Annotated in this window: 458 protein-coding genes, 4 tRNA genes, 1 other RNA gene, 10 pseudogenes, 5 riboswitches and 2 other annotated features (2 of these 480 running past the window's edge); of the genes and pseudogenes, 329 read left to right on the forward strand and 144 right to left on the reverse strand. The window is 37.7% G+C overall.

Annotated features, from left to right (window positions below; translation table 11 throughout):
* On the forward strand, positions 1 to 302 hold the 3' portion of the coding sequence (gene nhaC, locus AC0C45_RS19590) for a Na+/H+ antiporter NhaC (RefSeq protein WP_016763867.1). The gene continues 1,105 nt to the left of window position 1, outside the view; the window shows 302 of its 1,407 coding nt (coding positions 1,106–1,407); its start codon lies off the left edge, out of view; the stop codon is at positions 300 to 302.
* A gap of 178 nt (positions 303 to 480) precedes the next feature.
* Here nhaC and AC0C45_RS19595 read toward each other — a convergent pair whose 3' ends face one another.
* Positions 481 to 1,134, reverse strand: a complete 654-nt coding sequence (locus tag AC0C45_RS19595) for a GntR family transcriptional regulator (protein WP_016763868.1) — start codon at positions 1,132 to 1,134, stop codon at positions 481 to 483.
* Positions 1,135 to 1,497: 363 nt separating this feature from the next.
* Here AC0C45_RS19595 and AC0C45_RS19600 point away from each other — a divergent pair, with 363 nt between their 5' ends.
* From AC0C45_RS19600 to AC0C45_RS19635, 8 genes are all read left to right on the forward strand, one after another.
* On the forward strand, positions 1,498 to 2,910 hold the full coding sequence (locus tag AC0C45_RS19600; protein ID WP_128820788.1) for an amino acid permease: 1,413 nt from the start codon (positions 1,498 to 1,500) through the stop codon (positions 2,908 to 2,910).
* Positions 2,911 to 3,206: 296 nt separating this feature from the next.
* Positions 3,207 to 4,208 carry an acyltransferase family protein gene (locus AC0C45_RS19605; protein ID WP_047933199.1) on the forward strand — a complete coding sequence of 334 codons (1,002 nt, stop codon included), beginning with the start codon at positions 3,207 to 3,209 and terminating at the stop codon, positions 4,206 to 4,208.
* A 25-nt stretch (positions 4,209 to 4,233) separates the two neighbouring features.
* Positions 4,234 to 5,109: a peptidylprolyl isomerase gene (locus AC0C45_RS19610; protein WP_047933201.1), complete on the forward strand. Its 876-nt coding sequence runs from the start codon at positions 4,234 to 4,236 to the stop codon at positions 5,107 to 5,109.
* 30 nt (positions 5,110 to 5,139) lie between these two features.
* A complete protein-coding gene (locus AC0C45_RS19615) occupies positions 5,140 to 5,298 on the forward strand; it encodes a hypothetical protein (protein WP_014460408.1) in 159 nt (52 codons plus the stop codon).
* A gap of 179 nt (positions 5,299 to 5,477) precedes the next feature.
* Positions 5,478 to 6,152: a response regulator transcription factor gene (locus tag AC0C45_RS19620; protein ID WP_047933204.1), complete on the forward strand. Its 675-nt coding sequence runs from the start codon at positions 5,478 to 5,480 to the stop codon at positions 6,150 to 6,152.
* The gene (locus AC0C45_RS19625) at positions 6,142 to 7,569 is read left to right on the forward strand and encodes a sensor histidine kinase (protein ID WP_047933206.1); all 1,428 of its coding nucleotides are present in this window, start codon (positions 6,142 to 6,144) and stop codon (positions 7,567 to 7,569) included. The genes AC0C45_RS19620 and AC0C45_RS19625 overlap by 11 nt, the downstream gene beginning before the upstream one ends.
* 380 nt (positions 7,570 to 7,949) lie before the next feature.
* Entirely contained in the window at positions 7,950 to 9,314 is a 1,365-nt protein-coding gene (locus AC0C45_RS19630; RefSeq protein WP_047933208.1) for an allantoinase, read from the forward strand.
* Between the two features lie 528 nt (positions 9,315 to 9,842).
* Positions 9,843 to 11,333: a peptide MFS transporter gene (locus AC0C45_RS19635; RefSeq protein ID WP_016763874.1), complete on the forward strand. Its 1,491-nt coding sequence runs from the start codon at positions 9,843 to 9,845 to the stop codon at positions 11,331 to 11,333.
* Between the two features lie 27 nt (positions 11,334 to 11,360).
* On the opposite strand, the gene AC0C45_RS19640 is transcribed toward AC0C45_RS19635, so the two are convergent.
* Complete coding sequence (locus AC0C45_RS19640; RefSeq protein WP_237893917.1) at positions 11,361 to 11,765, reverse strand: hypothetical protein; 405 nt, start codon at positions 11,763 to 11,765, stop codon at positions 11,361 to 11,363.
* A 497-nt stretch (positions 11,766 to 12,262) separates the two neighbouring features.
* Here AC0C45_RS19640 and AC0C45_RS19645 point away from each other — a divergent pair, with 497 nt between their 5' ends.
* Together AC0C45_RS19645 and AC0C45_RS19650 are read left to right on the forward strand one after the other, a co-directional pair.
* Positions 12,263 to 13,972 carry an NAD-dependent malic enzyme gene (locus AC0C45_RS19645; protein ID WP_013082897.1) on the forward strand — a complete coding sequence of 570 codons (1,710 nt, stop codon included), beginning with the start codon at positions 12,263 to 12,265 and terminating at the stop codon, positions 13,970 to 13,972.
* Positions 13,973 to 14,115: 143 nt separating this feature from the next.
* Entirely contained in the window at positions 14,116 to 15,459 is a 1,344-nt protein-coding gene (locus AC0C45_RS19650; protein WP_013082898.1) for a 2-hydroxycarboxylate transporter family protein, read from the forward strand.
* A gap of 48 nt (positions 15,460 to 15,507) precedes the next feature.
* On the opposite strand, the gene AC0C45_RS19655 is transcribed toward AC0C45_RS19650, so the two are convergent.
* Together AC0C45_RS19655 and AC0C45_RS19660 are read right to left on the reverse strand one after the other, a co-directional pair.
* Positions 15,508 to 16,329: a Cof-type HAD-IIB family hydrolase gene (locus tag AC0C45_RS19655; RefSeq protein ID WP_016763877.1), complete on the reverse strand. Its 822-nt coding sequence runs from the start codon at positions 16,327 to 16,329 to the stop codon at positions 15,508 to 15,510.
* A 205-nt stretch (positions 16,330 to 16,534) separates the two neighbouring features.
* Complete coding sequence (locus AC0C45_RS19660) at positions 16,535 to 17,560, reverse strand: LLM class flavin-dependent oxidoreductase (RefSeq protein ID WP_257063671.1); 1,026 nt, start codon at positions 17,558 to 17,560, stop codon at positions 16,535 to 16,537.
* Between the two features lie 327 nt (positions 17,561 to 17,887).
* Between AC0C45_RS19660 and AC0C45_RS19665 the strand changes: the two genes are divergently transcribed.
* The 12 genes from AC0C45_RS19665 (at position 17,888) to AC0C45_RS19720 (ending at position 26,676) form a co-directional block, all read left to right on the forward strand.
* Entirely contained in the window at positions 17,888 to 18,418 is a 531-nt protein-coding gene (locus AC0C45_RS19665; protein WP_047933431.1) for a hypothetical protein, read from the forward strand.
* 10 nt (positions 18,419 to 18,428) lie between these two features.
* Complete coding sequence (locus tag AC0C45_RS19670) at positions 18,429 to 18,953, forward strand: GNAT family N-acetyltransferase (protein WP_472928590.1); 525 nt, start codon at positions 18,429 to 18,431, stop codon at positions 18,951 to 18,953.
* 26 nt (positions 18,954 to 18,979) lie between these two features.
* On the forward strand, positions 18,980 to 19,246 hold the full coding sequence (locus tag AC0C45_RS19675; protein WP_034652649.1) for a glutaredoxin family protein: 267 nt from the start codon (positions 18,980 to 18,982) through the stop codon (positions 19,244 to 19,246).
* Between the two features lie 69 nt (positions 19,247 to 19,315).
* Positions 19,316 to 20,137: an amino acid ABC transporter substrate-binding protein gene (locus tag AC0C45_RS19680; protein ID WP_034652647.1), complete on the forward strand. Its 822-nt coding sequence runs from the start codon at positions 19,316 to 19,318 to the stop codon at positions 20,135 to 20,137.
* A gap of 74 nt (positions 20,138 to 20,211) precedes the next feature.
* On the forward strand, positions 20,212 to 20,910 hold the full coding sequence (locus AC0C45_RS19685) for an amino acid ABC transporter permease (RefSeq protein ID WP_472928592.1): 699 nt from the start codon (positions 20,212 to 20,214) through the stop codon (positions 20,908 to 20,910).
* A gap of 27 nt (positions 20,911 to 20,937) precedes the next feature.
* Entirely contained in the window at positions 20,938 to 21,648 is a 711-nt protein-coding gene (locus AC0C45_RS19690) for an amino acid ABC transporter permease (protein ID WP_472928594.1), read from the forward strand.
* Positions 21,645 to 22,418: an amino acid ABC transporter ATP-binding protein gene (locus tag AC0C45_RS19695; protein WP_016763883.1), complete on the forward strand. Its 774-nt coding sequence runs from the start codon at positions 21,645 to 21,647 to the stop codon at positions 22,416 to 22,418. Before AC0C45_RS19690 ends, AC0C45_RS19695 begins: the two co-directional genes overlap by 4 nt.
* A gap of 165 nt (positions 22,419 to 22,583) precedes the next feature.
* On the forward strand, positions 22,584 to 23,306 hold the full coding sequence (locus AC0C45_RS19700; protein ID WP_034668676.1) for a riboflavin kinase: 723 nt from the start codon (positions 22,584 to 22,586) through the stop codon (positions 23,304 to 23,306).
* Between the two features lies 1 nt (position 23,307).
* On the forward strand, positions 23,308 to 24,630 hold the full coding sequence (locus tag AC0C45_RS19705) for an LLM class flavin-dependent oxidoreductase (protein ID WP_047933432.1): 1,323 nt from the start codon (positions 23,308 to 23,310) through the stop codon (positions 24,628 to 24,630).
* Between the two features lie 135 nt (positions 24,631 to 24,765).
* On the forward strand, positions 24,766 to 25,302 hold the full coding sequence (locus tag AC0C45_RS19710; protein ID WP_047933436.1) for a hypothetical protein: 537 nt from the start codon (positions 24,766 to 24,768) through the stop codon (positions 25,300 to 25,302).
* Positions 25,303 to 25,398: 96 nt separating this feature from the next.
* A complete protein-coding gene (locus tag AC0C45_RS19715; protein ID WP_237893921.1) occupies positions 25,399 to 26,397 on the forward strand; it encodes an N-acetylmuramoyl-L-alanine amidase family protein in 999 nt (332 codons plus the stop codon).
* Between the two features lie 99 nt (positions 26,398 to 26,496).
* On the forward strand, positions 26,497 to 26,676 hold the full coding sequence (locus AC0C45_RS19720; RefSeq protein WP_025752091.1) for a DUF8096 family protein: 180 nt from the start codon (positions 26,497 to 26,499) through the stop codon (positions 26,674 to 26,676).
* A gap of 56 nt (positions 26,677 to 26,732) precedes the next feature.
* Here the strand turns inward: AC0C45_RS19720 and AC0C45_RS19725 are convergent, their stop codons facing one another.
* Positions 26,733 to 27,113 carry a plasmid mobilization protein gene (locus AC0C45_RS19725; protein WP_013056777.1) on the reverse strand — a complete coding sequence of 127 codons (381 nt, stop codon included), beginning with the start codon at positions 27,111 to 27,113 and terminating at the stop codon, positions 26,733 to 26,735.
* A 472-nt stretch (positions 27,114 to 27,585) separates the two neighbouring features.
* On the opposite strand from AC0C45_RS19725, the gene AC0C45_RS19730 reads away from it, so the two are divergent.
* Together AC0C45_RS19730 and AC0C45_RS19735 are read left to right on the forward strand one after the other, a co-directional pair.
* Positions 27,586 to 29,445 (forward strand): N-acetylmuramoyl-L-alanine amidase, encoded by a 1,860-nt coding sequence (locus AC0C45_RS19730; protein ID WP_257063665.1) that lies wholly within the window; start codon positions 27,586 to 27,588, stop codon positions 29,443 to 29,445.
* Positions 29,446 to 29,600: 155 nt separating this feature from the next.
* A complete protein-coding gene (locus tag AC0C45_RS19735; RefSeq protein WP_216875105.1) occupies positions 29,601 to 30,503 on the forward strand; it encodes a GNAT family N-acetyltransferase in 903 nt (300 codons plus the stop codon).
* A 20-nt stretch (positions 30,504 to 30,523) separates the two neighbouring features.
* Here the strand turns inward: AC0C45_RS19735 and AC0C45_RS19740 are convergent, their stop codons facing one another.
* Both AC0C45_RS19740 and AC0C45_RS19745 read right to left on the reverse strand, forming a co-directional pair.
* On the reverse strand, positions 30,524 to 31,069 hold the full coding sequence (locus AC0C45_RS19740; RefSeq protein WP_047933442.1) for a DUF4825 domain-containing protein: 546 nt from the start codon (positions 31,067 to 31,069) through the stop codon (positions 30,524 to 30,526).
* A gap of 83 nt (positions 31,070 to 31,152) precedes the next feature.
* Positions 31,153 to 31,884: a ZIP family metal transporter gene (locus AC0C45_RS19745; protein WP_472928600.1), complete on the reverse strand. Its 732-nt coding sequence runs from the start codon at positions 31,882 to 31,884 to the stop codon at positions 31,153 to 31,155.
* A gap of 285 nt (positions 31,885 to 32,169) precedes the next feature.
* On the opposite strand from AC0C45_RS19745, the gene AC0C45_RS19750 reads away from it, so the two are divergent.
* Positions 32,170 to 33,381 (forward strand): cytochrome P450, encoded by a 1,212-nt coding sequence (locus tag AC0C45_RS19750; RefSeq protein WP_013082916.1) that lies wholly within the window; start codon positions 32,170 to 32,172, stop codon positions 33,379 to 33,381.
* Positions 33,382 to 33,410: 29 nt separating this feature from the next.
* Here AC0C45_RS19750 and AC0C45_RS19755 read toward each other — a convergent pair whose 3' ends face one another.
* The gene (locus AC0C45_RS19755; protein ID WP_025752097.1) at positions 33,411 to 33,989 is read right to left on the reverse strand and encodes an LOG family protein; all 579 of its coding nucleotides are present in this window, start codon (positions 33,987 to 33,989) and stop codon (positions 33,411 to 33,413) included.
* Positions 33,990 to 34,298: 309 nt separating this feature from the next.
* Between AC0C45_RS19755 and AC0C45_RS19760 the strand changes: the two genes are divergently transcribed.
* The 3 genes from AC0C45_RS19760 (at position 34,299) to AC0C45_RS19770 (ending at position 37,630) form a co-directional block, all read left to right on the forward strand.
* Positions 34,299 to 35,630: an NAD-dependent malic enzyme gene (locus tag AC0C45_RS19760; RefSeq protein WP_013082918.1), complete on the forward strand. Its 1,332-nt coding sequence runs from the start codon at positions 34,299 to 34,301 to the stop codon at positions 35,628 to 35,630.
* A 142-nt stretch (positions 35,631 to 35,772) separates the two neighbouring features.
* Positions 35,773 to 36,255, forward strand: a complete 483-nt coding sequence (locus AC0C45_RS19765) for a PH domain-containing protein (RefSeq protein ID WP_013082919.1) — start codon at positions 35,773 to 35,775, stop codon at positions 36,253 to 36,255.
* Positions 36,248 to 37,630, forward strand: a complete 1,383-nt coding sequence (locus AC0C45_RS19770; protein WP_236691139.1) for a PH domain-containing protein — start codon at positions 36,248 to 36,250, stop codon at positions 37,628 to 37,630. The genes AC0C45_RS19765 and AC0C45_RS19770 overlap by 8 nt, the downstream gene beginning before the upstream one ends.
* 31 nt (positions 37,631 to 37,661) lie before the next feature.
* On the opposite strand, the gene AC0C45_RS19775 is transcribed toward AC0C45_RS19770, so the two are convergent.
* Positions 37,662 to 39,020 (reverse strand): D-serine ammonia-lyase, encoded by a 1,359-nt coding sequence (locus tag AC0C45_RS19775; protein WP_472928604.1) that lies wholly within the window; start codon positions 39,018 to 39,020, stop codon positions 37,662 to 37,664.
* A 162-nt stretch (positions 39,021 to 39,182) separates the two neighbouring features.
* Between AC0C45_RS19775 and AC0C45_RS19780 the strand changes: the two genes are divergently transcribed.
* On the forward strand, positions 39,183 to 39,392 hold the full coding sequence (locus AC0C45_RS19780) for a cysteine-rich CWC family protein (protein ID WP_026106566.1): 210 nt from the start codon (positions 39,183 to 39,185) through the stop codon (positions 39,390 to 39,392).
* Between the two features lies 1 nt (position 39,393).
* The gene (locus tag AC0C45_RS19785) at positions 39,394 to 40,332 is read left to right on the forward strand and encodes a carbohydrate kinase family protein (protein ID WP_472928607.1); all 939 of its coding nucleotides are present in this window, start codon (positions 39,394 to 39,396) and stop codon (positions 40,330 to 40,332) included.
* Between the two features lie 24 nt (positions 40,333 to 40,356).
* On the opposite strand, the gene cyoE is transcribed toward AC0C45_RS19785, so the two are convergent.
* On the reverse strand, positions 40,357 to 41,274 hold the full coding sequence (gene cyoE, locus AC0C45_RS19790) for a heme o synthase (protein WP_016763895.1): 918 nt from the start codon (positions 41,272 to 41,274) through the stop codon (positions 40,357 to 40,359).
* 391 nt (positions 41,275 to 41,665) lie between these two features.
* Between cyoE and AC0C45_RS19795 the strand changes: the two genes are divergently transcribed.
* From AC0C45_RS19795 to AC0C45_RS19810, 4 genes are all read left to right on the forward strand, one after another.
* Complete coding sequence (locus tag AC0C45_RS19795) at positions 41,666 to 42,280, forward strand: poly-gamma-glutamate hydrolase family protein (protein ID WP_230586566.1); 615 nt, start codon at positions 41,666 to 41,668, stop codon at positions 42,278 to 42,280.
* A gap of 93 nt (positions 42,281 to 42,373) precedes the next feature.
* Positions 42,374 to 42,553 (forward strand): hypothetical protein, encoded by a 180-nt coding sequence (locus tag AC0C45_RS19800; RefSeq protein WP_129542313.1) that lies wholly within the window; start codon positions 42,374 to 42,376, stop codon positions 42,551 to 42,553.
* 59 nt (positions 42,554 to 42,612) lie between these two features.
* Positions 42,613 to 43,221 (forward strand): methyltransferase, encoded by a 609-nt coding sequence (locus AC0C45_RS19805; RefSeq protein WP_034652615.1) that lies wholly within the window; start codon positions 42,613 to 42,615, stop codon positions 43,219 to 43,221.
* Positions 43,222 to 43,747: 526 nt separating this feature from the next.
* The gene (locus AC0C45_RS19810; RefSeq protein ID WP_013056794.1) at positions 43,748 to 44,182 is read left to right on the forward strand and encodes a MerR family transcriptional regulator; all 435 of its coding nucleotides are present in this window, start codon (positions 43,748 to 43,750) and stop codon (positions 44,180 to 44,182) included.
* A gap of 60 nt (positions 44,183 to 44,242) precedes the next feature.
* Here the strand turns inward: AC0C45_RS19810 and AC0C45_RS19815 are convergent, their stop codons facing one another.
* From AC0C45_RS19815 to AC0C45_RS19825, 3 genes are all read right to left on the reverse strand, one after another.
* Entirely contained in the window at positions 44,243 to 44,455 is a 213-nt protein-coding gene (locus tag AC0C45_RS19815; protein ID WP_472928611.1) for a hypothetical protein, read from the reverse strand.
* A 129-nt stretch (positions 44,456 to 44,584) separates the two neighbouring features.
* Positions 44,585 to 44,731 (reverse strand): hypothetical protein, encoded by a 147-nt coding sequence (locus AC0C45_RS19820; RefSeq protein WP_013056796.1) that lies wholly within the window; start codon positions 44,729 to 44,731, stop codon positions 44,585 to 44,587.
* A 141-nt stretch (positions 44,732 to 44,872) separates the two neighbouring features.
* A complete protein-coding gene (locus AC0C45_RS19825; RefSeq protein ID WP_013056797.1) occupies positions 44,873 to 45,181 on the reverse strand; it encodes a flagellar hook-associated protein FlgK in 309 nt (102 codons plus the stop codon).
* A 220-nt stretch (positions 45,182 to 45,401) separates the two neighbouring features.
* On the opposite strand from AC0C45_RS19825, the gene AC0C45_RS19830 reads away from it, so the two are divergent.
* Both AC0C45_RS19830 and AC0C45_RS19835 read left to right on the forward strand, forming a co-directional pair.
* Complete coding sequence (locus tag AC0C45_RS19830) at positions 45,402 to 45,761, forward strand: hypothetical protein (protein WP_016763901.1); 360 nt, start codon at positions 45,402 to 45,404, stop codon at positions 45,759 to 45,761.
* 77 nt (positions 45,762 to 45,838) lie between these two features.
* Positions 45,839 to 46,018, forward strand: coding sequence for an H-type small acid-soluble spore protein (locus AC0C45_RS19835; RefSeq protein WP_016763902.1), 180 nt, complete (start codon positions 45,839 to 45,841; stop codon positions 46,016 to 46,018).
* 71 nt (positions 46,019 to 46,089) lie between these two features.
* On the opposite strand, the gene AC0C45_RS19840 is transcribed toward AC0C45_RS19835, so the two are convergent.
* Together AC0C45_RS19840 and AC0C45_RS19845 are read right to left on the reverse strand one after the other, a co-directional pair.
* Positions 46,090 to 47,160, reverse strand: coding sequence for a DUF3900 domain-containing protein (locus AC0C45_RS19840; protein ID WP_237893927.1), 1,071 nt, complete (start codon positions 47,158 to 47,160; stop codon positions 46,090 to 46,092).
* Between the two features lie 160 nt (positions 47,161 to 47,320).
* Complete coding sequence (locus AC0C45_RS19845) at positions 47,321 to 48,223, reverse strand: LysR family transcriptional regulator (protein ID WP_013056801.1); 903 nt, start codon at positions 48,221 to 48,223, stop codon at positions 47,321 to 47,323.
* A gap of 134 nt (positions 48,224 to 48,357) precedes the next feature.
* On the opposite strand from AC0C45_RS19845, the gene gltB reads away from it, so the two are divergent.
* Together gltB and gltD are read left to right on the forward strand one after the other, a co-directional pair.
* Positions 48,358 to 52,911 (forward strand): glutamate synthase large subunit, encoded by a 4,554-nt coding sequence (gene gltB / locus AC0C45_RS19850; protein WP_472928615.1) that lies wholly within the window; start codon positions 48,358 to 48,360, stop codon positions 52,909 to 52,911.
* 16 nt (positions 52,912 to 52,927) lie between these two features.
* The gene (gene gltD, locus AC0C45_RS19855) at positions 52,928 to 54,409 is read left to right on the forward strand and encodes a glutamate synthase small subunit (protein WP_013082931.1); all 1,482 of its coding nucleotides are present in this window, start codon (positions 52,928 to 52,930) and stop codon (positions 54,407 to 54,409) included.
* Positions 54,410 to 54,442: 33 nt separating this feature from the next.
* On the opposite strand, the gene AC0C45_RS19860 is transcribed toward gltD, so the two are convergent.
* Together AC0C45_RS19860 and AC0C45_RS19865 are read right to left on the reverse strand one after the other, a co-directional pair.
* Complete coding sequence (locus AC0C45_RS19860) at positions 54,443 to 54,922, reverse strand: hypothetical protein (RefSeq protein ID WP_237893929.1); 480 nt, start codon at positions 54,920 to 54,922, stop codon at positions 54,443 to 54,445.
* 52 nt (positions 54,923 to 54,974) lie between these two features.
* Positions 54,975 to 55,445, reverse strand: coding sequence for a staygreen family protein (locus tag AC0C45_RS19865; protein WP_013082933.1), 471 nt, complete (start codon positions 55,443 to 55,445; stop codon positions 54,975 to 54,977).
* A 201-nt stretch (positions 55,446 to 55,646) separates the two neighbouring features.
* On the opposite strand from AC0C45_RS19865, the gene AC0C45_RS19870 reads away from it, so the two are divergent.
* The 3 genes from AC0C45_RS19870 to AC0C45_RS19880 all read left to right on the forward strand — a co-directional run bounded on the left by AC0C45_RS19870 (position 55,647) and on the right by AC0C45_RS19880 (position 59,093).
* A complete protein-coding gene (locus AC0C45_RS19870; protein ID WP_472928618.1) occupies positions 55,647 to 57,047 on the forward strand; it encodes an alpha/beta hydrolase in 1,401 nt (466 codons plus the stop codon).
* A 248-nt stretch (positions 57,048 to 57,295) separates the two neighbouring features.
* Positions 57,296 to 58,150 carry a bifunctional methylenetetrahydrofolate dehydrogenase/methenyltetrahydrofolate cyclohydrolase FolD gene (gene folD, locus AC0C45_RS19875; protein ID WP_016763907.1) on the forward strand — a complete coding sequence of 285 codons (855 nt, stop codon included), beginning with the start codon at positions 57,296 to 57,298 and terminating at the stop codon, positions 58,148 to 58,150.
* A 343-nt stretch (positions 58,151 to 58,493) separates the two neighbouring features.
* Complete coding sequence (locus AC0C45_RS19880; RefSeq protein WP_013082936.1) at positions 58,494 to 59,093, forward strand: DUF3298 and DUF4163 domain-containing protein; 600 nt, start codon at positions 58,494 to 58,496, stop codon at positions 59,091 to 59,093.
* A gap of 2 nt (positions 59,094 to 59,095) precedes the next feature.
* Here AC0C45_RS19880 and AC0C45_RS19885 read toward each other — a convergent pair whose 3' ends face one another.
* A complete protein-coding gene (locus tag AC0C45_RS19885; RefSeq protein WP_100229235.1) occupies positions 59,096 to 59,362 on the reverse strand; it encodes a diaminopimelate epimerase in 267 nt (88 codons plus the stop codon).
* A gap of 172 nt (positions 59,363 to 59,534) precedes the next feature.
* Between AC0C45_RS19885 and AC0C45_RS19890 the strand changes: the two genes are divergently transcribed.
* A complete protein-coding gene (locus AC0C45_RS19890) occupies positions 59,535 to 60,959 on the forward strand; it encodes a phospholipase D-like domain-containing protein (protein WP_472928621.1) in 1,425 nt (474 codons plus the stop codon).
* Between the two features lie 171 nt (positions 60,960 to 61,130).
* Positions 61,131 to 61,661, forward strand: coding sequence for a GNAT family N-acetyltransferase (locus tag AC0C45_RS19895; RefSeq protein WP_016763911.1), 531 nt, complete (start codon positions 61,131 to 61,133; stop codon positions 61,659 to 61,661).
* Between the two features lie 36 nt (positions 61,662 to 61,697).
* On the opposite strand, the gene AC0C45_RS19900 is transcribed toward AC0C45_RS19895, so the two are convergent.
* A complete protein-coding gene (locus AC0C45_RS19900) occupies positions 61,698 to 61,985 on the reverse strand; it encodes a phospholipase (RefSeq protein ID WP_472928623.1) in 288 nt (95 codons plus the stop codon).
* 99 nt (positions 61,986 to 62,084) lie between these two features.
* Positions 62,085 to 62,516: a MarR family winged helix-turn-helix transcriptional regulator gene (locus tag AC0C45_RS19905; RefSeq protein WP_237893931.1), complete on the reverse strand. Its 432-nt coding sequence runs from the start codon at positions 62,514 to 62,516 to the stop codon at positions 62,085 to 62,087.
* Between the two features lie 191 nt (positions 62,517 to 62,707).
* Here AC0C45_RS19905 and AC0C45_RS19910 point away from each other — a divergent pair, with 191 nt between their 5' ends.
* From AC0C45_RS19910 to AC0C45_RS19920, 3 genes are all read left to right on the forward strand, one after another.
* Entirely contained in the window at positions 62,708 to 63,112 is a 405-nt protein-coding gene (locus tag AC0C45_RS19910) for a CidA/LrgA family protein (RefSeq protein WP_013082940.1), read from the forward strand.
* Positions 63,082 to 63,774: an LrgB family protein gene (locus tag AC0C45_RS19915; RefSeq protein ID WP_013082941.1), complete on the forward strand. Its 693-nt coding sequence runs from the start codon at positions 63,082 to 63,084 to the stop codon at positions 63,772 to 63,774. The genes AC0C45_RS19910 and AC0C45_RS19915 overlap by 31 nt, the downstream gene beginning before the upstream one ends.
* A gap of 263 nt (positions 63,775 to 64,037) precedes the next feature.
* The gene (locus tag AC0C45_RS19920; protein ID WP_034652598.1) at positions 64,038 to 64,910 is read left to right on the forward strand and encodes an STAS domain-containing protein; all 873 of its coding nucleotides are present in this window, start codon (positions 64,038 to 64,040) and stop codon (positions 64,908 to 64,910) included.
* A gap of 120 nt (positions 64,911 to 65,030) precedes the next feature.
* Here the strand turns inward: AC0C45_RS19920 and AC0C45_RS19925 are convergent, their stop codons facing one another.
* Together AC0C45_RS19925 and AC0C45_RS19930 are read right to left on the reverse strand one after the other, a co-directional pair.
* The gene (locus tag AC0C45_RS19925) at positions 65,031 to 65,507 is read right to left on the reverse strand and encodes a hypothetical protein (RefSeq protein WP_257063623.1); all 477 of its coding nucleotides are present in this window, start codon (positions 65,505 to 65,507) and stop codon (positions 65,031 to 65,033) included.
* 68 nt (positions 65,508 to 65,575) lie between these two features.
* A complete protein-coding gene (locus tag AC0C45_RS19930) occupies positions 65,576 to 66,148 on the reverse strand; it encodes a GNAT family N-acetyltransferase (protein ID WP_057236998.1) in 573 nt (190 codons plus the stop codon).
* A gap of 240 nt (positions 66,149 to 66,388) precedes the next feature.
* Between AC0C45_RS19930 and AC0C45_RS19935 the strand changes: the two genes are divergently transcribed.
* The 18 genes from AC0C45_RS19935 (at position 66,389) to AC0C45_RS20020 (ending at position 84,033) form a co-directional block, all read left to right on the forward strand.
* The gene (locus AC0C45_RS19935; protein WP_257063621.1) at positions 66,389 to 68,662 is read left to right on the forward strand and encodes an ArnT family glycosyltransferase; all 2,274 of its coding nucleotides are present in this window, start codon (positions 66,389 to 66,391) and stop codon (positions 68,660 to 68,662) included.
* Between the two features lie 13 nt (positions 68,663 to 68,675).
* Complete coding sequence (locus AC0C45_RS19940) at positions 68,676 to 69,641, forward strand: glycosyltransferase family 2 protein (protein WP_095379579.1); 966 nt, start codon at positions 68,676 to 68,678, stop codon at positions 69,639 to 69,641.
* Positions 69,634 to 70,038, forward strand: coding sequence for a GtrA family protein (locus AC0C45_RS19945; RefSeq protein WP_013082947.1), 405 nt, complete (start codon positions 69,634 to 69,636; stop codon positions 70,036 to 70,038). The genes AC0C45_RS19940 and AC0C45_RS19945 overlap by 8 nt, the downstream gene beginning before the upstream one ends.
* Positions 70,035 to 70,922, forward strand: coding sequence for a UTP--glucose-1-phosphate uridylyltransferase GalU (gene galU / locus AC0C45_RS19950; RefSeq protein WP_034652588.1), 888 nt, complete (start codon positions 70,035 to 70,037; stop codon positions 70,920 to 70,922). Before AC0C45_RS19945 ends, galU begins: the two co-directional genes overlap by 4 nt.
* A gap of 144 nt (positions 70,923 to 71,066) precedes the next feature.
* Complete coding sequence (locus tag AC0C45_RS19955) at positions 71,067 to 71,741, forward strand: response regulator transcription factor (RefSeq protein WP_237893934.1); 675 nt, start codon at positions 71,067 to 71,069, stop codon at positions 71,739 to 71,741.
* 1 nt (position 71,742) lies between these two features.
* On the forward strand, positions 71,743 to 73,122 hold the full coding sequence (locus AC0C45_RS19960) for a sensor histidine kinase (protein ID WP_257063617.1): 1,380 nt from the start codon (positions 71,743 to 71,745) through the stop codon (positions 73,120 to 73,122).
* A 372-nt stretch (positions 73,123 to 73,494) separates the two neighbouring features.
* A complete protein-coding gene (locus AC0C45_RS19965) occupies positions 73,495 to 73,659 on the forward strand; it encodes a YezD family protein (RefSeq protein WP_074895903.1) in 165 nt (54 codons plus the stop codon).
* Positions 73,660 to 74,006: 347 nt separating this feature from the next.
* Complete coding sequence (locus tag AC0C45_RS19970; protein WP_034652581.1) at positions 74,007 to 74,159, forward strand: Fur-regulated basic protein FbpA; 153 nt, start codon at positions 74,007 to 74,009, stop codon at positions 74,157 to 74,159.
* A gap of 252 nt (positions 74,160 to 74,411) precedes the next feature.
* Positions 74,412 to 75,476 carry a sulfate ABC transporter substrate-binding protein gene (locus AC0C45_RS19975; protein ID WP_237893935.1) on the forward strand — a complete coding sequence of 355 codons (1,065 nt, stop codon included), beginning with the start codon at positions 74,412 to 74,414 and terminating at the stop codon, positions 75,474 to 75,476.
* Positions 75,477 to 75,570: 94 nt separating this feature from the next.
* Positions 75,571 to 76,407, forward strand: coding sequence for a sulfate ABC transporter permease subunit CysT (gene cysT / locus AC0C45_RS19980; protein WP_237893936.1), 837 nt, complete (start codon positions 75,571 to 75,573; stop codon positions 76,405 to 76,407).
* A gap of 12 nt (positions 76,408 to 76,419) precedes the next feature.
* Entirely contained in the window at positions 76,420 to 77,286 is an 867-nt protein-coding gene (gene cysW, locus AC0C45_RS19985) for a sulfate ABC transporter permease subunit CysW (protein WP_016763921.1), read from the forward strand.
* Positions 77,287 to 77,305: 19 nt separating this feature from the next.
* Positions 77,306 to 78,379: a sulfate/molybdate ABC transporter ATP-binding protein gene (locus AC0C45_RS19990; protein ID WP_472928629.1), complete on the forward strand. Its 1,074-nt coding sequence runs from the start codon at positions 77,306 to 77,308 to the stop codon at positions 78,377 to 78,379.
* A 108-nt stretch (positions 78,380 to 78,487) separates the two neighbouring features.
* The gene (locus tag AC0C45_RS19995) at positions 78,488 to 79,483 is read left to right on the forward strand and encodes a ketoacyl-ACP synthase III (RefSeq protein ID WP_034652572.1); all 996 of its coding nucleotides are present in this window, start codon (positions 78,488 to 78,490) and stop codon (positions 79,481 to 79,483) included.
* Positions 79,484 to 79,565: 82 nt separating this feature from the next.
* Positions 79,566 to 80,234, forward strand: a complete 669-nt coding sequence (locus tag AC0C45_RS20000) for a response regulator transcription factor (RefSeq protein ID WP_016763924.1) — start codon at positions 79,566 to 79,568, stop codon at positions 80,232 to 80,234.
* Positions 80,231 to 81,595 carry a sensor histidine kinase gene (locus AC0C45_RS20005; RefSeq protein ID WP_034652569.1) on the forward strand — a complete coding sequence of 455 codons (1,365 nt, stop codon included), beginning with the start codon at positions 80,231 to 80,233 and terminating at the stop codon, positions 81,593 to 81,595. The genes AC0C45_RS20000 and AC0C45_RS20005 overlap by 4 nt, the downstream gene beginning before the upstream one ends.
* 85 nt (positions 81,596 to 81,680) lie before the next feature.
* Positions 81,681 to 82,616 carry an ABC transporter ATP-binding protein gene (locus tag AC0C45_RS20010; RefSeq protein WP_016763926.1) on the forward strand — a complete coding sequence of 312 codons (936 nt, stop codon included), beginning with the start codon at positions 81,681 to 81,683 and terminating at the stop codon, positions 82,614 to 82,616.
* Positions 82,591 to 83,298 (forward strand): ABC transporter permease, encoded by a 708-nt coding sequence (locus tag AC0C45_RS20015; RefSeq protein ID WP_257063596.1) that lies wholly within the window; start codon positions 82,591 to 82,593, stop codon positions 83,296 to 83,298. Before AC0C45_RS20010 ends, AC0C45_RS20015 begins: the two co-directional genes overlap by 26 nt.
* Positions 83,299 to 84,033, forward strand: a complete 735-nt coding sequence (locus AC0C45_RS20020) for an ABC transporter permease (RefSeq protein ID WP_034652565.1) — start codon at positions 83,299 to 83,301, stop codon at positions 84,031 to 84,033. It abuts the gene before it with no gap.
* Between the two features lie 31 nt (positions 84,034 to 84,064).
* Here the strand turns inward: AC0C45_RS20020 and AC0C45_RS20025 are convergent, their stop codons facing one another.
* Positions 84,065 to 84,904 carry a YitT family protein gene (locus AC0C45_RS20025; RefSeq protein WP_034652562.1) on the reverse strand — a complete coding sequence of 280 codons (840 nt, stop codon included), beginning with the start codon at positions 84,902 to 84,904 and terminating at the stop codon, positions 84,065 to 84,067.
* A 247-nt stretch (positions 84,905 to 85,151) separates the two neighbouring features.
* Here AC0C45_RS20025 and AC0C45_RS20030 point away from each other — a divergent pair, with 247 nt between their 5' ends.
* The 8 genes from AC0C45_RS20030 to AC0C45_RS20065 all read left to right on the forward strand — a co-directional run bounded on the left by AC0C45_RS20030 (position 85,152) and on the right by AC0C45_RS20065 (position 94,260).
* Positions 85,152 to 85,505 (forward strand): YolD-like family protein, encoded by a 354-nt coding sequence (locus tag AC0C45_RS20030; protein ID WP_026106574.1) that lies wholly within the window; start codon positions 85,152 to 85,154, stop codon positions 85,503 to 85,505.
* 644 nt (positions 85,506 to 86,149) lie between these two features.
* Positions 86,150 to 86,902, forward strand: coding sequence for a DeoR/GlpR family DNA-binding transcription regulator (locus AC0C45_RS20035; protein WP_013056834.1), 753 nt, complete (start codon positions 86,150 to 86,152; stop codon positions 86,900 to 86,902).
* Complete coding sequence (pfkB, locus tag AC0C45_RS20040) at positions 86,899 to 87,813, forward strand: 1-phosphofructokinase (RefSeq protein WP_140450786.1); 915 nt, start codon at positions 86,899 to 86,901, stop codon at positions 87,811 to 87,813. Before AC0C45_RS20035 ends, pfkB begins: the two co-directional genes overlap by 4 nt.
* A gap of 12 nt (positions 87,814 to 87,825) precedes the next feature.
* Positions 87,826 to 89,697, forward strand: coding sequence for a PTS fructose transporter subunit IIABC (locus AC0C45_RS20045; RefSeq protein ID WP_472928635.1), 1,872 nt, complete (start codon positions 87,826 to 87,828; stop codon positions 89,695 to 89,697).
* Between the two features lie 195 nt (positions 89,698 to 89,892).
* Positions 89,893 to 91,275 carry an aspartate kinase gene (locus AC0C45_RS20050; protein WP_013082960.1) on the forward strand — a complete coding sequence of 461 codons (1,383 nt, stop codon included), beginning with the start codon at positions 89,893 to 89,895 and terminating at the stop codon, positions 91,273 to 91,275.
* A 116-nt stretch (positions 91,276 to 91,391) separates the two neighbouring features.
* The gene (locus AC0C45_RS20055; protein ID WP_237893941.1) at positions 91,392 to 91,877 is read left to right on the forward strand and encodes a YusW family protein; all 486 of its coding nucleotides are present in this window, start codon (positions 91,392 to 91,394) and stop codon (positions 91,875 to 91,877) included.
* 188 nt (positions 91,878 to 92,065) lie between these two features.
* Entirely contained in the window at positions 92,066 to 92,656 is a 591-nt protein-coding gene (locus AC0C45_RS20060) for a superoxide dismutase family protein (protein ID WP_047931653.1), read from the forward strand.
* Positions 92,657 to 92,772: 116 nt separating this feature from the next.
* On the forward strand, positions 92,773 to 94,260 hold the full coding sequence (locus tag AC0C45_RS20065; RefSeq protein WP_237893942.1) for an FAD-dependent oxidoreductase: 1,488 nt from the start codon (positions 92,773 to 92,775) through the stop codon (positions 94,258 to 94,260).
* A gap of 75 nt (positions 94,261 to 94,335) precedes the next feature.
* Here AC0C45_RS20065 and AC0C45_RS20070 read toward each other — a convergent pair whose 3' ends face one another.
* On the reverse strand, positions 94,336 to 95,568 hold the full coding sequence (locus tag AC0C45_RS20070) for a helix-turn-helix domain-containing protein (protein WP_237893943.1): 1,233 nt from the start codon (positions 95,566 to 95,568) through the stop codon (positions 94,336 to 94,338).
* Between the two features lie 308 nt (positions 95,569 to 95,876).
* On the opposite strand from AC0C45_RS20070, the gene AC0C45_RS20075 reads away from it, so the two are divergent.
* The 3 genes from AC0C45_RS20075 to AC0C45_RS20085 are packed head-to-tail and all read left to right on the forward strand — an operon-like array spanning position 95,877 to position 98,385.
* Positions 95,877 to 96,656 (forward strand): SDR family NAD(P)-dependent oxidoreductase, encoded by a 780-nt coding sequence (locus AC0C45_RS20075; RefSeq protein WP_034652547.1) that lies wholly within the window; start codon positions 95,877 to 95,879, stop codon positions 96,654 to 96,656.
* 12 nt (positions 96,657 to 96,668) lie between these two features.
* Positions 96,669 to 96,971, forward strand: a complete 303-nt coding sequence (locus tag AC0C45_RS20080) for an ArsR/SmtB family transcription factor (protein ID WP_016763939.1) — start codon at positions 96,669 to 96,671, stop codon at positions 96,969 to 96,971.
* A 13-nt stretch (positions 96,972 to 96,984) separates the two neighbouring features.
* Positions 96,985 to 98,385, forward strand: a complete 1,401-nt coding sequence (locus AC0C45_RS20085) for an aldehyde dehydrogenase (RefSeq protein WP_171777301.1) — start codon at positions 96,985 to 96,987, stop codon at positions 98,383 to 98,385.
* Positions 98,386 to 98,413: 28 nt separating this feature from the next.
* Here the strand turns inward: AC0C45_RS20085 and tenA are convergent, their stop codons facing one another.
* Entirely contained in the window at positions 98,414 to 99,103 is a 690-nt protein-coding gene (gene tenA, locus AC0C45_RS20090) for a thiaminase II (RefSeq protein WP_016763941.1), read from the reverse strand.
* Between the two features lie 95 nt (positions 99,104 to 99,198).
* Positions 99,199 to 99,296, reverse strand: a riboswitch (TPP riboswitch).
* Positions 99,297 to 99,522: 226 nt separating this feature from the next.
* On the opposite strand from tenA, the gene AC0C45_RS20095 reads away from it, so the two are divergent.
* From AC0C45_RS20095 to AC0C45_RS20105, 3 genes are all read left to right on the forward strand, one after another.
* On the forward strand, positions 99,523 to 100,269 hold the full coding sequence (locus AC0C45_RS20095) for a TspO/MBR family protein (protein ID WP_013082968.1): 747 nt from the start codon (positions 99,523 to 99,525) through the stop codon (positions 100,267 to 100,269).
* Positions 100,270 to 100,571: 302 nt separating this feature from the next.
* Entirely contained in the window at positions 100,572 to 100,754 is a 183-nt protein-coding gene (locus AC0C45_RS20100; RefSeq protein WP_013056847.1) for a hypothetical protein, read from the forward strand.
* Between the two features lie 176 nt (positions 100,755 to 100,930).
* A complete protein-coding gene (locus tag AC0C45_RS20105; RefSeq protein ID WP_237893944.1) occupies positions 100,931 to 102,265 on the forward strand; it encodes a sodium-dependent transporter in 1,335 nt (444 codons plus the stop codon).
* 30 nt (positions 102,266 to 102,295) lie between these two features.
* On the opposite strand, the gene AC0C45_RS20110 is transcribed toward AC0C45_RS20105, so the two are convergent.
* Positions 102,296 to 102,871: a cell wall hydrolase gene (locus AC0C45_RS20110; RefSeq protein ID WP_472797414.1), complete on the reverse strand. Its 576-nt coding sequence runs from the start codon at positions 102,869 to 102,871 to the stop codon at positions 102,296 to 102,298.
* A gap of 250 nt (positions 102,872 to 103,121) precedes the next feature.
* Between AC0C45_RS20110 and AC0C45_RS20115 the strand changes: the two genes are divergently transcribed.
* The 5 genes from AC0C45_RS20115 to AC0C45_RS20135 all read left to right on the forward strand — a co-directional run bounded on the left by AC0C45_RS20115 (position 103,122) and on the right by AC0C45_RS20135 (position 108,013).
* Entirely contained in the window at positions 103,122 to 104,153 is a 1,032-nt protein-coding gene (locus AC0C45_RS20115; protein WP_016763945.1) for a LacI family DNA-binding transcriptional regulator, read from the forward strand.
* An 89-nt stretch (positions 104,154 to 104,242) separates the two neighbouring features.
* Positions 104,243 to 104,968, forward strand: a complete 726-nt coding sequence (locus tag AC0C45_RS20120; protein ID WP_013056851.1) for a ThuA domain-containing protein — start codon at positions 104,243 to 104,245, stop codon at positions 104,966 to 104,968.
* 32 nt (positions 104,969 to 105,000) lie between these two features.
* Complete coding sequence (locus tag AC0C45_RS20125; RefSeq protein WP_016763946.1) at positions 105,001 to 106,026, forward strand: Gfo/Idh/MocA family protein; 1,026 nt, start codon at positions 105,001 to 105,003, stop codon at positions 106,024 to 106,026.
* 12 nt (positions 106,027 to 106,038) lie between these two features.
* Positions 106,039 to 107,043: a Gfo/Idh/MocA family protein gene (locus AC0C45_RS20130; RefSeq protein WP_237893946.1), complete on the forward strand. Its 1,005-nt coding sequence runs from the start codon at positions 106,039 to 106,041 to the stop codon at positions 107,041 to 107,043.
* Between the two features lies 1 nt (position 107,044).
* Positions 107,045 to 108,013: a sugar phosphate isomerase/epimerase family protein gene (locus tag AC0C45_RS20135; RefSeq protein ID WP_472928643.1), complete on the forward strand. Its 969-nt coding sequence runs from the start codon at positions 107,045 to 107,047 to the stop codon at positions 108,011 to 108,013.
* Between the two features lie 68 nt (positions 108,014 to 108,081).
* On the opposite strand, the gene AC0C45_RS20140 is transcribed toward AC0C45_RS20135, so the two are convergent.
* On the reverse strand, positions 108,082 to 108,690 hold the full coding sequence (locus AC0C45_RS20140; protein WP_016763949.1) for a DNA-3-methyladenine glycosylase: 609 nt from the start codon (positions 108,688 to 108,690) through the stop codon (positions 108,082 to 108,084).
* A 462-nt stretch (positions 108,691 to 109,152) separates the two neighbouring features.
* Between AC0C45_RS20140 and AC0C45_RS20145 the strand changes: the two genes are divergently transcribed.
* Entirely contained in the window at positions 109,153 to 110,652 is a 1,500-nt protein-coding gene (locus AC0C45_RS20145) for a UDP-N-acetylmuramoyl-L-alanyl-D-glutamate--2,6-diaminopimelate ligase (protein ID WP_237893947.1), read from the forward strand.
* 97 nt (positions 110,653 to 110,749) lie between these two features.
* On the opposite strand, the gene AC0C45_RS20150 is transcribed toward AC0C45_RS20145, so the two are convergent.
* Positions 110,750 to 111,256 carry a hypothetical protein gene (locus AC0C45_RS20150; RefSeq protein ID WP_472928645.1) on the reverse strand — a complete coding sequence of 169 codons (507 nt, stop codon included), beginning with the start codon at positions 111,254 to 111,256 and terminating at the stop codon, positions 110,750 to 110,752.
* 170 nt (positions 111,257 to 111,426) lie between these two features.
* On the opposite strand from AC0C45_RS20150, the gene AC0C45_RS20155 reads away from it, so the two are divergent.
* The 5 genes from AC0C45_RS20155 (at position 111,427) to thiE (ending at position 115,958) form a co-directional block, all read left to right on the forward strand.
* Complete coding sequence (locus AC0C45_RS20155; RefSeq protein ID WP_013082980.1) at positions 111,427 to 111,891, forward strand: GNAT family N-acetyltransferase; 465 nt, start codon at positions 111,427 to 111,429, stop codon at positions 111,889 to 111,891.
* 313 nt (positions 111,892 to 112,204) lie between these two features.
* A complete protein-coding gene (locus AC0C45_RS20160; RefSeq protein ID WP_034652522.1) occupies positions 112,205 to 112,804 on the forward strand; it encodes a TetR/AcrR family transcriptional regulator in 600 nt (199 codons plus the stop codon).
* Positions 112,805 to 112,900: 96 nt separating this feature from the next.
* Entirely contained in the window at positions 112,901 to 114,118 is a 1,218-nt protein-coding gene (locus tag AC0C45_RS20165) for an MFS transporter (protein WP_034652520.1), read from the forward strand.
* Between the two features lie 192 nt (positions 114,119 to 114,310).
* Positions 114,311 to 114,419, forward strand: a riboswitch (TPP riboswitch).
* Positions 114,420 to 114,493: 74 nt separating this feature from the next.
* Positions 114,494 to 115,300 carry a hydroxyethylthiazole kinase gene (gene thiM / locus AC0C45_RS20170; RefSeq protein WP_013082983.1) on the forward strand — a complete coding sequence of 269 codons (807 nt, stop codon included), beginning with the start codon at positions 114,494 to 114,496 and terminating at the stop codon, positions 115,298 to 115,300.
* Between the two features lie 13 nt (positions 115,301 to 115,313).
* Positions 115,314 to 115,958: a thiamine phosphate synthase gene (thiE, locus tag AC0C45_RS20175; RefSeq protein WP_047931634.1), complete on the forward strand. Its 645-nt coding sequence runs from the start codon at positions 115,314 to 115,316 to the stop codon at positions 115,956 to 115,958.
* 26 nt (positions 115,959 to 115,984) lie between these two features.
* Here the strand turns inward: thiE and AC0C45_RS20180 are convergent, their stop codons facing one another.
* The 3 genes from AC0C45_RS20180 to AC0C45_RS20190 all read right to left on the reverse strand — a co-directional run bounded on the left by AC0C45_RS20180 (position 115,985) and on the right by AC0C45_RS20190 (position 117,467).
* The gene (locus tag AC0C45_RS20180) at positions 115,985 to 116,413 is read right to left on the reverse strand and encodes a pyridoxamine 5'-phosphate oxidase family protein (RefSeq protein ID WP_013082985.1); all 429 of its coding nucleotides are present in this window, start codon (positions 116,411 to 116,413) and stop codon (positions 115,985 to 115,987) included.
* Between the two features lie 146 nt (positions 116,414 to 116,559).
* Positions 116,560 to 116,737, reverse strand: a non-coding RNA gene (gene ssrS, locus AC0C45_RS20185) — 6S RNA.
* A 109-nt stretch (positions 116,738 to 116,846) separates the two neighbouring features.
* On the reverse strand, positions 116,847 to 117,467 hold the full coding sequence (locus tag AC0C45_RS20190) for a hypothetical protein (protein WP_095379599.1): 621 nt from the start codon (positions 117,465 to 117,467) through the stop codon (positions 116,847 to 116,849).
* Between the two features lie 153 nt (positions 117,468 to 117,620).
* Here AC0C45_RS20190 and AC0C45_RS20195 point away from each other — a divergent pair, with 153 nt between their 5' ends.
* Positions 117,621 to 118,073: a helix-turn-helix transcriptional regulator gene (locus AC0C45_RS20195; protein WP_028408681.1), complete on the forward strand. Its 453-nt coding sequence runs from the start codon at positions 117,621 to 117,623 to the stop codon at positions 118,071 to 118,073.
* A gap of 150 nt (positions 118,074 to 118,223) precedes the next feature.
* On the opposite strand, the gene AC0C45_RS20200 is transcribed toward AC0C45_RS20195, so the two are convergent.
* Both AC0C45_RS20200 and AC0C45_RS20205 read right to left on the reverse strand, forming a co-directional pair.
* Entirely contained in the window at positions 118,224 to 119,414 is a 1,191-nt protein-coding gene (locus AC0C45_RS20200) for an anti-sigma factor (RefSeq protein WP_257063559.1), read from the reverse strand.
* Complete coding sequence (locus AC0C45_RS20205) at positions 119,411 to 119,905, reverse strand: RNA polymerase sigma factor (protein WP_016763958.1); 495 nt, start codon at positions 119,903 to 119,905, stop codon at positions 119,411 to 119,413. Before AC0C45_RS20205 ends, AC0C45_RS20200 begins: the two co-directional genes overlap by 4 nt.
* A gap of 421 nt (positions 119,906 to 120,326) precedes the next feature.
* On the opposite strand from AC0C45_RS20205, the gene AC0C45_RS20210 reads away from it, so the two are divergent.
* The 4 genes from AC0C45_RS20210 to AC0C45_RS20225 all read left to right on the forward strand — a co-directional run bounded on the left by AC0C45_RS20210 (position 120,327) and on the right by AC0C45_RS20225 (position 124,541).
* Complete coding sequence (locus tag AC0C45_RS20210) at positions 120,327 to 120,557, forward strand: YkvS family protein (protein ID WP_013056869.1); 231 nt, start codon at positions 120,327 to 120,329, stop codon at positions 120,555 to 120,557.
* A 131-nt stretch (positions 120,558 to 120,688) separates the two neighbouring features.
* Positions 120,689 to 121,603: an AAA family ATPase gene (locus AC0C45_RS20215; protein WP_016763959.1), complete on the forward strand. Its 915-nt coding sequence runs from the start codon at positions 120,689 to 120,691 to the stop codon at positions 121,601 to 121,603.
* 11 nt (positions 121,604 to 121,614) lie between these two features.
* Positions 121,615 to 123,531, forward strand: coding sequence for a vWA domain-containing protein (locus tag AC0C45_RS20220; RefSeq protein ID WP_034652515.1), 1,917 nt, complete (start codon positions 121,615 to 121,617; stop codon positions 123,529 to 123,531).
* A 98-nt stretch (positions 123,532 to 123,629) separates the two neighbouring features.
* The gene (locus AC0C45_RS20225) at positions 123,630 to 124,541 is read left to right on the forward strand and encodes an EamA family transporter (protein WP_016763961.1); all 912 of its coding nucleotides are present in this window, start codon (positions 123,630 to 123,632) and stop codon (positions 124,539 to 124,541) included.
* A gap of 36 nt (positions 124,542 to 124,577) precedes the next feature.
* Here the strand turns inward: AC0C45_RS20225 and lacZ are convergent, their stop codons facing one another.
* Positions 124,578 to 127,682 (reverse strand): beta-galactosidase, LacZ type, encoded by a 3,105-nt coding sequence (gene lacZ, locus AC0C45_RS20230; RefSeq protein ID WP_257063554.1) that lies wholly within the window; start codon positions 127,680 to 127,682, stop codon positions 124,578 to 124,580.
* Positions 127,683 to 127,811: 129 nt separating this feature from the next.
* Between lacZ and AC0C45_RS20235 the strand changes: the two genes are divergently transcribed.
* From AC0C45_RS20235 to AC0C45_RS20250, 4 genes are all read left to right on the forward strand, one after another.
* On the forward strand, positions 127,812 to 128,639 hold the full coding sequence (locus AC0C45_RS20235) for an AraC family transcriptional regulator (protein WP_047931622.1): 828 nt from the start codon (positions 127,812 to 127,814) through the stop codon (positions 128,637 to 128,639).
* A 146-nt stretch (positions 128,640 to 128,785) separates the two neighbouring features.
* A complete protein-coding gene (locus AC0C45_RS20240; protein WP_013082995.1) occupies positions 128,786 to 129,262 on the forward strand; it encodes a site-2 protease family protein in 477 nt (158 codons plus the stop codon).
* Between the two features lie 158 nt (positions 129,263 to 129,420).
* On the forward strand, positions 129,421 to 129,903 hold the full coding sequence (locus AC0C45_RS20245; protein ID WP_034652506.1) for a GNAT family N-acetyltransferase: 483 nt from the start codon (positions 129,421 to 129,423) through the stop codon (positions 129,901 to 129,903).
* 18 nt (positions 129,904 to 129,921) lie between these two features.
* Positions 129,922 to 130,713 carry an ABC transporter ATP-binding protein gene (locus AC0C45_RS20250; RefSeq protein WP_016763966.1) on the forward strand — a complete coding sequence of 264 codons (792 nt, stop codon included), beginning with the start codon at positions 129,922 to 129,924 and terminating at the stop codon, positions 130,711 to 130,713.
* A 1-nt stretch (position 130,714) separates the two neighbouring features.
* Here the strand turns inward: AC0C45_RS20250 and AC0C45_RS20255 are convergent, their stop codons facing one another.
* The 3 genes from AC0C45_RS20255 to AC0C45_RS20265 form a co-directional block, all read right to left on the reverse strand.
* Positions 130,715 to 130,909 (reverse strand): hypothetical protein, encoded by a 195-nt coding sequence (locus tag AC0C45_RS20255; protein ID WP_034652505.1) that lies wholly within the window; start codon positions 130,907 to 130,909, stop codon positions 130,715 to 130,717.
* A gap of 101 nt (positions 130,910 to 131,010) precedes the next feature.
* Entirely contained in the window at positions 131,011 to 131,553 is a 543-nt protein-coding gene (locus AC0C45_RS20260) for a GNAT family N-acetyltransferase (protein WP_016763968.1), read from the reverse strand.
* 331 nt (positions 131,554 to 131,884) lie between these two features.
* Positions 131,885 to 133,762: a terpene cyclase/mutase family protein gene (locus AC0C45_RS20265; protein WP_237893952.1), complete on the reverse strand. Its 1,878-nt coding sequence runs from the start codon at positions 133,760 to 133,762 to the stop codon at positions 131,885 to 131,887.
* A gap of 142 nt (positions 133,763 to 133,904) precedes the next feature.
* Between AC0C45_RS20265 and AC0C45_RS20270 the strand changes: the two genes are divergently transcribed.
* The 3 genes from AC0C45_RS20270 (at position 133,905) to AC0C45_RS20280 (ending at position 136,851) form a co-directional block, all read left to right on the forward strand.
* The gene (locus AC0C45_RS20270) at positions 133,905 to 134,945 is read left to right on the forward strand and encodes a C45 family autoproteolytic acyltransferase/hydolase (RefSeq protein WP_237893953.1); all 1,041 of its coding nucleotides are present in this window, start codon (positions 133,905 to 133,907) and stop codon (positions 134,943 to 134,945) included.
* 11 nt (positions 134,946 to 134,956) lie between these two features.
* Positions 134,957 to 136,459: an NAD(P)H-hydrate dehydratase gene (locus tag AC0C45_RS20275; RefSeq protein ID WP_237893954.1), complete on the forward strand. Its 1,503-nt coding sequence runs from the start codon at positions 134,957 to 134,959 to the stop codon at positions 136,457 to 136,459.
* Positions 136,460 to 136,572: 113 nt separating this feature from the next.
* On the forward strand, positions 136,573 to 136,851 hold the full coding sequence (locus AC0C45_RS20280; protein ID WP_223260155.1) for a hypothetical protein: 279 nt from the start codon (positions 136,573 to 136,575) through the stop codon (positions 136,849 to 136,851).
* Between the two features lie 40 nt (positions 136,852 to 136,891).
* Here the strand turns inward: AC0C45_RS20280 and AC0C45_RS20285 are convergent, their stop codons facing one another.
* From AC0C45_RS20285 to AC0C45_RS20295, 3 genes are all read right to left on the reverse strand, one after another.
* On the reverse strand, positions 136,892 to 137,782 hold the full coding sequence (locus AC0C45_RS20285) for a PhzF family phenazine biosynthesis isomerase (protein ID WP_034652494.1): 891 nt from the start codon (positions 137,780 to 137,782) through the stop codon (positions 136,892 to 136,894).
* Between the two features lie 146 nt (positions 137,783 to 137,928).
* Positions 137,929 to 138,594 (reverse strand): hypothetical protein, encoded by a 666-nt coding sequence (locus tag AC0C45_RS20290; RefSeq protein WP_237893955.1) that lies wholly within the window; start codon positions 138,592 to 138,594, stop codon positions 137,929 to 137,931.
* A 163-nt stretch (positions 138,595 to 138,757) separates the two neighbouring features.
* A complete protein-coding gene (locus AC0C45_RS20295) occupies positions 138,758 to 139,531 on the reverse strand; it encodes a sulfite exporter TauE/SafE family protein (protein ID WP_013083007.1) in 774 nt (257 codons plus the stop codon).
* A gap of 122 nt (positions 139,532 to 139,653) precedes the next feature.
* Between AC0C45_RS20295 and AC0C45_RS20300 the strand changes: the two genes are divergently transcribed.
* A complete protein-coding gene (locus AC0C45_RS20300; RefSeq protein ID WP_013083008.1) occupies positions 139,654 to 140,421 on the forward strand; it encodes a TrmB family transcriptional regulator in 768 nt (255 codons plus the stop codon).
* Positions 140,422 to 140,779: 358 nt separating this feature from the next.
* On the opposite strand, the gene AC0C45_RS20305 is transcribed toward AC0C45_RS20300, so the two are convergent.
* Positions 140,780 to 141,406 (reverse strand): FMN-dependent NADH-azoreductase, encoded by a 627-nt coding sequence (locus AC0C45_RS20305; RefSeq protein WP_013083009.1) that lies wholly within the window; start codon positions 141,404 to 141,406, stop codon positions 140,780 to 140,782.
* Positions 141,407 to 141,603: 197 nt separating this feature from the next.
* Here AC0C45_RS20305 and AC0C45_RS20310 point away from each other — a divergent pair, with 197 nt between their 5' ends.
* From AC0C45_RS20310 to AC0C45_RS20325, 4 genes are all read left to right on the forward strand, one after another.
* Positions 141,604 to 142,323 carry an SDR family NAD(P)-dependent oxidoreductase gene (locus tag AC0C45_RS20310; RefSeq protein ID WP_237893956.1) on the forward strand — a complete coding sequence of 240 codons (720 nt, stop codon included), beginning with the start codon at positions 141,604 to 141,606 and terminating at the stop codon, positions 142,321 to 142,323.
* 380 nt (positions 142,324 to 142,703) lie between these two features.
* The gene (locus AC0C45_RS20315; RefSeq protein ID WP_171777293.1) at positions 142,704 to 143,267 is read left to right on the forward strand and encodes a class I SAM-dependent methyltransferase; all 564 of its coding nucleotides are present in this window, start codon (positions 142,704 to 142,706) and stop codon (positions 143,265 to 143,267) included.
* Between the two features lie 11 nt (positions 143,268 to 143,278).
* A complete protein-coding gene (locus AC0C45_RS20320; RefSeq protein ID WP_013083012.1) occupies positions 143,279 to 143,959 on the forward strand; it encodes a response regulator transcription factor in 681 nt (226 codons plus the stop codon).
* On the forward strand, positions 143,956 to 145,032 hold the full coding sequence (locus AC0C45_RS20325; RefSeq protein WP_016763977.1) for a HAMP domain-containing sensor histidine kinase: 1,077 nt from the start codon (positions 143,956 to 143,958) through the stop codon (positions 145,030 to 145,032). Before AC0C45_RS20320 ends, AC0C45_RS20325 begins: the two co-directional genes overlap by 4 nt.
* Here AC0C45_RS20325 and AC0C45_RS20330 read toward each other — a convergent pair.
* The gene (locus AC0C45_RS20330; protein ID WP_328252792.1) at positions 145,023 to 146,465 is read right to left on the reverse strand and encodes an aminotransferase-like domain-containing protein; all 1,443 of its coding nucleotides are present in this window, start codon (positions 146,463 to 146,465) and stop codon (positions 145,023 to 145,025) included. The two genes, AC0C45_RS20325 and AC0C45_RS20330, sit on opposite strands and share 10 nt — an antisense overlap.
* Positions 146,466 to 146,568: 103 nt before the next feature.
* Between AC0C45_RS20330 and AC0C45_RS20335 the strand changes: the two genes are divergently transcribed.
* The 4 genes from AC0C45_RS20335 (at position 146,569) to AC0C45_RS20350 (ending at position 149,301) form a co-directional block, all read left to right on the forward strand.
* Positions 146,569 to 147,180: a LysE/ArgO family amino acid transporter gene (locus AC0C45_RS20335; protein ID WP_257063525.1), complete on the forward strand. Its 612-nt coding sequence runs from the start codon at positions 146,569 to 146,571 to the stop codon at positions 147,178 to 147,180.
* 67 nt (positions 147,181 to 147,247) lie between these two features.
* Positions 147,248 to 147,676, forward strand: a complete 429-nt coding sequence (gene fosB / locus AC0C45_RS20340; RefSeq protein ID WP_171777290.1) for a metallothiol transferase FosB — start codon at positions 147,248 to 147,250, stop codon at positions 147,674 to 147,676.
* A 115-nt stretch (positions 147,677 to 147,791) separates the two neighbouring features.
* Positions 147,792 to 147,989: a hypothetical protein gene (locus tag AC0C45_RS20345; protein WP_047931596.1), complete on the forward strand. Its 198-nt coding sequence runs from the start codon at positions 147,792 to 147,794 to the stop codon at positions 147,987 to 147,989.
* 469 nt (positions 147,990 to 148,458) lie between these two features.
* Positions 148,459 to 149,301: a hypothetical protein gene (locus AC0C45_RS20350; protein WP_034652470.1), complete on the forward strand. Its 843-nt coding sequence runs from the start codon at positions 148,459 to 148,461 to the stop codon at positions 149,299 to 149,301.
* 27 nt (positions 149,302 to 149,328) lie between these two features.
* Here AC0C45_RS20350 and AC0C45_RS20355 read toward each other — a convergent pair.
* Positions 149,329 to 149,957, reverse strand: a pseudogene (locus AC0C45_RS20355) (efflux MFS transporter permease); the annotation flags it as partial.
* A 234-nt stretch (positions 149,958 to 150,191) separates the two neighbouring features.
* Between AC0C45_RS20355 and AC0C45_RS20360 the strand changes: the two are divergent.
* Positions 150,192 to 150,389 carry a hypothetical protein gene (locus AC0C45_RS20360; RefSeq protein ID WP_013083020.1) on the forward strand — a complete coding sequence of 66 codons (198 nt, stop codon included), beginning with the start codon at positions 150,192 to 150,194 and terminating at the stop codon, positions 150,387 to 150,389.
* 67 nt (positions 150,390 to 150,456) lie between these two features.
* Here the strand turns inward: AC0C45_RS20360 and AC0C45_RS20365 are convergent.
* The 3 genes and pseudogenes from AC0C45_RS20365 to AC0C45_RS20375 form a co-directional block, all read right to left on the reverse strand.
* Positions 150,457 to 151,242 (reverse strand): annotated as a pseudogene (locus AC0C45_RS20365) (nucleotidyltransferase domain-containing protein).
* Between the two features lie 155 nt (positions 151,243 to 151,397).
* The gene (locus tag AC0C45_RS20370) at positions 151,398 to 151,868 is read right to left on the reverse strand and encodes a DinB family protein (RefSeq protein ID WP_472928662.1); all 471 of its coding nucleotides are present in this window, start codon (positions 151,866 to 151,868) and stop codon (positions 151,398 to 151,400) included.
* Between the two features lie 15 nt (positions 151,869 to 151,883).
* Positions 151,884 to 152,201 carry a hypothetical protein gene (locus tag AC0C45_RS20375; RefSeq protein WP_237893959.1) on the reverse strand — a complete coding sequence of 106 codons (318 nt, stop codon included), beginning with the start codon at positions 152,199 to 152,201 and terminating at the stop codon, positions 151,884 to 151,886.
* A gap of 223 nt (positions 152,202 to 152,424) precedes the next feature.
* On the opposite strand from AC0C45_RS20375, the gene AC0C45_RS20380 reads away from it, so the two are divergent.
* The gene (locus tag AC0C45_RS20380; protein ID WP_075420012.1) at positions 152,425 to 152,550 is read left to right on the forward strand and encodes an anti-repressor SinI family protein; all 126 of its coding nucleotides are present in this window, start codon (positions 152,425 to 152,427) and stop codon (positions 152,548 to 152,550) included.
* 182 nt (positions 152,551 to 152,732) lie between these two features.
* Positions 152,733 to 153,068 carry a helix-turn-helix domain-containing protein gene (locus AC0C45_RS20385; protein WP_013056901.1) on the forward strand — a complete coding sequence of 112 codons (336 nt, stop codon included), beginning with the start codon at positions 152,733 to 152,735 and terminating at the stop codon, positions 153,066 to 153,068.
* 104 nt (positions 153,069 to 153,172) lie between these two features.
* On the opposite strand, the gene AC0C45_RS20390 is transcribed toward AC0C45_RS20385, so the two are convergent.
* The gene (locus AC0C45_RS20390) at positions 153,173 to 154,258 is read right to left on the reverse strand and encodes an FAD-dependent monooxygenase (RefSeq protein WP_472928665.1); all 1,086 of its coding nucleotides are present in this window, start codon (positions 154,256 to 154,258) and stop codon (positions 153,173 to 153,175) included.
* A gap of 331 nt (positions 154,259 to 154,589) precedes the next feature.
* Between AC0C45_RS20390 and AC0C45_RS20395 the strand changes: the two genes are divergently transcribed.
* From AC0C45_RS20395 to AC0C45_RS20430, 8 genes are all read left to right on the forward strand, one after another.
* Positions 154,590 to 154,985 carry a CDI toxin immunity protein gene (locus AC0C45_RS20395; RefSeq protein WP_013056903.1) on the forward strand — a complete coding sequence of 132 codons (396 nt, stop codon included), beginning with the start codon at positions 154,590 to 154,592 and terminating at the stop codon, positions 154,983 to 154,985.
* 221 nt (positions 154,986 to 155,206) lie between these two features.
* Positions 155,207 to 155,983, forward strand: a complete 777-nt coding sequence (locus AC0C45_RS20400; RefSeq protein WP_047931583.1) for an NUDIX domain-containing protein — start codon at positions 155,207 to 155,209, stop codon at positions 155,981 to 155,983.
* Between the two features lie 71 nt (positions 155,984 to 156,054).
* Positions 156,055 to 156,603, forward strand: a complete 549-nt coding sequence (locus AC0C45_RS20405) for a cysteine hydrolase family protein (protein ID WP_047931581.1) — start codon at positions 156,055 to 156,057, stop codon at positions 156,601 to 156,603.
* Between the two features lie 23 nt (positions 156,604 to 156,626).
* The gene (locus AC0C45_RS20410) at positions 156,627 to 158,096 is read left to right on the forward strand and encodes a nicotinate phosphoribosyltransferase (RefSeq protein WP_034652448.1); all 1,470 of its coding nucleotides are present in this window, start codon (positions 156,627 to 156,629) and stop codon (positions 158,094 to 158,096) included.
* 15 nt (positions 158,097 to 158,111) lie between these two features.
* Positions 158,112 to 158,792: a nicotinate (nicotinamide) nucleotide adenylyltransferase gene (gene nadD, locus AC0C45_RS20415; RefSeq protein ID WP_025752246.1), complete on the forward strand. Its 681-nt coding sequence runs from the start codon at positions 158,112 to 158,114 to the stop codon at positions 158,790 to 158,792.
* A gap of 34 nt (positions 158,793 to 158,826) precedes the next feature.
* Positions 158,827 to 159,648, forward strand: coding sequence for an ammonia-dependent NAD(+) synthetase (nadE, locus tag AC0C45_RS20420; protein WP_047931577.1), 822 nt, complete (start codon positions 158,827 to 158,829; stop codon positions 159,646 to 159,648).
* 181 nt (positions 159,649 to 159,829) lie between these two features.
* Positions 159,830 to 160,267 (forward strand): S1 domain-containing RNA-binding protein, encoded by a 438-nt coding sequence (locus AC0C45_RS20425; RefSeq protein ID WP_013056909.1) that lies wholly within the window; start codon positions 159,830 to 159,832, stop codon positions 160,265 to 160,267.
* A 739-nt stretch (positions 160,268 to 161,006) separates the two neighbouring features.
* Positions 161,007 to 163,418 (forward strand): S8 family serine peptidase, encoded by a 2,412-nt coding sequence (locus AC0C45_RS20430; protein WP_047933921.1) that lies wholly within the window; start codon positions 161,007 to 161,009, stop codon positions 163,416 to 163,418.
* A gap of 46 nt (positions 163,419 to 163,464) precedes the next feature.
* Here the strand turns inward: AC0C45_RS20430 and AC0C45_RS20435 are convergent, their stop codons facing one another.
* Positions 163,465 to 164,241, reverse strand: coding sequence for a 3-hydroxybutyrate dehydrogenase (locus AC0C45_RS20435; protein ID WP_013056911.1), 777 nt, complete (start codon positions 164,239 to 164,241; stop codon positions 163,465 to 163,467).
* A gap of 82 nt (positions 164,242 to 164,323) precedes the next feature.
* Positions 164,324 to 164,605: an acylphosphatase gene (locus AC0C45_RS20440; RefSeq protein ID WP_472928670.1), complete on the reverse strand. Its 282-nt coding sequence runs from the start codon at positions 164,603 to 164,605 to the stop codon at positions 164,324 to 164,326.
* 141 nt (positions 164,606 to 164,746) lie between these two features.
* On the opposite strand from AC0C45_RS20440, the gene AC0C45_RS20445 reads away from it, so the two are divergent.
* From AC0C45_RS20445 to AC0C45_RS20465, 5 genes are all read left to right on the forward strand, one after another.
* Complete coding sequence (locus AC0C45_RS20445; RefSeq protein WP_257063407.1) at positions 164,747 to 165,964, forward strand: MFS transporter; 1,218 nt, start codon at positions 164,747 to 164,749, stop codon at positions 165,962 to 165,964.
* Positions 165,965 to 166,094: 130 nt separating this feature from the next.
* Complete coding sequence (locus AC0C45_RS20450; RefSeq protein ID WP_013083033.1) at positions 166,095 to 167,105, forward strand: LLM class flavin-dependent oxidoreductase; 1,011 nt, start codon at positions 166,095 to 166,097, stop codon at positions 167,103 to 167,105.
* A gap of 60 nt (positions 167,106 to 167,165) precedes the next feature.
* Positions 167,166 to 167,795 (forward strand): alpha/beta family hydrolase, encoded by a 630-nt coding sequence (locus tag AC0C45_RS20455; RefSeq protein WP_237894002.1) that lies wholly within the window; start codon positions 167,166 to 167,168, stop codon positions 167,793 to 167,795.
* A gap of 27 nt (positions 167,796 to 167,822) precedes the next feature.
* Positions 167,823 to 168,539, forward strand: a complete 717-nt coding sequence (locus AC0C45_RS20460; protein WP_257063404.1) for a helix-turn-helix transcriptional regulator — start codon at positions 167,823 to 167,825, stop codon at positions 168,537 to 168,539.
* A 64-nt stretch (positions 168,540 to 168,603) separates the two neighbouring features.
* Positions 168,604 to 169,488, forward strand: coding sequence for a DMT family transporter (locus AC0C45_RS20465; RefSeq protein ID WP_016763998.1), 885 nt, complete (start codon positions 168,604 to 168,606; stop codon positions 169,486 to 169,488).
* 36 nt (positions 169,489 to 169,524) lie between these two features.
* Here the strand turns inward: AC0C45_RS20465 and AC0C45_RS20470 are convergent, their stop codons facing one another.
* Positions 169,525 to 171,144, reverse strand: coding sequence for an ABC-F family ATP-binding cassette domain-containing protein (locus AC0C45_RS20470; RefSeq protein WP_013083037.1), 1,620 nt, complete (start codon positions 171,142 to 171,144; stop codon positions 169,525 to 169,527).
* A gap of 506 nt (positions 171,145 to 171,650) precedes the next feature.
* Here AC0C45_RS20470 and AC0C45_RS20475 point away from each other — a divergent pair.
* From AC0C45_RS20475 to AC0C45_RS20485, 3 genes are read left to right on the forward strand one after another with little or no spacing between them, the layout of a single operon-like run.
* Positions 171,651 to 173,228: a spore germination protein gene (locus AC0C45_RS20475; protein WP_237894004.1), complete on the forward strand. Its 1,578-nt coding sequence runs from the start codon at positions 171,651 to 171,653 to the stop codon at positions 173,226 to 173,228.
* 6 nt (positions 173,229 to 173,234) lie between these two features.
* Entirely contained in the window at positions 173,235 to 174,362 is a 1,128-nt protein-coding gene (locus AC0C45_RS20480) for a spore germination protein (RefSeq protein ID WP_051975603.1), read from the forward strand.
* Positions 174,346 to 175,557 (forward strand): Ger(x)C family spore germination protein, encoded by a 1,212-nt coding sequence (locus AC0C45_RS20485; protein WP_472928675.1) that lies wholly within the window; start codon positions 174,346 to 174,348, stop codon positions 175,555 to 175,557. Before AC0C45_RS20480 ends, AC0C45_RS20485 begins: the two co-directional genes overlap by 17 nt.
* Positions 175,558 to 175,718: 161 nt before the next feature.
* On the opposite strand, the gene AC0C45_RS20490 is transcribed toward AC0C45_RS20485, so the two are convergent.
* Complete coding sequence (locus AC0C45_RS20490) at positions 175,719 to 176,159, reverse strand: YtoQ family protein (RefSeq protein ID WP_016764001.1); 441 nt, start codon at positions 176,157 to 176,159, stop codon at positions 175,719 to 175,721.
* Between the two features lie 170 nt (positions 176,160 to 176,329).
* Between AC0C45_RS20490 and AC0C45_RS20495 the strand changes: the two genes are divergently transcribed.
* The 3 genes from AC0C45_RS20495 (at position 176,330) to AC0C45_RS20505 (ending at position 179,605) form a co-directional block, all read left to right on the forward strand.
* A complete protein-coding gene (locus AC0C45_RS20495; RefSeq protein WP_237894006.1) occupies positions 176,330 to 177,241 on the forward strand; it encodes an ABC transporter ATP-binding protein in 912 nt (303 codons plus the stop codon).
* Complete coding sequence (locus tag AC0C45_RS20500) at positions 177,234 to 178,001, forward strand: ABC transporter permease (RefSeq protein ID WP_237894007.1); 768 nt, start codon at positions 177,234 to 177,236, stop codon at positions 177,999 to 178,001. Before AC0C45_RS20495 ends, AC0C45_RS20500 begins: the two co-directional genes overlap by 8 nt.
* 101 nt (positions 178,002 to 178,102) lie before the next feature.
* Positions 178,103 to 178,209: riboswitch (SAM riboswitch) on the forward strand.
* A gap of 85 nt (positions 178,210 to 178,294) precedes the next feature.
* A complete protein-coding gene (locus tag AC0C45_RS20505; protein WP_257063397.1) occupies positions 178,295 to 179,605 on the forward strand; it encodes a Na+/H+ antiporter NhaC family protein in 1,311 nt (436 codons plus the stop codon).
* A 39-nt stretch (positions 179,606 to 179,644) separates the two neighbouring features.
* Here the strand turns inward: AC0C45_RS20505 and AC0C45_RS20510 are convergent, their stop codons facing one another.
* Positions 179,645 to 179,773 (reverse strand): hypothetical protein, encoded by a 129-nt coding sequence (locus AC0C45_RS20510; RefSeq protein ID WP_013083044.1) that lies wholly within the window; start codon positions 179,771 to 179,773, stop codon positions 179,645 to 179,647.
* Between the two features lie 124 nt (positions 179,774 to 179,897).
* On the opposite strand from AC0C45_RS20510, the gene AC0C45_RS20515 reads away from it, so the two are divergent.
* From AC0C45_RS20515 to AC0C45_RS20560, 10 genes are all read left to right on the forward strand, one after another.
* Positions 179,898 to 180,857 carry a LacI family DNA-binding transcriptional regulator gene (locus AC0C45_RS20515; protein WP_171777283.1) on the forward strand — a complete coding sequence of 320 codons (960 nt, stop codon included), beginning with the start codon at positions 179,898 to 179,900 and terminating at the stop codon, positions 180,855 to 180,857.
* Between the two features lie 85 nt (positions 180,858 to 180,942).
* Complete coding sequence (locus AC0C45_RS20520) at positions 180,943 to 181,191, forward strand: transcriptional regulator SplA domain-containing protein (RefSeq protein WP_016764006.1); 249 nt, start codon at positions 180,943 to 180,945, stop codon at positions 181,189 to 181,191.
* A 130-nt stretch (positions 181,192 to 181,321) separates the two neighbouring features.
* Entirely contained in the window at positions 181,322 to 181,537 is a 216-nt protein-coding gene (locus AC0C45_RS20525) for a hypothetical protein (RefSeq protein ID WP_047932119.1), read from the forward strand.
* A gap of 73 nt (positions 181,538 to 181,610) precedes the next feature.
* Positions 181,611 to 182,639, forward strand: a complete 1,029-nt coding sequence (splB, locus tag AC0C45_RS20530) for a spore photoproduct lyase (RefSeq protein ID WP_025752275.1) — start codon at positions 181,611 to 181,613, stop codon at positions 182,637 to 182,639.
* Positions 182,640 to 182,790: 151 nt separating this feature from the next.
* Positions 182,791 to 183,234, forward strand: coding sequence for a hypothetical protein (locus tag AC0C45_RS20535; protein WP_034652294.1), 444 nt, complete (start codon positions 182,791 to 182,793; stop codon positions 183,232 to 183,234).
* 99 nt (positions 183,235 to 183,333) lie between these two features.
* Positions 183,334 to 183,570, forward strand: coding sequence for a hypothetical protein (locus AC0C45_RS20540; protein WP_013056931.1), 237 nt, complete (start codon positions 183,334 to 183,336; stop codon positions 183,568 to 183,570).
* A 173-nt stretch (positions 183,571 to 183,743) separates the two neighbouring features.
* Positions 183,744 to 185,396 (forward strand): DUF2339 domain-containing protein, encoded by a 1,653-nt coding sequence (locus AC0C45_RS20545; protein WP_280169078.1) that lies wholly within the window; start codon positions 183,744 to 183,746, stop codon positions 185,394 to 185,396.
* 127 nt (positions 185,397 to 185,523) lie between these two features.
* Complete coding sequence (locus AC0C45_RS20550) at positions 185,524 to 187,605, forward strand: DNA topoisomerase III (protein ID WP_237894009.1); 2,082 nt, start codon at positions 185,524 to 185,526, stop codon at positions 187,603 to 187,605.
* Between the two features lie 83 nt (positions 187,606 to 187,688).
* The gene (locus AC0C45_RS20555; RefSeq protein ID WP_472928681.1) at positions 187,689 to 188,069 is read left to right on the forward strand and encodes a YrvL family regulatory protein; all 381 of its coding nucleotides are present in this window, start codon (positions 187,689 to 187,691) and stop codon (positions 188,067 to 188,069) included.
* Positions 188,070 to 188,367: 298 nt separating this feature from the next.
* Positions 188,368 to 189,702: an FAD-dependent oxidoreductase gene (locus AC0C45_RS20560; RefSeq protein WP_047932114.1), complete on the forward strand. Its 1,335-nt coding sequence runs from the start codon at positions 188,368 to 188,370 to the stop codon at positions 189,700 to 189,702.
* A gap of 26 nt (positions 189,703 to 189,728) precedes the next feature.
* On the opposite strand, the gene AC0C45_RS20565 is transcribed toward AC0C45_RS20560, so the two are convergent.
* A complete protein-coding gene (locus tag AC0C45_RS20565) occupies positions 189,729 to 190,070 on the reverse strand; it encodes an Asp23/Gls24 family envelope stress response protein (protein WP_047932113.1) in 342 nt (113 codons plus the stop codon).
* Positions 190,063 to 191,181: a GerAB/ArcD/ProY family transporter gene (locus AC0C45_RS20570; RefSeq protein WP_237894010.1), complete on the reverse strand. Its 1,119-nt coding sequence runs from the start codon at positions 191,179 to 191,181 to the stop codon at positions 190,063 to 190,065. The genes AC0C45_RS20565 and AC0C45_RS20570 overlap by 8 nt, the downstream gene beginning before the upstream one ends.
* Before the next feature lie 504 nt (positions 191,182 to 191,685).
* Between AC0C45_RS20570 and AC0C45_RS20575 the strand changes: the two genes are divergently transcribed.
* The 7 genes from AC0C45_RS20575 to AC0C45_RS20605 all read left to right on the forward strand — a co-directional run bounded on the left by AC0C45_RS20575 (position 191,686) and on the right by AC0C45_RS20605 (position 197,202).
* Entirely contained in the window at positions 191,686 to 191,955 is a 270-nt protein-coding gene (locus tag AC0C45_RS20575) for a hypothetical protein (RefSeq protein WP_472928684.1), read from the forward strand.
* Positions 191,956 to 192,164: 209 nt separating this feature from the next.
* Complete coding sequence (locus AC0C45_RS20580) at positions 192,165 to 193,304, forward strand: zinc-dependent alcohol dehydrogenase (protein ID WP_016764018.1); 1,140 nt, start codon at positions 192,165 to 192,167, stop codon at positions 193,302 to 193,304.
* 388 nt (positions 193,305 to 193,692) lie between these two features.
* Positions 193,693 to 195,087 (forward strand): phospholipase D-like domain-containing protein, encoded by a 1,395-nt coding sequence (locus AC0C45_RS20585; RefSeq protein ID WP_047932111.1) that lies wholly within the window; start codon positions 193,693 to 193,695, stop codon positions 195,085 to 195,087.
* Positions 195,088 to 195,313: 226 nt separating this feature from the next.
* Positions 195,314 to 195,387: transfer RNA gene (locus tag AC0C45_RS20590), tRNA-Trp, on the forward strand.
* A gap of 26 nt (positions 195,388 to 195,413) precedes the next feature.
* Positions 195,414 to 195,495: transfer RNA gene (locus AC0C45_RS20595), tRNA-Leu, on the forward strand.
* Between the two features lie 19 nt (positions 195,496 to 195,514).
* Positions 195,515 to 195,586 (forward strand) — tRNA-Gly (locus tag AC0C45_RS20600).
* A 215-nt stretch (positions 195,587 to 195,801) separates the two neighbouring features.
* Positions 195,802 to 197,202, forward strand: coding sequence for a Na+/H+ antiporter NhaC family protein (locus AC0C45_RS20605; RefSeq protein ID WP_257063390.1), 1,401 nt, complete (start codon positions 195,802 to 195,804; stop codon positions 197,200 to 197,202).
* A gap of 177 nt (positions 197,203 to 197,379) precedes the next feature.
* Here AC0C45_RS20605 and AC0C45_RS20610 read toward each other — a convergent pair.
* Positions 197,380 to 197,628, reverse strand: a pseudogene (locus AC0C45_RS20610) (spore gernimation protein KB); the annotation flags it as partial.
* A 258-nt stretch (positions 197,629 to 197,886) separates the two neighbouring features.
* Here AC0C45_RS20610 and AC0C45_RS20615 point away from each other — a divergent pair.
* From AC0C45_RS20615 to AC0C45_RS20625, 3 genes are all read left to right on the forward strand, one after another.
* A complete protein-coding gene (locus AC0C45_RS20615; RefSeq protein WP_306437891.1) occupies positions 197,887 to 198,198 on the forward strand; it encodes a YczF family membrane protein in 312 nt (103 codons plus the stop codon).
* Positions 198,199 to 198,209: 11 nt separating this feature from the next.
* A complete protein-coding gene (locus AC0C45_RS20620; RefSeq protein ID WP_034652275.1) occupies positions 198,210 to 198,722 on the forward strand; it encodes a GNAT family N-acetyltransferase in 513 nt (170 codons plus the stop codon).
* 188 nt (positions 198,723 to 198,910) lie between these two features.
* On the forward strand, positions 198,911 to 199,033 hold the full coding sequence (locus AC0C45_RS20625; RefSeq protein WP_013056948.1) for a YjcZ family sporulation protein: 123 nt from the start codon (positions 198,911 to 198,913) through the stop codon (positions 199,031 to 199,033).
* 73 nt (positions 199,034 to 199,106) lie between these two features.
* On the opposite strand, the gene AC0C45_RS20630 is transcribed toward AC0C45_RS20625, so the two are convergent.
* Positions 199,107 to 200,045, reverse strand: coding sequence for a VanW family protein (locus AC0C45_RS20630; RefSeq protein WP_257063387.1), 939 nt, complete (start codon positions 200,043 to 200,045; stop codon positions 199,107 to 199,109).
* 178 nt (positions 200,046 to 200,223) lie between these two features.
* Between AC0C45_RS20630 and AC0C45_RS20635 the strand changes: the two genes are divergently transcribed.
* Both AC0C45_RS20635 and AC0C45_RS20640 read left to right on the forward strand, forming a co-directional pair.
* The gene (locus tag AC0C45_RS20635; RefSeq protein WP_047932108.1) at positions 200,224 to 201,039 is read left to right on the forward strand and encodes a hypothetical protein; all 816 of its coding nucleotides are present in this window, start codon (positions 200,224 to 200,226) and stop codon (positions 201,037 to 201,039) included.
* A gap of 179 nt (positions 201,040 to 201,218) precedes the next feature.
* The gene (locus AC0C45_RS20640) at positions 201,219 to 203,396 is read left to right on the forward strand and encodes an FUSC family protein (protein WP_472928687.1); all 2,178 of its coding nucleotides are present in this window, start codon (positions 201,219 to 201,221) and stop codon (positions 203,394 to 203,396) included.
* Positions 203,397 to 203,464: 68 nt separating this feature from the next.
* Here the strand turns inward: AC0C45_RS20640 and AC0C45_RS20645 are convergent, their stop codons facing one another.
* The 5 genes from AC0C45_RS20645 to AC0C45_RS20665 all read right to left on the reverse strand — a co-directional run bounded on the left by AC0C45_RS20645 (position 203,465) and on the right by AC0C45_RS20665 (position 206,078).
* On the reverse strand, positions 203,465 to 203,716 hold the full coding sequence (locus AC0C45_RS20645) for a hypothetical protein (protein ID WP_237894015.1): 252 nt from the start codon (positions 203,714 to 203,716) through the stop codon (positions 203,465 to 203,467).
* 67 nt (positions 203,717 to 203,783) lie between these two features.
* Positions 203,784 to 204,332: a DUF3231 family protein gene (locus AC0C45_RS20650; protein ID WP_047932105.1), complete on the reverse strand. Its 549-nt coding sequence runs from the start codon at positions 204,330 to 204,332 to the stop codon at positions 203,784 to 203,786.
* Between the two features lie 275 nt (positions 204,333 to 204,607).
* Entirely contained in the window at positions 204,608 to 204,865 is a 258-nt protein-coding gene (locus AC0C45_RS20655) for a hypothetical protein (RefSeq protein WP_047932104.1), read from the reverse strand.
* Positions 204,866 to 204,985: 120 nt separating this feature from the next.
* Positions 204,986 to 205,312 (reverse strand): YflT domain-containing protein, encoded by a 327-nt coding sequence (locus tag AC0C45_RS20660; protein ID WP_013056955.1) that lies wholly within the window; start codon positions 205,310 to 205,312, stop codon positions 204,986 to 204,988.
* Between the two features lie 346 nt (positions 205,313 to 205,658).
* Positions 205,659 to 206,078, reverse strand: a complete 420-nt coding sequence (locus tag AC0C45_RS20665; RefSeq protein ID WP_016764030.1) for a hypothetical protein — start codon at positions 206,076 to 206,078, stop codon at positions 205,659 to 205,661.
* A 271-nt stretch (positions 206,079 to 206,349) separates the two neighbouring features.
* Here AC0C45_RS20665 and recQ point away from each other — a divergent pair, with 271 nt between their 5' ends.
* From recQ to AC0C45_RS20705, 8 genes are all read left to right on the forward strand, one after another.
* Positions 206,350 to 208,485 (forward strand): DNA helicase RecQ, encoded by a 2,136-nt coding sequence (gene recQ / locus AC0C45_RS20670; RefSeq protein ID WP_472928690.1) that lies wholly within the window; start codon positions 206,350 to 206,352, stop codon positions 208,483 to 208,485.
* A 108-nt stretch (positions 208,486 to 208,593) separates the two neighbouring features.
* Complete coding sequence (locus AC0C45_RS20675; protein WP_472928692.1) at positions 208,594 to 209,976, forward strand: sigma-54 interaction domain-containing protein; 1,383 nt, start codon at positions 208,594 to 208,596, stop codon at positions 209,974 to 209,976.
* A gap of 217 nt (positions 209,977 to 210,193) precedes the next feature.
* Entirely contained in the window at positions 210,194 to 211,177 is a 984-nt protein-coding gene (gene speB, locus AC0C45_RS20680; RefSeq protein ID WP_047932101.1) for an agmatinase, read from the forward strand.
* An 82-nt stretch (positions 211,178 to 211,259) separates the two neighbouring features.
* Positions 211,260 to 212,708: an aldehyde dehydrogenase family protein gene (locus tag AC0C45_RS20685; protein ID WP_171777273.1), complete on the forward strand. Its 1,449-nt coding sequence runs from the start codon at positions 211,260 to 211,262 to the stop codon at positions 212,706 to 212,708.
* A gap of 20 nt (positions 212,709 to 212,728) precedes the next feature.
* Positions 212,729 to 214,090, forward strand: coding sequence for a purine-cytosine permease family protein (locus AC0C45_RS20690; protein WP_472928694.1), 1,362 nt, complete (start codon positions 212,729 to 212,731; stop codon positions 214,088 to 214,090).
* A 240-nt stretch (positions 214,091 to 214,330) separates the two neighbouring features.
* On the forward strand, positions 214,331 to 216,943 hold the full coding sequence (locus AC0C45_RS20695; RefSeq protein WP_472928696.1) for a helicase-related protein: 2,613 nt from the start codon (positions 214,331 to 214,333) through the stop codon (positions 216,941 to 216,943).
* Between the two features lie 145 nt (positions 216,944 to 217,088).
* Positions 217,089 to 217,226: a hypothetical protein gene (locus AC0C45_RS20700; protein ID WP_257063368.1), complete on the forward strand. Its 138-nt coding sequence runs from the start codon at positions 217,089 to 217,091 to the stop codon at positions 217,224 to 217,226.
* 336 nt (positions 217,227 to 217,562) lie between these two features.
* Positions 217,563 to 218,483, forward strand: a complete 921-nt coding sequence (locus AC0C45_RS20705; RefSeq protein ID WP_025752322.1) for a 1,4-dihydroxy-2-naphthoate polyprenyltransferase — start codon at positions 217,563 to 217,565, stop codon at positions 218,481 to 218,483.
* Positions 218,484 to 218,524: 41 nt separating this feature from the next.
* Here AC0C45_RS20705 and AC0C45_RS20710 read toward each other — a convergent pair whose 3' ends face one another.
* Positions 218,525 to 219,700, reverse strand: a complete 1,176-nt coding sequence (locus AC0C45_RS20710) for an alanyl-tRNA editing protein (RefSeq protein ID WP_237894019.1) — start codon at positions 219,698 to 219,700, stop codon at positions 218,525 to 218,527.
* Between the two features lie 110 nt (positions 219,701 to 219,810).
* On the opposite strand from AC0C45_RS20710, the gene AC0C45_RS20715 reads away from it, so the two are divergent.
* The 3 genes from AC0C45_RS20715 (at position 219,811) to AC0C45_RS20725 (ending at position 223,832) form a co-directional block, all read left to right on the forward strand.
* Positions 219,811 to 221,958 carry a YhgE/Pip domain-containing protein gene (locus tag AC0C45_RS20715; protein WP_237894020.1) on the forward strand — a complete coding sequence of 716 codons (2,148 nt, stop codon included), beginning with the start codon at positions 219,811 to 219,813 and terminating at the stop codon, positions 221,956 to 221,958.
* 64 nt (positions 221,959 to 222,022) lie between these two features.
* Positions 222,023 to 222,400, forward strand: a complete 378-nt coding sequence (locus tag AC0C45_RS20720; RefSeq protein ID WP_014460184.1) for a PH domain-containing protein — start codon at positions 222,023 to 222,025, stop codon at positions 222,398 to 222,400.
* 232 nt (positions 222,401 to 222,632) lie between these two features.
* Positions 222,633 to 223,832 carry an MFS transporter gene (locus AC0C45_RS20725; RefSeq protein ID WP_237894021.1) on the forward strand — a complete coding sequence of 400 codons (1,200 nt, stop codon included), beginning with the start codon at positions 222,633 to 222,635 and terminating at the stop codon, positions 223,830 to 223,832.
* 362 nt (positions 223,833 to 224,194) lie between these two features.
* Here the strand turns inward: AC0C45_RS20725 and AC0C45_RS20730 are convergent, their stop codons facing one another.
* Positions 224,195 to 225,067 carry a selenium metabolism-associated LysR family transcriptional regulator gene (locus AC0C45_RS20730; protein WP_013083080.1) on the reverse strand — a complete coding sequence of 291 codons (873 nt, stop codon included), beginning with the start codon at positions 225,065 to 225,067 and terminating at the stop codon, positions 224,195 to 224,197.
* 344 nt (positions 225,068 to 225,411) lie between these two features.
* On the opposite strand from AC0C45_RS20730, the gene AC0C45_RS20735 reads away from it, so the two are divergent.
* From AC0C45_RS20735 to AC0C45_RS20750, 4 genes are read left to right on the forward strand one after another with little or no spacing between them, the layout of a single operon-like run.
* Positions 225,412 to 225,801 (forward strand): GntR family transcriptional regulator, encoded by a 390-nt coding sequence (locus AC0C45_RS20735; protein ID WP_013083081.1) that lies wholly within the window; start codon positions 225,412 to 225,414, stop codon positions 225,799 to 225,801.
* On the forward strand, positions 225,794 to 226,693 hold the full coding sequence (locus AC0C45_RS20740; protein ID WP_025752330.1) for an ABC transporter ATP-binding protein: 900 nt from the start codon (positions 225,794 to 225,796) through the stop codon (positions 226,691 to 226,693). Before AC0C45_RS20735 ends, AC0C45_RS20740 begins: the two co-directional genes overlap by 8 nt.
* Positions 226,668 to 228,680 carry a DUF6449 domain-containing protein gene (locus AC0C45_RS20745; protein ID WP_472928701.1) on the forward strand — a complete coding sequence of 671 codons (2,013 nt, stop codon included), beginning with the start codon at positions 226,668 to 226,670 and terminating at the stop codon, positions 228,678 to 228,680. The genes AC0C45_RS20740 and AC0C45_RS20745 overlap by 26 nt, the downstream gene beginning before the upstream one ends.
* A gap of 25 nt (positions 228,681 to 228,705) precedes the next feature.
* Positions 228,706 to 229,185 (forward strand): RNA polymerase sigma factor, encoded by a 480-nt coding sequence (locus AC0C45_RS20750; protein ID WP_128820706.1) that lies wholly within the window; start codon positions 228,706 to 228,708, stop codon positions 229,183 to 229,185.
* Between the two features lie 49 nt (positions 229,186 to 229,234).
* Here AC0C45_RS20750 and AC0C45_RS20755 read toward each other — a convergent pair whose 3' ends face one another.
* The gene (locus tag AC0C45_RS20755; RefSeq protein ID WP_016764043.1) at positions 229,235 to 229,813 is read right to left on the reverse strand and encodes a DedA family protein; all 579 of its coding nucleotides are present in this window, start codon (positions 229,811 to 229,813) and stop codon (positions 229,235 to 229,237) included.
* A gap of 164 nt (positions 229,814 to 229,977) precedes the next feature.
* Between AC0C45_RS20755 and AC0C45_RS20760 the strand changes: the two genes are divergently transcribed.
* The gene (locus AC0C45_RS20760; RefSeq protein ID WP_237894024.1) at positions 229,978 to 231,186 is read left to right on the forward strand and encodes a DNA polymerase IV; all 1,209 of its coding nucleotides are present in this window, start codon (positions 229,978 to 229,980) and stop codon (positions 231,184 to 231,186) included.
* A gap of 156 nt (positions 231,187 to 231,342) precedes the next feature.
* Positions 231,343 to 231,762 (forward strand): organic hydroperoxide resistance protein, encoded by a 420-nt coding sequence (locus AC0C45_RS20765; RefSeq protein ID WP_171777264.1) that lies wholly within the window; start codon positions 231,343 to 231,345, stop codon positions 231,760 to 231,762.
* Between the two features lie 62 nt (positions 231,763 to 231,824).
* On the opposite strand, the gene AC0C45_RS20770 is transcribed toward AC0C45_RS20765, so the two are convergent.
* Entirely contained in the window at positions 231,825 to 232,274 is a 450-nt protein-coding gene (locus tag AC0C45_RS20770) for a MarR family winged helix-turn-helix transcriptional regulator (RefSeq protein WP_014460175.1), read from the reverse strand.
* Between the two features lie 144 nt (positions 232,275 to 232,418).
* Here AC0C45_RS20770 and AC0C45_RS20775 point away from each other — a divergent pair, with 144 nt between their 5' ends.
* The 4 genes from AC0C45_RS20775 (at position 232,419) to AC0C45_RS20790 (ending at position 234,594) form a co-directional block, all read left to right on the forward strand.
* On the forward strand, positions 232,419 to 232,628 hold the full coding sequence (locus AC0C45_RS20775; RefSeq protein ID WP_013056977.1) for a cold-shock protein: 210 nt from the start codon (positions 232,419 to 232,421) through the stop codon (positions 232,626 to 232,628).
* Between the two features lie 292 nt (positions 232,629 to 232,920).
* On the forward strand, positions 232,921 to 233,742 hold the full coding sequence (locus AC0C45_RS20780; RefSeq protein WP_047932092.1) for an MBL fold metallo-hydrolase: 822 nt from the start codon (positions 232,921 to 232,923) through the stop codon (positions 233,740 to 233,742).
* 166 nt (positions 233,743 to 233,908) lie between these two features.
* Positions 233,909 to 234,115: a zinc ribbon domain-containing protein gene (locus AC0C45_RS20785; protein ID WP_013083089.1), complete on the forward strand. Its 207-nt coding sequence runs from the start codon at positions 233,909 to 233,911 to the stop codon at positions 234,113 to 234,115.
* Between the two features lie 2 nt (positions 234,116 to 234,117).
* Positions 234,118 to 234,594 (forward strand): GNAT family N-acetyltransferase, encoded by a 477-nt coding sequence (locus AC0C45_RS20790; protein WP_053215312.1) that lies wholly within the window; start codon positions 234,118 to 234,120, stop codon positions 234,592 to 234,594.
* Positions 234,595 to 234,614: 20 nt separating this feature from the next.
* On the opposite strand, the gene AC0C45_RS20795 is transcribed toward AC0C45_RS20790, so the two are convergent.
* Positions 234,615 to 235,637, reverse strand: a complete 1,023-nt coding sequence (locus AC0C45_RS20795) for a LysM peptidoglycan-binding and 3D domain-containing protein (protein WP_053215311.1) — start codon at positions 235,635 to 235,637, stop codon at positions 234,615 to 234,617.
* Positions 235,638 to 235,939: 302 nt separating this feature from the next.
* Between AC0C45_RS20795 and AC0C45_RS20800 the strand changes: the two genes are divergently transcribed.
* Genes AC0C45_RS20800 through AC0C45_RS20810 form a run of 3 tightly spaced genes read left to right on the forward strand, consistent with a single transcriptional unit; the run spans position 235,940 to position 239,792 of the window.
* Positions 235,940 to 238,474: an AAA domain-containing protein gene (locus tag AC0C45_RS20800; protein ID WP_047932090.1), complete on the forward strand. Its 2,535-nt coding sequence runs from the start codon at positions 235,940 to 235,942 to the stop codon at positions 238,472 to 238,474.
* 23 nt (positions 238,475 to 238,497) lie between these two features.
* Positions 238,498 to 239,175 carry a cobalamin B12-binding domain-containing protein gene (locus tag AC0C45_RS20805; protein WP_257063829.1) on the forward strand — a complete coding sequence of 226 codons (678 nt, stop codon included), beginning with the start codon at positions 238,498 to 238,500 and terminating at the stop codon, positions 239,173 to 239,175.
* Positions 239,172 to 239,792 (forward strand): hypothetical protein, encoded by a 621-nt coding sequence (locus AC0C45_RS20810; protein ID WP_047932088.1) that lies wholly within the window; start codon positions 239,172 to 239,174, stop codon positions 239,790 to 239,792. Before AC0C45_RS20805 ends, AC0C45_RS20810 begins: the two co-directional genes overlap by 4 nt.
* On the opposite strand, the gene AC0C45_RS20815 is transcribed toward AC0C45_RS20810, so the two are convergent.
* Positions 239,789 to 243,349: a CheR family methyltransferase gene (locus tag AC0C45_RS20815; RefSeq protein ID WP_233335123.1), complete on the reverse strand. Its 3,561-nt coding sequence runs from the start codon at positions 243,347 to 243,349 to the stop codon at positions 239,789 to 239,791. The genes AC0C45_RS20810 and AC0C45_RS20815 overlap by 4 nt on opposite strands.
* Positions 243,350 to 243,799: 450 nt before the next feature.
* Between AC0C45_RS20815 and proC the strand changes: the two genes are divergently transcribed.
* The 5 genes from proC to AC0C45_RS20840 all read left to right on the forward strand — a co-directional run bounded on the left by proC (position 243,800) and on the right by AC0C45_RS20840 (position 248,170).
* On the forward strand, positions 243,800 to 244,642 hold the full coding sequence (proC, locus tag AC0C45_RS20820; RefSeq protein WP_013056987.1) for a pyrroline-5-carboxylate reductase: 843 nt from the start codon (positions 243,800 to 243,802) through the stop codon (positions 244,640 to 244,642).
* 87 nt (positions 244,643 to 244,729) lie between these two features.
* The gene (gene proB, locus AC0C45_RS20825) at positions 244,730 to 245,836 is read left to right on the forward strand and encodes a glutamate 5-kinase (RefSeq protein ID WP_013083096.1); all 1,107 of its coding nucleotides are present in this window, start codon (positions 244,730 to 244,732) and stop codon (positions 245,834 to 245,836) included.
* Positions 245,837 to 245,950: 114 nt separating this feature from the next.
* Positions 245,951 to 247,213 carry a glutamate-5-semialdehyde dehydrogenase gene (locus AC0C45_RS20830; RefSeq protein WP_047932086.1) on the forward strand — a complete coding sequence of 421 codons (1,263 nt, stop codon included), beginning with the start codon at positions 245,951 to 245,953 and terminating at the stop codon, positions 247,211 to 247,213.
* A 358-nt stretch (positions 247,214 to 247,571) separates the two neighbouring features.
* Positions 247,572 to 247,769: a cold-shock protein gene (locus AC0C45_RS20835; RefSeq protein ID WP_013056990.1), complete on the forward strand. Its 198-nt coding sequence runs from the start codon at positions 247,572 to 247,574 to the stop codon at positions 247,767 to 247,769.
* A gap of 38 nt (positions 247,770 to 247,807) precedes the next feature.
* Positions 247,808 to 248,170 carry a VOC family protein gene (locus AC0C45_RS20840; protein ID WP_016764055.1) on the forward strand — a complete coding sequence of 121 codons (363 nt, stop codon included), beginning with the start codon at positions 247,808 to 247,810 and terminating at the stop codon, positions 248,168 to 248,170.
* 22 nt (positions 248,171 to 248,192) lie between these two features.
* Here AC0C45_RS20840 and AC0C45_RS20845 read toward each other — a convergent pair whose 3' ends face one another.
* Complete coding sequence (locus AC0C45_RS20845; protein WP_171777258.1) at positions 248,193 to 248,798, reverse strand: RraA family protein; 606 nt, start codon at positions 248,796 to 248,798, stop codon at positions 248,193 to 248,195.
* Between the two features lie 577 nt (positions 248,799 to 249,375).
* Between AC0C45_RS20845 and AC0C45_RS20850 the strand changes: the two genes are divergently transcribed.
* Together AC0C45_RS20850 and AC0C45_RS20855 are read left to right on the forward strand one after the other, a co-directional pair.
* Positions 249,376 to 249,831 carry a hypothetical protein gene (locus AC0C45_RS20850; protein ID WP_013056993.1) on the forward strand — a complete coding sequence of 152 codons (456 nt, stop codon included), beginning with the start codon at positions 249,376 to 249,378 and terminating at the stop codon, positions 249,829 to 249,831.
* Entirely contained in the window at positions 249,819 to 250,118 is a 300-nt protein-coding gene (locus AC0C45_RS20855) for a YxcD family protein (protein WP_013056994.1), read from the forward strand. Before AC0C45_RS20850 ends, AC0C45_RS20855 begins: the two co-directional genes overlap by 13 nt.
* Before the next feature lie 45 nt (positions 250,119 to 250,163).
* On the opposite strand, the gene AC0C45_RS20860 is transcribed toward AC0C45_RS20855, so the two are convergent.
* On the reverse strand, positions 250,164 to 252,338 hold the full coding sequence (locus AC0C45_RS20860) for an MMPL family transporter (protein WP_472928708.1): 2,175 nt from the start codon (positions 252,336 to 252,338) through the stop codon (positions 250,164 to 250,166).
* A 207-nt stretch (positions 252,339 to 252,545) separates the two neighbouring features.
* Here AC0C45_RS20860 and AC0C45_RS20865 point away from each other — a divergent pair, with 207 nt between their 5' ends.
* The 3 genes from AC0C45_RS20865 to AC0C45_RS20875 all read left to right on the forward strand — a co-directional run bounded on the left by AC0C45_RS20865 (position 252,546) and on the right by AC0C45_RS20875 (position 254,774).
* Positions 252,546 to 253,406 (forward strand): dimethylarginine dimethylaminohydrolase family protein, encoded by an 861-nt coding sequence (locus AC0C45_RS20865; RefSeq protein WP_237894029.1) that lies wholly within the window; start codon positions 252,546 to 252,548, stop codon positions 253,404 to 253,406.
* Positions 253,407 to 253,533: 127 nt separating this feature from the next.
* On the forward strand, positions 253,534 to 253,737 hold the full coding sequence (locus AC0C45_RS20870; protein WP_013056997.1) for an alpha/beta-type small acid-soluble spore protein: 204 nt from the start codon (positions 253,534 to 253,536) through the stop codon (positions 253,735 to 253,737).
* Positions 253,738 to 253,925: 188 nt separating this feature from the next.
* Positions 253,926 to 254,774, forward strand: coding sequence for a YihY/virulence factor BrkB family protein (locus AC0C45_RS20875; protein ID WP_016764059.1), 849 nt, complete (start codon positions 253,926 to 253,928; stop codon positions 254,772 to 254,774).
* A gap of 33 nt (positions 254,775 to 254,807) precedes the next feature.
* On the opposite strand, the gene AC0C45_RS20880 is transcribed toward AC0C45_RS20875, so the two are convergent.
* Positions 254,808 to 255,083 (reverse strand): hypothetical protein, encoded by a 276-nt coding sequence (locus AC0C45_RS20880; protein WP_025752355.1) that lies wholly within the window; start codon positions 255,081 to 255,083, stop codon positions 254,808 to 254,810.
* Between the two features lie 200 nt (positions 255,084 to 255,283).
* On the opposite strand from AC0C45_RS20880, the gene AC0C45_RS20885 reads away from it, so the two are divergent.
* The 6 genes from AC0C45_RS20885 to AC0C45_RS20910 all read left to right on the forward strand — a co-directional run bounded on the left by AC0C45_RS20885 (position 255,284) and on the right by AC0C45_RS20910 (position 259,951).
* Complete coding sequence (locus tag AC0C45_RS20885; protein ID WP_047932080.1) at positions 255,284 to 256,216, forward strand: alpha/beta hydrolase; 933 nt, start codon at positions 255,284 to 255,286, stop codon at positions 256,214 to 256,216.
* A gap of 691 nt (positions 256,217 to 256,907) precedes the next feature.
* Positions 256,908 to 257,069 carry a hypothetical protein gene (locus AC0C45_RS20890; protein ID WP_472928711.1) on the forward strand — a complete coding sequence of 54 codons (162 nt, stop codon included), beginning with the start codon at positions 256,908 to 256,910 and terminating at the stop codon, positions 257,067 to 257,069.
* Between the two features lie 628 nt (positions 257,070 to 257,697).
* A complete protein-coding gene (locus AC0C45_RS20895; protein WP_160309923.1) occupies positions 257,698 to 257,850 on the forward strand; it encodes a hypothetical protein in 153 nt (50 codons plus the stop codon).
* Positions 257,851 to 257,890: 40 nt separating this feature from the next.
* Complete coding sequence (locus AC0C45_RS20900) at positions 257,891 to 258,580, forward strand: hypothetical protein (protein WP_034652166.1); 690 nt, start codon at positions 257,891 to 257,893, stop codon at positions 258,578 to 258,580.
* Positions 258,581 to 258,728: 148 nt separating this feature from the next.
* On the forward strand, positions 258,729 to 259,622 hold the full coding sequence (locus tag AC0C45_RS20905) for a helix-turn-helix domain-containing protein (protein ID WP_047932079.1): 894 nt from the start codon (positions 258,729 to 258,731) through the stop codon (positions 259,620 to 259,622).
* Positions 259,623 to 259,666: 44 nt separating this feature from the next.
* Positions 259,667 to 259,951 carry a hypothetical protein gene (locus AC0C45_RS20910; RefSeq protein WP_171777256.1) on the forward strand — a complete coding sequence of 95 codons (285 nt, stop codon included), beginning with the start codon at positions 259,667 to 259,669 and terminating at the stop codon, positions 259,949 to 259,951.
* Between the two features lie 62 nt (positions 259,952 to 260,013).
* On the opposite strand, the gene AC0C45_RS20915 is transcribed toward AC0C45_RS20910, so the two are convergent.
* Positions 260,014 to 260,526 (reverse strand): PIN domain-containing protein, encoded by a 513-nt coding sequence (locus AC0C45_RS20915; protein WP_013083113.1) that lies wholly within the window; start codon positions 260,524 to 260,526, stop codon positions 260,014 to 260,016.
* 7 nt (positions 260,527 to 260,533) lie between these two features.
* On the reverse strand, positions 260,534 to 260,890 hold the full coding sequence (locus AC0C45_RS20920) for a hypothetical protein (protein ID WP_047932077.1): 357 nt from the start codon (positions 260,888 to 260,890) through the stop codon (positions 260,534 to 260,536).
* A 234-nt stretch (positions 260,891 to 261,124) separates the two neighbouring features.
* Between AC0C45_RS20920 and AC0C45_RS20925 the strand changes: the two genes are divergently transcribed.
* Together AC0C45_RS20925 and AC0C45_RS20930 are read left to right on the forward strand one after the other, a co-directional pair.
* The gene (locus AC0C45_RS20925) at positions 261,125 to 261,685 is read left to right on the forward strand and encodes a maltose acetyltransferase domain-containing protein (protein ID WP_034652154.1); all 561 of its coding nucleotides are present in this window, start codon (positions 261,125 to 261,127) and stop codon (positions 261,683 to 261,685) included.
* 246 nt (positions 261,686 to 261,931) lie between these two features.
* A complete protein-coding gene (locus AC0C45_RS20930) occupies positions 261,932 to 262,909 on the forward strand; it encodes a ring-cleaving dioxygenase (RefSeq protein ID WP_047932076.1) in 978 nt (325 codons plus the stop codon).
* 150 nt (positions 262,910 to 263,059) lie between these two features.
* Here the strand turns inward: AC0C45_RS20930 and AC0C45_RS20935 are convergent, their stop codons facing one another.
* A complete protein-coding gene (locus tag AC0C45_RS20935; protein WP_047932075.1) occupies positions 263,060 to 263,566 on the reverse strand; it encodes a PCYCGC motif-containing (lipo)protein in 507 nt (168 codons plus the stop codon).
* A 234-nt stretch (positions 263,567 to 263,800) separates the two neighbouring features.
* Between AC0C45_RS20935 and AC0C45_RS20940 the strand changes: the two genes are divergently transcribed.
* The 4 genes from AC0C45_RS20940 to AC0C45_RS20955 all read left to right on the forward strand — a co-directional run bounded on the left by AC0C45_RS20940 (position 263,801) and on the right by AC0C45_RS20955 (position 267,019).
* On the forward strand, positions 263,801 to 264,649 hold the full coding sequence (locus AC0C45_RS20940; protein ID WP_034652150.1) for an STAS domain-containing protein: 849 nt from the start codon (positions 263,801 to 263,803) through the stop codon (positions 264,647 to 264,649).
* A gap of 286 nt (positions 264,650 to 264,935) precedes the next feature.
* Positions 264,936 to 265,133: a DUF3311 domain-containing protein gene (locus AC0C45_RS20945; RefSeq protein ID WP_013083119.1), complete on the forward strand. Its 198-nt coding sequence runs from the start codon at positions 264,936 to 264,938 to the stop codon at positions 265,131 to 265,133.
* Entirely contained in the window at positions 265,133 to 266,626 is a 1,494-nt protein-coding gene (locus AC0C45_RS20950; RefSeq protein WP_016764077.1) for a sodium:solute symporter family protein, read from the forward strand. Before AC0C45_RS20945 ends, AC0C45_RS20950 begins: the two co-directional genes overlap by 1 nt.
* A 225-nt stretch (positions 266,627 to 266,851) precedes the next feature.
* Positions 266,852 to 267,019 (forward strand): Fur-regulated basic protein FbpA, encoded by a 168-nt coding sequence (locus AC0C45_RS20955; RefSeq protein WP_080967553.1) that lies wholly within the window; start codon positions 266,852 to 266,854, stop codon positions 267,017 to 267,019.
* Positions 267,020 to 267,253: 234 nt separating this feature from the next.
* Here the strand turns inward: AC0C45_RS20955 and AC0C45_RS20960 are convergent, their stop codons facing one another.
* Positions 267,254 to 267,847, reverse strand: a complete 594-nt coding sequence (locus tag AC0C45_RS20960) for an exonuclease domain-containing protein (RefSeq protein WP_013083122.1) — start codon at positions 267,845 to 267,847, stop codon at positions 267,254 to 267,256.
* 233 nt (positions 267,848 to 268,080) lie between these two features.
* Between AC0C45_RS20960 and AC0C45_RS20965 the strand changes: the two genes are divergently transcribed.
* The 14 genes and pseudogenes from AC0C45_RS20965 (at position 268,081) to AC0C45_RS21030 (ending at position 282,289) form a co-directional block, all read left to right on the forward strand.
* Positions 268,081 to 268,377 (forward strand): hypothetical protein, encoded by a 297-nt coding sequence (locus AC0C45_RS20965; RefSeq protein WP_016764079.1) that lies wholly within the window; start codon positions 268,081 to 268,083, stop codon positions 268,375 to 268,377.
* A 381-nt stretch (positions 268,378 to 268,758) separates the two neighbouring features.
* The gene (locus AC0C45_RS20970) at positions 268,759 to 271,110 is read left to right on the forward strand and encodes an immune inhibitor A domain-containing protein (RefSeq protein WP_034652148.1); all 2,352 of its coding nucleotides are present in this window, start codon (positions 268,759 to 268,761) and stop codon (positions 271,108 to 271,110) included.
* A 224-nt stretch (positions 271,111 to 271,334) separates the two neighbouring features.
* Positions 271,335 to 272,714, forward strand: coding sequence for a class II fumarate hydratase (fumC, locus tag AC0C45_RS20975; RefSeq protein WP_472928719.1), 1,380 nt, complete (start codon positions 271,335 to 271,337; stop codon positions 272,712 to 272,714).
* A gap of 181 nt (positions 272,715 to 272,895) precedes the next feature.
* Positions 272,896 to 273,135, forward strand: coding sequence for a hypothetical protein (locus AC0C45_RS20980; RefSeq protein ID WP_016764082.1), 240 nt, complete (start codon positions 272,896 to 272,898; stop codon positions 273,133 to 273,135).
* A gap of 26 nt (positions 273,136 to 273,161) precedes the next feature.
* On the forward strand, positions 273,162 to 274,058 hold the full coding sequence (locus AC0C45_RS20985) for a GH25 family lysozyme (protein ID WP_237894032.1): 897 nt from the start codon (positions 273,162 to 273,164) through the stop codon (positions 274,056 to 274,058).
* Between the two features lie 61 nt (positions 274,059 to 274,119).
* A complete protein-coding gene (locus AC0C45_RS20990) occupies positions 274,120 to 274,386 on the forward strand; it encodes a hypothetical protein (RefSeq protein ID WP_013083129.1) in 267 nt (88 codons plus the stop codon).
* A gap of 135 nt (positions 274,387 to 274,521) precedes the next feature.
* Positions 274,522 to 276,609 (forward strand): PAS domain S-box protein, encoded by a 2,088-nt coding sequence (locus tag AC0C45_RS20995; RefSeq protein ID WP_472928721.1) that lies wholly within the window; start codon positions 274,522 to 274,524, stop codon positions 276,607 to 276,609.
* A gap of 89 nt (positions 276,610 to 276,698) precedes the next feature.
* A complete protein-coding gene (locus AC0C45_RS21000; RefSeq protein WP_016764086.1) occupies positions 276,699 to 276,911 on the forward strand; it encodes a hypothetical protein in 213 nt (70 codons plus the stop codon).
* A gap of 260 nt (positions 276,912 to 277,171) precedes the next feature.
* Positions 277,172 to 277,303 carry a YjcZ family sporulation protein gene (locus AC0C45_RS21005; RefSeq protein WP_016764087.1) on the forward strand — a complete coding sequence of 44 codons (132 nt, stop codon included), beginning with the start codon at positions 277,172 to 277,174 and terminating at the stop codon, positions 277,301 to 277,303.
* A gap of 605 nt (positions 277,304 to 277,908) precedes the next feature.
* A pseudogene (locus AC0C45_RS21010) lies at positions 277,909 to 279,507 on the forward strand (M4 family metallopeptidase); the annotation flags it as partial.
* 307 nt (positions 279,508 to 279,814) lie between these two features.
* The gene (locus AC0C45_RS21015) at positions 279,815 to 280,555 is read left to right on the forward strand and encodes a metallophosphoesterase family protein (protein WP_016764089.1); all 741 of its coding nucleotides are present in this window, start codon (positions 279,815 to 279,817) and stop codon (positions 280,553 to 280,555) included.
* A 276-nt stretch (positions 280,556 to 280,831) separates the two neighbouring features.
* The gene (gene fsa / locus AC0C45_RS21020; protein WP_013057026.1) at positions 280,832 to 281,500 is read left to right on the forward strand and encodes a fructose-6-phosphate aldolase; all 669 of its coding nucleotides are present in this window, start codon (positions 280,832 to 280,834) and stop codon (positions 281,498 to 281,500) included.
* Positions 281,501 to 281,664: 164 nt separating this feature from the next.
* The gene (locus AC0C45_RS21025; protein ID WP_016764090.1) at positions 281,665 to 281,883 is read left to right on the forward strand and encodes a spore germination protein; all 219 of its coding nucleotides are present in this window, start codon (positions 281,665 to 281,667) and stop codon (positions 281,881 to 281,883) included.
* A gap of 118 nt (positions 281,884 to 282,001) precedes the next feature.
* Complete coding sequence (locus AC0C45_RS21030; RefSeq protein WP_013083135.1) at positions 282,002 to 282,289, forward strand: hypothetical protein; 288 nt, start codon at positions 282,002 to 282,004, stop codon at positions 282,287 to 282,289.
* A 29-nt stretch (positions 282,290 to 282,318) separates the two neighbouring features.
* On the opposite strand, the gene AC0C45_RS21035 is transcribed toward AC0C45_RS21030, so the two are convergent.
* The 3 genes from AC0C45_RS21035 to AC0C45_RS21045 form a co-directional block, all read right to left on the reverse strand.
* Positions 282,319 to 282,990, reverse strand: coding sequence for an NAD(P)H-dependent oxidoreductase (locus AC0C45_RS21035; protein WP_237894034.1), 672 nt, complete (start codon positions 282,988 to 282,990; stop codon positions 282,319 to 282,321).
* 300 nt (positions 282,991 to 283,290) lie between these two features.
* Positions 283,291 to 283,431, reverse strand: coding sequence for a small, acid-soluble spore protein L (gene sspL, locus AC0C45_RS21040; protein ID WP_237894035.1), 141 nt, complete (start codon positions 283,429 to 283,431; stop codon positions 283,291 to 283,293).
* 180 nt (positions 283,432 to 283,611) lie between these two features.
* Positions 283,612 to 284,373 (reverse strand): SDR family NAD(P)-dependent oxidoreductase, encoded by a 762-nt coding sequence (locus AC0C45_RS21045; protein WP_171777251.1) that lies wholly within the window; start codon positions 284,371 to 284,373, stop codon positions 283,612 to 283,614.
* A gap of 195 nt (positions 284,374 to 284,568) precedes the next feature.
* Here AC0C45_RS21045 and AC0C45_RS21050 point away from each other — a divergent pair, with 195 nt between their 5' ends.
* The 3 genes from AC0C45_RS21050 to AC0C45_RS21060 all read left to right on the forward strand — a co-directional run bounded on the left by AC0C45_RS21050 (position 284,569) and on the right by AC0C45_RS21060 (position 288,387).
* Complete coding sequence (locus AC0C45_RS21050) at positions 284,569 to 286,176, forward strand: ATP-binding protein (RefSeq protein WP_095379710.1); 1,608 nt, start codon at positions 284,569 to 284,571, stop codon at positions 286,174 to 286,176.
* Positions 286,173 to 286,880 carry a response regulator gene (locus AC0C45_RS21055; protein WP_257063336.1) on the forward strand — a complete coding sequence of 236 codons (708 nt, stop codon included), beginning with the start codon at positions 286,173 to 286,175 and terminating at the stop codon, positions 286,878 to 286,880. The genes AC0C45_RS21050 and AC0C45_RS21055 overlap by 4 nt, the downstream gene beginning before the upstream one ends.
* A gap of 199 nt (positions 286,881 to 287,079) precedes the next feature.
* Complete coding sequence (locus AC0C45_RS21060; protein WP_257063335.1) at positions 287,080 to 288,387, forward strand: CitMHS family transporter; 1,308 nt, start codon at positions 287,080 to 287,082, stop codon at positions 288,385 to 288,387.
* A 35-nt stretch (positions 288,388 to 288,422) separates the two neighbouring features.
* Here the strand turns inward: AC0C45_RS21060 and AC0C45_RS21065 are convergent, their stop codons facing one another.
* Complete coding sequence (locus tag AC0C45_RS21065) at positions 288,423 to 289,022, reverse strand: DedA family protein (RefSeq protein WP_014460120.1); 600 nt, start codon at positions 289,020 to 289,022, stop codon at positions 288,423 to 288,425.
* A 336-nt stretch (positions 289,023 to 289,358) separates the two neighbouring features.
* On the opposite strand from AC0C45_RS21065, the gene AC0C45_RS21070 reads away from it, so the two are divergent.
* The 8 genes from AC0C45_RS21070 (at position 289,359) to AC0C45_RS21105 (ending at position 296,658) form a co-directional block, all read left to right on the forward strand.
* Positions 289,359 to 290,639, forward strand: coding sequence for a GntP family permease (locus AC0C45_RS21070; protein ID WP_257063334.1), 1,281 nt, complete (start codon positions 289,359 to 289,361; stop codon positions 290,637 to 290,639).
* 19 nt (positions 290,640 to 290,658) lie between these two features.
* On the forward strand, positions 290,659 to 291,435 hold the full coding sequence (locus tag AC0C45_RS21075) for a 3-hydroxybutyrate dehydrogenase (protein ID WP_016764098.1): 777 nt from the start codon (positions 290,659 to 290,661) through the stop codon (positions 291,433 to 291,435).
* A 194-nt stretch (positions 291,436 to 291,629) separates the two neighbouring features.
* Entirely contained in the window at positions 291,630 to 293,090 is a 1,461-nt protein-coding gene (locus AC0C45_RS21080) for an aminoacyl-histidine dipeptidase (protein WP_095379713.1), read from the forward strand.
* A gap of 244 nt (positions 293,091 to 293,334) precedes the next feature.
* Positions 293,335 to 293,808: a hypothetical protein gene (locus tag AC0C45_RS21085; protein WP_472928727.1), complete on the forward strand. Its 474-nt coding sequence runs from the start codon at positions 293,335 to 293,337 to the stop codon at positions 293,806 to 293,808.
* A gap of 181 nt (positions 293,809 to 293,989) precedes the next feature.
* The gene (locus AC0C45_RS21090) at positions 293,990 to 294,568 is read left to right on the forward strand and encodes a GNAT family N-acetyltransferase (RefSeq protein ID WP_047932319.1); all 579 of its coding nucleotides are present in this window, start codon (positions 293,990 to 293,992) and stop codon (positions 294,566 to 294,568) included.
* Between the two features lie 156 nt (positions 294,569 to 294,724).
* Complete coding sequence (locus AC0C45_RS21095) at positions 294,725 to 295,054, forward strand: PadR family transcriptional regulator (RefSeq protein WP_013057038.1); 330 nt, start codon at positions 294,725 to 294,727, stop codon at positions 295,052 to 295,054.
* 18 nt (positions 295,055 to 295,072) lie between these two features.
* The gene (locus AC0C45_RS21100; RefSeq protein WP_016764102.1) at positions 295,073 to 295,792 is read left to right on the forward strand and encodes a pentapeptide repeat-containing protein; all 720 of its coding nucleotides are present in this window, start codon (positions 295,073 to 295,075) and stop codon (positions 295,790 to 295,792) included.
* 179 nt (positions 295,793 to 295,971) lie between these two features.
* The gene (locus tag AC0C45_RS21105; protein WP_047932318.1) at positions 295,972 to 296,658 is read left to right on the forward strand and encodes an O-methyltransferase; all 687 of its coding nucleotides are present in this window, start codon (positions 295,972 to 295,974) and stop codon (positions 296,656 to 296,658) included.
* Positions 296,659 to 296,844: 186 nt separating this feature from the next.
* On the opposite strand, the gene AC0C45_RS21110 is transcribed toward AC0C45_RS21105, so the two are convergent.
* The 6 genes from AC0C45_RS21110 to AC0C45_RS21135 form a co-directional block, all read right to left on the reverse strand.
* The gene (locus AC0C45_RS21110; protein ID WP_034652100.1) at positions 296,845 to 297,756 is read right to left on the reverse strand and encodes a LysR family transcriptional regulator; all 912 of its coding nucleotides are present in this window, start codon (positions 297,754 to 297,756) and stop codon (positions 296,845 to 296,847) included.
* A gap of 136 nt (positions 297,757 to 297,892) precedes the next feature.
* A complete protein-coding gene (locus AC0C45_RS21115) occupies positions 297,893 to 298,078 on the reverse strand; it encodes a hypothetical protein (RefSeq protein WP_047932315.1) in 186 nt (61 codons plus the stop codon).
* A 150-nt stretch (positions 298,079 to 298,228) separates the two neighbouring features.
* Positions 298,229 to 298,363: a hypothetical protein gene (locus AC0C45_RS21120; protein WP_013057043.1), complete on the reverse strand. Its 135-nt coding sequence runs from the start codon at positions 298,361 to 298,363 to the stop codon at positions 298,229 to 298,231.
* A gap of 138 nt (positions 298,364 to 298,501) precedes the next feature.
* On the reverse strand, positions 298,502 to 299,764 hold the full coding sequence (locus tag AC0C45_RS21125; protein WP_034652096.1) for a dicarboxylate/amino acid:cation symporter: 1,263 nt from the start codon (positions 299,762 to 299,764) through the stop codon (positions 298,502 to 298,504).
* 52 nt (positions 299,765 to 299,816) lie between these two features.
* Positions 299,817 to 301,145, reverse strand: a complete 1,329-nt coding sequence (gene lysA / locus AC0C45_RS21130; RefSeq protein ID WP_016764107.1) for a diaminopimelate decarboxylase — start codon at positions 301,143 to 301,145, stop codon at positions 299,817 to 299,819.
* Positions 301,146 to 301,290: 145 nt separating this feature from the next.
* A riboswitch (Lysine riboswitch) is annotated at positions 301,291 to 301,473 on the reverse strand.
* A 66-nt stretch (positions 301,474 to 301,539) separates the two neighbouring features.
* Positions 301,540 to 301,989, reverse strand: coding sequence for a hypothetical protein (locus AC0C45_RS21135; protein WP_237894040.1), 450 nt, complete (start codon positions 301,987 to 301,989; stop codon positions 301,540 to 301,542).
* Between the two features lie 383 nt (positions 301,990 to 302,372).
* Between AC0C45_RS21135 and AC0C45_RS21140 the strand changes: the two genes are divergently transcribed.
* The 43 genes from AC0C45_RS21140 (at position 302,373) to AC0C45_RS21350 (ending at position 344,920) form a co-directional block, all read left to right on the forward strand.
* Positions 302,373 to 303,491, forward strand: a complete 1,119-nt coding sequence (locus tag AC0C45_RS21140; protein ID WP_034652089.1) for an NAD(P)/FAD-dependent oxidoreductase — start codon at positions 302,373 to 302,375, stop codon at positions 303,489 to 303,491.
* Positions 303,492 to 303,568: 77 nt separating this feature from the next.
* Positions 303,569 to 303,883: a YckD family protein gene (locus AC0C45_RS21145; RefSeq protein WP_047932311.1), complete on the forward strand. Its 315-nt coding sequence runs from the start codon at positions 303,569 to 303,571 to the stop codon at positions 303,881 to 303,883.
* A 162-nt stretch (positions 303,884 to 304,045) separates the two neighbouring features.
* Positions 304,046 to 305,770 carry a PAS domain-containing sensor histidine kinase gene (locus tag AC0C45_RS21150; RefSeq protein ID WP_171777244.1) on the forward strand — a complete coding sequence of 575 codons (1,725 nt, stop codon included), beginning with the start codon at positions 304,046 to 304,048 and terminating at the stop codon, positions 305,768 to 305,770.
* 86 nt (positions 305,771 to 305,856) lie between these two features.
* The gene (locus AC0C45_RS21155; protein ID WP_013057050.1) at positions 305,857 to 306,120 is read left to right on the forward strand and encodes a DUF1292 domain-containing protein; all 264 of its coding nucleotides are present in this window, start codon (positions 305,857 to 305,859) and stop codon (positions 306,118 to 306,120) included.
* Positions 306,121 to 306,271: 151 nt separating this feature from the next.
* Entirely contained in the window at positions 306,272 to 307,516 is a 1,245-nt protein-coding gene (locus AC0C45_RS21160; RefSeq protein ID WP_472928734.1) for an acyl-CoA dehydrogenase, read from the forward strand.
* Complete coding sequence (locus AC0C45_RS21165; protein WP_016764113.1) at positions 307,494 to 308,267, forward strand: SDR family oxidoreductase; 774 nt, start codon at positions 307,494 to 307,496, stop codon at positions 308,265 to 308,267. The genes AC0C45_RS21160 and AC0C45_RS21165 overlap by 23 nt, the downstream gene beginning before the upstream one ends.
* 19 nt (positions 308,268 to 308,286) lie before the next feature.
* Complete coding sequence (locus tag AC0C45_RS21170; RefSeq protein ID WP_047932307.1) at positions 308,287 to 309,903, forward strand: long-chain-fatty-acid--CoA ligase; 1,617 nt, start codon at positions 308,287 to 308,289, stop codon at positions 309,901 to 309,903.
* Between the two features lie 90 nt (positions 309,904 to 309,993).
* Positions 309,994 to 310,557 carry a TetR/AcrR family transcriptional regulator gene (locus tag AC0C45_RS21175; RefSeq protein ID WP_034652079.1) on the forward strand — a complete coding sequence of 188 codons (564 nt, stop codon included), beginning with the start codon at positions 309,994 to 309,996 and terminating at the stop codon, positions 310,555 to 310,557.
* A gap of 83 nt (positions 310,558 to 310,640) precedes the next feature.
* Entirely contained in the window at positions 310,641 to 311,522 is an 882-nt protein-coding gene (locus AC0C45_RS21180) for a 3-hydroxyacyl-CoA dehydrogenase family protein (RefSeq protein ID WP_047932305.1), read from the forward strand.
* Entirely contained in the window at positions 311,522 to 312,304 is a 783-nt protein-coding gene (locus AC0C45_RS21185) for an enoyl-CoA hydratase (protein WP_280169091.1), read from the forward strand. The genes AC0C45_RS21180 and AC0C45_RS21185 overlap by 1 nt, the downstream gene beginning before the upstream one ends.
* A 14-nt stretch (positions 312,305 to 312,318) precedes the next feature.
* Positions 312,319 to 312,720: an acyl-CoA thioesterase gene (locus tag AC0C45_RS21190; RefSeq protein WP_016764118.1), complete on the forward strand. Its 402-nt coding sequence runs from the start codon at positions 312,319 to 312,321 to the stop codon at positions 312,718 to 312,720.
* Positions 312,721 to 312,745: 25 nt separating this feature from the next.
* On the forward strand, positions 312,746 to 313,804 hold the full coding sequence (locus AC0C45_RS21195) for a phosphotransferase family protein (RefSeq protein WP_047932303.1): 1,059 nt from the start codon (positions 312,746 to 312,748) through the stop codon (positions 313,802 to 313,804).
* Positions 313,801 to 314,544: a 2-phosphosulfolactate phosphatase gene (locus AC0C45_RS21200; protein ID WP_047932301.1), complete on the forward strand. Its 744-nt coding sequence runs from the start codon at positions 313,801 to 313,803 to the stop codon at positions 314,542 to 314,544. Before AC0C45_RS21195 ends, AC0C45_RS21200 begins: the two co-directional genes overlap by 4 nt.
* Positions 314,532 to 316,310 (forward strand): acyl-CoA dehydrogenase family protein, encoded by a 1,779-nt coding sequence (locus tag AC0C45_RS21205; RefSeq protein ID WP_237894047.1) that lies wholly within the window; start codon positions 314,532 to 314,534, stop codon positions 316,308 to 316,310. Before AC0C45_RS21200 ends, AC0C45_RS21205 begins: the two co-directional genes overlap by 13 nt.
* Positions 316,311 to 316,321: 11 nt before the next feature.
* Positions 316,322 to 317,083, forward strand: a complete 762-nt coding sequence (locus tag AC0C45_RS21210) for an SDR family NAD(P)-dependent oxidoreductase (protein WP_034652064.1) — start codon at positions 316,322 to 316,324, stop codon at positions 317,081 to 317,083.
* Positions 317,084 to 317,112: 29 nt separating this feature from the next.
* Positions 317,113 to 317,886 (forward strand): enoyl-CoA hydratase/isomerase family protein, encoded by a 774-nt coding sequence (locus AC0C45_RS21215; RefSeq protein ID WP_301542926.1) that lies wholly within the window; start codon positions 317,113 to 317,115, stop codon positions 317,884 to 317,886.
* A 14-nt stretch (positions 317,887 to 317,900) separates the two neighbouring features.
* A complete protein-coding gene (locus tag AC0C45_RS21220) occupies positions 317,901 to 318,884 on the forward strand; it encodes a quinone oxidoreductase family protein (RefSeq protein WP_013083170.1) in 984 nt (327 codons plus the stop codon).
* Between the two features lie 193 nt (positions 318,885 to 319,077).
* Entirely contained in the window at positions 319,078 to 319,962 is an 885-nt protein-coding gene (pdxS, locus tag AC0C45_RS21225; protein WP_014460089.1) for a pyridoxal 5'-phosphate synthase lyase subunit PdxS, read from the forward strand.
* Between the two features lie 37 nt (positions 319,963 to 319,999).
* Positions 320,000 to 320,248 carry a ferredoxin gene (locus tag AC0C45_RS21230; protein WP_013083172.1) on the forward strand — a complete coding sequence of 83 codons (249 nt, stop codon included), beginning with the start codon at positions 320,000 to 320,002 and terminating at the stop codon, positions 320,246 to 320,248.
* Between the two features lie 214 nt (positions 320,249 to 320,462).
* Positions 320,463 to 320,792: a DUF3870 domain-containing protein gene (locus tag AC0C45_RS21235; protein ID WP_013057066.1), complete on the forward strand. Its 330-nt coding sequence runs from the start codon at positions 320,463 to 320,465 to the stop codon at positions 320,790 to 320,792.
* Positions 320,793 to 320,970: 178 nt separating this feature from the next.
* Entirely contained in the window at positions 320,971 to 321,627 is a 657-nt protein-coding gene (locus AC0C45_RS21240) for a CoA transferase subunit A (RefSeq protein WP_034652060.1), read from the forward strand.
* Between the two features lies 1 nt (position 321,628).
* A complete protein-coding gene (locus AC0C45_RS21245; protein WP_013083174.1) occupies positions 321,629 to 322,291 on the forward strand; it encodes a 3-oxoacid CoA-transferase subunit B in 663 nt (220 codons plus the stop codon).
* Positions 322,291 to 323,481 (forward strand): thiolase family protein, encoded by a 1,191-nt coding sequence (locus tag AC0C45_RS21250; protein ID WP_034652056.1) that lies wholly within the window; start codon positions 322,291 to 322,293, stop codon positions 323,479 to 323,481. Before AC0C45_RS21245 ends, AC0C45_RS21250 begins: the two co-directional genes overlap by 1 nt.
* Positions 323,469 to 324,854 (forward strand): aminotransferase family protein, encoded by a 1,386-nt coding sequence (locus tag AC0C45_RS21255; protein WP_047932297.1) that lies wholly within the window; start codon positions 323,469 to 323,471, stop codon positions 324,852 to 324,854. The genes AC0C45_RS21250 and AC0C45_RS21255 overlap by 13 nt, the downstream gene beginning before the upstream one ends.
* Complete coding sequence (locus AC0C45_RS21260) at positions 324,838 to 326,133, forward strand: aminotransferase class III-fold pyridoxal phosphate-dependent enzyme (protein WP_047932296.1); 1,296 nt, start codon at positions 324,838 to 324,840, stop codon at positions 326,131 to 326,133. The genes AC0C45_RS21255 and AC0C45_RS21260 overlap by 17 nt, the downstream gene beginning before the upstream one ends.
* 28 nt (positions 326,134 to 326,161) lie before the next feature.
* On the forward strand, positions 326,162 to 327,619 hold the full coding sequence (locus AC0C45_RS21265) for an aldehyde dehydrogenase family protein (RefSeq protein WP_034652047.1): 1,458 nt from the start codon (positions 326,162 to 326,164) through the stop codon (positions 327,617 to 327,619).
* A gap of 29 nt (positions 327,620 to 327,648) precedes the next feature.
* Positions 327,649 to 329,169: a M81 family metallopeptidase gene (locus tag AC0C45_RS21270; RefSeq protein WP_237894049.1), complete on the forward strand. Its 1,521-nt coding sequence runs from the start codon at positions 327,649 to 327,651 to the stop codon at positions 329,167 to 329,169.
* Entirely contained in the window at positions 329,157 to 329,636 is a 480-nt protein-coding gene (locus tag AC0C45_RS21275; RefSeq protein ID WP_013057074.1) for a GNAT family N-acetyltransferase, read from the forward strand. Before AC0C45_RS21270 ends, AC0C45_RS21275 begins: the two co-directional genes overlap by 13 nt.
* 42 nt (positions 329,637 to 329,678) lie before the next feature.
* Positions 329,679 to 331,088, forward strand: coding sequence for a lysine 2,3-aminomutase (gene kamA, locus AC0C45_RS21280; RefSeq protein ID WP_016764132.1), 1,410 nt, complete (start codon positions 329,679 to 329,681; stop codon positions 331,086 to 331,088).
* A gap of 2 nt (positions 331,089 to 331,090) precedes the next feature.
* On the forward strand, positions 331,091 to 331,369 hold the full coding sequence (locus tag AC0C45_RS21285; protein ID WP_013057076.1) for a YokU family protein: 279 nt from the start codon (positions 331,091 to 331,093) through the stop codon (positions 331,367 to 331,369).
* A 101-nt stretch (positions 331,370 to 331,470) separates the two neighbouring features.
* On the forward strand, positions 331,471 to 332,952 hold the full coding sequence (locus AC0C45_RS21290; protein ID WP_328252832.1) for an amino acid permease: 1,482 nt from the start codon (positions 331,471 to 331,473) through the stop codon (positions 332,950 to 332,952).
* Positions 332,953 to 333,193: 241 nt separating this feature from the next.
* Positions 333,194 to 333,940, forward strand: coding sequence for an MBL fold metallo-hydrolase (locus AC0C45_RS21295; RefSeq protein ID WP_047932293.1), 747 nt, complete (start codon positions 333,194 to 333,196; stop codon positions 333,938 to 333,940).
* Positions 333,941 to 334,006: 66 nt separating this feature from the next.
* Positions 334,007 to 334,264: a SunI/YnzG family protein gene (locus AC0C45_RS21300; RefSeq protein ID WP_034652033.1), complete on the forward strand. Its 258-nt coding sequence runs from the start codon at positions 334,007 to 334,009 to the stop codon at positions 334,262 to 334,264.
* A gap of 39 nt (positions 334,265 to 334,303) precedes the next feature.
* Entirely contained in the window at positions 334,304 to 334,765 is a 462-nt protein-coding gene (locus AC0C45_RS21305; RefSeq protein WP_280169092.1) for a GNAT family N-acetyltransferase, read from the forward strand.
* A gap of 190 nt (positions 334,766 to 334,955) precedes the next feature.
* Positions 334,956 to 336,128 (forward strand): iron-containing alcohol dehydrogenase, encoded by a 1,173-nt coding sequence (locus AC0C45_RS21310; protein WP_280169093.1) that lies wholly within the window; start codon positions 334,956 to 334,958, stop codon positions 336,126 to 336,128.
* Positions 336,129 to 336,307: 179 nt separating this feature from the next.
* A complete protein-coding gene (locus tag AC0C45_RS21315; protein ID WP_034652024.1) occupies positions 336,308 to 337,513 on the forward strand; it encodes an MFS transporter in 1,206 nt (401 codons plus the stop codon).
* Positions 337,514 to 337,656: 143 nt separating this feature from the next.
* Complete coding sequence (locus tag AC0C45_RS21320; RefSeq protein WP_237894052.1) at positions 337,657 to 338,478, forward strand: helix-turn-helix domain-containing protein; 822 nt, start codon at positions 337,657 to 337,659, stop codon at positions 338,476 to 338,478.
* 157 nt (positions 338,479 to 338,635) lie between these two features.
* The gene (locus AC0C45_RS21325) at positions 338,636 to 339,220 is read left to right on the forward strand and encodes an NAD(P)H-dependent oxidoreductase (RefSeq protein ID WP_237894053.1); all 585 of its coding nucleotides are present in this window, start codon (positions 338,636 to 338,638) and stop codon (positions 339,218 to 339,220) included.
* A gap of 310 nt (positions 339,221 to 339,530) precedes the next feature.
* Positions 339,531 to 340,793 (forward strand): ATP-grasp domain-containing protein, encoded by a 1,263-nt coding sequence (locus AC0C45_RS21330; RefSeq protein ID WP_472928746.1) that lies wholly within the window; start codon positions 339,531 to 339,533, stop codon positions 340,791 to 340,793.
* Between the two features lie 15 nt (positions 340,794 to 340,808).
* Positions 340,809 to 341,369, forward strand: coding sequence for a hypothetical protein (locus tag AC0C45_RS21335; RefSeq protein WP_016764142.1), 561 nt, complete (start codon positions 340,809 to 340,811; stop codon positions 341,367 to 341,369).
* 32 nt (positions 341,370 to 341,401) lie between these two features.
* Positions 341,402 to 342,340, forward strand: coding sequence for a DMT family transporter (locus AC0C45_RS21340; protein WP_016764143.1), 939 nt, complete (start codon positions 341,402 to 341,404; stop codon positions 342,338 to 342,340).
* Positions 342,341 to 342,367: 27 nt separating this feature from the next.
* Positions 342,368 to 343,603 carry a DUF6421 family protein gene (locus AC0C45_RS21345; protein WP_034652018.1) on the forward strand — a complete coding sequence of 412 codons (1,236 nt, stop codon included), beginning with the start codon at positions 342,368 to 342,370 and terminating at the stop codon, positions 343,601 to 343,603.
* Positions 343,604 to 343,618: 15 nt separating this feature from the next.
* Entirely contained in the window at positions 343,619 to 344,920 is a 1,302-nt protein-coding gene (locus tag AC0C45_RS21350) for a valine--pyruvate transaminase (protein WP_047932290.1), read from the forward strand.
* Positions 344,921 to 345,085: 165 nt separating this feature from the next.
* Here AC0C45_RS21350 and AC0C45_RS21355 read toward each other — a convergent pair whose 3' ends face one another.
* Positions 345,086 to 345,478 (reverse strand): (2Fe-2S) ferredoxin domain-containing protein, encoded by a 393-nt coding sequence (locus AC0C45_RS21355; RefSeq protein ID WP_034652012.1) that lies wholly within the window; start codon positions 345,476 to 345,478, stop codon positions 345,086 to 345,088.
* A gap of 93 nt (positions 345,479 to 345,571) precedes the next feature.
* Complete coding sequence (gene rpsN / locus AC0C45_RS21360) at positions 345,572 to 345,841, reverse strand: 30S ribosomal protein S14 (RefSeq protein WP_013083197.1); 270 nt, start codon at positions 345,839 to 345,841, stop codon at positions 345,572 to 345,574.
* Positions 345,842 to 346,092: 251 nt separating this feature from the next.
* On the opposite strand from rpsN, the gene AC0C45_RS21365 reads away from it, so the two are divergent.
* From AC0C45_RS21365 to thrS, 3 genes and pseudogenes are all read left to right on the forward strand, one after another.
* Positions 346,093 to 346,551, forward strand: coding sequence for a cell wall hydrolase (locus tag AC0C45_RS21365; RefSeq protein ID WP_257063302.1), 459 nt, complete (start codon positions 346,093 to 346,095; stop codon positions 346,549 to 346,551).
* 502 nt (positions 346,552 to 347,053) lie between these two features.
* Positions 347,054 to 348,795: pseudogene (locus AC0C45_RS21370) on the forward strand (sulfatase-like hydrolase/transferase).
* A 391-nt stretch (positions 348,796 to 349,186) separates the two neighbouring features.
* Positions 349,187 to 349,413: a binding site (T-box leader), on the forward strand.
* Positions 349,414 to 349,452: 39 nt separating this feature from the next.
* Positions 349,453 to 349,681: a binding site (T-box leader), on the forward strand.
* 53 nt (positions 349,682 to 349,734) lie between these two features.
* Positions 349,735 to 350,952: a threonine--tRNA ligase gene (gene thrS / locus AC0C45_RS21375; protein ID WP_016764150.1), complete on the forward strand. Its 1,218-nt coding sequence runs from the start codon at positions 349,735 to 349,737 to the stop codon at positions 350,950 to 350,952.
* A gap of 171 nt (positions 350,953 to 351,123) precedes the next feature.
* On the opposite strand, the gene AC0C45_RS21380 is transcribed toward thrS, so the two are convergent.
* A complete protein-coding gene (locus AC0C45_RS21380; protein WP_026106588.1) occupies positions 351,124 to 351,330 on the reverse strand; it encodes a hypothetical protein in 207 nt (68 codons plus the stop codon).
* A 384-nt stretch (positions 351,331 to 351,714) separates the two neighbouring features.
* Here AC0C45_RS21380 and AC0C45_RS21385 point away from each other — a divergent pair, with 384 nt between their 5' ends.
* Positions 351,715 to 353,115 (forward strand): amino acid permease, encoded by a 1,401-nt coding sequence (locus AC0C45_RS21385; RefSeq protein WP_034652003.1) that lies wholly within the window; start codon positions 351,715 to 351,717, stop codon positions 353,113 to 353,115.
* Between the two features lie 65 nt (positions 353,116 to 353,180).
* Here AC0C45_RS21385 and AC0C45_RS21390 read toward each other — a convergent pair whose 3' ends face one another.
* Positions 353,181 to 354,389: an MFS transporter gene (locus AC0C45_RS21390; protein WP_034652000.1), complete on the reverse strand. Its 1,209-nt coding sequence runs from the start codon at positions 354,387 to 354,389 to the stop codon at positions 353,181 to 353,183.
* 256 nt (positions 354,390 to 354,645) lie between these two features.
* Between AC0C45_RS21390 and AC0C45_RS21395 the strand changes: the two genes are divergently transcribed.
* The 9 genes from AC0C45_RS21395 to AC0C45_RS21435 all read left to right on the forward strand — a co-directional run bounded on the left by AC0C45_RS21395 (position 354,646) and on the right by AC0C45_RS21435 (position 364,760).
* Positions 354,646 to 355,107 (forward strand): MarR family winged helix-turn-helix transcriptional regulator, encoded by a 462-nt coding sequence (locus tag AC0C45_RS21395; RefSeq protein WP_047932469.1) that lies wholly within the window; start codon positions 354,646 to 354,648, stop codon positions 355,105 to 355,107.
* Positions 355,104 to 357,773 (forward strand): MMPL family transporter, encoded by a 2,670-nt coding sequence (locus AC0C45_RS21400; protein ID WP_047932468.1) that lies wholly within the window; start codon positions 355,104 to 355,106, stop codon positions 357,771 to 357,773. The genes AC0C45_RS21395 and AC0C45_RS21400 overlap by 4 nt, the downstream gene beginning before the upstream one ends.
* 262 nt (positions 357,774 to 358,035) lie before the next feature.
* Positions 358,036 to 358,200 (forward strand): hypothetical protein, encoded by a 165-nt coding sequence (locus AC0C45_RS21405; protein ID WP_016764155.1) that lies wholly within the window; start codon positions 358,036 to 358,038, stop codon positions 358,198 to 358,200.
* 301 nt (positions 358,201 to 358,501) lie between these two features.
* Complete coding sequence (locus AC0C45_RS21410) at positions 358,502 to 359,650, forward strand: ABC transporter ATP-binding protein (protein ID WP_047932467.1); 1,149 nt, start codon at positions 358,502 to 358,504, stop codon at positions 359,648 to 359,650.
* A 79-nt stretch (positions 359,651 to 359,729) separates the two neighbouring features.
* Positions 359,730 to 360,716, forward strand: a complete 987-nt coding sequence (locus tag AC0C45_RS21415) for an SIS domain-containing protein (RefSeq protein WP_013083209.1) — start codon at positions 359,730 to 359,732, stop codon at positions 360,714 to 360,716.
* 118 nt (positions 360,717 to 360,834) lie between these two features.
* Positions 360,835 to 362,121 carry an ABC transporter substrate-binding protein gene (locus AC0C45_RS21420; protein ID WP_013083210.1) on the forward strand — a complete coding sequence of 429 codons (1,287 nt, stop codon included), beginning with the start codon at positions 360,835 to 360,837 and terminating at the stop codon, positions 362,119 to 362,121.
* A gap of 15 nt (positions 362,122 to 362,136) precedes the next feature.
* Complete coding sequence (locus AC0C45_RS21425; protein ID WP_016764157.1) at positions 362,137 to 363,018, forward strand: carbohydrate ABC transporter permease; 882 nt, start codon at positions 362,137 to 362,139, stop codon at positions 363,016 to 363,018.
* A complete protein-coding gene (locus AC0C45_RS21430; protein WP_472928753.1) occupies positions 363,018 to 363,902 on the forward strand; it encodes a carbohydrate ABC transporter permease in 885 nt (294 codons plus the stop codon). Before AC0C45_RS21425 ends, AC0C45_RS21430 begins: the two co-directional genes overlap by 1 nt.
* Positions 363,903 to 363,917: 15 nt before the next feature.
* Positions 363,918 to 364,760, forward strand: a complete 843-nt coding sequence (locus AC0C45_RS21435) for a fructoselysine 6-kinase (protein ID WP_016764159.1) — start codon at positions 363,918 to 363,920, stop codon at positions 364,758 to 364,760.
* 41 nt (positions 364,761 to 364,801) lie between these two features.
* Here AC0C45_RS21435 and AC0C45_RS21440 read toward each other — a convergent pair whose 3' ends face one another.
* Positions 364,802 to 365,533 carry a GntR family transcriptional regulator gene (locus tag AC0C45_RS21440; RefSeq protein ID WP_016764160.1) on the reverse strand — a complete coding sequence of 244 codons (732 nt, stop codon included), beginning with the start codon at positions 365,531 to 365,533 and terminating at the stop codon, positions 364,802 to 364,804.
* A 290-nt stretch (positions 365,534 to 365,823) separates the two neighbouring features.
* Here AC0C45_RS21440 and AC0C45_RS21445 point away from each other — a divergent pair, with 290 nt between their 5' ends.
* The 4 genes from AC0C45_RS21445 (at position 365,824) to AC0C45_RS21460 (ending at position 368,732) form a co-directional block, all read left to right on the forward strand.
* Positions 365,824 to 366,843: an STAS domain-containing protein gene (locus AC0C45_RS21445; RefSeq protein ID WP_016764161.1), complete on the forward strand. Its 1,020-nt coding sequence runs from the start codon at positions 365,824 to 365,826 to the stop codon at positions 366,841 to 366,843.
* A 159-nt stretch (positions 366,844 to 367,002) separates the two neighbouring features.
* Positions 367,003 to 367,431, forward strand: coding sequence for an SRPBCC family protein (locus AC0C45_RS21450; RefSeq protein ID WP_016764162.1), 429 nt, complete (start codon positions 367,003 to 367,005; stop codon positions 367,429 to 367,431).
* Complete coding sequence (locus tag AC0C45_RS21455) at positions 367,432 to 367,767, forward strand: ArsR/SmtB family transcription factor (RefSeq protein ID WP_016764163.1); 336 nt, start codon at positions 367,432 to 367,434, stop codon at positions 367,765 to 367,767.
* Between the two features lie 185 nt (positions 367,768 to 367,952).
* Positions 367,953 to 368,732 (forward strand): MBL fold metallo-hydrolase, encoded by a 780-nt coding sequence (locus tag AC0C45_RS21460; RefSeq protein ID WP_472928756.1) that lies wholly within the window; start codon positions 367,953 to 367,955, stop codon positions 368,730 to 368,732.
* A gap of 76 nt (positions 368,733 to 368,808) precedes the next feature.
* Here AC0C45_RS21460 and AC0C45_RS21465 read toward each other — a convergent pair whose 3' ends face one another.
* Positions 368,809 to 369,612, reverse strand: a complete 804-nt coding sequence (locus AC0C45_RS21465) for an alpha/beta fold hydrolase (RefSeq protein ID WP_171777226.1) — start codon at positions 369,610 to 369,612, stop codon at positions 368,809 to 368,811.
* A 334-nt stretch (positions 369,613 to 369,946) separates the two neighbouring features.
* On the opposite strand from AC0C45_RS21465, the gene trhO reads away from it, so the two are divergent.
* The 6 genes from trhO to AC0C45_RS21495 all read left to right on the forward strand — a co-directional run bounded on the left by trhO (position 369,947) and on the right by AC0C45_RS21495 (position 375,719).
* Positions 369,947 to 370,915, forward strand: a complete 969-nt coding sequence (gene trhO, locus AC0C45_RS21470; protein WP_016764165.1) for an oxygen-dependent tRNA uridine(34) hydroxylase TrhO — start codon at positions 369,947 to 369,949, stop codon at positions 370,913 to 370,915.
* Between the two features lie 202 nt (positions 370,916 to 371,117).
* Positions 371,118 to 371,975 (forward strand): SMP-30/gluconolactonase/LRE family protein, encoded by an 858-nt coding sequence (locus tag AC0C45_RS21475; protein ID WP_472928758.1) that lies wholly within the window; start codon positions 371,118 to 371,120, stop codon positions 371,973 to 371,975.
* Between the two features lie 224 nt (positions 371,976 to 372,199).
* Positions 372,200 to 372,562, forward strand: coding sequence for a group I truncated hemoglobin (locus AC0C45_RS21480; RefSeq protein ID WP_013083221.1), 363 nt, complete (start codon positions 372,200 to 372,202; stop codon positions 372,560 to 372,562).
* A gap of 139 nt (positions 372,563 to 372,701) precedes the next feature.
* Positions 372,702 to 374,138 carry a 4-hydroxyphenylacetate 3-monooxygenase, oxygenase component gene (gene hpaB / locus AC0C45_RS21485; protein WP_047932463.1) on the forward strand — a complete coding sequence of 479 codons (1,437 nt, stop codon included), beginning with the start codon at positions 372,702 to 372,704 and terminating at the stop codon, positions 374,136 to 374,138.
* Positions 374,139 to 374,286: 148 nt separating this feature from the next.
* Positions 374,287 to 375,093, forward strand: coding sequence for a DUF817 domain-containing protein (locus tag AC0C45_RS21490; RefSeq protein ID WP_047932461.1), 807 nt, complete (start codon positions 374,287 to 374,289; stop codon positions 375,091 to 375,093).
* Between the two features lie 65 nt (positions 375,094 to 375,158).
* Complete coding sequence (locus tag AC0C45_RS21495; protein ID WP_047932460.1) at positions 375,159 to 375,719, forward strand: tubby C-terminal domain-like protein; 561 nt, start codon at positions 375,159 to 375,161, stop codon at positions 375,717 to 375,719.
* A 30-nt stretch (positions 375,720 to 375,749) separates the two neighbouring features.
* Here the strand turns inward: AC0C45_RS21495 and htpG are convergent, their stop codons facing one another.
* A complete protein-coding gene (htpG, locus tag AC0C45_RS21500) occupies positions 375,750 to 377,627 on the reverse strand; it encodes a molecular chaperone HtpG (RefSeq protein ID WP_047932458.1) in 1,878 nt (625 codons plus the stop codon).
* A 210-nt stretch (positions 377,628 to 377,837) separates the two neighbouring features.
* Positions 377,838 to 377,916, forward strand: a riboswitch (ZMP/ZTP riboswitch).
* Positions 377,917 to 378,084: 168 nt separating this feature from the next.
* Here htpG and AC0C45_RS21505 point away from each other — a divergent pair.
* The 3 genes from AC0C45_RS21505 to AC0C45_RS21515 all read left to right on the forward strand — a co-directional run bounded on the left by AC0C45_RS21505 (position 378,085) and on the right by AC0C45_RS21515 (position 380,881).
* The gene (locus tag AC0C45_RS21505) at positions 378,085 to 379,284 is read left to right on the forward strand and encodes a phosphoglycerate dehydrogenase (RefSeq protein WP_013057119.1); all 1,200 of its coding nucleotides are present in this window, start codon (positions 378,085 to 378,087) and stop codon (positions 379,282 to 379,284) included.
* A gap of 123 nt (positions 379,285 to 379,407) precedes the next feature.
* Positions 379,408 to 379,869, forward strand: a complete 462-nt coding sequence (locus tag AC0C45_RS21510) for a hypothetical protein (RefSeq protein ID WP_234943181.1) — start codon at positions 379,408 to 379,410, stop codon at positions 379,867 to 379,869.
* Positions 379,870 to 380,731: 862 nt separating this feature from the next.
* Complete coding sequence (locus AC0C45_RS21515) at positions 380,732 to 380,881, forward strand: hypothetical protein (RefSeq protein WP_013057122.1); 150 nt, start codon at positions 380,732 to 380,734, stop codon at positions 380,879 to 380,881.
* 117 nt (positions 380,882 to 380,998) lie between these two features.
* Here AC0C45_RS21515 and AC0C45_RS21520 read toward each other — a convergent pair.
* A tRNA-Ala gene (locus AC0C45_RS21520) sits at positions 380,999 to 381,070 on the reverse strand.
* Positions 381,071 to 381,176: 106 nt separating this feature from the next.
* Positions 381,177 to 381,725 (reverse strand): HD domain-containing protein, encoded by a 549-nt coding sequence (locus AC0C45_RS21525; RefSeq protein ID WP_013083238.1) that lies wholly within the window; start codon positions 381,723 to 381,725, stop codon positions 381,177 to 381,179.
* Positions 381,726 to 381,950: 225 nt separating this feature from the next.
* Here AC0C45_RS21525 and AC0C45_RS21530 point away from each other — a divergent pair, with 225 nt between their 5' ends.
* Both AC0C45_RS21530 and AC0C45_RS21535 read left to right on the forward strand, forming a co-directional pair.
* Positions 381,951 to 383,252 carry a GH25 family lysozyme gene (locus AC0C45_RS21530; protein ID WP_047932457.1) on the forward strand — a complete coding sequence of 434 codons (1,302 nt, stop codon included), beginning with the start codon at positions 381,951 to 381,953 and terminating at the stop codon, positions 383,250 to 383,252.
* A 181-nt stretch (positions 383,253 to 383,433) separates the two neighbouring features.
* Positions 383,434 to 383,664: a hypothetical protein gene (locus AC0C45_RS21535; protein WP_228307756.1), complete on the forward strand. Its 231-nt coding sequence runs from the start codon at positions 383,434 to 383,436 to the stop codon at positions 383,662 to 383,664.
* Between the two features lie 149 nt (positions 383,665 to 383,813).
* Here AC0C45_RS21535 and AC0C45_RS21540 read toward each other — a convergent pair whose 3' ends face one another.
* Positions 383,814 to 384,713, reverse strand: a complete 900-nt coding sequence (locus AC0C45_RS21540) for a DMT family transporter (RefSeq protein ID WP_237894064.1) — start codon at positions 384,711 to 384,713, stop codon at positions 383,814 to 383,816.
* Between the two features lie 135 nt (positions 384,714 to 384,848).
* Here AC0C45_RS21540 and pdxR point away from each other — a divergent pair, with 135 nt between their 5' ends.
* From pdxR to AC0C45_RS21565, 5 genes are all read left to right on the forward strand, one after another.
* Positions 384,849 to 386,282 (forward strand): MocR-like pyridoxine biosynthesis transcription factor PdxR, encoded by a 1,434-nt coding sequence (gene pdxR / locus AC0C45_RS21545; protein ID WP_280169105.1) that lies wholly within the window; start codon positions 384,849 to 384,851, stop codon positions 386,280 to 386,282.
* Between the two features lie 511 nt (positions 386,283 to 386,793).
* On the forward strand, positions 386,794 to 387,426 hold the full coding sequence (locus AC0C45_RS21550) for a hypothetical protein (RefSeq protein WP_074897392.1): 633 nt from the start codon (positions 386,794 to 386,796) through the stop codon (positions 387,424 to 387,426).
* 138 nt (positions 387,427 to 387,564) lie between these two features.
* Positions 387,565 to 388,410: a hypothetical protein gene (locus AC0C45_RS21555; protein ID WP_016764198.1), complete on the forward strand. Its 846-nt coding sequence runs from the start codon at positions 387,565 to 387,567 to the stop codon at positions 388,408 to 388,410.
* Between the two features lie 65 nt (positions 388,411 to 388,475).
* Complete coding sequence (locus AC0C45_RS21560) at positions 388,476 to 388,673, forward strand: ChaB family protein (protein WP_013083246.1); 198 nt, start codon at positions 388,476 to 388,478, stop codon at positions 388,671 to 388,673.
* 397 nt (positions 388,674 to 389,070) lie between these two features.
* Positions 389,071 to 391,002 (forward strand): alkyl/aryl-sulfatase, encoded by a 1,932-nt coding sequence (locus AC0C45_RS21565; RefSeq protein ID WP_257063277.1) that lies wholly within the window; start codon positions 389,071 to 389,073, stop codon positions 391,000 to 391,002.
* A 29-nt stretch (positions 391,003 to 391,031) separates the two neighbouring features.
* Here the strand turns inward: AC0C45_RS21565 and AC0C45_RS21570 are convergent, their stop codons facing one another.
* On the reverse strand, positions 391,032 to 391,187 hold the full coding sequence (locus AC0C45_RS21570; protein WP_013083248.1) for a hypothetical protein: 156 nt from the start codon (positions 391,185 to 391,187) through the stop codon (positions 391,032 to 391,034).
* Positions 391,188 to 391,385: 198 nt separating this feature from the next.
* Here AC0C45_RS21570 and AC0C45_RS21575 point away from each other — a divergent pair, with 198 nt between their 5' ends.
* Together AC0C45_RS21575 and AC0C45_RS21580 are read left to right on the forward strand one after the other, a co-directional pair.
* The gene (locus tag AC0C45_RS21575) at positions 391,386 to 392,678 is read left to right on the forward strand and encodes a Glu/Leu/Phe/Val family dehydrogenase (RefSeq protein WP_013083249.1); all 1,293 of its coding nucleotides are present in this window, start codon (positions 391,386 to 391,388) and stop codon (positions 392,676 to 392,678) included.
* 233 nt (positions 392,679 to 392,911) lie between these two features.
* Complete coding sequence (locus tag AC0C45_RS21580) at positions 392,912 to 393,472, forward strand: nitroreductase family protein (RefSeq protein ID WP_047932451.1); 561 nt, start codon at positions 392,912 to 392,914, stop codon at positions 393,470 to 393,472.
* A gap of 284 nt (positions 393,473 to 393,756) precedes the next feature.
* Here the strand turns inward: AC0C45_RS21580 and AC0C45_RS21585 are convergent, their stop codons facing one another.
* Together AC0C45_RS21585 and AC0C45_RS21590 are read right to left on the reverse strand one after the other, a co-directional pair.
* Positions 393,757 to 394,215, reverse strand: coding sequence for a hypothetical protein (locus AC0C45_RS21585; RefSeq protein ID WP_237894067.1), 459 nt, complete (start codon positions 394,213 to 394,215; stop codon positions 393,757 to 393,759).
* A gap of 55 nt (positions 394,216 to 394,270) precedes the next feature.
* Positions 394,271 to 394,771 carry a hypothetical protein gene (locus AC0C45_RS21590; RefSeq protein WP_047932447.1) on the reverse strand — a complete coding sequence of 167 codons (501 nt, stop codon included), beginning with the start codon at positions 394,769 to 394,771 and terminating at the stop codon, positions 394,271 to 394,273.
* 134 nt (positions 394,772 to 394,905) lie between these two features.
* Between AC0C45_RS21590 and AC0C45_RS21595 the strand changes: the two genes are divergently transcribed.
* Positions 394,906 to 395,055 carry a hypothetical protein gene (locus AC0C45_RS21595; protein WP_233335118.1) on the forward strand — a complete coding sequence of 50 codons (150 nt, stop codon included), beginning with the start codon at positions 394,906 to 394,908 and terminating at the stop codon, positions 395,053 to 395,055.
* A 520-nt stretch (positions 395,056 to 395,575) separates the two neighbouring features.
* Here the strand turns inward: AC0C45_RS21595 and AC0C45_RS21600 are convergent.
* Positions 395,576 to 396,235 carry a hypothetical protein gene (locus AC0C45_RS21600; protein WP_237894068.1) on the reverse strand — a complete coding sequence of 220 codons (660 nt, stop codon included), beginning with the start codon at positions 396,233 to 396,235 and terminating at the stop codon, positions 395,576 to 395,578.
* A 625-nt stretch (positions 396,236 to 396,860) separates the two neighbouring features.
* Between AC0C45_RS21600 and AC0C45_RS21605 the strand changes: the two genes are divergently transcribed.
* The 9 genes from AC0C45_RS21605 to AC0C45_RS21645 all read left to right on the forward strand — a co-directional run bounded on the left by AC0C45_RS21605 (position 396,861) and on the right by AC0C45_RS21645 (position 402,532).
* Positions 396,861 to 397,190, forward strand: a complete 330-nt coding sequence (locus AC0C45_RS21605; RefSeq protein WP_047932445.1) for a hypothetical protein — start codon at positions 396,861 to 396,863, stop codon at positions 397,188 to 397,190.
* 129 nt (positions 397,191 to 397,319) lie between these two features.
* Positions 397,320 to 398,135, forward strand: coding sequence for a protein-glutamine gamma-glutamyltransferase (locus tag AC0C45_RS21610; protein ID WP_034651922.1), 816 nt, complete (start codon positions 397,320 to 397,322; stop codon positions 398,133 to 398,135).
* A gap of 432 nt (positions 398,136 to 398,567) precedes the next feature.
* On the forward strand, positions 398,568 to 399,038 hold the full coding sequence (locus tag AC0C45_RS21615; protein ID WP_128820634.1) for a DinB family protein: 471 nt from the start codon (positions 398,568 to 398,570) through the stop codon (positions 399,036 to 399,038).
* 133 nt (positions 399,039 to 399,171) lie between these two features.
* Complete coding sequence (locus AC0C45_RS21620) at positions 399,172 to 399,387, forward strand: DUF378 domain-containing protein (RefSeq protein WP_013057146.1); 216 nt, start codon at positions 399,172 to 399,174, stop codon at positions 399,385 to 399,387.
* Between the two features lie 133 nt (positions 399,388 to 399,520).
* On the forward strand, positions 399,521 to 399,706 hold the full coding sequence (locus AC0C45_RS21625; protein ID WP_237894069.1) for a hypothetical protein: 186 nt from the start codon (positions 399,521 to 399,523) through the stop codon (positions 399,704 to 399,706).
* Between the two features lie 393 nt (positions 399,707 to 400,099).
* Complete coding sequence (locus tag AC0C45_RS21630) at positions 400,100 to 400,906, forward strand: cobalamin-binding protein (protein WP_472928768.1); 807 nt, start codon at positions 400,100 to 400,102, stop codon at positions 400,904 to 400,906.
* Positions 400,907 to 400,924: 18 nt separating this feature from the next.
* Positions 400,925 to 401,350, forward strand: a complete 426-nt coding sequence (fabZ, locus tag AC0C45_RS21635) for a 3-hydroxyacyl-ACP dehydratase FabZ (protein ID WP_237894071.1) — start codon at positions 400,925 to 400,927, stop codon at positions 401,348 to 401,350.
* A gap of 109 nt (positions 401,351 to 401,459) precedes the next feature.
* Positions 401,460 to 401,735, forward strand: a complete 276-nt coding sequence (locus AC0C45_RS21640; RefSeq protein WP_047932440.1) for a hypothetical protein — start codon at positions 401,460 to 401,462, stop codon at positions 401,733 to 401,735.
* A gap of 176 nt (positions 401,736 to 401,911) precedes the next feature.
* On the forward strand, positions 401,912 to 402,532 hold the full coding sequence (locus AC0C45_RS21645) for an NUDIX hydrolase (protein WP_472928770.1): 621 nt from the start codon (positions 401,912 to 401,914) through the stop codon (positions 402,530 to 402,532).
* Positions 402,533 to 402,567: 35 nt separating this feature from the next.
* Here the strand turns inward: AC0C45_RS21645 and AC0C45_RS21650 are convergent, their stop codons facing one another.
* Entirely contained in the window at positions 402,568 to 403,212 is a 645-nt protein-coding gene (locus AC0C45_RS21650; RefSeq protein WP_047932437.1) for an SDR family oxidoreductase, read from the reverse strand.
* A gap of 411 nt (positions 403,213 to 403,623) precedes the next feature.
* Between AC0C45_RS21650 and AC0C45_RS21655 the strand changes: the two genes are divergently transcribed.
* Positions 403,624 to 405,135, forward strand: a complete 1,512-nt coding sequence (locus AC0C45_RS21655; protein WP_237894072.1) for a class I adenylate-forming enzyme family protein — start codon at positions 403,624 to 403,626, stop codon at positions 405,133 to 405,135.
* Positions 405,136 to 405,169: 34 nt separating this feature from the next.
* On the opposite strand, the gene AC0C45_RS21660 is transcribed toward AC0C45_RS21655, so the two are convergent.
* Positions 405,170 to 405,628: a MarR family winged helix-turn-helix transcriptional regulator gene (locus AC0C45_RS21660; RefSeq protein WP_013057155.1), complete on the reverse strand. Its 459-nt coding sequence runs from the start codon at positions 405,626 to 405,628 to the stop codon at positions 405,170 to 405,172.
* A 400-nt stretch (positions 405,629 to 406,028) separates the two neighbouring features.
* On the opposite strand from AC0C45_RS21660, the gene AC0C45_RS21665 reads away from it, so the two are divergent.
* A complete protein-coding gene (locus AC0C45_RS21665) occupies positions 406,029 to 406,991 on the forward strand; it encodes a VanW family protein (protein ID WP_013083270.1) in 963 nt (320 codons plus the stop codon).
* A 42-nt stretch (positions 406,992 to 407,033) separates the two neighbouring features.
* Here AC0C45_RS21665 and mbcS read toward each other — a convergent pair whose 3' ends face one another.
* Positions 407,034 to 408,614 (reverse strand): acyl-CoA synthetase MbcS, encoded by a 1,581-nt coding sequence (gene mbcS, locus AC0C45_RS21670; RefSeq protein WP_237894073.1) that lies wholly within the window; start codon positions 408,612 to 408,614, stop codon positions 407,034 to 407,036.
* Positions 408,615 to 408,769: 155 nt separating this feature from the next.
* Positions 408,770 to 409,468, reverse strand: coding sequence for a hypothetical protein (locus AC0C45_RS21675; protein WP_014459981.1), 699 nt, complete (start codon positions 409,466 to 409,468; stop codon positions 408,770 to 408,772).
* A gap of 1,507 nt (positions 409,469 to 410,975) precedes the next feature.
* Here AC0C45_RS21675 and AC0C45_RS21680 point away from each other — a divergent pair.
* The gene (locus tag AC0C45_RS21680; RefSeq protein WP_095379748.1) at positions 410,976 to 411,911 is read left to right on the forward strand and encodes a 3'-5' exonuclease; all 936 of its coding nucleotides are present in this window, start codon (positions 410,976 to 410,978) and stop codon (positions 411,909 to 411,911) included.
* Here the strand turns inward: AC0C45_RS21680 and AC0C45_RS21685 are convergent.
* From AC0C45_RS21685 to AC0C45_RS21695, 3 genes are all read right to left on the reverse strand, one after another.
* Complete coding sequence (locus AC0C45_RS21685; protein ID WP_034651898.1) at positions 411,897 to 412,226, reverse strand: hypothetical protein; 330 nt, start codon at positions 412,224 to 412,226, stop codon at positions 411,897 to 411,899. The two genes, AC0C45_RS21680 and AC0C45_RS21685, sit on opposite strands and share 15 nt — an antisense overlap.
* Positions 412,227 to 412,411: 185 nt before the next feature.
* Positions 412,412 to 413,092 carry a hypothetical protein gene (locus AC0C45_RS21690; protein WP_237894075.1) on the reverse strand — a complete coding sequence of 227 codons (681 nt, stop codon included), beginning with the start codon at positions 413,090 to 413,092 and terminating at the stop codon, positions 412,412 to 412,414.
* 547 nt (positions 413,093 to 413,639) lie between these two features.
* Positions 413,640 to 415,043, reverse strand: coding sequence for a glutamate decarboxylase (locus tag AC0C45_RS21695; protein ID WP_237894076.1), 1,404 nt, complete (start codon positions 415,041 to 415,043; stop codon positions 413,640 to 413,642).
* 224 nt (positions 415,044 to 415,267) lie between these two features.
* Between AC0C45_RS21695 and AC0C45_RS21700 the strand changes: the two genes are divergently transcribed.
* Positions 415,268 to 415,789: an LURP-one-related/scramblase family protein gene (locus AC0C45_RS21700; protein ID WP_205662969.1), complete on the forward strand. Its 522-nt coding sequence runs from the start codon at positions 415,268 to 415,270 to the stop codon at positions 415,787 to 415,789.
* A gap of 59 nt (positions 415,790 to 415,848) precedes the next feature.
* On the opposite strand, the gene AC0C45_RS21705 is transcribed toward AC0C45_RS21700, so the two are convergent.
* From AC0C45_RS21705 to AC0C45_RS21755, 11 genes are all read right to left on the reverse strand, one after another.
* Positions 415,849 to 416,160 carry a hypothetical protein gene (locus tag AC0C45_RS21705; RefSeq protein ID WP_237894077.1) on the reverse strand — a complete coding sequence of 104 codons (312 nt, stop codon included), beginning with the start codon at positions 416,158 to 416,160 and terminating at the stop codon, positions 415,849 to 415,851.
* 131 nt (positions 416,161 to 416,291) lie between these two features.
* Entirely contained in the window at positions 416,292 to 418,253 is a 1,962-nt protein-coding gene (locus AC0C45_RS21710) for a GTP-binding protein (RefSeq protein ID WP_472928775.1), read from the reverse strand.
* 116 nt (positions 418,254 to 418,369) lie between these two features.
* Positions 418,370 to 418,552 (reverse strand): hypothetical protein, encoded by a 183-nt coding sequence (locus tag AC0C45_RS21715; protein ID WP_230586613.1) that lies wholly within the window; start codon positions 418,550 to 418,552, stop codon positions 418,370 to 418,372.
* A 436-nt stretch (positions 418,553 to 418,988) separates the two neighbouring features.
* Positions 418,989 to 419,783 (reverse strand): formate/nitrite transporter family protein, encoded by a 795-nt coding sequence (locus AC0C45_RS21720; RefSeq protein WP_472928777.1) that lies wholly within the window; start codon positions 419,781 to 419,783, stop codon positions 418,989 to 418,991.
* 188 nt (positions 419,784 to 419,971) lie between these two features.
* Positions 419,972 to 420,316 (reverse strand): Na-translocating system protein MpsC family protein, encoded by a 345-nt coding sequence (locus AC0C45_RS21725; protein WP_013057171.1) that lies wholly within the window; start codon positions 420,314 to 420,316, stop codon positions 419,972 to 419,974.
* Between the two features lie 398 nt (positions 420,317 to 420,714).
* Positions 420,715 to 420,906: a hypothetical protein gene (locus tag AC0C45_RS21730; protein WP_014459966.1), complete on the reverse strand. Its 192-nt coding sequence runs from the start codon at positions 420,904 to 420,906 to the stop codon at positions 420,715 to 420,717.
* Between the two features lie 118 nt (positions 420,907 to 421,024).
* Complete coding sequence (locus AC0C45_RS21735; RefSeq protein ID WP_257063259.1) at positions 421,025 to 421,216, reverse strand: hypothetical protein; 192 nt, start codon at positions 421,214 to 421,216, stop codon at positions 421,025 to 421,027.
* A gap of 101 nt (positions 421,217 to 421,317) precedes the next feature.
* Positions 421,318 to 421,881 (reverse strand): MFS transporter, encoded by a 564-nt coding sequence (locus tag AC0C45_RS21740; RefSeq protein ID WP_034651876.1) that lies wholly within the window; start codon positions 421,879 to 421,881, stop codon positions 421,318 to 421,320.
* Positions 421,878 to 423,314, reverse strand: a complete 1,437-nt coding sequence (locus tag AC0C45_RS21745; RefSeq protein WP_237894142.1) for an FAD-binding oxidoreductase — start codon at positions 423,312 to 423,314, stop codon at positions 421,878 to 421,880. The genes AC0C45_RS21740 and AC0C45_RS21745 overlap by 4 nt, the downstream gene beginning before the upstream one ends.
* Before the next feature lie 198 nt (positions 423,315 to 423,512).
* A complete protein-coding gene (locus tag AC0C45_RS21750; RefSeq protein WP_016764236.1) occupies positions 423,513 to 423,653 on the reverse strand; it encodes a hypothetical protein in 141 nt (46 codons plus the stop codon).
* A gap of 74 nt (positions 423,654 to 423,727) precedes the next feature.
* Positions 423,728 to 425,710, reverse strand: coding sequence for a methyl-accepting chemotaxis protein (locus tag AC0C45_RS21755; RefSeq protein WP_328252830.1), 1,983 nt, complete (start codon positions 425,708 to 425,710; stop codon positions 423,728 to 423,730).
* A gap of 149 nt (positions 425,711 to 425,859) precedes the next feature.
* Between AC0C45_RS21755 and AC0C45_RS21760 the strand changes: the two genes are divergently transcribed.
* Positions 425,860 to 426,084, forward strand: coding sequence for a hypothetical protein (locus tag AC0C45_RS21760; protein WP_014459961.1), 225 nt, complete (start codon positions 425,860 to 425,862; stop codon positions 426,082 to 426,084).
* A 29-nt stretch (positions 426,085 to 426,113) separates the two neighbouring features.
* Here AC0C45_RS21760 and AC0C45_RS21765 read toward each other — a convergent pair whose 3' ends face one another.
* Positions 426,114 to 426,614, reverse strand: coding sequence for a metallophosphoesterase family protein (locus AC0C45_RS21765; protein ID WP_016764238.1), 501 nt, complete (start codon positions 426,612 to 426,614; stop codon positions 426,114 to 426,116).
* Between the two features lie 155 nt (positions 426,615 to 426,769).
* Between AC0C45_RS21765 and AC0C45_RS21770 the strand changes: the two genes are divergently transcribed.
* Together AC0C45_RS21770 and AC0C45_RS21775 are read left to right on the forward strand one after the other, a co-directional pair.
* Positions 426,770 to 427,069, forward strand: coding sequence for a hypothetical protein (locus AC0C45_RS21770; protein ID WP_013083290.1), 300 nt, complete (start codon positions 426,770 to 426,772; stop codon positions 427,067 to 427,069).
* A gap of 148 nt (positions 427,070 to 427,217) precedes the next feature.
* Positions 427,218 to 428,327, forward strand: a complete 1,110-nt coding sequence (locus AC0C45_RS21775) for a metallophosphoesterase (RefSeq protein WP_047933239.1) — start codon at positions 427,218 to 427,220, stop codon at positions 428,325 to 428,327.
* Positions 428,328 to 428,347: 20 nt separating this feature from the next.
* On the opposite strand, the gene mug is transcribed toward AC0C45_RS21775, so the two are convergent.
* The 11 genes from mug to pxpA all read right to left on the reverse strand — a co-directional run bounded on the left by mug (position 428,348) and on the right by pxpA (position 439,062).
* The gene (gene mug / locus AC0C45_RS21780) at positions 428,348 to 428,860 is read right to left on the reverse strand and encodes a G/U mismatch-specific DNA glycosylase (protein ID WP_016764240.1); all 513 of its coding nucleotides are present in this window, start codon (positions 428,858 to 428,860) and stop codon (positions 428,348 to 428,350) included.
* A 68-nt stretch (positions 428,861 to 428,928) separates the two neighbouring features.
* A complete protein-coding gene (locus AC0C45_RS21785) occupies positions 428,929 to 430,230 on the reverse strand; it encodes a coiled-coil domain-containing protein (RefSeq protein WP_472928781.1) in 1,302 nt (433 codons plus the stop codon).
* A 588-nt stretch (positions 430,231 to 430,818) separates the two neighbouring features.
* Positions 430,819 to 431,628, reverse strand: coding sequence for a uroporphyrinogen-III synthase (locus tag AC0C45_RS21790; RefSeq protein WP_237894084.1), 810 nt, complete (start codon positions 431,626 to 431,628; stop codon positions 430,819 to 430,821).
* A 27-nt stretch (positions 431,629 to 431,655) separates the two neighbouring features.
* A complete protein-coding gene (locus tag AC0C45_RS21795) occupies positions 431,656 to 432,420 on the reverse strand; it encodes an IclR family transcriptional regulator (protein WP_016764243.1) in 765 nt (254 codons plus the stop codon).
* 131 nt (positions 432,421 to 432,551) lie between these two features.
* On the reverse strand, positions 432,552 to 433,916 hold the full coding sequence (gene accC, locus AC0C45_RS21800; RefSeq protein ID WP_034651859.1) for an acetyl-CoA carboxylase biotin carboxylase subunit: 1,365 nt from the start codon (positions 433,914 to 433,916) through the stop codon (positions 432,552 to 432,554).
* Between the two features lie 28 nt (positions 433,917 to 433,944).
* The gene (gene accB / locus AC0C45_RS21805) at positions 433,945 to 434,406 is read right to left on the reverse strand and encodes an acetyl-CoA carboxylase biotin carboxyl carrier protein (RefSeq protein WP_171777211.1); all 462 of its coding nucleotides are present in this window, start codon (positions 434,404 to 434,406) and stop codon (positions 433,945 to 433,947) included.
* 22 nt (positions 434,407 to 434,428) lie between these two features.
* The gene (locus AC0C45_RS21810) at positions 434,429 to 435,424 is read right to left on the reverse strand and encodes a 5-oxoprolinase subunit C family protein (RefSeq protein ID WP_047933246.1); all 996 of its coding nucleotides are present in this window, start codon (positions 435,422 to 435,424) and stop codon (positions 434,429 to 434,431) included.
* On the reverse strand, positions 435,421 to 436,176 hold the full coding sequence (pxpB, locus tag AC0C45_RS21815) for a 5-oxoprolinase subunit PxpB (protein ID WP_047933248.1): 756 nt from the start codon (positions 436,174 to 436,176) through the stop codon (positions 435,421 to 435,423). The genes AC0C45_RS21810 and pxpB overlap by 4 nt, the downstream gene beginning before the upstream one ends.
* Before the next feature lie 17 nt (positions 436,177 to 436,193).
* Entirely contained in the window at positions 436,194 to 436,985 is a 792-nt protein-coding gene (locus tag AC0C45_RS21820) for a putative hydro-lyase (RefSeq protein WP_047933250.1), read from the reverse strand.
* A 52-nt stretch (positions 436,986 to 437,037) separates the two neighbouring features.
* Entirely contained in the window at positions 437,038 to 438,201 is a 1,164-nt protein-coding gene (locus AC0C45_RS21825) for an NRAMP family divalent metal transporter (RefSeq protein ID WP_472928803.1), read from the reverse strand.
* A 99-nt stretch (positions 438,202 to 438,300) separates the two neighbouring features.
* On the reverse strand, positions 438,301 to 439,062 hold the full coding sequence (gene pxpA, locus AC0C45_RS21830) for a 5-oxoprolinase subunit PxpA (RefSeq protein WP_047933253.1): 762 nt from the start codon (positions 439,060 to 439,062) through the stop codon (positions 438,301 to 438,303).
* Between the two features lie 394 nt (positions 439,063 to 439,456).
* Between pxpA and AC0C45_RS21835 the strand changes: the two genes are divergently transcribed.
* Positions 439,457 to 441,052 (forward strand): alpha-amylase family glycosyl hydrolase, encoded by a 1,596-nt coding sequence (locus AC0C45_RS21835; protein WP_047933255.1) that lies wholly within the window; start codon positions 439,457 to 439,459, stop codon positions 441,050 to 441,052.
* Positions 441,053 to 441,396: 344 nt separating this feature from the next.
* On the opposite strand, the gene psiE is transcribed toward AC0C45_RS21835, so the two are convergent.
* Positions 441,397 to 441,816 (reverse strand): phosphate-starvation-inducible protein PsiE, encoded by a 420-nt coding sequence (gene psiE, locus AC0C45_RS21840; protein WP_016764251.1) that lies wholly within the window; start codon positions 441,814 to 441,816, stop codon positions 441,397 to 441,399.
* A gap of 83 nt (positions 441,817 to 441,899) precedes the next feature.
* Positions 441,900 to 442,489, reverse strand: a pseudogene (locus AC0C45_RS21845) (helix-turn-helix domain-containing protein); the annotation flags it as partial.
* 447 nt (positions 442,490 to 442,936) lie between these two features.
* Between AC0C45_RS21845 and AC0C45_RS21850 the strand changes: the two are divergent.
* On the forward strand, positions 442,937 to 443,521 hold the full coding sequence (locus AC0C45_RS21850; protein WP_171777199.1) for a YitT family protein: 585 nt from the start codon (positions 442,937 to 442,939) through the stop codon (positions 443,519 to 443,521).
* A gap of 535 nt (positions 443,522 to 444,056) precedes the next feature.
* The gene (locus AC0C45_RS21855; RefSeq protein ID WP_171777198.1) at positions 444,057 to 445,406 is read left to right on the forward strand and encodes an NAD(P)/FAD-dependent oxidoreductase; all 1,350 of its coding nucleotides are present in this window, start codon (positions 444,057 to 444,059) and stop codon (positions 445,404 to 445,406) included.
* A gap of 660 nt (positions 445,407 to 446,066) precedes the next feature.
* On the opposite strand, the gene AC0C45_RS21860 is transcribed toward AC0C45_RS21855, so the two are convergent.
* Complete coding sequence (locus tag AC0C45_RS21860) at positions 446,067 to 446,684, reverse strand: hypothetical protein (protein WP_280169111.1); 618 nt, start codon at positions 446,682 to 446,684, stop codon at positions 446,067 to 446,069.
* Between the two features lie 267 nt (positions 446,685 to 446,951).
* Here AC0C45_RS21860 and AC0C45_RS21865 point away from each other — a divergent pair, with 267 nt between their 5' ends.
* The 4 genes and pseudogenes from AC0C45_RS21865 to AC0C45_RS21880 all read left to right on the forward strand — a co-directional run bounded on the left by AC0C45_RS21865 (position 446,952) and on the right by AC0C45_RS21880 (position 450,429).
* Positions 446,952 to 447,275 carry an ArsR/SmtB family transcription factor gene (locus tag AC0C45_RS21865; protein ID WP_241097307.1) on the forward strand — a complete coding sequence of 108 codons (324 nt, stop codon included), beginning with the start codon at positions 446,952 to 446,954 and terminating at the stop codon, positions 447,273 to 447,275.
* Between the two features lie 20 nt (positions 447,276 to 447,295).
* On the forward strand, positions 447,296 to 448,261 hold the full coding sequence (locus tag AC0C45_RS21870) for a TIGR03571 family LLM class oxidoreductase (protein ID WP_080967582.1): 966 nt from the start codon (positions 447,296 to 447,298) through the stop codon (positions 448,259 to 448,261).
* 17 nt (positions 448,262 to 448,278) lie between these two features.
* A pseudogene (locus AC0C45_RS21875) lies at positions 448,279 to 449,247 on the forward strand (LLM class flavin-dependent oxidoreductase).
* Positions 449,248 to 449,403: 156 nt separating this feature from the next.
* Positions 449,404 to 450,429 (forward strand): LLM class flavin-dependent oxidoreductase, encoded by a 1,026-nt coding sequence (locus tag AC0C45_RS21880; protein WP_047933267.1) that lies wholly within the window; start codon positions 449,404 to 449,406, stop codon positions 450,427 to 450,429.
* 264 nt (positions 450,430 to 450,693) lie between these two features.
* Here the strand turns inward: AC0C45_RS21880 and AC0C45_RS21885 are convergent.
* Positions 450,694 to 451,210: pseudogene (locus AC0C45_RS21885) on the reverse strand (phosphoheptose isomerase family protein).
* 7 nt (positions 451,211 to 451,217) lie between these two features.
* Positions 451,218 to 451,849: pseudogene (hxlA, locus tag AC0C45_RS21890) on the reverse strand (3-hexulose-6-phosphate synthase).
* A 516-nt stretch (positions 451,850 to 452,365) separates the two neighbouring features.
* Here hxlA and AC0C45_RS21895 point away from each other — a divergent pair.
* Entirely contained in the window at positions 452,366 to 452,854 is a 489-nt protein-coding gene (locus tag AC0C45_RS21895) for a CBO0543 family protein (protein ID WP_171777196.1), read from the forward strand.
* 1 nt (position 452,855) lies between these two features.
* Here AC0C45_RS21895 and AC0C45_RS21900 read toward each other — a convergent pair whose 3' ends face one another.
* The 11 genes and pseudogenes from AC0C45_RS21900 to AC0C45_RS21950 form a co-directional block, all read right to left on the reverse strand.
* A complete protein-coding gene (locus AC0C45_RS21900; protein WP_280169112.1) occupies positions 452,856 to 453,236 on the reverse strand; it encodes a hypothetical protein in 381 nt (126 codons plus the stop codon).
* Between the two features lie 173 nt (positions 453,237 to 453,409).
* Positions 453,410 to 453,652, reverse strand: a complete 243-nt coding sequence (locus AC0C45_RS21905) for a hypothetical protein (RefSeq protein WP_237894088.1) — start codon at positions 453,650 to 453,652, stop codon at positions 453,410 to 453,412.
* A 190-nt stretch (positions 453,653 to 453,842) separates the two neighbouring features.
* On the reverse strand, positions 453,843 to 454,865 hold the full coding sequence (locus AC0C45_RS21910) for a DUF3231 family protein (protein WP_221791228.1): 1,023 nt from the start codon (positions 454,863 to 454,865) through the stop codon (positions 453,843 to 453,845).
* 141 nt (positions 454,866 to 455,006) lie between these two features.
* The gene (locus AC0C45_RS21915) at positions 455,007 to 455,297 is read right to left on the reverse strand and encodes a DUF5592 family protein (RefSeq protein WP_047933272.1); all 291 of its coding nucleotides are present in this window, start codon (positions 455,295 to 455,297) and stop codon (positions 455,007 to 455,009) included.
* Between the two features lie 204 nt (positions 455,298 to 455,501).
* Positions 455,502 to 455,651 carry a hypothetical protein gene (locus AC0C45_RS21920; RefSeq protein WP_160309931.1) on the reverse strand — a complete coding sequence of 50 codons (150 nt, stop codon included), beginning with the start codon at positions 455,649 to 455,651 and terminating at the stop codon, positions 455,502 to 455,504.
* Between the two features lie 42 nt (positions 455,652 to 455,693).
* Positions 455,694 to 455,993, reverse strand: coding sequence for a hypothetical protein (locus tag AC0C45_RS21925; RefSeq protein ID WP_237894089.1), 300 nt, complete (start codon positions 455,991 to 455,993; stop codon positions 455,694 to 455,696).
* Positions 455,994 to 456,018: 25 nt separating this feature from the next.
* The gene (locus AC0C45_RS21930; RefSeq protein ID WP_472928788.1) at positions 456,019 to 457,872 is read right to left on the reverse strand and encodes a reverse transcriptase/maturase family protein; all 1,854 of its coding nucleotides are present in this window, start codon (positions 457,870 to 457,872) and stop codon (positions 456,019 to 456,021) included.
* Between the two features lie 568 nt (positions 457,873 to 458,440).
* Complete coding sequence (locus AC0C45_RS21935) at positions 458,441 to 460,000, reverse strand: pLS20_p028 family conjugation system transmembrane protein (protein ID WP_472928790.1); 1,560 nt, start codon at positions 459,998 to 460,000, stop codon at positions 458,441 to 458,443.
* Positions 460,001 to 460,023: 23 nt separating this feature from the next.
* Entirely contained in the window at positions 460,024 to 460,158 is a 135-nt protein-coding gene (locus AC0C45_RS21940; RefSeq protein WP_257063245.1) for a hypothetical protein, read from the reverse strand.
* Positions 460,159 to 460,598: 440 nt separating this feature from the next.
* Positions 460,599 to 461,129: pseudogene (locus AC0C45_RS21945) on the reverse strand (TraG/TraD/VirD4 family protein); the annotation flags it as partial.
* A 104-nt stretch (positions 461,130 to 461,233) separates the two neighbouring features.
* On the reverse strand, positions 461,234 to 461,373 hold the 3' portion of the coding sequence (locus AC0C45_RS21950) for a reverse transcriptase domain-containing protein (protein ID WP_257065086.1). The gene runs 1,675 nt beyond the window's last position; 140 of the gene's 1,815 nt are visible here — the last part of the coding sequence; its start codon lies off the right edge, out of view; the stop codon is at positions 461,234 to 461,236.

Below are 461,373 nucleotides of genomic sequence, written 5' to 3' on the forward strand. Positions count from 1 at the left end.
CGATGTATGTTTCATTAATTTTAACACCGAAAATTATGGAGAAAAGTTATGATAAGTTAAGAATACAGCGTCTGGTGCTTGCCCGTAACTCAGAAGTAGGAGGAACCTTAACTTCTGGAATGGTTCCATGGACGGATAACGGTGTATTTCTAGCTACAACGCTTGGAATTTCTACATTCGCTTATCTGCCGTTTATGTGGCTCAGTTTTGTCTCTATTATTTTGGCGATTATTTACGGATATACAGGGAAATTCATTTGGTACGTAAAAGAAGAAAAACAGCGTTCTGCTATAGCAAAATAAAAGAGGCTGGGACAAAAGTATTTTAGTTAAAGAAAAATCCGAACAATGAATTGAGATTCTTAATGAAGAATCAACTTCGTTCGGATTTTTTTTATTGGTATGATAAACGTAGGTTTCATATATTTCGTTGCTTCTAGCTGTTGATTGAATTGATTTAGTTATGTCTCGAGCTCTTTGATCAAATCATTTCTGGATATTCGATGTTCCAGTGGACATTTTGAAGGTAAAGCTGAACATCCGCCTTTTTTTTCTGCTTCAGAAGTTTCAGAATATGGCGGTGATGTTCATTCATCACATGTAAAATGGCGTATAGCTCTTTATTGTCATTGCTAAAGTACGTTTGTCTGATGAATCCGTCTTGTAAAGATATAAGCTGTTTTTTTAAGGTCACATTACCGCATCGGTTCAAATAGACTCGATGAAAATACGTTTGATATTTTTGATAATCCTGATAATTTTCTAATTCAATCGAAACATCGATTTTTTTAATAAGCTCATCCATCTTCGTAAAATCTTCTTCCGTTAAGTGATCAATCGACAGCGCAGCTGCAAGACCATCTAAAGCACCGACGATTTCAAATACTTCTAGTTTTTTTGGTGTGTCAATTTCCTTTACAGTAAACCCTCTGCGCGGTCTGTATTCTAATAGATTGTCTGAAGCCAGTTTAATAAGCGCTTCTCTCACAGGCGTTCGGCTGACATTCAGCTGAGAACAAATACTGGCTTCATTTATTTTGTCGTTAGGCAGCAGTGTACCGTCTTGAATTTGACTTGCTATGTAGTTATATACATGATCTTTTAATGAATGATAAATCATAGGCCCCTTGTTCATTGTTTCCCCCCTAAAATAAATATCGCATCAGCCGTTCTTTCTCTTCATGTCATGGTGATGAAAAAGTATAAAAATAGCGTGAAAGAACGTACAGGTGTAAAAATAATCATATCATATCACTTCAATTAATCTTAGTTAGGATATAAAAAATAGAATTATTGAAATATTTTTTACTATTCATTGTTGTAAAAAATCTGAAAAATGATATAATCGTAAAAAGATTTAAGAAGTGTATATTGTATACAATATACAAAATTCGTACATATCGAATAAATAGAGCCTACTCCTGCAGAGAAGAGACTGTAGAGAATATGTAAATAAACCAAGTTTTTTGATGGGTTTACTATAAAAAGGAGGTACATAATGGGAGAGAATACAACATCTATGAATCAGTTACAAAGAAAAATGAAAAGCCGTCATTTATTTATGATTTCCCTTGGTGGTGTGATCGGTACGGGGTTGTTTCTTAATTCAGGCTACACAATTAGTGCAGCAGGTCCTGGGGGAACACTCCTTGCTTATTTAATCGGTGGATTAATTATGTATTTAGTCATGATATGTCTAGGGGAACTAAGCGTAGCAATGCCTGTGTCAGGATCATTTCAAGTATACGCTACAAAGTTTATCGGGCCGGGAACTGGTTTTGCGGTTGGCTGGCTCTACTGGCTGACTTGGGTGGTATCTGTCGGTTCGGAGTTTACAGCGTCTGGATTGCTTATGCAAAGATGGTTTCCTGACGTTTCGGTTTGGATATGGAGCGCGCTGTTTGCCCTTTTATTATTTGGTTTAAATGCAACATCTGTACGTTTTTTCGGCGAAACAGAATTTTGGTTTTCAAGTATTAAAGTATTAACGATTATTGTATTTATTATTTTGGGTGCAGCAGCGATGTTTGGATTCATTCCTCTTAGCGGTCATGAAAAAGCGCCGATGCTTTCTCATTTTACAGGGGAGGGCGGTTTATTTCCAAATGGACTTATGCCTGTATTAATTACGATGGTTTCCGTTAGCTTTGCTTTTTCGGGAACAGAATTAATTGGTATTACAGCAGGAGAAACAGAGGATCCGGAAAAGAATATACCTCGCGCAATTAAAAATATCATTTGGCGTACGTTCTTCTTTTTTATTGGCGCCATGTTTGTACTATCTGGATTGATTTCATGGAAACAAGCAGGAGTGTTAGAAAGTCCTTTTGTAACGGTATTCGATCAAATAGGTATTCCTTACGCAGCAGATATCATGAACTTGGTTATTTTAACAGCTTTATTATCAAACGCTAATGCAGGATTATACGCATGTTCGAGAATGCTATGGTCATTATCTGATCAAAAAATGGTCAGCACTTGGTTAGGGAAAGTAACGTCTAAAGGAGTTCCATTTAATTCGTTACTTATCAGCATGGGAGTGGCATGTCTGTCCTTGCTGTCAAGCGTAGTTGCACCAACAACTGTTTACTTAGTATTAGTTTCTATTTCTGGATTTGCGGTTGTAGCTGTATGGATGGCTATTGCGGCTTCTCACTTTATGTTCAGAAGACGCTATATTAAAGAAGGAAATGATGTATCGAAGCTTGTTTACAAAGCTCCTTTATATCCTATTGTTCCTATTTTAGCGTTTGTTTTATGCTTTGCCGCTTGTGTAGGACTGGCTTTTGATGAGAGTCAGCGTATCGCATTATACTGCGGTATTCCGTTTGTCCTTTTTTGTTACTTGTTTTATTATTTGAAAAATAAAAAAGGAAACAGAAAAAACGAAAGTCAGCCTATAGCAAAATAAAAAGCAGAAGACCTAGGTCTTCTGCTTTTTTTGCATACAAAAACACCCTATCCATCCGTACTGGTTAAGTGTCCCGCAACAAGCGAAATTGAATTGGATAGGGTGCGTATCTATATAGTAGAGAAAGAGGCGCCATTTGTCAAACTTATTTAGCCGCACCTTATTTAAAAATAGAAAAAAGCAAGGTTTTCACTGTTTTTTCATTTTCACTATGTATAGTAAGGAATGTAAAGAAAAGATGTTCGCAGCAGCACGTCGTACAGATCCGTAGAACGCGAAAGAAAGGAGGAGATCAAATGGCTAAGCGGGATGCGTATTTTGATAACGTAAAATTTATCTTAATTGTATTAGTAGTGTTTGGCCATTTGTTAACTCCCTTCATCAATGATAAACAGTGGCTACGAACGCTCTACATATTTATTTACACCTTTCATATGCCAGCGTTTATTTTAATAAGCGGCTATTTTGCAAAGGGATACCGAAAAAAAGGATATATGTGGAAGGCGGCGAAGAAAGTATTACTTCCTTATATTATTTTTCAGCTTATCTATGCGGTATACGACTATAAACTGTATGATGAATCCACATTCGAAGTTTCAGTGTTTCAGCCGGCTTGGTCGCTATGGTTTTTATTGAGTTTATTTTGTTGGAACGCCATGTTGTTCATTTTTACAAAAATCAAATATCCATTAGCCGTTGCGGCAGTTTTAGGGATTATGATTGGCTTATGTGAACCGCTGGAAACAACGTTAAGCCTTTCTAGAACCTTTGTGTTCTTTCCCTTCTTCTTAGCAGGATTTTATATGAAAAAAGAACATTTTAAAAAGTTGACGTCTGTTTCTTGCAAAAAAGTAGCTGGAGGCACTTTGCTGATTATTGCTCTATGGATCCAGTATATAGCACCGGACTTTGAGAAAGAGTGGTTATTTGGTTCAAAATCTTATGCCTCTTTAGGTGTAAATCAATTAGAGGGAATGACCCTTCGTATGCTATTTTATAGCATCAGCTTAGCAATGACGATTTCCTTTCTAGCTTTGATCCCTACACAAACGATGTCTTTTACATCTCGAGGTGCTCAAACCTTTTATGTATATCTGCTACATGGGTTTCTGATTAAATATATCCGCCTATCTTCTTTTGGAGATTGGATAGAAAGTGTACAAGGATACAGTATTCTTCTAATTGGAGCTTGCGGAGTGGCGTGGTTGTTGTCGAGTAAATACGTATCTACTATTGCAAGACCTTTAATTGAGCTTAAACCGTTACCAAGGCGCAAAAGTTTAAGTTTAGGTAAGTAATGAGAAATGGAAAAGGAGTTTAACGATGTCTAAAAACAAAATAATTATGATTATTGCAGCCGTTGTGATTATTGCTGCAGTAGCTATTGGTGCCGCAGCAATGAATAAATCAAAGGTGGTTGCTACCGTTGGTGATGAAAAAATCACAAAAGATCAGCTGTACGATGCTCTTCTTGCTCAAGGAGGATCAAGCGTCCTTGATTCACTAATTGAACAAAAAGTCATTTCAAAAGAAGCAGCTAAACAAAATATTAAAGTAACCGATAAAGAAATTAATGCTGAATTAGAAAACCTTAAAAGTCAGTATGGGGGAGAAGATGCACTAAATCAAGCATTAGCATCTAGCGGTGTAAAATTGTCAGAGCTGAAAAAAGATTTAAAGACGAATATTGAAGCGAAAAAAATGGTCGAGTCGACTATTAGTATTAAAGATAGTGAAATGAAATCGTACTTTAATCAAAATAAAGATTCACTAGCTACAGAAGCACAGGTGAAAGCTAGCCACATCTTAGTAGCAGACGAAAAAACAGCAAAAGAAGTAAAGGCAAAGCTTGATAAAGGAGAAGATTTTGCTAAGCTAGCAAAAGAATATTCAACAGATACAGCTTCTAAATCAGATGGCGGAAACCTTGGATACTTCAAAAAAGGCGATATGGTCGAAGCTTTTGCCAACAAAGCATTTTCAATGAAGGTAAATGAAGTAAGTGATCCTGTTAAAACAGAATACGGTTATCACATTATTAAAGTAACAGGCAAAAAAGAAGCGCAAAAAGCAACATATGAAAATAGCAAAGCAAAAATCAAGCAAACGCTGCTTGATCAAAAATATCAAACAGAGTATCCAACATGGTTACAAAAGCTAAAGAAAAAGTATGATATTACAAACAAACTTGATTCATAAATAATACCTTAACGAAATGAGGGGATGGATATGAAACAAACAGCGTCTTATAGTAAATTAGAAAAAATCGTCGAACAATTGAAGCACAGAGGTGTACGAGCTGAAATATGCCGGCGTGTTGTAAAGGTGACAGAAACTGTTAATGGATCAAATCCTTCATATTCAAATCAAATCGTTAGGCATTCATAAAGAGTACAAAAGATGCAAACTAGTAGACGGAAGTTTGCTCCCTTACTAAATACAGATAGGAAAAAGTAAAATAAGAAGAGATCAGTAGAGGCAGCTTGTTTCTGCTGATTCTTTTTGTATAATAAAGTAAACAAAAGGATGCAGCGACATGTATCGGATGAAGGAAGGAGTTACGCGGAATGAACGTATTGCTAGCAGAAGATGATTTGCAGCTAGGTGAATTAGTTAGTTATATGCTAAAGAAAAAAGGAGGCTATAACGTCGAATGGGTGACGGAAGGGAATGATGCATATGATTATGCATCTGAAGCGCATTATGATGTGTTAATTCTTGATTGGATGATGCCAAACGGAGACGGAATTGATGTATGTAAACGTCTAAGAAAAGAAGGATACGCGGGAGCTATTCTTATGTTAACAGCAAAAGATGCGGTTCAAGATCGTATACAAGGCTTAGATGCGGGAGCGGATGATTACGTTATTAAGCCATTTGAAATTGACGAGCTGCTTGCAAGGCTTCGCGCTTTGTCTCGTCGTAATTATGCACCAATTTTAGAAGAAGAAGTAGAGATTGCCAGCATGATATTAAAAAGAGCAAGTCAAACCGTGCAGTGTGACGAGGAGTTTATTCAATTAAGTCCTCGTGAATTTCAACTGCTAGATTTTTTAGTGAAAAACAAAGGACAAGTTCTTTCTCGAGATATTATTTTAGACCGGGTATGGGGATATGAATCAGATGTTTCCATTAAAACGATTGATGCGACGGTTAAACTTTTGCGGAAAAAACTAGAGAAATTCAACAAACAGGATCTTATTCAAAGCATTCGCGGAGTGGGCTACAAAATTGAAAGCTAAACTCCTTACAAGAGCTAAACAGAAAGTAAAACAAAAAGTAAAGCAAGATTTATTCAGCCAGACGCAAAATCGTTTAACATTCCGATATAGCGCATTACTGATGCTGTTTCTGCTATTATTCGTGTTTATTGTTTATGCATTGGTGTATGTGGTTGTATCCAACAGTCAGCAGCAAAACTTAAATAGTATGCTAAAGCAAGAGTCTCGAATTGTCCAAAGCATCTTAATTAAACAAGCGATAAACAGCTCGAATCAGCAGTCAAAAGAAGAGTACAAAAACATTGTCGTAGCCGGTGAAGATCAGTTTTTTTATTATGTCATCAGTCCTGAAGGGGATCTTATTATGGGAAACGAAGCGAGTGAGCGGCTTCGCTCTAACTTATTAGATTTAATTGATGGGTGGATCCCTATTGAAAATGAAGTGAGAAAAGAACGAATAAAAGCCCCCCGTCCTAGTTTTGAACACATTGAAGGAGTAAAAGGGCAAAACGGGGAAGGCAAAATAGATATTGATTTGATGATGGCGGGTGAACCTATTTTTTATAAAGGTCAATTTTTAGGGATGCTTTATATTGGAAAAGACGTTTCATTTCTTTATCAGCTGTTAAAGTGGCTCCTTATTATTATGTTAAGCCTTACCGTACTGTTTGTAGGAGTAGCCATTTATATCAGCCGCTTAATGTCAAAACGGGCTATGGTCCCAATTGAAACAGCTTTCCAAAAGCAAAAAGAGTTTGTGGCGGATGCATCCCATGAGTTAAGAACGCCGCTTAGCGTTATGCTTTCTTCTATCAACGCTTTAGAAATGCAGGAGGAAGTAACAGAAGATCCTTTTTCTAAAAAATTAATCAATAATATGAAAGCTGAAGTGAAGCGCATGACGAGTCTCGTCAGTGATTTGCTTACGCTTGCACGCTCAGACTCTAATAAAGTAGAAAAAGCAATGATGCCCTTTGATATTACAGACGCGGTGCAAAAGGTAATGGAATCCGTTGAAACCCTAGCTGTTTCTAAACATATTGATTTGCAACTGGATACGCCAAAAAAATTAGTGGTAACTGGAGATCAAGAGCGTCTAACTCAGCTGATTTACATTTTGTTAGATAATGCGATTAAATATACGACTCCTCATGGAAGTGTAAACATTCAAGTAACTCAGCATGGGAGTGAATGTATATTAAAAGTACGTGATACGGGCGTTGGGATCCATCCAGATGAAAAGGATCGGATTTTTGACCGCTTTTATCGTGCTGACAAATCGCGTTCCCGCCAAATGGGAGGTCATGGACTAGGCCTAGCAATCGCTAAATGGATCGTAGAAACACATAAAGGGAAAATTGACGTAGAAAGTGAACAAGAAAAAGGAAGTACATTTACAGTAAGGTTGCCAATGTCACAAAAAGTGAAAAAGAGTTAAAAGAGGCTGTGACAAAATTAGCTGAAGGAAGATCCGAACGAGTTTGATTCCTGATGAGGAATCAAACTTGTTTGGTTTTTTTATGTTTAGGGTGAACGTAGATTTCATGTATATAGTTGCTTCTAGCTGTTGATTTGGTTATGTCTCAATCTCTTTTTAGTTAGTGAAAGTGACCAAATGAAAAAGAAAAGTTTAGACAAAATGGCGAGTGTAAAAATCAGATAATTCAGTTATATTTACTAGCGTAGTATCTAGTCTATATGTCAGGTTTCTTTACAAGGAGAAAGACTTTTTGAAGGAAACAGTGCATGATAGAACAATAGCAGACTGCTTCGTTTAATAAGAAGATGGAGTAGTTAAATAAAGGGGAGTTTGATAACATGTACGATTTAATTATTCGGGATGGTTCGGTCGTATTAGAAGACGAAATAGTAAAGGCGGATATAGGGATTAAAAAAGGAAAGATTGTAGAAATAGCGCAAGGTGTTAGCATACCAGCAAAAAAATACGTAAATGCTAAAGGCAAATATGTTCTGCCTGGAATGATTGATATTCACGTGCATTTTGATGAACCGAGCCGAGACCATTGGGAAGGGTTTGATTACGGTTCAGCATCTATGGCCGCAGGAGGCTGCACTACATATTTTGATATGCCTTTAAACGGCGTTCCTCCTACAGTAACAGAAGCAGCGCTGTGGGAAAAGAAAAAGCTGGCTGATCAAAAGTCAGTAGTAGATTATGGTCTATGGGGAGGGTTGGTTCCTGGTAATAAAGAAGAATTAGCCAAAATGGCTCATTCGGGTGTAATAGGTTTTAAAGCATTTATGTCAGAAGCCGGTTCTGAATTTGATTTCTCAGATGACCTCACATTATACGAAGGAATGAAAAAGATTGCAAAACTAAATAAAGTGCTTGCCCTGCATGCTGAAAGAAATGACTTAATACAAAAGCTTGAACAGGCTAAACAGAAGCAAAAGCAAACTGCTATTAAAGATTATTTAGAAACGCGACCGGTTGTAGCAGAAGTAAACGCAGTAAAGCAAGCGCTTGAGTACGGTGAAGAAACGGGATGTCCGCTTCATTTCGTACACATTAGCAGCTATGAAGCAGTGCAGCTTATTACGGAAGCAAAGAAGAATGGAAGGAACGTTACGCTGGAAACTTGTCCGCATTATTTACTTTTTACAGAGGAAGACTTTGAAGAAATTGGGGTAACGGCTAAGTGTGCACCTCCTCTTCGCAGCAGGAGTCAAAAAGAAAAATTATGGGCTTGTATTCAATCAGAGGAAATAGATATGATTTCTTCGGATCATTCTCCTTGTCCAATTGAGTTGAAAACAGCTCATCAGAATGATTTATTTAAAGTTTGGGGTGGAATATCAGGCGGTCAGTACTCTTTGCAAGCAATGATTAGTGAGGGAGCCATCACTAGAGGGATTTCTCTTTCTCACATTTCAAAGCTTGTATCAACGAATCCAGCTAAACGATTCGGTTTATACCCTAAAAAAGGAAGCATCCTGCTGGGATCCGATGCGGATTTGGTTATCGTTGATCTGGATCAAACTGAAAAAGTGACAAAAGAAGGAATGGTTTTCAAACATAAGCACAGTATATATGAAGGAACGGTATTTAATAGCGTTATTTTAACTACCATTAATAGAGGAACGATTGTATACAATAAAGAAGAAGGTGTGTTTCCTCTTCACAAAGGACAAATGGTAAACGGTGAATACGTAAAATTGTAGGTACGGTGAAAAAAGAGATAAAAAATAAACCTTTTATCTCTTTTTTTACATAAAAAAATGAGGATGACTTATATTAAAGGTAATACATAGGGGGAAAATAAGTATCTACTATAACAAAACAGATATTTTTAAAGAGGTTTTTATTATTCTGAAAAAGTATATTTTCGATTGAGGGAAGCATAATGAAAAAATAATAAAGTTTCTTTTTTAATATAGAGAAAAAATTTCCAAAAAGAAAAATATTATCTGGTTGTATGAAAAGTAGATAATCAGATGCTTTGTAATCAAGGGTTTTGTATAAAAAAAATTTCAAAAAGATATTTCAAGAAAAGAAATCTTGATTTAAAGCTTTTTATAGGTACAATTTTATAATGAAAAACCGTATTTTATGCACTCATTGTAAAATTCTGATATTGACAGAATCATTTTATAAGAATAAAATTTTCTTGTTTCTATTTTTTTATATCATCATAATTTTTTGACAGTTTTGTCTATGGTGGTTTACGGTTGAAAGAGAGGTTAAGGAATATGTCGGTAGAGAGAGAAAAAGTGTATGAAACAGTTCCTCAAAAAGGATTCTTCGGACATCCTAAAGGGTTATTTACCTTGTTCTTTACAGAATTCTGGGAGCGTTTTTCATACTATGGAATGCGTGCGCTACTTGTATTGTACATGTACGATACAATTGCAAACGGTGGATTAGGAATGGAACAAGGAACCGCTTTAGCGATCTTTTCTATTTATGGTTCCCTTGTTTATATGTCTGGAATTATTGGTGGTTGGATTGCAGACCGCATTTTAGGTACGTCTAATACGGTGTTTTATGGTGGTATATTTATTATGTTGGGACATTTAGTCCTTGCGTTGCCAGCAGGTGTAACCGCGCTGTTTATTTCAATGTTCTTAATTATCATCGGAACAGGTTTATTAAAACCAAACGTTTCAAGCGTTGTGGGCGATATGTATAGCCCTACTGATAACCGTCGAGATGCTGGATTTAGTATCTTCTATATGGGTGTAAATGCTGGAGCATTTATCGCGCCGCTAGTTGTTTCAACAGTAGGTGAAAAGTATAACTACCACTTAGGTTTTGGAATCGCGGCAGTAGGAATGCTTTTAGGTCTAATCGTATTTATGGCTACACGAGGCAAAAATCTAGGTCGTGCAGGCAGACAAGTTCCAAATCCTTTAAAACCAGAAGAACGCAAAAAAGTTTTTGGTACCATTGCACTTGCTGTAGTTGTACTGGCAATCTTTATTGTACTGACTTCTTTAGCGGGCATTTTAACTGTTGAAGGCGTTATTTTATTTGTAAGTATTTTAGCGATTGTTATTCCTATTATTTACTTTGTTGTTATGTATAAGAGCCCCAAGACAACAGCTGATGAGCGTTCACGCGTATTAGCGTACATTCCTCTTTTTATCTCTGGAGTAATGTTCTGGGCGATTCAAGAGCAGGGATCAACAATTTTAGCAACATATGCAAAAGATCATACGCAGCTAACGTATGGTGGTTTTAAAATTCCAGTTGGCTGGTTCCAATCGTTAAATCCGCTATTCATTATTATATTTGCGCCAGTTTTTGCAGCGGTTTGGGTAAAATTAGGAAACAGACAGCCTTCTACACCAAAGAAGTTTTCGTTAGGACTTTTATTTGCAGGGCTTTCTTTCCTTGTCATGGTTATCCCAGCTAGCATTCATGGAAATGAAACGTTAGCGAGCCCCCTATGGCTAGTGCTAAGCTTCTTCTTAGTTGTAGTTGGAGAGCTTTGTTTATCACCAGTAGGGCTATCAACTACAACAAAACTAGCACCTGCAGCGTTTTCTGCTCAGACGATGAGTTTATGGTTCCTAACAAGCGCAGCGGCGCAGGCAATCAATGCTCAGCTTGTTCAATACTATGAAAACATTTCGCAAGTTGTTTATTTTGCTGCATTGGGCGGAGTGTCGGTCATTTTAGGTGTAATTGTGCTAATGATTTCGCCAAAAATTCAGCGTTTAATGAAAGGTGTTCAATAAGAAAAACCGTCCTTAAGGACGGTTTTTTTATGATTTATTTGAAAAAATATTCATGAAGGAGGCGTAGGTCTGATCGTCCTCACCCTCATAGAACGCAAGATTTAAAAGTCTGTTAAGTTCGTTTGTTGATTTTTCAGTTTCTGCAATAATTTGATGCATATGAGCAATTTTAGACATAGATCCGTTGCCATGAGCATTTTTGATTTGATTTAATGTTAAATGAAGCGATAAGACCTCTAGGCGAAGAGCTTGTCTTAATTCAGAGGAAGCAGGGATAAAAAAGCGTTTATAAAAATAACTCGCTTCTTCAAACACCAATTCTCCATTTTCTAGCTCTTTAGCCGCAATTTCTTTAATCTCTTGATCGTCTAATCGACTGGCCGCTTCTTCGATAAGAAATCCAAAAATAATAGCCGTATCTGGTTTTAACATACAATAACCTCCATTATTATAAAAAAGAACTATGTAGTTAATATGTATAGATAGAAAGGAAAAAATATTCATAGTAATTCACTAATCAGCATAGACAAAAAAATAAAAAATATTCTTTATAGGTAAACTAAAATTATTTCAAAATAAATTTTTTATAATTAAACATTTTTTCCATATTAAAGGATTATTTTGACTTTTAAAAAGAGATGAATAGAATAAAGAGGGTTCTTAGTACCTATATAAAAAGAAAATTTATAAAAGATATTAAATTCAGAAATTTATACCTCTTTTTAGGTAAAAAATTGCTCTACTAAAATAGTTGACAGCAGAAATAGATAGGCATAAAATATACTATTGTCGAATGAATTAGCAAGCTATTCATAAAAAGTTAACGGACATTTGAAGAATATGAGTAATATTCATATAAGGTATTAATTACTTAAATCTAACCAACTTGTATGCTTGTCATACAAGTCTACAGAAAGGAAGATAGTCGTATGCGCAACGTATTTTTTGCAGATAATGAAACAATTGAAACGACTTTACGTGGGAAAGAAATTTTAGGAGCTCCAATGTTAAACAAAGGAGTAGCTTTTACAAAAGAAGAGCGTAAAACGTTAGGATTAGAAGGTTTACTTCCTCCAATGACTTTAACTTTAGATGAGCAGGCAAAACGTGCATATGAGCAATTTTTAGCTCAGGCAGATAATCTTGGTAAGAATGTGTATTTAAACGATTTACAGAACCGTAATGCTGTATTATTCTATCGTTTATTGCAAGATCACTTAAAAGAAATGCTTCCAGTTGTTTATACACCAACAGTTGGACAAGCAATCCAAGAATACAGCCACGAATATCGCCGTCCGGGTGGCGTATACTTGTCAATCGATAATGTAGAAGGCATTGAAGAAGCTCTTAAAAATATCGATGCAAATAGTGAAGACATTGATTTAATGGTTATTACAGATTCAGAAAGTATTTTAGGAATTGGTGACTGGGGCGTTGGCGGTATTAACATTGCTATCGGTAAATTAGCCGTATACACAGCTGCAGCAGGAATCGATCCAAGCAGAGTACTTCCAGTTGTTCTTGATGTAGGAACAAACAACGAAAAATTATTAAATGATCCTTTATATATCGGAAACCGTCATGAACGTATCCGCGGTGAGCGCTATGATCATTTCGTAGATCAATTCATTTCAAAATCTCTTGAAATATTCCCTAATGCACTGTTACACTGGGAAGATTTCGGTAATGTAAATGCTCGTAACATTATTAACAAGTACGGAAAAGAAATTCTAACGTTTAACGATGATATCCAAGGAACAGGTGCTGTAACGCTTGCCGCTATTTTCTCAGCAGTTCAAGTGTCTAAAATGCCACTTCGTGACCACCGCGTTTTAATCTTTGGACCGGGTACAGCAGGTATCGGTATTGCAGATCAAGTTCGTGACGCAATGGTATTAGACGGTATTACAGAAGAAGAAGCATACAAAAACTTCTGGGCAGTTGATTTCCGAGGCCTTTTAACAGATGACATGGACGACTTATTAGGTTTCCAAACGCCTTATGCACGAAAAGCAGAAGAAGTGAAGGGCTGGAACCGTGAAGAAGACAAAATTTCTCTTTTAGAAGTTGTCAGACAAGTTAAACCAACAATCTTAATTGGTACGTCTGGTGTAGCAGGCGCATTCTCAGAAGAAATCGTAAAAGAAATGGCGAAGCATGTAGAACGCCCAGCTATTTTACCAATGTCAAATCCAACTCCGCTTGCGGAAGCTACTCCTGAAAACCTATTAAATTGGACAGAAGGAAAAGCGCTTGTAGCGACTGGAAGTCCGTTTGAACCAGTTAACTATGATGGTGTGGAATATGAAATTGGTCAATCTAATAATGCTTTTGTTTTCCCTGGTCTTGGTCTTGGATCAATCGTGGTAAAAGCAGAAGTTATTACAGACAGCATGTTTGCAGCATGTGCACATGCTGTAGCTCAAATGGTAGACAGCAGCAAGCCGGGTGCTTCATTACTACCACGCGTAGAAGAATTACGTGAAGTATCCTATAACGTTGCTTTAGCGGTTGCTAACGCAGCAATTAAAGATGGCGTTGCAAAAGAAGTTCCAACAGATGTTAAAGCGGCAGTAAAAGCAGCAATGTGGGAACCAACATACAAAGAAATTAAAGCTTTAGAAACAGTAAATGCTTAATTTTTAGATAGAAAAAGCACAGCTTCTGAAAAAAGAAGCTGTGCTTTTTTTAGTTACAAAAAGAATTCTTAAGTTACATAACGTATATAGTTTTTTGAAATTTGTGTATGATTCTCTATATTAGAACCACAGGGGGTTATGAGATGAATACAGCACGTAAATTGGAAACGTTTACTCAAGATTCACAGCCTGAAAATAAGGGTTTTTGGAACCGAATCAACAATATTAAAGTAGGAGTTATTCCTCTGCCGCTATACGTTTTACTTGCATTAATTGTATATGGCGCGGCCGTTTACAACGAGCTTCCTCCAGATATGATTGGCGGATTTGCGATTATTATGGTAATGGGAATGCTGCTTGGTGATTTAGGATTAAAAATTCCGATTTTAAAAGATATTGGCGGACCAGCTATTTTATCACTGCTTGTACCTTCCGTATTAGTTTTTTATAATGTTTTAAATCCCGCATCTATGGAAGCGGTAACAACTTTGATGAAAACATCAAACTTTTTATACCTTTATATTTCTTGTTTAGTAGCCGGAAGTATTCTTGGTATGAACCGTAAAGTTTTAATTCAAGGCTTTACACGTATGTTCGTACCGCTTGTATTAGGTACGTTAGCCGCTGTAGCTGCAGGCGTAGCTGTTGGGATGTTATTTGGCTACGGAGCAAAACATACATTTTTCTATATTGTTGTACCAATTATTGGAGGAGGGATTGGTGAAGGTATTTTACCGCTTTCACTTGCTTATTCTCAAATTTTAGGTAGTTCAGCAGAATCTTTTGTGTCGCAAATGATTCCAGCTGCTGTTATCGGAAACATCGTTGCTATCGTATGTGCTGGCTTAATGAAACGTCTAGGAGAGAAAAAGCCAGAATTAACAGGTAATGGAGTTCTTGTGAAGACAAAAGGCGGAGATGGCATCTCAGAAGATACAAATATCAAGAAACCAGTAGATTTTTCGTTAATGGGCGCAGGTCTTTTAATTGCATGTAGTTTCTTTATTTTCGGAGGCTTAGCACATAAGTTTTTAGGAATTCCAGGTCCAGTTTTAATGATCGTAGCGGCAACGCTAGTCAAATGTTTACAAGTAATGCCTGCTAAGATGGAGCAAGGTGCTTACCATATGTACAAATTCATTTCTACGAGCTTAACATGGCCGTTAATGGTGGGGCTAGGGATTTTGTATATTCCTCTTGAAGATGTAGTGAAAATTGTTACACCAGGTTATGTGGTCGTATGTGCAGCAGTTGTTATTGCTATGGTAGCAACGGGTTATTTTGTAGGTAAAATGATGAAAATGCATCCAGTGGATGCTGCAATTGTAACAGGTTGTCACAGTGGTTTAGGAGGTACGGGAGACGTAGCGATTTTATCAGCTTCCAACCGTATGTCACTTATGCCATTTGCTCAAGTAGCAACAAGACTCGGAGGCGCTTCCACTGTTATTTTAGCTACGCTTCTTATGAAACTTTTAGGAGTATAAAATCAAAACAAAAAAGCAGCTCGGTTCGTACGAGCTGCTTTTTTTGTCTTATGAAACGCTAACAGGTCTTAAGATAAATTCTTCCACAACTTTTGCCACACCGTCGTTCATGTTTGTATCTGTTACATGGTTGGCTTTTTCTTTAATATCTTCAGGAGCATTTCCCATTGCTACGCCAAGTCCTGCAAATTCAATCATGGCAAGATCATTATAACTGTCGCCAATGGCAATCACTTCATCGCGTGTAATGCCAAGCTGTTGAATTAATAAGTGGAGACTTGTCCCTTTTGTGACGCCTTCTTCTGTAAATTCAAGGAAGTATGGTTTAGAGCGCATTACACTTAGCTCTCCTTGAAGCTGCTTTTGAAGTTTCTTTTCAACGTGAACCAGCATTTCCGGTTCTGCAAGCATGAGTACTTTTACAACAGGTTCTGTAACGGCATCAGTAAAAGATGTAACAACACGGATCGGCAGACCTGTAATGTCACTTTCAATATCTGTAAATTTATTTTCTACTTCGGTTATAATTTCATCTCCCACGTACGTATGAATTAAAACGCCTTCTTCGCGGCTAATATCGTCGAGACGTGCAACAGTTCTCGGAGACAATGTACTGCTAAATAGCTCTTCATTTGTTAGGCAATTAATGATTTTTGCCCCATTAAACGATAAAATAAAGCTTCCGTACTTTTCTAATTCGAGCTCTTTCGCAATGTGAACCATTCCGTAAGTTGGTCGTCCAGAAGCAAGTACAACTTTCACTCCCGATTCTTGCGCCTTCATTAATGCTTCTTTTGTGCGCGGAGAAATAGTGTGATCATCGCATAATAGTGTATCATCCAAATCTAAAACAATCATTTTGTAAGCCATATTTTTAAATTCCCTTCTTCTACTAGACTCATATCTTCATATGGTACTATAAAAAAACGTTTGATTCAATTTAATGATTTTTTGAAAAAATGAGAGGTATGCGTATACTTTGTTTGAACTCCCCGGAAGTAGATAAAACAATGAAAAAACGAACTAATAATCGATAATTTTGATTATTAGTTCGTTTTTTATCTCAGCTTCTGGATTAGTAAGCAGCTAGAGTTTGATTAATTTTCTGCACATCTCCTTCATTGAATGCTTCTTTTAAGAGCGTATAAGATTGCTTTTTTTGTTCGAAATTTTGAATAGCGGTAAGTATGATAAATTCATCAATAGAAAATTCCTGTTTCAAAGCTTGAAGCTTTTGACGAATGGTTTCTTTTGTACCGTATATAACGTTTGCTTCTTTTTCTTCAATTCGATAGCTTTCTTTGGACTGCTGACCAAATTCTTCCGCTTTTTCTTTGGAGCCTAATGTAGCGGACTTCCCATTTTGTAAGTATACTTTAAATATTTTTGTGCTGGATGCTAATGCTTTTGCTTCTTCTACGGTATCCGCTACGATGACAGAAAGGGCAACGACAAGCGAGCGTGCGCGAGATGAAACGTGCTGATTATAGACAGAAATCGCTTCTTTCAGCACTTTTTGATCACCATTAATGAATTGAGCAAATACATAAGGAAGGTTTAATGAACCCGCAAGCTCTGCGCTTGAAGCACTTGCTCCCAGTAAAAACATATCTGCTGATTTTTCGGGCCTTGGATAGGCTTTTAAACCGTAAAGAGGGTGCTCTTCCGGCAGCGTATCGTTTAGGTATTGTTTAAGTTCTATCAGTTTGTCTGTTAAGGACTTAGTGGGCTGAGAGTTTTGTTGCAAGGCTTGAGTAGAATGAGGTAGTCCTCCTGGTGCTCTACCGATTCCAAGATCGATGCGATTTGGAGATAATGAGGCTAAAACATTAAAATTTTCTGCTACTTTATAAGGGCTGTAGTGCTGAAGCATAACACCACCTGAGCCGATACGGATATGATGCGTTTTAGCGAGCAGGTGAGAAATTAACACTTCAGGTGATGATCCTACAACATGTTCAGAGTCGTGATGCTCGGCTACCCAAAAGCGATGGTAACCGAGTTCTTCTGCTAGCTGAGCTAATTGAATGGTATGCTGAAATGCATCTTCAGCACGCTCACCCTCATAACGTGGGCTTTGATCTAAAATACTTAATTTCACTGAAAACACTCCTTAAAGTTGATAAAAAAGGTAAGAATAATTGGGATTTATTTTAGCAAAGGATTTTCCGAATGAAAAGAGTTTTTTAAAAGAAAAATATTTTTAAAAAAATAAGTTGACTTTGCCATTTTGAGGCTATATAGTTGAATCATCAAATAGAAAAGCCGATAAAACAACTTAGATAAATAAGAATTAAGTGAGTATGTTTCAAAGACACTTCACTTCATTCTCCAGTTTTATCAAACAAACAGTTAAAGCTGATTGGTCTACCAAAGGCTCCTGAGTAAACTCCAGGAGCCTTTTTGCTATAAAAAGGAGGGGAAGAAAGTGAGCGATGTATGTATTTTATATAACGGAAGCTCTCATAATTATCAACAAATAGCTTCAGTAAAAGATGAGCTAGAAGCTTGCTTAACCTCAAAAGGAGTGCACGCAGAAGCTATTTTGTATCATGATGTACACGCTTTAACGGAGGAAGCTCAGAAAGAAGTAAAGGTATTTATTTCAAAAGTGAACCAAGCTAAAAGTATTGTCGTTCTGTTATCTGGAGTAAATGAAACATACGTACAGTCTTTTGAACGGCTAACAAAAATATTGCCAGAAGATTTATTGCATGAAAAAATACTTCTGCCAATTCTTATTGGTGAAAATGTAAATTCTTTACTAAAAGCTAAGTATGATTTAAAACTTTTAGCGTCTTTTTTAGGAAGGCCTTATTGGCTCAGCAGTCTTTTTCTGTTGCATGAATACGTCTCTTTTACAGGCATTAACAATGCGAATGCCAAAAGTCGTTTAAAGGAAGCTGTGGATGAGCTGATTTATAAAGCCGATCTATCTTTTCAAACATATATAAAATGAGGTGAAGAAAATGAGTGAATTATTTCGATTAGCAACCGTAGAAGATGCTGAAGAACTGTTGAATTTAACACTTCGAGCATACGAGCCGATTCGAGAGCTAGGAATTAAGTTTCCAGCCGCAACGGCAACGATTGAACTTGTAAAAGAAAACATTCAAAACAGCCGTTGCTACGTGCTGGAAAGTGATAAAAAAATCGTAGCTACGATTACAGCAAGAACGTATAAAGAAATAAAGAACTGGCCTTTCTTATGGTGGTTTGCGGTAGATCCTTTGGTTAAAAAGAAAGGAGTAGGTTCTAAACTCTTAACATGGGTTGAAGAAACAATTATTCGGGATCAATTGGGGGAACCTGCCGTTACATTGGCTACTTCTGATCGACATCCGTGGTTGATTCCTATGTATGAAAGGAAAGGGTATGAACGTTTTTTTGAAGTCGATCAAGGAGAAGAAGGAAAAGGTGTATTCTTAAGAAAAATCTTACATCCTGAAAGATACGAGTTAGAAAAGCACAAGGAGTTGCAAAAAGCTAATTAATAATTTAAAAGAAAAGAGGAAAAACCATGTCAGCAAAGATTTTATTATGGAATCGAAAAGGTTGTCATCATTGCGAGGAACTAAAAGCATATTTTCATGAGAAAGGATATCAATATGAAAGTATCGATGTAGAAGGAAAAGATTATTTGCGGGATTTACTTGAAATTAGATACGGTATTCGCCATGTACCGGTGGTTGAAATTGGAGACGAGGGGCAGTTTAAAGGAGTAATTGAAAAAGATTATGAACAAATAGAAAAATTGATTGAAGACTATTCATCAATCGTTAAATAGCTGGAACATCTATTTTATTAATTCATTAAAACAATAAATTATTTTGAGACATAGTGAGGGACAAAACACATGAAAAAACTACAGCTGACAGCTATCTTTTTATCACTTCTTTTATTACTAGCCGCTTGCGGAACACAAAATAAAGAAACAGCGGCTAACGCAAGTAAAGACAAAGTACAAAAAATTATTGTAGGAACAGGTACGCAATTTCCGAACATTTGCTTTCTGGACGATAAAGGAAATCTAACAGGGTATGACGTAGAACTTGTTAAAGAAATAGACAAACGTCTTCCAAACTATAAGTTCGAATTTAAGACAATGGATTTTTCTAATTTACTTTTGAGCTTAGAATCGAACAAAATTGATTTAGTAGCCCATCAGATGGAAGTGAATGAAGAGAGAAAACAAAAGTTCCTGTTTAATAAAGAACCTTATAATATCTTTCCGCTACATGTAGTTGTAAACGAAAAAAATACGTCTATTAAATCAATTAAAGATTTGAGCGGTAAAAAGGTAATTGTAGGAGCAACGAGTAATTCTGCTAACTTAATCGATAAGTATAACAAAGAACATGGAAATAAAATTAATATCGTCTATTCAGGCCAAGGATCTGATGATACAAAAACGCAGCTGAAAACAGGGCGTGCGGATGCCACGATTAGTACGCCGTTTGCAGTTGACTTTGTCAATAAACAAGCGGACGCAGAGCAAAAAGTTGTAGGGCCTGCTATTTCAAATTCAAAAGTATATTTTATGCTTCGCAAAAATGAAACAGGTTTACAAAAAGATGTGGATAAAGTGCTAAAAGAAATAAAAGAAGACGGAACATTGACAAAATTAAGTAAAAAATGGCTGGGAGAAGACTATACAAAAGCAGCTGGAAATAACTAAAGCACTTACTGTGACCCAAGCCTTGAACTTGGGTCCTTTCGCTACCTGTAGAGGGAAACAAAGGAGAGAAAAAGATGGGAAAAGCATTTGATATAGAGCTGATTTTCACCTCTATTCCTCAATTATTATCTTATTTGCATATTACAATTTGGATTTTGATTGCTTCACTTGTGATTGGCAGTACCTTGGGATTGTTTATTGCCCTGCCTCGTATTTATAAAGTACCGGTGTTAAGTCAAATAGCAGCAGTTTATATTTCTTTTATGAGGGGAACCCCTATTTTAATTCAATTATTTTTAGTTTTTTACGGGATACCTGCTCTTTTACAATTGATTCATATTGACGTTTCAAGAATGGCCCCGCTTGTATTTGTTATTATCACGTATTCACTGAGCACAGCGGCGTCTTTTTCTGAAATGATGCGCGGTGCCATTAATAGTGTAGATAAAGGGCAAACTGAAGCAGCTTATAGTATAGGAATGAGCGGAAAACAAACGTTCACTCGAATTGTGCTGCCGCAAGCTCTCGTTGTAGCCTTTCCTAACTTTGGAAATCTTGTGATTGGGTCCTTAAAAGATACGTCTTTAGCCTTTACCATTGGTGTGATGGATATGATGGGAAGAGGAGGTACCATTATCGCCGCAACGGCTCATGCAGTGGAGGTATATATCGCACTTGCCATTATTTATTATTTGGTGGCGATTATATTAGAGAAATTTTTTGTGAAATCAGAACAGAAGCTGCAAAAACATGATCAGCCTGTTCATGTATAAAACGAGCTTACTAAAAGAGGTGTAAACATGATTATTGATGTACCGTTTATATGGACAGCGTTTGTAGAAATTTTAAAGGCATTACCTTTAACGCTCCTTATTACCATCGGTCCGTTACTAGACGGGTTGCTTATTGGTATTGCTGTTGCGGCTGTGAGAATCAATTCAGTGAAAATAATAACGCCAATTGCCAACGTATACGTATCATTTTTCCGAGGAACGCCTGCTATTCTTCATATTATGGTTATTTACCTAGGGTTCCCGCTATTTATTAATAAACTATCGAGTTACTATGGATGGGGCTTCAATGCAAACAGCATTCCTATTGTCGTATTTGTATTAATCGCTTTGTCTTTTACAGCGGGAGCTTATATGTCAGAGATTATTCGCTCCGGTTTGTTAGCTGTAGAAAAAGGACAAATTGAGGCTGCGTATGCCATTGGGATGAATCGTTTTCAATCAATGAAACGAATTGTTTTTCCACAGGCGTTTGCTTTGTCTTTACCGAATTTATGTAATATTTTCATCGGCTTTTTGCATACGTCTTCTATCGCATTCATCGTATCGCAAAAAGAGCTAAACGGTGCTGCTAATATCGTAGCTTCGAATAATCTCAAGTTTTTAGAAGCCTATATTGCTACTGCTCTTATTTATTGGATGCTGACGATGTTAATAGAAGGGATAACAGCGCTGCTTGAACGAAAATTAACTGTTTATAATCGAGGAGGGGTTGTATGATTGCACTAACAAATATAAAAAAAACATTTGGTGATAATACAGTATTGGACGGTATTGATTTAATTGTTAAAAAAGGCGACGTTGTGACCATTTTAGGACCGAGTGGTTCTGGAAAGACTACGTTTTTACGCTGCATTAATTTCTTAGAAAAAGCAGATGAAGGAGAAGTTTCGATTAATCAATTTACAGTTCAGTGCCAAAAGCCAAACCGCAAAGACATTTTAACTCTTCGACAAAAAACAACGATGGTTTTTCAGCAATACAATTTGTTCAAACACAAAACCGTTATTGAAAATATTATGGAGGGGCTAGTTATTGTTCAAAAGCTGCCAAAGGAAGAAGCGAAACAACGCAGTTTAGACGTCCTTGAAAAAGTTGGGCTTGCTGAAAAAGCAAATGCTTATCCAAGTCAGTTATCAGGAGGTCAACAGCAGCGAGTGGGCATTGCTAGAGCGCTTGCTTTAAATCCTGAAGTCATTTTATTTGATGAGCCGACGTCTGCTTTGGACCCTGAACTGGTGGGTGAAGTACTGTCTGTTATTCGTAAAATTGCTGAAGAAGGAATTACAATGATCATTGTTACGCACGAAATGAGTTTTGCCCGTGAAGTTTCTAATCACGTGGTATTTATGGACGGAGGAAAGATTGTCGAACAAGGTCATCCTGAAGACATATTTTTAAACCCAAAAGAAGATCGAACAAAGCAATTTTTCAAGCGTATTAACCCAACGCATTCTCCTTACTCTTATATTTATGAAAAAACAATCTAATATTTTAATTAAAAACCAACTTGACTCATAGGAATAATAAGTATATGATGGAATCATCAAATTAAACAAACCGACTAGATCACTAGAGGTTCTTTGCACAATGTGTGACATTGTGCAAAGAACCTTTTAATTTTTACTAGACTTAAGGGAAGAAGGGTGAACGTAGTGAATAGAGGAGCATTAAAAGCTAAAACAAGCAAAAAACTTATTATAAAAGGGCAGGTTGTACCTGGAAGGCAGCAAGGAAGACACTTAGGGTTTCCAACAGCTAATATAGATACTCAGCATGAGGAATTAAAAAATGGCGTGTATGGTGTCCTCGTTCATCTGCGGGGACTTGAACATTTAGGAGTTATGAATGTAGGGGTTAAGCCGACATTTGGATCGAAATTATCTAAAACATTTGAGGTTCATATTCTGGATTTTAACGACGTTATTTATGGAGAGACAGTTCAATGCGACGTGATCTTTCGGGTGCGAGGAGAGAAAAAATTCCCTTCTATTGAGTTTTTAAAGCATCAAATTAAAGCTGATACGCTACAAGCAAAGCAAAGATTTCAACATATGGGCTATGTATCTAGTGAAGCTACAGCTTCCAAGCTAGGGCAAGCGAGATATTTAAATCTGCCTGATCTCCAGTTTTTTAATTGGTGCCACAGTCAATTCAGAGTCAATAAAGGGATTTACAATACAATTGATCAATGGTTTTATGACGAAGGAATTGAAAATATTCATCCTAGAAGAGTTCACGTGATCGCTTTTTTACAATTTGCACAAGAAGGAAATGGAAGAAAGACAGAAAAAGAAGGAGTCCTTCGCTTTGGAGCAGGTGGTTTAACCAATCAATTACGAGAATTTATGAATGGGTATGAAAAAGGAGAATGGTAATATGACACATCAAAGACAATTAAAGCTAGGGGCTATTATTCATGGAGTCGGAGGAAATATGGGGGCGTGGAGACACCCTGAAATTTTGTCAGATGCCAGCGTTAATTTAGGTTTTTACAAGCAGCAGGCTCAAAAAGCGGAAGAAGGAAAATTTGATTTAGTGTTCATTGCCGATGGGTTATATATCAATGAAAAATCGCTTCCGCATTTTTTGAATCGTTTTGAACCTCTTACTATTCTATCAGCACTTGCTTCTGTCACTTCTCATATTGGTTTAGTCGGCACTCTATCAACTTCGTATAGCGAGCCGTTTACGGTGGCTAGACAATTCGCTTCACTTGATCATATTAGCAGCGGCCGAGCGGGATGGAATGTTGTAACATCTCCATTAGAAGGATCTGCGCTTAACTATGGAAAAGAGCACCCGACTCATGACAAACGCTATAGAATAGCTGAAGAGTTTCTAGAAGTAACAAAGGGATTATGGGATTCTTGGGAAGATGATGCATTTATTCGAAATAAAGAAACCGGACAATTTTTTGAGGAGAAAAAGCTGCACCGATTGCATCATAAAGGCGAATTTTTCTCTGTAGAAGGTCCGTTAAACATTGGGCGCTCAGCTCAGGGGCAGCCCGTAGTGTTTCAAGCAGGATCTTCTGAAAGCGGAAAAGATTTAGCAGCAAAAACGGCTGACGCAGTGTTTACGGGACAAGACAATTTAGAAGAAGCAAAAGCTTTTTACCAAGATGTAAAATTGAGAGCTGCAGCGCAAGGACGCAATGAAAACGAACTTTTAATTTTTCCGGGAATTGGTCCTATAATTGGTAGTACAAACGAAGAAGCCGAAAGAAAATATGAAGAACTTTCTCAATTGGTGACAATTGAACATGCGCTAAACTACTTAGGACGCTTTTTCGATCATTTTGATTTTTCACAGTTTCCATTAGATGATGCATTTCCTGACTTAGGAGATATAGGAAGTAATAGTTTCCGCAGTACAACCGAAAAAATTAAAGAAAACGCCAAAAAATATAAGTGGACACTGCGAGAAGCAGCGCTGCGAATTGCTACACCTAAAACACAATTTATTGGGACGCCAGAGCATATCGCTAATTTGATGGAACAGTGGTTCGAAGAAAAAGGAGCTGACGGCTTTATTATTCACTCCAGCGTTCCGCATGGTTTAGATGACTTTGTTGAACATGTTGTACCGATACTGCAAGAAAGAGGCCTGTATCGTACAGAATACGAAGGGAGTACGTTAAGAAGTAACTTGCAGTTGAATGTTCCTAAAAATCGCTACACACAGGTAAAAGTTAACTGAAGCGGATTCAAAGAGACTCGAAGGAGTCTCTTTTTTAATATTTTTAATATTAAAAATATGGTAAAATTCTTTTTGTAGGTTATTCGTTTCAGTTCATAAGACCTAAAGGGTTTTGAATACCCGGAAAGGAGTCAAATGGAAAAAAGACATAAAAGTAAGAAGAAGCGTATGATCATTTCGATATCTTTATCCGTTTTTTTAGTCGGGGGAGGAGCGACAGGGTGGATATTGTACCAAAACGGAAAAATTCCTTTTTTATCACAGCAAAGTATAAAGGCAAGTGCCATTAAAGTGGATCAACAAAAAGTTGATAAGCTGGAAAGCAGCGATCAGCAGGCAAAAGACTTTATTGCTGAACATCATGACGTACTAAATGATTTGACGGGGTGGAGTGCCATTGAGCATCCAGACTGGCCTGCCGTACAAGAAGAAGCCACAGCCATTAACAATACGATTGGCACGATTGAAGTAAAAGATTCTGTTTTAAAGAAAGACTTTCAGCATATGGAGAAGCTCGCTGGACAGCTAGAGCAGACGGAAGATCAAGCACTGTTAAAAGAGCTTCATCGTTATTTTCATGACTTAGATGTTGTGATCAATGAAGACGATGGATCAAATACATATTTTGATGTTACCAGCTATGGTAAATCAGTTGTAAAGACTTCTAAATGAGCCATAGCAAAAAGCTTTATACATAAAAGTAGTTTTATATAACAAACGTCTTCGCTTATTCATGCATATGCTACGGATAAGGAGGAGACAGGTTATATGAAAAAAATTTATTTAGATGCAGGTCACGGAGGGGCAGATCTAGGGGCTGTCGCCAGCGGGTTATATGAAAAAGACTTAGTGTTAGCTGTTCAACAGTACATCATCTCTTTTCTTTCTACTCACTATGAAGGATTTTCTCTTTGTACAACCCGTACAACCGATGTGTTTTTGTCATTAAATGAACGGGTTAACAAAGCCAATGCGTGGGGTGCTGATGTATACTTATCTATTCATATAAATTTAGGCGGCGAAACGGGATATGAAGATTTTATTTATAGCAAAAATATAAATAACCAAACCATTGTGTTACGAAACGATATTCACGATCATGTGAAATTTGTTCTCACTAAATACAATCACTCTAACCGAGGCAGGAAATTAGCTAATCATAGTGTGTTAAGGCGTTCATATATGCCGTCTGTACTAACTGAAATTGGGTTTATTGATACAGAACACGATGCAAAGCTTTTAAAAAATCCTCAATTTCTAAAAGATATGGGGATGGCATATGCAAAAGGGATTGCGCAGTTTTTAAACTTGGAGCCTAAATCTACAAATCCTGTGGGAGATTCTGACGAGGAAGGTTTTCCAAAGCCGGCTTTTTTATATAAACCTTTATGGATAAAAACAACCGAGGATACGGAGACGTATAAGGATGCAAATATGTCAGAGAGAACAGGTTATTTAAAAAAGAATACCTTCTTTCAAGTTTATGGTGAAACGCGTGCAGCCTGGGTGATGGATGGACAACATTTTATTGAAAAAAAAGATACAATCATTGAAGGAGAAACCATTACAACTGCGGAATTAACAAAAGAGAATATGGAAACATTAAAAGTTTTTGTGACAAAAGAGAAATTAGAAACAGCCGTAACCTTTTCCAAAGAAGGAGCCGCGGCAGCCATCATTACCCTTCGCGATAAAAAAATCCTGAATGTAAAAGCATTTTTAGATAGAGAAAATTGGTGGTACAAAGCTGAACGGATAAAAAAATAGTGAAAAAACCTGCTTGTTTTTTGAAGCTTTCACCCTAGTAATTTTACTTATTTTTGATAGAATATAAAGAGCTGAATCGTAAAGATGCATAAAGGTGTGATGGAAATGGAAGAGCAACAAGAAGCGATTGATTTAACAAAAGTATATGTATATGAGGAGTTTCCGGATAAAGTTGCAGGCAGATGCGATAACTGTGGACATGTGAAATTTAAAAGCTTAGTAAAAGACTTTATTTTTATCCGTACATGCGCAAAGTGCGGCATGAAAAAAAGCATTTAAATCCCTACTTCTTTATAAAAAACGCTCTTTTCTGAAATGAAAAGAGCGTTTTTTCTCTATTTAACATATAAATGATCGCTAAGCTGCTCTGAAATAGTCTCTACATCTTCTTGTACATGTTTTTGTTTTTTCATCATTTCTAGTAGGATTTCTTCAAGATTCTGTGAATGGTTTTGCTTATCTTTTGGTTTATGTAAGTACTTTGCAATTTGATGCATATTATTGCTTAGCCGGCTTAGTTCAGACTCAATCTTTCGCAGGTTAACCAATAGTTCCACACCTGCTTCTTTGCCGATTAAGGGAGGCTTAACTTTTCCATCCATAATAAATTTTCGAATGAGAGACGTTCGTTTTAAATTATAGTGTTCAATAAGTTCCTCTAATTTTTCTTTTTCTTCTTCATTCAACTTAATTGCTGGAATGCTGTGTCCTCTCATAAGGTATCTCCTTTCAAGAGCAGTTCTTGCTGCGTTCAATCATATGTAAACATTCTCTTGTCTTTAATAATAGCAACCTTTTCCATGGTTAACTATGGTGAAAAGTTACTAAAATGTCGAACGTACAGTCTGTTAAAAAACTGGTAAATTAAGAAATTTGGTTTAGTAATAGTTGAATTATAGAAGGAATGTCATTATCTACAATATTGCTGCTTTATTAAAAAGGCAGCAAAAGGGATGAATGGACCGCTGCTGTACTCAACCATTTTTGAGAGCGCAGCTTTAAAGAAGAGGGATGATTTTTATGAATTTTTCCTCATACCACATCTTTCCTCCTAGTAACTCTGTCGAATCTTCTAGACTATTGTCTCAAGGGAATAGAAAGAAAGAAGACGAAATGGTTGAGAACGAGGTAAAGTCATATTATGTCTTTATTGACCTCATTTACATACTTTACGGGGGAGGAATACGTTTGAAACTAAAAAAAAGATTAAAACTAAATAAGATAGGGGTAGCCATGCTTACGGCTGGTGTCATATGTACAGCTTATATGCCCCTTCATACGCTGCAAAAGCCTGTAGTCGCTTTGGCGGCAGAGAATCAGTCAGATTCTTTAGAGCGAGCATTTGCACAAGCATCTAAAGAATTTGGTGTGCCGGCTTCGCTTTTAAAAGCAATTTCCTACAACAAGTCGCGCTGGGAAAGTCATAATGGAAAACCTAGTGCAGCCGGGGGATACGGTCTTATGCATTTAACAGACATCCCTTCTTTAGAAGATGGAAAAGGAAACGGAGCTGTGCCTTTAAAACCAGCATATGATAAACAGCAAACTCTCTCCTTAGCTGCTAAGCTGCTTAACTCAGATAAAGAAAGATTAAAAAAAGATCCTGTGCAAAATATTCGCGGTGGCGCTGCTGTGCTGGCTTTTATCGCAAAAGACAAAAATGGAAACATACCGTCCACTGATCAAAAATGGTACGATGCAGTCGCCGCTTACGGTGCTTCTCAGGATAAAAAAAACGCTCAAGTATTTGCCGATGATGTATATGAAACGTTGGAAAAAGGAGCAGAGCATACAACGTCAGACGGACAGCATCTTAAAATTTCCCCTCAAAATGTAGATAAGTCGATTCCTCGTGCTGAAAATTCCAATACGAATAAAGCGGATTGTCCGGCATCTTTAAAATGTGAATACATCCCTGCTTTTTACGGGAAATTCAGCGAAAGTCCTTCAGATTACGGAAACTATGATATTGCAAACCGCCAAAAATCAGATGTTCGCTATATTGTTATTCATGATACAGAAGTAAGTTATGATGGAACGATTGATTTGTTTGCTAACCCTAATAGAGCCGCTGCAAACTATGTAATCCGTTCAAGTGATGGCCATATCGCACAGATGATCCATAACAAAGACGTAGCATGGCATGCAGGAAACTGGTATTTTAATACACACAGTATTGGAATTGAACATGAAGGATTCGCCCTTGAAGGATCTACTTGGTTTACGGAAGAAATGTACCGTTCTTCGGCAAGACTCGTACGCCACCTTGCCAAAGAATATAATATTCCCTTAGACCGAGCTCATATTATTGGTCATGATGAGGTGCCGGGTTTGTCTCCTAAGGCTCAATCAGGTATGCATTCAGATCCCGGGCCGTTTTGGGATTGGGGGCACTACATGGATTTAGTAGGAAGCCCAGTCGAGCGCCAGCATACAAACAAACTAGCCGTTACGATTAATCCAGTCTTTCAAAACAATCAGCCAGAAGTATCAGATGCACCAAAGCAGCCGGCCAACTTTGTGTATTTGCATCAAGCTCCCAGCAATGATTCACCGCTGCTGAATGAGCCTGCAGCTTCAGGGCCTGGAACGAAACAAACGTTAGACTGGGGAAGCAAAGCAGTAACTGGACAAACGTATGCAGTAGCTGAGACAAAAGGAGAATGGACAGCGATTTGGTACGGAGGACAAAAAGCGTGGTTTTATAATCCTCATAATAAAAATACAAGTAAAGGTACAGGCATATTATTAACGCCAAAACCAGGGAAAGAAAGCATTCAAGTGTACGGAGGAGCTTTCCCGGAGGCTTCAGCCTATCCTTCTGATATACCAGTTAAAGCTATGGTGCCACTTCAGTATAAAATTTCTCCAGACCAGGTGTACGTGGGGGTAGAGAAATTAAGGAGTGACTATTACTATGCCCCAACTTTTACAACAAACCCAAACGATCACAAAATGATTGTTGGAAAAGACGAATATTATCAAATTTATTTTAATCACCGCTATGCGTTTGTGAAAGCGTCGGATGTAGAGGTTAAAAGACAATAGAATAGAGTGTTAAAAGAAAGGAAGAGACAGGGTGTTCAAACGGTATGTCTCTTTCTTTTCTTTTAAAAACCACAAAAATTCAGAAGGTTATTGATGATGTTTTCTTATAATGATTTTCTAGCTTATTATCTTTTTAAAAAAGGAAGGAATGTCCTGTGATTATAATTAAGCCTTTAAGCCAGTGTTCTTTTTCTGATGCGCTAGAAGCATTCAATAAGGGTTTTGAAGATTATTACATTCCGATTGAGCTGTCGCTAGATCAATTCACTTGTAGATTTGGTTTCGATCAGCTATCTGTCGACCATTCTTTTATGGCTTTTTATAATAATACACCAGCTGGAATTATGTTAAATGGAATAAAAAAGGTCAAGGGAAAAAAACATGCTTGGAATGGAGGCACAAGTGTAGCCCTACCTTACCGAAAAATAGGAATTGGAGAAGCCTTACTAAAAGCTACACTTGAGAGATATCAGCAGCAAGGAGTAGTGGAAGCCAGTCTGGAAGCATTTAAAGTGAATGAAAAAGCCATTCACCTTTATCAGAAATATGGATATGAAATTGTAGATACGCTTTTATTTCTAAAGCATAGAGGTAGTTTTCACGCTTCTCTACTTAAAAAGAAGAATCAGCTTACGTATTCGTTCAAGCGAAGGCTTGCAAAAGATATTCGAAACCTACCCTTTTATACATACGACGTTCCGTGGAAAAATCAATTTGATTGTATTCATGATGGAGAAGCGTTTATTGCGTTGGATGAAAAAAACGAAGAAGTTGGCTATCTATTATTTCAAAAGAATTTTTCTTCCATAGGCATCGTGAATTCCGTTACTTTTTATCAAGGAAGCGTTAAGGAACATATCTCAAATTCAGAGGACGTTCTGGACTTTTTATTAGCAACCATTTTTAATATGTATGGACCAATTGCTTATAATACATATAATGTACCTGAAAAAAGAAATAGCTTACTCGTGAAAAAGTTAAAATCATTTGGTTTTCAAGATTTATATACAGATGAAGGAATCAAACTTGAGCAGGTGTTTATGAAAAAACAACTTTAAAAAGCGGCCATGGGCCGCTTTTACTGCATTTCCGTAATTGGATGTGCATCATAAAATTCCTCGATTTTTTCTTGCTGTCCTTCGAATTTTTCTTTCCATACTTGTTTCACGTCATTATAATTCCGAAGATCTATTCCGTAGAAGTCTGTTAACTCTTTTCGAGTAATAGTGATTGTCTGAGGAACAGTGGTATTAATAGTAAAGTGAACGCTGTCAGCATTTTGTACGGCAGAAAGTAAAATGGTTGCGTTATGTAAAAGTATGCGTTTGGTCTTAACAGACGTCCAGCTTTTTTCAAACGTATGCTGATTAGTTATTGCAGCGTAATTAATTGCTAAGTAATAAGGTTTTTGCGTATCTTGAAAGGCTATACCTTTTAAATAAACGTGTCCTGGAAGTTTATTTGTAATTTCCTCTACTGAAGCCTCATGTTTTGAAGAAGAAGTATATTGAATAGAAGAAGCAGAGACTCTTTCGGCAGACAGATTATTATGAGGTGCATAGGTACACCCTGATAGCCAAGTGAACACTGTACAAAGTGTAAGAGAAGTATATATTTTTTTCATAATGGTAACTCCTTTTGTTTATATCTACTTGTAAAGACGAAAGACCTATATATTTTGTTTCATACAAAATATAAGTTTATTCATTAAAAAGACAGATAATCCAAAATAATAGAAGTTAATAACCCTAATGAGGCAATAAAACCAATAATAGGACCACCTTCTTCAAAAGCTTCCGGCAACATCGTAGAAGCAACCATTGCCACAATTCCACCCCCGGCGAATGAGGCAATAAAACCCATCATCTTTGGGGTAGCGTCTTGAAGAAATAAGTATCCAATCCAAGAGCAAAGAGCTGATATAAAAAAAACTGAAAGCCATAATGAAAAAATTTTCTTTTGGCTGTATTGGCTTTTTAGTAGTCCGCTTGTCCCGGAGATTCCTTCCGGTATATTGCTGATAAAAATAGAGACAACAAGCAGCCAGCTAACGTGGTGCTGTTCAATCAAACTTGCGCCAATCATAAGTGACTCAGGTATAGCATCCATAATAGTACCAATAAAAATGGCTAGTCCCGAGCTAGCGGGGACAAGGTGGTCCGAACGTTTTCTTTTGTGAGCGCCTTTTTTAGCTAAGGTCATGTCAAGAAGAGTAAAGAGTCCTGCACCTGTTAAGAAGCCTAAAGAAGAAGGAATAATTCCCGCTTCTTTTACCGAATCTTGAATAAGCTCGTAAGCGGCAGCTCCTAACAAAACGCCCGTGCCAAAAGCCATAATATAAGCAGTCAACTGTTTTTTTAAAGGTACAAAAATAGCTATAATAGCGCCAATTAATACAGCTGAGCCTGAGACACCACCCCACATAAGGGCATCCATCACATGAGATCCCTACTTTCTTACGTACTTACTTATAGTGTAACCATCTCTATGATTATTATGAAACAAGATAAAAGAACTAAAAAAATGGGAAAAAATTACTTATTTAGACCTTAAATAAAATAAGTCTTCGGTATAATTGACAAAATTTTCTGATTATGTCCGTTGAAAGTGAAAAAACCTTGTGATAGGCTTATCAAAAGATAAAAGATGGAAAAAAATTCTTTTATCTATAGTCGATTAAAAACCTTACCGAGTTTTACTTTTAAACGAAAGAAGGAAGACGAGATGAATCCAAAAGCAGTGAAAAGAGAAAATCGTTATGCTAATTTAATTCCTATGCAAGAAATTAAATCTGTTGAACAGCAGCTTTACCCATTTGATATTTATAATAGCCTGCGTCAAGAGGCACCTATTCGTTACGATGAAAGCCGAAACTGCTGGGATGTATTTGATTATGAAACAGTAAAGTATATTTTAAAAAACCCGTCGCTTTTTTCATCCAAACGAGCAATGGAAGAACGCCAAGAAAGTATTTTAATGATGGATCCTCCAAAACATACAAAGTTACGAAATTTAGTAAACAAAGCTTTTACGCCAAGAGCTATTCAGCACTTGGAGGGTCATATTGAAGAGATTGCAGATTATTTATTAGATGAAGTAAGCAGCAAAGAAAAGTTTGATATAGTAGAAGACTTTGCTGGACCACTGCCGATTATTGTAATAGCAGAGCTGCTAGGAGTACCAATACAAGACCGAGCACTGTTTAAAAAGTACTCCGATGACTTAGTGAGCGGTGCCGAAAATAATTCAGACGAAGCTTTTGCGAAAATGATGCAAAAGCGTAATGAAGGCGTGATTTTTTTACAAGGGTATTTTAAAGAAATTATCGCGGAGCGTCAGCAAAATAAACAAGAAGATCTCATTTCGCTTCTTTTAGAAGCAGAAATCGACGGCGAGCATTTAACAGAAGAGGAAGTGCTGGGGTTTTGTATTTTATTGCTAGTAGCAGGTAATGAGACAACAACAAACTTAATTACGAACGGAGTTCGGTATATGACAGAAGACGTAGACGTGCAGAATGAAGTTCGTCGAGACATATCGCTAGTTCCGAACCTGGTAGAAGAAACGCTTCGCTATTATCCTCCTATTCAAGCGATTGGACGCATAGCTGCTGAAGATGTAGAACTTGGAGAGTGTAAGATTAAAAGAGGACAGCAGGTAATTAGCTGGGCAGCGAGTGCAAATAGAGATTCAGCTAAGTTTGAATGGCCTGACACTTTTGTCGTACATCGTAAAACAAATCCTCACGTGAGCTTTGGATTTGGCATCCATTTTTGCTTAGGAGCACCGCTAGCAAGAATGGAAGGAAAAATTGCTTTTACTAAGTTACTAGAAAAAGGGGGATTTTCCAAAGTTCAGAATCAGTCTTTAAAGCCAATAGATAGCCCTTTTGTTTTTGGTGTAAAAAAATATGAAATTGCTTTTAATAACGCCTGAAAAGCGAGCGCAAATGATGCGCTTGCTTTTTAGCTTTCAGTGTTCCATTTTTGGTCCTCTGAAGGAGACGTGTAGGTGTCCATTGAAGAGATGAGCTGTTCGGGAGTATCAGAAATGTTGATTAGACGAATAGCAGAATCTGTAGAAAATCCTTCATCTACGGCATGCTGAACCATTTGCATAAGCGGGTTGTAGTAGCCGTTCACATTTAATAATCCTACTGGTTTTTTATGTATACCAATTTGAGCCCAGCAAAGAGCTTCAAACAACTCTTCAAATGTTCCGAAACCTCCAGGAAGTGCAATATAAGCATCAGCTAACTCGTGCATAGTTGCTTTTCGCTCGTGCATGCTCTCTACTTCGATAAGTTCTGTCAGCGCGGTATGAACAATTTCACCGCTAAACAAACCGCGGGGCATAATGCCAATGACTTCGCCTCCGTGCTGAAGCATTTCATTTGCAACTTCTCCCATCAGACCCATTCGTGAGCCTCCGTAAATCAGCCGGTAGTTTTTTTGGGCCATATAGCGTCCTAGCGAGACGGCGGCCTCTTTATATTCTGTTTTTATTCCAGCGCTTGATCCTGCAAACACACAAATTGATTTCAACTACTTCACTCCTTTGTTTCTTCTCTATATAAGTCTTTTCTGTTTATGAAGAACAAATTCCTTCTTAATAATTTATGAATTTTCACAATGTCATCGCTTGATTATTCTAAAAACTTTGCTTATAATCAAAGCGAAACGTCTGTTTGAAAGCGTTATCTATTTCTTTTCCTTTGGTGGAAAAGATAGTATGTATAGATCTACTTGTAAGATAAGTAGATAACATGAACTTATGGGGAATTCGACCGTTTTAAACGCTTCATTTAGTAAGCGTACGTACTTGCAGGATTAGGACAAGGGGGATATGGGGATATGATGAATAATTTAATACGCACGTTAATGGTACAAACACCGACTGTACCCGGAAACTTAGGAAGAGTAGCAACAGCTATCGGAAATGTTGGAGGAGACATTGGCGAGGTTGAAACCGTTAAAGTAGGACATAACTACACCATGAGAAGCATTACGGTTCAAGTAGAAAGTGAAGACCAGCTTGAGGAATTGCTTGAAGCGGTTCGTAGTTTAGAAGGGATTATTTTACATACAGTATCAGATGAAGTCCTTCATGCGCATGAAGGCGGTAAAATTCAAATGAAAAGCAAAATGAAAATTGAGTCGATCGCTGACTTAAGAAGAGTGTATACACCAGGCGTAGCAAACGTTTGCCGTGCTATTCAAGAACAGCCGGACAAAGCGAAGATTTATACGAGCATTGGAAACACGGTTGCAATTGTAACAGATGGCACCGCTATACTAGGATTAGGAAATATTGGTCCAGTTGCAGGAATGCCCGTTATGGAAGGAAAAGCCGCGTTATTTGATCAGCTTGCCAATGTAAACGCTATCCCTATTTTATTGAATGTAAATGAGCCGGAAGAAATCATTCAAACGGTTAAAAATATTTCACCGGGATTCGGCGGCATTTTACTAGAAGATATAGGGTCGCCTCACTGCTTTGAAATTGAAGAACGTTTAAAAGAAGAGCTCGATATTCCAGTTATGCATGATGATCAGCACGGAACAGCAGTTGTGACGCTAGCAGCAGCTATCTCAGCTTGCCGCAGCACAGGTGTGAATTTGAAAGAAGCAAAAGTAGGGCAGATTGGCTTAGGAGCTGCCGGTATCGCTACTTGCAGAATGTTCATGGCTTACGGTGTTAAACAGGTGATAGGAGCTGATAAGTCTCCTGAAGCGAATGAACGCTTAGTCAGCTACGGTGGAAAAGTAGCGGATTCATTAGAAGAGCTTATGGAGAACTGTGATATTGTTATTGCGACAACGGGTGTACCTGGCTTAATACAAAAAGAATGGATCCGAAAAGGGCAAATTATTCTAGCACTTTCTAATCCAAAGCCAGAAATTGAACCTGAAGATGCTCTTGAAGCAGGAGCTATTTACGCTACTGACGGAAGGTCAGTGAATAATGTGCTTGGCTTCCCAGGTATTTTCAGAGGAGTGTTAAATGCAGGGGTGCGCGATATTACGCATACGATGCTTGTAGCTGCAGCTGAAGCCATTGCGAATTCAACGCGTCCAGGCGATTTAGTTCCTCACCCTCTTAATCTAGCTGTACATGAAGCAGTATCTGAAGCAGTTGAAAGAGCGGCTGTTGTACACGGAGAGAAAGACGGAGTTTATCGATAACAAACAAGGCTGCCTCGAAATAGGCAGCCTTGTTTGTTTTTCATCAAAAAGTAATAAAAAAATAGCAAACTATGAAACTTTTTTCCTTTTTTAACGTAATATAGTAATAGAAATAGTGAAAAAGGTAGAGAAAGGAGTTTTTATGGAGTTTGAACATTTAAAGGGCAAATTGCCCCTCGAGGCTAAAAAAGCGATGCGCTGGCAATCCATTTTTACGCATAGCCTTTGGCTTCTAGCAACAGCGGGTTATTTTCTACTCGTTCATTTTTTTGATTGGTGGTCAATTATTGGATGGATATCAGCTGGACTATTAGTCGTGAGCTTTATCATATATACAATTATAGCTCCAAATGTATATATGAATGTATATTCATATGAAGTAACAGATACTCAAATTGATGTACAAAGAGGGCTATTCATCTGGTATCATACGAAAATCCCGCTTATGAAAGTGCAGCACGTTGAAACATTGACAGGGCCGATTTTTCGAAAATTTGACTTGGCATCTGTTAAAATCATCACAGCCGCTGGAAGTGTTGAAATTCCTGCACTTGGACAAAGAGATGCTGAAGCACTGCGGGAGTATATTGCTAGACTAGCAGAGGTAGATGATGAAGATGAGTAAGCGGCTGCATCCGCTATATATTGCAATAGCATTTATAGAACATATAAAAAATAATATCCTGCCTTTTGTGTTTGTATTTATTGTCAATCGGCACCTGTTGTTTACATATTGGTGGGCAACGCTATTAGCAGGAGGCGTAGTCGCTTTATTTGCTTTTTTTACTTGGAGGGAATTTCGTTATGAAGTAACGGAAACGGAAGTGCGTCTGCATAAAGGGATTTTTAAAAAAGAAAAACGATTTATTCAACGAAATCGCATTCAATCGATTCAGTTAGATCAGCCGTTTGTTTTTAGAATTCTTCGCTTAGCCCGGCTTCGTATTGACACGGCCAGCAGCGGTAAGGATGCTGAAATTGATTTATCTGGTATTTCACTAAAAGAAGCGCACCATCTTAAAGATACGTTAAAGCTGTCGGGAAGTCAGCCGGAAATAAGAGAAAAAAGTCCTGAACATATGATGAAAGTGTCGGTGAAACAGCTGGCGTTAGCTGCTGCGTTTTCCGGGAATTTTGGCTATATATTTGCTGCTCTTGGTTTTCTCTATCAGTATATTGATACGTATATCAACCGCTGGGTGAAGACAGCTTACGAAGAAATGATTCATCAATCGATGCTTGGTTTATTTGTATTAGTGGCTGTAATTGTGGTGCTTGCTTATGTGCTGTCTATCGTTTTATATGTGATACGATTTGGCGGTTTTACAGTAGAACGCTACGATCATTATCTACATATTAAATACGGACTGTTAAATAAGAAATCCCTTACGATTCCTTTTCATAAAATACAGGCTGTTACGATAGAGGAAGGGTTGGTTCGACGCTTATTTGGATGGTCTTCCGTTTCGTTAAACGTCGTAACCTCTGATTTAAAAGAAAAGGTTTATTTACACCCGTTTATCCAGCAAAAAGAGATTTCAGCATTAATGAACGTATATGTCCCGCACTATGAATATATAAAGTGTCCAAGAAATACAGCGATTCAATATGCATGGTACCCCTTACTATTACCGCTCTTGTTATTTGCAGCGGCAGGGATTGGCATCAGCTTTTGGCAATCAATATTCGTGTGGGTTATTGCCGTGCTATGCCTTGCGTACGTATTTATTCACTGGTTAGGGTATCGCCAAGGCGGCTTAATGATGGACGAGGTATTTGTCAGTATTCGCTCGCAGTTTTTAACACGAAAAACAACGATTATAAGAAGAAAGAAAGTGGAACAAATTGAGGTGTTTGCAGGAACCTTTTTATGGAAAAAAGGATACAGGAAAATAAAAATTTCAACTATGGGTACAAGCGGCAGCTATAAGTCGGGATATTTTCCATTTGAAATTTGGCATCCTATCTTTCTGCAAGCTACTTCTTCTAAAAAGGCATGAAGAACATCATTGTTCTCCATGCCTTTTGACGTTATCCATTCATTAAATTTTTTCCTTGCTCGTAATAGCTATTCATCACCTCAGCTGGCACCATACTGCCTCCAGTTGACCATACAAGGTGAGTAGCTTTTGACATATCGTTTTCTAGTGCTTGCGCTTGTATATATGAAGACCCGCTTTCCATCAGGTGAAGAGGTCCTTGTAAACCAGCCGCTGCTGAAGGTTCTATATACATATTTTCACGATTGGCTAGCTCATAAATAAATCGGAAAAGCTGATCATCTTCTACAGTATAAATTCCGCTAATAAGCGATTTTATCGTTTCGCCTACAAAGCTAGATGGCCTTCCTACGGCTAGTCCATCGGCAGCTGTTACGTTATCAAGTCCAATATCCGTAACGGAAATGCCATCATGCAGCTCAGTCATTAATCCAAGCAGCATGCAAGGGGAGTGGGTAGGTTCAGCAAAAAAGCAGTGAACGTGATCACCGTATATTGCTTTTAATCCAAACGTAATACCGCCAGGACCTCCGCCTACTCCGCAAGGTAAATAGACAAATAAAGGGTGTTCGGCGTCTACTTGAATCTGCAGCTCGGCTAGCTGCTTTTTCAAACGTAAAGCCGCAACGGAATAACCAAGAAATAAATCTCTAGACTGCTCATCGTCGATAAAATGACAGGCGGGGTCTGCTTCGGCTTGCTTTCGTCCTTCTTCCACGGCTTTTCCGTAGTCAGACTGATATTCAATAACGGTTACGCCTTTCGAACGAAGCAGATCTTTTTTCCATTTCTTCGCATCGGCTGACATATGGACGGTGACGTTAAAGCCGAGAGCGGCGCTTATAATACCAATGCTTAAACCTAAATTACCGGTAGATCCTACTGCAATAGAATAAGAAGAAAATAACTTTTTACATCGTTCTTCAGCTAGAAGAGCGTAGCTGTCTTCCTCGGTAAGCACTCCTTCTTTGATAGCAAGACTTTCAGCAAATTTTAATACTTCATAAATACCGCCTCTTGCTTTAATAGAACCTGATATGGGAAGATCATGATCGCATTTCATCAGCAATGTCCCTTGCAGCTTGTTAGTCATTTGTTGATTTAAATAGTCTTTCATGTGCGTAATTTCTTGAAGAGGTGATTCAATGATTCCTTTTGATGCTTTTAGCTCTGGAAAAGCGATTTGAAGAAAAGAAGAAAAGCGAGAAAGTCGCTCTTTTGCATCTTTTATATCTTTGGTATGTAAAGAAAGAGATGAAAGTGCTTCTTGAGCAGGTTTTAAATAAGGATTTATCCAAAGTGTTTCCTGCTTATTGATTAAAGGTGTTAATAAAGGATATTCACGCATCCATGTAGCAAGGGGTTTTTGGTGAAATAAATGTGTCGTCATAAAGGCTCCTTTCTCAATATGTTATTTTCTTTATATGTATAGTATCAAGAATAAGAGAAGTTGAAAATGAAAATATCAAAAAGTAGAAAGCGCATTTTAACTACCTCTTGTATACTAATAAACATAACCTATACAACTGCATAGAAAAAAGGAGAGGAATTTATGGCATTTTCAGGCGATGATAGCAGATGTCCTATCTGCGGTGAGAAAAATAACTGTGCTTCTGTGCAAGGCAGAGAAATAGAAAAGTGTTGGTGCATGCAGAAAGTTTTTACTTCTGATCTGTTTAAACAAATTCCTTTAGAAAGCAGAGGAAAAGCGTGTGTATGCGTCAAATGCGTTGGGAGACAGAAGAAAGAAGGTGAGGATTAACGTGAAAAAAGGAGTTATTTCATACGATGAGGCATTTATTGATTATATTGCTAAAAACGAATTTAACACCAGCTTTGACCCTTTTTTAGGAGGCACAACGGTTAATATAGCAGTCGGAGTTCAGAAGTTAGGAGCAAAAGCATATTATATCTGCAAGTTAGGCAGTGATGAAACAAGTGATTTTGTAAGAAAGAAGCTTTTAATTGAAGGAGTGAATCAAAGCGGCTGTGTAATATCGGAGATTAAAAAAGTTTGTGAAGTGTATGTACATAAAAGTAAAGAAGGAGATCGTTACTTCCATTCCTACATAGATTCTACACCTCATGAGCAAGTGTACAAACATGAGCTGCAGGAAGCTTTATTTGAGCAGGCAGCGATTTTTTATTTTGGATCAGGGACGTTGTTTCATCCGATTTCCCAGGAAACTACAAAAGAAGCTGTGAAGCTCGCAAAAAAACATCGTATGCTTGTAGCGTTTGATCCAAATATTCGAATGAAAAGATGGGAAAGTGAAGTAGCATGTAGAAATATCGTGACACCGTTTTTGTCCGAAACAGACATTTTGAAAATCTCTCAAGAGGAGCTCCTATTTTTGATGAATTCAACAGATCTGACAGAAAGCCTAGAAAAACTGAGAGCGTATCATATTCCGTACGTATGGGTCACTCAAGGAGAAAATGGCGCAGTAGCCGTTACTGCAAATCAAGCGCTTCATGTAAGTGCAAATGAAGTGCAGGCGATAGACACGACGGGAGCGGGTGATGCATTTATGGCAGGAATTCTCTGGTGTATTCATGAAAAAGGATTACCTGAAAGTGAGGAGTCACGGAAGCAGTACACAAGGTTTGCCAACGCGTTAGGTGGAGCCGTTTCGGCGAGATACGGAGGAATGATTTCACTGAAAGCAAAAGATGTATCTAGTATAAAAGCAGGTAGCTGATAGCTACCTGCTTTTGAACGTTTATTATTTAAAAAATGACAGTATAATCATCAGGGCAAAAATAATCGTAAGATGGTTCAATGAGAACACAAACATTAAAGTAGCCCATTTTGTATCTTCTAATTTTTTAAATCCAACAATCCCAAGAAGCATCCACACTAGTGTTAAACCGAACATTGTAAATGCGATAATTTTACTAAACGATAAAAATAAGAAAGATGACGCTAGTAAAATCACTAGGTATACAAGCGTTTGGACTTTGGAACGACGGATACCTTTTACTACAGGAAGCATTGGTACACCTGCGGCTTTATATTCCTCAAGTCTTCTAATCGCAATAGCGTAGAAGTGAGGAGGCTGCCATAAAAACATAAATACAAACAATCCAATTGCTACCGGATGAAATAAGTCTGGTGAAATAGCGGCCCAGCCAATGATTGGAGGCATAGCTCCAGAAATACTTCCGACTTCGGTATTATAAATGGTTGTACGTTTTGTAAGCATAGTATAAGGCACTACATAAAAGAAAAATCCTAAAATACCCATAATGGCGGCCATGTTAGAAACTAAAAATAAAATACCTACACCGATAACAAATAAAGCCAGTCCTAACCATAGAGCAAATTTAGGGTTGACCGCTCCTGTTACCGTCGGTCTGTCTTTCGTACGTTTCATGATTGCATCAATATCACGGTCATAGAAGTTATTAACTGCCCCAGCTCCTCCTACGACAAAGGATGTCCCAATTAAAGCCAAAATAATGATAGGAATTTGTGTCACAAAGCTTAAGTCATTAACAGCAATTGCGAGACAAAGCCCAGCAACCATTCCTAGTGAGTTCGATTTAATAATCCCAGTTTTTATAATAGCACTGATTACTTCCCGGGAAAAATACTGATTGATAGGAAGTGATTCCTTTGTGATAACTTCGGTATTTTTCACAGCAATTCTCCTTTTTGAGCTTATTCCTACATGAATAAACCTAATCTTTATTAATCAACTAAACTATTTTAACAAAAAAATATCGTAATTACATCAAGGTTGCTCGTAAAATTTGTTAACATTCCTTGAACTTTTTAAAAAAACAAAGAAAAATGTCGAATTACCAATTAAAAATAAGTACATCCTTTATTATAAGATAAAAATGGAATGCTTAAAAATGAAAATTTTGACTATCTGGTGAACTTTTAACGAGCAAGAAACTCGAACTTAATCGTACCATATTTATTGGTAATTGCAATCACATAGTATGTGATGAAAGAAAAGATGTGGTACATTAAAGAAAGAACTAATAAGTTTGTTTACTATGTCTTATTCACAAGGAGGATATATGATGCCAGATAAATATGCTAGCTTCTCTGAACTTGCCTCTCATGAAGTATACAACCAAGACTACAAAATTCAATTCGAAATCAGACCTTCTAACATTATTATGCTTGCGATACACGGCGGAGGTATCGAAACTGGAACATCCGAACTTGCTGTTGGGCTAGCAGGAAACGAATACTCGTATTATATATTTGAAGGGTTAAAGAAAGCAGGAAATGCCGATCTTCATATCACATCCACTCATTTTGATGAACCTCATGCGCTAACTATTATATCGAAAGAAGACTATGCCGTATCTTTTCATGGATACAATGATAAAAATAAAAAACACACTAAAATCGGCGGTGCTGACAAGGCATTAAGATCCAAAGTGTATGAAGCGCTTGTTTCTAAAGGTTTTAGTACAGAAATTTTATCAGATCAAGACCCTTTTTCCGGTACAAGCCCTAGAAATATAACCAATAAAACAGCTAGGCGGATGGGTGTGCAAATTGAGATAAGTAAAGCGCAAAGAGAAGCTTTTTTTGCAACTAACACGAGAAATGAACGTAAAAATTCGAAAACCCAAGAATTTTTTGAGTATATATCAGCTATTAGAAGTGCATTTCCTCTTAGATAAATCAGATACGTTATAGTATTTATTAAACAGGTTAGATTTATTACGGACATGTTTGTGGTATACATATAGTAACTACATATACTGGAGGAGATAATGATGAAAACATTTGACCAAGAGGATACCTTAGAACGTCTTAAAGCCTCTTATCGATATTTAAAAAGCGTAGACGTACGGGGAATCAGCATATTAGATGATCAAAAGCGAGCGGAAGCTGTGCAGTTAATCGAAGAGATTGGTCTTAAAATATCAGAAATGCGTGTGAAAGTAGAGTGAGAAAGAAGGGCATCTGTCCTTCTTTCTCTTTTTCAACAACTATAAACAGGAGATTGGCCATGAATGAGCAATATTATGACGCTTTATTAAATATAAAAACAACGGGAGAACAAAAGGGATTCAACGATTCATTTCATTACCATCGTTATGAACCCACGCCTTATAGTGCATTAGAAACACTTTTCACTCAGTATGAGCTAACAAGCAGTGATAGAATTGTCGACTTCGGATGTGGAAAAGGAAGGCTGAATTTTTATGTGAACTACCTGTGCAATGCCACCGCTGTAGGGATAGAAATGAATGAACATTTTTATGAGCAGGCCATAGATAACCAGAGGCGCTATTTGAAAAAAGCCAAGGGCCGCAAACATCCTATTCATTTTCAGTGTTGTTTAGCCCAGGAATATAAGATTCATCCACTAGACAACTGCTTCTATTTTTTTAATCCTTTTTCAGTTCAAATCTTTATCCAAGTAGTGAACAATATTTTGCTTTCGTGGGAAGAGAATAAGCGCGAGATTGATTTGATTTTATATTATAGTTCGGAGGATTATCTTCATCATCTCGAAAAACACCCTTCTTTTATTTTAAAAGAAGACGTAATGCTGCCAGAGTTGGATCGTAAAAACCCATATGAACGGTTTTTGATTTATAAAGTAGCTTATTAGGACGACTTATTTACTGTTTGATAAAGCTGTATCTTGACGGTTCTATTTAACAAATCAGCAGGAGGTGGAAAAAGACCTGCTGATTTCATTTATAACTTTTTAGAAATTAAAGCATAACACTTTATTATGTAAGCGCTTTCTGTTATAATGAAATTAGGTTGGATAGCATGCGTGGCTATCGGTGTACTCAGCGCAGGCGGGGCTAGTACAGAAAGAGAAGGCTACATACAAGTTAATAAACATTTAGTGGATAGAAATAAGAACTCTCAAAAACAAATTTATTAATTTGTATGCTAAATCGTAAATTAACAAAAACGGCCCTTATGATAAGGTTTTAGAGAAAAGAATCCAGCATAATATACTGTATAAGCAATTTTTTTACTCTAAAAAAGGGTAAAGAAATTGCTTATTTATTTTTAAATAAGTGCACAGCTGTTCAGATTTGTTTTGAGATATCTAGCGTTAGTGTATAATAGTAACAAGTATGAAAAGTTGACATTGTTAATTGATTAAAGGGGATTTAAAAATGAGTGAACTAAAAATAGATGATGTAGCGAAGCAAAGCGGTTTAACAAAACGTACAATTCGTTATTATGAACAAATTGGACTGATGCCAGCACCTCCAAGAAGTGAAGGTGGATTTCGTCTGTACACCGAAGAACATGTAGAATTTTTAAAGAAGATTACGAATGCCAAAGAAGTCATGGGTTTTTCACTTCAAGAATTACAGGAATTTCTTGCTTTAAGTGATACTCTTGAAATACAAAAGATGGATTATAGGCAAGTGAAAGGAACAAGTCAACAAAAAGAAAAGTTAGAGCAAGTGTTACATACGGTAGAAGAGCAGCTCAAACTGATTGAACAGAAAAAGAAGAATATCTTAAAAGTAGAGTCTGACCTTTTGTCACTGAGAGATCGTGCTAAGACTGCAATTGTAAAATTTGAGCAGGAAGAATCATAAAAAGCAGGCGCATTCACCAGAAGAGTGCGTCTGCTTTTACGGTTTTTATAGCGCATTCATTTATGATTGTGAAGTGTTTTCTTCTAGCTGTACCCCTAAAAGAAGTAAAATAGCCTGTATCCCATCGGCTTTTCCCCTGTGAAAGCTTCTTGTTTCAGCATCCAAAGCTTCATTTACAGATTCCATCATATTTGATTCGTACAAGTCTAAAATTAATTGTTTTCCTTCGGGACTCAAATGCAGCTGCCCGCGTTCCTTCATTTTAAACTTCAACTTCTTCAACTCCCTTTCCCATAATACTATCAGTATACAAAATTAATAACATTTACGTAAACGTTAATTTTTGTATATGGACAGAAGGACGTATTGAGTATAGGTACTAAGTGAGGTGAGAGATACTGATTATCCTTTGCTTGTTTTAATGTTTGTCAGCTTATAGCCGCAAGCTGAGCATGTATAGATAACGTTTTGATTGGACTGAGCAGTTAAAACGGTAGCAAGCTCTTTTTGAGAATGACAGTTAGGACAAATAACAACAGGGGATTTCATGTGATTTTCTCCTTTTCTTTTTCATAGTCAAATTTTATTTTATGTAAAGTTTAATCAAATATCCTTTGTGCTATCAAAAATGACGGAAGACATGTAAAAAAGCATTCTCGCTCAAAAGAAACGGGAATGCTTAAGGTGAGTTTAAAATCCGTCCTGGCTTGCTGTAAATGGAATGTTAAGTCTTCTTTCTACATTGCGTAAGCGCTGATTTAATCTGTTTATACGATCAGTATGTCGCTCCACAACTCGATTTAAACGAGTAATTTCTCTGACTTGCTCCTCATTTTGTCTCTCAAGGGCACGAATTCTTCGTTCAAATCCTCCAAGATTTTGAAGCTGCTGTCTTTCATCGTATTCTTCATGCTGTGGTACGTAAGGGGGATAGTATTGTTGAACTGAGTAATCAACTTGCTGAGGAATGTATCCAGGGTTGAAATAATAAGGGTTCATTAGGGCACCGCTCCTTTTAGATAGTAATTTCAAATCAAACACGATATAACGTATGCGAAGATAAGAAAAATGCTATAGGCACATACCTAAAGACATTCTGTATTTAAAAAAGGAAAGTATTTTTAAAAGTCAAAAGGAGATAGCTGGTTCTTTCTTGAATATGCAAAATAGAAAAGCTTCTTTTTTAGACACTTTATTTAAGAAAGAGGGAAAGTGACCGATGGCTCAAGGAAAACAAAAACCAGCACCTAAAATAGAAGAATCAAAAGCTCCGCCTGCAAAGAAACAAAAGTCGAAGAGCCGAAGCACTAAAAAAGCGGAGCCTCCTACATCGCCCTGGGTAAAAGCTGCTTCCATTTTATCTAACATTGATTTCATTCGTTTGTTTCGAGTGCTGTTTCTTGCTTTAGTGGTTGCTTTTATTGTGTATCAATATATTTTACTTACAAAGGGAATCTTCATCAAAACATATGCGGCCCTTTGGCATCATCACAAAATGCTCTTGCTGGCTGGAGCTGCATTCATTACCTATACTTCTTTCGTTTTTTACCTTGGCTACTGCACCGCTAAAAAACGGTAGAACTGCTCTAGGGGGCGAATAGCATCTATTCTTTGAGCAAACCTTATATGTATATCAGCATAGAGGGGGGAAGAAACATGGACAAGCAGCGAGCAAAACAAATTGCTGATTCACCCGTTATGGCTAACGTTACGTATAACGATACGGCCGTTTATATTCAACATGTAAGCGAAGAAAATGATACGGTAAGAATTTATCCGCTAGGTAAGCCGGAAAATGAACAAAATGTTTCCGTGAGCCAATTAGTAGAGAATTAAGGTGGATAAATAGAGCTGGTTTTTCAGTTAAATAAAAGCCAGAGAGCTATGTTGTACTCTCTGGCTTTTATTTATTCTTCCCATTTCTTACTGTTGATTTTCTCAATAATCCCGTGCAAATCACCTGGCTTATGAAACTCAATCGGAGACGCGCCTTTTTCAAACAGAATCGATTCTGCTTCAATTAACGCCACGTAGCGTCCGTTTACTTTCGCTAAGTGAATATTTTCCCCGAAATCAGCTAACAGTCCTTTAATCTCTGTTTCGCCAAGCTTCATTTTAAGCTCCGCATCAGGCGTATGCTCGACGATATGAGCAGCGGCTTCCATGACTTGATGCGTATCTAAGCGTTCTTGAAGCTCACGCTTTTCACTTGTTGCCCACAGTTCCATGTCTGATTCAAACTGTTCGAGTTCTACGCTTTCTGCTTCAAACGTTTCGCTGACGTGTTCACGCACCATATCCATCACTTGTGTTTTCATAATCTCGGGCATCGGCTCGTTGTAGTCAATGAATTTCAAGAAATCTTCAAAGTAACGAGCGTGAGACGCTTGGTGGATGACGAGTTCGCTTTCTTCGACCATTCCTTCTTCAGGCATGTATGGGTATTGAATAGATTTCATGTTTTTAGTAGTAATCGCCATTTCTACGTGACGAATAAGGGTTGATTCATCTGAAATTGAAGCCACTTTTGGTTCGAAGTCACATTTTAAAATAAACACAAAAGCATGATCAAAATATTTTCTTGGAACAGCAGATACAACTAAAAATGCTCCTCCTCGAACGGCTGCAGTATCAAGGTATGCATTGATAAACTGTTCGCTATTTTCTTCAAATTCTTCTTTGTTTGTGGCAAAACGAGTGCGGTGAAATAAATTATAATTAGGGTTTGAGTCGAGAGCGTGTCCTGGTTCAACTATAAAATACCCGAGCTTTGTAGGCACTTGTTCTGCTTTGGGGTGTCGCTCTACTTTACGTTTTACAATTTTTTTAAATTCACCATCTAAAAAATCTTTAATGGAACTTTCGTCATATTCTTCTGTATCAAGCGTTTGAAAATGCTTATATTGTTTAGAAGCCTGTTCTTCTTTTCCTTCTACTTGTATTACGTAAAATGATAAAAAATTAATTTTAAAATCCATAGCAGTCACCTTGTTTCTTTTTAGTCAGTTACTTCAGTATAAGAAAGAGTCCGGTAAGCGTCAATGCCTGTTAGCTTTAGGGGAAGAAGAGCTACTTATACAATTGATCAGCTGAGGAATAGTGTATAAAGCAAAGAATAAGAGAGGCAGGGAGCCTCTCTTATTTATACTGCTCCAGTCGTTCAAAAAAGGTTTTGACAAACTTATAAAAAATTTTATCAGAAGGTGCTAAATCACGATTTCGAGGAATAATCATTCCGACTGTACGCTGAAGCTGCGGCGTATGAATAGGGAGTTTAGTCGTAAAACGAGGAGTCGTTTCAGACACTGTGCTTTCAGGAAGAAGCGTGACGCCGATTCCTGCGGATACAAGACCTTTAATCGCATCTAAATCTTCTCCTTCAGATGAAATATTGGGCATGAATCCTGCTTGTTTGCAAGCGTCGAAGGCCATTTTATGTAAAATGAATCCTTTTGGAAATAGCACAAAATCTTCATTTCTTAAATCTCGCAGCCGAATGTTATCCCGTTCAGCGAGCGGATGATGAGAAGGAACAAGGGCTAAAAGATTTTCAGTGAATAGAATATGGCCTTCTATACTCTGGTCCTCTACAGGTACAGGGCCTAAAAAAGCAATATTAATATCTCTTTTTTTAACCGATTCAATTAAAAATTTATACGAACCTTGTCTAAGATGAAAAGCAACATTTGGGTGTTCTTCTTTAAAGGCTGATATAATAGTAGGAAGAAGGTGACTGGCAAGGCTTGTGGGAAATCCGATTTTAATCGTTCCTCTTTCGGGATCCAGGTATTCATCAATTTGTTCTTTCGCATAGTCAATAGCTTTCATAGCCGTTTCTGTATGCTCAAGAAAGACTTTTCCTATTGCTGTTAACTTGACATTTCTTCCTTCGCGTTTGAATAAACTAACACCTAGCTCAGATTCCAGGTTCGCGATTTGACGGCTGATCGCTGATTGAGCTACATGCAGATATTCTGCCGCCTCAGATACGTGTTCTCTTTTTGCAACTTCCATAAAATAGCGTAATTGACGCAGTTCCATAGGCATCCTCCATCTATATATATCAAAATTAGATTAGTTTCATCTAAATTATATATTGTTTATATTGATTTGAAAACTTACAATGTAAACAGGTGATCTTAAAAAGATAAAGAAAACGAACGGGGGAGAAGAAGATGACATACAATCAAATGCCAAAAGCTCAAGGTCTCTACCGTCCTGAATTTGAGCACGATGCATGTGGAATCGGACTATACGCTCAATTGAAAGGCGTAGCGTCACATGATATCGTTAAAAAAGGACTAAATATGCTTTGCCAGCTTGACCATCGAGGCGGACAGGGAAGCGATCCGCTAACAGGAGACGGAGCTGGATTAATGGTACAAATTCCACACGCGTTCTTTAAAAAGACATGCGGTGAATTGAACTTGCCAGAAAAAGGTCGTTATGGAGTTGGAATGATCTTTTTCTCAAATAACGAAGACGAGCGTCGAGAAATCGAAGCTTATATTAATAAATTAATTGAAGAAGAGGGACAAACGTTACTAGGTTGGAGAACTGTACCTGTAAATGTCGGAAAAATCGGAAAAGTTGCAAAAGAAAGCTGTCCGTACGTACGACAAGTATTTATTGGGGCAAATGACAGTATTCAAGATGACTTAGCGTTTGAACGCAAGCTATATGTTATTCGTAAGCAAGCGGAAAATTGGGCGCAGGCGCGTCAAAACCGTTTTTATTTTACGAGTCTTTCAAGTAGAACAATTGTGTACAAAGGGTTATTAACGCCTGAACAAGTTGATGCTTTTTATCTTGACCTACAAGATGAAGATTTTACTTCAGCGTTCGCTTTAGTGCATTCTCGCTTTAGCACAAACACGTTCCCAAGCTGGGAAAGAGCACATCCAAACCGTTATTTAATTCATAACGGTGAAATCAATACGCTTCGCGGTAATCAAAACTGGATGAGAGCACGTGAACAACAGTTTGTTTCGGACGCATTTGGTAAGGATTTGCCGAAGGTTCTTCCGATTTTAGATGCTGAAGGAAGCGACTCCTCCATGTTAGATAATGCGCTAGAGTTCTTTGTATTGGCCGGCCGTAAGCCAGCGCATGCAGCGATGATGCTTATTCCAGAGCCTTGGTCTGAGAATCCGCACATGTCAAAAGAAAAACGTGCTTTCTATGAGTATCATAGCGCATTAATGGAGCCATGGGATGGTCCGACTGCTATTTCGTTTACGGATGGAAAGCAAATCGGTGCTATTTTAGACCGTAACGGTCTACGTCCAGCTCGCTACTATGTTACAAAAGATGATTACATCATACTTTCATCAGAAGTAGGCGTCATTGATGTTGAAGATGAAAATGTATTATATAAAGATCGTTTAAGCCCAGGTAAAATGCTTCTAATCGATTTAGAGGAGGGCCGAATTATTTCAGACGAAGAAATTAAATCTGAAATGGCACAGGCTGAGCCTTATCAAGAGTGGTTAGATGAACAGCTGGTAACGTTGCCAGAAGTACAAGGAGAAAAATCTGAATACTTCGATGATTTGGTCATCCGCCAGAAGTCATTTGGCTACACGTATGAAGATATTCATAAATATTTAGTTCCAGTTATTACAGAAGGAAAAGATCCGCTTGGTTCAATGGGTAACGATACTCCATTAGCCGTGTTGTCTGATCTTCCTCAATCGCTGTTCAATTACTTTAAGCAGCTATTTGCTCAAGTAACGAATCCACCGATTGATGCTATTCGTGAACAGTTGGTTACATCGACAATGACATTGCTTGGTGCAGAAGGGAATTTACTGCATCCAACCAAAGAAAACATTCATCGAATTCAGCTTGAGACGCCGGTTTTAACAAACGATCAAACTGATCAGCTGAAGTCTGCCATTCATCCGGATTTCAAAAGTGCCGTTATATCTGCTGTATTTACAAATGATTTAAAAGCAGATCTTGATCGCGTATTTGCTGAAGCTGAAGCGGCAATTAACGCCGGTGCTAGCATCCTTGTTCTGACAGACCGTGAAGCGGGAGCTCAATCCGTAGCTATTCCAGCTTTATTAGCGGTCAGCGGGCTGCACCAGCACCTAGTGCGAAAAGGAAACCGTACAAAGGCGAGCATTGTAGTGGAAACGGGAGAAGCGCGTGAAGTGCACCATTTTGCAGCGCTGCTTGGTTACGGCGCAGACGCAATTAATCCATATCTTACTTTTGCAACATATCAAAATGAAATTAACGCAGGTACGTTAAACGTATCGTATAATTATGCTGTTGAGAAATACGTAAAAGCCGTTACTGAAGGTGTCGTAAAAGTAATGTCTAAAATGGGTATTTCAACGGTGCAAAGTTATCGGGGCGCACAAATTTTTGAAGCAGTTGGAATCAGTGCAGAGGTTATCGAGCAATATTTTACAGGTACTGCCTCGCAGCTTGGCGGTATCGGTTTAGATGTTATCGCAAAAGAAGCAAAAACGCGTCATGACAATGCTTATGTTGAAACAATTGAGCAAACGTTAGAATCAGGAAGTGACTTCCAGTGGAGACACACGGGCGAGCATCATGCGTTTAATCCAAAAACAATTCACACGCTGCAATGGGCTTGCCGTAAGGGAGATTACAGCTTATTTAAAAAATTCTCTGAATCGGCTAATGAAGAACGCATCGGTTTCTTGCGCAATCTGTTCTCGTTTAATGGATCGCGTTCATCTATCTCCATTGATGAAGTGGAATCAGTTGATTCGATTGTAAAACGTTTTAAATCAGGTGCTATGTCGTTTGGATCTTTAAGTCAAGAAGCTCATGAAACATTAGCGATTGCGATGAACCGTTTAGGGGCACGCAGCAACAGTGGAGAAGGCGGCGAGCATCCTAGCCGCTACACTCTGGATGAGAATGGAGATAATCGCCGCAGTGCGATTAAACAAATCGCTTCTGGGCGTTTTGGGGTGAAAAGTCACTACCTTGTGAATGCAGATGAGCTTCAAATTAAAATGGCACAAGGTGCAAAACCTGGAGAAGGTGGTCAGCTTCCAGGAAACAAAGTATATCCATGGGTAGCAGATGTGCGTGGATCAACGCCAGGAGTAGGCTTAATTTCACCTCCTCCACACCACGATATTTATTCGATTGAAGATTTAGCGCAGCTTATTCACGACTTGAAAAATATAAACCGTGATGCACGAATCAGCGTCAAGCTCGTTTCAAAAGCAGGTGTAGGAACGATTGCTGCCGGAGTAGCAAAAGGAGTAGCGGATGTTATTGTCATTAGCGGTTACGACGGAGGTACGGGAGCATCTCCAAAAACAAGTATTAAACATACTGGACTACCGTGGGAACTTGGCTTAGCAGAAGCTCATCAAACACTTATGTTAAATGGTCTTCGTGAAAAAGTAGTGCTTGAAACAGACGGGAAATTAATGACGGGTAAAGATGTAGTCATGGCAGCACTTCTAGGAGCAGAAGAGTTTGGTTTTGCTACGGCGCCTTTAATTGTTTTAGGCTGTATCATGATGCGTGCGTGTCACTTAGATACATGCCCAGTTGGAGTGGCGACGCAAAATCCAGAGCTTCGTAAAAAGTTCCTGGGAGAAGCGGACCACATCGTTAACTATATGAAATTTGTTGCACAAGAAGTGCGCGAAATTATGGCTGAACTTGGATTTAAAACAGTGGATGAAATGGTTGGACGTACAGACGTATTAAGCGTTAGCGAACGTGCAAAAAATCACTGGAAGGCTCAGCACTTAGACTTAACAACTCTTTTATATCAAGCTGAAGGTGTACGTACCTTTAAAACACCTCAAAATCATAAAATTGACGAATCTCTAGATATGCAAAAGATTTTGCCTGCGGTACAGCAAGCAATCGAGCATAAGTATCAAGTCGAGTTAGAACTTCCAATTTCTAATATTAACCGTGTAGCTGGAACAATTGTGGGAAGTGAAGTTACAAAACGTTACGGTGAGAAAGGTCTGCCAGAAGATACGATTACTCTTCGATTCACTGGCTCAGCAGGACAAAGTTTTGGTGCGTTTGTTCCAAAAGGAATGTCTATGTATCTAACTGGAGATGCAAATGATTATATCGGAAAAGGTTTATCAGGAGGTAAAATCATTGTTGCTCCACCTAAGGAAACAACAGCTGTGTCAGGCGAGAATGTTATCGTTGGGAACGTTGCATTTTACGGTGCAACAAGCGGTGAAGCCTATGTTAGCGGGCTAGCAGGGGAACGTTTTGCAGTTCGTAACAGCGGTGTGAACGTAGTGGTTGAAGGAATTGGCGATCACGGCTGTGAATATATGACTGGCGGACGTGTTGTCGTATTAGGCGATGTAGGTAAAAACTTTGGTGCAGGAATGTCAGGCGGTATTGCTTACGTATTTGCTGATGATCAAGAAGCATTCAAAAACCTTTGCAATAAAGACATGATTGGGTTTGAGGGCTTAAAAGGCGAAGAAGCAGAAGAAGTAAAAGAGATGGTTTCAAATCATCTGAAATATACGAACAGTCATAAAGCAGCATTTGTCTTGGAAAATTGGGAACAATCACTTTCAAAATTTGTAAAAGTGATTCCGAATGATTATAAACGCATGATGAATCGCATTGAAGAGCAAAAGGCAGCTGGACTAACGGAAGAAGAAGCAGCTATGAGTGCGTTTGAGGAAAATGCAAAACAAGAAAAGAAAGCATCGGCAAAACAACAAGAAGCGGTAGCTCAGTAAGAAAGGGGAGAGTACGATGGGAAAACCAACAGGATTTATGGAAATCAAACGTGAAAAAGGGAAGGAACGTGACCCGTTAAAACGTTTAGGTGATTGGAAAGAGTATGCTGCTCCTTTATCTGATGAAGCGCTAAGCCGTCAAGGGGCACGATGTATGGATTGTGGCACACCTTTTTGCCACATGGGAATGGATATTAATGCTTTTACTTCTGGATGTCCAATCTATAACTTAATTCCAGAGTGGAATGATTTAGTTTATAAAGGACGCTGGAAAGAAGCTTTAGAGCGTTTAATGAAAACGAACAACTTCCCGGAGTTTACAGGACGAGTTTGTCCTGCTCCGTGTGAAGGTTCTTGTACGCTTGCTATTTCAGATCCAGCCGTTTCGATTAAGAATATCGAACGCGCTATTATTGATAAAGGCTTTGAGAATGGGTGGATTACTCCGCGTATTCCGGAGAAGAGAACAGGCAAAAAAATTGCTGTTATTGGCTCTGGGCCAGCAGGCTTAGCAAGCGCAGATCAGCTGAACCAAGCGGGTCATTCAGTAACAGTATATGAAAGAGCAGATCGTGCTGGCGGTTTATTAACATATGGAATCCCGAATATGAAGCTAGATAAAGAAGTAGTGGAAAGACGTGTTCGCTTATTGACGCAAGAAGGTATTGATTTTGTAACGAATACGGAAGTTGGAAAAGACATTACTGCTGAAGAGTTAAAAGAACAATATGATGCTGTAATTTTGTGTACAGGGGCTCAGAAGCAAAGAGATCTAGTACTAGAAGGTCGTGAAGCAAAAGGAGTTCACTTTGCAATGGACTACTTAACAACTTCAACAAAAAGCCTTTTAGACTCTAACTTCAAAGATGGTCAATTTATTGATGCTGAAGGAAAAGACGTTATTGTTATTGGAGGAGGAGACACTGGAGCTGACTGTGTAGCTACTGCTCTTCGTCAAAAATGCCGCAGCGTTGTTCAGTTTGGTAAACATCCTCAGCTTCCTGCTGAGCGTACGGCAGATAATATGTGGCCTGAATATCCACATGTATTTAATCTTGAATATGCTTATGAAGAAGCACAGGCGAAATTTGGGGACGATCCACGTGAATATTCAATTCAAACGAAAAAAATCGTGGCAGATGAGCAAGGCAATCTAAAGGAACTTCATACGGTGCAAATGGAAAAGGTAAAAGGTGAAAATGGACAGTACATCTTTACCGAAATTCCAGGAACAGAAAAAGTATGGCCAGCTCAGCTTGTCTTTATTGCGATTGGGTTTGAAGGTCCAGAGCATCCAGTTCTATCAGCGTTTGGTGTTGAAACGAAAAATCGTCGCGTAGATGCAGCGTATGGAAATTACAAAACAAATGTTGAAGGTGTTTTTGCTGCTGGTGACGCTCGTCGTGGGCAAAGTTTAATCGTATGGGCTATTCATGAAGGTCGTGAAGTAGCTAAACAAGTTGATAGCCATCTAATGGGAGCAACTGTATTACCATAACAAAAAACCGTCACAATTGTGGCGGTTTTTTGTTTATCTAGGATTTGGAACTTCATTTCCTCTACGTACATTCTCAAACGAAACGGTTAAAATCGTGTTGGTAATTCGAACCTGTGAAGCGGGGGAGACGCTGTATAAGTTAAAAAGTTCAAATATCCAGGGGTCACGTTTTTTTAACTGTCGCGCGGCTTTTTCAACGCGTTCGTTAATAGATCCGCTGTAATTGTTATAGTTATCATCGACAAATCTTACAATGGAACGAAATAAGTATTCTGTTAGTTTGCTATCCATCCCGCCTCGTTGAGCATCTCTGTAGATGGACTGATACTGTCGTTTTAAAATTTTCATCACTCTGTCTATATCGCGTGTAGATCTAACTTCCTCTTCTTCATGCAGGATATAAGAAAATAAGTCTTCATTGTATCTATAAGGTTCTAAATAATTTTCATTCGTAGTAGGAACTACTGGATGGTAGTAGCGCGGCATATAGGGGTAAACCCATTGACTGTACATGAAACATTCACACCTTCCTCGTTCATTTCCCATTAGTTTATGCACGAACGTGCTAGCTGCTGCATGTTTGTTTTAAATAAAATTTAGGAGTTTGATAATAGGACCATCCTCTAAACTCTTGATAAGTCGATATAAAATAAATGTAAATCGGTGTATTTAGCAAGTCGGGATAATGTTGAAAAAACGCTTGGTCTCCGTAAAATATTGCTTCTAAAGCAAGGGGGAGTTCACGACGGAAAATCTGATAACGAAGCTGCGCTTGCTCGCGGCTGAACTCGCCTCCGCTAACAAAAACTTCGCCTTGAATAACTGCTTGTCGGTCTGTTACGTGAAGAGCAGCTAGTACTTCATCACGCATATTTTTATCTATCGCCTTGTTGTTATATGAGCATCCGATGCTTAAAAAAAGCTGACCGGTTGTATCAGAATGAGTAAGAGTATATTTTCTTCCGGAAACCGGATAGGAGGAAGTAGCAGGTGGAATAAGAGTCGTAGAAAGTTTTGAAGAATTAAACGAACTCATAGTCATTGACACTCCTTTTTTTGAATAAATTTCAATATTATACGGCGCTATGGGCTAAGTTGTGATAAATGTCTACTTTCTTTCTGTAAGAAAGGCGTTTTGATGTACTTTTCGAGAAAAGGATGGTAATATTTAACTAAAATTATGCATGTATAGTCCCCAAGAGTGTCTTCAAAAGCAAATGTGAATGGAGGTTATCACTTGAATATCACAACGTTTGACGGTAAGTATGGAAACTGGCTAACGACTAAAAATCCTCTTCAATTTCAAGCAGCGACTGCCTATGGGAACATTGGGCTGGCTCCTATCTATTGGGGAACAAAAGAAGAAAAAAATGGATGGTATTACATGTATCAGCCTGAAGAAATAACGGGCGTTCAAGTAGAAGGTAAAGTTGATGGTGGTAAATTTCTCATTCGAATTCCTGATGATTGGAATGGAAAGTTAGTTATGTCAGGAGTCCCAGCTACCCGAGATGAGAAATCAACGGATTTACTATTCAGCGACTATGTGTTGGCAAAAGGGTTTGCGTTTGCTGCTTCTGATAAAGGAACTCAGGGAGAAGAAGTGATAGATGATCCATTTGCTAAAGCAAAGAACGCTCTAGTGAAAGAAGAAGACTCCATTAGAAAATGGCATATTCAATACCGAGAAGTGGCAAAAATAGCTCAGAGATTTTTGTTTGAAAATTATCGTCACAAACTTCAAAAAGAAGTGACAGAATATTTTGATATAAAAACGTATGCGTTAGGTATTTCTAACGGAGGTTATGTTGTTCGCTATGCTTTAGAAAACGATGGAAAAAATGGAGAGCCTCAGCTTTTTAATGGAGGCGTTGAATGGGAAGGGGTTATGTGGCGAGCTGATCACGATAACTTGATTACTTCCTTAACACCTGTTGTAAATCATGCCGAAGAAGCACTGTACACCGTAGGTGAATCGCAAAAAGAAGCTTTGCACCGTTTGTATCAAGCAGGGTTGCCAAAAGGATCTGAGTTTTTATGGCCATATCATGACCAGTATTATTGGTTTTTAACGCTTAATATATATAGAGATGAGTTTGACAGTCAAGCACCTGAAAGCATTCCATGGCAAAAATACTTGACTCTTTTTAAAAACGGAGTTAGAGATCGTTCGTTAGATTCTATTTTTGAAAAGTATGATTATCAAGAAAGACCGCAAGATGTAAAGCAAAGAGTTCGTGAAATTGAAAATACAGGTGATATTTCCGTTCCGTTGATAAGTATTACAGGGTCGTTAGATGCTCTTATTTTTCCGGATATTCATGCTTATCCTTATGAACAACTGGTAAAAGATTCTGGTAAGCAACACCTTCATCGTCACTATGTAATTGAAAATGGCAACCACATTGATAGCTTAGTATGGAATCATCAAATTGACCCAGATCGAAAGCTTCAGCCTCTCCTCCCTTATGTGTATCAAGGATTTGAACTGCTATGTGATTGGGTGGAGAATTTTGAAGAACCTCCGAAAAATAAGAAAATAAGTGCGCCTCTCAAGGAAATGCATGTAAAAGATCTAAAAACAGAGGAAGACGTGCTGCCGTTGACTACAAAGAAAAGCATATCAACAGAAAAATAAATCGTTCAAAACCGTGCCGAAGGTGCGGTTTTTAATTTGGAAAAGCAATGTTTGAATAAAAACACCTTTGGTGAATACAAAATATTATAGTACGATAAGAATGGAATATACGTTATTTGTTATTTATTTTCATCTATTTAAAATAAAAATAATAAAAACATTGAACAAAACCGAACTTTTGTGTTAGATTAATAACTATAATTCGTACATTTATTAAATGGCTACAGTTGAAAGGAGCAAAAAACATCATGACAGCGAAAGTAATTAAAGGAAAAGAAGTAGCGCAAGAACTGCGCGCCGCATTAAAAGAAGAGGTAGCTCAATTAAAAACAAAAGGTATCGTTCCTGGTTTAACCGTGATTTTAGTAGGAGAAAATCCTGCTTCGCAATCATATGTAAAAGCAAAAGCAAAGGCTTGTGAAGAAATCGGTGTTGCGTCTGAAATTATCAAACGTGACGTATCGATTACTGAAGAAGAGCTTTTAAACGAAATCCATCACTTGAATGGAAATCCATCTGTTCATGGTATTCTTATTCAACTTCCATTACCAAAACATATTGATGAAAAAGCAGTATTAAATGCTGTATCTCCTAAAAAAGATGTAGATGGCTTCCACCCAGTAAGCGTAGGGAATATGGTTATTGGCGATGAGTGCTATTTACCATGTACACCACACGGTATCGTTGAGTTAATTAAACGTTCAGGTGAAGAAATTTCAGGTAAACATGCGGTAGTAATTGGACGAAGCAATATTGTTGGTAAACCAGTATCCATGCTGTTACTTCAAGAAAGTGCAACGGTAACAATTGCTCACTCTCGCACAAAAGATTTATCTGCTTTAACAAAACAAGCTGATATTCTTGTGTCAGCTGTAGGACAACCTAGACTTATCAAAGCAGATGATATTAAGCCGGGTGCCATTGTAATTGATGTAGGTAACACAATGGAAAATGGTAAACTCGTTGGTGATGTTGATTACGAAGCGGCTTTAGAAGTTGCAGGTTATATCACACCAGTACCAGGGGGAGTTGGTCCGATGACCATCACAATGTTATTAAAAAATACGGTAGACGCTGCTAAAACAATTAACAACGTAAAATAATAAAAAGTAAAAAAGAGGCTGAGACAAAGGTATTTTCGTTGAATGAAGATCCGAACGAGTTTGATTCTTGATTGAGAATCAAACTCGTTCGGATTTTTTCATTGATAAAGTCAACATAGGTTTCATGTGTGGAGGTGCTTCTAGCTGGTGATTGGAGGGCAAGGCGAAAACTTCCGCGGAAATCAATAGCGGTGTTACAAGCGACAATACTAGAGAATTTATCCAGTTTGTTCGTCTTTAGGTTGGATTGATTTCGTTATGTCTGAATCTTTTTTTGCTTCAGTAATGGAATGGAGGCTAACAGAATAGAATGTAACAACCTGTATACAAAGAGGGGGAAGCGATGGTTACGTTACCTGCAACCGTATATTCTCAACAAATGGTGAAGAAAAAGTTAAACGTTTACTATCCAGTTGTACATTTGACTAATCAAGCTGTTCAGCACAGCATGAACAGTAAAATTTTGCAGCGCACGAATGAATTAATTCGTCAGCAGGGATATGGAGAAAATCCGGATACAGAAGAAACGGGTTATTATGAGTTGAAAACAAACGAGCGAAATGTGCTCAGCTTAACACTTGTCAATTTTGCTTATTCCGGGGGAGCGCATGGATTGACCGTGGTCGTCCCGTTAACGTTTAATGTGCTGACTGGAAAAACGTATCAACTCAAAGATCTATTTAAAAAAGACAGTAATTACGTGAGCATTCTTTCTAAAATAGTAGGAGAGCAAATAAAAGAGCGCGATATTATGGTTCTTGGAGAATATAAAGGAATTAAACCAGATCAAGATTTTTATATCGCCGATAAATCACTTGTACTCTTTTATCAGCTGTATGACCTGGCTCCTTACGTATATGGAATTCCTTACTTTCCTATTTCTATCTACGCTATTCAAGATATTATTGAAGATGAAAGTCCACTTGGTCAAATGTTTGGATAAAGTTATAAAAAATTGCGGTGCGGCCGTACGTATCTTTTTAATTCGGCCGCTAGCTGCTGACGAAGCGAACGAACGCCAATCGCTTCAGCAATATCTTTTGCTACAGGAAATACCCCAATATTAGTGATATGAACACGAAGGTAACCCTCATACAAGCATCCTCGGTCCGCATGCTTGATTTTGGTGCGTACAACAGCTTCTATTTTATCGTTTTCATTTTGCAAAGGGTAAGAGTCTGTAATATGAAAACGAAAAGAATATTCCTCCATCACCATCATCCTTCTTTCTATGATATGTACTAGCATACTATACAAATAGTGAATCAGAAAAAATAAATGTGTCAAAAAGACAAAGCGCAAAGCAATCAAGGAAGCAGTTTCCTGTATGTAATGATCCTTATTTGTGAACGATAACAGAAAAAGACAAAAAGCTGGAGTTGCGATGATAAAAATAGCAGTCAAAGGATTACTTATTATTTTATCTCTATATATTCTGTATGTGGTTATAACCGCGGTGGTTCTCTTTTATGTACCTTTAAAAAAAGGAGAGGAAACGACCTCAATTAAACCGGCTAGCTTTTTTGGTCACAGGGAGTCTACGGATCGAGTGAGACTTCTTGAAGATGGTTATGAGGCAGGAAGAGTTCGTATTCAAATGATTCAAGAAGCTGAGAAATCGATTGATATTACTTATTACTCAATAGGAAAAGGAGAGTCAACTGATTTAATTATGGCCGCTCTTTTTAAAGCAGCTGATCGAGGCGTCCATACTCGCGTTCTTTTAGATGGGATAGCTAACGGCTTACGAGGAAATCGAAGAGGCGTACTCTATGCATTAGCTTCACATCCTAATATTGAAGTGAAGTATTACGAACCTCTTCAATTGTTTAAACCTTGGGCGTGGCAAAATCGTATGCATGACAAAATAATGATTGTAGACGGAGAGCTAGGCATAATAGGAGGACGGAATATAGGGGACAAATATTTGGCTAAAAAGCCTCCTCCAGATTTCGTCTATGATCGTGATGTCTTTATTACAAACAGCAAACATAAACAAGATAGCGTTATCACTCAAATGCAAAATTATATAAATGAATTATGGGCTCATCCTTACACTAAAAAAGCTTTTCATCATCTCACACAGTACCAGGTCGATCAGGGAAAGAGAATGAAAGCTTTGCTGCTGCAGCAATATGATAAAGCTAAGCAAGTAGGAGAAACGTTTGCGACGCCTAAGATTGATTGGAATGCTTCCACCGTTCCTACAAAGCGTGTTTCTTTTATTCATAATCCAATTGAACGCTTTAATAAAAGACCTTTTATGTGGAAAACGTTTATTAACCTGGCAGAAGGAGCTAACCGCTCTGTTCTTATTCAAAGTCCTTATGTGGTGCTAACCAATGCGATGAGAAAGTATATAGCAATGAAAAAGAATCCAGCTGTTCAATGGACGCTACTCACAAATTCAGTTACATCTACGCCCAATGTGTTGGCTTTTTCCGGGTATATAAGTATGCGTGATAAGATTATGAAGACAGGTGTAAAGCTTTACGAATACCAAGGACCTTATTCCATCCATGCAAAGTCTGTGATTTATGATCAAAGACTGAGCGCCGTAGGCTCTTTTAATTTAGATTCTCGTTCTACATTTTTGAATAATGAATCAATGGTCATTATCGATAGTCAAGAATTTGCAAAAAAGTTGACGATGGCGATGGAAAACAAAATGGATAAAAGTATCCTTATTGCCAACCATAAGCGATGGATTAAATCTCCTGACATCCAAAAGAAAGAAGAACCTGTTATGAAGCGAACCTTCCTATACGCCCTTGCAAAAGTGACGAGGTTTTTTAAGGAATTTATTTAAACAATCGGCAGTAAAACAAAAAGCACTCAATGGTATATCCATTGAGTGCTTTTTGTGACATATCTTATAAATAAGTGAATAAACACATTTGTAAGATATGTAAATTATCCCCTTTTATTTACTGGAGAAAATCGGTAGTATAAACATAATAAATAAAAAGGAGGAAGGTACATGGAAACCGCCGTTTTAATGAAACCAGATGTAGCTTATAAAAAGGCTTATATGAGCTTTTATCATGAATGGAAAGCAAGCGGAGAAAAAATGATTCCGTGGGTAATTGCTAAAGATCCTGCTTACTTTGAAAAAATGGTTCAAGAGTTGTTAGATGCAGAAAAAGGGATCGGATTAAAAAAAGGATATGTACCCGATTCCACCTACTGGCTAATGCATCACGAAAAAGTAATAGGCGTAGTTAATATCCGCCATGAGCTAAGTGAAATACTGCGAAACAGCGGAGGACATATAGGTTATGGTATTCGGCCAAGCGAAAGACAAAAAGGATATGCGAAGCTGCTACTGAAGTTATCTCTTCAAGAAATTAAAAAGCTGGGAGTTCAACGTGCATTAGTTGTGTGTGATGATTGGAACACGGCTTCTCGTCGAACTATTCTGGCAAACGGTGGTATACAAGACGAGGATTATATAGAAGAGAACGGAGCTGTTGTTCAACGCTTTTGGATTCATACGGATAAAATGGCATAAAAAAGAGATGAATTTTTTAATTCACCTCTTTTCTGTTTAGTCATATTGTTTTAAAGCTAACTTCAGCCGCATATAGGTATACATAGCGTATGCCTGTCTTCCTTTTAAACTGTACGGATTTGCTTTGGAGCAAAGACAGTCAAGGAATTGCTCATCACATGAGCGGCATGATCCGTAATCTTCATAGCATAAATCATGGTATTTACAGCAGCAGTCTACATCATTTACAGGACAGCCGGACCCACTGCAGCCGGGACCACACCATTTATAGCCGGGGAAGAGGCAGGGCGTGGCTTTCCGTTTGTTCGGAACAGACATAATCATACATCCTTTTCAATAGTCTCTTTACATTAAATGCAAGAAAGAGAAAAGAGACAGGGACAAACACCTTGCAGCAGCAGCCTAATTTTTATAAATTTCTATTTAATCGATAAATGCGTCATTCATCCGCATTAGTAGTTTGCCAAACAGCTCCTTTTCTTCACTTGACCATTTTTTTAACATACTATGATAGCGTTCAAGGCGCATTTGTTTATCAGTTTGCAGCATGCGTTTTCCACGTGATGTGATGTCAAATAGGCTGACGCGTCCATCCGAAGGATCAGAAGAGCGGGAAATAAGCTTTTTGTTTTCTAAAGCAGCAGCTTGTCTAGACAGAGTTGAAATGTCGAGTTTAAATGCTTCTGCTAGCTCTTTTACACGAGCTGGTCCAAATTCATCTAATTGCCGCAATAATAAATAAGCTGATCTTTCTAGATTTCCTATTTTATTTTCAGAATTATCAAGATAGACGGCTCGTCTAATAAAGGTAGTAAGTTCATATTCAATCAATTCAATTGAATTTTTTTCTTGCATTATAATCTCTCCTTACAAAATCATTCATTGACAAAGAAATATATACTTGTATAATACAAATGTATATATAGTTGTATAGTACAAGTAAAAGTAAGTAAAGTAAAGGATGTTTATATAGTTAAATGTTAGACAACATGACAAAGTAAAGAGAGGAGGACAACTGTTCTTTATCTATAGGACAGTGACCTATAATGAAAGTGATACGAATCATTTTACAAATCGCGATTCTTTATGCTTTTTCTATGATTGGCGAAGCTGTTCACCACATACTTCACCTGCCTATCCCAGGCAGTATTATAGGCTTAATTTTAATGCTCATTTGCTTAACGTGCAAAATTGTTCCCATCAAAGTGATCGAAGACGGAGCAAGCTTCTTGTTATCTTTTTTACCTTTATTATTCATACCAGCTATGGCAGGAGTGATGAATTATCCTTCGCTTCTTTCAAGCAGCGGAGCGATTTTGTTTTTAATTATTGTGCTTAGTACAATCATTACGATGGCTGCCGCGGGGGCTGCCAGCCAACTTTTAGAAAAGAAAGCGAACAAACGAAAGGAGAAACAACAGTGCAAGAATTCTTTATCGCGCTCTTTATAATCATAGCTACAGTTGCTTTGTATCTAGTCATGGCGAAAGTATACGTACGGTTCTCCTACCCAATTCTTATTCCAGTGTTAACTACAACCGTATTCGTTATTCTTCTTTTGCTTGCTTTTCATATTTCTTATGACGAGTATATGATTGGAGGCAAATGGATTAATTCACTTCTGGGGCCAGCGGTTGTTGCATTAGCGTATCCACTTTATAAACAGCGTGAGATGCTAGTGAAATACAGCATTCCTATTATTGGAGGAGTGTTTGTAGGATTATTTGCAGGCATGATTAGCGGACTTGTGTTCGCTGAAGTATTCGGCATTGACCGAAGCCTGATTTTATCCATTGTTCCTAAGTCTATTACCACTCCCGTTGCAATTCAAATTGCTACGGGACTAGGAGGGGTGCCATCCATGACTGTGGTATTTGTTATGATTGCAGGCTTTTCGGGAGTAATTCTTGGACCTTTACTTTTAAAGTGGATTCGTATTAAAAGTTCTTTAGGAAAAGGAATTGCCCTAGGCAGCGCTTCTCATGCGCTAGGAACTTCTAAAGCATTTGAATACGGTGAACTAACGGTATCGATGAGCTCGGTATCAATGACGTTAAGCGCTGTACTGGGCTCGGTTTTTGGGCCGATTGTTGTCTGGCTATTCCAAGTGTAAAGTGAGATAAGTAAATACAGAAAACAACCCTGTTTGAGTTCAAACAGGGTTGTTTTCTATGTCAAATTACGAATTTTATTCGCAGCAAACTTTCAGTTGTGCGGCTCTTACTCTGGTACTATAATAAAAAGAAAGAAAATTCATAAAATAACCGCTTTTTTGTTATTTTTAGGAAGGCTAGTCAATTGTCAGTTGGGTAAGTAGGCTTAGTCAAGGTTATATACGCAGTGAAAATAGCAGAAAAGAGGAGCTGAACATATTTTATGAAAGAGGAGCTCGTGTATATAGGAAAAAAGATTCTTGAACATAAATATAGCTTGTCAGAAAAATTAGCCGAACGTTTAGATTCTACACATACGCTAAGTATAGAGGAATTAAAAGAAAAGAAAATTTTGAAATGGCGAGTGTCAATTATGGAGTACTTTGGAAGAGCGCTATTTGAAGAACAAGAGGATGTACTTAAACTTGTTAAAGAATGGGCACTTGACACGGGAAAATATGCAGTGGAAAAAAATATTCCTTTAGAAAAAGCACTCGGTATCCTCCCAATCTATCGCAGCGTTATTTGGGATGTATTTACAAGAGAACTAGAGGAGCATCAGTTTGCTGCAATTACCATGCTGCATGTCAGTGAGCGAATTGATCCGCTTTTAGATACGGTAACATATGTTTTTGGTCAAATTTATGATGAGCATAATCGATATATGATGAATTTAGCTTACACGTCACTAGAAGAACTGTCAGTTCCGCTCGTACCTGTCACAAAAGGTATCGCTATTATGCCGATTATTGGAGAAATTGATACTCATCGCTCGCAAGTTATTATGGAAACTTGCTTGAAAAAAGGGACAAGCCTTCAATTATCCTATCTTATTTTGGATATTTCAGGTGTCGTGATTATTGATACAATGGTAGCAGACAATCTGTTCAAAATTCATCGATCTCTCAAATTAGTAGGAGTGGAAGCTATTATAACAGGGATACGACCGGAAATTGCCCAAACGGTAGTGAAACTGGGAATTAATTTTAATCAAATTAAAACAGAAGCAAATTTAGAAGCAGCGCTTTTAAAAATTGGGTTTAGACGTCCTGAAGAACATAGCCGTGCGCATGTATCATCACAACGCATAAAATGACCTGTTATGAACATACAATGGAGATATTCCTTCTTCTAAACGTCGGTATGAAATATGGATTTCAGCAGATAGAAAGTAAGCGCATAGTAAAAAAGCGGATGTTAACCAACATCCGCTTTTTTACTTAATAAATGCCATATGCCATGGTAGCACAAAAGCATAAACGAGGAAGTATAGCACTATTGAATAGATAAAAAACCAGCCGTTTAAATGCATATAGCCACTTTTAATCATTCCGTATTCTATGAGTAGTGAACCAGCGCAAAAGAGAAGTGATAAAACCCATTTATTTTTAGCTGTTAAGTAAGTCAAAAATAAAATGGAAAGAGAAGGTGGAATAAATGTATAGCTTAGAATATCTCCAAGTCCTGTAACTTTTGGATCTCCCAAATCAATCATGTTAAAAACACGCGTAATGATAACATCACAAAGCCATCCGACAAATCCAACTACGCAAAACGTGATATAAAGATCTCGCCAAGTTAGCTGTCGTTTAAATAAAACAAGGGCAAGAATAAATAAACATAAACTAACGGTAATCGGAAACCACAAACCATGGGCAGATAAGTCTAAATGCTGAATTGCTTGCTTCAACATTGTTCACCTCAAAAGAAAGAGTTAGTGTTGAAGTTAGCCTATGTTATGGAAGGTATTTTATACATTTTCTACGCGTTGCGTGTATATTCTTCTCGCAAGATTGAATATAACTTTAAGTCTTGATGAGCTCCTTTAATAAACATGGCTTTTCGAATCGTTCCTTCATAAGACATACCGATTTTTTTCATTACTTTCTCAGATGCAGCATTTTCAACAAAGCACCTTGCCTGAATGCGCACTAAATCCATTTCTTCAAATCCAAACGCAATTACTTTTTCAGCTGCTTCCGTAACAAATCCCTTATTCCAATATTCTTCAGAAATCGCATAGCCAATTTCCGCAATGCGATGAGTAGGGTTCCAGGTGACAAAGTCAATGGTGCCAATACATTTTTTTAAGGCTTTGATTTCTATAGCCCAAGGAGAAATGGATTGGTTGCTGTACTGCTTTAAAACGAAGGAAACAAACTCTTTTGTATCTTGAAGCTTTCGGTGCTTTTCCCAATTTACATATCTGCTTACCTTTTCATTTGAGGCATATTCAAACATGTCACGCACATCTTTTTTTGTAACTTTCCGCAAGCGGAGTCTTTCGGTTTCTAGTGTGGGTAAATTTCCGTATATATCTTTTACTTGAATCATAAAGTTGTCTCCTTTCTCAGCAAGAAGTGGATGAAGTGTTGATAATAATGTTTCATAGAAGCTGCAGCATTCCAAAAATGCGCTTTCTATTTCATGTGCTTGATTCTTTAATTGTAAAATATTTCATTGGTGAGCGTAAGAGGTCAAATGGGTTTTTGAAAAATAAAAAATTATTTTTTCTGTTCATAATCAGTTCACATATGCTTGTTAGACTAAAGTCAGAAATTACGAAGGAGTGAAATGAAACACATGAACAGTGAAGTGAAAGAAGAACGAACTTCAAATAAAAAAAGAATAGACTTATTTTTAGTTCCCATTGTTTTAATTGCAGCGTTTTTGAACTTATTTAAAATTTGGACAGATGAATACGCCAACGCTTATTACACGGCAGCTGTCAAAAGTATGCTTCAAAGTCTTCATAATTTCTTTTACGCATCTTTTGATCCAGGAGGCTATGTAACGATTGATAAGCCGCCGGTTGTATTTTGGATTCAGACAATTAGTGCCAAAATATTTGGATTTCACGGATGGAGCGTCATTCTACCGCAAGCATTAGCAGGCATCGGTTCAGTCCTTTTACTATACGTACTCGTAAAACGTACGTTTGGCGTATGGGCTGGGAGATTTGCTGCTCTTGCCATGGCTCTGACGCCAATTGTACCTGCGGTAAGCCGAACAAACAATATCGATAGTATGCTTGTATTTACATTATTAGTAGCAACGTGGATGTTATTTCGTGCTGTGCGTACGGCTAAATTTGGCTGGGTGTTAGCAGCTTTTGCGATGATTGGTGTTGCCTTTAATATGAAAATGCTTCAAGCATACATGGTTTTACCAGCATTTTATGTTTTCTATGTAGTGGCAACCAAAATCACGTGGAAAAAGAAAATTTCTTTTTTAACAACAGCAACTGTACTGATGCTTGCAGTTTCTGTATCGTGGGCTGTTGTAGTAGATTCAACTTCTGCTGATAAGCGACCTTACATGGGAAGCAGTCAGACAAATTCAGTTCTAGAGCTTGCTTTTGGATATAACGGTATTAATCGTTTAACTGGAAATACAAGCGTGACGGGAAGCAGTCATAAGCAGTCTGCTCAAACTGAGCAGCAAACAGCAAGCAGTGAAACAAAACAAAATAGTAATTCAAGTGCTGATTCTTCACAAAGCTCAAATCAAAGAAAAAGCAGCTCTTCCCAAAAGATGCAGGCTCCAGGCGGAGGGAATCAAAATGGAATGTTCAACACGGGTAATCCTGGTCCCTTTCGACTATTCCAAAAAGGGTTATCAGATCAAATCAGCTGGTTATTACCATTTGTAATCTTTTCAATCGTGGGTTTATTTGCCGGAGTAAAATTTAAAGGATCTTACACGACAAAACAAAAAGAAAGTTTATTTTGGTTAGCGTGGCTGCTACCAGTAGCTGTCTTCTTTAGTATCGCAGGATTTTTCCATCAGTATTATTTAATTATGCTGGCACCTCCAATCGCTGCATTTGCCGGAGCGGGAGCAGTAGCTTTATGGAGCATGTACAAACAGCATAATGGCTGGAAATCATGGCTGCTGCCAGGTGGTATTTTAACAACAGCAGCACTTCAAGTATATATTATGTCTCCTTATGTCAGCTCAATCGGCGTAGCGCCAATTGCAGGTGTAGGAGCACTGGGCGTCATTTTAGCTCTTGTTTTAGCTGTTCGTAAACAGCGTAAAAATTCGTTGACGAACTACCTAGGAGCCGCAGCGATGGTTGTCTTACTTGCGATGCCGGCGTACTGGGCGATGACACCAATTATTTATGGTGGAAATAGCATGCTTCCATCAGCAGGTCCTGATTCTTCAAGCGGTATGGGAGGACCTCCAAGCACAGCAACGAATAGCAAACAGTCTGGCTTTAACGGCATGCAGCCTCCAGGAAGCTCTAGCGGCAATTCATCTTCAAACAATCAAATGCAGCCGCCAAGCGGTTCATCGAACGGCGGTCAAATGCCGGGTGGTTCGTCCAATAATGGTCAAATGCAGCCGCCAAGCGGTTCTTCAAACAGTGGTGAAATGCAAATGCCAGGCGGTTCATCCAATAATAGTCAAATGCCAAATAGCTCTTCAAGCAAATCATCATCTTCAAAACGAAAAAGTGGAGGGATGAACGCAGAAGTAAACAAAAAGCTACTAAACTATTTAACAAAAAATAATACAGGTGAAAAATATTTATTTGCCACAACGGATTCAACTTCAGCTGCACCTTACATTATCAAAACGGGCGAGCCAGTAATGGCAATGGGTGGATTTAGCGGTTCAGATCCAATTTTAACGGTAAGTAAATTAAAAGCCATGATTAAAAAAGGTGAAGTGAAATATTTCTACTTGTCTGGAATGGGCAAGGGAGGTCAATCTGACGTTATCACGTGGATTAAAGAAAATAGTAAGGAGATTCCTTCTTCCAAGTGGCAGTCTACTTCATCAAGTGCTCAGCAAGGGCCATCTGGAAACGGAACACTATACGAAATAACGCTTAAATAAGGAGGGCATAAACATGAGTTCCATTGTTAAATATTCTATTGTTGTTCCTGTCTATAACGAAGAAGAAGTGATTCATGAAACCTACCGCCGTCTCACAGAAGTGATGCATTCAACGAAAGAAGCTTACGAGCTTCTTTTCGTGAACGACGGCAGTAGAGATCGAACAGCAGAAATCATTAAAGAGTACAGTGAGCAAGACCCAGCGGTTGTTTTATTAGATTTTGCCCGTAACTTTGGTCATCAAATTGCTATTACAGCTGGTATGGATTATGCAAGAGGAGAGGCGGTCGTTGTGATTGATGCTGATTTGCAAGACCCGCCCGAATTGATTTTAGAGATGATTGAAAAATGGAAGCAAGGGTTTGACGTTGTATACGCTAAGCGTACAAAGCGAAAAGGAGAAACATACTTTAAAAAACAAACGGCTGCTATGTTTTATCGCTTCTTACGTGCGATGACCGATATTGATATTCCGCTTGATACAGGGGATTTCCGTTTGCTAGATCGCAAAGTGTGCAATCAAATGAATAGCATTCAAGAAAAAAATCGCTTTGTTCGCGGATTAGTAAGCTGGGTGGGCTTTAAGCAAATAGCAGTAGAATATGAGCGAGACGAGCGTTTGGCGGGTGAGTCGAAATATCCTTTGAAAAAGATGCTGAAGCTTTCAATGGATGGCATTACGTCTTTCTCTTATAAACCGCTGAAGCTAGCTAGCTATGCTGGTGTAACGCTATCTGGTATCGGTTTTATTTATCTTTTAGTGGTGCTGTATTTGAAGTTATTTACAGACAGCACCATCACAGGGTGGTCGTCATTAATTGTCATTCAGCTATTCTTTAGCGGCATCATTTTAATTATTCTTGGTATGATTGGAGAATATATTGGCCGCATCTACGATGAAACAAAAAATCGTCCACTCTATATCGTCCGGGAAAAGTATCAGCTTGAACCACGCAAGGAAGTATCACTTCGTGACTAACAAATGGATATCTTTTATTAAATTTGCGTTAGTAGGAGTTTTAAATACACTGATTGATTTTGTAGTGTACGCACTTTTAACAACAATTGGTGTTAACTATATACTAGCGCAGTGGATTTCATACAGTGCGGGCATTTTAAACAGTTATGTCATGAATCGCAAATGGACGTTTGAGAGAAAAGAAAAAAGCAGTAAGCGTGAAGTGATTTCATTTGTGATCGTAAATTTGATCACTTTATCTCTAACATCATTTCTATTGACTGTTCTATATAATAAATGGGGGGTAGCGCTGCTACTTAGTAAACTTTTAATTACAATCGTAAGTGTCGGTATCAACTTTATTGGTACTAAATTATTTGTATTTACTACTAAAAAAGAAAGAGGGATTCATATATGACGATAAAAAAAGCAGTTATTCCAGTAGGCGGTTTAGGGACTCGATTTTTGCCAGCGACAAAAGCGCAGCCCAAAGAAATGCTGCCAATTGTCGATAAGCCTGCTGTACAATATATTGTAGAAGAAGCTGTGAAATCAGGTATTGAAAGTATTATTTTTATTACAGGACGAAACAAAAAATCAATTGAAGACCATTTTGATAAATCAATTGAGTTAGAGCAAATGCTTGAAGAAAAACACAAGTTCCAAATGCTAAAAGAAGTACAAATGATCTCATCAATGGCCAGCATTCACTATATTCGTCAAAAAGAGCCGTTAGGACTTGGTCATGCTATTCTTTGTGCCGAACAGTTTATTGGAGATGAGCCGTTTGCCGTTCTTCTTGGAGACGATATTATGACTTCTGAAGAACCTGCGCTCAAACAGATGATCCAAGCGTATGAAACGACTAATCAATCAGTTATCGGAGTTCAAAAAGTGGATGTTGAAGAGGTATCAAAATACGGAATCATTCAGCCGAAAAATAAATCTGGCAGCCTTCATGAAGTGAATGACTTGATTGAAAAACCATCGATAGAACAAGCTCCGTCAACTATTGCCGTTATGGGCCGCTATATTTTAAATCCTTCTATTTTTTCTTATCTAAAAACGATTGAAAGAGGAGTAGGAAATGAATTACAATTAACAGATGCACTGGGTGTGGTATGTGAAAAAGAGCGATTGTTTGCTCTTGAACTGGAAGGACAGCGCTTTGATATTGGAGATAAGGTAGGCTATATGAAAGCGATGGTAGAAGTTGCGTTAAAGCGCAGAGATTTACGTCAAACGTTTTTATCGTATTTGGAGGGAATTGTAGAAAAAGAACGAGCAAACAACTTCAGCTAATAAGAGTTAATTAGTTTGTTCATATTCAGTTCATATTTGAAGTATAAAATTATTGTATGATCTTATGCGGCTCTCTGTTTACTATAAACAGAGAGCTTACTGTGCGTAAAAGCTGGACAAACTTAGGAATAGGGAGAGACATGTATGATTCAAATATTAGTTGCAGATGATGATCAACATATTCGAGAGCTGATATCATTATATTTAGAAAATCAAGGATTCAAAATTATAAAAGCAGCAGATGGTGAAGAAGCGTGGGCGAAAATGGAAGAGTTTCGAATTGATCTAGCGGTCGTTGATATCATGATGCCATTTAAAGACGGATGGGAACTAACAAAGGAAATTAAGGAGTATTTTGATATACCAGTTTTAATGGTAACAGCTAGAGGCGAATCGCATGATAAGCTAAAAGGATTTGATATCGGAACAGACGACTATGTCGTGAAACCTTTTGATCCTCAGGAAATGGTTGCTCGGGTAAAGGCTCTTTTACGCAGGTACCGAGTAGAAGCTAACAATGTAATCTTTATGGGGAATATAAAACTAGACCGTACCAAATTAGAGATGAGTGCAGGAGAAACAAGCGAACAGCTGCCGTTAAAAGAGTTTGAACTACTGTTCACGTTAGTTAGTTCTCCAGGAAAGATTTTTACTCGTGATCAGCTTATTCAATTAATTTGGGGATATGATTATGAAGGCGATGAGCGCACGGTAGACGTTCACATAAAACGTCTGCGAGAGAGGCTTAATCATATGAAAAACGTCGGTATGGAAATCAAAACAATTCGCGGACTAGGCTATAGAGCAGAAGGGTGTTAACGTGAAATCAATTTATGTAAAGCTGGTTCTGTCGTTCATCATTACAATTTTATTGAGCGTTGTGATTACCGTTGTCGTCACGACAGTTCTTAGCAAGCAGAAGCTCGAAATGCGATTAGGTCAGGATATGGTGAAGATGGGAGAAGATTTTATCGATTTGTACGGAGCAGAAGACTCGGACAAAGCTGCAAGGTTTTTATCTAATTCATCATTCATTCATTTTTCGTTTATTATTATTGATGATCAGCATGAAGAAAAAGTATTAGGACAGCCAGGACCACCTATTCTAATTACACCGAAAGAAGTAGATCAAGTATTAGACGGGAAGCGTTATTCTAATTTAAACGAGGAAAAAGATGATCGTCCACAGCCAAACGTAGTGGGTCTTCCTTTTAAAGAAAATGGACGGTCGTATGCTCTATTTATTCAGTCTCATCCACAGCGGCAATTTTCAGTTATTCAAGATGTTCAAAATATCCAGCTTATTACGATTTTATTAGTAGGTATTGTATTATTTGCATATGTTTCAATGATTATTATTAAACCGATTAAGCGTCTCAGTACAGCGATGAAAGTTGTTGGACAAGGCGAATACAATGTGCAAGTCGAGCACGCAGCGAATGATGAAATCGGTCTGTTAACTAAAAATTTTAATCAGATGACTAAAGAATTAAACAAAATAGAAACGATGAGGCAAGAGTTTATTGCTAGCGTTTCACATGAGATTCAATCACCGCTGACCTCTATTCGCGGTTTTTCAGCGGCACTTAAAGATGATATCGTCAGTGAAGATAAAAAGATACAATATTTAACGATTATTGAAAAAGAAAGTACAAGACTTTCTCAGCTTAGTTCCAATTTGCTAAAGCTTGCTTCTCTAGACTCTGAACATCAAACGCTAATGCTGCAGCAATACCGGTTAGATGAACAAATCAGGCATGTGGTCATGGCTTTAGAACCTCAGTGGACAAAAAAGAACATAGAAATTGACCTTGATTTATCCAATGTTCAAATAGAAGCAGATAAAGATTTGTTAGAGCAAGTTTGGCTGAATTTAGTAACAAATGCTATTAAATATACGCCTGAAAATGGATTTGTGAAAATATCTATTCATCAAAAAAACGAGGAAATAGACGTGAAAATAAAGGATAATGGAATTGGTATTGCCGAAGAAGATCAAAAATATATTTTTGAAAGCTTTTATAAAGTAGATAAATCGAGAACGTTAAAAGGAAGCGGCCTCGGTCTAGCCATTACAAAAAAAATTGTTCGGCTGCATGAGGGCGCAGTACGTGTTGAAAGCAAAAAAGAACAAGGAAGCATTTTTACGGTAACCCTGCCTATCCAAAAAAATAGGGCTAAAAAAGACTCGTCTGTGTAAGTTCATGCAGATGAGTCTTTTTTATTAGGTCAAAGATATAAAAAAAATTAATAATATCTATTTATTTTTTTAATCCCTACTTGACATATAGGTAAAGTGTAAATAATATAGATAGTATAAATCTTTTGAAAAAATTGGGATGCTAAAGAAGCTGATCGGTCAACCGAAGGCTCATACTTGTTCGCTACTAGTGTGGGCCTTTTCTGTACATTGGTTGTGGTCATTAAAATCTCAATCTTCAATTGAACATATGGGGAGGATTACCATGTATTTATCTTCTGCACATTATACAAGTACTTATAGATGTTGTCCGCTTTGTTTATTCAACTGCAACTAAAATATAAATTTATCTATGAATAGGAGAATGATAAAATGGCTTCAATTACACAAGAAAAATTAGATTATATTGTTAAATTACTAACTGAAATCAACTATGGATCTGTACTAATTACTCTTCACGATGGACAAATTACTCAAGTGGACAGCACGGAAAAAAACCGCTTTTTAGCTAAAAGCAAAGTAGTAAGCCACAAATAAGCCTAATTAAATACGTATTTAGAGAAACTGAAGGGCCAGCCTAGCTAGCGAATGCTTGACGGCGGGGCAAGCAAGTACTGTACTAAATATAGAAAACGTGCGTATTCGAATTAAAATTGACTTTCTTTCCGGTAGAAGATTTAGAATTTTTCGAATTAAAATTGATTTATAGGTTGTATGAGTAAGACGATGAGAAGTATAAAGCTGCTAAAGCAGCAGCTTTATACTTTTTAAAATTATGAAAATCTGACAGTTTCATTCCTGTGCTGACCGGATTACCGAAGGCTTCTGACCTGTGTTAGGAGTCTTTTTTTTATTCTTAAATTAATATAATAGGAGGAGAAAAGATGGAAAATTTATTACGAGCAGCGGTGCGGCAAAGAAAACAATACCTCATTGAAGAGTTACTGAAAAAAGGGATTTACAAAAAAGAAAACCATCATCTTTTTGAACTTACACTCTCTGACTTAGAAAAAGAGTATCTGGCACGCAGTAAGTAAGGAAAGTACGTAAAAAGAACTAAAATAAGTGTAAAAAAGATTAAAAACCTAGTTGACTAATAGGTAAAGTGTGTTTATTATAAAAACAAGAATAAATTGTCTTTTCAGAAAGTATCTTCTTTTTATTCTTACGAATAAATTTAATAAGAATAATTTAAGAGCATATACGCTGATCAGACTAACTGAAGGCTGCTTCTCTTTTCAAAGAGATAGCGGCCTTTTTGTATTTTTTTATAAAAAGGGGAGTAAAACATGAAGAAAAAAGCAGTTCAGTTTTTAATGGTGCTAACGGCACTGCTGGTCGTGCTAGCAGGTTGCGGCAATGGGAAATCTACTGAAACAGCAGGGAAAGATAGTTCTGCGAGTAAAAACGATTCAAAAAAACCAGTAGAGCTTTTAAACGTTTCATATGATCCTACACGTGAGCTTTATCAGGAGTTCAATAAGAGCTTTGCATCTTATTGGAAAGATAAAACAGGGCAAGACGTTACTATCAAGCAATCACACGGTGGCTCTGGTAAGCAAGGCCGGGCAGTTATTGACGGTTTAGAAGCGGATGTCGTAACGCTTGCGCTTGCATACGATATTGATGAAATTGCTCAAACTCGCCAATTATTAAATAAAGACTGGGAAAAAGAATTGGCTCATAATTCTACACCATACACATCAACAATTGTTTTTTTAGTTCGTAAAGGAAATCCAAAGGGAATTAAAGATTGGGATGATTTAACGAAAAAAGGTACATCCGTTATTACACCAAATCCAAAAACGTCTGGAGGCGCACGCTGGAATTATTTAGCGGCTTGGGCATACGCGAAGAATAAATATAACGGAGGTAACAAAAAGGTTGAAGACTTCATGAGTAAACTTTATGGAAATGTCGAAGTGTTAGACTCAGGCGCACGCGGAGCGACAACTACGTTTGTAGAACGGGGCATTGGAGACGTGTTAATTGCATGGGAAAATGAAGCTTACTTATCGTTAAATGAGCTAGGAAAAGATAAATTTGAAATTGTAACACCGTCATTGAGTATTTTAGCAGAACCGCCTGTTGCTGTAGTAGATAAAGTAGCTGAAAAGAAAGGCACGACAAAGGTAGCAAAAGCATACTTGAAATATCTATATACAGAAAAAGGTCAGGAAATCGCAGCGGAAAATTACTATCGTCCTCGAAATGAAAAAGTATTAGAGAAACACAAAGATCAATTTCCTTCTCTTAACCTAGTTACCATTAAAGATTTTGGCGGGTGGAAAAAAGCTCAAGAAACTCATTTTAACGATGGAGGAACATTCGATCAGATTTATCAGCCAAAGTAATATGATGCATTAAAAAAAGTAAATGAGGAAGATACGAATGGTAATTCGTATCTTCTGTGTACATGTATCTTGAAAGCAGAGAGAGGTGTAAGACGTGAGCGTGTTACAACGACAGAAGAAAAAGGAAAGTATCTTACCTGGATTTGGGCTTTCTTTAGGTTTTACGATGTTTTATGCAAGTATCCTTGTGCTTTTTCCGTTAGCGATGATTTTTCTAAATACGGCATCTATGGGATGGAGCGACTTTATTAAAACTGTTACAGACTCTAGAGTAGTAGCATCATATAAATTAAGTTTTGGAGCAGCATTTGCAGCAGGGATTATTAATGTTATTTTTGGAACTATTATTGCATGGGTATTAGTGAGATATCATTTTCCCGGAAAGAGGTTTATTGATGGACTTGTAGATTTGCCGTTTGCTTTACCAACGGCTGTTGCCGGCATTGCCTTGACCACTCTTTACGTTCCGAAAGGATGGATGGGTCAATTATTTACGTTTAAAATCGCATTTACGCCTATCGGAATTATTATCGCTCTGACGTTTATTGGTCTGCCGTTTGTTGTCCGAATGGTGCAGCCAGTATTGCAAAACTTTAATGCAGAGATCGAAGAAGCATCGGCTAGTTTAGGAGCCAGCCGAATGCAAACGTTCAGAAAAGTTATTTTTCCAGAGCTGGTGCCTGCTATTTTAACAGGCTTTTCTCTTTCATTCGCAAGAGCGCTTGGAGAATACGGGTCAGTTGTTTTTATTGCTGGAAATATGCCGATGAAAACTGAAATTACGCCGCTTATTATTATGACAAAACTCGAGCAGTACGATTATGCGGGCGCTACTGCTATTGCATCAGTCATGCTCGTTGTATCATTTTTTCTGTTATTACTTATTAATATTATTCAATGGTGGACAAATCGTAAATTTGTATATAGTTAAGGAGGGATGACATTGGCAGGACATGTTCCAATGCAGCATGCAAAAACGACTGTTAAACTTAATCATTCTAGTTTAAAAGAGCCCAAAGTCGTCCAGTGGCTGCTTACATTTATTGCACTGGCTTTTTTAGCTCTATTCTTAGTGCTCCCGCTCATCACCATTTTTATGACAGCTTTTCAAAAAGGGTTGGAAACGTATCTCGCTGCGATTACAAATCCGGATGCTTTGGCTGCTATTAAACTAACGCTAATTGTGGTGCTTATTACTGTTCCTTTAAATGCCGTTTTCGGCGTGGTAGCCGCATGGTTAATTACAAAGTTTGATTTTAAAGGAAAGAATATTTTAATTACGCTTATTGATTTGCCGTTTGCTGTTTCACCTGTTATTGCTGGATTGGTTTTTATTTTATTATTTGGTGCACAAGGGTTATTCGGAGAATGGTTGTTTAATCACGACATCAAAATTGTATTTGCTATTCCCGGTATTATATTAGCTACGCTTTTTGTAACGCTTCCGTTTGTTGCCAAAGAATTGATTCCACTCATGCAAGCTCAAGGGTCAGCCGAAGAAGAAGCGTCGTTAACGTTAGGAGCTAGCGGTTTCAAAACTTTTTTTCTAGTGACGTTACCTAATATTAAATGGGGCTTATTATATGGCATTATTTTATGTAATGCGCGGGCGATTGGGGAGTTTGGAGCTGTTTCCGTTGTGTCTGGGCACATTCGAGGAATGACAAATACGATGCCTCTTCATATTGAAATTCTCTACAATGAATATCAATTTGCAGCAGCGTTTGCGGTAGCATCTTTAATGTCAATTTTAGCTATTTTTACATTAATTATAAAAAATATTATTGAGTGGAAAGTCAAACATATTTAAAAAGGAAGGAGCTTATGAAATGAGTATCCATATTAAGCACGTATCAAAGAACTTTGGTGATTTTAAAGCGCTGGATTCTATTAACATTGATATTCAAACGGGTGAATTAGGAGCTTTACTCGGTCCGTCCGGTTCTGGAAAAACATCTTTGCTTCGTATCATTGCCGGTCTTGAACATCTTGATCAAGGAGCTATTTTATTTGATGGAAAGGAAATTACGCGCATAAATCCAAAAGAGCGGAATGTAGGGTTTGTTTTTCAACACTATGCTTTGTTCAGGCATATGACTGTGTTTGATAACATTGCGTATGGTTTAAAAGTACGACCTAAAAAAACAAGGCCTTCTAAAACAGACATCACCAAGAAAGTAACCGAGCTGCTGCAGCTTGTTAAACTAGAGCTGCTTGCAAATCGCTATCCCTCTCAATTATCGGGCGGACAGCGCCAGCGAGTAGCGCTTGCTCGAGCGTTAGCAGTAGAACCGAAAGTACTGCTATTAGATGAACCTTTTGGCGCTCTGGATGCAAAAGTTCGCAAGGATTTGCGCAGATGGCTGCGTAAATTGCATAATGATTTTCATATTACCAGTATTTTCGTTACGCATGATCAAGAAGAAGCCTTGGATGTAGCTGATCGTATTGTTGTGATGAACAACGGGAAAATTGAGCAGATTGGAAGTCCTGAAGAAGTATATGATCATCCTAACAGTCCATTTGTGTACGATTTTTTAGGAAACGTCAATTTATTCAAGGGCCGCATTCATAAAGGCAGACTAAAACAAGGAAGCTTTGAAATGGATGTTCCAGAATTTAACGGAAGGAATGAAGAAGCAGCTGTTGGGTATGTACGACCTCATGATATTCACCTTGAAAAGGTAAAAACAAGCGCAGATGCTGTTTCTGCAACCATTAGCCATATTCATGTGATAGGGGCTATCGTGCAAGTTGAATTAAAAAGAGAAGATGCAGAAGAATTTTTAGAAGCTGAATTGAGCAAAGAGCACTATAAAGTCCTCAGTCTTCAAGTGGGAGAGAAGGTGTATGTAAAGCCTAAGCAGCTAAAAGTATTTATTCCAGAAGATTATTCTATTTAATAAAAAGCGTAAAGGGTATGCCTTTGCGCTTTTTATCTAACAATAAATTAGTACCAGATATTAAAAGTAGGTGTTATAATTAAGTATCAACTGATTTGAGGTGGAGAAATGATGCAATCAAAAGCTAGAATCACAGGAATGGGGATATATACACCAAAGCAAAAATTAACGAACGACCATTTAAAAGAAATGGTTGATACAAGTGACGAATGGATTGTACAGCGTACCGGAATGAAAGAACGACGAATTGCTGGTGAAGGCGAATACACATCTACGCTTGCCATTCGAGCCGTTGAAAATTTGCTTAACCGATATGCTGTAGAAATAGAAGATGTAGATGCAATTATTGTTTCGACAACAACGCCAGATCACTTTTTTCCTAGCGTAGCATGTCAGATTCAAGATTACTTTCATATTGATCAAGCTGCTGCATTTGATCTAGGTGCCGCATGCGCCGGTTTTACATATGGCCTTCATGTGGCGAACGGCTTAGTGACGTCGGGATTGCATAAAAAGATTTTAGTTATTGGTGCTGAAGTCATGTCGAAAATTACAGATTATACGGACCGGGCCACATGCGTGCTGTTTGGTGACGGAGCGGGAGCTATGCTTGTAGAGTACGATGAGCATAATCCGAGTTTCTTAGGATGTCACTACGGAACGGACGGAAGCGGAGGGGTGAATTTATATCGTTCTAACTTATCTAATACTCTTTCAGGAAAAGAAATTAATTCGAGCGGGAATTTAGTTCAAAACGGGCGTGAAGTATACCGCTTTGCTGTCCGAACGATTCCAAAAGGAGTAGAAGCATTATTAAAGAATACTTCCATTTCTCTTTCTGATGTAAATTGGTTTATTCCGCATAGTGCAAACCTTCGAATGATTGAAGCTATTTGTGCTAAAACAGGTGTTTCAATGGATAAAACGTTAACGAGTGTGCAATACTGCGGAAATACATCTTCAGCTTCTATTCCGCTTGCTTTAAACGAAGGAATAATGACAGGAAAAGTACAGGGTAATGACCTCCTTATTCTTTATGGGTTTGGAGGAGGATTAACGCACTGCGGTCTGTTAATTAAATGGACGTGTAAAGAAAAAAGCTAAAAGGCGATGCCTTTTAGCTTTTTTGTCTTTTACTGCTAAGAAGAATTCGATAAAATGGAAAAAGAAGTAAAGGGGGGTGCATATGAATCACGTTTTATACATTGAAGACAATGAAGAAATTGGATTAATGATTCAAAATGAGCTTAAAAAGCAAAACTATGAAGTTACTTGGTTACAATCAGGAGATATCGCCAGTCGGTTTATTAAACAAGCGGATATTGTCATTTTAGATGTAATGCTTCCTGGGTTAGATGGATTTACAGTGGGAAAAAAGCTTAAAAAACTAGCACCTGATGTCCCAATTTTAATGCTTTCAGCTCGTACAGCTCTAGAAGATAAGATCATGGGACTAGAGTTTGCCGATGACTATGTCACAAAGCCGTTTCATCCAGAAGAGCTGCTTGCAAGGCTTGAAGTATTGTTAAGAAGATTTTCAAGAAAGAAAGAAGAGCTTATTTTAAAACATTTGCATATTTCGATGAGAGACTATCGCGTGATGAACAGAGAGACAAGTGAAGAAATTAGTTTAACAGGTAAGCAATTTCATATTTTTACTTATTTCCTTCAGCATTTAAATCAAATTTTAACAAAAGAACAAATTTATGAAGGGGTATGGAAAGAGCGTTATATAGAAGGAGATAAAACATTAATGGTACATATTCGCTATTTGCGAGAAAAATTGGAGAAAAATGCAGCTAAGCCTGAAATTATTGAAACAATACGAGGGATTGGGTACAGGGTGAAGCAATGAATGTTACACAGTCTCTTATCACGAAATATATCTTAATTATGATTGCTGCTGTACTAATTATACCTGTATCATTTTTTGCAGGCTCATGGCTGATCACCGTTCCTTTTATGCATATTCAAGGATTATTAAATGAAGAGTATAAAGGAAAAAGCTACTACGAACAAATATGGAATCAAGAAGCCAAAAAGCTAGAAGGAGCAAATGAGAAAACAATTAATCAAAAGCTAAAATTATTAAAAGAAAAATACCCTGAAGCTTCAATGTTCTGGGTAAACGAAGCTGGCCAAACACAGCTTCCGCTTCCTTACCATGAATCCCTTCCGAAGCAATGGTCATCTTCTTATACGGCTGAATTTATCAAAAAACGATACGGAAACGATCCGTATACGGTTATTACCTTTATTGGAACAGATAAAAAGCAAGGTTTTATGGTCATTGAAGTGCCAGAAAAAGCCGTTGAGCCTCCTATTCAAAGGCTAGACCCAGCCTACTATAATATTTATTTAGGATTTGTTTTTATCATTGTGCTTTCTTTTATTGTACTTTCTCTATTCTTTTTTCTTCGAATTCGAAAAAGGCTGCGAGCGTTACAAGCTGCTATGAACAACAAAGACGAGCAAGGAATTCCTTTACCTGTTGTATCTGAGTCCACGGATGAAATTGGCCAGCTAGAACAATCGTTTAATCAAATGGTTAAACAGCTTCATGAAAGCCGGGACCGAGAGCAGCAAGAAGAACAGCTGCGACAAGACTTAATTATGAGTCTATCGCATGACTTACGAACACCGCTCACGACTGTTCGAACTCATATTTATCAGATGAAAAACGAAGAAATGGCCTTGAACGTTCAACAATCTCTTGAGGTAATTGATACGAAAGTAGAATTTGTTAGTGATTTAATAGATAATTTATTTTCCTATACGCTGCTGTTAAATAGAAAATATCCATATCGGGAAGAGGAAGTTGATATGGCTCGATTTCTTAGAAAAAGCATTGCACAATGGTATCCACTATTTGAAGAAGAGAATATGGAAGTGGATATTCAACTGCCTTCTCAGTCTATATATTGGCGCGGAGATGTTCAGTGGTTAGAAAGAATAATAGATAATTTATGTCAAAATGTCATTCGTCATGCCAAAGAAGGTAACTTTATTGGCTTTCGCCTTGTTCAAGAGCATGATTTATCTTCTCTCACCATTTCTGATAAAGGGTCAGGCTTTAACAAGAATAGCCATACGAAGCAAAACGGTGTAGGTCTAGCGATTGTGGATGCGATGATTAAAGAAATGGGGTTAACGTGGTCAATTCATTCTACAAAACATGGAACGGATATTCAAATTGTGTACAAAGCGAGTGATTAATTCACACGCTTTTTTAAACGAATTTTAACCTTTCTTTTCCTTCCTCTTAACTTTAGCTGTTTATAGTAAAGGAGAGGTGATAAAAGTGGAAATTGTTAAAACGATTCAGCTGATAAAAGTATTTAAAGGAGCAGAAGCTGTAAATGAAGTGAATTTATCCATTAAAGAAGGAGAAATCTACGGGTTTTTAGGACCCAATGGAGCAGGGAAGACGACAACGATCCGAATGCTGCTCGGGCTAATGAAGCCAACGAGCGGGGAAATTGAGCTGTTTGGAGAAAGAATAAAAAATCACAGGCAGCATATTCAAGCCTTAAAAAAGATAGGTTCACTTGTAGAGAGCCCTTCCTATTATGCGCATTTAACTGCGAGAGAAAATCTAGAGGTACTTCGCAAAATACTAGGTGTATCTAAAAACAGAGTGGATGAAGTACTAAATATTGTAAAATTAACAAAAGAAGCAAATCGTCCAGTCAAAGGCTTTTCTCTTGGGATGAAACAGCGGCTTGGCATTGCTTCTGCACTCCTCGGAAATCCTCGTTTATTAATCTTAGACGAACCAACCAACGGACTGGATCCTGCAGGAATTCAAGAAATTCGTTCATTAATTAAAGAAATGCCAGGGAAAAACGGAGTTACCGTATTGATTTCAAGTCATTTACTCTATGAAATTGACCATCTAGCGACTCAAGTAGGTATTATTACAAAAGGAAAGATGCTATTTAATGGATCGATTGAATCGCTTCGCAAAAAGGCTAAGCATCAAGTGGCATTTACAACGGGAGAGATAGAAAAGGCTAAAACAATACTATTAGCAAATGGGTTTGTACCTACTATCGATAAACACAGTCTTCTTTTAGATTATATTGATCACGAGCAAGTGGCCCATCTTGTTTATCAGCTTGTGCAAGAAAATGTCTCAATCTACCGAGTTGAAGAAAAATCGAAATCATTAGAAGATATCTTTTTAAAGCTGACGAGTGAGGAGAATGGATATGTTCACAAAAATACTGCAGGCTGAGTGTATAAAGTTAAAAAGAAAATGGCTCCGGTTTTTACTATTTTTAGGTCCAGCGGGTGTAATTGGCTTAACGCTAGTTGATTATAGCGTTCGATATGAATATTTAACTCAGCAAAACCCGAACGTGTGGGAAGGCCTTTTGCATGAACTAAACATCACGCTTCCAATAGCTTTTTTACTGGGAGGAACGATTCTTGCTTCAAATGTAGCACATATTGAATATCATAGAAGCTCATGGAAGCAGTTGCTGAGCTTACCTGTGAGCAGACTGAGTGTTTATACAGCAAAATTTGTAGTAGTTATGTTTATGCTACTTATCGCTTCTGCTGTTCTATTAATCGGTATAATTGGGCTAGGGTGGTGGTTAGGATTTGGTCTGCCTCCTTCTTGGAAAACTCTTTTTGTTTATACCTTTTATCCGTTTTTTTCGGCTATTCCGTTTGTGGCTATTCAAATATGGCTATCTATGCTTTTTAAAAATCAAAGCCGTTCTCTGGCACTAGGTATTGTGATGAGTGTGGCAATGAGTGGTATGAGAGAATTGCCGAGCTGGTTTTTCTGGCAATGGCCAATGCTAGTGTTTTCCGATTATCGGAATACGTATATGATAACAGGTGTAATTATCGGCGTTTTTTTATATGCTGCAGGTGCTCTTCACTTTATCAAAAAGGATGTGGCCTAAATGTTGTGGCAATTGTGCAAGATAGAATGGTTTAAATTGTTTAAAACAAAAGCCTGGACTTACCTTTTTGTTAGTCCCATTCTTATTGCTGCTATCCTTTTTGTAGGTGATCAGGCAATGCCAAACGGGAGGATGAAATGGTTAATGGCAGATGCTTTGATTGCCAATGTTCACGGCTTACTGTTTTATCCGTTAATTGGCGGGTTAGTAACATCGTTCATCTGTCGGTATGAACACGAAGCCGGAGGGTGGAAGCAATTACTGTCTCTTCCTGTGACAAGAACATCCGTATACGGAGCAAAATTGATCACATCAGCAGCTTTCATGGGAATTCTTCAAGTGCTTGTATTTGTTGTTTTATTAGGAGTTGGCATGTTGAAAGGCTATCCGAATGCTATTCCACTAAAAATGATAGCTGGAAATATGCTAGGCGGCTGGGTTGCAGTGTTGCCAATTCTAGCGTTTATGCTAGCAGTGTCAATGGCACTTTCTAGCTTTGGAGCATCTTTAACAGTCAATGTCATTTTAACACTACCGAATTTATTCGTTGCTAATTCTGAACGATTTGGTCCCTGGTACCCATGGACTCAGCCAATGTATGGAATGTTAGGTGTAACGGGAAAAGCATCATGGGGGTTGATGCTGACTACACAGAACTTCCTAGCAGTTGTTATAAGCAGCTTTCTGCTTTTTGGAGCAGCAGGTTTACTGTATTTTCAGCGCAAACATATATAATAGAAAAAACCCGCTTTTTTATAGCGGGTTTTCAGCCGGCTTTTGGAATGGTAAAACCTACTCCAAAGACGTCGCGCACATCGTGTACGACCACAAAAGCTTGTTCGTCGACTTTATGAATAATACGCTTTAATTCTAGCAGTTCTTGTTTGTTCACAACTACGTACAATACGTCTTTTGCTTCTTTTGTATAGCTTCCATGAGCAGAAAAGACAGTGACGCCGCGTTGCATCTTTTTATTGACTTGTTCGGCTACTTCAGCTGAACGGTGTGAAATAATAGTGATTGCTTTGCGAGGGTTGAGTCCTTCAATGATATAATCAAGCACCTTCGTTCCGATGTAAAGAGAAATAACCGTATACATCGTCTTTTCTCCACCGATGACAAAATAAGCGCTTGCTACAACTAATAAATCAATTGCCAGCATCGTTTTGCTAATATTCCAGTCTAGATATTGATTAGCTAAGCGGGCAATAACTGCAGAGCCTCCGGAAGTTCCGCCACCTCTAAACACAAGTCCGAGTCCTACACCAGCTAAAATACCAGCAAAAATAGCCCCCAGTAGCGTATCGTCAAGAGGATTTCCCAGTCCTTCAGTTATATGTAGGAATAGAGACGTAAAAATAATACATATAATTGTGTAAGCAATCACACGTTTGTGAAGCAATTTGTATCCGATCAGTACCAGCAAACCGTTTAATATAAAGTTTGTGATACCCGGAGACCAGCCTAATACATAATAGGTAATCATTGTTACACCGGTTACGCCGCCTTCTGCTAATTCATTTGGAATAGCAAAGTAATTAATGGCCAGTGCGAAAATGAGGCTCCCTAGAATAATGAGGATAATTTCTTTTATTTTATTAATCATGAACGTTACCTCCAATCATCAAAAGCTCCGAAAACACAGTCATGACAATGTATTATACCAACTCTAGAGACCGAATTAAAGATGGGATATCATTATTTTTTTAAAATCAGTTTCTGCTATTAACATAAAATCTTTTGACAGTTTTTATGGAGTATGAAAGAATGAATTGTTTGCTTTTATTTTGATTAAAAAGTTTTGCAATGAGAATGTTCGTTCGGTAAAATAGAAGCAAGAGTCAAGGGGGAGAATGAACGTGTATCAAGATGAATTAAAACAGTATGCGAAGTTAGTAATGCCCGAGCATTTAGAGAAAATGAAGAAAATGTACAGTCCCGATGCGCATAAGCAGCCTTTAGGGTTGAAAAAGGAAAAGATTGAGCATATTGAAAATGTCATTATGAACAGTTACTCGGAGCATCATCCAGTAACACTTCACGTCTATGAAGCAGGACATATTCAAAGGTATGAACGAGTGACGATTGATAAAGTCTCGCTGCAGTCGAATACGCTGATGGTTACAGGCCCTTGTTATACATATTCGATTCGAGCGGATGCAGTAATTGAAGCAGATGTATGGAAAGATGAAAGCTACTCTAGCTAAGAGTAGCTTTTTTGTTCGTTTTGTATCTTTTTTTTAACGCATGCATACAATACATAAAAGCATATTCTGCGAGTAGCAACTTCTAGCTACTAGGAAATTTTAATTAAAGAAGGGATTATTGTATGCAAAATGAAAAAACCCAAGTAAGAGAAATCGAATTAACGCAGTTCATTAAAAAAAGACTCGTTCGTTTTATCTCAAGTTTAGCTATTTCTTCTGCCCTTGCTTCCATATTATATATGCTTCTGTTTTTATTTAAATGATGGGTCACTTTGAGTTGTCCAAAAAGGTGGACAACTTTTTTGGTGTGTAAGCTTTTGTGAAATCAGGACAAGCTATGCGTGATTCAGTCAGAAAAATTCAATCGGTCAAGAAATAGTCAAAAACAGTCATATCTAATTGGGTAGAAGAAAACCTTTACATATAATGAGAAAAGTAGACAAATTCTTGAATTACCAGCTTATTTCCTTTTGTATAAACTATCATTAAAACAAATGCAAAACTAATTATTCATTCAAAAAACTTTATTTTGTAATTAAAAAAATGAATGTTTTTGATTTTTTATGATTGATTTTGAATGTAAACCGTGATAAAGTAAGTACATGAAATAAATGAAAACGCTTTTTTGAAAAAGGAGCTAGAACATGTTAACGCCGGAGAGACATCAACTAATCTTAAAACTTTTAAAAGAGAAAGAACTTGTAAAAGTGCAAGAGTTTATCGAAGTTACAGGCGCTTCGGAATCCACAATTAGAAGAGACTTAAGTCAACTAGAAGAAGAGCAAATGCTCAAACGTGTTCACGGTGGCGCTTCGCTTATTCGCAGTAAACGAATTGAACTGAGCGTTATCGAAAAATCTGCTAAAAATGTTCAAGATAAACGAAACATTGCAGAGTATGCGGCTTCCATTATAAATGAAGGTGACTGTATTTTTTTAGATGCAGGAACTACAACGTATGAAATGATTCCTTTTTTAAAGCAAAAAGATGTAGTTGTCGTGACAAATGGTTTAATGCATTTAAACCCGATGCTAGAACAAGGTATCACCCTCTATTTAATTGGAGGATCCGTTAAACATAAAACGGGCGCTTTAATTGGCAATGGAGCTCTTTTAAGTCTTGAGCAATATCGTTTTGATAAGTGCTTTATGGGAGCGAATGGGATTCATCATCAATATGGATATACAACTCCCGATCCAGAAGAAGCATTAATCAAGCAAACGGCAATGAAGCTGTCTAGAGAATCTTATATTTTATCAGATTCTACTAAGTTTTTTGAAACAAGTTTTGCGAAAATAGCCGATTTACATGAAGCAAAAATTATAACAAATGACGTACCTAGCGATGTACTTATACAGTATGCAAACAAAACAGACATAAAGGTTGTGAAATCATGATTTATACATGTACGTTGAACCCATCCGTTGATTACGTAGTACATGTTTCAGCATTCGAAGAAGGCGGGCTTAACCGCACAACGAATGAAGCCAAGTTTCCAGGAGGAAAAGGCATTAACGTCTCTCGCGTTTTAAAGCGATTAGGTGTTGATAATAAAGCTCTCGGTTTTGTAGCCGGCTTTACAGGAACCTATATTGAAGACTACTTAAAAGCGGAGAATATCGAAACAGCTTTTACAAGAGTTGATGGAGATACCCGCATTAACGTAAAGTTAAAAACGGAAAAAGAAACAGAAATTAACGGTCAAGGACCTGCTATTACAGACAAAGCGCTTCAGTCTTTATTGACTCAAGTAAAGCAAATGACTGAAGGCGATATCTTCGTATTAGCAGGGAGTATACCGAAAACGCTTCCAAGTTCCGTGTATGAAACATTAACTGAACTAGCTGCAGCGAACGGAGTAAAAGTTGTAGTAGATGCAAGTGGAAAAACCTTGCTAGACGTCGTGTCTCACAAGCCGTTTTTTATCAAACCGAATCATCATGAACTTGCAGAATTGTTTGATGTAGAAGTAAACAGTGCAGAAGATGCGCTAGTATATGGTAAAAAACTCGTGGAACAAGGAGCGCAAAACGTCGTTGTATCCATGGCAGGCGATGGAGCACTTCTTATTAACGAAAGCGGTGTCTACAGTGCCACAGTCCCTAAAGGAACAGTGAAAAATTCTGTTGGAGCTGGCGATTCACTTGTAGCTGGATTTATTGCTTCTTATGTAAAGCAAGGGGATTTATTAGAAGCCTTTCAAACAGGAGTTGCTTCAGGAAGTGCCACAGCATTCTCACTTGAATTATGTACAGCAGAAGATGTAAAGACGCTTCGTGAACAAGTGTCAATCACAAAGGTAGAGTAGGGGGAACCGAGAATGAGAATTACAGAACTATTAAAAAAAGATACAATCATTCTTGATTTAAAAAGCACGTCAAAAGCTGATGTTATTGATGAGTTAGTTGGAAAATTAGACGAAGCTGGTCGCTTAAGCGACCGAGCTGGCTATAAAGAAGCAATTTTAAACCGTGAATCTCAAAGTACAACGGGAATTGGGGAAGGCATCGCCATTCCGCATGCGAAAACAAGCTCGGTAAAAACGCCGGCCATTGCATTTGGACGCTCAACAGAAGGTATCGATTATGAATCATTAGACGGACAGCCTGCACATCTATTCTTTATGATTGCAGCGAGTGAAGGCGCAAATAACGCTCACTTAGAAACACTATCTCGTTTGTCTACGTTATTAATGGACGAATCGTTCCGAAAAACGTTGCTAACGGCATTATCGATTGATGAAGTTATTAAAGCAATTGATGATAAAGAAACTGAAAATGAAGCGCCGGAAGAAGAAGTGGATACGGCTTCAGATCAATTAGTGCTTGCTGTAACGGCTTGTCCAACAGGAATTGCCCACACATATATGGCAGCGGACAGCCTAAAAGCAAAAGCGAAAGATATGAACGTGACGCTCAAAGTTGAAACAAATGGTTCCAGCGGTGTTAAAAACGCGTTGACGAAGGAAGAAATTGAAAACGCTACCGCTATTATTGTTGCAGCGGACAAGCAAGTAGAAATGGAACGTTTTGCAGGTAAAAAAGTTATTCAAGTTCCAGTAGCTGAAGGAATTCGCAAGCCTGAAGAATTAATTAACCGCGCGTTAAAAGGAGATGCTCCTATATACAGCGGCGGCGGTGGCAGCAAAGAAGGCGGAGGAAGTCAAGGATCAGAGCGTACAGGGTTTTACAAACACCTAATGAGCGGTGTATCAGCAATGCTTCCGTTTGTTGTAGGGGGCGGGATCTTAATTGCTATTTCATTCATGTTTGGCATTCACTCAGCAGAACCGAAAGATCCGACGTACAATGCATTCGCAGCGGCGCTAAAAACAATTGGCGGAGATAATGCATTCTTCTTACTAGTACCGGTACTAGCAGGGTTCATTGCAATGAGTATTGCTGATCGTCCTGGTTTAGCTCCTGGTATGGTTGCAGGTCTTTTAGCAGCTTCTGGCGGAGGCGGTTTCTTAGGTGGTTTAATCGCTGGTTTCTTAGCGGGTTATGTAGTAGTGGGATTAAAGAAATTATTCAGCGGTTTACCGCAAGCGCTTGATGGAATTAAGCCAGTTCTTCTTTATCCGCTATTTGGGATTTTTATCTCAGGATTGATTATGCTTTATGTTGTAAACGAGCCAGTTAGTGCAATTAACAAAGGATTAACGCACTGGTTAAGTGGATTTGGTACAGGTAACTTAGTATTATTAGGTATTATCTTAGGCGGTATGATGGCAATTGATATGGGTGGCCCTATTAATAAAGCAGCCTTTACATTTGGTATTGCAATGATTGATGCTGGAAACTATGCACCACACGCAGCGATTATGGCAGGCGGTATGGTTCCACCATTAGGTATGGCTATTGCGACAACTTTGTTCAAAAACAAATTTACTCGCCAAGAGCGCGAAACAGGTAAAACGTGTTATGTAATGGGTCTGTCATTTATTACAGAAGGTGCGATTCCATTCGCAGCAGCTGACCCAGGCCGTGTTATTCCCGCATCGGTTATCGGTGCTGCAGTAGCAGGTGCTTTAACAATGATGTTCCACATCGGTTTACCAGCACCACACGGCGGTGTATTCGTTATCGGAATTGTACAAGGAAATCCTCTTTTATATGCACTAGCAATCTTAATTGGTGCAATTGTAACGGCGGTTCTTGTAGGGGTATTAAAAAAGCCAAAAGCAGAATAACAAATAAAGACTGATTTTACATAATGTAAAATCAGTCTTTTTGTGTTTTTCTGGTAGACATTTGTTCTTTATGAGAGTACAATTACGGTAGTATTCCTTTAATTTTTAGAAAAGTTAGATAGATGAGCTTTTCTACTTGATAAAATATGGTACAATAATCGAATATTAAAAACAAAGTAAGGAAGTGTCTCACACATGAAGGTTGCGAAGTTTGGCGGGAGTTCAGTTGCAAGCGCAGAGAAATTTAAACAGGTTGCGCATATTGTAACGTCTGATAAAGAGAGAAAGCTGGTAGTCGTATCAGCTCCGGGTAAGCGATACGGAGAAGATACAAAAATGACAGATTTGCTAATCGCACTTTCTGCCAAAATACAGCTTGGAGAAGATTACGTAGACGAGTTTGGGCAAGTAATTGATCGCTATCGTGAAATCGTTGTGGACTTGTCTATGCCAGAAACGATTATTACTGACATTATTACGAATTTACAATCACTTATTGATTTACATAAAAACGATCCATTTCGCTTATTAGACTGCCTAAAAGCAAGTGGAGAAGATAATAACGCAAAGGTAATGGCTGCTTATTTAAACCATTTAGGTTTTGAAGCTCATTATGTAAATCCAAAAGAAGCAGGTATTTTTGTTTCTGATGAACCCGGAAGAGCAAGAGTGCTTCCACTGTCTTATGAAAAATTACCGCAGCTAAGAGAGCGTTCGGGCATTTTGGTGATTCCAGGATTCTTTGGCTATTCTGAAGAAGGGAACATGGTTACGTTCTCGCGCGGTGGATCAGATATCACAGGCTCAATTGTAGCAGCGGGAGTAAAAGCTGATTTGTATGAAAACTTTACCGACGTAGATGCTATTTATAGCGTAGATCCAAGACTTGTGGAAAAGCCTCATGAAATGAAAGAAGTAACATACAGAGAAATGCGTGAACTATCCTATGCAGGTTTTTCTGTCTTCCATGATGAAGCGCTGGAGCCGGTTTATAAACTAGGCATTCCTGTATGTGTAAAGAATACAAATAATCCTGAAGCAAAGGGGACATTCATTGTAGCTGAGCGTCCTCACGGAGATACGCCGGTGGTCGGAATCGCTGGGGACAAAGGTTTTTGCAATATCCACGTGAGCAAATACTTATTAAACCGTGAAATTGGTTTTGGCAGAAGATTGCTTGAAATTTTAGAGGATGAAGGTATTTCATACGAACATACCCCTTCAGGAATTGATAATATCTCTGTCATCATGCGCGAGCATCAGCTTACGCCAGATGTTGAAAAGCGCGTATTTGCTCGAATTGAAAAAGAACTTGAGGTAGATGAAATCTTTATTGAACGTGATCTTGCTATGGTTATGGTAGTAGGAGAAGGAATGAATAGCACAGTAGGAATTGCTGCAAAAGCTACAGAAGCTTTTGCTCGTGCTGAAGTGAATCTTGAAATGATCAACCAAGGTTCTTCTGAGGTGAGCATGATGTTTGGTGTGAAAGCAGATGCTTTAGACCGTGCCGTTCAAGCTCTTTACAATACGTATTTTAACAGCATGTACAGTATTTCTTATTCGAATGTAAAATAAACAAGACGAAAAACCCCCCTTTCTTTTTAGAGAGCGGGGTTTTCTAGTGAAGGCGTATAAAAATCAAATTTGTGGACATAAAGGGAAGGAAGAGTGAAGTCAAAGGAGGAAATACAGTGAAGAAACGACCCTTTTTCATATTCTTTTCCCTTATAAGTATTAGCGTACTTTCAGCATGCCACAATGATGATGCAGCCCCAGCAAAAGAAGCTCAAAATAAACAAGGCGTGACGAATGGCGGAACGCCGATGAGCTATGATAATCAAAGCGACAACACATCTTTTAACTTTTCAAAATTTGATTTAGAAGTAGATTATAAGGGGCTCAACAATGATTATGAAGCCGACTACGAAAATGAAAATGATGAGATAGAAGCCAAAGTGGATGATAATATTAACGATGAGCACTTGAACGGAGATAAAGCTTTTAATAAATTATCTTCAAAATTTAAAAAGTTAAATTTTGATCAGCGCACGCCCGATGAAGATGTAAAAAAGGAAGTAATCGATGTGTTTGGTCTAAAAAAAGATTTTCAGTCGTTTGAATTAGAAGTTCGTTTTTCAAACGGAACGGAAAAGGAATACAACTTTAAACAGAAGTAAGACGTTAAAGCAAAGTATTTTAGTTGAAGGAAAATCCGAACGATGAATCGAGGTTCTTCATTAAGAATCCAACTCGTTCCGATTTTTTCATTGGCAAGGTGAACGTATGTCTCAATCTTATTTTTGATGTCTAAAAAAAGGAAAATAGTGAAAGGATGGTGATAAATAAGAAAAAGGAGGAATCACGGATGCAAAAGTTGATAATGAATGGATGCGTAGTCTTTGTGCTGTTATTGTTAGGAGCATGCAGCATGGTAAAAGAGCAAAATAATGCTCATGAAAACCACCTGAAAATAGAGGAAGCGAAAGAAACAAGCGAAGTATCAGTAGAACCTGTTAAAGTGGATTTAACAAATACATCGGGCAAAAAAGTAGGAGAGGCTACCCTGTCAGAAGCAAAGAACGGCGTGCACATTAAATTAACTGCTCAAGGTCTTTCACCGGGGAGACATGGATTTCATATTCATGAAATAGGAAAATGTGAGGTGCCGGATTTTAAAACAGCGGGTGCCCATTTTAATCCTTTTAAACGTGAACACGGCCTTAAAAATACAAAAGGCCCGCATGCAGGTGATTTGCCCAATCTAGAAGTTGCTCCAAATGGCAAAGTAGATACAGAAATTTTTGCTTCTCTTGTCACGCTGCAAGAAGGAAAGCCGAATTCTCTTTTGGATATGGATGGATCGGCATTAGTGATACATGATAAAGTCGACGACTACACAACGGATCCTTCAGGAAACTCAGGAGATCGGATTGTTTGTGGAGTGATTACAAAATAAGCCAAAAAGCTGTGAGATCATTCACGGCTTTTTTATTTCAGTAACGAGCCGCTTCTAAATTGCGGTGAGCTTCTTTTTTTTGCACAATAGAAGAAAGAGCTAAAGAAGGTGAAAACATGCATAAGCAAGTTGTCGTAATAGGCGGAGGAATAGGTGGGTTAACAGCGGGAGCGCTTTTAGCTAAACATGACTATGAAGTGACGGTTTTAGAAGCTTCTCGAGAATGGGGAGGCTGTGCAGGGAAATTTCAGCGTCATTTGTATACGTTTCCTGTTGGGGCGACGCTTGGAATGGGATTTGAGCACGGAGGGATACATGAGCGAATCGGCACGTACCTTGGCCTAGAAATTGAAAAGGTTTCTCTTGAGAAAATCATGAAAGTTCATCTTCCTCATCGTACACTGATTTATTATCAAGACCGGTATCAGCATATTTCCTATCTCCAAAAACAATTTCCTCATAAAGCAAAAAATATTAGGAGTTTTTATGAAAATGTTTTTAGAATTGCAAAAGAAATTCGCAAGCTTATGCAGTCTCTGCCGGTTCTTCCTCCTCTAACAGTCGGTGAGTGGAGCAGGCTGGTAAGTTCGTTGAATGTTGGTTCTGTGAAGCTGTTGCCTTATTTTCATCAATCGTTTAGTTATTTACTAAAAAAACACAGCTTGTTAGACGAAGCGGACTTTCTTCATTTTGCTGATGGTCAATTAATAGACAGCATGCAGACAACGAGTGAGAACTGTTCAATGCTTATTGGATGTTTAGCGTTAGATATTTATCACGAAGGTGCTTTTTATGTAAAAGGTGGCTTATACAAAGTCGCAGAAGCGCTGCAAAAATCGATTAAAGTCAACGGAGGAAAAACGATTCTAGGAAGGAAAGTAGTAAAGATAGAGCGTGATAATGACGGGTGGATCGTGCATGATCATAGAGGTAATCGTTACTGTGCATCAGACATTGTATGCAACGCGCCGGTTCAAAGCTTAAAGTCTTTGCTGCATGATGAAGATTACCAACATATTCATAAGCGAGCAAAAGAAAAAAGCGAGCTTTCGCAGTGGGGAACGTTTTCGATGTATTTTGCGATTGATGAAAGAGATCTGCCGCAAAAGGTAGAGTTGTTTCATCAAGTACTTCAATCCGAACAAGGGGAAATGACGGAAGGAAATCATTTATTTCTCTCAGTCTCTCATCCTGATGATCGTTTTCGAGCGCCTGAAGGCAAGCGTACAATTACAACGTCTACTCACATTGATCTTAGCAAGTGGAGTAACAAAGAAGCCTATGACCTTCAAAAACAAGTTCTTGAGAAAAAAATGGTAGCAGGCATTAAAACCATTATTCCTAGCATTGAAAAAGCAGAGCATCAAATTTCGGGAGCTCCTAAAGCATGGGAAAGGTTCACCTCTCGCCCAAACGGGGGAGTGGGAGGCTTTCCGCAAACTTTAGATCATGCCTTGTTCAACAGCATTTCGCATCGATCTGGCTTACAAGGACTGTGGTTATGTGGAGATACAGTGTTTCCGGGAGCGGGAACTATAGGCGTATCGGTAAGCGGCTATCATGTGTTTCAAAGTATAACGTCTCATCGCCATACGTTACCTTAACATTTCTTACATACAAACTACTATTGTTCATACTATTAAAAAAACACCGGCCCTATTACCATAGGGCCGGTGTTTTCAGGAGAGGAACAGCTTCCACCACTTCCGTTTTCGCTTCATATCAGCAGCGGCGGTTTGTCTAAAGGTTTGGACAAAATCACTAAACATCTCTTCGCGTTCAGCTACGCTTTGACGATGGAGCTTACGCTCTTTCTCCATTTCTTTTAAATAATAGACTCGTTCCTCGTTCATTGAATCAATTAAATCACGAAGCTCTTCTGTCGTATTGGTTGAAGAATTGTTTAATTTTTCAACCATAAATTTTACTTGATTCATCGCAACGGTGGAATTACTGGAGAATCGATCTAATAAATACTGCATTTCTTTAGAGGATTCATCCGCATTCTCCATGACATCTTTCATGAAAAGGCGCATATCCTCGGTTTTCTCTTCAGCGATTGTTGAATAATCTTCAATCAAAGAAGTGACTTCATCAAACGATTTTTCGTTAGAACGGATAATTTTTTTAGACATATTTTCTACATCTCTTGCGCTGCGTTCTGAAGACTCAGAGATATATGCCCCAACCGACTCCACCATTTCTACAGTTTGGGTAGCGCTTTTTTCAAGCTCTCTTTTTACTTCTCCGACAATTTCTTCGCGAACTTCATTTCGCATACCTTCTCGCATTTCTTTTAACAAATCAGCTTTAAATGTATCAAGCACTTCAAACACATCTTCATAGCGGCGAACAGCTTCTACTAATTCCCCTTGAAGCAGTTCTTTTTCATTCACAACAAGGTCGTTTGGTTTTGGCTCTTCAATAGAAGCAGAAATAGCCTGCTTTTCTTCTTCAGTAGCTAATCGTGCTTCAGGTATAGGAGGGGTCTTCTCTTGCTTATTTTCTGAAATGCTTTCCTGCTTTTCAGCAGCTTTTTTCTTTTCTTGCTTCATTTGTTTATTGGAATGTTCTTGAAAATCAATGACGTTTTCTTTTTTAGCAGTTTTCAACTGTGCCGGTTCTTCTTCTTTTGAAACCGCTGCCTCAGATTCCATCACTAAATGCTCCTGTTCTTCTTGTTCTTTTATCAGCAGCTGAACGTATTCTTTGACTTCATCTAACGTACATTGTTCATCAAACAGCTGTTTAATATCATTAAATAATTCAATTTGTTCCTCTGTATAGACACGGGCACCATCTACTCGTTCAATTGTTAAATAGCTGCCCAATAATTTTTCCCATTGTTTTAGCGTTTTCTTTTCTACCTCTAATTGATCACTTACTTTTTTAATTGTATATGTCTCTATCATTTTTCATTTCCTCCCTTATCTATTTTCATCCAACTATGTAATGGATTATTTGTTGTATGTTGTATTCACCATATCTTCACTTGTTTTCCTGCTAGGTGACAAAGGTTGTCAAAACTAGACGACATTAGCCTTCTATGTAAAGAAAACGCATATTTTGTAAAAAAATGTACATAAATGCGTAAATGGCAAAAATGGAAAATACAAAAGAAAAGAAGAGTATAGAAAACAGTTGACGGGAAAAAATGAATTCTATAAGATAAGTTTAAATGTTTAAGTTCTTGAACATATAAACGTAAGGAGTGAACACTATGTCACAGCATTATGCGCTCATCACCGGTGCGTCGGGAGGAATAGGTAAAGAGTTAGCTTATCAATTCGCAAAGGATGGGCATCCTGTAATTTTAGTTGCCAGAAGCGCTGATAAACTAGCGGCTATTGGAGAGAATTTAAAATCTACTTATAATATTGAAGTCATAACGGTTGTTAAGGATTTATCAAGAGAGGAAGAGATACAGTCATTATATGAAGAACTTAAAAATAAAAAAATGCACGTTGATTATTTAGTGAACAATGCTGGTTTTGGACTATACGGCAAATTTATTGAAACAGCTTTAGATGAAGAGTTAAACATGATTGATTTAAATATTCGAGCATTAACTCATTTAACAAAATTATTTTTACCGGATATGATCAAAAGAAATCGTGGAAAAATTTTAAATATTGCATCTGTTGCTGCATTTATGCCAGGTCCACTTATGACGGTATATTACGCAACGAAAGCGTACGTATTATCTTTCACAGAGGCCCTTGAAAATGAATTAAGAGGTACCAATGTAACGGTAAGTGCTCTATGCCCGGGTCCAACTAAAACGGGTTTTAGCGACCGAGCCCAGCTAAGCAACTCCAAACTTTTTCAAAGCGGTGCAATGGATGTAGAAACAGTAACGAAAGTTGGCTATAAAAAATTTATGAAAGGGCAGACGGTTATCGTACCAGGAGTACAGTTTCGTCTTGCTACGTTCATCCCGCGCTTCGTGCCAAGAAAGTGGCTTACATCCGTTGTCCGCAGAACACAAGAAATTAAATAAAGGAGAATCTATATGAGTGAAAAAGCAGTCGAGTTATTTCGTGCCAGCATTCCCATTTTTCAGGCTCTAAGTGATTCAGCAAGACAAGATATTATTTTGCTGCTCGCCGAAAAAGAGCCTTTAACCGTTAATGAAATTGCAAACGAGTCTACTCTATCACGACCGGCGATTTCTCATCATTTAAAAATTCTACGCGATCAAAAGCTTGTGCAAATTGAGCAAAAAGGAACGCAGAGATATTATTCATTAGCTTTGAATGAGGCAGTTGAGCTATTAAAAAACTTGCTTGCTACAGTTGAAGCCGAATGTTTATAGGGAGATGAAAGGAATGAACCACGAGCGATTCTATATCACAGATGAAACAGTCATTGAACATATTGTTTCTACACAAAAGCAGTATTTCTATGCGCAAAAGACAAAGAGTATCAGCAGCCGCATTCAAGCGCTGAATAAGCTAAGAGACGCAGTCAAACAAAACGAGCAGAGAATTATGGATGCTTTAAAACAAGATTTAAATAAATCTGAAGTAGAGGCTTACACGTCGGAAATTGGGATTTTACTAGAGGAGATTCGATTTACGCTTAAGCATTTAGCAAAATGGATGAAGCCTAAAAAAGTAAAAACTGCTTTAACACATGTGGGCTCTAAAGGGAAAATTGTTCCTGAACCGTATGGAGTCGCGTTAATTATTGCTCCGTGGAACTATCCGTTTCAATTAGCACTGTCTCCTTTAGTAGGAGCGATTGCTGCTGGAAACACGGCGATTATAAAACCTTCTGAATTAACGCCTAGCGTATCTCGCGTTATACAAGAATTACTGGCTGAAGCTTTTGACCCAGCATTTGTGACGGTGATTGAAGGCGCTGTAGAAACGACAAGCCTGCTTTTAAAACAGGCGCTTAATTATATTTTCTTTACGGGAAGTGTAAATGTAGGGAAAATTATTATGCAAGAAGCAGGGAAGCAGCTTATTCCAGTCACGCTTGAGCTAGGCGGAAAAAGTCCGTGCATTGTACATGAAGACGCAAACCTAGATCTTGCAGCGAAGCGAATTATGTTTGGTAAAGGGATGAATGCAGGCCAAACGTGCGTTGCTCCTGATTATTTGCTCGTGCATAAAAAAGTGAAAGCGCAGCTTGTAGAGAAACTTCGCGAAGTAATTTCTCAATTTTACGGTAGTAATCCACTTGAAAGCAACCGCTACGGCCGTATTGTCAGTGAGCGTCATTTTACTCGGCTAGTTGAGTTTTTAAAAGACGGAAATGCTATAGTTGGAGGCGGGTACAATAAAAACACGCTAACAATAGAACCTACGGTGTTAAGTGAAGTAAGCTGGACATCAGATGTTATGCAAGAAGAAATCTTTGGGCCTATTCTTCCTATGATTGAATATGAAACACTAGACGAAGTCATTCATAAAGTTCAAGAAAAAGCTAAGCCGTTAGCTCTTTACTTATTTACAGAAAGTGAAGATGTGCAAAACGTGATAACGGAGCGCCTTTCATTTGGAGGAGGCTGTATAAACGATACGCTTATGCATATCGCTACGCCATATTTGCCGTTTGGCGGAGTGGGAGAAAGCGGCACGGGTCAATATCATGGAAAAGACAGCTTTCAGACATTCACTCATTTTAAAAGCATGCTGTCTCAAACAACCAAGTTTGATTTGTCATTCCGCTATCCTTCGGAAAAACAAAGCTTGAAAATGATTAAAAAACTATTGAAATAAAAGAGCCTCCTGATAGGAGGCTTTTTCGTTATTTTGAAAGTAAAAGCTGAGAAAGCGGCCATTTTTCTTGGGTATATGCCATTTCCCAAAATAAATACTCCAGTTCACAGCTTTTGATGAAGTGATCTTTCATACGGTTACGTTCTTCTTCAGTCGCTTGTTCGGCGAGTTCATCAAGCTTGTTACAAAACCATTGTGTTGTGCCATTCATTTCTTCATTATTATAAAACTGAATCCATTCATAAAAAGGATGAGAAGGAGATGGATTTACTTGTTCTGTAATGCGCTGGCCAATTTCAACGTACGTCCATGGACATGGAAGAAGCACTGCAATGATTTCTGCTAAGCTGCCTGTATGCGCAACACTTGTCATATGGTTAATGTAGTGGCTGGCCGTCGGTGAAAGCGTCTCAGTGTGAAGGTCTTCATAACGTACGCCTGCTACTTCACAAAAATTATTGTGAGGGTGTACTTCACTATGTAATACCGTAGAAATGCCGGCATTAAAGGCTTCCATTTCGGTACGCGTGCGGCATTTTGTTAAAGCAGCGCCGTAAATGCGAACAAATGCTGTTAAGTATTCGTAATCTTGAGAAACGTAGTGAATAAGCGCTTCTTTTGGCACGTTTCCTTCAGCAATTCCTTTAATAAAAGGATGGTTAAAAATGGCTTCGTAAATATAGTTTGCTTCTTGTCTTAATTGAGATGAAAATGACATCAAAATCCTCCTTTAATATGAGGAAGTCACAAACAAGCACATAAAGGAAATAAAAAACACTCCGTTTATAAACGGAGTGGCAAAGGACAGTAAAAAACTGAACATTGCCACTTTCCTACGCTGGTATGAGCCAGATCAGGTTCAAAGGGATCAAGAAAACTTGTCTCAGCCGGTGGCACCCCTAGTGGACTTCCTATTAATCTACGTTTAACTTACCATATATTCTGAAAAATAGAAAGCGTTATGGGGAATTGTGTGCTAACAACTTTTCTTTCTTAAAGAGGAACTTTCTTAAAGCTATTTTTAATCATTTTTGTTTAAAAATGCATATTTTTAGGGAAGAAGAGGTATTAATGAAGGGAAGAGCCGTTTTCGTCTCCGAAACACTCCCATATAAATAGAAGAAAGGAGAGAACAAAATGGCGAAATTTCGTTTGTATGCTGTATTAAATACAGTAGGCTTGGCTATTACACTACTTGTGAATTATTTAGCAAATGCCATTCCAATAGGAGGCAAAACAACGGGAGAAGCTTCTGCGCAAGTTCCTACGTTGTTTACACCAGCGGGTTATGCCTTTGCTATCTGGGGCGTTATTTATTTATTATTAACCATTTGGGTTATACGCCAATTTTTTGCAAGAGAAGATCAAAAGGAAATATATGCACGTATCGGCATTTGGTTTTTTCTAAACTGTTTGTTAAATAGTGCGTGGATCTTTATTTTCCAAAACGATTACTATAAGTTATCTCTTTTAGTTATGCTCTTTATTCTAGGCACATTAATGATTGTGTATTCCACTATTCAGCATTCTCGAATGACGACATGGTTTATGCGTCTGCCGATTTCGCTTTATCTTGGATGGATTTCTGTTGCGACTATTGTCAATGTGTTTGTCGTATTTCAAGCAAATGGAATACAGCACTTGATTGGCTTAAACGAGTTAGCATGGACGATTATTATGCTGCTGGTAGGAGCTGTGCTGGGCATTATGTTTACATTAAAAAACCGAGACGCTGTTTATCCGCTTGTTTTTATTTGGGCTTATATTGCCATTGCAGTGAAGCAAAGTGGAAATCAGCCAATTGTCATTACTGTCATCATTTCAGTTGTTTTATTAGCAATTGCCATCATTGTGGGATTGATTAAACGCTATAGACGTTTTTAAAAAGAAGCTCTAGCTTTTGTAAGCTAGAGCTTTTTATGATGCTCTTTTGATTGTAAAAAAGCAGCTGTAAAAGCAATTAAGCTAATTAAAATACCAAAAGGAACAACAATTGGTACGAATGATAAAATAAATGTCATAAGTGTAACCTCCATGTTGCATCGGTGCATAATGAAAAATTCAACTTTTTTAAATTGAAGTTCCGCTACTATAGTATGCTAGGCTTTATGTTTGGAGCCTATATGTTTAGAAATAAACGAAAAAGGCAAAATACGTTACATATAGGTTATATAGGAGGAGTTAAAATGGAAACATATTTAGTTGCTTACACAGATAAAGATGATATGGAATATAAACAAGTGACATGCGAGAGCTATGAAGATGCAGAGCGTACGGTTCTTCGTTTAGAGAGAGAAGGGCATATGCATATTGAAGAAATATCAAATCAAGAAGCCTATCGCGGAGACGAATCATCGTACAGAGAATGATTTTTGAATAGAAACATCAAACTTAAAATGAAGAAGCAGCTGCTTCTTCATTTTTTCTATTCTATATAGATATCGTTTTATAGAAAAAAGTAAAACGGGAATGATTTTCTTCTGCATTTATGGTACAGTACTAATCAGGTGAGTTTTGAGTTTAGAAGAGGAGAGAGTAACATTATATGAGTAAAGGAAATCAGTGGTCTTCACGCCTCGGTTTTATTTTAGCATCTGCTGGGGCAGCAATTGGTCTAGGAGCGATATGGAAGTTTCCATACGTAACGGGAACCAGTGGCGGTGGAGCGTTTTTTGCGTTGTTTATTTTATTTACGATTTTTATTGGATTGCCGCTTCTGTTGGCAGAATTTATCATTGGAAGACATACGGGGAAAGAAGCGATTAGTGCTTATAAGGCAATTGCTCCAAAATCCGCTTGGGTATGGATTGGCAGGCTGGGAGTACTAAGCTGTGTCGTTTTGCTTTCCTTTTACAGCGTCGTTGGCGGCTGGGTGATTTTATATACGATTATGAGCGTAACCGGTATGCTAAGCGGAAAAGAGTACGGCCCGTTGTTCAATGCCGTCATTAGCCAACCTTATGTAGTATTAGGTGCACAGGCGCTGTTTTTATTAATTACAGTGTTTGTTATTTCAAAAGGCGTACAAAAAGGAATAGAGCGTGCTAATAAATACATGATGCCGCTGTTATTTATCTGTTTTATCATTATCGTGGTGCGTTCTTTAACATTAGACGGAGCAATGGACGGAGTAAAGTTCTTTTTGAAACCGGATTTTTCAGCCATTACAGGGGCATCTGTTCTCTATGCGCTCGGTCAGTCGTTTTTCTCGCTTTGCGTGGGATTATCCTGCATGGTGACATATAGCTCTTATTTAGGGAAAAAAGTAAGCTTGACACGTTCAGCTGGTACTATTGCTCTTTTGAACTTGTTTGTTTCGCTGCTGGCGGGCTTGGCTATTTTTCCAGCCGTTTTTTCATTTGGATTAAAGCCAACTGAAGGACCTGGACTTTTGTTTGTGGTCTTGCCAACAGTATTTGAGAAAATGCCGTTTGGTACCCTCTTTTTAGCACTGTTTTTAATTTTATTTCTATTTGCTACGCTTACGTCTGCTTTTTCACTGCTGGAAATTATCGTAGCTGCTTTAACCAAAGACGATCAGACAAAACGAACTCGCTACGCTTCTTTATCAGGGATTCTTGTGTTTGTGGTAGGTATCCCATCAGCGCTTTCGTTTGGTGTACTAAAACATGTCTCACTTTTTGGCAGAAGTATATTTGACGTAGCTGACTTTTTTGTGAGCAACTTAATGCTGCCTCTGGGAAGTTTAGCCATTGCGATTTTTGTGACATTTAAAATGAAAAAAGAAGCCGTGTATGAAGAGTTTATTTCAGGAAGTACAAAAGGCGCTAAATTATTCAACGCATGGTTCTTTCTAGTTAAATACGTATTGCCTATTATTATTATAGCTGTTCTATTAAGCTTACTTGTTGCATATTAAAAAAAGCACTCATCTGAGTGCTTTTTTTGTTTATTTTGCAAAAACGTGATTTCCGATTGTAATCGTAACCTGTTTTTGACGAAGCCATTGGTCGCTTGTTTTATCTGGATTAAAGAAGAATAACGAACCTTTTCCTTGGCCTCTAAAAGCTAGTGCTTCATTTACAGCTTTTTTTGCTTCAGCATCCGCTGCTTTATTAATTTCACCGTTTTGTACAGGTGTAAACTGTGTACCTTGATAAATCACATCATGAATAGAATTTGGGAAAGAATCGCTATCCACGCGGTTTAAGACAACTGTTGCTACAGCCACTTTGCCAGCGTAAGGTTCGCCTTTTGCTTCAGCTTGTACAAGGCGAGCTAACAATTCTTTATCACTTTCGCTAATAGAGTTAGGGATTGTTAGTGTTTCATTTGCATTAATAGAGTCGGTAGATTTGTGATTCGCTTCTTTTAACTGTTCAACCGTAACTCCGTATTCAGCGCCAATCTTGTAAAGAGTCTCTCCAGCTTTTACGCGATGGGTTGTTTCAGCGGCATTTGCCACGTGACTCATGCCGAACATAGGAACCGCTAGTGCTCCAATAATTGCTAGTTTCTTAAACATAAAGTAAGTACCTCCTGAAATCCTTTTGAACGCCCCTTTTTTCACGGATCGGTGCGTGCTGTGCACCGAACTTTATATGTACGTTTCAAAGATTAACAGGTGTCAATACATCTTGTCACTGCTTAAAACATACCAATCTAGGAAGAAATTATAATAGTTAACAGATAATTTGAAAAATACGTTGACTGATAATAAAGGAGTGAATTATAATGAACGAGTAAATAGTTAACCGTTTAACTGGAGAGATTTTATGGGAGAAAAGATAACGATTCGTGATGTAGCGAAGCATGCAGGAGTGTCCGCAGCTTCAGTATCTTACGTCTTAAACGGAATTAACAAAGTATCCGATGAAACAAAAGAGCGAATTTTAACAGCGGTAAAAGAATTAAACTACGAACCAAATTTAACCGCCGTTAGCCTTTCGAAACAAAAGTCAAATATGATTGGCGTTATGTTCCCGCTTACAGATGATTCACTTTCTACTATATTTAAAGATAACCATTATTACAGTGAAATGATTAGTGGAATTGAATATGTAATCCGTAAGCATGGTTATGATCTAGTCATATCTGGAGCGAGTAGCCCGGCTGATTGCCTAAAATGGATTCGAACGAGAAATATTGATGGTCTTCTGTTTTTAGGAGCCTTCCCGCATCGATTGTATGAGAAAATGAAAGCGTTATCGAATCCGATTGTGCTAGTAGATACATATGAAAGGTACGAACGTGATTATCATCATATTTCTGTAGACGATGAGTATGGAGGATATCTAGCTACAACCCATTTAGTGAATTTGGGGCACAAAGAAATTGCCTTTGTTGCTCATCACCTCGTCAATAGTCCAGTGGATAAAAAGAGGTATATAGGCTACGAGAAAGCATTAAAAGAAGCGGGCATTACGCCATCAAAGACGTTTGTTTTTGAAGTGAACGAAAGTTCGTTTGATAACGGTTACAATTTAGGGAACAAGCTGCTGAAAGATCACAAGGATATTCGGGCGGTTTTTGCATCCTCTGATACGCTGGCGCTTGGAATTATGAAAGCACTGCAAGAAAAGGGGAAAAAAATTCCGCAGGACTACTCAATCGTAGGGTTTGATGACATAACGTTTAGTAGCTATGCATCTCCCAGTCTAACAACCATTCGTCAAGATGTATTTAACAAAGGAGTCGTCGCCGCGACGTCGGTTATTCAAGCAATTGAACACCGTTTCAGCACGCTGCAGCATGTGAAATTATCGGTTGAACTTATTATTCGAGATTCAACTGCTAAGCGCGGGTGAACCGCAGTAAGTTAACCGGTTAACCAAAGTTTAGCCTTTATAAAAAAAGGGGATATAAGTTAGCATTCACAAAAAAAGGGGATATGAAAATGATTAATGTTACAGTATGGAATGAAAATCGTCATGAACAGAAAAATCCGGTTGTAAGAGAAATTTACCCTGAAGGCATTCACGGTGCCATTGCTTCTTTTTTAGAAGAAGGAGGGTTTCGTACACACACCGCAACATTAGACGAAGTAGAACACGGGTTGACTGAAGAAGTATTAAATCAAACGGATGTTTTAGTATGGTGGGGTCATTTAGCACATGACGAAGTGAAAGATGACATCGTTGAGAAAGTAAAGCAGCGCGTGCTAGACGGTATGGGGCTTATTGTCTTACACTCAGGTCATTTTTCTAAAATTTTCAAAACGTTAATGGGCACAAGCTGCGACTTAAAATGGCGTGAAGCAGATGAAAAAGAGCGCTTGTGGGTAGTAGAACCGAGCCATCCGATTGTGGAAGGTATTGGTGAATTTATCGAGCTTGAGCGCGAAGAAATGTATGGAGAGCACTTTGATATTCCAGCACCTGATGAACTAATTTTCACGAGCTGGTTTGAAGGCGGAGAAATTTTCAGAAGCGGCTGCACGTACAAACGCGGAAACGGAAAAGTATTTTATTTCAGACCTGGACATGAAACATATCCAACATACCATAACAAAGACATTCAGCGTGTCATTATGAATGCTATTAAATGGGCGAAGCCAGCGGAGAGAAAACGTCCTGTTTACGGCAATGCGCAACCGCTTGAATCAATCGCTGTTAAAAACTAATTAATAATGCTTAAGCAAAGGGGATAGGAAAGATGGCAAAAGTAAAAATTGGCGTTATTGGGTGCGGAAGCATTGCGCAACACCGTCACTTACCAGAATATAAGATGAATGAACAAGTAGAATTAGTAGCCGTTTGCGATATAAACACAGAACGTGCAAACAGCGTAGCACAGCAGTACGGTGTAAAAGCTTACACAAACTACGAAGAACTTTTAGCAAGCGGTACAGTGGAAGCAGTGAGCGTATGTACGCCCAATTATCTTCATGCGCCTATTTCGGTTGCAGCGTTAAACAGCGGAGTTCATGTCCTGTGTGAAAAGCCGATGGCAACATCAGAAGAAGAAGCGAAAGCAATGATTGAAGCAGCAAAAACAAACGGTAAAAAACTAATGATCGGACATAATCAGCGCTTTGTAGCTTCTCATCAAAAAGCTCGTGAACTTATTGAAAAAGGGGAAATCGGTAAAATTTACAGTTTCCGTACGGCTTTTGGCCACGGTGGTCCTGAAGGTTGGAGCGTGGACGGAAAAGACAGCTGGTTCTTCAAAAAAGACGAAGCGTTTATTGGGGCTATGGGGGATTTAGGCGTTCACAAAACTGATATGCTCCGCTACATATTGAATGAAGAAATTGTAGAAGTCGGTGCATTTGTAGAAAGCAATGCAAAAGACTTTGCAAATGTAGATGACAATGCTGTGTGCGTATTAAAAACGGAAAGCGGGATTATCGGGACGCTTGCGGCAAGCTGGGCTTACAATGGAAAAGAAGATAACTCCACGATCGTTTACGGAGAGAAAGGGATTCTTCGTTTGGAGGACGATCCGACGTATTCATTAGTTGCACAATATGCAACGGGTGAAGTGGTGAACTATGAATTAGGAAAAATCCAGTCGAACGATGAAGGCGGACAAAGTAATTCTCACGTCATTGAACAATTTGTAGATGCAGTGGCGGAAGATAAAGAATCTCCTGTTCCTGGTGAAGAAGGATTAAAATCACTTGCTGTTATTTTAGCAGCTTTAAAATCAAGTCAAACGAAACAAATTACGCGCGTGTAAGAGGTGAAAAACGTGAGAATTGGCATAATCGGAGCAGGAGGGATTGCTGTAAGCAGGCATATCCCGGCATTCAAGCAACTGGGTGATGAATGTGTGATTTGGGGGCTTAGCGATATTAATAGTGAAAGAGCCACAGAGGTAGCCAATGAGCATAATATCCCTCACGTATTTGTTGATTACAAAGATATGTTTAAAGAAGTGGATGCTGTATGTATTTGTACACCGAATAAATTTCACGCCGAGTTTGCAGTAGAAGCGCTAAAAGCAGGCGTTCACGTCCTATGTGAAAAGCCAATGGCGATGTCTAAAGAGCAAGGTGAAAAAATGCTTGCTGCTGCTAGAGAATCGGGTAAGCAGTTAGCGATTGCGTATCATTACCGATTCATGAAAGAAGCGCAGGCTGCGAAAAAAATGATGACAGAGGTAGGGCGCCCATTAGTTGCACGTGTCAGAGCAATGCGTCGCCGAAAGGTTCCCGGTTGGGGAGTATTTACGAACAAAGATCTTCAAGGAGGAGGCAGCTTAATTGATTACGGCTGCCATTTGCTTGATTTAACGCTTTGGCTGATGGGAAACCCAAAGCATACTGAAGTGCTGGGAAGTACATATAATGACCTGAGTAAAACGCCTAACCAATTAAATCAATGGGGAGCATTTGATCATGAAACATTCAGCGTAGATGATCATGTAACGGCCTATATTAAATTTGAAAATGGAGCGTCGCTTCTTTTAGAAACTTCTTGGGCTGCTAATATCCAAGATGATGAAGAGCACGTAAGCATATCAGGGGTAGAGGGCGGTTTAAGCGTGTTTCCATTTGAACTATACACGTCTAAAAACGGTATGCTCATGAACAGTACGTCACCGTGGATAGATGGAGAAGATAATTACAGCCTGAGTCAGGCTAAAAATTTCGTTGAAGCGTGTAAAGGAAATGCTGAATTAGTGGTAAAGCCACAAGAAGCGCTTCAAGTCTCAGCTATTATTGACGAAATATATCGCACAGGAGGAAATTAAAATGAAACTTGGAGTATTCACGGTCTTATTTGCGGATCTTTCTTTTGAAGAGATGTTAGATAAAGTAAAAGCAGCAGGTCTTCATGCTGTTGAAATCGGAACGGGCGGCTATCCGGGAAACAGCCATTGTCCGCTAGATGAGCTGCTTGAAGATGAAGAAAAAAGAGAAGCATATATGAAGCAGATAAAAGACCGCGGACTTACAATCAGCGCATTTAGCTGCCACGGCAATCCTATTTCACCTGAGGCAAGTTTTGCAAAAGAATCTGACGAAACGCTTCGCAAGACCATTCAACTAGCATCATTAGTAAATGTTCCAGTGGTTAACTGCTTCTCTGGAACAGCTGGAGATCACGAAGAAGCGAAGTACCCAAACTGGCCTGTTACTCCCTGGCCTAAAGAGTATGGAGACGTATTGAATTGGCAGTGGGAAAATAAGCTTGTTCCTTATTGGAAAGAAATTGGAGAACTAGCGGAGGAGCAAAATGTAAAAATTGGTTTAGAACTTCACGGCGGATTTTTAGTTCATACTCCGTATACGCTCCTAAAGCTTCGCGAAAAAACAAGTCCAGCGATTGGCGCTAACCTTGATCCAAGTCATTTATGGTGGCAAGGAATTGATCCGGTAGGAGCTATTAAAATTTTAGCAAAAGAAAATGCAATTCATCATTTCCACGCAAAGGATACGTACTTGGACCAAGATAATATTAACATGTATGGCCTAACAGATATGCAGCCATACGGAGAAGTCCAAACGCGTGCATGGACGTTTAGATCCGTAGGATGCGGACATGATGTAAAAGAGTGGTCTGATATGATGAGTGCACTTCGCACATACGGATACGATTATGTAGTCAGCATTGAGCACGAAGATCCAATCATGTCGATTGAAGAAGGATTTAAACGCGCGGTTACAAACTTACAAAGTGTATTAATTGAAGAAACTCCCTCACAAATGTGGTGGGCATAAGCAAAAAGAAGCATCTCTAAAAAGAGGTGCTTCTTTTATTTTCGTTAATAAATCAATTCGCCTTTTGTTCACCTGAATTTCGATACAAACGGGTGATTGGCAACCCAAAAACGCCAAGGGTAATCCTTCGCTTCACCAGAATTATCAATGCCAACGCGAGGTCCGGCGGAAATCTCTGAAGGAGTGAAGCCACGAGCAATATAAAGAGGAGGACTGGTTAAATCATGACCGTACAAATCCATTGAAACCCCTAGTGCTTTTGTTAGTTTCCCAGGGCCGTTTGTCCAATTTATTTCATTTTCCATCCCTCGACGTCTATGTTTCATCAAATTTTTTCCGCTAAATGGCTCAATAGCTCGAATGAGGACGCCTTCTGGACAATCGATGTCGCTGCTTACAACATTGAGTAAACAATGTGTATGCATTGTATGCGTATAGGCATGACCAGAAGGACCGAACATTACCTCCGTTCTTTTTGTGCGCCGGTTATTAAAGCTATGAGCTGCTCGGTCGAAAGGCCCTTTATAAGCCTCAGTTTCTACAATGAAACCAGATGCAGTTCCTTCCGCCGTTTCGTGAACAAGAAGACATCCTAACAGCGACTGAGCTAATTCAAGTGTAGGCTGTTGATAAAATAAAAGAGGAAGTGGTTCAATCGCTAAAAGAGAACGCGTCATTTGCTGTAGTCCATCCTTTCAAAACAGAGTCATTCACGCTGTTATGCGCATCTTTTATTATGATGTTTTCTTTGTTATTTTGCAAAGGAAGGCACTGATTAATACAGTAATCTTTCTTACCCCACGTTCAAGTATTTATCATGATTCAACTTACTCTATGAAATTATTTTATTTGAAAGAATGGTTTCGTTTTGCACGTATAGGGGGAATATTTTACTACAATACTTCGCTTTTGCTGCTGGTATGATATACACAGTTCATCCATATTTTACATAATTTTAGTTTTGAAAAATAGTGATCCGTCTTTTCTTTATTTTCGTTCTACACATGAAAGCAAAATAAAAAGATTGAATTGTAGAAAGTTCTTTATAAATGGAAATAAAGAAAAAATATCCTTCAAAGAGTATTTAAGGGATTTTAGAACATATTAAAAATAAAATTTATACACTGTGAGGAATAGCTATGAACATCCACTTTGATACATTAATGAACTTATCAATTAAACATATTTTTGGGCCTGCATCTCAAACGATCAACTATCTGACATATCACTCAAAGCAGGTTCACGACGGATCAGTATTTTTTAGTATAAAAGGTGAAAATGAAGATGGACATCAATATATTAAAGAAGCTATAGCCAGAGGAGCCGTAGCAGTCTTTGGGACAAGCATTGAGGAGCTGCGTCTTTTGAGCACTCAGTATTCTCACTGTACGTTTTTAGCAGTTGACGACGTTCGCAAAGTAATGGCATCTTTTTCTAAAATGTATTTTGATTATACGGATGAAAAAATTGAGACAATTGGCGTTACAGGTACAAATGGTAAAACAACCGTAGCAGCTTACGTAAGGTCGCTTTTAACCCTTTTAAAATTGCCGACAGGATCGATTGGCACGACCGGCATTTGGTCATCAAAGAAGAAGTTAGTTTATAAAAAAAGTACGCCTACAACACCTGAATCGGTAGACTTGCATAAAATTTTTTATGATTTGTATACAAGAGGCGACGAAGCGGCAGTGATGGAAGTATCTTCAATTGCGATTGATCAGCAGCGAGTAGAAAATATTTATTTTGATGTAGCCATTCACACAAATCTTTCAGAAGAGCATCTAGAGTATCATAAAACGTTTGAACACTATAAAAAGTGCAAGATGAAATTATTTCAGCAGGCAAAACATGCCGTTATTAATATAGATGATCAGGACATGGGTAAAGACTTAAGCAGGCTATTTGAAGGAACTAAAGTCACGTATAGCTTATTAAATAATGCGGAGGCCACTCTGCAAGCAAAAAATATTACTGCCAAAGACGGAGGCTCTTTCTTTGATTTACTGTATAAAGGACAGTCATACAAAGTAGCAGTGCCTGTATATGGCGATTACAACATTGCTAACGTGCTAGCGGCCATTGGTACAGCTCTTCACTTTGAATACCACATTGAGGATATTATTAGCGTGCTTCCTCAATTGGAAAGTCCAGAAGGGCGCTTTCAAGTGATAGAAGGTCCTAATAACCAAAAAGTGATTTTAGACTATGCCCATACGCCTGTTGCCCTTACGCGTTTAGTAGAAGAAGTAAAAAAGATGGAGTATAACCAGCTAATTGTCATGATTGCAGGGATTGGCATTCGAGATTTTAATAAAATGCCTAAAATGGCGCGTGTCATTGAAGGAAAAGCAGATGAAATTGTCGTAACTGTTGATCATCCAGGTCACCATGATCCGAACGTAATTGTAGATCAAGTAATGACGGGTTTTTCAAATCCAAGCGCAAGTAATATTCACCGTGCCCCTACTCGAACAGAAGGAGTATTAAAGTCGCTTTCTTTAGGAAAGCCGAATGATATTATTTTACTCACAAGCGGCTGTATTAACGGCGCTCAGCTTGTAAAAGGCAACGAAATTCCGCATTCAGATGAAGAAATTATTGCCTCTTATTATGCATCGTTAAGCAATATTTCCTAATACTCTTCTTCATTTATCGAACGAACGTGGAGAAATTGAAACAGCATACGAAAAAAGGTCTCTTACTATTTTTAGAGACCTTCTTTTTGCATCAAAACTATAGGCTATTTTCTCGCTGTGTTTTTGGTTCTTCAATTTTCACATCATGTTCTTTAGCCAGCTTTTTAATAGCTGCATTGTAATCGCGTATGCCTTTTCGTGCCTCATCAAGCATAGCGTTTGCCTCAGCAATAAGGTTGCGATCCTGCTTTTCTAAAGCGCTGACAATTTTAATGAAAGCATTATACTGGGTATTGGCAGCCTTTATATAGCCTTCATGAACCTTTCGAAGATCGTCGGTTTCTACATCGATGTTTTCTAGTTCGTCAACAAATTTACGATAGGTAGGAATGACTTCACTCGTCATCGTATCGTACATCACCGCGTCACTTGTGTAGTTAGCGTCTGTAACAGAATCGTATGAGTCAATCGCTTCTTTTTCAAGCTGAGCGGCTTTTTTTAAATCTTGGTTGTTATAGTCGATTAAATCATCTTGAACAGGATCACTAAAGCAGGCGGATAATAAAAACAAAAGAGGGACAAGACAAAATAAAACCTTCTTCAACGAATTTCACCTCCGTTTAACAATGTATGAAATATCTGCTTGGCAAAGTCGGTTTTAATAACTGGAGAAAAAGAAGGGAGTGTATAAAAGGATTTTTAAAGGTCGGCAGTGAATTTATTCATAAGTCGGTTTGTAGTTGACCACCCCTTAGTAGCAGGAAGGAAGAGAAAATGATTAAAATAAAAAGAGACCACTTAACGAACAATGAAGTTATTGAACTAGTAAGTTCTCACCTTCAAGGAATGAACTTACATTCACCCCCTGAAAGTATTCATGCTCTAAATATTGAAAGCTTAAAACACCGTGATATTACGTTTTGGAGCGTGTGGGAAGACAGCCAGCTAGCAGGATGCGGGGCTATAAAAGAGTTAGATGAGCACCACGGAGAAATTAAATCGATGCGAACAGCCGCGGCTCATTTGCGAAAAGGAATTGCTAGGAAGCTGCTGCAGTACATAATAAATGAAGCACAAAAACGAGGGTACCGACGCTTAAGCTTAGAAACTGGATCCGCGTCTGCTTTTGAACCGGCTAGAAAGCTGTACGCCAGTTTTGGATTTTACGAGTGCGAACCGTTTTCTACTTACAAAGAAGATCCATACAGTGTATTTATGACAAAGAAATTGAATGATTAAAAGAGGATGGGACAAAAGTATTTTAGTTGAATGAAAATCCGAACGAGGAATCAAGATTCTTGATGAAGAATCCAACTCGTTCGGATTTGTCATGGGGATGGTGAACGTAGGTTTCGTATATGTAGTTGCTTCAAGCGGTTGATTTAGTTATGTCTCCACCTATTTATTTTTTGTTTTGTCATAATTCATATAAAAAGGTATAAACTAGGCTTTTTCACTAGACAAAAAGGTTTTTCCTATGTAGTATAGGTGTCAGATAATACAAAACGAATGTTCAGTATAAATAATAAATGTGCGGGGCGGTGGAAATAGCTTGAATAAAAAAAAGCTTCAAAGTGAACAAACCAAAAGAAAAGTGGCAGATGCCGCTAAAGCATTGTTTTCTCAAAAAGGTTATAAAGCTACATCTATTGAGGAAATTGTAGAAGCTACGGGAAGCAGTAAAGGGAATATTTATTATCACTTTAAAAGTAAAGAAGGGCTTTTTCTCTATTTAATAGACGAATGGGATCTCGAGTGGGAACGAAACTGGAAAGAAAGAGAGTCTCTTTACAAAACAACAAGAGATAAGCTTTTTGGAATTGCGGAGCAAATCATTTTAGATGATTTGAATCATCCTCTTACGAAAGCCGCCGATGAGTTTTTTAACAACGAGGAAAAGGGCAGCGACATCGAAGAGCGAATTGATGAAATGGTGAAACGACACGTGGAGTTTAACCGGGAACTTTTGCAAAAAGGCATTGATGAAGGAGAGTTTTCTCCTAAAAATGCAGAACAGCTTGCAGTGATTTTAGAAGGGCTGTTTGTTGGAATGAGCCGCATGTCTCGAAAAATGAACACGGAAAATGCCCTGCAGCTTTATCATTCAGCAATCGATGTATTTTTAAACGGAATTATAGCAAGGTCTTCTTAAATAATCGGGGATGCTTATTGCGGTAATGAGTAATCCCTCATTATTTTGTATTTTTATAGACCGAACGTTCAGTATTTTTGTAATCAGGAGGTTTATATGTCATTATTGTTAAGAAATCGAGCGGCGATTTTGCTGCTCATGCTAAACATTTTTATTATTTTTACAGGAATCGGTCTCGTTATTCCAATTATGCCAACATATATGACGGAGCTTCATATCAACGGCAGCGTGATGGGGCTTTTAGTAGCGGTGTTTTCACTAACTCAATTTCTGTTTTCACCTTTAGCGGGCCGGTTATCAGATTCATTAGGGAGAAAGAAAATTATTGTAGCGGGAATGATTGTTTTTGCTTTGTCTGAATGGTTCTTTGGTTCAGTGAGTACACCTCTTTTATTATTTGTATCGAGAATGTTAGGCGGGGTCGGGGCCGCGCTTATTATGCCTGCTGTTATGGCCTATACAGCGGACGTCACGTCTGCTAAAGAACGCGCTAAAGGAATGGGCTATGTGACGGCGGCGATTACAACAGGATTTATTATTGGGCCCGGTATTGGAGGCTTTTTAGCTGAATACGGCATGCGTGTACCATTTTATATGGCCGCAGTAGCAGGAGGCTTGGCTGCAGTGATTACGCTTTTTGTTTTGCCAGAGTCTCGTCCTGTACAAAATCATGCTGTTTCAAACAATGAGAATCCAAAAGAAGATCGGCTGCTACTGCAGCTTATGAATTCCTATAAAGAACCTTATTTTCTAAGTTTAATTATTGTTTTTGTGACATCGTTTGGATTATCCAATTATGAAACGATTTTTTCACTATTTGTTGATCATAAATTTAGCTTTACGCCAAAAGATATTGCGTTTGTTATTACGTTTGGCTCTATTGCGGGGGCTGTAGTGCAGGTTACGATTTTTGGCTGGATTTTAAATAAGTTTGGTGAAAAAAGAGTGATTTCGTTTTGCTTGATGATGACGGGACTTTTTATTTTACTTACGCTGTTTGTGCACACGTACTGGCTTATTATTGTTGTGACATTCATCGTCTTTTTAGCAACAGATATTTTACGTCCGGCAATCAGCACGCAAATGTCGATGATGGCACAAGACGACCAAGGGTATGTAGCCGGACTAAATTCTGCTTATACAAGTCTTGGGAATATTATTGGACCAGTTGTAGCAGGCTTTCTCTTTGATATAAACATTAATTATCCGTACGTATCAGCTGCACTTGTACTGCTGCTTTGTTTTCTTTTATCTTTAAGAACAGGGAAGGACAGAAAAACAGCTGTGAGAAATCAAGCGGTTCAAGAGAAATAACCATAAGGAAAAAATGATAGAATTCCTAGGGAATTGAAGACCTCGAGTAGCTTACTGGAGGTCTTTTGATTATTCTTTTAGTAAAGGTGTAAGGTTTACAATGGTACTCAGCCTATAGAGAAGCTTTATTTTATCGGCAAAATAGTGAAATGGTTGCAAATAAAAAAGGTTAATAGTAAACTTTATACGTAACAAGAATAGTATGGGAGCTTGCGCGGAGCAGGCTGAGAGTACAGGGACGCCTGTTGACCATTTGAACCTGTTGGATAATGCCAGCGCAGGGAATGTGAGTACATACCAAAGCACTTTGCGCATGCAAGGTGCTTTTTTGTTTTTTTTTGCAGTGTTAAAACTAAATGAAAAGAGTGAGAGAATATGGATATTAGTAAAATTTCAGCTCAATTAGAAAAAGTAAGAGATACAAGTCCGCTTGTTCATAATATTACGAATGTTGTGGTAACCAATTTTACAGCAAATGGCCTGCTTGCACTAGGAGCTTCACCTGTTATGGCTTATGCGAAGGAAGAAGTGGCTGACATGGCACGAATCGCCGGAGCGCTTGTCTTAAATATGGGTACACTGACGGCTCAAGAAGTAGAAGCGATGAGAATAGCAGGAAAATCTGCAAATGAAAATGGCGTGCCGGTTATTTTCGATCCTGTAGGAGCCGGAGCGACACCGTTTCGTACAGAAGTAGCACGTCAGCTTGTAGAAGAATTAAATATTGCAGTTATTCGTGGTAACGCTGCTGAAGTTGCGAATGTAGTAGGCGAGTCATGGCTCATTAAAGGCGTTGATTCATTAGAAGGGCAAGGAGACGTCATTGAACTTGCTGAGAAAGCAGCGAACAAATTAGATACAGTGATTGTTATCACGGGTAAACAAGATGTAATCACAGATGGAAATACAACGTATACAGTAGACAACGGTCACCCGTTATTTACGAAAGTGACGGGGACTGGGTGTCTGCTGACATCAATTATAGGAGCTTTCGCTGCTGTAGAAAAAGAATATGTCGAGGCAAGCGTTGCTGCTTTAAGTTTTTACGGAGTGGCAGGTCAAATCGCCGCAGCGAAAAAAGGTGAAGAAGGACCGGGAAGCTTTCAAATTGAGCTGTTAAATCAGCTTCATCTTTTATCTGGGCAGGATATTGAATCATATGCAAGAGTACATCAACGTTAAAAGGAGCCGGAAAATGACAAACGAAGAAATCAAAAAGCTGCTGCAAGTTTATTTTATAATGGGCAGCAATAACTGTACAAAAGATCCGAAAGAAGTGTTGAAAGAAGCAATTGAAGGCGGAGTTACCGTGTTTCAATTTCGTGAAAAAGGCGAGGGTGCCCTAACAGGAGAAGCGAAGTATCAGCTTGCGAAGGAACTTCAGCAAATTTGTCAGCAGCACAGCGTTCCTTTTGTTGTGAATGATGATCTTGACTTAGCCATCCGCTTACAAGCAGATGGCGTTCATATTGGACAGGAAGATGAAAAAGCTCATATTGTTCGAGAGAAAATAAGAAAAGGAATTGTAGGCGTCTCTGTTCATAATGTACAAGAGCTGCAGCAAGCGATAAAAGACGGGGCAGATTATGTAGGAATGGGACCTGTTTTTCCTACTTCTACAAAAAAAGACGCAAAAGCAGTGCAAGGTACAAAGTTAATTGAAGAAGTGCGAAACCAGAATATTGACTTTCCAATTGTAGGAATCGGTGGCATCACGCCTGAAAATGCCAAACAAGTAGTAGAGGCAGGTGCAGATGGCGTTTCTATTATTACCGCGATTAGCTTAGCAGCGTCTCCAAAAGAAAAAGCAGCTCAATTGAAAGAAGCGGTAGGAAAATAAAAAAGCGCACAGTGTGCGCTTTTTTATTATAGCTGAACAGTTTGGGGAGTCTCTTCGCCTTCATTCATAAAGCGAATTTCGTTCGGCGTAATTTCAAGAACAACATACTCAGGGTCATTTGGACCGTCAAACCATTCTTTCATGTGATCGTTCCATATACGCCCTTTTAATTGATCACCAGTACGAAGAACAGCTGTACCAGATAATTCTAAGTATTGATCGCCATATCCTTCGCCGCTGTAGCCCAATAGTACGTGCACGTTCGGATTGGCTTCGATTTCTTCTGCCTTATGTGTATTGATATTTGTTGGTGTGTAAAGAGCGATACCATCTTCATCGCTAAAGAATGTCATATAGCGAGAGTGGGGTTTGTTGTTTACAACTGTGGCTAATGTTCCTACACGATTTCCTTCTAATACTTCGTTTACTTTTTTAGCAATTTTTTGTTCATTCATTTTATCCATCTCCTTTATTACTTTTTATGTTCCTCAATCGAAGATAAATAAAACATACATGTCTAAAAAAATATAAGTTAATAATAAAATAATTATGTAAACTAGTAAAATGAAAAATAAAAAAAGCTAGCTACAGCTAACTAAAAAATAAGCCCGCACTGCCGTAACCCTAAGTGTCTTAAATACCCAGATCTACTAGGTGGGTGCCCTCATAGCCGGGTTTAGCGTCCCAAGAAGGGCGTGCTATCTGCAGCTAAATTTTGAGCTCCCTTTTAACACTCAAAGGTTTAAGACAACATGAGTATACGCACAGCGCAGGTATGTATAACAAATGTAAATAAGATGCCGATATATAAATGTTTTCTAATTAATCAACTTTCATCGTACAAGAAATGATTATAACGGAATAATGAATGGAACGCAAGACTTTTATTTAAAGTTTTTCTTCTCTAACATCTTGGCGGGGAAGCAGTAACAAAATAAGAAAAGGGCCCGCAACTGGAATGAAACATAAAAGAAGGTAAGGCCGGGATGCTATCCTTTCTTTTGTCATAACGGAGTAAGAAAGCCACGTTAAAACAAAAAAATCAGCGGTCATCACGCTAACAAGCTGTGACTGCATAAAAGCATCTCCATAAGCTTTTATTGAACCTACGGATAGTCCGTATACGTAACCTGCAATCGTGAGCACTAAGCATAGCCCAATCCATAGATGAGAAGAAATGATAGCAATGAAACGTGAAGGAATACGCGAACGTGTTCGAACTTTTTGTCCTTTCCAATGATAATAGAACAAAAGAGAAAAAGCTCCAAGCGCAAATGATAGAAGAGAAAATGGCCATCCAGGCAGCTTGTATGTATCTTTTTTACAGATCATTACCATAAACAATACTGGGAAAAGTCCTAAAAAAGAGAATACCATAACCACGAGCGGATCTACCTGTTGAAAATTTCCGGTGATAAGATTTTTAAACAGCAAATCATTACCGGCGCTTGCTCCCGGAGCTAGCAGCCAGGCGTATAGTACAAGCATAGCCCATACAATGATATACATATTCTCAACTCCTTTTAATTGTTTTAGTGTACAAAAACCATTTCAGTATATTTCCCCGTCTTGTGACGAAGGAAAACGCTTGAAACTCTTCTTTAATTAGGTGTAATATTACACTAAAGAAATGTACGTGTATAGAAAGAAAGGGCTGTGAAAATGAATAAACAAGAAGTAATTAAATCAGTATCGGATAAAATACGATTAATTCGTTTAGAAAGAAACTATTCACAAGACAGAATGGCTGAAGTCATTGGTATTTCCAAAAAAACATTGGTTCAAATTGAAAAAGGGCGCACGGAAGCAGGGTGGACGACCACTGTTGCAGTATGCGGTTTGTTTGGTGACAGTGAAATCCTTCAATCGGTTTTGGGAGACGTTCCTTTAGAAGTAGTAGAAATCATTGCTCATAACGGCGTATCTTCTCCAAAAGATAAAACGCTCGGAGGAAGAGTATGGTGGAAAGAAATTCAAAAAGAAGGCTCTTTTCGTCTGCAGCAAAATATGATTAGTCAGCATTATCGCATTTTAGATGACCAAGACTATCGATGGTTTAGTTCATTTGATAAAAGCGAAGCGGTGAAAAGGTTTGAACAATTAACGAATGAATAAAAAAGAGGCCGAGACGTAACGACATCACTGCATATATGAAACCTACGTTCACTCTATCCATAAAAAAATCCGAACGAATTTGATTCTCTATCAAGAGTCTTGATTCATCGTTCGGATTTTTCTTCCACTGCTATACTTTTGTCTCAGCCTCTACTGATTCATTAAGGTACCTGATGAGGGACGACTGAACCAATTCCATAGCTCTACATCTCCAAGTGACGCATATGTGATCGACGGATCATTTTTTAATTTCAGAAGCTTTTTTGTAGGCCCTGTAATCACAACGCCGTACACACCGACGCCATGTTTTTTTACATAAGAATATCGCTGCTTTAGCAACAGATCAGAATGGTCTAGCTGACGAACTTTTTGGACCGTTTCTTCATTATCGGCTAATAGTTTCATCATATTTAAAACGTTCGACTTGCTAGTAGAGTGGGTTTGATTTCCTTTGTGATCGTAAGGTAAGTCTAAAAACTCTGGAAAGCCAAAGGTTGATGTTAAGTCAATTAATGGCTCATCTTTTGTGCTTGTTTTTTGTTCCTGCCCTGTATTAAGCGCGTACCAAGAGGTAGAAAAATCACGGCTGTCGATGACGTTCATTTTTTGCTGAACTTCTTTTAGCGAATACGTATCATCAAAAGAAATAGCCACTTCGCTCACCGTGCCTTTTGGTAGATTTTCTAACGCTTTCCATGTTTCGTTTGTCCATTGCTTATACTCTTTTGCATGTAGCTTTAGTTTTTTGGGATCAGGATAGACAAAAGAAAGGTTAAGGTCGTATTTGCCGCCGGAGAATTCTTTTTCTACACCGCTTGTTTTATCAAACAGCTGATGAAATGTAAACGTCCCAATGGCCTGCTCTTCACGTCCAATTTGCTTATAAGCTTCCATTTGCGACTGCATGCGGAAAAAGGACTGTGTATCAGAAGTGGTTTCACGTATATGAACGTTCGGAAAAGCAGATTCGATAGCCGCTTGATTCACGCTGTTTATGTATTCGGTTTTTGATTGGTGATAATATACAATAGATAAAAAGCTGCCGATTATCCATAGCAGAACGACAGAGCCAATGACAGTTGTCACATTTGAAAGGCGCTGCTTCCATTTGGCGATATAAATGGACTTTTTAACTTTTTTATTATCCAACATCGTATCGTCACTTAGTGAAGTAGCTGATGAAGTTGGCGGTAACGGTTCATCTTCGGTTAGCAAGTGCTCCAAATGAGCTGAGCATGCTTCGCAATTTTCCGTATGTTCTTCAAGTGCTTCTGCTTCTTTGTCTGTCAAAGTGCCGTTTTTATATTTTTCCCATTGATGCTTCATATCTTGACAGCTCATCCGTCCTCTTCCTTTCTTTTTTTCAATTGTTGACGACCACGATACAAGTCCATTTTCACTTTTGACAGAGTATAGCCAGTCATTTCTGCAATCTCTTCATATGTGAAGCCGTGATAATCTCGTAACAGTACAATATTCTGCTTAGCTGGAGGCAAAGCAGATACATCAGAAAGCCAGCCGTCGATTTCACTTTGAATCATCACTTGTTCTTCAGCACTTGGCTGAGGAGTAAAGTGCCATTCTTCTATTTCGACAGTAGGGCGTTTTTTTTCTTTTCGATACCAGTCAATAAAGGCGTGATAAGCAATTTTGAACAGCCAAGGCTTCACTTCCTCGCCTTTATATGTTTCTAAGTGTAAAAGTGCCCGGTAAAAGGTCTCCTGCATTAAATCTTCCGCTGATTCTTTTCTGCGAGTAAGAGAGAGAAGATAGCGCAGCAAATCATGCATGTGCTGTTTATAAATGTGTTCAAAGTTATGCTGTTGTGCCATTTTCTCCCCCTTTCATTTAATCAACGCAATTTGTGGATAAAAGTTTCGGTTTTTTTATCAAAAATCGTATGTAATAGATAAAAGATGCTTAAAATACGATATATAGCTTATCATATTAAAAAGAAAACCATATGAAATTCGACATAATTCCGTGTGATTTGTCATTTTTTTAAAAAACTAAAGGGTAATTGGTGTTCGAAGGAAACAGAAAATGTTATGATAGAACAAGGATGTGCTCTTACAAAAAACAGCTACATACATAATAAAAAATACAGCGTTTGTTTGCAAAATAAAAATGGACAAACACATGGTGTTTAACCATGGATGTTTGTGGGAAAATAAACTAAGTATTTTCAACAAAAAGTAAATTAAATTGTGTTTTCACTTATAAAAAACACGGTAAATTGGAAAAGGTGGGGTCATGATGGACGTAGAAAATACACAAGGTACAGAAGAACAAGCACCTAAAGTCAAAGCAGCTAAAGTTGGCGATACAATTCAGCCAAAAAAAGGTGACTATAAAGGATTTAAAGGAATTGTTATGGTAGTGCGAGACAATTCGGTTATCGTAGATTTTGGAAAAGATGCTGAAACGGGCGAATCCATGAAAACAGTCGTTAATCATAAAAACTATAAAATCGTAAAAAAGTAGGTGAATAACCTACTTTTTTTTACTGAATATATGTTTAAAGACTGCGGTTTTTCTATCGGAAACCTTAGAGAAAAGCGTAGGTAAGGCAATTCTTTGAGAAGAAGAATGTTTTTTAGTAAACTATAGAAAGTATGCAGAAAGAAAGGATTTTTGTTATGTCAATTCAACTATCACAATTATCATTACCACAAGAGGTTCTTTCGCTTTTAGCGAATCGTAAATATGGAAACTTGTCCGATGCTGATCAGCTATTAATTGGAAAAGGCGGCTATACAGCAGAAGAAGCAGATATTTTAGAAGATGCCATTATTGCCTTGTCACTAGGGAAAAACGTACTTTTAAAAGGACCAACAGGTTCAGGTAAAACAAAGCTTGCTGAAACGCTGTCGCATTTATTTTCTCAGCCGATGCATAGCGTTAACTGCTCGGTTGACTTAGATGCAGAAGCGCTGCTTGGTTTTAAAACAATTGCGGAACAAGAAGGGAAAACAGGTATTGAGTTTGTGGAAGGACCTGTTATTCAGGCAATGAAAAAAGGCCATTTACTATATATTGATGAAATTAACATGGCTAAACCTGAAACACTTCCTATTTTAAACGGGGTTCTTGATTACCGAAAAATGATTACGAACCCATTCACTGGAGATGTAGTACGCGGTCAGCAAACATTCGGCGTAGTAGCGGCTATTAATGAGGGGTATGTTGGTACTGTTCCATTAAACGAAGCGTTAAAAAATCGTTTTGTTGTTATTGAAGTGCCGTATATTCAAGGAGGCAGCTTAAAGCAAGTTCTGATGTCTCAGTCTCAGTTAAAAGACGAAAAATTAATTGATAAATTTGTCACGCTCTCTGCGGATTTAATTACTCAAGTTCAAAGCGGCCATGTATCAGAAGAAGCTGCGTCTATTCGTGCGCTTATCGATACGTGTGATTTAGCTCTTTATATGCCGCCTCTTCGCGCGATTAGACGCGGTATTATTGAAAAGCTAGAAGATGAAAGGGAAAAAGCCGCCATTCAAAATATTGCTGAAACATTATTTGAGTAAGGAGTGGCGCTATGCGATTTATTAAATTTAACGACAAAAATGTAGATTCCTTTCTCTATATGGAGCTGGCAGATTTAACGAAAACATTAACAAAAAATGATGAAATTGAAGTAGAGTATCGAGTTTCTTCTTATTATGATCCTGTACACGGCATTATTTATCTCAGTCACTTTTGGGATAACCGTCCAGAAGAAGACAAAGTGTACGGCTTAAAAAGTGATGTATTTTTAAGAAGTATTGGAAGCTATAAGCATTCAAACTTCAAAGAAATTAATGCATATTTAAAGAAAATAAATAAAACCTCGGTACCTGGCTTAGCTAAGCAGCTGTTTATGCTGTTTGAAGATATTCGTTTAGAAGAAGTATGCAAACGCGAACGTCCTGGAACGAAAAAAGCCTTCGCCGTCAGAAGACAGCTCTACAGAAAATATTTTGCTACACAAATGAGCGCAAATTTAACAAAAAGCGTGTATACGGATGCACTTTTTAACGGCATCTACTTGCTATTGACGGCCGAAAATCCATTTGAAGAAATTCCTTCAATGAGTGAATCGATTAATTTAGCGATGCCTTTTATTCGCAGACAGCTAACAAATGTATATGAAGCTAAAACAACAAAAGATGTATCGCGCATCTGTCTTGAACTTTTAGATGTTTTTGATGATATTATTGAAAAAGATATGCTTAATACTTATTTCTTCTTGGCTGAACTCCAGTATGATCAGTTAGAAGAAGGGTTAACATTTGAAGATTTAAAGCGCAAAGATTCATTAGTGAACGATGATATTTTAGAACATGAAAAAGACGGAGATGAAGACATTCACGAAGAGAAAATGGAAATGTGGCATCGAGAGACAAGCGAAGCGACGCAAAGTTTTCTACAGTTTGATATGGATCAAGGCTCAAAAACAGACATGCTAGGCGATGGTGTTCGTGAAGGCGACGATGGAGATCAAGCAATGGGCATGGTGCAAGGGTCTTCTCAAAAAACATCGCGGAACGATTATTCTCAAATCGAAGCCATGGAGCAAACGCATCCGGAAAAAGATGGGGAAGCGGATTATGAGTATGGGAAAGAAAATAAGCATGCCTATGCTGTTTTTATAGATTCTAAACTTCCGAACGACGATCACGTTGTTCAGTATGATGAGAATAAAAAAATTATTGCATCGTATCAAAAAAAATTAAAGCAAATGATTGAAAAAACGCTTGAACATAAAAAAACGCTTCCTAGAAGCGAGCTGCACTTTGGCCGATTAAATAAAAAGCTTCTAAAACTATGGACAGACGACAATCCTCGTTTGTTTTATAAAAAAGATGAAGATTCTGCGCAAATTGATGCTGTCTTTTCTCTTTTAGTTGACTGTTCCGCATCAATGTACGACAAAATGGATGAAACGAAGCTTGGGATTACGCTATTTCATGAAGCGTTAAAGTCTGTTATGGTGCCTCATCAAATTGTAGGATTTTGGGAAGATACAAATGATGCCACCGAAACGAGCCAGCCTAACTACCTGCAGACAGTTATGGACTTTCAAGCATCGTTAAAGCGTAAAAGCGGTCCTGAAATTATGCAGCTTGAGCCTGAAGAAGACAACCGTGATGGATTTGCCATTCGCCATATGACACGCCGCTTGCTTCAGCGTTCTGAACAGCAGAAGTTTTTACTTGTGTTTTCAGACGGTGAACCAGCCGCTATGGGATATGAACAAAATGGTATTGTAGATACGCACGAAGCGGTATTAGAAGCACGCAAGCACGGAATTGAAGTCATCAACGTCTTTTTATCCAACGGGGAAATTGATGAAGGACAAAAGAAAACCATTCAAAATATGTACGGGAAATATAGTATTCTAGTACCAAACATCGAAGAACTTCCCGATGTGCTATTTCCTTTACTCAAGAAATTACTTCATAAAAGCATTTAAAAAAGTCGAAGCATATTGCTTCGACTTTTTTTGCTATTGACCGTTAAAGAAGAGCGAGGTAAGTTAAATATATATGAAAAAGAGAGAAGGAATGGCAAGTGGAAGGAGTTCAAACGTCATCTAGAAGAGCATGGGGGCTGCTGCTTGTAATCATTGGTGCCACAATGTGGGGAGTATCTGGCACGGTGGCTCAATATTTATTTCAGCATAAAAGTTTTAACGCAGAGTGGCTGGTCGTCGTTCGTATGTTAGTATCCGGATTGCTGCTTTTGGCAATAGCCTCTAAGCAGCGCAATATTTTTGCAATTTGGAAAACAAAAGAAGAGAGGACTTCGCTGCTTTTGTTTGGTGTAATCGGTATGCTCGGCGTGCAGTATACGTATTTTGCAGCTATTGAAGCAGGAAACGCTGCTACAGCTACAGTGCTTCAATATACGTCGCCAATATTTATTATTGGCTATTTAGCCCTGCAAGCAAGAAAGTGGCCGGTGAAAGTAGAAATGATTTCTGTTGTGCTCGTCATAACAGGGACCTTTTTTCTTGCAACAAGCGGGAATTTTAACGAGCTGTCTATTACAGGATGGGCGTTGTTTTGGGGAATTGGGGCAGCTGTGACGTCTGCTTTTTATACGCTTCAGCCTAAGCGTCTTCTTGCGAAATGGAGCTCAATTGAAGTAGTAGGCTGGGGAATGGTGATAGGCGGCGCAAGTTTTTCATTTATTCACCCGCCGTGGCATATAGCAGGTGAGTGGTCGCTATTGTCGCTGTGTGCGGTGTTATTTGTAATCATCTTCGGAACGCTCATTGCATTTTATTGCTATTTGGAAAGCTTGAAGCATATTAGCGCTTCTGAAGCCATTGTTCTTGCGTCAGCGGAACCTTTATCAGCAGCGGCGCTCTCTGTTCTATGGCTTCATGTGACCTTTGGATGGACGGAGTGGTTAGGTACGATTCTTATTATCGCTACGGTATTTTTACTTTCTCAGCGAAAGCCAGAGGTGACATCATAAGTAAAAAGGACTTTCAAATGAAAGTCCTTCTTGTTTTTATAGAGGTTTTAGCGTAAACGTGTTTGTATACGAGCGGTTAGCATATAGTGTGTAATCAGGATGTGTTTTAGCTTGCCAGCTATCGTCTCCGCCAACGCCCATTTGCTTGTAGTTAACCCGCACGGTTACTGAATCGCTTGCCGGCAATTTGTAAAAATGATCGTAAGCCTCCAGTTCAAAAGGTGAGTAAGGTAAAGCGTTCAGCTCGACTGTTGGCAAACCTTTTATCAAAAAGCCGCGCCCTTGATCGTTTGTAATAGTGGCCCATCGAACGTCCGTTTTATTTCCGCATTCTTGAGGGCGTAAATACGGTGTAACTTGCTCTTTTACACTGCCTTTATGAAGGGCCAGCTTAGCGCCAGTTTTACGGTCCCAATAATTTTCATGAGGTCCTCTTCCGTACCACGTTAAAGAATCAAAAGCCGCATTCATCGTAAACAGCATGCCGATTTCAGGAATTTCAGGCATTGGCTCAGAAGGTGCTAAAGATTGTTCAATCTTCATTTTACCATCGTTATATAGCGTATACGTTACATAGCAAGAAGCAAGAGAGTTATCTAAAGCTAGTTCAACCGAAATGATAACAAAGTCAACTTGCGGCTGAACGGTTACTTTTTTTACGTGCTGTTCTAAACTTGCTTGACGCCACGTTTGACATCTTTCATGCAGTTTATTTCCGAGGTCATTATCGGTTACTGCACGCCAGAAATTCGGACGGAAACCCGACGCAAGCAGCTCGGTGCGCTCATAGTTGTAAGAAATAAACTGGCCTTTTCGCTTATCAAAAATAGCCGTGAAGTTAGTTCCTGTAACCGTAAGCGTTTGTTCATTTTGGTTAACGGTTAAAGCAGGATGAGCAGCTTTTACTGAAGGCATAGCGGCTTTGGCAGGCAGCACAAACTGTTCGTACGCCACTTCATATCCAGCTGAAGCCCAGGCTGTATCTTTGGACAATCTGAGAGAAAGAGTTAAAACAAATTCGTCAGCTTCATTTTCTTGCTCATAAAGAGGATAAGAAAACGTCAGTTCGTCTGTACCATCAGGAGCTACATTTAAAAGAGACGCATGCTTTTCAACTAGTTCACCATTTTTTTCAACAGTCCAAACAAAATCATAGGCGTTCAAGTTTGTAAACAAGTGTTTGTTTTGAACGGCAAACTTTCCTTTTGCAGCGTCGACTGCTGTCCACTTTACGGGCTGATAGCATTTTTTTACTTCTGCAATTTTGGGGCTAGCGGTCCCATCAGCAAAGATTAAACCGTTTCCGCAGAAGTTACCATCGTTAGGAGTATCACCAAAATCTCCCCCGTAAGCTAAGTAAGAAGTACCGTCTTCTGCTGTTGCTTGAAGAGCTTGATCTTTCCAGTCCCATATAAAACCGCCTTGCAAGATCGGATATTGATCGAACAGCTCCCAGTATTTGTACAGATTTCCGCATGAATTACCCATTGCATGACTGTATTCACATAAGATGTAAGGTTTTTTCGGATTCATTAATGCATAGCGCTCTACATCTGCTGGCTTAACGTACATCGTGCTTTCTATATCTGAAGCATCATAGTCGCGATGATGGAAGATTCCTTCATAATGAACAAGTCTCGTGGAATCTTTTTCTTTAAAAAAGGTATACATATGCTGAAAGTTTTCTCCGCCAAATGATTCGTTTCCAAGCGACCAAATAATGATAGAAGGGTGGTTTTTGTCACGTTCGTACATGGAACGACAGCGATCTAATACGTTTTCTTTCCATTCTGGCTTGCTTCCTGGAACGGCTTTTTGCTCACCTTCTTGTAAATAAGTCCACGTTCCGTGCGTTTCTAAATTGGTTTCATCAATAACGTAGAGTCCGTATTCATTACATAGTTCATACCATACTGAATCGTTAGGATAATGGGATGTACGCACCGCGTTAATATTATGCTGCTTCATCAGCAAAATATCGTGAATCATGTCTTCGCGCGTGATGCCTGCCCGGCCCTTTACTGAATCAAATTCGTGGCGATTCACTCCTCGAAGTACAATACGCTTGCCGTTGATTGTCATGAGGCCATTTTTTAGTTCAAACGTACGGAAGCCAACTTTACAGCTTTCTGTTTCAATAATAGAACCCGCAGCATTCTTTAAGCTGAGTACAAGGGTATACAAATTAGGACTTTCTGCGCTCCATTTTGCAGGGCTTTTAATGTGTGTACGCAAGGAGACTGTACGTTGATCGCTCACACTTAAATTTGTTTGCAGCGGAGCTTGTAGTACTTCTTGGCCATTCGCGTCATACAGCATGACTTCAAATGTTAGATCTTGAGTATCGTGCTCAAAGTAATTTAAAATATCAGCTGAAACGCTAAGTTCACCATCTTCGTAGTTGTTATCAAGCGACGAACGAACGCTAAAGTCATAGATGTGAACCTGTGGAGTAGAGTAAAGATACACATCTCGGAAGATGCCGCTCATTCGCCAAAAATCTTGGTCTTCAAGCCAGCTTGCATCACTCCAGCGATATACTTCTACTGCTATCGTATTTTCACCTTCTTGAAGGTAAGAAGTTATATCAAATTCAGCTGGAGTAAAGCTGTCTTCGCTGTATCCAACAAACTCACCGTTAATCCATACGTAAAAAGCAGATTCGACGCCTTGGAAGCTGATGTACACGGGCTGATCTTTCCATTCTGATTTAGGTGTAAAAGTACGGACGTACTGACCGACAGGGTTATATTTAGTCGGTGCAAAAGGAGGTTCGAGGTTTTCGTTTTCAACCCAAGGGTATGTCACGTTTGTATATTGAGGATAATCATATCCTTGCAGCTGCCAGTGTGAAGGAACTGAAATAGAGTCCCATTTCTTATATGAAAATTCAGGAGCGAAAAAGTTTTTGACGCGGCCATCTGCATTTTCAGCAAAATGAAAGTACCAGCTTCCATTTAAGCTTTGGTAGTAAACAGAAGATTTTCTATCATTTTTTAAGGCCTCTTCGACCGTTTGATAAGGCATTAGTAAAGCGTGTGCTTTCGAACGGTTCAATTGAAAAATTTCAGGGTTGTTATTCCATTCAGGATATCCGTTTGCAGGTGCTGTATAATGAAATTTCTTGCCGGTTTTTAACATGTTGATCCCTCATTTCTAAATTACTAGGTTATTAGTTTATATGAAAATGATAGCGTTTTCTGAAAACCTTATCAATCTAATTATTTTCATGATAATATAACTATATTCACATAGAAAGGGGGAAGTAATATGGACCGTATGTACTTTCCGGCTCTTTCAGATGAAGATATGAAACTGCCATTTTATGTTACAAGCGCTGGAAGCTGGAGACATCAAACGCATATTAACCGTCAGGGAGAGTTTCCTGATTATCAATGGATTCAATGTATAAAAGGAAGAGGCGAGCTTCATGTAAATGACGAGGTTTATATTATAAAAGAAAATGAAGGGATGTTTCTGACGCCGCACGTTCCGCACGAATACTATCCCGTTACGAGCGAATGGCAAGTATGCTGGGTTTCTTTTAACGGAAGTGTGATTGATGATATTATGCTTTCTCTTCAATTTATTAATTCGGGAAAAATCGTCCTTACAAATGCTGAAAGTCTTTACAGGATGCTTCAAGAACTAATGAATCGTTTAGAAGAAAATCATACCTCTAGCACCATGCAGTGCTCTGAACTACTATACAGCGTCATTTTAAAACTTCGCCAAGACAGCGTATATATAGAAAGCAAAAGTCGCCTGCAGCAAATTACTCAGCTAAACCCAGTCCTTCGTTATATCGAGGAATATTATCATCAGCCGTTAACGCTAGAAGTACTGGCGCAGCAGCTCAGCGTAACGGAGCAGTATACGTGTTTGCTTTTTCAACAATCTCTTGGCATCCGGCCATTTGAATACGTAACGCGCGTGCGGATTCAAAAAGCAAAGAAACTGCTGCTTAAAAACAACCAAATCTCTGTACAAGATGTAGCAAGACAAGTAGGGTATGAACATCCAAGCTACTTTATCAAGCGTTTCAAAGAACAGGAAAACGTTACGCCAACTATTTTTCGAAAAATGTATTTTTCATAAGCTACATATATCGGGTTTTATCTAGGTCATAAGACACGATGTATATGCTAGTTATTTCGTATGAGTTTTAAAAAAGAAATTAAATGTAGTTTTAAGTGAAAACGGGGAGGAAAAGTAGAGAGGAGAAACAAAAAGGAGGGATAAAGGTGTTTGGGTTAAATGATCTTCCAAAATTTGTGTGGTCATTCTGTCTTGTATTGCCACTTGTATCATTTGTTCATCAGCTGGGGCATTCCGTCATGGCAATTATTTTCGGAGGGAAGGTCGATTTTACTATTGGGCGGGGGAAAACGATTCTTAAAATGGGGAAGTTTAAAATTAAGTCAGTCTATTTTTTAGACTCGTTTTGTAAATATGAAAATCTTAAGAATGACAGTCGCATTTCTCATGCAGTGGTGTATGCTGGTGGTGTACTGTTTAATTTGCTTACTATTTTTATAATAAATGGATTAATTATGGCTAATATTCTGCCTGAAGATATATTTTGCTATCAATTTGTTTATTTTTCAGTCTATTATGTTATTTTCTCACTGCTGCCAATTCAATATACAGAGACAACTGCAAGTGATGGACGTGCTATATATAACGTATTACGGTACGGGAAAACGTGTGATCCAGATTAAAGGGCTGTGTGTAGCAGCCTTTTTTGGTGCGTTTTTTCCCGGTCATTTAAATAAAAAAAGGAAAACTTTACGAAAAGAAAATAGTAGCGGATAATAAAGATAGTAGATGTTGGAATGTAAGAAAGGAGAGGATTCATACGATTATTGAGACAGAACGAATGACGCTGCGAGCCATGGCCGAAAGCGATGCAGGAAATTTACTGAAAATCTTTGAGGATGCTGAAGCAATGAAGTATTATTCTTCTACTAAAAGCGAACAAGACACACGTCGCTGGATTCAATGGATGAAGCAGCATTATCAAACGTACGGCATTAGCATGTGGATCGCTGAGGATAAGCAGAAAGGAGAGTTTCTTGGGCAGTGTGGCATGGTTCTTCAAAAAGTAGACGGAAAGGTAGATCCAGAACTTGGTTATTTATTCTTACGCAGCCGCTGGGGCAAAGGCTATGCGAGTGAAGCAGCAAAAGCTTGCTTAGATTATGGACTTCATACGCTGAAATTTCAGAAGATTATATCATTAATAGATCCTGACAATTTCCCATCGATTAAACTGGCTGAAAGAATTGGCATGAAAAAAGAAAAGCAAGTTAACAAATGGGATAAATCGTTATTCTTTTATAGTATATATAATGAAAAATGAGAGTATAGGAGTGTTAGCATGATCAAAATTAAGAACGTTTCGGTAAAACGAGCAGAAAAAGAAATTTTAAAAAACGTGTCGTGGTTAGTGGAAAAAGGGGAACATTGGTGTTTGCTTGGGTTAAATGGTTCCGGAAAAACGACGCTTTTAAATATAATCAACGGATATATCTGGCCTACAAAAGGTCAAGTAGAAGTTCTTTCAAGGAAATTTGGAGAAACAAATCTGTCTGAGCTCAGAAAAGAAATTGGATGGGTAAGCTCTTCGCTTCAACAGCGGTTTCGAGATGACGATACGGTTGTAGAAATGATTTTAAGCGGAAAATTTGCATCTATTGGTTTATATGAACAAGTGGAGCAAAAAGATATGAACCAAGCCATAGAATTAATGCAGCTGCTAAATTGCGCAGATTTACAAAATCAGGCGTACGGAACACTTTCTCAAGGAGAGCGCCAGCGAGTGCTAATTGCCCGAGCTCTTATGGCTTCACCAAAGCTTTTAATACTTGATGAGCCATGTACAGGTCTAGATATAATGGCCCGCGAACAGCTTCTTCAGCTGATTGCAAAAATGGCAGAGCAGCCAAAAGCGCCTACGCTTATTTATGTTACTCACCATGTAGAAGAAATTTTGCCTTGCTTTACCCATACGCTTTGTATGCGCCAAGGAGAAGTGTTTTCTTCTGGGAAAACGAAAGACCAGCTCACTGAGCCGCATCTTTCTAAATTTTTTAATCACTCCGTAGAGATTCAGCAGCAGAAGGAACGCACTTGGCTGTCATTAAAAGAACCGGTACCGGTAAAAAGCTGATCTAACGTCGAGAAACCTTCTTGCATACCATGGGAAAAAGGGCGCTGCTTGCAATGGAAACAAGCTCATTGTGAAGATAATGTTTACATGCTACATAAATAGTGGTGCCGCAAATAATATCAATTAGTAAAAAAGCAGCAATGTCATGTTTATCAATGGTTACAAATACAAAAGAAGAGGAATCATAAGCTGTCATCGTTGGCTCCTTTGGTCATATCGTTATGTTACTTTATTCACAAAAGGCTTGGGCTATACGAACTTTTAAAGAAGTACGATGATGACAGCTGGTTCTCTCCTCTAAAGCTGATAATACTCTTGTTCGAGTATACTCATGATAAGATCTGTCTGAAATGCTTCTTCAATAAAAGCACCTTCACGCTCTATTCCTTCTTTTACAAAACCGCATTTTTCATAACAAGCAATGGCTCTATGGTTGTATTCGAGCACTCGTAAATCGACTCTGTGCAAGTGAAGGTGTTCAAATGCGTACGCAAGTACCAATTTTGTAACTTCAGTGCCTAGCCCTTGATTCCAAACGGAAGAATCAAATAAACCAATTGCATACCGTGCGCGCCGGTCGTACTCGTTAACGGTCAGCCGGGCCTCTCCAACAAAACGCTGCTGATATTCAATGCACCAATTCAGCTTTTGAGACTTTATGTACTCGACGTGCCGCTTGGCATCTTGTAATGTAAGAGGTTTTAAGTTTCGGGTATCGCCTCCGTACATGCGAATAAGTTCTTTTGTTTGTTTGCATGCTAGATAGTCATTTACATCGCTGTCCTTTGGTTTTCTTAGTATCACGTTTTTTCCTTTTAAAAGTGGTGAAACATTATTCATTTGATGCATCCTTTCTTTTCTAACATTTAAAAAGGTATTCCACTTGTTTCTTAAAAAACCTGCTTTTACGTATAAAAAGAAATTGAGACACAACTACGTCCATCGAATCTCAAGACAAACAAATGGGATCAATGTGCTAGTGTGGAGTGCTTGTTACACCGCGGTTGATTTCCGTGCAAGACTTGCCTTCCCATTAACTGCTCTACATATATGGAGCAAGCCTACGTTCATCCTGCAAATAAAAAAATCCGAACGAGTTGGATTCTCAAGCAAGAATCTCAATTCATCGTTCGGATCTTCCTTCAGCTAAACTCCTTTTGTCCCAGCCTTTTTACGAAGAATGTTTTTTTGCGTAGTGGGCAAGTGCAAGAAGAGGAAAAATATCATTGTAGCTGTGGTACTGAATATAAAATTGTCCAGGAAGACCAATTCCCGTGGGGTAATGAGTTTGCTGCTCTGTAAGATTTGGATTTAGTAAAAATTTAATTCCTTTTTCAACGGATTGATCTTTTAACGGACATATTGTCATTAAAGCATCAAGAGCCCAAGCCGTTTGAGAGGGGGTGCTAAACGATAGTGGCACATATTTTTTTAAAGAAGCGCTATAGCATGATTCTCCGAATCCACCGTCTTCTTGTTGAATGCTTTTGAGCCAGTTGATAGCTTTGATGATACGCGGATCAGAAGCAGAAACCCCTACAGCACGGAGTCCTGTAATAGCGGCCCACGTTCCGTAAATATAGCAAACTCCCCACCGGCCGTACCAGCTCCCGTTATCCAATTGATGATCAAACAGCCATTTTACTGCAGCTTTAATCGAAGGGTGGGATTTATTCATACCAGCAAAGTTTCCGAGACACTCAAGCACTCGACCGGTTAAATCGGCAGTAGCCGGATCCGTCGCTGCATCTTTTGCATTTTCAAGCGGCAGATAAGTAAATAAAATAGAGTCGGTATTTTTTTCAAATGCAGCAAAACCCCCATCTTTGTTTTGCATGGACAGCAGCCAGTTAATCCCTCTTTGCCAAGACTCCAAATAATCTGTATCGGTTTGCGCTCTTCTAGAAAGAGCTCTGATAGCAGCAGACGTATCGTCTAAGTCAGGGTTATTTGTATTAATATCGGAAAACCCCCAGCCTCCAGGTGCTGTATTTGGGTTATGAAACTGCCAATCTCCAAGCTTTGTATGCTGTCTTTTCTTTAAGTAGCGAGTTGTGCCTTTAATCAAGGGATCTTGCTGCGGTACACCTGCTTCCTGTAAAGCGTAAGAGAGCAGCGCGGTATCCCAAACGGTTGACGTGGAGTTTTCTACGTGCACGTGGCCGCTGCATGTACTAAGTAGTGAACAAATCCCGTCAATTGCTTTTTGGATCACAAATGAATCTTTTTTATAGCCAAGAGCCAAAAGACCGTAAATCATAAAAAAAGTAGAGGTGGCGTAGCTGTAGAGTGTTCCATCTTTTTCAATTCTTTCTAGCATGTAACGCTCGGCTGCTTGATAACCAAGTTTGTGGATGTAAGAAGGTAAAGAAGCCAGCTGTTTTAAATGGTCGACTAAAAAAATTGAAGCGCGTGATTCTTGAGTAGTTTCCTCCGATTCCTGTTTCTGTTCTCTTACATCTAAATGAGAAAGAGAAGGTGTATGCCTAGAAGTAAGTGAAAATTTTTTGTTTCCTGCTACCATCATCGGAACGAAGTGAATTCTGGCATAAGTGCTTAATTCATAAAAGTTAAGCGGTACATAAGTAGGCACGAGCAAAAGAGAAAGCGGGAGGTAAAATAGCTTTGGCCACTCGTATAGACCGTTAACAGAAAGCATCCATCTTGTGAGAAAATGAGCGCGCGAAATGCCTCCTGAATCTATAATATATCTTTCTGCTTTTCGCAAAATCCGGTCGTTTTTTTGGTAATATCCTGAATATAAAAGAGCTGTATAAGCTTGAATAGTGGCAGATAAGTTATGTTCTTCATCATCAAACAACGTCCAAAGACCATCTTCATTTTGAAGGGAAACGATCCGTTCGGTTAATTGTTTAATCAACACTTCTTTATCTAAATCAAAGGTGCGAAGAAGCATAATTAAAAACGCATCAGGCATAACGCCTGTTTCAAAACAGTAGCGAAATGACCCGTCATTTTTTTGTGTTGGGCGCAGATAGGCGATTCTTCGCTGAATCTCTAGCTGAACTTCCTTTAGCAATATGATCACCTCTTATGATAATGCTTTTCAATCTTTCGACCTGTTTCTTTATAACTGTATTCAAAGGAAGAGAGTTCTATGAGAGGAGAAAGTTGCAAAGAATAGAGCGCTTGCTGCACAATAAAGGTACTGGAAAATTGGAGTGATAGAAGTGAAAGAAATACAGGTAGAAGTTATTCAAGGGCGGGGCTCTTACCGAGAGCTTGGTGAAATGCAAGGGAAATTACATAAAGGGACAAAGCTGTTTGAAAATCATCAAAAAAGAAGAAAACGTTCATTACGAAGCTATCAAACGATAGTAAAAGAAGCTCGTCATTATTACGACTTATTTGCTCGGGGACTGTGGGATGAGCTAGTGGGCTTAGCAGAAGGCTTAGATTGGCCTCTTGAAGACGTTATTCATGAGTACAGCGGGTATCAGCAAGAGTGGAAAAAAACGGGATGTTCGGCTCTTATGCAGCACGGCGTGTATGTACGAAACTATGATTATCATCCTAAAACGTACGAAGGTCGATTTTTGCTTTTTCAGCCAAATGAAGGATATGCAAGCGTCGGATTTGGAACAAGAATGATTGGGCGAATGGATGGAATGAATGAAAAAGGACTGGCAATTGGCTATCATTTTGTTAATCGCCGCCGTCAAACAAACGGATTTATTTGCTGTACGCTCGCTCGGTTTATTTTAGAAACATGTGAAACGACAGAAGAGGCTGTTGCTATTTTAGAAAGAGCACCGCATCGTCATGCGTTTAATTATTCCATTTATGACCGCAGTGGACAGGGAGCAGTAGTCGAAGCATCTGGACGAGGCGTTCATGTACAAAGAGGGACGATGATGGGGTGTACGAACCATTTTAATCAGCTGGTCGAAGAAAATCGTCATCATTTGGTAGAGTCAAAGAAAAGGCTCGATCATATTCGAGATCATATTGAAAAAAAGCTATCGCCTCTTGAAGCTTTTTCTTTATTTAATGAAGATGAATACGGTATTTTTAAAGAAGATTACCGGAATTCTGCTGGAACGCTTCATACAGTAGCATATGTACCGGAGACGCTGCAAGTCATTGTGGGGATTGGACGAAAAGCAAAGCCTCTCATTTTCTCGTTTGAAGATTGGGTGAAAGGAGAACAATTAACTATAACGAAAATAAAAGGAACGGTAAATACAGATGAACCATTTCCGTTTCAGTAAGGAGCAGCATAATGAGAATTGTAACGAATCAAGAGATGTATCAAGTGGATGATTATGTGATGAATACAATTGGGATGAGTGAAGAGTCCCTTATGGAAAATGCCGGGCAGGCTGCTGCCAACGCGCTGAGTGAGCGAATCAAAAAACATGAAAACATAGGGCTGCTTATAGGAACGGGAAACAATGGAGGAGACGGCTTTGTTATTGCCCGTGCTTTGAAGTCAAAAGGCTATGAAGTTGACGTGTGGGTAGTTCCTGCACGGGAAAAAATAAAAGGCGCGGCTAAAAAAGCCATGATCATCTATGAAAATGCTGGGTTCACGTGGCAATCGGCTGGAGACAACTTCTCTGTGAAAAAGTATACGGTTCTTATTGATTGTTTATTAGGTATAGGCGTAAAAGGCAGCATCAAATCTCCTTACGATGACATTATAAAAAAAATAAACGATTCTAATGCTTACATATACAGCATCGATGTCCCAAGTGGAGTAATGGAACAGAAGCAAGAGCTTACGGTACGTGCAGATGCTACGATTACGCTTCAGCAGCCGAAAGTCACAGCATTTACATACCCGAGCAAAGAAAGTTACGGTGAATTGATTGTAGTAGATATCGGTATTCCGCCGCTAGCAATTGAAAAAAGCTCATCTCTTAAAGAGATATGGTCAGCTCAGCATATTAAACAATCTTTTCCCATTCGAAACGCTTCGTCTAATAAAGGTACACATGGAAAAGGAATCGTAATAGGAGGTTCACTTCAAACACCCGGAGCGCCGATGCTAACGTCAAAAGCAGCGCTCACAAGTGGAGCAGGACTTTTAACGCTTGCGCTTCCGAGCGATATTCATGCGATTGCAGCTGCTCACATGCTGGAAGTGATGTACAAGCCATGTCCAAGCAAAGATGGATTTTTTGCAGGCGAGATTCCTTTAGAAGAAGGGAAGTATGATGCAATTGCAGTGGGACCGGGGCTTGGGAGAACGAAAGAAACGAAGAAAGTTGTCGAGCAAGTGCTTCAACAGCCGGTTTCTGTTGTAATCGACGCAGATGCTCTTTTTCATCTGCCAGATTTGATGAAAGAAGTAAAAGAAAGAGAACACGCAACGATTTTAACACCTCATCCGGGAGAAATGGCTAGACTCGTGGATACATCAATCTCAGAAGTAGAAGAGAATCGATTTTTAATATCTAGACAATACGCAGTAGAAAATGGTGTGTACCTTGTATTAAAAGGTCCAAACACGATTGTTACAACACCTGACGGAAAACAATATGTAAATACCACTGGAAACGCAGGACTTGCGAAAGGCGGAACGGGTGATACGTTAACAGGGATCATCCTCGCTTTTATCATGCAGCATGATTCTCTGCAAGAAGCAATAAGCAATGCGGTATATGTTCATGGAAAAGCAGCGGATATGCTGCTCGATCAGGGGCATACAATGATAGATATGTTAGCAAGCGACGTTATTTCTGCACTTCCGGCAGTCTGCGGCCAGCTGAATGAGAAGTAATTTCTTCTGGATTATTAAAATTTGTTGACAAAATCCTTCAAAAAGTTGTCAAAACTCTGTGTAAATGATAACGTTATTTTACGTAAGATTTTACATAGAAAGAAAGTGATGTTGTGTACTACTCAATGAGACCAAGAGGCATTCATTTAGCCGTGCCTACACTTTTCTTCCTTATTACAGTCGTGTTATTTGCGATGATGCAGTTTGGTTTTTATTTGGATTCCAGCATTCTTCGTAAAATTTGGGTCATCATTATGGCTTTATTGCCCATTGCTGGACTAATCACGGCTATTAAAGGTAGAAGAGGAAGCGCAAAGCCGTGGTTAATTATAGGGAACGTGATTCTTATTTTAACCGTTACAATAATGAGCGTACAGGCTATTATTTATTAAACAAAAAAACGTGTTCGCCAAACAGGCGGACACGTTTTTATTAAGAAAGAGAAACGATTTGCTTTGTTACATAGGCAGCTTCTCCTGCGATTACCACACCATACGTATTCTCTTTTTTTGTGATTTCTACATGAACGAAGCCATCTCTATCTATTTCCTGCCCTTGTTCAATCACAAATTGCCAGCGGTCGGTTTTTTGTTGATCCACATATCTCGCATAATAGGCGCCCATTACGCCAGAAGCTGTTCCCGTTACAGCATCTTCTACCGTACCCGAAAATGGTGAAGAGAAATGTCTTCCGTGCATATGAGCTTCTGGATGGATCGTGTCAAAACAAAAGGGATGAATAGATGCTTTTGGCATATCAGTTAAAATATGAGGGAAATCTTCTTGATTAGGCTTCATCTTTTTACAGGCATCTAAATTTTTTAAAGGTACAAGAAGCGTCCAGTTTCCTGTGCTTCCATATACAATAGGAAGTGTTTGATCAAGGTCATCAATATGAAGATTAAGAGCTTTTGCCAGTTTTTCTTTTGAACCTGAAAACGGATGAAACTGTGGAGAAGCTTGACTCATGGTGATAACAGGCTGTCCGTTTCTGCTCTGTACCGTCATCGGCAAAATTCCAGCATTTGTTTCCACTGTAAATGTAGTTTTGGGAAGTTTATTTTTACTATGTAAAGCATAAAGAGAAGCGACGGTCGCATGGCCGCACAAATCTGCTTCTTGTCCGGGCGTAAAGTAACGAATTCGTAAATCAGCGCGGAAAGACTTCATGATAAAAGCCGTCTCGTTAAACTGTGCTTGATAAGCAATCTTCTGCATTTCTTCAGCTGAAAAATCATCTCCGTTAAACACAATTCCTGCAGGATTTCCTTTATTAGGGAGCGTGCTAAACGCGTCGTATTGATATACAGTCGCTTCTTTCATAGAAATTACCTCCATTTTTATATCATTGTATGAAAGCTTTACCCAGTGTGTTATTAAATGATCGCCTATTAAAATAGGGAAGTACGTGAACGTTATTTAGAATAAAAAAACAGTAGTTTTTACCTGCTGCTTTTCACTTCGCAAAACTATTCTTGCATCGCGGCATTTATTCCTTCTTTTCTAATTTCTAGCATATGAGTAGCTTTTTTATCAATATCTTTAGCTGTATCGGAAGAAATGACGCCTACGCTGCTTAAGTCATAGGCAAGACTTGTAACAAGCAGCTGCTCTCTTTGTGCTAGTGTGCCGTATGTAAGTGCAGCGGTTTTAGCTTGAATGCCACTCATATTTAATTCGTCAGTAGAAGAAGCTGCTTCTTTTTTTGCAGCTATTGCTTCTTGATAAAGAGAATCATATCCTCCAAACCCTACTTGGGCAATTAGAAAGTTATAAATGTCATCGGCCGATTTTTTAGAAGGCTGAGAAAAAGCTCTTTGAAATTTATTGCGCGGTAGAAAGTTTAGTGCCGCCTGTCTTCCATCTTCATAAATTTTTTCTTGTATTTCTTTAGTAGCTTTTTCGTCGTTTTTTTTCTGTGCTGCATCTAGCTGTTTGCGATATTTTTGAATAATGACCCCGTCCTGCTGATTGTTCCCCTCTTTGAAAGTAGCTGCGGCTTGTGGAACATCTGACGTTGCTAGCGTCTCAGCGGCGTTCTCTGAAGAAGAAAAGAACGTATTTTTAACAAAAATAAGTGCAAAGATCAACAAGATAAACCATAAAAATCTGAATTTCTTAAACAAAATGTTCACCTCTGTATAATACTTCTAAATTATGTAAAACAACATGGACCAGTATACAAAAATTTTAGTGTTTTTTACACATTTACCCAAAAATAAGAAAATAGTAAGAGGTGGTTTTATTAATCTAATAGATATATAGGTTCATTGTTATAGTTCTAAAGAAACCATTGATCTATTTGTACTGATTTACATAATCAAATATGTTTTTGCTAATAAGGCTTAAAGTGACAAGGATAAAAAGCGTTCGGACGTACGTCACGCCTTTTGATAGGGCGACATTTGACCCGACAAAAGAACCCGCGATCATCGCAACCCCCATAATTAATCCGTAAGAAAATACAACAGAATCGAAATATAAAAACACAAGCAAAGCACCTAAGTTACTGCCGAAATTTAAAAATTTTGCGCTGCCTGCTGACTGCAGGAAATCAAATCCCATAAATAAAAAAGCAAATAAAATAAATGAACCTGTGCCTGCTCCTAAAAATCCATCGTAAAAGCCAATAATAAAAATAAGTGCGGTAAAGAAAATAAGTTTCTTAATAGACAGCGGCTTATACGTAGACGTGGTGCCCCAGTTTTTTTTGAAGATTGTATAAATAGCAACTAAAACAAGGAGAATCAAAATAACAGGTTTCAAAAAAGCAGAGGATAGAAAATGAACGGTGATTGAACCACCTAAAGAACCAATAAATACAAAAGGAAACCATTTACCTACGACGCGAAAGTCGACTTTTCCGGATTTTACAAATCGAATGGTACTCGTTAATACGCCCATCGTTCCGGCTAATTTATTTGTAGCTAAGGCAGCAGCGGGAGGCAGGCCTAAAAATAAAAGAGCAGGCGTTGAAATTAAACCGCCTCCGCCAACTACAGAGTCAATGAATGCGGCTAAAAAACCAAATAGTAAAAGCAAAAGAACAATCTGTAAACTTAATTCTTCCATAAAGCACCTTCCTCATGTCATAATATATAGTGACTACTTAAATAGTAACTATATAAAAAGCAGTTGTAAATATGTAAATGATAAAAATTTCAAATAACTTAAAAAACAGGGAGGTTTCCTTTATGGAAAATATTATTCAGCAGCTGCAGTCGCTTGGATTTAATCAGTATGAATCAAAAGTATACGTGACGCTTGTCAAAAAAGGATCTTCCACTGCTTATAGCATTAGTAAACATTCAGGTGTGCCAAGGGCGCGTGTATACGATATTTTACAAACACTAGAGGAAAAAGGCATGGTGTTAAAAGAAGAGAGTAATGATGGCACCCAGTACACGTCGTTGCCCGTCGATGCTTTTTTGCATTCGCTGCAAAAAAAATGGAACGAAACGTATGAAGGCGTTAGCGAAACGCTTAAACGTCTTGAAGCTGCAGAGTCTATAGAAGAAAGCCGGGTTATGACGATGAAAGGAGAAAGAGCCATTCTTGCTTTTTGTGAGTCGCTATTGTTAAAAGCAAAAAATAAAATTGTCATCTCGCTTTGGCCTGATATTTATAATGAGTTGAAGCCTCTTTTATTACAGCTAAGGGAGAGCGTCACACTAAAAGGAATTGTGTTTGAACAAGATGAAGCGATGGAGGAATTTGACCGGCACCGCCATACAAGCTATACCGAAAACATTGGGAATCAAAACTGGTTTATTATATCTGTTGACAGCAGTGAAATGATTTATGGTCATAAAGAAATGGCGTACTATACAAATAACGCAGTCAACATTAATTTACTTGAAAATTATATTTGGCATGATATTCTCGTTAACAGACTTGTAGAAAAAAGTGATAGAGAAATGGACAGGTGGATCGAAAAGGAAAGAGAAAGTTTTTTTGCGTAGAAAAGAGACTTAGACATAACGAAATCACTTCCATCGAAAGACGAACAAACGGGATAAATGATCTAGTATGAATGGGTTGTTACATCGCAGTTAATTTCCGTGCAAGGCTTCGCTTTCCGCGGTCGGCCGATGAGCCTCCTCGTCGCTTACGCGCCTGTGGGGTCTCATCTGTTCCGCTTTTCCCGCAGGAGTCTTCGCCTTGCCCTCCAATTAACTACTGGAAGCAGCCACCATGAATGAAAGCTACGTTCGTCCTACCAACAGAAAAATCCGAACAAAGTTGATGCTCCATTAAGAGTCTCGAGTCCTCGTTCGGATCTTCCTTCAATTAAAATATTTTTGTTACAGCCTCTTTATATTAAAAAGTTTGGGCAAGTTTTTTTGCTTCTGCTATTCCTTTTTCTTTAATTTCTTGGGCTTTATCTGGCATTGCGTTATGCCCTTCCACAAAAATGCCGTCTAACGAAGGTACTCCGAAGAAATTCATCATAATCCCAATATAACGATGCCCCATTTCCATATCAGCTGCAGGCCCTTCAGAATAAATGCCTCCGCGCGCTTGAATATGAAGCGCTTTTTTATCCGTTAATAGCCCAACCGGACCCTCTGCCGTGTATTTAAATGACTTACCCGCTACGGCTACAGAGTCTAAATAGGCTTTCATAACCGGTGGAAACGAAAAGTTCCACATAGGCGTTACAAAAACATATTTGTCCGCTGATACAAACTGTTCGCTCAATTCTGCAAGGCGATTGACCTTCTCCTGTTCATGAGAAGAAAGTTCAGAGCCAGACTGAAGTTTGCCCCAGCCGCTAAATACATCCGCATCAATATGAGGGATATTTTCTTTATAAAGGTCAATATGTACAACTTCGTCACTTGAATTGTGCTCTTTGTAAGCATCGATAAATGCTTTTCCAGTTGCCATACTGAATGATTGAGACTCATCGTGAGGATGAGCTGTAATATAAAGTACTTTTGCCACGTCTTATCATCTCTTTCTTGTTTGGAATAATGTACTGTCTTATCGTTATCACTCCTATAAAAAACTATACGCGCTTTGTCAGGAAAGCTAAAAAAGAACGCAAGAAAGGGATGTCTATATAGAAAATAATGGTATAATAAATGTTTGAATATTTACATAACAAGTATGTTTAATAGAAGTGAATAAGAGGTGTCGAGATGAAAGAAAAATGGATAATCGTTACGGGTGCAGGTTCTGGAATTGGCAAAGAAATTGTAAAAGAGTGTGTGTCGAAGGGCTATTCAGTTATTGCTTGTGATATTAACGATGGAGCTTTGAAACAGCTAGCTGAAGATACAAAGGGCCATATTGAAACACACGTAGTAGATGTTAAAAAAGGCAACGATGTAAAAGATCTTTTTTATCAAATAAAAGATAAAAGCTTGTATGGGTTAGTTAATAATGCAGGCGTGTATTTAGGGAAAAATTTATTGGACTATGAAGAAAATGAAATAGATTTTGTAATGGATATTAATATTAAAGGATATGTTTATTTCTCCAAGTACTTTGGCGAATTATTAATGAAAAAGGAAGTAGAAGGAGCGATTATTAATATATCGTCCGTGTCAGGAATGGAAGGAAGCTCCGATGCTATATATGGAATGTCTAAAGCAGCAATACTAGGATTAACTAAGAGCTGTGCAATGAATTTTTCTCCTTATATCCGGGTGAACGCCGTAGCACCTACAATGGTAAATACCGATATGATGAAAAATATTCCAGAGTGGCGCAAAAATGAATACATCGCTCATCAGCTGATTCCAAGCTTTGTTACGCCTCAAGATGTGGCAGATACGGTTCTTTTTTTACTGAGCCCTCAAGCAAAACATTATACAGGAGCCACCTTCGATTTAAATAGCGGATGTTATTTACGATAAATTATCTTTTAAACGAGTAATCGAGGCTGGACAAAAATATTTTAGTTAAGGAGAAATTCGAATGATCAATCGATATTATTGACTGACCATTCGGATTTTTTACTGTTATTATGAACGTTGGTTTCACCGCTTCTAGCTGTTGATTGGAGGGCAAGGTGAAGACTCCCGCGGAAAGCGAAGTCTTGCATGGAAATCAACAGCGGTGTCAAGAGCAATCCATATGAGTTTATTAATCCAATTTGCTCGTCTTTAGATTGGGTTAATTCCGTTATGTCCCATCCTCCTTTTTGTTTTCTTAAGAATTCTTAAGAAATTTACTTAACGTTTCTTTAGATTTTTTTTCTATTCTAGAAAGAAAGAATAGAAAGAAGGAATAGAAAATGAATTTAGCTTTTATGTATCAATATTTTCACCAGCCGCGAACGGTAGGCGCACTTTTGCCGAGCTCTACGCACTTAGCGAAAAAAATGGTAAAAGGGATTGATTTTGAACATGCAGGCTGTATAGTAGAGTACGGGCCAGGAACCGGAGTTTTTACCCGTGAATTAATAAGAAGACGAAGCGCTTGTACAACTTTGCTTCTTATCGAATACAATCGGCATTTTTACGAAAAAGTAAAGGAACAAGTAAGAGATGAAAAAAATGTGTATGTGATACACGGATCCGCTGAAAATGTTCAAAAGTACTTGATACAGTATGATATTCCAAAAGTGGATTACGTACTATCAGGTCTTCCTTTTGCTTCTTTAACGTCTGAAGTGTCGGACTGTATTTTGCAAAACACGCGCAGCGTATTAGCGGAGGAAGGGAAATTTATTACGTTTCAGTATACGAATTTTAAAAAACAGCTGATCCGCTCTTTTTTCCCTCAGATTAAAGTGGAAAAAGAGTGGAGAAATGTTCCTCCTGCATATATTTTTACATGCGAAAAGAATCAGATATAAGGAGTTTGTAAATGAAAGACAGAATTTTAATTATAGATGACGATGAGCAAATTCGTAATTTAATTGCTATTTACTTAGAAAATGAAGGATTTGAAGCGCTGAAAGTTTCTAATGCTGTATGTGGATTAGCGCTTTTAGAGGAACAAGAAGTAGATTTAATTATATTAGATATTATGATGCCGCAGATGAATGGAATCGATGCTGCTTTTAAAATACGTGAAGAAAAAAACATGCCCATTATTATGCTGTCGGCTAAGTCAGAAGATATGGACAAGATTTCTGGGTTAACAGCAGGCGCAGATGATTACTTAACAAAACCATTTAATCCTCTCGAGCTCATCGCACGAGTAAAATCACAAATTAGACGCTATAAAAAATACAATGAACGTGCTGAGCGCGATATTATTCAAATTGGCGATTTGGAAATTAACCGCAGCACCCGGCTTGTCTTTGTGCGCGGCCAAGAGATTCGTTTAACACCAAAAGAGTTTGATATTTTAGAGCTGCTGGTACGCCACAAAGGAACGGTGATGAGTATGGGGAAAATATATGAAGCCGTATGGCAAGAAGATGCGTTTAAATCGGATAATACCGTAATGGTTCATATTACAAAGATTCGCGAAAAAATTGAGGATAATCCGAAAAAGCCAATTTATATTAAAACCATATGGGGCGTAGGATACAGAATATGAGAAGAATAAGTGTAAAGCTTCTTTTTGCTATCATTATAAGTTTTTTGGCTACCAATTTAATTTTTATTTTAATTGCTAGGCTTGTTTTGAGCAGGTATATACAAGAAGAGAAAATGAATGTCCCTGCATATAATGTATTGGCGTTTGGACTTTTCTTTATCGCCGTTGTGGTCTTTGTTTTTGTTTTTTTAGCACTTATTCGTTCTCATATTCGTTATCTGAAAGAAATCTCTAAACAAGTTCAAAAAATTTCAAATGGAGATTTAGGCGCAACCATCCATGTACGAGGAAAAGACGAACTGGCCGAATTAAGCCAAAACATTAACAAAATGTCTGCGCAGCTCCGTACAAAATTTGATCGTGAACGAGAGCTGGAGCAAGTGAAAAATCAGCTAATATCCAGTGTATCTCACGATTTGCGTACGCCGTTAACATCCATCGTGGGGTACCTAGATTTAATCAAAAAAAGAGAAAGTATGGATGATGAAACATTATATAGCTACTTATATATTGTTGATTCAAAAGCAAAATACTTAACTGATTTAATAGAAGAATTGTTCGACTATACAAAATTAACGAGTCCTGATCTTCAGCTTCAACGAAATGAGGTCGATATGAAACGTTTGCTTCAACAGGTAATAGGAGAGTACGAGCCAATTTTAACAAGAGAAGGCATTGATGTTCAGACTAACTTTGCTTGTGAATGGAATGCATTTATTGATGTGGAAAAAATGGTAAGAGTATTTCAAAACTTGCTTGAAAATGTCAAGAAATACAGCAAAAAGCCTTCCTTATTAGAGGTGAATCAGGAGATTGACGAGGGTTACATAGTTATTTCCTTTAGGAACAGCATTAACATCAGTGAAAAAATTGAGGTAGAAAAGTTGTTTGATCGATTTTATCGAGGTGATGAATCAAGAACGGACGCGAATGGTTCAGGTTTAGGACTGGCTATTGCAAAACAAATTATTCAGCTGCATCAAGGAGAGATACGAGCGGATCGTCAGCATAATAAGCTCACTTTTTTTATAAAGCTGCCGTTAACACAAGAAAGCCTTAAGAATCACTTGTAAAGATTCTTAAGGCTTTTTGCGACTATTTTGATGCCGTATTCAAATTCTGCAAGCATCGCATAAGAAAAGGATATTCTGATATGCTGTGAAGTCTCATGGTCATACAATGCGCCTGGATTTAAAAGAACTCCTTCGTCGAGACAGTGCTTAAATAACTTCCGCATCGAAACAGGCTTATGCAGCGTAAGCCAAAAATAAAAACCACCGCTCGGAGCATTCCACACAGCGAGATTCTTCAAATATTTCTCTAGAATAGCCAGTGTTTGCTGACATTTTTCTTTTAATTTATAGCGTACGCTGGCCACATGCTTGTCATAGAGTCCGGTTTTGAGAGCTTCAGCAGCAGCCCATTGAGATAAGGAACTGGCTCCGTAGTCAACTTGCATTTTAAGGTCAGCTAATCGTTCAATTACATGTTCAGGCCCTATAATCCATCCAATTCGAAATCCTGGACTGAATGTTTTAGAGAACGTTCCTAAATAAAGAACCATTCCATTTTTATCTTGAGCTTTTAAGGAAAGTGGAGGCGGTGAATGGAACCAAAGCTCTCCGTAAGCATTATCTTCAATAATAGGCAAATGCATTCTTTCACACTGGCGAAGCAGCTCTTGGCGCCTTTTTTCACTCATCGTTACATTGGTGGGGTTATGAAAGTTCGGTATTGTATATAAAGCTGTACCTTTTTCTTTTTCGTGCTGGTCTTTTAATGAAGCTAAATGCATTCCTTCTTCGTCTGACGAAACGCCCGTTATTTTCATTTGTGCGGACTGAAATAACGGTAGAGAATAAAGATAAGAAGGCTTTTCAGCTAATATATTGGCACCTGGAGGCAGCAGGCCGATTGAAATTAACTGAAGGGCTTGAAGTGAACCGGATACAATTAAAATAGATGAAGGAGAAGTTTCAATGCCTCGTTTTTTTACATGCTTGACTAACTCTTGTCGGAGTTCATCATTTCCTCTTGGGTGCTCGTAGCCCAAGTGTACGCTTCTATGATTAATTCCGCTAAATAGTTCCGAAAGCTGATGGGAAGGAAGCAGGTCAGGTGCTAACTCTCCAGTTCCTAAACGAATAATGCCCGGTTGAAATTCAGCGTCGTTAATATGGCGGATAGTCGGAGAATTTGGTCGGTATATTCCTGCTTCTACATACGAATTCCAGTTCATGTGAGAACCTGATGCTAGTAAGCTCCACGTATTGTTAATAACTTTGGTGCCACCGCCTTTGTTTCCGCTGAGCAGTCCTTCAGCAATTAAGTTTTCGGTTGCTGTCACCACCGTGCTTCTATTTACAGAAAAGCTAGCAGCTAAATGGCGCTGCGAAGGAATTTTAGTTCCAATAGGCCACTCTCCATTTATGATTTTCTCTTTCATATACTCTTGAATTTGTTTGTGCATTGGCTTTTTATCAGCCGGATCTGGAGTCCAGTTCATGTGAGACCACCTTTTTATAATTTGGTTGGTATTATAAATCAAAACTTGGATGGAGACAACAGGGGATGTCAATTGTAGTATAAAAGAGAAAGGAGAGAACAACATGTTTACAGTGGTTATACATGCTTTATTGTTAGCATTCGGTTTGATTTTACCTTTAGGGGTACAAAATGTGTTTGTTTTTAATCAAGGAGCCAATCAACGAACGTTCAAACAGGCGCTTCCCGTAGTTTTCACGGCTTCTGTTTGTGATACGATTTTAATTCTAGTAGCAGTGCTGGGAGTTTCAGCAGCAGCCGCTGCTTTTTCATTTTTTCAAACGCTTATTTTTGGAATAGGTCTTCTTTTTTTAGCGTATATGGGCTTTGTGACGTGGAAGAGCGAACCGTCAAAAACGTCAGTAAAGGAAGGAATGACGGTGAAAGCACAAATTTTATTTGCTGCTTCTGTATCTCTGCTAAATCCTCACGCGCTGATGGATATTATGGGCGTGATTGGAACAAATTCTCTACTGTACAGCGGAAAGGAAAAGTGGGTTTTTACGCTGGTGACAATATCCGTTTCATGGATATGGTTTTTGTCCTTAGCTTTTGCAGGAAAAGCAGTAGGAAAAATGAATTCAAATGGGAAAATAATGATTTGGGTGAATAAGGCTTCTGCATGTATGATTTGGGGAGTAGCTCTTTACATGGCAAAAAGTATGTTATTTCAGTAAAATAGATGGTAAAAGGAAAGGTATGTAATAGAAAGAAGTACTTTTTTCTAGAAAGCGAGGGGTAAAGATGATTCAAGGAATTAATCATGTGTGCTTTTCTGTGTCAAATTTAGAACAATCCATCATATTTTATCAGAAAGTGCTAGGAGCGAAACTTTTAGTAAACGGAAAATCCACCGCTTACTTTAGTCTGAATGGACTGTGGCTGGCGTTAAACGAAGAAAAAAATATTCCTAGATCAGACATTCAGTATTCGTATACTCATTTAGCGTTTTCTATTTCTATTGAAAACTTTGACGAAGCAAAAGAACTGTTAAAACAGCATAATGTAACCATCTTACCGGGAAGAAACCGCGACGAAAGAGACAGAAAATCTATTTATTTTACGGATCTGGACGGTCATAAATTTGAATTTCACACCGGTACGCTCCAAGACCGTTTAGCGTATTATCAAGAAGAAAAGCCTCATATGACATTTTATTCGCCAGAAGAGTAGTATTAAAATAGTTATATAAGGTTACAGTTTTATTACATTCGCATTCCTCGCTCAGTTATCATTAAATAAACGATGCTGTTGTGATATAATGGAAAAAAAGTGAGGAGGAGGAAGAATGTATACCGCAAAACAGGTGAAGTTTGGTTCGCATATTGTGATAGGCGTACTTTTCGGCATCCTAGCTGCGATGTTAATCGGCACTTTTTATCAAAATATACCAGGTGTATTACCATACGGGATGATTAGCGGACTTGCAGTAGGACTCTTAGCAGATACATATTATACAATTAAAACAAAAATAAAGGTTATCTAATATAGTGTAGTACTATCTTCAGGAGAAATAAAAGATTCCTCTTGAAAATAGTACTATTTTTATGAATAAAATGGTTAATTTTCCACTTTAGAAAAACAAGTCAGTGCGCTACAAAAATTGTAAATTTATTATTTTGAATCAGAAATAGGGGGTTGAAATATCAAATTAACTCTAAGTATAGAATTATATGTTAAAGTAAATAACCGTTTTCTAAACAGTGAAACGTTTTTTACTTTTTTTCTAGTTAGTTTCATTGCGCGTCAGATAAAAGGTCTATTAATTAAGTAATTGTTAGTAAAACTGCAGATAAGAGGTTTTTAAAGCTGCTACTAACAGATAAAATACTGTTGCTTTTAATGGTTCATCTATAGAAAACTTGATAATTTTACTGAAATCGTTCTTTTGGAGTACATAATATATGCTATCATTGTTGGGTGAAAAAACTACATACCAAAAAAAGGAGAAACAAATGAAAAAATTAAGAAGAATCGGCCTAGGACTTGTAGCATCTTTGCTATCTATTAGTTTAGTAGCTTGTGGGTCAACAAAAGAAGAACAAAAACAAGGATCTGCTAAGCAAGAGCAGAAACAAATGGGGAAAGAGCAGAAGAAACTCGAACAAAAACTCTTTAAATTAGAGAGTGAGTATGAAGAATATACAAAAGAAAAAGGATATATGGAATCTGATGATTATCTTGTTTTTGAAGCAGCCTTTAACATACTTGCAAAGTCAATTGAAAGCAAGAATATTCTTCAAGGCGATGATGGCGAACTAGACAAACACTTAAAAGACTTAAAAACTGAGATAGACCATTTAAGTAATAATCAAGCAATAAAAGCTCAAAAGCGTTACGGTTCGGCAGTAGATGTGTACGAAGCTGCTATAGGTACTCATATGCATATTGTATTAACTAAAGCCGATATTACTCAGCACTTTAATGCAGTAAACACTATTGAGTTAGACAAAGATTTTAATGCAGATAGCTACGATTATGAAAAAATTGATGCAGACGCAACTGAGGCTATTAAGTCTATACAAGGAATGCCTATGAAAAGAATAAAGCTTATTAAGGAAGAGTTGGAGAAATATAAAGCTAGCTTTAGTACTGAAGAATATAATCAATTGAATTCCGCAGTCACTAGCGTAACTTCGTCATTAAATAAACAAGTTGAAATGCTAGAAGTTCTACAAAAAGAAAGTGGTAAGGATAAATCAACTTTAGAAGAAAACACAAAAGCTGCTGAAACACAATTTTTAGATGCTAAAGAAAAAGTGTCTGCATTTGAATCTAAATATGATATCCAAATGTAAAATATATGCTTTAAATACGATTGTTTATTATTTCTCTCTATTGATCTTTGGTGTACGAAAGAAGAAAGAGAGTAAAAGTGCAACCAGACCTAATAATGTAGCAAATAAGAATGCATCGTTAATGCCATCTATAGTCGAAGTTTTTATTGCTTTAGCATATAGCGACACAATACCGCTATTACCTAACTGACTAAGTTGACTACTAAAGAAATCATTGTTAGTTGTTAGTGTATTAGTGTAGTTTGAAAGATGTTCAGTAGTTTGCTGTGTCGTAATTGTAACGAGTATAGCCGTACCAATTGAACCTGCAACTTGACGAATTGTATTACTTAAAGCTGTACCGTGAGAAATTAAATGTTGAGGTAATTGGTTCATACCTGCAGTCATAATTAATGACATACCGAACAAACGTAAGATATAAATGCCTAAGATGTGGCTTTATGGAGTTCCACCAGTAAGTTTAGTGAATTCATATGTAGCATAAGAAGTAATTACAAGACCAACTATTGCTAATACACGAATACCGTATTTATCATACAGTTTACCGGGGATAGGTCCCATTAAGCCCATAATTAATGCACCTGACCTGGCAATAATAGTAGATCTGTTTGAAGCGGCGTAAAGCCTCAAATGCTTTGTAGATAGATTGGCAGCAGTTTTGAAATTATTTAGGATGAAACATAAAAAATTATAATCAGATTTGTTGAAAATCAACTCGAAAATTATTAATGTAATTTTCCGAAACTTTTCTTCATGCTATAACGTATAGTAAGTATAGGGGATTTTAATTTAAATTCCTTTTTGCGGAAAAACGTTTAATATACAGTCGGAGGATATATGCTGTATTACGCGACGCTAGGTGAACTAAAGAAGAAATAGGGGGTATTAAAATGACAATGTGGCTGTGGGCAGGCGGATGTATAGTTTTTTTGTTAGCAATGGGTTACATTGCAGATCGTGTAGCAATAAGGAGAAGCATTGAATTTAGTCCCGAGGATGGAATTAAAAATGCTACAGATGCAGAACAAATATATGTGGAGAGCTATTTGAATGAAACAAAAAATACGAATAATAATATACCGCTTTAATAGAAATTATAAATAAAAGGCTTATCCGCCGCTACTTGCATTAGGGATAAGCCTTTTTGTTTTATACTTAGTTCCAAACTTCGTCTAAAGTATCTCTAAACAATTGATCTAATTCATATGTAGGGTCATCTAATTCTACGGATAAAGTTCTGACGTATTTGTCTAAACGGTCAATTTCTAAGTTTAAAAATTCATTAATAACATTGGTGCATGGTTCTAAATCTAACTCATCACCACTAATTTTACGCTTTAACAGCTTGCTAACCTCTTCTTTTAATTCTCCTTCTGGTAACAGTTTCTCTAAGAGAATAGGAAATTCTAGTGGAGGAAATTCGTTATGTTGCTCAATCCACTTAGCAGCTAGCACAGGTCTTAAAACATAAAAATATTTTTTGATTTTTACTTCGTCACCTTGTAAATACTCTCGAAAGTTATTTCTAGCCATATTTAAATAGTGGTATATACAAGAAGTAGGAGTAAAGATGTTAGAATGTAGTTCTTTCATTTTATCAAATGTTGAATACGCCTTGTAATATACAATGTTTGATTATATCCATTCTAGTAAGGGCGGGTTTGATTTTCTAAAAAGTTTTAATGTCTTGGTTAAGTCCCAGCCGCTAACATCTAATAGGTCATTAATAGGTAGCTCTATTACATCTCGCTTTTTACCTACACCCATTGGATCAATGCTTAAATATTTATTCCTCTTATGAATATAAATAAATCTAACATCATAATCGCTATCTTTAGATGGAAAGTCCCACGCTCTACTTCCAGATTCACAAGCGTATAATACTTTTACGTCGAAATCTTCTTCAATTTCTTTTAAAGCTGCAACAATTGTTTCTCTCATAACCCAACCTCATTTCCTTTTAATGCTTTCTACATACAAAAGCTATTACTATTTCTCCTATTATATTTCATGATGGATGGAAAATGGTAAACAAATAAAAGAAGATTCCTTTAAGCCTCTAAAAAGCTACGAAAATATAGAGAGTAAAAATTATATCACTCAAAAAGCACTACATTCAATCCGTTTCTGCGGTAACAGGTTAGAAGCGTGTACAGTTCTGCACGATGATGGTATAAATGAGACTGAATTTCAAGCAGCCACTCAAAACGTGTATACGTGCATCCCCAATAGGATGTCTGCAGTGAAAATAGATTTTGTTCGTCAAAAGAAGAGTAAACTGCTTTTAGCTGATTGAAGCCTTCTACTAAAGCTGCTTTGAGTTCAAGCTTTGTATAAGCTGGATACTGCAGATAAAAGTCATTCATTTTATCTGCAGAGTGGCCTAAGGAAATATAATAGTCTGCACTGCAAATGAGACATAAATGCTGCAGAAGCTCTTGAATAGACCGCTTGTGAGGGAGGGGACGATAAGCAAGCTCTTCTTCTGTAACGTCATTAATGATTGCGGTTAGGGAATGGATGTTAACGTTTATTTGATTAAACACCATCTCACAGTACGAATTCATGTATTCACATCCTTTTTATTCAAATAAATACCGCATTTTTTGATTCAGCCAGTACTCTGATTTTTCATTGTTATCTAGCTTGATATAGCAATCGATAATTTCATCATAAATGAATTCCTTTTCTTCTACTAAATCAATAAATTTAATGAGTAAAAATACGGCTTTTGAAACTTTTCCATTCTCACAAAGCCATTCTTTCATCCAGATTAATAAGTCAAGAAGAATAATCTCTATTTTTACTCGGATATCAAGGAACCAATCGTCATAAATCGTTGTTAAATAATAAGGAACTAATTGGTGCAGTCGCCGTATGCAGAAAAGGCATAAAAACAATCCTCCTAGTGTCTAACTGTAGCGTTTGTGTAACGGTAAAATTATTATGATAAGAATAGACAAAAATTTCAAAAAAAGGGTGCTTTTTAGTAATTAAAAAATGTCTAATGTTCTAGTAATATCCATTATACTGTAAAACCATAGTGAGAAATAAGGGAGAATGCCCAAAAACAGAAAAAAGAAAACGTTATCAATTTTGAAAAAAGAAGAAAGGAGTAGAATTATGAATTTTAAAGACGAAAATACGTTAGACTTAGAATGGGTTATGCTCATAATGGAAGCAAAACAAACAGGTATAAGCATCGAGGAAGTTAGACAATTTTTACAAAGTATTAGCTCAAATTCTTAGCCGATACACTAGTAAGGAAATAAAGAATTCTCTGAGCATAGATAACCTTTATAGCGAGTCTCAAGCTATGTCCACTAGATGTATAATCATCCCTTTACAGTAAGAACGTTTATTTATAATGCACGGTAAAGTGAAATTATGGTATTATTATCGGTAAGTAAGCATTAGTAAGGGTGATTAAAATGACAATTGGCCAACGTATTCGAGATCTCAGAACGAAACAGGGAATATCGCTAACAGAACTTGCAAACCGAGCGGGTGTTGCTAAATCGTACATATCTTCAGTAGAAAGAGGAATTCAGCTCAACCCATCTATTCAATTTCTAAACAAAATTTCTACCTCATTGAACGTGAGTATTGATAGATTGATTCATGAGCCTATGGATAAATCTGAATCGTTGGATATTGATGATGAGTGGCTTGAGTTAGCAAAAGAAGCAGCGGAGTCAGGAATAAGCAAAGAGCAGTTTAAACAATTTCTTGAATTTCAAAAATGGCAGCGGGCAAAGCAAGATTAACTTCGCGGAGTATACATAAAAGAGAACTTACATAGAATAACTGCTAAAAAATCATGGTTGCAAAAAAGAGATTCCATTTATCTATGGAATCTCTTTTTTTAGGCTTAAGAAGAAATAAAATGGGACGAGAATTCTTTTTCTCGCTGAAACTGAATACGTTCAAGAGTTATTAATTTAGGCTTTCTTTTCTGTTCAAACTGTCTCAATGTTTCTGAAATCTCTTTGTTTTGATAAAAAACTTGATGCAGTAAGTCAGACAGTAAGTCAGCATCTTTTAATGACTCGTTTAATCCAAAAGCGCCAGTAGGAGTCATCGTATGAGCAGCATCCCCTAATAATAACAGGTGATGCTTTGACCATACTTCGCTTATGCTGCTTTGCACAGAAAGAAGCGTAAAGTCTGACCACGACGTAATAAACCTTTCTATTGAAAGGTTTAAGCTAGGGAAAGCGTCTATTAAACGCTGAATAAACGGTCTAAACGATTGTTTTCGAAGAGCAGGATAGCTGCCTTTTTCAATATTCCATCCGATTTGAACAAAGCCTTTTGCTTGAGAAAAAAGCGCCACCTGCTGCTTCACAAGTGCAAATTTAATAGAAGGCTCCCAATTGGCAGGTGCAGGAATTTTCGCCCAAAGCAAATCGTATCCATGATTGTGGATATTGTTTTTTATGTGCGCGAGTTTGCGAACAGTTGAATATCGACCATCTGCTCCAATAATGATTTTACTTTCAACTATTATTTCACCCCGGCCTTTTTGCTGAGCTTTTATTCCAGTATATTGTCCTTTTTCATTCTGCATTAGCTCTGTTACTTTTGTGCCCAGCATAAGCTTGTAGGAGGGGTGGATGCTTGCTTGGCTATTTATAGACTGAAGGAGATGCTGCTGTGGAACATGAATTCCTGCATGTCCAAGTTCAGATTCTATCGTTTTGAATACATGTCCATCCTTCCAGTATTCGACCCTAGACATTCGAAGGAGGCCTAAGCTTTCAATTTCTTCAAATATATGATGTTTCTTAAGAATCATTTCTCCATCTTCATTTAAATGTTCGCCTCGAAATTCTTTTCCAAGCTCATCAGATCTCTCTATCAGTATAGTTGATATATTTTGTTTAGCCAGTAGATGGGCCAGTAAAGCACCGCCTGGTCCGGCTCCTATTATACACACATCTGTTTGATAGTTCATTTTCTTCACCTTGTTTGTTATATGAAATTAAGTTACTTTTAGTAAGTATATTAACTTTTATAAATGTTAATGTCAACTTTTTTATAGCTTTTCTTCTATGAAATTCGCTCTTTGGACAAAACACAAATAAGGTTCTACATAATCAAAGTCAAAGGTTAAGTTTTATGGTAAACTAAAATACACAAATTATTTTGAATAATTTGTATAAAAAGGTGAAATTTCAAAATTGTTGAGAAAAAGCACGGTTGGAAAGCTGCAGGATTTTTAGCAAGAAGAGTAGAGATTGTTCCTGAAAATTCTAGCAAACTCCAATTTCGACTGGAGGATGATTATGACAAAAGTAGAACATTATATTCAAACATTGGGTAACAGTGCAGATTTGCTAACAAAAAGGCAGACAAGCATTTACTTCGAAAAACTTTCAAACACCTTTCCTTTTTTAACAATCATGCAAATTAATTGGAGAAAAGTATTAATTAAAAAGTCCACCCGGCATATTGAAGAAATCAAAAAATGGCTTCAAGAGATGAATATAAAAGAACATCAGGTTGTTTTATTCTGGAAACGAGCAACTAAAGCTGTAAGCGTCGATTTAGCTCAGGCTTTACTGTTTTTTCAACAAACAGCTGATCTGACCGAAGAAGCATTTATTTACTGTCCGTCTGTTGACTATGTAATTGAGTATTTTAAAGACGGTAAAATGATGATTGGTTTAGCAGCACGTTAATTAAAAGGAAAAAAAGCTGAGGGAGGAGGCAAATTAGAACTTCTTCACTCAGCTTTTTATGCATATAAAATCTAAAAAATACGAAACATAACGTTATTTACAATATAAATTACCTTCTCTTTATAATTAGTGGGAAAAGTATTGACATTTTCCATAAAACAAATATAATTAACATTAATCATATTGTTAATTGTAAAAAGAGCGATCAGGAGAAATGATGAATGTCGAACAATAAAGCAATGACGAATCAAACGAAAAAAGAATACCCTAAACCCTATGGCTATACGTCAGATATTGCTGTATTTACGATTGTGACGGAAGAAAAAGAACCATACAAACCACCTAAAATGAGTTTGAAATTAATGCTTATCCAACGAGCAATGGTGAATGCAGAGGGAGAAAAGAACAGCGAAGCAGGAAAGTGGGCGCTTCCCGGCGGATTTGTCCATCCTAATGAATCAGCTTTTGAAGCGGCTAAAAGAGAGCTCGAAGAAGAAACGGGCGTAAAGGATATTCATTTAAAACACTATGGTGTCTATGATGAGCCTGGCAGGGACGATAGAGGATGGGTCATTACAAACGCACATTATGCAATCGTTCCAGAAGATAGTCTAATAAAGCGAAAAGCGAATGATGATGCTGCTCGAGTTGAATTGTTTAAAATAGATCAAATCTTTTCATTGCCTTTAGCTTTTGATCATGAAATCATCATTCGAGATGCAATCAAGGAAATTAAGAAAGATTTATTGCAAACGACCATTGCCCAGAAATTTCTGCCTTCTCAGTTTACATACTCTGAGCTGCAGGCTGTGCTGCTTACCGTAACGGATGATGCAGCGATTAAAAGTGATCAGGCCTTTGCACGAAAAATAAGAATGCTGCCATTTATTGAAGAAGTAGACGGAAAAACAACGACGAGAACGTCTAAAAAACCAACAAAGCTCTACCGGTTTGTTGAAATGAATGTGATGAAGCCAATCTATACAGCACGCTATTAAAAGAAAAACTTTCAATTCAAATAATTAACAATATGTTAACTGTTAATTTTTACATATGAGGGGGAAACATAATGAAAAAAGCACTGATTAACATCGATTATACAAATGATTTTGTAGCTGAAAACGGAGCTTTGACATGCGGAGAACCAGGGCAACAAATTGAAACATTCATAAGCGATATTACGCGTCAATTTATTGAGCAAAACGAGTATGTGGTGTTCGCCATTGATTTTCATAAAGAAAATGATTCCTTGCATCCAGAATCAGCGCTGTTTCCGCCTCATAATGTTGAAGGCTCTGCAGGAAGAGAGCTATACGGAAAGTTAAATGATTTATATAATGTGTATCAATCACAGGCAAATGTAGAATGGATGAATAAAACGAGATACAGCGCATTTGCTGGAACGGAGCTGGAGATTAAACTGAGAGAAAGACAAATTACCGATGTCTACTTAGCAGGTGTATGTACGGATATTTGTGTACTTCATACAGCAGTAGATGCCTATAATAAAGGGTTTGCTATTTATATTTATGAAAAAGCCGTAGCAAGCTTTAATCAAAAAGGCCATGAGTGGGCGCTCGAACACTTTAAATCTTGCCTCGGAGCAGAAATTATTTAAGGACATAAAAGTGGAGGAAATCAATGAATATGTTTACAGATGACAGCGTAATGCTACACACCGATTTATATCAAATTAATATGGGAGAAACGTACTGGGAAGATAATATTCATCAAAAGAAGGCTGTTTTTGAAGTTTTCTTCCGCAAACTTCCTTTTGGAAATGGTTATGCTGTTTTCGCTGGATTAGAAAGAATTATTGAATATATTAAAGCATTTAAATTTAGCGAATCAGATTTAACCTACTTGCACGAAGAATTAGGTTTTAAAGAAGATTATTTAGCTTACTTAAAAGACCTTACGTTTACTGGAACAATTCGATGTATGCGTGAAGGTGAGCTTGTATTTCATAATGAACCAATTTTACGTGTAGAAGCACCATTAATTGAAGCTCAGCTTGTAGAAACAGCGATTTTAAATATTGTGAATTACCAAACGCTGATTGCAACAAAAGCAGCTCGAATCAAACATGTAGTAGGAGATCAAGTGGCAATGGAATTTGGAACACGCCGCGCTCAAGAAATGGACGCTGCCATTTGGGGAACAAGAGCAGCCTATATTGGCGGATTTAGTGCTACTTCTAACGTGCGAGCAGGAAAGAAATTTGGAATTCCAGTGGCAGGAACGCATGCTCATGCGATGGTGCAAGCTTATAAAGACGAATACATTGCATTTCATAAATATGCTCGTCGCCATAAAAACTGCGTGTTTCTAGTTGATACGTACGATACGTTAAAATCAGGAGTTCCTAACGCCATTAAAGTAGCAAAAGAATTAGGCGATAAAATTAATTTTACAGCCATTCGCTTAGACAGCGGCGATTTAACATATTTGTCTAAAAAAGCTCGTCAAATGTTAGATGAAGCAGGGTTTACAGAGACAAAAATTGTTGCTTCCAACGATTTAGATGAAGATACGATTATGCATTTAAAGTCGCAAGGGGCACAAATAGACATGTGGGGGATTGGTACTAAGCTCATTACTGCATATGATCAGCCCGCGCTTGGTGCAGTGTATAAACTCGTTTCTATTGAAGGAGAAAATGGCGAGATGATGGATACGATTAAAATTAGCGCAAATCCTGAAAAAGTGAGTACACCAGGATTAAAGCGCGTATATCGTATTATTAATAATTTGAATGGGAAATCTGAAGGGGATTATATCACGATGGAAGACGAAGATCCTCAAAGCGAAGAACGTTTAAAAATGTTCCATCCTGTTCATACGTTTATCAGTAAATTCGTCACAAATTTTGAAGCAAAAGAACTCCATCATGATATCTTTGTGAACGGAGAGCTTGTGTATGAAACAGAAGAACTTCAGGAAATTCAGCAGTACGTAAAAGATAATTTAGAGCTGCTTTGGGATGAATATAAGCGCACGCGCAATCCTGAAGAATATCCAGTAGATTTAAGCGAAAAATGTTGGGAAAATAAAACGCGTCAAATTGCGTACGTAAAACAAAAAGTTGCAGAAGCCCTAAATAAAAAATAGTAGGGAGCTGGAGACATGTCAGATACGCTTGCTTATTTTCAACAGCTAAACCCTGATAAAAAAATAGATAAGCTTTTAGAAAAAGGAGCGAAAATTGGTATTTATGGTTCTTCTTTTGATCCGGTTACCAATGTTCACCTGTGGACGGCATCAACGGTTGCACATCGAAAGAAGCTAGATGCTATTATCTTTTTGCCTTCATCGCACAAACGAACAGATAAAAAGCTCCAGACGTTGGATGAGCACCGTGTAAATATGGTTAGCTTAGCGATTAAAGATAACCCCAAATTTTTGCTCGATACGTATGAGCTAGACGTATTGCCCGGCTATCATTACACATACTACACTATGGAGCACTTTAAAAAATTACTTCCACACGCTGATTTATTTTTTATTATGGGAGCCGACTTACTGCAAGATATTGGTGAAGGCAAGTGGAAGAAAGCAGATGAGCTTATTAGTAAAAACCAGTTTATCATCATGGCAAGAGAGGGAATAGACATGTTGAAAGCTATTAGTCATTCTCCTTTGCTTCGAAATTATGACGACGGCCGGTTTCAGCTTCTTGATAAAGGGCTGGCGATGGAAATCAGCTCTACTTATATTCGTCAAGAATTTGCCCGGGGCGGAGAACCAAGATATTTAATGCCTGATCTCTGTTATTTTTATAGTAAAAAACATGGACTGTATCAGTAAGAAATCTACATATAATGGAAGGAGAGCATGTATCATGTCAGACATGCAAGAAAAAATAAGAAAAGAGCTACATGTGAAATCTGAAATTGATCCAGCACAAGAAATTCGTGCCCGCGTTGATTTTCTGAAAAGCTACCTAAAGTCAGCAAATGCAAAAGGCTTTGTATTAGGTATAAGCGGGGGGCAGGACTCTAGCTTAGCTGGACGATTAGCACAGATTGCTGTAGACGAATTGCGAAAAGAAGAATATGAAGCAAAATTTGTAGCCGTTCGCTTGCCTCATGGCACGCAGCATGATGAAGCGGATGCGAAGGCTTCACTAGAATTTATTAAACCTAATGAAACATATACGTTTAATATTAAAAACACGGTGGAAGCATTTGAAAGTTCGTTTACAGGTGCGACAGATATAGCCCTGTCTGATTTTCATAAAGGAAATGTCAAAGCACGTACGCGTATGATTGTACAGTATGCAATCGGAGGAGAAAACGGCCTTTTAGTTATCGGAACCGATCATGCAGCAGAAGCAGTAACAGGCTTTTTTACGAAATACGGAGATGGCGGAGCAGATGTGCTGCCTCTAACAGGACTAACAAAACGTCAAGGAAAAGCATTGCTAAAAGAATTAGGTGCAGATAAACGATTGTATGAAAAAATACCAACAGCTGACTTGTTAGATAATAGTCCTGGTCAAGCTGATGAAACGGAACTAGGAATTTCTTATGATGAACTAGACGATTATTTGGAAGGAAAAGAAGTATCACAAGAAGCCGCTGAAAAAATTGAACAGCGCTATCGTATTACTGAACATAAACGTCAGTTACCGGCTAGCATGTTTGATGAATGGTGGAAATGAGAGAAATGCCCATATTAGATATACCTAATATGGGCATTATTTTGACTGATTTCTTTCATAAAACAAAAAAGAGGCGGAAAAAGTGCAATTTAACAAATTGTTTTCTCATACACACTTTGTTATTCTTACGCACTTTGGTATAATGAAGTGCTTTTAATATTATTGAGGAGGAACATTTTTTATGGCAGTTGAAGTAGGTAGCAAGGTACAAGGTAAAGTAACAGGTATTACTAATTTTGGAGCATTTGTAGAATTACCTGGAGGTCAAACTGGGCTTGTACATATTAGTGAGGTAGCTGACAGCTATGTAAAAGACATTAATGACCATCTTAAAGTTGGTCAAGAGATTGAAGTGAAAGTCGTTAATGAGAAAGACGGAAAAATTGGATTATCGATTAAAAAAGCAATAGATAAACCTGAAAGACCCTCATCTTCTTATTCACAACGCCCGCCACGTCAGGCAAGAAATAATGATAATCGTTCTAAAAGCAACTTCCAACCAAAGGAAAACTTCGAACAAAAAATGGCGCGTTTCTTAAAAGATAGTGAAGATAATTTATCTACACTAAAACGCAGCACTGAATCAAAACGAGGTGGCAGAGGCGGAAGACGCGGATAAATCCCTTCCAGTTTAACTACTTTATTATATAGCTGAAGCAAGCCAATAAAAATTGGCTTGCTTCTTTTTTTAATAGCTTAAGTGCATGCGCTAGAAGAGTAAAGAGAAGGTTAGGTACTTACTTAGTTGTAAAGTAGATGCCAATAGTGACAAGAGATGAGAGAAGATCAAGGATGAGTAGGATGAAATTTAAATCTATCATAATCATGCCTCCCTTTGTGCGAGCGTTGACGTTAGTATCTGCAAGATCTCCCTTTATTATTCTTAATTTTTTAAAATTTCATTTAATTAAGTGCGTATTTTATATTAAATTAAACTATGTTCTAAATAATAATTTATAAAATAAAAAACGCTTATAAGAACAATTTTCTTAAAATAATAAAAAAACCTTATAAGTAACCGAAGAGGAAGTAGAGATGAGTCCCTGATAAAAATAGCTAAATTAACAGAAATTCGGCAGTATTCTTGTATATTCATCTAATCTCTTCATAATTTTAGGAATAAAAAAGTTACGAAAAGACGAGAAACAGACAAAATCCTTCATTTTTTGAGTATTAGTGCTTAATTTTCACCAATATATAAAATAATTCCATAGACTCAAGGATTTTATAGTAATATATAGAACTTCCATACTATTCTAGTTTTTAGCTCACAAGCTAAGCAAAAGATTCGTATGTTCCGGGGATGAAGGCATACATAGTAGCACGAAGTATAGAGAGAAATGGAGAGGGAAAAAACAATGAAAAAAGTGTCAATTCGGTCTGTATTAAGTACAGTAGCATTTTCGGTTGCTTTATCTTCTTTTGCAATGGGAGCATCCGCCAACGGAAATTCAAAACCGGCGCTTGAACCGTCTTTAGTTAAAATTCAAGGAGACTATAACTTAAAATCAGCCAAAAAAGTAAAAGTTATCGTGGAGTTAAATGAAGAGTCTGTAGCGGAAGCAAAGAAAAAAGGAGTACCGCAAAGTAAAGGGAAGATTAAAAAAGTGCGTGACGAAGTGAAAAAAGAGCTTTCAAAAGCTTCTAAAACTTCAAAAGTAAAGCGTGAATATGACCAAGTGTTTTCCGGGTTTTCAGCGGAACTTCCAGCTAATGACCTTGAAAAAGTAGCAAGTTTACCGGGAGTAAAAGCTATTTACCCAAGTGTTGAATATCATACAACAGAAGTGAAATCGAAAGAAGTGAGCGCCGAAGAATACGGTTCTGAAATGGATAAAAGCATTTACTATGTAGGAGCAGATCAAGCGTGGAAATCAGGATATACAGGCAAAAATATGACCATAGCCGTTATCGATACAGGCGTTGATTACGACCACCCGGATTTAAAGTCAGCGTTTGAGAAATATAAAGGATGGGATTTTGTAGATGATGACAAAGATCCTCAAGAAACGCCTGCTGGAGATCCAAAAGGCGAAGCAACAACACACGGAACGCACGTAGCAGGAACAATTGCAGCGGACGGGAAAATTAAAGGAGTAGCTCCTGATGCTCATTTACTTGCTTATCGTGTACTAGGTCCAGGAGGAACGGGTACCACAGAAGACGTGATCGCCGGTATTGAACGTGCGGTAGAAGACGGAGCTGATGTAATGAACCTGTCGCTTGGAGATACGATTAATAATCCGGACTTGGCAACGAGTATTGCATTAGATTGGGCAATGGAAGAAGGAGTAGTTGCCGTTACGTCAAATGGAAACAGTGGACCAGCTAACTGGACAGTAGGGTCTCCGGGAACGTCTCGTGAAGCTATTTCAGTGGGGGCAACTCAGCTTCCTTACAATTTGTATAAAACGACATTAACTGTAGATAACGCAAGCTACGCTTCAGCTGAAGTAATGGGCTTTCCAAATGACAAGGCGCTACTGGATGCAAGCGGTAAAAAGTATGAATTTGTACCTGTCGGACTCGGTAAACCAGAAGACTTTGAAGGAAAGGATGTAAAAGGAAAAGTAGCGGTTATTTCTCGCGGCGACATTGCGTTTGTAGATAAAGTTGATAATGCGAAAAAAGCCGGTGCTGTGGCAACGGTGATTTACAACAACGTAGAAGGAACAATCCCTGATATTCCAGGCACATCTTTGCCAAGTATTCGCCTATCAAAAGCCGATGGACAAGCTTTGGCAGCTTCTTTAGCAAAAGGATCCGTTACGGGCTCTTTTACTGCAACATTTGATCAGACAGTTGATGAAACAATGGCTGACTTTTCATCTCGCGGACCGGTTGTTGATACATGGATGATTAAGCCGGACATTTCGGCACCGGGAGTCGATATCATCAGCACAGTGCCAACCAATGATCCAAGCAACCCTCATGGATATGGATCAAAGCAAGGAACAAGTATGGCAGCACCCCACGTAGCAGGAGCAGCAGCGTTAATTTTACAGGCGCATCCAAATTATAAAGTAGAAGATGTAAAAGCATCTTTAATGAACACAACCGAACTGCTTCGTGACCGCAACGGGCTGGTTTACCCTCATAATACGCAAGGTGCAGGAAGCATGCGCGTAGTAGATGCAATTAAAGCAAAAACGCTTATTACCCCAGGAAGTCACTCGTACGGCGTCTTTTATAAAGATAAAGGGAAGCAAGTAGAAAAACAAAGCTTTAAGATTAAAAATCTATCAAACCACAGTCAAAAATACTCGGTCAAAGTAAAATTTAAGAAAAGCCATCAGGCAATTGACGTTAAATCAACAAATGATTTAGTTGTTAATGAAGGAAAAACGCAAAAAGTAAACCTGAATGTAAAAGTAGATGCAGGGAAATTATCTCCTGGCTATTACGAAGGGACAATTACCGTAAGTAACAATAAAGAAACGTACGATGTTCCAACCATCTTATTTGTAAAAGAGCCGGATTATCCTCGCGTTACTTCTGCTTATGTAGATGTACTTGGAAATGGATCATTTGAATACGGCAGTTATTTACCAGGCGGAGCAGAGAAGCTTAGCTATTACATTTACGATGCAACGTTAGAAAAAGGGGAATTGTTAAGTTCGTATACGAATGTAGAAAAAGGATTCTCTAGCGCAACGTGGGACGGAAAGATTAATGGTGAAGCTCTTCCAGCGGGAACGTATTATTTATACGCAGAAGCAGTAAAAGCAGGTCAGACGACAGGTTCTTTAGGAGAATTCGAAATTAAATAAATAAATAAATAAAAAAAAGAGTGCCAGTCTAACTGACACTCTTTTTTTATTGAGCCGTATATCCACCATCGATCACGGCAGCTTGGCCGGTTACGCCTTTTGCTAAATCACTTGCTAAAAACATTGCATAATCTGCAATTTCATCAACTGCAAGCAAGCGCTTTTGAGGAACAAGAGGATAAATGACTTCTTCTAGTACTTTTTCAAGCGCTACATTTCGCGTACGTGCCAAATCTTTTAATTGATTTTGAACAAGCGGCGTATCAACATAACCAGGGCAAATCGCATTTACCGTAATGCCGTGCTCTGCACCTTCAAGAGCAGCCACTTTCGTTAAGCCAATCACGCCGTGCTTAGCGCTGTTGTATGCCGCTTTTCCTGAGAAACCAATCAAACCGTTAATGGAAGACATGTTCAAAATGCGGCCGAATTTTTGCTTTTTCATAATAGGAAACGCATGCTTAGTCGCAACAAAAGGTGCAACAAGCATAATTTTCGTTAAAAGTTCAAATTTTTCAGTAGGAAATTCTTCGAGCGGGGAAACAAATTGCATGCCAGCATTGTTAATTAATACATCAAGGCGGCCATATGTTTCAACCGTTTGAGCAATCATTTGTTCAATGTCACTTTCATTTGTCACGTCTGCTTTAATGCCTAATGCTTCGTAGCCTTTCGTCTTCAATTTGTCTGCTGCTTTCTTAACTCCATCTTCATTCAAGTCAGTTAAGACAACAGTTGCGCCGTCTTCAGCAAAGCGCTCACCAATTTGATAACCAATACCTTGAGCTGCACCTGTAATTAACACAATTTTGTTTTCAACCATCGTTTTTCCCCCTTATATGTAGATGATATAAAATCGCTTACTTTTCCATTTTATCAAAAATTATCTTGATTTAGCGAGTTTTTTAACTGTACTTTACGCGAAAAGAATGGGTGTGGGAAGGGGTGTTTACTACCTTTACTTCCACGTTGCTAACAGAAGCGAACGGTGAGGGACCTTTTTTAATTTCTTCAATAAATTTTTGGATGTTGCTTTCTTCACCTTCAGCATCAATTTCCACTTTTTGATCGTCTCGATTTCGCACCCATCCGTTAATAGAGCATTCCATTGCTTTTAGCTGCGTATAGTGACGAAACCCAACCCCTTGAACGCGTCCATCTACAATCATATGCGCATGTTTTTTCACTGTTCTCACCTCACAGGTAATTTTCCCTTTTTTATAAAAAAGAAAACAACTACAATCTTCATTTTCACTGTATAATAGAAAAAGACATTGTAAGACTTTAACAATTATAATGTAGATTAAATTAAGAAAGAAGGGTTATGAATGCAAGCAGCAGCACGAACGCAGCAAGCGCAGCCGGCAACGATTTATCGTATTTTATTTGCTATTAGTTTAGGACATTTCCTAAATGATTGTATGCAATCCGTTATACCGGCACTTTTTCCTGTCCTTGAAAAATCGATGAATTTAAACTACACGCAAATCGGCTGGATTGCCTTTGCTTTAAACATGACGTCATCGATTATGCAGCCGGTATTCGGCGTATTTGCCGATAAGCGTCCCTCGCCATTTTTATTGCCAATTGCAATGTGTTTAAGCATGATCGGTATGGTTGGGCTCGCTTTAGCGCCAAATTTTTATTTTGTGATTATATCTGTTTTATTTGTAGGATTCGGATCCGCTATTTTTCACCCGGAAGGTTCTCGCGTGGCATATATGGCAGCAGGAGGAAAACGGGGGCTGGCGCAGTCTATTTATCAAGTTGGCGGAAATACAGGACAGTCGATGGCTCCGCTATTTACGGCATTTATCTTTATCGGACTTGGTCAGTTTGGAACGATTTGGTTTACGTTAATTGCAGGTATCGGCGTAGTGGTTTTGTATAGCGTCTCTAAATGGTATAAATCGGAGTTAGCTACTCGTCAACGCTTAAAGAAAAAGCAGTCAGATGCTTCATTTACGATGAACAAGCAAATTATTTTCGCGGTTGGACTTTTAATTTTTCTTGTTTTTGCACGTTCATGGTACGGAGCAGGCATCCTTAATTTCTTTCAGTTTTATATCATTGAAAAATTTAATTTGCCTATCAAAAGCGCTCAGCTTTACGTTTTTTTATTTATGATTGCAGGGGTATTTGGAACATTCTTTGGAGGTCCGCTTGCCGATCGTTTCGGAAAACGAAATATTTTATTGTTTTCTATGTTAGGGTCAGTACCGTTTACTTTATTACTGCCTCATGTTTCTCTAGGAGTGACAGCACCTCTTTTAGTACTAATCGGCTTTATTCTTCAGTCAAGTTTCAGCGTCACAGTCGTCTATGCTCAGGAGCTGATGCCGGGAAAAATCGGCTTGGTTTCCGGCTTAATTGTAGGTCTTGCTTTTGGAATGGGAGCTTTAGGAGCTGTTGTATTCGGTAAATTAGCCGATGTCTTCAGCCTTCAGTTTATTATGCTGTTTTGCAGCTATCTTCCAATTCTAGGGCTGTTAACATGGCTGTTACCGAGCGATAAGCGTGTGAAAGAAATGCACGAAGCAAAATAAGAAAAAGGAAAAGCAAACGCTAATTCGCGTTTGCTTTTTCTATGAGCGTGAAGCAAATTTCAAGACGAATTCATATTTTTCTTCTACAATAGAGACAATAGAAATTGAAAACCGAAAGGAAGAATCACCTATGATTAAGCTAAGCGTATTGGATCAGTCTCCTGTTTCAAGCGGATCAACACCAAAGGAAGCGTTGAAACGCACGATAGAGCTGGCTGAATTAACGGAAGAGTTGGGCTACCATCGCTTTTGGGTAGCGGAACATCATAATACGAATGGTCTTGCGGGTTCATCTCCGACACTATTAATGACGCACTTAGCTTCTCAAACGAGCCGGATCCGAATTGGATCTGGAGGAGTCCTTCTTCCTCAATACAGTCCGTATAAAGTAGCAGAAGATGCTCAGCTGCTTGAAAATCTGTTTCCGAATCGAATTGACTTAGGTCTTGGACGGTCACCGGGAGGAGATGCGCTTACCCGGCTAGCGCTGACAGATGGAGTTCGTAAAAGCCTCAATGAATTTCCGCGGCAAATTCAAGCGTTAAAAGGACATCTTGAGCATAATTTGCCGTCGGATCATCCGTATTACGGCGTGACGGCTTATCCGCTGAGCGAAACAAAGCCAGAACTGTGGCATCTTGGTATTAATAAAAGAGGAGCGAGATCAGCTGCTGAACTGGGCATCTCTTTTACGTTTGGACACTTTATTTATTCAGTTGGAGGACAAGAAGCCATTCGTCATTATAAACAAGAATTTATCCCTTCTTCGTATCAATCAAAGCCTAAAACCAACGTATGCGTATTTGTAGTATGTGCAGAAACAACAGAAGAAGCTGAGGAACACGCTAAAACGTTAGATGATTGGCTGTTGAAAGTAGCTAAAGGCGGAGATACAACAGTTTCATCGATAGAAGAAGTGCATAATCGTTCTTATTCAGAAGAAGAGCTCAAAAAAATAAGCACCAATCGTCCTCGTATGATCGTAGGAAATCCAGCTGAAGTAAAACAAGGATTAATCGGGCTGCAGCAAAAATACGATAACGACGAATTTTTAATTATTACAAATATCCATGATTATGAAGCAAAAAAGAAGTCTTATGAACTGCTTGCAGAGCTATTTCCTCAACCCTCATTTTTTTAAGAAAAAGATGGGGTTTTTTTACGGAATTAAATGTTAGAATATTTAAAAAGGAGGAGTGACATGCACGTAGATCAAAAAAGTGTAAGCAACCAAACTAATAAGATTACCTATACACATATTAAAACAGGAGGGCCTCGCATTTGCTTTATGTTTTCAGGGCTAGGCTATACGTACGAAAAGCCGCTATTGTATTATGTAACGATGCTGATGCTAAAACACGGAATTGACGTTGTTCATATTCACTATACATATCCAAAAGAGCTCATGACAAAGTCTACAGATGAGATTGCAGATGTTATGATGAAAGACATTGATCTCGTGCTGCAAGACGCTTTATCTCATAATGACTATAAAAATATCATATTTGCAGGAAAATCGCTGGGCACCATTCCGCTGATTCAGCGGGTTATGAAAGATGAAGTCTACAAAGATGCAGTGATGCTTTTACTGACGCCTCTTTTAACCAGATCGGAACTGTTTAAAAGTTTACTAGAAAGCACTTATAAAGGTCTTCTTGTAATAGGAACTCGCGATCACTATTATACTAAAGAAGTTTATCAATTAAAAACAAACACAATGAATGTTCAAGTGATTAAAAATGCCGATCATTCATTGGACGTTTTGTATAATCCTACGGAATCGTTAAAGGCGCTGGAAACCGTTTTGAATGGCATAGAACAGGTTCTGTGAGATAGGAAATAAGGAAAGGAGTACAAAATGGATACGCTACGTGAAATTATTTGCGAAAAAAGAGCCTACAGCTATTCACCTCATACTCATGATCATAACTACAGTCAGCTTTTGTTTCCGCTAGCAGGTGCTCTTGATATTCAAGCAAGTGAGCAGCACTTAACGCTGCAAGAAGGATGCTTTTACATTCCACCTCGTCAGCTTCATACGTATCAAGCTAAAAATACAAATGAATGTCTGGTCGTTGATATTCCGTTGAAATTTACAGAAAGTGCGCATCTTGCTCAACAAGCCGCTTTTATTCAATGGGATTCAACATGGAAAGCAATTCGCTACCTTTTACTTGAGGGGCTTCAAAAAAGCACTGACAGAGGGGCGCTTGAAGATTTAGTCCGTTACGTTCAGCATTATTTGCCAAAGAAACAAACGTTTAAATCCATTGATTATCTTCATGCTAACTTTAATCAAGAGCTAAACATAGAAAGTCTTGCCAAGATGGAAAATTACCATCCTGCCTATTTTTCTGCTTGGTTTAAACAAAAAACGAGCTATTCGCCTCAAAGCTATGTAGCGCGTATACGTTTAAATAAAGCAAAAGAATTGTTAAAAGAGTGCAGCTATTCGATAACGTATATTGCACACGAAGTCGGCTATCACAGCTTGTCTTCATTCACTAAATGGTTTGCAAAACAAGAAGGAGTCTCACCCACGCAATATCGAAATATCTTAAAAACAGACAAATAATATCATAAAAGCGGAAAAACTTTTTTCTTTCTTTTAGCTATGATAAAAGAAAGGAGATGGAAATATGAATACTTCATTATCAAAAATACTTATTTTATGTGCAGCTGTACTATGGGGAACAACAGGGACTGCCCAAGCTTTAGCATCTGCTGAAGCACATTCCGTGGCAATTGGAGCGGTGCGTTTAGCTGTAGGGGGACTATCGCTTCTTGCAGCTTGTCTTATTCAAAAAAAGAAAGTGGACGTAAGAAACCTTCCTATTCTGCCCCTTACGGTTGCTGCAGCAAGTATGGCCGCTTATCAGCCGCTGTTTTTTTCAGCCGTTATCAAAACGGGTGTTGCAGTAGGAACAATGGTGGCAATTGGGAGTGCGCCGCTTTTGTCAGGAGTGTTAGATTACATAGTGTACCGCAAGAAACCTACAAAAAAGTGGTTGCTTGCTACGTTTACGGGTATTATAGGGTGCTGCAGCTTGTTGTTAAAAAAAGATAGTCAAATCGACGTGATAGGTTTAGGTATGGCGATAGGAGCAGGGGCGTCTTTTGCTTGCTATACGACTGTTAATAAAAAAATTGTTCAGCATGTTGATCCGCAAGTAGGCGCTTCTCTTGTGTTCACAGCCGCTGCTGTTCTACTAATCCCATGCTGGTTTATGTATGATATGAGCTGGCTAATTTCTTTAAATGGAATGGGCATTGCTCTTCACTTAGGAATACTTACGACGGCTCTTGCTTATGTATTATTTTCTACAGCGCTTAAGTCGGTGCATGCGTCTACCGCCGTGACGTTATCGTTAGCAGAGCCCGTTACCGCTTTTTTACTTGGCGTCTTTTTCTTAGGAGAATCTCTAACCTTGGTGAACATATGTGGAGCAGCACTAGTATTTGCTAGCTTAGCGTTTTTAACGTATTCTCCGAAATCATCGCTAAATCAAGAGGTGCGTATATAAAAAAATCCCCTTTCTCTAGAGAAAGGGGATTTCTTATTAAGCGTACATGCTAGCTACTTGTTTTTGCAGGTTGCTGTCTTCTAAATACTCATCATACGTCATTTGCTTGTCAATTACTCCGTTTGGCGTAATTTCAATTACACGATTTGCAATCGTTTCAACGAACTGATGGTCATGAGATGTGAAAATCATTGAACCTTTGTAGCTGATAAGTCCATTGTTTAGTGCTGTGATTGATTCTAAGTCAAGGTGATTCGTAGGATCGTCTAGTAAAAGAACGTTTGAACCGCTTAGCATCATTTTAGAAAGCATACAGCGAACTTTTTCTCCTCCGGAAAGAACGTTGGCTTTTTTCAACACTTCTTCACCAGAGAATAGCATTCTGCCTAAGAAACCGCGTAAGAAGCTTTCGCTTTGGTCATTAGGTGAATACTGACGCAGCCAGTCTACTAAATTTAAATCTCCGTTTTCAAAGTACTCGGAGTTGTCTTTTGGGAAAAAGGCTTGAGACGTTGTCACACCCCATTTGTACGTACCGCTGTCCGCTTCCATTTCACCCATTAAAATCTTCATTAATGTTGAATTTGCAAGTTCGTTGCGGCCTACAAGAGCGATTTTGTCATCTTTATTCATAATAAAGCTTACGTTATCAAGCACTTTTACGCCGTCAATTGTTTTTGTTAGACCTTCAACACGAAGAACGTCATTTCCAATCTCACGTTCCGGAGTGAAGTTCACGTACGGATAGCGACGAGAAGAAGGGCGGATGTCATCTAATGAAATTTTATCAAGCAATTTTTTACGAGACGTTGCTTGTTTTGATTTCGATGCATTTGCGCTAAAGCGAGCGATAAAGGCTTGAAGCTCTTTAATTTTTTCTTCTTTTTTCTTGTTCGCATCTGACGCCATTTTTTGTGCTAATTGACTTGATTCATACCAGAAATCATAGTTACCAACGTAGACTTGGATTTTACTGAAGTCAAGGTCAGCAATGTGCGTACATACTTTGTTTAAGAAGTGACGGTCATGAGATACAACAATGACTGTGTTTTCAAAGTTAATTAAGAACTCTTCTAACCATTGAATTGCTTGAATATCCAAGTTATTCGTAGGCTCATCTAAAAGTAATACATCAGGTTTTCCGAATAAAGCTTGTGCAAGAAGCACTTTTACTTTTTCACTACCCGTTAGTTCAGCCATTTTTTTGGCGTGAAGATCTTCAGAAATACCTAATCCTTTTAAAAGAATAGCTGCTTCTGATTCTGCTTCCCAACCGTTTAATTCAGCAAATTCACCTTCAAGCTCAGCTGCTTTCATTCCGTCTTCATCTGTAAAGTCTGCTTTCATATAAATAGCATCTTTTTCTTGCATTACTTCATAAAGGCGAGCGTGCCCCATAATAACGGTTTTCATAACTTCTTGATCTTCATATTCGAAGTGGTTTTGTTTTAAGACAGCAAGGCGTTCGCCAGGGCCCATATGTACATCACCAGTTTGAGATTCAATTTCACCAGATAAAATTTTTAAAAACGTTGATTTTCCAGCACCGTTTGCGCCGATTAATCCATAACAGTTACCAGGCGTGAATTTAATATTCACATCTTCAAATAACTTTCGGTCGCCAAATCGTAAACTTACATTACTAACTGTAATCATGTATGAGCAGTCCTCCAAATTCAATATCTATAAAATTATACCATTCTTTTGAGATAAGAGCGATATGAATACAATATTTCAAACATAAAGTGTAACCGACACTTTAAGCACTCGTCAACCATTTAAGGGAATTTTTGAGCGGTAAAACTTTAATTATTCTAGCATTCACCAAAACATTGAGCGGCAAACCAGCATGTATAATCCTTCAGTAATCAGCTCTTTTTCATTTTTAAGATGGATGTTGTATTCCTTTGTATAAGAAACAAAAAGAAGAATAATACTACCTGGTAAATAAAAGAATTTTTATGAAGTAAACACTGATATTTTACGGGTGCTTATTTCTAAAATTGGTTTGACATAGACATAAATAGGGTGATTATCATGTGGAAATTAGTTGTTTCCTATCTTCCAGAAGGGCCAGTTTTTATACAAGCAGTTCTGGTTTTTTTCATCCCATATATAAGCTACAAATTATTAAGCGGGATTCGTAATTCAGAGGAAGAGTGATGGAAGTGAAAAAATGGAAATCGGCAGTGAAAAAAATAGGCAACCATGCGAACGAGAAGGAAAACAAAAAGGAATCTATACACCAAGATTCATCTAATCATGTTACGGATCATTTAGCTTTAACTCTAGAAGTAATTAAAAATGAAATTGGTCATAATTCCGATGTTCATTTTCGTGAGTTTATTATAGGACGCACCGGCATTCAGGCAGCTATTATTTTTGTAGAGGGGCTCTCAGATAAAGATCTTATTGAAAAACATATTTTGTCATCATTGATGGCTGATTTTTCAAAAGAATATCAACAGGATCAGCTTTATGTAAAGGGAAGCCTTTCAAAAAAGTGTATTAAAAGCCAAGTATTATCAATTAGTGATGTAGAAGAGGTCCATTCTATTAAAGAAGTAATATCAAAAGTCTTAACAGGATCTACGGCTCTTTTAATTGACGGGTTATCACTTGCCTTAATTCTTGGTACAAGCAAAGTAAAAACAAGGACGATTGAAGAGCCCGTATCAGAAGCATTAGTGAGAGGGCCAAGAGTAGGCTTCACTGAATCGTTAAGTGATAATACTTCTTTATTAAGAGGAAGCGGAGATATTGAAAATTTGTCGCTGGTGAAATTTCAAGTAGGAAAGCGTTCCAAAAAAGACTTAGTTGTTGCTTACATAAAGGAGATTGTTGATCCAGAACTAGTTGAAGAAGTAGAAAAACGAATTAAAAAAATTGATCTTGATAATGTACCGGAGTCTGGATATGTTGAACAACTCATTGAAGATAATTACCTTAGTCCCTTTCCTCAAGTACAGAATACGGAGCGTCCCGATCGTGTAATTGCTGCTTTGATGGAAGGGAGAGTAGCCATTTTATTAGACGGGACGCCTTTTGCTTTGATTGCCCCCGTTACGTTTAGCATGATGCTACAGTCGCCGGAAGATTATTATGAAAGGTGGATTCCCGGTACATTCATTCGTTTTCTTCGTTATATTGCAGTAGTTCTTTCCCTTTTTACACCGGCTTTGTATATTGCGTTTATTTCGTTTCACCCAGGGATGATTCCGACTAAATTGGCTATTTCCATTATAGGAACAAAGTCTGGAGTGCCATTTCCAGCCCTTATAGAAGCCTTATTCATGGAAATAGCTATCGAAATCTTGAGAGAAGCTGGACTCAGGTTACCAAAACCAATTGGTCCAGCAATGGGAATTGTCGGTGGATTAATTATTGGAGAAGCTGCTGTGCAGGCAGGGATTGTTAGCCCTATTTTAGTGATTATTGTAGCGTTAACTGCCATTTCATCGTTTGCTATTCCGCAATATAGCGTCGGGATTTCATTGCGTATTCTTCGCTTCATAGCTATGCTATGTGCTGCCATACTTGGATTATACGGCGTTGTTTTATTTTTCCTTTTTATGACCAGTCATTTAGTGAAACTAAAAAGTTTTGGCGTATCTTACATGAGTCCAGCGGTACCCTATCGTTTAAGTGAATGGAAAGACTTGATGGTCCGTATGCCTCTTATGATGATGAAAAGACGTCCAAAGATGATGCACACCAAAGATTCTCTACGAAAAGGATAGCAGCTTATGATAAAAGGAAGTGAATCAGTGGTAATGATAAATTCAAACGATCGTATTACGACGCCACAAACAGCTATTATTGTCATCAATTTTATACTTGGAACTGGTATTCTGACGTTGCCGCGAACAGCTGCGGAACAAGTGAAAACACCAGATGTGTGGTTAACTGTTATTCTAGGAGGAATAGTCACTATGATAGCAGGGATAATCATGGTGAAGTTAAGCCGGAAATTCCCTGGAAAGACGTTTTATCAATACAGTAAAGAAATTACAGGGAAATGGTTGAGTAAGTTAATTAGCTTACTTATGATAGGTTATTTTTTACTGCTTGGTGGTTTTCATGCCCGTTCATTGGCAGAAGTAACCGGATATCTCTTGCTGGAAGGAACGCCGACGTGGGCTATTATTATGCCATTTATGTGGATAAGCCTCTATTTAATTAGAGGAGGCATTAATTCGATCGCTCGACTGTTTGAAATTATATTCCCTATTACCGTTATTCTTTTTTTACTGGTAGCTTTTATGAGTATGAAAATATTTGAAATAGATAATCTGCGCCCAGTACTTGGATCAGGAGTCCTTCCTGTACTAAAAGGAGTAAAAACAACTGCTCTTGCATTTACGGGTCCTGAAATTATGTTAATCATTTTAGCTTTTATGAAAGAACCACACAAAGCAGGAAAAGCTGTGCTAGTTGGAATTACTATTCCTATATTTATTTATGTGATTACTGTTGTAATGGTTATTGGAGCGTTATCGATTGATGGAGTAGTAATAAGAACATGGCCAACGCTTGATTTAATAAGGAGTTTTGAGCTGACAGGCTTGATTTTTGAACGATTTGATTCCTTGCTGCTAGTTGTATGGATCATGCAGATGTTTGCTTCTTTTACTATTAACCATTACGCCGCTTCATTAGGACTGTCTCAGCTTTTCCAAAAAAACATTCATCCATTTATGTATGGTTTGCTTCCGGTTATATATCTTATTTCCATGATTCCTAAAAATATTAATGATGTATTTAAATTGGGAGATGTGATTGGCAATATCGCCTTAGTTTTATTTGGCTTTTTGCCGCTGCTTCTTCTCATTATTTCAAAAGTAAAGGGAGTAAAGTATGAAACAAACCTTTAACCATTTCCAGTTCCTATTGGTTTTGTTTTCTGTTTTTTTGCTCTTACCTCTGGCAGGCTGCTGGAGCAGTCATGAAATTGAAGAGCAAAGTTTTGGAGTGGGTGTGGCTTATGATAAAGGTAAGGAGTCCATAGCTGAAAAAGAATTTGATGAACAAGGAGAAGGGTATACTAAAAAGAACCTGATTACGTCAACTTACCAACTTATCACTCCTCAAGTCGCAAGTTCAACGACTAAACAAGGAGGACCGCAGCAAAAATCTTACGTAAATATCTCGGAAACAGGAGATTCTCCTTTTCAAATGCTTCGTGAATTATCTTTAAGAAGTGACACTCCTTTAACTAGTCCTCATATGAAAGTAATGGTTATCAGTGAGGCCCTTGCACGAGCGTATAGTTTAGAACAATTAGTGGACCAAACTCTTCGGGACAATGATTTTAGACCTAGTTGCCTTGTGTTTATTAGCAAAGGAAGAGCTAGCGACACGTTAGAATCTAAAACAGCGGGAGAGATCCCGGCTTTTCACCTGTATGGAATGATGGACAATACTTATCGAACAACGCGAATTTTACCGCCCATGCCGCTTATTAAATTAGCAAGCAAGATTCAAACTGGGTCTAGTTTTCTGATGCAAAATGTATTATCAGCAAATGGAGAAATCAAATTTGTGGGTGCTGGTATAATTAAAGGGGAAACAAGCAAAATGATTGGTTTTTTGAATGAAGAAGAACTAGATGGTTTAGCTTGGATCACAGGCAAAGGAAAAGGTGGCCTAGTGAAAAGCTTTGATAAAAAGACCGGTCAGCTGATTGTATATGAAATAGAGTCTATGAAAAGTCACATTCAACCCCATGTTAAAGGAGATAATATCTCTTTTGATGTACACATTGAATCAGTGGGAAGGCTATCTGAAAGTTGGATGACCTCAGGGAGCGCTTTTAATAATCAATTTTTACAGAATGCGCAAAAAACTTCAGAAAAAAAAGTAAAGTACCTGGTAACAAACGCACTAGAAAAAATGCAAACAAAATATAAAGTTGATGTTGCAGGTTTCGGAAATCAATTGAGAATTAAGCACCCTAGAACATGGATGAGGGTCAAAGAAAATTGGGATCAAACATTTAGTGAAGTGCCAATTAACTATGATGTGAAATTAACGATTAAAGATTATGGAGCATCCGGGTCAAAAAAGTAAGCACCCGACTGTAACTTTGCTTATCGTTATGTCAAAAATGAAAAAAACCCAAAAAAATAATAATCTCAGACTTCCCACGAAATACTCATCGCATGCTTCGTACGGAGCCTTCAATAAACAACAAATAAGAGCTGCCGATTTTCGACAGCTCTTATTCGTTGTTATTCAAAAATATAAGCTAGTGCTTGAAGAGCCTGTTCTGGCGTTTCCACTACAACTTGCGCTTTGTTTGCCAGTTCTTTAAGAGGGTGGTGCAGTTTTTCGGGGCGAACCAAAATTAGCGGTTTATCTAATGCGATGGCTGTCGCTGCATCCATTGAGCTGTTCCACTGCTTGTATTTTTCACCAAATAAAGCAATGACCACATCAGATTTTTTAAGGAGCACCTGCGTGCGTAAATTATTAATTTGAGAAGCAGCTTCATCTTTTAAGACAGCGTTAGGCTGTTTTCCTAAAATTTCTTCTCCAATGTTGTCGGAGCGGTCATGGTCTGTCATGGGACCGACAAAGGTAAGGGGAAGGTTTAATTGTTCCGCTTGGTTTTTAATTTCGTCTCGCCAGTTATCATGAATTTGCCCGGCAAGGTATACGGTTAAGTTCATTATGTAGAAGTCCTCCTCTAACTAAGATTTGTTTTATTTTATCAAATGTAAGCGGATAATACGAATGATTTGAATGGGCTACTTTTCCAAAAATAAGGTTATAGTAGACAAATAGTTAAAAAAGAGAAACAATAGAAAGCGTATTGCTAATTAAAGAAAGGATGTACCTGATGACAGAAACAGTGCTACAAGTAGATCATGTCAGTAAAGTAATTGGGAAGAAAACCATTTTGCATGATGTATCCTTATCGGTTGAGCGCGGTGAGATTTTCGGATTGCTTGGTCCGAACGGCTCTGGAAAAACAACGCTAATTCGTACCGTAGTAGGACTCATTAAAGAAACAAAGGGAACAATTACCGTCAATGGGTTTCCTTTAAAAGAACAGTTTACTTCAGCTATGAAATCAATTGGAGCGATTATTGAAAACCCTGAGTTTTATGATTATCTGACGGGCTATCAAAATTTAAAACACTTTGCGAATATGCATGAAGGGATCACATCAGAACGCTTGGATGAAGTGATTGCTTTAGTAAAGCTTGAAAACAGCATTCATGCAAAAGTGAAGACGTATTCTCTTGGGATGAGACAGCGTTTAGGAGTAGCTCAAGCCATTTTACATAAGCCTGCATTGCTTTTACTAGACGAACCAACAAATGGTCTAGACCCAGCGGGAATGAGAGAATTTCGTACATATTTACAAACGCTTTGCAGGGAAGAAGGAATTTCAATCTTAATCGCGAGCCACTTATTAAAAGAGGTAGAAGCATTATGTGACCGCGTTGGCATTATTCAAGACGGTGAGTTAAAAGCCATTCAAGATCTATCTCCAAATCGTCAAGACCAAGGAATGTACGTAGAATTTGAGGTGTCTGACGCGCAAAAAGCAGCGGCTCTTTTATCACAAGAATTTGAAGTAACGATGAGATCACATATTATCGACGTGGCGATTGTAAAAGAACAAATTCCAGCTGTAAATAGAAAATTAGTGGACAGCGATATTTTAGTCTACCGAATCACTCCTGTGTATGAGACGCTTGAAGATTCGTTTATGTCCGTTACGGAAGGAGAGCACCATGCTTAAGCTAATTCAAAATGAACATATGAAATGGTTTTACAAAAGAAGCACAAAAGTCACGTTTATTACCATCGGTATTTTAACTCTTTGTATGGCTCTATTAATGAAAAAAGTAGCAAACAGTGCAGGGACAGAAGACAACATTTTGAACTTCCTGTCATTTAGTTCAGGTATGCTGATTCTCGTTCAATTTTTCGCTCTTGCTGTTGGAGGGGCAATGGTTGCAAAAGAGTTTGAGGCAGGTACCATTAAGCTTCTTTTAATTCGCCCTGCTAGACGTTCAACGATTTTAGCATCCAAGTACCTAACCCTCATTTTAATTAGCTTGTATTATTTACTGAGCTATTTGCTTTTTTCGTTTGTATGGGGAGCCTTGTTCTTTGGATTTACCAGTCTAGAAGGAGATGCGCAGCTGCTTAAAAATATTACGCTTACGTATGACAGTGCGTATATGGAAACGTTTATGATGATGACGTTCGCATTCATGCTGTCGTCTTTATTTAGAAACAGCGCGCTTGCTTCCAGTCTGGCTATTGTCGTAAGTATCGGGGCGAAAGCTGTAACAGGACTAGTATCACAGTTTGGTTTATGGTGGGGGAAATTTTTACTGTTCGCCAACACGAACTTTGTGCAGTATATGGACGGAATGAAGACGATGTTTGACGGCATGACAATTCCATTTTCCATTTTCATCTTGGTGGCGCATTTTGTCTTCTTTATGGGCGTGGCATGGGCAGCGTTTTTGAAACGAGACGTAGCTAATTGATGTGAGAATTTTCGCACTATATATTTTTCTAAAATAGCATTTGACAATTAAATAAAAAGAGCTTACAGTAGTGAAAGACTATTTTTAAAACAACTATAAACTTCTTATCAAGAGAGACGGAGGGACTGGCCCTATGATGTCTCGGCAACTGGCTGTACGCAGTGCGGTGCCAAATCCAGCAGACGATGTTTCGTTTGGAAGATGAGAAGGGTAATCTTATGATACAAATAAGAGACCTCTTCTTATCAATAAGAAGAGGTCTTTTTTTATTACGTAAACAAGAGGTGTTAAGAATGGAACAACAAAAAGGAAACGGCTGGGCGCTGTTACCGCTGGGCGTCTTTTTAGTCCTGTTTGTCGGATCAGGAATTATAACGGGAGATTTTTATAAGCTGCCTGTATTAGTAGCCATTATCATTGCAGCCATTGTGGCGCTGGTTATGAACCGCAAAGATTCACTTAATGTAAAAGTGGAACGTTTTGCTAAAGGAGCAGGACATCCTGATATCATTATTATGGTGCTTATTTTTATTTTAGCAGGTGCTTTTTCTCAAGTGGCTAAAGGCATGGGAGCTGTTGATTCAACGGTAAACTTAGCTCTGTCTGTGCTTCCGCAAAGCTTAGTGGTAGTCGGAATCTTTGTTATTGGCGCATTCATTTCAATTTCGATGGGAACGTCAATGGGAACAATCGCAGCGCTAGGACCTATCGCTGTAGGGATCAGTGAGCAAGCGCATGTATCCATTACATTGGCAATTGCTGCCGTTGTTGGTGGTGCAATGTTTGGAGATAATTTATCCGTAATCTCTGATACGACTATTGCAGCAGTTCGTACGCAAAAAACAAATATGTCAGATAAATTAAAAGTGAACTTTTTTATTGTACTTCCTGCAGCGATTGTTACGGTAATTTTATTGCTTGTAATGACGCTAGGCAACACGTCATCAGTAGAAATTAAAGACTTCAGCTGGTTTAAAATCTTACCTTATGTGGGCGTCTTAGTCGCTGCAATATTTGGTGCAAACGTATTAAGTATTTTAACCGGAGGAATTGTATTGGCCGGCGTGATCGGATTAGCTGACGGAAGCTACACGCTTTCTTCTCTTGCTAAAACTGTGACAGAAGGTATTGGCGGAATGTCAGAGTTAATTATTTTATCTCTGCTAATCGGCGGAATGGTTGAGCTTATTCGCTATAATGGCGGTATTCAGTTCTTATTGAACTTATTAACACGACGTATCCAAACGAAAAAAGGCGGAGAATTCAGCATCGCTGGACTGGTAAGTTTAACAAATTTAGCAACGGCTAATAACACGATTTCAATTATTACGGCAGGTCCGCTAGCAAAAGAAATCTCTGATAAGTATTCAATTGATAACCGTAAATCAGCCAGTCTGCTTGACTTGTTTTCATGCAGTGTTCAAGGGCTTATCCCTTACGGCGCACAAATGCTTCTCGCAGCAGGATTTGCTAAAGTTTCACCGATTGAGATTATTCCATTTACATTCTACCCAATGTTAACAGCGGTTTGCGGGATCATTGCAATTGTAATTGGATTTCCTCGTTTAAATAAAAAGTCAAAGTCATCTAAAGAAGCTGCGTAATATCAAACCCTTAAAAAGAATGTTCTTTTTAAGGGTTTTTTACTGTTTGAAAAAATCAGTCGGCTTTTCATCATCTAACTCCTTCCAAAGCGTCTCGTTCTGCTTAAGTGCATAAGCCGCTCCTCCAATTTCAATTCCGCATAATAAAATGAATAATAAAATACCCATGAAATGACCTCCTTACGTAAATGAGTAAAAACACGATGGTAACGGGTTTAGCTTCTTGCTGTTTCACTTTATAATGAGAATAAAGTATGAAACGCGTTTCAGCGCAAGAGAAAAAGGTGAAAACATGACAAATATCCGAGATATCGCAAAAAAAGCTGGTGTATCTGTTTCGACTGTATCCCGGGTGCTAAATCATCATCCGTATGTAAAAGAAGAGAAACGCCGGCTGGTAGAGCAGGTTATTCACGAACTTAATTATGAACAAAACATTAATGCCGTTCACTTATCAAAAGGGAAAACAAATATGATTGCCGTCGTCTTGCCTTTTATTAATCATCCGTATTTTAGTCTGCTTTTAGAAGGAGTGGCATCTCAGGCGTTAGAAAAGCAGTATCAGCTTGTTATTTGTCAGACGAACTATGATGTAAAAAAAGAAGAAGAAGCGCTTCATATGCTAAAAACAAAGCAAGTTGATGGAGTGATTATTTGTTCTAGAGCAAGCAGCTGGAGCACGATTGAATATTATCAGCAGTACGGTCCGATAGCCGTGTGCGAAAACGTACAGAATCCTTCTATTCGCTCCGTATACGTTGATCATTATGCAGCTTTTAAGCAGGCGCTCCTGTATTTAAAAGAAAAAGGATATACGGATATTGGCTACTGTATTGGAAGAATGACGGGTACGAATAGTCAACAGCGGCAACAAGCATACAAAGAATATGTAGAAAGAATAAATCAGCCTTATCATCCGGAATGGGTTTTTCAAGGCTGTTTGAACGTGACAGATGGTGAAAAAGTGGTTGAAAAACTAGTGCAGATGAAAAATCGGCCTCAGGCGCTTTTAGTAACAAACGATCAAGTCGCTATCGGAATAAAAGCTCAGTGCGAACAAGCGGGTATTTCAGTTCCTGGTGAATTAGCTATCATTGGTTTTGATAATCATCCGCTTTCTTCTTATTTACAAATAACAACGATCGAACTTCCTCTTAAGGAAATGGGAGAAACGCTTTTTACATTAGTGGGAAGCAAGGTTCCTCAGAAAATTGAGCTCCCTTTTCGGTTTATTGAGCGTAAAAGCGTATGAATTCTTGATGATGCCATCAGGTGTTTTTACCGGATAAAATGAGCAAAAGCGGACATCATACGAGTAAAGAAAGAAGAAAAGGATGATGATCGTGGAGAAAAAAGAATATCAAGTGGGAGATCAAGTATTTGTTATTTACCGAAATCCTCATACGGCAAACGTTGCGAATATTAATCAGGCTGAAATTGTTGAACACCCTGAAAACAAAGGTGAAAAAGCGCTGTTTCTGCATGAGTCTTACCATTTGTTAGCTGAAGATGATGCCGTGTATTCAACGTATGAAGAAGCTGAAAAAATGTATAATAAGATATTTGATTATGAACAATATGACTGATGCAGAGGCTAAGACAAAAGTAGTGTAGTTAAAGATAAACACGAACTATCTATCAAAAATGGATGAATAGTTCGTGTTTTTTTATGATCATGGTGAACGCAAATTTCATGTATGTAGGTGTTTCTAGTAGTTGATTGGAGAGCAAGGCGGAGACTCCTGCGGGATAAGCGGAATAGATGAGACCATGCAGGAGCGTAAGCGACGAGGAGGCTCATCAGACGCCCGGGGAAAGCGAAGCCTTGCACGGAAATCAATAGCGGTGGAACAAGCAGTTCGGCTCATTTATCCCTATTGTTCGTTTTTAGATTGGATTCATTTCATTATGTTTCCATCTCTTTTTGTGTGAAAAATAATTACCAAGGATAGAGTCTTTTTATTTTTCAAACGCTATTGGTATTAGAAAAAAGGAAGTGTACATGATGATAAAACCTTTTGTACCTCAATTAGTATATATTGAGCCAGGGGCAATGGAGTACCCGCTTGGTGTTCAATTAAAAGAAAAATTTGAGAAGATGGGAATTGAGATTCGTCAAACAACTTCTCATAATCAAGTCCGTAATATACCGGGAAAAAATGATTTGCAAAAATACCGCAATGCCAAGTCGACTTTAGTAGTTGGCGTGCGTAAAACATTGAAATTTGATACATCTAAACCGTCAGCTGAATATGCAATACCATTTGCAACAGGGTGTATGGGGCACTGTCACTATTGTTATTTACAGACAACAATGGGAAGCAAACCATATATTCGTACGTACGTGAATGTTGAAGAAATATTAGGTCAAGCAGAGCAATATATGCAGGAAAGAGCCCCTCAAATAACGCGATTTGAAGCGGCTTGTACATCTGATATCGTAGGAATTGACCATTTAACACATTCATTAAAGCGCGCGATTGAATATTTTGGGGAAAGTGAACTAGGTCAACTGCGCTTTGTGACTAAGTTTCATCACGTGGATCATTTATTGGATGCTAAGCATAATGGCCGCACGCGCTTTCGCTTTAGCATAAATGCGGATTATGTTATAAAAAACTTTGAACCCGGTACATCCCCTCTTGATTACCGGATTGAGGCTGCTAATAAAGTTGCAAAAGCTGGATATCCACTTGGCTTTATTGTGGCGCCTATTTACATTCATGAAGGTTGGCAGGAAGGGTATCGTCAGTTGTTTGAAAAGCTTGATGCTTCTATACCTGAAGAGTCAAGAGATGATATTACATTTGAAATGATTCAGCATCGCTTTACCAAGCCAGCCAAACGGGTGATTGAGAAAAACTATCCGAAAACAAAGCTTGAGATGAATGAAGAAGAGCGCCGCTACAAGTGGGGGCGTTACGGAATTGGAAAGTATGTATACGCAAAAGATGAAGAACAAGAATTAAGAGAGACGTTGGAATATTACATTGATCAGTATTTTCCGAATGCAAAAATCGAGTACTTTACGTAATTATTCTACAGTAATTAAAAAGTTATTTTGACATCTTAGTCGAGATAGCTTTTTAATTTTTAACGTAAAAAATAAATTGGTTGCTAATAAGCTGAAAAAAGAGGTTATTTGTATCTCTTGTCGTATTACATACATAAGGGAGGTGACTGAGATGTTAAAAAATGAAGAGTTTGCGCTAACAAAAGAATTAACAAAAGAACAGCAAGAAGCTGCACGAAATTTTATTCAAGTGTTGTTTCAAGAAGATTTATCTGAATTTTGGAACATATTATGTGATATCGATAAGTCTCGTATTTACGGCTTGTATGAAGCAAACCATTATTATGATTCTGATATTGAACTGCATGGATTTGTACAAGAAATAAGAGATAATGTAAGAGCTGTGTATGCGCCTCTTCAAGGGCAAGGGGGCATTTCGACGAAGGTTCGATATACAAGCGAAGGAAAGATGTATGTATACATATTAGGAAGTGGCGAAAACCCTAAGGTATATCCTGTTGGATTAATGCCTGAAACATATATCGAACAAGAACGTTTTTCTCAGCGGCTTCAAATTAGCATTTATAACGACGAGTTTCGAAACGTTGCCCTATAAACCATATACATGGGAAAATAAAGAATAATAAAATTAATTTGTTAAAATAGCAATATTTGGGGTATGTAATAGATATAACATTAAAAAGGGGTGAAAGAAATGCATTATTATCGTATTTCAGAGGGAGACCATGAAGAGTATTGTGAAACGATTCTGCTTCATGAAAAGAAGTTTTGCAAAGAAACATTTCAATCTATGGTGCGAGAAGCAATGAACAATAAGCCCGGTAAAATTGACCGTGTGGATATTGTTAAATATTTAATTGGTCACCATAGTTTTCAAGTAGCCCACATCGAAGCGGGATTTCATAGTACATACAGCGAGAAAGTGACATAAAAAATGCAGCACCTCCTATACAACGAACTTTTCTTTTGAAAAGGGCGCTGTATTTTTTTTTGCTAAAAATAGAATGTTTCTAAGTGATATCCCTTTTAATGGTATAATAGTTAAGTTCTGTTAGATATACATATAAACATCACAAATACTTTAAAGAGAAAGGGTGAGAGAAAATGGAAAAAGAAAGAATAGAAGAACTTGAACGAAAAATAAGCAGTTTAGAAGAAGACGTAGCCAAGCTAAAGTCGCTCGTATATAAAACAAATTCTCCAAGACCAGCAGTTCACGCTCCTCCCAAGCAGCGCCAGGAGACGACTAAACGTCCTGCTCAAACAGCAGCTAAAAGCTCACAGGCAATAGAAGAGCCTGTTGATTGGGAAAAAGTTCTTTTTCAAACATGGCTGCCGAGAATTTTTATTTTTGTATTTATCATTGGCGTGCTATGGGGATTTAAAGCAGCCTCTGACTATGGGTTAATGAATGAAAAAGCAAAAGTTGTTCTCGGCTTTGTGCTTTCGATAGGTTTTGCTGTGACAGGTCATTTTCAAATTAAAAAGAGCAGGCTGGTGCTCGGGCAAGTACTTGTAGGAGGAGCTATTCCTATTCTCATGTTAACGACGTTTGCCATGCATAGCCTATACCATTTAGCAGGACCAACGCTGGCTTTTATGCTAAATGCGACTTGGATCATCTTAGGAATTGCAGCAACAGTCTTTTATCGTTCGCAGGCGCTAGGTATTATTAGCGCCGTGGGAGGCGTACTAGTTCCGTTTCTTATTGAAAGTAATTCGCCTAATGCGCTTGTTTTCATCGGCTATGAAACGTTTCTGTATATAGCCTTTTTATATGTGGCAGTCAAACAAAAATATTCTATTTTATATGTACTTTCGGCGGTACTATTAAATCTTACCCTACTGATTTACTATTCGTTTGTTGGTGATAATGATGTAAAAGGGTTATTAGGTATGGCGATTCTTATTCAGCATTTATGCTTACTTTCTAGTTTTTTTCTATCAAAGTCCGTACTGCAAATATATGCGTTTACCCTTTTAGCGAGTTTGGCAGTTACGTACGGCTGGCTGCTCGCCGTTTTTGACGATGGTACGACTACACTGGTGCTGCTTGCGTTAGTTATTATTTACGTATTAGGTGCTTACGCAGTTAGAAGTTCTAAAGAGAAATTTGAATTTTTTATCACCTATTTAATTGTTGCAGTAGCGTTTTTTATTCATCAGCTCGTCGATTTAAGAGAAGGAGTGATTTTATATGTGATTCAAGGGCTTGCGGTTTACTATATCGCCATGACGTACAAAAATCTTCTTCATCAACTGTTTTCTTATACGATTTATATACTGAGCGCAACGTATATCTTAGTTACACCAATCGAACAAGTGCTGTCTCTTCCGACATTAAATTGGCTTGTTGTGTTAGCATCTATTCTAGTATTTATATGGATCAGCATTCAAAAAACAGAAAAAGATGAGCATGATACGTTCAAAATTGGAGGAAGTATTGTTTTTTCTATTCTTTCTTTAATTTTTGCAACGGAAGTGACGGTCGCTGGAACCACTGATCTTTCCGCTAATACACAAACGCTTATTATGACGGCCGTTTGGCTAGTGCTGTCCATTGCTGCATTCATTATAGGATCACTTAAAACGTTTAAAACAGCAACGTATGTCGGCGTGGGCATTTTGTTCTTAACACTTTTTAAACTCGTTTTATATGATTTACCTTTTATCCCAATGGCTATAAGGGCCTTGTTATTTATCGTCTTAGGAGCTATCGGTCTAATTATTTCACGCCTATTTTATAAAAAGAAGTAGCTAGAAGCTGAAGAGAAATTCTTTAGCTTTATTTATTATAATCTTGTTATGTAAACTTAATCCTGAAGTCGTACAAAAGGTATACAATCATGTATAATGGAACAAGTGAATTGGAGGTATACATAAAATGAAATCACTTGTATTAGCAGAAAAGCCAAGTGTAGCACGTGATCTTGCGCGCGTACTTGGCAGCACACAAACAAAAAAAGGGTATATTGAAGGGCCAAAGTATGTCGTAACATGGGCACTTGGTCATTTAGTTGAATTACAAACACCAGAGGATTATGATAACCAATATAAAACATGGCGATTAGAAGATCTGCCAATCATGCCTGAGAAAATGAAATTGAAAGTAATTCGTAAAGTGAGCTCTCAGTTTCGCACAGTATCCGATCTAGCAAAAAGAAAGGATATTGGAGAGTTAATTATTGCGACTGATGCCGGGCGTGAAGGAGAGCTTGTAGCCCGCTGGATTATGGAAAAGGTACGCTGGAACAAGCCGTTTAAACGCCTTTGGATTTCGTCTCAAACGGATAAAGCAATTCGTGATGGGTTTAAACAGTTAAAACCAGGAAAAGAGTTTAACCGCTTGTATGACTCAGCGGTTTGCCGTTCAGAAGCTGATTGGCTTATCGGTTTAAACGTAACGAGAGCGTTAACGACTAAATACGAAGAACCATTATCGGCAGGAAGGGTCCAAACACCGACCCTTGCGATGATAATTGAGCGTGAACAGGTAATCAATACATTCAAACCTAGTGAATATTGGACGCTTACAGCTCAGTTTTCATCTTTTGAAGCACCTTGGCAAAAGGGCAATGAAAAGCGCATTTTTGATGAAAAACGCGCAAAAGAGCTGCACTCAAAATTATCAGGCGAAGCAGTTGTAAAAACAATTAAGCGCAAAATGCATAAAGAAGCGCAGCCGCTTCCTTATGACTTAAACGAACTGCAGCGGGATGCTAACAAACGCTTTAATTTCTCTGCTAAGAAGACATTAAATGTACTTCAAAAGCTATATGAACAGCATAAGTTAGTCACATATCCACGTACTGATTCCCGTTATTTAACAACAGATATGGTTTCTACTATGAAAGAGCGTTTGGAAAGCATCTCTGCTGTATATAAAGAAGAGGTTCGTCCAATTTTAAGAAATGCACAGCTGCCAAAGCGAGTGGTTAATAACGAAAAAGTAAGTGATCACCATGCTATTATCGTGACAGATCAGCCTGTGTTTTTACAGGACCTATCAGCTGATGAACGAAAGCTGTATGACTTAATTGCAAAGCGATTTATTTCATTATTTTATCCTGCATATGAGTATGAAGTGGTTAAAGCAGAGCTTGAAGTAAACGGGGAACAGTTAGTAGCAAGCGGAAAGCAAGTCGTGAATGCAGGCTTCAAAAAAGTTTCTAGTGGAGACTCAGAAGCAACGGTGAAGCTGCCTGATATGGAAGAAGGCAGCAAGCTGCTTATTCAAGATGTAACGATGAAAAGTGCATTTACAGAGCCGCCGCAGCGCTATACAGAAGCGGATCTTCTTGGACAAATGGAAAAACATAATTTAGGTACCCCGGCAACACGTGCAGATATTATTGAAAAACTTCTGCAGAATGAATCCATTGATCGCCAAAACAATCGTCTGCACGCAACCAAAAAAGGGAAGCAGCTGATTGACCTAGTAGCAGATGAGTTAAAGTCGCCTGAGCTTACGGCTAAGTGGGAACGTGACTTAGAAGCAATTGCTAAAGGAAAAGGAAATGCAAAAGAGTTCTTAACAAATATTCGCGAACAAACAGAAAAGCTAGTTAAGCAAGTCAAAACAAGTAATCAAACGTACAAACCTCATAATTTAACGGGCTCTAAATGTCCGGAATGCGGTTCTTTCTTGAAAGAAAAGAAAACAAAGCAAGGAAGGGTGCTCGTTTGTTCAAGTCTTGAGTGCAGCTATAGACGCGCAAAAGACCCTAAACTATCAAATCGACGCTGCCCACAGTGTCATAAGCGAATGGAAATTCACTCAGGAAAAGCGGGTACGTACTTCCAATGTCGTTCATGTCAAGTAGTGGAGAAAGCTGAGGACAAAAAGAAAAAGATTTCGAAACGAGAAGAACGAAAGCTTCTTAACAAATACAATGATGACGGAGCATTTGGTTCAAGCTTGGGTGATGCTTTAAAACAAGCCCTTCAAGATAAAAAAGATAAATAATGTAGAAAAGTGCGATACCACGGTATCGCACTTTTTTCGTATAATATGGATTAAGTGATGAGTAAGTAAGGTGGAGTGGAACAATGAAAAGAAAAAGCAGGGGAATGGATCGTTTAATCGCGTTCTTTATAGTAGGAGCGATGGTACTAATCATTTTAGCGATACTAATGGTAAGCTATTTTTTTGGTTTTATAGGCTTCCTTAAAGTAATGGGAGTGGAATATGAGTCCTACTGGGCCATATGTTTATTTCTATTTTTAATTTTTGTATTTGGCTCTATCACAGAGCTTTTTTCAAAGGCACTCATTTTTTTAATGAAGAATGCCAGACTGAATAGAGTACTATTTATAACATCTGCAGCTTTTGTGGATATATTTTTTACTTTTCTATCAGTTTATATAGCAGACTTGCTTGTGAGCGGCATCACTGTATCTATTTTAGCGGTGACTCTTTTATCCGTCTGATTTTTTTTGATGGAGAGTGCATTGGATAGTGAATTTCTACGTAAAAAAACAAGCTGATGAAGTTTCTCATCAGCAGCGCATCAGCAAGAAAAGCGCATCATATCAAGCTTCAACGCTATTTAAAGGACTCTGTAACATATTTTTTTAAAAAAGTATGTGATTTTTTTCACATATCTCTTGAAAAAGGACAAACATGTTTGTATAATAAGAATTGTAAAAGATATGTGAAACATTTCACAATATATGTGAAAAACTTCACAATATCATATTTTCTATAATCCTAAGGGGGATATCATCTATGAAAATTGCAGTAGTAGGGTGTACACATGCAGGAACGGCAGCAGTAAAAAATATGGCAGAACTTTATCCAGAAGCTAAAATTACAGTTTATGAGCGAAATGATAATGTTTCATTTTTGTCTTGTGGAATTGCGCTCTATGTAGGCGGGGTCGTAAAAGATGCAAAGGGCTTATTTTACTCTTCACCGTCTGAATTGCAAGAGATGGGTGTAAATATGAAAATGAAACATGAAGTTACGAATATTGATACAGATGGTAAAAAAATAGCTGTACGAAATTTAGAAACCAACAAAGAATTTGAAGATACATTTGATAAACTAGTGATGACAACTGGATCATGGCCGATTATTCCAAACCTTGAAGGCATCGATTTAAATAATGTTGTGCTTTGTAAAAACTATCAGCATGCTAATCACATCATTGAAAAAGCGAAGCAAGCGAAGAAAATAGCCGTAATTGGTGCGGGCTATATTGGTGCAGAGTTAGTAGAAGCATTCGAAGTGTATGGAAAAGAAGTGACGTTTATTGATAGTGCTGATCGCATTTTAAATAAATATCTTGATCCAGAATTTACGAATTTAATGGAAACTGAGTTTGAAAATCGAGGAGTTAAATTAGCATTAAACCAAGCGGTTACTAAATTTGTAGGCAGTGAGGGATCTGTTGAAAAAGTAATGACAACTGCTGGCGAATACGAAGCGGATCTTGTTATTCTGTGTGTTGGCTTCCGTCCAAATACAGACTTAGTAAAAGGACAAGTAGATATGCTTCCAAACGGCGCAATTGTGGTTGATGAATATATGCAAACAAGCAAAAAAGATATATTTGCTGCCGGAGATAGCTGTGCCATTTACTACAATCCGATTAAGAAACATGCCTATATTCCGCTTGCTACCAATGCGGTTAGAATGGGAACATTAGTAGCTCAAAACCTTGTTAAGCCAACGATTAAGTACATGGGAACACAAGGAACGTCAGGCTTGCATATTTATGATTACAATGTTGCATCTACCGGCATAACAGAAACAGCAGCTTCTCTTTTTGATATGAATGTGAAAAGTATCACAATATCAGAGAATAACCGACCTGAATTCATGCCAACGTACGAAAATATTACGTTAAAAGTAGTATATGAAGAAGAAACAAGACGAATTGTAGGCGCACAGGTTATTTCTAAAATTGATGCTACTCAAGCAATCAATACATTGTCTGTATGTGTACAGCAGGAAATGACGATCGATGAGCTTGGCTTTATGGACTTTTTCTTTCAGCCGCATTTTAATAAGCCTTGGCATTTCTTAAACCAAGCAGGACTTCAAGCGCTTCAAGCATAAAAAAAGCAGGTGACTACCTGCTTTTTTTATGTGGATTTTATTATTTTTTTTATTTTAGCAGGTCTAAAGCAGATCCAGCCTATAGTAAGGAGAATAAAAGGATAAAAAGCTCCTACGAAAAAACTATAGGGAATCCACGTTTCGGCTAACCATGTTTTTTGATAGAAAATGCTTGGATAAACAATAATGGAAAAAGTCATAACGATTAATCCCATCGGTAACGTTAAAAAACGGGTTTCAGCAATGTTAAAAATTTGACACACTCCAGCGATGGAAGCATGAAAATAATTAGTGTTATATTTTCCTGGAAAATAATCACTTATACTGAAGTTGCATTCTTTATGAAAGTTTTTTGGATTTCTATCCATTGCTAGAACGCCGCTTTTTATTTTGAATAAACCCGGCAATTAAAAGGAAAAGTGGATATAAGATGCCTACAAGTAAGCTGTAGGGAATCCACGTTTTTGTATCCCAATCCTTTTGATAAGAAACGCTTGGATACACAATAAGGGAAAGGGTAATCATAATGAACGCGACTGGAAAAGAAAATAGCTTGTAGTCCTTTATATGAAATACATTGGCAAACCCCAAAAGAGTAGCGTAAAAGTAAATGCAAAGCTTAAAAAAGAGAGTAATAAACCACAAAATAGCAATGACTACTTCAATTCCTTGAAGAAAGTTTCCTACATCAATTCTTCTTCCTAATTCATAGCTTGGAAACATGGTGATTTGGGAGTAATAAGGACCAAGTACTAGAATTCCGAGTAAGATTAACGTCACCATCACTAGTCCACCGGCTATATTACCTACATAAAAAGATTGAGTTGCCTTTTTCATGTCTGGCGTGTGTGAAGGGAAAATCATAAGCAGAATGGTATAAGTCAAAGAACTGATGCTTAAAAACGTTAAAACAGCACGAATAAAAGCTTTTGGATGGATTTCCAACACAGGCTGAATATGCTCTATTTTAATTTGAGGGATCATAGACAAAATAAGAAGGCCGAATAATCCGACAAACCAAGGAAATAAAATCTCGGCACTTCGTGCAATCACTTCTATTCCTAGGCGTACTCCTACGATGACGACACCCATAAATGCAATGTGGATGGCTGTTAGCGGCGTGTAGGGAAGGATTTGAGTGGTAAGAAAATTTCCTACATAGTAAAGAACTTGACTGCTGATAAATAAATTAGATAACACTAAAACAGCAGAAACAATCTTTCCAAATAGTTTGCCTAAAATTTTTTCGTTCATTTCCATCAGCGTAAGCGTGGGAAACATTTTTCCTAGTGAGGTGAAAAGCAAAACTAAGCCAATTCCTGATGCTACGCCGAAGAGTGATGCAATCCAGGCATCTTGATGAGCATCAGCTGTAATAGCGGCAGGTACAACAATAATTGTGCTTCCGATGCTATATAAAGTTACTAATTTGCGAAACTGCGCAGCTGAAATATTGATTTCATTAAGCAAAATGAGCACATCCTTTTGCCATATACACTAATTAAGTGATCCAACGGAATAATAAGTGACTTAAAGGTTGAAACATTACTTCTACCCAATCAGAAGGATTCGGTAAAGGCAGCCGAAAGATTTTTGCAAGAGCGATTATGATACTGATTGTCATGAATACCATAAAAATGTTCCGTTCCTTTTTATGAGAGTGTTGAGGTAATCTTTTTGTTTCCATCCATATAATCCCTGCACAAATGATCAAAAAGAAAAGAAACAAGTGCATGCAGTCAACCCCAATACATTTTTTCGTTCAGATAAGCTATTCGTATGATGTCCGCTAAAGAAAGTGATTATACATTTTTGTAAGATATAGAAAGCATTTCAGGAGATAGAAGATATTTTTTAGGGCTCTTATATGATTGAGGGATTTGTTATGAGGAATATTCATTTAGCTTTAACCTATTGAAGCGTCGTATGAATAAGTAGAAAAATGCCACACTAAAGAGTGAACAAATGGAAAGGAGCACTATGATGAAAAAATACCCATACAATAAAGGTAAACAACAATCGTTTCAAGCAGCGCAGCAGGGGCATAAAGAAGCAGTAGATGCATATGAACAGGCAAATGAAGCTAAAAATGATGCATCGTACGGCCATGAAGCGAAGCAAGCAATAGGTGAAGTGAATGAAGCCTCTCAGCAAATTGAGAATGCGCTTGAAAATGCTTCTGAAACACAGCGTCAGCGTTTAACAGAGTTTCAGCAAGATATAAAAGATATGGAGAACGATCTTAATCAATAAAAGAGCCGCTGTTTTACTTAGGCAGGTTCAGAATAGAGAGTATAAATTGTAAAAGCAGAAGGTAATGAACTTCTGCTTTTTTTGTCGTGTAAGCAGTATTTACGCTCATTTTTTAATCTAAATGAAGGCTAAATAAATTTCCACCCATACATATACATATTTTGGGGCATTAAGGGTATAGAGTAGTAATTTAATTAAGGAGGATGATTATGAAAGCAGTAACTTTTCAAGGTGCAAAGGATATCCAAGTAAAAGAAGTAGAAGATCCATCTTTGAAGAAAAAAGACGACATTATTGTTAGGATTACATCTACAGCTATTTGCGGTTCGGACTTACATATCTACCAAGGTGCTCTCCCTGCTGAAAAAGGATACGTTATTGGCCATGAACCAATGGGGATTGTAGAAGAAGTGGGTCCAGAGGTAACAAAAGTAAAAAAAGGAGACAGAGTAGTTTTACCGTTCAATATTTCGTGCGGGACCTGTTATTATTGTCAGCATGATTTAGAAAGTCAATGTGATAACTCTAATCCTAATAAGGAAATCGATACAGGAGGATACTTCGGGTTCACTGAACGATACGGAAATCATCCAGGAGGACAGGCTGAACTATTACGTGTTCCCTTTGGGAATTTTATGCCATTTGTAATTCCGCCCTCCTGTGAGCTTGAAGATGAGGCATTGTTATTTATGTCTGATGTTCTGCCAACCGCTTATTGGAGTGTAGAAAATTCCGGAGTTGGACCTGGGGATACAGTAGTGGTTCTTGGCAGCGGCCCCATTGGATTAATGACTCAAAAGTTTGCATGGATGAAAGGTGCTAAACGGGTCATCGCTGTTGATAACGTTCCATATAGATTAAAACGAGCTAAACAAATGAATAACGTAGAGTGCTTTAATTTTGATAAATACGACGATATGGGAAGCTATATTAAAGAGGTAACCGGTGGTGGAGCAGATGTTGTAATTGACTGTGTAGGAATGGATGGAAAGAAATCACCAGTAGAAGCGATTGAACAGAAACTCAAGCTGCAAGGAGGAACGTTAAGTGCTATTCAAATTGCACTAAAAGCAGTAAGGAAATTTGGCACAATTCAGCTAACAGGTGTATATGGATCAATATATAATATGTTTCCTCTTGGGAACATTTTTGAAAGAAACATCACTTTAAAAATGGGACAGGCTCCAGTAATTCATTACATGCCAGAATTATTCAAAAAAATTACAGATAGGGAGTTTGATCCTACAGAAATAATTTCTCATAAAATCCCTCTTGATCAAGCGAGTGAAGCTTATGAAATGTTTAACAATCATCAGGATGAATGTACAAAAGTTATCTTAAAACCATAATTAAGCATATATCTCCTTAAATATGTATAAAGAAAAAATTGAGAATTATTTTTACAATAATCATATCTATTTGAAAGAGGCTGGAACAAAAGCATGTTATTTGAAGGAAGATCCGAGCACGTTTGATTCTTGATGGAGAATCGAATGCGTTCGGATTTTTTTATTGATAGTGTAAACGTAAGTTTCGTGTATATAATTGCTTCTAGCTGTTGTTTGGGAGGAAAGGCGAAGACTTGCACGGAAATCAACAGTGGTGTAACAAATAATCCATCATTCCATTCTTATTTTAAAAGGTATAGAAGTTAAAAAAGTAAGAATCCTAATAAAAACAGAACGATAAGAATGGAAAGGGATTGTGACAGGAAATATGCTAATAAACATACTAATAATGATTGTCGTATTGTACTTCATATATGTATTCGCAACTGCAGTGGTACTGTTTTATGTCCCTTTGCATAAGGGAAAAGACCTAAAAGTAATGAATACTGAGAATTTTTACGGGAAGAAAGAATCCACAGATCGAGTTATGCTTTTGGAAAACGGTTATCTTTCAGGGCTTGTTCGGATGCAGATGATTCAAGAAGCGAGGCATACAATTGATATTGCTTACTTTTCCATAGGTAAAGGTCGTTCTTCGGATTTACTTATGGGCGCTTTATTCGAAGCTGCGGATCGAGGTATACGTATTCGCGTGCTGTTAGACGGGATCTCTCATGGGTTAAAAGGCAAGAGAAAAAATGTTCTTTATGCTCTAGCTTTCCACAATAATATAGAATTAAAGTACTATGAGCCCTTCACTATTTTTAAACCTTGGACATGGCATAACCGTCTTCACGATAAAATAATAGTAGTCGATGGTCAATTAGGTATTAGTGGAGGACGAAACATTGGAGATAAATACTTGGCCAGTCAACCAGATAAAAATTTTGTCTATGACCGTGATGTGCTAATTTATAACACAAAGCAAGAAAGTTATAGTGTCATTGTCTCAATGGAGAAGTATGTAGAGAAATTATGGAACCACCCGTATACCCGAAAAGCTTTTCCAAAGCTCAAGAAAACTAAACAATTTCGGGGCCTTTCAGGCAAGAAATTGTTAATAGATCAATACGAAGAGGCAAAAAAAGTAAATGAACCTTTTGTCCACCCTTATATTGTATGGAGAGAAGCAACGATGCCTACAAGAAAGGTTTCTTTTATTACAAATCCTATTCAACGAATGAATAAAAGCCCTTTTATATGGAAAACATTTATTAAGCTTTCCCAACAAGCTGAAAAATCCATTGTTGTTCAAAGCCCTTATATCGTACCAACAAAAGAGATGGAACAGTATATAGATAAGCAAGTAAAACCAAAAGTGCAAAGAATTATTTTAACTAATTCTATTACATCCACTCCAAATGCTATGGCTTTTTCTGCATACTTGGGAGTGAAGAATCGCGTTATAAAAGCTGGTTCAAAGCTTTATGAATATCAAAAGCCTTATTCAATTCACGGGAAATCTGTTGTTTATGATCAGCGTTTAAGTGCAGTTGGTTCTTTTAACTTAGATTCACGTTCAGTATTTTTAAATACTGAATCTATGGTTATGATAGATAGTGAAGAATTTGCAGCCGAGCTAACAGGAGCTATTGAAACTAAAATTTCTCACAGTGCGCTTGTAGGAAATGAGGGAGAACCTGTTGATCTTAATACGGATTCTCAAAAAAATGTCCCCCCTGTAAAGTCTGCACTCCTACATATCCTTTCGGTCTTCACGCGATTTTGGAGACATTTTGTATAGTTCCGCACTGTGCCTAAAAAAGGCTTTTACTGAAAATCAATGGTAGAATTAAGAGCTACTGCAACTGGCGGAGGGGAGTATAAAAAGCTGTGATATGCCTCACAGTTTTTTGAAATCGCTAGTACTAGTCATGATTCTTAAAAAGCCCTATTGACGAAATTTTATATATGTTTTATTATAATATAGCGTCGTTAATAAACGAGGTTCTTTTGAAGAAATGATTTCTAGGGGCATAGTTTAAAGGTAGAACTACGGTCTCCAAAACCGTCAGTGTGGGTTCGATTCCTACTGCCCCTGCCATTTTGGAGTTATCTTTTAATTCACACGCGGGTGTGGCGGAATTGGCAGACGCGCTAGACTTAGGATCTAGTGTCTTATGACGTGGGGGTTCAAGTCCCTTCACCCGCATCTTTACTTTCATATACGCGCGGAAGTAGTTCAGTGGTAGAACACCACCTTGCCAAGGTGGGGGTCGCGAGTTCGAACCTCGTCTTCCGCTTCTTTTCAAAAGCAGTTTGCATGTGCAAACTGCTTTTTTTGTTGTAGAAATAAAGATTTTGACGATGCTGTTTTTAATCAGAAATAGTTTATTAAAGCAGTGCTGCTTATACGTGTTGTTTTCGTGAATATACACATAATATTGGGGTTACATTAAAAGCTAATGAACGATACGTGAAGACATCTAATATGGTCTTTAAGATAGGGGAGAGTCCTATGGAATCTAGTTGGTTTTCAATTATACCGTTTTTAATTGTTATTCCAATAGCTATTTTCACCAAACAAGTGCTGCCAGGGTTGTTTCTAGGCTTATTAGTAGGCGCTTATTTGGTTGATCATTCGATTGTCGGAGGTGTTGAAAAGCTACTTCACTACATTGTACAAGCTCTTAGAAATAAAAGTAATATAGAAATCGTCGTCTTTTTATACGCATTTTCAGGGCTTATCGGAATGATTAAGATGGCTGGAGGAGTGAAGGGTTTTGTAGAAACAGCTGCAGAAAGAATTGATACAAGAAAAAAAGCTCTTATTTTAACCTATGTTTCAACCATTGGAACATTCAGTGCTCCCACATTTCGTTTTGTGACGATCGCGCCCATTATGAGAGCATTACTCAAAAAGGTGAAAATGACGACAGCAGAGCTAGGGTTTGTTATTGAAACAACTGCTACTCCTGTTATCGTCTTAATTCCTGTGGCAACGGCATTTGTAGGGTATATGGTCTCAATCATTCAAATGGCAATTGATCATCAAGGCATAAAACAAGACGCTTATTCTTTGTTTATTCAAAGCATTCCTTATAACTTCTTTTCGATTGTGATTATTTTAGTAGGGATTTATTTCAGCTTTTTTCATCATTCAACATCTACGGCTCCTATGAAGCTCGAGGAAGAAGACGAAAAAGATTGGCATGATTGTCATCCTTGCGTGTCGAAGGATTTGCCTTCTAAGCCTTGGAATTTGTTAGTACCTTTACTTGTTGTGATTTCACTTACCTTACTTTTAACATGGTGGAGCGGGCATCATAAGAGCCACAGCTTTTTTGAAGCATTTATTAAAGCAGACGTGTTAGAAGCGATGGTAGTAGCTTTAATTATCACTACGTTAATTACCCTCATTTTTTTCTTGTTTCAGCGCTTTACATTACAGAATTTGCTTAATGGTTTTATCACAGGAGGCAATGACTTAATGTCCGTTATTCTGCTGTTATCGGTAGTATGGGGATTATCCGCTGTTACAGAAGACTTAGGTTTTTCAAATTTTGTGACGGCACATTCTAAGTGGATTCCTCAAATGTTTGTCACTCCGTTCATGTTTATCTTTGGAGCCGCTATTTCTTACTTTATCGGATCTGCTTGGGGAACGTGGGGGATCTTAATGCCGCTTGGCATATCGCTTGCAAGTTCTGCAGATCTTTCTTTGCCATTGATTATCGGTGCGGTGTTTGCGAGCGGTTCATTTGGAGCGTTTTCTTCACCTTTAAGCGACGATACGAATACCATCGCCAAAATATTAGATTTGTCGGTTATTGAATATGCCAAGTATAAATTAAAGCCAGCTTTAATTGCAGCGGGAATAACAGTAGCTTTTTATCTTGTTGTATCTTTCTTGTTTTGAATGAGGGAAATAGCCATCTAGTATCAATTTTTCATTTTTTTCAGCTTAAAGTATGCATACAGTCCTAATGATAGGCACACTAGCATGATACAAGTAAGCGGAAATAAGATGGTATTAACAAAATGATCATAAAACCATATATACAAAAAAATCACCTCGATAAATTAAGCCATTTTTCTATTTATTAGAGATACACGATCTGTGTTGCTTCTTCCTATTTTTCAAAAAGGCGATATTCAGAAGCAGTATGGGTACGATAGAAAATAGCGGCATATGTAAAAGAAATCTCGCTACGTGTAACCCTTCATAAAGATGTTCTTAAAAATTACTAGCAATAGTAATCGACAAAAGCAACACAATGATGCGTAAAGGATACGCTAGTTGTGAAGGAGATTTAATTTTAAATAAAGTAGCTGTACCTATTAATAAAGGTAAGGTTCTCAGACAGCAGATTCTTAAGAGAAGACTATGTTTGTTCACTGCTTGTTTGATTTGCCTGAGATCGAAGATTATTTTTAGATTTTTGATTTTTAAAGAACGAAGGCATAAATGAAAGCACCCTTACTATATACTATAGTTTTTATTAATTTGACCAAAAACCGTATAGTTATATAATTTTTAACAAAATATCTTTTGCATGGCAGTAAATAAAAATGACGAACCTATGAGGTAAGCAATAATTAGGTGAAGAGTGAAAATGATGAAGTTATTGGAGTCAGCCTGCTGCTATTTGGATCACTGCTCGCTCTTTCTGTAGGAATTGATCTTTTTCAAGGAACGAACGTACTGCAGGCACTATACCATGCTTTAAGCCCGTTTTGTGTAAATGGAAGTGGCCGAACTATTTGTCCTTTTTTCTCTTTTGTTTTTCTTTTTCGCGGAGTCACTTTATCTTGTTTTAAAGAAGCGTCAGCAAAAGCAATAGTAACTTGGTGCAAAGAGGTTTTTATCTCTTCACTATCGAAACAAGCGTATAGAAAGATAGCTTTGAGATAGGGGAGAACCACATGAACATTGAGACTAACAGGTTATTAATACGCAAATTTAACTATGAAGATTGGCAGGAGGTCTACGCATATACATCTGATGCTAATGTCATGAAGTACATACCAGAAGGTGTTTTTAGTAAGGATGATGCGAAGAAATTTGTAAATGAAAATATGAAAGGAAACGTTAAAAACTTTCCAGTTGTATTAAAAAATGAAAACATCATAATTGGTCATATCGTCTTTTTTAACTATTTTGGGGACCATACTTATGAAATTGGCTGGGTATTTAATGCTCTCTATCATCAGAAAGGATATGCTTCAGAAGCGGCAAAAGCAATAGTGGACTATGGTTTTAACACAATGAAACTGCATCGGATTATTGCTACTTGTCAACCAGAGAATACGTCTTCTTATCGTGTTATGGAGAAAATCGGGATGAGAAGAGAAGGTTATTTTAAAAAATGTATTCCAACTGATAAAGGATGGTGGGATGAATATTATTACGCGATTTTAAAAGAAGAGTGGAAATGAGCTTTACTTTTACGGAATTGCATTTTCCAAGTTGTAAAGACGAAAACAAGCCCAATTTTAAAAAAATGAGCAGAACAGCAAACCAAAACGTCTAGGCAGACATACAATAAGATATCCATGAGAAACACCCCATGTTTGAACCTTCTTTGTTTTAGCAACAGAAAATTACGTTGAAAGGGAGTGCTTGTATGTCTAATGCTGGATGTGGATTTGGTTCTGGTTTCGCTTTATTAGTTGTATTATTTATTCTATTAGTAATTATCGGATGTAGTTGTTATAGCGGTGGTTATGGTGGCGGATACGGCTGCTAATTATATCACAAAAAAGCCTAAAGGATACCCTTTAGGCTTTTTTGTGTTCATTATAAAAAGCTGGAAGAGATGATTAATCAGCAGGCTCAGTATCAACATGCGATTCAATTTTCTTCTCTTTCGGCAATTGGTCAATAGAAGCCCAAGGCACGCGGCGAGGCTTATATTCAATCGCATCAGTAGAGTAAATGGCCACGCTTACGACTCCTCCGTGTACCTGCGCTCGAATCAACAAAGGATCACTATACGTATTTTTAAAGTGAAAGTCAGGTCCATACCAGCTGACGGTAGCGTCTCGTCCAGGAGGTACGTAGGAAACGCTGCGGCTGTGTGAATAACGCTGTGTAATCGTTACGCCAGCGTTATCAACGGCGTTAAATAAAGTAGAAGAAACTTGGCAAATTCCTCCTCCAACTCCTTCAGAATACTCTCCTTTTACAATGATTGGCGCACGCATATACCCTTTTGCTGCCGTTCTTTTTCCAACGGTTTGATTAAAAGAGAAAACTTCCCCAGGAAATATAACGCTGCTGTCTAGTGATTCAGCCGCAAGAGAAATATTGTGAGAACGATTTTTATTATGAGGGTTAAATACTGTATGATAATGACCGATTTGCTTAATTCGAATCGTTGCAAGCAGCTCCTTATCTACGCGAGGCGGAATAGGAAGCGTCGGGATTTCTAATGTTGACGTACCGCCGTTAAAAAAATAAGTATAAAATTTCTCCGCAAAATCTTTATGATATAGTTTGACACCCGCTTGCTCAGGAACAATTTGTCCGCTTTTATCAATGCGGGCATTTATGGGCTCTCTATATGTCTTTTTATCCAATTCTTTTAGAAGAAGATTGTATCGATCATGATCAACCATAGGGACAGGAAGAAGAGGTACGGCCACTTTGTCCCGTTCAATCCGTTCAATTGGTTTACCGTCATGAGTAATAGATAGGTGGTCTTGTGTAGAAAGAGGTTGAATGAGCATTAAAAGTCCAACCATCCAAGTGAAATTCATATCATATACCTCGCTTTCACCTGTTAGTATGAATAAAATGAACCGTTTAATGTATAAGATTCACAAGCTCTTTTTTGTATTATTTTCCATGATCTTAGCGTGTAAAAATTTCTATTTATAATTGTATGTGTACTTTCGCATATTACATAGAGAAACTACAAGGTAATGAGGGTAGACAATGACAAAATTAATGATTTTAGTCTTTATGCTTATTAGTTTTTTTGTGCATCCCCAAAAGATGAAAGCGGAAGAAAACCTTACGTACTTTCCGGTAAGTGACACTGGAAAAGTATTAAAGTGGAAACGTGTAGAAAGCTTACTGCCGAAGGGGAAAAAATTTAAAGTGATCGATGTAGAAACGGGTTTTTACTTTTACGTGCAGCGAAGAGCAGGCTCACACCATGCAGATGTTCAGCCGCTTACACGTCAAGATACGAAAGTAATGAAGCACTTATATAATGGAAAATGGAGCTGGAACCGAAGAGCTGTTCTTATTCCGTTTAAAGGTCAAATGCTTGCAGCTTCCATGAACGGAATGCCTCACGGAGCCGGTGCGCTTGACAATGGGTTCCCCGGTCATTTTTGCATTCATTTTGCAGGAAGTACGACTCACAAGTCTCAAAATGTGGATCCAGGTCATCAGTTAATGGTATTAAAAGCAGGAGGAAAGCTTGATGAATATGCATTAAAAGCTGAGCCGGCAGAAGTCGTAAATATGTTTTTAACAGGATTAAAGCAAGATGACGATGCCTTAATGCAGCCGGTTTTGCGCGTGAAGCAAGAGCATAAGCTATGGGCAAAACTGCATAGTGTCTCCACCATTTATTATAAAACGGACTTATTTCATGCAAAAAAGTATAAAACAAAAGAGAAAATCGCCGTAGATTGCCTTATTTATTACGAAGATAAAGGGGCTCAAAAGACCACGATGGTTTTTACTTTAAAGAGAAATCCATTAACAAACGGATGGGAAATTTCTTCTCTTACACTGTAATGACCGATTATTTTTAAAAACACATCTGACAGAAAACAGATGTGTTTTTAAGCATTTGTTTAGCCGTTCGCAATGTTAGAGTGGAAAAACGTGCTTACATACGATAGAAAAGAATAAAAAAGGGTATAAGTAATAATATTACTCTTTCTACAAAGAACTCTACAGCACGAAAGGAGAGGGTGTTTATTCTTTCATATTGGTTTAGCCGCTTAGTTGCTGCAGATCCTGGACGAAAAAGGCTCAAAACGGCTTCTAAAGCTACGATCAGCGTAATTACAGCGGTCGTTATTATGCTGATCGTATTAAAAACAGCCGGAAGCTCACAAATTACCGCTGCTATTTTAGCAGGCGTAATCGGCCTGATGGGTATATTGGTTGTAAATGATGAAACAACAAAAGCAAAAAAAGTGACAACAGGCTTAGTAGCACTTTCTAGCGCCGTTTCTCTCGGAATTGGCTCGTTTTTATCACGATATGGACAAGCAGAAAATATTTTTCTCGTTCTGCTAGTGTTTTTGTCTTTTTATTTACAGAAATTTGGTATCCGCTATTTTTCCCTGTCGATGGTCGCATTTATGTCGTTTTATTTTGCTTCTATTTTACACGTCACATTTTCTCAGCTGTCGTGGCTGTTAGCTGGTGTTATAGTAGGAGCATGCTGTGCATTTATCTATAACTTTGTCATCTTTAAAGACCGACCTGCCAACGTGCTGAGATCTTCAATGAAATCGTTTCATATTCAAGTGAATTTGGTGCTTGATTTAATTATTGAGTTAATTCAAAAGAAACAGATTGAACCTGCTCAAATTAAACAATACAGCCGCAATATTAAAAAATTAGCGGAGTATGCCCGTGTAGCATCAGAAGAGCTTGGAAATACAGATCCTCACGACATATGGCCTGGCGTCACAGCTGAACAAATGCGCCTTTATGTATTTGATACAGTGATGCTGCTTCAGACATATTCCCCGGCAATTCGAAAACTCAGTGAATTAAAGGCATTTAATCATTTTGATATTCAGCAGCTGCTGTTAAAGCTAGTGGAATCGATTCGCGAAGCAGAGGTGTTAAATGAAAATCCTACTCATTCACTAACAGATGCAGCTCAGCATCTGCAAGAGCTGCGCCAAAAATTAAGTGAACTCGAACCTCAAGACAAAAGGTATAAAGACTGGCTTTACTTAATCCGCCGTATCGAAACGATATCAAATCACGTGATTGATGAGGCCTATGAGCTGCAGCAAGCAATTGTGAAACAAGAAAAACAGCCTCAAAAAGAAGCGGAAGAAAAAGAAGATGAAGAGGACAATGATGAAGAAAAAGGATTAAAACCCTCTACGAAAAAGTCTATTCAAGCGGTCATCACTGCTGTTGCGACATTAATATTTGGCTCTTTTTTATCTCCATCGCATCAATATTGGGCGCTCTTAGCAGGCTATTTAGTGCTTCTTGGTACAGAAACGATAGGAAGTACGTTTGTAAAAGCTGTACAGCGAAGTGTAGGAACGCTTTTAGGAGCGGCTGTGGGCTTTGTTGTCGCAAGCTTTGTCTCACCGGGAATACTTGAAATAACGCTTCTTTTTATCTGTGTGTTTATGGCTTTTTATTTCTTTCCCATTACGTACTCGTTTATGAGCTTTTGGATTACAATGATGCTGGCCTTTATGTATGACATGCTTCTTGGGGGAATTTCAGAAAGTTTATTACTGGCACGCGTATTGGATACAGTTGTAGGAGTTGGAATTGGGTTAGCCGTATCTGCTCTTGTGTTTCCTAAAAGAACAAGAGATAAAATAACCGACACCTCAGTAGAATACGTAGTGGCTTTAAAAGAATTTGTTCACACTTATTTACATCGTTTTACGAAGCAGTATGCGTTTGCCAATTTCGCTGATAAAGGAATGGAATTAGAAAAAAAGCTAAAACAGCTTCATGTCGATTCAGATCCTATTATTAAAGGTTTCGTTGGCCGTTCACGTCTTCAGCAATTTTTGACTGTTTTTACCGCCATTAATTATTACGCTAAGCATTTGGTAGCATCTTCTACTAGAAACGAAGCTTTTTATAAGGAAGTGGAATTTCACGGTGTAGTCAAGGAAGTGGAAGAGAAAGTGGCAAGCAATTTCACTCAGCTTGAAAAAGCGCTGCGAGGAGAAAGAGGAACGTATGTATACACGCTTGAAGATGTAAGACAAAAAATTGAACAATCTTTAGATTATTTTGATACGTCCGTTCAATCAAGAAACTTACAGCATCTGCAGCTGCTCCACAACATTTATTACGTATGGAAAATCAATCAATCGGTTGTTCACTTAGCCAAAGAGCTAGGAGCAGAAGAAATAAGTAGTGAAGACTAAAAACCAGCGAATGTTTCGCTGTTTTTTTAGTCTGATGAATAAGGTGACGTATCTTTTCTAATCGTTCTTCACGTTGTTTTAAGACCGGCATAGCTGCCAATTGCGGCGTATCCATAAAAATATCCCATAAACAACCCGGGAATAATATGATGAGGGTGACTGATCAATACTGAAAAAAGCACGCCGACAGCTAAAGCAATAGTCGGAACATACTGCTTTTTAGGCTGAAAAAGCCATTTGATCAGCTGCGTCACGATTAATACGACAGGAACACCAATGAGTGCGTCCCAAAAATTTGTATGAATTGTAGGGAAATCCATGTTCAAGCACCTCGTTAAATGTGTTGGATGTAAGGTTATCTATGCTGTTTATTTTAAAACACTTCAATTAGTTATGAGGTGCTCCAGGTGAATAGTAGTAAGGCGGGATTTTAAGCCATCCTTTTTGCTGCATTAGAATTTTTACTTTTGATCCTAATATGATTTTTTCAGTGTGGAATTTCAACCACATTAATCCAATATCGGTTCTAATAGACTGTCCCATATTCGTGCTGCACATGACGATATTAGAGGCAATTTTTACAGATATTAAGTTAGCGATTTCAGAATCCGTGGCTTTCGCTCCTAATGGAATACTGTTAGGGTCAGATTTCGGTTTAGTAGCCGGTATTTCAGGAAGGGGAATTCCTTCTTTAATCATTAATTTTTTGAGTGTATCAATCTGAGATTCAGCCAGGTTTTTTGAGTCTTGAACAAGCTTAAGCAGTTCACTGTTCATTGTTGTATTAAGACAGGTTTCTAAGGCAGGTATTTCTTCCGCTAAAGCAGTGAAATACAGCCAACAACCCATAGTCTCACCAATATGTGGGCGAGGGGGAGGATCATCTGTAGAAGAGTTCTTTATATAATCAATTAGTGTCTCAATGACGTTAATCATAACTTTTCACCCTTTATATAGTTTATGCATCTTCATTATTACCTTCAGCAGAAAAGGATAAACACAGCTAAGAAATGTTACGTATAAAATTAATTATGATAAGTGGAAGGAAAAGCATCCTACGCAGCAATTTATAATGATGACGTTACATTTAGTGTCACCACATCTAAAGGTATAAAAATTGTTGAAACGCTTGATAAATAGGTTGGGGCTAGAAGGTAAAGTCAATAGAAAAAAATCTCCTTGCTCATTAAGGAGATTTTTTATCTTGAGTATTATACAGTTTTTCTCCGATGCTCTCTCCATAAAGAAGTTAGCTCTTCTGACCAATATTTATAATCAAATACCGTTATATTTTTGCTGGGCATAAAAACATTCAACAGCCAATTAACCCTTAATTTGTCTCTGACACCTATCGTTTTATCATTCTTACAGCAGCCTTCATCACAAGGTTTATCATGTATCTTGTAAGGAATATTTTTAACGACCAATCCGTCTTTTACACGCTTTGTGTACTCAATTCCTATAATCAAATATATCACTCCTCGCAGTAACTCTTATCTTCATAATCATATATAGGGATGACTTCTTTAATGAAAGGAGAAGAAGGGAAGAAGACAAAAATAAAAAAGCCCTGCTGTAGGGCTTTTAGTTCAAGCAACTTTTGATGCAACGACGATTACTTTACCGTGATCTAATTCTTCTTCATAGCGTTCAGCTTCCGGCTGTGATAATCCTAATGAACGCATTTTGGCACGAAGCTCGTCTCCTCGAGAACGAAACACATTCGCAATCGCATCAAAAACACCTTGTTCAGAAAGACCGATATTGTTTGTATTTGTTGCAGCTGTTAAATCCTCGGAGCGATCTTGATGGTGTGCAAGTAAATAAACTTCGTCTTTTGTAAATCCTTCACGCAAAAATTGTTCAATTGTATCTTTTGCCTGTACGCCATTTTCAACTACTTTTACATTTACCATTTCCAAAAACCTCCTTGTATGATAGACAACTTTCTCGAATACGTTGAGTAATGAAGAGAAGTTTAAGTAACTTATCTCCTTGCTTTGTGTATACACGTTATTGGAAGTGATAAAACCTATTTCCTGAAATTGAGTTAAAAAGTCTAACATAGGAGAAGAGGAAACAGCGCAGTTATCTTTGAGGAGAATCATGTGAAGGATAAGCGGGAAGAAGCTTTAGTTAGCCTTTTTCCTGCATCGTTTTTTTTTTTTTTTTTGACCTTTTAAGGTACAGTACAAACTGCAAAAAGCCTAGATCTTAAACAGCTAAGATCCAGGCTTTTTACATACATAAAAATAGAGAAATTTAAGATGAAAGACGTTCTTTTTGTTTTTCATAAACAGAAGTAGACTCGTTCCATGTATATCGACCATCTTGTAATTGAATGGTTGCGCTGAATGGACAGTCTATTGACGTTTCTGCGTCATCTAAACTACTTTCAAGTAAACTTTTTTTAAATCGAAGCAAATCTTCTTTTGAAGCAACTCGAAAAACCATTTCTAACGTAAGATCATCGTCCATTGCATTGTGTAATTGACTAATACTTTTGCGGAATTCTTTATTATATTGGAGCATAATTTTAATATCTGCTACGCAAGCAACACCAAACACATCTTTCACAACAGACTCAACCGTTAACTGAGTTGTGGAAGCATATGTTGAAACATTACGCTGTGGATTTTCTAAATAATAAATTGTTTCTACAGGATGTCTCGTGATAAGCACCTCTTTCCTATTCTTAAGTATACAGGAAAAAAGAATGGAATGGGGAAAGATTTTTAGGAAAGGAGTCCTGACATACATAAAAAGTCTGTTTGGGATAGGAAAGAGAGTTATAAATTGAGGGCTTTTCGCTTATCATTTTTGCTATATTCTTAAATCAACGAATTCTGTGCAACTTCCCCCAAGATTTGATAAAATAAAACCCTACGTCTCAATTTCTTCTAACTTCATTCCTCAACTACTATTTCTACTTATTTTAAAGGAGGACGCAATTTTGCAATTTGAACAAGCTTTAACACATTTACAGTCCTATTTTGGCTATGATTCGTTTCGAAAAGGACAGGAAGAGTCGATTCGTTATGTTTTAGAAGGGCACAATACTGCTTGTATTATGCCAACAGGAGGAGGGAAATCGCTTTGTTATCAAATTCCTTCCTTGCTTTTAGAAGGCACGACACTGGTGATTTCTCCGTTGATTTCTTTGATGAAAGACCAAGTGGACACGCTGAACGCAGCTGGTATTCCGGCTACGTATATTAACAGCTCGCTGACGCACACGGAGGTGCAGCAGCGCTTAGAAGAAGTAGCGATCGGGGAATATAAGTTGCTTTATGTAGCGCCGGAACGACTGGAGTCTCCGCAGTTTTTAGAGCAGCTTCAAATGCTTCCTATTCCGCTTGTAGCGGTAGATGAAGCGCACTGTATTTCACAGTGGGGGCATGATTTTAGACCAAGTTATTTGCGCATCAATGAACTGATCAGCAAGCTGTCTAATGCTCCGATTGTGATGGGGCTGACGGCTACTGCGACGCCTCAAGTACGTGAAGATATTTGCAGAGCTCTTCATATTAACGAAGAGTACACGGTGATGACGGGGTTTGAACGTGAAAATTTATCGTTCGCTGTTGTAAAAGGCCAGGATCGAATGAGCTATATCGATCAGTATATCCGTAAAAATGACCAAGAAGCAGGCATTATTTATGCGGCTACGCGTAAAGATGTTGAAGAGCTTCACGCTAGATTGCAAAAGTCAGGAGTTAACGTATCAAAATACCATGCTGGTATGAATGGGAACAGCCGTGATGAAGAGCAAAACCGCTTTCTGCAAGATGATGTGCAGGTAATGGTAGCCACGTCTGCGTTTGGGATGGGAATCGATAAATCAAATATTCGCTTTGTTCTTCACTATCAGCTTCCGAAAAATATGGAAAGTTATTATCAAGAAGCAGGACGTGCTGGTCGTGACGGACTGCCAAGTGAGTGTATCGTACTTTATTCACCTCAAGATATTCGCGTGCAGCGCTTTTTAATTGAACAGTCAACGTCGAATCCTAAAAAGCAGATTCAAGATCTTGAAAAGCTGCAAAGTATGGTGAACTACTGTCATACAGAAGGCTGTTTGCAGGCGTATATCCTTCATTATTTTGGAGAAAGTGAAGCGCATGAGTGCCGCCGCTGCAGCAACTGTACGGATGATCGTGTGGAAATAGATGTAACGGTCGATACGCAAAAAGTATTATCTTGTATGATTCGTATGGGCGAACGTTTCGGTAAAATGATGATTGCTCAAGTATTAACGGGTTCTCGAAATAAAAAAGTAGTTGATTTTGGTTTTGATAAACTGAAAACGTACGGCGTCATGAGCGACCGGTCGGCTAAAGAAGTGAGCGATTTTATTGAGTATTTGATTTCAGAGCAGTTTATTTTAGTAGGACAAGGGTCATTTCCTACTTTATCCGTAGCGGCCAAAGGAAAAGGCGTGCTTCTTGGGACGGAAAAAGTAATGAGAAAAGAACAAATGGAAGTGAAGCAAATTGTCCAAGATGACGAGCTGTTTGCTCATTTGCGTTCTGTTCGAAAGCAGCTGGCAGACGAAGCCGGCGTGCCTCCTTTTGTTATTTTTTCAGACGATACTCTTCATGACATGTGTGCGAAACTTCCAGTAACTTTTGAACAGTTCGCCACTGTAAAAGGAGTCGGAGAACAAAAACAAGAGCGGTACGGAGAACGATTCACGACTGAAATCAAACAGTTTTGTGAAGAACATCCAGATCGAAAGCGAGAAGTTTCAGCGCCTGCTCCGAAAAAAGCAAGAGCGTCATCAAAAGAAGGTTCTCACTTAATGACGTATGAGCTATTTCAGCAAGGAAAATCGTTAGATGAAATTGCCGCAGAACGTGAATTAAGCCGTATTACAATTGAAAATCATTTGTTTAAATGCGCAGAAGAAGAAAAAGAAATTGACTGGTCACCTTTTCTTTCAGAGGAGGAAGAACAGCTTATTTTAGAAGCTGCTTCCTCAGTAGGCGATGAAAAGTTAAAACCAATCAAAGAAAAATTGCCTGAAAACATCACTTATTTTATGATAAAAGTAGCGTTATTCAAACAAAAAATGAAGCAGCTGTCTTAAACAAAAAGCTCCTACTAAAGGAGCTTTTTGTGTTGAGTAAGCGAGTTTACTGATAAAATAGAAGGTATAAATATTTGAAAAATCAGATCACATAAAAAGGAGGAATGAATGGGAATGATTGAACGAGAGATTGAAGCGATTTTGCATGCTTCTAACGACAATATCGTCATCACTGATGAAAAAGGGTTTATTTTACGAGCGAGTCAAAACTGCCGTGATATATACGGGTATGACGTGTCAGAGTTAGTCGGACAAACCGTATACGAATTGCAAGACCGCGGGATATTTTCACCTTCCGTTACGATTGAAGTGCTAAAGAAAAAGAAAGAAGTACAGCTGATGCAACAAACAGAAACGAGTAAAGTTGTAATGGCAACTGGTATTCCCGTGTATGATGAACATCAGTGTATGAAAAGAGTCATCAGCTTTTCACATGATTTAACAGAGCTTCAGCGCTTAAAAGAAGATTATCAGCAGCTCGAAGTGAAAATGAAAACATATCAGCTAGAAGTGGAAGAGCTTCGTGAACAGCAGTCAAATGAGATGGTCATACGAAGTGAATCGATGAAAAAGGTATGGTCGATTATTAATCGCGTGGCAGACAGCGATGCAACGGTTGTGCTACTAGGTGAATCGGGTGTTGGTAAAACGGCTTTTGCTCATGCTTTACACTATGGGAGTGAACGAAAAGAAGAGCCGTTTATTGAAATCAACTGCGGAGCTATTCCAGCTAGTTTGTTTGAATCTGAAATGTTTGGCTACGAAGCAGGCTCTTTTACAGGTGCAAGTACAAAAGGGAAAATAGGAAAGTTTGAATTAGCTCATAACGGCACGCTTTTTTTAGATGAAATAGGAGAGCTGCCTCTTGATATGCAAGTGAAGCTGTTAAAAGTGCTGCAAGAAAAAACAGTCACCAAAATTGGAAGTGAACGAGCCAAACACGTAAACTTCAGGCTGATTGTAGCCACAAATCAGCCGCTTGAAGAAATGATCAAAAAAGGAACGTTTCGCGAAGATTTATTTTATCGCTTGCACGTTATTCCGATTACCATTCCGCCGCTTCGTGAGCGAAAAGAAGACATCGCGGCACTGCTTTATCACGTGTTGCATAAACAAAATGAAAAATATAACATGAAGAAATTTTTTCACGCAGAAGCATTAAATCTACTTATTGAACATCCGTGGCCTGGAAATGTTCGGGAGCTTCAAAATACAATTGAACGCCTTGTGTTAATCACAGATGAAAACAGTATCTCGCCTCAAGACCTCCCGTTTTACTCAGAAAATAGCAGCAGTGAAAAAGAAGAATGGGAGTCTCTTGACACGTTAACATCTCAGGGAATGACGCTTCAGCAAGCACTTGCAGAAGTGGAGAAAAACTGGCTGGTTCGTGCTTATCGTCAGTGTCAAACAACGTATGAAATGGCAGATACACTAGGGATTAGCCAGCCTACGGTCGTAAGACGTTTACGAAAGTACAATATAAAATAATGAGATTTTAATTCATTATGAATTAACTGATTCAATACTGAATCAGTTTTTTTGTTTTGATTCTATTGTGAATTAAAAATCCTCCATAATTGCACGAAATAGAGTAATAAAAATTGGCATGCATTTTGCATTAATAAAAAGTATCTAAATAAAAAGCGTCAGTATCTAACATGATGATACGGCGCTAATGAATGAAACCCACTAGGAGGAATAAATTATGCCAAAATATCAGCCGAAAAATTCATTTGAATCTCCGCGTTTTTGCGGACCTCGAACATTTATGAGACTTCCGTATGTAGAACAAGTAAATTCAGAGATGGATTTTATTGTGACGGGTATTCCATTTGATTCAGGGCAGTCTTTTCGAACAGGAGCACGTTTCGGACCGGAAGCTATTCGAGATTTCTCCATTTTGCTTCGTCCGTATAACCCAGAACAAGAGATTAATATTTTTGATTACATTTCAGGCGTGGACTACGGGGATTTGTCAGTTGTTCCCGGATATATTTTAGAAACATATAAAAAAATTGAAGAAGGGTTAACGCCGGTTGTGAATGAAGGAATTATTCCTATTTCACTGGGCGGTGATCATTCGATGACCCTTGGTGAACTTCGTGCCATCGCGAAAAAACACGGACCGGTAGCGCTTTTACAGTTTGATGCTCATTCTGATACGTGGGATAGCTATTTTGAACAAAAATACAATCACGGTACGGTATTTAGACGAGCGATAGAAGAAGGGTTAATCGACGTGTCGCGCTCGATTCAAATTGGTATGCGAGGCGGTCTGTACGGCATTGAAGATTTAGAAGATGCAAAGAACTTAGGTCTAGCTCTGTATACGACAAATGAATATAAAAAACTGGGCGTTGAAAGAATGCTAGAAATTATTCATGAGCGTGTAGGAGAAGGACCCGTATTTTTATCGTTTGACATTGACTTTTTAGATCCAGTTTACGCGCCGGGAACGGGAACGCCTGAAGTATCGGGTGCAAGTATTGACGATGCGCTTCAATTCGTTCGGGGCTTAACAAATATAGATTTTGTCGGTTTTGATTTAGTGGAAGTACTGCCAGCTTATGATCATGGTCAAATTACAGCAGCGGCGGCCGCTAATATTGTCTATGAATTTATCACGCTTATCGCGTTAAGAAAAAAAGCAAAAGAAGAAGAAGCGCTGTTAGTGAAAGCACGCGACTAAATACAAGCAAGGTGGTAAAAGTGGGAAGGTACTATTATCTTCCCGCTTTTACATACGAGTTCTCTATAGGGAGTGTTTGGGTATGAACAGGCAAGCAAATGTAAAAATAGATAAGAAACAGGAAAAAACATTAAAAAGAGAAATTATCAATCCAGCGACTAATAAGATCATAGCGGAAGTGTGTGACTCGTCGCTTCAACAAGTAGAGGAAGCGGTAGGTAAAGCAAAGCAGGCTTTTGAACAGAGTGAATGGAAGAAAAATAAGTCACTGCGTGTAGAGGTGCTTAATAAACTAGCAAATTTATTAGAAAATGAAGCGAGTGTATTTGCCGAAACAGAAACGTTAAATACAGGCAAACCAATAAAAGAATCACAGTTAGATATAGAAGATACGATTAATTGTTTAAGATATTACGCAAATTTAATAGAAGAAAATCAGCCGTGGACAAAGAACATGTTCGACGACACAAACAGTAAAATCATTCAAGAACCTATTGGCGTATGCGCGCTGATTGTTCCTTGGAATTTCCCTTTGTTGCTTGGTATGTGGAAGCTGGCTCCTGCCTTAGCAGCTGGAAATACGGTGGTGTTTAAGCCGTCAGAATTAACGCCGCTTTCTTTTTTAAAGTTAGCTTCACTATGTGAAAAAGCTGGTATACCAGAAGGCGTGTTTAATTTGCTTACGGGAGACGGTGAAGTGGGAAGTGCACTGATTGAACACAAAGACGTAGCTAAAGTCTCTTTTACAGGAGGATCAGTAACAGGCAAACGTATTTATCAGCAGTGCGCAAAAGAGCTGAAAAGAGTTTCGCTTGAACTGGGAGGGAAATCTCCCCTTCTTATTTTTGAAGATAGCGAGATTGATATTGCAGTAGATTGGACAATGTTTGGCTCATTTTTTAACCAAGGTCAAGTGTGTGTAGCTTCATCGCGTATACTCGTACATGAATCTATCTATAAGCCGTTTCTTTCTGCTCTTACGGAGGCTGTTGCTGCTATAAAAATTGGTAACCCCTTAAGAGAAGAAACGGAGATGGGTCCGGTTATTAGCAAGGAGCATCTGAACAAAATACAGGATTTTATCAAGCTAGGTCAAGAAGAAGGCGCGAATTTATTAACAGGAGGAACGTTAATTGACTGCGAAGGTGGCAACTATATAAAGCCGGCTGTGCTCGTCGGTGTGGAGCAGCATATGAAAGTCGTACAAGAAGAAATATTTGGTCCCGTCATTACCGTTCAATCTTTTTCAAGTGAAGAAGAAGCCATAGTACTTGCCAATGGCACGAGATTTGGTTTAGCTGCAGGAATTTTAACGAATGATTTAATGAAAGCAGAGCGAGTTGCTGAACAGCTTCAAGCGGGAACGATTTGGATCAACGGCTACCATACGCCTCATATTGAAACGGCGTGGGGCGGTTTTAAAGAAAGCGGCATTGGCCGGGAGTTAGGTCCATCAGGATTAGCTGCTTTTACTGAAATAAAACATGTGAATACAAATACCAAGCTAGCTCGAGCCAATTGGTATCAATAAAAGTGAAAGGTGGAAAAGGAATGACAACAAAAAGTGGTCTCGCCCATGATGATGTGCAGCCGATTGCAATGAATAAAAGAAGTATGGGCTTCTTCTCTACATTTTCCATGTGGATAGGAGCCAACGTGGTAGTAACGACCGTTTTTACCGGAATGCTGTTTGTACCCGATATGACATTTTTAAAGGCATTATTTATTATTGTGCTTGGCTCTTTAGTTGGTGCTATACCGCTTGTGTTGATGGGGAATATCGGAACTCGCACCGGTCTTCCAACCATGGTTTTAATGAGACCAGCTTTTGGGCAAAGAGGGGCTATGCTTCCTGCTGCTGTTAATCTTATTACATTAATAGGATGGGCATGGATTCAAGCCTACATGGCAGGGCTAAGTTTAAATCATGCCGTTACCTTTTTGACGGGTTACAGCAATATCAATCTATTTACAATTTTTACTCAAGTACTAGTAGTAGCAATTTCTATATACGGACACAAAGGCATTGAAGCAACGGAAAAGTTAGTAGCTACGCTAATGGTCATTTTAGCAACCGTTGTGTTTAGCTATTTGTTTATCGAATTTGATGCAGCAAAATTAATTCAAATGAAAGCAAGTGAAAATCCTGGTATTACAGGAATGTTAGCTTTTGATATTGTAGTAGCTACAGCTTTTACGTGGATTCCTATTGTTTGCGATTATAACCGAAACTGTAAATCTGAAAAAACGGGAATTGCGGGAACGTATTTAGGCTATAACGTTGCGACATTAATTGCGATGGGATTAGGCGCAACGGTTTCCGGTTTTTCAATTCTCGGAAATATGACACAAACGTATGACCCGGTAAATTTAATTGGCGCATATAGCCCGCTGTTGGGATTAGTAGCTGCCATCGTCATTTTTTTATCGGTGCTGTCAACCAACGTAATGGTATTGTATAGCGCGACAATGTCTTATTTATCTATTTTTCCAAAGCAGAGGTTCTGGATACCGGCACTAACCATGGGAGTTGTCACAGTCCTGGGTTCTTTATTAAAAGAGTGGTTGATGACAAATTTTCAAAGCTTTTTGCTTATGATCGGCGTATTATTTATTCCTATTATTGCGATTGTTCTTGTTGATTATTATATCATTCGCCGAAAATACTATGACGTTTCAGCTATTTTAGAAAAACAAAATAAACTGTACTGGTATACAAAAGGATTTAACCTTTATGTGTATGTATCTTACATAGTGGGGGCTGTATTTGCCTACTATTTTACGTACGTTCACCCGCTAGCCACAGGCGCAACGATCTTAGCTTTTTTATTTACAGGTGTTTTGCATGTATCGCTAACCAAACTTTCACAGCTTTCAATCCCTTATTCAAAGGGAATAGACAAAAATGCTTGACGTATACTTAAAATAGACTGAATTATCTAAAAAATAAGTGTCGGAAAGCTCCTTTAAATAGGAGCTTTTTGTGTTGAATAGAGGGTAAAAAAGCAAGCAGATAAAATAGACGAGAAATAAGTAAAAGCAGGAAGAAGAGAGCTTATTAATCCAGCCTCAAATAAAGTAATAACATGTATTTGATTCTCTCAGAGGTCTTTCCTATAATAAATGTAGGAAAACTTTCCAAAGGAGAATTTTATGCTTGAATTAGAGGCTATTCAAAGCAGGGCCATTGAAAAAACTAAACATACATTACTACAGGATATAAAAAGCGTACTAGGTGAACAAGACGAATGTCCGAATTTAGAGACGTATTTAACAGACAGGCATTCTTTTATTAAGAAAGCCTGGGGGACTGCGTGGAGAAAAATTGCTGTTTCTTCTGTATCTAAGAAAAACAGAAGATCGTATTTAACAGAAAGAGGCTTTGAGATAAAAGGATATAAACCTCAAGCTATCGATAAGTTATTTGCTAAAGAAACGAGAAAAGGTATGGAGTTTGATGCTTTTTCTTGGTTAAAAGAGCAATACGGAAATGGCAATAAAGCAGAGTGGCTGTCTCTATACGGAGAAGCAAGAGCTGAATTTGCCAAAAAAGAAGAAGAAAGAAAAGAGAAAGAAAGACAGCAAAGTATTAATGATCGAAAAGCTAGATATCAATTACAGTTAAATTTAGAAGCGGCTCCTATTTTGGAAGTAAACAAAGAGCTGTATTACCTACATATAAGAGAACAGCTTTCACATCAGCTATCAAAAGATATTGAAACAAACTCAAAATATATTGAAAACTATGCGCCGCATACTGAGCTTGAAGATGAATTAATAGAAAACGGTGATTTAACACGTCATGATTATGAAACGGTTCATGACTTTTTTCAAGAGCTCACCGGCGGCGTAAGCTCAGAATTAGACCGATACTCAACGATTATCTTATTTGAAACGTATGAAGATGTATACGAGGTATTTATCACCGATAAGATTTATGAAATCATTCCAACTATGATTATGGATGACCTTCCTGCTTCATTTAAAGAAGAATATAAATCCTATACAAATGCTTCGGTAACACGAATGGACATTATAAAAGCACTTAGAAGTGATTTATCGGATTTGGTCTATGAATATAAAAGAATGCTTGTAGAAGAAAAGCTTTCCGATGTACTGGAAGTTTCAGATCACAACTTAACGATCGAAGAGCATCAAGAGAGATATCAACAGCAGCTGGAAAAAAGAAGATTACAACAAGAACGTGAACGTGAAGAAAAGAAAAAGCTGATTGAAGAAGAACAGCGACAGTTAAATTATATTTTTGGTGCAGAATACGAAATGGACCCAAGAAAAGAGACGGAATACATTCTTCATCTCGGTGATACAAACACAGGAAAAACGTATACAGCATTAAAATCATTAAAAAAAGCTGCTTCGGGTAGTTACTTAGCGCCGCTTCGCCTGTTAGCTTTAGAAGTTTTTGAAAAGCTGAACAAAGACGGAGTCCCTTGTTCGTTAAAAACAGGTGAAGAAGAAAAGATTGTTGAAGACGCTCAGCACATGGCTGGTACCGTAGAGATGTTTAGTGAATTAGAACATGGCGATGTAACCGTAATTGATGAAGCACAAATGATTCAAGACAGAGACCGAGGGTTTTCATGGTATAAAGCCATCACTCGAGCTAATGCCAAACAAGTTCATGTGATTGGGAGTTTAAGCATTCGAAGTATGTTAGAAGAGATGCTTGACGGTGTGATCTCAGAAATTCATGAGTATGAAAGAGATATACCTTTAAAAGTAGATCTTCGAAAGTTCAAAATTGAAAAAGTGAAACCCGCAGATGCTTTAATTGTTTTCTCGCGTAAAAAAGTGCTCCAGACAGCGGCTAAGCTAGAAAAAGATGGTCATAAAGTTAGCGTGATTTATGGAAGTATGCCGCCTGAAACGAGAAGAAAACAAATTGAGCAGTTCATTAATAGAGAAACAAATGTCATTGTGTCTACAGATGCAATTGGAATGGGGTTAAATCTTCCAATTAGACGAATTGTCCTTTTAGAAAACATGAAGTTTGACGGACAAAAGAGGAGATTGTTGACTTCTCAAGAGTTAAAGCAGATTGCAGGTCGTGCTGGAAGGAAGGGTCTCTATAATGTAGGAGAAGTTGCATTCGCTAAAGATGCAAAGCAAATGAGAGAACTGTTATTTTCAACAGACGAGCAAATCAGTAAATTTTCAATTGCGCCTACTTCAGATATGCTAAGAAGATTTAAAGAATATCATCATGACCTCGGAACGTTTTTTGACATGTGGGCTAAATTTAAAAATCCAAAAGGGACACAAAAATCAAACCTGGCACAAGAACGTGAGCTTTATGAGGAAGTGAAAGACACGCTGATTGAGGCGAAAATGCCCATTGTTGATTTATACGGCTACTTGCAGCTGCCGTTTTCAGCAAAAGAAAGCTCTTTGAAAAAGCAGTGGGTTGCCAGCATGAATGCGATTGTTAACAGAGAAGAGTTACCTGAACCAAGGATGATAGAAGGTTCACTGGAAAAATTAGAGCTTTCTTATAAGGCGATTGGCCTGCATCTTTTATTTTTATATAGAATGGACAGAAGGCCAGAGGCTATTTATTGGGAACGTGTTCGAGAAGAGCTTACCGATAAAATCCATAACGTATTAAGAAAAGATATGAAAAAATTCAAAAGAACATGCAGTGCGTGTTCTAAAGACCTTCCTTGGAATCATGATCATGCGATATGCGATTCGTGTTTTCATAAAAGATTCCGCAGAAGATATGGGGACGAAGATTTTAATTACTAAGGTGTAGAGATGAAAAGTGGCTTGTACGAACGTATTTTAGTTAAAGAAAGGTCCGAACGAGTTGGATTTTTGATTGAGAATCCAATTGGTTCGGCTTTTTTTATGGTGAACGTAGCTTTCATCTGTTTCGTTCCTTCTAGCACAGTTGATTGGAGGGCAAGGCGAAGACTCCTGCCGGAAAAGCGGAACAGGTGAGACACCGCAGAAGCGTAAGCGACGAGGAGGCTCAGCGGACACCCGCGGAAAGCGAAGTCTTGCACGGAAATCAACAGCGGTGTACTAAGCAGTCCAGTTCATGTATACTATTTATTCATCTTTAGATTGGATTGATGTAGTTATGTCTCAATCTGATTTTTCATACAGGATTTTAATCTTTTTCCTGCGAATTTCTGCATCAAAGCAGATTTTTGTAGAAAAAAACCGGAAATGTATAAGCGGTCGTCTTGTAAAAAGACCAATAAATTATTATGATATAGAGTGGAACTGATATTTTAAAGAGTTCCGTGATTTTTTTGTTGGGCGGACGTGTATTGTATTAGAGTAAGTTTGCTATCATTCGTTATATTAAAAGCAGCACTTTTAAATAGAGATACGGTTCGTAATAGAAGGGAAGAGGATGATGACAAGTCATAACAAAGAAAACAAAGCTGCAGTCGAGCAGTACAGTAAAGGGAAGATTTTGTGGCAATTAACCCGTCCTCATACGCTAACAGCATCGTTTGTACCGGTTTTAATTGGAACAGTTCTAGCCATGTTTTATGGCCATGTGAACGTTTGGATGTTTCTTGCGATGCTTTTTTCATGTTTGTGGATTCAAATTGCGACGAACTTATTTAACGAGTACTATGACTTTAAACGCGGGTTAGACACAGAAGACTCCGTAGGTATCGGAGGAGCCATCGTCAGACACGGCATGAAACCGAAAACGGTATTAAATTTAGCACTTATTTCTTATGGAATTGCTCTTATTTTAGGTGTATATATATGTGCAAACAGCAGCTGGTGGCTTGCTTTAGTTGGATTAGTAGGTATGGCGATTGGTTATTTGTATACGGGCGGCCCGCTTCCGATTGCGTATACGCCGTTTGGAGAATTATTTTCAGGTCTTTGCATGGGCGCGATGTTCGTATTGATTTCATTTTTTATTCAAACGAATACAGTAACGTCTGAAAGCATCTTTGTATCACTTCCGATTGCGATTTTAGTAGGTGCGATTAATTTGTCTAACAACATTCGTGATATAGAAGAAGATACAAAAGGCGGACGTCGTACGCTAGCCATTTTATTAGGTTCTAAAAATGCGATTAGATTTTTAGCTGCTTTGTTTGGCATTGCGTATATTTGGACCGTTGCATTAGTGGTATTCTTCGATATTAGCCCTTGGATTTTCTTAGTGTTTCTTAGTGCACCTAAGCCAATTCAAGCTGTACAAGCATTTGTACGCGGAGAGCTTATTGCAATGAAAGCAACCGCGCAAACCAATACATTTTTTGGATTTACTTTATCAATTGGATTATTAATTGGCTACTTAGTAAGCTGATTGTGCGGAAAAAGCCTGTCTTTTTAAAGACAGGCTTTTTGTTATGCTCCAGTTATTTTTTCTTTTACTGCGCTAATAAATGCGTTCATATTTTCAGAAGATGAAAAGCTGGCTTGAGCTTGTTTTGGTCCGCCGCCGCCTTTTCCATCGTAAAGCGGAAGCAATTCTTTATAAAGCTCTCCGCATTTTACCTCACTGCCGCTGTGAGCCAGCAAAACTTTTTGATCACTTGAAAAAGTGAAAAGAAGCGTTGTATCAGGTGTTTGAAGAAGCTGCTTCGTCAAAGCTTGCACATCTTTTAGTGTGCGGTTTTCAAAGTGATGGTACAGAAATGAACCTTCTTTTTTGCCTTCTAATTCACTTGCTAAATAAGCAGCATTTTCATTTTTTAATTCTTCTAGTTGTTTTTGCAGCTCTTTTTGTTCAGTCTCCAATTTTTTAATGCGTTCTACAACTAATTCACGGCTTGTGCTGAATTTATTGCTAAGTTCTGCTACGATTTCTTGAGACTGCTGATAATCAGCTAACGCACGCATACCGCATTTAAAAAAGAGGCGTGTATTGCCGCGCTGCTTTTCTGTTTTCGTAAGTTTAATAAGGCCAAGCTCTCCAATTTGGTTCACATGAGTACCGCAGCAGGCAGAAACATCAATGCCTTCAATTTCCACAATGCGTACCACTTCGTCTTCTAGGTCGGGCACTTTGCGAAGCGCAAGAGTATGCAAATCTTCTTTTTTCACTTCGTACGTTTTAATGTGACGGTTGCTGTAAATAGCGTCATTTACAACTTTTTCAATGTGTAGTAACTGCTCATGAGATAACTGAGGTACATTCAGGTCGATAGAGACTGCTTCGCTTCCTAAGTGAAAGCTAACGGTGTGAATATCATATGTATCGATTAATAAAGCCGAAAGTAAGTGCTGTCCGCTGTGCTGCTGCATATGATCAAAGCGGCGATGCCAGTCAATTTCACATGTGACGTTCGTTTGTTCAGGGAGTGCATCAACGATATGATATACATCTCCATCTTCTTCGTACACATCTTTTACGTCGATTCCTGCAATGTTACCGTAGTCAGAAGGCTGTCCACCTCCTTCTGGATAAAAAGCGGTATGTTTTAACGTTAATGCGTAGCCATTTGAAAGAGAGCGCGTCTCTATCACTTCAGTTTCCCATGTTTTTATATAGGGATTGCTATAATAAAGTCTTTCTGTCATATTCATCATCCTTTCTAGTAAAACCATATCTAACTTTTTCTATAGTATCAGAAATATGTTTCTTCGAACATGGATAAGCTAACTTGTAACAATAAAACTGGGTGGGACATATGAAAAATACTGTTTATATTTATACGCGGGATTTAAAAAGGATTTTCACCAATTGGGCGATGATTATCATTGTGCTGACGCTTATGATTCTGCCGTCTTTTTATGCATGGTTTAATATAAAAGCATCTTGGGACCCATACGGGCGGACTGAAGGTATTGCCATTGCAGTAACGAGCGAAGACGAAGGTTCTACGATCAGAGGGCAGCACGTAAACGTGGGAAAAGATATTATTGCAACGTTAAAGAAAAATAAAACGCTTGGATGGACGTTCGTCTCCAAAGAAAAAGCTGATCACGGAGTAAAGCACGGTGACTATTATGCAAGTATTGTTATTCCAAAAGATTTTTCACAAAAACTTGGTACCGTTCTTCAAGATCGTTTGGAAAAACCGGTTATTATTTACAAAGTGAACGAGAAAATAAACGCAGTGGCGCCTAAAATTACAAGTAAAGGAGCCAGCAGCTTAACACAACAGATTAGTGAAAAATTCGTCAAAACAGCGAATGGAGCTATTTTTTCAGTGTTTAACGAACTAGGTATTACACTGCAGCGAGATTTGCCAACCATTCAACAAGTTGAACAACGGATTTTTGAACTTGAAAATCGTCTTCCTGAAATCAAAAAAGTAATTAATGAAGCGAATGACACTACTCAAAAAGCTGGAGCAATTGTATCAAAAGCCCAGGCTGCTCTTCCTGAAGTAGAGAGATTAACAGCTGACGGCGCACAGATGACTCAGCAGCTCAATACGTTTTTAACTAAAAGCGACGAAGTTTTAAAAACCGCTGAGCCGACGATCAACGAAACGCTGCACCGTGTTCAACAGCGAGCTCTCGGAGTGCAAGAATTGAAGAATCAGCTGATGGAAAAAGATATCGCACCGGCTGAAGTCAACGCGGCAGCGGAACAGCTAAAAGGGCAGTTAACAAAACAAATTGCTGACACAGGAGAGATTCTTACACTTCTTACGGATTTAAATGCGGTGTCTCAAGGGAACGTTCTTTCACCGGTTATTAATCAAATAAAAAGTGTACATACGCTTTTAAAGCAGCAGCTGTCGGATGTAAACGACTTGCAGCAGCAAACAAAAAATGGAGATGCACCAGATCCAAGTGTGCTTGAGAAATTCAGTTCTCGCACCGACCAAGCTGTTTCTAAATTAAATACGTTAACGAATTCGTATTCTTCTACGATTGTGCCGGCTATTGAACAAGCTATCAAAGAAGCGAAAGATAAAACAGCAAGCGCAAACGCACTGCTTGATGAAGCTAATAAAAGCATACCGGATGTTTCTAACGTCCTGTCTAAAACAGCAAGTGGCATCTTACTCGGACAGCAGGAGCTTGCGAAAATAGCAAAAGACTTTCCGCGAATTGAACAAAACGTGCACAATATAGCAGATAAAATACGAGAATTTCAGCAAAAAGAAAATATTGAAGATATTATTAATTTGCTAAAGAATGATGTGCAAAAAGAAAGTGACTTTTTTGCTAAGCCGGTTCTTTTAAAAGAAGAAAGACTTTATCCAATTCCGAACTACGGCTCAGCTATGTCGCCGTTTTATACAACGCTTTGCTTGTGGGTCGGAGCTTTGCTGTTAGTTTCAATTTTAAGCGTAGAAGTAGCTGATGAAGAGCGGTTCAAAAGCTATGAAGTCTATCTTGGAAGACTTTTAACGTTTTTGTCTATTGCTCTTGTGCAAGCTTTTATTGTGACGCTAGGCGATTTATTTTTAATCAAAACGTACGTCGTAGACAAAGTGACTTTTATCTTTTTAGGCTTGCTGTGCAGCTTCGTGTTTATGACGATTGTCTATACGCTTGTTGCGATATTTGGCAATGCAGGAAAAGCGATGGCCATTGTTTTACTTGTGCTTCAGCTTTCTGCTGCAGGCGGTACATTTCCGATTCAAGTCGTGCCTGCTTTTTTTCAGGCAATCAACCCGTTTTTACCATTTACGTATGCGATAAGCATGATGAGAGAAGTGGTAGGAGGCATGTTAGCGGACATTGTCAGAAAAGACGTTACCGTTCTTCTTTGCATTTGGCTTGGCGTGCTGCTTGTTGGCATTTTTCTTCATAAGCCTCTTAGTAAAACGAGTGCAAAATTAACAAAAAAAGCGCGTGAAAGTAAATTAATTCATTAAAAAAACGTTTTGGGTTTCCAGACAGAACAAAATGCGGTAGTGTAGATAGAAAGGAGTGATCAGTATGGGTATATTAGATGGACTATTAGGAAATGCATCAGAAGCAGATATAAGAGGAACTGAAAAAGACTTACAAAATATCTTAATTGCCAACGAGCGAGTGGAACAAGCGTATAAAGTCATTCGCGATTTAATGGTGTTTACGACGAAACGCTTAATTATCGTTGATAAGCAAGGAGTGACAGGAAAGAAAACAGATTATCATTCCATTCCTTATAAGACGATTACCCATTTTAGCGTAGAAACGGCTGGAACATTTGATTTAGATGCGGAATTAAATATTTGGGTATCGGGTTCTAGCGCACCGATCTCAAAAGAATTTCGTAAAGATAAAAGCATTTACGACGTGCAAAAAGTATTAGCATCTTATGTATTAGATTAAAAAAGTTGAGCCATAAAAATTGGCTCGACTTTTTTTATGCTTGTGTAAAACGGGAAAGGATAATATCTTCTTTCTTGCATGCAGCTGTTTAAAAAATAATCAGGTTGTTGTCCTTCTATATTTGTTTATTTCACTCATTACTGAAATGCATGAAAACGATTTACATAATGAATTATACAGAATAAAAAAACCGTGATATGCTTTTTTTAGAGAAAAAAGGAAGTGACCAACTGTGAGTTATACCGTAATTGGAACATCAGCTTTTCGCAAAACAAATGTGGCGCTTTTTGCAGCTGGCTTCACCACATTTTCGATCTTATATTGTACACAGGCCATTTTACCTGAATTTTCTAGAGAATTCGGGATATCTCCGGCGTTTGCCAGCTTGTCTCTTTCGTTAACAACCATCACGCTAGCCGTTAGCATGCTTTTTTTAGGTTCTTTATCAGAAGTGTGGGGACGAAAGAAACTGATGGGTCTATCGTTAATTTTTGCATCATTGCTATGCATCATGACGGCATTTAGCTCTACCTTTGAAACGCTGTTAGTCTTTCGCGTCATTCAAGGAATCGTGTTAGCAGGGCTGCCTTCTGTGGCCATGGCTTACTTAGGAGAAGAAATTGAACCGGGGAGTTTAGGAAAAGCGATGGGGATTTATATAAGCGGGAACGCCTTTGGAGGCGTAGCGGGAAGACTTATGACAGGGGTGCTCACGGAATATTTCAACTGGTCCGTAGCTCTTGATGTTGTAAGCGCAATCAGTTTACTGGCCACCTTTGTTTTTTTTATGAACTTGCCAGATTCACAAAACTTCACTTCACGATCCTTTGAACTTAGGCAGCTTACCGGCTCTCTTCGCAGTCATCTTCAAGATAAAGGGATGCTTTGTCTTTTTGCTATTGGTTTTGCACTGCTTGGAAGTAACGTAGCTTTATACAATTATATTGGATACGCTCTATCCGCTCCTCCGTATTCTTGGAATCATACGCTTGTAAGTTTTATTTTTGTTATTTTTTTTGTGGGAGTATTCAGCTCGGTCTGGATGGGGACGCTGGCGGATCGATATGGTCGGAAGAAAGTGCTGTTATGTACGATTGCTGTTACGCTCATAGGTTCCATCATTACGCTGCATCCAGTTTTATGGATAAAAATTACCGGGCTTTTGCTGCTGACCTTTGGCTTTTTTGGAAGTCATTCCATTGCAAGCAGCTGGGTGGGAAGAAGAGCCACTCATGACAAAGCTCAGGCTTCGTCTTTGTATTTGTTTTTTTACTATGCAGGATCAAGCGTTGGCGGAACGGTGGCTGGATTATGCTGGAGTGCGTACGGCTGGAAAGGTGTTATTGCTTTAATTGGTGTGTTTCTTACAACAGCCTTTTTCCTAGCTGTTCGTTTGTCAAAAATGCCGGCTCAGCAGACGCATGTTCACTGAGAAAATGTAAAGACATATAGCTATTGATTTAAAAAAAGAGGCCCGTACAAAAGGATTTTAGCCCAAGTGAAAAACGAACCATCGATCAACATGTTTGATTAGTGGTTCGTTTTTTTTGTTATGGTGAACATAGTTTCATCTTTTTCGTTCCTTCTAGCAGTTGATTGGAGGGCAGGACGGAGACTCCTGCGGGAAAGCGGAACAGGTGAGACCCCGCAGGAGCGGAAGCGACGAGGAGGCTCAGTAGCTGCCCGCGGAAAGCGAAGCCTTGCACGGAAATCAACTGCGGTGTCGCAAGTGATTTATACTAGCTACTTTAGTCTTTAGATTGAAGTAATTTAGTTATGTCTTAATTTCTTTTCTTAGTTTAAAAGTTGAATAAAAAGCTCCGCTACTTTTTTATGAGCGCTGTTAGCAGGATAGATATAGGAGAAACGGCGCTTAAAAGGAGCGGTGTTAACGTTGAGAATCGATAGGTGTTTTTGTTCTACATCTTCTTTAATAGCGCAAAGCGACAGCACAGACATTCCTAAATCGTGAACGATGGCTTCTTTAATTCCTTGATTGCTGCTGATCGTTAGCATGCTTTTCATTTTTAAACCGTTGGACATTAGAACGTGATCTAAATATTCTCTTGTTCCAGAGCCTTTTTCACGAGCTACCCACCGCTGATTTTGTAAATCATCAATTTCTACTTTTTTAAGCTGAGCTAAAGGATGATCCACTGACGCCACGATGGCAAGCTCATCGTCCATAAAAGACTGAATATGTAAGTCGGATTCTTCCGTGTGTCCTTCAATAAGCCCTACGTCTACTTTGAAATGACGAACAAGCTGAGCGATTTCCTTTGTATTACCGATAGTCACTTCTACATCAATATCAGGATATTGTTCACGAAGCTTTGCTAAAAATGAAGGGAGAATATATTCGCCAATCGTGAAACTGGCGCCAATCGTTAGCATTCCTTTGACACGGTGATGATGTTCATAAATATCTCGTTTCGTATGCTCATATATCTGAATCATTTGTTTAGCACGATCGTATAAAATTTCGCCGCTTGGTGTGATTTTTAACATTTTAGGTGAACGCAGGAACAGAGAAGTTTGAAATTCTTTTTCAAGATTTTTGATGTGTACGCTTACGCTTGGCTGTGAAATCATTAACTTTTCCGCAGCTTTTGTAAAGCTTTGCTCTTCTACAACAGAAACAAACGTCTTTAACGCATCATAGTACATAGAGTATGGCTCCTTTTATATTAAAAAAATTAATTATAAACATTATAAAACATTACTATTGTAATAACTAGAGGTACTTGGTTAAGACAAACAAAACGAGGTGCTGACTTAAAGGAGTATTTTGGCTTATAACGAAGGCAGCACCCGTAATTTATTTACAGTTATTTGCATTTCCCCTATAAAGCTATTAAACACTTTTTTGTCATCATTTTGTAACAAAAGTAAAAAAAGTACTTGTTTTTTCCAAAAAACATACTATAATATTAACTGTAATACGATGAGTAATACAGTTAATACATCTAGTACACACATCATGATTTTGGGTAGATGAAGGGAGGCAGACTATGTTCGATTTAGATATTCGTAGTCGCAAGCCGATATACGAGCAATTAGTAGATAAATTGAAAGAGCTTATTATTCATGAAGTCTTTAAGGCCGATCAAAAGCTTCCATCTGTTCGGCTGTTAGCAAAAGAATTAACGATTAATCCAAATACAATTCAAAAAGCGTATCGTGAACTAGAACATCAGAATTATATTTATTCAGTTCCAGGCAAAGGAAGTTTTGTAACGCCTCAAGTTGATACACTAAATAACGAGAAGGTGAAAAAGATGAAAGAAGAATTAGTAAAGCTGTTGGCAGAAGCTATGTATTTAGGGATGGATAAAGATGAAATTCTATCACTTATTTCACAGGCTGAAAAAGCAGTAAAAGGAGGAAGCGATAGTGATTGAACTGAAGGCGATAAAAAAAGAGTTTGAAGAAATGGAAGCTCTAAGAGACGTCACGCTTTCTATAAAAAAAGGATCTATTTACGGACTGCTTGGCTCGAACGGGGCAGGAAAAACAACGCTATTAAAAATCATTGCAGGTATTTACAAGCAAGATCACGGGAAAATCGCAATAGACGGCGAGGAAGTATTTGAAAACGTTGGCTTAAAAGAACGTCTTATTTTTATGCCAGATTCTCTTTATTTTTTCCCTCAAACAACGATTAAGCAATTAGCGTCTTTTTATAGAAGCGTCTATCCGACTTGGAACGAAGAGCGGTTTCAAAAATTAAAAGAAGCTTTCCCGATTCAATTACATAAAAAGGTACACAGAATGTCCAAGGGAATGCAGCGTCAAGTAGGTTTTTGGTTAGCGATGTCTGCTATGCCTGATGTACTTATCTTAGATGAGCCGCTCGATGGGTTAGATGCGGTAATGCGTCAAAAAATTAAAAACCTTCTTGTCCAAGACGTGGCAGAACGGGAAATGACGATTTTAATTTCATCACATAACTTACGAGAAGTGGAAGATCTTTGTGATCATGTAGGCATCTTGCATCACGGTCAATTATTAATTGAAAAAGAACTGGATGATTTAAAATCAGACGTGCACAAAATTCAAGTTGCATTTGAAGGAGATGTGCCGCTAGCGCTTTATGACACGCTGGACATTTTATATCAAGAAAAACGAGGAAGCGTCTTGCTTTGTATTGTTCGAGGAAAAGAAAATCACTTAGTCAACAAAGTTCGATCGTATAAGCCTTTAATTTTTGACATCTTGCCACTTACGCTGGAAGAAATCTTTATTTATGAAATGGGGGATGTGGGTTATGCAATCGAAAACATCATCGTTTAACCGCGGCATGTGGATTCAATCCATGAGAAACGTGGGATGGATTGGTGCTTTATATACGCTTGTGCTTTTATTTATCGTACCGCTTCAAATTATTTTGAGATATACAGGTGAAGTGAACAAAGATGGAATATATACGGAAAAATTAAAGACGCTATTTGAAGTTGTTGGAAGTCTTCAATTCTTGTTTATGTTTACTGTTCCTGTGGTGCTAGCTATATTTTTATTTCGATATATCCAAACAAAATCGGCCGCTGATTATATTCATAGCTTACCAATAAGCAGAGGTGTGCTATTTTGGCAAAACATATTATTAGGAATTGTATCATTAGTTTTACCTGTTATTATTTCAGCCATCGTCCTTTTTCTTATTAAAGATTCAGTAAATGTTGACGATTTATATACGATAAGATTAATTCTACGATGGGCTATTGATACTATTATTTTGAATATCTTTGTTTTTTCTGGGGCCGTATTTGCAGGTATGTTCACAGGTATGTCAATACTGCAAGGTGCGTTTATATATATATTATTCATTCTTCCGGCTGCGCTCATTCAGTTTTTTATTATGAATGTTAAGTTTTATTGGTATGGCTTTGCTACAACATATTATTCAGGGGAAAACTTACAAGATTTGGTTCCTTTTATCCATATTATAGATCTGTTAGATAGTGGAAAAGAAAGTTATCTAACTCTAGTAATATATGCAATTGTAGCTTGTGTACTTTATTTCATTGCATATATTGCATATCGAAAGAGAAGTTTAGAAATCGCTACGCATGCAATCGCTTTCAAATGGTTAAAACCTATTTTTATCTATGGACTGACCACGTGCTCATTATTATTATGGGGGATGTACTTCGGTGAGATGAAGGATTCTTTTAAATGGCTTATTTTTGGTTATGTTTTTGGTTCCTTATTAGGGTATATTCTTGGACACATGATTTTAGCTAAAACATGGCGTGTATTTGATAAATGGAAGGGTTACTTATTGTTTGTGGCAGCAGCTATTATTATAGGTATAGGCTTGAAGGCAGATGTTTTTGGTTACTCTAGTTACTTACCAAATCAAGAAAACATTCAATCTGTATATTTTGATGAAGATGATTACTCCTTAACAGATAACTCTAAAAGTCATGATCCAGAGAATGGTGACTATTATAGACCACCTTACTATTATTCTGATAAAAATACCGTTAATTTTATACGAGCATTGCATAAACAAATTATAAAAGATCAGCCTAATATTTCTAAAAGAGAAATACAGTCTGGAGATGCTCGTGAAATAACATTTGCTTATAATTTAAAAAATGATAAAAAAGTTGTTCGACAATATGCGATAAGGGAAGCTGATTATAAAGCTTTCTATAAACGAATTATAGAAACACCTGAGTATAAAAAACATTCTTTTTATATTTTAGAACCTGATAATAAAAATATGAGGTATGTAAAAGAAGTTCAAATTAATGCAATGTATAAAAGTGGCGAACCTATTGTAATTAAAGATCCAAACAAAATTGAAGATTTAAAACAGGCCATAAGAAAATCCATACAAAATCAAACGTATGAAGATACTCAGAGTAACCAACAAAGCTGGTCTAGCATTGACTTTATGGACGGAAATGGACGAAGTGTAGACTCCATACCTTTTGAGAAATCATATAAAGAAGTTGAAAAGTGGCTCAAGCACGAAAAAATGTTCGAAGATGCTCGAGTAATGCCAGAAGACGTTTCAAATATTGTAGTTTTAAAGAATAAAGATCACGAAATTCTTCATAATGCATGGGTAGACACGCCCTCTATTCTAACTAAAAGAAAAGGTGCGTTAACTATTAAAGATTCCAAACAAATCAATTATTTTCTTTCCCATACAACCATTCAAGAACAAGGGGATTATATAGTTGTTTTCCGTTATAAAAATTCAAGTCCTGAAGTTCAAATGTTTGATGCTAACATGATTCCAACAGAACTAAAAGAAAAACTAAAATAACTAAAATAACAAGGGAGAACTTATTATGTGCGGCGAGGAATTACAAGATTATTTAAATCAGGTGCTGGCTTATTTATTGAAAAATGGCGTGAATAGACAAGACGCCGAAGATATTACGCAAGAAGTAGCATTAAAATATTTAGAAAAACAAGAAATGGTCGATCCTGAAAAAATAAAAGCTTGGATGTTTCGCGTCGCATTAAATAAACGCTGTGACTTAGGAAGACGTAAAATAGTGAAAGACCGCTATACGTCTTCTTACAAAGAAGAACCAGTTATATATACGCCTATTCAGCAGGTGCTTAGAAATGAAGAAGCGGCTGAATGTCAGGCGATTTTAAATCAATTGAATCCTAAGTATCGCAATTTGCTTCTATTAAAATATGGATTAGGATTTAAATATGAAGAAATTGCCGAGTTATTAAATATGCAGATGACTACGTTAAAATCAGCTCTTTACCGCGCGCGCAAATACTTTGTGAAGGGATATAATGAAGTCATTTAATTTTAAATGAAACAGCAGCAGTTTGTGAAAAAGAACTTTTTTACACAAACTACTGCTGTTTTTTTCGTATTTTTCTTCTTTGGACGGCATAGATAATCAAACTGATCGCACAAAAAGCTAAAGTGATCTCAATCACATCAGTATAAGAAGATGTCGTATTAAAAAAGGAACCGAAAATAAATAAAGCGAGCGTCCAAATGAAACCAAAAGAAAATGAGACTTTAATGTAATGACGATGCTTCATTCCGCTTGCTCCGAGAAAAAAAGGCATCACATGTCGCATTCCTGGTAAAAAATAGCTTGCGATGATGGCATGAGATCCATATTCTTGGATCGTTCGCTCGACTTTCATCACATTTTTTTCCCATCGCGGGCGCTTTAATAGCGCAAGCGCCTGAGTTGAAAAAAGACTGGCTATCAAAAACTTAAGATATAAGCTAATCATCATGCCGCTGTAGGTAAGTATAAAAGCTGGAATATACTGAACGGACGGAGATGTAGCCTGACTGCCCGCAAGCATAATATATACCGGGTCAGGAATAGGAGTAAGGTTGGCTCCGACTAAAATGATAAAAAAGAAATATCCGTAGCCTAATTGGTTAATGGCTCCGATAAGCTGATCAATCACGTTTTCTTCCTCCTTTCTTCATTAGAATACGAGAGAGTGACACACAGTGTTCGCTCAAAATAAAAATAAAGTATAGGTACGCACAACTTAGAAAAAAAGAGTTATAATAAATAAGAATGTACGTTCTTCTTTTGGGGATTAATTATACAGAAAGAGGTGATAGTATGAAAATGATGTACCCTAAAAACGGCAAAGTTATTCTTCATATTGATGCCAATGCTTTTTATGCATCTGTTGAAACCGCACATGATCATACGCTCAAAGATAAGCCTCTTGCTATTGCTGGCAATCCAAAGGAACGAAGAGGAATTGTTGTAACCTGTAACTATATTGCTCGTAACCGCGGAGTATATGCGCCAATGCCTCTTTGGGAAGCGAAAAGAAAATGCCCTGAGCTGGTTGTTATAAAACCTAATTTTCCATTATATCGCCAAGTGTCCAAAAACATGTTTGATTATTTAGTAACCATTTCACCTCTTTTAGAGCCTGCTTCCATTGATGAAGGCTATTTGGATATTACAAATTGTGCTGAATTAGGCTCTCCTCTTGACATAGCAAAGTCCATTCAGCAGCATTTAATACAGACGCTGCAAATTCCTGTGTCAATTGGAATCGCGCCGAATAAATTTTTAGCCAAAACGGCAAGTGATATGCAAAAACCTTTAGGGATTACCGTCCTTCGAAAAAGAGATGTCCAAACAGTTCTTTGGCCAAAAGCCGTAGAGGAAATGCACGGAATCGGTAAAAAAACAGCTGAGAAGCTAAATGCGATTAAGATCGTGACCATCGGTGATCTAGCAAAAGCCGCTCCCGGTCTTCTTAAACAAACTCTCGGAGTAAAAGGAGAAGTTATGAAAGAACGAGCATGGGGCCAAGATGATCGACAGGTGAACCCTGATCGCCAATCACAGTTTAAATCTATTGGAAACTCTACGACGCTATCTCAAAATGCAGTAGATGAACATGAAGTTCTCCCTATTTTAAATAAACTATCGCATTCTGTAAGCTCTCGTATGAAAGCGAAAAAAGTTGTAAGCAAAACGATTCAATTAACGATACGATACAGTGATTTTAAAACCATTACTCGAAGCCAAACTATTTCAAAAGCAATTAGCGAGCCAAACGATCTTTTTCATTACAGTGCGGTATTATTTCAAAGGCACTGGAACGGAGAACCGATTCGTTTATTAGGCGTAGCTGCTCTTCAAGTGAGCCACCATCTTCAGGAAGAAGAACAATTGGATTTGTTTACATATGGAGAGCAAGCAAAAAAAGAGCCTTTATACAAAGCGGTCGAAAGTTTGCGTGAAAAATATGGAGATAACATTATTCAAAGCGGTTTAAAAAAACAAAGAGGAAAAAAAGAGAGGTAACTCTCTTTTTTTGTATAAAATAGTAGGTTTACACTCATTATAGAAGGGGAAGTACATTACTATCACGGTAATCAAAGTGATTACAAAATGAATTTGATTGCGACTTTTTTGATTGTCTGCAATGAAATTACATAAAATAATCTATGAGGTGATCTTATGTCAGACGTACTATTTACATCTAAAGCAACAGCGGTAGGAGGCCGAGATGGTCGAGTTAAATCAGATGATGGTATTATTGATTTAACCCTTGTAAATCCTTCTCCAAATAACAAAGAAGAAGGAACAAATCCCGAGCAGCTGTTTGCAGCAGGATATTCTGCTTGTTTTGACGGTGCTTTAAATTTAATCGCTAAGAAACAAAAAAAAGACATTGATTCGTCTATTACTGCAGAGGTAAGTCTACTAAAAGACCACACTGACGATGGCTTTAAAATTGGCGTGGTGTTAAACGCTCATATTAAAGGCGTTTCACAAGAAGTAGCTGAGAAGCTAGTAGAAGATGCACATCAATTCTGCCCGTATTCTAAAGCAACGCGTGGAAATGTTAACGTAACGTTAAATACAACGGTTGAGTAAATAAAAAAGCGCCTGGATTTTTCTTAAATCCAGGCGCTTTTTTATGTGCAAGTTTATATGGTCTATTTTTGATTGTACGTATGCAGTGATTGCAGTAACTCCTGCAGCGTTTCTTTCAGCTTTTCTAATTCTCCCTGTGACTTATTTGTCATGCTAAAAACTTCTTCTGGAATATGACAAGCTTTATCACGTAATTTTTTTCCTTTTTCGGTTAAACTAATAAAAACAACGCGTTCATCTTCATGAGAACGCTCACGAATCACTAATTCTTGATCCTGCATTCTTTTTAGCATAGGAGTAAGGGTGCCTGAATCCAAATACAGAAGTTCTCCCATTTTTTTCACGCTGAGTGTTTCATGTTCCCATAAAACAAGAAGGGCTAAATACTGCGGATAGGTTACTCCTAATTTATCGAGCAGCGGCTTGTACACCTTTGTAATTTCTCGAGACGTGGCGTAAATTGAGAAACAAAGCTGATTTTCTAGCTGCAGCTGCTTATAAAGTTGTTCCATTCATGTTGCCTCCAGTCTATTGCTTTTTATTTAATTATACACAATTAAATAGTGGTGTCCAATAACGCTGGATGAAAAAGTGATCAAGCTGTAAATAAAAAATGGGAATTTTACATATACTAAGAAAAAAAGGGAGCTGTGCACATGTATTTTGCAAAAAAAGCCGTAGAAGAAGAAGTAGATCAAATGATGGATACGACTGTATATGCGTGTCAATCGGAATCATGTAATGGGTGGATGAGAGAAGATTTTGTTACGGTTGATTATAACTGTCCGATGTGCGGAACGGAAATGTCACAGGAAGTACGCGAGCTGCCGAAAATTAAGTACGATCACCAATTTTATAATAAATAAAAAAAGAAGCAACTGCTTCTTTTTTTATTTTTCACTAAAATTTCATTAAGCTGAGCTAGACTAAGAACCAACATACGATGAGGGTGAGGAATTTCAGAATGAATCAAGGAAACTTTTTGAAAGGTTTATTTTGGGGAACCTTATTTAGTATTCCTATTTGGATTTCATTGTTTGGCTGGTTCCGCATTTTATCACATCTTGCATAGTTTCGTTTTATAAACCGTCATACGCGCCCTTATCTTTCTATTTCCGCTATAATAAAGGTGATAGAAAAAATAAGGAGCTGTTCTCTATGATTCAATACAAAACGGAGCAAATGACGGTTTTTGAAAGCGCGCTATTTCAAACAACATCTGCAGTGATTGAAACAAAAGACTGTGTGATTGTTGTTGATCCAACATGGCTTCCTCACGAAATTAATGAAATTAAACAGCATGTTCAAGAGATCTTAAATCATCGCAAGCTGTATGTATTTTTTACTCACGGAGATTTTGATCATGTCATTGGGTATGGCGCTTTCTTAGAATTAAATGCCAGCTTTATCGGCAGCAAATTTTTAAAAAATCATCCGGACAAAGAAGAAAAAGTTCAAATGATTAAGCAGTTTGATCATGACTATTATATAAAAAGATCTCATGATATTATATTCCCGGAGCTGGATATTGTGGTAACCGAAAATGAACAGCATATTACTTTAGGTGAAACATCTATTACCTGTTATTTTGCAAAAGGTCATACAAACGATGGACTATTTATGATTGTCGATGATTCGATATGGATCGCAGGGGATTATTTATCGGACTTTGAATATCCGTACATATATGAAAGTGTAAACGATTACCGCGACACGCTTGCTACTGCGCGACATATTTTGGCCAAGCACCAAAATCTAACGCTAGTTCCCGGGCACGGGAAAACGACACATCACCGAGCTGAAATTCAAAGACGAGTGGAGATGGCCAGCTCTTATTTAGATGAACTGCAAGCGGCAGTGAAAGAAGACAGTAAAGAAGCGCTCGATAAGCTGAATGATAAACTGGCGTTTCCCTCTGATTTCACCGCACAATGTCATCAGAAAAACGTTGAAATTATGAAAAGAGAATTGCTGTTATAGAAATCGAGTGTACACTCATCCCGGCGATATTAAAAGTAAGAAATCGCATCTTCTGTGGGAGATGCGGTTTCTTACTTTCCTTTATTTATCAATTAAATGAAACTTTTTCCTTTTATATCCGTTTATATAAATTAAGAAGTTATTTTATTTATAAAGGAGTATGACAATGGGGAAAAACGGTTGTATAAAATGCGGACATACAGAAGCAAAAACAAAAGAAATTGCTACAACGGGAACGGGACTGTCTAGATACTTAGATGTTCAGCACAATCACTTTACAGTGGTATATTGCACGAGCTGCGGGTATTCAGAGCTATATAATAAATCATCTTCAAGAGGCAGCAATATTATCGACTTATTTTTTGGAGGATGAAAATGTGTATCGATCTTATTGAAATTGATAAAGACCGGCGCGCTTCCTATTTGAACCTGCTATTAATAGGGGATGAAGACGAAAAAGTAGTGAAGTCGTATATAAATGAAGGTTCTTTATTTACCATTGTGTATGAAAAGAAGGAGATAGGAGTTGTGCAGTGCCTCACCGATGAAGAGGAACGGGCAGTAGAAGTAAAGAATATCGGTTTAAAAGAAGCATACAGAGGAAAAGGAATCGGCAGCAAAGTTATTAAAAAGTTAGAAGTACTGTATGAAGGTAACCATTATTCTAAAATGATTGTAGGAACAGCGGACTCCAGCCTTGAAAACATATCATTTTATAAAAAGGCAGGCTTTTATCAAAGGGGTGTCAAAAAGAATTTCTTTTTGCAGTATGTTCCACCGATTTACGAGAATGGCCTGCAAGCTATCGACATGATTATGTTTGAAAAAAAATTAAAAAGCAGAAGCGACTAACACGCTTCTGCTTTTAGTGATTAATCTAAAATTTGAAGTTTTACCGTTTTGCGTCCCCAATTTAAAGCTGAGCTTTGAGATGCCATAAATAAATCAACGCGAGTACCTTTAATGGCACCACCAGTATCTCCAGCAATTGCTTCTCCGTAACCTTCTACGTATACGCGAGAACCTAATGGAATCACGCGAGGATCAACTGCAATTACTTTTCGATTAGGATTTGACCTTAGGTCGATGCCTGTAGCAGTGATTCCGCTGCAGCCCGCACAGTAAGCAGTATAAGCTGTTGCTTCAACTGTAATCTCTTTCGAAACCGACTTCCTTTCTTGCGATGGAGCAGGTGCCGGTGTTGAAGTTGACGGTGTTGAAGGAGCAGTAGTCGCTGGCGTTGATGGTTTTGCCTGAGCTGCAGCTTGTCCGCCTACTTGTAGCACTTGATTAATGTAAATCGTATTAGACGATAAGTTATTCCACTGTTTTAATTGAGAAATTGAAATGCCGTGCCGCTGTGCTACGCTCCACATTGTATCTCCAGGCTGAACTTTGTAACTTTTACTGTTGCTAGGAGCCGGGGATGCCTGCGTTTCGTTTGTTTTTTCTTGTACAGGTGCTGAAGGTGATGACGAAACTGTTCCTGTTCCGCTTATTTTTAATACTTGATTCACATAAATTAAATGACTAGATAGGTTATTCCAATCTTTTAGCTGCTGTACGGAAGTACCGTTGTTTTTAGCGATACGGTAAAGCGTGTCACCTGATTTTACTGTATATGTATGATTTGAAGATGTTGTAGTTGGAGTTGAACTAGATGAAGAGTCAGTAGATGTAGATCCAATTTGTAATGTTTGGTTTGCATAAATTAATGTGGAAGAAAGACCATTCCACTTTTTTAAGTCTTCAACTGTTACATTATGCTGCTGTGAGATGCTGAATAACGTTTCTCCAGCTTTTACTTTATGCGTGTCTGTGTCAGCCGATGCTGCGTCTGCAATTCCAATTGATACTAAAGCTGTGGCCCCTAATGTAAAAATGTGTTTTTTCATCTAATAATTCTCCTTTATTTCCAATAGTTGTCTCTTATTCTATCAGCAATATGTAACAAACTCATGACAAAATGGTAGGTTTTATATTACAAGTTTGTAACAATACGTCTAAAATTATAGAAAAAACGCGGTTTTTTTTACGATTATGATGAAAAAAGTCTTAATTTGTCTGGAGAGATAGAATAGTAAAAAAGGTGTTCTGCTTTTATAAAAATGAAGAAGAAAGAAGCTATGCTATATTCAAATGACATGATAGAATAGACAAGTTAGAAATGAACGGATGAAAAGGGAGTTAGACATCTATGGAAAAACGCTCTATCTCTTCATATTTAAAAGCATGGGTGCGCGCACTTTCAATTGAGATTAATTATATGAAGAAACACGGCGGAGAAAAGTATACGGTAGGAAAAGGAGAATACTTAGGGCAGCAGGGAGATGCGTATCTTTACCGGTTTGAACGCACAGCCGATTTATACCTTTTTGATGGAGCTCAGGTACGCCTTGTCCACCAGCATAAAGAAAGTAAAGGAGAAGTTATCGGAACAGAAGGGTTTGATTTGTATCTTAAAATAGATGCGTTTATTGGACAAGAAGTAGACGAACTCGATATATATAACGAACCATGGGAATTATTGCAGGCGCTCATTGATAGACTCACGGAAGCAAAAGATTACAAGCAAAAAATAGTGAGAATCAAACGTCTTATGAGAGGTAATAGTCCTGTTCGTCATAAGGAGTATACGTCTAAGAACGCTCTTCATGAAGTGTTGCTGCGAGCGCGTTATAACCGTACTACTTATATTTGGGGGCCTCCTGGAACAGGAAAAACATATACGCTGTCCAAAATCGCGGCAAGCTATTACCGAAAATCAAAGCGGATCCTTTTATTATCTCACAGTAATGCAGCGGTGGACGGTTTGCTGCAAGAAACTGCGCGTCAGTTAAAAAAGAAAGAAGCTTGGAAAAAAGGAAAACTCATTCGATACGGAGCAACAAAAAGCAGCGGCTTAGAAAATATAAAAGTAGAAGAAGTCATTGGAGAAGATGATCCGGATTTAGCTCAGGAGATGCGGGAGCTACAAGAAGAACGAGTCTACTTAAGCAGGTATCCCAATAGAGCACACCAGCTTCAGCAAGTTAATAAAAAGCTAAACGCCCTTCGTAACAAGTGGATTGAAGCGGAGAAAAATGTTTTTGATCAAGCGTATATTGTAGGCACTACTTTATCAAAAGCGGCTATTGACCGATTACTTTATCAAAGTGAATTTGATATGGTTATGGTAGACGAAATTAGCATGGCATATGCACCGCAAATTGCTTTTGCAGCTGCGTTAGGAAAACGAATTGTCGTGTGCGGCGATTTTAAACAGCTTCCCCCGGTATCTCAATCTTCTCATGCTGAAGTGAAGAAGTGGCTGCAGCGAGATTTATTTGAGCAGACGGGTCTTGTAGAGCAAGTAGAAAGCGGTGAGATACACCCGCATCTTTTTATGTTAACAAAGCAAAGAAGAATGCATAAAGATATCTCAGCTTTTACAAATCGCTATATTTACAGCAATCGAGTAGGGGATCATCCATCTGTCACAACAAGTCGAGAAGTAGTAGCAAGCAGCCGGCCGTTTGCTCATGAAGCAGCGCTTATGCTTAACATTGGTCATTTGCATTCTTCCGCTATGCGAGATGCTGCTTCCGGCTCACGCTATAATTTGATAACGGCTGTTTTGGCGGTAAGTTTGATGCTGCGGGCACGCAAAGCTTCTTCCGCTACTATTGGCTATGTGACTCCTTATAAGTCTCAAGCTAAATTGATTAATGCACTTCTTCAAGATATCGAACCAGCTATCGATATAATTGCAGCAACCGTACACAAATTTCAAGGTGCGGAACGAGATATCATGATTTTTGATACGGTCGATACAAAGCCGCAGTCAAAACCAGGTTTACTTTTAACAAATGAAAATAGCGATCGATTGGTAAACGTGGCGGTGACGCGTTCAAAAGGAAAATTTATTATGCTTTCAGACGAGTCGTTTGCCCAGCAGCGTGTACCAAAGGAGCGAGCGTTATGGAAGTTGGTCAACCACTTTAACGAAAATCAAAAAGTATACCAGCCTCAGCAATTTTTAAAAGAAGTCATTCAGCATCCTAAATTGATTTGGTACCATCCATCGAACAGCAGTCAGTTAAAAAAAGACTTATATCAAGCTCAGCAGCAGATTTTATTGTGTATTCCTTATGCTTCCCTTGTTCCTCAAGAAATACGGGATATGTTACATTCGTTTAAAGGGGAAGTGACCGTTCTTACTCGTGAACCAAAAGAAGTTCGGATTGACGGTGCTCATATCATTTCATCTGCTGTTCCGATGTCACTGCTTATTATCGATGAATCCACTATATGGATCAATATGCCTTATGGAGGAAAGAATGAAGCGTTTATGGCAGCTAGAATTGAATCAAAGCTAGGCGCTAAACAGCTTATTCGGTCAATTGATTTTACGGAAGATAAAATAAGAAATCAAGAAACAAAAATGTATATAGAAACAAATAAACCACAATATTCTCTGAGCGATTACCTTCGCAGCTGGGATCGCTGTGAATCTTGTCAGCATATGCGAGAAGTAGAGATAACAAAAAAAGGAAAAGTAAGGTTTATTTGCTATTATTGCGGGAAAACAAGTGGGGCAACACGTTTATTAGTAGAAAAATATTTAAACTACGTACATGCTGTATGTAAAGCATGCAAGCAGCCGATGAACGTAGATTATGATGAAAATAAAGGTGTCTACGCATGTTGTCCATCGTGCAAAAAGGAAGTTTTACCTAAAGATTTATTGTAACTTTAGGAAAAGGGCGTGATCTTATCGTTTACTCTCGTAATGTAGCGGCTTTAGCTGATTGTTTGCTAGAAGGAGACGTTCAAAAAAGCTGGCTGCTTATTGCTATATATATAGAAGAAGGTCATTCTTCAACCGACGCATATACGTTTCTGACAGAAGCGATGTATGAGATAGGGAAAAGGTGGCAAGAAAATAAAATTTCAGTCGCGGACGAGCATTTGGCTACTGCAGCCTGTGACTATGTGTTAACTCGTTTTCAGCTTTCTCAGCAGCAATTGCTTCAGCGTAATCGGGCCCTTCTTTTTTGCATTGAAGGAGAAGAGCATTACTTAGGCATTAAAATGATTGCAGGACTTATGAGAGAACATGGATGGGAAGTGAAAAACTTAGGAGCCAATTTGCCGCTACCGTTCGCTTTAAAAAGTATCGAGAAGTGGGACCCTGATGTAGTATGTTTGTCCGTCTCACAAGTGCATTTGCTGCCTGATTTACAAAAATACATTGCTGAGATTGAAAACATGCCGCAAAGTCCTCTTGTATTAGTAGGCAGCAGGCTTCTCAATACGCATGATTTATCGGCTTCAGGATCTTCAAAAACCATATTCATTAATCATATTCAAGCTTTTAAAGACTGGCTTCTAATCAACAATAAAGAAAGTTCGACGCAAGATAAAATGTTAGTAATGGGGGAAGAAATATGATCAGTTTGCCGATTCAACACATTCCGGTTCCAATGTTTTTACTCAATAAAGACAACGAAATAATTGAATTTACACCAAGCGTCACGAAAAATTTCCCGCCTGTTCAAAACTTTTTAGATCTAGTTGATGAAGATAGTCAAGAAAAAGTAAAAAGAGCACTCCAGGGAAAGGAAGAAGTGCAAATCGAAGTAAATATGCGCACGTTTTCTAACCCGGTTGCTCTTTTTGATTTTTATTTTAAGCCTGAAGCCTATCATTCGCTGCACGCTGTTTTCTGCTATCCTATTCACGAGCATATGACGAGTGTTCAATCAACTCTTCAACAGTTTCGCTCTATGCTTATGCAAGACTCATCACAAGTAAGCCAAGATTTTTCAGTCAGGGAAACAGATGTAGAAACGGCGAAAAAAATGCAGCTAGTTGATCTTCAGCGTCATTTTCGAGAAATGAAAACAAATGTGCTAACCATTCAAGACCTCCTGAGTATTATCCGCTCCGACGTAATTGAAGCAGGAAAAGGAGAATATATTGAATTGGTCTCTACACATTTGTTTGACATTCAAGATTTAATTAATCAGGAGCTTGACTGTTTAAGACAGAAGAACAAAGTACATTAAGAAAGCGGCAATCGAATTTCTACCGTTGTTCCTTTTCCTTCTTCACTATCATACGAAATGCTTCCTTTATGATTACTAATGATTTTGTGACTCACCATCAATCCTAATCCTGTCCCTTTTTCTTTTGTTGTATAGAAAGGCTCGCTAATTCGCGTTAATCGATCTTTCGGCATGCCTTTTCCTTCATCTATCACTTGGATGACTACTTGATTTGTATCTGGATCAAATTTAGATACCACTAGAATAGACCCAGGGTCATCCATCGCTTCAATAGAATTTTTCACCATGTTGATAAATACTTGTTTCATATCTTTTTCAATACAATGAACAACAGGTAATTTTTCTTCAAAATCTGTTGAAATAGTAATATTTTTAAGAATGGCCTGTGTGTGCAGCAGCGTACATACGTCTTGAAGAATTAAATTTATCTGCTTATTTTCATATTTTACGACTTCGGGTTTGGCTAGAATGAGCAGTTCGCTAATAATCAGTTCTAAGCGGTTAAATTCGGACATCATGACATCCATATATTCTTTTTTATACGTTTCTTCTTGCATCATAAGCTGTAAAAAGCCCTTTAATGATGTAAGAGGGTTTCGTATTTCATGGGCAATGCCGGCAGCCAGCTGTCCAAGTGCTGACAGCATCTCTGAATTTTTGAGCATCATTTCCGACTGTTTGCGCTGTGAAATATCTTCGCTTAGCCCAATGTAATGGATGATTTCGTCTTGATCATTTTTAACAGGCATTAAGGCTAACTGTTCCCAAACGGTTTCTCCGTCTTCTTGAACGTAGGAAATTTCTCCGTTCCATTTTTCTCCTCTATATACTTCATTCCAAATCTTAGGGAACCTTTTAACCCCCAACTTTTTTGTATATAAGTCATAGAGGTGCAGCCCAAATACTTCTTGCGGCGCATGCTTTTGCTCCATGAACTTTTGATTAATGTACTTAATTTTACCTTGATGATCGGTAATGAAAATGCCCGTAGGACTGTGAGCTACTGCAAATGATGTAATAGCCAATTCTTCATTTGATCGTTTAATTTCTGTAATATTAATAAACGTAATAACTACACCGTTAATTAAATTCTCATTTGTACGATAAGGCATCATTTTCATGCTGTACCATTGGTTATCGTAGCTTTGAATTTCTTTTTGAAGGGTATTATTTGTTCTTAAAACGTGCATTGCGTCCTCGATTAGATGGTCATATCTAAAGTTATGCGAAATATGAAAGAAAGGTCTTCCGATATCTTGATGAAGAACGTTGATCACTGTTTTCGTTTCCGGCGTAAATAATTTAATATTCAGCTGCTCGTCTAAAAAGATAGTAGCAATAGTTGTACTGATTAATAAATTATCAATATCGTTATTTAAGTCCGTTAATTCTTCAATCTTTCGCTCGTACTGATTGTTAACACTAATTAACTCTTCATTAACAGACTGCAGTTCTTCATTTGTGGACTGCAGCTCTTCGTTAGAAGCAATCAGTTCTTCATTCGTGGATTTTAGCTCCTCATTTGCTGTTTCTAGCTCTTCAATCGTCGTTTGCAAATGCTGCTGCGTGTAATGAAGCTCTTGCTCTAAATCTACTACAAGCTCACTAATCGAGCTTGTTTGATTAAGAAACATGGGCTCTTCCTTATCAATAATGGCACCATCTGTCTGTTCATCAAACATAAGTAAGTAAAGAGAGTGATTTGTTGGAAGAGCTGATATCGTAATATTAAAACGGCGCTGAACGTTGTTTATGACAAACTCAATGTGCTGACAGCATACGCTCATACCTTGCTCTTTTACGCGTTTAATAGCTGCTCCAATGGCTAAAGAGACGTGAACTGGAACCATTTTGAAAATTGTATAATTAATTTTCCCTACAGGAACGTTAATAAGCTGAGTCGCTTCTTTTGAACAAAATATCACTTCGTTGTATTCATTTAATACAAGACAAGGGCTCATAAAGTGATCAATCATTGACTGATACATCTCATCTAATTTAAGCGAAGGAAGAGGCTTATAAAGTTGACTTGGCAGCGGCACGCTAGAAAAATCACCTTCATGCAAGTTGGATTTTGAAAGATTAAAAGCTCCCGTAATTTGTCGGCTGGGCTGTCCGGAACGCTTAAATATTTTCCACTTACTGTTGATAGGGCGGAACAAATCAGACAAGTTTCCCGTTGTTTCGCTAGGGCCTAAAAAAAGTACGCCTTCTTCTGTCAAAGAAAAATGAAAAAGAGACAGAATGCGCTGCTGCAGTTCAGCTTGGAAGTAAATCATCATATTTCGACAGCTAATCAAATCAACGTTTACAAAAGGCGAGTCTTTTCCTATATTATGCGGAGCAAAAACAATCATTTTGCGAATTGTTTTTTTAACTTGATAACCGCCGTGTTTTGTTTGCTCAAAATATTCATTAATCTGAGCCGCTGAGAAGGAATGAACTTCCGCTTCTTCATAAATACCTTGACTAGCTCTTTTGATCGCATGACGATCGATGTCCGTAGCAAAGATTCGGACATCGAAATAACGGTTGATTGTTGATAAATAGTCATGAAGCAAAATAGCTAACGTGTATGCTTCTTGACCAGTAGAACAACCTGCTACCCAGATGCGGATTTCATCTTCTTGACTATGAATCTTTCTTTCAACTAATTGTGGGATGACTTGTTCTTCAATAATAGAGAATGCTTCTTTATCTCTAAGAAATTGCGTCACTCCAATCAGCAGGTCTCGCTGCAGTTCGACGATTTCTTCGGCTTCTTTACATAAATAGTCCCGGTACTCTTCCATCGTTTGAGAGGGAGGATCGAGTAAAGCCATTCTCTTTTCAAGTCGTCGCAGCACCGTGTTTTTTTTGTACATGGAGAAGTCGATGCCTGTTTTCTTCTTTATTAATGAATAAATGTATTGCAGCGTTTCTTCATTATATGTAAATTCAGTTTGGCTGACATGCGTTTGCACAAGGTCAGGCATATCAGCAGGAGAAAGAATATAATCAGCAAGGTGTGCATCAATAGCGCTTAGAGGCATATCTCTGTACTTTGCTGTGCTTTCATCTTGTACAAGTACAGTTCCGCCATACTCTCGTATCGTTTTTGCTCCTCCTGTTCCATCATTTCCTTTGCCCGATAAAATAATGGCTGTACACCGGTGTTTTTTTGCAGCAGCCAGAGAATGAAAAAAGGCGTCAATCGGATATTTCACCTGATCGTTTTCTTCATAAGGACGAAGGCGAAGAGTATGATCCATAACGGTCACATAATGATGGGGAGGATTTAAATAAATTGTGTCTTCTTGTAAAGTCATCCCGTCTTGTGTCAGTTTGATATTCATTCCTGTTTTTTTTGCTAAAAGTTCTGGCATAAAACTTTTATATTTAGAGGAAAGGTGCTGTACAATAATAAACGCCATTCCATTTGGTGAAGGCATATTAGCGAAAAACTGCTCAATAGCTTCTAACCCTCCGGCAGAAGCGCCAATTCCCACAACGTGTAAATCCTGTTTCTCTATTCCTTCTGAAGACGATGGAACTGTAGAAAACGAGTTGTTCTTCATAATAGAACCTCCAATAATGTTTCGATACTTCCTAGATTGTATGTCGTTTTGTTTATTTTAATGTCGACAGCACGGCGTGGTTTACATCAAAAGTAAATTTTTCAAAAAAAACCAAGATGCTGGTACATAGGTTCATTTTAGCAAACCTATTATATTGTTCAAATAACGTTTTCAAAATTCCTCTATTTTTCGTAAAAAAATTTAAAGTCCAAACTATATAATATGCCCCGATTTTCTTTATATAAACGTATTTTTATAAAAAAAATCGTTTTTTTTTGCAGAAAAAAATATTTAAAAAAGTTTTGTTTACGCTTACATACGCATAAGGTTATACGCTCAAGGAGGAAAAAAACGGTTAAATTCAACTTGACACTCTTTTTCAGCATGTTACTATAGGAACCGTTGAAAGAAACGAGAACAAAAATACGAACAAATGACAGGGGAGATTTGATGGATCAAAAACAAAAAGTTGCTTTTTTAGGTGCTGGATCAATGGCAGAAGCGATGATTTCTGGTATGGTCAATGCCAAGAAATTACCTGCTGAAAATATTATCGTAACAAATCGAAGCAATGATGCGCGACTGCATGAACTTGAAAATAGATATGGTATCACAGCAGTAAAGCGCAGCGAGCTGAAAACAGATGACATTGACGTTTTTATTCTAGCGATGAAGCCAAAAGGCGCTGAAGAGGCATTAAACGAATTAAAGCCTCAAATCAACAAAGACCAGCTTGTCCTATCTGTTCTTGCAGGGATTTCGTCTTCTTACATGGAAGAGTTGTTGCATGATGAACAGCAGGTCATTCGAGTGATGCCGAATACATCAAGTATGATTCAGCAATCAGCAACGGCTATATCTCCAGGTCAATATGCTGCAATGGATGCTGTGCTAACAGCAAAAGAGCTGCTTTCTGCAATCGGAAAAGTTTACGTGATTGATGAACCACAAATGGACATTTTTACAGGAATTGCCGGAAGTGGACCCGCTTATTTTTATTTCCTTATGGAGCATATCGAAAAAGCAGCTAAAGAAGAAGGTCTCGATCCTGAGCTAGCACGTGAAATTGGCGCCCAAACCATTTACGGTGCAGCAAGAATGATGATGGAAAGAGATGAAACGCCGACGGAGCTTCGTGAAAATGTGACGTCTCCAAACGGTACAACAGCAGCTGGTTTAGACGCCTTAGCTAAACACGGCGGCGGAGAAGCGATGATGCAAGCAGTCAAAGGAGCATCAAAGCGTTCAAAAGAAATGAGTGCTCAACTACAAAAAGTGGCAAGTACTAATTAATTCGTCACTTATCTTCTTCGTGAATTCCTCACCACAAAAAAATAATCATAAACAAGAAAACATACAGAACACACTAGGAGTGATTTGATGAGTCCCGACAATAAGAAGCGGGTTGTAATTAAAATTGGAAGTAGTTCATTAACAAGTTCACATGGTGAAATCAGCAGACGGAAGCTCGAGCGCCTTGTGGACCAAGTCGTAGACTTAAAAGATAGCGGTCATGAAGTACTATTAGTTTCATCAGGAGCTGTAGCTGCAGGGTACCGCAAGCTTGGCTGCTTAGAGCGACCTAGCTCTTTACCTGAAAAACAAGCAGCTGCCTCAATCGGTCAAGGACTGTTAATGGAGGCTTATTCAGAACTGTTTCTATCACATGGATACGTTGCTTCTCAAATCTTAATTACGAGAGACGATTTTTCAGACGAAAATCGTTACAACAATGCACGAAATACAATTAACGTGCTGTTAGAACGCGGCATTGTGCCAATTGTCAATGAAAACGACACGGTAACCATCAATCGATTAAAATTTGGCGATAATGATACACTTTCAGCTAAAGTTGCTGGACTAGTGGATTCCGACCTGCTTATTATTTTATCGGATATCGATGGCTTATACAGTGCGGACCCTCGCCAGGATCCAAATGCAAAATTAGTTCCTCACGTAGGGGAAATCACGCAAGACATCGAAGAATCTGCAGGAGATTCAGGAAGTTCAGTTGGAACAGGCGGTATGCGCTCGAAAATTGACGCGTTCAAAATCGCTATGGCGTCAGGAATTCCAGCATTTTTAGGAAGAGCCGGCGTGCCAAACATCTTAACACAAGCGGTTGACGGAGATGCAACAGGAACGTATTTTGAATCTGAAGATGATTCTGCGAACCTTAATCAGAAAAAGCAGTGGATTGCGTTTAACTCTGGTCCTGAAGGGGAAATAGTAGTCGAAGATGCCGCGAAATGTGCAATTATTGAAGATAAAGAGCCTTTACTTCGCGAGCACGTTAAATATATTAAAGGCCACTTTAGTGAACGAGCAGTTGTACGTATTCTAGATAAAGACGAAAATGAGCTGGCTCTTGGCGTGACAAATTATTCATCTGATGAACTTGCACTGAATGAGCCAATTGATCAACCGATCGTAGACAGCGAAGGTCTAGTGTGTCACTTAGAAATTCCAGTACCGGTCGGTTTGTAAGCAAACATGCTGTAAAGAAAAGGAGCCCTTCCTTTTCTTTGCATGATTGCATTTACCTCTTATGCCTCACACTTTAAAATCAAACAAAACTAAAACGAATCCAGGAGTGATTTGGTGTTACAAACAAATGAAAAGTATTCAGTAGAAGAACAAGCTATTTCAGCAAAAAAAGCAGCTAAGCAATTAAGTTTACTAACAACAGAACAAAAAAATGATGCACTGTTAACGATTGCTTCTACACTTGAAAGCAACACGGAGTATATTTTAAAAGCAAATGAAGTAGACTTAAAAAACGGGAAAGAAAAAGGTTTTGATGAAGCACTGATGGACCGTCTTGCTCTTTCAGCGGAACGTGTAAAAGAATTTGCCAACGGCCTTCGTGAGGTTGCTGAGTTAGATGATCCAACAGGAGATATTTTATCAAGCTGGACATTGGATAATGGTCTAGATGTAAAGCAAGTACGCGTGCCTCTTGGCGTTATCGGAATGATTTATGAAGCACGTCCAAACGTAACGGTAGATGCAACAGGGCTAGCGTTGAAATCTGGAAATGCCATTGTGTTAAAAGGCGGTTCTTCAGCTATTTCATCTAACCAAGCTATCGTGGACATTATTCATAAAGCTCTTGATGAAACGCCAATCCCTAAAGAAGCGGTACAGTTTATTTCAAGTACAGATCGTGCGGCTACGCAAGAATTATTTACAATGAAAGAGCATATTGACGTTCTAATTCCGCGCGGAGGGGCTTCATTGATTCAAGCGGTCGTCAATAACGCAACGGTTCCGGTGTTAGAAACAGGAGTCGGAAACTGCCATATCTACATCGATGAACAAGCTGACGTTAAGAAGGCCATTCCGATTTTGATTAATGCAAAAACAGATCGACCAGCGGTGTGTAACGCAGCAGAAACGGTTCTTGTACACAAGAACTGGCTCGATTCTCATAAAGATGAATTGATTCAAGCATTCAACGATCATAATATTGAAGTATATGGTGACAAAGCGACAGTAGGTGAAATTCCTGGAGCAAAACCAGCGGCTGAAAAAGACTGGGCTGAAGAGTATTTGCGCTTAGCGATCGCGATGAAAGTAGTAGAGAGTGTGGATGAAGCGATTGACCACATCGAAACATATGGAACAAAACACTCTGAAGCCATCATTTCAGAAGATGAACAAGCCGTTTTACGCTTCATGTCTTTAGTGGATGCAGCCGCACTGTATCATAATGCATCTACGCGTTTTACTGACGGAGGAGCTCTAGGATTTGGAGCTGAAATTGGGATCTCAACTCAAAAGCTTCATGCACGCGGTCCAATGGGACTTCCTGCGCTTACGACAATTAAATATATTATGAGTGGAAACGGACAAACTCGATAAGAAATGAAAAGCGAGCCTAATCATGTGCTCGCTTTTTTTTACGAAAAGCAAAACAAGTAAATGGAAGCTGATTTGTAAAAAATTATAAACTCTGTTATAATAGTAAAATATATAATTTTTGTGATCTTCATTTTTGTTCTTTTCAGACTATCCCGTTGTTTTAAGAAAAGCAACTGCTATCTGCTTTGTTATAACTTCATTTTTATTTTAGTCTTTCAAGACGCCGTATGTATTCCTCAAAGATTGATTTACGGATGTATAGTATCACTTTATCTTGCACCATTTACCACATTTACACGCTAAGTTAATCTTCATTTATTATCCACTTAAAAAGTACTGTTTAAAGGAGACGATGTGTATGTATAATCGTAAAAATTTAGAGCCGGCTGTTATTGAAGAAACAAAAGTTTGGGAATGTACATCAGATACGTGTAATTGCTGGGTTCGAGATAACTTTAAAAGCGGAGATCAGCCAACTTGTCCAATTTGTAAAAGCGAAATGAAGCAAGCTGTAAAAGAACTGCAGGTTATTCATAATCCTAGAGTCATTGATTAATAACTTTTAGGAAGACGTTTTTTGAAAGGGGTTTGTGGATGTTTCTAGGAATTGATCATGTTCAGCTTCTTGGTCCAGAAGGGTGCGAGCAAGAAGCAAGAAATTTTTATGAAAATCTTTTAGGAATGAAAACTGTTCTTAAGCCGGAAAATTTAAGGCACAGAGGCGGCATATGGTTTCAATGTGGAACTCAAGAAGTGCATATCAGTATTCAAGATGACTACATACCTGCTAAAAAAGCACATCCAGCTTTTGTCGTGGAAGATATTAAGACGCTTAGACGTAAGTTGGCACACGAAGGCTGCGTTCTTTCTGAAGAAGAGCCTATTGCAGGGAGAGAGCGTTTTTTTGTCCATGACCCGTTCGGAAATCGATTAGAATTTTTACAATATGACAAATAAAAGACCTCCAAGCGGAGGTCTTTTATTTTAGGGCGTTATCTAAATACGTATATACCGTTTCTTTGCTAACTAATACTTCATTTTCTCTGTCTTTATCTTTTTGCCACTTTTCCCGTGCTTTTGCTAATACTTCTTCGGCTTCCTCCTTGGGAATGACAATGACTCCACCGTCGTCACCTGCAATAAAATCGCCAGGATGAATTTTTACGCCCCCGCAGGAAATGGTTTCATTTACGGTTCCTTTTTCTTTTTTGCTGCTTGCTGCGATCGTAGAGCCCTTACAAAATACGGGGAAATTGAGTCTTTCAATGTCTTCCTGATCTCGTATAACACCATCTAGTACAATACCGCTTATTCCAACAAGCTTCGCCATGGCTACTACGAAATCTCCTGCTAAGGCACGGTTACAGTAGCTTTTTCCATCAATGACGAGCACGCTTCCGGGCTCCGCTAGTCGAATCGCTTCAAGCACTGAGTAATTATTGCCAGCAGGAGTATCTACAGTAAGAGCCGGTCCAAATAGTTTGTAATGACGCTGCAATGGCTTAATAGAAAAGTCTAAGTGGTTTGTACCTTCCATTGCATCTGATAAATTTGCTGTTGATAATGGGAGCTGTTCATTCAACATCGTATCTCTCCTTTTTAACTTTAGTTTATCTATACATATTCATATAAGAGAAAGCTCTTATTTATGAAAGGGCAAGTAGATAACGTTAAGCATTGACCGTCAATTAATTAACTGAAAACGTACAGCAATAGAATATTTCAGAGCCAATTTTTAATGCATTGTATTATATCTTTGAGGTGCTGTTTCTCGTATGGTATTCGTCATATAAGCGCGTATATCCTTTAATTAGTAATAAAGGCGAAGGTAGCCTATAAAGACATTATTAAAGAAGGGAAAAAACCAAAGAACTCTACAAAAGTTACTTTAGATAATATTTTTAGGGAAGTGTAAAATAAGCCGTATTTAATGAAGATGAAGGACCTTTGTTAGTTTTATGAATGTCTTTGATTTTATATCTAAATGATGTTATATAAGCACGAAATACGTGCAAATGTTTAATCCTGTGAACATTTGATGGAGCTTGATGCATTTTTATATAAAAAAGTGAAACCTTTTGGTATGATGAAACGTAGGAACATATATGGAAATCATATATGAAAAACATATGTGACGTTAGTCATTTAATGGAGGGAAAACAATGGTAAAAAAATTATTGGCCGCATTTATCGCATTAGCGGTTGTTTTTTCACCAGTCGGTGGATCACTTATTCATGACGGTTCAAACGTAGCAAGCGCAAAAGGGTATAAATCAGGAAAGCGCTCTTTTGACAGCGGAAGCAATAACCAATCAAGCTTATTTAAAAACAATAACAGTAATTCAGTTAAGCAAAACAATACGTCTAAAAACTCATCATCTAAAAGTACAGCGGCTAGCTCAAAGCGCGGCGGCTTAATGAAAGGTCTTTTAATGGGAGGAATTGCGGGCTTATTGTTCGGAAGCTTGCTATCTAGTTTAGGACCATTAGGACCAATTTTAGGCTTTATGGTAAACATGCTCGTGATTGTAGCTTTAATTCTTCTTGTAGTAAAGTTATTTCAAAGCGTACGTAGCAACAAGCGTAAAAATGAGGAAGTGAAATCTTGGAGACAATAAAAATTTCTGAACAAGATATTATCAATGCAATGTGCCTATATATTGCAGAAAAGAAACAAGTTCAGCCTCAAGAAGTAGAGATTGAGCTAATGTATGATGATGACTATGGTTTTTCAGCAGAGTCATACGTGCATGATCGTAAGCAGGTTCATATTACTTTGAACATTATTGAAGCCCTGCGCTTTTGGCTGGATACGGAAATGAACGTAGACCCATACGCAGCAGGACTAGAACTTGAATTAGACGATGAAGAAGGTATTATCGCTTTTGCAAAATTAAGTCGATAAAGAAGCCTTCAATGCAAAACCCGCTCAAGTGAGCGGGTTTTTTTATTATGATTTTAACTGTTCGTTGGAACTGGACTTATCGCGTTTTTTAGTGAAAAACCACCAGTTGGCATCTCCAAGCAATTTCATAAGAGAAGGAACAAGAAGCATTCTGACAATCGTTGCATCGATAAATATAGCTAAAGCAATTCCTACACCCATTTGTTTAACAGGCGTTACGTCTGTAAAAGCAAAGGCTCCTGTAATCACAATCATGATTAAAGCAGCGCTCGTAATGATTTTACTAGTGGAAGCTAAGCCTTCTACCGTTGCCACATTATTATCGCGGGTTTGATGATACACTTCGTGAATGCGCGAAATCAAAAAGACTTCGTAGTCCATGCTAAGCCCAAATACAAGGCCGAAAACAAAGACTGGCAGCACTAAAGCAATATTGGATTGGGTAAGACCTAAATGTCCATTTTGAAACAGCCATACAAGTAAACCGAATGTAGCTGTTAAGCTTAAAATATTCATAATGATAGCTTTTAAAGGAATGAGGACAGAACGAAAAGCAATCATTAAAATGACATACGTTGAAAATAAAACAAGAGCCAAGCCATACGGAGCTTTTTCATAAATTTCATCGAATATTTCTTGTTCAAATTTTGGATAGCCGCCAATATGAACGGTGAAAGGTGAACGTTTCTTTTTCCATTTTCGAACAAAATCTTTCGCTTGATCTGAATTTTGGTCTGTATCTAGCGTAGCTTTTATGAGCATATAATGTCCGTTAATGAACGAATCTACAGCTGGCTTTGTTTGCGCAGTTATCTGCGGGTTTTCCAGCATAGCTTGAAGCTGATCACTTGATTTTACGTTTAAAGCGGTAGAAATAGAATCGACTTGCTTAACTAACGAATCTTCTTTTAATTGTTTTATAAAAGTAAAGGCATTTTTTAAAGATTTCTCATTCAGCATATCTTGCTTAGCTTCTAACACAAAATAAACGTCTGCCGTGTTTTTATTTGTAAACGTATCGTTATACGTGTCAAAAGCTTGACGGGACTCGTATTTTGTTGGCAGCGCTTCTGAAGACGGTATTTCTAGATGCATGTCTCGAACGGGAATAAGTGCTATTAATAGAATGATAAGAGAAACAATCGTCATAGTTACAGGCTTTTTCATGACAAATGTAGCGAATGAACGCCACCTAGACTGACCGCCTTGTTCACTGATTTTTAAGATGCGTAAACGATTAATGCGTGTACCTAATATAGCAAGTATGGAAGGAAGCAGCGTAAGAGCTGAAAATACAGCAATAAAAACAACAGCCATTCCTCCAAGAGCAACGTTTTGAAAAATATCAACTTGAATAAACAGCATTCCCGCTAATCCAATAAATACGCATAATCCTGAGAAAATGACTGAGCGTCCCGCAGTTTGAATGGTGATTTTGATTGCTTGTTCTACCGACTTTGTTTGAATTTCTTCTTTAAAGCGATTAATAAATAAAAGGGCAAAGTCAATACTAAGAGCTAATCCAATCATTGGAATCACGTTTAAAATGAAGATGGACAGCTCTGTGTACGGATGAAAGAAATAGACAACGCCCATGGTGGTAACAACGGTTACAATTCCTATCATGAGAGGAATTGCAGCGGCTACCACGCCGCCAAAAGCTAGAAGAAGCACAACTAAAGCAACAGGAATGCCGATTGCTTCCGCTTTTGCTAAATCAGCTTGGCTTGCTGTATTCATATCTTTTTCAATAATAGGACCACCGGTTAATTTTACGCTCATCTCTTTTTCTTCAGATGAAAGAGTTCTGATCTTTTCCACTCGTTTATCCATCGTTCCATCATCGTCGTGATTAAAGTGGATAATTCCATACGCTGTGCTTCCTTTTATCATCTTGTTAGAAGCCGTTGGGATGTCGACTTTGGACGCGTCTGATTTGTCCTTTGCTTTTTGCATATACTGAGCGATCGTTTGCTGGAATTTCGAGTCAGAAACTCCGTCTTTTTTTTCAAACAAAACGATGATCTGAGCTTCGCTAACGTCAAATTTATCAACTAAAAGCTGCTCGGTATCTTTATACATTCCTTTCATTTCAAATCCGTTTCCTCCCAGCACAGAAGGAAGCTTAGCCGCATAAAAGCCAAATCCGATAATTAGGATTATCCATAGTACTAATAAAATTTTCTTGCTCGCATATAATGCGTTCGCTACTCTATTCATATTAACCTCCAATTTTTTGTACAGTTACTAGACTATTTTATACTAACAGTTATTGTAATTAGAAGAAGTATTGTGTTTTTTTGTTTTTCTTGCCTGAAAAAGCTTTTTAGATAGATGCGCAGGGGTGCTTCCTCAGTAAAATCGTGTTTATGTTTCAGGAGATTTAGGGAACACTGTACATAAATGCACGAAGGGGGATTAAAAAAGATGCAAATGAAACAGCCAGCTAAAATGACGAAGAGTTATGGGTGTAAAAATGAGTATGATACATTAAAACGTGTGATTGTTTGCCCGCCTACATATATGAAAATTGAAGAAATTATTAATGAAACACAAAAGCATTATGCGGATGAAAATATTGATGAGAGCTTGGCTTCAAAGCAGCACCGTCAATTTGTTGAATGCCTTCAAAAAGAAGGAGTGGAAGTCATCGGGCTATCTGCACAAGAGCCATTTCCAGAACAAGTATTTACGCGGGATATTGGCTATACGCTCGGAGACACCGTTATTGTCACGAAAATGGGCAGCGAAATTCGAAGCGGAGAAGAGCAAGTGCTAGCAGACCGGCTGCAGCAGCAAGGTATTCCTTTTCATCAGGTGCCGAACCATCCTATTGAAGGTGGAGATGTGCTGATTGATGGACAAGCTATTTTTATTGCACTCAGCGACCGTACAAGTAAAGAAGGCGTGGAGCATATCCAAAAGCTGCTTCCAGCGTATGAGGTTGTTCCGATTCCTATTGATCGGTCTTATCTTCATCTTGATTGTGTGTTAAACATTTTATCACCTACAGAAGCGCTCGTATTTTCACCAGCTTTACATGAGAAAGAATTAAATTTACTTCGCATGAAATATGACTTAATTGAAGTAACAAAAGAAGAGCAGTTTACGATGGGAACCAATGTATTATCCATCGGTAATCAGCGGGTGATCAGCCTGCCAATGAATACAGAAGTGAATGAAGAGTTAAGGAAACGAGGCTATAAAGTGATTGAAGTTGATATATCTGAAATTATTAAGTCGGGTGGTTCTTTCCGCTGCTGCACAATGCCTCTTGAACGAGTGTAAAAAAGCTTAAAAAGAAAAAAAGATCTCGGCGATAGCCAGGGATCTTTTTTTTGAGGGATGTTGTATAAAATTTCAAGTGAAAGGAACATTAACCTATATAAGCTGTTGAAGGAAAGGAGTGATAAACATGGCAAATCGTAATCCTATTTTAGTTCAAGGTGCTGAACAGCTTCTTGATCAGTTAAAAACGGAAATCGCGGGAAGACTTAACGTTCAGCTGGGAGCTGAGCAAACAGCTCGTGCAAATGGTTCTGTTGGTGGAGAAATGACGAAGCATCTTGTTGCAATGGCGCAACAGCAATTAAGTGGTGCACAAGGACACATTCGCTAGTCTGCTCTACATAAACACTCTGATGAAAAGTTCTGGCTCTTTTGAGCTGGAACTTTTTTGTGTAGGAAACATCATTCTACTTTCTCTTGATCGTTTGATTTGAGATTTTGCTTGAAATTCTCCACTTTCAAGGTTGAAAAGTGCATAAAATGGGAAAAGAACAAAAAAAGAGAAAGTAGAGGTTTATCATGAAAAAGCTATTATCATTTGGAAAAAGTCTTGGTAAAGAAATTCAAGAAGACCAAGCAACGGGACTAGCGGCTGAGCAAGCCTATTACTATATGCTATCATTATTCCCTATGCTTATTTTACTGATATCGATTGTTCCGTATCTATCTATTAAACCGGAAGAGGCAATCGATGTCCTTCAAAGCGTTATGCCTGGAGAAACTGCTGCAATCTTTAAAGATAACGTAGCTCAATTTATAAGCCAACCAAACGGCGGGTTACTGACTGTAGGGATTTTAGGAACCATTTGGTCTGCTTCAAACGGTATGAACGCCTTTATCCGTGCAATGAACCAAGCCTACGACGTGAAAGAACAGCGCTCGTTTATTAAAGTAAGAGGCTTGTCCATTCTTTTAACAATTGGATTGATCGTAACAATTGTTGTATCCCTTCTTTTACCAGTGTTCGGAGGGGTTTTGTTAAATTGGATAAGCGAATGGTTTTCTCTTCCTTCAGGTACAACAGTAGTTTTAAATATTCTGCGCTGGATTATTGGTGTCGGCATTATGGTACTTGTTTTATCCGTATTATACAGATTAGCTCCAAACAAAACGTTTCCTTTTGCCCACGTATGGCCCGGAGCGCTCGCTGCTACGCTGTTATGGCAGCTGACATCTTTAGGGTTCTCATTTTACGTAAGCAACTTTGGCAATTATTCTGCTACTTATGGAAGCTTAGGAGGCGTAATTGTTCTGATGCTTTGGCTATTTTTAACGGGGTTAATTCTCGTTATTGGAGGAGAGATTAACGCTATTTATCACCGAAACAAAACGGCTGCGCCTCCTAAAGATACGTCTCAGGCGATGTAATAAAAAAGGAAACCTTTATAGAGGTTTCCTTTTTTAACGTTTAAAGCTATTCACAAGCTGTTTAAATGAGTTGGCTGTATATTTGACCGAATCTTTTTTGTACTGCACATCGGTTTTAATCGCTGCTTGCGTTACTTTTAAATGATTTGTTTTTTCTTTGATATGATCAGTTTCGTTTTGAAGATGTTGAGAAGTGGCATTTACAGAGTTCACAGTTGGCTTGATTTTTTTATTAAATGATACGCCTGCGTAAATAAGATACGCAAGTGATGCCAAAACAACAGCTAAGCTTATATAAACAATAATCATCGGTGTGCCTCCTTTGTACGTATTTATATTTATATAGGTGAGAATAAAATATATACGAATATCATCCTCTTTATTTAATTGTTATACCCATTTTTAATCAAAACAAACAAAAGCCTGCCGAGAAGACAATATATTGGATTTTTTCTGAAATTTCATTCATCATTACATATAGAGTTACCTTGAAAGGAGAGAGAAGAAGAATGCCGTTAGATCCGCATATTCAAATATTTCTAAATCAATATAATGAAATGCCCCGTCCTGCTTTAGAGGACGTTACACCCCCGCAGCTGAGGGAAATGGAAAAGATGTCCTTAACTCCTTCTAAAGAAGTAGTTAAAAAAGTATATAATGAAGAAATCCAATTAAATGAACGTACGCTCACTCTACGAGTGTATGAACCTGAAGGAACAGGGCCATTTCCCGCTCTTGTTTATTATCACGGAGGAGGCTGGGTATTAGGAAGCCTGGATACTCATGACTCCATATGCAGGTCGTATGCAAATGAAACAAACTGTATTGTAGTGTCTGTTGATTACCGCCTTGCTCCTGAAGATAAATTTCCCGCTGCAGTAAACGATGCCTATGACGCATTGGATTGGATTTCAGCTCATGCGTCTCAATTAAATATCGATTCAAACAAAATTGCCGTCGGGGGCGACAGTGCCGGTGGCAACCTTGCTGCGGTTGTAAGCATTTTAGCAAAAGAAAGACAAGGTCCATCCATTGTTCATCAGCTGCTCATCTATCCGTCTGTAGGATTTAAAAATCAGTACCCTGCCTCTATGAAAGAAAACGCCGAAGGATATCTTCTTTCAAAAGATCTTATGGATTGGTTTCGCCTTCAGTACTTAAATAATAAAGAAGAAGAACAGCATCCCTATAACGCTCCGGTATTACTAGAAGATTTATCGAGTCTACCGAGCGCTACCATTATTACAGCACAATATGATCCTCTAAGAGATAGCGGAAAAGACTACGCGGACGCATTAAAAAATCACGGTGTCCCTGTCACCTATGAAAATTATGAAACAATGATTCACGGGTTTTTAGGGTTTCATGAATTTGTCCCACTCGCTCAGCAGGCGATCAATAAAAGCGCAGCTCAACTGCGTCAAGTATTTGATTCTATTTAAGTTGCAAAGATATATAGTGTTATAAATTATATGAACTTGGGGTAAGCAGCACATGGATGTGCTGTTTTTTCTGTATTTGAAGGGAGAAAAGGTTAAAAAGAGTTTCAAAAAATAGCCTATTATCTCTTTTAAAGTTATTTCAATGTTATAAATAAAGACAATGTTATAGAAGTTATTGAGAATGATGCTTCACAATAAAAGAAAAGATTTCATATCTTAATGAAGGTTTTTTACAAGTTGAAACAAAGTAGGTGATTAAATGTTCTATTCTAATTTTTATACTCCTTTTAACTATGCTTTCTACCCTTATTTCATGCCTTCTTTTGGACGTCCTACTGGATATGTACTGAATTCTAGTGGTGAAGTTGACAGCTGGTGGGGAAATTATCCGTTAGGGTATCCTGCGAAAGCTCCAAAATTTTTGAGTGGGGGGCAGACGCCTATTTCAGGACCTGCAATACCATTCAGTTTCAGGAGTTATTATTGAACTGATTACAAGGGTTACTGCCGTAAAAGGTAAGAAAGAAAAGATACGTACAAAATTAAAGCAGTATTTAAAGCGACTGAAAGCAATGATATTTAATTCAGTCGAGAAAGTCGATCATAGGGTCGACTTTTTATTTTAGGTAATTAACAAGTTTGATTTGGTTAATGAAGGGAAAATAATAAGTAACTAAAAGGAGGTGGAGTTATGGATTATAAACAAAAAGATTATTATATCAGTGCAAAAGAAAATGAGTATTATAAAGTAATAAATGTAGTAGATCATATGTTAGAGGAAGCACAAAGTAATAACAAATATCCAGTATGGGGCGAAAAACTAAGAAACAGAGCTAAAAGAAAGTGCTGGTAATAACCTTACTCCATGGCATTTTAATATGATAATATCCACACTTTTAGATTATGTACCTGAAGAAGTAAAGAATAAATCTAATGCTAAGTCACTCTGATGAGTGGCTTTTTATTATATCTATAGTATGCAAATTAAAATATGCGCTAAATAATAAAGGGTAAAAAAGGTGGCTAAACAACATGCCTAAAAAGCCATTTAAGATATGTAACACAGAGGAATGTTGTCAATTAGCTTATAGAAGGCAGGTGTACTCCTGTTGAAAGAGCCTATCACCTTATAGAAGTGAAAGAGGATTGGAGTAAACGTTTATCTATAGGTAACTTATAGAGTGATCGTAAAGCACAGCACCATAAGGTTCACTTTGGTGTAGATGGTAAGAAGTACACCAAGATTAAGAAGATAAGAGAATCTATTAGAGAATGCTTATTTACAGAAAAGCAAGTAAAAGAATTATTAAAAGTTATAGAAAGTATAATGATGGATTACATTAATTATAGGGAAGAAAATGCAGAGAATGGGAATGATTCAAAAAGAAAATTATCGAAAAATTGAGAAGGGAAATAATTGAATAGATAAAAAAAATAACCTTTTTCGTGATATTATTTACTCATTAAGGGGGCTGTGTGTTGTGAAAGAACAATTAAAACCTGAGGAAATTAGCATAGAAGTTAAACTTGAGCTTTTAAAGATATGTAATGACGTAATGAACAATATAGTTACCCCTAATGAATTAATCAAGGACTTAGAAAAATTAGTTAGTCAAATCAGTTTATCTGTTTAGTGCAACACTCCATACAGAGAAAAGTTAAGGGGAGAATGCTGTGAAAAAGTTGTTAGTTGGTAGCATTTTGTTGTCTTTGAGTTTAACTATGGGAGCATGTGACCAAGGGGAAGAGAAGAACGCTGAGACTTCTAAGAAAGAAACTGCTGTAAAGCCAGAAAAAAAGACTAATGAAATAGAATTAAATAAGAAATCTGAATCTATACAAATTCAAGATGAACAGAAAGATTTACGTGCGTACGCTACAAAAGTTGAAGAAGAAAGGAAGGCTAAGGAATTAGCAGAACAAAAAGCAAAAGAGGAAGCGGAAGCTAAACGACAAGTAGAAATAGCCGAACAACAAAGACCACAAAAGATTGCCGAAGAACAACGTGTATCAGCTCAACAAGCAGAGCAAAAGAAGGAAGCGGAATCTCCAGTTAGTCAAGAAACAATCGATAATTATGAAGCAAATCAAGCTGAAACATGGGCTGAAGAGGCTGAGATTGAGGAGGAACTGAATAAAGAAGAGGAAGAAAGATTAGCTAAAGAAAAGGCAGAACAAGAAGCATATGAAGCTCAAATCATTGCTGAACAAGATGCTAATTTCTCCGATGAAGCAAAGGAACAGATTCAAAAAGAAATTGATGAAGAAGGATATAGTCAAACATCATACTATTGCGATCAAGTTATGACTGCTGTACAAAGAGGGGATATGACTAAAGAAGAAGCTGGAGGTTGTTTGAAATAATTTAATTATAATTTCAAGAATTTCCTTTGGAATTATTTTCTTATTTCTATTGATAAAAAAACCACCTAAATGGTACAATAGACTTATAAAAATATAATGGAACGTTGTTTTCACAGAGTTTATTGACGACATTAAGTAAGGTGATTTTTTGAATGATAAAAAACAAGTAGGTCAGCTGATTCAAGATCTGCGAAAGATTGCGGAAATGACAACTGTCGAGTTATCAGAAGGAATTTGTACTGAAGAAGAGCTACATCGATTTGAACAAGGTGAAATTCATGCAAGCAGTGAAGTTCTCTATCATTTATCGAAACGCTTAGGGGTTCCGATGAATTATTTCTTTGAAGCAGGAGAGCTAACGCCCAACGATTATTCAAAAGAAATTAAATCGACCATTAGGCATTATATACGAAAACGCGATTATGAAACCGTGTTACATATGGTGAACAAAGAAAAAGATAATCCTATGTTTCAAGATCCTTTTCATGCACAATTTTTCCTATGGCACGAAGCCATATGTGATTATTATATTGGAAATAAATTTGAACAAGCACTTCGTAAATTGGAAAAAGCTATTGCGTTCACGCGTACGAGCGAACAGTTTTATTCAGAAAAAGAGATTGCTATTTTAAATAGTATTGCCATTATTTATGAAGAAGAAGGTCATTTAAAAAAAGCGTTCAGTACGTTTATGGAAGGGTTGCAGCATATTGCTTTGCTTCCTAAATTAAAAGATCCTCTTGTCAAAATTCGAATTTTATATGGATTATCGCGTGCGCTTTTGCAAATGGAACGTTATGAAAAGTCGGTTAAATATGCACAAGCAGGACTAGAGCTGTGTATTCTGCATGAGACGCTTTATTTATTAGGAGAACTGCACTATCAAATTGGAGAAGCACTCTGTCAGCTTGGTGAGCTTAAACAAGGAATAGCCTACCTAGAAAAAGCTATTACCGTTTTTGAAATTGAACAAAATGAAGCGTTTGTGACCATTATTCAAGAGGAGATGTCTAAATATCAAGAAACAAAAAAGAAGAGCTGATCGCTCTTCTTTTTTTTATCTCCAATACACTGGGTGTGGGTAAAATGGCCGAGGGCGAGGGTAAAAGTAAGGGGGGTGGTAATAAATGGGACGAGGATAAGGGTAAGGATAAAATGGCCGAGGGCGAAGATATGGATAATAACCATAAGGGAATCTTTCGTCAGTTTCATGAGGATTTGAATAATAATCATAGCCATATTGATACTCTTCTAAAGGTTGTTCCCGGTAATATTGATAATTCACTCTTTTCACCGCCTAAGTTTTTATGCTTTTTACTGTATTCATTACAGAAAGAATTGGAGTATGTACTCATCAAACTTTTAATTTGAAAAAGGCGGGAGACAAGGAGTATTTTGAAAATAAAAACAAATTAGCTTTCCTTCTCGTTTTCTTATAAGTTATCAGCATCAGGAAGGGTGGGATGTTCAAAGCTTTTAATAAAAGAAGCGTAAGCAATCGTATCTTTAATAGGGTTTACATAAGATAATGGTTGACCTCGGTAGCTGAAATTAAATGTAATCCAAGCAAAATCTTTATTATTGTTGGAAATCAGTTTTGCATTATGTATAAAAGCAGATGCGGCAATCATCGCATCTGGGCCTTTAATTTTTTTATTGGATTCTATTTTAGCTTTTCGGCGAATTTGAGCTGCTAACTGTGCAATTTCACTTGTAACGTCTACAATCTTATCTGTCATATCATAAATATAATGATTTTTTACTGCTTTGACTTGAGGATTTGTTTCTACTTCCCAATGCGACAGAAGTTCCATTTCTACAACGGTAGGCATTAAAAATTCCGCATTATTTGAAATAAGTTCATTAATATATTCCACAACTTCTGGATAATTAAGCGCATGTGAAGCCCAAATGTTTGTATCAATGATTACTTTTTCATCCAACACAAATCGTTCACTCCTCTCTACTAGCCATTCGTACCAGCTCTTCTAACCCAAAAGGTGAGTAAAGAGCCGCAGATTCTGAAAGCTGATTGCTTAATAGAAGCTTTTCATATTTAGTTAATCTAGTTTTTGCAGATTTTATGAGCTTTTCTTGTGTGTCATTTAATGTTTTATCTTTTTTATCGTACGTGCGTAGAACTTTATTTTGAGGTTTATATTTAAGGTTTTTCTTCTGCATAGGGGTTGAGGGAGGTAATTGCGGCGAGGGTTGCGTATAAATTTTCCCATTTATTTTTAGGTTAAAGTGCTTCTGAACTTCCTTGCTGTATGTTCCTTTTTGGTCATCTACCAAGCGCTGTGCTTTCATGATATCCCTGCCTTTTTTATAAATTTATATAGTATATGTGATGAAGTTTTCTCTTACTATTCCTTTTATATAAAAAGATTAAAAAATTAGCTTCCGGGAGTTATTAAATTAACTAATGTTTGCCTGGGGGGTGATAACCTCAGCGAATAGCAGACAAAGGTTTAAAAACATGATATCGTGTAAGAGAATAAATCAGTATCGGTTAGAGAAGGAACTACAAAAAGGGGATACAAAATGAAAACAGAAAAACAAAAAATGCTGGATGGAGAATTATACCTTTCCGCTGATCCGCAATTAATAAAAGAACGTGAAAACGCTCGAAGATTAACAAGGCTTTATAACCAAACAACAGAAAGGGAAGAAGAAAGACGTACAAACTTATTAAAAGAACTGTTTGGGTCTACGGGAAATTCTCTTTGCATAGAGCCTACTTTCCGCTGTGACTACGGTTCTAACATTCATGTTGGAGAAAATTTTTATGCTAACTTTGATTGCGTACTTTTAGATGTATGTGAAATAAGAATAGGAGATAATTGTTTTCTTGCACCAGGTGTACATATCTATACAGCAACTCATCCTTTGCATGCTCTTGAAAGAATTTCAGGAGCTGAGTTTGGAAAACGCGTAGAAATAGGAAATAACGTCTGGATTGGGGGAAGAGCCGTTATTAATCCTGGAGTGAAAATAGGCAACAATGCGGTAATTGCTTCCGGTACCGTTGTGACAAAAAATGTTCCTGATAACGTGGTAGTCGGAGGCAATCCTGCAGTTATAATCAAGCATATTGAAAATTAAAGAATAAACAAAGAGCTTTTGAATTGTAAAAGCTCTTTGTTTATACTATGTTTTATTGCCGATTTGGCTCGTCCTCATTTATAATGGTTTGGTTAAATGTAAAAATATACATATTTCCTTCCGAGATCATCCATACTTTATTGACAAAGGAAAATTAATCATGGTATATTATCTTTAATTAAAGATATTCAAATTAAAGATAAATGACGAATGATAAACTAGACGATTTATCCGGAGGAATGTAGAATGAACCACTTAAAAGGAATACACCACGTAACGGCTATTACAAGCAGTGCGGAAAAGAATTATGAATTTTTCACATATGTGTTAGGCATGCGCTTAGTTAAAAAAACGGTCAATCAAGATGATATTCAAACGTATCATTTGTTTTTTGCAGATGATAAAGGCAGCGCCGGAACGGACATGACTTTTTTTGATTTTCCAGGTATTCCAAAAGGTTTTCACGGAACAAATGAAATTTCAAAAACATCTTTCCGCGTTCCAAATGATGCGGCTTTAGACTATTGGGTAAAGCGCTTTGATCGCTTAGAGGTAAATCATACGGGGATTCAAGAGCTATTTGGGAAAAAGACGCTTTCGTTTGTTGATTTTGATGATCAGCAGTATCAGTTAATTTCCGATGAAGGAAATCAAGGAGTTGAATCAGGCACTCCTTGGCAAAAAGGCCCTGTCCCTCTTCAATACGCTATTACGGGACTCGGTCCTATCTTTATTCGTATTGCCGAGTTTAATTACTTTAAAGAAATGATGGAAAAAGTCCTTTTATTTAAAGAGATTGCTCAAGAAAGAGATCTTCACCTATTTGAAGTAGGAGAAGGAGGAAACGGTGCGCAAGTAGTAGTAGAACACAATGAAAAACTTCCGCAGGCTCAGCAAGGTTTTGGAACTGTTCATCACGTTGCTTTTCGCGTAGAAAATCGACAAGCTCTTGAAGAGTGGATTAATCGAATGCCAAGCTTCGGTTTCCATACGTCTGGTTATGTGAATCGTCACTTCTTTGAATCGTTGTATGCAAGAGTGGCTCCGCAAATTTTATTTGAATTTGCGACAGATGGACCAGGATTTATGGGAGATGAACCTTACGAAACGCTTGGAGAAAAATTATCACTGCCTCCGTTTTTAGAGCCAAAACGTGCAGAAATTGAGAAGCTCGTGCGTCCGATTGATACAGTAAGAAGTACAAAAGAGTTTGTGAAGGAATAGTACACAAAAAACACTCAAATAGCTATTTGAGTGTTTTTTGCTGTTTCAAAGATGAACAAGCTTTCAAAACGCTAAAAAAGAACGTGTTTTTGATATTTTCTACTTTTATATATACCTGTCGCGAATATTTGCTTAAAAACTGCCAATGCTCTACAAGGAAGGAGTAGGAGTGGGTTGTGCATAGCCTTCTTTATATTTTTCATCGATGTCTTTGCGGATATCTTTTATTGATTTGCCTCGGTTATAGTCGAGCATAGCTTTAGCTGCAATTTCTATACACAATCCGCACTTTGTTCCATGATCATCCCAGACAACTGCTCCGTTTCTTTTATTTTTAAAAATAAAGCAGTCATAGCTGTTTTTGTGATTCGCTTCCATGCCACATCCGCAGTAGCAAGGGATTTTTTCAAGTAGTTCACGATTTTTAGCAACGGATAGATAAACTAGTTTCATATCTTTAGGCTGATTCTTCAAAAACTGTGGCAAAACATCTGCTCCCGGAGTCTCTTCGCGAATATCAGCAACTGCAGCTTTGTGATGTTCATGACCTGAATGTGCAGAAGAGTTTGTGGCAGAAGAAGTTGTTGTATTGTTTGAACAAGCGGATAATCCAATACTTGTAGCGAGAATCCCCAACAAAATAATTGATTTTTGCAATACAATTAACATCCTTTCATGTGAAAATAAATGATAGTTGCATCATACACGGCAGTTTATCTATGTAGATAATTAAATACCTGCTTGTTTATATCTAATTCTCTATAAGTATGCAGAGCGGTTATCGTGTATGATAGAGATGGACGAGGAAAAAATATGAAGCATGAATTTATCATAAGGTGCGTTTTGTAAGTAATTGGACAGAAGGAGAAAGTGAACGGAGGTTAAACAGTAGTGAGTGAACAAAATCAACGTCTTTTTGAATATATTTTAGAAAATTCAGCCTCTATCAGTGAAGAATGGCTGCGCCAAAGAAGTAATATTAAAGGATCGATTTACTCAAAGGACGCAGATTCTTCAGTTGAGAAAAAGCTGCGTGAGCAGCATCTTTATACGATTGAAACAATTGCGAGCGGCTTTCTTGACGATCAAAAGATTTTTAAACAACGTATGGTGAAATGGACGACGGAAGTAGTAAACAGCAGAATTAAATTTGATACGCCGATTTACGAGGTAGTAGAAGCGCTAAGCAAAACAAGAAAAATTATTTGGACGTATGTCAAAACATATAGTCTGATACATTCATCTATTACAAAAGAAGATATACTGTCTTGGAGCGAAGTTTATCATACAACATTTGATAAACTCATTAATGAATTCTCCGAACAGTATTATAAAATCACAAGGCAAAAAATAAGTCTTCAGCAAGAGCTAATCGACGAAACGAGTTTTCCTGTCATTCCAATTGTAGATCACATCGCGGTCTTGCCTTTAGTAGGGCTTATTGATGAAATCAAAGGTGATTCTATTATCGAGGTTGTTCCAAAAAAGTGTGCAGAAAAACATATAAGGCATCTAGTCATTGACTTATCGGGTGTAAATTATGTAGATACGTATGTCGCTCACAAGTTTTTTGATTTGATTAACATTTTGCAGCTGCTAGGCATCCATGCGATTATGTCAGGAGTGAGTCCTGACATGGCTCAGACGGCTGTTAATGTAGGAATTAGTTTTAATAAAATTGAAACGTTTGGACATTTACACCAAGCTCTCTCTTCGCTTGGTGTAAAGAATAAAGTATAGAAATGCTAAATCGAAACGGAACTGAGACCTTTGCTCTCCAGTTCCGTTTCTTTTTGTTTGTCTATATTCTGCTGCATTCAAAATCTTGTAAGCATGCCTTACAAACTCCTTTTCATATGGGGACAAATGGAAGATACTAAGGAACAAATAAACGGCGGTTTTCTATGCCAAACGTCTCGTTTAGCTCAAGAATGGAGGTGTAAAGAGAAGAATAAGAGAAGTACATAATGAGATAGTTAAAGTGTTAGATAAGTACTGATAAGCAGTGTGATTAAGGAGGAGTTCTATGAAAATAATTTATCTTCTTTGCTTACTTCCGTTTGTAGGAATATTAGGTTTATTGCCTTTTGTTAACAAAGTAACGCCGTTTATTTTAGGGATGCCTTTTTTTCTCTTTTGGATTGTTATGTGGGTAATTCTTACGTCTTTTATTATGGGTATTGTGTACAAGCTCGATCCTGCTGTTAAAGGAGGAGATAAATAATGAATACCGCTCTGATTATTATTTTTGGTTTTTTACTTTTAGCTATTTATCTTGGAATTCGAGCTACGCGGGGCAAAAAAATGGATTTAGAACAGTGGAGCGTAGGCGGCAGAGGTTTTGGAACTGTTTTTGTCTTCTTTTTGATGGCGGGTGAAATCTATACTACTTTTACGTTTCTAGGAGGAAGCGCTTGGGCATATGGAAAAGGAGGGCCAGCGTTTTATATTTTAGCCTATATTTCTTTAGCGTACGTGTTAGGATATTGGATTGGCCCGCAAATATGGAGATATGCGAAGCAGCATAAGCTCATGTCTCAGCCGGATTTTTTTGTTTCAAAATACAACAGCCCGTTTCTAGGCATCGTTGTTTCATGCGCAGGGGTGCTGGCAATTGTTCCTTATATTATTTTACAGTTCAAAGGCTTAGGTATTATTGTATCTGAAGCTTCTTATGGCTCTATCTCTTCAACCGCAGCCATTTGGATTGGAGCCATATCATTAACGGTTTACTTAATGATATCAGGCATACATGGTTCCGCGTGGACGGCCATTGTTAAAGATATTATGATTTTTATTGTCGTCTTATTTTTAGGAATATATATGCCGTTCCATTACTACGGAGGCTTACAGCCGATGTTTGAGGCTGTGCATCAAGCAAATCCAACGTTTCTTACTCTTCCCAAGACAGGTCTAAGTATTTCGTGGTTTATTTCTACAGTCATGCTGACCGTATTAGGATTTTACATGTGGCCGCATACGTTTAATGCAACGTATTCAGCTGAAAACGAGAATGTATTTCGAAAGAATTCTATTATAAGTCCTATTTATACGTTAATGCTGCTTTTTGTCTTTTTTGTAGGGTTTACTGCTCTTATGCAGGTACCTGGACTACAAGGCGCAGAAGCGGACTTGTCACTGCTTCGTCTTTCCATTCAAACATTTGACCCGTGGATTGTCGGCTTTATTGGCGCAGCTGGTTTATTAACAGCACTTGTGCCTGGATCAATGCTTTTGATGGCAGCTTCTACGTCACTATCTAAAAACGTTTATGGAGTTCTTGTTCCCTCAGCGACGGGCAAACAAATTTCGATACTGGCTAAATGTTTCGTACCGGTCATTGCGCTTGTTTCAGTCTATTTTACACTTCATGGAGGAAATACGATTGTAACGCTTTTACTAATGGGCTACAGCATTGTGACGCAGCTGTTTCCTGCTTTTATTTTTAGTTTAATGAAAAACAATATCGTGACTAAATACGGGGCATGTGCAGGTATTGTTGCCGGCATTGCGTCTGTGATGTATATAACGATTACTGAAACAACGCTTGGCACGTTGTTTCCTGCGTTGCCACAAATCATTAAAGATACAAATGTCGGCGTTATTTCTTTATTTATTAATTTAGTTGTATTAATGGTGGTTAGTTTAGCAACGAAAAAAATCGCCGCACAGCCGCATTTTGAAAGCGGGGCAGTAGATGGAAAACAAATTTTGTGAAAATCTTTTTCCAATTGCGTTTTAAGAACATCATGAAGGGTATAAAAGTAGTGCATCATCAAAATGTTCAATATGGCTACAAGACATAAGCAGCCTTCTCGATAAAATGTAACATTGCGTTGTTTTTAAACATAGGTAACAAGTGTGAAAAGCAACAAGACGTATGCCACAAGCGGTGTACGTCTTTTCTATGAAAGATATTTACCTAAAAAAGGAGATGATAACATGACAACTGAAAAAGCATTTGAGCAAAAGAAAGATCTTTTAATGAATCAAATTATTGAATCGGGTTACTTTAAAGCAGAAGACGGGAGACATTTGTACGAATTGAATTTAAGTGAACTAGAACAAACGCATCACAATCTTCAAAACCAAAAAATAAGAGAAGTATAATTAAAATCTCCCAAATTATTAGAAATTCAGCTGATTTCGTATATGTGTGTAAACACCAGCTGTTCAGTTTGTTCCTCCGCGGCTTTTTTGTTTGAAAGCAGGCACTTTTCTTTTTCTTCTGGTGCGTTTACAACCTCGCTATTTCCAAGCGTACTCCTCAAACATATAACTCAACACTTAAGAAATAGGCGAATAAAAACAAAAAAGCGCAGAAGCTGCGCTTTTTTTGATGCGTTAAAAACGAGTGGAAGCCGCTGTTTTTTTAGGTTTGCTCATTGCTTTTTTTAGTACTTCAGAAAAATAAGGCTCTCCGCTAGGATTTTGCTGTCTTAGCAAGTCAATGGTTCCTTTCACGTCATCCATAGCTCTGTGAGCGTGCTCTCTCTCAATATTATGATGATCAAGAAGCGTTGTTAGTTTTTTATTAGGAAAGCCGTACTCTTTCCATTTGACAGCACGCATAGAGCAGTGCCATTTTTGGTTAGATAAAGATGGATACCGTTTTAAAAGAAAACTGCGATCGAAAGAAGCATTATGAGCGATGATAGCCGAAACGCTAGTTAACAGCGATTCCACTTTTTTATCGTCTAATGTTTTATTTTTAACCATCTCATTTGTAATTCCCGTTAAGTTTGTAATGTACGGGAAAATGGGAGTTGAAGGCATATTAAATTCTTCATATTCTTCTACAATGTCGATTATTTCTCCGGTAGAAGAATCATAAGAAACAACAGCAATTGCTAGTTCGATAATATCGCATGTTTGCGCACTTAATCCCGTTGTTTCAACATCTAAAACGGCTGCTAGTTTCACTTGTTCAGTTGACAACTCGTCGCCCTCCCTTTCTATTTATCATTCTATTAGCTTATCATTTTTTAACAGAAAACGTTAGTAAAAAAGATGAGGGAGCACGTACATGGATTTATTTTATACGTCCGCGTGGAAAAGGAATTTACTTTTTTAAAGGAGATGACGATTGAAAAGGAGAATAGTAATATTTACTCATCTAAATTAAGTCTTCATTGAAAATAATGAAATGAAGAAAGAAGGGGATCGTTATCATGCAATTGCTGTATATGGTACTTTTTCTTGTCTTAATTTTTTGGGGAATTACATCTTTTATTCATTACAGGAATCAAACTATTAAAGTTCGTTTGGACAAGCATTATACGAATGCAGTAGAATGGATTGAAGCTGTTAAACAAGAGCTGGAAAAGAAAGGGAAGTCCGTGAGTTATGAAGGGGATTTCTTGTTTAAAATTGATGAAAAACCTTATGAAATCGCAGCGCGCAATATGTCTATTTGGAGCATGTCGCTCTATCATATCTTGCTGCAGCGTCAAAAAGAACATTCTTAAATTTACTTGCATACAGAAATTATCACTTCTCGTCTATTGAGAAGTGATTTTTTTATCTTTCTGTATCCATAATGGGGAATTTTTTGTTTTTATATAATAGTAATACCGAAAAGATGGTTCTAATTTCCTAAAAAAATACGCTTCATATATTTTTAGATTTGGTTATCGATTTGGCATAGAATTTGCATATGTAAGAAGGGTTTATCAGACATTTTAATTGTCAGGCAAAGAAAACTAGTTACATACTATCAAACTATTTTACATTATCTACTAGAATTAAAAAATTTTAATAATATAGTAAAATGTAGTTGACCTTCCTAGTTTTAGAATATAAAATAAATCTTGCTAATAGTTTGAAAATTCTAAAACGGAGGGGTTTACTTGAAAAGCTGGAAAAAGATTTTGGGGACATCTTTTCTTGCCACAACTGTTACATTAAGCGGAGTGGGGCCAGTACTTATGAATGGAAGTGCTGCTTCAGCTAAAACCGCACAATCGGAGGAACTTCCAAGTTCACCAATTGATATGAATACAGTACCGGAAGAAAGATTGGCTAACGCACTGAAAAACCAAGGAGTTATTTCTCAAAGTGCAACACCGCAAGAAGTGAAGAAAGCCGTTACTTCTTACATAAACAAAAAAGATGCACATAAAGAGAGCATGAAGGGACATAAAGCTAGCAAAATTGATTTGAAAGCGAAAGAAATGCAAACAAAACAAAAAGAAAAGTTTCAACGAGGCGAATTTGCTAATATTAAGTCTCAAGGAAACAAGTCGGGGAACGGGGTAAATGTTAAACCTGCAGCTCAGGCAAACTATAAAGGACAAGTGAGAAAAGATAAGGTTCTTGTTCTTTTAGTCGAATATGCAGACTTTAAGCATAACAATGTCGTTCAAGAACCTGGCTACATGTATGCAAAAGATTTTAACCGAAATCACTATCAGCAATTAATGTTTGGAAAGAAAGACTTTACGCTATTTAACGGTAAAAAAATTAAAACGTTTAAGCAATATTATGAAGAACAGTCTGGAGGTAGTTACACAGTAGATGGAACGGTTTCTGACTGGTTAACTGTACCTGGAAACGCAAAAGAATACGGAGCAGACAATCCAGCGGGAGGAAACGATAATGCGCCTGGATCTAAAGGGCCTCGTAATCTTGTAAAAGAAGCGCTTGCTGCAGCAGCAAAAAGCGGCATTAACCTTTCAGATTATGATCAGTTCGACCAATATGATATCGATGGAGATGGCAACCGCAATGAGCCTGACGGCATAGTGGATCACTTAATGGTCATTCATGCTGGAACTGGGCAAGAAGCAGGTGGAGGTAAACTAGGAAACGATGCTATCTGGTCTCATCGCTCTACTTTGGGACAAGTGTATAAAGTTCCTGGAACAAACATGGCTGCTTATGATTATACAATTGAACCAGAAGACGGAGCAGTTGGCGTTTTTGCTCATGAATTTGGCCATGATTTAGGTTTGCCGGATGAGTATGATACACAGTATACGGGTCAAGGTGAGCCGGTAGGCGTTTGGTCAATTATGAGCGGAGGGAGCTGGGCTGGTGAAGTAGCTGGTACAGAACCGACAAGTTTCTCCCCGCAAAATAAAGAGTTTTTCCAAGCAAATATGGGTGGAAACTGGGCAAATATTCAACAAATCGACAGCAAAAATATTACAAAATCGGGCTCTGTGAGCGTGGTTGATCAAAGCGTGACAAAATCCAAAAGACCGGGTATTGTGAAGATTAATTTACCTAAAAAAGCTGTTCAAGGGATTAAGCCTGAGTTTGGAAGCAACTACTACTACAGTAAGCGCGGAGACGATCTGCATACGACAATGACGACGCCAGAGTTTGATTTAACAGCGGCCAAAACAGCGACGTTCAATTATAAAGCGTTCTATGAAGTGGAGGCAGAATACGATTATTTATATGTAAATGCGATTCTTCCTGACGGTTCAAAAGTTCTGTTAGATACAATTGGTGATAAAGCGAATAATGCAGACGGTTCTGCTGAAACTTCCGGCGGAAAATGGGAAGATAAAAGCTATGACTTAACGCAGTTTAAAGGTAAAAAAATCAAGCTTCAATTTGAATACGTAACGGACGGAGGACTTGCTCTTCAAGGATTTGCACTTGATAATGCAAGTTTAGTAGTAAATGGAAAAACGGTATTTACGGACGATGCTGAAGGAGCGCCAAAAGTAACGTTAGATGGATTTGAAAAGACAAACGGCATCAGCTATAAAGATAACTATTATTACCTTGAGTGGAGAAACTATGCAGGCAGCGATAAAGCACTTCAATTCGCGCGCGGTGCAAAATATAATACAGGCATGCTGCTTTGGTACGCAGATGAAAGCTACCTTGATAACTGGGTAGGACAACATCCGGGTGAAGGATTCCTTGGTGTAGTTGATTCACATGCTCATAAAGTTCTTTACTTTAATGTGAATGGGATTAGCACGACAGCAAATTCAAGCCGATATCAAATTGCAGACGCGGCGTTCTCATTTGATAAATCACCTGCTTGGTCATATTCTCATAAAACGTGGGGAACTATTTCATCTAAAGAATCAAATGGAGTTACAAGCTTCAACGACAAAAAATCGTATTTAGATGAAAGAATTAAAGATGCAGGCCGCTTGCTTCCTCAAAACGGATTGAAATTAGACGTAATTGGTGAAGCAAAAGACAATTCAGCTGGTGCTGTATGGATTCATAAGTGAAATTAGACGTATTCGAAAAAAGATCTGAAGAGCGTATTCTTCGGATCTTTTTTTGTGTTATAAAATCAAAATAAACTATGAGCTAAATAATCAAAGTATTCAAGACCGTTTAAAAAATAAAATAAAGGGAATTTTCAACAGTGAATAATTGTTATTATGTCATGAAATTCATCCATATAATCAATACTAATAGGTAAAGAAAATAATGAAAAGGAGTTCTAACTATGAGCTATCGTATCGAAAGAGATTCAATTGGAGAAATCAAAGTGGCAGAAGATAAACTATGGGGAGCGCAAACGCAAAGAAGTAAAGAAAATTTTCCAATAGGGATTGAAAAAATGCCGATTGAAGTAATACGCGCTTTTGCGGTTTTGAAGAAAAGTGCAGCTATTAGTAATCATAAACTAGGCAAACTATCAGCTGAGAAATCGGAAGCCATCGTGCAAGCTGCTAACGAAATTATTGAAGGAAAATGGAATGAACATTTTCCTTTAGTAGTATGGCAGACAGGAAGCGGAACACAATCAAACATGAATGTAAATGAAGTGATTTCCCACCGAGGAAACCAGCTAATAAATGGCGACGAAACGCTTCATCCAAACGATGATGTGAATATGTCACAAAGCTCTAACGATACTTTTCCTACAGCTCTTCATATTGCAGCTGTACTAGAAGTGGAAGATCAATTATTGCCTGCTCTAAAAACATTAAAAGAAACGTTCGCTGCGAAGCAAGAGCAGTTTAAAGATATTATTAAAATAGGCAGAACTCATTTACAAGATGCTACACCGCTAACACTAGGACAAGAAATTAGCGGATGGCATCATATGCTCGAAAAGAATGAAGAAATGATTAAACAAAGCGTAGAGTATATGAAGGAGCTAGCTATTGGCGGTACAGCTGTTGGGACGGGGATAAATGCACATCCTGACTTCGGCGATGAAGTAGCGAAAGAAATCAGCAGCACGCTTGGAAAAACATTTATCTCAGCACCTAATAAATTTCATGCATTAACAAGTCACGATCAAGTGGTTTATGCCCACGGTGCACTCAAAGCATTAGCAGCTGACTTAATGAAAATCGCTAATGACGTACGCTGGCTGGCAAGCGGTCCTCGAAGCGGATTAGGCGAAATTACGATTCCTGCTAACGAACCAGGAAGTTCTATTATGCCTGGAAAAGTAAATCCAACTCAAAGTGAAGCTCTAACAATGGTTTCTGCACAAGTACTTGGGAATGACGTGACGATTGGCATCGCGGCTAGCCAAGGAAACTTTGAATTAAATGTATTTAAGCCGGTTATTATTTATAATTTTTTACAATCAGTCAGATTGCTGACAGATTCCATGCAAGCTTTTAACGATAAATGCGCAGTAGGAATTGAACCAAACAAAGAAAAGATTCAGCATAATCTAGAAAATTCTCTTATGCTTGTAACAGCATTAAATCCGCACATAGGTTATGAAAATGCGGCTAAAATCGCCAAGCTGGCTCATCAAGAAGGAACGACATTAAAAGAAGCGGCGGTCAAAACAGGCCTTCTGACAGAAGAACAATTTAAGCAATGGGTAAATCCCGGTAATATGATTCATCCATCAAAATAAAAAAAGAAGCCAAGCATTCTGAGCTGCTTGGCTTCTTTTTAATAAATCTTAACAAAATAAACATTGTTCTAAATAAGCATATAAAAAGAATTTGCGGATTAAAAGAAATTTTACACTGCCTTATATTAGATTCAAGTACATACGATTAGGGTATTTACATTTTTATAAAGGAGGGATTCAAGTGACGTACGAAGTGAAGTTTTATTTTGGAAATGAAAAATCAATCAGTACATTGGTTGAATCAGAAAATGTAAAAGAGCTTGAGGAATCTATTATTCATACGCAAGGATGGTATCGTTATTATGACAAAAAACATGAAGCTTATTTAGCTATTCAAATGAGCAATGTTTTACACATCGTTATAAAAGAATATCAGGATCCGGAAAAAACAGGGGTTTTGAAAGATTCGTCGTATACATAAGGAAGCTAGCAAAAGAGGTGAAAACTATGCAAAGGCGACATTCAAATAATCCTATTATTCTTGACGTTTCTCATCATCAAGGAATCATTAATTGGAAAGAAATAAAAAACACCTCAGTAAAAGGGGTGTATATAAAGTTAACAGAAGGCGGAACTTTTGTAGACCCTAGATCCTTTGAAAATTATATAGGTGCCAAAAATGCGGGCTTGAGAGTAGGGTTTTATCATTATGCTCACTGTACAAATAGCCCGGAGAAAGAAGCTGCTTTTTTTATTGCTCAGCTTGGACAAATGAAACTAGACCTTCCGCCGTGTTTGGATCTAGAAGAAGATAAGAAAAAATCTAAAGAATTTGTTTCTCACTTTGCCGTAAGCTGGCTCGAGCATGTTCACAAAACAACAGGAATTAAGCCTATCGTATATACGAATTATCATTTTGCTAAAACTTTTTTCACAAAAGAAATAAGTAAGTATCCTTTGTGGGTAGCAAGATATAGTGCGGCCAACAGACAAGGCGGTATGCAGCACCCTGGTGAGCTAAGTCAGTGGCAGCGATGGGCAATGTTTCAGTATACGGATTCTGGCAGAGTAAAAGGAATTTCTACAAATGTGGATATAAATGAAATGGACTGCTCATTTTTTAAAGAAGTCACAACAAATCTCTCTATGACGAATAATACAAAAGGGCCCTTTGTGTATTCCAAAGGTGATAGAGGGTTAGGAGTCAAACAAATCCAGCAAAACTTAATTGCGCTAGGTTTTTCTCTTCCGAAGTTTGGAGCAGACGGTTTCTATGGAGATGAATTAATCGCTGCAATGAAAAAATTCCAGAATCGGTATGACCTTTTTTCAGATGGAATAGCAGGAGCGGACACACTGCCGATTCTTGTTAAAGAAGTGAATAATCTGAATAATCTGGTTTGAGAGATTACCAGAGGGGGAAAAGTTACTGTAAGATTCAAAAAGGTACAAGGAAGGAGCTATTATGAGAAAAAGAAAACAAAAAGCATTGATATCAGGTATTACGCTATCAACGGTAGGAGTCGGCATTACGTCTTATATATTAAGCGATGCTGCGAAACGACGGAAAGTAAAAGGACTTGTTCGAAGTGCCAAAGTAAAACTTTCAAGTTTATCTAAAAAACAGCAGGTAAATGCTAGCCTAAATAAAGATGTGCATTCAGATCCTACGTACGTTTCTGAAAGCAATATGATTTCAGAAGGACCTATGTATCAAGATCAGCATAGATAATAAAAAAACTAGTCTTGCCTCGGGCGAGACTAGTTTTTTTATTAATTTTATAAATAGCAGCGTTTATTCATGGTACACTCTCTATATAAGGGAATTATTTTACGCATATTTACAAGTAAAGGAGGAATAGAAGGAGTGGTTAGTAGCGGATTATTTGTTAACTTATGTATTTTTTCGTTTTTTGTCAGTATTATGATTGCGATAAGAATATTTTTGTTACAGCGTCTAGCCCATAAATATAAATGGATGAGTGGTATTTATGCAAGTATTGTTTCTGCTATTCTTATGGTATATAGCGTTACGTATCAACAGATTACATATGATTTACGTTTTCTTCCTCTTATTTTGACCGTTCTATATTTTGGTTATAGAGCCGGTGCAGTTGCAGGTATCACTATGGCCGTGTGCAGTATCTATTTAGAAAGTCATTGGTTACTGACTATCTTAATTTTAATTTTTACCTTTTTATTTTCCCTTCCTCTTATTCGATATAGAAAGCAGTTTTCTTTATTAAAACAATCTCTTCTTTGTTTCTTTATTCATTTTATCGTTCATGTCTTACTGACAAATTACTTCTGGAATACAACTATTCAGTCGCCATTTTATAGCGAAATAGAATATTTAGTGTTCGGAATTCTCGGACTGGGAGTAGCCGTAGCGACGATAGAATTTTATCGTAAATTTTACGCTGTAGCAGAAGAAGCTGCTTATGTTGGATCAGATTCATGTAAGGATGAAGAAGATTCTTTTTTTGTCAGAATAATGAAAAAAGAATTAGAATATACAAAAGAACAGCTGGAGTCTTTTATTAATCATCACATGGATGCGGTTATTATAACTGATTTAGAAGGGCGAATCTTGCGAGTTAATGAAGCTTATGAAAAAGTGTATGGCTGGAAATCCCATGAAGTCATTGGGGAAAAATATTACGATATAGCAGGAGCTTTTAGTGAGGATGTACATGAGAATATAAAAAAGACTGTTGCTGAAAAAGAGGCAATCAATCGAGTAGAAGTTGTAAGAGCTCGTAAAGATGGAAGTTTAGTAGACCTCCGTATCACCATTTCTCCAATTTTTAATGGGAAAGATGAGTTGGTAGGTTTGTCTGGAGTATGTGTGGATATATCTGAAGCTAAAAAAGCAAAGGAAGAGCTTGACTTGCTGCATCGTAAGCTTAAAGAAAGTGAGTTGAAATATCGCACGTTATTTGAGTACGCAAACGACGCAATTTATTTACTTGAAATAGGATCGGATCATTTTCCTTCTCGTTTTGTTGAAGTAAATGAAGCTGGATGTAAGCGCTTTGGATATACGAGAGAAGAGCTTTTATCCATGCCTTGCCAAGATATTATACCTAGAGATTCTGACATTGTTCAAAAAACAGTCGAAAAAATTCGCAACGGAAATCTTTCTTTTACGCTGCAATCACAGTTTACGTTTAAGTCCGGCGAAATAAAAAAACTAGAATATAGTGGAAAGTTGTTCAATATAGAAAACAAAAAAGTGCTTCTTATTGTTTCAAGAGACAGAACAGAGTACTTAAAAACAGAAGAGCTGCTGCAGAAATCTGAGAAATTAGCAGCGGTCGGGCAGCTTGCTACAGCTATTGCTCATGAAATTAGAAATCCTTTAACAGCCATCAAAGGGTTTATGCAGTTATTAACTGAAAAAGCGAGTAAAGAAGAGTTAACCTATATGAACATTATATCCTCTGAAATTGAGCGTATTGAAATGATTACAAATGAATTCATGTCTGTGGCAAAACCACAGGCCGTAACATTTCAGTCGATTGATTTGCAGCTGTTAATTCAACAAGTGATTTTATTGTTGCAGCCTCAAGCAACCATGAAAAACATCTTTATTGAACTTAACTCATATGGAGAAATGCCTTTTGTATATTGTGAAAGCAATCAAATGAAACAGATGTTTATAAACATTCTTAAGAATGCGATTGAAGCAATGCCTTCCGGAGGAGAAATTAAAGTTGAGCTGAGAAAAAAGGACAACAATCATATTCATATTCAAATTATTGATGAAGGTGTAGGAATTTCAAAAGAACGCATTAAACATTTAGGTGAACCATTTTACAGTATTAAAGAAGACGGAATCGGGTTAGGGTTAATGATCTGCTTTAATATTATCCAACAGCATCAAGGAACTCTTAGTATTGACAGTGAAGTAAACAAAGGAACGAGTGTAGAAATTTGTTTACCGTTAGAATAAAAGGTAATCAGTCAAAGGGAGAAGAAATTTTGCAACAAGTTGTTTAGTAAAGTTATAATATTCTATGTTGGAGTAAAATAAGCAAAGGAGTGGTTACGATTAAACAGAAAAAGTGGATTAACATATTTCGTATTCTGTATATTATTTTTGCTATTATTGCGATTGGAGCATCTTTTGGAGACTATTCTTTTGGGCTTGATAATCCCCGCATAGTCAGTTTAACGGCTCTTGTTTTGGCGGTTATCTGTATTGTTCCGTATTACATACTTCGCTTTAAAGAACAAGCTTCTAAAAGTAAATAAGTTAATATTTGTTATCTTAAAAGAGGCTGGGACAAAAGTATTTTAGTTGAAGGAAGATCCGAATGATTCATCGTTCGGATTTTTTTATTGTTATGGTGAACATGGGTTTAATCTAGCTGGTTGCTTCTAGCGGTTGATTGGAGTGATTTCGTTATGTCTCAGTCTCTTTTTTATCGTCATAAAAGGGCGATAAATGGGCGAGCATTTTTTCTAGCCTGTACATATGCTATAAAGTAAACAGGCTACGGAGGTGAAGTGAAATGGGATTTTACAACTGGGGTTACGGCGGTGGTTATGGCTACGGCGGCTACGGTAGTTACGGTGGCGGTTTTGCATTAATCGTTGTACTATTTGTTTTATTAGTTATCGTTGGTTGTACATGCTTGAAATAAACAGAAAAAGCACGGATTTACAAAGATTTTAGTAGATTCGTGCTTTTTTATGTTCATAAGAAGGGCAGTACTATAATAAAATAATGTTATGCATATACATAAAAAACATACAAAAAATTTAATTAATAGATTAAAAAAATAAAAAAATGAAGAGGAAGAGTAGATTTAAGCCTCAAAAACGGTCTGAAATTTATAATTTTCCTTATAAGTAATTTTTGTAAAATGCTTCTCAGGACTGATAGTAAGACCGAATAATACTTCATAGGTCGCTAGTTTTTATCAGCTGACTTGAAGAATTATTTTACTTGTATGAAAATCAACATAAATGATTTTCATATAATTTAAATAGGTAAAAAAGACTTATTGCAAAAGATTTATTCTTAATTTTCATAATAATAGGAATATTAAAATAATATATAGACGTAGTAATTTTTAGTTGCTATAATGTTGCTAATTATCTCAATTAACAGAAAAATTGCGGTAATTAAATTTACTAGGGATAGGGAGAAAAAACTATGAAAAAGAAAAAACAGGCTTTAAAGGTATTATTATCAGTTGGTATCCTTTCTTCATCATTTGCTTTTGCACATACGAGCAGTGCGGCGCCAAATAATGTACTTTCAACCGAAAAGTATAACAAAGAAATTAAATCTCCTGAGTTTATTTCTGGAAAGCTTTCAGGCCCATCATCACAGAAAGCTCAAGACGTCGTATTTCATTATATGAATACAAATAAAGACAAATATAAATTAGGAAACGAAAGTGCTCAAAATTCATTTAAAGTGACAGAAGTAGTGAAAGATCCCGTTGAACAAGCAACCGTTGTACGCTTGCAGCAGGTATATAATAATATTCCTGTTTGGGGATCTACTCAATTAGCACACGTAGCGAAAGATGGAACCTTAAAAGTTGTATCAGGTACAGTAGCTCCTGATTTAGATAAAAAGGAAAAGCTAAAAGGACAGAAGCAAGTTGACAGCAAAAAGGCGATTCAAGCAGCTGAAAAAGACTTAGGCTTTAAACCGACTTATGAAAAATCCCCTTCATCTGAACTGTATGTTTATCAAAATGCTTCAGACACAACGTATGCTTATGTAGTAAATTTAAATTTCTTAAGCCCTGAACCAGGTAATTATTATTACTTTGTTGATGCTATTAGCGGTAAAGTGCTAGATAAGTACAATACGATTGATTCCGTAGCTGGTCCAAAAGCCGATGTGAAGCAAGCGGCAAAGCCGGCAGCGAAACCTGTAACAGGAACAAATACTATTGGCTCAGGTAAAGGAGTGCTTGGAGATACTAAATCTTTAAAGACAACGTTATCTAGTTCCACTTACTACTTACAAGATAATACAAGAGGAGCGACAATCTATACGTATGATGCAAAAAATCGTACATCTCTGCCAGGTACACTCTGGGCAGACACGGATAATACGTACAATGCAACCCGCGATGCAGCTGCAGTAGATGCTCACTATTATGCAGGCGTGACATATGATTATTACAAAAACAAATTTAACCGCAACTCCTATGACAATGCAGGAGCTCCGCTAAAATCGACTGTTCATTATAGCAGCGGTTACAATAATGCGTTTTGGAATGGCTCTCAAATGGTATACGGAGATGGAGATGGAACTACTTTTGTTCCGCTATCAGGAGGATTAGATGTTATCGGACATGAATTGACGCATGCGGTCACAGAAAGAAGTTCTAATTTAATCTATCAATATGAATCAGGTGCATTAAACGAGGCAATTTCCGATATTTTCGGAACATTGGTAGAATACTATGACAACCGTAATCCAGATTGGGAAATTGGAGAAGATATTTATACGCCTGGTACAAGCGGTGATGCGCTTCGTTCAATGAGCAACCCAGCGAAATATGGAGATCCAGATCATTATTCAAAGCGCTATACAGGTTCTAGTGACAACGGCGGAGTTCATACAAACAGCGGTATTATCAACAAAGCTGCCTACTTGCTAGCTAACGGAGGAACGCATTACGGGGTTACTGTAACAGGCATCGGCGGCGATAAGCTAGGGAAAATTTATTACCGTGCTAATACGCTATACTTCACTCAGTCTACAACGTTTAGCCAAGCGCGTGCAGGTTTAGTACAAGCTGCTGCTGATCTATACGGTTCACGCTCTCAAGAAGTAATCTCAGTAGGTAAGTCATTTGACGCAGTTGGTGTTCAATAAGTTATAAACCAAAAGTCGCAAGATAAATGAGGTATCTTACGACTCTCTATACTACCTTACTACCAATAAAGGAGTACTCGTATAAATATATTACAGTACTCCTTTATTTTATGTTAATAAATAAGGAAAACGGATTTCTGCTTGATTTATAAAAATCCACTTCTTATTCCTCCCTTTTATGTCCATTCGAATTATACCGTTGTTTGTTAAATGGAGAGAACACGTTTTAGTAAACGGTCTTATTATAAAATGTTATAATAAAGAAAAGAATTGAATACATACATATGAAAAAGGAGTGGAGGAATCAATGGACAAAATTGCTGTTATTTCAGATATCCACGGAAATCTTCCTGCATTAGAAGCAGTTTTAGCTGACATACAACAGCGAGATATCCATCGCATCATTTGTCTAGGTGATTTAGTAGGAAAAGGACCGGATTCAAGTAAAGCGATTGATATCATAAAAGAAAAGTGCGAAGTAACAGTAATGGGAAACTGGGATGACTTCATTACAAAGCCTGCGGAATTCGAAGCGTTGAAATGGCATCAGAAGAAGTTAAGTTCAGCCCAAGAGGCATACTTAAAGGAACTTCCTTTTTCCGTTGAGTTTATGATGAGCGGAAAATTAATTAGAATGTTTCACGCTTCACCTAGAAGTCTTTATGACCGAATTCAACCTTGGGATTCACTTGAAAAGCGCCTTAGTCTATTTGCTAATACGGAATATACGGAAAATATAAAAGGATCAAGAGAGCCAGATGTTATCTGTTACGGAGATGTACATAATGCATTTATTCAACATATTAAAGGGAAAACGCTATGCAATGTAGGAAGTGTAGGAAACCCGCTTGATTTACCACAAGCTTCCTATCTTATCTTAGAAGGAAAGGATCAAGACGAAAGTCCTTCAGCATTTTCTATTCAATTTGTACGTATTCCATACGATATTGAAAAGGCTATCGAATTGGCGAGAGCTGTAGAGATGCCAGATTTTGAACCCTACGTTCAAGAATTAAAAACAGCTCGCTATAGAGGACTAAAAAATTAAGAATAGAATGTATCTCAACCTTCAGCATAAATGCTGAAGGTTTTTTAGTGGAGTATATGAGGGGTTTTTCAACACCATTAGTATGATACATGCAAATAAAAATTATTCCGATGAATTTAAGGAAGGGAAAACTTGGAGAAAAACATACAGCATTTGAAAGGAAATAAATTTTATTTTATGAAGACAATATGAAGAGGGCAATTCCATTTGAACATAAAGTCATGCAAAAACGCCCCTGAAAAGCTGTTTTTACCATAACGAGTGGAGGAATACATGATGAAATTTTTTATTGATACAGCTAACCTGGAAGATATTAAAAAAGCATATAAAATTGGGGTATTATCAGGTGTTACCACAAACCCTTCGCTAGTAGCTAAAGAAGGCGTAAAGTTTGAAGATCGCATCGAAGAAATTTTAAAAACCGTTCCTGAAGTAGAATCCGTTTCAGCAGAAGTCACACCCGATACAGTAACCGCCGATGACATGATTGCTCAAGCAGAAGAGCTGATAAAAATTAATGGAGGAGACAAAAATATAACGATTAAACTTCCTATGACCATTGCTGGATTGGAAGCAACCCGTTATCTAGCTAAAAAAGGCGTAAAAACAAACGTAACGTTAATTTTTACAGTGAATCAAGCGCTTCTAGCAGCTCGTGCCGGTGCCACATACGTATCGCCATTTTTAGGACGCTTAGACGATATTTCAGAAGACGGTGTTTATCTGGTATCTCGAATTGCAGAGCTATTTCGAATTCAACACATTGACTCACAAATTATAGCAGCGTCAGTCAGACACCCAGATCACGTCACACGAGTAGCTCTTGCTGGGGCTCATATTGCTACAATTCCGTATGCCGTAATTGAACAATTAGTAAAACACCCGTTAACAGAGCAAGGAATTGAAAAATTTGCATCAGACTGGGAAAAAGCTGTAAAAAGTTAAATTCACTTAAGGAGAAGACATCATTTTAGTGTCTTCTCTGCTTAAAGGGTATACGAAGATTCTTTTTTTCTATTTTGTAACAAACAACTTATCAATAATAGGCGAACATCCTATACATATATGCAGAGATGACATACGTTAATAGAAACGAAAGAGGTGTTAAAATGGGCTGTATTATTAACATTGAAAATATCGTGACTAACGGGTTAAAAGACAACTCGAACGTAAGCGTGGGCTGTGTTGTACAAAATAGTCACACGGCAAATACAAAATCGGTAGGAGCTTGTTTTTCGTTTGGAAACGGCTCTCCTGCTATTGCCTCTATGACAAACAGTAATATCGACTTTTGCAAAGGTGAAGAAAATAAAGAGCAGAAATCTTGAAAACAATTCCAGAAAGAGTATTTCTGGAATTGTTTTTTGGTAAGTGATAGAGTTTTGTTAACAAGGTGTTTTGGCTTTTAAAAGAAAAACATTCATGAGGAAGGGGTTGAGCGGTGCTATGAGCATTATTTCTATGATTCCTTATACATACGTTGAAAGAAAAATAAAACGAACACAAAAAGTGACAATTCAGCATTCAAAAGACATGTGCTTATACGCTGATAGTATTGAAACACAAAACGATTGCTTTCACATTAATGACGTATTTGACATCTCTTACAAATGCGTTTCAAAAGACAGCGGCTTTTTATACTTACATACAAATCAAGGGATGTTCGCTTATACCATACAAACCGATCCTTCTGCCTTTATAACAGCATATAAAAATATAAAAACGAAGGGGTGACATTGCGTCACCCCTTCGTTTTTCGTTTCTTATTTTACCCACTGTACAACTTGATCCATACTTCTTCTTGTTTTTCCGCGCTTAGGTTCATGAATTCGATAGCCGAACGCAACCATAACGGAAATATCAAACTTACCGTCTTCTAGTAATCCTTCTTCTTTTAGAATCTCATGTACTTGGTCATAGTTAAATCCTTCAATCGGACAAGAATCAATACCAATTTGAGCAGCTGATGTCATCATATTAGCTAGTGCAATATAAGATTGTTTGCTAGCCCAATCAAATAGTGCTCGCTTGCTTTCGAACAAATGAAAATCATTTTCTTGGAAATCTTTATAACGAGGCATTAATGTCTCTAATACATCATCCGGCATTTCTTTTACGTTTTTTTGAAGATTCAACACATATTCAGAGTCATATCTTGCGTCTGTACGAGAAAGAATAATAACAAAATGACTTGCTGTAGGAATTTGACCTTGTGCTCCCCAAGAAACAGCTTTTAATTTTTCTTTTAAATCTTTATTTTCAACGACTAAAAACTTCCACGGCTCATAACCTACTGAGCTTGGAGATAAGCGCCCTGTTTCTAAAATGAAGTGGAAATCTTCATCGGAAATTTTCTTCGCTGGATCAAACTCTTTTGTAGCATGACGAAAGTTAAATGCGTCTAAAATTTCTTGTTTTTTATCTGTATGGTTCATGTGTAAACAACCTTTCTGTAAAAATATTTAGTGATGAACTGTTCAGAGTAATCTATACCCTGTATAGCTTACAATTAACAGCCAGTTAACATACAATTTGTCATAAAATCCGTTTGCAGATTTATCATAATTCATATAAAACATTCTAACAAGTACGCACATTTTTGTTATATAGTATACTTTTTTATACTATTGATGCAGTTTCATAAGAAGCAGAAAGGAGTCAACAATCTGAGGAGTTTCGTTTTCGAAAAAGTAATTAAGAGGAAGAGAGGAGAAGAGTGATCTTCTCCTTGTTAATTAAATTTTTGTATTTGACTTTTTCGCTTTGTTTTCAAGTTCACTTTTCGGTTCTGTTGAAAATTCAACATCTTTTCCGTGTCCTTGAGAGTTAACTCCAGGAGCTACTTGACCGCGGTTAGCAGATTTTTTTGTACCCATTTTCGTCACCTCCGTTCGGTTAGTATGTACAAAAAGCAAAACAAAAATTAGGAAGTAAAGCATGGAAAGATAAATAGGAAAAGATTATCTTTAAGCATCTTCATTACATAAACAAGATAGTTACTCATTTAAACGGACATAAAAAAACACCCTTGGAAGGGTGTTTTTTGTTTAAGAATCTCAGCTTGTCGCTCTGTCTGCGTATGGATAGATAGGATCTTTTAATTGAAATTCGTAAGTCACTCCATCTACAAGTCCTACCGTTTTATTGCTATCATAAAGGTCCAGCATAAAAGCAGCCATTTCTTTTGACGTATGAAACTTAGGTACTCGTCCTTCGTATTCAAAATCACTCATATCCATCGAACGCTGTGCAAATTCTGTTTCAGTAGCCGCCGGAGCTAGAACTTTAGCCTGCATTTTTGCTCCTCTTCCTTTTAATTCTTGAGAAAGACCTTCTGTAAATGCACTTACGTAGAATTTTGTTGCGCAATAAGTGACTGCATCAGCAACAATGGTGTAGCCGCCTCCAGAAGAGACATTAATAAGCTGTGTACCTTCAACGTTTTCATAATCTCTTACAAATAAAGATGAAAGAATGGTTAAGGCTTCGATATTTAAATGAAGCATTGTTTCAATTTTAGTTAATTTTTGTTCACCGACAGAAGCAAAGTTTCCAAATCCAGCATTGTTAATCCAAGTTTCTAATTCATACTCTTTGAGTGACTCATAAAACGTATGAGCATTTTCTGCCACGGATAAATCAACCGACTGGACAATAACCTTTACATCTTGATTCAGTTCTTCAATTTTTCTTTTTAACTCTTCTAGCTTGTCCTCTCTACGTGCAGCCAATATAAGATTTTTTCCACGTGCTGCAAAAGCTAAAGCTGTTTCATATCCAATTCCTGAACTTGCGCCAGTGATTACTGTATATTTCATGTTGATTCCTCCATTTTCGATGTTTTCGAATTGATTATAATTGTTAAAGTATACTTTAAGTCAAGCGTTTATTCGGTGTATTTTTCCCTTTAGAAGTCTGTTTATAAACATTTGAAGTTGGGTGCTAAACTTTTTTGCTTTTATGCTACACTTGAAACAACAGCCGAAATTTCATTTCATTAAAAGGAGGAATGTATGCGTTTTCTTAACGTGAGTAGAAGACCTAGCTTACTTGCCCAAATTACATTACTTATTACAGTAGTTATTCTTGTGAGTACTGTCCTTGTATGCATTTTATTTTCTGCAATGATAGATGAAATTGTTGAAAAATATGTAGGTAAGCAAGCTATGACAGTAGCAAAATTAGCTTCTGAAGACAAAGCGATTGTAAAAGCTTTTAGGAATAAAAATCCTTCTGAGCACATCCAACCTATTGCAGAAAAAATAAGAAAAACCACTGGAGCAGATTACGTCACCATCGCTAATGATAAAGGAATCCGCTATTCTCATCCCAATAGTAGCTATATTGGAAAACATACCAAAACAAGCAACGAAGCTTCTTTAAAGGAGCATCAATCCATTATTTATAAAGGAAAAGGAATTTCAGGATTTGCAATTAAAGCCAAGACTCCCATATGGGATAGCCGAGGAAACGTAATAGGCGTTTCGTCAGTAGGGTTTCTTGTAAGCAATATAGAAAAACAGATTAATGATTATAGAATAAAAATTATTAAATTGTCCTGTATTCCTTTTCTTATTGGAGCATTTGGAGCTTTTTTCATTGCAAGGCGGGTAAAAAGACTAATATTTGGACTGGAACCGGAGGAGATTTCCTTTCTTTTTAAAGAAAAAGAGGCTACCCTTGAATCTATTCAAGATGCTACTATTACTGTAAATGTCGAAAAATATGTAACGTCGATGAACAGAAGGGCCAGAGAACTATTTGGTCATCTTCAAATAGGGGGAGAGATAAAGAACGCCCGTTTAGGACAGCTAATTGATCAAGTGATAGAAAAGCAGCGAGTGTATTCTAACCAGTCCCTTGTACTAGATAGTCAGCAGTATATTTTAGATTTATCTCCTATTATAAGAAAAAAAGAAGTGCAGGGTATCGTCCTTACTATAAGAACTTTATCTCAAATTGAAGAGTTGACAGAAGAGATTTCTAAAATTAAAATGTTTTCTGATAATTTACGTGCTCAAAACCACGAATTTTTAAATAAGCTGAACGTCATTTATGGATTGTTAAAGTTAAAGAAGTATGAGCATGTCATGCAAATGATTTCATCAGAGGTAAAGGAACGCCAAGATATTATTTCTTTTTTAATGTCTTCTGTAAAGGATCCTTTGATTGCGGCATGCTTACTTGGAAAGATCAATCGCTCAAAAGAATTAGACGTTACTTTAGAAATTGACCAAGATAGTAACTTAACAAGTACTTTAGATATCGAAGACGCAAAAAACGTTGTTTCTATCTTGGGGAATTTAATTGATAATGCGCTCGAGGCTGTGCGAGAACCTAAAGGGAACGTGCTGGTATCTTTTACAGATGTAGGAAATGACCTGATTTTTGAAGTTGAAGATAATGGACCAGGGATATCAAAAGAAATAGAAAATATGATTTTTATGGATGGTTACACAACGAAAAAAGGTGAAAATCACGGGATTGGATTGACTATTGTTAAGAGATCTGTAGAGCTGCTTAAAGGTGAACTATACATAAGCAAAAGTATGTTACAAGGAGCAAGATTTACATTAGTTATCCCAAAGCTATTAAATAATGAAAAGGAAGAATCGATATGACTGAAAATCAAATTAATGTCATGATTATAGAAGATGATTCTACAGCTGCACAAATTTATGAACAGTTTACTAAGAAACTAGAGCATTTCACTGTTGTTGCGACAGCAGGATCTGGAGAACAGGCTTTAGAACTGCTAACAATATTTACGCCGCAATTAATTTTATTAGACGTCTTTTTACCAGATATCAACGGAGTGGAGCTGCTATGGGAAATCAGAAAAAAGTATCGAGGAATCGATATTATTTTAATAACGGCAGCCAATGATGTTGAAACAGTAGGGGAAGCAATAAGAGGAGGAGCATTTGGTTATTTGGTGAAACCTGTAATCATTGATAAATTTTTATCTACTTTAAAACATTATCAGTCTACAAGAATAGAATTAACCGAAAATAAAATGATTAACCAGGATAAAATAGACCATTTATTTAGAGCACGTCATAACCGCCGCACTCAATCAGCAGCTGCAGTAACAGAACTTCCTAAGGGGATTGATAAACATACTCTTCGTTTAGTAAGAGATAAAGTTCGCGAAGTTCAGCAGAGCTTGAATGTAGATGAGTTTGCTCAACTAGTAGGTATCAGTTATTCAACAATGAGAAGGTATTTAGAGTATTTAGTATCGTGTAAGGAAATGCAGGTGGAAATAGTGTACGGAAGTGTAGGAAGGCCTGAGCGGAAATATCGAGTAACTAATTTTACATAAAAACGAGATAGCGGTTTTTTATCCGCTATCTCGTTTTTATGTAGAAATGATGCATGAAAAAAATGAAAAAAATTACTTTTATAAAAGATATTAAACTTATGTTGGTTATCTATGAACCTGCTTTAAGAAGTGATACCTTTTTAGTAACGTACAGCAAACAAAAAATGAAAACGTTACCAAAAAAGGAGGAAAAATATCCATGCTTTCTTTATTAGGATTTTTAATGGTTGCAGTATTCATGTATTTAATTATGTCAAAACGACTTACCCCAATGGTTGCTCTTATCACTATTCCAATTATATTTGGTTTAATAGGCGGTTTTGCTAGTGGAATGGGACCTATGATGCTAGAGGGTGTAAAAGATATTGCTCCTACAGCTATTATGATTTTATTTGCCATTTTATATTTTGGATTAATGATTGATTCAGGATTGTTTGACCCTCTCGTTTCCTTCATTTTAAAGGTTGTAAAAGGAGATCCTCTAAAAATCGTCGTCGGAACTGCTGTTCTTTCAATGATGGTTGCTTTAGATGGCGATGGAACTACTACCTATATGATAACGGTCTCTTCTTTGCTTCCATTATATAAACGGCTAGAAATGAATCCGCTTATCCTAGCGGGAATTGCGATGCTATCTATGGGAGTTATGAACATGACTCCGTGGGGAGGTGCTTCTGCTATGGCTATGAGTTCATTAAATTTAGATTCGTCTCAGTTGTTTTTACCTTTAATACCTGTAATGGGTTTTGGGCTTCTATGGGTGCTATTTGTTTCTGTTGTCCTTGGAAGAAGGGAAAGAAAAAGGTTAGGAGTTATCAATATTAAACATTTTGCAAATGAAATGGCACATGCAGATGAATTAGAGGGAACAGCGCAACATTTAGACTATCGACGACCTAGGTTAGTATGGTTTAATTTTCTCCTTACCGTTAGTCTTATGGTGTGCTTAATTATGGACTTTATGTCGCTGATGCTTTTGTTCATGGTAGCGTTTGCTATTGCATTACTAATAAATTATCCAAACATCAAAGATCAACAGCAGCGAATTTCATCTCATGCAAATAATGCGGTAGCCGTCGTTTCAATTGTTATTGCAGCAGGTATTTTTACAGGAATCATGTCTGGAACAAAGATGATTGATGCTATGGCAAATACGCTTGTAGGGATAATCCCAGATGCAATGGGCCCTTTTTTGCCAGTTGTAGTAGCATTTTTAAGTGCTCCTTTTACATTTTTTATGTCTAATAATGCTTTTTATTTTGGCGTACTGCCGATTATTGCTCAAGCTGCCGAAAGTTATGGGATTAGCGCAGCTGAAATTGGAAGAGCTGCTATTTTAGGACAACCTGTTCACGTGATAAGTCCCTTGGTAGCAGCAGCTCACTTATTAATTGGAATGGTAGGAATTGAATTTAGTGATTTGCAACGATTTTTAATTAAGTGGGCGCTAGGAACTACGGCGGTAATGACACTAGCTGCATTAATTTTAGGCGTTATTTCCATTTAATAAAAAAAGACCCCTCGGGGTCTTTTTTTATACTCTTAAGTTGAACTAGACTGTTCGCTGCAGCTGCTTTTTTTAAAATAAAACTTATAAATTAAAAATCCGCATACAGCCACTACCGCTGCAATTAGAATATAAGTTTGTGCATCTGAGATAAAAGATTGAATGGACTTAAAGTTTCCGATTTGTCCTAACCAAAGCATGGCAATATTCAAAGGAAAGATACCAAGAAATGTGAGCAGAGCAAACGGCATAGGTTTCACTTTAGATAGCCCTGAAAGATAGGAAATGTAGTTTCCGAGCCCTAAAGGACGAGCAATCGCAATACTCCATAATCCGCATTTTTTAAACCATTTTTGTGATTTCTCAAATGCTTTTTTCTTTTTAGATAATTTTTTCTTTACCTTATCCTCTAATTTATAGCCTATCCCATACGGTATAAAGCTAAAAGCTGTATAAACGGCGCTTCCTGCAAGAGCGATTAATAATAATTTCACTATGTGCATGTTTAATAAGTATCCGTAGGTAAGGGTGAGAAGAGAACCAGGAAACGGCAGGGAGGAAGCCTCAATGGCCAGTCCGCTTAAAAGTCCCCAAATTCCAAATTGTTTCAGTAAGTCTGTTATGAAATGTAGCATAAGATCGCCTCTTTTTCTGTGTCATAACATTCAAATACCCATCTATATGTTCGGAAAAACTTATAAAAGAAAAGAAAATAAAGGAAGAAAGCGGGATATGACAGAAAAAAATTAGCTTGTACAAGGAAAAAGGAAGGAAGTGTATTTTATAGCTTCTACTCCGAGTAAAATTATAGGAAAAAAATAATTGAGGGTGAATTTTTAAATAAACTAAGACTTTTATTCATAGTTTTGATTCCTTTTATTCATTTTACTTATAAAAATAACGGGTGTAAACTTGTTGTGTTGTGAAATAATCCATTATGTATATGTATTAAAAGGAAAGGAGGTCACCGTGTGGTTATTATTGTAGGATTGTTATTGTTGATGTTTTTTGCTTATCTAGGATGGTCTATTATCTGGGTGGCACCTGTTGTTGCTACGTTCGTTGCTTATTTTAGCGGTTTAAAAGTACTGCCTACTTATACAGATGTGTATATGGGAGGGTTTGTAGATTTCGCCGCAAAATGGTTCCCCATCTTTTTATTAGGAGCCGTCTTTGGAAAGCTAATGGAAGATACAGGCGCAGCCAAATCGTTGGCGCAGCGTATTGCTAAATTATTTGGAAGTAAAAGAGCGATTTTAGGGGTGCTAATTGCTTCAGCCATTTTGACATACGGCGGAGTGAGTCTATTCGTTGTTGTCTTTGCGATTTATCCTTTAGCAATCATGCTATTTCGAGAAGCTAACGTATCGCGAAATTTACTGCCAGCAACAGTTGCACTCGGAGCATTTACGTTTACAATGACAGCGATTCCAGGTACGCCTCAAATTCAAAATCTGATTCCGACTGCTACATTTAAAACGAATGCAATGTCCGGTTCGATTATTGGAATTGTCTCAGGTCTTATTATGGCGGTGGGAGGATATTTATGGTTAGCTTATCGTGATAAAAAATTAAAAGCTAAAAATCAAGGGTTTACCGAGCCTAATGAATCATCAGTCGCAGCGAGTGAAGAGCAGGACTCGATGAATGTAATATTAGCTATTTTACCGCTGATTGTCGTTGTCGTGACGTTAAACGTTTTAAAATGGGAGCCTATCGTTTCATTATTAATTGGTATTTTTTCTATTTTACTTATTAATTTTAAACACTATAAAACGTTTATTTCTTCTATAAATGAAGGAGCAAAAGGATCCGTGATGGCTGTTATTAACACGAGTGCAGCAGTAGGTTTTGGCTCGGTTATTACAGCAGTTCCAGAGTTTAAAGATGTCACGCATGTGTTGCTAAACATTTCGAGCAACCCGCTCGTTTCAGAAGCGTTAAGCGTTCAAGTGCTAGCGATGATCACAGGTTCAGCATCCGGCGGTATGGGCATTGCGCTTCAAGCATTAGGAGATACGTGGTATCACTTGTCTCAAACGACGAATTTAAGTGCCGATGCTCTTCACCGTATTGCAAGCGTTGCGTCAGGTGCATCTATTTTACCGCATAACGGTGCGTTGTTAACGCTATTAGCCGTAACTGGTCTTCGGCATAAAGAAACGTATAAAGACGTATTTGTTGTTGCATTTATCATCCCCACAATCGCTTTATTTGCAGGAGTCGCATTAGCGGCAGCCGGTATTATTTAAAAACAGGAGGAGAATACACATGGTTGAAAATCAAGTAATTGTAATCACAGGAGCAGCAAGAGGAATTGGGTTTGAAATAGGTAAACGATTCGCAGAAAACGGCGGAAAAATTGTGTTATCCGACATTGATCAAGCTGCTGTAGAAGCTGCAGCACAAAATCTTCGTGAAGCTGGATTTGAAGCGCTTGGTGTCAAAGCCGATGTAACAAAAGAAGAAGAAATCAAACATTTAATTGAAACAGCAAACGCACATTTTGGAGCGGTTCATACGTTCATTAATAACGCTGGCTTGCAGCATGTTTCTCCAATCGAAGAGTTTCCCACTGAAAAATATGAGTTAATGATTAAAATTATGCTAACAGCTCCATTTATGGCGATTAAGCACGCGTTTCCGATTATGAAAAAACAAGGGTTCGGACGTATTATTAACGTTTCTTCTATCAACGGTTTAATCGGTTTTGCGGGCAAAGCAGCTTATAACAGTGCTAAACACGGTGTAATTGGGCTAACAAAAGTAGCTGCTCTTGAAGGCGCAGCACACGGTATTACGGTGAATGCACTTTGTCCTGGCTATGTGGATACACCACTAGTGAGAGGTCAGTTAGCTGGTTTAGCTAAAACAAGAAATGTACCATTAGAGAGCGTGCTTGAAGAAGTTATTTATCCTTTAGTCCCTCAAAAAAGATTACTAGACGTGAGCGAAATTGCTGACTACGCTATTTTCTTAGCGAGTGATAAAGCAAAAGGTGTAACTGGTCAAGCGGTAGTAATGGACGGCGGATATACAGCTCAATGAAAAATAGAATAAGTCATTAAAAGCATAAAGGAGTCTAATGAGCTCCTTTATGCTTTTTTATGTTATATCTATTCTATCGAGCTAATCAACGTTAAAATATAACTAGGCTATACATAAAAGAAGCCTTATACTATTTCTCCTGTAAAGATAAATAGTATGATAAAAAAGCCTACAGTTCAGAAAGGATGATACATATGGTGCAAACAGTAAATGAATTAATTAAACATCCGGTTTTTTATTTTTTTAACGAAATTTCAGCTATTCCTAGAGAATCTGGAAATGAAAAGAAAATTAGTGACTATTTAGTTTCTTTTGGAAAAGAAAGAAGCCTTGAAGTTATACAAGACGAGGCTTTAAATGTAATTATTAAAAAGCCGGCAGCTAAAGGATATGAAGATGCTCCAGCCATCATTTTGCAAGGACATATGGACATGGTATGCGAGTTAAATAAAGGAACTGTGCATGATTTCGAAAAAGATCCGCTTCAACTGCGAATTGTGGAAGATATGCTTTATGCAAATGGTACTACGCTAGGAGCTGACAACGGGATTGCCGTTGCATATGCACTGGCTTTACTAGATGCTCATGATATAGCTCACCCCTCTCTTGAAGTAGTCATTACTACTGAGGAAGAAACAACTATGGGCGGAGCCATCGCTGTAAATCCAGCTCATTTTGAAGGAAAAATCTTTATTAACCTTGATACAGAAGAGGACGGAAAGCTGCTTGTCAGCAGCGCAGGCGGGGTAAAAAGCGTGCTTCGTATTCCCGTAGACTGGGAATCGTCTTCCGATAACTCAGAAACATATAGCTTAAGCATCGGTGGACTGCGCGGCGGACATTCTGGAATGGAAATTGATAAAGAAAGAGGAAATGCTAATAAACTGCTAGGGAGAGTTTTATATGACTTACAACATGAACTTCCCTATTCTTTAAGCAGCATTAGTGGAGGATTAAAATCAAATGCGATTCCCCGTGAATCAGAAGCAATTCTATCAGTTGAGCCTTCTGAGGTAGGAAAGCTAGAAAATAAGATTCGTGAGTGGAACGAAATAGTAAAAAATGAATTACAAGCGGCTGATCCGAGCGTATATGTAAAAATAAACAAATCTTCTTCCTTTGAGAAATGTTTTACAAAAGAAACGACAGAACGAATTGTACAAGCTATTATGCTAACACCAAACGGCGTTCAAAGCATGAGTATGAATATCGAAGGATTAGTAGAATCTTCTACCAACTTAGGCGTGATTACGACGACAGAGTCTGAGATTGTTTTTCAAAATGAAATCCGCAGCTCAGTAAAAAGCTTAAAAGAAAAAATAGTAAGTCAAGTGCACATACTTGCTCAAGTAGTCGGAGGAAGAGTTGAAACAAAAGGCAATTACCCTGAATGGGCGTACAATGCAGATTCAAAAATTCGCGAATTATGTAAAACGGTTTACAAAGAAAAGTATGGGGAAGAGGCGGAGATCATCGCCATCCATGCTGGAATTGAATGCGGTATTTTCCTGGAAAAAATCTCTGGATTAGACGCCATTTCGCTCGGTCCCGATATGTACGACGTTCATACGCCTGATGAGCACCTGAGCATTCCGTCTACTATTAAGACATGGGAATACTTATTAGCGGTATTAAAAGAAGCAAATAAGATATAAAGTTATCAGCATCTCTATAATTTTTAAAAAAGAGCTTCTGTAAAGGAGCTCTTTTTCATTCGTCATTTAGCAGATAATAAGCAGAATTCCGTCAACACGTCAGGCAATTGAGAACACTTATGTAAGCGTTTTACAAATAAAGGTTTTAAAACGGGACTAAAAGAGGTAAACAAGTACTAAAACGATAGACAAATGAATTCAAAACAAGCTCTGCAACTAATAAATTAGTAGGGAGAGAATATATATGAATGATAATAGTCTTATGAAAGATCCCTTTTTGGAAAAAGGAGAAATTGAATTTTTAGAATTAAGGAAAGACGAAATACGTTATCTAAAGTTCGATCGGTTTTTGAAAGTGATTAAAGCACTTAATCAACGCAGTGATAAAGGCTACCAGAGTCTTATGCTTTCCGTTGATGGCTTTAAAGGTAATTCAAGAGAATTATATGAGATAGAGGAGTTTCGCAGATACGTAAATTTGTTAATTAATCAAGTTCCTCAAATATTATTTTATATTCACGATAAAAACAAAATGACTAATCAAATTTTGAAAAGTCTATCAAACAATAGCAGCCAACCGGCCTCTATAGATCCTAAGAGAGCACGTTTAATGATTGATGCCATACAGGAGCAAGTAGAGAAAACAGAGGATAAAGAGATAAAGGAGAATCTTTCTGAATTCGTATGTAAAATCCAGAGCTTTGTGAATCAGTATTAACAGTTCCCAATAGAAAAGCAGAATCCATATTATAAAAAAGTACGAGAACTCAAAATTTCTCGTGCTTTTTTATTGGAAAAACAGTAGAAAGAGAAAAGGATTATCAACATAGATTGATAAATAATAAATAATAATGGTAAAGCTTCATATTCTGCCGTGAAATAACAAGGAGGAATGAACATTGCATCATATTGAAATAAGAAGACCAAAAATAGAAGACCGCGCAGAACTCCACGAGCTTTTTAATGAAGTAATCACAGATACCTTTCATAAAGAGGGTCTATCTGAAATGGTGAACGATATACAAATAGAAATTGAAAGTAAAGAACAATATTTAAAAAGTGACCTTGATAGCGGTGGAAAACATCGATTCTTTTGGCTCGGAATAGATACGTGCACCAATAAGATTATTGGCTGTATTGAATATGGTCCTGCTAGTGAATTAATTACGGCGTGTACAAAAGGAGAGCTGCAAGGATGGATTGAAATCGGCACAGTTTTTGTTCATCCAAAGTACCAAAGAAAAGGTGTAGGAACACTGCTTTTACATACTATGCTGCTTACGCTTCAAAGCAGAGAAATTAAAAAAATTTGTTTGGACAGCGGATATAAAAATGCTCAAGAAGTATGGAAAAACATATTTGGAATCCCTGATTATTTAGTAAAGGATTACTGGAGCAAGGGGTATCATCACATGGTTTGGAAAATATCAGCGGAAAGTACGCCGATAGTATTTAAGCTCAGTTATAACGAAGAATAAGATGTCTCCTAGAAAATAGCCGGTACGTTTCTACCGGCTATTTTCTACTGTTAAGCTGTTTACATATGTTCAATTATATATCAGTGTATTTTATTAAATATAATACCTTGACTGTCATAGTAATATGATTTAAATTATACATAAAGAGGTGATACTTTGGTATATGCAAAAATGTCTTCGGATTTACTTCGGGGACATACAGATACAATGATTTTGAAATTACTTCTCAGCGGCGATAAATATGGTTATGAAATTAGTAAGCTTATTTACACCTACTCTAAAGAGCAGTATGAGTTAAAAGAAGCCACAATGTATTCAAGCTTGAAGCGCCTGGAAAAAGACGGCCATATTCTTTCTTACTGGGGAGATGCTGTACAAGGCGGCCGCAGAAAATATTATAAAATTACAGAACAAGGAAAAAGCGTATATAAACAAAACAAAGAAAATTGGGAGCAAGCGAAAAAAATTATTGATTTATTGTTGTGAGAAAGGATGATGTTATAAATGAACGAAAAAATAAAAAATCATGTGCATAACATTTTGACTCCTTATCAGGATGTAGAAAATGTTCAAGATCTAGAAGAAGAACTATCACAGAACTTGCAGGAAAAATTTACAGATTACAAAAAAGACGGGCATAATGAAGAACAGGCTTATTATATGACAATCAATTCTATCGGTGATATCACAGAGCTGATTCAATCAATGAATGTAGAAACAAAGGAATTAAAGCAAACCGTCCCTATGGATTTTTCAAAGACCGAGCTTACAAAATCTGATTTTCGTTCTGTATCGGTGTATAAAGGGAAATTTAATGCCAGTAATTTGAATGAATCTGATTTTAGCTATGCAGATCTTACAGACAGCATGTTTAAAAGCAGCAATTTAACGAAAGCAATATTTCATCACGTTAATTTAACAGGCGTACAATTTAAATGGGCAAATTTTAAACAGGCCAGTTTTAAAGGCTGTATCTATGACAACACGTACTTTAAGCAATGTAATTTAACAGACATTGTATTTGACGAAGAAACATTTAACGGAACAATCTTTGAAGGAACATCATTAAAAAAAGCCTCATTTCGCCACGCAACTTTGCTAAATGTACAGTTTCGAGGATCAGATTTAAAGAAATCCGATTTTGAAGGTGCAAAAATGGATAAATTGACATATAACTTTTTAAAAAGTGCCAAGATAGATCTTAGTAAAGTTACGATTATTTAAAGGCAAAAAAGACCTCTCTGAAGGTCTTTTTTTATGGACATATAACAAATCTTTTTAAGAGCGAGCAGGATAGTTTATTAGAGAGCTAGAACACATTCATAATACGAACAATTACGGCAACAAGCTGAATATGAGAAGAACATAATCTTATCTTTGAAATAATAAAGCTTTTATTACTTATGCGGAGGAGTATGGAAATGTCTATATATGAAATTTGGAATGAAGTGGATCTTTATATGAATGATAAGCTTATACAACCTGACCCTATTCTTGATGAGGTATTGAAGGCAAATCAAGAGGCTGAATTACCTGCCATCGACGTATCGCCTAGTCAAGGAAAGTTTCTGCATTTGTTAGCTTCATTAAAAGGAGCTAAACGCATTTTAGAAATTGGTACTCTTGGAGGGTACAGCACGATTTGGCTAGCTAGAGCTCTTCCCAAAGACGGACAGCTAATTACGCTCGAATTAAGCGCTCAGCATGCAGAAGTTGCAAGAGCTAATTTAAAAAGAGCGGGAGTAAGCCACTTAGTAGAAGTCATTGTCGGCCCCGGGCTTGATACATTAGCTGTATTAAAGGATAAGGGAACAGATCCGTTTGATCTTATCTTTATTGATGCTGACAAGCCGAATAACCCAAATTACTTAAAGTGGGCTCTAGAATTATCGAAAAGAGGAAGTCTGATTATTTGTGATAATGTTGTTCGTCAAGGGCATGTGGTGAACTCAGAAAGTGAAGATGAAAATGTAAAGGGAATTCGCCAATTTATGAATGCTCTGGCTCAAGAAAAACGAATCAGCGCCACGGCTATACAAACCGTTGGAAGCAAAGGCTATGATGGATTCATTGTAGGGGTTGTTGAATGATAAAACTTGTATTACACCTAAAAAGAAACGGAGACATAACTAAATCTATCCAATCAACAGCTAGAAGCAAATACATACATGAAACCTACGTTCATCATCATCCTAAAAAAATCCGAACGAGCTGGATTCTCGACCAAACTCGTTCGGATTGTCCTTCAACTAACATACTTTTGTTCCAGACTCTTTTTAAAGGGGCCCCAATTTATCTGTCATTTGTTTTTCGGTTAAAAAATTAATCAATTCTCGTACAGCGAATGAACTGTAGCGTTCTTTTAACAGAATAATTCCAAGTTCCCACATCATTTCAGGATCTGCAATAGGCACGGTAGTAATATTGGGATCTTTCACTTTGGCATAAAGCGATTCGGGTAAAATAGCAATACCTAGTTCTGCTGCTGTTAATTCAATAATTAAATCCCATTGAGAACTTTTATACGCTATAGAAGGCACAAAGCCTGATTTTAAAGCATCTTGAATTAACCGGTCGTGCAGCGTAAATTCTTCACTGAACATAATGAATTTTTCATGCTCTAATTCTTTCATCCAGACGGAAGAACGTTTTGCTAAAGGATGGTTTCTATGCGCGTATAAAAGAAATCTCTCCTTAACGAACGGGTATACGTGAAAATGCTCAGCATGACCGCTTGTAAGAGGAAGCATAACAATCCCCATATCTACAAGAGCCTCTTCCACAAGTGCTTCAATTTTTTTTGCTCCAAATTCAATAAGCTCTAGAGATACTTTAGGGTATTGTACATTAAATGCTTTTGCAATCTTCGGGAAAAACAAGGTCCCGATGAGCGGAGGGACTCCCATCTTGATTTGCCCTGTTTGCAAGTTCATTAAATCTCCCAACAAGTGAGGCATGTCTTTTAACACCGACAGAGCTTTAGTTGCCTGATGATACACGACTTCTCCTGCATCGGTTAGCTTTAATTCTCTTGTTGAACGATCAAGAAGCTCAAATCCTAGTTCATTTTCTACTTTTTTGACGGCTTTACTTAAAGCCGTTTGTGACAAATGAACTTGCAGCGCTGCCTTTGTAAAATTTTTATGATTCGCTACCTCTATAAAGTATTCTAAGTCTCTGATTTCCATGTGAAACTCCATTTCTGCAAACTGCTTATCCTTTTTCTTTACTCTTTATTTTAACCACTAAATTATTTACTGTAAATGCGCTGATTAAAAAGGGGGAGGATATATCCAATGAATAAAAACAGGGAAAGGAAATGAACTAAAGTTTCTGTCGAAATTGATTTATAAAACGAATAATCTTTTTATAGAGAAAAATAGATTTTGCTACTAGCTGATGAGGAATATAAAGACTTTTGTATGTGCGTTCGGGCAAAAATGCAAAACTTATTAAAATAACTGAAAGTCCAAAGGCTGCGGCTGTAATCTCTAGCCAAGAAAACATCATATCATTCCTCCTTTTACAAACCTATTAATAGAATATGTAAAAGTTCGAAAGGAGGTTGTGCGATAGCCCCATAACGAGCGGGGTTATGAAGTTCTCTCTAAAAATAAAATGACGTTAAAGAACGCAGGCGCTGCGCTCTTTAACGTCATTTTATTTTCGTTCTTCAGCTTGATGCTCTTGTTTGTTTTGCTCAGTAAGACGTTTTTGATGAGCTTTTGTTTCTGCGCTTACGTGATTCGCATCATTCGGTTGATTTTTCTTTGAACCTCCTGCAGCGTTACTCATTAGACGACACCTCCAGTCCGGTTATGAAACATACCTATAGAATGTGCGTATTTACAGACTTTATACACCGCTATCGATATTACTGCACACGAAAAAAGCAAAGGGAGAGTCACTAAGACTGTTCCCTTTGCTTTTTTACTAGGCGACTTTATCGGTGGTGATAATTTTGTTAATCCAGTCTTTTCCTTCTGTAAACCTTGTAACAAGCATCGCTGTTACTGTATTTCCCGTACTGTTTAAAAGCGTAGCAGGGGCGTCAATAATTGTGGAAATGACCGCAATAATGGGCAGAACTTCTGGCGAAAATCCGTAAATTGTAATGATTAACATTTCGCCAATCATACCGCCTCCAGGGATTGCTCCCATTACGGCTCCAACTAAAAAGGCTACGCCTAAAATGCTCAAAATACTCGTAGCAGACGTCATATCTTTGCCAAACAAACTGAATAAGAAAACAATCTTTAGAATACCACCGATAACAGAACCATCTTTATGCGTGTTTGCTCCTAGTGGAATCACTGTTTCAGCAATATCCAGCGGCACACCCATTTTCTTTGTTGCATCTAAATTGACTGGAATAGATGCAGCAGAAGAACACGTAGCAATAGCGGTGATAGAAGGAGCAGCTGCATTTTTCCAAAACAGCTTAATTCCTGCTTTACCGCCAGCAATCCATGCGTAGAGCGTAAAGAAACCGAAATAGTAAACGATTGCAATTAATAAATAAAGAATAAATGCTCTAGCGTACCCTTGTAAGATCTTTGGTCCAAGTTCTCCTACTACAGTAGCAAAATAGCATCCTAAACCAATTGGAGCATAGTACATCACAACTTTAACAACCTTCATCGATACTTCTTGACCCGAAGTCAGAAATTTTGCCATAGGTTGTCCTTTTTCACCGGCCATTGTGGTAGCAATACCGAAAATAACGGCAAAGACAATTAATTGTAAAATATGCTCTTTCGAAAATAACTGAACAAAATCAGGTACAGTAAATGTGCTAACAAGCTGATTTAAAAGCGTCATTTTTTCAGCTGTATTTTCACTGTCACCCATCAATTCTTTAATGGCAGAAGTATCTACATTATGTAGCGGATTGTAAAGTGATGCGCCTAAAAAGCCTAAAACGGCTGAAACAGCAGCAGTGGCGACAAACACAACGGCAATTCCTAGCATAATTTTACCAAGACGTTTCATTTCGTTCATGTTTGCAATCGCCGAAGCCACACTAAAAAAGACAAGGGGAACGATAATCATGAACATCAAATTGAGAAACAAATCACCAAAAGGCTTCACGACTGCCACATCGGGTCCAATAGCATATCCTGCTATCCCGCCAATTAAAATAGCGAGAAGCAGAATAAGCGATGATCTGTACGTTTTAAATACACTTAAAACCATAGTTAGATTTCCTCCAAACAACAATAGCTTCTTTACTACGCAAGAACAGCTATTATTTGCTCATTGCATACGTAGTAACGACTGGCTTTACATCTTTACGCACCAAATCTTCGTATGTTTCTCGCTCTACAGCAAGACGAGCTTCTCCATTTTTTACAAATACAACAGCAGGGCGCGGAATACGGTTGTAATTGCTAGCCATTGAATAGTTGTAGGCACCTGTAGAGGACACTGCTAATAAATCTCCTTGATTAACGCGCGGTAAATCAATATCCCAAATAAGCATATCTCCTGATTCACAGCATTTACCCGCAATTGATACTGTTTCATCTTTTTTATCCGTCACTCTATTAGCCAAGACAGCTTCATGTTTTGCATCGTAAAGAGCAGGACGGATATTATCGGTCATACCGCCGTCAACTCCTACGTATTTTCGTACACCTGGAATCTCCTTCGTTGATCCAATTGTATAAAGCGTTGTACCTGCTTCTCCTACGATGCTTCTTCCAGGCTCAATCCAGACTTCTGGAAGGGTATAATTCTGTTCAGTTAACGTGCGGCTTAGCTTTTCTGTCAGTGCATCTACATAATACTCAACTGGAAGAGGAGAGTCGCTTTCGGTATAACGAATACCAAAACCACCACCTACGTTTAAAACTTTTACTTCAAATTCCATTTTATCACGAATGCTGAATAAGAAATCAGTTAAAATATCAATGGCGCGAGAAAAACCATCTACTTCAAAAATTTGCGAACCAATATGACAATGAATGCCTAAAAGATCGTAGTAAGGCTTTTCTAACGCAGAACTTACCGCTTTCATGGCTTGGTCATTGGAAAGACCAAATCCAAACTTGGAATCTTCCTGTCCGGTCATAATATATTCATGTGTATGGGCTTCAATCCCTGGAGTAACACGCAGAAGAATAGATGCTTTCTGTTTGCGCTCAGCTGCTAAGGCATGCAAAACTTCAAGTTCGGTAAAGTTATCAACAACAAAACAGCCAATATTTGCATCAAGAGCCATTTCCATTTCTTCAATCGTTTTATTATTTCCGTGAAAATGAATGCGTTCAGCTGGATATCCAGCTTCAAGCGCTGTAAATAATTCGCCTCCTGAGACCACATCTAGTGACATATCAAGCTTCGTTAAAAGGCTAGCCATTTCCATACAAAGAAATGCTTTCCCTGCATAGGCGATTTGATATGAAAATCCGCTTCTTCGAAAGGCTGAATGGAAGGCCTTGCATTTCGTTTCAATTAATTCTTGATCGTAGATGTATAGAGGAGTGCCGTATTGTTTTTTCAGTTCGACCGTATCGCACTGCCCAATTTCTAAATGATTGTTGCTGTTAATTTTACTCGTTCCATGTAAGTACATAATTCGTATCCCTCCATTTAAATCATTCAACTATAACTTTGAACTTTGATGGTCAGTAGAAAAACACAAAAAAGACCCGTGAAGTGATGTTCACGCGTCTTGGTTTCATAATAATAAAGTATTATTACATTCTAGGCATCAACATCTCTTCAATAGCTCTCCACAAACCAAATGGTTTGTGACAGCTCAGCATTTATTCAATACTGAACCAGTATATGAACACAATGGATGTTTATATACTTCGGCACGAAATCCCTTTTACTTATCTTCACAGACTCCATTAGTCTCCAATAAGTGACTCTTGATTTCATGCACCTCTATTCTCAGAGAGGAAAATTATATTTAAATGTAATTCCTATTATATTTCCTTTTCCTCCGTCTAGTCAATGAAAAGTTAAGGCATAGGAATATCAAAAAAAATAAATAAGAAAGCTATGAAGCTTCCAGATAGAATCCAAGCAGCCAGTGCTGTCTTCTGATGAATGATTAAAAGTGAGAACGTGACAATATTGAAGAGAAAAGAACACAGCAGCGACCATCCATAATGATGAGTGATACTGTGATTAACATAAGCAATGAACTCAATCACAGTAAATAAAAGCCCCCACAAAAGAATCCACCACAGGCTACCGCTTACATGCAGCGGCAGCCTTCCTAAAAAAACCGGTATAACAAACGGATAAATAATTAAGGTTATTCCAAGGGAAACCATTAGGTGATCGGGTAGAAAAAGGTGATCAATACCAACAGGGTGAAATACCCATACGCGGTGATGAAACAGCAGCACTTCATAAAGCAAATTCCCCGTGACGATAGTATTCTTGATACCTTCGCCACTTGCCAAATAGTAAACCAAGGATGATGAAAACTAATACAAATGAAGATTGCATGCGCTCTTCTTAAAATAATGGTTATTTCTTTTTATTTACATATTATAGAAATTTTATTCTCTCCGCTTTTATTCAGAAACTATAATAGAAAAGCCGTAAGAAACAGCGTTAAAGACGTACTACCACTATTTATGGCCTTCTTCACCCTGCTATAATCTCCGTAAAGGAACTTTTAACACTTTTGTTTACGAGATGAAAGGAGCTATATGTTAAAGGCAGAAGGACGTAAAAATAAGCTCAAAATAGCTTCACCTAGTATGTGACTTCTTTTTTTGCTATGCTAAAGTTGCGTACATATAGCATGAGAATACTAGAAGAAAGAAAAGGGTGTTTTGGTATGAAAACATACATCGTAGTTGGAGCTGGGATACTTGGAGCTTCTACAGCATATCATTTAGCAAAAGCAGAAGCAGATGTGACATTGATAGATCGCAAAGATGCTGGTCAAGCTACTGATGCAGCAGCAGGAATTGTTTGTCCATGGCTTTCGCAGCGTCGAAATAAAGCATGGTACCGCTTAGCAAAAGGCGGCGCTAAGTACTATCAAACATTAATTCAGCAATTAGAAGAAGATGGAGAAACGGATACGGGATATAAGCGAGTTGGAGCAATTAGCTTACATACTGATGAGCAAAAGCTTAAAAAAATGGAAGAAAGAGCATACATGCGTCGGGAAGAAGCTCCTGAAATAGGCGAGATTACACGTTTATCCGCTAAAGAAACACAGGCTTTGTTTCCGGTTCTTTCGGAAGAATACAGTTCAGTTCATATTAGCGGAGCCGCTCGCGTTAACGGAAGAGCTCTTCGAAACGCACTTGTGAATGCAGCGAAGAAAAACGGTGCAAAAATAATAGAAGGAAACGCAGAACTACTTTATGAAAATAATCAAGTAACGGGCGTTTCCGTAAATGGACAAACCCTTCTAGCAAGTACAACAATCGTAACGGCAGGAGCGTGGGCAAATCAATTACTAGAGCCTCTTGGAGTAAAATTTTTAGCAAGCTTTCAAAAAGCGCAAATTGTCCACTTGCATCTTCCAGATTTAGATACCAAAGACTGGCCCGTTGTGATGCCTCCAAGCGACCAATATATTCTTTCATTTGAACAAGGTCAAATTGTCATTGGAGCAACACATGAAAACGACACGGGTTATGACTTGAGAGTAACGGCTGGGGGGCTTCATGAAATTTTTTCAAAGGCCTTATCCATTGCTCCCGGCTTAACAGAAAGCACAGTCTTAGAAACAAGGGTAGGATTTCGACCATTTACTCCAGGCTTCTTGCCAGTCATTGGAGCTCTTCCGGCTTATGAAGGAATACTAGTAGCAAATGGTCTTGGGGCTTCAGGCTTAACGTCGGGCCCTTATCTTGGTTCAGAGCTTGCTAAATTAGCACTTGAAATGGAAATGGAAATTGATCTTAGCGACTATGATGTAAGAGGAGCTATCGAGTCTTAAGCAAACAGAATGAATGAATGAAAACAAATAGAAGTTCGCAAACTATAACTACTATATGATGAAAGGAAGTAGATTGTTTGCGAAAGATTATGATAAGTGCAGCAGCAGCTTTTTTATTTATGAGCGCGACACCTGTATTAGCGGAAAACAATCCTCAGCCAAAAACAAAAGACGTACAGCTAACGTCTCAGCAAAAGCAGGAACTGTCCGTGCTGTACAAAGAAATGCTAGCAAAAAAGAAAGAAATACTTTCAAAATATGTGGAGTACGGCGTGCTAAGCAAAACCGAGAGTCAAAACATTTCTTCACATATGGAAAATCGCTATCAGCATATGGAGCAAAATGGTTTTGTGCCAAAGCGTCACTGTCATAAAATACATCATTCAAAGTAATTCCTATTCACATAAAAAAAGCGCCTTTATAGGCGCTTTTTTTATGTGAATGAATGGAAAATATTCGCTTCTTTATCTAGTAAATTTTAAACACCTCATGTAAAATTAAGAGAATGAGAACGAGTAGGAAAGATGCTAGTGAGGGGTAGGTAAATATGAACGATGAACGAAAATAAAAAAATAGTCCGATTACATGCAGAAAATCATTCAGCTGAGGATCTAGGAATCATATTTGCTTACAAACAAAAAGGCGACCATCTTGTTTACAGTATGTATCAAGGAGAAAGCGTTTCTGAGCAAAAAATACCCCTAGAAGAATGGGTCTCGTATGAGCATTTTTTCGAAGCACTAAACAAAAAGAAAAAGCTTATGTACGAGCTTCAAATAAATGATAAACGCTATGTAGTAAACTTAACCCCTTTATCTTACACAGAAAAGCCTGAAATTATGGGACATTGCGTGAATATAATTAGTTATCAGGAGAAAAAAGAACAGATTCAGCCTTTTATTTATCATAACGCAGATGCTGTTGCTGTCGTTGACTTAGAGGGTAAAACGCTTCAAGTGAACCCTGCGTTTGAGAATACATTTGGCTGGACGTTTGAAGAAATTCATCAAAAGCCTCTTCCGATTATACCTTCGTTTTTAAAGGAGCCAGTGTGCGAACTTCATAAGACTATTCAATCAGGTGAATCGAAAACGGAATTCGAGACGGTCAGACAGCATAAAGACGGTCATTTAATTAATGTAAGCGTCACACTATTCCGCGTTGAAAACATGAATGATTGGCCGCTATGCATTGCTTTTGTCTATCGAGATATAACATCACGCAAGCAGGCTGAAACGGCTTTAAAAGAAAGCGAAGAACGCTACCGAAGTTTGATTGAGTTATCCCCAGAAGCGATTATCGTGCATAGTGAAGGGAAAATTGATTACATTAACCCTGCAGGAGCCAAAGCGCTAGGATACAAGAATCCTCAGGACGTATTAGGAGCTTGTGTTTATCAGTTTGTTCACCCTGATTACTATGATGTTGTAAAACAGCGAATTTATCGAATGAAAACAGAAAATAAATCTGTAGATTTGCAGGAAGAAAAGTTTATTCATAAAGACGGTCATACGATTGATGCCGAAACCATTGCCTTTCCTATTCCCTATATGGAAAAGCAGGCCATTCAAGTTTTGTTTCGTGATATCACAGAGCGTAAAAAAACTGAAAAATTGCTGCGTGAATCCGCTCAGCTTTCCTTAGTCGGACAGTTAGCGGCTGGTATTGCTCACGAAATTCGAAACCCTCTGACGGCGGTAAAAGGATTTATGCAGTTATTAAAAGAAACGAGCGGTCAGCCTTACTATGTAGAAATGATAAATCATGAGTTAGATAGAATTGAATTGATTACCGATGAGTTCTTGAGTCTTGCAAAGCCGCAGGCGAAAACCTACAAAGACAAACATGTCCAAGATATTTTAGAGAATACGTTAAAGCTAGCTGAGGTGCAGGGGATTACAGAGAAAATTCACGTAAAAAAAGAAATTGATTTTCATCTCCCTCTCGTATTATGCGAAGAAAATCAGTTGAAACAGGTGTTTAGCAATATATTTAAAAATGCAGTCGAATCTATGCCAAGTGGAGGAACCGTAAGGATTCAACTAAAAAGGTTTAATCAGGAGAACCTTGTTGTCCGGTTTAGCGACGAGGGGCCAGGCATCACACAGGAAAGAATGCAGCATTTAGGAAAACCTTTTTATAGTACCAAAGAGAAAGGAACGGGGCTTGGACTGATGGTGTGTTATAAGATCATTCGAGAACATAGAGGAGAAATTAACTTTGTAAGTGAACTTGGAAAAGGAACTACCGTAGACATTCTTTTGCCTTTTAAAAAGTAGATTCTACTTTTATAAGCATGAAACCTTTTCTAAAGGGGAATACATGTTAGTGAACGAATAATGAGGTTAAAATAGGAGGGAATAATATGGAACGCATTGAAACGGGAGAGATTTTTACAATTTTAGACGAAAATGATCAAGAGCAAGATATTGAAGTGCTTGGAAAAATGACGATTGAAGGGCACGATTATATTGCTGTTGCGTTTGTTGAAGAAGTTTTAATAGAAACAGAAGAAGAAATTGATGTTTTCTTTTTGAAAATTGAAGATGATGGTGAATGGTCTTCAATTGAAGATGACGATGAATTTGAAAAGGTATCAGCCGTATTTGAGGAAATGACATCCGCGTAAAAAGAGAGGTTAAAACCTCTCTTTTTTTATTTTTAAATAATATAATATTTAGAATTTTTTTAAAAATATCTTGCTGAATTATTTCCCTTCATTTATGATGAATATGTAACATACCAACCGGTTAGTAAGTAAATGAAAGCGAGGGGCTACCGTGTATTTTTCTTACTCTGACAAAGTAGTGAAGCTGCAAGAAGAATTGACCTCTTTTATGGAAGAGCATATTTACCAAAATGAACGGCTATACGAACAACAGCTGAATGAACAGCCATCTAGATGGTCAGCTGTTCCTCCGATCATGGAAGAGTTAAAAGAAAAAGCAAAGCAAGCTGGATTATGGAACTTATTTTTGCCAGAAAGCGAATATGGAGCGGGTCTAACAAATGTCGAATATGCCCCTCTTTGCGAAATTATGGGCCGTTCTATTATTGGACCAGAAGCTTTTAACTGCGGAGCTCCTGACACCGGCAATATGGAAGTACTGGTTCGATACGGAACGTCCGAACAAAAAGAAAAATGGCTAAAGCCGCTGTTAAATGGAGACATTAGCTCCTGCTTTTCTATGACAGAACCGGATGTAGGTTCTTCTGATGCCACAAACATTCAGTGCAGTATTGTAAGAGAAGGCGATGAATATGTGATCAACGGAAGAAAATGGTGGTCTTCAGGTGCGGGAGATCCTCGCTGTAAAATTGCTATTGTCATGGGAAAAAGCGATTTTACCGCATCTAAATATGAACAGCAGTCTATGATTCTAGTTCCTTTAAATACGCCAGGAGTTAAAATTGAACGAATGCTGCCAGTCTTTGGATACGATCACGCTCCTCATGGACATGCTGAAATTCATTATGACAATGTGCGTGTGCCAGCGTCTAATATGCTTTTAGGCGAAGGAAAAGGGTTTGCTATTGCTCAAGGCAGATTGGGGCCTGGACGTATTCATCACTGCATGCGTTTAATAGGAGCAGCGGAAAGAGCGCTTGAAGAATTATGTAAGCGTATTCAAAATCGTTCTACGTTTAATAAGTTGCTTTCTCAGCAAGGGGTTATTCAAGAATGGGTGGCAGAATCGCGTATTGAAATTGAGCAAGCTCGCTTATTAACATTAAAAGCTGCTTATATGATGGACACAGTTGGAAATAAAAAAGCGCGGAAAGAAATTGCTATGATTAAAGTAATGGCTCCTGCTATGGCTTTAAAAGTCATTGATCGCGCTATTCAAGCATTTGGAGCAGCAGGTGTTTCAGAAGACACGCCGCTTGCGGCACTTTGGGCAAATGCTCGAACTCTTCGCCTCGCTGATGGTCCAGACGAAGTGCACAAAGCACAGCTTGCAAGACTTGAGTTAAAATCCTATCAAGAAAAGGAGGCAACCTATGCACATAAAGGATTTGTTTGATTTAACTGGGAAAACAGCTATTATTACCGGCGGAGGCAGAGGATTAGGAGAACAAATGGCAGAAGGGCTTGCAGAAGCAGGGGCAAATATTGTTCTATGTTCGAGAAAGAAAGAAGCATGTCAGCAAGTGGCCGATCGATTGGCCACCATGGGCGTAAAAACCCTCGCTTTAGCATGCGACATCAGTCAGCCTGAAGATATTAAAAATGTCGTGCATCAAACGATTGAAACATTTGGACGTATTGATATTTTAATTAATAACAGCGGAGCTACGTGGGGTGCTCCGGTTGAAGAAATGCCTCTTGAAGCATGGCAAAAAGTGATGAATATTAATGTTACAGGAACGTTTTTAATGTCCCAAGAAGCTGGAAAACAAATGATTAAACAAAAAGCTGGCAAGATTATTAACATTGCTTCAATTGCCGGTCTTGGAGGAACAGATCCTCAATACATGGATACAATCGGGTACAACACGAGTAAAGGAGCGGTCATTACGTTTACGAAAGATTTAGCTGTCAAATGGGGACAGCATAATATTCAAGTTAATGCGATTGCGCCGGGATTTTTCCCTACTAAAATGTCAGGTGCGATTATGGAACAAGGCAAAGATTATTTTCTAAGTCAAACCCCTTTAAAACGCTTTGGCTCCGAAGCTGATTTAAAAGGAGCATCTGTTTTTCTTGCTTCTGCGGCGTCCAATTATATTACGGGAGATATTCTGACAGTAGACGGTGGAGTTCATGCTATGTGAATAAGAAAGGAGTAACTTGATGGAAGACGTTAAAAAATGGTTTACCCCTTATCCAGAAGCCTATACTCACGACATTCACATCGAAGACATTTCACTATTTGATATGCTGAAAGAAACAGCCGAACGTTATCCTGCTCATACGGCAACACGCATGTATCAGCATACGCTAACGTACCAGGAGCTGTATCATTCAGTTCGCGTATTTGCAGGAGCACTACAGAAAAAAGGGATTAAAAAAGGAGATCGTGTAGCAATTATGCTGCCAAACTGTCCGCAATATATAATAAGCTATTTCGGCATTGCAGCAGCGGGCGGCATTGTTACTCAGGTCAATCCTATGCTTGTCGAACAAGAGCTAGAGCATATTTTAAACGATTCCGGGGCAAAAAAAATAATTCTGCTCGATGATTTTTATACGAGACTTCAAGAGATAAGAAACCGCGTTGATATAGCAGAAGCGATAACTGTAAGCTTGCAAAAACCTTTTGTTCCTGCATCACCAGACCTTTCCTTCCTAGATTTTTTAACCATAAAACATGAATTTAATCAGCCGGCCATCCATCCAGCACACGATATTGCTGTTCTTCAGTATACGGGAGGAACGACCGGACCATCTAAAGGTGCGATGCTTACACATACAAACATTTACACAAACGCAGTTCAATCATACGAAATATTTAAGCATGATATTGAATTAGGAAAAGAAAAATGCTTAACCGTTATTCCATTATTTCATGTATTTGGTATGACTTCCTGTATGCATTTATCGATTCTTTGCGGAAATGAAATATTGCTATTGCCGCGTTTTGATTTGAAAGAAGTATTAAATACAATAAAAAAAGAGCAGCCTAGTATTTTTCCTGGTGTGCCAACTATGTATGTCGCGATTACCAATCATCCTCAGGCAGAAGAATACAACATTGAAAGTATTCGCATCTGCAACAGCGGCAGTGCACCGATGCCTGTTGAGCTGATGAAAGAGTTCGAACGAAAAACGGGTGCTAAAGTGTTAGAAGGGTACGGCTTATCAGAAGCGTCCCCCGTGACGCATTGCAACCTGCCGTTTTGTGAGAGAAAGCCGGGTACTGTCGGACTTGGCGTTCCACAAACTGCTTATAAAATTGTAGACGTGGCTACCGGAACAAAAGAACTGCCAAGAGGAGAGCTTGGAGAAATAGTAATTAAAGGGCCTCAAGTTATGAAGGGCTATTGGAATCAACCTGAAGAGACGGCTCACGCGCTTAGAAACGGCTGGCTGTACACGGGAGATATTGGACAGATAGATGAAGACGGGTATTTATCCATTGTTGATCGCAAAAAAGATATGATTATTGCGAGTGGTTTTAATGTGTACCCTCGAGATATTGAAGAAGTTTTATACGAACACAGCCACATTAAAGAAGCCGTTGTAATTGGTGTGCCGCATCCTTACAGAGGAGAAACCATTAAAGCGATTTTGGTAGTGAAAGAAGGGAAATCTCTTTCCGAAGAAGAGCTTACTTCTTATTGTCGACAGCACCTTGCAGCTTATAAAATTCCGCGAATCTTTGAGTTTCGCGCTGAGCTTCCTAAGACTAATATAGGGAAAATTTTACGACGGGCACTACGAGAAGAAGTGGTGAAAGAAACGATGTAAATAAGCTGAACATAAACAAACTTTTTCAAAAGCTCCCTCTAAGCCATGGTATAATTTGTGAAAATGAGAAAAGACAGAGAGGGTTTGACGATGAAAGATTTGATGATGGAACGAAGCATTCAGCTTTTTGCTCAAAAAGGTTTCAAAGAAACGTCGATTCAAGATATTGTAAATGAATTAAACGTCACAAAAGGAACGTTTTATTATTATTTTAAAAGCAAACAAGAGCTTTTAATGGATATTCACCTTCAATATATTGAAAGATTAATAGAAAACCAAGAGGCCATTCTTGCAGATAAGACAACATCTTATCCAGAAAAGCTGCACAGTATTATTTTTAAACTTGTTCATGATATTGAGAAAGAAGGTCTTCGAGCTAAAGTGTTTTTTCGAGAGATGCGTCATTTGAGTGAAGAACACTTAGAACAAATCATTCCAAAGCGCGATCGTTTTAAAGAAAATGTACAAGAGATCATTGAAAAGGGAATAGAAGCAGGGCAGTTCCGTTCAGATTTGCCTTCAGATATCGTGACGCTAGGCATATTAGGAATGACAAATTGGAGCTATTTTTGGTTTCAGCCGGATGGAGAAAAATCAGACCGAGAAGTTGCGGCTATTTTTTATAAGATGCTGATGAAAGGTATTGAGTCATAGTAGCTGCTAGGCTAGACAGTGCTCGTAAAAGGCGGGAAAGTATAAGCTCTTTCTCTCCTTTTATATTAAAAGGAGGCTATAACATGAATAGTAAAGATATACAGCGTATTGCTGTTATTGGAGCAGGACAAATGGGACATCAAATCGGTATGCTTTGTGCACTCGGAGGATATGAAACAATTATTCAAGATATGAATGAACAATCACTCATTAATGCAAAAGACAAGCTGGAAGCAATTATAGGCAAGTGGGTTCAGAAAGGAAAAATCTCTTTTGAGGTTAAAGAAGCCGCATTTCGAAGATTGTCTTTTACAAACACATTAAAGGAAGCGGTTTCAAGTGCTGATTTTGTAATTGAAGCTGTGGTAGAAAAGTTAGATGTAAAACAAAGTGTCTTTAAAGAAATAGATGAGTACGCACCAAGTCATGCCATTTTAGCATCGAATAGTTCAACAATTGTTAACTCGCTTATTGCAAGTGCAACAAACCGTCCAGAGCAAATCGTTAACATGCATTTCTTTTTCCCTCCCCTTGTAATGGACTGCGTAGAAGTTGTGATGAGTGAAAAGACAAGTAAAAAAACAGCTCAGACGACAATGAACGTTTGCAAGCAAATTAATCGCACAGCAGTCCTTCTGAAAAAAGAAATCTCAGGTTTTATTGCTAATCGAATTTTAGGAGCGTTGCAAAAAGAAGCCGTTTTCCTTTATGAAAATGGATACGCAGATTTTGAAGACATTGATACGATTTGTAAAAAAGCGCTCAATCACCCGATCGGTCCTTTTGAATTGATGGATCTCTCGGGAATTGACGTCGGATATTTTGTGATGCAGCAGCGCTATAGCGAAACGGGGGATCCAGAGGACAAGCCAGCTGCGTGTATTGAAGAAAAAGTTCAAAAAGGCGAGCTTGGACGTAAAACAGGAAAAGGTTTTTACACATACCACACACAAGGAGTGAAGTAATGATGAAAAAATTTGTACGTGTTGAAAAAGAGGAGAAAACGGCAATTGTAACCATTGATAACCCGCCTTTAAATGTAATGAGCCAGACTGTTGTGCAGCAGCTTGAAGAAACGTATGAAGAGCTTAATAAAGATCCTGATGTCATTACAATCATTTTAACAGGAGCGGGCGACCGGGCGTTTATGGCCGGAGCTGATATTAAAGAGTTTCCTCAGTTAATAGGGCAAAGCGGCATTAAAGAAGAGTTTATGAAAACCCATCGTGTTTTGCAAAAACTTGAAAACATTGAAAAACCAACAATTGTCGTGTTAAACGGTTTAACGTTTGGAGGAGGATGCGAACTTTCACTAACCGCTGATATACGCATTGCTGAAGAACATGCTCAAATAGGTCTTCCGGAAGTGAAGCTCGGATTGTTTCCTGGAGGCGGCGGAACTCAGCGTCTTCCGCGCGTGATCGGCGTTTCTAAAGCTAAAGAGTGGATGTTTGCCGGCAGTCCTGTTTCTGCAGAAGAAGCGCTTCATGCAGGCTTTGCCAATCATATAACGCCTAAAGGAAAAGGGCTCGAAAAAGCAAAAGAGCTGGCTAAGAAATTTAACCGTCACTCTCTTCCGTCACTTTCTCGAATTAAGACAGCGGTAAACGAAGGAATGAATCGTACATTATCTGAAGGTCTTGAACTTGAGGCAGAGCTGTTTGAAGAAGTCTTTCAAACAGAAGATATTAAAGAAGGAGTATCAGCATTTATTGAAAAGCGTCCCGCTGTTTTTTCACATAAGTAAAGGAGGAGAAAATCATGTATGAAACACAGGTCAAAGTGCGTTTTTGCGAAACAGACGCACTCGGTCACATTAACAATACGAGCTATTTCATTTATTTAGAAGAGGCCCGTATTGCTTTTTTTGAAGAAATGGGAGCATCCATGCATACAAAAAAGTGGGAGTATATTTTAGCGTCTACTAAATGTGATTTTGTTGCGCAAGGTTATTTTAATCAAGTGCTAATGATTAAAACCTTTGTATCTAATGTCGGCAATAAAAGCTTTACAATGGGTCATGAAATTACCGACAGCAAGACGGGATCGCTGATTGCTAAAGGAGAAGCTGTCATCGTGTACTTTGATTTTGATGCACAAAAAAGCGTGTCTATTCCAGCGGACATTAAGCAGTTTTTGATGAATTATAAAGTAGCTGTTTAACTATAAAAAAGCAGGTGGTAAAAGAATGTCACAAATCATTCCTGTACGAAAAGGAGAGGAATTAAACATGGAAAAACTGCATCAGTTTCTCCGTGTTTCGATTCCTGATTTACCTAAAGAGCCTCTTTTAATCAAGCAATTTGGATCAGGTGCGTCCAATTTAACCTACGCTCTTTCAGTCGGAGAGTGGGAGGCGGTGTTGAGACGCCCTCCCTTTGGGCCAGTTGCGCCAAAAGCGCATGACATGCAAAGAGAATACAAGATTTTATCTGTTTTATCGAAGTCTTTCCCTCTCGCTCCTAGACCGTATGTGTTTTGTGAAGATGAGACGGTGGTCGGGAAATCCTTTTTTTTAATGGAGAGAAAGCACGGTGTTCTCATCGACACAGCGTTTCCAGAAGACGTGAAAGGAACTGACGAACTTTGCCGTTGTATTTCAGAACAAATGGTGGATGTCCTTGCTCAACTTCATGATGTTCCTTATAAAGGCACGCTTCTTGAAAAAATCAGCAAGCCCGAAGGATTTTTAGAACGTCAGGTACACGGCTGGATTCATCGTTATGAAAAATCAAAAACAAGTGACATACCGGAAGTAGAAGTCCTAAAAAAATGGTTGACCACACACATCCCCACTACACAGCATTCGACCATTATTCACTATGATTACAAGCTTAACAATACGTTATTTTCACCGGATGGAAATAAAATTGTAGGATTATTTGACTGGGAAATGACAACCGTTGGAGACCCGCTTGCTGATTTGGGAGTGGCGCTGAGCTACTGGATGGAAGACAGCGATCCTGAACTTTTGAAAAGAGGACTCGGAAATCCACCTGTTACTGTGCAAAAAAGCTTTTATTCCCGTCGAGATTTTGTAGAAGCATACGCTAAAAAAAGCGGACGGGATGTTTCACACATTGACTTTTACCTAAAATTTGCGTACTTCAAGCTTGCTGTCATTTGTCAGCAAATTTATTACCGTTATAAAAAAGGCCAAACAAATGATAAACGGTTTTCACAATTTGGAGATTATGTAAAAACACTAATTATTCATGCTCTGCACACAGAACGAGGACATATATGAAAGGGAAAATTCACGTAATACTCAAAAAAGAAGAGCTTCTTTCCAAAAAGCTAGAAGGAAAAACGGTTGTTATATTTGACGTCTTATTGGCTACGTCAACAATTGCGGCTGCTTTACAGCAAGGAGCAATAGAAGTTATTCCAGTAAAAAACGAAGAAGAAGCGCGTGAAAAAGCAAAAACGTACAAGCCTGATGATATTGCGCTTGTAGGCGAATATAGAGGGAAAACGATTGAAGGTTTTTTTGATCCGAATCCCAGCACGTTAAAGGAGCATGTTCAAAATAAAACGGTTATTTTGTCCACGACTAACGGAACTGTAGCCATTCATAACGCTGAAAAAGCAAACCATGTATATACAGCTTCGCTTTTAAACGGAGAAGCGGTTGCCAGTGCTGTTTGTCAGCAAGGTCAAGAGGAAACTGTTTTATTGGTTTGTTCAGGTTCAGCCGATCGCTTCTGTCTAGAAGATTTGTATGGAGCGGGGTATTTTATAAGCTGTCTGCTGCAACTAAAAACATTTCATTTGACGGATGCTGCAAAAGCCGCACTGCTTTTGTATGAGGCTTATGAGCATTCACCTGTTGAAATATTGAAGCGCTCAGCTATAGGAGAAATGCTCACTCAGTATGGCTTTCTAAACGAAATTGGCTTTGTAAGCCGGAAAAACGTCTATTCCGTAGCTCCTAAGGTAGTGAAAAAAAAGCTAGTAAACGGGGAGGAAACGATATGTCTGAAATGAAAACAAAAGCAAAAGGCGGCTCATTTTTACTAAAAAAAACATCTACGCATCACGTTTATACACCCGAAGACTTAACGGATGAGCACCGTATGATTGCTCAGACAGCAAAGCAGTTTATTGAAAAAGAAGTAGACCCTTACCATAATGACATTGAGCAGCAGGATTTTAATAAAGTAGTAGAATTGATGCATAAAGCAGGCGAGCTTGGACTTCTTGCTCACAGTATTCCAGAAGCATATGGAGGACTAGGTCTTGATAAAGTAAGCAAAGGACTCGTCGGTGAAATCATTGGCCGGACAAGCGGATATGGAGTCGCTCATTCTAATCATACATGCATTGCGACACTTCCTATTACGTATTTTGGCACCAAGGAGCAAAAAGAAAAATACTTGCCTAAATTGGCAAGCGGCGAATATATTGGGGCCTACTGTTTGACAGAGCCAGAAGCAGGTTCTGATGCTCTTGCAGCCCAAACAAAAGCCGTATTAAATCCTGAAAAAACGCATTATGTATTAAATGGAACGAAGCAGTACATTACCAATGCTGCCTTTTCAGATACGTTCATCACGTATGCAAAAGTAGACGGTGAACATTTTACCGCTTTTATTGTAGAAAAAGGTTTTGAAGGACTGTCTCTCGGGCCAGAAGAAAAGAAAATGGGAATCAAAGGGTCGTCTACTCGTCCAGTTATTTATGAAAATTGTTTAGTACCCGTAGAAAACGTACTTGGACAAGTAGGAAAGGGTCACTTGATTGCGTTGAACGTCTTAAACCTCGGACGTTTTAACTTAGGTTCTGCATGTATGGGCGCAGCGAAATATGCGTTTGAACTTGCTTTAGCTTATACAAAAGAACGCAAGCAGTTTAAAACAGCTATTGCGGAATTTAATGCTTCAAAAGAAAAAATAGCAAAAATGGCGGCTCGTATTTTTGCATCTGAATCTATTCAGTACCGTACATCCGGTTTACTAGAAGAGGCGCTTGGTGGCTTATATGAAAGTGAAAATCATAAGTTAGTAGCTAAACAGCTGGCTGAATTTGCAATGGAATGTTCAGTTTGTAAAGTGTACGGATCGGAAACTCTTGATTTAATTGCCGATGAATCGCTGCAGCTTCATGGCGGTGCGGGGTTTATTCAAGAATATAAAATAGAACAAGTATATCGTGACTCACGCATCAATCGTATTTTTGAAGGCACAAATGAAATCAATCGCCTTTTGCTTCCAACTCAGCTTCTAAAAAAAGCAGACAAAGGAGAAATAGAGCTGAGCAAACAAGTAGAACATGCTGTTAGTGAATTGATGAGCGGTCAGTGGGAAATATCTTCAAATGAACTTCTAGCAAGAGAAAAGCAGGCGGTTATTACCACAAGACATTTATTTCTTGCTTTGTTAGGAACAGCATTCCAAACGTTTAACGCCAATCTAGCACAAGAACAAGAAATGCTGATGAAGCTCGCAGAAATTGCTATTGGACTATTCGCTATGGAGTCATCTGTGCTGCGCGCGGAAAAAGCTGTGAACAAAAATGGAGAAGAAAAAGAAAAGTTAAAAAGCAAGCTGTCAGCAACGGTTGTTAGTGAAACGCTCTTTGAAATTGAAAAGCAGGCTCGACAATTAATAAACGGGATGTTAACGGGTGAAAAACACCGACAGTACCGCACAATTCTTGGAAAATGGATGAATGATTTGCAAAGTGAAGGAGAGTTCACGCGCAATCGAGGCATTGCCCGTGAATTTATCGACAGCGGGCGATATGTTGTATAAGGAGGGATGTTATGCGTTTTGAAGGGCAAATAGCTGTTATTACAGGAGCTGGAAGCGGCATTGGAGAAGCGACCGCTCAGAGAATGGCGAAAGAAGGAGCTCACGTCATTCTTGTCGGGCGAACGAAAGAAAAGCTAGTACAGGCTGCATCGGCTATTGACACACGGTGTGAACGAAAATGCACGGATATTTTCCCAGCTGATGTAACGAAAGAAGAAGACGTCAAAGAGCTGGCTGAGTTTATAAAAGAAAAGTACGGACAAATTCATTTATTAATTAATAACGCAGGCGGATCAGTTAATTCAACAATCAAAGAAACAACGCTTGAACAGTGGAAACACGTGCAGGACGTCAATTTAACAAGCGTATTTCTTGTCACAAAACATTTGATTCCTTTTTTAACTGAAGAAATAGGAGGAAATCGATCTATTGTTAACATCGCTTCTCTTTCAGGACATAAAGCCGGGGCACAAATCCCTCACTACAGCGCTGCTAAAGCTGCTTTAATTAACTTTACAAAAGCAATGGCGTTTGAGTTAGCTCCCCGTGGAGTCAGAGTAAACTCTGTGTCTCCTGGATTCGTAGAAACACCTTTAACGCAGCCTGGACTTGAAAATGAGCGCTTCACTAAGGCAATCGAAAAAAATACGGCTTTAAAACGTGTAGGTAAACCAGATGAAATTGCAAACGTTATTGCTTTTGCAGCGTCTAAAGAGGCATCTTATATGACAGGAAGTGATTTATTAGTAGACGGTGGGTGGCTTATCGTTTAATGCAAAGTAAAGAGGAGGGAATCTGGATTATGAGTGATTTAGTAGTAGAAAAGCACGGGAGTATTTTATCTTTAACGTTAAATCGGCCGGATCGTTTAAATGCATTCAGTGAGGAAATGATTGAAAAGTTAACAGCTGAAATAAAACAGGCGCAAAGCGATGAGTCTATTAAAGTGGTTATATTAAATGGAGCAGGGCGCTCGTTTTCTGCCGGAGGCGATGTAAAAACGATGGGCCAAGCGTCCGGATCTGATGTTTATGAACATATCGGCCGTTTAAATGAATGTATTTTAGCGATGCAAAATCTAGAGAAGCCAATTATTTCAGCAGTTCATGGATTTGCAGCAGGAGCGGCTTTTAATTTAGCTCTCGCTTCTGACTTTATCATTGCGTCAGAAGAAAGTCGGTTCGTATTAAGCTTTTCTCAAGTTGGATTGATTTCAGACGGAGGAGGCCTTTACTTTCTTACAAAGGTCGTTGGTCCCCATAGAGCGAAGGAACTATTATTTTTAGGAGAGCCTATGGATGCCGATACGGCTTACAAAGCTGGTTTTTTAAACCGTGTAGTACCGTTAAATCAGCTGAAAGATGAGGTCACATCCTTTGCAAGTCGCTTATCACAAGGACCAACCAAAGCGTATGGAAAAATGAAAAAAATTGTCAACGATTCCTTTCATTTAACATTAGAACAAGTCCTTGAACAAGAAAGGCTAACGCAAGTTCTTATGGTAGAAACAAGAGATCATCAAGAAGGAATATCTGCATTTAAAGAAAAAAGAAAGCCACTATTTCAAGGGAAATAAGAGGGGGATATAAGATGAAAGCCATTCAATTTACGCAGTACGGAGGACCTGATGTTCTTCAAGTTATCGATATTGCACGCCCTGTACCAAAAAAGAAAGATGTGCTCATTAAAGTTGCGGCAATCGGCGTTAATTACGCCGACGCTGCACGGCGTGAAGGAGCATACGTAGTCGAAACACCGCTGCCTTTTATCCCAGGCTCTGAAGTTGCGGGCGAAGTGGTTGAAGTAGGCGAGGATGTAAAAGGGATAAAAGTAGGTACAAAAGTCGTGACGCTGCTGGGATCTAATCGAGCAACAGGATACGCTGAGTACACGCTGGCTGACTCAAGAGGTCTTATTCCTTTGCCGGAGAATGTGGATTTAACACAAGCGGTTGCTTTGCCTCTTCAAGGACTCACGGCTTATCATATTTTAAAAACAATGGGTCGCCTTGAAAAAGGAGAAACCGTCATCGTTCATGCGGCAGCAGGCGGCGTTGGAACCTTAGCTGTTCAGCTTGCCAAAATTTTTGGAGCTGGAAAAGTTATTGCTACAGCGAGCTCCAAAGAAAAGCTTGAGCTTGCAAAAAACCTCGGAGCTGACGAAGCGATTAACTATACAGAAACAGGCTGGGAAAAACAAATTTTAGAAGTAACGGAAGGAAAAGGGGCCGATATTATTTTAGAAATGGTAGGAGGGCATATATTCTATGAATCTCTTCAATGTCTTGCACCATTTGGGCGCCTCGTTTTTTACGGAATGGCTAGCGGAAAACCTGTAAAATTTAACCCTGCCCGCCTGATGGAAAAAAATCAATCGGTTCTAGGCTTTTTCTTACCTCAAATGATGGCAAAACCAACACTTTATCAGCAAAGCCTGCATGAGCTATTAAACTACGTAAATGCCGGTCAGTTAAAATTAATGCTGGGCGGCACATTTTCACTTGATGAAGCGGCAGATGTACATCGTCTGCTTCAAGGAAGAAAAACGACCGGAAAATTAGTATTAGTTCCTTAACAAAACAGCTTCCGTCTCTAATAGGGATGGGAGCTGTTTTGGTTTAAAAAATTGGCTTTCACCTGCCAAATTTTTAAAAACTGCTTAATAATTTGGCATAAAAATCAATGTTTTTTACTAATTTCTTCTATATTTTAACACTGGCATGGAAGTTGCATAATAAGTGTTTGAACATATAAAGGAGGAATTGAATATGGTGAGAAATGGAACGGACCGCGTGAAGCGGGGAATGGCAGAAATGCAAAAAGGCGGCGTTATCATGGACGTGATCAATGCAGAACAGGCAAAAATTGCAGAGGCAGCAGGCGCTGTTGCTGTTATGGCGTTAGAGCGTGTTCCAGCTGATATTCGTGCAGCAGGCGGTGTGTCTCGTATGGCAGACCCAACAATTGTTGAAGAAGTGATGAACGCTGTATCCATTCCAGTTATGGCGAAAGCTCGTATTGGCCATATTGTTGAAGCACGCGTGCTAGAAGCAATGGGTGTAGACTATATTGACGAAAGTGAAGTACTCACTCCAGCTGATGAGGAATATCACCTTAACAAAAGTACATTTACGGTTCCATTTGTATGCGGATGCCGTGATTTAGGGGAAGCAGCAAGACGAATTGGTGAAGGTGCTTCGATGCTTCGTACAAAAGGCGAACCAGGAACAGGAAACATTGTCGAAGCAGTGCGTCATATGCGCCAAGTAAACGCTCAAGTACGTAAAGTGGTAGGCATGGATGAAGACGAGTTAATGACAGAAGCAAAACTATTAGGTGCGCCTTATGAGCTATTACTGCAAATTAAACGTGAAGGCCGCTTACCGGTTGTAAACTTTGCAGCAGGCGGCGTAGCAACACCCGCGGATGCAGCGTTAATGATGCAGCTTGGAGCAGACGGTGTGTTCGTTGGATCAGGAATCTTCAAATCAGACAACCCTGAAAAATTTGCGCGAGCAATCGTGGAAGCAACTACTCATTATCAAGACTATGAACTGATTGCAAGCTTATCAAAAGGATTAGGAAGTGCAATGAAAGGAATTGAAATTTCATCATTATTACCAGAAAATCGTATGCAAGAACGCGGCTGGTAATGAGTAATAACTTTTAAACTTAGTTAGGAGAATGATCATGGGGAAATATACGATAGTCGATAAAGAAACGTGTATTGCGTGTGGTGCATGTGGAGCTGCGGCACCTGATATTTATGATTATGATGATGAAGGAATTGCGTTCGTTATACTTGATGATAATCAAGGCACGGCTGAAGTGCCCCAAGAGCTGGAAGACGATTTAATAGATGCGTTTGAAGGCTGTCCAACAGAGTCCATCCGTATAGCGGATGAAAAGTTTGATGGAGACTCGAATAAATTTCAATAAAGTGGAATAAATAAAAAAATAGAAAGTTTTTTTAAAAGAAAAGAAGGATTTTGTCTAGAAAAGGCGAAATATTAGTTGTGTAAGAACATATCTTTTTAAAAATGAAAGCACTTACATAACTAAAAGCATATGAGTTAATCTCATTTGACCTTTCAGAATTATTAGTGTAAAAGTGCGGAGTAATTAAATAGTTTTTAAAAGGAGATTAAGGGGCATGCAAATACTGAATACAGTCATTGTGACAGGATATGCAAAAGCTCCACAGGGAACTTCCATGTATGAAATGTATAAGCATGCGGGAATTGTACTAGAAGTGGATCTGACAGAGCATAAAATTGTAAATGCTGAGTTTACGTTTATTACGGAGCTGACGCAAAATTTTTTCCGGAAGCTGCTTATTGGTTACTGCCTTGCAGATGGAATTGAACCTCTTATTGAACGTATTCAAAATTATTATTTTGCTCCATCTCAACAGGCGATTATCGTAGCGCTTCAGGCTGCAATCCAACGTTACTGGGATAATGTGAATCAAAAAATTACATAGCGTTTGGTTAGAATAAAGTGAGAAGACAACCTCTTTTCATGGTCTTATTAAAGCCAAGCAGACACACACACTTTACAAAGAGTGGGGACATCCCTGTTTCTTTGGGGAGTCATTGTGTCCTGCTTGGTTTTTTTCGCGTAAAGCGCTGTGAAATATAAAAAGAAAAGGAGGAAACAAAATGAACAAAATCATCACGCGCGAAGAAGCAATAGAAAAAATAACAGATGGCGCCCGCATTATGGTAGGTGGATTTGGTCTCGTTGGAAGCCCGCTTAGTCTGATTGAAGCGATTGCCAAATCAAACCTTAAAGATTTAGAGATTATTAGTAATAACCTCGGTGAACCTGGAAAAGGATTAGGTGTATTGGTTCAAAAAAAACAAGTAAAAAAAGCCATAGGTTCTTATTTTACTTCCAACCCTGAAGTTGTACACGCTTATCAACAACAAGAACTCCAAGTGGAGCTCATCCCGCAAGGAACAATGTCCGAGGCTATTAGGGCAGGAGGAGCAGGCATCGGAGGATTTTATACGCCTGTGAGCGTAGGGACTCAGCTTGCGGAAGGAAAAGAAGAACGAGTATTAAAAGGAAAGAAATATGTTTTGCAAGAATCGCTGCATGCAGATGTAGCTCTAATAAAAGCTAAAAAAGCAGATCGACTCGGAAATCTTATTTACAGCAAATCAGCGAGAAACTTTAATCCAATGATGGCAACGGCAGCTGATATCGTGATTGCTGAAGTAGAAGAAGTGGTGGAAGTTGGGCAGATTTCTCCTGAAGAAATTGTAACTCCTCATTTATACGTTACTTATATCGTAGTGAAAGGAGAACAATAAGATGAACGTCAAACAATATATTGCTGCGCGTGCTGCAAAAGAGCTTTGTCACGGAGATGTAGTGAACTTAGGAATCGGCATTCCTACTTTAGTTGCTAATTATATTTCACCCGATGTTCACGTGTTTTTACATTCAGAAAACGGGATTCTTGGCGTTGGCCCTACTCCTGAAGAAGATTATATAGATCCAGAACTTGTGAATGCTGGAAAGCTGCCCGTCACGGTTTTGGAAGGTGCCTCATTTTTTAACAGCGCTGATTCCTTTGCCATGATACGGGGAGGCCATGTGAATGTATCGATTCTTGGAGTGCTTCAAGTAGATGAAGCAGGCCGAATTGCAAACTGGGCTGTTCCTGGGAAAAGTGTTCTTGGCGTAGGAGGAGCAATGGATTTATTAGAAGGCTCAAAAAAAGTTATTGTTACGACTCTTCATACGAACAGCCAAGGAGAGTCAAAGCTAGTTGGGGAGTTAACTTATCCGCTTACTTCAGAGCGACGAGTCGATATGATTATTACGGAATTAGCTGTCTTTTCGGTAACAGACCTTGGTCTTGAACTTCTTGAAACAGCGCCGGGTGTTTCTTTAGAGACAGTGCAACAAAAAACGCAGGCTTCTTTTCGCGTCTCTAAATTATTTAATAAAAACAATGAGGTGACAGCATAATGGCAGTGATTGTAAATGCATTTCGAACGCCTATTGGAAAGTTTGGCGGTTCGCTTGCAGATACGCTTCCAGAAGAACTAGTCTCTCTTGTAATGAAAAACAATTTGTCTTCAGCGGGATATACTTCAGAGATTGTTGATGAAATCATTGTCGGACAAACGAAACAAAGCGCTCATGCTCCTAATATAGCGAGAGTAGCCGGGCTGAAAGCTCAATTCTCTGAACGTATTCCAGCTTATACCGTGCACCGCCAGTGCGGTTCAGGCATGCAGGCTGTAATGAATGGAGCTATGTCCATTTTATCAGGTCAAGCCGAAGTGGTATTAGCCGGAGGAGTGGAAAGCATGTCTCAAGCACCGCACTATACGGTAGGCACTCGTTTTGGTTTTCACGTTGGTGATTTAACACTCTATGACTCTAATACAGAAAGTCAGCCAAAATCACAGCCTGAAACGTTATACGGAACGTTTACGATGGGACAGACGGCCGAGTGGCTCGCTGAAAAATATAGTATTAGCCGCACGGAACAAGATGAGTTTGCTTTTTATAGTCAGGAAAAAGCTAGGCGGGCTATAGAACTTGATTTGTTTGAAGAAGAAATTATCCCGGTACCTGTAAAAGAAGGAAAAAAAGGTATGAGGCATTTTGCAACAGATGAATTTCCTCGTCTTACTAGCAAAGAAAAGCTTGGTGCGCTTAAGCCTGTTTTTCAAAAGAATGGAACGGTGACAGCTGGCAATTCATCCGGCAGAAACGATGGCGCTTCAATGATGCTGTTGATGTCGGAAGAAAAAGCTGAGCAGCTTGGATTAACGCCTATGGCAAAGGTTGTGTCGTTTGCCGCAGCGGGCGTCTCTCCAAAGGAAATGGGAATTGGCCCCGTTTCTGCTTCGCAAATTGCTTTAAATAAAGCCGGTTTAAGCTTAGGTGATATGGACTTGATTGAATTAAACGAAGCATTTGCCGCTCAAAGTATTGCTTGCTTAAGAGAATGGGACATCACATCAGAAAAAGTGAATGTAAACGGAGGAGCGATTGCGCTTGGACATCCTTTAGGGTGCTCCGGGGCAAGAATTATAACAACTCTGTGTCATGAGCTTCACAAGCAAAAAAGACGATACGGCCTGGCTACTATTTGCGTTGCAGGAGGATTAGGAATGGCGATGGTGGTGGAAAGATGGACGAAATAAAAAGAGATTATGTTTTTCATAGAGATTTAACAAAAAAGTATCCAATGATTACGCATGGTGAAGGAAGCTACTTAATAGATGAACAAGGAAAAAAGTATTTAGACGGCTGCTCCGGCGCCGTGGCGGCAAACTTAGGGCACGGCATTGCGCAAATAGCCGAGGCGATGGCTGAGCAGGCAAAAAAAGCGGCGTTTGTTCATACATTGCGTTTTGAAACGGATGTTTTGCATAAACTTGCAGGGGTCATTGGTAAAATGGCGCCGCTTCATTTAAACAAAGTCTATTTTACATCAGGAGGATCAGAAGCAAATGAAAGTGCATTAAAATTAGCAAGGCAATATCACAGAGATGCCGGAAAGACGCAAAAACACATCGTAATCGGAAGATGGCAGTCTTATCACGGAAATACGATAGGCGCACTATCAGCTGGAGGAGACGTAAAAAGACGATATCCGTATACACCTAATCTTTTACATTTTGCGCACGTTTATTCGCCGTATTGTCATCGCTGTCCGTATAATCGCAATCAAGAAGACTGCGTGGCAAATCAAAACTGGAGCTGCGTCACCGATATTGAACGAACCATTTTAGAGCTCGGTCCAGAAAATATTTCAGCTTTTATCGCAGAGCCCATTGTAGGAAGTCAGCAAGGAGCTGTCGTACCTCCGCTTGACTATTTCAAAAAAGTACGTGAGCTCTGCAGCCGCTATGACATTCTTTTAATTATTGATGAAGTTATGACAGGCTTTGGGAGAACAGGAACTGATTTTGCAGTGGAACAATTCGGAATCGAGCCGGATATTCTAACTTTTGGTAAAGGAGTTTCAGCAGGATACGCTCCTTTAGGAGGAATGATTGTCCATGACCGTCTGATTCAAGGGCTGTTAGAAAATAGCAGCGGGAAGTTTCTTCATGGCTATACGTACAGTGGACATCCTGTTTCAATAGCGGCAGGCCTTGCTGCTTTGGATATGTATGAAGAAATGAATATCCTTCAAAACGTTGAAACTCAAGGCGCGTATTTAATGGAATGTTTAGTAACGCTCGAGCGCAAGCATCCTTATATTTCAGATATTCGCGGCCGCGGACTTTTAATTGGATTAGAACTAATGAAAGACGCCAATCAACAGATATTTTTCGAGCCACGTGAAGCAGCCAGCGAAAAGCTCAATGAAATTTGTATGGAGCTTGGAGGCGTCTTTTATCCAGGATCCGGATCTATAGATGGACATAAAGGAGAACATATCATTATCAGTCCTCCTTTAAATATAACGAAATCAGAAGTTGATGAAATAGTGAGATTGCTAGATCATGCGTTTTCTATTTTTTATCAGCACATAAGAAAGGATGAGTCATATGAAAGTGCAAAATAAAACGGAAGAGCTTCAAATCAAAGGAAAAAAACATTTATCACCGGTGATGACAAGAGTAACAGAGCTTGTTATTGAAAAAGCGCACGGTGCAAAATTTTGGACAGCTGATGGCAAGGAATATATTGATTTTGTATCAGGAGTAGCTGTCAATGCAGTGGGTCATACGCATGAAAAGATGGTAGAAGCGATAAAAAAACAAGCAGATCAGCTGCTTCACCTAGGCTTAAACTACGGCTATTACGAAACAGCAGTGAATTTGGCAGAAAAACTTGCGCAAATTACGCCTGGAAACTTAGATACGGTTTTCTTTTCAAACTCAGGCGCAGAAGCCATTGATGGAGCACTTAAGTTAGCAAAAGCGGCCACTGGCAGACCAGCGATTATTGCTTTCGAAGGTTCTTTTCATGGCCGTACATTAGGAGCTACAGCTATTACAGCTTCAAGCTCCAAGTACCGAAGCTACTACGAGCCGATTTTAGGAGAAGTATATCACGCGCCTTATCCGTATCCAAGTCAGCTTCCTAATGTTGACGAGGAAGAAGCAGAAGCATATTGCTTAAATCAACTGCAAAAGCTGTTTGAACTGCGAGTGGATCCTTCACGCGTAGCGGCGATTGTAATTGAGCCAGTCATGGGCGAAGGAGGCTATTACCCTGCTCCTTCTAGCTTTTTACGCGCACTGAGAGACATAGCGAATGATTATGGCATTCTGCTTATCTTTGATGAAGTGCAAACGGGATTTGGACGCACTGGAAAAATGTTTGCCGCAGAACATGCTGGAGTCACACCAGATATTTTAGTTTTAGCAAAAGCTCTTTCCGGTGGTATGCCACTAGGAGCGATTGTAGCAAGCCGAGAACTGCATGAGAAATGGCCAATAGCTGGACATGGTTCTACTTTTGGCGGAAATCCAGTATCGTGCGCAGCTGCTTTAGCTAATATTTCAATCATTGAAGAAGAAAAGCTTGTAGAGCGCAGTGAAAAAGTAGGTGCCGATATTGTTAAACGTCTTCAGCATTCTATCGGACATTTACCGGCTATTAAAGAGGTTAGAGGAATTGGTATGATGATCGGCATTGAATTTCATGTTGAAACAGCAGCTGCTTATGTCCCTGTTATTAAATCAAAAGCGCTGGAAAGAAGACTGCTTATCATGAACTGTGGAGTCAAAGGGCAAACTATTCGCTTAATGCTGCCCCTAAATATTGATAAAGACGTGCTGAATCAAGGGCTGTCTTTATTAGAAGAAGTCATCACAGAAGCAGTTTCAATTAACTAGCTTTTTAAATGAAAAGGAGGGTAACAATATGAGTCAAACTAAAACCGAACTGCTGCAAGGAAATTTATATATTAACGGCGAGTGGGTAAGTGAAGAGGAGCAAACCTATTTTGAAAGTATAAACCCTGCAACACAAGAGCTCGTCGGAACGTGTGCAGCCGCTACGGCTAGTCAAGTCGATGCTGCGGTAAACGCGGCTAGTACAGCCTACAGCTACTGGAAAAATACATCTATTCCTGAACGTGCAGCATTTTTAACAAAAGCAGCTTCGCTTTTTGAAGACAGAAAAGAAGAGCTAGCTCAAGTGATGACAAAAGAGATGGGAAAACCGCTGACAGAATCAATAGGCGAAGTTGGTGTCGTCATTGCAACAGCTCAGTATATGGCGGGAGAAGGAAGACGTTTGTTTGGCGAAATAGTGCCTGCTGGCTTTCCTGACCGAGATATAAAAATGGTTCGCGAACCGCTTGGAGTTGTAGCATGTATTACACCTTGGAACTTTCCTGTTTCTCTCGCTTCTTATAAAGTGTTTGCCGCTTTAATCGCTGGCAATACCGTTGTCTGGAAGCCGGCTTCAGAAGTGGCGCTCTCAGCGAAGATTTTTATGGAAGTATTGCACGCTGCGGGGCTTCCAAAAGGAACAATTAATTTGCTTACGGGATCGGGCAGAATCGTTGGACAAAAGCTTGCTACGCACTCTGAAGTGAAAATCATCTCATTTACAGGTTCTACGGAAGTTGGTCAGCAGTTAGCAGAAATGAGCAGCAAAACCTTAAAACGAATTTCTTTAGAGCTAGGAGGAAAAAACGCGGTTATCGTATTAAAGGATGCCGATCTGGATAAAGCAGCAGAAGGAATTGTTAAATCAGCATTTACGACAACGGGGCAGCGCTGTACCGCAGCTAGCAGAGTCATCGTGGATCGTTCAGTAAAAGAAGAGCTGTTGAAAAAAGTAATAGCTCTTACAGAAGAAATGAAGATTGGAAATGGTCTTGATGAAGGGGTTGTGATAGGACCGCTTGTTAATGAACAGCAGTGTCGTTTAGTAGAAGATTACGTACAAAAAGCGTTAGAAGAAGGCGGGAATATTGCGCTTGGAGGTCGTGCTTTATCAGAATTAGGGGCTTGTTATTACATGCCTACAATCATCGATAACGTCCATTCGAATCACACAATTGCTCAAGAAGAGATTTTTGGCCCCGTGCTTGCTTTTATTGAAGTAAATGGCTATGAAGAAGCAATGAGCGTCAATAATGGAACGATGTACGGACTTTCCACTTCTATTTATACAAGAAGCTTACATTATGCCAGCCGAGCGGCGAAAGACGCTGTTAGCGGATTAGTCTATATCAATAACGGAACATCTAATGCTGAAATGGGAGTAGCATTCGGAGGAATGAAAATGTCTGGCAACGGCCACAGAGAAGTTTCTCATCATGCATTTGATGTAATGACAGAATGGAAGTCTGTCTACACCAACTATTAATCTCGCACCTTAGCGAAAAGGAGGAGCACATGTCTTCATATCGCATTGGCATTGCCTTTTTTTATCATGAATCTCACAGCTTTAGTCCGTTAAAAACAGAAATAGAACAGTTTCTACAAGAAGGATATTTTGTTGGAACGGAAATATATAAAGCATATTCAGGAACCAAAACAGAAGTAGGGGGATTTTTGGATGTATTAAAGCAAGAGAAGCAAGTAGAAATCGTTCCCCTTGTTTGTGCAGCTGCAGTTCCGTCTGGGGTTGTATCTTCGGCGGCTTATTACACAATTGAAAAGCAAATGCTGCATGCGCTTACTCACGCCGGCCCGCTAGATGGCTTGTTAATCGCTTTGCACGGCGCAATGGTAGTAGAGCATCTTTTCGATCCTGAAGCTCATTTGTTAGGTCAAATAAGAAGCTGTATAGGAAATAGCGTTCCTATTGCTACTACGCTCGATATGCATGCAAATGTCAGTGAAGACATGCTTACGTACACGCCGCTTCACTTTGGTTTTAAAACATATCCTCATGTTGATATGTACGAACAAGGAGTCAACGCTGCGCGAGCGCTTTTAACACAAATAAAAGAAAGCGCTGTCTATTATGCGTCTTTAAAAAAATTGCCTATGCTGTTGCCCTCAATTAATATGCGAACAGCAGAAGGCCCTATGAAAAAAATGATTGACCTTGCTAAGCAAGCTGAGCAAGAAGAAGACGTATATAATGTTTCCGTTTTTGGAGGCTTTCCATATTCCGATATTCCAATCGCCGGAGCAAGCGTGCTCGTAGCTGCTTTGAATCCTGAAAAAGCAGAAAAAACAGCAAATAAACTAGCTTCTCAGTTTTGGAATATAAAAGAAGAATTTATAGTCGATTTACCTACCGTTGAAGAAGGTCTGCAAACAGCGTTAAAACTATCCAACACAAAGCCGACAGTGCTCGCTGATATAGCAGATAATCCTTTAAGCTGTGGAAGCGGCGATACAACAGAACTTTTGAAATACATGCTGAAGCTAAATATGCCGGGGACACTGTTTGGAGGTCTTTATGACCCTGAATCTATTAAACAATGCGTGCAAGCAGGAGTTGGGAATTACGTCTCTCTTTCCTTAGGAGGAAAAGTTTCTCCTGAGTTTGGAAAGCCCGTTGAAGCTGAAGCAAAGGTCATTGGTTTATCAGAAGGTGAGTTTTACAATTCGGGACCGTTTAATCAGCATTTGAAAGTAAATGTAAAAGGTGCAGCTCATATTCGAGTAGGAGAATTGGATATTTTGCTGATTGGAAGGCCGGTATCAGCAAACGATCCTGAACTTTTTCGCCATATTGGCATTGAGCCAACGACGAAAAAAATCATCGGTTTAAAAGCTAAAAATCATTTCAGAGCCGCTTTTGAACCGCTTGTAGGATCTATCATCTATGTGGATGCTCCAGGCGTAGCATCAAATCGCTTAACGACCTTTAATTATCAGCACATTCCAAAGTTAATCTGGCCGCTGCAAGATGTCAAATATGAAAGTGAAAAAAGGAGGAAAGAAAAATGGATGCATTAAAAGAGCAGTACTATATCGAAGTGCCGGAATCGTTAAATCCGGAGCAGCAAAAGATGATGATTGAACTTGAAAAAGATGCGTTTCCGGGCATGGGAGCCGTTGATGAACAGACGCTTGTACCTTTAGCCCGCTACGGCAAGCTCATTCAATATTTCCAGGAAAATGATGCAAGGCCGATTGCCATTTGCGAGCTGCTTCGGGATTACAAAGATATCACAAAAGCTTATATCTTTGGTTTCTACGTCCGATCTGATAAACAAGGAAGCGGAATTGGACAGCTGTTTTTAGAAGAAATATTTTCGATTCTAAAAAAAGATAATTTCGAAAGCGTTTGTTTGACTGTGAATGTAAAAAATGAAGGGGCTGTGAAGCTGTATAAAAAAATGGACTTTACCATTAAAGAAACGCGAGCAGGAGAGTTTGGCGAAGGAGAAGATCGCTATTATATGGTGCGGTCAATTTCTTAGTAGAACATCTATTCAAAAAATAAACTTTGGAGGGAATATAAAATGAACAATACGTTATATAAAGCAAGCAGACACTGGAAAGAAATCGAGCTTTGGAAAGATGTAACGGACGAGCAGTGGAACGACTGGGTATGGCAGCTGACAAACACGATTAAAACATTGGAAGATTTAAAGAAAGTGATAAATTTAACACCTCAAGAAGAAGAAGGTGTTAAAATTGCAACCAAAACGATTCCGTTAAATATCACTCCTTACTACGCATGGTTAATGGATGAGAACGATCCGAAATGTCCAATCAGAATGCAGTCCGTTCCTATTTCAGAAGAACTGCATAAAACAAGGTATGATTTAGAAGATCCGCTTCATGAAGATGAAGATTCACCGGTTCCTGGGTTAACACACCGTTATCCCGACCGCGTGCTGTTTTTAGTTACAAATCAATGCTCTATGTACTGCCGCTACTGTACCAGAAGACGTTTTTCAGGGCAAATTGGCATGGGGGTTCCAAAAAAACAGCTGGATACAGCTATTAATTACATTGCAGCCAACCCTCAAATCCGTGATGTGTTAATTTCCGGAGGAGACGGCCTATTAATCAATGACAATATTTTAGAATATATTTTGAAAAATTTGCGCGATATTCCGCACGTAGAAATTATTCGTATCGGTACAAGAGCACCGGTGGTGTTCCCGCAGCGCATTACAGAAAACCTGTGCAATATCTTGAAGAAATATCATCCGGTTTGGCTAAATACGCATTTTAACACATCAATTGAAATTACAGAAGAATCAAAGCGTGCTTGTGAAATGCTTTCGAACGCAGGAGTTCCAGTTGGAAACCAAGCGGTTATTTTAGCCGGAATTAACGACAGCGTGCCAATCATGAAGCAGCTTATGCATGATTTAGTAAAAATTCGCGTGCGTCCTTATTACATTTATCAATGTGATTTATCAGAAGGAATCGGCCATTTCCGTGCGCCGATCAGTAAAGGGCTAGAAATTATGGAAGGACTTCGCGGCCATACGTCCGGCTATGCAGTTCCTACGTTTATCGTGGATGCTCCTGGAGGAGGCGGTAAAATTCCGCTGCAGCCAAACTATATTATTTCTCAAAGCTCCAATAAAGTGGTGCTTCGAAACTTTGAAGGTGTTATTACATCTTATCCGGAGCCGCAAAATTACCAAAGTGGAAGCGCAGAAGAATTTTATAAAAAAGTATATCCTGAAGTATTTGAAAAATTTGAAAGCAACGGTGTTCTTTCAATTATTGATGATACAAAGTTCAACTTAACACCGGAAGGTCTAAACCGTCTTGACCGCCGGAAAACGTATGACCAAAATCCAGAGCATAGCTCTTTGAAAGACAAGCGTGAAAAGCGCGATCAATTAAAAGAGAAAAAATTTGAAACACAAATGAAAAAATACGAAACGGCGGGAGCGAAGGAGGAATAATATTGAAATGTCAATGGTGCGAATCCTATGAAGCGAAAGAGACGGATGCAACGGTTTATTGGGAGCTTCCTGACGGCACAAAAGCTATAGAAATTAAAGAGACGCCTTCCATTACATGTTCAGAATGCGGAATTACGTATCAAACAGATGAAACGGTTGGACACATTGAAGATCAACTGTTTTTAATCAACACTTCTGCCTTAGAAAAAAGTGTAACGTACGAACAGCTTATGAGCCTGCCTCGTCTATTAAAACGAAACTATTTTGATTTTTCAAAGTAAGCAATGAAGGGTCCATCTCCTGCTTTTTGTGGGAGATGGATATTCTTATACGCTTTACGTTAAACATGTGCGCATAGTTCATTTATAAAGGTGGGATAAGTATGGAAGCGGTCGATATAAATCGTAATGAAGAAGAAAAAAAGCAGGACGATAAGCATATAAAACGCCATTTAAAAGCACGTCATATGACCATGATTGCCATTGGAGGATCAATCGGAACGGGCTTATTTCTAGCTACCGGATCATCCATCCAAACTGCCGGACCTGGAGGAGCGCTGATTGCTTACGGGGCCATTGGAATTATGGTTTACTTTCTCATGACTAGTCTTGGAGAAATGGCCACGTTTATGCCGGTATCAGGTTCTTTTTCAACGTACGCCAGTCATTATGTAGACCCAGCTCTCGGCTTTGCGCTCGGCTGGAACTACTGGTTTAACTGGGCTGTTACGCTCGCTGTAGAAATAGCTGCTTCTGCTATTATTATGAAGTTTTGGTTCCCTGATGTGCCAAGTATTATCTGGAGCGCTTTGTTTTTAGGCTTAATTTTTTTACTTAATTTCCTATCTGTAAAAAGCTATGGAGAATCTGAATATTGGTTTGCTCTCGTAAAAGTAGTAACCATCATTGTGTTTATCGGAGTGGGCCTTCTGACGATCTTTGGCATTTTCGGCGGTGAATATATCGGCTTTAAAAACTTTACATTAGAAGAAGCGCCGGTCAACGGCGGATTTCTGTCCGTACTAAGCATTTTCTTTATCGCGGGATTTTCTTTTCAAGGTACAGAGCTAGTCGGCATTGCGGCGGGGGAAAGTGAAAACCCTCAAAAAAATATACCAAAAGCCATTCGCCAAGTCTTTTGGCGCATTCTTCTATTTTATATTGCAGCCATTGCTGTAATTGGGCTCATCATTCCTTACACAAGTCCATCTCTTCTAGGAGGAGATGTGGATAACATTGCTGTTAGTCCATTTACGCTTGTTTTTGAAAAAGCAGGAATTGCTGCAGCTGCTTCATTGATGAATGCTGTTATTCTTACCTCGGTTTTATCAGCCGGAACTTCTGGCTTATATGCTTCTACGCGAATGTTGTGGTCCATGGCAAATGAAGGGCAAGCGCCTAAAGCGCTTCGAAAAATTAATCGTCGAGGAATTCCAGTAAACGCGCTTGTTTTAACCACTATCATTGGCGGTCTTGCCTTTTTAACATCAATTTTTGGCGATCAAATGTATATGTGGCTTTTAAACGCTTCAGGCATGAGCGGATTTATTGCCTGGATTGGTATTGCCGTCAGCCACTATCGTTTTCGAAAAGCATATGTTGCTTCAGGAAGAGAGATAGATGAACTGGCGTATAAAGCAAAATGGTTTCCTCTAGGTCCTGTTCTTGCATTTGGAATGTGCCTCATCGTTATTCTAGGACAGAATTATCAAGCGGTACTTTCTGACAAAATTGATTGGTACGGCTTGACGGTCTCATACATCGGTCTGCCTCTCTTTTTAGCGACGTGGTGGGGGTATAAAATAGCAAAGAAAACTAAGGTTGTACCTTTGCATGAGTGTATCCAAAGAGAAGATAAGAAATAAAAAAACCAAAGTGGCTAACGACAAAGAGAAAAGGTGAACCTCGGACAGTGGGGTTCATCTTTTCTCTTTATAAAAATCGATTATTTTACGCTTTGTTATATAGATATCATAGCATAAAAAGTGATTTTTTTCCAGTCTGGTTTTTATTTTATTTATTGATAAAATTCAAGAATAACGTTGGAATCTGCACAATTATGGGAGGTTAAAACCTTCGTAACTTTAATAGGAAAAGGGGTTTGTGATGAGAATTTCAGAAGGTGTTGAAATGCTACAGTTGACTGCCAGAGCTTTTGACCAAAATATAATATTAAATCCTACGTTAGTTTGGAATAACGATGAAGCTATTCTAATTGATACAGGAATGCCTGGGCAAACCGATCAACTGAGAGAGGCCTTAAGTGAATTGAATATATCTATTGAACAGCTAAAAGTAATTCTTCTAACGCATCAAGATCTAGATCACATAGGATGTGCGACTGATATACGAAAAAAATCAAATGAAAATATTATCGTATATGCTCATGAATTTGATAAGCCGTATATTGAAGGGAAACTTCCGCTTATTAAAACGAATGCGAGTCGAATGAGTAACGAAGAACTAGCAGCTATACCTGATGAAATAAAATCTTTTTATAAAAACCCTCCAAAAGTTGACGTAGATATAGTATTAAAAAGGAGTCAAATGCTCCCATACTGTGAAGGCATTGAACCGATTTTTACCCCTGGACATACGCCTGGGCATGTAAGTTTTTATTTAAGAAAATCAAAAACACTGGTTGCTGGAGATGCTTTAGTGTTGGCAAATGGACGATTAATGGGACCTGTTAAACAAACGACCTTAAATATGGACCAAGCAGTTCAATCACTCGAAAAATTCTTACACTACGACATTGAGCATGTTATTTGTTACCATGGAGGTTATTTTCAAGGCTGTCCGAAAGAAGCAATTTTAAGGATAAAAGAACACATTGCACAGCTAGAAAGTTAAGGGGAAATGAACTTGTTTTTTGCTAGAAGAAGGAAGGGAAAATAGAAACCAAAGGGGATGTATAAAATGTTTACACCAACTATCAGTGTCCGAAAAATAAATGATAATCTCATTATAAAATGGCAGCTTTCACACTTTACGATTCCGTTAGAAGACATTCTTGAAGTAACGGAAGATGACACGTACGGGGGTAAAGAAGCAAACGCCATTCGAATTGGCCCTCCGTACGGAACCACTGACCGCATCTTTATAAAAACGACCAATAAAAACTATCTGTTATTTACCTCAAACGCACCGGCTATATTAAACGAAATAAATTCATAACGATCATTGCTAAATACGAGATATATAGGAGAGAAAAAATTGAAGATTAGCCGTACTTTCGATACTGGTAAAATTGCCAAGCTTAATCAGTCTGTTCATCAACTGCATGTAGAATTATACCCCGAGCGCTTTCAAACATATGATTTTCAGAAGATGCATGAATTTTTTAAGAAAGTGATGAAAGACGATAGATTTATCTTTCTTTTAGGAGAAGATGAAGGTCAGCATGTGGGATTCGCTTGGCTGGAAATAAAGCAGTATTCAGAGACAGTGTTTAAAAAGACTTACAAGTCAATTTATGTTCATCAAATAAACATCGCAGAACCCTATAAAAACAGAGGGTTTGGTTCGAGTTTGATGAAAGAAATTTATAGCATTGCTCGTACCAACGACATCAATATAATTGAGTTAGATTATTGGAATGATAATACGATTGCCGAAAGCTTTTACGAAAAAGAAGGATTTGTTACGTATAGAAAAATGGCTTACAAAGAACTTTAAAGAGAGCATTTACTTGCTCTCTTTTTTATATCTAAGAAGCCATTTTCTTCGTTTTAATTACTTAATAAAATAAAGTACGCGATCTGAGAACTTAACTCTTGAAAAATTTTTGTTTTACATTTATACTTACATTCCTGTTCGCGTAATGCGACAATTTATTTTATATTCAACTAGGAGGTATACAGATAGTATGGAAAATTTCATTTATCATAATCCCACAAAATTAATCTTCGGAAAAGATCAGCTTCAAGCATTATCAGAAGAACTCCCGAAATATGGAAAAAATATTTTACTTGTATACGGCGGAGGAAGCATTAAGAAAAATGGTTTATACGATCAAGTTCTTACGCTGTTAAAAGAGTTAAACGTAAATATACATGAGTTAGCGGGCGTAGAGCCAAATCCTCGACTATCTACGGTACGAAAAGGAATTGAAATTTGCCGAAATGAAAACATTGACTTCATGTTAGCAGTCGGCGGAGGAAGCGTTATTGACTGCACAAAAGCAATCGCTGCCGGAGCTGAGTATGAAGGAGACGTTTGGGATATTATTAACAAAAAAGTAACGGCTACAAAAGCACTGCCGTTTGGAACGGTATTAACATTGGCAGCAACAGGTTCTGAAATGAATCCGGATTCCGTTATTACGAATTGGGAAACAAATGAAAAATACGTTTGGGGAAGTGCCGTTACGCACCCTGTATTTTCTATACTAGATCCTGTGAACACAATGTCTGTTCCTAGAGATCAAACTATCTACGGCATGGTAGACATGATGAGCCACGTGTTCGAACAATATTTCCATAACGTGAAAAACACGCCTTTACAAGATCGTATGTGCTATTCCGTATTACAAACAGTAATTGAAACAGCGCCGAAATTACTAGAAGATCTGCAAAGCTACGAGCACCGCGAAACGATTTTATATTCCGGAACAATCGCATTAAACGGAACACTTCAAATGGGCTACTTTGGCGATTGGGCTTCACATACAATTGAACACGCGGTATCAGCGGTATATGACATTCCTCATGCAGGCGGTTTAGCAATCCTATTCCCAAATTGGATGCGACACGTTGTAGATCAAGATGTAACTCGTATGAAGCGTGTAATGACAAGCATGTTCGATATTGAAACTGCAGATAAAAGCGACAAAGAAATCGCATTAGAAGGAATCGATAAACTAAGCGCTTTTTGGTCAAGCCTTGGTGCACCTTCTCGCTTAGCAGATTACGATATCGGAGAAGATCGACTAGACGAAATTGCTGGAATTGCTGCTCGTGAAATGGAGCACGGAGGTTTCGGTAACTTTAAAAAACTAAATAAAGATGATATTTTAGCTATTTTAAAAGCGTCACTGTAAAGTGAAAAACAAAAAGAAGGAGACATCTGTCTTCTTCTTTTTGTTTTATCTTATAAATGACTGGAAATTAAGTAGAGCAGGAAGAATGGTTTTTTCTCAAATTTCAGTTAACAACCAAAGAAAAACCTTTATAATTAAGTACAGAAAGAAAATTTTAGAGAATTTAAGGGAGTGGGGAGATGAAAAAGTTTGCGCTAGCTTCATATGCGCTTTATTTGCTGGGCGGATTAGTCATTACAGCCGTAGGGTCCGTCTTACCGCAATTGTTAACACATTATCATGTGTCCTATACAGTTGGCGGGCAGCTTGTATTATTAGGTTCTTTAGGATTTTTGATAGGAGTTCCGCTATCTTCTTTTCTATTAGGACGCTTCAGAGAAATGAATTTACTTACAGTTTCCGCACTAATGATAGCGCTATCACAAATAGGTATGCTTTTATTGCCTCCATTTGAGTGGATTATTGCATTCAATTTCTTAAACGGTATTGGTGTAGCCGCATTGGAAGTAGTTGTAGCTACTTTAATGATGGAAGTATTTATCGGTAGAAGAGCTATTGTTATGAGTTATTTAGAAGTGTCATTTGGTCTAGGTGCGCTGTTGATGCCGTTAGTAGCTAGCTTATTGATTTCACAGAACAGCTGGAGGTTTTCATTTTTTATAACGAGTGTACTAGCTTTACTAATGGTTGTGGTCTGTAAAATGATTTCTTTTAAAAAAGAGACTGTTTTAACTTCAGAAAGTGAAGCTTCAGACGCCAACTCAGAACCTGCGCCTGTGCTTGCTAAAAATCAAAGATGGAAAATACTTACTCTTTTTAGTGTGATGATTTTTATGTATGCCGGAGTAGAAAGCAGTATGAATAATTTTCTTTCGTCTATTTTTATCGCGTATCTAGATGTAATTCCGTCACAGGCTACTTTGAGCATAAGCGTTTTTTGGGTGGCCATGTTAATAGGACGAGTGGCTACTGGATGGATTATTCGAGTTGTTACATACGAACGTTATCTTTTTGGCAGCATTGGAGGAACAATTGTGAGTTTAGTGCTGTTTATCTTGTTAAAAGAAGCAGTAGCAGGCTATATTTTATTAGGGTTTTTAGGACTTGCAATGTCAGGTATCTATTCGATAACGATGGTATATGCTAACCATACGTTTACTGGATCTGCTCGTATTGTAACAAGTTTAATTACTGGTTTTTCAGGGCTTGGAGGAGCTGTTTTCCCTGCACTTATTGGCTTTACTATGGATGTAAGCGGAATCACCTCAGCACTTTGGTACATAACAGCTTTTGCATGTTTATATCTTCTGGCGCTTTGCATCATTTTTTTCGTTCAGCGTGATGCCAAACAAAAAGCTAATAATCATTTGCAGCCTATGAAATAAATGCTACGTCAAAAAAAGAAGTGAATTATAAGTTCACTTCTTTTTCTTTTTATTTTCTCTTTCGATATAGTAAACAAAAAGGGTTCACATAAATTCAAACAAGAAAGTAAAAAATGGATATATCTATGAAAAAGGAGCGCAATATGAAAGAAGTGAAGTTTAACTCAAAGGACATCTTGAGTCAAAAACAAGAAAATGTTCAAATTATAAAAGCAGAAAACGTGCAGCCTCAGCAAGCACGTGAAACGCTGGATAAACATTTGCTTCTTCTTCACCGTACCGCTAAGCCTGTTGCGATTCAAGAAACAGTAGCAGATAGCTTTCATGGAGGAGTAGCTTTTAAAAATGATATTAACTTTATTCCTGCTGGAGCTGACAGCACTTGCGAATGGAAAGAACCGCTATCTTTTTTGCGTGTTGAGTTAGATCCTCAAACCGTTAAAGAAATAGCTGATAAAGAAAACTTATCTTCTAGGCTTGATTTAAGCTATTACCTTAGAAATCAAGATTATAAAATGCAGCAGCTGCTTTTATGGCTTAGCGAAGAAGTCGAACAGGGGAATCCTCAAGGAAAACTGTACATTGACTCAGTTACAAATTTAATTATTTATCAGATTTTAAAACAGCATAACGATAGTCAGTCCCATTTCCTTGGTAAGGATCCGGGACTTGAGCATTTAAAAATAGCGATGGAATACATGCAAGACCACTATGCTGAATCAATTACATTAGATAAGTTAACTCGTTTGTCTAATTTAAGTTCCTCTCATTTCATTAACAGCTTTAAACAAACGCTAGGCGTAACGCCCCATCAATACTTGCTTAAGATTCGGATCGAAAGAGCAAAAGAAAAATTGCAAAGATCTAGCTTACCGCTCAGTGAAATTGCTTATGGATTAGGCTTTACAGATCAAAGCCATTTCTCAAGGTATTTTAAGAAAATAACCGGAATGTCCCCCCCTTAAGTGGAAACAAAATTTTGTACAAAAATAACCGAATTTTGTACAAGAAAACGACTTGAATATCTTCTAAAATAAACGTGTAAAGCGATTTAAGAGGAGATGTTTAAGTGAAAATCATCTCCGTGCTATAAAGATCATACACAGTATAGGAGAGATCATAATGAAAGTATTAGTAAATATATTTCACCCTAATTTAGCAGAATCTAACGTTAATAAAGCGTGGATGAAGCGATTAGAGAAGGAAGATGTCACAGTTAATAATATCTATGAGCGCTATCCAAATTGGGAAGTTGATGTAGAAAAAGAACAAGAGCTTTTATTAAAGCATGACCGCATCGTTTTTCAATTTCCTTTTTACTGGTATAGTACACCTCCGTTAATGAAGAAATGGTTGGACGATGTGTTAACTTTCGGCTGGGCCTACGGTACGAATGGTACTCAACTACACGGAAAGGAATTTGTGTTGGCAATTTCAGTGGGGGGACCGCAAAAGTCATACAGAGCAGGAGGTTATAACAACTATACGATCAGTGAGTTAACAAAACCGCTGCAACAAACGGCTAACTTAACAGGCATGAAGTTTCTTACTCACTTTGTTCAATACAATTCGGTTGTTGCTACGGAAAAAGAAATCAGTGAAAGTGCTGAACATTTAGTTCAGCATATAAAGGATCCCGCATTAAACCCCAACATTGCATTAAAAAGAATACTAAATGAGATGGCTGAAAAAGATGTAACTTTATAAATGGTTAATATCTATTTTAATAAAAAATAAAAAAAGAAAGGTTGAATCTATGTCGACCTTTCCTTTTTTTAGAAAAATTCTCATTAAATTTTTCTAAAAATATCTTTATAATCAAATAGCAAAATTCCTGCTTTTAATTTTGCTTTAGTATTAATCCTATAAACCATTCTTTTCTTTACTTTTTACTAATATATCAAATATTCTATATATTCCTAATGTTATATAAAATTAAATTGACAAATATATGAAGTGGTCATTAGAATTTAGTCATCGAACAGTGAAGAGCTGTTTAAAAGTAGGGGGGAAGTAAATGCCGTTACAAAATAAGCATCTAGCAGTTGTGTTACAAAATACATATTTACCGTTTATTTTTGAAGAAGCAGAAGCTCTCGGAATTAAAGTGACGTTTTTTTATAACCAAGAAGAAGTAGAACCTAAGCATCTTAAAAACGTACAAAATTTCATACCCATCGATTTATTTTACACCCCAGACAAAGCTCTTGAGATTATTAAAGCAGAGCATCACAAAAATCTTTTTGACGGCATTATGACATTATATGAGCCTGCATTAGAGGTTGTATCTCAGCTGACAGAAGAATTAAACTTACCCGGTTTATCGCCATTTGTGATTAGTAACTGTCGCAACAAACAGAAGATGAGAGAGGTTTTAAAAGATAATGATCTTAACACTCCGTATTTTAAAGAGGTTGAAAACACGGAGGAATTAAAGAATCTTTCACTGCCTTATCCTGTCGTAGTAAAACCTTCTAACGGATTTTCCAGTCAAGGTGTATCACGAGCGAATAATAAAAAGGAACTGATTGACAGCATAGAAAAAGTGAGACGCGTAAATGAAGAAGACCTAAGTAAATTCACAAAAAATAAAACGGGCATGGTAATTGAACAATTTATAGACGGACCAGAGTTTGCTATTGAGACGTTTTCTGTAGAAGGAGAAGTTTATGTACTTTCTATAGGTTATAAAGGAAATTCCAAAGGACCTTTCTTTGAAGAAGGTGTTTATATAGCTCCAGCTCAGCTAGAAGAAAACGTTTGGCAATCTATTGCACAAGAAGCAGCTAGAGCAGCAAATGCTTTAGGAATTGAGAATGGCCCGGCTCATATTGAATTACGCCTGGACCCAGCAGGAAAACCTTATGTAATTGAAATAGGAGCGCGCATTGGAGGATCTGGGATTTCTCATTATATTGTAAAAGAAAGTACAGGTATTAACTATATGGAGCTAGTTTTTTACTATGTATTAGGGTTAAAACCTCCTGTATTAAAAAATGAAAGAAAACGAAAGAAAGTGGTGGGCAACTACATTATCCCTGTGCAAGGCCATGGGATTTTTAAAGAAATTCGAGGCTTAGAAGACGTGCGTAGAGATACTGAAGTAAAAAGAGTTATTCAATTTATAACTAAAGGGACAGACATTTTACCATATCCGCACTTTTCAGGGTACCCTGGATTTATTTTAACCACTCATGAATCTTATTCCGACTGTGAGCAGTATTACAGCTATTTAGATAACAAAGTAAAAATCGTTTATAAAAATAAAGTAAACGCATAGGGGGTATCAAAGGCTATGATAGTTGCAGAGTCGTCTAGTAAGAAAAATAAGCAGCTTCAAAAAATTAGCATTATCCATACCTTAGGGCCTGAAGGAACAAATTGTGAAAAAGCAGGCTATCTGTGGTTCGAACGCCAAAGCATACAAGGTCAGGTCTTTTTGCATCAAACGTTGGAAGAAGCTTTAGTTCATGTGAAAGAAACAGAGAGTTCTGCTCTTCTAGGCTGCGCAGTATATCCTTACTTACATGATATTGTGTTCAAAAATTTAACTAGTTTAGAGCTAGTAGATAGCTTTATTATGCCAACGTATAACATGGTGCTTGCCTCAAAAGAAGAGGTGATAACAACCAATAACCTTTTAATTGCTTCACATCCTGCCCCTGTTGATTTAGCTCATTCCATCAGTCCCAATGTTCAGTTAGTAAATAGTAATGCTCAAGCGGCGATTGATTGTTTAGAAGGAAAGGTAGACGCATGTATTACAACGAGTAAAGCCGCTAACGAGCAGGGGTTAACAGTTGTAAAAGATTTTGGAGAAGTGCCGATGTGTTTTACGCTCCACGGAAGAAAATAGGCTTAACTTTAAAAAAGAAATAAGGTGAAACAGTGATTTCTAAATTAACCCGTATTCATGTACATCTTTTGTTCTGTCTATTAGCGGTCATCGGAGGAACGACATGGGCTTTTCAAAAGACTGGATTAAAGGATAGCTTGCCTCTATGGTCAGCAGGTATGAGGTTTTTAATTGCTAGTTTAATAATTGCCCTCTACCTCTTACTCACAAAAAAAATGGCGGTTTCAAAAGAAGTAGTAATCATTTCAGCATTAAACGGAATTTTGTACTTTGCTCTACCGTTTGGTTCTGTTTATTGGGCATCCGTCTATTTGCCAAGCGGGCTTGTTTCCGTTTTAGCTGCCAGCATTTCAGTGTTTGCTCTTTTATTTAATCGCTTATTTAAAGGAACACCAGCTACAAAAGGACAAAAGCTAGGTGTAGTCATGTGCTTAATTGGTATGAGCGTTGTATTCGGAAATCAGCTGTTTATACAGGGAAATGTGATTCAAATAGTAGCCATGATCGTCATTTTAATGGCTATGCTAGGTTCTGCTTTTATAACTGTTCAAGTTCAATCTCGCATAAAATCCTTGCCTATTATGACCTTTAATTCTTTTTCGATGCTAAGTGGAGGCGCTTGTTTACTGATTGTTAGTCTATTTGTAGAAAATGGAAACCGCACTTTTTCTGGGATTAGTCTTATCTCATTATTATACTTGGCCATTATAGGGTCGGTCGTGGGGTTTTCTATTAATATTTATTTATTAAAAAAATGGCATATATCAAAAGCAACGGCGCATTTATTTATTTCACCGGTTATCGCCTTATATGTAGGATTTGTCTTTTTAGGTGAAACATTAAACAAACAGGTCTATATAGGTACAGCGTTTGTAATAGCAGGGGTTATATTTATTAACTTGAAAAAGCAAATAGAGAAAAACACAAATAATTCTACTCTTAAATCATCTAAAAATATTTCTGCTAAGTAGCTGTTCTAAAAAAGGAGGGTTTTAATCATGTTAACAAAAAATCATACCCAAAGTTTAGTGGAGTTATTAAACGATAAAATAGTACCTGCTCTATATGAGATAAGAAAATATCAGGGCCCAAATGGAGAGGTCAAAAGAAATTACGAAAAAGCTAGAGAGCTCTTATTAAAAGTAGTTGCAGAAACTGAAACAATATATAACTCTTTAAACTTACCTGAAGTGTGGAATGCATTAAAAAATGACGTATGTGAGTGGATTGAAAGAGGACTCGATCAGTCTCCTTACTTTGATCAAACACTAATTGCCTATAGCCCGCCTGCAAACAGGGAAGCGACGTTCTTTTTAGGACCGATTGTAACGCCTAATGGCCCTACAAAAAGAGGATTTTATTTAGAAGCCTTTATCGCTGTTCGCGATGAACCTGAAATCATGAAATCCATCGAAGCAGACCTTCCTCATCCTAAAAATGGATGTGAATCTTTAAAGCTGTTGGCTGGTACTCAAGGATTTATGGAAGGAAAGTGTATTGTATTTTTCCCTGAGAATGTAAAAACAAAAGAAAAGGTAACAAGTCAAAACTTCGCGATATTTTTCTTTAATAAATTTCACAGCATATACAATGAGGATACATTAAAAAGAGCGTCTTCTATCTTTCCTGATTTCAACTTTAAATCTCATACTATGAATAGAGAAGACACTTATCAGGCAAGGGTAATCTGGGGATATCTGCATGATTATTACCATCACTGCGGAAATAAACCTTTTGACCAACATATACAGGCGAAAATGAATTTTTTTGCAGGCATACTAGAAGAAGTTAAAGTAGATTGCCAGACGGTGCTGACTCTTCATAAAAGAAAATATCCTTTTTGGGAAGAGATAACGGAATTTGTTCTCTTTGAACGACTTTTAAGATACCCTAGTCAGCATAATGCACCTCGAAACTTTGATTCTGGAACAGGTTTTTTTCTTTTTAGCTGGCTAGTTGCAAATGGGCGTTCAATATCCCGAAAAGGAGACCATGCTTATTTAGATTTAGACATATGCTTAAAAGAACTGGATCTTTTGGTAAAAGAAATTGAAGAACTTGAAACGATTCAAAGGGACCTTGACTATAAAGAAGAAGCTGAACATTATGTTCGAAAATACTTATTACCTAGTGAGAACGATGATAAATTTATTATCCCGGACAATTACTTTATTAATCAGCAAAATAAAAAGATTGAAGTTCCATACTTACTATTCGATGACCATAATCTTTAAGGAGAAGGTGCACTAGTGACTGCTTTGCATTTGAGTAAAATAGGAAACAAAATGACTAATAAAGTAGGCGTTCGCGCTATTATGCATGACATCCAAGAGGTGCTCAATTCCGATCTCAATCAATATGTGAATTTAAGTGCTGGCAACCCCGCCATCCTCCCTCAAGTTTATGAAATGTGGGAAGAAGCTTTAAGAGATATTGTGAACGACAAACAATTAAAAAATTTGATTAGCCAATATGGTTCTAGCTACGGTACGCATGAATTAATTGATTGCATAAGAGAATACTTCTTTACGAATTATCGTATTAAACTGGACAGAGAACAAGTCTTGATCACGTCGGGAAGTCAAAATCTCTTTTTTTTAGCTTTAAATTCGTTTTGCGGTACAAGTAAAGAAGGAAGAGTAAAAAAAGCATTAATACCTATGCTGCCAGATTACGCTGGGTATAGTGGAGTCGCACTCGAGGAAAGTGTAATAGAAGGAATTCCTCCTATCCTTTCAAAGCTTGATCATCATACGTTTCGTTATGAATTTAACAAACAAGCATTTAAAGATAAAATAGCTCAGGACCCAGACATCGGAGCTGTTGTATTATCAAGACCTAATAATCCAAGCGGCAACATCCTTTCCGAAGAAGCCGTACAGCTTATATCCCAAGTTTGCAAGAACTATCACATTCCATTGCTAATTGATTCAGCTTACGCACCGCCTTTTCCTGCTATTAATTTTATTAAAATGGATCCAATCATACATGATAATATCATTCACTGTATGAGTCTTTCTAAAGCCGGATTGCCTGGAGAGAGAATAGGAATTGCTATAGGAAAAAGTGACTTCATAAAAGTAATGGAAGCATTTCAATCAAATATGTTGATTCACTCCTCTAGGCTAGGGCAAAGAATGGTGGTTAACACCTTAAAAAGCGGGAAGTTACCTGAAGTTTCAGCTAACTATATAAGAACTCATTATAAACAAAAACATGACTATTTAAAAAACCTTTTAACTACATGTATGCCGGATGATATTCCTTGGTATTTGCACAAAGCGGAAGGTTCGTTATTTGGCTGGCTTTGGTTAGAAGGTTTGCCTTTCAGTGATAGCGATCTATACAATAAATTAAAAGCAGAAAACTTGATTGTAGTACCAGGCGGCTCATTCTTTCACGGCAGCCAATCTTCTTCTCACAACCGGGAGTGTATTCGTATAAGTCTTACTGCTACAGATGAGGAGTTAAAGAAAGGAATCCACATTCTTTCATCAGTAGTTAAGAAAATATATAGTTCAAATACCATACTTGAAACAGGGAAAATATAATTTCTTAAATATTTAAAGATGACAAGAGCCGCCCTGTTCACCAGAAGCGGCTTTTGGTGTTTAGATTAAGTAACAGGTGAATCAGAGAGAACAAATAGATATTTTTAATGATGTTTCTCTGTTCGTTGGTTAATCTTACAAGGGCTATGTTCTCGCTGTTGTAAATTAAAGTTTTTTAGACACTTTGATGACGGTTTCTTTTTCTTTTGAAATACCTTTCACAGTACCTTCTGTTCGCTGAAAGCCTTCTTCGCAAAAAGTATGGCTTATTTTTTCCACAAAAGGCTGATCCTTCTTTAATGAGTTAATAAGCTCTTGTGAATCCTGAGGTTTCACATCTTTATACCAAATACCGTCTGGATAGGAAATGACGACGCATTTATCGTGGCATCTACCATTACATCGAGTGCGAGTAGTGTGTATGTATGGATCTAATTCTTGATTGGCTATCTCACTTCGAATCGCCTGTGTAACTTCTTCGGCTCCAAACCGATTGCAGCTGCTTCCATTGCAAATGAGAACGTGATGTTTCGTTGTATCTAAGTTCCATGTTGCCATATTAATTCCTCCTACTAAAAGTAATGATTACGATTTACAGAGCATGTTCCTTCTTTTTTTAGCCAAAAAGGCTGCCTTTATTTAATTAGAAATTTACCAGCTTGATTTTTTCACTCCAGGAAGCTGTCCCTTGTGAGCTAACTCTCTAAAAGCAATTCGAGAAAGTTTAAACTTACGCAAATATCCGCGAGGCCTTCCCGTTACCTCACAGCGGTTATGCAGGCGAGTAGGCGAAGAATCTCTCGGGAGTTTTTGTAATTCATCATAATTTCCTTGTTCCTTTAACTGTTTTCTTAACTCAGCGTATTTTTCAACAAGTGCCTGTCGCTTCTTTTCCTTTGCGATCTTTGATTTTTTAGCCAAATAATCAATCCTTTCTTAAAATCTTTTTTTATAAATCGTAATCATTATTATTTGTATTATTACATCATAAACCACTAAAGAATGAAAGGCAACTCATATTTAATCAGTAAAGTTATATTTTTATATGCTAAAAAAAATACGATAATATACAATTTCTTTTGGAACTGGACAATTTTTTACAATGAAAGACTCTTATCTTTCTGCTAGCATATGAACCACGTCAAGAAATAGCAAGGAGGCTTTTTATTTTTATGATAAAGAAACTAGTAATCGCTATAGCAATGCTTATCCCAAGTTTTGGTGCAGGTTACTCAGCATTTGCTGCAGCGCCCTCTCATGAACAGCACGTTCAAGTAAATAAAAATGATAAAGAATTATTAGCTCGTCTCGTATCAGCCGAAGCCAAAGGAGAGCCTTATGCAGGCAAAGTAGCCGTGTCGACAGTTGTATTAAATAGAGTCGACAGCAGCAAATTCCCAGACACTGTAAAAGGTGTTATTTATCAAAAAGGTCAGTATAGTCCGGTCAGCAACGGTCAAATTAATAAACCTGCAGACAAAGATTCAAAAAAAGCTGTAGAAGAAGCAATTAACTTCCAAGGTCAAGGAAAAGGTTCATTATTCTTCTTTAATCCTGATAAAACGGGAGATCAATGGCTGCGCCAAAAACAAGAAACAATTAAAATAGGAAATCATGTATTTGCAAAATAATGAAAAAGCTAATAGCTGCGCGCTGCTATTAGCTTTTTCATTTATGTACATAAAATAAACAGTAGAACAACCTTCAAAATTAGAATTTCGTGGTGAAATATAAAAAGTCATTCATAATTAAAAATATGAGGTGATAACGTGAAAGAGAATATGATGTTTGCTTGGATAGCTTCATGGTTAGCTCTTGCTGGTCAGCTCGTTTTTTTATGGGAATAGCGCTTTTTACAGGGGATTGGCGCTACATGATGTGGAGTTTTATGATAAGTATAATTGTAGGTATACCTAGTATCATTGGCACCTATAAACGAAATCAGCAGCTAAAAGCTTACAAAAAATAAGGAATATCGTATTGAAACGAGTTATGAAAGACTTAGAGAAATCCTCCAAGTCTTTTTTTGTTTGGGTATAAAAAGACATGAACCGTACTCCGTTCTTCTAAAAAAAGTGCTTTTTACATAGTTTATCAATACAGAAAATTTGATAAACACGCGGAGGAGTAAACATGCAGAAACAGCCTAATTTTTTGTTGATTATCGTGGACGAGGAGCGATTTCCACCCTTATATGAAAGTAAAGAACTAAAAAAGTGGAGAAAAAAGCATTTAAAAGCACATAAATTTTTAAAACAGCATGGAATGGAGTTTACTCGTCATTACGTCGGTTCTACAGCTTGTTCACCAAGTCGAGCTACATTGTTTACAGGACAATACCCTTCCTTGCATGGAGTTACGCAAACGCAAGGTATCGCAAAGAAGTCACAAGATCCTGATATGTTTTGGCTGCAGCCTAATACCGTCCCGACGATGGGAGAGTATTTTAAGAAGGCTGGGTATCAAACCTTTTATAAAGGAAAATGGCATATTTCTGATGAGAACATCTTAATTCCAGGAACACATAACGTTTTTTCTAGCTATCAGATGCAAACAGGAATACCGGATCCAGAGAAAGAATGCCTCTATCAACGGGCTAATAAGCTTGAAAAGTTTGGTTTTTCAGGGTGGATTGGTCCGGAACCGGAAGGGAGAAATCCGCGCAATTCTGGTTCATCTGCGCCATTGGAGTGAGCGGACGAGACGAAATATATGCAGAGGAAATCATAGAGCTTATTCAACGATTAGAACATCAAGCGCCTGCGCAGCCTTGGCTCATGGTAGCTTCATTTGTGAACCCGCATGACATTGCGCTGTTCGGAGCGATTACCAAACACCTTCCTATGTTTCAGTTTTCTATTGATGAGACGATTCCAAACATCGATCCGCCACCTACCATTAGAGAACCTTTACAAACAAAGCCTAGCGCTCAAAGCAGCTATAAATATATCTATCCAAAAGCGCTGCAGCCAACCCCAAATTCTAGCTTCTACCGGCGCTTGTATTATCAGCTGCAAAAAAATGTTGATAAACAAATTTTAAAAGTTCTTCGGACCATGGAACAATCTTCGTTCTATGAAAATACAATTATTATTTTTACGTCTGATCACGGTGATTTGCTTGGAGCTCACGGGGGACTACATCAAAAATGGTACAACATGTATGAAGAATCTATTCACGTTCCGCTTCTCATTCATAACAAGCGTTTGTTTCCTAGTTATCAACGTACAGACACACTGACTAGCCACCTTGACTTGATCCCGACAATGCTTAGTTTAGCTAATATAGATGCTTCCGCTATTCAAAAGCAATTACAAAAAAGTCATACGGAAGTACATCCATTTGTTGGGCGAGACCTGTCAGGTATACTTCGAGGAGAAACGTGTGCTGAGCAAGAGGAAACAGCGATTTTCTTCATGACAGATGATGATCCGACAAAAGGACTTCACCAAACAAATTTTTTAGGAGAAAGCTACCCGTCAGTTGTTCAGCCTAATCACATTCAAGCGGTCATTGTCGAGTTTTCGTCAGCGGCAGGAAAGGAAATTTGGAAATACGCTCGCTATCATGATAATCTGCAATTTTGGTCAGCAGATGACGAAAAAGATGAATTTATTCACGGAGAGCAATATGAAGGTTACCCTGTGAGTTTTGCTACCCTTAAAACACATCGTGTTCCTGATCAAATTGAAATGTACAATTTGACCAAGGATCCGTTAGAAACAGTAAATCTGGCTCACCTGTATTTTTCGACAAATGAAACAAGGAAAATTCAGCGGCAGCTTGACGTTATTCTTAAAGAACAAGTCAGGAAAAAACGGATTTTTCCCCAAAGTGAAAGCATGCATGATGAGCTTCCGTCTAAAGATAGATAAAAAATAGTTTCTACGGATTGAAGTCAAACATTTGCGTGAGCATAAAAAGGTGTATTTAATATTTTAATATATAAATAAAAAAACCTGATGATGCTTGTGATATGTTACTTGTTCTGGTTTGGGATAGTATTGGTTTCACTTCGTTAATTCCTCTTAGATAAACCAAATAAGGACTTATAGCATCTTTCTTTTTCGCCTTTATTGTTATAAAAATAAGAATGAAATGTAGTCGTTAATAGTATAATAAAAAACTTTTTAAGTCCGTATATTCTTAAGTAACTTTTCAAAAATTCAAGCATAAAGTAATTCTATACCATTAAAAAATAAAAAATTACTTCTTGACTTTTGTTAAATTTATACACTATAATCGCTTTTAACAACTAATAAACAGTATTTGGCAATGAAAAGGACATGAATTAGATGCTGTTTTCTTCGCAGAGAATAGGGTCACTGGCTGAGAGCCCTTAAGAAATCATCTGATTTACCACCTTAGAGCTATTGCAGGGAACGTGCATAACTGAAACTGCAATCGGTAAAACCGTTATCTTTTTTGAGCGTAAAATACGTATAGGTATTTTACGGAATTAGGGTGGTACCACGGCCGCATTCGTCCCTTCACTAGGGATGAGTGCGGCTTTTTATGTAGAAAAAATGAATATACAAGCAATGAAAAGGACATGAATCATTTTTGGATTTTCTTTACAGAGAATAGGGTCACTGGCTGAGAGCCCTTAGAAAACAAAATGAATTTACCACCTTGGAGCTGCGGCGGGGAATGTGTATACACTGAAACCGCAACCGGTAAAACCGTTATCTTTTTAAGCGTAAAATACGTATGAGTATTTTACGGAATTAGGGTGGTACCACGGCCGCATTCGTCCCTTTACTAGGGATGAGTGCGGTTTTTTTGTTGAATAAAAATATATTGGAGGAATGAACATGTCAAAACAAGTGGAAGCAGAAAAGCGAAATCATCAAAAGTTAGGTCAAGAACTGGAGCTGTTTATGTCGATGGAAGAAGCTCCTGGTATGCCATTTTTCTTACCTAACGGAATGATTATTCGAAATGAGTTAGAAAATTATTGGAAACAAAAGCATTATAAAGCAGGCTATCAAGAAATAAAAACACCCATCATGATGAAACAGGAGCTCTGGGAACAATCAGGGCACTGGGAGCATTATCATGAGAATATGTATTTTTCAAATGTTGACAAACAAAACTATGCGATTAAACCGATGAATTGTCCGGGAGCCATTTTATTGTTTAACAGCAAGCGAAGAAGCTACCGAGAACTTCCGATTCGATACGCAGAGCTTGGATTAGTTCATCGTCACGAGCTTTCTGGGTCTTTAAACGGATTGCTAAGAGTCCGTTCATTTACACAGGACGACGCTCATTTATTCGTAGAACTCAGTCAGATTGAAGCTGAGATTAGCCGCATTCTAGCGTTTATCCATGACTTTTACTCACATTTTGGCTTCGATTACAAAGTAGAGCTATCCACACGACCTGAAAAATTCATGGGAGATATTGAAACATGGAACCAAGCAGAAAAGTCGCTTCAATCTGTGTTAAGTGAAAAAGGCTTAGACTATCAGGTGAATGAAGGAGATGGAGCTTTTTATGGGCCGAAAATTGATTTTCATATTTTAGATTCCTTAGGTCGAAGCTGGCAGTGCGGAACAGTTCAGCTTGATTTCTTAATGCCGGAGAAGTTTGACTGTATGTATATTGGAGAAGACAATAAACCTCATCGTCCCGTAATGATTCACCGCGCTATATACGGTTCCGTTGAGCGATTTATGGCCATCTTGATTGAACATTACGAAGGCCAATTTCCTCTTTGGTTAGCTCCTGTTCAACTCAAACTATTGCCTATTGCACCGCCACACGTGGAATATGCATATAAAGTGAAACACGAGCTGGAGTTAAAAGGGTATCGTGTTGAAGTAGACGATCGCATTGAAAAAATAGGGCTGAAAATTCGAGAAGCAGAAATGCTGAAAGTTCCTTATATGGCTGTGATAGGAGATAAAGAAGTGGAAAATGAATCGCTTGCTATGCGAAAGCACGGGAAGAAAAATATAGGAACAGTAAGTGTGGAAGAGGCAGCTGTACACTTGAATAAAGAAAAGAATTCAAACAGAGTTTGTTGAAGCTATTTACCTTACTAAATAGAAAAATCTGATTTTTTAAGTCGGATAGTGATTCCCTTCATTTTGTCTTACACCAAAATGAAGGGAATATTGAACTAGAAGGGTATAAGATAATATATATCAGCAGTATAACTTTTGCCTTAGACAAACGCCGGTATTTTATAAAAAAATTTATCTTATTCCATTCGAATCGTTTGTACGGGATGAAGCTGAAGCCTCACCTGATGGTTTGTTCATATTTTGCTGATCTCGCTTCTTTTTAGAAGGAGAGTAAAAAAGAAATTTAAACATAAAGTATACTCCTAATGCTAGTAAAATACAGCCAATAAGTAAGTTAATCATCTTTCTCCGCCCTTCATACACTTCAGTTTTCATCATTATAACACCCGGTAAGATAAAACATTCATCGTTCTGTAAATAATCTCTATGTCAGGAATTTATATCTGTAGATAGTTAGTAAAAAAGTTATCTAAAAACATATAAAGTAATTTTTTAGAATATTATTTTTATTCAAATTTATTATACATAAGCACAATGATAACCTCTTTATTTAGTTTATAAATCCAAAATAGAGCGATACTAAGAAATCGCTTACAAAAACTCTTGAAATATATATAATGATATTAGTATACTAATAGACAAGTTAGTAATTATTTCTATATAATTACTTCTGTATCTGAAGTGAAAACGCGCAGCCAAATGGGAAAAGACGTTATTTTCAAGTTTTTAATGGATGAGTGGCAACAGAGAGGAGAGAGTGCAATGGGAAAACTATTTAAAAAGAAGTCAATCGAGCAATTATTAGAACAAAGTCAAAACAAATCTCTAGTCAAAACATTAGGAGCATTCGATTTGACTCTTCTTGGTATTGGAGCCGTAATCGGAACGGGGGTTTTAGTATTAACAGGCTTAGTAGCTGCTAACGATGCTGGACCAGCCGTTATTTTTTCTTTTATATTGGCTTCTATTGTATGCGGTTTTGCAGCGCTGTGCTATGCGGAATTTGCTTCAACTATACCTGTATCTGGGAGCGTTTACACCTATACATATGCAACCATCGGCGAAGTGGTAGCGCACTTAATGGGATGGACGTTGCTTTCTGTCTATTTGTTAACAATGTCAGCAGTAGCAAACGGATGGTCTTCTTATTTTAACAACTTTTTAGAAGGCTTTGGTTTTTCACTGCCAAAAGAATTGATTACGATCCCTGCAAATGGAGGTCTAGTGAACCTTCCTGCTATTTGTATTACGCTTCTTATTACATGGCTGCTTTCAAGAGGAACAAAAGAAAGTAAAAAAGTGAATAACTTTATGGTGCTTGTTAAATTGTTTATTATCCTTCTTTTTATTATTGTAGGAGCTTTTTATGTAAAACCGTCTAATTGGACACCTTTTATGCCTTATGGAATTGAAGGTGTTGTGACAGGGGGCGCGGCCGTATTTTTTGCTTTCTTAGGTTTTGATGCCTTATCTACATCAGCAGAAGAAGTAAAGAATCCGCAGCGCAATTTGCCCATTGGAATTATTAGTTCACTTGTGATCTGCACGATTATTTATGTAGCAGTATGCCTTGTTATGACTGGAGTTGTTTCGTACAAGGAATTGAATGTTCCAGAAGCAATGGCCTATGTTCTCCATTCAGTAGGACAAAATGCAGTGGCAGGAGTTATTGCTGCAGGAGCCGTCATTGGAATCATGGCTGTTATTTTCGCCTACATTTATGCAGCAACACGCATTTTATTCTCAATGAGCCGCGACGGCTTGCTGCCAAAAGCATTTGCTAAAACAAATGAGAAAACGGGAGTTCCGACTCTTTCTACTTGGCTAGTAGGGATTATCGGAGCGTTAATTTCAGGATTTATTGATCTAAAAGAACTTGCGAATTTAGCAAATATCGGAGCTCTTTTAACTTTCGGCATGGTGGGCGTCAGCATTATCATCTTACGTAAAACGCACCCAACTTTAAAACGTGGATTTACAATGCCGTTTGTACCTGTTTTACCAATTTTATCTGTATTATCTTGTTTATTTTTAATGATTAATCTTCCTAAAACAACATGGCTGTATTTTAGCATATGGATTGTGCTTGGTATAGTTGTATATGTCGGTTATTCTCGTAAACACAGTCGATTAACAAATAAAGAAATGAAAAAAGTGAGTTAAAAGTAAAAAAAGAGCCTTTCAGCAAAGAAAGGCTCTTTTTTACTTATTGTTCGGTTGTTAGACAGTTAGAACGATTGTTCACTATGTTTTTTGCGTGTCTCCACAATAAAAAGACAAGTGCTGATAATAAAAGCCGTTCCTACAAAAATGGCGCCAACCCAAGGAAGTGAAGTAAGTCCCATATGGTTAATAATTACGCCTCCGAAAAAGGCGCCAAAAGCATTTCCTAAGTTAGCAAACGAGTGATTCGAAGTAGAAGCTAAAGCAGGTGCTTCCTGTGCTAAGTTCATAATTTTCACTTGAATACCAGGCATTACAGCAAATGCTGCTGCTCCCCAGAAAAACAGCGTGATAATAGCTGCTGTTGGGCTTTTAACAGTAAACGTAAAAATAGTCAGCACAATACAAAGAAAAGCAAATATACCTACAACCGAAGGCATTAGCTTCCAGTCTGCAAGCTTGCCTCCAACAACGTTTCCAAGCGTAACGCCGCATCCATATAATACAAGTATCCACGTAACGCTATGTTCACTTACTCCTGTAACGTCTTCAAGAAGCGGTGTAATGTACGTAAATACAGTAAATAAACTGCCGCATCCTATTGCGCTTAAAAGAAGCATCACAAGAAGTTTTGGTTGAGTAAAAGCAGCAAACTGCTGTTTTAGACCCGTTAATTTGTCTTGACCAAGCTTTGGGATAAACAGAATAATACCAATAAATGCAATAATCCCCATGATCGTAATAGCTCCAAACGAAGCTCTCCAGCCTAAGTGTTGCCCAATGAATGTTCCCACAGGAACGCCGATGATATTTGCAATGGTTAAACCTGCCATCATCGTTGCGACAGCACTTGCACGTTTATGAGGTTGTACGAGCCGTGAAGCAATAACAGCGCCTACTCCAAAGAAAGTACCGTGACATAATGCCGTAACTAAACGAGCTCCCATTAAAATTCCATAGCTGGGTGCAACAATAGCAATTGCATTTCCGAGAATAAACAAAAGCATAAGTAAACAAAGCAGAAGCTTTTGAGGAAGTCGATGAGTAAAAATAGTTAAAATTGGCGCGCCGATTGCTACTCCTAAAGCATAGCTTGTAATTAGCTGTCCAGCAGTCGAAATGCTAACATGAAGGTCTTCCGCAACGTTAGGCAGTATCCCCATAATAACAAATTCCGTCATTCCAATGGCAAAAGCTCCAAGAGTCAATGAGATGAGAGCAATTGGAAAGGAATCTTTCTTACTGACCTGCTCATTAGCATGCATTGTATTCATGTGTGATCACCCTTTCTGTGTATAAAATTTATATCTCCTTGAAAAGAAGTCAATTACTAATAATACTTAAGTGATGGAGCTTTGACAACCAAAAAAGCTGATGTAAGCGGTATCTTTCGGGATTTCTATTTATCTTTATCATATATGAAGACAGTCAGACATAAATTTATTGACAGAATAAAGTTTAGTCCTATAAACTATTTTTAAAGTTGAATAGTTTATACCTATAAACTAAATGAGCAAAGGAGGGAAAGAAGTGGCGAAAAGCAAGTTATATCAAGCTGTAGAACTTTTTGAAGAAGTGCTGTTTGTGGGAACAGAAGTAATTCACAGAGAGCTTAGCCATAACCTCTTCGAACATGTCTCTAGGCAGCAGTTTGATTTGTTAAATAGTTTAATGATTAAAGGTCCATCTTCACCAGGCAGTCTTGCTGTCTTGCAAGGTGTTCATAAAAGTGCCATTTCAAATCGAATTAAAAAACTGCTCGAAAAAGGGCTTGTGGAGTGGGACACTAACGAACTAGAGAGCGATAAACGTTCTAAGCTTATTAAGATTACGGCTGAAGGAGAAAAGGTAATAAATGACGGAAATGCCGCGTGTTTTAGTATCATTGAGAATTTGTTTGATGATGTAGAAGAAGAAAAAATAGATACATTTATTGAAATTCTTACAATGGCAAAAGAAAAGTTAACTATAAAAGGGGAAAGCAAAAAATGAAATTTATTGTGAAATTTAAGTGGGTGATTGCGGCCTTTATTTTAGCTTTAACGGTTATATTGTTGCTAACGTCACCAAATTTAACAAAGCTCGCAAGTGAAAAAGGACAGTCTCAGCTTCCCGACGATGCGGTTTCATCTAGAGCTAGCCAAATTCTAAAAAATGCTGGAGAAGATAGTAATACCATTAGCATGGTTATCAAGTTAGATAACGCATTAGATAAAGATAGTGAGAAACAAATACAGAAAATCATTGATAAGACAGAGAAAATTAAAGGTGTAAAAGATGTCACAACGCCTTTAACAGATGATCAAGATGTTCGTAATCAATTAATGTCTAAAGACCAAAAAACCGTTTTAGTTCCGGTTACTGTCAGTGGATCGGATGAAAAAGTTGAAAAAATAGCGAATCAGATTTATGATAGCGTGCCAAAAGACACTACGGCATATGTAACAGGTGCGTCTCTTATTAATCAGGATTTTGCACACAGTTCAGAAGAAGGGTTAAAGAAAACCGAGTTTATTACTATCTTTTTGATTTTAGGTTTGCTTTTACTCGTTTTCCGTTCAGTCGTGACGCCGTTTATTCCTATTTTAATTGTGGGAATCACATACTTAATCAGTCAATCGTTACTAGGGATTTTAGTTAAAAATGTCGATTTTCCAATCTCAACGTTCACGCAAACGTTCTTAGTAGCTATTTTGTTTGGAATTGGTACGGATTACTGCATTCTTTTACTTAACCGTTTCCGTGAAGAATTGGCAAACGGACATGATAAAGCAAAGGCCACGATCACGGCTTATCGTACAGCAGGAAGAACGCTATTTATCAGCGGAATTGCCGTATTTATTGGGTTTGCAGCCATTGGATTTGCCAAGTTTGCCATTTTCCAGTCGGCTGTCGGGGTAGCAGTGGGCGTAGGTGTACTGCTAGTCATTTTATTTACTCTGCTTCCACTTTTTATGGTTACGCTTGGAGAAAAATTATTTTGGCCGTCTAAAAAAGTGGCTTCTCATAGTGATAATAAGCTGTGGGGCTTTTTAGGAAAAAAGGCAGTGGCGCGACCGTTCGTGTTTTTAGTCATTACAGCGATTATTACCGTGCCTTTTATTGTAACGTACGACTCAAAAGTATCGTTTGATTCTACTGCTGAAATAAGCAGTGATTATAAATCTATAAAAGGACTAAATGCTATCAGTGATGCACTGGGAGAAGGAAAAGCGTTTCCTGTCAATGTTATTATTAAAGGAGATAAAGAGTTAACAAAGGCGGATGTTATTCCTTATTTAGGAAATATAAGCAAAGCAATTGAAAAAGTGGATCACGTGGATTCTGTTATGACTATCACACAGCCTACCGGAGAAAAGATTGATGATTTATATGTTAATTCACAGCTAGGCTCTGTATCAGACGGAATCAAAGATGCTGTTAAAGGAATCGGAGATGTACAAAAAGGATTAAGTGATGTTGAAAAAGGGCTAAATCAAATAGCTGACCAAACGGGTTCTGCTTCTAAAGAGAAATCTGGCGGGTCGCTTGCACCTGCTGCAGATGGATTAGCTCAAATTAATCAACAGCTGCAGCTCATCAGCACTCAGCTCTCTACAACAGGAAATGTGCAGCAAGCGGTTCCGCAGCTTGTTGCAATCAGTAAACAGCTTACTACCATTCAAACCGGTCTCCAACAAGCAAATAAGAATCTTTCAGCTCAGCAAGGTCAAGTTGGAACGTTATCAGACAGTATCAACCAGTTAGCAAAAGGCGTTAACAGTGCGAATGACGGACTGACGAAGATCTCAGATGGCTTAACAAAAGCAACAGATATGCTTGATAACATGAGTGACAGCTCAACAGTTAGAGATACGGGTATTTACCTTCCAGCAGAAGTGATGAAAGATAAAGGGTTTAAACAATCCATCGATAACTATTCTTTTGCAGATGGAAAAGGAGTTAAGCTCAGTGTAGTGCTCGATCAAAATCCATATTCTGAAGAAGCCATTTCAACCGTAAAAAATATTGAAAAAGCGGTGGCAAGCGAAGTCGTTGATACGCCGTTTGAGGATACAGAAATTGTGTACGGAGGGGTATCGAGCTCAAATGCGGATTTAAAAGATTTATCTACAACGGATCTTTCACGCACAATGGTTATTATGATGATTGGATTGTTTATTGTGCTGACCATTTTATTCCGTTCAATGATCATGCCTGTATACATGATTGCTTCACTGCTGCTTACGTATTATACAGCAATGGGGATCTCAGAGCTTCTATTCGTGGATATAATGGGGAATGACGGAATCAGCTGGGCTGTGCCATTCTTTAGTTTTGTTATTTTAGTTGCCCTTGGAATTGACTATTCTATTTTCTTGTTAGACCGTTTTAACGAAGAAGTAAAAAGCGGCGTAGCAGAAGGGATGGTTACGTCCATGAGTAAGATGGGATCGGTTATTATTACTGCTGCTATTATCTTAGCTGGAACGTTTGGGGCTATGATGCCATCGGGTGTATTAACACTTGTTCATGTAGCAACGGTTGTTATTATTGGTCTTTTACTTTATGGCCTTGTCATTCTTCCGCTTCTTATGCCAGCGATTGTTGTAACGCTTGGAGAAGGAAATTGGTGGCCGTTTCTTCGGAAAAAAGAAAAACACAAAGTAGAAGAATAATTTGTATATGATAGCTGTATCAAAAATTAGATATCTGTTAGGAAATAGTGATACGCCTGTATAGCATTAAACATTATATAGGGTAAAAATGAAGGATAGATGAGCGTCATAAGACTGCTCTATCTATCCTTTTTGTATGATTGGAAAACGTGAGTATAGTTTAAAAGCACAATCAAGCAGGTGCTGTTATAAATACACCTAGTCGAATAAAAGACCTACCATCAGGAAAACCTATAGTCAAAAACATGAGGGAGGTTTTTTTATGAAATTTGTAAATTTCTTAGCTAATCAGCGAGACAAACGACGGGAACAAATGCGAGAAGCAGGAACATGTCCAGATTGCTTAGGTAAACGATTCCACCATATTGGACTTTATTTTGTGCATGTTTATGAGTGTCCAAGCTGTCAAGGCAAAGAAGATATGTAATAAAATCTTCAGAAATAAGGCAAAGGCAGTCTCTATGCAGATTATGATGTGAAACCTTCTTATTTTAGAGAAGGTTTTTATTTTTTTGAAGGTGAACGGTTGCTTGTATGTTTTGTGTTAGCAACCTTTACATATTTATTTTCTGTCTAACTAGATTCGATTAGTATAGTTATTAAGTTACTTTAATGTCTCAAGTTAACAATTTAAATAAAAAGGAGGAAAGAATTAAGGATTAAGGAAAAAGAGACGCGTAACTTGCAATCATGTATCTCAAACTTTAAATATAAGGAGCTGAGGCGAGATGACAATGTTACATTTAGATAAAGTATATAAAATATATGATAAAAAAAATATCGCCGTAAATGATTTTAACCTTCAGATTGGAGAGAAAGAATTTGTTGTATTTGTTGGACCTTCAGGCTGTGGTAAATCTACTACGCTGCGAATGATTGCAGGTCTAGAAACGATTTCAAAAGGTGATTTTTACATTGATGGAGATCATATGAACGAAGTAGCTCCAAAAGATCGTGACATTGCTATGGTCTTTCAAAATTATGCTCTTTACCCTCATATGACTGTTCGAGAAAATATGGCATTTGGTTTGAAGTTAAAAAAAATAAAGAAAGACGAAATTGATAGACGGGTAAATGAAGCAGCCAAAACATTAGGTCTAGAAACATATTTAGATAGAAAGCCAAAAGCTTTATCCGGAGGGCAGCGTCAGCGAGTTGCTTTAGGTCGTGCTATTGTTCGGGAAGCAAAAGTTTTCTTAATGGATGAACCATTATCTAATTTGGATGCGAAGCTGCGAGTACAGATGCGTGCTGAGATTATTAAACTGCATCAAAGGCTGCAAACAACAACAATCTATGTGACGCATGATCAAGTGGAAGCTATGACAATGGCTACTCGCCTAGTTGTTATGAAAGACGGGATTATTCAACAGATTGGAACTCCTCAAGATATTTATAGACATCCTAGGAATGTATTTGTAGGCAGTTTTATTGGATCGCCCGCAATGAATTTTTTTCGGGGGTATCTCCAAGGCACTTATTTTATAATGGGCGAAACTAAAATACAGCTTCCTGATTTTCTAATACACGCTTTACATTCTCAAGGTCATAATGAGAAAGAGGTCATAATGGGTGCGCGTCCTGAACACATTGTATATCATAAAGAGGATAGTAAGAGAGAGTTGAACAATGAGTTTTGCTTCACTACGACACTAGATATGATAGAGGTACTAGGTGCTGAAACAATTTTATATGCTAGTTTAGAAAAGCAAACGTTTGTGGCCCGAGTGCCTCTTTTATGTGAGTTTGAAGCAGGGGACAAAGGCGATTTTTCGTTGAATTTAACCTACGTGCATTTTTTTGATGGAGAAACAGAAGAGCGCATTTCTACAAATCTAGATAAAAAAGTTAAATATTCTGATAAATGTATTGACTAGTTAACGTTTGCAGTTTAATATAACAATATATAACATTACATAATGTTGTATATCATATTTTATTTGAGGAGTGGGGAAAATGAGCAGAACAGCAGTGAATGTAAAAAGTGATGTGCAAGCCGTATTAAACGAATTAAAAAGCAAGCAAATTCGTAATGTGTTTTTCGTCGCATGTGGAGGATCTTCTGCGATCATGTATCCAGCTAAGTATGTACTAGATCGAGAAGCTCAACATATTACATCCGATTTGTATAGCTCGAACGAATTTATCCACCGCAATCCGCAGCAGCTAGGAAAAGACTCCTTAGTTATTTTATGTTCTATGTCAGGAACAACTCCTGAGACTACAGAAGCAGCTAAGTTCGCTAAAAGCAAAGGCGCTTATGCTGTAGCCTTAACAAATGAACCTACTTCACCTTTAGCACACAGCGCAGATATTTTTATTAAGTATGAGTGGGGCAATGACATCGATGCTTTTGAAACAAACTTAGGCGTTTTATATCAGCTTGTATTTGGTCTCTTATACGTAGCAGAAAAAAATGATAAATTTGCAAAGTTAGTTACTAGCTTAGAAAATCTACAGTCTGTTTATGAAAAAGCTTTAGAATACGAAGCGAGCAACGCAAGAAAATTTGCTGAATCCCATAAGTCTGAACCGGTTATTTATACAATGGCCAGCGGCTCGAACTATGGAGCAGCCTATTCATTCAGCATCTGTATCTTGATGGAAATGCAGTGGATTCATTCTCACGCTATTCACGCTGGAGAGTATTTCCACGGTCCATTCGAAATTATTGATGAAAACGTACCGTTTATCATCCTAGCTGGACTAGATGAAACGAGACCTTTAGAAGAACGCGCCTTATCATTCTCTAAACGATATGGAAAGAAATTAACTGTTCTAGATGCAAAAGCATATGACTTCGAAGGAATTGATAAAGATGTGCAAGGGTATATCGCTCCTCTTGTATTAAATCGTGTACTGCGTCAGTATGCCGAAGAATTAGCCGAAGCACGCAATCATCCTTTAAGTAAAAGACGCTACATGTGGAAAGTAGAATATTAATAACAATCCCTAATAAAGATAGAAATCTGTATATTTTCCTTACGAGTTATACTATAATGTTATAAAACATTATAGTATAACTTATATATGAAAGCACTTACAATAAGGGGGTTTCTATATGAAAAAGACAAATTTAATCTTAGCCTCACTTTTAAGTTGTTCTTTAATGCTCGGGGGGTGTGCGGGAAAACAAACGTCTTCAGACTCAGATACAGGAAAGACAACGTTAACATTCTTTCACAGATGGCCAAAAGAACCTGAAAAAAGCTACTTTGAAGAAGTTGTAAAAGAATTTGAAAAACAGCACCCTGATATTGATATTAAAACAGAAGCGGTGTTAAACGATTCGTATAAAGACAAAATTAAAGTTATGACAGGTACTAATACCCCTCCTGATGTGTACTTTTCTTGGAGCGATGAGTTTGCTAGACAATTTGTCAGAGGAAACAAAGCCTTAGATTTAACCTCTTATTATAAGAAGGATTCAGCGTGGTCTTCCAAGCTTGTTCAGTCTCAAATTAAACCATATACCGTTAATAAGAAAATTTACGGTGTTCCTGTCACAATGGACGGGAAAATGTTTTTTTACAACAAAGATATCTTCGATAAATTAGGATTAAAAGCGCCTACAAACTGGAACGAGCTACTAAATGTTTTAAGCGTGTTAAAAAAGAAGCATTATACAGCTTTAGAATTTGGAAGCCAGGATACGTGGACCATTTCTCACTACGTAGGAACCTTAAATCAGCGCATGGTAAAGCCTGACGTTCTTTCAAAAGACTATAATTCAAAAACTGGGACATTCACGGATAAAGGCTATGTAAAAGCTCTAGAAAAATTAGAAGAATTAGTTCCTTACTTTAATAAAAATACAAATTCGATTGATCATGAATATGCAAGACAACAATTTTCAAATGGAAAAGCAGCTATGTTTTATGCTGAAACCGCTGAAATTAAGCTTTTCGGTCCAACGAAATTTAAGATTGGCATGTTTAATTTTCCTAAATTAGAGGATGGAAAAGGAAATGCTACTAATTTAACTGGATCACCTGAAGGGTTTATGATTTCTTCTAAAACAAAGCATCCAAAAGAAGCGATGGAATTTCTTGAATTTTTAACATCAAAACAAATGGGTGAAAAGCTAGTAAAAGAAGTAGGGAAATACAGTGCAGTAAATGATACAGCTAACAGCAGTAATTCAACACCGGAGCAATTAGAAGCAGTAGATAATATTTTACAAGCCAAAGAGATGGCTCCATGGTTTGATATGGCAATCGATGCTCGAATTGCAGATGCTTATTTAACAGGGGCTCAGCTTATGCTAAATGGTGATAAAACACCTAAAGAAGTAATGAAAGATGTGCAAAAAGCTGCAGCGAGTGTTCGTGCTGAATCTAAAAAGTAAGGAAGTGAAAAAGCGATGTTAAAACGCAATAAGCTAACCCCTTATTTATATCTTCTTCCTGCTTTTGCTTTTTTACTACTTGTGTACATCCCTATTTTTCAGAATATTTGGGATAGTCTTTATGAGTGGAGCACATTTTCACCAGACAAAGTTTTTGTAGGAATAGATAATTATGTGCACTTATTTAAAGACCCTGTCTTTTATCAGGCACTCAAAAATAATATTCTTTATGCGGTCATTTCAATTATTTTTCAAGTAGGAGGCGGTCTAATTGTGGCTGCCGTTTTAGAAGATAAACTTATTCGAAGGTTTTCTCCTTTTTTTCGAACGGTTTATTTTTTACCAGTAGTCGTTTCGATGACCGTTATCGCCTTATTGTTTACTTTTTTTTACAATCCTGAAGTGGGGCTTTTAAATCAAATGCTCAAAATGATCGGATTAGACTCATTGGCAAAACCTTGGCTAGGAGATAGTAATACGGCTATTTATGCAGTTATTGCTGTATCTCAGTGGCAGTCTATCGGCTATATTGCCATGCTGTATATTGTAGCGATACAAAAAATCTCACCTGAATTGTATGAAGCAGCTGAAATAGACGGCGCTAATAAATTTAAAATGTTCTTTCATATTACTGTACCGCAAACAAAAGAAATGACATTTGTGGCTGTTATTTTAACGCTCACTGGTGCTTTTACAGTATTTAATGAACCTTATATTTTAACTGGAGGCGGACCGGGTACATCATCTGAAGTGCTAAGTACGTATTTATACAAAACAGCCTTTTCGAAAGATATGATGGGCTATGCTTCCTCAATTGCTACTGTCATTTTAATTATTACGCTGTTGATTTCTCTTATTCAAATGAAAGCATTTAAAACAGGAAAGGAAGACGCTTGATGCAGATGCCTAAAACAAATGTCACCTTACCTAATGTTGTCAATACAGCCACTAAAGAAAGAAAAAAGAAGAGGTACACAGGTGTAACGATAGTATATGTCGGATTGATTGTCTATTTTATCGTCATTGCGTATCCTTTGCTTTGGATGATTATAAGTTCTTTTAAAAGCACAGAGGAAATCTTTACTCACAGCTGGTCTATGCCGCATACTTGGCTAATTGAAAATTATGTGACAGCGTGGAAAAGTGGAATATCTTCTTACTTTTTAAACAGTGTGATCGTCACGGGCGCGTCTTGTTTTTTGACGGTCCTGGTCAGTGCGTTAGGAGCTTATGGACTATCACGCTTTGAGTTTCAAGGAAAAGCTTTTGTCCTCATTATATGTCTCGGAGGACTTATGCTTTCTCCTCAGGTAAGTTTAATCCCTTTGTATAGCATTATTCAAAAACTTGGAATCTATAATACACACTTGGCACTGATTCTCCCTTATGTTGCTTATCGAATTCCTTTAACCATTTTGTTAATTCGAGCTTATTTTCTTTCGATTCCAAAAGAACTGGAGGAAGCAGCTCGGTTAGATGGATGTACGAGCTTAGGGATTTTATTTCGAATTTTTATTCCAATGAGCACGCCCATTTTATTAACAACGACAATTTTGAAAGCTTACTACACATGGAATGAATTTATGTTTGCCATTATCTTTATCGACGATGACAGTTTACGTACAATCCCAGCAGGATTAATGCAATTTAGAGACGCTTTGCAAACAGATTGGGGGGTATTACTAGCTGGACTGACCATTTCAGCAGCACCGATTGTTATGTTGTTTTTATTTATGCAAAAATATTTTATCCGTGGCATTGCTAACGGAAGTGTTAAATAATAGGAGGACAAGCAGATGAAACTAATTGGAGTAGGGGATAATGTAGTAGATTACTATAAAGATCAAGGAAAGATCTATCCAGGCGGCAACGCGCTAAATGTGGCCGTATTTTATAATAGATTGAGCAATCATCAGTCTTCCTATATGGGAATCGTGGGGAATGACGAATCGGCAGAGCATGTAGTAAATACTCTGCAGCAAGAAAAGATGGATATTAGCAGAGTAAGAAGAGCAGTAGGAGAGAATGGAATGGCGATTGTAACACTTGATGAACAAGGTGATCGAGTTTTTGTAGGATCAAATAAAGGGGGCGTTCAATCTAGGTTAAAACTAATGCTGAATGAATCGGATTTAACCTATATTCGCCAGCACGATCTTCTTCATACGAGCGTTTTTAGTCATTTAGAATCTGACCTTCCGCTGCTACATAAAATCATTGATATTTCCTTTGATTTTTCTACAAGATACGATGAAGAATATTTACAGCAAGTATGTCCATATATCAGCTATGCATTTTTCTCAGGAAGCAGCCTGCCAGAAGAAGAGTGTATGAATTTAATAAAGCGAGTACACCTGTTAGGAACCAGTGTCGTATGCGTGACAAGAGGAGAAGAGGGAGCTTTATTATCAGTCGAAAATCAGTTATTTAAACAGCCTATAATTCCTACAAATGTAGTGGATACGCTTGGGGCTGGAGATTCTTTTATAGCTGGTTTTCTTTCTTCTTATCTACCAGAAAAAAACATAGCCAAAGCCCTCCATAATGGATCATTGGTGGCATCACAAACTTGTCAGAATTACGGAGCATTTGGATATGGAAAAGAATATCATACAGACTGTGCGATAGTTTTAAAATGAATAAAATAGCGCCTTTGCTTTTAAAGCAAGGCGCTATTTTATTAAGAATTAGAACTGTCTATAGTGAACGTAACGCGATTCGCAGGGTAGTGTAGAAAAGATGAATGAATCGGTCTTTTTTGTGCATCATACGCCACTTTTTCCACTTTAAACAGCGGCTCTCCGACTTCACATTCTAAATGTTTTGCTTCATCCACGTTTGCAAATACCATGTTCAATAATTTTTTATTATGAACCGGAGTAATATTGTACTTATTTTTTATAGTATCGTACATTGAAACTGAATTATGGACGTGCTGATCTAAGTGTGGTAACAATTCTAAGGAGTAGTGAGAAATTTCTAAGGTAAGAGGCTGGTCGTCATAATACAGGATGCGCTGCAGTTCAAGGACTTCACTTTCTGGAGGGATTGATAACATCTTTGCCACATGAGCTTTTACAGGTTTTATACCAAAAGACAAAATTTTAGTCTGCGGTACTTTCCCTAATTCCGACATATACTCTGTATGCCCATTAACGGCAAACAGCTCTCTCTTAGCTTTTGGATATTGAACAAAGGTTCCTTTTCCTTGCTGACGTATCAGAAGGCCTTCTTCTACTAAATCTAATACGGCTTTTCTTACCGTAATCCGACTTACTCCGTATATATCGCACAAATCCGTTTCAATTGGAAGTTTTTCACCCGGAGTATAAACTCCTTTATTAATATCTTCTGTAATAGCCTGTTTTAACTGCATATATAAAGGCGTAGAGCTATGAGTATTTAGCTTCATCTTTTTCCTCCTCTTTCCTAAATACTTGCTTTTGAATATAATTATATTATAACGTAATGTGATGTTATATTACAATTTGCTTTTCTTCCTTTTTATCATGTATGTTTGATACAAAAGAAAGAAAAGTTGGCGAATTCAAAGTTCTATAGCATTCACCTTTCTTTTCTATTAATTGAAAACATGGGTAATGGTTAGACAAGCAATAGAAAATATGCAACAATTTTTATTACCAGCTTCTTCAACATAAGATAAAATAGAAGGTAAAAACTTTAATAAAAGGAGATTCCGCCATGGGTGAAAAAAAGAATATTGATATAGGTGGTCTTAGTTTTGCTTGGGATTTAGAAAAAGGCCAATTTAGCTTTGAGGGAGAAGATGCGATCCTTTTTTGGATTACTTCTGCGATGAAAACATTGTTTGACACAATCGAAGAAATATCTGGAGAAGAGGCAGCTTCTGTAGTACTGGAAACCACTGGTTTTCGACAGGGATTAGTAGTAGGAGAGTACTTTCAAAATATGAAAGGCGTAACGGTTTTTGAAGCGGCTGAGTTAATTACCAATACATACGCTTCGGCTGGATGGGGAAAAACCACTATCAAATATTTAAATCCTGAAAGTAAAACTCTATCTGCTGAATTAAAAGACAGTTGGGAACATAAAATTAACGTTGCGCAAAAGAAAACAAAGGGAGGAAATTTTCTTCCGGCCCATTATGCAGGGATTTTTACAGGACTATTTGGCACAAATATTTGGTACAAGGTGATTCAACATCAAATAGAAGGACATGAATGCACCACAGTAGAATACTTCCCATCTAACATTGATATCACTCAAAATATTCATCAATTAGCGAGAAGAAAAGAAGCGCAGAAAATAGAACATTTGCAAAACATTGTAGCAGAAAAAACAGCAGAGTTAAAAGATCTTATTAAAAAGCTTTCTTCTCCTATTATTCCGGTTTTGGAAGGTATAGTCGTCGTTCCTTTGATTGGCAAATACGACGAGGATCGAACGGAAGATTTGATTGTCAATACATTAAATAACCTCCCAAAACACCAGGCTAATTATCTTGTGCTGGATTTAACCGGATTGGATAAAGAACTTACTGAATATACGGCCAGTCTTATTGAAAAATTAGGTGCAGCAGCGTCCCTGATTGGTACGAAAACAATTTTAGTAGGAATTTCTGCCGACTTAGGCTTAGTTATATCAAAGACCCATATTGATTTATCGAAATATGATTGTTTTCAAACATTGCAACATGGCATTCATTATGCATTGGCACAAAGCGGACGAAGCATCGTTTAAAAGATATATTTGAAATATAACAAAATGCACTCATTCAGCATCATAACAAATCTCTTTATTAAAGAACGGAAATGAATTGACATGAAACCAAAAGGTGTTATATTGTTTTTATATAAAACTTTTTGGTGTTATTTTTTAAAAAGGAGAATGAAGATAACGATGAATGATAAAAGTGTAGTAGAAGATGTAAAACAGACGATAATATTTAACGCGCCGATTCAAAAAGTTTGGGATAAAGTAGCAAGCGCAGAAGGGCTCCAACAATGGTTCATGCCTAATGATTTTCAGCCTCAGGTAGGATATGAATTTCATTTGCAATCGCCTTTTGGCCCATCTCCGTGTAAAGTATTAGAAATAGATGCACCAAACTATCTTTCTTTCTCTTGGGATACGGATGGATGGGTCGTTTCGTTTACCTTAAAAGAAATGGGTAATCAAACTGAATTTACGCTTATTCATAGCGGGTGGAAAGAAGCTGAAACACTTCTTGAAAAAGCAAACGAAAAGAGTTCAGTGGTACGAGATAGAATGAGCTACGGGTGGATTAGTCTCGTAAATGAAAAACTTCGAAAGGTTGTTGAAAACTAAATGACTTCATCAGCTGCCAAGCATGATATCTTTCAAGCCATTGCTGATCCTACTCGAAGAAAAGTACTTGAGCTGCTTTCTGAAAAAGAATTGCCTATATCAGAAATAACGTCTCATTTTTCAATAAGCCGTACCGCTATTGTCAAGCATCTTCATATACTTTCAGAAGCAGACTTAGTCCATGGACAGAAAAAAGGCAGAGAAAAAGTGTATTGTCTTCAACCAGAGCCTTTAAAAGAAGTACAAGATTGGCTTTCTTACTACGAGCAATTTTGGACGAACAAATTATCTATTCTTCAGCATATTGTTGAAAGAGATGAAGAAAGAAATCAATAGAAAAAGCATAAAAACGTTTTTTTATAGGGAATATAGCAAAGCCAGTCGTTAAAAAGACTGGCTGTTTTACATAAAAGCTGGTTTTATTCTAGAAGGACAAATAAAAGAACGATGCAGAACAACATAGGACATTTCTTGAAATAAAAAGATAGACCTTTAGAAGAAAAAAAGGGGGAGACAGAGCAATGAACAAGCTTTTATTTTATGGGACGAGCGATGCTCAAGGAGTGCCTCGATTATTATGTGACTGTAAAGTATGTACACAAAAAGATCAATTAAATCAGCGCACAAGGCCTAGTGCACAGTTTACAATGGACGGTAACGTGTTTTTGATTGACGTATCACCTGATTTTAAACATCAATTTCACTTGTACAATAACAAAAAAATCCCTTCTACCGTTTTTATTACTCATCCTCACAATGACCATGTGGCTGGTTTAGGAGATTTAGCAGACTTATGCTATTGGAATAATGTAAATACAGAAGTCGTAGGAGCGCCTGAAGTCATCAGCGAGTTAATCGAAAGATTTCCTTATCTCGCAAAAAGAAAAGGGCTTACCTTTAAAGGAACGTTAAAATGGGATAGTGGAGAAACAACCATTACGTTTCATAAAGTAAATCACGGATTTAACGGTCATTCCTACGGCATTGTGGTTCATCAAAAACAAGGCGAACGCTGGGCGTATGTATCCGATTCTTTTAATGTGACAAAAGAACAGTGGCAGCCCTTTTACCACTTAGATTTACTGATATTTGGTACATCTTTCTGGAAAGAATATCTTCAAAAAGAAAAAAGATCCGTATATGACGTGACAGAGGCAATGGAGATCAAAACGAAGCTACAGGCCAAAAACATGGTATTTACTCATTTATCACATGATATTGATATCCAAAAGCACGCCGAGATGCTTTCAGATGAAAACGTAAGCTTTGCCTATGACGGACGCGAGATTTTATTACCCTAAAGCAATACATAAAGGCATAAAAGGTTTCATTTAAAGAAGCAGCGTAGCTAAAGCGCTGCTTCTTTAAGTTTGTAAATTAGATATGTTCGATAAAGTTGCTCACAACTTTGTTAAATCGATCGCTTTCTTCCAGAAAAGGGCAGTGGCAGCTGTTCTCAAAAACTTCAAGTACAGAACCTGAAACCAGCTTTTGAATCTGTCTTCCAGCTGCTACCGGAATGAGCTTTTCTTCTTTTCCAAAGCACAGCAAGGTAGGGATTGCAATAAACGGGAGAAAATCTCGATAGTCCACAATGGATTGATCAAACAAAATAGCACTGGCTATCGACTCAGGCATTTTCGTTCCTTCTTTCATAATCCAATGTTTATCTTCTTCAGTTAATTCATCCTTAAACATAAGCGGAATAAAATTTTCTAATGTACTTTTTCGATCAAGCTGAATACCCTGCATGAGCGAAATAAGCGCAGGTAAATCAAATGCACCGATCGGAAAGTCGGGCCATTTAAAATCTGAAGCCATTTCATCTACAATAATATTTCCTTTTACATTTTCTTGACCAAATTGTTTCAAATATTCCCACACAACAAAAGCACCCATCGACCAGCCTACTAATATGACGTCTTTTAATTGATGAGTGGTTATAAACTCATGCACATCACGAGCATAAGTGGAAATTGTATGGCCGTATGGAGTATGACTTGAATTTCCATGTCCTCTTAAATCCAAAAGAATAGTTTGATACTGTTTTGAAAAAAAAGAAAGCTGGTTATGGAAAAAACGACTGCTCATCCAAACTCCGTGAATGAAAATAATAGGTGTTCCTTCCCCTTGTTGTTCATAGTACAAAGTTGCACCGTCTTTTAATGTATAAAAAGGCATTATTTTTGCCCCCAATCTCAAAGATTTATATCTCATCATGTATGCGCGGGCACATTCATGTAGAACGTATCGCGTCAATAAAATTTTTATTGAAGAACAAACCCTAGAAGTGGACGCTTTGATATGTTATACTATTACAGGCTTAAATACTGTATGTTTTTGAAACAATCATTCACTGTAATACTTTTTAGATAGAAGCATCCTCATAAAAAGGATGTTGTTTTTGTCGTAATGTACCTTTAAGTAATGAATTGTTACCATCAATTCGGTTCACAATAACCGACCTACATGCATTATATCTTGCAAATATAAACAGATAGGTGGAAGAAGCAACATGACTGAAAGAAAACCATATCAAGTACTACTATATTATTTGTACACTCCAATTGAAAATCCTGAAGAGTTCACAGCTGAGCACTTGGCATTTTGTAAAGAGCTTGAATTAAAAGGACGCATTTTAATTGCGGCTGAAGGGATCAATGGAACGGTATCAGGGACAGTTGAACAAACAGATAAATACATGGAAACGATGAAAAATGATCCTCGTTTTGAAGGTATTGTATTTAAAATAGACGAAGCAGATGAACATGCGTTCAAAAAAATGCACGTGCGTCACCGCAAAGAATTAGTAACTCTTCGATTAGAAGATGATGTGAATCCTCTTCGCGTAACGGGTAATTACTTAAGCCCAAAAGAATTTTATCAAGCGATGCAAGATGAGAATACGGTCGTAATTGATGCACGAAACGATTATGAATACGATTTAGGTCATTTCCGAGGAGCTGTTCGTCCGGATATTCGAAACTTCCGTGAGCTTCCTGAATGGATTCGCGACAACAAAGATCAGTTTGAAGATAAAAAAATCTTAACTTACTGCACAGGCGGTATTCGCTGTGAAAAATTCTCTGGATGGCTTCTTGAAGAAGGTTTCGAAGATGTAAGCCAGCTTCACGGAGGTATTGTAACATACGGAAAAGATCCTGAAGTACAAGGTGAACTATGGGACGGTCAGTGCTATGTATTTGATGAGCGCATCAGCGTACCAGTTAACCAAAAAGAGCATGTGATTGTCGGAAAAGACCACTTTACCGGCGAACCTTGTGAACGTTATGTTAACTGTGCAAATCCAGAATGCAATAAGAAAATCTTAGCTTCTGAAGAAAATGAACACAAATATTTACGCGCTTGTTCACATGAATGCCGAGTGAGCCCTCGTAACCGCTATGTAAAAGAACACGGTTTAACAGAAGAAGAGTTTGCAGCACGTGTTAAAGAATTAGAAAAAGAACACGTAACTTTATAATAAAAAAAGCAGCACGCTATACAAAGCGTGCTGCTTTTTTTATGAAAAGATTCTCTTAGAACCTGGTGTTTAAAGAATGTCATACAACGGGTATTTATGAAAAAGGAAAGATATTCCTAGCTTTTTTATTTGTTTAAAAGAATATTTTTTTGAGGAAGCCATAAAAAAAGCTTGTACATAAAAACGAAAAAGGAGCTTGAAAATGGAAGCGAAAATTGAAAAAAAGTACGATGGCCGTTTGCTTGAAGGACCCCTATGGGATGAAGAAAATCAAAAATTAGTGCTAGTAGACATCTTAGATAAAAAGCTTCTTACGTACGATCCAAAAACGACAACCTTAGAAGGTATTGCTCTTCCTTCAGTCGTTACAAGCGTTTCTAAAACCAATCATTCAAATTTGATTGTCTCCACCCGTAATCAGCTGCTTTTAGTTGATAAAAACAACAAGAATCATGAAGAGTATATCCGCTTAGATACTCTTGAAAAAACCATGCGTTTTAATGATGGAAAATGTGATCCATATAATCGCTTTTGGATTGGAACGATGAGTGAAGAAGATGAAGAAGGAAAAGCCCAGCTGTACGTAGTAGATGAAAAAGGTGTCATTAAGAGCGCTAAAGAAGGATTAAGCGTGTCAAACGGGCTAGCATGGAATCGAACAGGAGACAAATTCTTTCTGGTTGATTCACCGAAAAATAAAATTATGTCTTATTCGTTTTCTAAAGAAACAACAAGGCTCGAAGATGAAAAAGTGGTGATTGACCTTTCAGATATGGACGGGTTTCCTGATGGAATGACAATTGATGAACACGATCGATTATGGGTAGCACTTTGGGGAGGTTCGAAAGTCATTTGTGTAGATCCAGATAAAGGAGAACTTATAGAATCTATTCATCTTCCTGTTTCCAATGTAACCTGCTGTACATTTGGAGGAGACGATTTACAAACCTTATTTATCACCACAGCTAAGGAAGAAGAAAAATACGAAGAAGCTGCCGGCTCTATTTTTTCATGCCGAGTAGGAGTAAAAGGCGTGCCGGCTTATACTTACGTGTACTAGATAAGCGCTTATCAAAATGTAAAGATTCCTAAAGCCCAGTAACGAGAGATGTTACATACAGCTTCTACAATTCCTTTACATTGTGTTCATTTCTTTACATTTTATTCTTTATGTGGAAGAGGAATAAAATATGGGGACAACGAATTTCCATAAAGAAGCCTTTTAAAGAATATGAACACTTCTATTGGGTAATAATGGGTAAAGGTACAAAAGGAGGAATTGTTTTGGAACAAACATTGTATGAAAAAGTGGGCGGACAAGAAGCTATTGAAAAAGTAGTTGATTATTTTTATTCTGAGCTCGTGTTAAAAGATGAAACGGTCAGTCACTTTTTCGAGCATACGGATATGGATAAACAGCGTCGACATCAAGCCAAGTTTATAAGCTTTGCCTTAGGTGGACCGAATCAATATTCAGGAAAGTCGATGGCCAAAGCACATGCAAATATGAATATTCAACCCGAACATTTTAATGCAATTGCTAAGCATCTTCACGATGCACTTGCTCACTTTAATGTTGAAGAGCCGGATATTGACCAAGCATTAAATAAAGTTGAATCCCTAAGAAATGATATTCAATATAAATAAATTATAAAAAAGAAGGTTACTGTGACCTTCTTTTTTTGTGCTCAAAGCTGTGATGTATGAAGGAAACATGGAAAAGACATCGTAATATGATAAAAATGCAATAGGTAAAAATATTTATCGAAAGTCTGGGAGTGGGAGTATGTCAGCAATTAATGGGAAGCAATACGTAGAGAGAATTAATCAATTAAAAGCAAATGTATGGGTTGATGGCAAGCTCGTAACAGGCAATATATCAGAACATCCGGCTTTTAAAGGAGCCATTAACAGTCAAGCTAAACTTTATGATTTTCAGCATGATAAAAAAATTAAAGATATCATGACATACCAATCTCCGGATTCCGAGGATTTTTTTGGTACATCTTATTTACAGCCTACAACAAAAGAAGAGTTAAAAAAACGACGAGAGATGACTCAGCAATGGGCGCAATTAACCCATGGTATGATGGGAAGAAGTCCGGATTATATGAATACCGTATTGATGGCTTTTGCATCCTCTGCAGAACTCCTGAGAGGAACAGAAAACTGCTTTCCTGAAAACATCATTTCTTATTATGAATATGTGAGAGAGCACGATTTATCGCTCACTCATACATTCATCGATCCTCAAGTCAATCGAATCCAATTTTATTACGAGCAAAACGACGAACCGATAGCAGCAAAAATAATTGATAAAAACAATGAGGGAATCGTTATTCAAGGCGCGAAACTGCTTGCTACACAGGGTGGAATGACGGATGAGCTGCTCGTACTGTCTTCTGCGGGCATTCAAGGAAAAGAAAAAGGATTTGCTTTTTCGATTCCAAGTAATACAAAAGGAATTAAATTTATTTGTAGAGAATCATTTGCAGGAAAAGATTCGGCGTTTGATTATCCATTAAGTTCTAGATTTGAAGAAATGGATACAATTGTTGTCTTTGACCATGTATTAGTACCGTGGAACCGCGTGTTTTTCTATGAAAATGTAGACGTATCAAATACATTCCTTGCTTCTAGTTCCTTCTCAGCTTTTGCTCTGCATCAAGTAACTTCAAGGAGAATTGTCAAAACAGAGTTTGTATTAGGGATTGTACAATCTCTGATTGAAACCATTAACATTATAGACTATCCGCATGTACGAGAAAAAGCAACAGAGCTTATTATTGCGTTAGAAACGATGAAAGCTCTCGTGATGAAAGCAGAAGAAGAAGCGGAGATTGATCCATGGGGATACATGCGTCCGAATGAAACTACACTTCGTATTGCCGCAAATATATTTTCAAAAACCTATCCTACCTTTACAGAGATTATCCAGATTTTAGGTGCGAGCGGACTAATGGCAATACCAACAGAAAATACGTGCCGCTCATTGGTTAAAGAAGATATTACGCGTTATTTGCAAGCTAAATCGAGAGGGGCAGAAGATCGTATTAAGCTTTTTCGACTAGCGTGGGATTTAACTATGAGTCCGTTTGGTACAAGGGAAACACTGTATGAACGTTTTTTCTTTGGGGAGCCTGTACAGTTAACCAGTTATCTGTACTTATCTTACGATAAAGAGCGCTATGTACAGAGAGTAACCGATTTTTTGAAAAGTTAACGGAGGAAACGAACCTCCGCTGGGTATGATAGTTTCGTTACCAAAACAGCGGAGATGCTTATTGAATAAATTTGAAAAATCTGCAATAATTTTCAGGGAATCATTTCTGTGAAAATACTAAGGAATACTATAAAGATAGGATGTTACAATGAAGCAATTAATCTATTTTGGTTTAGAACAAGCAAAATCTTGTGTTTTTCCTGTTATCATTTTTCTTACATTGGCTATGACAAAAACAATTGAAGTACCATTTATTTCTAGATATGACCTTATTTTATTAGTCTGTCTAGGAACTCAAGTTTTAATGGTGATGTTTAAACGAGAAACGCTTGATGAAGTAAAAGTCATCGCAGTATTTCATTTAATTGGGCTAGCGTTAGAACTCTACAAAGTTCATATGGGCTCATGGAGCTATCCAGAGAAAGCTTTCACTAAAGTCTGGGGAGTTCCGCTGTACAGCGGATTTATGTATGCTAGTGTAGCCAGCTACATGTGCCAAGTGTGGAGAAGGCTTGAATTAAAGCTTACGAATTGGCCTTCTACGTGGGTTGTCGGTATACTAAGTATGGCTATTTACCTTAATTTTTTCACGCATCATTTTATTTACGACTTCCGCTGGTTTTTAAAACTTTTTACTTTACTTATTTTTTATCGAACTTTTGTATATTTTACGGTTAACAAACGTACGTATCGCATGCCTTTAGTATTGTCTTTTGTACTGATTGGCTTTTTCATTTGGATCGCTGAAAATATCGCAACATTTTTCGGGGCATGGCAGTATCCAGATCAACAGCAGCAGTGGACAATGGTTCATATAAGTAAAATTAGCTCTTGGCTTCTTCTTGTGATTATTAGTTTCTTGATTGTTGCTTTACTAAAGCATTTAAAAGAAAATCAAAACCAATTTAAACAAAGGGAGAAATCAAAAGAAACAAATGAAATATATGAAAGATAGAAACATAACTATGTATATGTACATACACGCTATTAATATGAAGTGCAGGATCTTTGGAGGCCTATATGCAAGAATATATTTTTTATCTTCCCTATTTTAAATCAGCGGGGAAGGCCGTAGCAGTTACGAATGAAAATGGAGAAAACGTCGGACAGCTTAAGAGAGCGCATAAAAATAGGTGGACTAAAAGTATTGATTTTTTAACTCGTGATGGACTTCCAGTTTTAGACTCTATTTCTTGGTTTCCTATCTTCTCCTGCGGCTTAAAGGTACATTTACAAGTTCAATGGGAAGGAAGAACGGTGCTTATTGATCACGTGGAAAAACACCGGTGGGTGATAAAAGAAAATGGAAAAACAGTGGGGTATCTATTAGGTAAAGGAATAGTTAAAAACGAAGGGGAACAAGAAATTAGATGGTTAAATAACGTCTACATGTTAAGCAGTCATGAAGCCATAGAGGAAGCGTGTATTTTTAATCAAAAAAGAGAAAAAGTCGCAGAGTTTAAATCAGACCTTTTTCATTTTAAAGAAGGCAAACACTCAATAAGAGTAATAGAAGAACTGCCGGTACCCATTTTTATCGCTTCTTACTATATAACTAATTTTATTATGTTATACATATAATCAGGCGCAGAGTGATTCTGCGCCTGATTTTTATATCATGATTTTACAAATATCATTTGTGAATTCAACGGGATCGCTAATAGATAAGCCTTCAATTAAAAGAGCCTGGTTATATAATAGATTTGTATAAAGGTCTAATTTCGCTTTATCATTTTCAAGTGCTTCTTTTAAAGAAGCGAACACATCGTGATTTACGTTAATTTCTAGCACTTTTTCTGCTTTTACATGCTGATTGTCAGGCATAGCACTTAAAATTTTCTCCATTTCAATCGTTACTTCACCATCAGCTGATAAGCACACGGGATGTGTTTTTAAACGTTTAGACGCGCGGACATCTCCTACTTTTCCCGCCAAAGCTTTCTTCATATAGTCAAATAGCTCTTTATTCTCTTTTTCCTCAGACTCATTGAGCTGTTCTTCTTCTGATTCAATCCCTAAGTCACTGCTTGAAACAGATTTAAATTCTTTTTCTTCATACGTCATTAACATTTTAATCGCAAATTCATCGATATCTTCTGTGAAATACAGAATTTCGTACCCTTTATCTGCAACCAATTCTGCTTGAGGAAGCTTTTCAATTCGGTCGTACGATTCACCTGATGCATAATAGATATACTTTTGATCCTCAGGCATGCGCGATACATACTCATCTAGTGTTACGAGCTTTTTCTCTGTAGAAGAATAGAATAAAAGCAGGTCTTTTAACACGTCTTTGTTGCTGCCAAAATCACTGTAAACGCCGTACTTCAGCTGGCGGCCAAATGATTCATAAAACTTCTCGTACTTTTCACGTTCGTTTTTAAGCAAGCTTTTTAATTCATTTTTGATTTTCTTGCCGATGTTTTTGGCAATCAGCTGAAGCTGGCGGTCTTGCTGCAAAATTTCACGTGAAATATTAAGAGATAAATCTTCAGAATCTACCATACCTTTTACAAAGCTAAAGTAATCCGGAAGAAGATCTGCACATTTATTCATAATTAAGACGCCGTTTGAGTAGAGTTCAAGTCCTTTTTCAAATTCTTTTGAGTAGTAATCAAACGGACTATTTTCTGGAATAAATAAAATAGCATTGTAGCGAATCGTTCCATCCACGTTAATATGAAGGTGAGTGAGCGGTTTATCAAATCCATAGCGTTTTTCTGAATAAAACTGCTCATAGTCTTCTGAAGTCAATTCATTTTTATTTTTCTTCCAGATCGGTACCATACTGTTGATAACTTGTTCTTCTGTATAATCTTCTAGCTCGTTATCAGAACCTTCTTTAGGACGTTTTTCCGTTATGTCCATTTTAATCGGGTAGCGGATAAAGTCTGAATACTTTTTAATGATCTCTTTTAAACGATATTCTTCTAGATACTCATCATATGTTTCATCTTCTGTATTTTCTTTAATTTTTAAAATGATTTGAGTTCCAACCGTTTCTTTTTCGCACCGCTCGATTGTATAACCATCAGCACCAGTAGATTCCCATTTATAGGCTTTATCGCTGCCTAAAGCTTTACTAATCACCGTTACGACATCTGCTACCATAAACGCTGCGTAAAACCCAACGCCGAATTGGCCGATAATCGTGTGCCCGTCCTTTGTTTCATTTTCGTTTTTAAACGCAAGAGAGCCGCTTCTCGCAATTGTGCCCAAGCTGCTTTCAAGCTCTTCTTGCGTCATGCCAATTCCAGTATCCGTAATGGTTAAGGTACGGTCAGCTTTATCTGGTGTTACTTTTATGTAGTAGCTTTCTTTGTTAAAATGCAAGGAGTCGTCTGTTAAGGCTTTGTAATAAATTTTATCGATTGCATCACTTGAATTTGATAAAAGTTCTCTCAAAAATACTTCTTTTTGAGAATAAATGGAATTAATCATCATCTCTAATAATCGCTTTGATTCAGCTTTGAATTCTTTTTTTGACATAAGAAATTCTCCTTTCCAAATAGGGCTTATAAAACAATTAGCACTTGAGTGGATAGAGTGCTAATCACTCTTCTTATTTAACATGTATTAGGGTATTTGTCAATACATTAGGAGATTCACCAAAGAGATTAAAAATTAGACTGAAAAAAGCAAACTTTTAAAAAAAGGTTGAACGTTCTGAAAGAGTTTGCTAGAATATACTTAATTTCAAAGACTATATGTGACTGGCGAAACGCGGATAACCGTGAGGAAGCATATAGTGACGTAGCCGTTCGCCTGGGCAGAGGTAAGGGATTAATACATATCTCTTACCTCTTTCTGTTTAGGGGGAGAGGATATAGAAGTTATCAGACATGTAGGCTAAAAAAACAGACTTTTAAAAAAATTAAAAATGAAGTTCCTTTATCCAAAGGTAAAAACATGTAAAACTACGATGATAATCAGAGGAGAGTACAAAATGAGCACATTAACATTAGAAAAAGTACAAACAATCAAAACTTTAAACAACATTGCACAAAAAGGTCTAAATGTTTTTAATCAAGAAGGTTATCAAATTGACAACGACAGCGAAAATCCAGATGCGATTGTCGTGCGTAGCTTTAACATGCACAGCATGGCATTTGACCAAAATTTAAAAGCTATTGCACGAGCTGGAGCAGGGGTTAATAATATACCGGTGGACGCTTGCACGGAGCAAGGTATCGTTGTATTTAATACGCCAGGAGCTAATGCAAACGCAGTAAAAGAAATGGTTTTAACTACAATTATGGCTTCTTCTCGTAACTTATTTGCTGGAGTTGAATGGACAAAAGGATTAGATGGCCAAGGTGATCAAATTCCTAAATTAGTTGAAGCAGGTAAAAAACAGTTTGTTGGAAAAGAAATCAAAGGTAAAACGTTAGGTGTTATTGGTTTAGGTGCAATTGGTGCTCTTGTAGCAAACGATGCGCTTGATTTAGATATGGACGTAATTGGTTTTGATCCATTCATTTCTGTTAATACAGCTTGGAATTTGTCTCGCAACGTACAGCGTGCAATGTCTCTAGAAGAACTATTTGCAGCATCTGACTATATTACGGTTCACGTTCCACTAACGGACGATACAAAAGGGGTTTTCAATAAAGAAACGTTCAGCATCATGAAACCGGATGTTCATATCTTGAACTTCTCACGCGGTGAGCTTGTAAACGAAGAAGATATGAAAGCTGCTCTTGAAAGTGGAAAAGTTGGCCGATACATTACAGATTTCCCAAATCAAAATGTCTTGAACATGAAAAATGTTGTGCCAATTCCCCATTTAGGGGCATCAACTCAAGAATCAGAAGAAAACTGTGCGGTAATGGCAGCACGTCAAGTGAAAAATTTCTTAGAAACAGGAAACGTTAAAAACTCAGTGAACTTCCCGAATGCATCTCTTCCTTACACTGGGAAAAAACGCGTAGCTGCTTTCCATCACAACGTGCCGAATATGGTAGGACAACTTACGCAAGTATTCTCAAACTACAATTTAAACATCGCAGATATGGTGAACAGAAGCCGCGGTGAATATGCGTATACAATGATCGATATTGACAATCAAGTAAGTGACGAGATTGTGCCTGAGCTAGAAGAAAAAATCGGTCAAATTGAAGGAATTATTACAAGTCGTATTATCTAATTTGGTTCCCGTCATATTTTAGTGTTACAGCCCTAACTTAGAAAAGTTAGGGCTGTTTTTACATGGTGTTTACCTCATATCAATTCCTTCATTCTCATAGCATATAGAAATACCTTTAAAGAGGTGAACGTTTTGACAGGAGAACTGATAGGAATTTTGATAGGGTCGCTCATCGCGCTGGCAGGAACATTCATTACGTCTGTCGTAGCTATAGTGATGTCGAAAGAGCAATACAAACAAGAGCTTCGCAAAGCATTTATCCAAAAGAAAGTTGATGCCTATACCCATGTGTGTCAAGTTATTCTAGCTATAAAAAACGATTTACTTACAAAAACTGTTTCTTCAGCTGGCTTAAACTGGACGGCTCAATCTATTAACGAACTAGCAGATGTGTGTATTACGGAAGGGCTATGGATCGATGAAGAAGACAGCAAAAAGCTGGAGGTTCTGCAGAAGCAGCTTTCAAAATTTGTATTTGATGAAATAGAACTGTCTAGACATGATATTCTCACAGCCTGTTATGAAATTGTTGAATATTGTGAAAAAAAGGTAAGGATTCTTCATTCTATGACTACAAAAGAATAGGTGATTACTACTTTAAGAAGTGATAGTAGAAGTATTAAAAAAGCATCGGTCTTAACGATTGTATAAGAAGTGTATGAGCTATTTCATATTTCATACAGTTCTTAACAAACAGTAAGTGTTTATGAAAAGAACTTTGCAGCAGCATACAAAGTTCTTTTTTTATAGCTTGCGTTTTTTTGTTTGATTGTGGATATCACCCAAGAAAAACAAAGCAAGCAAAAGGATAATTCCAACTACACAAGCCATTTGAATAGTATTTAAGGATGTTGATAACTAAGGGATTAAAGCGATAATACATAAAACTAAGCTACCTAGTACAATAGCAAAACGAATAACGAATAACGAATAACAAAGACGACTGTTATAGAACGAATGCCACATACAGCTGATATACTAATCACTTCTTTGTAGAATGAAATAACTTTTTTGTCCAGGGGATAAGCATGCTTAACATCTCACGTTAATGTCTACATTCACATTATCTTAAGTTTCAATTCATACTGGCTTCATATAAATTAATCATACTGAATGTATTAATGAAAGATATGAGGTGGAACAATGTTAAAAAAGCTTGTTAAACTATTTACACAAGAAACCGAGATATCTAAAGATAAAGAAGTAGATCTCCACGAAGAGAACGATTTTAACGAAGTTTGTGATGATCATTTCATTATAGATGAGTATTAGAAACCCTATAAAATGCTGCGGAATTTAAAGAATTGATTGAGTATATCCGTATAACCAGTAATTGCACAAGGGTCGTAAAGGTATACTTTTACGGCCGATTAATATTGATGAATTGCTTTTTACATGAAACAATGTGAAAAAAATGGGCATCCTAGAAGCAAAAGGAGGGGATAGAATGGGCAAAGAACCAAATGATGAAACAAGTGAAGGGCTGAATCAGCTTTTTGAAATCATCAATGCAAAAGGCGACGAGGGTGAACTTAGAGAAATTGTCAGCAGGAGCAGTGAAAAGAATAATCATAAAAATCATGAGGATCAATCGTAAAAAGAAAATAAAAAACCTCTTCATGGAAATCATGAAGAGGTCAGATGAAATAGTATTGCAACCATTCCATCCTGCAGAGTTTTAAAGTGTTTTAAACTCTTGATACGACTGGTTTTATGGAACTGATGGGATTCGAACCCACGACCCCTTGTCTGCCAGACAAGTATTCTCCCACTGAACTACAGTCCCGATTATGTAGAGCCTTTATTGCGTGTTGACTCTACTATATTTTAATACGTATGCCGCGCGTTCGCAATAGTTATTTTCAGTGTTTTCTAACTTCTTCATATGAATATTAACTTTTAAAAAAATCATTTACTTCTTGTTTATACGTATAAAAAAAACTTGGAATTTGGCTTGGTTCCAATCCTTGTGCAGCGTATTTGCTGATGGATTCGTAGTACCATTTCTGCTTTTCGAATCCTCTTTTAAAGCTATTCCAAATCGTATCTCCTTGTTGATCGTAGCTTTCTTTTAAAGACCGTAAATTGTCTAATTTATCTGCTACAATTAAAGATTTCACTTCAAGAGAACCAGTTTTCACAATTTGAATTGTATGCTGTTTACGTTCTTCCCAGCTTTTTGATTTGTTTTCTGTATGAGCTTCAACAATCCCCGCTACCTCTAAACCAAATCTTTGTACAATTTCTTCGAGTGTTACATTTGTATCTTCTACAGCATCATGCAGATAAGCTGCTGCAATTACTTCTTCACTAAAACCTGCTTTTTCTAAAATATTACCTACGTTAATAGGATGAACAATATAAGGTGTATCAGACAGCTTGCGCATTTGGCCGCTATGAGCGTGTTCTGCATATCTACGTGCTTCTTTTATTAAAGACATCATATTCCTCCACTTTTTATTCAGTATATCTTCATATTATTAGTATAAACGAATATAGCTTTCCTCACTTTATAAAATTGCACAAATTCATTTCTTATAATAAGGGAAGGCTACCAAAATCCCTTCTTATTGTAGTTTTTTTATAAAGCCTAATATCTATTTAATAGGCCTGTATCAGTTGCCATTTCCTTTTTTATTCATAGTTTGTATGAAGGAGTGATAGCAATGCAAAACCGTAATAATCAAAATATTAAGGTCATTGATGTTTCTCATCACAACGGAACAATTGATTGGGCAAAAGTGGCGTCGGATGGTGTAAAAGGCGCGTATATTAAATTAACAGAAGGTACAACCTTCTTAGATAAAAAATCATATGATAATTATATAGGTGCAAAAAATGCAGGTCTACGTGTAGGCTTTTATCACTTTGCTCATGCTGATAATGATCCCATTGCAGAAGTTAATTTCTTTTTAAATAAATTAGGCAGCATGAAGGTTGATTTGCCTCATTGCTTAGATTTGGAAGAAAATAAAGGGAAAACAAAAGCGCAGGTCACAGCCTTTGCAGTTAGATGGATGGAGTATATTGAAAGGAAAACAAGCATTACGCCTATTCTTTACACGGGGTATAGTTTTATTAAATCCAATTTTACAAGCGCTGTGGCAAGATATCCGCTATGGATAGCTCGTTACAGTGGAAGTAACCGTTCTAAGGGATTTGCTAACCCAGGTGATACGGCGATTTGGGATAGATGGTCTATGTTTCAATATACAGATCAAGGAAAAGTAAACGGGATTAAAGGCAATGTTGATATCAATGAAATGGATCTGGATTTCTTTAATAGTATTAATACAGGCGTGACGGTGGTGGAAAATAATAAGCCATCAGCACAATTGCAGCAAGGTGATAGCGGACTAGCTGTAAAAGAACTGCAGCAAAACTTAATTAGATTAGGATTTGAACTTTCCCAGCAAGGAACCGATGGTCAATACGGCAGCGAAACTGTTACAGCTGTTAAAGCTCTTCAGGAAAAGTATGGATTAACGTCAACCGGAAAAGCTGATGAGAAAACATTAGCTAAAATGATGGAACTCCTTAAAGGTGTAAGTAATCCTATAGAAGAATCGTTACCAAAGGTTACTTCACTCGGAGATAAATATTCTTTTCAAGTAAAAGCGAAGAAGGATATTGGAGTCTACAAATATGCGAATATAACAGAGAATTTTAGAACTATAAAAAAAGGCACGGTATTTAGCGTATATGGCTATACGAATGCAGCATGGGCTGTTCCAGGCGGATTTGTGCAAATGAAAGACGTAGAACCTATCCCAATTACAATTAAAACAGGCGGATTAAGTAAAGACATGGAAACAGAGTTTCGTGCTTTCTTAAAAAATGAAGGAATTGACAGTGAATTACACGTACATGCAATAGGTAATCCGTCAGCTGAACTCACAGCAGCTGGACTGGATTTGGTAAAAGTTAAACAGTTTTTAGATAAAAAAGGCTGGTACTACAAGCAATAAACTCCCGCTCCGAAGAGCGGGGGTTTATTTTGGTATTTTGTAAAAAAAGAATAGCAGAGATCAATTAAGTAATTAAAATATGTTCTAAATAACAAAGTAGGTGGTAACAAAAAAGTTTCTATGTATAGTTCACCTCTAACAGTCATATTTTTAGTCAACGGCTCATGGAGGGTGAATGAATATGAAAAATACGCAGATTCGAATTGAAACACTATCCTATCACTATGAAAACATTATGGTGAATGATGAAGTAGAGCGTGCGATAAAAAGTATCGAAGTGACGTATCGAGCATATAAACATAACCACGTTTTAAACGGACATGTAGTACTTTCAGGAGAAGAAATTTACGATCTTCAGCAGCTGACTCACGCAGTGGCTGGAAAAATAAAAGCAGAATTAGAAACTACATAAAAAGCGCCTTTCTTTAATCTTGGTTTAAGATTTAAAGAAAGGCGCTTTTTTATTAATTTAATTGCAAAAAGAAGAAATTAAAGTATGTTCTAAATAAAATATATAAATAAAAAACATAGCCTCTAAGAGAATTCCTTAAAGCGTACACACTATCTTTGCATTGTGAACTTTGTCTCTTTTACCACTCCTTTTCTTTTACTATGTGTAAGCAACACGCCGCATAAGGTAATGATGCTTCCAACAATGGAAGTTGCACTCGGGATATCTTTTAAAAGCAGCCACGCTAAGAAAAAGGACAGCGCAGGAGTTAAGTAAAGAGAAATGGCAGCCTCAGCAGAACCTATACGCGATGTCAGATAAGCGAGTACCATATAGGGAATAACGGTTGGAAATAATCCTAAATATGTCACGCTTATCGCTGATCTGACAGAGATATGTGCAAGTTCTGTTTCTAATCCAGGTAAAAAAACAAGCATAGAAATTGTAGCCCCCCAAATACTGTACGTCACAAAAGAAAGGAAACCATACTTTTTTAATAAATTTTTTTGACATACTATATAAATGCTTTCTGCAAGGGCAGCTAGCAGAATCAGTAAGATTCCATTAACTGAGTGTACAAAGTTCTCTTTGCTGAAGGTTAAAAGTGCAATACCTGCAAAGCTTACTGCAGATCCAATCCATTTTCTTTTTCCGAACTCCTCCTGAAAAAGAAAAATAGCTAAAAGCGAAGAAAAAATAGGAGTAGTCGAGACCAGTAAACTTGCAATACCCGCACTCACCGTTTTTTCCCCAATGTTTAATGCCGTGTGATATACGGTAAAACCTAAAAAACCAAGTGCTAAAAGAAGTGGAATATCTTTTATATCAGGCAAGCGCATGCGTGTGGCTATTGCAATAACTAACAGCCCTAAAGAAGCAATACTTAACCGAACAAAAGCAAGGTGCTGAGGAGAAAACGATTCCAGCCCTATTTGAATAACTGGAAATGCTGAAGCCCATAAGCTAATCATCAGTACATGTAAGAACACCAAACTAAACGTTAATTTCATGCTATTCATCTCCATTTTTCATTTTGAATCCAACCAGTATCTATTGTGGTTCCCATGTTAATAAACATTTGATAAAATGTCTTCAACCAGTTTAAAAGCAAATAACCCAACCACTTTAAAAACAGGAGTAAGTGTATGAATCAAGAGAACAGTTCGAGTTATCCAAAATACAAGCAAATCATTGATTTTATGAAAGAGAAAATTGCGCGTGGAGAATGGCCGATTGGAAGTAAAATTCCTAGTCAGCGAAAGCTTGCTGCTATGTTCGATGTTAACCGAAGTACGGTCATCACGGCATTAGAGGAATTAACAGCGGACGGTTTAATTGAAGGTAAGATGGGAAAGGGAACAACCGTTATAAATAATACATGGACACTTTTGGCTACGACTCCGCCCGATTGGAATGTTCATGTGAAATCAGGTATGCATCGTCCGAGTCAAGCAATGGTACAAGATATTAATGAATCCGAATTTAACTCAAATCTTATTCAATTAAGCAAAGGAGAGCTTTCACCAGACATATTCCCTAAAGATAAAATGAAATACGCCGTAGAAAAAGTAGCAGAAAATATAGAGGTTCTAGGATACGAAGAACCAAAGGGGTATTTTCCTTTACGAAAAGAGTTAAGTGCATATATGAAAACAATGGGGATTGAATCTTCTCCAAATTCTATTTTAATTGTTTCCGGCGCTCTTCAAGCTCTTCAGCTTATTTCAATTGGACTGCTGCAAAAGAACTCTTCAGTTTTGCTAGAAAAACCTTCTTATCTATACTCCTTACATGTATTTCAATCGGCCGGAATGAAACTCAAAGGTCTTTCTATGGATGAGGAAGGAATAAAAGTAACAGCTATAAAACGCGCCGACCCTCAAGAAGGGCAAGCTATTTTATATACAAATCCATGTTTCCATAACCCAACGGGAACATTAATGTCTCAAAAAAGGCGTTATGATTTGTTGAAAGAATGTGAGGAACATCAGCTTCCTATTATTGAAGATGATTTATACCGCGAATTATGGCTAAATAAACAGCCTCCGTTGCCATTAAAGGCCTTAGATAAAAATGGACACGTGTTATATGTTAGCAGTCTTTCTAAAACATTAAGCCCGGGATTACGTATCGGATGGATAGTCGGTCCAGAACCAGTCATTGAGCGTTTGGCGGATATTAAAATGCAAACAGATTATGGATCCAGCTCATTGTCTCAAAGAGTGGCAGCAGAATGGTTTAAAAATGGCTTATATCAACAGCATATGGAAACGGTACGAACCGAATTGCGAACAAGAAGAAAAGTTATGCTGAATGCTTTAGAAACATATGCAGGAGATGTAGCGACATGGACGAATCCTGAAGGAGGCTTTTTTATATGGGTGCATATTCAACCTTCTATTTCAATGAAATCTTTATACTCTCGTGCTTTAAAAAGAGGAATATTGCTTAATTCCGGAAGTATCTATGCACAAGAAACCGGCAGTTATCTTCGGCTTTCTTACGCCTATGCTTCTTTACCAGATATCGATAGAAGCATTAAAATTATTGCTGAACTTATTCGGGAATTGCAAGTATAATAAAAAGGAATAGTGGGTAATCCACTATTCCTTTTTATTTGTATCAAACTCTTCTTCCTATAAAAAACTCCAAGTAACAACTGACTATATATTCCCGTCTATAAATACATGTTATCTTTTATGACAAAAATAAGTTAAAAAGACTTTTAATTTGCTTTCTGTATGTTTTACATATAAATCGTGAATGGTTTTAACTACGTAATCATTATCAAACATTTTCAACACCTCAATTATTGTTAAGTTTCCTGTTTGTTATAGTTTATGAAATAATCAGAAGCATATCATCCGCCATCAGCTGTAACTTTGCGGTTCATCTTTTACAACTAAAGGCTGAAATGTACGCTCATGATTGAACGCACGAATAACAGGATATGCAAAAAAATGAAAAGTGTGCACGTTTTGTTTTAAAAAAGGTATATCTTTAAAAAAAGAAAATTGTCACACACATTTATGAATATGTATCTACTAAGTAAGAAGACTTTTTTAGTTGGTGGGATTGAAGGTGAAAAAGATGGATGAATTATTTAAAGATCTTGATGTGTACAGGACGCAAGAAGAAATGAAGCAGTATTTTGAACATACGCAGAAAATGATTCATCAAAACAGAGAATATATAAAATTAGCCCGACTTAAAAAAGGGCGTTTCAAAAAGTTTTTTGAAGAGTTTTATCCGCTTTATTGCTTCAGCCAATCTTCCTATTGTCCGAGGAATTCAAAATTGAAGCTTATTATTGGAAGTCAAGGATACGACGGATTAATTCTTCAACCGGATGGTACTGAAAAACGAATTGAAATTACTTCTTACAAAGATGGGAAACTGGAATTTGAAGATGCACAGAGGGTGAATTCAGGAAATTTTGCTCTACCCCGTATCCAGACGGAAGGTTCTGTAGAAGAGTATATAGAAAAAGTGCTAGAAAACATCCAAAAAAAGAGCAAAAAAGATTACAGTGGAGCATCCATTCTATTTGTTGTACACACGTTTCATTATTTTGAAGCCTACGGAAAAAGTTCAGCTGCCTTTATTCGTACCTTAAAAAAAGAAATGAAGAATACTGATTTTCGAGCGGATAAAATTTATTTATTGGAATTAAATCAGCCAGAAAGTGAAAGTGTTAAGCAAAACATTCATTTCATTAAATAAGAAGACACGCTGCAGATGTTGAGGCGTGTCTTCTTTTCTGATAAAAGAACTCTCTTAATACAGGTGGATAATTTTGAAAATTTCAACAATTAAGTGCTATAATTCAAGTATGAATATGCATTCAGAGGAGGAAAACCGATGGATTTAGCTTATAGAGATAAAGCTTACGAATATGCCAAAAGATTCGAATCTAGCTATGACGATTATGATGAACGCTATAAGGTGCACAATAATCCGACGGTGTGGCGATTTATGCCGATGTCTGATTTTCAAGATTTACTGGAAACCAATGCGCTTTTTTTCGCAAAACCTGATGCATTTTCGGACCCCCTTGAAGGATGCTCTTCAATGTGGAACATAGAAGAGTTAAGAAAAAAAGGCGAACGTCATAACCGTACCTCTAGAACCTATATAAGAAAAATCCATGAATTTTCTGCTGTTTCATCCTGGCATATCAATGATTACGAAGCCGCTGGAATGTGGGATTTATATTTAAAGGGGAATGATGGCATAGCTATTAAAACCACCTATGAAAATTTATTGTGCAGTATTAAAGATTTACGCTATAAAATCTTCTCTGGCAAAGTGCAGTACATAGACTTCCAAAAAGAAATGGTCAGTCACTCTGTATATGACACGTTATTTTACAAGCGCAAATCCTATCAGCATGAAAATGAATTGAGGCTTGTTATTGTAGCAAGCCGTATACACGCTTGGAAGCTGCAAAAGCTATTCGAAATTCAAGGTATTTCCGCAAATCAATGGCAAAAACGAATGGATATCCTTGAAAAAAGATCGTATGAGTTTTCTCATGAGCATGGTAACCTCCTGACATGTAATTTACATCAGCTTATCAATGAAATTTACGTATCACCAAGAAGCGCTCAAAGCTGTGTAGATGAAGTAAAATCCCTTGCTAAAAAACACGGACTCGCTTATAAAAAGGTCACTCAGTCCGACTTGTATAAGGACTATATTTATTAAATGTTTATGTTATTTGAAAACAGGTAAATCAGTAGTAAAAGATGTTTTCAAGGAGGAATACGATCATGCCTTACAATTCATTAAAAGAACTGCCGGATGGAGTAAGAGATAATCTTCCTCATCATGCTCAGGAAATTTATAAAGAAGCATTCAATTCAGCAAGTGATGAATACAAAGAAGAAGCTACCGCTCACAAAGTCGCTTGGAACGCGGTGAAAACGAAGTACAAAAAAGATGATAATGACAACTGGGTGAAAAAATAGAGACAAAAGAGCCTAACCATAATGGATTTATTATTTTTTGAAAAAAATCTCCGAATTAGGTTTCAATTATTTTTTCGAGGGTACACACTCTATGTAAGGCCAATACAAGAAAGGAGAGACTGTACACATGCATTGTTTTACAGCGACTTCAAGAAACGTATTGAGCACCTTAGAAGGAAGATTTGTTTTGATTACAAAAGGCACATTGGTAAACAATCGTTATACTAAGTGCTAGGCTGTCTAATTAAGACAGAATACTCCACTATTCAAACATAAAATTAAGTATAAAAAAGAAGATGCGTTCTAAGCGCATCTTCTTTTTTGTTAACTCTATTTTCCCTCCCTTTTTTGTACTTCGTCTTATTTTTCCGCATAAAGTAATAAAAAGGAGGGGGTTATGCTGTTTGATTATGAACAGGAGTTAACGATTCACCGAAAAGATGCTACTCAAAAGACGGCAGCGACTAATGCTGATACTTATAAAAACATAGACTGGGAACAAGTGAAATTAGAAAAAAATCTTGCCGATTACCAAGCTCTTGTACGCGTACCTTTTCCTCTGATTTTCAAAAAAAATCAGCTGTATCCTGTATGGAATTTAAGAAAGTACGCTTTTTTATTTGAACAATCTACACCTGCTACTGTCCACCCTAAACTGTGGGAACAAGGAAAATTAAATGTACAAGCCGGCTTATATCAAGTAACTGAAAATATCTTTCAAGTAAGAGGCTTTGATATGGCTAATATTACATTTGTTAAAGGGAAAACGGGATGGATTGTTATTGATTGCTTGACGTCAAGAGAAACAGCAGAAGAAGCACTTAAACTAGTAAACCAGCACTGCGAGAAGCGTCCTGTTAGAGCCATTATCTTCTCACATTCACATATAGACCATTACGGTGGAGTTTTAGGAGTATTACCTGACTCAACACAAAATAAAACTAGTAAAGTTTATGCTCCTGCTGGGTTTATGGATGCGGTTATCGATGAAAACGTCACGGCGGCAACAGCAATGACACGAAGAAGTCAATATATGTACGGTATTCAACTGCGACGCGATGAAAAAGGCTTAATTGACAACGGTATCGGAAAAGAAATTTCATTTGGAACAATCACGCTTATTAAAGGCATAGAAGAAATCCGTCCTTCCGAACATCATTCTTATGTAAGTAAGAAAATTGACGGCGTCTCATTTCAGTTTCAGCTTACGCCAGGAACGGAAGCGCCTGCTGAAATGAACATCTATATTCCTAGTGAAAAGTCTCTGTGTATTGCAGAAAACTGTACGGCCACTCAGCACAACCTCTATACGCTCAGAGGAGCAAAAGTAAGAGACGCAGCGGCATGGGCAAGATACCTGCAGCAAGCAATCGATTTATTTGGCCAAGAACTAACAACTGTATTTGGGGTACATAATTGGCCAAGGTTCGGAAACGAGTCGTCCATCACATATATCGAAAATCAACGAGATGTTTATCAATATATTCATGATCAAACATTAAGGCTCATGAATCAAGGATATACCATTGATCACGTCGGCCGAATGATGAAGCTCCCAGAAATCTTATCTCACGAGTGGTATACCAACGGTTTTTATGGAACTGTTAACCACAACGCAAAAGCGGTTTATCAGCGCTATATGGGCTGGTATAACAGCAATCCTGTCGATTTAAATAAACTGTTTCCTGAAGAGTCAGCTAAGAAGTACGTAGAGTATATGGGGGGAGCGGACAACATTGTCAAAAAAGCGCAGCGTTGTTTTCAACAAGGCGACTATCAATGGGTAGCTGAAGTGACCAAACAAGTTATTTACGCTGATCCTCACCATGTGAAGGCAAAACTTTTATGTGCAGACGCGCTTGAACAATTAGGGTATATAGCGGAATCTGGCCCTTGGCGAAATGAATATTTAACAGGAGCCAAAGAACTTCGTTTAGGTAATATACCGCTGCCTGCCAACATTATCACAAAAGAAGTATGGGATACACTTCCTTTAAAAAATATCTTAGAACTATTTAGCATTCGTGTAGATGGATTAAAGGCAGGTGGATGTAACTATCGTCTATTGTTTGTCATACCAGATCGTAATGAAGTAGCTCTCACAGAACTTAAGCATGGAATCTTTAGGTATCTCGGAGATACGCGAAAGAAAGCTGAGGTGACGGTAACGATGTGGCAAGATACCTTATATCGACTCACAACTACAAATGATCACTCTTATAGCTCGGTCATATTTGTTCAAGGAAATAAATCAAAATGGGATTTCTTTTTGTCTTGTCAGGATTCTATCGATCCAAACTTTAACATTGTGACACCTGTTTCTAAGTGACACCTGTTTCTAAAAAATAGAGCATATGATTACAGCTCAGAAAGCACATCGTTGACTTTTTGTTCAAAGCAGCTGTCGCATGTGAATATTTCTTTTTCTTGAAAAGATGTTAGCCTTTCTCCGCAGATGGAACAGCATTCTATACAGTGATTGTTTCGCTCTTGTTCTTTTCTTTCATGTAACATAGCACTTTCCTCCTTTGCAGTATAAATAGTTTGTCTTATTTCTTTAAGTATATACTAATATCAGCCTATGCAGGGAATATAAGGCTTGCTAATGCGGATTATTTATAATATAAGAGTGTTGTAAAGCACCATAAGTTGGCATAGGAATTGCATGTTAAATCGTTGAGAAAATTCAATGATTAATATGGGGTGAACAGAATGTCCATTACAAAAACAGCTAGTGAATTAAAAAAAGAACAGCAGCAAGAACAGGAATCACTTAATTTATTTTTATCTACTCAAACAGTTATTCAAGAAGCGCTTCAAAAGCTAGGCTATGGTGAAGAAGTATACCATTTATTGAAAGAACCGCTGCGCATGATGACGGTTCGCATTCCGGTTAAAATGGATAACGGATCGGTAAAAGTATTCACCGGCTACCGCTCTCAACATAATGATGCTGTCGGGCCTACTAAAGGAGGAGTACGTTTTCATCCTGAAGTAAATGAAGAGGAAGTGAAGGCATTATCCATTTGGATGAGCTTAAAATGCGGAATTGTCGATCTTCCATACGGCGGTGGTAAAGGCGGAATTGTATGTGACCCAAGAAACATGTCTTTTGGTGAACTAGAACGACTCAGCCGCGGCTATGTAAGAGCCATCAGTCAAATAGTTGGGCCTACTAAAGATATTCCTGCACCGGATGTCTATACAAACTCTCAAATTATGGCGTGGATGATGGATGAATATAGCCGACTGCGCGAGTTCGATTCTCCTGGTTTTATTACCGGAAAACCTATCGTACTCGGAGGATCTCAAGGACGCGAAACTGCAACGGCTAAAGGAGTAACCATTTGTATAGAAGAAGCTGTTAAGAAGAAAAACCTTAACTTGCAAGAAGCGCGAATTATTATTCAAGGCTTCGGAAATGCCGGCAGTTTTCTCGCTAAGTTCATGCATGATGCAGGAGCAAAAGTAATTGGCATTTCAGATGCATACGGAGCTCTTTATGATCCGCTTGGTCTTGATATTGATTACCTGCTTGATCGACGCGACAGTTTTGGTACCGTAACGAATTTATTTACCAATGTGATGACAAACGAAGAACTATTAGAAAAAGAATGTGATATTTTAGTGCCCGCAGCCATTTCGAATCAAATTACGGTTCGCAACGCTCATCGCATTAAAGCTTCTATTGTAGTAGAAGCAGCGAACGGACCGACTACGCTTGAAGCTACGCGCATTTTAGATGAAAAAGGCGTGCTTTTAGTGCCAGATATTTTAGCGAGTGCTGGAGGCGTAACGGTTTCATACTTCGAATGGGTGCAAAATAATCAAGGCTACTACTGGTCTGAAGAGGAAGTAGCTTACAAATTACGCAAAGTAATGGTGGATTCATTTGAAACGGTCTATCAAATCTCTCAAGAAAATGACGTAGATATGAGACTTGCTGCTTACATGGCAGGAATCAAAAAATCAGCTGAAGCTTCGCGTTTCCGCGGCTGGGTATAAGATGAAAAAACGATTTGGACTCTATGTTCAAATCGTTTTTTATTTACCGGAACTGCCAAATAATTAAAAGAAAAACTGCTAAAAAAACAAGCGTGCTTAAAAAATTGGCATATTTATCACGACCCGAATGAGGGCAAAACAATTGACAGTGAGAATGATTTTCAATTATTCTATATATAAGATATATACATACCTATACTAATAAATTGAATGTAGAAAAGGAGACAGAAAGCATGAGCGTATTAGATATTATTAAAGCCAGAAGGACGATTGGGGCCATGCAAGACAAAGACGTATCAGAAGATGCTATTAACCTTATGTTAGAAGCCGGCACTTGGGCTCCTAACCATAAAAAGACAGAGCCTTGGAAGTTCCGCGTGTTTACAGGGGATTCACGCATTCGTTTAGGAGACGAAATGGAACGTATTATGAAGCAAAAAATTGCTCACCTAAGTGAAGAAGAAGCGTTGAAAAAAACAACAAAAGCAAAAAAAGGACCGCTTCGCGCTCCTGTCATTATTGCTGTAGCAGTAAGTCCTTCTGGTAAAGTGCCTGAAATTGAAGAAATCTCTGCCGTAGCGGCAAGTATACAAAATATGCTATTAGTAGCGGAAGAACAAGGTTTGGCTACAATTTGGAGAACCGGTGAAATTGTCTATCAGTCAGAACTGAATGACTTTTTATCTCTAGAAGACGGAGATAAGCTCTTAGGCTTAATTTACGTCGGTCATCCTAACAAAGAAGCTTCATCAAAACGTATTCCGTATCAAGATAAAACGATTTGGTATCGTTAAAAGGTTTTTCCTGTGTTTCTATAAATAAAAGGCAGCAGCTCAACTTATGAGCTGCTGCCTTTTATTTATTGTTTTTGAAAAGTGGCAAAAGGAAACTTAAATCAATGCTTGTAGTTAGCGCTTTTTTATTCTCATACGTAAGTCGAAAAATATCTGGACAAGATCTTTCTATAGAGCTTACTAATGATAATAAGTGACTTCTCATGTAGATATAGTAGAATACTATAATATTAATAAACCCCAATCTCTTTGTAGAGGTTGGGGTTTATTAATTTCTATGTTATTTATTTAACAACAACGTTCCCTACATATTGGGCATACCCTCTATCAGTTTGAAGTTCTAGCACATAAACATAATTCCCTTTTTTCCTTGGGAACGTAAAAGTTCTATCTTGTTCGTTTATTCTAATATCTTGCTTCGCATTACTAGAGCTTATTATATAAGAACTAATGTCATTAACAAGAAAATCTTCGCTATCAAACCTTAAATTTCCTTGTGTTTCAGGGGCTACAGCTAGCTGTTGCTGCTTTTTAGCTCCATTTATACCATTCCTTGTATTTGTTTCCTTTCTGTACTGTTTTCCTTCTTCTCCGCGCCAATCTACATTAGTTTCTTTCAGTTCAACATCCACAACATCACTGGCCGATAATGTAATCGTAGGGGGAGAGAAGTCATATTCCTCGCCTATACACCCTGATAACCCAACGATAATAAACGTAAACAGAGATAATTTTATAAACACTTTTATATATAATGTCCCCCTTAGTTGCGACTAGTAAAAAATAAAAAATTGCTGCTTAATTTCTTGGGACAGGGGAGAGGTAGTAATAAATATCATATTCTTTATCAATATGAGGGACTACTTCAGTATCGGTACGGGTTTCAATTGTCATATTTGATTTTGTTGGGGTACCGGCATAAAAATCGTACTTTACACCTTTTGGAGTCGTTATTTCACTAGTGATATCTGTATTTCCCTTTGATTGTTTGATAATAGCTGGATTTCCATTAAAATACCAACGGATTTTTTGATCCTTTTGAGTTAATGTAGCTGTTCCTACACCTACATGTGATTTTTCTTTAATTGTATAGATAACAATCTTTTCGTTATCTACATACTTGCTTTCACCGATAACATCTTGTATTCCTGTAGACTCTTTTTTTGCATTTTCAAAAGCTTCATCTTCACTCGAATAAAATTCTCCGTCTTTTTTACCGTTTACGTTCATTTCTGAACAACCTGTTAGTATACTTGCCGACAGTAGAGGCGCGAGTAATGCAGAATATAACTTTTTCATATAAACCCCCATTTTATTAATTTCTTTAATTTTAATCTTAATATAAATAGTTAAAATAATCCATTTGTGTGATATAGTTGTTCAATAGTTGTTCAATATGTAAAAGTTAAACAACAAAGAAATAGAGTTTCACAATGAAGAATGTAAGGAAGATAGCAGCAGCTGTTCTAACTGTTGCTTTTAGTCTAATGGGATGTACCTCAAAAGAATCAATTAGCAAAAGTACAAAACAAGAAGAAGCCCAAAAAGAAATAAAAATAGGGTTAACGTTTCTCCAAAAATGAATGTGATCGTCTTATTAATAAAGATGAGGACATAGAAAAAACGTTTCAAAGTTATAAAAATGATTTTAATTTGTTATCTGCGTCCGTTAACAGTACTGCAAAGGTTAATAGAATGAATAATGACGAGTTAGAAATAAGTATCAATAACCTTGAAAAAGATGTAGACAAACTAAATGGAGAAGAGGCTTTAAAAACTTATACGAAATACACTTCTTCTAACACAATATATAAAGTGACAATGATGGAAAATATGCATTCGGTTATAGAGGCCACTAGAGGTTGGGAGGACGGCAAGGATCTAGGTATATCATTTTTCTACGACCATCTCCATTCTTCTTACAGGTGTTTTCACGGATAATGAATAAGCATAGCAAAAACAATAGAATCGAAGTTTGATATGTTGAGCAAATAAATTAATGTTTTTTAAGTCTTTCGATGTTGTAATTGAGCCTATTCAAGAAATAAAAAAGCTGAGGTCTAGTGTAAATAGGAGCTCAGCTTTTTTAGTATAAACTAATATTTATATCTTCTTTCGTCTGACCAAAATGAAATGTCCTGCAACTGCTAAAGCAAGAGCTAATGAAATATTCTTTACAGCTAACAGGATAATCCTTGGATACAACTGCATATCTATAGAGAATGACATTACGTTATATATCGGAATGTCCCTAGTCGTCCAATACTTGACCGCTATATATGTTAATAAAATAAATAGCGGAATAGCAATGTTTCGTGACAATACCATAAGGAAAAATCCTAAGTAACAGTACAACACAGTTTGAGGAGCATAAATAATAGTTAAATTAAATAATGATATGTAAGGATAAGGGTACCTTAATGTAATAGAAATTAGTAATGCAAAAAATGCCGCTAGAAAAATAAGAAAGAAAGATGTCACTCTAATAAGGCCGTAAGACAAAATGGATGGCGAGGAGTTAGGTGTTAACTCAGCTGTTTTATCTTTATCAACAGAGTGATTTAAAAATAAGTATACGGACCACCAAGCGGCTATGGGACATACAACAAATTCTATTATTCTTGATATGTATTGAAGACTTTCTAGATCAGGGGAAAAGCACGTATAAAGTATGGCAATTAAAATAATTAAAAAAGGTACATAGAAGTCTATACCCATTGATTTAGCTTCGGACGAGATGTTTATTTTTTTAACGAAGGCCATTAGCATTTTCCTTTCTCTTAATTATAAGGGCGTAGTTACAGAAATAAGCAAGTTTAACTGGTAGAGTTCTTACGCATCAAATTAAGATGTTACTAGTGTATAATTAAAACATATTTAGAAAAACAAGTAAAATAAAAATGTGATAATTTGTTAATATGAAAATCGAAGAAGATTACGCGTTTAGTAAACCTCCCCTAGCTCTAAAAACGTATCCCTCCTATAAAGTTTTTGGAGTTTTTGGGGGGATTAACAAAAAGTGCTTGTGTATTTAAATATCCAAGCACTTTTTTTATAAATTATTTTAACTAGAAAGATTAATCAGGTGGCAGATACCTGAAATTTACAAAAAAAGTGTAATTATTATAAAATTTAGTTAGGTGTAATTTAAAAAGAAAGGACTTTTATTAATAATGAGCGCTACGCTTTATCTAGCTGGCTACATAAAATCACTTTATACTTTTATAGCGCTATATGGTGTAGGTATGACTTTAATTTTAACTGTAGAAATTGTATCTAGAAAAAGGCGTTAATTGTTTTAGGGAATTTAAAGTACTTAAATTTACTTTTTTTATAGGTGAGGTAACGAAGATTCTGGAGTGAAAATTTTATAGGAAAGAGGGAAGAAATGGACGTTCAAAAGGTAGCAAACTTATTTTTGATTTTTGTCTTAATTGCAGCAGGCATTTCATTGGTGATTGGCTTTGTTGTTGCTGTGAAAAGTACAAACTATAAGAAGGGATATATATGTACTTTTATATCCAGTGTGGTCTTTTTACTACTGATTGTGAGCTGGTATGATAAAGCATCTTCAAACATTTTTATGGGGACAATACCTTGGATTTTAAATGTTATTGCCGTCATTATTGTGTTACCACTGTACTTGTTAGTTGCTCGCTTTATATTTAAAAAGGCTACAAAAGGACAAAAAGGAACAAAGAAAAAGTTTACTGGTTAAATTACTTTCTTTCATCGTTTTTTCTAATCTTCACGATTTTAAATAAATGAAGATACACAAAAAAATTTTTTATCAATATCCTGTTAGAGAAAGTGATTGATATCATTTTCTGTAAAGGAGAGAACGTCTATGATTAAAGTTAACCACCAAATTGTGAAAATAAGTGATCTAAATAATAGTTCGTTAACGAAAGAAAAAGCAGACATTTTAAAACAGATGGATGCCTATAGGGAAGTGTATGAGTATGCTACATTTGACCAGCTTGATTTTGATGTATCTGTTAAATTACAAATTATTGAATCATCTGTACTGCTGCGCAAAAGCGGCGCTAAGTTTGCTACATTTGCACGTTCTAGGTGTAACGAAAAGTATTGGAAACGAACCGATAATGGAGGGTTTCAGCTACTGCCTACCGTTTCTCCTCATCAGGCCATCGATGATATTTTTTACAACGGACACGAATACGCGTTTGAGTGCGCGACGGCTGTTATCATCATCTTTTACAAAGCTGTATTAAATAATATTGGCAAAGCAAACTTTAACAGGCTTTTTGCTGATCTTTACTTACACGATTGGCAATACGATGAAGATCTTGAGCTCCATGGTTATAAAGGATCTGACTACTTGCCCGGAGACTGTGCGTATTTTAAAAACCCTGATTATAACCCTGATACTCCCCAGTGGAAAGGTGAAAACACTATTGTATTAGATGAAACTCTATATTTTGGTCATGGAATTGGAATCACGACGCGAGAAAGAATTATTGAAGTGTTAAATTTAAAGAGAAAAGACGATGCAAAGCAATCAGCTTATCTGTCAGATGAAATTGTCAGGCTGCACACGGCTCACCTCAGTTATTTTGCAGTTAGATACGAACCTGTTGTTTGGTACGACAGAAACAGCGCTATTATTTCCACTATTGGGTCGATTACGTATGTAGCTTGATTGATCAAAGTTTTGATACTTTGGTCTTTTTGTGTAAAAAGGAAAGAATTACATGAAGGTAAATTTGAGAATTCAAAAGGATTTTATGTATAAAAGAAGAATCCATTTAATACACAGGTCTTAAAACTAAAAGGAAAGGAGGAGATTCCCATTAAAAATCGTGATAAAAGACGCAAGAGAAAACGCGGCGCATTAAAAGATTATCTGAAAAATAAGCTTGGTCAGCTAAAACCGAAGCCAAACAAAGGACCTGTCTCAAATTTGAAGTCTTCTGCTTAAAACATCCCCCTAGTTTTTATATAGGGGGATGTTTCTTTTGAATTTTCTTTTATTTTAAGGTTTAAATGTTATGAGTGGCATTTGAGGGTTAATTTGTGCACAATAGACATTGAATAGTTTATCTAATACGACAACGTAAGGAGAGATTAGACGATGGAAAACATGATTTTAAAACATATGGACGTTGTAAGAGGAATTACGATTAGTATCCTCGAAAAAACAACAGAAGAGGCAGCGGACATCACACCAAAAGGATTCAATAACAATATCCGCTGGAATCTTGGACACATTGCCTTTATTCAAGAAAAGCTTGTGTTTGGCTTAGCTGGTGAACCGATGCAAACGCCAGAGAGTTATGAAAGCTTTTTTGGCGCAGGAACAAAACCTGCCGATTGGACGGAGGCTGCTCCTTCTCTTGAAGAAATTGCGAATGTGTTGAAAGACCAAGCACAGCGTATTAAAGAGTTCATGCCCGGGCAGTTTGATAAGCAGTTAATCACACCTTTTACAAATAAAGCGGGTATTAACTTTACAACAGTTGGCGAAACGTTTTTATTCAGCTTCTACCATGAAGCGATGCATGTAGAAACGATTAAGAAAATTGGGAAAGCTGCAGCAGAATAAGGAAATAAAAAAGAATAAATCACATATTCTTTATAACTATTTTACATAGCGCCTATGCATATACTGATCTATACAGCGCATAAGATGTAACATGAGCTGCTTTTCCTAATGCAGTTCGCAAGGAGGTGACAACGTGAAATTTCTTTCAGGTTTAACGACTCTTCTTGTGATTTTAGGCGGTTTAAATTGGTTAGCTGTAGCATTAGGCGTGAATGTAGTAGAAGAGCTATTTGGCTCTTGGGATTGGTTAGTAACAACGATTTATTGGTTGGTTGGCCTGTCTGCTCTTTATCAAATTTTTGATAAGTTTTTCGGAACGGGAGCGAGTGTCAAAAGCAAAGCGCTATAATAAATATTATTTTTTATTATCTCTTTAGGGAGTTTGAATGTATATTCAAACTCCCTTTTTCATGGATAAAAGACGTGACAACTTTACAAAATACGGTAAAATAAGGTAATAACCAGAAAATAGGGGGGATGAGATGGAGCTTTGGGGTGTAGTACCTATCTTAGTGTTTGGAGTTCTTTATATAGGAATCATTGCTGGTATTATAGCTGTTATCATTATAGTGTTAAAGCGAATGAAAGAGAGAAATCAATATTTACGTGAAATACGGGATGAACTGAGAAATCAAAACAGAGCAACTATAGCAGAAAATAAAGAATAGAAGAGGGTTTAATAGATGAAGAAAAGTGTACTTCCTATATTTTTTATCGTAAATCTTTTTTTATTTACTGTTTATTATTTAATCAAGGATACATCTTTCAGCTAAAGAATCTACCTTACATATGGGCTATTTATTTACTTCTTGGCACCTGTTTAGCTTTTTATTATATGCTGCGATACAAACAAAAAAAAGACGGACAGGTGTTGCTTTCAATCGGCATTTTAACTACAAGCATTAGTTCACTTGGCTGTTTAGGTTTCTTTTACTTCTTTTATCGCGCAATGGGCGGATAAGAGAGAGCACCACAAGCAGGGACTTCAGTGAAAGTCTCTGCTTTTTATATTTGGATCTATTGTATAATAGAAAAAAAGAAATGAATGCAGGAGGGGAACTATGCGAATTGTTTCGCTTTGTCCAAGCAATACAGAACTAATAGCGTATTTAAAATGTGAGCATTTGCTCGTAGCAATTGATGATTATTCCGATTGGCCGCAGTCTATTCAAGGTCTGCCGCGTTTAGGTCCCGATTTATCTATTAATATGGATGCGGTGGAAGAAGCTAAACCCGATTTAGTCCTAACATCACTAAGCGTTCCTGGAATGGAGCGAAATATTGAAGAACTAAAAAAACGAAAGCTTCCTTATATCGTATATAATCCTAATTCGCTAAAAGATATCCGTCAAAATCTACAGGATTTAGGTCAGCGATTAAACATTGAAACAAAAGCAGCTGAACTGTTAAAGCGTTATGATCAGTTTCTTTCTACATATAAAGAGATTGCAAATCAAATTGACGAAAAAGCCACTGTATACTGGGAATGGTGGCCAAAACCTGTCTTTACTCCTGGCAAAGCAAACTGGCTGACTGAAATTAGTGAGTTAGCGGGAGGAGAAAATATATTTGCTGATCATAAAGAAGCAAATGTACAGAGTGATTGGGAAGAAGTGCTCAAACGAAATCCACTTCATGTGTGTTTGGCTTGGGTGGGCGTACAGACAAACAAAGTGAATCCAAAGATTTTACACAAGAGACCGAACTGGTCTGACATGTCTGCCATAAAAGAACATCGCGTATACGTACTAGAAGAATGGCTGTATTGTCGTCCTTCACCTAGGTTGCTGTTAGGGTTAAAAAAACTCGCGCCGCTCCTTCATCCAGATACGTTTCCTGCATTTGACGGCAAGGACCCCTTACTATAAGAAAAAGGAGCGATACATATGAAAGATATAAAACAAATAAAACATACCATTCAACACCGCTATCCTTTTTTACTTGTTGACCGCATCTTAGAGCAAGAAGAAGGAAAGCTTGCGATAGGGATTAAACAAGTAACAGCAAATGAACCTTTTTTCAAAGGCCACTTTCCCGACTATATGGTAATGCCAGGGGTACTTATTGTCGAAGCTCTTGCTCAGCTCGGTGGATTTGCCATGGCTGCGGATGAACAACAAAAAGGAAGACTTGCTTTTTTAGCAGGGATAGACGAATGTCGTTTTAAGCGTCAAGTAAGGCCAGGAGATACACTGCGTTTAGAATTTGAGGTTCTGAAGCAGCGTGGAAAGATTGTAAGAGGAAAAGGAAAAGCATTTGTAGATAGCGAGTTAGCTTGTGAAGCGGTCATTACCTTTGCTCTTGATATATAGAAACCCCCTTATGGCATAAGAGCGCTTTTTTTGTAAATACCTTAGTCAAACTTCCTTTTGATGAAAGAAGAAACGGGGTATAGAAGAAAAAAGGAGAGGGGAGAATGCGGTGAGAACATTCACGGAAGTTGTTGTATTACTCACACTATTGGGTACGTATATAGGCATCTCACTACTTGTCTACAAACGGAAAAGAACGAATCCGTTTTTCTACAGCATTTACTTTTATTTAGCTACCAGCGTCATTTTGATTTGCTTGGTTATCTTTTGGCTTCAGCTTCGTTTTGGACTCACTGATAAGCAAGTAGGAGGATTGCTTATCAGTGTGGTTGCATTCTTTTTACTTATTTATGGGTTGTTAAAAACAAAACAGAAAGACAGGTAGCCGATGCTATCTGTTTTTATTTATATTCATGTTATATATTTTTATCAATTGTAGTGTCAATTGAATGGATTTCTTCATATACTAAAGATAACAGCTTTCTTTTGCAGGTTAGTTGACATCGTAGCTTATAACTCGCTATTCTTTTGATAATTCATTTTGTGAAAGGAAGTGGACCTATGGATGCATCCCGTATTATAGCTAAGTTAGAAAATCGGATACCGACAATTCTTGGGATGGAGCAGTTTTCTCGCTTCGGTATTCTTGTTCCGCTTATTGAAAAACAAGGGGAACTGCATGTTTTATTTGAGGTAAGAGCGCTCGATTTACGAAGACAGCCCGGAGAAATTTGTTTTCCAGGAGGGCGTGTCGAGAAGACGGATGCAGACGAAAAAGAAACGGCTATCCGTGAAACATCCGAGGAGCTAGGGATTACGCCTGAATTTATTCAGCAAGTACAAGCTTTAGATTATATTGTTTCTCAATTCGGAACAATCATTTATCCTTATGTAGGTTTTATTGATGAGTTGCTTGAACTTCGACCGAATCCTTCGGAAGTAGCAGAAATATTTACCGTGCCTCTTTCTTTTTTTCAGCGTACCGAACCTGATATACACAATATCCATTTCAGAGTAGAACCCGAACATAATTTTCCTTATGACGCGATTATTGGTGGTGAAAATTATAATTGGCAAACAAGAGAGATGGAAGAACATTTTTATTACTATGAAGATCGAGTCATATGGGGACTGACAGCAAAAGTGATTTATCATTTAGTACATGTATTAAATGATAAATAAAAAGCAGCGAATCCGTATTCGCTGCTTTTTTTATATTAAATAGATTGAATAGCCTCTGCGATAGGCGTATCGCCTGAAACTAAATCAAAAGAACGTCCGAATGTATGATCTTCACTTAGCGTTTCCACTACCACACGCGCTACATCTTCGCGAGGAATGGATCCGCGCTCTTTGTTCTCCCCAGCATCTACACGTCCTGTTCCTGGTTTGTTTAACAATCCGCCTGGTCGAACAATTGTATATGTTAATCCGCTTGCTTCTAAGATTTTATCTGCGTAATGTTTGGCTACATAGTAAGGAATTAGTGAAGTATTCCAGTTTTCACGGTGATGTGCTTGAAGTGCGCTTACCATGACAAATCGTTTAATACCTAAATCTTCTGCAGCTTCCATCGCTTTTACCGCACCGTCTAAATCAATTAAAAGTGTCTTATCATGGCCTGTATTTCCGCCTGATCCTGCGCTAAAGATAACGGCGTCACAGCCTTTCATCACTTCCTTAATTTCATGTACAGTGCCTTCTAAGCTTGCAAAAGCCGTTTCGATACCTCTTGCCTCAAGTTCTTTTGCTTGTTCTTCTTTACGAACCATCGCACGTACAGTGTGCACATCACTTTCATTCAAAATGTTTATAATATGTTTGCCTACTTGACCATTCGCACCAATTACAAGAACTTTCATGTCTAAATTTGCTCCTTTCAAATCCAAATGCTTATATATAATTGTTTCATATTCACTCTTTTCATTCAATAAATGAGCTCAAAATCCGGTGAATAAGGGGAAAGTAAGAAAATATATTAAAAAAATGAAAAACAAGAAATAAAAACTAATTTACAAACAAAAAAAGGAAAAAAATAGTTCGTTAAACCCAGTGTCTGAACTATTTAAATTTTGTAAAATTTTCTCAAACCCTTGGTAATACAACACTTCTTAAAAACAGTATCTCTTTTAACATTTCCCGATACAACCTATATAAACACATTTTGATAATTTTAAACTTTTACTTCGGAAAAATTTTTTGTTATTATGTTTTAGTCATTAAAATATTCATAAACGAAATATTTAGTCCGAGCGGACAAAGGAGAGGATAAAATGAACACATTACAATACTTAGTCGCAGAACGTGCAGAGATTTCTCCTCAACATGAAGCACTAGTTGAACATAATGAACGTTATACATTTAATGAATTTCATGAAAAAGTAAATCAATTGTCTCATTACTTCTTAGAGAAAGGAATTCAAAAAGGAGATCGTATAGGTGTTTTAGCTCGTACAAGCATTGCTTACCCAGTCGTTACAATGGGGATTTTACAAGTGGGAGCAGTCGTTGTTCCATTAAGTAAGAGCATGACGCCTTATGAGCTTGATAGCATTATTACGAGCGGACAGTTAAAAGCGATTATCCACCACAATGAATTTACGTCTGTATTAGAAAAAGCGGAACAAACGGAGGGACTTAGTTTTACGTTAAAAATTGAGGATGCAAAAGAATTTACAACTCAATTCTCAGCGTATAACACAAACACACCAGAAGCACTTCCTGAAGTGCTTCCTGAAGATCTAGCATTGATGATGTTCACATCAGGTACAACAGGTAAGTCAAAAGGATGTATGATTGCACACGGATCGGTAAGTGCCTTTTTAAATTCTGGCGGACAGGAAAAACGTGCAAATATTGATAAAAACATGCGCTATTTGTTTGTTCATCCATTCTTCCACATGAGTTCGATGAGCATTTTATTTATGTGCATTAACACAGGAAACACAATGGTATGTTCTGAAGAAACAGATCCAGCTAAAGTAATTGAGGTAATTGAAAAAGAAAACATTAAAATGCTGTTTGCACTACCACCTGCATTAAAATACATTGTAGAAGAGCTTGAAAAAGGAGATCACTATGATTTCCCTCTAAAACTTGCTGTGTCAGGCGGAACAAGAGTATCAGAGTCTTTAATTGAACAATATGATCGTAACGGAATGATTTTAGCTCAAGGGTACGGAAGCACAGAAGCTTGGATTATCAGTTCATGGCATCCTCAAATGGGATGGAAGAAAGTAAGCTCTGCTGGAAAACCTGCTCCACATGTGGAAGTTAAAATTGTAGATCCGGATACACGTCAAGAAGTACCAACTGGAGAAAAAGGTGAAGTACTCGTACGAAGCCCTTATCTTTTCAAAGGCTACTGGCAAAACGAAGAAGCAACAAACGCTGTCTTACAAGATGGCTGGTTAGCGATGGGCGATGCAGGTCGATTAGATGAGGACGGATTTCTTTACATTGAAGGACGCTATAAAGATGTAATTGTATATGGAGGAGACAACATCTACCCAGATCAAGTAGAAGAAGTTGTCCTAGCAGCAGATGGGGTGTTAGAAGCGACAGTTGTCGGCATGCCTGATGATGTGTACGGCGAAGTTCCATATGCATTTGTTGTTAAACAAAAAGCCTCTGCTTTAACTGAAGAAGATGTAGTGAACTTCTGTAAAGAACGATTAGCACCATATAAAGTGCCAACTGTTGTATTTGTTTCATCACTTCCTAAAAACAGCGTAGGAAAAGTGTTGAAAAACGAAGTGAAAAAACAAGCCTTAGCACACGCATAATAAAAAAGCGGCCTTTATAGCCGCTTTTTTATATTTATTGCTGTAATTTTTGAGATATTTTTTTCATAATGTGAAAGTATTGATCTCTTTCTTCTTCTGATAAGTGTGAAAGTAAATCTGACCAAAAATCGACACGAGTAGCTTGCAATATTTCGACAACTTTTTCGCCTTTTTCCGTCAACTCCACCCACACGCTTCGGCGGTTTTGCTTTTTATAAATACGATTCACAAGCTCATCATCTTCTAATTGATTTAATACAATGGTGATAGCCCCAGGTGAGAGTCCAAGTACTTTTGTGATATCGCTAACAATACAGCTTTTTTTATCGTGAATGGTCTTTAAGATTGCCTCTTTTGTTGAAGTTAAATGGTAGGGAAGCAAATCATATTTCTCACCGATTACGGTGTTTTTATATTTTAAAAGAGCTTCTTTTACATGATCTATACTTTCTAGCTGATGACTAATCTCTTCTTTGCTATAACGTTCAGTCAAGCGTAAATCCTCCTCATAAAACAAATTCCATTTTTACCATTATACCATGTATAATGCCCATAGAAAAATGAACAACACCGCGGAAATTGTCAGAAAAATTTTAAAATAATTACCATAATTCGTTAAAAAATCCTTGTTTTCGTGCTATTATATATAAGAATAGTAATAACAGGAAACGCATACAACATTTGTTTTCTATTGAGTTCATAAGAAAAAATGGGGTCTATGAACATCATTCCGCTTTACCTCATGTGTTGAACAAAGAAAAAAATATAAAAAATGGTGATTATTCACTTTGGCAGATCGTCTTTTATAAGATGTTTGTATAAAATGAATGTATACATATTTTTATAGAAAAAACATATTGAGGTAAAGCCGAGATATGGGGGGATTCAATTACATGAAGAAAGTCTTAGGGGCGCTTTTGCTTGGCGCGACAATTGTTAGTGCGTTTATTGCGTACAGCATGTATACCAATCATTCTGCAAAGCAAACAGCCGCGATAGAACAAAAACAAGCAGCGAAAAAAGCAGAAAAAAAGACTGAGAAAAAGAAAAAACCAGTCCTTAAAGTCGAAGACCTGACGTATCAGTTGAAAGATTCCCGTACAGGACAAGTAATGAAAGAATTCAAGCCGGTTCATTACAAGGATAAAGACATATACGACCAAGAAATTAAGCAATTAGCGTCTGAACTGGCAAAAGGGATCGACACGCCTATGCAAAACATAAAAATGGATGCAAATGGATCGTTAACCGGCGGGTCCAAACAAATTATTTTAAAAGAAGCAGAGCTTGTTAAAAATCTGCAGAACTTAAATACGAAACAATTGGATGTGAAGGTTCCGATTTACGAAACCGCTCCAAATGTAACGGCAGCATCTGCTCAAGGGATCGCTGATGTATCGTTGGCTTCGTATTCTACACGTTTTCGTCCAAGTGATACAAGTCGAAACAGAAATGTTCAGCTATCCGCAGAAGCGATTAACAACGTTGTATTAGGTCCTGGAGATTCATTTTCTTATAATCAAACAGTTGGGGAGCGCACAGCAGAAAGAGGCTACCAGCCTGCTCCTGAAATCATCAATAAACAGCTGGTGATGGGAATTGGCGGAGGGATCTGCCAAACATCTTCTACGCTATTTAATGCTATTGACGGCGCTGGTCTTCAAGTGACAGCTAGGTCTCACCATTCAAAACATGTAGGTTATGTACCTGCTGGAAGAGATGCAACCGTATCGTGGGGAGGACCTGATTTTAAGTTCACAAACAACAAAGATTATCCTGTCATCATTAAAGCATACGCAAATGTAAATACCGGTGTTTTAACGGTAGATGTTCGTACTTCACAGCGTTCCATCTAATAAAAAAAGACGTATCTGTTAGGATACGTCTTTTTTTATTTATTATGCTTGTTGTTGCTCCCGTTCACGAAGTTCCACACGTCGAATTTTACCTGAATTAGTTTTTGGCAATTCATCAATAAATTCAATTACACGAGGATACTTATAAGGTGCAGTAAGAGTTTTTACGTGATTTTGCAGCTCTTTAATAAACCCTGCATCTGTTGTTTTTACATGATCAACAAGAACAACATACGCTTTTACAACATGGCCGCGATCAGCATCTGGGCTAGCTACAACGGCACATTCTTTCACCGCTGGATGCTTAATTAACGCATCTTCAACTTCAAATGGTCCAATTGTATAGCCGGAACTGATAATAATATCATCTCCGCGTCCTTGGAACCAGTAATAGTTCTCTCCATCTTTAGAAGCGCGGTCACCTGTTAAATAGTAGTTTCCTTTATATGTTTTCTCAGTGCGCTCCATGTCTTTATAGTAGTGCTTGAAAAGAGAAGGGAGGTCTCTACGAACGGCAATGTCTCCAACTTCTCCAGGCTTACAAGGTTCGCCATCTTCATTAATGATTTCTACAAACCCTTCAAGCATCGGTTTACCCATTGAACCAATCTTCGTTTTTACACCTTTTAAGGTACCAATCAAAAGGGTATTTTCCGTTTGACCGTATCCATCACGTACTTGGATATTAAAATATTTTTTAAACACATTAATCACTTCTTCATTTAGCGGCTCTCCGGCAGATACAGCGCTATGAAGGTGAGATAGGTCAAAACGTTCCAGCTCATCAATTTTAGCCATAAAGCGGTACTCTGTTGGCGTACAGCATAGTACGTTTACTTTTTCATCCTGTAAAATTTCTAAAAACTTTTTAGGTTCAAAACGTCCGTTATAGATAATGCCTGTTGCACCTTGTCCAAGCACAGATAAAAACGGAGTCCAAATCCATTTCTGCCAACCAGGACCTGCTGTTGCCCAGACCGTATCGCCTTTTTTAATATCTAACCATTCAGCAGCTGCGATACGAAGGTGAGCATAAGCCCATCCATGAGTATGAACAACGCCTTTTGGCTGTCCTGTTGTACCAGATGTATAAGGAAGGAATGCCGTATCATCCTTAGTTGTTTTAGCTGCTTGGAACTGTTCTGATGCATCAACCGTAAGTGACTCTAAGCGCGTCCATGACGTAACATCAGCACCAAACGTAATTTTATGTTGTAGAGAAGTAGGGAAGTTTTCAATCTTATCGATCTCATTGCAGAAAGGATGGTAAGAAATAATCGCTTTTGCTTCAGCGTGATGTAAACGATATTGGATATCTTTTGCGCGTAATAGTTCTGAAGAAGGAATTACAATAATACCTGCTTTTAAGCATGCTAAGTAAATAGCGTACGATTCAATAAGGCGAGGTGCAATAACTAAAACATGATCGCCTTTTGTTAATCCTAGCTCTGTTAACCCGTTTGCCACTTTATTGGCTTTTGCTAACAGCTGGTTATATGTAATTTCCTCACGCGCACCGTCAGCGTTCTGCCACTTTAACGCAAGCTGATCGGATGCATGTTTTTCAATTTCTTCTGTTAAATTGTAATGTTCACTTGGAACTAAATCTTTTAGTTGAATCATAAAAACGACTCCTTATATTATAGATATCAATGATTTTTTATCATTACTATTATTATATTACTAACTATTAGTACTTGCTACTAATTTGTTTTGGGTTTTAGCAAAAAGCAAAAAAAGACCCGCTTACCTTATTAAGACAGCGGGTATAACGTATGTTATTTAAATAAGCTCCATTTTGTATGAATAGGTACTAGCTCTTCTTCAGACTCGTCCTCTTCGTATAAACCACGTTCTTTTAAATACTCCACAAAATATAAGTCTGCTTCCTTGCGTTCATCATAAGGCTTGATCGATAAAACAAACCCTACTTTATGCTGATCTTCATTTTCAACGCCTGAGAGATACGCTTTTACATTATGCTGCAAGAAAAGCTCTTTAGCAGGAATAATCAAGTCTTTAACGAACTTCGACAGCAATTCCAGCTCAAAGTCGAAGGTGAACTTAGCAATTTTTTCTAGATCTGCAAATACCACGCCGATAAAGCTCGTATTATGTATTTCGTAGTCTTTCGTTTTTTCATCCCACTCAATATGTCCGATTTCCTTTAAGTAATTAATAAAATACCCAATACCTTCATCGCGGCCAAAAGGCTGTTTAGAAAGGACTAAACCAATCTTCTTGTACTTAGGAAGATACACGCATGAGATAGCGGCTTCAACTTTATGCTGTTGAAATAAGTGCGTTGCCCCTTGAAGCAAGGCATCTAAGACATGATGGGTAATTTTCATTTGCTTACGAGGAAAGTGATATTCATTGCGTGCTAATTCATCTGTATCAGCAAACGTTGCTCCAATAAAGCCTGTATTGGATAGGGTAGGAGGGAGCTTCTTTCTTTTTCTTTTTCGTACCGTCATTCAAAAACACTCCTTGTGATCATCAATACGATAAAAATAAAACGAACATACGTTCTTATCTAATGATACAAAAAATGTGTCGAAAAGTAAAGAAAAGTTAACGGAGAATTTGAAATTTTATAATAAAAGTAACTAAGATTTGTAAAACGTAGCGGTTAGTAGAAGTTAAAGAGGAGAGGGGGAGAGCAAAAAAATAAAAGGCTGCAGATGAAAAGCATCCACAGCCTTTTATATATTCATTAACGAGCTTCTGTTAAAGCTACCATATCTTCATCATCTAAATCGATATCTACGTGACAATCCATTGTATGAATTGTTTTATCTTCATGATTTCCATAATAAATTGTAATGTTCATGAGTATCGCTCCTTTAAAACTGGATAATAACATCCAATTTATACCGTCATCTATTTGTTTAATATTATACCCGATGAAAAAGGAAACTACAACTAAAATCACTAAAAAGCTGATAAGAAAGGGGTTTTTAGTGATTATAATAAGGTATCAGACAGAATAAAAATACTATTTTATGTATTTTATTACAGGAAATACGAGGTTTTAACTTTTGTAAATGAATAAAAATCCATTTAATGCAAATATATGTACTGAATGAAAAATATACGTTCTGTAGAAAATAAATCCTTAAAAGATTACACACAAACAGATTTTATCAATTTGCAAAGAGTTTATTGAGAATACGATGAGAAAAAATAAATGAGTATAAAATCTAAATCCTACAAGTAAACTCATTTATTTTTCAAAATCTATAAATATAAATCGAACTGATCAAACTTAAAAACAATCTGGTGAAATCAATATGCATTCTATAAAATCATATCCGCATTTGTTCTAATTGAACAAATATTGCTGATAATTAGTTTAGTGAGTTAAATCATATAAACACAAACCCTATCTCATTTTTGAATTCCGTCTCACTATCATAAGTATACTTTTTAAACGAGACAGAATTCACGTTTTATCTATTGGTTCCTAGAATATATATTATGTAAACTAGGAAAAGAAATAAAATCATTGAGGTCTCCCTTGCTCTTAGATCTTTGGAATACATATCACCTATTGCGTTGTCTTGGTTACTCGTTTGCTTTATGGCTTTATCAAGACTTCCTATAAGAAAATAATCACTCACTTGATTTGGATGACCTTTTTAAGTGTACGTCGTTTTGTGCAGAATTAAGTAATTAATCATCGAGTTAAGCCTAGAACGTTACAACGCCGTATATCAAGCTACTTAGTCAATATCGTTTAGAAGAAAATTATATGAAGTCAGACTTCACTGCTGACATCCAAGCGCCAAAATCAGACAAAAAGCTTCCTGTTTATATGTCCCTCGAAGAGCTTCAAAAACTTTTCCGCTACCTAGAAGCTGATAAGCGCCCCCTAGCCTTTTGAAATAATTCATTGTTATTCTCAACGTTTGGAATTTATTGGTTCTTCCTCTTTCGCCGCTCTTCCCTTATAATAACCTGTTAGAGAGAGGAGCATAGAATATGGCAGATGTAAAACAATTTATCTTTTTTGATTTTGAAATGCTGTGTTCAAACAAAGGAATGCCGTTTGAAGATATGGAAGCAATTCGGCTCGGCGCGGTGAAGTATAATATCGAGACAGAAGACATTGAGTTTTTTGACCGTTATATTCAACCTACAAAACGGGTGTCCTTAAGCCGCTTTTGCACAGAGTTAACCGGCATTAAAGATACTGATTTAGTCGGTGCAAGTAATTTTAAAAATGTTTTTGAAGACTTTTTAACCTGGATTGGTGGAATTAAAAAATCCCGTTTTTTCTCTTGGTCTACCAGCGATTTATCTCGTTTAAAAATAGATGCGGTAAAGCACGAAATCTCTCTTGCTACTATAAAGAAAATAGAACAGCGTTATGTTGATTTTCAAGCAATTTTTACAAAGCGTGTTTCTAAAAATAACGTATCAGTAGAAAATGGGTTAGCTTTATATAATTTGCAGTTTGAGGGTAAAAAGCACAATCCGATGTATGATGCGTATAACACTCTTCGTATATACCTAAGCTTTTTGAACGAACCAGTGCAGTCTGATTTCATTATGATAAAGCAATTTATTCTGGAAGAAGTACCGCAGAACATTAAAGAAATGAATGCAGTGCTTAGAAAGGCAATACAAAAAGACCTCCACATATTTGCGGAAGAATTAAATGAAATGTATAAAATGAAAGATGCGGTAAAAATTATAAAGAGAACTCAAAGAATCGTTAAAAAATACGAAAATATTCTTATCAATCGCTCTGGTTTGTTTTCGGAGGAAAATAGTTTTTATGTCGGTCTTTTAGTGGATTTTTATCATAATTTGCTGCTTTGTTATAATGAACATCTCGAATACTCATCGAAAATTATCATTTTAGATGAAAGCACTCTATATCCTTTAAACCAGCTTTCTTTAAAGAGAGGATGAAAATCCGTTCTCTTTGGTACATAATTTAGCTCTTTCCTTATCCCCTTCATTCCATAAACTCTCAAGAACGGAATCATCATATTCAGAACCTAAGTATTCTAAATAACCATGATCTTGATATTCAATTGCTAAAAATAGTAAATCGATATTGGAAGTAGTATCTGTTCCAACCGTTACTAGTAAAGCACCTTTTCCAGATACGTTCACCTTATAAAAATCTATATCAAGAGTATCTTCGAATTGCCCAAATGTTACTCTCTCGTTTAGCAGTGTATCTACTATTTTGAAATCATTATTAGGCTCACTTTCATACACTGGCTGACCACTGCTGCCCTTAATACTTGTACTTGATGCATTAAATTTTGATGTTTAGTTTTATAATGCACTTTCTCTTTACAAAAGTGAAATGAACTATAACAGGAATTAAAACCTCAAAAGTATAATAGCTGCTTTTGAGGTTTTGTATCGCTCTTTTTATGTTTAATTAACAGCTTATTTTATTAGTAACCGTCTACCGTAACATCAGTAATTGCCCCATCACTAGGACTTACTTGATACCAACCTTGTGTAGCTGTATGTTCTTCTCCTGTTTCTTCATTATCCACAACATTTTCATAAACATGGATAATATAGTTTCCTGAATCGTCAACGTGATCATATGCTACAAGGAGAGGTGAATCTTCAGATATGCCTTGCTGATCACGAACTAGCTGGATAGCTTGCTCTTGGGAACCTGTTTGTTCGGCTGGTTCCTCTTCCTCAAGGGCTTCTGTATCTTCTTCTTGCTCTGATTCCGATTCTGTTTGCGCCTCATCTTCTAAAAAAGCTTCAGCCTCAGCTTCTTCCTCATCCGATTTTGCCTGAGCTTCCTCTTCCTCCTGTTTCTTCTTCTCTTCTTCTGCTAAACGTTCTTTCTCCGCTTTGCGATCTGCTTCTGCCTGAGCCGAAGCTTCTGCATCAGCTTTGGCCTGCGCCTCTTCTTCTTTTTGTCGGTCTTCTTCTAGCTGCGCATAGTAATCATCTAATTCCTTTTCCATTTGCTGCTGTTCAAGGTCTGATAATTGCTTTTGTTGTTCTTGTATTTGGTTTTGAAGCAAAGCAATTTGTTCTTCTGAAGCATTATCAACAAAATTGATGTTTTCTACATAATCACCACTGGCGTCAAAATTAACTTCCATCATACAAAAAACATTTTGCTCTTGATTAATGCCATAGTAAATATACTGATTGTCACCTACTTGGATATACTGATAACCATTCATTACGTTTAATAAGTAATCGCGATCAGCTTCTTTAGAATTAACTGCTTTTTTAATTGTGGATGCTTTTGTTTGTAATGTATTCGGCGATGATTCTTTTACAGCCGTTTTATTGCCATTTTCTTTCGTATGAACCGCTGTTGATTTCTCTGTAGGCTCTTCTTTTTACGATACAGTTTCACTGGTCACATCGCTACAGGCTGCTAGCAATATAGCTAACAGTGGAATACCAAAAGCAACTTTTAACATTTTCATAGGCTATTATCCCCTTTTTTTATCTTTTTTTAGGTTTTAAGTAATCCTAAAGAACTATAAAAACCTTAGGGGTTATTATACCAAAATTAAGAAAATATAAGAATGTTTTCTTGTGTTGTTTATGGAATTTTTTGAAAAAAATATCTTTTTATGCATAAAAAAACACAAAGCCATGCAATTTTTTATAACACGGTTTTGTGTTTTCGTAACAGAGTTAATGATGAAATCCATTGTCGTATTTCGTGTCTTTAAGAACAGGTCTATCCAACGAGTTAAGAAATTCAACAGCTTGTTTGAAATTAACCATAAATAAATGAGCAAGGTCCCTTGAAAATCCATTTCTAACGACAATGCGCATGATTGTTATTTCTTCCATGTCTGCAGGCAGCGGATAAGCAGGAACTTGCCATCCATACGTACGCAGTTGTCTAGACAAATCATAAAGCGTCCAGTTTGGCGTATATCCTTCTTTCAGTTTCCAAGCAAGAACCGGGATATCTGAACCATCAGCAAGAATTTCGAATGCTTCCATTTCTCCAATTTCTTTGCTGAGAAACAGCGCGTTTTCTTGAGAGGTTTTTTGCACAGCATAATAGCCGTCTTTACCTAAACGCAAGAAATTGTAGTACTGTAAAAGAACTTGTGCTCCTGGTCTAGAGAAGTTGAGCGCGAAAGTTGGCATGTTGCCTCCTAAATAAGAAACGCGGAAAATAAGATCTTCAGGCAAGTCCTCTTTTTCTCTCCAAATCACCCATCCCAAGCCAGGATAAACTAAACCATACTTGTGTCCTGACACGTTAATGGACTTTACTCGAGGCAAGCGGAAATCCCAGATAAGGTCTGGTTGAAGAAATGGAGCGATAAAACCTCCAGAAGCGGCATCTACATGAATAGGAATATCCAACCCTGTTTTTTCCTGTAACTCATCTAATACTTTTGCGATAGCAGCAATTGGTTCGTAAACTCCTGTATACGTCACTCCAAGAATCGGTACGACGCCAATTGTATTTTCGTCAACCGCATTAATGACGCCTTCTGGATCTAAATAAGGATGATCTGCATTAATGTTCACATAACGAGGCTCTACGTCCCAATAGTTTGCGAACTTCTCCCACACCACTTGAACGGATGAACTAAATACAATGTTCGGCCGGTCCGTTGATAGCCCTTTACTTTTACGCAGTTTTTGCCAGCGTCTTTTTAACGCTAGTCCGCCAAGCATACACGCTTCAGATGAGCCTGTAGTAGAAACGCCCATCGTTGTATCAGGATTAGGTGAATTCCAAAGGTCCGCTAAAATTCGTACGCATCTCTCTTCAATAGCCGCTGTCTGCGGATACTCATCTTTATCAATCATATTTTTATCAAAAGACTCTCCGTACAAACGCTTTGCATCAGGCTCCATCCACGTAGTAACAAACGTAGCTAAATTTAAACGGGCATTTCCGTCTAAAGCAATTTCATCATGGATGATTTGATAAGCTGTTTCTGGAAGCATACCTTGATCACTGATACGCAGCCTTGGAATCGTCACTTCTCCTTGTCGAGAAAAAAGTGGATTAACAGGAAATTCATCAGGTAAATTTTTTTGTTCACGATGCGGATGCCATTGAGGCATAAAGTATCATCTCCTTATGTATATCTAACAAACTGCTTTACGTTCACCTGGTGTTATAACAAGCAGGTCTCCTTTACACATTATGAGCTTTGAAGACTATTTTCATTCTTTCCATTATCCGCAGCACATAAGGGTGATCTTTATTTAGTGATACTCATAAAAATCTGCTTGGCACAACTCAAAGGGTGGAAAATATGGTAATATATTCTAAAGGGGGTTTTTAAATGGAGAAACAAGGGATTATCTTGCAAGACAAGTTTTTCGAATTAGGTGAATCTCCTATTTGTAATGAATCACAAGACGTCATTGGAAATATCGCATATAAGTTATCTATTGCTAATAAATTTGAGATTTTAAAGGACGAAGAAATTATATTTACAGGTAAATCTAAAATGTTTGCCCTTATGCCGAAGCTGATTATTTCTGATCACCACGGAAATGAAGTTGGCATGATTCAGCGAAAATTTACTTTTTTAAAAAAGAAGTATCTTTATATCAGAAACGATGGCGATACATATGAAATTACGGGGAATATAACAGATCGCAAATTCGACGTTTTGCGTTCCGGCGTTCCTGTTATTCAAGTCCGCACACTCTCTTCTTTTCTGTCATTACGTCCCCACACGTTTGCTTTAGAATTTCTCGAACCTGATCTTGATAAGTGGGAAGGAATTGCGGTTATACAAGGCGTAAGGATGATGGTGAAAGACGAAAACAGCAGTACAGCTACTGCTCCGGCTCAATAGTGGTTATATGATATAAAAAAACGAACAAACTTTATATTGAAGTTTGTTCGTTTTTTTAATTAAGGGCCAAATACTAATGTACCGATAACATGGTAGCCAATTGGTACAAGAAACAAGATGATATTTAAAATAATCGCCCATAGACAGAGCTGGTCTTTTTTTATAAAAAAACCAATAATTGCAGGAACAATCATGAGCGGAACTAAAAAGATAGGTGCGATAATAGGCAGTCCTTGAAGCTTTTCGGCCGCAATAAGCCCTGTGAAAAAGTTAAGGATCAATAAAGTATTAATAATGACATATAAAAGTGAAATTCCTCCAAGAACCCCGCCTATTATCCCGCTTTTAGTTGTTTTAACAGTAGCATCCACGTTTCTATCACCTCTTTTTTAGAAATATAAGTAAACTATACTATAATATGGATTTTATTGTGAAGGTATAGAGAAAAAAACTGATAAAAACCCATTACGAAAAAGCACTGTAGCGATTGCTACCGTGCTTTTTATAAACAGTGCATTTTTTCTTCTGCTTCTTTCCAAGGAACCGTATAGCCCTGTCCTTTTGCGCAAAAGACGGACGATGAACTGTATTCGGGATCCGCCTCTTTATTGTAGCGGATTTGTTCAATCACTTCTGCTTCATTATGACAGCGTTCATACCCTCCGAATAATAGAGACATCGCTCCTTTTCCATGCGTAAAAGATGCTAGCGTCGAACCGTAGGTCATAAAAGTAGCAACAGGAACTTTTCCTGTAATAATCGCTTTATTTTCGGTTGTTACAGGAGAATCAAAGCGACCGTGTGCACTTTGAACATCAGCTAATACTCTTCCCATTTGATCAATATCTACTTTAATTTTAAAGTCATAATACGGTTCTAGCACAATATTTTCTGCTTTTTCTAACCCTTGTCGCAGTGCACGGTACGTTGCTTCTCTAAAATCTCCTCCGCTTGTATGCTTGTTGTGAGCTCGTCCAGTGCATAATGTCACTTTTATATCAGTAATAGGTGAACCTGTCAGCAAACCATGATGCGGCTTTTCAAATATATGCTGACGGACTAGGTTTTGATACCCCACGGATAAATCGTCGGCGTGACAAGCATTTTCAAAAATAATTCCGCTGTTTCGTTCCGCTGCTTCTATTTTCAAATGAACTTCTGCATAGTGTTTCAACGGTTCAAAATGCCCGTAGCCCATCACTGTATTTTGAATGGATTCTTTGTACAAAATTTCTGGTTCTTCAAACTGTACATTTATATTAAAACGTTCTTTTATCAGTTTTTCGAGGACTTCAAGCTGAATTGCTCCCATCACATGAATATGAAGCTCTTGAGTCCTTTCTTCCCACGTTACATGTAAAGAAGGGTCTTCAGCATCTAATAATTGAAAAATTTCAATTCCTTCTTTTGGATGAACAGAAGGCTCAAAAACAACTTTTGATTTTAACGTAGGCAAAAGTTCGTAGGAGCGGCTTTCTTTTAATGTTCCAAGACCGTCTCCAATCGATGCTGAAGACAACCCTGTAACCGCAAAAAGTTCGCCTGCTGAACCTTCATTTACGTTTTTAAATGTGCTTCCGTTATAAGCACGAATTTGAGTGATTTTTTCTTCGTATAGATCTCCTTTTTTTTCATAAGCCACTTCATCACGCACCTGCATTGTCCCGCTCAGAGCTTTGATAAACGTGATGCGCATGCCATTTTCATCGTGCCGAATTTTATATACACGACCTGAAAATGCTTCTTCCTGCGAGTAGCGAGTTTCTGTTAACACATCAACCTTCTCTAAAAATTCTTTAATACCGAAGTCTTGTAAAGCTGAACCACTGGCACACGGGAAAAGCTGATTGGTTTGAATAAACTTTTGCATAGCCGCTCTCCAATAAGCTTGAGCATTCTTGCCTTCCATAAATGCATCTAAAAGCTCTTCATCTTTTTCAGCTATAAATTCAATAAGTTCCTCACTTAACGAGCCATCTATAAGCTCTGACGTTATGTCAAAAACATCGGGGGTTAAGTTATGTTTAATATCGTTTATAACACGTTCAGGATCTGCTCCTACACGATCGATTTTATTGATAAAAAAGAATACGGGCACACGATGTTTTTGAAGCAGCTGCCAAACAGTTTCTGTATGGCCTTCGACTCCTTCTACTGCACTTAAGATAACAATCGCATAGTCCATCACTTGAATAGAACGTTCCATTTCAGGTGAAAAATCGACGTGGCCCGGTGTATCAATTAAATAGTAAGTAGAACCGTTATATGAAAAAGTTCCTTGATCGGCAAATACCGTAATCCCTCGTTCTTTTTCAATCGTATGGGTATCAAGAAAGGAATCTTTGTGGTCGACTCTTCCTCGTTGTTTAATACTTTTGGTATGATAAAGAAGCTGTTCGGAAAACGTTGTCTTTCCTGCATCGACATGCGCTACGATGCCGATCGTTTTGTTAGATTGTTTCATTGTTAAATACCACCTTACTGCTGTATGTATAGCTGTTACTTTCTATTTTATAATAATCGCAAGAAAAAGTGGACGACAAAGGCCTAGAACTGCTCACATCAAAAAAGAATGCGTGATTAAACATCGCATTCCCTTTTTGTACGGCGTTTAGTATCTTTTTTGCCTTTTGCTATAAAAATAGCTGCTATAAGGCACCCAATTCCAGCTAAATGCAGGATGTTATTACCCGTCGCGCCTAGACTGTTAATAGTCAACCCAACTAAAATGCTGCCAAATATAATCAATAAAACAGCAAACATGAACTTCAATTTCTTGACTCTCCGTTAGTAAGTTATTAAATATGATTTGCATACGGATCATATAAACCAGTAAGTAATACTAGACTTGCTGATAAAATCAATGTTCCTGCGATTAACCAACTGTTGCTACATACCTTTTTTCCCTTTTTGCGTAAAAACATTCCTAATATAAGAAATAGTAGTGCGACAGATAGTAGAATCAATCCTATACCAATATTCAATATTTCTTTCTCTCCCTTGTACATGTATTCATTACTATCTAGTTAACCATAATATTATTATGGAAATAAAAAGCGAACTTGAACTTTTACCGAACTTAATTGTTTTATATGTTATCATACATAAATTGTTAAAAATACATTTTTCACCTTTCTTTATTAGAAAAAACAGCCTCTTGACTAAGAGACTGTTTTTAATGACGACTGATAAAACCTGATTAAGAAGCTTTTTTTAATTGTTCTTTTTGTTTCTGTTGATAAGAAGAAAAATAAATAAGGCCTACAAATACAGATCCTCCTATCATATTTCCGATAAAGGTAGGAACAATATTTGTCATAAAATCAATCCATGTAAAGTGACCTGCAAAAATAGCGGCGGGAATAATAAACATATTGGCTACAACGTGCTGAAAGCCAATTGCAACAAATGCCATGATCGGAAACCAAATACCAAGAATTTTCCCCGTAACATCGTCAGCGCCGTATGAAAGCCAAATAGCTAAACATACAAGCCAGTTACAGCCCACAGCAGAAATAAGCGTTTTAAAAAATGAGTCATCAATTTTAGCTTGAGCAATTGCTACCGTTTTATCTAAAAAAGGCCCCGTTTCTGTTAACCCGACAATATGTCCAAAGAAATACGCAATAAATACGGCTCCTAAAAAGTTAGCAAGCGTGACCCAAAACCAGTTATGAAGCAAGTGACGAAGTGAAATTTTTCTTGCATACAGGGCAATGGAAACAGACATTATATTCCCTGTAATAAGCTCAGCTCCCCCGAGCACAACCAGCATAAGACCTACAGGAAAGACGACCCCTCCTAAAAGATTCGATAAACTTCCCCATTCAGCTGGTAAATTACCAATGACGCGCACATCTAGTAAAAAACCAAGCGCAATAAACGCGCCTCCTAAAAACCCAAGCATGAGAATGGAAGAAAGGGATAGCTTCGTTTTTGAAACCCCCGCTTCTAAAGCGATGTTTAACATTTTATCCGGCTTGTGAAATGCCATAAAACTCCTCCTTAACTAAAAAAGGCAGCACTCAAAAACACCTTTTACACAAGGTTTTTGAATGCTGCCTAATAATCCTGCACTTTCTTTACAGTATATCAGTCATCATTATCTATAATAAAATCAAATAAAAAACAAGCAGATCCTACTTCTCTTTCATTTAATTAAATTATGTATTTTACGTTGTTTTACTGAATATTGGTTTCAAACACAAACACAGAAACAGCGATATCTTCTTCTACTTTGATATCAGAAAATAAGTACTCCAGCTTAGCTCCTAACAAGTCTTCAAGCCCCTCTGGAGGAGATGAAGCATAAAGGTTTTGAATAAGCTTCGTTCTTGCCATATGTACCGTCTCTTTACCTTCGGTTGTTCTCGCGATAAATTGTTCAGCTGGCGTTAAGTTGCCGTACAAAGTTGAAATAGCCATATTTTGAACAAATACAGTATGAATTCGTTCTGGACCTTTTCCAAAAAGTTTTTTGCGCAGCTTTCGGATAATATCATTAAAATCATGTATTTTCTTAGACACTGGTATATGCCTCCGCTTATCTCGAGTATGTCTCCCCTGCTCATTCAAGTTTTCAACTAAGAATAAGTTACATTATACATGACGACGTTTACATTGTATACAATGTATCTGTTTTATCCCCGTTAATCCAAACAATCGCAAAACCATTATGAAATGATAAAAAAAATCCTTCACTTATTAAAGTGAAGGATTACCTTTATATCTCTACTTAAAGGTTACAAATGGATTCTCAGTTATCAAAGAAGTAACTAAGAACTTTGACAAAATAGCATGTCAAAATAGTCAAGTGGTATGTTTGTACCAGTAGTTAATGCTATCATGTTAAAGTCATGGAATCCACTTAGTTTACTTTCATAATACTTTATTTAATTTAAATATTCTTTTTTGATAAGTAAACCTTAATCTTCATCACGATCTGCTCTAAATTCATCATCAGATAATGAATTTAGTTGATGGCTAAGCTTTTCGTAGTTATCTTGTTTTTGGTTTTGTTGTACATCACTAGATATAGGAGCTTCACTAGAAACAGTAGATTTTTTTCTAGTCTCTTCGCCTCCGCTAACTCCAAACCCAACATTGTTATCGGTCATCGGATTCACCTCTTTAACTGTTATTATGGAGAATTGCTCTAAAAAAATAACAGGAAACAAAAGGGATTCCCACTTAGCTAATAGCGGTCCAAGCTTCCTTATTTAACCTAAAACGTATTTAAATAAGAAAATGACCCGCTTTAACTCCATAGACAATACCGATAAAAAAACTTACTATACCTAGTGTTTGACTTTTACATACATACTTTATAGTTAAGCCTGGAATCAGACCCCATATAATGATGAAAATAGCGAACGATACTATAATAGAAGACCATGCATCTTGCCCTGATATACTTATACCTTGCATAAACGTTACTCCTTTCAGTACTTATATCGGGAGAACATAAATTTTTTATAGTATCTTACTGTACGAACTAAAAAATTCAGGTGACCTGTCCATATAAACTTTTACAGCGAATGGTGGCGTTCAAGCTCGATTGTTTTTGGTTTTTGCCATATTAATACCCCTGCCGCTACGTACATAAACGAAGTGATGTAAAAAAGGCTTCCGATTGTCAGAAAATCAATGATATACCCTGTTGCAATTACGGCTAAAGCTGCCCATATAGAGGTCCATAAATGATAGTGTCCTACTTGTTTTCCCCTATGAGCACGATCTGTCTGCCTAGATAACGCTATTTTTTCTGCTGTTTTTTGAAGAGCTCCAAGTAGCCCCATTATAATTTGAACTATATACACCTGCGTGATCGTTGTTAAAACAGGAATAATAATCATAACAACTGCCATCCCAAACGTATATAAAAGAAGCAAGCGCTTTTCTCCTACCCTATCACTCCATGAACCGATTAAAGGGTGACTCAAAGCTGCGGTTAAAGCGAAAATTCCGTAAGCTAAGCCAAATTGTGAATAACTATCGCCAAGATTTCGAAGCAGCAAAAGGTAAAAAGGAAAAACAATACTGCTTGCGGTAATCATCAGGCTTTGTGAGTGTAAGAGTTGTTTGTACGTCATTTTCCATACTCCTTATAAAATAAATTAACGAACGTTTCGTTCCAATCATATTTTCTTTTCAAATTAAAAAAGGCGGTTGTATGAGGGTAAGCCTCTTTTAATTGCTTCTTGCTTGGGTAGCCGTAATAAGGCAAGTAATAGCTTCCCTGATGCTGCAGCGTCACATCCACCATTTTTCTGACAACTCTTTGTGTATCAGCCATCCCTTGATGGTCTTTTTTCTGGTTAATAAGTAAAACGAGAGCAAACATATCGTCTTTTGCATAAGACATGACTGCTTTATTGTCTTTTTCTACATAGCGAACAGTAATGTTCAGTAAATTTAATTTCTCTGTTGCTAACACTTCGCGTAAATCATCGATGTAAGAAGCAAATTCATCCACCGGAACGAAGTATTCCTGTAAAACTTCCGTCCGGCTAGCACTTTCGTATTCCATAAAATCACTTTCAGAACGCATAACATTATTTCTTGTTTCAAGTCGTCCATTTTGTTTTAAGAAATAAGCCTTTTGTGTTTCCCACAGCATATCTTTTCCCCAGTTACTGTACCGAGACAGTCCTAGCATAAATTTAGGAAGCGCCACTATTTTCTCTGTCTTGAGCGGTTCGTTTACAGTAGAAGTATTTTGAGAAGATAAACGGTAGTTTGTGACGTACATATCTGTTAGCAATTGATTAGGAGAAACAGAAATACGCGCCATATGCATACGAACGTCAGGGTTATGCTGTACGTAGTTTTTAAAATACGCTGTATACTGTCTATAATCTAAGCGAATAATTTCATCTTCATACCATTCATCGTCCGTTAAACGAAGCGTCACATCTAAAATCACTCCAAATAACCCGTATCCTCCATTTACTAAAGAAAACAGCTCAGGGTGTTTCGTCCGGCTAATTTCGATAATAGATCCGTCCGCCTGCAGGAGACGCATAGATTTGACCGTATCCATTAAAGAACCATATCGAATATCTCTGCCGTGTACGTTCACGCTGATAGAACCTCCAACGGTAAAAATATTTTGTGATTGCATAACCTGAAGAGCGAGACCGTCTTTATGTATATATTGCTGAATATCATTCCACGTTGTCCCGCTTTGAACCGTAATTTCTTTTTGACGGGGCTTGTAATCTATAATTTTATTGTACTGCTTCATATCAAGTAAAATAGCATTTGGATAGTACGTCTGCCCTCCTTGACTGTGCTGCATGCCTGCAATCGCTATTTTTTCATGATGCTGTGAAGCGGTTTTCACCCAATCTTTTATCTGTTTTTCAGTTGTTCCACGCTTTATTTCTTTGACTTTTGTAGGAAGAAGCCGAGCAACATCCCCCGTTACAGGACGGCTTTGCTGCTGTTTATAAATATGATAGGAGGCATATGAACCTACTAGATAAAAAGATAAAAAAGTTCCTAACAACACGTTTTTCTTCATCACAAACTGTAAGCTCCTTTCTTTATTTCTGTGAAATTATACCATACCAAAAGTGAAATAACACTAATAAAGTGTAATTTTACACTTTATTTGCGTTATTTTGAGAAAGTATATGAAGAAAACTTGTAATTTAATGTATGTTAACCTTATTGAAACAAAAAAAGAAAAGACCTAGCGTCTTTTCTTTTTTTTGTTTCTTTATTTTTCAGCTTCGTATGCAACTAAAGCTACTCTTTTTCCTAACGTTTGTTGAAACTGCTCTTCTAGCTGTTTAAGCTTCGCATGCATATCATCGTTAATTGAAGCTGGCTCAAAGGTCATTTTTGTTTGCTCCATCATACTGTCACCTCTTTCATGTGTGTATGTTCTACTTTTTCCAATATAAAAGAGGTCTATGACGATTTGACGAAAGTTTACAAATTAAATTTGCTAATGAGCGCTGTTAATTGTTCTGCCATTTGAGACAGAGATTGTGCGGAAACAGCAATTTCCTCCATTGAAGCCAGCTGTTCTTCAGTTGATGCGGCCACTTCTTCAGATGTAGCTGCATTTCCTTTAGCAAGGATCGCCATTTCACCTGCTGTACGAGCCACTTCTTCAACCGCTGCTGAAATTTGCTGAGCAGTCGCAGCCACTTCTTCTACTTGCGGAGTCGTTTCATTCATGCTGCTTAGAATTTGTTCAAATTTTTGAATAGCCGTTTGTGAAATTGTTCGTCCTTCTTCAACTTTGTTTGTAACTTGCTCCATTGTATGTACAGATTCCTGAGTATCTTGTTGAATAGCTTGAATAAGCTCAGAAATTTGAGACGCGGACACTTGGGATTGTTCTGCCAGCTTTCTCACTTCCGCTGCTACAACGGAAAATCCTTTTCCATGTTCTCCAGCTCGTGCCGCTTCGATTGCAGCATTTAAGGCTAGTAAATTTGTTTGAGCAGCAATGCCGCTGATTACTTCTAAAATGGTTCCAACTTCTTTTGAACGTTGAAACAAAGTACGAATTGTTGTATTAGACAGGTCGACGGATTGAGAAATGGATTCCATTTGTTCGACCGTTTCTCTCACGGCTTTTCCGCCTTCTACAGCTTCAGACGTTGTGTGGTTTGATAGCTTAGAAACAATTTCTGTACGCTGAGCAATGGTAGAAACTCCTTGCACAATCTCATCTAAAGAAGCTGCATTTTGGTCAATAACAGCCGTTTGTTTTTCTGCACTAGAAGCCACTTCTTGTATTGCAACCGATACTTGTTCAGTCGCAGCGCTCGTTTGCTGTGAACTGGCCGTTAGCTCTTCTGAAGAAGCAGCCACTTGTTCTGCACTCGTTTCAACATTTTGAATTAATGTGCGAAGGTTGTTTTGCATCTGACTAAAAGCATACCCTAACTCACCGATTTCATCCTTTGAATTGACGGTAATCGCTGTTGTCAAATCTCCTTCACTAACGCTTAGAGCCTGATTCTTAAGCTGTTTGAGCGGTTTAATAATCGATTGCAACACCACGAAAATGGTAAGACTCCCGATTATCAGACAAGCTAAAATAATAAATAGTGTTTTGTAAAAAATAGGCTGTGCTGCTTCACTCACTTCTGATGAATACATAGTGCCTGCAACTTTCCAGTTCGTTGTTTTATTTGTTGTAAAGACCATCTTTTTTTCATCGCCGTTAAAGGTGTATTCAAAGGATCCGGAGCTCTTTACATAAAGCTTGTCAAAAAGAGAATCTGTTGCTTTTGTACCTGCTTTTTCCGTAGGGTGAACAATATATTTTCTTTCTCCATCTAAAAGAAATGGATATCCTTTTTCTCCGATTTTTACTTTGCTGACAGCTTTATTGATGCGGCTTATATCTAAATTTAAAGCAATAACCCCTGTGCCATCCGCCGTTGTTTTTGCTACAGTCATAACGGTCTGACCTGTAGAGGCTGATGGATAAGGTTCAGTGACAACTGTTTTTCCTTTGTTTTGCATGGCTAACTTGTACCAATCTCGTTTTCTGGGATCATAGCCTGCTTGTGTCACTTTTTTAGGCGCTTGAATAAACTTCCCCTGCTGATTTCCTGTAAAAATGCTGACGGCTTCTGGATGAAGCGAAGCATATAAGTTAAAATCTTTGCTTAAAGTAGCCATATCTTTTTCATTGTAGCGCTCGTTGTTTACCACTGATGCAAAAAACTCTACATCATGAATTTTTGGTCCAATGGTATCGTCAATCACTGAATTAATGGACTGTACATTTTGCTGTGCTGTGTTAATAATTTGGTTTTCAATTTCATGTTTCGCTGTTATGTAAGCTGATACACCTATCGTAACAGATGGCACTAATAAGATCGCTGCAAATGCTAGCACCAGCTTTGTCTTAAAGTTATTAAGGGACCTTTTTTTTCTTGCTCTCTCCATGCTATGTAGCCTCTCTCTCCGTAGTTAAAAGTGATCGTGCACTTTCTTTCTATCGGCAAGACTTCATATTCGTTTAGTCATCGAGTGTATACATAATTAACAATGGGTGTGAAAAGATAAGAGTACGATAAAAAAAGTAGGTGAATTTAATGGAAGAAAGTAAAAACAGCAAGTCTTTTTCAATGTTTGAAACAGAAAAGGTTCAGCGCGGGGAAGAAAAAGATATTTTTAATATCTATAAAGAAGGAGTAAAAATTGCAGAAGTAAGAGGAACGGATCCTCAAACTCAGCAGGTTATTCCAATGCATGACTTAAACGACTATGAAGAAAATAAGCTTCACGAATATATCGCTCATTTAGACCACACAACGTAAACGGACTAAAACAAGAGCCCTCTCTTGTTTTAGTCTTTAGAATCATAAAAAATATGTTCAAAACGCAGCGTGTTTTTTTGTATGTACAGAACCCCAAACGAAAATTGCTTTTCACGCCGCTTGTCAGTAGCGGAACCTGGATTAAACAACGTAATATCACCAATTTGTTTATGAACAGGAATGTGAGAATGACCAAAAATTACTGCGTCGACTTGTTGATGCTCAAATGTGGTAAGCGCACGTTTTTCAGTTGTTTTTCCTTTGCCATGACCGTGGACTACGCCAATCGTAACATCGTCAAACGGAAGAAGTAATGAAGTTGGAAGTACTTGTTGAAGCTCTTCACTGTCTACATTTCCAATCACGCCGTGTACAGGAGCAAACACGCGCAGGTCATTGTAGACATCTATCGTTTGAAAGTCTCCCGTATGAATAATCGCATCAGCTGTTTTCAGTTCGGCTAGGAGTCTTTTCGGAAGATGTTTCGCTCTTTTTGGAATATGAGTATCACCTAAAATAACAATCTTCATTCACGATACGCTCCTTTTTCATTCAATATGGTGTAGTGTATCGTATTAAGTTGAGATGAAGCAACTTTATACGAGCGTCAGGCAAAAAATTTCTCTTTTTCGTTTAAGTTTGCGAAAATACGTTACATACCAAGTTACAGAATGGAGTTTTCAAAATGGAAGTAAAAATTAATCGAAACGCAGCAAAAGTGTTAAAAAATGCTTTGGCTAGCCCAGAAGGTCAAGGAAAAATGATTCGTGTATATGTAACTATAGATCACGGTGATCACGCGCATTATGATTGGAAATTCGATACGCCGACTGAACATGATGAAATCGTAAAAACAGATAAAGATATCGATATCGTTTTAGATAAACGCGAGAAATTTTTAGAAGGCGTATGGATTCAATATTTCCACGTTCCAGAGCCTGAGTTTGTGATTAGCAGCCTTCACCACGCGCATCACCATCATTAATACAAAAAACACACCTTGTTTTAGAGGTGTGTTTTTTCGTTTGTAGGACAAGCAAAAATTTTATTGATGAGAAGAAGAGATAAAATTTTGTTGAAGCAATAAAAATGAGCTATAGTGGAATTATGGATGAAAGAAAAGAGGTTAGCGTATGAAAGTAAGTGTGTTAGCAAGGTCTATTTTAGTTGTTATTTTATATAATTTATTCGTTTTGTACATCGGATGGAACGCTTGGGTGTGGCTTCACACAATGTTTGAAGTAGAAAACAAATGGATTCTTACGTTGATCGTTGTCTTTTTTGCTTATTCCTTTATCATCAGTCGTGCGTTTCAACAAGTGAGCATATTTAAAATTGTGGGATCGTACTGGTTAGGATTTATTCAATATTCGGTTCTTTTGCTTCCTATAAGTAATCTAGCCGTATATATTCTTACTCTTCTAGGCGCTTCGCTTTCTACAGCTATCGATTCAATCGGATTTTTCATAATTGTCGCTTTTTTATTCATTTTTGCTTACGGTACGTATAATGCTTACAGTCCTGTGGTAAGAAAATACACGATTTCGCTTGCTAAAAAGACGAATCGGAAAAACCTTCGCATTGCTGTAGCATCTGATATGCACTTTGGCACATTGTCGGGCAAAAAACACTTGCAGCGGTTAATCACTCATGTACAAAAGATACAGCCGGATCTTATTTTACTTCCTGGAGATATTATTGACGATGATCCCCACGTATTCTTTAAAAAAGAAATGGATTATATAATGAAACAGCTCAGAGCGCCTTTAGGCACATATGGAATTTTGGGAAACCATGAGTATTATGGCGGGAAGATTCCTCAGTTTGTGGAAAGAATGAAAGAAATAAACATTCCTATTTTAATGGATGAAGTGGTAAATATAGGTGATAGCTTGTATTTAATAGGAAGAAAAGACAAGACGGATAAAAACCGAGACAGCTTTTTCGATTTAGCGAGTGAAACGGATCGTTCTCTACCTGTCATTGCAATGGATCATCAGCCGCTTTCTTTAAAAGAAGCGGAACAAGCAGGCGTAGATTTACTTCTATGCGGTCATACTCACAGAGGGCAAATGGCACCTAATCATTTAATCACAAAGCGGTTATTTGAAATTGATTGGGGCTACAAGCAAACTAATCAACTGCATACCATTGTCTCTTCGGGATTTGGCTTTTGGGGTCCTCCGCTTCGAATCGGGAGCCGATCAGAAATTATTCAAATTGATATTTCGTTTACAAAATAGAGAAAGCCCTAGGGCTTTCTCTATTTTAATGTACGCAGCAGATTGGGAAGCTCTGCATAAATGGCGACTACTTCATCTACTTTCATTCGAACGAGCCCGCTTGAAGACGGGGCAACAAAATCCATTATTCCTGATACCATCGATTCTTCTTGTTTACCCCACTTTACTTGCTTGCGCCCGCTGTACTGCTGATAGACACCTTTTCCAACAAAACAAACGATTTTAGGCGTATATGTAGCTATTTTTTTCTTTAAAATTTCTCTGCCTTCTGCATATTCTTCTTTTGTAATCTCATCAGCTGCCTTTGTTGGACGCTCTACAATATTGGTTAAACCGTATCCTAGCTGTAACAGCGAGTGATCTTCCTCGGAATGGTATTTACGCTCTGTTAAACCTGCTTTATGAAGAATCGTCCAAAAACGATTAGTTGGGTTCGCAAAATGATGACCCGTTTCGCCGGAACGGATGCTTGGATTAAAACCAACAAATAAAATATCTAAGTCGGGCTGTATATGATCAAAAATAGAGTTCATAGTCATACGCTCCTTACAATGTAAAAAGAAAACATCCAATTTGAATGTTTTCTTTTTACTATACCCTATTAAATACGAACTACGCGTCCGTTGAATTTTTGTTTCCAGTAGCCGCTGCTCATGTTTGCAATTGCAACACCTGTTGAGCTTTGAGCACCGATGAACTTGCCGCCTCCTACATAAATACCAACGTGGCCGTCTTTTTTATATGTATCGAAGAAAACAAGATCGCCAGGCTGCATTTGACTGGAAGACACCTGCGTTCCAGCATGCTTTAACGTTTCTGTGCTTACAGATCCAAGAGGTCCAAGGTTAACACCTACTTGAGAATATGCCCAGTGTACAAATGACGAGCAGTCAAATAAACCGTGGTTAATATCAGATTGACTTCGTCCTCCGCCAAATACGTACGCAGAGTTTCCAATCCAGCGGTTTCCTACCGTTACAACATTGCTAGCTTTTGGAGCCGGAGCGCTTGTAGGTGCAACATCATTGCTGCTTGCTTTTGGTGCTGCTTTAGGAGAAGGCGAATCGGCTTTTTCTGATGGTGCCGCCGCTGCTTTTTGGGCTTGTTCGGCTGCTTTTCTTGCTGCTTCTTCCGCCGCTTTTTGGTCTTTAATATTTTGTTCAAGCGTAGACTGTTCATTCGCAAGAGAGCTGTCTTTTGATTGTAGAGAAGCTTTTAGTTCTTCATTTTTTGCTTCTTTATCTTTTAGTTCTTTTGCCAACGCATCTTTTTGTTTCTTTTGAGCTGCCAGCTGGACAGTCATTTCATCCAGTTCTGCCTTCATATCTTCTAAGCTAGCAAGCTTAGATTTAACATCTGCTTGTTTTGTTTTTAGTTCGTCTTGCATATTTTTAGTTTCTGTTAAAATACCGCGGTCTGCATCTACAATAGTCGAAACAGCTAGCGCGCGGTCTACAAAATCACCAAAACTTGAAGAACCAAGTAAAACTTGTAAATACTCTACGTTACCGCCGCTTTCTTGCATGGAACGTGCACGATCTTTTAAAATATCATTTCGCTTTTCAAGTTTTTCTTGAAGCAGCTTAATTTCTTTTTCAAGCTGGTCTACTTGTTTAGACGTTTCTTTAATATCCGCTTCTGTTTTTTGGGCTTTTTTATTATTTTCTTCTTCTGCTAATGTTAATCGCTCAAGCTGTGCTTTCATTTGATCTTGTTCTGCTTGAAGGCGTGTTAATTCATCAGAAGCTGCTTTGATGTTAGATTGCACATCTTGACGCTGATTTTGAATTTGAGATTTTTGTGATTCCATATCCTGAATGGTAGAGGCATATGCTGGGGTTGATAAAACTCCTCCTAGACCTAATAAAACCGTTGTATTAAGTAAAAGCATTTTCTTTTTCAATATGAATTCCTCCGCTTTCTCGCTCTGTTAAACTAGTAATTTCTAATTATGTATCAATATGTATAAAAGTCTTACAATTTATGTAAATTTCACTGTATTTGTCGATAAATAGCTAAATATGCTAATGAAAATCTACGAAAATTATACCACGATAAGCGTTCAAAAAAAGAATAACAATATTACAATTGTATTTCAGTAATGTAACATTTAACGCTTGTGTACATATTCACTTCTTACCTGCAAAAATATACCTTTATTTACCCATCAAAATAAACAATCTACTAGACTTTACATAGCACTGTTTTTAACCTCTGGAAGTAGGTGATTACCATTTTTAAAGCTGGACGAATGTAAGTTATGCCTAAAGTGAACGTAACAACTCTTTAACATATTCGTCTATTTTTACCCTTTATCTGCTATTTTTACAATATTTGAAAATGATTTCCTGGAATAATAATAAATTTATTTCTATTCGATATTTGAAGAAGTTCAAAAAGAGGGCAATAGGCAATTTCAAAACAATATTCGACAAGATATGAATGAAGTCATACAAAAAACCTTCTCGCTGTGAGGCGAGAAGGTTTTTTGTTACTCACGCTGCTGATAATAGTGTTCTAAAGCTACAATTGCGCTTCCCATTCGCTCTTGATCAGGAATAACAATACGATCTACTCCTTCTTCTTTTAAAGCAGCAGCGGTTACTTTCCCAACGGCCACAGCTACTACAGAGCTTTCGAAGAGTTCTCGAATTCGATCAGCTTGCCCATATTCTCTCGCAAACGAAAATAAAAATCGGGCTTGGGGAGCACTTGTGAAATTAACTGCATCGATTTTCCCGCTTATTAGTTCGTTTATAAGCTGTTCCATGACTTCTGCTTTTGGAGGAATATGCTGATACGGTAAAATCTCTTTAAATTGGGCTTTTTGATTCGAAAGAAAGTCAATCAATTTTGGTGCAGGATCTCCGTGAAGCTGAAGCGCTACATGCTTTTCTCCAAAAGAAAACGAATGAAGCGCTCTGACGAGTCCTGCGGTACTTCCATCATCATCTCGAACGGTTGGAGTAACGCCTAGCTTTTTTAACATATTTACGGTTTTATACCCGCGTGCAGCAATATTAGCTGCTTGTAAAGAAGAAAGGAATTCGTCGGCCAGCCCTAGCTTATCTGCCGTTTTATAAAGAATTTCTGTACCGACTCCTGTCGTGAAAATAAACCAATCATAATTTCCTTTTACCAGTTCTTTAATATCTGCCTCTAAGTGTGTGTCATCTAAAAGAATGGTTCCTTGCGCAGGTCGTACAAGCGGGGTTCCGCCAAGATTTTTAACAATTTTACTGATTTCTTCTACTTTACGCTGACCTACAAGTGCGACTGTTTTTCCTTCTAATCGTTTCAATGGTCTACCTCCATTTTTCTATGTATGCTATTTTAATGATCCTTGATAACCGAGTTTTTCAGAAATTAGACTCGCCGCTTCTGTTACTTTTTGAATAATGAACGGCAGTCGTTCTCCTTGAAATCTCGCTTCAATTCCCGCTACGCTAATGCCTGCAACCACTTCATTTTGATGATTTACAATCGGCGCGCTTACAGATGTTGTAAAGTTCTCTAATTCAGAGGTGCTAATGGTATACCCTTTTTCTTTTGCTTCTTTTAATACATTTCTTAGCTTCTTTTGATCTGTAATGGTTCCAATACCTATTGGAGCTAGCTCCGTTTGAATAATATATTCCTCTTGTTCTTTTTCGGGTAAATGCGCCAAGATAATGCGTGAACAAGCTCCTGCATAAAGAGGTGAACGCCTTCCAATTGATGTATAGAGACGCACCGGATGAAGCGTATCTACTTTTTCAATATACATAGCTTCATTCCCATCTCGTACAATTAAATTAACCGCTTCTTCTACTTCATCTCGGAGCGTTTCCATTACGGGCTTCGCCACACTTCTAATATCTAAACGATTAGCCACTAGCTGACCAAATTGCAAGAATAAAAGTCCTAGTGAATAGTATCCTTGCGCGTCTTTTGTTAAAAATCCCATCTCTTCAAGCGAACCAACCATCCGGTGCAAAGAAGTTTTCGGAACGCCTGAATATTCCATCATTTCTGTGAAGGTCAGCTTAGGGTGCTTGATAAAAAGTGTGAGAATCTGCATAGATTTAACGACTGTTTTATTGTTAGCTTGCATAAAACCTTCTCCCTTATTTGTGCCAATACATATATTTGATAGACGTATAGCTTACTAGCTAATCATATGTTCTTTTTATTATACATGAAGAAAAAAAGGAAAGCACTCCCTTATAAGAGCACTTTCCTTTCTTACACCATTTCTAGTTCTTTAATGGAAATAGGATTACTTTCTAGAAATTTGGTTGTAAAATCCCCTTCTTTAAAAGAAGGATGGTTCAGTAATTCTAAATGAAAAGGAATGGTTGTATGAATACCTATAATAATAAATTCTTCGAGCGCGCGTTTCATCCGTTGAATCGCTTCATTTCGATCTTTACCCGTTACAATTAATTTTGCCACCATTGAATCATAAAATGGGGAAATTTCATAGCCTGGGTAAACCGCGCTGTCTACACGAACGCCGTATCCGCCAGGAGGTAAATACATCTCGACTTTTCCAGGAGAAGGCATAAAGTTTTTAGCTGGATTTTCTGCATTGATCCGGCACTCAATTGCCCATCCTTTTAACTGAACATCTCTCTGAGCAAATGATAGCGGGTAGCCTGCTGCGACCGAAATTTGTTCTTTAATTAAGTCGATGTTTGTTACAAGTTCTGTAACAGGGTGTTCAACTTGAATCCGTGTGTTCATTTCCATAAAGTAAAAATGTCCGTGCTTATCTAATAGAAACTCCACCGTTCCCACACCTGTATAATCGACTGCTTTAGCTGCCGAGACTGCCGCCTTGCCCATTTTCGCACGAAGGTTTTCATCTACCGCAGGAGACGGAGCTTCTTCTACCAATTTTTGATGACGGCGTTGAATCGAACAATCTCGTTCACCTAAATGAACCACATTCCCTTCTTCATCAGCAATGATTTGAATTTCGATGTGTTTTGGCTCTTCTAGGTACTTTTCAAGATATACGCCGCCGTTTCCAAAGGCTGTTTCTGCTTCATGCTGAGCTTGACGAATCGCTTTTTCTAGCTCCTCTTCGCTATGAGCCAGCCGCATTCCTTTTCCGCCGCCGCCCGCTGTAGCTTTTACAATGATTGGATAGCCTATTTCTCTTGCTACTGGAATAGCGGTGCTGCTATCTTCAATCAGTCCTTCTGTGCCAGGTACAATAGGCACGCCTGCTTGTTTCATTGTTTCTCTTGCTACAGCTTTTGCTCCCATTTTACGGATGGCTTCTGCTTTTGGACCAATAAAGGTAATGTCATAGGATTCACACATCTCAGCAAAATCAGCATTTTCAGCTAGAAATCCATAGCCGGGATGAACAGCGTCTGCCTTGGTTACTTGCGCTACGGTAAGCAGATTACGAATATTTAAGTAGCTTTCTTTAGAAGACGTTTTACCAATACAAAATGACTCATCTGCTAGCTTCACGTGAAGTGCATCTTTGTCTGCTTCTGAATAAACCGCTACGGTTGCTATTCCCATCTCTTTACAAGCTCGAATGATACGAACTGCAATCTCTCCGCGGTTTGCGATTAAGACCTTTTTAAACATAATGACTCCTCCTGACAGTATGTATACTTTAGTATGTTTTTACAGTAAATAGAGGCTGACCAAACTCAACAACATCTCCGTCTTTCACAAGAATTTCAAGTACTTCTCCTTCTATTCCTGCATCTACTTCGTTAAACAGCTTCATCGCTTCAATCACACACACAACATCTTTACGTTCAACTGTTTGTCCTACTTGAACAAAGGGATCGGCGTCTGCTTCTGGCTTGGCGTAAAACGTTCCCACCATTGGTGATAAAATTTGCTTTTCATTGTTTTCTGGTGAGTTTACATACATAGAATCTTGAGGCGCTTGCTCAGCGGCAGCGGCTTTCACTTCCTCCGTTTTTACTTCTGTAACAGCTGTGCCTTCTAAAGGAATTCCCGCTTTATCAATGACAACTTTCGTCCCTTCATGTTCAATATGGAGCTTTTGAATACCAGATTCATTCATTAATGAAACAACTTCTTGCAATTCACGTACGTTTATCATTTTTAGTCACTCCCGTTTTGTGTTATTTAGTTGACGCAAGGTTAATAGCAATCTTCAATTCTTGAAGCAGCTGTTCTTTTTCTAAATAGATTTTTTCTGCTTCATGAAGCAAAATGTGAGAAAAGTAAATGGATTCCCCGGGCTTTATTTGAGCTAAAAGCGGTAAATCCGCTGTGATGACTTGAGCGATTTTAGGGTATCCCCCCGTGGTTTGACGGTCTGCTAACAGGATAATAGGATTTCCATCTGGCGGGACTTGAACAGAACCTTGTGAGACGGCTTCAGACAATAGCTCTTTTTTTTCTTGAAGCTGAAGAGAAGGTCCATCCATTCGATAGCCCATTCGATCTGATTGATTCGATACTTTAAAGGGCTCTTTCATAAAATGACTTTTACTTTCAGCTGTAAATAAATCAAATTGACTGCCATTCATAACACGGACACTTGGTTTCTTTGTAAAATGAACAAATTCTTTATAATTTACAGACCATGAAGAAGTATATACTCCGTTTATCAGTTCATTGGAAAGAAAAGTAGGCTTCGAAGCAGCAGGAGCTGACAGCGGTAAAACATCGTCTGTTTGTAATGCTCTTCCTTTGTAGCCCCCAATTTCGCCTCTCAAATACGTGCTTTTACTATTTAACACTTCATCAATAGCAAATCCTCCGGCTACAGATAGATAGGAACGACAACCGGTTTTGCAAGGTCCAAATGATAAAGTGCTTCCTTTTGGAATAAATAAAGGTTTCCACATCGGGACTGGCTTTCCATTGACCGAAGGAGTTAAATCTCCTCCCGTGATTGCTACTAGACAATCACTTTCTATTTCAAGGGTAGGCCCCATCAGCGTAACCTCAAGTCCCGCTTCTTTTTCATCGTTACCAACTAATAAATTAGCAATTCGGAGGGAATAAGAGTCCATTGCTCCGCTTACAATCACACCGTGCTGCTGAAATCCTCTTCTTCCTAAATCTTGAATGCTCGTTAATAACCCGGCTTTATTAACTCTTATACTCATTTTTCACCCTCCTTTGCCTGTAGTTCTTGATACTCTTCTTTAGAGATAGGTTTGAATTTCACGATATCTCCTGCTTGAAGCAAACTTGGCGGATTTTGCTCCGGCAAAAACAGTTTAATAGGCGTTTGACCAATTAATTGCCATCCTCCGGGAGTGGAAATAGGGTACACCCCTGTTTGCATTCCTGCAATACCAACCGAACCGGCAGGAATAGAGGTGCGAGGAGATGGCCGGCGAGGCGTAGCGATTTTCTCAGATAATCCTCCGAGAAACGGAAATCCAGGAGCAAATCCAATCATGTACGCTAAATATTCGCCTTCAGAATGAATACTAATTACCTCTTCAGGTGTTATGTTATGATGACGAGCGACATATTCAAGATCAGGTCCATACTCTCCTCCGTAGCAAACTGGAATAGAAACCGTACGATGGTTTAACTCTTTTTCTGTCTGTTCGTTTTCTAGTTTACTTTGAATGATAGAAGATACTACTTTAAAAGGAGAAACAAACTCCTTCTTCTGCTTTTTTCCCACGGCCGCTACAACTTCAGGAGGGTTGTAAAAAATTGTAAGATTTGTAAATGCCGGCACGCATTCAACAAACCCAGGGAAAGGGTTTAATTCGATCGAATCTTTACACGTTTTAATTTGTTTGTGAATGTCGTACTGAATACTATCTCCAAACGTTATTACAAGCGCTGAGTCGCCAAGCGGAGAAATAACAGCCGATGCTTTTGTTACAGTTTGATTCATATCTACACCTCTTTCTTTTATAAAACACCTAGTTTTTCATCTCGAATATCTGTAATAAACATATGCCCCGGAGCATGTGTAATCATAATAGAAGGTTTTGTTTCCATTGCTACTGCTTGAGGGGTTACACCACAAGCCCAAAATACGGGCACTTCCCCTTCCTTAATCGAAACAGCATCGCCAAAATCCGGAGAGTGAAGGTCTTCAATGCCTATCGCAGCGGGATCTCCAATGTGAACAGGCCCCCCGTGCACAGCTGGAAAACGTGAAGTTACTTGGGCTGCCCGCACTACGTCTTGCTGAGGAATTGGACGCATACTAACTACCGTCGATCCGTGGAATATTCCCGCTTCAGCGCATGAAATATTTGTTTTATACATAGGGACATTACAATTTTCTTCAATGTGACGAACACGTATGTCGTTGTTTAAAAGCGCGTGTTCAAATGTAAAGCTGCAGCCGATAAGAAAAGCTACCATGTCTTCTGTCCAGTAATCTGTGATATCGGTTACTTCTTTTACTAGTTCCCCATTTTCATAGATTCGATACTTGGGAATGTCTGTACGAATATCTCCCGATGGAGCAGCAAACTTTGGCACCGGAGATCCAGCGTCTGTGACATCTAAGATCGGACACGATTTAGGGTTACGCTGACAGAATAATAGAAAGTCAAAGGCTTGTTGCTTTGGTAAAATAGCTAAATTAGCTTGAGCATAGCCGTTTGCCATGCCTGCTGTTGGTTGAATAAGCTGATTGTTACGGATTTGCTGACGAAGTTCAGCTGGAGTTAGTTGTGAAAGGGTTGTCATATTTCTCTCTCCTATCATTGCCCACACGCAACTTACGTGCGGGCACATTGTTTTATTTAAATAATTGAGGAAGTTGATCCATTAACGTATAGCCGCCCATTAAAGCCATTACAATAACGACAAGTACACCAGAAATGGTAAGCCATAAAGGATGTTTATACTCGCCAACGATGCTTTTTTTGTATGCAGCAACCAGTAACGTCCCAAGAGCGATCGGCAGAATTAATCCATTGATTGCTCCAACTAAAAGAAGAACTTTTACAGGTTTTCCAATTAAGACAAACGACAGAGTTGAAATAATAATAAATCCAATAATAATCCAATTTGAGTTTTTATTAATTTTTTCACTAAACGTTTGAATAAACGAAACAGATGTATAAGCAGCTCCCACTACAGACGTAATAGCGGCAGACCACATAACAATACCAAAGATTTTATAACCGACGTTTCCTGCTGCAAGCTGAAACACGGATGCTGGAGGATTGGCTGGGTCAATTTGTAATCCTTTAGACACAACGCCAAGTACAGCTAAAAACAAAGCGATTCGCATAACGGAAGTAATGAGAATGCCTGTTACAGAACTTTTGGTTACTTGAGGTAAAGAATCAATGCCTTTTACCCCAGCATCTAGAAGACGATGTCCGCCGGCAAAGGTAATGTATCCACCGACAGTTCCTCCAACAAGCGTAACGATTGCAATGATATCGATTTGATCAGGTTTAATAGATTTCACGACAGCTTCTCCAACGGGAGGTGAAGTGGTAGCTGCTACATATAGCATCAGCCCAATCATGACAAAACCAGCAATTTGCGTGAAGCGATCCATTGCTTTTCCAGCTTCCTTTACAACAAAGATTAGCACGGCAATAACTGCACTAATTGCAGCTCCGGCTGTTGGAGAAATACCCGTAATCGCATTTAATCCAAGACCGGCACCGGCAATATTTCCAATATTAAATGCAAGTCCTCCAATTACAATTAAAATAGCGAGCACGTATCCTAATCCGGGAAATACCATGTTGGCGATTTCTTGTCCGCGTTTTTCAGAAACGGCAATAATTCTCCATACGTTGGTTTGAGCAAAGATATCAAGAATAATTGAAATTAAAATAACGAATCCGAAGCTTGCCGCTAAATTTTGTGTGAATACGGTAGTTTGAGTTAAAAAGCCTGGTCCAATAGCCGATGTGGCCATTAAAAAAGCGGCTCCAAGCATTAACGTCCAGTTTACTTTAGGCGCAGCCGAAAGCTTTTGTTGAGGTGTTGATTTTTTTATTGGCTCCAATATCATCTTCCTCCTGATTGTATGTAGTTTTTATTGTGAAATAGCCTTAACTACCACTTCTGATGCTCGTAAAGAACGGTTGACATGACGGGCAAATTCAAGTGCGTGAGCTCCGTCTCCATGGATGCAAATCGTATCTGCCTGCAATTCTACATCCTTACCTTGCTGAGATTTTACCTTCCCTTCTTTCACCATTGTAATAACTTGAGAAACAGCTTCGTCGTCATTTTCAATTAAAGCATTTGGTTCTGTACGAGCAGTGAGAGAACCGTCTAACTGATAGGTACGGTCTGCAAATACTTCGTTAGCCGTTTTTAAACCAATTTTGTTACCTGCTTGAATCAGCTCACTTCCAGATAACCCAAATAAAATCAGCTCAGGATTTACGTTATAAACAGCTTTTGCTATTGCTTCAGACAAGGCTTTATTTTTAGCAGCCATGTTATATAGTGCACCATGAGGCTTTACATGCTGCATCAATACCCCTTCCGCTTGCAAAAAACCGTTTAATGCACCAATTTGATAGACTATGATATCGTAGGCTTCCTGAGGTGAAATATTCATATTTCTTCGTCCGAAACCGATAAGGTCCTGCAAACCAGGATGAGCACCAATTTGCACCTGTTTTTCAGTAGCTAATTTTACCGTTTTTCTCATGACGCTCGGATCCCCTGCATGAAATCCACAGGCTACGTTTACAGACGTCACATACTCTAAAATTGCTTCATCATTGCCAATGCGATAAGCACCAAAGCTTTCCCCTAAATCACAGTTTAAATCCACTTTACTCAATGCGTTCTTCCCCCTTAAACCCTTTAATGTAAGCGTAATCATTTGCAGATAGTAAGGAAAATCCAAGCTATATTATCTGCATCAATACTTGAAGTTCCGTTTTACGGAACTAAAGTACCGTTTTTCAGTTATATTTGGATTTTAGCACGAGATGATGAATTGAACAACAACATTGTCAGAATATTTGACATAGTCATTATTTTTACTTGGATAATACTCCCTTATTTTATTGGTGTTTTCTATCTATAGCCTTAATATAATGCAGCCGCTTAATGCCATTGGACACAGTAAATAACTAGGTTGTCAGAATAATTACTAGTTCAAAATAATCAAAATAAAATTTTCGTTGTAATCGCTTTCAACGAGGTGCTATATTTCAATTGTAGTCAAATTTATGCAAACGATTGCAAAAAAAGGGGATGAAACGATGAAAGGAAAAAAATGGACAGCTTTAGCTCTAACACTGCCGCTGGCTGCTAGCTTATCAACAGGCGTTCACGCCGAAACCGTACATAAAGGTAAATCTCCAACAGCAGATAAAAACGGTGTATTTTATGAGGTGTATGTAAACTCTTTTTACGATGCAAATAAAGATGGACATGGTGATTTAAAAGGTCTTACACAAAAGTTGGATTATTTAAATGATGGCAATTCTCATACAAAGAATGATCTTCAAGTAAACGGGATTTGGATGATGCCGGTCAACCCTTCTCCCAGCTATCATAAATATGATGTAACGGACTATTATAATATTGATCCGCAGTATGGAAATCTGCAAGATTTTCGCAAACTGATGAAAGAAGCAGATAAACGAGATGTAAAAGTCATTATGGACCTCGTTGTGAATCATACGAGCAGTGAACACCCTTGGTTTCAAGCTGCATTAAAAGATAAAAACAGCAAGTACAGAGATTACTATATCTGGGCTGATAAAAATACCGACTTGAATGAAAAAGGATCTTGGGGACAGCAAGTATGGCATAAAGCTCCAAACGGAGAGTATTTTTACGGAACGTTTTGGGAAGGAATGCCGGACTTAAATTACGATAATCCTGAAGTAAGAAAAGAAATGATTAACGTAGGAAAGTTTTGGCTAAAGCAAGGAGTTGATGGGTTCCGTCTAGATGCTGCGCTTCATATTTTTAAAGGCCAAACACCTGAAGGCGCTAAGAAAAATCTCCTGTGGTGGAATGAATTTAGAGATGCAATGAAAAAGGAAAACCCTAACGTATATCTAACGGGTGAAGTATGGGATCAACCGGAAGTAGTAGCTCCTTACTATCAATCGCTTGATTCTTTATTTAACTTTGATTTAGCAGGAAAGATTGTAAACTCTGTAAAATCAGGAAATGATCAAGGAATCGCGACTGCAGCAGCGGCAACGGATGAACTGTTCAAATCATACAATCCAAATAAAATTGACGGTATTTTCTTAACCAACCATGACCAAAATCGCGTCATGAGTGAGCTAAGCGGCGATGTGAATAAAGCAAAGTCAGCTGCCTCTATCTTACTTACGCTTCCTGGCAACCCGTATATTTATTACGGTGAAGAAATTGGCATGACCGGTGAAAAGCCTGATGAGTTAATCCGTGAACCGTTCCGCTGGTACGAAGGAAACGGACTTGGACAAACCAGCTGGGAAACACCTGTATATAACAAAGGCGGCAACGGCGTGTCTGTAGAAGCACAAACAAAACAAAAGGACTCTTTGTTAAATCATTACCGTGAAATGATTCGCGTGCGTCAGCAGCACGAAGAGTTAGTAAAAGGAACGCTTCAATCTATTTCAGTAGACAGTAAAGAAGTCGTTGCCTATAGCCGCACGTATAAAGGCAAATCGATTAGCGTGTATCATAATATTTCAAATCAACCGGTAAAAGTATCTGTAGCAGCAAAAGGTAAATTGATTTTTGCTAGTGAAAAAGGTGCTAAGAAAGTCAAAAATCAGCTTGTGATTCCGGCGAATACAACGGTTTTAATAAAATAATTAAAAACACCTCTACGTGATTATCTGGTAATCACGTAGAGGTGTTTTTCACATAGAAAGAATAAAAAAGCGTCACAGTTTTTTGTTCTTTCTATGTGAAAAATGCAGCATTTCTCGTCAGAAAGTGTAAACAGTGAAACTTTAATAATATATAGTGTGTTAAATCTTTCTTTCATGATTCAAGGGTGAGGTTTTGTTTTCCAGCTTTATTAGTTTACATAAGATAAATTTTCGGAAGTGAATTATGTATATAAATCTATAGCGCATAGATTCCCTTGAAAGCCTTTGTACTGGTATTTTTCACAAAAATGCAAAAAAAGATATCCTATTTTTAAAAGGCGCAATTATAGTTTTTCTTTTTGTTTTGATGAAAACTTTATAATGGCGTAACTGATAGTTAACACAAGAATAGCGCAAGTGTGCAAAAGTGTATTAACTGGGTTATCGTGCTCTACAATAACCAGACGTATCAATGCAGTAATGCCAATATAAAGAAAGTAGCGTAGAGGAAAGTGATAATTCTCCTGAAAATATTTTACGATCATTGCAATGAATTCAAAATACAAAAAGAAAACTAAGATACTTTCAAGAATTTTGTAGTGAGTCTCAATTCCTCGATTAAAAATAGAGAAATGAATGAAATGGAAAATTTCCTTACCAAGCAAAACGGATAAAGTAACAGCTAGTAAAATCAATGCTGTATTTAAGATAAGCCGGAGAACGTGTGAAACCTTAAAGTTCGGTCTTTTGTTTTGTTGTATCATCAATATGCCTCCTACATACATAGCCTCTTTACTTTATTATATCTCCTATTTTAGATTTATCGCTAGCTGGTACAAATTGTTTCGTCGAGGTAGAACGTTTCAGACTTTAGCGAGGAATGAAACGATTCAATGGAGGCATTATCTGCGGGTGTCCCTTTACGGGACATACTCATAGTAATGCCTCTTTCTTTAATTTTTTGTTGATAGAGATGCGATGTGTACACAGATCCTTGGTCACTATGCAACATACATCCTTTAGGTAAAAAAGGAAGTTGGCTTAACGTATCTAAGACAAATTCTACATTTTGGTGATCACCAATCGGATATGCAATGATTTCCCCATTTACGTTCACTACGATTGCTGGGACCACTTCCTCTCCAATTCCTTGTACTTTTTTAAGATCTCAATCTGTTGTGTTAAATACCGGTTTTCTGCTTTCAATTTGGACATTTCGTCTTTAAATCTAGGTCCCTTTCCGTATGAATACTGCTTGCCTACAGGCTATTCAAATCGATGCATTTCTCCATTTTTATACCATCTCATCCACCTTTTTAATTGGGTGTAACTGCGAATATTTAATTAGGAAAGCACTTCTTTGACAGGTATACCAGCTAATCTCATCTCAATAGCTTTTATCTTTATCTCTGCTGGATAACTAACTCTTGTCCCCATGAAAAAAACACCTCCAAGTGATTGTTAGGTAGTATATACCCGTTTTTTAACTTAAAGGTGTTTTTTATTTGTCTCACTATTAGGGGTCAGTCCCCCTACTGCCGCAAGGGTTCTTTTTTGATGTGTGTTCCGGAAAGAGTGATTATGTTAACTAAGGTTGTATATCATATACAGCTTAAAAACAGAAAAAGTCTACCTCTTCCCAGTCAAAAGAGGTAGACTTTTTCTGTTTCATGAATGGTAATCAATAGTTAGCTGATATTGCAGAACGTCTTGAGTAGTTTGCTCAAATGATAAAAAAATATTCAATTTAGGCAATTACCTAATAAAGAATGAAAACATATAAGGCAGCCAAAAAGCTCTTAGAATAATTTTTTCTAAGAGCTTTATCGATAAAAAAACATTCATGAGAGCTAGCTAAAGCTTATACATATAGTAAGAGATAATTTGACTAAAAAGGTGATTATTATTTTTCGAAAAATACCGGTTGTTCTTGTCGGAAGCTTATTATTAAGTATAGGAATTAATGGATTTTTAGTTCCTCATTATTTGTTGGATGGAGGGACAATTGGAATTGCTCTTATCCTTCACTATTATTTTGAATTTCCCACAGGTGTAACGATGATTATTTTGGGCTTCCCATTATGTTGGTTTGCTTGGGTTTATGAAAGAACTTATTTTTATAATAGTTTTTATGGGTTAGTTATTTCTTCTTTATTGATTGATTGGCTAGAGCCTATTAAAGACCAGTTTCAACTTTCTGTTTTTCCTAGTGTGATCTTTGGAGGAGTATGTATTGGAACGGGGATTGGTCTTATGCTTCGATACGAGACAAGCACTGGAGGAACAGATTTACTAGCCCAACTACTATCAAAAGCTTTTTCTTTGAACATAGGAATCGTCATTTTAATTATAGATGGTTTTATCATAACAGCAGGTCTTCCTTTATTAGGACCTAAAACGTTTCTTTTTTCATGTTCGACAATTTTTATAGGTGGAATGACGACTTCGTTACTTACTAAAAAAGAATAATTTGGATTATAAAATGAGTATCTTCTATCCTCCGCTTTTTGCCCCTTCTTGATCTTTATAAATTTAAAAGGCCCTTACAACAACTTTGAGATTAACTAAAGGGTTTTTTTTATGGTTGGTTCCTAGAGAAGACATTATGGTAACTAGAGATACTTGTTTTATAACATATGATTTATGTCAATTTAAATTTTAATAAAGTTGACATAAACTATATATTTCATGCAAACTAGTAAAGGCAACCAAAAAAGGGGGGATTATTTGAAAGTAAGAAACTGGGATACTCGTACAAGTTTTCATCATGGGGATTCCACTCGCACAAGCCATTAAAATCAGCTTAATCTATATTCCTGGTGACCTTATAGAGGCTCTTTTAGCCTCATATCTCGTATACAAACTTCGCAAATCGCCAGTACTGTATCATGTCATTTTTAAAAAGCGCAAGTCATAATAGTGCCTTGCTTCTTACAAAAAGATAGGTTCAAAGACAGTTATATTTGTAAGGAATAGTTATAGTGAAAGTAAGGAGAATTAAAATATGTATGATATCACAATTGTTGGCTCAGGTGTAAGCAGTATCTTTTTGGCTTACACCTTGTTACAAAGCGATCAAAAGATTTTAATCCTCGAAAAAGGAAAACCATTGGAACAAAGAGATTGTGCATCAGATCACGGTGAACCATGTCATTGTGACTTATGTGAAAAATATTTTGGCTTTGCCGGCTTAGGAAAGTCCGAAGGGAAATTTAATTATACGAGTAACTTCGGCGGAGAGTTGGCACAAAAGATAGGGAAAGAACATGCCATGCAAGCGATGGGAGAAGTGGATGACATTCTCTGCTTGTTTGGAGGTAAAGAAATTGCAAAGTATTCTACAGTAGATGCCCATCTTGCAAAGAAAGCTCAATCATGTGGATTACAGATGTTAACAACAGAAGTGAGACACTTAGGCACTTCTCTTTCAACACAAATTTTTCAGAGAATGTATGACATGCTGTCTCGCAAGATTGAAATTCGATTTGAGGTAGATATCACAGAGATAAAAAAAGAGGCGCATTCTTTTATAATTACTACAAATCAGGGAATGGTACACTCTCATAAAATCGTACTTGCGACAGGTCGTTCCGGTACAGAATGGTTACAAAGACAATGTTCTATGCTAGGTGTCAAACAAGGGACAACCCGATTAGATTTAGGCGTGCGAGTGGAGATGAAAGAGCAGCAGCTTCGTTCTATCTTGCAAGATACCTTTGAGACCAAACTTTCTTATACACATGAAGATCTTGTGTCTACCACATATTGTATGAATCCACGAGGAAGAATTGTGCGTAAACATCAAGAAGGATTTGTTATGCCCGATGGTCAAAACTTTCGGGAGAAAGCGAACGGCACTTCTAATCTAAATTTCACTTTATTCACTTCCCGTTACTTCTCTACTCTTGTGGATGCCAATGCGCATGCACAAAAAGTGATTGGAAGCATTAATGACAACAGAGAGCGCATTATTGTGCAACGTTTAGGAGATTTACGGGCAGGTCAGCCGACAACAGTGAAACAGATGGAGGTCAATCGTATTTTTCCTACCCTGCAAGCAGAGTGTGGAGATCTCACTGCACACGTCCCTTCCCTATATATACATATTTTGCAGGAATTTCTACAGTGCCTAGAAGCATTTATCGGCGAAACAATTGATGAGGATACACTACTCTACGGGATGGACGGGAAGTTTTATTCTCCTATCATAGAAACAACTACACATTTTGAAACGAATGTATCTGGTTTGTATCTCGTTGGAGATTGTTCAGGTATTACACACTCTTTATCACAGGCGTCGGCAAGTGGAATCTATGTAGGACACCACCTATGTGATAGTGGTAGTCACAGGTAAACAGAATGGGTATTAGAAAACTGTTGGGTTCTGTGCTTATTCTTTATAGGCAGGGTCTTAAGGAACCTACCCTAATATTGATTTAGTCTAGAAAAAGCAAATTTATAGCATTAAGTCATTATTTATATAAAACAGCCTACATTCTAAGTGTTTAATACAAAGAATTTAGGCTGTTTCTTAAAAATCGTAAATATTTAATGATTACTTTCACTAGGAATAAAATTAACTTCAAGGTACATAAATTTAATGAGTTAATATTAAGTGTTTTATCATTTATAGTTATCAGCGACAAATGGTTCGTTTCCTTTCTTATCATATACCATTCTATCTTCTGCTTCTATTTTAAGAAATTGTTTTATTCATGATAACCTAACGGAAAAATTAGAAGCATTTAACGCTAACATGTTTTTAATAAGATAAATAGAATTGAGAATACAAAAATAATGTATTTTACTTATAACAGTGAATAGATAAACTATATTATAAAAATTGTAGTTTTACCATTTATACTTATTAACGACAAATATTCTCTGTCTCCACTGCAATTTGATCCAACTAAAAATCGTATAAATCATGACCCTGTTGAAACCATGTGCTCCCATGTCTAATAACTCAGCTAAATGATCAGCATAATATCTGATGACTTCAGCCATTACCCTTTCAAAAGGTAAATAATAAAATATCATGTTTTTCCTCTCCATAGTAACTCACTTCAAATAGGTTGGTTTTAGAATATATGTGGTCAAAGGATGCATTTTCTTGCAAACTTCTTTTCCAATAATATATTCTATATTTTTCAACTACTCCTCCAAGCTGACTTCTTATTAACCCCAGTTGATCCAAGATATGTTGCATCCAAAGTGCCCTAGTATGGTCAACTATTCGAATATGAGGAGGACACACAGTTTTATTTTGCAGTGATGATATGTCAATTAGCCTTTCTATTCTAATATCTTTCCAGGCATCACAATCCAAAAAAAGAATACTTTTTGAACATTTCATGTCTTCCTGCCCTGTTCCAGCACATAATTTATGTTGAATCTCATCATTTTCCTCTATAAATTCCTGTGCACTTCTACACTTGTTAATCCATTTTACAATATCATCCTGAGAGGGTTTATTAGCTCCCCTCTTTGACTCAATAAAGACTGCTTCAAAACGTTGTTTACAAGGATCCCAAAACGAAGCAACAGAATCCATAGATATTGTATCGTCATCTATAACATCATCTTCATCAGAAGTTTCTTCACCTCTCCTTTTAAAGTCTTGATTTTTCAAAGCTAACAACCCGAACCATTTAAAAAATGGGCAAAATAATCCTCATCTCTCCGACACCAGTTCTCTAAGCTAATTTGTGTAGTTCCTTTAAAGCCGTTTCCTAGCCTTGCCTAAAGCATAAAATTTGATTTTGTGTATAAAGGAAAATAATATAGATATATCGGGAATTATCAATATCCTTTTGTTCGATTGGTTTGTACGCATTCAAGGCAAAATAGATTTTAATAAGATCAGAAAGGGCGGACACCGTTGAATCGGGAATCAAATATGATAAATGACGAACAGGCAGTTGAAATTTTCAAGGCTCTGTCAAATCAAATCAGAGTAAATATTCTGCAAATGTTGAAAGAACCGGATAATAATTTTCCCCCGCAGGCCCATGTCATCAAAGAAAAGGGCTTTGATGGCGGGGTTTGTGTTAGTGATATTCGTAGCAAAGTAGGACTATCACAGTCTACTACCTCCCAGTATTTGTCTATCCTATTACAAAGCGGGATGGTGGAAATGAAACGAATCGGACAATGGACTTATTATCGACGCAATGAGGAAACCATTAAACAGCTTGAAAAATATATAGGCTTAAAAATATAACCTTTTAAGGAGGACCAAGAGTGAGTTTTCAAAATCATCGTGCCTATAACAGCATGTATCAGAAAGACAAAATGACACTCGGATTTATCCTCCCGACTGCCAGGATGTCTAAAGATCCGATTATGGAGAATCAGCTGGAGCTTGCCCGTAAAATTGAGGAATATGGCTTTGCTTCATTATGGCTCCGTGATATTACGATGCAGAATTTGAATATTGATGATAACGGCCAAAAGTACGATTTATGGATTTATTTGACGTATCTTGCTGCCTATACAAAACACATTGCGTTAGTGACAGGAAGTGTAGTTCTCCCTTTGCGCCACCCTGTCAGGGTAGCCAAGGAAGCTGCATCAATTGATCAATTGTTTCCAGGTCGATTGATTATGGGAGTGGCATCAGGGGACAGGGAAAAAGACTTTACAGCTTTAGGGATGTTTAAGCAAGAAAGCGGTTCGTTATTTAAAGAAAATTTCGAAATTCTCGACCGGCTGTTAAAAGAGGATCAGCCGACAATCCACAGCCACGCCGGGCTGATCGATGGTACAGATATGAGGTTAATCCCAAAGCCTGTATCTTCGATTCCGACCATGGTAACTGGATTTAGCAATCAGTCTATCAATTGGATAGCTAGGAACGGGGATGGGTGGCTTCAATACCCAAGAAGCATTATTCAACAGGAGCAGCTTATCCAGGATTATCGTGCTTTAACTGAAGTTCATGCTCCAGGAGATTTTAAACCCTTCTCTCAAAGCTTGTTCATCAATTTATTGGAAAATCCCGATGAAACGCCTGTCCCCATACCCTTAGGCTATTCCGTGGGAAGAAACCGTTTAATTGATTTACTGCATCAATTTCAAGCGATTGGTGTCAACCATTTGGCGTTTGTTCTGTATTTTTCCAAGCGTCCTTCAGAGGAAGTAATCCAGGAACTTGGAGAATTTGTTTTACCCTACTTTCCAACCCATAAAGGTACAGTCCAGCTTTAAAAAAAGGAAGAAGAATTATGACAAAGAAAATAGAACTTTCAGTACTAGATCCCTCCCCAATTGTCGAGGGAGGATCAGCCAAACTTTCTCTTCAAAACACGTTTGATTTAGCAAAGAAAACAGAGCAGTGGGGATATAAACGGTTTTGACTTGCTGAACATCATAATTGGGCAGGAATGGCGAGTTCAGCATCCTCGATAGTAATTGGACGAGTGGCTTCTGTCACGGAAAAAATGCATATTGAATCAGGCGCAATGCTACTTTCCCATTATTCTCCTCTTTCCGTGGCTGAGCACTTTGGAACATTAGAAACCTTCTTCCCTGGCCGGATCGACTTTAGATTGGGGCGGGCAGCGGGTTGCTGGTGAACCTGAATTTGATGCCCGGCTTGAGGAGCTTATCGCATATCTTTATGGTACAGGAACAGCCACTAAGAATGGTTCATTTAGCTTTCACGCCATTCCCGGCGAAAAAACAAATGTGCCAATTTGGCTGTTAGGTTCAGGATTTTATAGTGCACAATTAGCCGGAATACTTGGGTTACCGTTCTCTTTCGCGGGACATTTTGCTCCAGGTAACATGATGGAGGCCATAAAGCTGTACCGGGATTATTTTCGTCCGTCTCAATTTTTGGAGGAGCTTTATGTACTGTTAGCCGTTCAAGTGGTGGCTGATGGTGAGAAACGGGAGGCACAAAGGCTTGCCACTTCGATGTATCAAAAATTTCTTTTGTTAACCCGCGGATAGCCTTCACCCATTTTGCCTCCTGTTGATAATATGGACGATCTTTGGAACGATAATGAGCGCAGGGCGGTTAAAGAACAGCTTTTCGCTTCCATCATCGGGACCCTGCAAATATGAAGCAGCGACTCCATGAGTTAATAGAAAAGACTGATGCTGATGAAATTATGGCTCATACAGAGATTTTTGATCATAAGGCACGGCTACGCTCTTATGAAATTCTGGCTCAGGCTACAGTAAATTAAACAGTGTCTAGTCTAATAAAGGATGTATTTTCTGCAGATATTAAATCAGTTAAATTAATGTAATTTAGATTGAAGCAGTAAAAGAAGACAAAGAAAACAGCCTGTAAATTCTTTTATAGGTTTGAAACGGAATTTTTAAAGAAAGAAGATGAGCATATGCCTGAAAATGATTCAAAACAAATTACGGATATTCCATTCTCAATCCTAGATCTCTCTCCAATTGCAGATGGAAGTACGCCGGCTGATTCTTTTCGCAATACTTTGGAGCTGGCCCGGCTCGCTGAAAAGCTGGGGTATAACCGATATTGGCTCGCTGAGCATCATAATATGCCATTTATCGCCAGCTCTGCAACATCGGTAGTCATTTCCCATGTTGCAGCAGGCACATCAAAAATTCGGGTAGGTTCAGGGGGCATTATGCTACCGAATCATGCACCTCTTGTTATTGCTGAGCAATTCGGTACTCTGGAATCATTATATCCAGGACGTATTGATCTTGGCTTGGGCCGTGCACCAGGCACTGATCAGCTTACCGCACGTGCATTAAGACGTGACTTGAGAAGTTTAGGAGAAGATTTCCCAGAGCAGCTGGCTGAGCTCCGGAATTACTTTGACCCTTCCCTGGCACAAGGATATAGTCATGTTAAAGCAATTCCAGGTGAAGGATTAAACATACCTATTTGGCTGTTAGGTTCAAGCGGATACAGTGCTCAGCTGGCAGGAGAGCTTGGGCTGCCGTTTGCATTTGCGAGCCATTTCTCGCCGCATAACACACTGCCGGCTATCCAGCTGTACCGCCGTTCGTTTAAGCCTTCTAAAGTACTGGACAAGCCGCATGCAATGGTAGGGCTAAACATCATTGCGGCTGACACAGATCAAGAAGCTGAGCGGCTCGCTACAACATTGCAGCAGCAGTTCTTAAATTTGATGCGCGGGAAGGAAGTCCCATTGCAGCCGCCAGTGGATAATATTAATGATATAGCGAGCGACTATGAAATAGCTGCCCTTGAGAATCAATTAGGAACTTCGATTGTCGGCAGTCCTCAAATCGTAAAAGAAAAGCTGGAAAAGTTTCTGGATGAAAGTCAAGCCGATGAAATCATGGCAATCGCCCAGGTTTATGATCATAAGGCCCGCCTCCATTCCTATGAAATATTGGCAGAAATTACTCAGCTAAAATAGGTCAAAACTGGACGAGCCTTATGGCAAGCTTTTAATGTATCTCCATAAATTTTTTGTATAGAATATAAAAAAGTGCCGGTCAAAGAAATTTTTGTAGTCTATGTTATCCAGTTGCTCAATAGCAAAACCCTTTAAATTACTTTAACACCTTGTAATAGATTTAAATATCTCATCCGCAAACGAACGTATAGAATAAAGGGAGATTATACAGAAAAGACCACAAATTAAAAAATGTGGTCTTTTCTGTATATTTTAAGCTATTTTCTATTCGAGATTAGCATGTTTACCATACATTTTATTAGAATCTAGGCTTTTTTCTCTCTAAAGCGTAAGATTAAGGCATTATAAAATAACAGCATTGTTTGCTCAAATAGAGATCCCCTTGGTTGAATGGTCCTGTAATCACCTTCAGATTGATTTTTCGTGACTCCCGGTAATTTAACAGTAATATCAGCTAACTCTCCAATGGTTGATTCAGGAGAATCAGGAGAAATGGTTATAGCTGCGACTATGCCTTCTAAGCTTTTTCAGCAATGGCAATTAAGGTTTTGATTTCTCCTGATCCTGAACCAATGATTAATAAATCGTCTTTTTCTAAATTAGCTGTTACTGTTTCCCCCAACTACATAGGCATCAATCCAGATCTGCCTGCACCCGCCACAAAGGTTTTCTTGGATTCTAAAATCTGTTTTATTAATTTCTCTGCTTCTGAATCACAAATCAAGTGGATTGTTTGACTTAATTCTTGAACGATCTCGGCTACATATTGAGTAATCTTCATTGTTAAATTAACCTTGTTCAATTAATTTTTTCATTTCGCGTGCTGTAGCTTTTTTATCTTCTTTATTCGTAATTCCCCCACCTACGATAACAAGATCTGGGTGTTGTTTAATTACTTCAGGAAGTGTTTCTAATTTGATTCCACCTGCAATGGCAGTTTGCGCGTTTTTAACAACGCTTTTGATGGTTGAAAGGTCTTCGAAAGAATTCTTTCCAACTGTTTGAAGATCGTAACCTGTGTGAACGCATATATAATCAACGCCAAGTTCATCCATTTCTTTTGCGCGGGCTGCAATATCCTTCACGGCGATCATATCAGCAAGGATTTGTTTACCTTGTTTTTTAGCTTCTTCTACTGCGCCTTTAATTGACTCGTCTTCTGCAGTGCCAAGAATCGTAATGATGTCAGCACCTGCAGCAGATGCTTGGCTTACTTCATATCCAGCTTCATCCATAATTTTCAAGTCTGCTAATACGGTTAAGTTAGGAAATGCAGCCTTTACTTCTTTCACTGCTTTAAGACCTTCATTGATCACCACAGGTGTGCCAATTTCTACAACATCAATATGCTCTCTACCTCTTTCACTAATTCAATAGCTCCCTGAATATTGACAAGATCTAATGCTAATTGTAATTTCATTTATATTCGCTCCTTTTAATATGATTTTATATTGTGCTATAGTCTGTCATTATACTGGTGTAAATGTTTCCTTTCGAAAAGCTATTTACTCACTAGTACGTTTCTTAGTATACTCATTATTTTTTACATGCATCAATGTGATGCCATTCCCCTTAAACACCCGAGCCGTAAATGATAACCTATCGAATTTTGACAGATCACCAATTGATTCTCTATATGAGTAAGGCCGCTCGCTCTAGGTACTTATCGCCTGTCTTGATAATGCTATCTCCCGTTGCAGCAAACACCTGAGTTAGGATAAAAACTCCCAAAGCCATTATGATAAGTACTAGCTTTTTCTTCGATGGACCACTCTCCTATTCAGTTTTTGATACCAAACGGATGTAATTATTCAAGAAAATTTTGTCATGGTTTATTTTGTTACATTTACATGTACATGACAAAGGAAAACTGTTGCATCGTAAATCATAGAGCAGCTAATACTAATTTTACGACTAAGCAAGGAGATGAAAATATATGAAAAGTAAAAAATTAGAAATAAGATTTCTAAAGTGTATAACCGTCATATTTTTAGCTAGCTTACCCTTTGTTTTAAAGAAAACTCCTATTAAAGATTCACTGTTGGTCTTGTTTATGAATGGATATACAAATGCTATCGTTGACAGGTTTTTAGTTAACCGTCAAATACTTCAATACCCTATCCGCTTTATACCTAAAGAGTTTAAATCAAATGTTTTATTTGATTTCTTATGTTTGCCAACTGTTTCTTTATGGCTTTATCATATAACAAAAAATGATAATCCTTTTAAAATTGTGTATAAGATTGTACTTACCATCAGTTCGCTATTTTTAGTTGAGTTATGGGCAAAAAAATATACGAAACTAATTAAGTGGCAAAAAGGCTGGAAATGGTATTATAGCCTTATTAGCCTTAATGTAAGAGCTTTATTTAGTCGTTTAATAATTGCACTTATTAATATTATAGAAAAGAAACAAGAGGGTTAACTTATGCTCCTACTAGAAAAAGTGATCTTGTGTCTTCCTTTTGTTTTATAGGTGGAAGCTCAACTGGTTCTGCTTCTTCAAAGATGAAAAAATCTAATTGTTTAGTCGCGAATGGATTAACGGATGTTTCCCAGACAGTTAATGTACCAAACAGATCTTCATTTTCCCATCCTGTTAAATTACCCCAAATAGATACTTCACTCATATGAACATGAGAAGAACTTGGGAATGCTGCCCAGGTATTGTCACAATCATTTATAAATAAAAACCTAGTTAATGAACGATGTGTTAAGTAAACAGCACCAGAAGGTATGTCTTGCAGCAGTTCATCACTAATATTGGCCCAACCTGCTTCGATCTTTTCATTTTGTGGGTGTTTCATGAGCTTTTTGAGTTCTCGTTTATCGGAAATAAGCTTGTTAAATTCTTCAATAAAAATAAGTTCTCTGAAAATAAAAACTAGTTCTATTGAGACGGTGATTGACCATCGTCTTTTTACTATTCTTTGTTTACAAAATATTTATCTGATGTGTCGTCAAATATTCTTGCTATACTTTACCTTTCGATTTCCTGTTTTTCTTTTTTCTTCTTGACGATGCCTGTACGTTTTTGAAGGTACATTTGATTATCCACTTCAAAACGTTCTTGAAAAGTAAGAGGTTGTTCTTGAACTTGACCATTGATGATCCCCTTTTCCTTTTCATCAAAGAGAAGGGATTTACTTCTCTGTTTATTTTTTTCAAAGAGCTTTACTGACTTTACTTGCTCATTTTTTAATACTTTTTCATTGAATATCACGATAGTACGTAGCCCCCTTTTAACTTTTGAATAGAATTTGATTAAATTGTTAGTAATAACTTGTAGCAATAGACAAAAAGAAAGAACGTGTTTCAATGAAAACACGTTCTGACTATAGGTTTTTATACTATTTGTTTAGTGAAAATATTTGTTTCTTCAAAAATACAATAACTAATAAACCATGTTTCCTTTAACTTTCTGTATTCTCACGTATTAATTTATCACGATCAATAAATTGAGGAGGTTTCTCCATCCAAGAACGCTCAATTAACATATTTGCCCCATCCTCAGCATAGACTCCTGACTTCATAATAAATTTACTATAAAGAGCTGCTAAATCATGCCGTATACTTAAAGACATCGCACTCCCATATGTTGCAACTCCAAGGGCACACAATGCATTCACAAAACAAAGCATAATCTGCTCTGAATAAGGAGCGATAGTGGAGCTCGTAACACACGTATCCCAAGTCATAGAGGCAGGAATATCACTTTCATGTAACGTTTTATGAGTATTATAGAGAATATCTGAAGTGATTTTTGTGCCCCGTATAAAATGTTTTTTTATTTCACTATCCTTCGCTACTTGAGAGAAACCTAAAAGGACATCTTTCCCTAGTTCATTATTAAGTGATGTCATATATAAATGAGAGGTTTCCAGTGCAAGTAGAGATCGTTTGTGCCCAAACCATCCGGTCAGAAATTTCTGTTCTGTCACAAACTCTACTTCCTTTGGATAATCCATGTAAGGTGGCCGAATAAAGACACCCTTTTCCTTCATGACTTCTCGTGTGGCACCATTAAGCCTAATAGCCTCTTCCACATAGTTATGGAATAAATCATGGATATCTTTCCGACAGGCTAATGTGATGCCACCAGCATGTGCAGTCATCCCAAATTTACTCATGTGTAGAAGGTAGGCCATATAAAAAACATCTGTAAAAAGACGAGGCGCATTCAATTTAACATGTTTTTCTATTGGAAACCCAACGGGTTTAGGAATTTCCTCTTGTTGAAAGATCGTTTCTATTTCTACTAGATGTCCTCGAGCTACGTTAATTGTTTCTTCTAAAAGAGGTTTGACATCTAGATCCTCTACAGTTTGTAAAAAATGAGTTACCATACAGATATTTAAACTATCATTCATATAAGTATTCCACAGGTTTGAGATTTCAGCGCTTGTAAGACGCGATACTTTATTCATTTCTACCATATATTATCCTCCATTCATGTTTATCTTTTACATAAAATGTCAATGATAAACGTGAAGGCTGAGAATTTTAACTTGGACTTTCCATTCAGAACCATCCTATCTACCAGGGATGGTTTTTTCTTATTTTTAATAAGTACCTTTTTATTCTTGTTCCCTATCAATTGCACAATACGTACTCTTCTTTCGTAACAATGTAAGCAATAACGCCTCATACATCCGTTTTTTAGGGTTCGTACTTGGTCTAACGGTCATCAATAGCCCAAATATGCTCATGAAGATATAAAAGGGAATTTGAAGCGTAGGATGAATAAAAAAACGTAACATCATCGTGACCATAAGTAAGCCAATAATGAACAACAAATCGAAGAGATAAAGTGATTTATTAATCTTTAATTCCGTCGACATTTCTTTCGGAATGTTATAGTTTGCCATGACTCTTCTCCTCCCTATAAAAAAGAGAAGTAACGCTTGTTACTTCTCTTCTGGTTTATTTCGTTTCTTTGATCCAAGGTTTCCTAAATCTCGCCCTGTATTTCGTCCAATTTGATAAGAACGTTTTGTTTTATGGATTATTTGTGAATGATCAATAGGTTCTTTTACCTTTCCTACACTCTCTTTGAGGTTATCCCGTACCACTTATGCAATATTGCGTGTTTCTGTTCGGTGTTGATGCGGCATTAGAATCTCTTCTGTAGAAGGAGGTACCGTGTCTTTTTCAATTGGTTGTTTTACTTGGGGAGGTTCCTGTGTAGCCACCAATTGTGCTTGATCCATCCCTGTCGGCATGGAAGCAGAAGGTTTTCTTGTTGGTGTAGGGTAACTTACACTTTACAGAAGAGCTACTTTCACTTGTACTCCCACCACATAACCGGAAGTTTGGATTTCCTCATGAAGAGGAGCACTTGCCTTTCCTACAGAAGAGCTGCCTCCATTTGTGCTTCCATTCTGACTAGAAGCTTGCATTTCACCACCATAAAGAGAAGCATTTGCCTTTCCTACAGAAGGGCTGCCTCCATTTGTGCTTCCACTTTGACCAAAAGCTTGGTAGGGTAGATACCCGGTGCCTTTCCATATTGCTATGGTAGGTTCCCAAGCATCCCCCTCAGAACCGTACGTACATGTCTCCATGTATACGGCTCGCCATTAACTTACTTCAATCTAACAGTCCAGCATGGAGTTTACGATGACAGTCATTTCCCTGTCCCAGGGCACAAAGCGCTATTGTTTTGCGAATTCTGGCTATCATCATTTGTTCCCATAGCTTTTTACCTTTTAAGTCCTTTGACTTTCTTACATGATGAATTTCTAAATCGACGTTTTCCGCCTGGCACCATTCACAGCGTTCTGCCTTTAATCTTGAAATGAGACTAGATCTACCATAATCAAATTTACTGATAGGCAGGTCTGTGTTAGTATGCTCTACCTTTATGGATGTATTTCTCTTGAATCCATCATTATAAAAGTATCGAATTTTATCAGCTTTCTTAGATTTGTATCTAACCGCAAAGACTCCGTTAATGGAATATTTGTTTATTATTTTATTTATTGATTTTTTATATTTATTAGCAAAAGTTTTGTAAAGGCTGTATTCCATAAAGTATTTAAATTTATTAAGTCCACTTACGTTATGAGCTAGTCTATAGTAGTTGTACATACCCTTGATTTCCGCATTATAACGAGTGAGGATTTCCAAATCATCGTTGTTGACCAACATCCTACGATGTATTGGTTTCCAGTTGCGTCCATCCATTTTTATAGCTTTATATTCTATAAGTTTACTCACCCAGGCTTCTTTTGGCATGTAAATGGAAACTCTTCCTGAATTAGAACGTGAGAGAACCTTTTTTTGTTGTCCAGCTGGTCTTGCTATGGGTTTTGGTTGTTGATTTCTACTTATAGCAATGTTGTAACCTAGAAATCTAGCGAACTTACTACTATTTGTGATAAGTGTCTTTTCTTGTGAAAGTTCGAGTTTCAGTTTGTGACTGATGAACTCAGTTAGTTCTTTCTTGATCATAATGGCGTCTTCCATGCTGCCGATAATACCAATTAGCCAATCATCCGCATATCTGACGTATTTCAATCTTTTATAGTTTTGATCCATTGGGTCTCTTGAAGGCAACTTCATTTTTCTACTATTAGTTTCCTTGATGTAACCAATGATTTCTTCACGTTCGCCTTCCCTGAGTGTTCCTTCAGTAATCTTATCTTTTAATTTCTTCTTAAGACGCATACTTTTTGTGTGCAGTTTTTTGTAATCAGGATTTTCCACCCTACGTTTACCTTTATTGAATTTACCTTGGAATTCTTCAATAAATTGATCTAATTCGTTAAGGTAAATGTTAGATAAGATAGGGCTGATAATGCCTCCTTGAGGTACGCCACTGTAAGAGTTGTGGTATTTCCAATCCTCTACATACCCTGCTTTAAGAAATTTCCAGATAAGCCTTAGGAATTTCTCATCCTTAATTCTTTTACGAAGTAAATTGATTAAAATAGTATGGTCTATATTATTAAAAAAGCCTTTTATATCTCCTTCTATGAACCATTTTACTCCGTTAAATGTGTCAGCGATTTGCTTAATGGCTGTGTGACAGCTTCTGTTTGGTCGATAACCATGAGAACTCGTACTGAACGAACTTTCGTAAATGCTTTCTAGTATAGACTTTACTACTGTTTGTAGTAATTTATCATCAAATGATGGAATACCTAGTGGCCTTTTGCTATTACCACGCTTTTTTTTGATATAAGTTCTTCTTACCGGAGTCGGTTGATACTTTTCATCCTTGAGCGAATCAATAATATTATGGATTCTTTTCATACTCATACCATCGATTGTTTTATTATCTGCCCCCCTAGTCATATTGCCAGGGTTAGGGTAAATTTCATCATATGCCATAAGATAAAACTCAGGGTTGTATAGGTTTCTGTACACTCTTTGATACTTATAGCTTTCATCATTGGACTTACTTGTTAGATTGTCCAATACTACTTGAGGATTTCTCATAGAGCCTCTCGCTCCTTCTTCTTATAATATTGGATTCAGTTAACTGTCTTCCTTCGCCATCTTAGCTTCACAGCTATGACCTAACATGCGTTATCTGATGTTAGCGTAATAGGTTTTCCCTATCTCAGACTAGTATGAAGACTCCGTTGTCCTATCGATTATTCAATCCCAAATGGATATAGCCCGTAAGGGCATACCGACTTAGACAATCTCCATTTAGATTATGCAGGGAAGCTTGTAATAGTATCGGATGTGACTTTCGCCATTTACCATCTTATAGATGTTGGTCAGTGGGAGGTCATATTTTAATGGGAAATGCATCCATTAAAATCCCCACTTGCATAGCATTTCACGTGTTATTTGCTATGGTCCACGATATAACCCCTCTGGCTATCATTCAAGCAGTGTAGCTTTCATCCTTGTCTATTACTTTGGTCTTGCCATCCAGTCGTACTGTAACACGCCAGTAACTTGTGGCTTTATAGACATGCTATTGTCCCCCTGATGGTTTCCCACCACGAGTGTCTTGATATTTGAACAATATCAATAAGTCTTTGACCTTATGATGCTATGACCACATCAGCTGTTTGCTACGACAGCAATCCCAAACACATCCATATGGACGCACCATTTCATCTTGTAGAGATGTGCCTTGACCTGATCCTTTTCCTTCTGAAGAATTTCCTTCATTATTTTTGCCCCCTTCTTGTTTTTCAGTAGAAGATAATCCCTGTTGTTGAGCCTTCTGCTCATTTCCTGCGTTTTTACCTTTAGAAGCAGCGTTTCCTTTCTCACCTGCCATTCCTGCCTTTTTCATTTCTTCATGCAGAGCTGGTTGTTTTTCTTTATTTCCTTGTGTAGCTAACCCTTTACCAAGACCTCCAACTCCTGCTGCTGTCTGAAGAGCACCACTACCAAGGCTTTTTCCTACACCGCCAATACCTTTTGCAAGATTGGCTCCTCCTTTTACGGTTCTGCCCATCATGCCAATACTACTTTCAAGTCCTTTTGCCATCGCAAAGCCTCCTGCCACAGCTCCCCAACCACTTTTGAGGCCGGCATCAATTCCAAAGAGACGTTCACACATAATCGGACCATCTACAACGGCAATACTAAAGGCAATCAATGCAATGAGATACGGAATACCTTCTAATTTATCGCTAATAAAGACCGTTCCCATCAAATAGACCTTCATGGAAATGAAAATCATAATGATGACTAGAAACGTATTCACTATGTTTTTTAGTACAGCTTTTAACTTTTGTCCGTCTGATACATCGGCAGGCGCAACTAATTGGGCTAAAATCGAGTTAAATCCTATCTCGTAACACAGTTTCGCTAGTTTAATTGAGGTAAACAATTGTGTCATCCCTATAACAAAGAGGGAAATAGCAATTGTCCAGAAGTTCCATGACCATCGGTAATAGAGTTCTGGAAAGAAATCAAACCATCCATTATTCAATTCAACTAATCCTTCTTTTCCATCAGGTGTAATATCTGCTTTATTTGTGAGTATTTTTTGACCTTCATCTGATAGAGTATCTTTTTCATTCACTTTAAACTTATCATCAATTTTTTCAGTAATATCAATCATCATAATATTTTTTTGTGGCACTTTATTTGGTTCTTTTAATTTGGGACTCTTCCATTTCGTAGGATCGAATTGCGCTACATCTGTTATATTACTTTTAATTATCTTTTCACTTACGGTACCTTTTTCATTTAAATCAACAGCTTCAATGGCTTGGTCAGTGAATTTATCTGTCTTTAACATACTGGTGTTTAATAAAAGTAAGACTGCCATCGAAATAAAAATGTTAATCATAATTTGTTCACGATTGACTCTCTCCTGAATAATCAACATGTAGCCAATATACAAAAAGGAAAAAGCCAGTAATACATATAGAAAGGGTTGAATCTTGGTAATAAAATCTTGGATTTCAGGTGAATTAAAAAATGTCTTAATTCCTAAAATACTATCTGTAATTCCTTCCAATCCATCCAACAGAAACGAAAGAAGTTGAATACACGCCCATCCAACTTTCCGTAACATATAGGTGACGATATTTCCAACATCTAAGTACTCTGAAAACTCACGTAGCTTTTTAAGAATTTCTTCATCCTTCATCTGCTCATCTCCTTACGAAGGTATTAGATGCCTTGAAACAACGTATCAATCGTTATCTCTAATCGTTCATCCAGAGGAGAAACACGAATTTGTACAGGTGCTTCTCCTTCCTGCCCTTTTTCCAAGTGTATAGTGCCATCTAGTAAGCCAATTAACACCTGATGTCCTTCCTTCACAATCGGTGCATAGTCCTCTAAAATACGCTCTAATTCCTTTGAAATACTTGTCCTTCTTTCTCCCCCTTTTGATATTAAGCTTCTTGTTTTTCCATCTCATGTTGTAACTTCTTGATGATGGTAGTTATTTTCACTTCAAGAAGTTTGTGAACATTTTTATTCAGTTGATCGCTAGCTCCTAACATCGTTAATTCCTCTTCAAAATCACGCATGGACTGCTGTTCAATCTCTTCCACCGTTTTATTCATCGCTTTTGGTAAGTGTTCTTTTAGAGCAGTAGAAACGTTCTTATCTCCACCGAAAAACTCTTTGACTGTTTTCGTTTTATAGTTCTCATACGTTAGAGAAGTAAACGGATCGTCGGCTAGTTCCTCTTCTTTTTCCACTGATGGATCTTGTGATTGAAAAGGAAAGAAATTATGAATCACCAAGGATCTTGGATTGACTTGTTCATGTAAAGACGAAATATCAATATCTAGAATCGAACGATCCGTATTAAAGTCCTCTCCAAGGTATTCCCACCGGTATTTCAACGCTGTTTTTCCGGTGTTATAGATCGGATGCGCTTTAATTCTCTGACATGCTTTATCTTGACGTTTAACCACACGAACGACGACACTTTCTCCTTCTTGTAATTCCATTAATTCATTTGGTGTTAATAATGGTTTTCCATCGACTCCCTCTGTTTTACTTTTATCTGTTGATAATCCTTTTCCACTTCGAGAAGTAGAATTAATAGTACTTTCTCCAAGCTTTTTAGAAATTTCTTGAGCAGTTTCATAATTATTTGTAAGGATATAAATCGTATTTCCGCAGTTTCCTTCAATTGTAGCTGCATCATCCCCATACTTATTTTTCAATTGCGGATAGGCTTGAATGACTAAGTTGAAGCGTATATTTCGCCCTAAACACACCGTGATAATATTCGCCATTCCTTCAATAGCCGGCATGTTGTAGGGTAAGAACCCGGCGCCTTAAGACCTCTCGGTCTTAGGTTTCCGAGAACTCCCCCCCGAACCGCACGTACCCCTCTCAAGGTATACGGCTCTCCGTCTCTTCAGTCTAGCTTCCCGTTATGCAGGTCACGATGACACTTTCGACAAAGTATCATTGTTTTACGGTTCCTTGCTATCATCTGTCTTTCCCATTTCTTTTTCCCTTTAAGGTTTTTTAACTTTCGAACATGATGAACTTCCA

Source organism: Priestia sp. VA7, from assembly GCF_055710015.1.

What these genes read in the sequence shown, in the direction of transcription:
- AC0C45_RS19595 (WP_016763868.1), bottom strand. Translation starts at nt 1,134, where the DNA reads ATGAACAAGGGGCCTATGATTTATCATTCATTAAAAGATCATGTATAT.
- AC0C45_RS19600 (WP_128820788.1), top strand. Translation starts at nt 1,498, where the DNA reads ATGGGAGAGAATACAACATCTATGAATCAGTTACAAAGAAAAATGAAA.
- AC0C45_RS19605 (WP_047933199.1), top strand. Translation starts at nt 3,207, where the DNA reads ATGGCTAAGCGGGATGCGTATTTTGATAACGTAAAATTTATCTTAATT.
- AC0C45_RS19610 (WP_047933201.1), top strand. Translation starts at nt 4,234, where the DNA reads ATGTCTAAAAACAAAATAATTATGATTATTGCAGCCGTTGTGATTATT.
- AC0C45_RS19615 (WP_014460408.1), top strand. Translation starts at nt 5,140, where the DNA reads ATGAAACAAACAGCGTCTTATAGTAAATTAGAAAAAATCGTCGAACAA.
- AC0C45_RS19620 (WP_047933204.1), top strand. Translation starts at nt 5,478, where the DNA reads ATGAACGTATTGCTAGCAGAAGATGATTTGCAGCTAGGTGAATTAGTT.
- AC0C45_RS19630 (WP_047933208.1), top strand. Translation starts at nt 7,950, where the DNA reads ATGTACGATTTAATTATTCGGGATGGTTCGGTCGTATTAGAAGACGAA.
- AC0C45_RS19635 (WP_016763874.1), top strand. Translation starts at nt 9,843, where the DNA reads ATGTCGGTAGAGAGAGAAAAAGTGTATGAAACAGTTCCTCAAAAAGGA.
- AC0C45_RS19640 (WP_237893917.1), bottom strand. Translation starts at nt 11,765, where the DNA reads ATGTTAAAACCAGATACGGCTATTATTTTTGGATTTCTTATCGAAGAA.
- AC0C45_RS19645 (WP_013082897.1), top strand. Translation starts at nt 12,263, where the DNA reads ATGCGCAACGTATTTTTTGCAGATAATGAAACAATTGAAACGACTTTA.
- AC0C45_RS19650 (WP_013082898.1), top strand. Translation starts at nt 14,116, where the DNA reads ATGAATACAGCACGTAAATTGGAAACGTTTACTCAAGATTCACAGCCT.
- AC0C45_RS19655 (WP_016763877.1), bottom strand. Translation starts at nt 16,329, where the DNA reads ATGGCTTACAAAATGATTGTTTTAGATTTGGATGATACACTATTATGC.
- AC0C45_RS19670 (WP_472928590.1), top strand. Translation starts at nt 18,429, where the DNA reads ATGAGTGAATTATTTCGATTAGCAACCGTAGAAGATGCTGAAGAACTG.
- AC0C45_RS19675 (WP_034652649.1), top strand. Translation starts at nt 18,980, where the DNA reads ATGTCAGCAAAGATTTTATTATGGAATCGAAAAGGTTGTCATCATTGC.
- AC0C45_RS19680 (WP_034652647.1), top strand. Translation starts at nt 19,316, where the DNA reads ATGAAAAAACTACAGCTGACAGCTATCTTTTTATCACTTCTTTTATTA.
- AC0C45_RS19685 (WP_472928592.1), top strand. Translation starts at nt 20,212, where the DNA reads ATGGGAAAAGCATTTGATATAGAGCTGATTTTCACCTCTATTCCTCAA.
- AC0C45_RS19690 (WP_472928594.1), top strand. Translation starts at nt 20,938, where the DNA reads ATGATTATTGATGTACCGTTTATATGGACAGCGTTTGTAGAAATTTTA.
- AC0C45_RS19695 (WP_016763883.1), top strand. Translation starts at nt 21,645, where the DNA reads ATGATTGCACTAACAAATATAAAAAAAACATTTGGTGATAATACAGTA.
- AC0C45_RS19705 (WP_047933432.1), top strand. Translation starts at nt 23,308, where the DNA reads ATGACACATCAAAGACAATTAAAGCTAGGGGCTATTATTCATGGAGTC.
- AC0C45_RS19710 (WP_047933436.1), top strand. Translation starts at nt 24,766, where the DNA reads ATGGAAAAAAGACATAAAAGTAAGAAGAAGCGTATGATCATTTCGATA.
- AC0C45_RS19715 (WP_237893921.1), top strand. Translation starts at nt 25,399, where the DNA reads ATGAAAAAAATTTATTTAGATGCAGGTCACGGAGGGGCAGATCTAGGG.
- AC0C45_RS19720 (WP_025752091.1), top strand. Translation starts at nt 26,497, where the DNA reads ATGGAAATGGAAGAGCAACAAGAAGCGATTGATTTAACAAAAGTATAT.
- AC0C45_RS19725 (WP_013056777.1), bottom strand. Translation starts at nt 27,113, where the DNA reads ATGAGAGGACACAGCATTCCAGCAATTAAGTTGAATGAAGAAGAAAAA.
- AC0C45_RS19740 (WP_047933442.1), bottom strand. Translation starts at nt 31,069, where the DNA reads ATGAAAAAAATATATACTTCTCTTACACTTTGTACAGTGTTCACTTGG.
- AC0C45_RS19750 (WP_013082916.1), top strand. Translation starts at nt 32,170, where the DNA reads ATGAATCCAAAAGCAGTGAAAAGAGAAAATCGTTATGCTAATTTAATT.
- AC0C45_RS19760 (WP_013082918.1), top strand. Translation starts at nt 34,299, where the DNA reads ATGATGAATAATTTAATACGCACGTTAATGGTACAAACACCGACTGTA.
- AC0C45_RS19765 (WP_013082919.1), top strand. Translation starts at nt 35,773, where the DNA reads ATGGAGTTTGAACATTTAAAGGGCAAATTGCCCCTCGAGGCTAAAAAA.
- AC0C45_RS19770 (WP_236691139.1), top strand. Translation starts at nt 36,248, where the DNA reads ATGAGTAAGCGGCTGCATCCGCTATATATTGCAATAGCATTTATAGAA.
- AC0C45_RS19775 (WP_472928604.1), bottom strand. Translation starts at nt 39,020, where the DNA reads ATGACGACACATTTATTTCACCAAAAACCCCTTGCTACATGGATGCGT.
- AC0C45_RS19780 (WP_026106566.1), top strand. Translation starts at nt 39,183, where the DNA reads ATGGCATTTTCAGGCGATGATAGCAGATGTCCTATCTGCGGTGAGAAA.
- AC0C45_RS19795 (WP_230586566.1), top strand. Translation starts at nt 41,666, where the DNA reads ATGCCAGATAAATATGCTAGCTTCTCTGAACTTGCCTCTCATGAAGTA.
- AC0C45_RS19800 (WP_129542313.1), top strand. Translation starts at nt 42,374, where the DNA reads ATGATGAAAACATTTGACCAAGAGGATACCTTAGAACGTCTTAAAGCC.
- AC0C45_RS19805 (WP_034652615.1), top strand. Translation starts at nt 42,613, where the DNA reads ATGAATGAGCAATATTATGACGCTTTATTAAATATAAAAACAACGGGA.
- AC0C45_RS19810 (WP_013056794.1), top strand. Translation starts at nt 43,748, where the DNA reads ATGAGTGAACTAAAAATAGATGATGTAGCGAAGCAAAGCGGTTTAACA.
- AC0C45_RS19820 (WP_013056796.1), bottom strand. Translation starts at nt 44,731, where the DNA reads ATGAAATCCCCTGTTGTTATTTGTCCTAACTGTCATTCTCAAAAAGAG.
- AC0C45_RS19825 (WP_013056797.1), bottom strand. Translation starts at nt 45,181, where the DNA reads ATGAACCCTTATTATTTCAACCCTGGATACATTCCTCAGCAAGTTGAT.
- AC0C45_RS19830 (WP_016763901.1), top strand. Translation starts at nt 45,402, where the DNA reads ATGGCTCAAGGAAAACAAAAACCAGCACCTAAAATAGAAGAATCAAAA.
- AC0C45_RS19835 (WP_016763902.1), top strand. Translation starts at nt 45,839, where the DNA reads ATGGACAAGCAGCGAGCAAAACAAATTGCTGATTCACCCGTTATGGCT.
- AC0C45_RS19840 (WP_237893927.1), bottom strand. Translation starts at nt 47,160, where the DNA reads ATGGATTTTAAAATTAATTTTTTATCATTTTACGTAATACAAGTAGAA.
- AC0C45_RS19845 (WP_013056801.1), bottom strand. Translation starts at nt 48,223, where the DNA reads ATGGAACTGCGTCAATTACGCTATTTTATGGAAGTTGCAAAAAGAGAA.
- gltB (WP_472928615.1), top strand. Translation starts at nt 48,358, where the DNA reads ATGACATACAATCAAATGCCAAAAGCTCAAGGTCTCTACCGTCCTGAA.
- gltD (WP_013082931.1), top strand. Translation starts at nt 52,928, where the DNA reads ATGGGAAAACCAACAGGATTTATGGAAATCAAACGTGAAAAAGGGAAG.
- AC0C45_RS19860 (WP_237893929.1), bottom strand. Translation starts at nt 54,922, where the DNA reads ATGTACAGTCAATGGGTTTACCCCTATATGCCGCGCTACTACCATCCA.
- AC0C45_RS19865 (WP_013082933.1), bottom strand. Translation starts at nt 55,445, where the DNA reads ATGAGTTCGTTTAATTCTTCAAAACTTTCTACGACTCTTATTCCACCT.
- folD (WP_016763907.1), top strand. Translation starts at nt 57,296, where the DNA reads ATGACAGCGAAAGTAATTAAAGGAAAAGAAGTAGCGCAAGAACTGCGC.
- AC0C45_RS19880 (WP_013082936.1), top strand. Translation starts at nt 58,494, where the DNA reads ATGGTTACGTTACCTGCAACCGTATATTCTCAACAAATGGTGAAGAAA.
- AC0C45_RS19885 (WP_100229235.1), bottom strand. Translation starts at nt 59,362, where the DNA reads ATGGAGGAATATTCTTTTCGTTTTCATATTACAGACTCTTACCCTTTG.
- AC0C45_RS19890 (WP_472928621.1), top strand. Translation starts at nt 59,535, where the DNA reads ATGATAAAAATAGCAGTCAAAGGATTACTTATTATTTTATCTCTATAT.
- AC0C45_RS19895 (WP_016763911.1), top strand. Translation starts at nt 61,131, where the DNA reads ATGGAAACCGCCGTTTTAATGAAACCAGATGTAGCTTATAAAAAGGCT.
- AC0C45_RS19900 (WP_472928623.1), bottom strand. Translation starts at nt 61,985, where the DNA reads ATGATTATGTCTGTTCCGAACAAACGGAAAGCCACGCCCTGCCTCTTC.
- AC0C45_RS19905 (WP_237893931.1), bottom strand. Translation starts at nt 62,516, where the DNA reads ATGCAAGAAAAAAATTCAATTGAATTGATTGAATATGAACTTACTACC.
- AC0C45_RS19910 (WP_013082940.1), top strand. Translation starts at nt 62,708, where the DNA reads ATGAAAGTGATACGAATCATTTTACAAATCGCGATTCTTTATGCTTTT.
- AC0C45_RS19920 (WP_034652598.1), top strand. Translation starts at nt 64,038, where the DNA reads ATGAAAGAGGAGCTCGTGTATATAGGAAAAAAGATTCTTGAACATAAA.
- AC0C45_RS19925 (WP_257063623.1), bottom strand. Translation starts at nt 65,507, where the DNA reads ATGTTGAAGCAAGCAATTCAGCATTTAGACTTATCTGCCCATGGTTTG.
- AC0C45_RS19930 (WP_057236998.1), bottom strand. Translation starts at nt 66,148, where the DNA reads ATGATTCAAGTAAAAGATATATACGGAAATTTACCCACACTAGAAACC.
- AC0C45_RS19935 (WP_257063621.1), top strand. Translation starts at nt 66,389, where the DNA reads ATGAAACACATGAACAGTGAAGTGAAAGAAGAACGAACTTCAAATAAA.
- AC0C45_RS19940 (WP_095379579.1), top strand. Translation starts at nt 68,676, where the DNA reads ATGAGTTCCATTGTTAAATATTCTATTGTTGTTCCTGTCTATAACGAA.
- galU (WP_034652588.1), top strand. Translation starts at nt 70,035, where the DNA reads ATGACGATAAAAAAAGCAGTTATTCCAGTAGGCGGTTTAGGGACTCGA.
- AC0C45_RS19955 (WP_237893934.1), top strand. Translation starts at nt 71,067, where the DNA reads ATGATTCAAATATTAGTTGCAGATGATGATCAACATATTCGAGAGCTG.
- AC0C45_RS19965 (WP_074895903.1), top strand. Translation starts at nt 73,495, where the DNA reads ATGGCTTCAATTACACAAGAAAAATTAGATTATATTGTTAAATTACTA.
- AC0C45_RS19970 (WP_034652581.1), top strand. Translation starts at nt 74,007, where the DNA reads ATGGAAAATTTATTACGAGCAGCGGTGCGGCAAAGAAAACAATACCTC.
- AC0C45_RS19975 (WP_237893935.1), top strand. Translation starts at nt 74,412, where the DNA reads ATGAAGAAAAAAGCAGTTCAGTTTTTAATGGTGCTAACGGCACTGCTG.
- AC0C45_RS19990 (WP_472928629.1), top strand. Translation starts at nt 77,306, where the DNA reads ATGAGTATCCATATTAAGCACGTATCAAAGAACTTTGGTGATTTTAAA.
- AC0C45_RS19995 (WP_034652572.1), top strand. Translation starts at nt 78,488, where the DNA reads ATGATGCAATCAAAAGCTAGAATCACAGGAATGGGGATATATACACCA.
- AC0C45_RS20000 (WP_016763924.1), top strand. Translation starts at nt 79,566, where the DNA reads ATGAATCACGTTTTATACATTGAAGACAATGAAGAAATTGGATTAATG.
- AC0C45_RS20005 (WP_034652569.1), top strand. Translation starts at nt 80,231, where the DNA reads ATGAATGTTACACAGTCTCTTATCACGAAATATATCTTAATTATGATT.
- AC0C45_RS20015 (WP_257063596.1), top strand. Translation starts at nt 82,591, where the DNA reads ATGTTCACAAAAATACTGCAGGCTGAGTGTATAAAGTTAAAAAGAAAA.
- AC0C45_RS20020 (WP_034652565.1), top strand. Translation starts at nt 83,299, where the DNA reads ATGTTGTGGCAATTGTGCAAGATAGAATGGTTTAAATTGTTTAAAACA.
- AC0C45_RS20025 (WP_034652562.1), bottom strand. Translation starts at nt 84,904, where the DNA reads ATGATTAATAAAATAAAAGAAATTATCCTCATTATTCTAGGGAGCCTC.
- AC0C45_RS20030 (WP_026106574.1), top strand. Translation starts at nt 85,152, where the DNA reads ATGAACGTGTATCAAGATGAATTAAAACAGTATGCGAAGTTAGTAATG.
- AC0C45_RS20035 (WP_013056834.1), top strand. Translation starts at nt 86,150, where the DNA reads ATGTTAACGCCGGAGAGACATCAACTAATCTTAAAACTTTTAAAAGAG.
- pfkB (WP_140450786.1), top strand. Translation starts at nt 86,899, where the DNA reads ATGATTTATACATGTACGTTGAACCCATCCGTTGATTACGTAGTACAT.
- AC0C45_RS20045 (WP_472928635.1), top strand. Translation starts at nt 87,826, where the DNA reads ATGAGAATTACAGAACTATTAAAAAAAGATACAATCATTCTTGATTTA.
- AC0C45_RS20050 (WP_013082960.1), top strand. Translation starts at nt 89,893, where the DNA reads ATGAAGGTTGCGAAGTTTGGCGGGAGTTCAGTTGCAAGCGCAGAGAAA.
- AC0C45_RS20060 (WP_047931653.1), top strand. Translation starts at nt 92,066, where the DNA reads ATGCAAAAGTTGATAATGAATGGATGCGTAGTCTTTGTGCTGTTATTG.
- AC0C45_RS20065 (WP_237893942.1), top strand. Translation starts at nt 92,773, where the DNA reads ATGCATAAGCAAGTTGTCGTAATAGGCGGAGGAATAGGTGGGTTAACA.
- AC0C45_RS20070 (WP_237893943.1), bottom strand. Translation starts at nt 95,568, where the DNA reads ATGATAGAGACATATACAATTAAAAAAGTAAGTGATCAATTAGAGGTA.
- AC0C45_RS20075 (WP_034652547.1), top strand. Translation starts at nt 95,877, where the DNA reads ATGTCACAGCATTATGCGCTCATCACCGGTGCGTCGGGAGGAATAGGT.
- AC0C45_RS20080 (WP_016763939.1), top strand. Translation starts at nt 96,669, where the DNA reads ATGAGTGAAAAAGCAGTCGAGTTATTTCGTGCCAGCATTCCCATTTTT.
- AC0C45_RS20085 (WP_171777301.1), top strand. Translation starts at nt 96,985, where the DNA reads ATGAACCACGAGCGATTCTATATCACAGATGAAACAGTCATTGAACAT.
- tenA (WP_016763941.1), bottom strand. Translation starts at nt 99,103, where the DNA reads ATGTCATTTTCATCTCAATTAAGACAAGAAGCAAACTATATTTACGAA.
- AC0C45_RS20095 (WP_013082968.1), top strand. Translation starts at nt 99,523, where the DNA reads ATGGCGAAATTTCGTTTGTATGCTGTATTAAATACAGTAGGCTTGGCT.
- AC0C45_RS20100 (WP_013056847.1), top strand. Translation starts at nt 100,572, where the DNA reads ATGGAAACATATTTAGTTGCTTACACAGATAAAGATGATATGGAATAT.
- AC0C45_RS20105 (WP_237893944.1), top strand. Translation starts at nt 100,931, where the DNA reads ATGAGTAAAGGAAATCAGTGGTCTTCACGCCTCGGTTTTATTTTAGCA.
- AC0C45_RS20110 (WP_472797414.1), bottom strand. Translation starts at nt 102,871, where the DNA reads ATGTTTAAGAAACTAGCAATTATTGGAGCACTAGCGGTTCCTATGTTC.
- AC0C45_RS20115 (WP_016763945.1), top strand. Translation starts at nt 103,122, where the DNA reads ATGGGAGAAAAGATAACGATTCGTGATGTAGCGAAGCATGCAGGAGTG.
- AC0C45_RS20120 (WP_013056851.1), top strand. Translation starts at nt 104,243, where the DNA reads ATGATTAATGTTACAGTATGGAATGAAAATCGTCATGAACAGAAAAAT.
- AC0C45_RS20125 (WP_016763946.1), top strand. Translation starts at nt 105,001, where the DNA reads ATGGCAAAAGTAAAAATTGGCGTTATTGGGTGCGGAAGCATTGCGCAA.
- AC0C45_RS20135 (WP_472928643.1), top strand. Translation starts at nt 107,045, where the DNA reads ATGAAACTTGGAGTATTCACGGTCTTATTTGCGGATCTTTCTTTTGAA.
- AC0C45_RS20140 (WP_016763949.1), bottom strand. Translation starts at nt 108,690, where the DNA reads ATGACGCGTTCTCTTTTAGCGATTGAACCACTTCCTCTTTTATTTTAT.
- AC0C45_RS20145 (WP_237893947.1), top strand. Translation starts at nt 109,153, where the DNA reads ATGAACATCCACTTTGATACATTAATGAACTTATCAATTAAACATATT.
- AC0C45_RS20155 (WP_013082980.1), top strand. Translation starts at nt 111,427, where the DNA reads ATGATTAAAATAAAAAGAGACCACTTAACGAACAATGAAGTTATTGAA.
- AC0C45_RS20165 (WP_034652520.1), top strand. Translation starts at nt 112,901, where the DNA reads ATGTCATTATTGTTAAGAAATCGAGCGGCGATTTTGCTGCTCATGCTA.
- thiM (WP_013082983.1), top strand. Translation starts at nt 114,494, where the DNA reads ATGGATATTAGTAAAATTTCAGCTCAATTAGAAAAAGTAAGAGATACA.
- thiE (WP_047931634.1), top strand. Translation starts at nt 115,314, where the DNA reads ATGACAAACGAAGAAATCAAAAAGCTGCTGCAAGTTTATTTTATAATG.
- AC0C45_RS20180 (WP_013082985.1), bottom strand. Translation starts at nt 116,413, where the DNA reads ATGAATGAACAAAAAATTGCTAAAAAAGTAAACGAAGTATTAGAAGGA.
- AC0C45_RS20190 (WP_095379599.1), bottom strand. Translation starts at nt 117,467, where the DNA reads ATGTATATCATTGTATGGGCTATGCTTGTACTATACGCCTGGCTGCTA.
- AC0C45_RS20195 (WP_028408681.1), top strand. Translation starts at nt 117,621, where the DNA reads ATGAATAAACAAGAAGTAATTAAATCAGTATCGGATAAAATACGATTA.
- AC0C45_RS20200 (WP_257063559.1), bottom strand. Translation starts at nt 119,414, where the DNA reads ATGAGCTGTCAAGATATGAAGCATCAATGGGAAAAATATAAAAACGGC.
- AC0C45_RS20205 (WP_016763958.1), bottom strand. Translation starts at nt 119,905, where the DNA reads ATGGCACAACAGCATAACTTTGAACACATTTATAAACAGCACATGCAT.
- AC0C45_RS20210 (WP_013056869.1), top strand. Translation starts at nt 120,327, where the DNA reads ATGATGGACGTAGAAAATACACAAGGTACAGAAGAACAAGCACCTAAA.
- AC0C45_RS20215 (WP_016763959.1), top strand. Translation starts at nt 120,689, where the DNA reads ATGCAGAAAGAAAGGATTTTTGTTATGTCAATTCAACTATCACAATTA.
- AC0C45_RS20220 (WP_034652515.1), top strand. Translation starts at nt 121,615, where the DNA reads ATGCGATTTATTAAATTTAACGACAAAAATGTAGATTCCTTTCTCTAT.
- lacZ (WP_257063554.1), bottom strand. Translation starts at nt 127,682, where the DNA reads ATGTTAAAAACCGGCAAGAAATTTCATTATACAGCACCTGCAAACGGA.
- AC0C45_RS20235 (WP_047931622.1), top strand. Translation starts at nt 127,812, where the DNA reads ATGGACCGTATGTACTTTCCGGCTCTTTCAGATGAAGATATGAAACTG.
- AC0C45_RS20245 (WP_034652506.1), top strand. Translation starts at nt 129,421, where the DNA reads ATGACGCTGCGAGCCATGGCCGAAAGCGATGCAGGAAATTTACTGAAA.
- AC0C45_RS20250 (WP_016763966.1), top strand. Translation starts at nt 129,922, where the DNA reads ATGATCAAAATTAAGAACGTTTCGGTAAAACGAGCAGAAAAAGAAATT.
- AC0C45_RS20255 (WP_034652505.1), bottom strand. Translation starts at nt 130,909, where the DNA reads ATGACAGCTTATGATTCCTCTTCTTTTGTATTTGTAACCATTGATAAA.
- AC0C45_RS20260 (WP_016763968.1), bottom strand. Translation starts at nt 131,553, where the DNA reads ATGAATAATGTTTCACCACTTTTAAAAGGAAAAAACGTGATACTAAGA.
- AC0C45_RS20275 (WP_237893954.1), top strand. Translation starts at nt 134,957, where the DNA reads ATGAGAATTGTAACGAATCAAGAGATGTATCAAGTGGATGATTATGTG.
- AC0C45_RS20285 (WP_034652494.1), bottom strand. Translation starts at nt 137,782, where the DNA reads ATGAAAGAAGCGACTGTATATCAATACGACGCGTTTAGCACGCTCCCT.
- AC0C45_RS20295 (WP_013083007.1), bottom strand. Translation starts at nt 139,531, where the DNA reads ATGGAAGAATTAAGTTTACAGATTGTTCTTTTGCTTTTACTATTTGGT.
- AC0C45_RS20300 (WP_013083008.1), top strand. Translation starts at nt 139,654, where the DNA reads ATGGAAAATATTATTCAGCAGCTGCAGTCGCTTGGATTTAATCAGTAT.
- AC0C45_RS20310 (WP_237893956.1), top strand. Translation starts at nt 141,604, where the DNA reads ATGAAAGAAAAATGGATAATCGTTACGGGTGCAGGTTCTGGAATTGGC.
- AC0C45_RS20315 (WP_171777293.1), top strand. Translation starts at nt 142,704, where the DNA reads ATGAATTTAGCTTTTATGTATCAATATTTTCACCAGCCGCGAACGGTA.
- AC0C45_RS20320 (WP_013083012.1), top strand. Translation starts at nt 143,279, where the DNA reads ATGAAAGACAGAATTTTAATTATAGATGACGATGAGCAAATTCGTAAT.
- AC0C45_RS20325 (WP_016763977.1), top strand. Translation starts at nt 143,956, where the DNA reads ATGAGAAGAATAAGTGTAAAGCTTCTTTTTGCTATCATTATAAGTTTT.
- AC0C45_RS20330 (WP_328252792.1), bottom strand. Translation starts at nt 146,465, where the DNA reads ATGAACTGGACTCCAGATCCGGCTGATAAAAAGCCAATGCACAAACAA.
- AC0C45_RS20335 (WP_257063525.1), top strand. Translation starts at nt 146,569, where the DNA reads ATGTTTACAGTGGTTATACATGCTTTATTGTTAGCATTCGGTTTGATT.
- fosB (WP_171777290.1), top strand. Translation starts at nt 147,248, where the DNA reads ATGATTCAAGGAATTAATCATGTGTGCTTTTCTGTGTCAAATTTAGAA.
- AC0C45_RS20345 (WP_047931596.1), top strand. Translation starts at nt 147,792, where the DNA reads ATGTATACCGCAAAACAGGTGAAGTTTGGTTCGCATATTGTGATAGGC.
- AC0C45_RS20350 (WP_034652470.1), top strand. Translation starts at nt 148,459, where the DNA reads ATGAAAAAATTAAGAAGAATCGGCCTAGGACTTGTAGCATCTTTGCTA.
- AC0C45_RS20360 (WP_013083020.1), top strand. Translation starts at nt 150,192, where the DNA reads ATGACAATGTGGCTGTGGGCAGGCGGATGTATAGTTTTTTTGTTAGCA.
- AC0C45_RS20370 (WP_472928662.1), bottom strand. Translation starts at nt 151,868, where the DNA reads ATGAATTCGTACTGTGAGATGGTGTTTAATCAAATAAACGTTAACATC.
- AC0C45_RS20380 (WP_075420012.1), top strand. Translation starts at nt 152,425, where the DNA reads ATGAATTTTAAAGACGAAAATACGTTAGACTTAGAATGGGTTATGCTC.
- AC0C45_RS20385 (WP_013056901.1), top strand. Translation starts at nt 152,733, where the DNA reads ATGACAATTGGCCAACGTATTCGAGATCTCAGAACGAAACAGGGAATA.
- AC0C45_RS20390 (WP_472928665.1), bottom strand. Translation starts at nt 154,258, where the DNA reads ATGAACTATCAAACAGATGTGTGTATAATAGGAGCCGGACCAGGCGGT.
- AC0C45_RS20395 (WP_013056903.1), top strand. Translation starts at nt 154,590, where the DNA reads ATGACAAAAGTAGAACATTATATTCAAACATTGGGTAACAGTGCAGAT.
- AC0C45_RS20400 (WP_047931583.1), top strand. Translation starts at nt 155,207, where the DNA reads ATGTCGAACAATAAAGCAATGACGAATCAAACGAAAAAAGAATACCCT.
- AC0C45_RS20405 (WP_047931581.1), top strand. Translation starts at nt 156,055, where the DNA reads ATGAAAAAAGCACTGATTAACATCGATTATACAAATGATTTTGTAGCT.
- AC0C45_RS20410 (WP_034652448.1), top strand. Translation starts at nt 156,627, where the DNA reads ATGAATATGTTTACAGATGACAGCGTAATGCTACACACCGATTTATAT.
- nadD (WP_025752246.1), top strand. Translation starts at nt 158,112, where the DNA reads ATGTCAGATACGCTTGCTTATTTTCAACAGCTAAACCCTGATAAAAAA.
- nadE (WP_047931577.1), top strand. Translation starts at nt 158,827, where the DNA reads ATGTCAGACATGCAAGAAAAAATAAGAAAAGAGCTACATGTGAAATCT.
- AC0C45_RS20425 (WP_013056909.1), top strand. Translation starts at nt 159,830, where the DNA reads ATGGCAGTTGAAGTAGGTAGCAAGGTACAAGGTAAAGTAACAGGTATT.
- AC0C45_RS20430 (WP_047933921.1), top strand. Translation starts at nt 161,007, where the DNA reads ATGAAAAAAGTGTCAATTCGGTCTGTATTAAGTACAGTAGCATTTTCG.
- AC0C45_RS20435 (WP_013056911.1), bottom strand. Translation starts at nt 164,241, where the DNA reads ATGGTTGAAAACAAAATTGTGTTAATTACAGGTGCAGCTCAAGGTATT.
- AC0C45_RS20445 (WP_257063407.1), top strand. Translation starts at nt 164,747, where the DNA reads ATGCAAGCAGCAGCACGAACGCAGCAAGCGCAGCCGGCAACGATTTAT.
- AC0C45_RS20450 (WP_013083033.1), top strand. Translation starts at nt 166,095, where the DNA reads ATGATTAAGCTAAGCGTATTGGATCAGTCTCCTGTTTCAAGCGGATCA.
- AC0C45_RS20455 (WP_237894002.1), top strand. Translation starts at nt 167,166, where the DNA reads ATGCACGTAGATCAAAAAAGTGTAAGCAACCAAACTAATAAGATTACC.
- AC0C45_RS20460 (WP_257063404.1), top strand. Translation starts at nt 167,823, where the DNA reads ATGGATACGCTACGTGAAATTATTTGCGAAAAAAGAGCCTACAGCTAT.
- AC0C45_RS20465 (WP_016763998.1), top strand. Translation starts at nt 168,604, where the DNA reads ATGAATACTTCATTATCAAAAATACTTATTTTATGTGCAGCTGTACTA.
- AC0C45_RS20470 (WP_013083037.1), bottom strand. Translation starts at nt 171,144, where the DNA reads ATGATTACAGTTAGTAATGTAAGTTTACGATTTGGCGACCGAAAGTTA.
- AC0C45_RS20475 (WP_237894004.1), top strand. Translation starts at nt 171,651, where the DNA reads ATGGAAGTGAAAAAATGGAAATCGGCAGTGAAAAAAATAGGCAACCAT.
- AC0C45_RS20480 (WP_051975603.1), top strand. Translation starts at nt 173,235, where the DNA reads ATGATAAAAGGAAGTGAATCAGTGGTAATGATAAATTCAAACGATCGT.
- AC0C45_RS20485 (WP_472928675.1), top strand. Translation starts at nt 174,346, where the DNA reads ATGAAACAAACCTTTAACCATTTCCAGTTCCTATTGGTTTTGTTTTCT.
- AC0C45_RS20490 (WP_016764001.1), bottom strand. Translation starts at nt 176,159, where the DNA reads ATGAACTTAACCGTATACCTTGCCGGGCAAATTCATGATAACTGGCGA.
- AC0C45_RS20495 (WP_237894006.1), top strand. Translation starts at nt 176,330, where the DNA reads ATGACAGAAACAGTGCTACAAGTAGATCATGTCAGTAAAGTAATTGGG.
- AC0C45_RS20500 (WP_237894007.1), top strand. Translation starts at nt 177,234, where the DNA reads ATGCTTAAGCTAATTCAAAATGAACATATGAAATGGTTTTACAAAAGA.
- AC0C45_RS20505 (WP_257063397.1), top strand. Translation starts at nt 178,295, where the DNA reads ATGGAACAACAAAAAGGAAACGGCTGGGCGCTGTTACCGCTGGGCGTC.
- AC0C45_RS20510 (WP_013083044.1), bottom strand. Translation starts at nt 179,773, where the DNA reads ATGGGTATTTTATTATTCATTTTATTATGCGGAATTGAAATTGGAGGA.
- AC0C45_RS20515 (WP_171777283.1), top strand. Translation starts at nt 179,898, where the DNA reads ATGACAAATATCCGAGATATCGCAAAAAAAGCTGGTGTATCTGTTTCG.
- AC0C45_RS20520 (WP_016764006.1), top strand. Translation starts at nt 180,943, where the DNA reads ATGATCGTGGAGAAAAAAGAATATCAAGTGGGAGATCAAGTATTTGTT.
- splB (WP_025752275.1), top strand. Translation starts at nt 181,611, where the DNA reads ATGATAAAACCTTTTGTACCTCAATTAGTATATATTGAGCCAGGGGCA.
- AC0C45_RS20535 (WP_034652294.1), top strand. Translation starts at nt 182,791, where the DNA reads ATGTTAAAAAATGAAGAGTTTGCGCTAACAAAAGAATTAACAAAAGAA.
- AC0C45_RS20540 (WP_013056931.1), top strand. Translation starts at nt 183,334, where the DNA reads ATGCATTATTATCGTATTTCAGAGGGAGACCATGAAGAGTATTGTGAA.
- AC0C45_RS20545 (WP_280169078.1), top strand. Translation starts at nt 183,744, where the DNA reads ATGGAAAAAGAAAGAATAGAAGAACTTGAACGAAAAATAAGCAGTTTA.
- AC0C45_RS20550 (WP_237894009.1), top strand. Translation starts at nt 185,524, where the DNA reads ATGAAATCACTTGTATTAGCAGAAAAGCCAAGTGTAGCACGTGATCTT.
- AC0C45_RS20555 (WP_472928681.1), top strand. Translation starts at nt 187,689, where the DNA reads ATGAAAAGAAAAAGCAGGGGAATGGATCGTTTAATCGCGTTCTTTATA.
- AC0C45_RS20560 (WP_047932114.1), top strand. Translation starts at nt 188,368, where the DNA reads ATGAAAATTGCAGTAGTAGGGTGTACACATGCAGGAACGGCAGCAGTA.
- AC0C45_RS20565 (WP_047932113.1), bottom strand. Translation starts at nt 190,070, where the DNA reads ATGGATAGAAATCCAAAAAACTTTCATAAAGAATGCAACTTCAGTATA.
- AC0C45_RS20575 (WP_472928684.1), top strand. Translation starts at nt 191,686, where the DNA reads ATGAAAAAATACCCATACAATAAAGGTAAACAACAATCGTTTCAAGCA.
- AC0C45_RS20580 (WP_016764018.1), top strand. Translation starts at nt 192,165, where the DNA reads ATGAAAGCAGTAACTTTTCAAGGTGCAAAGGATATCCAAGTAAAAGAA.
- AC0C45_RS20585 (WP_047932111.1), top strand. Translation starts at nt 193,693, where the DNA reads ATGATTGTCGTATTGTACTTCATATATGTATTCGCAACTGCAGTGGTA.
- AC0C45_RS20605 (WP_257063390.1), top strand. Translation starts at nt 195,802, where the DNA reads ATGGAATCTAGTTGGTTTTCAATTATACCGTTTTTAATTGTTATTCCA.
- AC0C45_RS20620 (WP_034652275.1), top strand. Translation starts at nt 198,210, where the DNA reads ATGAACATTGAGACTAACAGGTTATTAATACGCAAATTTAACTATGAA.
- AC0C45_RS20625 (WP_013056948.1), top strand. Translation starts at nt 198,911, where the DNA reads ATGTCTAATGCTGGATGTGGATTTGGTTCTGGTTTCGCTTTATTAGTT.
- AC0C45_RS20630 (WP_257063387.1), bottom strand. Translation starts at nt 200,045, where the DNA reads ATGAATTTCACTTGGATGGTTGGACTTTTAATGCTCATTCAACCTCTT.
- AC0C45_RS20635 (WP_047932108.1), top strand. Translation starts at nt 200,224, where the DNA reads ATGACAAAATTAATGATTTTAGTCTTTATGCTTATTAGTTTTTTTGTG.
- AC0C45_RS20645 (WP_237894015.1), bottom strand. Translation starts at nt 203,716, where the DNA reads ATGGATTTCCCTACAATTCATACAAATTTTTGGGACGCACTCATTGGT.
- AC0C45_RS20650 (WP_047932105.1), bottom strand. Translation starts at nt 204,332, where the DNA reads ATGATTAACGTCATTGAGACACTAATTGATTATATAAAGAACTCTTCT.
- AC0C45_RS20660 (WP_013056955.1), bottom strand. Translation starts at nt 205,312, where the DNA reads ATGGTAAATGTAAAAGTAGTTGAAAATGGCGTACAGGCAAAAGATACA.
- AC0C45_RS20675 (WP_472928692.1), top strand. Translation starts at nt 208,594, where the DNA reads ATGGGAATGATTGAACGAGAGATTGAAGCGATTTTGCATGCTTCTAAC.
- speB (WP_047932101.1), top strand. Translation starts at nt 210,194, where the DNA reads ATGCCAAAATATCAGCCGAAAAATTCATTTGAATCTCCGCGTTTTTGC.
- AC0C45_RS20685 (WP_171777273.1), top strand. Translation starts at nt 211,260, where the DNA reads ATGAACAGGCAAGCAAATGTAAAAATAGATAAGAAACAGGAAAAAACA.
- AC0C45_RS20690 (WP_472928694.1), top strand. Translation starts at nt 212,729, where the DNA reads ATGACAACAAAAAGTGGTCTCGCCCATGATGATGTGCAGCCGATTGCA.
- AC0C45_RS20695 (WP_472928696.1), top strand. Translation starts at nt 214,331, where the DNA reads ATGCTTGAATTAGAGGCTATTCAAAGCAGGGCCATTGAAAAAACTAAA.
- AC0C45_RS20705 (WP_025752322.1), top strand. Translation starts at nt 217,563, where the DNA reads ATGACAAGTCATAACAAAGAAAACAAAGCTGCAGTCGAGCAGTACAGT.
- AC0C45_RS20710 (WP_237894019.1), bottom strand. Translation starts at nt 219,700, where the DNA reads ATGACAGAAAGACTTTATTATAGCAATCCCTATATAAAAACATGGGAA.
- AC0C45_RS20715 (WP_237894020.1), top strand. Translation starts at nt 219,811, where the DNA reads ATGAAAAATACTGTTTATATTTATACGCGGGATTTAAAAAGGATTTTC.
- AC0C45_RS20720 (WP_014460184.1), top strand. Translation starts at nt 222,023, where the DNA reads ATGGGTATATTAGATGGACTATTAGGAAATGCATCAGAAGCAGATATA.
- AC0C45_RS20730 (WP_013083080.1), bottom strand. Translation starts at nt 225,067, where the DNA reads ATGTACTATGATGCGTTAAAGACGTTTGTTTCTGTTGTAGAAGAGCAA.
- AC0C45_RS20735 (WP_013083081.1), top strand. Translation starts at nt 225,412, where the DNA reads ATGTTCGATTTAGATATTCGTAGTCGCAAGCCGATATACGAGCAATTA.
- AC0C45_RS20745 (WP_472928701.1), top strand. Translation starts at nt 226,668, where the DNA reads ATGCAATCGAAAACATCATCGTTTAACCGCGGCATGTGGATTCAATCC.
- AC0C45_RS20750 (WP_128820706.1), top strand. Translation starts at nt 228,706, where the DNA reads ATGTGCGGCGAGGAATTACAAGATTATTTAAATCAGGTGCTGGCTTAT.
- AC0C45_RS20760 (WP_237894024.1), top strand. Translation starts at nt 229,978, where the DNA reads ATGAAAATGATGTACCCTAAAAACGGCAAAGTTATTCTTCATATTGAT.
- AC0C45_RS20765 (WP_171777264.1), top strand. Translation starts at nt 231,343, where the DNA reads ATGTCAGACGTACTATTTACATCTAAAGCAACAGCGGTAGGAGGCCGA.
- AC0C45_RS20770 (WP_014460175.1), bottom strand. Translation starts at nt 232,274, where the DNA reads ATGGAACAACTTTATAAGCAGCTGCAGCTAGAAAATCAGCTTTGTTTC.
- AC0C45_RS20775 (WP_013056977.1), top strand. Translation starts at nt 232,419, where the DNA reads ATGTATTTTGCAAAAAAAGCCGTAGAAGAAGAAGTAGATCAAATGATG.
- AC0C45_RS20780 (WP_047932092.1), top strand. Translation starts at nt 232,921, where the DNA reads ATGATTCAATACAAAACGGAGCAAATGACGGTTTTTGAAAGCGCGCTA.
- AC0C45_RS20785 (WP_013083089.1), top strand. Translation starts at nt 233,909, where the DNA reads ATGGGGAAAAACGGTTGTATAAAATGCGGACATACAGAAGCAAAAACA.
- AC0C45_RS20790 (WP_053215312.1), top strand. Translation starts at nt 234,118, where the DNA reads ATGTGTATCGATCTTATTGAAATTGATAAAGACCGGCGCGCTTCCTAT.
- AC0C45_RS20795 (WP_053215311.1), bottom strand. Translation starts at nt 235,637, where the DNA reads ATGAAAAAACACATTTTTACATTAGGGGCCACAGCTTTAGTATCAATT.
- AC0C45_RS20800 (WP_047932090.1), top strand. Translation starts at nt 235,940, where the DNA reads ATGGAAAAACGCTCTATCTCTTCATATTTAAAAGCATGGGTGCGCGCA.
- AC0C45_RS20810 (WP_047932088.1), top strand. Translation starts at nt 239,172, where the DNA reads ATGATCAGTTTGCCGATTCAACACATTCCGGTTCCAATGTTTTTACTC.
- AC0C45_RS20815 (WP_233335123.1), bottom strand. Translation starts at nt 243,349, where the DNA reads ATGAAGAACAACTCGTTTTCTACAGTTCCATCGTCTTCAGAAGGAATA.
- proC (WP_013056987.1), top strand. Translation starts at nt 243,800, where the DNA reads ATGGATCAAAAACAAAAAGTTGCTTTTTTAGGTGCTGGATCAATGGCA.
- proB (WP_013083096.1), top strand. Translation starts at nt 244,730, where the DNA reads ATGAGTCCCGACAATAAGAAGCGGGTTGTAATTAAAATTGGAAGTAGT.
- AC0C45_RS20835 (WP_013056990.1), top strand. Translation starts at nt 247,572, where the DNA reads ATGTATAATCGTAAAAATTTAGAGCCGGCTGTTATTGAAGAAACAAAA.
- AC0C45_RS20840 (WP_016764055.1), top strand. Translation starts at nt 247,808, where the DNA reads ATGTTTCTAGGAATTGATCATGTTCAGCTTCTTGGTCCAGAAGGGTGC.
- AC0C45_RS20845 (WP_171777258.1), bottom strand. Translation starts at nt 248,798, where the DNA reads ATGTTGAATGAACAGCTCCCATTATCAACAGCAAATTTATCAGATGCA.
- AC0C45_RS20850 (WP_013056993.1), top strand. Translation starts at nt 249,376, where the DNA reads ATGGTAAAAAAATTATTGGCCGCATTTATCGCATTAGCGGTTGTTTTT.
- AC0C45_RS20860 (WP_472928708.1), bottom strand. Translation starts at nt 252,338, where the DNA reads ATGAATAGAGTAGCGAACGCATTATATGCGAGCAAGAAAATTTTATTA.
- AC0C45_RS20865 (WP_237894029.1), top strand. Translation starts at nt 252,546, where the DNA reads ATGCAAATGAAACAGCCAGCTAAAATGACGAAGAGTTATGGGTGTAAA.
- AC0C45_RS20870 (WP_013056997.1), top strand. Translation starts at nt 253,534, where the DNA reads ATGGCAAATCGTAATCCTATTTTAGTTCAAGGTGCTGAACAGCTTCTT.
- AC0C45_RS20875 (WP_016764059.1), top strand. Translation starts at nt 253,926, where the DNA reads ATGAAAAAGCTATTATCATTTGGAAAAAGTCTTGGTAAAGAAATTCAA.
- AC0C45_RS20880 (WP_025752355.1), bottom strand. Translation starts at nt 255,083, where the DNA reads ATGATTATTGTTTATATAAGCTTAGCTGTTGTTTTGGCATCACTTGCG.
- AC0C45_RS20885 (WP_047932080.1), top strand. Translation starts at nt 255,284, where the DNA reads ATGCCGTTAGATCCGCATATTCAAATATTTCTAAATCAATATAATGAA.
- AC0C45_RS20890 (WP_472928711.1), top strand. Translation starts at nt 256,908, where the DNA reads ATGGATTATAAACAAAAAGATTATTATATCAGTGCAAAAGAAAATGAG.
- AC0C45_RS20910 (WP_171777256.1), top strand. Translation starts at nt 259,667, where the DNA reads ATGGCCGAGGGCGAGGGTAAAAGTAAGGGGGGTGGTAATAAATGGGAC.
- AC0C45_RS20920 (WP_047932077.1), bottom strand. Translation starts at nt 260,890, where the DNA reads ATGAAAGCACAGCGCTTGGTAGATGACCAAAAAGGAACATACAGCAAG.
- AC0C45_RS20925 (WP_034652154.1), top strand. Translation starts at nt 261,125, where the DNA reads ATGAAAACAGAAAAACAAAAAATGCTGGATGGAGAATTATACCTTTCC.
- AC0C45_RS20930 (WP_047932076.1), top strand. Translation starts at nt 261,932, where the DNA reads ATGAACCACTTAAAAGGAATACACCACGTAACGGCTATTACAAGCAGT.
- AC0C45_RS20945 (WP_013083119.1), top strand. Translation starts at nt 264,936, where the DNA reads ATGAAAATAATTTATCTTCTTTGCTTACTTCCGTTTGTAGGAATATTA.
- AC0C45_RS20950 (WP_016764077.1), top strand. Translation starts at nt 265,133, where the DNA reads ATGAATACCGCTCTGATTATTATTTTTGGTTTTTTACTTTTAGCTATT.
- AC0C45_RS20955 (WP_080967553.1), top strand. Translation starts at nt 266,852, where the DNA reads ATGACAACTGAAAAAGCATTTGAGCAAAAGAAAGATCTTTTAATGAAT.
- AC0C45_RS20965 (WP_016764079.1), top strand. Translation starts at nt 268,081, where the DNA reads ATGCAATTGCTGTATATGGTACTTTTTCTTGTCTTAATTTTTTGGGGA.
- fumC (WP_472928719.1), top strand. Translation starts at nt 271,335, where the DNA reads ATGAGCTATCGTATCGAAAGAGATTCAATTGGAGAAATCAAAGTGGCA.
- AC0C45_RS20985 (WP_237894032.1), top strand. Translation starts at nt 273,162, where the DNA reads ATGCAAAGGCGACATTCAAATAATCCTATTATTCTTGACGTTTCTCAT.
- AC0C45_RS20990 (WP_013083129.1), top strand. Translation starts at nt 274,120, where the DNA reads ATGAGAAAAAGAAAACAAAAAGCATTGATATCAGGTATTACGCTATCA.
- AC0C45_RS21005 (WP_016764087.1), top strand. Translation starts at nt 277,172, where the DNA reads ATGGGATTTTACAACTGGGGTTACGGCGGTGGTTATGGCTACGGCGGC.
- AC0C45_RS21015 (WP_016764089.1), top strand. Translation starts at nt 279,815, where the DNA reads ATGGACAAAATTGCTGTTATTTCAGATATCCACGGAAATCTTCCTGCA.
- fsa (WP_013057026.1), top strand. Translation starts at nt 280,832, where the DNA reads ATGAAATTTTTTATTGATACAGCTAACCTGGAAGATATTAAAAAAGCA.
- AC0C45_RS21025 (WP_016764090.1), top strand. Translation starts at nt 281,665, where the DNA reads ATGGGCTGTATTATTAACATTGAAAATATCGTGACTAACGGGTTAAAA.
- AC0C45_RS21030 (WP_013083135.1), top strand. Translation starts at nt 282,002, where the DNA reads ATGAGCATTATTTCTATGATTCCTTATACATACGTTGAAAGAAAAATA.
- AC0C45_RS21035 (WP_237894034.1), bottom strand. Translation starts at nt 282,990, where the DNA reads ATGAACCATACAGATAAAAAACAAGAAATTTTAGACGCATTTAACTTT.
- sspL (WP_237894035.1), bottom strand. Translation starts at nt 283,431, where the DNA reads ATGGGTACAAAAAAATCTGCTAACCGCGGTCAAGTAGCTCCTGGAGTT.
- AC0C45_RS21045 (WP_171777251.1), bottom strand. Translation starts at nt 284,373, where the DNA reads ATGAAATATACAGTAATCACTGGCGCAAGTTCAGGAATTGGATATGAA.
- AC0C45_RS21050 (WP_095379710.1), top strand. Translation starts at nt 284,569, where the DNA reads ATGCGTTTTCTTAACGTGAGTAGAAGACCTAGCTTACTTGCCCAAATT.
- AC0C45_RS21055 (WP_257063336.1), top strand. Translation starts at nt 286,173, where the DNA reads ATGACTGAAAATCAAATTAATGTCATGATTATAGAAGATGATTCTACA.
- AC0C45_RS21060 (WP_257063335.1), top strand. Translation starts at nt 287,080, where the DNA reads ATGCTTTCTTTATTAGGATTTTTAATGGTTGCAGTATTCATGTATTTA.
- AC0C45_RS21065 (WP_014460120.1), bottom strand. Translation starts at nt 289,022, where the DNA reads ATGCTACATTTCATAACAGACTTACTGAAACAATTTGGAATTTGGGGA.
- AC0C45_RS21075 (WP_016764098.1), top strand. Translation starts at nt 290,659, where the DNA reads ATGGTTGAAAATCAAGTAATTGTAATCACAGGAGCAGCAAGAGGAATT.
- AC0C45_RS21080 (WP_095379713.1), top strand. Translation starts at nt 291,630, where the DNA reads ATGGTGCAAACAGTAAATGAATTAATTAAACATCCGGTTTTTTATTTT.
- AC0C45_RS21085 (WP_472928727.1), top strand. Translation starts at nt 293,335, where the DNA reads ATGAATGATAATAGTCTTATGAAAGATCCCTTTTTGGAAAAAGGAGAA.
- AC0C45_RS21100 (WP_016764102.1), top strand. Translation starts at nt 295,073, where the DNA reads ATGAACGAAAAAATAAAAAATCATGTGCATAACATTTTGACTCCTTAT.
- AC0C45_RS21105 (WP_047932318.1), top strand. Translation starts at nt 295,972, where the DNA reads ATGCGGAGGAGTATGGAAATGTCTATATATGAAATTTGGAATGAAGTG.
- AC0C45_RS21110 (WP_034652100.1), bottom strand. Translation starts at nt 297,756, where the DNA reads ATGGAAATCAGAGACTTAGAATACTTTATAGAGGTAGCGAATCATAAA.
- AC0C45_RS21115 (WP_047932315.1), bottom strand. Translation starts at nt 298,078, where the DNA reads ATGATGTTTTCTTGGCTAGAGATTACAGCCGCAGCCTTTGGACTTTCA.
- AC0C45_RS21120 (WP_013057043.1), bottom strand. Translation starts at nt 298,363, where the DNA reads ATGAGTAACGCTGCAGGAGGTTCAAAGAAAAATCAACCGAATGATGCG.
- AC0C45_RS21125 (WP_034652096.1), bottom strand. Translation starts at nt 299,764, where the DNA reads ATGGTTTTAAGTGTATTTAAAACGTACAGATCATCGCTTATTCTGCTT.
- lysA (WP_016764107.1), bottom strand. Translation starts at nt 301,145, where the DNA reads ATGTACTTACATGGAACGAGTAAAATTAACAGCAACAATCATTTAGAA.
- AC0C45_RS21140 (WP_034652089.1), top strand. Translation starts at nt 302,373, where the DNA reads ATGAAAACATACATCGTAGTTGGAGCTGGGATACTTGGAGCTTCTACA.
- AC0C45_RS21150 (WP_171777244.1), top strand. Translation starts at nt 304,046, where the DNA reads ATGAACGAAAATAAAAAAATAGTCCGATTACATGCAGAAAATCATTCA.
- AC0C45_RS21155 (WP_013057050.1), top strand. Translation starts at nt 305,857, where the DNA reads ATGGAACGCATTGAAACGGGAGAGATTTTTACAATTTTAGACGAAAAT.
- AC0C45_RS21165 (WP_016764113.1), top strand. Translation starts at nt 307,494, where the DNA reads ATGCACATAAAGGATTTGTTTGATTTAACTGGGAAAACAGCTATTATT.
- AC0C45_RS21170 (WP_047932307.1), top strand. Translation starts at nt 308,287, where the DNA reads ATGGAAGACGTTAAAAAATGGTTTACCCCTTATCCAGAAGCCTATACT.
- AC0C45_RS21175 (WP_034652079.1), top strand. Translation starts at nt 309,994, where the DNA reads ATGAAAGATTTGATGATGGAACGAAGCATTCAGCTTTTTGCTCAAAAA.
- AC0C45_RS21180 (WP_047932305.1), top strand. Translation starts at nt 310,641, where the DNA reads ATGAATAGTAAAGATATACAGCGTATTGCTGTTATTGGAGCAGGACAA.
- AC0C45_RS21185 (WP_280169091.1), top strand. Translation starts at nt 311,522, where the DNA reads ATGATGAAAAAATTTGTACGTGTTGAAAAAGAGGAGAAAACGGCAATT.
- AC0C45_RS21190 (WP_016764118.1), top strand. Translation starts at nt 312,319, where the DNA reads ATGTATGAAACACAGGTCAAAGTGCGTTTTTGCGAAACAGACGCACTC.
- AC0C45_RS21195 (WP_047932303.1), top strand. Translation starts at nt 312,746, where the DNA reads ATGTCACAAATCATTCCTGTACGAAAAGGAGAGGAATTAAACATGGAA.
- AC0C45_RS21200 (WP_047932301.1), top strand. Translation starts at nt 313,801, where the DNA reads ATGAAAGGGAAAATTCACGTAATACTCAAAAAAGAAGAGCTTCTTTCC.
- AC0C45_RS21205 (WP_237894047.1), top strand. Translation starts at nt 314,532, where the DNA reads ATGTCTGAAATGAAAACAAAAGCAAAAGGCGGCTCATTTTTACTAAAA.
- AC0C45_RS21210 (WP_034652064.1), top strand. Translation starts at nt 316,322, where the DNA reads ATGCGTTTTGAAGGGCAAATAGCTGTTATTACAGGAGCTGGAAGCGGC.
- AC0C45_RS21215 (WP_301542926.1), top strand. Translation starts at nt 317,113, where the DNA reads ATGAGTGATTTAGTAGTAGAAAAGCACGGGAGTATTTTATCTTTAACG.
- AC0C45_RS21220 (WP_013083170.1), top strand. Translation starts at nt 317,901, where the DNA reads ATGAAAGCCATTCAATTTACGCAGTACGGAGGACCTGATGTTCTTCAA.
- pdxS (WP_014460089.1), top strand. Translation starts at nt 319,078, where the DNA reads ATGGTGAGAAATGGAACGGACCGCGTGAAGCGGGGAATGGCAGAAATG.
- AC0C45_RS21230 (WP_013083172.1), top strand. Translation starts at nt 320,000, where the DNA reads ATGGGGAAATATACGATAGTCGATAAAGAAACGTGTATTGCGTGTGGT.
- AC0C45_RS21235 (WP_013057066.1), top strand. Translation starts at nt 320,463, where the DNA reads ATGCAAATACTGAATACAGTCATTGTGACAGGATATGCAAAAGCTCCA.
- AC0C45_RS21240 (WP_034652060.1), top strand. Translation starts at nt 320,971, where the DNA reads ATGAACAAAATCATCACGCGCGAAGAAGCAATAGAAAAAATAACAGAT.
- AC0C45_RS21245 (WP_013083174.1), top strand. Translation starts at nt 321,629, where the DNA reads ATGAACGTCAAACAATATATTGCTGCGCGTGCTGCAAAAGAGCTTTGT.
- AC0C45_RS21250 (WP_034652056.1), top strand. Translation starts at nt 322,291, where the DNA reads ATGGCAGTGATTGTAAATGCATTTCGAACGCCTATTGGAAAGTTTGGC.
- AC0C45_RS21255 (WP_047932297.1), top strand. Translation starts at nt 323,469, where the DNA reads ATGGACGAAATAAAAAGAGATTATGTTTTTCATAGAGATTTAACAAAA.
- AC0C45_RS21260 (WP_047932296.1), top strand. Translation starts at nt 324,838, where the DNA reads ATGAAAGTGCAAAATAAAACGGAAGAGCTTCAAATCAAAGGAAAAAAA.
- AC0C45_RS21265 (WP_034652047.1), top strand. Translation starts at nt 326,162, where the DNA reads ATGAGTCAAACTAAAACCGAACTGCTGCAAGGAAATTTATATATTAAC.
- AC0C45_RS21270 (WP_237894049.1), top strand. Translation starts at nt 327,649, where the DNA reads ATGTCTTCATATCGCATTGGCATTGCCTTTTTTTATCATGAATCTCAC.
- AC0C45_RS21275 (WP_013057074.1), top strand. Translation starts at nt 329,157, where the DNA reads ATGGATGCATTAAAAGAGCAGTACTATATCGAAGTGCCGGAATCGTTA.
- kamA (WP_016764132.1), top strand. Translation starts at nt 329,679, where the DNA reads ATGAACAATACGTTATATAAAGCAAGCAGACACTGGAAAGAAATCGAG.
- AC0C45_RS21290 (WP_328252832.1), top strand. Translation starts at nt 331,471, where the DNA reads ATGGAAGCGGTCGATATAAATCGTAATGAAGAAGAAAAAAAGCAGGAC.
- AC0C45_RS21295 (WP_047932293.1), top strand. Translation starts at nt 333,194, where the DNA reads ATGAGAATTTCAGAAGGTGTTGAAATGCTACAGTTGACTGCCAGAGCT.
- AC0C45_RS21300 (WP_034652033.1), top strand. Translation starts at nt 334,007, where the DNA reads ATGTTTACACCAACTATCAGTGTCCGAAAAATAAATGATAATCTCATT.
- AC0C45_RS21310 (WP_280169093.1), top strand. Translation starts at nt 334,956, where the DNA reads ATGGAAAATTTCATTTATCATAATCCCACAAAATTAATCTTCGGAAAA.
- AC0C45_RS21315 (WP_034652024.1), top strand. Translation starts at nt 336,308, where the DNA reads ATGAAAAAGTTTGCGCTAGCTTCATATGCGCTTTATTTGCTGGGCGGA.
- AC0C45_RS21320 (WP_237894052.1), top strand. Translation starts at nt 337,657, where the DNA reads ATGAAAGAAGTGAAGTTTAACTCAAAGGACATCTTGAGTCAAAAACAA.
- AC0C45_RS21325 (WP_237894053.1), top strand. Translation starts at nt 338,636, where the DNA reads ATGAAAGTATTAGTAAATATATTTCACCCTAATTTAGCAGAATCTAAC.
- AC0C45_RS21330 (WP_472928746.1), top strand. Translation starts at nt 339,531, where the DNA reads ATGCCGTTACAAAATAAGCATCTAGCAGTTGTGTTACAAAATACATAT.
- AC0C45_RS21335 (WP_016764142.1), top strand. Translation starts at nt 340,809, where the DNA reads ATGATAGTTGCAGAGTCGTCTAGTAAGAAAAATAAGCAGCTTCAAAAA.
- AC0C45_RS21345 (WP_034652018.1), top strand. Translation starts at nt 342,368, where the DNA reads ATGTTAACAAAAAATCATACCCAAAGTTTAGTGGAGTTATTAAACGAT.
- AC0C45_RS21355 (WP_034652012.1), bottom strand. Translation starts at nt 345,478, where the DNA reads ATGGCAACATGGAACTTAGATACAACGAAACATCACGTTCTCATTTGC.
- AC0C45_RS21365 (WP_257063302.1), top strand. Translation starts at nt 346,093, where the DNA reads ATGATAAAGAAACTAGTAATCGCTATAGCAATGCTTATCCCAAGTTTT.
- thrS (WP_016764150.1), top strand. Translation starts at nt 349,735, where the DNA reads ATGTCAAAACAAGTGGAAGCAGAAAAGCGAAATCATCAAAAGTTAGGT.
- AC0C45_RS21380 (WP_026106588.1), bottom strand. Translation starts at nt 351,330, where the DNA reads ATGATGAAAACTGAAGTGTATGAAGGGCGGAGAAAGATGATTAACTTA.
- AC0C45_RS21385 (WP_034652003.1), top strand. Translation starts at nt 351,715, where the DNA reads ATGGGAAAACTATTTAAAAAGAAGTCAATCGAGCAATTATTAGAACAA.
- AC0C45_RS21390 (WP_034652000.1), bottom strand. Translation starts at nt 354,389, where the DNA reads ATGAATACAATGCATGCTAATGAGCAGGTCAGTAAGAAAGATTCCTTT.
- AC0C45_RS21400 (WP_047932468.1), top strand. Translation starts at nt 355,104, where the DNA reads ATGAAATTTATTGTGAAATTTAAGTGGGTGATTGCGGCCTTTATTTTA.
- AC0C45_RS21405 (WP_016764155.1), top strand. Translation starts at nt 358,036, where the DNA reads ATGAAATTTGTAAATTTCTTAGCTAATCAGCGAGACAAACGACGGGAA.
- AC0C45_RS21410 (WP_047932467.1), top strand. Translation starts at nt 358,502, where the DNA reads ATGACAATGTTACATTTAGATAAAGTATATAAAATATATGATAAAAAA.
- AC0C45_RS21415 (WP_013083209.1), top strand. Translation starts at nt 359,730, where the DNA reads ATGAGCAGAACAGCAGTGAATGTAAAAAGTGATGTGCAAGCCGTATTA.
- AC0C45_RS21420 (WP_013083210.1), top strand. Translation starts at nt 360,835, where the DNA reads ATGAAAAAGACAAATTTAATCTTAGCCTCACTTTTAAGTTGTTCTTTA.
- AC0C45_RS21425 (WP_016764157.1), top strand. Translation starts at nt 362,137, where the DNA reads ATGTTAAAACGCAATAAGCTAACCCCTTATTTATATCTTCTTCCTGCT.
- AC0C45_RS21430 (WP_472928753.1), top strand. Translation starts at nt 363,018, where the DNA reads ATGCAGATGCCTAAAACAAATGTCACCTTACCTAATGTTGTCAATACA.
- AC0C45_RS21435 (WP_016764159.1), top strand. Translation starts at nt 363,918, where the DNA reads ATGAAACTAATTGGAGTAGGGGATAATGTAGTAGATTACTATAAAGAT.
- AC0C45_RS21440 (WP_016764160.1), bottom strand. Translation starts at nt 365,533, where the DNA reads ATGAAGCTAAATACTCATAGCTCTACGCCTTTATATATGCAGTTAAAA.
- AC0C45_RS21445 (WP_016764161.1), top strand. Translation starts at nt 365,824, where the DNA reads ATGGGTGAAAAAAAGAATATTGATATAGGTGGTCTTAGTTTTGCTTGG.
- AC0C45_RS21450 (WP_016764162.1), top strand. Translation starts at nt 367,003, where the DNA reads ATGAATGATAAAAGTGTAGTAGAAGATGTAAAACAGACGATAATATTT.
- AC0C45_RS21455 (WP_016764163.1), top strand. Translation starts at nt 367,432, where the DNA reads ATGACTTCATCAGCTGCCAAGCATGATATCTTTCAAGCCATTGCTGAT.
- AC0C45_RS21460 (WP_472928756.1), top strand. Translation starts at nt 367,953, where the DNA reads ATGAACAAGCTTTTATTTTATGGGACGAGCGATGCTCAAGGAGTGCCT.
- AC0C45_RS21465 (WP_171777226.1), bottom strand. Translation starts at nt 369,612, where the DNA reads ATGCCTTTTTATACATTAAAAGACGGTGCAACTTTGTACTATGAACAA.
- trhO (WP_016764165.1), top strand. Translation starts at nt 369,947, where the DNA reads ATGACTGAAAGAAAACCATATCAAGTACTACTATATTATTTGTACACT.
- AC0C45_RS21475 (WP_472928758.1), top strand. Translation starts at nt 371,118, where the DNA reads ATGGAAGCGAAAATTGAAAAAAAGTACGATGGCCGTTTGCTTGAAGGA.
- hpaB (WP_047932463.1), top strand. Translation starts at nt 372,702, where the DNA reads ATGTCAGCAATTAATGGGAAGCAATACGTAGAGAGAATTAATCAATTA.
- AC0C45_RS21490 (WP_047932461.1), top strand. Translation starts at nt 374,287, where the DNA reads ATGAAGCAATTAATCTATTTTGGTTTAGAACAAGCAAAATCTTGTGTT.
- AC0C45_RS21495 (WP_047932460.1), top strand. Translation starts at nt 375,159, where the DNA reads ATGCAAGAATATATTTTTTATCTTCCCTATTTTAAATCAGCGGGGAAG.
- htpG (WP_047932458.1), bottom strand. Translation starts at nt 377,627, where the DNA reads ATGTCAAAAAAAGAATTCAAAGCTGAATCAAAGCGATTATTAGAGATG.
- AC0C45_RS21505 (WP_013057119.1), top strand. Translation starts at nt 378,085, where the DNA reads ATGAGCACATTAACATTAGAAAAAGTACAAACAATCAAAACTTTAAAC.
- AC0C45_RS21515 (WP_013057122.1), top strand. Translation starts at nt 380,732, where the DNA reads ATGGGCAAAGAACCAAATGATGAAACAAGTGAAGGGCTGAATCAGCTT.
- AC0C45_RS21525 (WP_013083238.1), bottom strand. Translation starts at nt 381,725, where the DNA reads ATGTCTTTAATAAAAGAAGCACGTAGATATGCAGAACACGCTCATAGC.
- AC0C45_RS21530 (WP_047932457.1), top strand. Translation starts at nt 381,951, where the DNA reads ATGCAAAACCGTAATAATCAAAATATTAAGGTCATTGATGTTTCTCAT.
- AC0C45_RS21535 (WP_228307756.1), top strand. Translation starts at nt 383,434, where the DNA reads ATGAAAAATACGCAGATTCGAATTGAAACACTATCCTATCACTATGAA.
- AC0C45_RS21540 (WP_237894064.1), bottom strand. Translation starts at nt 384,713, where the DNA reads ATGAAATTAACGTTTAGTTTGGTGTTCTTACATGTACTGATGATTAGC.
- pdxR (WP_280169105.1), top strand. Translation starts at nt 384,849, where the DNA reads ATGAATCAAGAGAACAGTTCGAGTTATCCAAAATACAAGCAAATCATT.
- AC0C45_RS21550 (WP_074897392.1), top strand. Translation starts at nt 386,794, where the DNA reads ATGGATGAATTATTTAAAGATCTTGATGTGTACAGGACGCAAGAAGAA.
- AC0C45_RS21555 (WP_016764198.1), top strand. Translation starts at nt 387,565, where the DNA reads ATGGATTTAGCTTATAGAGATAAAGCTTACGAATATGCCAAAAGATTC.
- AC0C45_RS21560 (WP_013083246.1), top strand. Translation starts at nt 388,476, where the DNA reads ATGCCTTACAATTCATTAAAAGAACTGCCGGATGGAGTAAGAGATAAT.
- AC0C45_RS21565 (WP_257063277.1), top strand. Translation starts at nt 389,071, where the DNA reads ATGCTGTTTGATTATGAACAGGAGTTAACGATTCACCGAAAAGATGCT.
- AC0C45_RS21570 (WP_013083248.1), bottom strand. Translation starts at nt 391,187, where the DNA reads ATGTTACATGAAAGAAAAGAACAAGAGCGAAACAATCACTGTATAGAA.
- AC0C45_RS21575 (WP_013083249.1), top strand. Translation starts at nt 391,386, where the DNA reads ATGTCCATTACAAAAACAGCTAGTGAATTAAAAAAAGAACAGCAGCAA.
- AC0C45_RS21580 (WP_047932451.1), top strand. Translation starts at nt 392,912, where the DNA reads ATGAGCGTATTAGATATTATTAAAGCCAGAAGGACGATTGGGGCCATG.
- AC0C45_RS21590 (WP_047932447.1), bottom strand. Translation starts at nt 394,771, where the DNA reads ATGAAAAAGTTATATTCTGCATTACTCGCGCCTCTACTGTCGGCAAGT.
- AC0C45_RS21595 (WP_233335118.1), top strand. Translation starts at nt 394,906, where the DNA reads ATGAAGAATGTAAGGAAGATAGCAGCAGCTGTTCTAACTGTTGCTTTT.
- AC0C45_RS21600 (WP_237894068.1), bottom strand. Translation starts at nt 396,235, where the DNA reads ATGGCCTTCGTTAAAAAAATAAACATCTCGTCCGAAGCTAAATCAATG.
- AC0C45_RS21605 (WP_047932445.1), top strand. Translation starts at nt 396,861, where the DNA reads ATGGACGTTCAAAAGGTAGCAAACTTATTTTTGATTTTTGTCTTAATT.
- AC0C45_RS21610 (WP_034651922.1), top strand. Translation starts at nt 397,320, where the DNA reads ATGATTAAAGTTAACCACCAAATTGTGAAAATAAGTGATCTAAATAAT.
- AC0C45_RS21615 (WP_128820634.1), top strand. Translation starts at nt 398,568, where the DNA reads ATGGAAAACATGATTTTAAAACATATGGACGTTGTAAGAGGAATTACG.
- AC0C45_RS21625 (WP_237894069.1), top strand. Translation starts at nt 399,521, where the DNA reads ATGGAGCTTTGGGGTGTAGTACCTATCTTAGTGTTTGGAGTTCTTTAT.
- AC0C45_RS21630 (WP_472928768.1), top strand. Translation starts at nt 400,100, where the DNA reads ATGCGAATTGTTTCGCTTTGTCCAAGCAATACAGAACTAATAGCGTAT.
- fabZ (WP_237894071.1), top strand. Translation starts at nt 400,925, where the DNA reads ATGAAAGATATAAAACAAATAAAACATACCATTCAACACCGCTATCCT.
- AC0C45_RS21645 (WP_472928770.1), top strand. Translation starts at nt 401,912, where the DNA reads ATGGATGCATCCCGTATTATAGCTAAGTTAGAAAATCGGATACCGACA.
- AC0C45_RS21650 (WP_047932437.1), bottom strand. Translation starts at nt 403,212, where the DNA reads ATGAAAGTTCTTGTAATTGGTGCGAATGGTCAAGTAGGCAAACATATT.
- AC0C45_RS21655 (WP_237894072.1), top strand. Translation starts at nt 403,624, where the DNA reads ATGAACACATTACAATACTTAGTCGCAGAACGTGCAGAGATTTCTCCT.
- AC0C45_RS21665 (WP_013083270.1), top strand. Translation starts at nt 406,029, where the DNA reads ATGAAGAAAGTCTTAGGGGCGCTTTTGCTTGGCGCGACAATTGTTAGT.
- mbcS (WP_237894073.1), bottom strand. Translation starts at nt 408,614, where the DNA reads ATGATTCAACTAAAAGATTTAGTTCCAAGTGAACATTACAATTTAACA.
- AC0C45_RS21675 (WP_014459981.1), bottom strand. Translation starts at nt 409,468, where the DNA reads ATGACGGTACGAAAAAGAAAAAGAAAGAAGCTCCCTCCTACCCTATCC.
- AC0C45_RS21680 (WP_095379748.1), top strand. Translation starts at nt 410,976, where the DNA reads ATGGCAGATGTAAAACAATTTATCTTTTTTGATTTTGAAATGCTGTGT.
- AC0C45_RS21690 (WP_237894075.1), bottom strand. Translation starts at nt 413,092, where the DNA reads ATGATGGAAGTTAATTTTGACGCCAGTGGTGATTATGTAGAAAACATC.
- AC0C45_RS21695 (WP_237894076.1), bottom strand. Translation starts at nt 415,043, where the DNA reads ATGCCTCAATGGCATCCGCATCGTGAACAAAAAAATTTACCTGATGAA.
- AC0C45_RS21700 (WP_205662969.1), top strand. Translation starts at nt 415,268, where the DNA reads ATGGAGAAACAAGGGATTATCTTGCAAGACAAGTTTTTCGAATTAGGT.
- AC0C45_RS21710 (WP_472928775.1), bottom strand. Translation starts at nt 418,253, where the DNA reads ATGAAACAATCTAACAAAACGATCGGCATCGTAGCGCATGTCGATGCA.
- AC0C45_RS21715 (WP_230586613.1), bottom strand. Translation starts at nt 418,552, where the DNA reads ATGTTTGCTGTTTTATTGATTATATTTGGCAGCATTTTAGTTGGGTTG.
- AC0C45_RS21720 (WP_472928777.1), bottom strand. Translation starts at nt 419,783, where the DNA reads ATGGCATTTCACAAGCCGGATAAAATGTTAAACATCGCTTTAGAAGCG.
- AC0C45_RS21730 (WP_014459966.1), bottom strand. Translation starts at nt 420,906, where the DNA reads ATGACCGATAACAATGTTGGGTTTGGAGTTAGCGGAGGCGAAGAGACT.
- AC0C45_RS21735 (WP_257063259.1), bottom strand. Translation starts at nt 421,216, where the DNA reads ATGCAAGGTATAAGTATATCAGGGCAAGATGCATGGTCTTCTATTATA.
- AC0C45_RS21740 (WP_034651876.1), bottom strand. Translation starts at nt 421,881, where the DNA reads ATGACGTACAAACAACTCTTACACTCACAAAGCCTGATGATTACCGCA.
- AC0C45_RS21745 (WP_237894142.1), bottom strand. Translation starts at nt 423,314, where the DNA reads ATGAAGAAAAACGTGTTGTTAGGAACTTTTTTATCTTTTTATCTAGTA.
- AC0C45_RS21750 (WP_016764236.1), bottom strand. Translation starts at nt 423,653, where the DNA reads ATGATGGAGCAAACAAAAATGACCTTTGAGCCAGCTTCAATTAACGAT.
- AC0C45_RS21755 (WP_328252830.1), bottom strand. Translation starts at nt 425,710, where the DNA reads ATGGAGAGAGCAAGAAAAAAAAGGTCCCTTAATAACTTTAAGACAAAG.
- AC0C45_RS21760 (WP_014459961.1), top strand. Translation starts at nt 425,860, where the DNA reads ATGGAAGAAAGTAAAAACAGCAAGTCTTTTTCAATGTTTGAAACAGAA.
- AC0C45_RS21765 (WP_016764238.1), bottom strand. Translation starts at nt 426,614, where the DNA reads ATGAAGATTGTTATTTTAGGTGATACTCATATTCCAAAAAGAGCGAAA.
- AC0C45_RS21770 (WP_013083290.1), top strand. Translation starts at nt 426,770, where the DNA reads ATGGAAGTAAAAATTAATCGAAACGCAGCAAAAGTGTTAAAAAATGCT.
- AC0C45_RS21775 (WP_047933239.1), top strand. Translation starts at nt 427,218, where the DNA reads ATGAAAGTAAGTGTGTTAGCAAGGTCTATTTTAGTTGTTATTTTATAT.
- mug (WP_016764240.1), bottom strand. Translation starts at nt 428,860, where the DNA reads ATGAACTCTATTTTTGATCATATACAGCCCGACTTAGATATTTTATTT.
- AC0C45_RS21795 (WP_016764243.1), bottom strand. Translation starts at nt 432,420, where the DNA reads ATGCAAGCTAACAATAAAACAGTCGTTAAATCTATGCAGATTCTCACA.
- accC (WP_034651859.1), bottom strand. Translation starts at nt 433,916, where the DNA reads ATGTTTAAAAAGGTCTTAATCGCAAACCGCGGAGAGATTGCAGTTCGT.
- accB (WP_171777211.1), bottom strand. Translation starts at nt 434,406, where the DNA reads ATGATAAACGTACGTGAATTGCAAGAAGTTGTTTCATTAATGAATGAA.
- AC0C45_RS21810 (WP_047933246.1), bottom strand. Translation starts at nt 435,424, where the DNA reads ATGAGTATAAGAGTTAATAAAGCCGGGTTATTAACGAGCATTCAAGAT.
- pxpB (WP_047933248.1), bottom strand. Translation starts at nt 436,176, where the DNA reads ATGAATCAAACTGTAACAAAAGCATCGGCTGTTATTTCTCCGCTTGGC.
- AC0C45_RS21820 (WP_047933250.1), bottom strand. Translation starts at nt 436,985, where the DNA reads ATGACAACCCTTTCACAACTAACTCCAGCTGAACTTCGTCAGCAAATC.
- AC0C45_RS21825 (WP_472928803.1), bottom strand. Translation starts at nt 438,201, where the DNA reads ATGCTTGGAGCCGCTTTTTTAATGGCCACATCGGCTATTGGACCAGGC.
- AC0C45_RS21835 (WP_047933255.1), top strand. Translation starts at nt 439,457, where the DNA reads ATGCAAACGATTGCAAAAAAAGGGGATGAAACGATGAAAGGAAAAAAA.
- psiE (WP_016764251.1), bottom strand. Translation starts at nt 441,816, where the DNA reads ATGATACAACAAAACAAAAGACCGAACTTTAAGGTTTCACACGTTCTC.
- AC0C45_RS21855 (WP_171777198.1), top strand. Translation starts at nt 444,057, where the DNA reads ATGTATGATATCACAATTGTTGGCTCAGGTGTAAGCAGTATCTTTTTG.
- AC0C45_RS21865 (WP_241097307.1), top strand. Translation starts at nt 446,952, where the DNA reads ATGATAAATGACGAACAGGCAGTTGAAATTTTCAAGGCTCTGTCAAAT.
- AC0C45_RS21880 (WP_047933267.1), top strand. Translation starts at nt 449,404, where the DNA reads ATGCCTGAAAATGATTCAAAACAAATTACGGATATTCCATTCTCAATC.
- AC0C45_RS21895 (WP_171777196.1), top strand. Translation starts at nt 452,366, where the DNA reads ATGAAAAGTAAAAAATTAGAAATAAGATTTCTAAAGTGTATAACCGTC.
- AC0C45_RS21900 (WP_280169112.1), bottom strand. Translation starts at nt 453,236, where the DNA reads ATGAAACACCCACAAAATGAAAAGATCGAAGCAGGTTGGGCCAATATT.
- AC0C45_RS21910 (WP_221791228.1), bottom strand. Translation starts at nt 454,865, where the DNA reads ATGGTAGAAATGAATAAAGTATCGCGTCTTACAAGCGCTGAAATCTCA.
- AC0C45_RS21915 (WP_047933272.1), bottom strand. Translation starts at nt 455,297, where the DNA reads ATGGCAAACTATAACATTCCGAAAGAAATGTCGACGGAATTAAAGATT.
- AC0C45_RS21920 (WP_160309931.1), bottom strand. Translation starts at nt 455,651, where the DNA reads ATGCCGACAGGGATGGATCAAGCACAATTGGTGGCTACACAGGAACCT.
- AC0C45_RS21925 (WP_237894089.1), bottom strand. Translation starts at nt 455,993, where the DNA reads ATGGAGACATGTACGTACGGTTCTGAGGGGGATGCTTGGGAACCTACC.
- AC0C45_RS21930 (WP_472928788.1), bottom strand. Translation starts at nt 457,872, where the DNA reads ATGAGAAATCCTCAAGTAGTATTGGACAATCTAACAAGTAAGTCCAAT.
- AC0C45_RS21935 (WP_472928790.1), bottom strand. Translation starts at nt 460,000, where the DNA reads ATGAAGGATGAAGAAATTCTTAAAAAGCTACGTGAGTTTTCAGAGTAC.